The sequence below is a fragment of the Acholeplasma equirhinis genome, from assembly GCF_017052655.1.
GTDB lineage: Bacteria > Bacillota_I > Bacilli_A > Acholeplasmatales > Acholeplasmataceae > Acholeplasma > Acholeplasma equirhinis.
The window spans coordinates 115,344-576,716 of record NZ_JAFIDC010000001.1 but is presented as its reverse complement, the minus strand read 5'-3'; the positions used below and the strand labels follow the sequence as shown (position 1 = coordinate 576,716).

The following is a 461,373-nucleotide window of genomic DNA, read 5'->3' as shown; positions in this document are numbered from 1 at the left end:
ATGAAACTGAAACAAACTTCACATGTTTTATGGATCCAAAAGTTTATGGTAGAAGTCCATTAGAAAATTCAAGTTTTATTGTAACTTCTTCAAACTTAGATAAAACGAAACATGGTCAAGGTTTTGTTGCAAGACTTTCAGGCTCAACCTCAGAAATGTTATCCATTTGGCGATACATGTTCTTAGGAAAAGATTTATTTAAAGTTATCGATGGCAATCTTACATTTGAATTACACCCTATCTTACGTAAAGATTATTTCAAAGATGGTAAAGTACGTACAAATCTCTTTAAAACAATCGAGGTTGAATACATAAATACTTCAAATTCAAATACATATGATAAAGGTGTTCTCATTTCACATTATGAACTTGTGAAAGATGATGTCAGAGAAGTTATCTTAGGATCACAAATTAAAGGTCTTAAAGCCGAAGAAATTCGGAATAAAAAGTTTAACAAAATTATTGCGTATATCAAAAAGGAGGATATTTAAATATGAGCATACGTAAACTAATGTTAGTAGCATTCGCGTTTATGACAACACTGGTGCTAGTAGCATGTGAAACAACAGTTCAATTAACTTCAATTATGTTTGAAGGAACTAGTAACGTTGAAGTGCCATTTGGGGAGCCTTTTAACGTTTTAACTGGTGTTAGAGCAAAAGGTAATGACGGTAAATATTATGATGATGAAATCACATTTACTTCATTAGCTGTTGCAAAAGGTGACTTACAAGCTGACGGTACTTTAAATACATCAACACCGCAAGCTATTGAGGTCAAATATACTGTTCAAGTTGGTGCAGTTAAAGCAGAAACATTTAGACAAATAACTGTTTTAACACCAGAACCTACAGGTGATGCGATGATTCAAAATGGTGACTTCTCTCAAGGTCTATCATTCTGGAACAATCCAGCAGTTAACTATGTTGCAGATGGTGCTGCAATGCAACTTTCTGTTGAAGATGGTGCTTTAAAAGTTGAAATGACTGTTGGTGCTAATGCTTGGACACCAAGATTTGGACAAGACGGTATTACTTTTGAACAAGGTAAGACATACGAAGTATCATTTAAAGCAAAAGCAAACGATCCTAAGAAGATTAATCTTCAAGTTGGTGAATTATTACCATCTGATCCATACTTCAATGACTTCAAACCTGGTCAAACAATATATAAAGACATTACAACATCTTGGGCAACTTACTCATATAAATTTACAATGGGTAAACCAACGAATACTAAAGGTGCAATCTTATTTGAATTAGGTACAGTTAATCAAAATGCTGTTTCTACAACGATCTATTTTGATGATATTAAAGTTGAAGAAGCAACAGCTGATCCAGATACTGAAGGTCCAGTATTATCAGGTATTATTGCTGAACAAAACATTACAGTTGGTTCAACATTCAATCCACTTGCTGGTGTAACTGCGTATGATGTTGGTGAAGCTAAAGATTACACTGCAGAAATCGAAGTTACTATCTTTGATGAAGATGATAATGAAGTTGATTCAGTAGATACATCAACTCCTGGTCAATTTAGAATCGTATACTTTGTTGAAGATACATTAGGAAATGAATCTGAAGAAGAATCAATTGTTAATGTCGTTGACTTATTATTTGGAGATAACTTATTTGCAGAATTAAATTCTGATTTCACAAAACCAATCGCTGAAGATGATACATGGACTGTTTGGTATGCAGAAGGTGGTCCACAAGTTAATGTAACACAAGATACAACTGAAGGTTCATTAACACTTGATATTACTGGTGGTGGTGAAGCTGCTTGGGCAGTTCAATTAACTAAACCAGAAACACAAAATGTTGAATTAAAACAAGGTCATACTTATAAATTTGTTGCGATTGTTTCTGCAGAAGTTGCAAGAAGCATGAATGTAGCAATCGGTCATGGTCAATGGGTTGAATATGGACGTAAAGACGGTTTACAAATTGGTACAACAGCTACAAGTATCGAATTTATCTTTACAGTTACTCAACCAACACATGTTGTTAGATTTACATTTGAATTAGGTAATCAACCTGGATTTGCTGATGGTGAAGTTACATTCCATCATGTTGGTTTACATGAATTAACATACGATTTCCCACTTACAAACAGTGATTTTGCAATTTCTGGTTGGAGAGGATTCTATAACTCCTGGGAAGGTAGTGAAGCAACCTTCGGTATTGAAGATGGCCAATTCGCTATGCATATTACTAAATTTATGGCTGGTGGAGAAGGTTGGAAACTTCAAATTATGCAAGACGTTACAGCATTTGGTGGCGATACAGAAGTAGGTGTTCTGGAATTAGAACCTAATACAACTTATCTTCTTAAATTTGATATGTATGCATCACAACCAATGACAGTGAATCCACTTGTTGCTAACCCATCAAACTGGGCAAACTTCATTCTAGAAGCTGATAGAACAGTTAACTTAACAACAGGTAAACAAACATTTATATTAGAACTTACTACACCTGCTGAAGTAAATGGTGAAGAAGTACTTAAATTTGAATTCGGTGGTGCATTTGCATCATTTGAAGAAGGCTTAGTGTCTATCTTCTTAGATAACGTTTCAATTACTAAACAAGGTGAGGGAAATCAACCAATTGCATCTGTTTACAACGGAACAATGGATCAACCTTATGGCTGGAACTTCTTTGCTGAAGGTAATTCAATGACTTGGGAACCTGGTAAAGCTGTTATTACTGTAACAACACTTGGTGCAGAAGCTTACATCCCTCATTTCTATCAAGAAGGTATTACACTTGCAGCTGGTGAATATACATTAGTGCTTCAAATTAAATCTTCAGTATCAAGAGACTTAAGAGTAAACTTAGTTTTACCAAACGAAGGTTTCTCATCAATGCTTGAAGGTGGTAGTCATGACTTTGCAGTGACTGCAGATACTGTACATACAATTACAATTAACTTTACAGTTTCAGTACCAAAAGAAAATATTAAGTTTGAATTAGACTTTGGTACATTAGGTGGAGATTTAACATCACTTCCAGGAACATTTGAAATTTCACAAGTCTTTATCTACCCTAATTTCTAATAGGAGGTTTACATGAAAAAAATATATACATTGATTGTGGGGTTAATCCTTGCTACATTGCTTGTAGCATGTGGTGATACTCCAGATGTCGAAAATCGTATCCAGCTTTCTTATGCTGACTGGGGAGATCAAGACATGAATCAAAAACTTATTGACGCTTTTGAAGAAGCATATCCACATATTGATGTTCAATTAAGAACTGATATTGGTGGATCTGGTGCTGAATTCACTGGTAACCTTCAACTTGCTGCTACAGTAGGTATCTTACCAGACGTATTTGCAACAGATAACGTACCAACAATCGTTGTTTCAGAACTTGCACTTGATGTTGCAGAGTATTGGGACAAAGATGAAGATGCAGAACTAGTCTATCCATATATTGCAGATACTGCTGTATATAATGGTAAAAGATATGCAATTCCTTCATTCCAATTTTTAAAAGGTATCATGATCAATTTAACAATCTTTGAAAAAGCTAACCTTACAACAGTAGAAGGTAAATACCGTATTGATGAAGATGGTTACCCTGTAAAAGACTGGACATATTCAGAATTTATTGAAATTGTTAAAGCAATCAAATCTCCAACATTTACAGATCCTCAAAATACAGTCATCGCACTTGATACATGGTATGGATCACCAGATTTCCAACAAGTTTGGCCAACAATGAACAATGCAGATGTTATGTATGATACATTTGATGGTGAAAAATTCAATTACACATCTGATGAATGGATCTTTGCAATGCAAGAAAAAGTTAAACTTCAAATGTTAACTGATGGTACATTACAAAACTTCACACAAGAACAATACGATACATATCCTCACCTAGGTGGTTATTTAATCTCTACCGGTTATGGTGCAATGGATATCGAAGGTTCTTGGCAATTTAACGTGATTAAAACTGCTAAAGATAATGGTGTATTTGATTTAGGTTTCTGGCCATACCCACAAGGATCTGAAGGTTTATACCCGCCAGTTATTCTTGACTATCAAGCAGTTTCAAGCCAAACTAAAAATCCAGAAGAAGCATATTTACTTGCTAAATGGATGACTTATGGCCGTCAAGGTTGGGCTGCACGTTTAGATGTCTTAGAAGAACGTCGTGCTGCTGAAGAAGCAGATGGTGTTATACCATCTTATTTAGACCGTTTCCCAATCGCTGATTATCCTGAAATTTGGGAAAGAGTAGAAGAAATGGTTGATGGTATTGAAGGTGTAAGTTATATTTTCCAACACATTGAAAAAGCTAAACCAGACTTAGATAAATGGTTACCAGGCTATAAAGATTTCTGGACTTGGGCAACCGATGTTGAAAACAATGCCTATTCATGGCAAGCTTTAGTCACTCAAGGTCCATCTGCAGTGCCACAATTTGCAGTTGAATGGAACACTAAAGCAAACGAATTGTACAATCAAAAGAAAAACGAATTAGGTAATCCTAATAGCGGTTCATAAAAACTAGAATGTATGTGTGTGAGAGGTTTTTTCCTCTCACACGCATCATTTAGAAAAAGGGGTTCACCGTGGGTTTTATAGAAATTACATTTTACAGTTTAATCCTATTATTTTTAATAGGATTTACAATTTATTTAATTAACTATTATAGAAATCAAAAAATTAAAGGTCCTAGACCTGTTTCAAAATGGCATCAATTTGTAAAAAAGATAACAACAAAAATTAAGGATTTTTTAGTCATCATTCCAGTTAAAAAGACGATTTTCATAACATTAGGTTCAGTCTTACTTTTAGTTGTTGTGTTATCCTTTTTACAACCACAAACTCTAAATCATTACATTGATGGTAGTGATTTATCATATCGTTATGAACCAACCATCACGCAGAGTGATGTTGTTTATTATTCTTCATTTAAGGTTGCTAATAGCAACAAACAAATTGTGAACATCAATGAAGCATTTTTAGTTGACCAATATAATGCTAATATCATTGATGGTACGAATGAAATCTATAGTGAAGAATATGCAGCATATCAAGCATTTAGCAATACAACAAGCGATATTGCATTATTAGATTCTGACAATACAATCTCATTCAATGTTGGTGTATTAAATGATGGTTTATATCATCTAGCGATTGATTTTTATGAGTTAACAAGTCTTATTGATGCAACACAAATTGATATTCGTATTAATGGACAAAATCCTTATTATGAGGCAAAAACAATTGTTTTACCTTCAATTTGGGTATTTGAAACTGATGAATTTAAGTTAGATCGATATTTTAATGAAATTCAACCACAATCAGAAAAAACAAAAGGTTGGATGCATCATAAAATCAATGACCAAAAGGGTCTGCATCCAGGTTTATTCTTATTCCCATTAAAATCAAATGATGAAATTAGTATTCATTATGTTAATGCGGAATTATTAATCGGTCAAATATACTTAGTTTCTGAAGAAAATATTCCTACGTACGAAGCATATCTTCAAGGTAAAAATTTAAGCGATGTACATAAAGCTTATAGTGAAGTATCTGCAAGAAATATTTCAAGACGTTCAGATGCATCAATTAGATTGCGTCCAGACCAAGATGCCTCACATATGTATTATGACACGCAATTCTTAAGATTAAATGTTGTATTCTCTGATTCATGGCAAAACGGTGGACAAAGCTTAACGTATCAAGTTGAAGCTCCAGAGAGTGGTTTTTATACGTTAAGTGTTAAATATCGTCAGTATGCATTACGTGATATGGCAACATTCCGTAAAGTTTATATCGATGGAGAAGTACCTTTTAAAGATTTCGAAGCAGTTGCGTTCCCATATACAACAAGTTTTATCAATAGAACTTTAGTTGATAGTGAGAATAATCCTTACTTCATATATTTAGACGCTGGTATGCATGAAATCACTTTTGAATCCGTGCTTTATCCTTACAGAAATGCGATTGAAAAGATTCGTGAAATTATGTCTAAAATTCAATCACTTGCATTAGATGTTAAACGTTATACTGCAGGTGGAACTGATCCATATCGTGACTGGGATATTGAAATTTATTTCCCTAGTGCACAAGGTGATATTAGATCATGGGCTTATGAACTTGAAGATCTTTATAATGAATTATCTATTTTAAGTACAATCAATAATCCTTCTGAAATTATCAATTTAAGAGTCGCTGCATCAAGACTGATGTCCATTGCAGAAGAAATCAATAGATTACCATCAAGAATGGTACAGTTTTCTGATGGTGATTCATCTGTAAACCAATTACTTGGTTTCTTGATGCAACGTTTAATGACATCACCACTTGAATTAGAAAGAACAATGATTTCTTATGATGCTGCGTTACCTTCTCCACATAGTAATTTATTCGTTAATCTTTGGGAAGGTACAAAACGTTTAGTTTTATCATTTATTAACAATCCTTATTCAATTAATAACGGCAGTGATGATGAACTTGTTGTTTGGGTAAATCACCCAAGACAATATATTGAAATTATGCAAGCGATGATTGACCAACAATTTAATGGTCCTTATCGTGTCACACTATCTCAAATGCCAAATCAAAATAAACTCATTCTTGCAAATACATCAGGTAAATCACCAGATGTTGCACTTGGTGTTGATCACTGGATTCCTTATGATTTTGCAATTCGTGATGCTTCACTTGATCTACGTCAATTTGAAGGCTATCAAGAACTTGTTTCACACTTTTCTAAAGGTGCAATGATACCATTTATCTTTGAAGATGGTGTTTTTGGTATACCTGAAACTCAAAACTTCTGGGTAACTTATTATCGTCGTGATATCTTAGATTCTATTGGTATTACAGATATTCCACAAACATGGGAAGAAATTATTGAAATTTTACCGATTTTACAATCATATGGCTTAAATTACTTCGTACCGCTTGCTCAATATACTGGTTTGAAACCATTTGTTGCAACATTACCATTTATTTATCAATTTGGTGGTGACTTATATAGTGATAACGGTATGAGCACTGCAATTAATAGTGAAGAGACACTACAAGGTATTAAATTAATGAGTGATTTATTCACTTTATATAACATTCCAAAATATGTTGCAAGTTTCTATAATAACTTTAGATATGGTACATTACCGATCGGTATTTCTGACTTATCTACGTATATTCTACTTCAAACAGCTGCTAAAGAATTAGATGGTCTATGGAGCATGGATTTACATCCAGGTTATTATGATCAATCTAAAGATGAAATTGTGCGTTATAGTGCATCTGGTGCTCAAGCAAATATGATTTTATCTGCAACAAATAAAAAAGATGCTGCTTGGGATTTCTTAAAGTGGTGGATGTCAACACCGGTACAAAGTGAGTTTGCATTTACACTTCAAGCAACTTATGGTAAAGCTTATTTCTGGAATACAGCAAACTTAGATGCATTCGCAACCGTTTCAATGCCAAAGGTTTATCGTGATATTGTGTTGGCACAATGGAATTATGCACTTGAAGCACCAAGAATTCCGGGTACTTATATGGTTGAACGTGAAATATCAAATGCTTGGACAACAATCGTCTTTGATGGTACAAATCCAAGACAAGCACTAGATAATGCAGTCCGTGTATCAAATCGTGAAATTCTTTATAAAATGGCTGAATTTGGATATGTTGTTGATGGAGTAATTGTTAAAAACTATCCAGTTCCAAATATGAATAACGTTGACTACTGGTTGGAGGAAAGATAATGGAAGCACAACAAAAGAAACCAACCTGGTTTACTAAAACAATTCAATTTGATCCATTAACTAAAATGAATGGACCTGCATGGTTTATTATTCCATACTGGACATTATTCATTATTTTCATCGTGATTCCAGTCGTTGCAGCTATTGTTTTATCATTTACTTACTTTAACGCTATTCAAGCACCAACTTATGTTGGTATTAGAAACTATATTGAATTAATCAGTATTGATACAGTATTTATGCAATATGTTTTATCGAATACGATTAAGTTTGCATTAATTGTTGGTCCAATTGGATATATCTTATCGTTTTTACTTGCATGGATGCTTGCACAAATACCAAAAACACCTAGAACAATATTTGCAATCATATTATATTCACCATCCTTAACAATGGGTGTTGCAATGTCGACCATGTGGCAAATTATCTTCTCAGGTGATGCATCTGGTTATTTAAATAGTATGTTATTAAATTGGGGATTAATCTTAGAACCAATTCAATTCTTACAATCACCAGAATATTTAATGAATATTATGATTATTGTCTCATTATGGAGCTCAATGGGGGTTGGTTTCCTTGCAATGTTAGCAGGTGTTCTAAATATTGACCAAACACTTTATGAGGCTGCATATGTCGATGGTATTAGAAATCGTGCACAAGAAATTTTATATATTACAATTCCTTCAATGAAACCTCAAATGTTATTCGGTGCGGTGATGGCAGTTGTTTCAACATTCCAAGCAGGTGGTATTGGTGTTCAATTATCAGGATCAAATCCAACACCACAATATGCAGGTCAATTAATTGTTAACCACATTGAAGACTTTGGATTCATTCGATATATGATGGGTTATGCTGCAAGTATATCGGTTGTACTTTTGATCTTGGTTTACGCAATTTCAAAAGTTACCTTTAATCTATTAGGAGAGAAGGAGTAGACTATGGCTAGTTATCAAGGTACAAAAATAAATCCAACGAATTTCCATCCTTCACAACTTAAGTTCTATCTAGTGATTGTTCCACTAGCAATTTTCATGCTGCTTCCAATTATCTTCATTTTAAACCATGCATTTAAACCACAATCAGAGTTATTTGCATACCCACCTAGATTCTTTGTAGTTAATCCAACATTTGATAACTTTACACAACTTGCTACAGTTGCAAATGCATCTGGTGTACCATTCTCTAGATATTTAGTTAATAGTATCTTAGTAACTGTATCTGGTGTTGTTTTAACGATATTATTTACAGGTTTATCAGCTTATGGATTATCTAAACTAAAGTTTAAAGGTAAAAAATTACTCTTTGAATTAAATACTTTAGCGTTAATGTTCGTACCAATTGCTGTTCAAATTCCAAGATATTTAATCATTGCACAAATGGGTTTAATTGATAATTATTTAGTTCATATTTTACCGGTAGTTGTCATGCCTGTTGCAATGTTCTTACTTAAACAGTTCATCGATCAAGTACCAAATGAACTCATTGAATCTGCAAAAATTGATGGTGCAACAGAAATGCAGATATTCTTTAAAATCATCATTCCCATTATCATGCCAGCAGTCACAACTGTAGGTATTTTAGCTTTTCAAGCTTTATGGAATGATGTTTCAGCATCAACTTTATATATTGATGATGAATCAAAGAGAACACTAGCATTCTTTATGATGAGTTTAACTGCATCACAAGGTAATACTGTTGCTGGTCAAGGTATGGCTGCCGCAGCAGGTTTAATTATGTTCTTACCAAATCTATTATTATTCATATTCTTACAAGGTAAAGTCATGAATACCATGGCGCATTCAGGTATTAAATAATGAAAAAATCTGGAATTTTACTCTTTCTTATTTTAATACTGACAGTATTCTTAGTCACACCTGAGGTAAGTGCGAATGGACTACCTTATACGACTTTTACATGGAGTACGTCAAGAAGCTCTTTAGTACCTACTCAAGATGCTTATTTACCTTTATCTATACAATATAACTTAGATGATATTACATTAAATAATCCATCTGATTTAACAATTGATAAAGATGACAATATTTATATTGCGGATTATGTATCCGTTGGATCAAGTTATCAGGGGTATATCGTTAAATATAATTTAAATAATGATTTAGTTGAAAAAATTGGTGAAGGTATCCTACTTAGACCAACTGGTGTACATATTGGTAAAGATGGCAATATTTATGTTGCTGACTTACAGGCTAAAAAAGCTTATAAGTTTGTATATAATCCAGATAATTTTCAATATGAAGTTGCAGTCACATATGAAAGACCTACAAATACACCATATTTTGGTGCAAATGAAGTGTTTGAACCAACTAAAATTATTTCAGACCAAGGTAACGTTGTTTATATTTTACTTGCAGGTAACATTAATGGTCTTGCAAAATATGAAAACAACGGTACATTCACTGGTTTCTTTGGTGGTAATCAAATACCACAAACGTTTGAAAATATGGTCCGTAGTTTGTTCTTTAACGAACAACAAAGAAGAGATTGGTTTAAAATGATTCCACTGCCTGTTTATAATGTTGGTGTGGATCAAAATGGACTCATTTTAACAACGACTAAAGAACAATCCGGTTATTTAAAATTAAATATTGCAAACTATGTTTATTCTCAATCAAACTTTGGGTTTAGCGATATCGAAGATATCTTCGTTGGACCAATCGGTACAATTTATACAGTATCTGCAAAAGGATTTATTACAGAATACGCACCAGATGGTGAAACATTATTTATCTTCTCAGGTACGGATACAAACGGTCAAAAAGGTTTATTTAAACAACCTCGCGGTATTGCAGTAGATGATAAGAATAATATCTATGTCATTGATGCTGAAACAAAAGCTTTACAAATTTTTGTACCAACAGACTTTGCAAATTTAGTTCATGAGGCGATTGAACTCTATCAAGACGGTAAATACATTGAATCACTCACACCATGGCAAAATGTCCTTAAAATGAATGCCTTATTCGATATGGCAAACAAAGGTATTGCGGATGCTTACTTTGCAGAAGGTGATTATGAAAATGCAATGGTAGCATACGAAATTGCACGAGATAGAAATGGTTATAGTGATGCATATTGGGAAGTTAGAAACGTTCAACTGTTATCATCTGGCCCACTCATTATTACCGTTTTACTTTCATTAATTGTCTTACTAATCTTAAATATTTTCTTGAAATTTGGACAATACTTAAAGTATCCATTCAAAAAAGCACATCAATTCTTAATGCGATTTAAATACTATCAAGAACTTGCCTACGGTTTCTATACCTTAAGACATCCCGAAGATGGTTTTTATGGTATTAAAAGAGAAAAGAAGAGTTCTAACTTTACAGCACTTACATTAATTCTTTTATTCTTTGCAGCATATATCTTCTGGATTTATCAAACAAGTTTCTTATTCAATTCATTTATTCCAGCAGAAATTGAGTTTTCTCAACAAGCAATCTTTATTTTCTTACCTTTAGGTTTATGGATTGTATCGAATTACTTAGTATGTTCGATTAGAGAAGGTGAAGGTAAATTAAGTGATGTATTCCAAGGTACAGCATATATCTTAATTCCAATGATCATTACTTTACCAATTCTGACTGTTTTATCTCATTACTTAACACTCAATGAAGCGTTCATCTATGATTTCTTATTCTTAATTGGACTAGTTATCACAGGTATTTATGTTGTGTTAATGGTTAAGGAAATTCATTTTTATGATGTCACACCAACACTAGGTAACATTTTAATTTCAATCTTTACAGCTTTAATGATTCTAGTATTCTCAGCTATTGTTTACCTACTTTTAAATGAAGTTGTTGGCTTATTTGATGATGTGATTAGGGAGGTGACGAATCGTGGTTAGTTTAATTAAAAAATTCACAGGTTTACTCATGATTATTGGTACAATCGCGACCACGGTTGCTTTTGCAAATGTCGGACCTACCCACTTTAATGATGTCCCTTCAGTTGTTGATAATTATCCATATATCACTGAGAGTTTATTATCAAGTTCAAGATACACTCAACCAACCAATATCGATCCTGCTAGACTTCAAAACTATGAGGATAATTTCAAACCTGATTTTTCAAAAGAAGATTTAGAAACAATAAATTATGAATTCGTATTAGAAAACGATCAATTTGAACTTTATTTCAATGATTTATCATTTGGTATTATGTTAAGAAACAAAGACACTGGTTATTTATGGAGTTCAATGAATTTATTCTATGTTGGATCAGATGGTAACAGAACCTATAGAAATCATGGTAATTCAGGTATTTGGGTAGATTTTGTTAGAACAACCGCTATTCGATCATCTGCAATTATTAGAGAAAGTATTCTATCAATTGCAGATGCTAGATATTATCAAGAAAACGAAAATATTCCTAATGATTTATTAATTTATGCAATCAATCCTAACGCAACAGATGCGAAACATAATGATGCAAAAATCACTTATACAGTGAACAGTTCAACAAATAAACTCATTGCACATATTAATTTACGTCCTTATAAATTCGAATTTGATGTTGAAATTTCTTTAACAGATAAAGGGTTTGACACATTCTTAAATAAAGACTCAATTGAAGAAAATGATGATCGTTTTAGACTATTAAATATTCATTTATTCCCTAACTTTGGTGCGACAAAAGAAACAAATGTACCAGGTTATTTCATGATACCTGATGGTATTGGTGCACTTGTTCGACTCGATCGTAATCACAATACAACATTTAACGCTCGATTCTATGGCAATGATGCAGGATACAATCAAAACTATATTCCTAATTTAACGTTACCAATTTTTGGAGTTACACATTTAGAAGGTGAAAATGCCTTTTATGCATTCGTAAAAGAAGGTTCTGAACATGCAAATCTTCAAGGTACATTTGCTGGTGCAAACACTAAATTTAACAGTATGCACATTCAATATTCAGTTAGAAATATATATTATGCAGTCATCTCTAGAGATGGTAGTGGTGCAGAAGCAATCTTACCAGGTTATTTAAATGGTAATTTAGATATCTCTTATCGCTTCTTAAGTGGTGAAGATGCAAGTTACGTAGGTATGGCAAAAGACTTCCAAGAAACATTAGTTGATGAAGGTATCTTATCTGAAAGAGAAAAGATTAATCAAAATCAAATACCGCTTCAAACATCTTATATTATGACCGAACGTGAAGCATCATTTATTGGAACAAATAAAGTCGTTATGTCATCGATTGATCAAATTAAAGAAATGTATCATCATTTCAAAGAAAATGAGATTTTAAATCAACAAGTTACCTTATATGGATGGAGTGAAGATGGTTTTACTGATCGTGCACCATATCGACAAATCTTAGTTGAAAACGTCAATCAGTTTAGATCATTAGGTCAAACCTTAAAAGGTGATGGTAATGGATATTACATGCATCAAGATTATCGTTTCGCAACATCGAAAGGTCCTAGAATCAATTACTTTAGCGATGTTGCATATAATATTACACGTATTCGTATGAGTAACGATATATCTGATTTAGATAATTTAGTTTATCAAAGATATGATCTTTTCCCTTGGAGCAGTTTAAGAATGGCAAACGAAGATAAGAGTGGATTTGATTATTATCTAACAGATGGTATAGCGTTAGATGGTATTACATATAGTCCATTTGGATTTAGTAACAGTGGACAATACTACGACAGAACAGATTCAATTTCTTATTATCAAGATATTGCATCACTTTATCCAAATAGTCAAATGTATCAACCAAGTTTCTATTTATATAAAGCCCTTGGCAGCTATTTAAATATGACAATTGGTAATTCACAATTTACTTATTATAGTGATTTAGTACCAATGTTGCCGTTAGTTTTAAAGGGGTACATTAGTTATTTCACAAGTTACTTAAACTTTAATGCTTTAGGTAAAGATCGCATTTTAAATCTAATTGATTTTGGTATGAATCCAAGTTTTGTACTTACATATGAAGAAACTTATAAGATGAGATTTACAGATGCATCAAATTTCTATACAACATCATTTAGTAACTACAAAGAAGAAGTTGTTGAAACTTATCATTATGTTAATGATGCATTAAAACATGTCTTAGGTGAAAAGATTATTGCTAGAGATGTGCTTGAACTTGGTATTGTTAGAATTACTTATTCAAACAATAAAAAGATTTATGTGAATTACTCAAATACAAATTATAGCGTTGATGGTATTACAATCAATGCACAAGATTATGAGGTGGTATGATGAAAAAAATACGCACCTTCTTTAGCAGTATCAAATCATTCTTTAGTAAATTAAAGAAAGATTTTAAACACTACACTTATCATTATTTCCTACGATATTTTGTCATTGCATGGCGATGGATTGGTGATAAGTGGTATCAATATGTGACACCAGTTTTAGGTAAAATCGGTCATTTTCTAACCCATAATGCCTTACTAAAAATCGATAACCTACATATCAGACTATTTGGTATTAGATTCAAAAATACCAGAAAAGGTAGAGATATCTTTTATGGGTTCTTATTTATTTCACTATGGTTAATTGGTTTCTTAGTCTTTACGTTATATCCACTTGTTTATTCATTTTATTTAAGCTTTACTGAAAGTTACTTTACAACCTCAACTGGAATTAATTCATCATTCCATGGAATGAATAACTATTTTAATATCTTACAAGACCAAAGATTATTACCAATGTATGTTGGTTATCTTGGTAAGATGATGTTATCTGTACCACTCGTCATTATTTTCTCAATGATTATTGCAATGTTGATTAACCAACCAATTAAGGGTAAAGGTTTATGGCGAACAATATTCTTCTTACCTGTCATCATTTCAACAGGACCAATTATTACAGAATTAACCACACAAGGTGCAGTTTCTCTGCCAAGTTTAGAAAACAATGCAGTTATTTTATATATTGCAAATAATTTAGGTGAATGGATTGCAGATCCTGTTATGGCACTCCTTAATAGTTTATTACTCGTCTTGTGGTATGCTGGTATTCCGATTCTAATCTTCCTTGCTGCACTACAAAAAATTGATAAGAGTATTTATGAAGCATCAAGTATTGATGGTGCATCACCTTGGGATAACTTTTGGAAGATTACATTACCTTCGATCAAACCATTTATTAGCATCAATGTTGTTTATGTAGTTGTCTCTATGTCAAGTTTTGTTGAACCGGGTGGTATCTTAAACTTAACCCAAATTCATATGATATTTGGTAGTTCACTTGATGTCAATTGGCATGGATACGGTTATGCAGCATCAATGGCATGGATATACTTTATATTGATGGTAGTTGTCATGGGATTCTATGTAGGTCTGCTTTCAATTAAGAGAAAGGAGAGCCGTTAATGAAAACTAAAGCACAATCATTCAAGAAAAAATTAAAGCGCATCATGTTTGGAATGAGATTTTATGATGGACTCTTTTATAAACTTGTTGTCTATACCTTATTAATCTCATTTGCGTATGTATATTTATATCCAATTTTATTCATGACAGTGACATCATTTATGAGTGTTGAGGATTTAATTAATGATGGTGTAAAATGGGTACCAAGAAATATTACATTCAAAAACTTTGAACAAGCTTTCATTGTCTTAAAAATGTGGGATCCTGCAAATAATGTTTATTTAGATTCTTTCTTCTCAACTTCAAGTTATGTACTTAAAGCATCAGTCATTGTAACTTCAACATCTGCAATTATTGGTTATGGATTTGCAAAATTTGATTTCCCATTAAAGAAAATCTTATTTATATTTATGTTAGCCACATTCATTCTGCCTTCACAAGTTACTATGGTATCAACAATCGGAATTTATCGTTCATTAGGTATACTATCTAGTGAATGGGCAATGTTATTACCTGGTTTCTTTGGACAAGGCTTGAATCAAGCAATTTATATATTAATTTTCTATCAATTCTTTAAAACAATTCCTTCTGCATTATATGAATCAGCAGAAGTGGATGGTGCAGGACAATTTAGAATCTTTAGAAGTATTGCATTACCTTTAGCAATTCCTTCAATTGTTATTGTTCTATTATTCTCATTTGTATGGTATTGGAATGAAACTTTCTTAACATCATTATTTACAGGTGATTCAAGAACATTACCTTTATTAATTACTAAATTTAGAGATTCATATAGTACACTATTTCCACCAGGTACACCTGGAGCGGAATTAAATGAAGCGGTTGTCTTAGCAGCGAACCTAATTTCTATCTTGCCACTCTTGGTAATTTACTTCATTGGACAAAAACAATTCACTGAAAGTATTGATAGAACAGGTATTACAGGTGAATAGGAGGTATTCATGAAGAAATTAACAGCAATATTTATATTTACATTACTCTTAGTATTAACTGCATGTACTGAAGAGGGCCAAAAGAAAGATCCAAACCCTGGTGCAGTCGTACCTTATTTAGATGGTGGTTGGGTTTCAGTATGGAACGATGAATTTGATGGTGATGAACTTGATCAAACCAAATGGAATTATGAACTTGGTGGTAATGGTTGGGGAAATCAGGAATTACAATTCTATAAACCTCAAAATACAACAGTTTCTGATGGTTTATTAACAATTACTGCTAAAAAAGAATCATTTCAAGGTAGAGAATACACATCAAGTAGACTAACAACTAAATATAAAGGTGACTGGTTATATGGAAGAGTTCAAGTGAGAGCTAAAATGCCTACTGGACGTGGTACATGGTCAGCAATTTGGATGATGCCAACAGAAAGTAAATATGGTGGTTGGCCACATTCTGGTGAAATTGATATTATGGAACATGTTGGCTATGAAAATAATAGAATTCATACCAATACTCATACCACAAAATATAATCATAATTTAGGTACAAACATTGGTTATTCAAAAACAGTACCAAATGTTTCTGATGAATTTCATATATATGAGATGATTTGGGAACCAGGTTCAATCAGAATTTATGTAGATGGAGAACCTGTTGGTCTTGGTGTGTTTGCATATAACCCACTTTCTAATCAAGATGTTGAATATTGGAAAGCTTTTCCATTTGATCAATATTTCTTCTTGATTTTAAATGTGGCAGTTGGTGGTACATGGGGTGGGTCACAAGGTGTTGTCGATTCTATTTTCCCTACCAGTATGCAAGTAGATTACGTCAGAGTTTATCAAAAAGATTATTTATATTATGATGGTTTTGAACCAACTAAGGTTGGTACGATTGCTAAAACTACACAACTTGCTAATTCAATTTGGTGGCCTAAAGCAGAAGATGATCACGGTGTTGAATATTATGAGGTTTATGTGAATGGTGAGTTCTATAAAAAGACTAACCTAAATCAAATCATGTTAACCACACTATCTGCAGGAACTTATGAAATTACAGTAAGGGCTGTTGACTTTGTTGGTAAAACAGGTGAATTCTCAGAACCGTTCACTTTTACAAAAACGTAGTTTAAACCCCTTTTTAGGGGTTTTCTTTTTGTATGAACATTTTAATTCGTATTAAATAAAAAGGTTTTTAAACTGATTTTATGTATTATATAGTGGATATTGTGAATATATAAATGAAATCGGTTGGTATTTATGAAACTTATATTAAAATATAAATGTGAATATAAATAAAGAGGATAAGAAAATATGAGCTTAATCAAATTAGATAACGTCTCTAAATTCTATAAGTCTGGGGATGGTGTATCTGTTGGGATGCGTAAAATCTCCACTGAATTTAATTTGGGAGAATTTGTTGCAGTAACTGGGGAATCCGGTTCAGGTAAATCAACATTACTCAATGTTATTTCAGGACTTGATAGTTATGAAGACGGCGAAATATACATTCAAAATGAAGAAACATCACATTACACGAATAGAGATTGGGAACTTTATCGTGCAAAATATATCGGATTTATTTTCCAAAGTTATAACATTATTGATTCATATTCTGTGTATCAAAATGTTATGCTTGCACTAGAAATCCAAAATTACCCAAGACATTTAAGAAAACAACGTGCACTTGAGTTAATCGAAAAAGTTGGATTAAAATCTCATATCCATCATAAAGCTGCAAAACTTTCAGGTGGACAAAAACAAAGAGCAGTTATCGCAAGAGCACTTGCTAAAGACTGTCCAATAATTGTTGCAGATGAACCTACCGGAAATTTAGACTCAGAGTCAAGTAAACAAATCATTGATTTATTACATGAAGTTTCTAAAGAGAAGTTAGTTGTTATTGTTACCCATGATTTTGATCAAGTTAAGCAGTATGCAACAAGAAAGATTAAAATGCATGATGGTGAAGTGGTTGAAGATAAAGTCTTAAAAAAGACTGAAGCACCACAAGCTCCAGAACAACCAACCTTAAAAGTTATGACAGTACCATCTGTAATTAAGTTCTCACTTAGAAATTTATTTACAACACCAAGAAGAACATTTTTCTTCCTATTATTTCAGATTGTAATTATGACTGTGTTTACGTTTGCATACACCTTCCTAATGGATCAAGCTAGAAATAATCTATTTGGTGATGGCTACACTGGTGGTAATTCAAATTATTTTGAATTTTATACAGACTGGACAACAGATAATAGATTTTATGTATTAAGAAAAGATAATCAAACAATGACTGCGTCTGACTATAATGCATTAAGTGCATTACAAGGTGGTAATCATTATGTGTATAAAGACTTTACATATATTGATATTAATAACTTTAGTAACCTACAAGTCTATGCTGATGACTCTACCTTCCAGTTATACAATTTTAAATTAGATACCACTTACTCAATTTCAAATACACCACAATTTATTATTGAAGGTAGAATGCCAGAAGAACAAAACGAAATTGTCGTTTCTAATATGTTCCAAAACATCAATGTAGGGGATGAGATTGACTTTTTTGGTAATCGTCGAGTTTATCTAGAAAAACCTGCACAAATTGTAGGTGATAATATCACCTTTGAATACACAAATGAAGATAATTACCATGAAATTAAAATTAAGTTTAAAGATGGATCATATTCTCGAATAGAAGGAAATTTTTACGAAAAATTCTCGATTCCTCAATTTACAGGGAGAGCAGCATCAGACGTAGAAGAATTTTCAGTCTATGTTGAGCGCTACATCAATGATTACCAACGGCTTGTAGTTGTTGGTAAATACAACGATAACAACAAAGGTGTCTTATATTTATCACATGACTTTTTAGATTCACCATTCTTAGGTAATGGTTTTATGATTGCGGCAAGAACTCAAGTTCAAGCAGAAAGAATTTTTGATAGCATTGATAAAAACATTTACCGTGTAGTTTATCCTGAACTTGATAAAGGTACAATTCAATCACTATTTGGTCCGATCAATTTTATTGTTTCACTAATTTTCTATGCACTCGTATTCTTCTTTGCATTATTTATGTATTTTATTCTTTATACAGTTGTCAGAAACATTATGCAGGCAAGAAAGAAGGATTTTGCAATCTTCAGATCAATTGGTGCAAATCAATCTAAGTTAGGTTGGTTAGTAATTTTTGAACAATTGATTGTCATGATGATTTCATTTGCAATTGCAATGATTATCCTTAGTTCAATTTCATATTCTAACTTTGTTGTAAATAAATTGCTATCGATTCTTACCATGACTGATTATATGATTATTTTCTTAACTTTCACTTATCTAACACTATGGCTTGCTAGAAGATTTAATAAACGTACATTCAAATTCTCAATTATTGAGAATATTCAAGAAAGTAAGGAGGAAACATTATGATTAAAGTTACACAACTAGATAAAACCTTTAATAAAGGGTCTAGAAATAGTATTCATGTATTAAATAATGTTTCCATGGAATTTCCTGAAAAAGGCTTAGTAGTCTTACTTGGTGCTTCTGGTTCAGGTAAAACAACATTACTTAATGTAATCGGTGGACTTGATAAAGTTGACCGTGGTACCATTCAATTTTATGAGCATCAAATCAAAGGGTATAAACCCGGTATTTGGGATAAAATCAGAACTCAAGATATCGGGTATATCTTCCAAAATTATTACTTAATGAATGATTTATCTGTCTTTGATAATGTTGCATTTGTTCTTAAGATGATTGGGATTACAGATAAAGAAGCAATCGAAGAACGCGTGAATTATATTCTAAATCAAGTTGGAATGTACCGCTTTAGAAAGAAAAAAGCTACCCAATTATCTGGTGGACAACAACAAAGAGTTGCCATCGCAAGAGCTTTAGTTAAAAATCCTAAAGTCATTATTGCAGACGAACCTACAGGTAACTTAGACAGTAAAAATACGCTTGAAATTATGAATATTATCAAGCAAATTTCATTAACTAAACTTGTCGTTTTAGTTACGCACGAAAAAGAAATTGCTGATTTCTATGGTGACCGTATTATTGAAATTAAAGATGGTCAAGTTGTAAATGAACGTTATAATGATAATCAATCTGATCATGACTTTAAAAATGAAAACATCATATATCTTAAAGATTTAAATGAAATATCCGAAGTCAAAAATGATGTACTTGATGCTAAAGTATACACTGATCAGGATGATAGAACACCGATTTCTGTTAAGTTGATCATTAAAAATAAAACTTTATATCTTGATGTTAATTCAGAAATTAATAAGATCCAATTGATTGATAAAGACTCGCACATTCAATTGAAAGATGAGAAATTCCAAAAGCAAACTAGAGAACAAATGATGGAAACAACATTTGATCTTGGTAAACTTGATCATTCAGATGTAGCTAAATCAAAGAGTTACACCATATCTACAAAAACGAGTTTTTGGATCGCATTTAAACGTGTGCTTCAATTTGGTGCAAAAGGTAAACTTATGCTGCTTATCTTTGGTATCGTTGGTGCACTTGTTGCAAATAGTTTCTTAAATATCTACACAATTTTGAATTATGATTATCAACGATTCATTTCTCAAGATGAAAAAGTACTAGCAATTAACATGTTAAACTCTGAAGGTATACCAGTAAATCTACAAGATAGATATGATGATATTATGGAAGTAATCGGTGATAATACCAATTACTTCATCCTACCTGAGTTAAAAACATCATATAGTCTTGAAATTCTATTACCAGGTTCAAGAAATAAAGCAATTTATAATTCTATGATTCCTGAGTATCATTTTGTCGTTGATGATAGTGAAATTATTTATGGTAGAAGACCTGAAAACAGTAATGAAATTATGGTTTCATCAGGTTTCTATTCGACTGGTGATGCGTTTAGTGATACCAACTTTAAAGATATTGGTATTTGGAGCATTGAACAACTTTTAGGTGAAATCATTATTAATTCATATAATCATTTTGAAACTGGATTAGAATTTGAAATTGTTGGTATTACAAATAGTGTTTATCGTGGTATTTATGCATTCGACCATGTTGCATTAAATGATTTAACAGATTCACCACTCTTAGACCGTAATATAACTAAAGAAGATTATGAAAAATCGATTATTTTTAATAATAACGTGAGAATCGTGATTTATGGTGATAATCCATTAGAAATCGAGTCAAATTTAAGGGAGAAAGGGTATGATATCACTTTAACATCAAGACAAGCAATGATTGATAACCAAAATCAAATAGAAATTGAATTATCAACGAATATCATTACAGCAGGATTCTTAGTTGCTGGTTCACTCCTCATTTTCTATTTTGTTATGAGATCTTCAATGCTTTCTAGAATTTATGAAATCGCAGTTTACAGAGCGCTTGGAGTGAAACGACGTGAAGTTGTTGGTTCATTTACAGTTGAAATCGTCATGATTACGACAATATCTAGCTTCTTAGGATTTGTCTTAATGATGATTATCATGAGTCAATTTAACAATACACCACTTTCAGCGATTGCAACCTTTGAAGTTGACTTTATGGTCTTTATCTTAGGTGCACTCTTTATATATCTTTCAAATCTTATTATTGGTATCATGCCAATGCTAATGTTATTAAGAAAAACACCTGCTCAAATTATTTCAAGTTACGATATGTAGTATAAAAAAACACCTTATCGGTACTATTTGTTAAGAGCGATAGTAACGTGAGGTGTTTTATTTTATCTAGTCATGAAAAATTTTAGTTCCTGCTTCTTCTTTAATTGCAATTGAAGCATCTTCAAGAGAAGCAATGATTGCAGTGCCTTTTGGATGAGCATTCATAAAATTAATCGCTACAAATTATTTTATTCCATTGAATCTTTACCAAATTGTTCTTCATCCACATATTGTTGAGCTTCTTTAACGGTTAATTGAAATTAACTATATAAATTGAGTCATCAAACTAAGAATTAGACTAAAATGTGTTAAACTCAATTTAGTGATAATTTAATAGAGGAGATTTTTATGATAAAAGGGATAATAAAACTCACAATGATGGCACCTGAAGCAATCATGTTTAAACTTATGAAACCAAGTTTATATGGAACAACTAAATTACCTCAAAGTATCCAGTATCAAAGTGAGGTGCAATACTGATGAAAAAGATCGTATTAACCACACTTAGTTTTATAAGTGTTTTATTTATTGGAATCTATATGACTCCAATGTTATTTGCCGTAAATGAACAAACTGAAATAGAGATTAATGTTGTAACTCCAGATAATGAACCATTTGAATTAAACCTAACAGGTTATTATGGAGAACATGTCAATATGTCATTTGCTATAACTGGCTATGCATTCCACATATTTAATGGAGAATACAGTCAAGAAATAAACAGAAATTTCTTAGTAAGTCATTCAACAGCTATTACTATGATATTAAAAGAAGAAGAGCAGGTAGTTGCAGCATTTGTTGATTCAAATGGGAAATTCTTATACGCACTGTATGGAGAATTTTCTTTGCTACCAACTTATGATGGTGCAGTACCAACAAAACCCGGATTTAAATTTACCGGTTTTAATTTACCAGATTATCCGATAACTTCTGATACAGTATTTGTTGCACAATATGAAATGGAATATGATGATATTGAAATTATCATTGATGGCCAATCAGAATATTATGTATATAATTCAGTTCAAACAATTTATGCAGAAGATGGTTTCCATTGGGAAGAATATGGAATACCTGTTTCAGTTGGACCAGTTTATGAATTTTCAGTAATATATCCAAGAAAGTTAGTATCTGTTGAAGGGCTAGTAACAACCCCTAACATAGTTTTATCAAATGAGTTAACACTTAGAGGTGGTCACAAATCCTATCTGGGACAATATATGTTAACTGAAGGTTATGAATTCGTTGAAGCTGGATTAGTTGTAACGGAAACTTTTGTTACACCATTAACAATTGAGAATGGTACTAAAATACCATCAACAGCGTTTGCACATACAAATGAATTTTTAAGATCACTACCAATCGATAAATATCTTACAGTTAGAGCATATTTGATTGTTAAAAACGATAACAATTTAGAATTTATTTATTCCGATAATGTTTTAGGATTAATTGATGTTGAAAACTTCGAATCATATAGTACGGGTACCGGTTATTTTCAAGAAAAAACTTTTGGTAGAGTTACTGGTTTTGGTAATGTTTCAACAACAGCAGCAGGGAAAATTGATAACAATACATTCTATGTGAGAATTAATAGTAACTATCCAGATCCTAAAGTAGTAACCATTGATGTGACTGGTTTTGATAAAGTTTTAGTTGATTTAAAACTAGGAACACAAAGTAAAACTGCTTGGGTCATTGGAGATACGACAATTACTGGTACTAGTTTAGTCAGAAACTTTGAAATACAAACAAATGGTGAAAAAGAAATTACACTTACATTCGTAAACAAAGACCCACTTACTGCTACAAACTGGGATGGTGGTCTAGATAATATTAGATTCTTTAAAACGACATCTATAGTTCAAAAAGAACCTCCAGTTGTTGAAAATCCTGAAAATCCAACAAATCCATCAGATGGTCAAGTTATTATTAATGACGGATTCATTTCAATGTATGAAATTGCAGTATTTTTACAAACAAAAAATGAACATTATCCAATATCAGATATGTTTATCGAAGATCACCAACAAGCAAGTGGTGGTTATATCGCACTTGCAAAAAGTTTAGGAATACTTGTTGATAAATCACAACATTCACCAAATCAAAAATGGCACTTTTTTGATTCTTGGATGTATCCTAGCATTGCAGCAGGAACACTTTCATATACGGAAAGTGCAAAAACAAGAGTTTATTCAAAATTATTAAGTCCAGAATTACTTTTATGGATTTATGAAGCTTGTGATGTGCCAGTGATTAAGATTCAAAATGCTTATTTAATAGCAGTTCAAGGAAGAATTGCTGGTACAAGTGTATCAACAATTGCCAAAAATATGAGAAATATTGTTCCTTGGTCAGATCTTGAAGTTTCAATCAATGCTTATCTTCAAACATTGTATTAAGATATTAGTAAAGGTAATAAAAAATTAGTTATAAGAGGACAAATGGACTATCAATCACTTTTTAAATGGTATGAACTTAATCATAGAAAGCTTCCATTCCGAGAAACTAAAGATCCTTATAAAATTTGGGTCTCAGAAGTCATGCTTCAACAAACTCAAGTAGAAACAGTCCTACCTTTTTATGATAGATTTTTAAAAGAGTATCCATCAATCCAGGATTTAAGTGAAGCATCACTTGAAGAAGTTTTAAATATTGTCCAAGGTATTGGATACTATAAACGATTTAAATTGCTTAAAAAAGGAGCAGAATACGTCGTTTCAAAACTTAATGGTATATTCCCTGATAGTTATGATGAAATCATTAAAATTCCAGGTATTGGTGCATATACAGCTGGTGCAATTTCTTCAATCTCATTTAACAAACCTCACGCTGCAACAGACGGTAATGTCATTCGGGTTTTATCAAGACTATATCAGTTCAAAGATGATTTCAGATTTGAAAAAAATCGTAAGAAATTAAATCAATTTAATCAAAGATTAATTGAATCATCTAATAACCCACACGACTATACGCAAAGTATGATGGAATTAGGTGCGACAGTTTGTAAAAAATACAATCCATCTTGTGAGACTTGTCCTTTAAAAGATATGTGTAAGGCTAATCAAACAAAATCGATTGATAAATATCCTTTTATTAGTCCTTTAAAAGAAAAAAAGGAAACAAAATTCGTCTCCTTTGTGCTTAAGTATCAAGATCAATTTGTTTTAAGAAAAAGATCTGAAGATTTATTGAATAGCTTCTATGAATTCATACAAGTAGAAGCAGATAGTTTGAACTATGCCATTCAATATTTGAATGATTTAGGTTTTGAATTTAATATAATCAATCAACTTAAACCTGTTAAACACATCTTTACCCACCTAGTTTGGTATTTAGATGTATATGAAGGTAGAGTAAATAAATTACCTGATGGATATGAACTAGTATCGGATTTTAGTAAATATCCAATAGCAACCGTGCACAAGAAAATAATTAATCAGTTTAAATGAAGCGTATCATTGAGCTTCATTTTTTCTATTAACATTTTAAATGGAATACCAAGTACAATCATTACTACAAGTTCACCTAATGCAATCCATAACACATTAGCAACGAAAATATCCCAAACTTCTGCAAGTAATGAAATTTCAATGGATACGATGATTCCGTTTAATAATGCAGGGAAAATGATAAGTGCAGGAATCCAATGTTTTTTAAAGATTACTAGAAAGATACATACCAGTAGAGTTGCGGAAGCACCGAAGAATGCATCTACAATTCCGAATATACCAATCCAGTTTGCAATAAACGTACCTGTAACGATACCAATCGTGTGCTTTTTATTAAAAAACACAAGAACTAACATAATTTCAGCAATTCTAAATTGAATCGCTTCAAAACTCATAAAATAAAAAGCCAACACTAAAACAACGTAGATGGCTGCAATTGTGACCTCAGTAATCAGGTCTTTAATGGTAAATTTGTTTGTCATATTTGTCTCCTCGTTTTTTTAGAGCGGGTTTTACTAGGATACCGCTTTTTACCTGTTTAATTTTATCATATTATGATATAATTTCAAGCACGGAAGGTGATTTATTTGATAAAGTATGAAGTCTTACATGTTTGTAAGCAAAGTGGAGCTAGATTAGGCAGATTAACTACCCCACATGGTGTATTTGAAACACCTATTTTTATGCCTGTTGGAACGTTAGCAACTGTTAAAACATTAACTCCAGAAGAAATTAAAGAAGTTAGTGAAGGATTAATCCTTTCAAATACTTATCACCTTTGGCAACAACCAGGCAATGAAATTGTAAAAGCACATGGTGGTATTAGAGGATTTATGAAATGGGACGGTGCATTATTAACCGACTCAGGTGGATTTCAAGTGTTTTCACTTGCTAAAATTCGTGACATTAAAGAAGAAGGTGTCACATTTAAACATCATAAGAGTGGAGCTCCTTTATTTTTATCACCAGAAGATGCGATTAAAATTCAAGAAGATTTAGGTGCAGACATTATTATGTCATTTGACGAGTGTCCACCACCATATGAATCATATGATTATATGAAGAAATCTGTTGAAAGAACAATCAGATGGGCTAAACGTGGCAAAAATGCATTAAAATCTGATCAAGCTTTATTTGGAATTGTACAAGGTGGTTTAAATCAAGATTTAAGAAAGTTTTGTGCAGAAGAACTCATGAAACTTGATTTCCCAGGATATTCAATTGGTGGATTATCAGTCGGTGAAACTAAAAAAGAAATGTATGAAATGACAAGATTCTTAAACCCAATCTTACCATTTGATAAACCAAGATATTTAATGGGTGTTGGTGCACCAGAAGATTTATTAGAAAATGTGATAAATGGAGTCGATATGTTCGACTGCGTCTTACCAACTAGAAACGCACGACACGGTTCAGCACTCACCACTATTGGTAAGGTTCAAGTGAAAAATCAAAAGTATGAATTGGATTTTGAATCCTTAGATCCAAATTTACCAACAAGTATTTCTAAATATTCAAAAAGTTATATTAGACACTTGTTCAAAGCCGAAGAAATCTTAGGGATGCGAATCCTCACCATTCAAAACTTGGCTTACCTAAAGCATTTAATGGCAGAAATTAGACAAGCTATTAAAGAAGATAGATTACTTGACTTCAAAAAAGAATTCTATGCAAAAACGAATTATCCGCAAGTTAAGTATTAAATCTTTATTTTTTATTAAAAATAGATTACAATTAGATTAATAGGAGGGATATCATGGTTTTTGGCATGTCAGACGAATTTAATCAAAAGCCCGTTATTAAAGTCATAGGTGTTGGGGGTGGAGGTAATTCTGCCATTAACCGTATGATCGAAAACGATGTTAAAGGGGTATCCTATGTTGCGATGAATACAGATGCTCAAGTACTTAAGGTATCTAGAGCAGATGAACGTATTCAATTAGGAAAAAGACTTACTCGTGGATTAGGTGCAGGTGCAAAACCTGAAGTTGGTCGTCAAGCTGCACTTGAATCTGAATCTGAAATCAGAGAAGTTTTATCTAACACGGATATGGTGTTTATTACTGCAGGTATGGGCGGTGGTACCGGAACTGGTGCTGCACCAATCGTTGCAAAAATCGCAAAAGAAATGGGTATTTTAACCATTGGTATCGTAACTAAACCGTTTAAATTTGAAGGACCTTTAAGAATGCAACATGCAATTATGGGTCTTGAAGAATTAAAACCAAATGTTGATACTTTAATCGTTATTCCAAATGAACGTTTATTCACGATTGCTGACCACACAATGCAACTTTTAGATGCATTTAGAGAATCGGATAAGATTCTTCGCCAAGGTGTGCAAGGTATTGCAGAAATCATTGCTGTCCCAGGTATGATTAATGTTGACTTTGCAGACGTCAGAACAGTCATGGAAAATAAAGGTACAGCTTTAATGGGTATCGGTATCGCATCTGGTGAAAACAGAGCAATTGAAGCTGCAAGAAAAGCAATTCATTCAAGTTTACTTGAAATTACAATTGATGGTGCTACAGATGCTATCGTTAATATTACAACAGGACCTAATGTCTTATTATTTGAAATTGAAGAAGCTTTAACAGAAGTTAGAAATGCAACAGAATATGATTTAAATATTATCTATGGGCATACAGTTAACGTTGATTTAGATGATGAAATGATCGTTACAATTATTGCAACTGGTTATGAACTTAGAGCAAAAGAAAATACAGTTGAAGATTTAGTTGGATCACTCTTTAGAAAAAATACAACTGAACAAGTTAAAATTACTAAAGATGGTTTAGAAACTGTTAAAGATTTAGATGAACAATCTAAAACTAAAGAGGCAAAAGAAAGAACATTGCCTATTTGGTTAACCAAAAAATAACTAAAAGGCGTAAGCCTTTTTTAACGGAGTAATGCTTATGTTAAGTATAGGAATCGTTGGATTACCAAATGTTGGTAAATCCACACTATTTAATGCCATCACAAAATCAAGCGTCTTAGCTGCAAATTATCCATTTGCGACAATTGATCCGAATGTTGGTGTCGTTCAAGTTAAGGACGAAAGATTAGAAAAATTAGCTTCAATTTATAAGTCTGCAAAGATTATCCCAACTGCAATTGAATTCATTGATATTGCAGGATTGGTAAAAGGTGCAGCTAGTGGTGAAGGCTTAGGTAACCAATTTTTAAGCCACATTAGACAAGTCGATGCAATTGCACATGTTATTCGTTGTTTTGAAGATGGAAATATTACCCATGTTGAGGGTAAAATTGATCCTATTCGTGATTTAGAAATTATTGAAATGGAACTACGCCTTGCCGACTTAGAATCCATTCAAAAAAGATTACCTAGACTTGAAAAGCAATTAAAACTTAAAGATAAGCAAGCAATTCTTGAATTTGATGCTTTAACCAAAGTTAAAGAGATGATTGAAAATGATGTTCCTGCTGACAAGTTAGACTTAACAGATGATGAACGTGCTGCCATTAAGAGTATGAATTTACTTTCATTAAAACCAAATCTTTATATTGCAAATCTTTCAGAAGCGGATTTAAAAAATCCAGAAACAAATACATTCTTTCAACAACTTAAGTCTAAAGCGCATGGTTCTGGAATTGATGTGATTCCAATTAGTGCACAAGTTGAATATGAAATTTCAACACTTGAACCAGAAGAACAAGCAATGTTCTTAGAAGGTTATGGTTTAGAAAAATCAGGTCTTGATTCAGTTATTCAAAAAGGTTATGAATTGTTAGGTCTTAAGACTTACTTTACATGTGGACCGCAAGAAACACGTGCATGGACATTTGTTGACGGTACAAAAGCTCCACAAGCAGCTGGTATTATTCATACAGATTTTGAACGAGGATTTATTAAAGCGGAAACACTATCTTATTCTGATTTAATGGCTTTTGGTACACCGCAAGCTGCTAAAGAAAAAGGTAAAGTACGATTAGAAGGTAAAGATTATGTTGTTCAAGATGGTGACATCATGCTCTTTAGGTTTAATGTATAATGAGCTTTTTAGATTATAAAGATAAAATTCTTTGTGCATCTAAATACTTTAGTGTTTCTGAAATGAATAGGATTTATGATCTAGGTATTCGACACTTTGGTGAAAACTACGCCCAAGATTTACTTAAGAAAAAAAGTGAACTTAGTCATTCAGATATTAAATGGCATCTCATTGGACACTTACAAACCAACAAAGTCAAAATGATTATCAATGAAATTGATTATTTAGATTCTCTAGATTCAATAAAGCTTGCAATTGAAATCCAAAAACACAGAAAAAACCCATTAAATTGTTTAATTCAAATCAATTTAGCGGAAGAATCACAAAAATCTGGCATTTTACTTAAAGATTTAGATTACTTTTATCAAGAGATAAAAAAATATGATAAAATAAATCTAATCGGTTTTATGACAATTGGCGTGCATGATGATGCAGAAAAAACTGCTGAAATCTTCCAAAAATTGGCTGAACTTAAGGATCAATATGGACTACATATGCTTTCAATGGGGATGAGCAATGATTATCAACTTGCACTCCAATATGGAAGTGATATGTTACGAATTGGTTCATTATTTAAAGAGGTAATTTAAATGGGGTTATTTAAGAAAAAACAAGTTAAAGTTGAAACTTTAACAGCAGAGAAAATCATTATGGAACAATTGAATAGTGATGATGATGCATATGTGACTGATCTTGCTCGTCAAATGATGGCAGGTTCACCACTTATTCTTAATTTTGAAAGACTACATATTGATAGAGCGAATAAAGTCATTGCTTTTATGTCAGGTGTTGTCTATGCAATCTCTGGTCACATTGTTGAAATTAATGAAACAACTTACCTATTTGGTAACCAAGAATTATATCAAGATGGTAGCGTTGAAGATTGGCTTAGAACCAATTTAAATTAATTTAATAGTTTACATTGATTAGAACACGGTCAATTAAGTATTCTTTCAAAGCGAGTAAGGGATGGTGTAAGCCTTATATAAGAACTTAGTTGATTATCATCTATGAGTAAACAAATAAATCAATTGAGTGCGTGTATTTTTTACACGAACTAAGGTGGTACCGCGAATTTTATTCGTCCTTAGAATTATTTTTAAGGACGATTTTTTATATATCTAGGAGGAAATTTATGGAATACAAAGATACCTTAAGAATGCCTAAAACTGATTTTGAGATGAAAGGTAATTTAGGCACTAAAGAACCAATGTTACAAAAACGATGGGAAGAAATTGAATTATATAAAAAAGTATTAGAGAAGAATAAGGACAATACACCATTTGTTTTACATGATGGTCCACCATATGCAAATGGAAACATTCATATTGGACATGCATTCCAAAAAACACTTAAAGACTTCGTTTTAAGATCTAAAACAATGTCTGGTTATTATGTCCCATATGTACCTGGATGGGATACACATGGTCTTCCAATTGAAAACGAAGTAACAAAAAAAGGTGTTAATAGAAAAGAATTAACACGTGCTGAATTTAGAAAAATTTGTAGAGATTTTGCTATCAGCCAAGTTGGTATGCAAAAAGAACAATTTAAACGTTTAGGTATTTTAGGTGATTGGGATAAACCTTATTTAACCTTGGATAAGTCATTTATTGCTGATCAAATTCGTGTATTTGGAAAAATGGTTGAAAAGAATTTAATCTATAAAGGATTAAAACCAGTTTATTGGTCACCATCATCAGAATCTGCATTTGCTGAAGCAGAAATCGAATATATGGAAAAAGAATCTCAATCAATCTACATTGCATTTGATGTTGTAGATTCAAAGTATCTTGGTGCTAAACTGTTAGTTTGGACAACTACACCATGGACACTACCTGCAAACTTAGCTGTTTCAGTACATCCTAATTTTGAATATGTTTATTTTGAAGCAGATGGTACAAAATATATCGCACTAAAAGAACTTTTACCTAAATTAAAAGAAGTTTTAGGATTTAATGACGTTAAAGAATTGGAAACATTTAAAGGAAATACTTTAGAATTTGTTAAATATCAACATCCATTATATGACCGTGTATCACCAATTATCTTAGGTGAACATGTAACAAACGAAGATGGTACAGGTTTAGTACATACTGCACCGGGTCATGGTGAAGATGACTACATGGTTGGTAAAAAATACAATCTTGAACTTTTATCACCAGTTGATGATAAAGGTATGATGACAGCAGATGCTGGTAAATACGAAGGTATGTTCTATGAAAAAGCTAACTTTTCAATCATAGAAGATTTAAAAGAAAATGGTCATTTATTAAAACATACAACAATTCGTCACCAATATCCACATGACTGGAGAACTAAAAAACCAATTATCTTTAGAGCAACACCACAATGGTTTGCAAGTATTGCAATGATTAGAGAAGATTTAATCAAATCTGCAGAATCAGTTAAATGGAATACACCATGGGGTGAAACGCGTCTTGTTAATATGTTAAGAGACCGTCAAGACTGGGTAATCTCACGACAAAGAGCTTGGGGAGTTCCAATCCCAGTGTTCTATGAACAAGATGGCACGCCAATTCTTGATGCTAAATTAATCGATCATGTTGCATCATTATTTGAAGTTCATGGTTCAGATATTTGGTATGAATGGGATGCTAAAGAGTTATTACCTGAATGGTTTAATTCCAATGGTCCTTTAACAAAAGAAATTGATATTATGGACGTTTGGTTTGACTCTGGTACATCATACAGTGTTTTAGAACGTAGAGGGTTACCGTTCCCAGCTGACCTTTACTTAGAAGGTTCAGACCAATATCGTGGTTGGTTCAACTCAAGTTTAACAACTGCAGTTGCAGTTAAAGGCATGTCACCTTATAAAGAAATCGTTTCACACGGTTTCGTATTAGATGGTCAAGGACGTAAAATGAGTAAATCCTTAGGTAACGTTGTTGATCCATTAAAAGTTATGTCAGAACAAGGTGCTGATGTACTTAGATTATGGGTTGCATCTGTTGATTATGAGTCAGATGTAAGAATTTCAGATGAACTTATGAAGCAAGTTGCTGAAAGTTATCGTAAAATCAGAAATACATTCCGTTTCATGTTAGGTGTTGTTTCAGATTTTGATCGTGAAAATGATTATATCGGTTGGTCTATGCGTGGCAAGATGAATCGTATGATGACTGATAAGTTTTACGATTTAACAGATAAAGTTTTAACAGCTTATGAAAACTATAAATTTATTGAAGTTACAAGAAACATTGTTCCGTTCTTTGTTAATGACTTATCCGCATATTATTTAGACTATACAAAAGATAGTCTTTACTGTGATGCTGAAAATGACTTTGAACGTCGCGCAATACAATCAACAGTTTATGACATCTTACACGGGACATTACGTTTATTAACACCAATCATGCCACATACAACAAGCGAAGCATATAGTTTCTTACCTGGAAAACGTTATGAAGATGTTTATCTTGAACATATGCCATCACGTGTTAAAGTAAAAGATCCTGTAATGCATGAAAAATTTGATATCTTTATGCAATTACGTGATCAAGTCTTAAAACATTTAGAACTTGCACGTGCTGCAAAAGTTATTGGTAAATCTTTAGAAGCGCATTTAAATTTAGTTGTTACAGAAGAAACACTTGATGCAATCAAATTCATAGATATTAAAGATTCACTTCATAAAGCATTTATTGTTTCAAGTTATTCATTAACTGTTGGTAAAGAAAATCAAGTGACAGTTACAAAAGCAGAAGGACACATGTGCGAAAGATGTTGGAATATTGTTTCTGAAACAGAAGATGGCTTATGTCATCGTTGTGCAAGAGTCATGAGGGGGACTAAATGAATATTTTAATCGTAAATGATGATGGAATTAATGCAGAAGGTTTAAAATTGTTAACTAAGGCAGCAGCACATCACGGTACTGTGTATGTTGCAGCTCCAAAACATCAACAAAGTGCAAAAAGTGCATCGATTACAATCAAAGGACCTATAGAAGTTACCGAGGTTGAACCACTTTTCGGTTCAGTTCGTTCAATTGCTGTAGATGGTTATCCAGCAGATGCAGTAAGAGCAGGTCTAAAAATATTTGATCAAGAATTTGATTTAGTTTTATCTGGTATTAATCATGGATGTAATATTGCACATGATGTGCAATATTCTGGTACTGTCGGTGCTGCGTTTGAAGCTGCAATTTTAGGTCTACCTGCAATTGCATTTTCTGCTGCTGATATCAACCTATCTTACGTTTATGATGAAACAGTAAAACTTTTAGATGAAATCATTGAAAATAAACTTTATCACGAAGCTGATGTTTTAAACGTCAATTACCCGCATTATAATTTCCAAAAGGTGTTAGGAACTAAAATTACAAAATTAGGTAAAAGACTTCAACATTTGGAGTTTATGAAAACAGATAAACCAAACATGTATAATCTTTCACATTCAATTATGAAAATTGTTGAAGATGACACATCAGATGTTTATGCCTATGAAAATGGGTATGTTTCAATCACTCCAATTAAGTTTGATCGTACAGATTACAAAAAAATTGAAAAGATTCTTAAGTAGTTCAGCATTGTTTCATGCTAAAATGAACTAAAGGGGAGATATCATTGAGCCAATTTTACTTACACTTCTTTAAAGAAAAATCAAGATCACTAGATAAAGAAAAAGTCATTGATTTTTTCGATAATGAACCAGGATTTGAAGTCGAAATGGATGAAAAAAGTGTTAGATTCTTATATACACATCCAACACTCGGTTTTCCTTGTGCATTTTATTTAACACCTAAATCTCAAGTACCTAATATACAAAGAATTTCACCTAAGTATTTAGAGGTAAACTTTCATCTAGAGTTACCTATTTTAAGTCCAACATATTTTGTTAAATCAGTTATTCAACTTGTTAAAAAGATTTGTGACAAATTTGATTTCTATGTCTTATCAGAAATGTTTTCTGATGTACTTGAATTTAATCAAGAACGTATACTTAAAGTATTCCAAATGGTCAAAAAAGCCTATTTAGAAAAGTATCCTGAATATGAAGAAAAATATTTCTGGGTTAAAGAAGAAAAATTATCACATATCTTAAGATACACAGATGAAATCAAAGTCCTACAAGACTACTACAATGATTTAGATACGATTGTACCTAAATATTATTTCATCAAAGATGAAGAAGATAAAGCATATTTTGCTATTGAGTGGAAAGAAATGACTCAGACAGTCATACCACCACACACTGACTATATTTTATTTCATCAAACTGATGGTGTTTTAAAAGTCATTGATTATCAAGAATATCTGACAAAAAATCAAAAATACTTACTTGATGTTCCAGGCTTTTTACAAGGAACTAAGGTAGTCCCTAAAAAATATTTAAAGAAATTATCTAAGAGCGCTAAAAAAGGTAAATGGAATCCAGTTGCAAAAAGTTTTGCAAAATATCATCTACACGAACTTTTAGATTAAAAGAGGTTAATTTAAAATGAATAAATTTATGCGTCAAGCGATCAACGAAGCGAAAAAAGGTATTGATCATGTTCATGGTGGACCTTTTGGTGCAGTCGTTGTTAAAGATGGTGTTGTGATTGCAAAAGGTCATAACACAGTGTTAAAAGATAATGACCCAACTGCACATGGTGAAGTGAACGCCATTAGAAAAGCAACAAAAAAATTGAAATCATTTGACCTTACTGGTTGTGAGATTTATACAACCGGTGAACCTTGTCCAATGTGTTTAGGTGCAATCCTATGGGCTAATATTGATAAGGTTTATTTTGGTGCAAATATTGATGATACCGAAAAAATCGGCTTCAGAGATTCTGTATTTTATGAAATTGCAAATGGTAAGAAGGAACAAATCTTACAAGAATTAGATAGAAAAGCTGTATTAAAACTTTATCAATACTATTTAGATAAAGAACATCGTCCAAACTATTAAAGGAGGTTTGAGGATGAATTTAAATCAATACATTGACCATACTAAACTTGGTCCAACTGTATCATTAGCTCAAATTGATCAATTAATTGCAGAAGCAATCAAATATCAATTTAAGAGTGTTTGTGTATCACCTGTATGGGTTAAATATGCAAAAGAAAAATTAGCAAGTACAAACGTTTTAGTTTGTACAGTCGTCGGATTCCCACATGGCACTTCAACAACTAAGGTTAAAATCTATGAAACTAAAGAAGCAGTAAAAGATGGTGCGGATGAAATCGATATGGTTGTCCATGTTGCTGATGTAAAAGCACAAAATAAAAAAGCAATCTCAAAAGAAATTAAAGGTATAGTTAAAGCTGCAGCAGGAAGAACTGTGAAAGTTATCATTGAAACAGCATACTTAGAAAAAAAAGAAATCACTTCTGTATCAAAACTAGCTATAAAAGCTGGTGCACATTTTGTTAAAACATCAACCGGATATGCTCCAAGTGGTGCAAATGTTACAGATGTTAAATTAATGAAAAAAGTCGTAGGTGATGCAGGTGAAATTAAAGCATCCGGTGGTATTCGTTCAATGGAAGATGCAAAAGCAATGATTGAAGCTGGTGCAACAAGACTTGGTACATCATCTGGCGTGAGCTTAATGGAAGGAGAAAAAATTAATGGCAACACCACATATTGAGTTAAATGATAAATCTTTAATCGCAAAAGTCGTATTAATGCCTGGAGATCCGCTTCGTGCGAAATATATTGCAGATACATATTTAAAAGACGTTGTACAAATCAACGGTGTTAGAAATATGTTTGGATTCACTGGAACTTATAAAGGTAAAAGAATAACTGTCATGGGTTCTGGTATGGGTATGCCTTCAATTGGTATTTATTCATACGAACTATTTAAGTTCTATGATGTTGATACAATCATTCGTATCGGTTCAGTAGGTGCATATACAAAAGATTTAGCACTTTATGATGTTGTACTTGCAACATCTGCTTGGAGTGAATCAACATATGCAAAAACTATGGGTGTTTCTTCTAAGAAGAAATTACAATCAACAAAATCAGTAAATCGTGCAATTAGAAACTCTGCTAAGAAATTAGGTATTCCTCTACATGAAGGTACAATTCATTCATCAGATGTTTTCTACCGCATCAATGGTGATGAATATAAAAATATTCATGATAAATATGGTTGCATGTGTGTTGAAATGGAAAGCTTTGCATTATTTGCAAATGCCATGGCAACAGGTAAAAATGCTGCTTGTTTATTAACAATTTCTGACTCACTTGTTACACATGAAGCAACATCAGCTGAAGAACGTCAAAATGCATTTACTCGTATGATGGAGATTGCTCTTAACGCTAAATTATGACATTTATTCAAGATGATACATTTAAAACGATACACGTATCCTTCTACTTTTTAGAGAAATTAAAAAAAGATACGATACCGTATCGTTTTTTATTGACAAGATTACTAACTTCATACACAAAATCTTATCCGACAAAAAAACAATTGATTGAAGCATTCGCAAACCTTTATGGTATGTATGTTTCTAATCAAGTTTTTATGCTTGGTGAGTATCAAATTTTAAGATTTACCTTTGTTCTACCAAATCCTAAATTCATTGATGATCAAAATTATATCAACGATATTGTCTCACTTTTAAAAGAAACATTCTTTGAAAGAGAAATGTTTGAGCCATCGCAATTTAATGAAGTTAAAAGATTTTGTTTAGAATATATTCAAACACGTAAAGATCGTAAATTTGAGTATGCTAAAGAACAATTTATGGCACACACTTTTCTTAATCATCCATATGGATTACCTATTTATGGAACTCAAGATACGATTAAATCAATTGATGTAGAAGACCTCTACAATTACTATAAAGGTGATTTTAAAGATAATATTTTAAAGATTTATGTCTCTGGTGATATTTCAGATCAGTTTCGCCATGCATTAGAAAGTATTTCTATCTATGAAACACAAGATGCAACATTAGAAGTCAATATTCCTAATATTACAAAACCTTTAACAAATCATGAAGAAGAAATTTCTATGCATCAAGCAATGATATTCTTAGGCTTTTCACTACCAATTGAAAGAAAAGATAAATTATATACAGCAAGCCAACTTGCAAGTTTAATTCTTGGTGGATATCCTGAAAGTATTTTATTTAAACGTATCAGAGAAACACTTGGACTTGCATATGAGGTTGATAGTCACTTTGAATACGATAAAAAGTATTTATTCATCTATGCAGGTGTTAATCTTGAACAAAAAGATTATGCTTTTGATGAAATGATAGAAATCATTAATAATTTCCAATTTGATGGTCCATCTGAAAAAGAGTTAAGTGATGCAAAAATTTATTTAAAATCTCAAATACTTTCTTCACTTGACCAACAACAATCCTTAATTCCAAGAAAGTTTTTATCTGATTTATATCAAGTTGAACAACCTTTAGAAGAAACACTTTCTCGTATTGATCGTGTCACAGTAGAAGATATTAGACAAGTATTACAAAAACTAGAATTAAAAACAACTTATACGTTAATGGGGGATCAAAATGAATATCAAGATCTTTAATCACACCCCAGAAATCATCAAATTGAAGAATGGCTTAAATGTTCATTTAATATATGAAAAGACTAAAGTAAATTATGCTCAATTTGATATACCACTTGGTTCATACTACCTTAAATATAAAACAGGTGATGAATCCTATGATATCACACCTGGACTGCCGCATTTTCTAGAACATCAAATGTTTCAAATGCCAGAAGGTGATGCATTTAAAAAGTTATCATCTTTAGGTGTTTCTGCAAATGCATTAACAACTTACCGTCAAACAAGTTACACCATGAATGGTAGTTTCAACTTCATAGAATCTTTAATGTATTTGATTGATGTCATTGAAACACCTTATTTTACAAAAGAATCAGTTGAAAATGAAAAGAAAATCATCAAAGAAGAAATTATGATGTATGATGATGATAAAGAAACCATTACGACTCAAAAACTTTATGATATGATGTTTTGGGTACACCCAATACTTCATGATATCTTAGGTACAGTTGAAGATATAAAAAAAATAGATAAAGAACAGTTAGAAACTGTCTATCACCATTTTTATAAATCTCCTAATCGACAATTAATCATATGTGGTGATTTAGATTTTGATGATTTAAAACAAAGACTTTATGAAAAAGACTATGTCTTAGATCAAAAAGTTCCAGAAATTATCAAAGTTAAAGAACCTTCAAAAGTTAAAATTCAAGAAGATAAGCTATTTATTGATATTGCAATGCCTGGTTTATTATTAGGTGTTAAATATAACCTTTCAAAAGATGATGAAATATCACTTTTTAAAACAGAGATGTCGATTTTATTCTTGATGCAAATGCTCTTTGGTAATCAATCAGAATTTGCAGAAAAACTGATTGCAGATGGATATATTAATGATGGATTTCAAATGAATGTCACGATGGAAGATGAAACCATGATCTTTATTATGGACAATCAAGCAGATGACCCTGAAAAATTAGCAGAGTTAATCACAGATTACCTCTTTAATGAAGGTTTGAATGCTTTAAATGAGAAAAACTTTAACACATTGAAACGTGCATATTTAGGTAGTTATATTATGGCACTTGATGATATTGAAAACAGATTATTCTTATATGGCAAATATCATTTAAATGGTATTTCATTAGAAGATGCAATTAAATACTTAAACGATTTTATACTTGATGACATACTTTCACTTTATTATGCATTAAGTATGGAATTTATCTCAAAATTATATGTTTTTCCTAAAATCTAAAATTATACTGTTTTAGATAAAATTTTAATTAAAAAGTAAAGTGATGTTCGAAACATCACTTTTTTTTATGTTGAAATGAAGATTAACTTAAGCTTAATCTTTTAAAATTGCATTTAACAAATGAATGTATATCTTCTATGATTGAAAGAAAAAAAGGAGATATACATATGACATTCGTAAATTTAATTGGAAGAGTCGTTAGTTTTGATGCAAAAGTTTCAGATAGTGGTGTTGAATACACTGATCTTAGAGTTTCTGTTATGAGACCTTATAAAAATTACCAAGGTACTTATGATGCAGATTACTTTAGAATTGCTTTATTTGATCATAATCATAAGAAAGCACAAGAATACTTTAGAAAAGGTATGGGTATTGCATTAAAAGGTCGTCTTGAAGTATCAAAATGGGTAGATGATGATGAAAAGAATCGTTCAAATATTCAAATTGTTGTAGAACGTATTATATTCTTACCTAAAGATGACGATGCATACTTTGAAGCAATGAATGACTAAAGTCAAAATGTGATATAATCTTAATAAAGATAGAGGTAGATAACATGATATTTTGGACACTTTTACTTTCATCTATGTTTGTTATGGTTATATTATATATACTCATTGGTTACCAAAAACTTTGGTTAACTTTTTCAATCTATGCAATACTCGCTTTGACAACCGCAATACTTATTTACTTTTTTGTAAAAGATCTTTATACATTTGATTTATTTTCACTCATCATCCCTGGAATGATACTATTTCCACTACATTTTTTTGTCAATAACATCATGAAATATTATGTATTACCTAAAGATGATACCAAGAGTAAATTTTTTGTAGCGTTTTATAGCAGAATACTTGCAACACTTTGGATTATGTTAGGAATTCTAATTTTAGGTGATTTATTAACATTGATTGATGTCTTAAATGATACTTTAAAGGTTGAAAATATTTGGAGTTTAGCTGTTACATCGATTATTCTTTTAATTGTTCTTTATTTAATTATTTCTAATAACGTAAAGAAAAACTTCTCAATCATTTTAATTGTTGGTAAGGCTTCAAAAAGAGTGTATAAAATGAGTGCCAAAAGATCACTGATTAAAGTCTCAGAGGTACTTAACCAAGATCTTTATGTAAAAGCTCGTGGTATCTATCATGAGAATGGTGAATTACATTACATCTACTATATTGAAGATGAAATCAACATGGAAAACACTGCATTTAAACCCTATCAATCTGATCTTTATGAAGCAATCAAAGATGCATGTGAAACATTTGAAGGATTAGAGCATAAGTACAACGAATATATCGATAATATAGATTAATTAAATTGAGGAGAATATCCTCAATTTTTTTTGAAACAACTCTATATAATAGAGTTTTAAAGTGATTAGTGATACAATATAAAAAAGGAGATGATACTATGTCAATAGACTTCAAAAAATTGGTCTTACAATATAAGGATCAATTAATCAAAGATACACAAAAATTACTACAAATTAACTCAGAACTAACCAGTTTTGATCCGAATCGTGAAGGAGCTCCTTTTGGTCCAGGTAATAAAGCTGCATTAGATTTCATGTTAGAGTTAGCAAAACGCGATGGTTTTTCATTTGAAAATGTCGATGGATATGCAGGACATATCCAATTCGGTGATTCAAAAGAATACATCGGTTCAATCGGACACTTAGATGTCGTTCCAGCAGGTTCAGGCTGGACTTATCCTGCATATGGTGCAGAAATTCATGATAATAAAATTTATGCACGTGGATCAGAAGATGATAAAGGTCCAACAATGGCTGTTTATTATGCAATGAAGATTTTAAAAGAATCTGGTTTAAAACTAAATAAGAGAATTAAACTTGTTTTAGGTTTAGATGAAGAATCCGGTTGGAGATGTATGGATTATTATTTCAAGAAATATCCAGAAATACCAGTTGCTGGATTTATTCCTGATGCTGATTTCCCATTAATTTATGCAGAAAAAGGTATTACAAATACAATTATTAAAGGTACTTTTGAACCAGGTGACATCATCAAGATGGAAGCAGGATTAAGAACAAATATGGTTCCAGAATCTGCAACTGTTACAGTCAAAAAAGATACATTACTTAAAACTAAATGGAATAATTACTTAAGTAAAAACAATTTAGTTGGTAAAGTTGAAGAAAAAGATGGTTTAATGAATCTTTTTGTTGAAGGTAAATCTGCACACGGTTCATTACCACAAGAAGGCGTAAATGCAATTCATTTAATGCTTGATGGTTTAAAAGAACTTGAATTGTCAAATGAATTAACTAAATTCATGGATCAATATTTAAATCATGATACTGCAGGTTTAAAGTTTGGTATTGCATACACTGATGAAGAAATGGGACCTTTAACGAACAACTTTGGTGTGTTAAAAACAGATGGTAATAAATTTGAAATGATTCTTAACATCCGATATCCAAAAGGTGTGAATTATCAAAAAGATGTATTTGAAAAGATTGCATCACTTTTACCATCTAACTATATCTTGTCAGTAAATCATCATCAAAAACTACTGTATAAAGATCCAGAATCACATTTAATTAAAACTTTAATGAATGTTTATAAAAAACATACTGGTGATGAACGTGGTCCAATATCAATTGGTGGTGGTACTTTCGCACGTGCAACTGAAAATGTTGTAGCATTTGGTCCACACTTTATTGATAAACCAACTTATATTCACCAAAAAGATGAATTCATTGATATTGATGACTTTATCACAGCAACAATTATTTACACAGAAAGCTTATACGAATTAGCTAAGTAATTATATTTAGGGGGATTAGCATGAAGCAATATTTGGATTTAGTTAGACATATACTAGATCATGGTGTAGAAAAATCAGATCGTACAGGAACAGGAACAAGAAGCGTATTTGGTTATCAAATGCGATTTGACCTTGCGGATGGATTTCCACTTGTCACTACAAAGAAAACCTTTTTAAAGGGCATTATCTATGAATTATTATGGTTTATTAAAGGTGACACTAATATTAAATATCTAGTAGACCATGGTGTAGGTATTTGGACTGACTGGCCATATAAAAAATATAAGGAATCCCCAGCATACCAAGGTGAGACAATGGCTGAATTTTCTGATAAAATCAGAAATGAAGTTGGCTTTGCTGAAAAGTGGGGTGACTTAGGTCCTGTCTATGGTTCACAATGGCGTAAATTTAATGGTGTTGACCAAATTAAGTATATCTTAACGGAGTTAAAGAAAAATCCAGATTCAAGAAGACTTGTCTTATCAAGTTGGAATCCTGCTGAAATTGGTCAAATGACTTTACCGCCATGCCATACATTAATCCAATTTTATTCTGTTAATAATAAACTCAGTTTACAGCTTTATCAAAGAAGTGGTGATGTCTTTTTAGGTATTCCATTTAATATTGCATCTTATGCAATCTTCTTAATGATGGTTGCACAAGTAACCGGTATGGAAGTTGGTGAGTTTGTTCATACAATTGGTGATGCACATATTTATTCTAATCATATGGAACAAGTTAAACTCCAATTAACCAGAGAACCAAGAAAATTACCAACTTTAAAAATTAACCCAGATGTAAAAAATTTAGAAGATTTTACTTATGAAGACTTTAAACTAGAAGGATATGATCCATATCCTTCAATTAAAGGTGAGGTTGCTGTATGATTTCATCCATTTGGGCAATGGATATTAACTGGTTAATTGGTAAGGACAATGTTCTACCTTGGCATTACAAAGAAGATTTAGCATTCTTTAAAAAAATGACAGAAGGTAAAACTGTCTTAATGGGTGAAGCAACTTACCGCTCATTAAAAGGTTATTATAAAGATAAACCATTACCTTATGGGAAAATCTTTGTTGCAAATCTTATAAATACCAAATACCCTGATGCAGAATGCATCACGGATGTCATTAGCTTTATTCAAAATTTTAAATCTGACTTAGTGGTCATTGGTGGTAAAAAGATTTACGAAATTACACTTCCTTATGTTGAAAGACTCTATATCACGCATGTTTTGAATTATCACGAAGGTAATGTATATTTCACACCTTTTGAACTATCTAAGTATAAACTAATAGAAAAGAAAATCGTACCTGGCTTAATTTTTGCCACCTACGAGAAATAGGTTAGACTATGTTTACAATTATCTTTCTAATTTCATTTTTATCATTCTTTATCGGAATGTCACTAATCCTTGGTGGATGGTGGATGATTTTATGGTTCGTCTTAGGATATTTGTTTGGTATCTTAATGATTTGGGTTGGCATCGCAGTGCATGCTGCAATCTTTTATAAAGTTCCATATACTTCAAGATACAAAAATTATGGTTGGCGTTCAGCTTCAGTAGCAGTAGGACTCTTTATGTTTAATGTATCTGTAAAAGTTATTGGTGGTGAAAAAATTCCAAAAGACGGTAAACTTGTCGCATATTCAAATCATAAATCTTATCTAGATCCAATGATTATTATGCAAATCATTAAACGTCCATCCGCATTTACTCCAAAATCATCACTCTATAAAATACCTTTATTTGGACTTGTATTAAACTCCATGGGTTGTATGCCAGTTTATCGTGGAGATGATAGAAAAACAGCCAAAGGTCTCGTTGAAACAATTAAAAAAGTTGAAAACGGATTTGTTATGACAGTATTCCCTGAAGGTGGAAGAAAAGACCGTGACACAGACGAAGTTAAAGCAACCCGTGCTGGTGCGTTTAAAATGGCTGTAAAACCTGGTGCAACAATTCTACCACTTACAATTAATGGAAACTCTAAAATCCAGCATAATTCACCATTTAGACACACTAGAGTAACTGTAGTTGTTCATGATCCAATTCCTTATGAAAAATACCAATCAATGCAAACTGCAGAAGTTGGTGAAATGGTTCAAGTTGCAATCAATTCTGGACTAATTGATAAATCACACACAGAGTAATATTGTTAAACCTATCATCGTGATAGGTTTTTTTATTTTTCAAAGTAAAAAAAACGCACAAAGTTATGTGCGTTTTATGTTAAAGATCAATTTGTTTAATTAATTCAATTTTATCCTTTGTAACATTAAAATAACAAACTGAAGAATTTCCAACATAATGATTTGTATATGTATATTTTGATTTATCAGATAGAATAAGTAAGGTTTTGATGACATGTGAATGTGCAACAAATAACACTTTCTTATCTTCAAACTCTTGATATAAATCGTAGGTAGCTTGTTTGATCCTTGATGCTAATATTTCATTATTTTCAAAACCAGGTTCTTTATATTGATCATCTGTACATACAGGAAGTGCAAGATCAATTGACTTACCTTCAAATGAGCCAAAATCGCGTTCTAACATGCCATCAAATGTAAACTCGACATTCATATCAAGATATGATCCAACAATCTCTGCAGTCTCATACGCACGCTTTAATGGAGATGTACCTAAGATATCAAAAGTATCATTTAAATCTTTTAAAAGTTGACCTGTCGTACGTGCTTGATTTTTACCATGTTCGTTTAATGGATTATCCATTCTGCCTTGTACAAGTCTTTGTTTATTATAGTCTGTTTCACCATGTCTAATCATTGTGAGTATCATATTTATCACCGAACTTGATTATAACATCCTAAAGCCTTTTAAACAACCCAATTATTTGGTAAAATAATATTTGAAAGCGAAGGTGACACAATTATGGAAAATGGTGGGTGGCAAGAAACCGTAGGTAATATTTGGAATGCAATCTTACAATGGTTTCAAGATGTAACAGGATGGTTAGATCCATTATTAAAACCAACGACAGACCAATGGTGGATTTCTGGTTTTGATTACTTTAATACATTCCCAGTTTTACTTCAAATCTTATTCGTTGGACTTGCAGGTATCTTATTAATCATGGGATTAATTTCTCTAATAAAAAAATCACTAAAACTCGTTGTAGTGATCGGTATAATCGTAGTTGTTTTTATGGTACTTAACGGCTAATTTATATTAGCCCTTTTTATATAAAGGAGTTGTAAATAAATATGGAAATGGTAGATATTATTGCCAAGAAAAAATATGGGCAAACTTTAACCAAAGCAGAAATTGAATTTGTAATCGATGGATATACAAATGGTAGAATTCCTGATTATCAAATGTCAGCATTCTTAATGGCAGTTTATTTCCAAGGTATGAATTCTGATGAATCAACAAACCTCGCAATGGCTATGCGTGATTCTGGTGAAGTCTTAGATTTATCCGATATCAAAGGGGTGAAGGTTGATAAACATTCAACAGGAGGTGTCGGGGATAAAGTGAGTTTAGTGCTCGCACCACTTGTTGCACACTTAGGTGCTAAACTTGCAAAAATGAGTGGTAGAGGTTTAGGTCACACTGGTGGAACAATTGATAAATTAGAAGCGATTCCTGGATTTAATGTTGTGTTACCTTTAGAAAAATTCAAAGAACAAGTGAATGAAATTGGATGCTCAATTGTTGGACAATCTGGTGATATTGCACCAGCTGATAAATTGATTTATGCACTAAGAGATGTTACTGCAACCGTTGATTCAATGCCACTTATTGCTTCATCAATTATGAGTAAAAAATTAGCATCTGGTGCAGATGCAATTGTTCTTGATGTTAAGGTTGGATCTGGTGCATTCATGAAGACTAAAGAAGATGCAATTGAACTATCTAAATTGATGGTTGAGATTGGTAAAAAAGCAGGCAAAAAAGTCACTGCAATTCTTACCTCAATGGATGAACCATTGGGACATAAGATTGGTAACTCTCTTGAAATTTATGAAGCAATTGAAACACTCGAAGGTAAAGGTCCAGAAGATTTAACCGAAGTTGTTTCTGTCATAACTGGTCATTTATTACGTGATGCAAAAGTAGTTGATACCTTTGAAGACGGTTACAAACTTGCATATAAAACTTTAAGAAATGGTGAAGCATTAAATGCCTTTTATACATTCGTTGCTGCACAAGGTGGCGATGTTAATTTCTTAAAAAATAAAGCCAATTTAATTGGTGATACAAAGGTCGAAGTTATCCGTGCTAAGATGAATGGATTCTTAGAAAAAGTTGATGCATTAAACTTTGGAATAGCTGCTATGAAACTTGGTGCAGGACGCATGAAAAAAGAAGACAAAATTGATTTGCTTGTAGGACTAGATTTACATAAAAAAATTGGTGATGATGTAAAAATTGGTGATCCAATTGTTACAATCTATCACCACGATAAAGGACTTCAAGAAGCTAAAGAAATCATTGAAAAATCTTATGTTGTTGGGCCTAAACAAATTAAGTTAAAACTGATTGAAGAGACAATTGTATAATGAGAATTATAAGTGGTATCCATCGAAGCAGAATCATTAAAATGGTACCTTCTGAATCAACACGAGAAACCTCTGACAAAGTTAGAGGAGCAGTCTTAAACTCCATTGGAGATAAAGTTAAAGATGCATTTATACTTGACCTTTTTGCAGGTAGTGGTGCATACGGACTTGAATCAATTTCTCGTGGTGCACGAAAATGTATGTTTAATGATACTAAACTAGATGCGACCAAAACTATACTAGAAAACATTAAGAGTTTAAAGGTTGAAGAACAGTCTGAATTGCTTAAATTAGATTATTTAAAAGCAGTAGAAAAACTCAAAAACGAACAATATAAATTCGACCTTATCTTCTTAGACCCACCATACAAAAAAGTTAATTTAGAATCACTTATTAATGATTTAGATAGTATACTTGATGATGATGGCCTAATCGTTATAGAAACACATAAAGATGTCATACTCAGCTTAGAACGCACACCAAAATATCAAGTAAGATCAGAAAAAGTATATGGCATTAAAAAGATCTATTATGTGATTAAAATATAATCATTGTAATTTATATAAGATTCAAGTAAAATTAATTGTGACATACAAAAGGAGTATTGACCATGCAAATTGAAATTTGGTTATTCGTTGTTATTATCGTTGGAGCATTACTAGTTGGTGGTGTTGCAGGATTCTTCATATCAAGAAAAGTATTTAAGAGCTACCTTGAAAAGAACCCACCAATCGATGAAAGATCAATTCGCGAAATGTTTAGACAAATGGGAAGAACACCATCTGAAAAACAAGTTCGCCAAATTCTTGCATCAATGAAAAATAACAAGTAAGAAAATAGACAATATATTAAAGTGCACCTACACGGTGCATTTTTTTATTCTTAACTTTAAAAAATGTATGTTTACTATTTATATACATTGTTTACTTTCAATAAACACAAATATTGAAGTTAATATTTCTTCTAGGTTTACTAAATTTAAACATATAGATTCATTTATAAAGAAGTAGAGATTTTGAAATTTTTATAAAATTAAATTTAAGTGATAATTATCAGACAAATCGAGGTTGGTAATCACTCATCTTTTTATTTTTCGATTGCTCAAAATGAATGCTCATTTTTTCATGATCCGATACATTTAATATACACATACATCCATTAAAAGAAGTAGAGGTAGTTTAATTTGTCTGTCTGATTAAATAACACTAAAGTTTAGCAAAATCAATTTTTAGCCTCTGAGCAAGCGAGACAGCCATTCTATCGAAATAAGTAGTCTCAAACGCTGATTTGCATCTCTTGAAATCTTTTATTGTCATCATTTATATATCGTGATTATATTTAATAATTGTTTAGTGATACTTTTTACACATTAAATATAATCATTCACTAATTCATATACCCTTTTATTTTATAGAAGACCATTTCTTTATTTGTTTATTTGTTCCTATAATGTATATTATGTTAACCGTTTATTGTGAGCCTAGTGGAGCGCTCAATAGATTTTGTGTGGATAAGTTGATAAATGAATTGGTTTAAATTTCGGGCTTCTATTAGCTATTAAAGTATATTCTATCTAAAATCACATGAAATGATGTAATTTATTTTACTAAACTTTTCGATTTCTCAAATCAAACGATTAGTATATAATATTTACAGGTGATAATATGAATAATAAGAAAATACTCGTAATTTTTACAGGTGGTACCATCGCAATGATCAATGATATGAACACTATGAAATCAGTCATGTCATCTGGTAACACTCAACTCCAATCAGCTGTGAAGGACGTCTTTAGAGACATCGAAATTAAATATATTGAACACTCCTATTTCCCAAGTCCTTAAATAACGCCAAATGATATGTTTAACATTGCTAAACTAGTTGACAGTGAAATTAAACATACAAATTATGATGGGATCGTTATAACACACGGTACTGACACCATTGAAGAGACTGCATACTTCCTTGATCTCTATTACAAAATGGAGACTCCAATCGTTATGACTGGTGCAATGCGTAACCTATCTGAGCTAGGGTATGATGGACTCTCAAATATCGTCTCAGCAATTTTAGTCGCTTCTGACTCACAGTCAAAAAACCGTGGTGTGCTACTAGTCATGAATGATGAGATCAATGCTGCTAGCGAAGTTACCAAAACGCATACTGTTGCACTCGATACTTTCAAGTCTCTTGAATTTGGACCACTTGGAGTTGTCGATTCTTCACGAGTTTTCTTTTATCGTTCGAATACAAATACTAAACCTAAAATTACAATTAGTAAACTTACAAAAAGAGTCGAAATTGTCAAAGCTGCATCAGGTACAGACTCATCTATCATTAATTTCTTAATTGATTCTAAAGTTGATGGGATTATTATTGAAGCACTTGGACGTGGTAATGTACCACCAATGATGGTACCTGGTATTGCACGTGCGATACAGGAAGGTATCCCTGTTGTTGTTACTTCACGTTGTCCTAAGGGTCGTGTATTTGACACTTATGCATATCAAGGTGGCGGCTATCATCTTAAACAATTAGGTGTATTATTTAGCGGTAATTTACCAAGTCAAAAATCAAGAATACTTCTAATGCTTGCACTTGAATCTATATCAACTAATGATGAATTAAATCAATATTTTGAAAATTAAAAAAGGAGCTAGCGAGCTCCTTTTGTTTATATTTGTTAAACCCTATTATTTAATTAAGTCTAAGAATGATTTACCATGTTCAGGTAATTCTGTATCAAAATTTTCTGCAATAGAGAATCCAATATCTGCAAATGTATGTCTTGTTTCTAAGAGTTTACCTGATTTGAAACTTGGACTATAAATGATTAATGGCACATGTTCTCTGGTGTGATCTGTACCATAGAATGTAGGGTCATTACCATGGTCTGCTGTAATTAAAAGTAAGTCATCTTCTCGTAGATTTTTCATTAATTCAGGTAGTTGAGAATCGAATGTTTCAATCGCTTTTCCATAACCTTCAACATCTCTTCTATGTCCATATAACGCATCAAAATCTACGAGGTTTAAGAACACCAATCCAGTGAAATCTTTCTTACTCCACTCAGTGATTTTTACCATACCATCATCGTTAGAAACTGTCTTAGCATATTGGTTAATTCCATAGCCATCAAAGATGTCATTAATTTTACCAAGTGCTATCACATCAAAACCCTTTTCATCTAAGAAATTGAGAGCTGTTTTATTTGATGGTTTAAGTGCATAATCGTGTCTATTTGAAGTGCGTTTAAAGTTGTCTTTATTTGTTCCTAAGAATGGTCTTGCAATAACACGTCCAACCTTCCATTCGGGTTTCATAGTGATGTCACGAGCTATCTCACAAATTCGATATTGTTCAGCAATTGGAATGATTTCTTCATGCATAGCAATTTGTAAAACTGAGTCAGCTGAAGTGTAGACAATTAAGTCACCAGTTTTCATATGATGCTCACCAAAGTCTTTAATAATTTCAGTACCAGATGCACTGATATTACCTACAACTTTACGTCCAGTTCTTTGTTCTAAAAGATCAATTAATTCTTTAGGGAAACCAGTGTCTGTAAAGGTTTGGAATGGTGTTGTAATATAGAGTCCCATCATCTCCCAATGACCTGTCATTGTATCTTTTCCATTACTTGCTTCTGCAATCTTTGTAACAAAAGATTTAAGTTCTTTTTGAGGATTAATACCTCTTAAAGGTGCAATGTTTCCAAGACCTAATTTCTCAAGATTTGGAACCTTTAAATCCATTCTTTCTGCAATGTTTCCAAGTGTATTTGAACCAATATCATTATGGCCAGCATTAAAGAATTTATCTGCATCATGTTGATAACCAATACCAACTGAATCCATAACGATTAAGAATATTCTTTTGTATTTCATAGCTTTTCCTTTCTCGCTCGAGGATGTGTATTTTCATAAACTTCCTTTAATCTCTTTTGTGAAATGTGTGTATAAATTTGAGTAGTTGAAATATCTTCATGTCCTAGTAAATTTTGTAAACTTCTTAAATCCATTCCATTTTCTAATAGGTGTGTTGCGAATGAATGTCTGAGTGTATGTGGTGAAATATGTTCTGGATTAAGACCTGCATCGAATGCTAATTTTTTTAATACTTTGAAGAATCCAACTCTTGATAAAGGTTCACCATTCAAGTTAACAAATAAGTAACTAGAAGGTCTTTTCAAAAGTTCATCTCTACCTTGTGTTAAATAGTTTCTAATCGCAACCACAGCCATATCAGAAATAGGCACCATTCGGTCTTTAGAACCTTTACCTGTTACGACAACATAAGCCTGTGTCATATGTACATCCGATGTATGAATATTAAGGAGTTCAGATACTCTAAGTCCTGACCCATAAATCAGTTCAAGTAAAGCTACATTTCTAAGTCCAAGTGGTGTTGAACGATCAATTGTTTCTAAGAGTTTAACTACTTCATCAATCGATAATACTGAAGGTAAACTCTTTTCAATTTTAGGTCTTTCAATTAATAAAGCAATATTTGTATCAACTTCTTTTTCTTCTAATAAAAACGCATGAAATGCTTTAATTGACGTCAGTTTGCGTGCCATTGATTTCGCACTCATACCTCTATTTTTAAGGCTTTTTAGATAGGCTTCTAAATGCTTTCTTTCAATCCTATCCACTTTAGTAATCTTGTGATACTTTTCTAAAAACTGTTGATATCCCTCAATATCAGTAAGATAAGCCTGCTGGGTATTTTTAGATAACCCTTTTTCATGATTTAAGTAATAAATAAAATCATTTACTAAATACTTCATATGAATAACATGAATACTTGATTACCAAGCATCATTCCTTCTTTAGTTAATTGCAAATGATGATCTTTAAGTCTTAACAAACCGAGTTCAATCTTATCTTGTATTTGAGGATATTTTTCAAAAAGATTAATACCATAAGTTTTTTCAATCTTATGAATATCAACACCTTTGGTCATTCTAAGTCCAAATATTAATTCATCCTGAAGTTTAAGCTCATCGGTTTGTGGCATACGTTCTTTTGTAAAATGGTCTAAATATTGACTCATTCCACGCTCGTTATAAGTACGTTCATTATCAATAAATCCATGTGCACCCATACCAACACCGATATATTCACCTAATGTCCAATAGATTGAATTATGAAGTGAATAATGATTGTCTCTAGCGAAGTTTGAAACTTCATATTGTTCATAACCTTTTGACTCAAGAAAATCAATAATATAATGATACATTTCAGCTTCGATATCTTCATCCATTGGTTTAAAATTACCTTTTAAATATTGATGATAAAAATAAGTTTTGTCTTCTAAGATTAATGAATAATATGAAATATGATCAATGTCCAATTTAATGAATTGTTCCAAATCATGTTTAATATGATCCATAGTTTGACCAGGGATTGCAAAAATTAGATCAACTGAGATATCTTTTATACCAATTGATTTTAAATGTTTAATAATTGATTCAATTTGTTCAGTCTTATGTCCACGATTCATATAAGCTAGAATCTTATCATCAAATGACTGAACACCAAGTGAGACTCTATTAACACCATACTTTTTAAAGACCTCACCTTTTTCAAAAGTATAGCTTTCAGGATTAACCTCAATTGAAAACTCCATTGGATGGATAGCTTTTAATGAGTCAAAAAGATAGGTTAATTGGTCGACAGTTAACATTGATGGTGTACCACCACCAATATAAATTGTTTCTATTGAATCAAAATGTTTTTGATATGTTTGTATTTCATCTCGTAAGCGAATCAAATATGTATCAATCATATTTTGATCCTTTGGAACACGTTTAACAAAGTCACAATAATGACATATGTACTCACAAAATGGGATATGGATGTATAAACCTTTCATAGCAGTCAACCTCTTCTTATATTATACCAAAAAATAAGAGGTATCCACCCAACTTGGATACCTCTTTGAAGAGAGAAGGTGTAACCTATATGCTGTAGGCTACTATTTGATTTCGTCTTGTTCTTTAATAATGATTTCTAGTAATTCGTCAACGAATTTATCTTGTTCAACTGTTACGTGTTTACCTAGCTTCTTTTTACTAGTTCCCACATCCTTCACGTCATAGACGTTTTGCTTTGGTTCGTACTGAAATATATTTGACATATTTAATCCTCCTTCGCCTTGGCAATAAAAAAGGGTATAGATATACTATGCCCTTAGATTATTATATGAAAATATTGTAGAGTTACTTCTACTCCAATTGAGACATTATTTAGTTTCACTTTCTTTAGTGTAAACATCATAAATTTCTCCTGGAATTATGTTACTAATCATTCCATATTCATGATATCATGTAAGCGCATTCATGTCAAGGAATTTCATTAGTAAAATGTCATAGATTTAATTACTCATCAGAGTTTGATAAAATTGCCATAAATGCACTTTGTGGAATATCCACTTTACCAAATGTCTTCATACGTTTTTTACCTTCTTTTTGTTTTTCAAGAAGTTTCTTCTTACGTGTGATGTCACCGCCATAGCACTTTGCAAGTACGTCTTTTCTAAGTGCTTTGATTGTTTCTCTTGCGATGATTTTTCCACCTAATGCAGCTTGAACTGGAATTTCAAACATTTGACGAGGAATTAACGTTTTTAATTTTTCAACAATTGCTTTACCACGTGAATATGCAAAGTCACGATGTACAATAACTGATAAAGCATCGACAACTTCTCCATTTAAGAGGATATCCATCTTACGTAATTCTGAAGGTTTATATCCAGATAATTCGTAGTCGAATGATGCATAGCCTTTTGTTGTAGATTTTAGTTTATCAAAGAAGTCATAAACAATTTCTGCAAGTGGTAATTGGTATGTCAACATGACACGTGTTTGGTCGATATAAGTCATATCACCGAAAGTACCACGTTTCTTCTGACAAATATCCATAACTGCACCAACATAGTCCTTTGGACACATGATGGTTGCTTTGACATATGGTTCTTCAATGCGATCGATTTTTTGGATGTCTGGTAACATAGATGGGTTATCAACTAAAATCATTTCACCATCTGTCATATATACATGATAAATTACGGAAGGTGCAGTCGCGATTAAATCAATGTTAAATTCGCGATAGATTCTCTCTTGGATGATATCCATGTGTAAGAGACCTAAGAAACCTGATCGGAATCCAAATCCTAATGCTTGTGATGATTCTGGTTCAAAGACTAATGATGCATCATTAAGTTTTAATTTCTCTAATGCTTCTTTTAAATCCATGTATTGATCTGGATCAATTGGGTATAATCCACAGAAAACAACAGGATTTAATGTACGATAACCAGGTAGCTGTGATTTTGCTTTTTTAGTAGCGTTTGTAATCGTATCACCGACACGCACATCACCAATCGTTTTAATTGCAGCAGTTAAATAACCAACATCACCAGGACCTAAAATATCAACTGGTTTTTGAGCAGGTGTATAAACACCAACTTCAACAACTTCAAATTTGGCACCAGATGCCATAAATTCAATCATATCACCTTTTTTAATTGAACCATTCACAACTCTAATCGTTGGAATGACACCGCGATATGCATCAAAGAATGAGTCAAAGATTAATGCTTGTAATGGTGCATCTTCATCACCATCTGGTGCAGGTACGTCTGTGACGATTCTTTCAAGGATTTCATCTACCCCTAAACCTGATTTACCAGATGCTTTTACTGCTGTTGATGCATCGATACCGATGACATCTTCAATTTCTTGACGTACTTTTTCAGGCTCTGCTGATGGTAGATCAATTTTATTAAGTACAGGAATAATTTCTAAGTCATTATCAATTGCTAAATACACGTTTGCAAGTGTTTGTGCTTGGATGCCTTGTGCTGCGTCTACGACTAAAATAGCCCCTTCACAAGCAGCAAGCGATCTTGAAACTTCATACGTAAAGTCGACATGTCCTGGAGTGTCGATTAAATGTAGGATAAATTCTTGCCCATTTTTCGCTTTATAGGTTAATTGAACTGCATTTAGTTTAATTGTAATCCCACGTTCACGTTCCAAATCCATTGAGTCTAAGATTTGTTCTTTCATGTCTCTTTTTTGGACAGAGGCAGTCATTTCTAAAATACGGTCAGCTAATGTAGACTTACCGTGATCGATATGTGCAATAATGGAGAAGTTTCTAATGTATTTTTGACGTTCATTTAAAGATTTGTATTTCAAGCTTTTTCATACCTTTCCATATTCGATACTATTGTATCATATCATATTAATTGTAAACAATGATAGAATTTTCACACAATTTTCATTTTCTTTTATAACTTTCTTTGACAAGCAAAATTAAACTTTATATAATGAGGATGTAAAGCACGATACTAAGAAAAAATACGGAGGAAAAATAGTATATGAAAAAAGGTTTTTTAGTTATGTTCCTAGGAATTTTCATGCTCCTTTTAACAGCATGTAGTTCACCAGAAAGAACATATTACTTTGCAATGAACGATTTCAACGAAGACTCAAGTTGGGTTTACTGGGTTGTAATTGTTAAAGAAGGCGACAAGATTGTCGATGCAGAATGGAATGCATTCAATATCCAAGGGGATGCGAATAAAACATTCAACGGTATGGATAAATATCAAGCTTCTGTTGAACACAAATATGATATGACTCCAGGTAGAGATCAAAATCCAGGTGAATTATGGTGGCACGAACAAGCTGATTTAATTATTGAAAAATTAATCGCTACAAATAATATTAATGATCGTATCCCAGTTCCAACTGGTGCAACTATCACTACAGATGATTTCTACACTTTAGCCGAAAAAGCAATCGCTAATGGTCCAGTTGAAAAAGGTGAATATAAAGATGGTTATCATTTTGTATCACTTAAATCTAATGCTGAACCACATGAGGTTGTTAATTACTGGGATCCAAAATCAGAATCAGTAAGAACTGTTGCAGAATGGGATTCTTGGACATTTGGTAGTTTCATTGTTGTAAACGGTACAATCAAAATGGCATATTTCAATAACGTGTTTAATGGTTACAGAGTTCAATTTAACGAACAAGGTAAGATAGTTAAACAAGAAGTTGATTTAGACAACGATCCAGAAACTGATCCAGTTAAATTAAATGTTATTGCTGATTATGTTGGAGATGCACCAAAACTTTATTTAACTAAGAATGAATTAGGTAAATCATATGGCATGTCAGTTGTTTCAGGTGCTGAAGAATATGATACACAAGCTAGATTGGCTGGTAACTATCTAGTTCAAAATCAATCATTCCCAAGTTTAAATGATGACAATAGATTTGATGGTATGACTGGTGTTACAATTCATACAAATGATTTTGTAAGCTTATGGCAAATGCTTCCAAAAGCTTAATATTAAATTTAAACTTACTAAATTGAGGTACTATTGCTAGTACCTCTTTTTTTTTACAAAATGAATTCTACCTAAATAAAAACACTTCAAATTTTGAAGTGTTTTCTTATCTTTTATTTAAGTGTTGATCCACTTGGAATTTCTTTAGATTCATATTGAGCAGATCTAAAGATTCTACAGTTTCTACCAATTTTAGTGTTTGAAGGAATCACAGCCGACTTTTCAACAACTGTTATACCTGATGTTAAAAGTTCAGTTTTTTCTTTATTCGGTGTTAAATCATCACCAAATCCTAAATATACATTATTTCCTACAACCACATGTTTATCAATAATACATTTATCAATTGTTACATTTTGAGAAATGATTGTGTCATTTAAAATAATTGAATCCTTAACTATACTTCCCTTACCAACTCTAACACCAGGAGATAAGACTGAATTAATAACTGTTCCTTCAATGACACAGCCATTTGAGATCAATGCGTGTTCTACTTTAGCACCTTCATATATTTTAACAGGTGGTCTTTCCTCTGATTTAGTAAAGATTTTCCAACTTGGATCATATAAATCAAGCTGCGTATATGATTTAATCATATCCAAATTAGTTTCTAAATATGAATCATAGGTTCCAACATCTTGCCAGTAATCATTAAATTTGTACGCATACACCATTTTAGATGTATTTTTAATTAAAAACGGAATGATATGTTTACCAAAATCTAAATCTTCTTCTTTAATTTGTGAAGTAACTTTTTCAAGTAAATCTAATTCAAAAAGATAAATACCCATGCTTGCTAAATTACTCTTAGAAGTTTCAGGTTTTTCTTCAAAATCTAAGATTTCGTCTGCTCTGTTAATCGACATGATACCAAATCTTGAAACTTCTTTTGGATCAACTTCCTGACAAGCAATCGTTAATTTCGCACCACTAGCTTTATGATGTTGAATCATCTTTCGGTAATCCATTTTATAAATATGGTCACCAGATAAAATTAAGACATATTTAGGAGATTTCTTCTTAATAAACTCCATGTTTTTAGAAACTGCATCTGCAGTCCCTTTATACCACATATCATGTGGTTGAAGGAGTGTAACTGCAGAATTATTTCTGTCTAAATCCCAAGGTTTACCAGAACCAATATGTTCATTTAAAGAAAGTGGTAAATACTGTGTTAGGATTGCGATATCATAGATGCCAGATTGACTACAATTTGATAATGCAAAATCAATAATACGATATTTACCTGCAAATGGCATTGCAGGTTTACTGCGTCGATTAGATAATAAATCTAATCTTGTACCTTTACCACCAGCTAAAATCAGTGCGAGTGTTTCCATAATTATCCCCCAATTATTGTTTTATAGAATTCTAAATAAGCTTTCGCCATTTTTTCCATTGAGTAATCTTTTTCCATTGCTTGTCTGACTAAACTATCCCAAATTTTCGGATTATTTTTCTTTAACATAATTGCTTCAAAAACTTTATCTTTAAAATCAATCATAGATAAATTCTTAAAACTGAAACCTGTGCCTTCACCCGTATATTGATTATAAGGTAGGACAGTATCTTTTAATCCACCAGTTTCTCTAACAACGGGTAAAGAACCATACTTCATTGAAATCATTTGTCCAAGACCACAGGGTTCAAATTCACTAGGCATTAAGAAGATATCACTTGCTGCATACAATTCATGTGCAAGTCTTTCATTAAATCCGATATAGTTTCCAACTCTTCCGGGATACTTTTCAGTCATAACTTTAAAGAAGTTTTCATAGTTAGGATCACCCGAACCTAAAAAGAAAAATTGTGCATCAGAATGATGAATAAGATCTTCTAAACTATTTTGAATCATCCAAAGACCTTTTTGATTCGCATATCGTCCGATATAGATAACTAATGTCTTTTCATAAGTTTTATCTAAGTGAAAGGCATCATAAACCTTCTTTTTAGCTGCTAATTTACCCGCTTTATAGTTTGAAAAATTATAGTTTTCAATAAACTTATCTTTTTCTGGATTGAAAGTTTCATCATCAATTCCATTTAAAATACCAACTAAATCATTTTTTCTGTAATTTAGAATACCGTCAAGTGAAAATCCATAATCAAGTGATAAAATTTCATTTCTGTAAGATGGTGATACCGTATTAATCTTATCGGATTTTAAGATACCTGTCTTTAAGAAATTAACTCTATCAAAATGGATGTATTCATAATCAAAATCATGATTGAAAAATCTTGCAACATAGGTATCAAAGTTTCCTTGATACTCCATATTATGTATAGTCATAGTTATACGTAGTTTAGAATAGGTAAACTTACCTTTATAATGTTTTTCATATAAATAAGGAATCATTCCGGTTTGCCAGTCATTAATATGTAATAAATCAGGCATATGATCAAGTAATTCTAAACCTTCTAAAACAGCATAACTAAAACATGTGAATCGTTCTGCATCATCATTATAGCCATAAAGTCTATCACGCTCAAAATAGTGCATATTTTGAACAAAAATTACTTTTACACCTTCAAAATCATATGTGAAATAATTCACATCTGTCTCTATACCACCCATTCGAATAGTTTTTTTACCTAAGAATGATAAGAGATTAAAATCTATTCTTGCAGTTCTGTAATATGGTGTAAAAACGGTCATATCAGTATTTAATTTAGCAAGTCCTTTTGGTAAAAAGTAAGCAATATCAGCCAACCCACCAGTTTTAGAAAAAGGAAACATTTCTGATGTTACAAATGCTACTTTCATAATCCCATCTCCTTATATTCATTTTAGCACATAAAGTAAAGAAAAAAGCAGATGAATTAACCTTCATCTGCTTCGTCATTGTCATTTGTAATATCATCAATCTTAGTTACTTTAACGCGACCAATAACTTTATCATCAATCGATAAGACTTCGAATCTGTAATTATTATAAACAATTACAATTGTTTCATCTTGATCTGGGAATCGACCTAATTGGCCTAAAATGAATCCTGATAATGTATCATATTCTTCTACTGGTAATTTCGCATTTATGATTTCTTCAACATCATCAATGTTAGTTAGACCATCAATTTCGTATTGGTCTTCTTGAATTGTTGAAATTTCGATTTCTTCATCGTCGTATTCATCAAAGATGTTACCAACAATTTCTTCGATTAAATCTTCAAATGTAACAATACCCGCTGTTCCACCGTATTCATCAATTACAATTGCAATATGCACTTTAGATGCTTGCATATCTTTAAATAATTGACGTGTATTTTTTGATTGTGGAACAAAGAATGGATCTCTTAAAAGAGATTTCAAATCAAATACATTAGTATCTGGATTTTCATCTAAGAATTTTAACAAGTCTTTAACATGAAGTGTACCAATAATTTTATCGATTGTACCTTCATATACCGGGAATCTTGTATACTTCTCACTTGTCACATATTTAATGACTTCGTCTCTTGTTGCTTCAATATCGATAGCTGAGACTTCAGTTCTGTGTGTCATAACCTCTTCAACTGTTGTTGTGTCAAATTCAAAAATGTTTTGAATCATTTCATTTTCTGAACGGTCAATCACACCTTTTTGTTCAGATGCATTAAGTTCTAATCTCAATTCATCTTCAGTCATTGTGTCGTCATTTTCATTTGGATTAATACCAAACATTCTTACTATTAAATTCGCAGTCCCTGTTAATAGGATAACGAATGGACGCATAATCAATGCAATGCCACTTAAGAAACCAACGAAGAAATAAGCAACTTTTTCAGGTGCTTTCATTGCAAGTCTCTTAGGTACTAGCTCACCTAGTACTACTTGTAAGTACGTTAGTAATAATGTAATGACAACCGTAATGATTGGTGATGCAACAGAATAATCCCAATTAAAATCTTGAGATAATGTATTTGCTAATTGATCAGCAAATGCGTTCGCTGCGATCGCACCATTAATAAACCCAAACATGGTAATACCAATTTGGATTGTAGATAAGAATCTAGTAGGGTTTTCACTTAATTTTAAGACTTTTTTAGCCTTTTTAGCGATTTTCTTACCTGATTCTACGTCTGCTTCAACCTTTTTACGATTGGCTGATACAAGTGCTATTTCACTTGCGGCAAAGATGCCATTGAGACCAATGAAAACGAAAATTAGAATTACTTGAACTAACATAGGGATTTATCCTCCCCGGGTTCATCTATCGTCCTCTGGCCGCAACTATTGTCTTCCATAATTATATTATTTCCTCCGTGTATACATCGAATGTAACATATGGTATCATATCAAAAACTTATAAAAAAGTCAATTATGTGATTAATAAACTCTTTACAAATGGTTCGATATCATCTGGTTTGAAGCCTGGTGAGAACCTATATTTAATATCACCATTTTGATCAATTAAGAATTTAGTGAAGTTCCACTTAATACGTTTTTTAGTTTTCTTTAAATCAGTTGATGTTTCTAAAGATTGTCCAGGTTGTAATTCATACGGTGCATTTTTCTTTAAAAACTTATATAAAGGGTGTGCAAAAAATCCATTGACTTTGATTTTATCAAACATAGGGAATGTAGTTTGGAAATTTAAGTCACAAAACTCTTTAATTTCTTCTACACTACCTGGTGCTTGTGCTAAAAATTGGTTACATGGAAAATCTAGGATCACAAATCCTTTATCTTCGTATTTTTTATAGAGTTTTTGTAAACCATCATATTGTTTTGTATGACCACAACGAGTTGCAGTATTTACAATTAAAATCACTTTGCCTTTATACTCTGATAAATTTTTAACTTGATGTTTGAAGTCTTTTACTTTAATGTCAAATAATTCCATATTAACGCCTCCTAGTTATATTATAAAAGAAAACGGAATAACCCTCTTGCATGATTACTCCGTTTTTTTATTTTTTATTAAATAGTTTAGATTAAACTACTTTATTTGGGTCGAATACTAATCTCATTTCAGTTTCTGGATCGAAGAAATGTAATTTGTGTAAATCAAATCCTAATTTAATCTTGTCTCCCATTTGAACGTTAGTTCTTGCATTTACCTTAGCAATAACTGAACATTCATTGATTACTGTATAGATGTTAGTTTCAGCACCTAATAATTCAGCAACGTCAACAACAACATCTAAGATGCCGTCTGGATGTGCTTGCATTACAACTTCATCGTCATGGATGTCTTCAGCACGAATACCTAAGACAATAGGTTTGTCGATGAATTTGTTTTGTTTAACAATTTCAAATTTATCCGCAGGTAATTTGATCTTGTATCCACCAGCATTGAACACACCTTTTTCATCAACTTTACCATTGATGAAGTTCATTGGAGGTGTTCCAATGAAACCTGCAACGAACATGTTAGCTGGTTTGTCATAAATTTCTTTAGGTTCACCAACTTGCATGATATAACCTTTATTCATAACAACAATACGAGTAGCCATTGTCATAGCTTCGATTTGGTCATGGGTTACATAAATTGTTGTTGTATCTAACTTCTTATGAAGTTTGATTAACTCACCACGCATTTGAACACGTAATTTAGCGTCTAAGTTTGATAATGGTTCGTCCATCAAGAATACTTTAGCATCACGAACGATTGAACGTCCTAATGCCACACGTTGTCTTTGTCCGCCTGATAGAGCTTTAGGTTTACGATCTAAATATGGAACTAAACCTAAGATTTCCGCTGCCGCTTGAACTTTTTCTTTGATGATTGCTTTAGGAACTTTACGTAATTTTAAACCAAAGGCAATGTTATCATACACAGTCATATGTGGGTATAATGCATAGCTTTGGAATACCATTGCGATATCTCTGTCTTTTGGAGCAGTATCGTTCTTGTATTCATCATCAATATATAATTCGCCCGAACTAATGTCCTCTAGGCCCGCGATCATACGGAGGGTGGTTGATTTACCGCAACCAGATGGTCCAACAAATACGATAAACTCTTTATCTTTGATGCTTAAATTGAAATCAAAGACTGCTTGTACGCCATTAGAGTATACCTTGTTGATGTCTTTTAAAAGCAATGTAGCCATTGTAGCCCCCTGAAAATTATATTTTGAATTTAGATAGACGCAAGATTTCTATCAAAGTAATTATATAATAATTGAGAAAAATTTGCAAACGGTTTCACGGAATTTTAGTGATATAATAAATTTACAAGACGAGGTGTTAATTATGGTTCCTAGATTTGAAAAAAGAGTTAGAGCATTCGCAACAAATATGTCAGGGTTAATGGTTGTTGTATTACTTACAGCGTTTGGATTACCTGATTTTGAATTTAAATCACTAGTTCGGTCAATCATACTTCTTGTTGCATTCATCGGAATTATCATTATTCCATTATCATTAAAATCAAGACAAACTTTTGGTCAAAGGATCAATAAAATTAAGACTGTTAATTTAGACGATTCTGAGCCTACATTAGTTAAACTTATTTTTAGAGAAATATTCAAATATACCCTTTCCTTAGTAACTTGTGGTATTTATTTAATTGTTGCATATTTTGCACTTTCAGAACAACATGTATCAAGAACAATTCATGATTATGTATTCAAGACTAAAGTCATAGATTTAGATAATTCACCTCAAAATAAGCGCTATAATGATGCAATTCGCACTAAAACTATGAAAGATACGGACTTACGCTAATGTTTTTAGTTAGATATTTTAGATACGGATTTAATATTCCAAAACTATTAACACATCGTGGTGAATCATTACTTAAAACAGTTATATACTACTTATTACTTGTTTCGTTCATGAACTTTCCATTAACCATTTTAGGTTATCAGAATGAACAACAGACAATTAATTTCATTCGTGAAAATATGACAACTGAAACACCTGATTGGACGACGTTGCCGCAAGGTTCAATGAATTCACTAACAGGGTTCACATCTAGCCATGCAGATGGTAGATATTTTGAAATTGATAATTACATTTATATATTTGGATATAATGAAAATATCGATTATCCAACAGAAAAAAATCAAATCATCTTTTATGAGACACATATTCGTTATATCGATACAAATGGAAGTTTCTTAGATTCGGATGGTTATTATGGGTTTAAAACCACAATTAATTTGAATGAACTCAATTTCTCGATAGGTGAAGAACGTGATCTGTTGTTTCAAACTTTTGCACAAAGTATTGAATCCTCTTTCTCAACATATATCATTTTATTTGTGACATTACGAAATCAATTATTCCAATTTATCGCTTCTATTTTATTTGTTCTTTTACTATCTGGAATTATTCAAATTTATAGATTTGGTTTCGCCAAATTCTTAACTTATAAAGACAGTATTAATTTCTTAATCTTTGCAAGTACAATTCCAGCAGTATTATCTATGATACTAGGGCTTATTCTTCCAGGATTTGCTTCTGTAGTATTTAATTTAGCATTAGGTTTAATTGTAATGATTACACTTCTATTCTTTGCAAGAAAGACTGTCGAATAATATAAAACCGTTTGCACAGTTTGTATTAAGTCAAATCAAATTATATTTTGATTTGTATATGATAAATTAACGTTAGAAATTAGAATCTAAGGGGGATACTAATGAAAAAACTTATTAATTTAATGATAATTGCTTTATTATCAGTTTTATTAATCGCTTGTGATACTACCAGTGGTGGTGGCAATGAACCGATTGATCAAACACCCGACTTGCGTGCCCTAAATCCAAGAAATGATATTTATTATCAAGTATTTATACGATCATTTGCAGATTCAGACGGTGATGGTGTTGGGGACATTAACGGTTTAACTGCTAATTTAGACTACATTAAAGATTTAGGTGCAACTGCCATTTGGATGTTACCATTTAATGAAACAGATACAGACTGGAATTCATATCATGGTTATCGTATTAAAGACTATTACAAGGTCAATCCTGAATATGGTACAATGGAAGATCTAGAAAATTTAATCGAAGAAGCTAATAAACTAGATATTAAAATAGTGATGGATTTAGTTATCAATCACACATCAGACACACATCCTTGGTTTATGTCAGCTAAAGAAGGCGTAAATAGTCCTTACCGTGATTGGTATATATGGACAGCAGCAAACACTGCATTTGAATCATTTGCAGGTGGTATGAAAGACTTAAATCTAAATAATCCTGATGTTGTTCAAGAAATCAAAGACATTATGGCATTTTGGGTTGATAAAGGTATACACGGCTTTAGATTTGATGCTGCTAAGCATCTCTTCTTAGGTGATCCAGGTTCTCAACCTGCTCAAGCACAAGCTAAAAACTATACATTCTTAAAAAACTTAAAAGATTATGTTAAAACGATAAATCCTGATGTATTCTTTGTAGGTGAAGTATTCGAATACGAATACGTCGCATATAACCAATATTACATAGGACTTGACTCATTATTCGACTTCTATGCTGCAGCTCAAATTTGGGGCAAAATTGGTGGTGGAAATCAAATTTATCAACTCGTCTCAAATATCGAAAAAAGTTTTAATACTTATAAACCTTATGATACAAACTATGTTCCAAGTATTTTCATCTCAAATCACGATATTGATAGAATTGCATCAAGAAATGAATTTAATGGTGCAAATGGATTAAATAAATTAAAAATGGCTGCTCAATTTATGTTAACACTACCTGGTTCACCTCATATTTATTATGGAGATGAAATCGGAATGAAAGGTGTTGCATATGGTGGTGAAAATCCAAACGGTCAAGGTGCAATTTGGGATCAATACAGAAGAGCACCATTCCTATGGGGAGCAAGTAATCAATATCAAACTGATTGGTTAATGCCTTATAACGGATCTAATCAAGGTGCAACTGTTGCATCATCTATTAATGATTCAAACTCACTTTATACTACTTATAAAACTTTCGCAAATATTAGAAAAGACACTCCAGCTTTAATGTATGGTAATTACATGAAAGCATGGAAGGATAATAGTTCTTTCTTACAAGGATTTGTAAGACAATATTCAACAACAGGATTCAGTCAAACTGTATTAGTTATCCATAACATATCAGATACTGCAAGATCAGTTGATGTTGAATATTTAGACTATATTTACGGAAATTCATTAACAATTCCTGCATGGGGAACTTTAGTTCTTGAGATTGATGGATCTAAAGTTAACAACTATATCTAATTTATGCATAAGAAAAGCGGTTCAGCACGAACCGCTTTTATATTATTTTTTTGTTAATCTACCCAATAAGGACTAGGTAATGCAATTTGTATAGCTCCATTAATTGGACTTACTGATTTAGTTAAATTTGCATCTCCATCTCCATACCATCTTGCATCATATCCTGAAAAATCAGAAGGTCCAGGACCCCATCCACCTGGAATCACATGATAGAACTTAAATTCTATAGTTGGCATTTGTTTCATAAAGACAAATTCAACTGTAAGTTCAAATGCTGTATTCACGCCTTCTTTTATCACATGATTCATCTTATGACTCGTACTCCAACCATTAAATGATCCTTTAACATACGCACCTTCAATTTCATTTACTGGTGTTGACCAACCAAAGTTCAATTCAAAAATTACTTTTATCTTATTTCTTACGTCACTATATAAGTACTCTAAATTACCTAATTCATCTTTAATAATCGCGTAAGCTCTAGTATATGCATAACCTTCACCAATAATACGAGTTAAAAATTCACCAGTTGATGATAACATAGCTGTTAATGTTTTAACTTCAACATCTAGATCATCTAATTCTGGTAAATATTGACCATTTTCTGCAGTATTCGATCCTATGAATCCCCACTCAACAACGCTATAACCTGTTGGTAGGTAAACTTGCCCTAAGAATGATTCTGCTCCATCTACTATTCCGGTAACATCTCTTAGATAAACCATTGGTTTCTCTTCACCATCGGTTTTTGAAACAAGTGAAATGTTTTCTAATGCAGTGAATTGATAAATACTATCATAGGAAACAATTACACCATTTTCATCTTCCCAATGTGTAAATTCAGATACTTCAGATTCTATAGTGACAATCGAGTTATACGGATATAACATAGGATCACCATCAACAGTTACCACAATATCATCAATGTTTGAAGCAATATAGACAGGTTTTACAATCGTATCAGTTGTTACATTTGTATTTACACTCCAATGACTAAACTGAAACCCTGGTTTTGATGGATATGGTGAATCTTCAGCATACTCTAAATCAATTTCATCAACACCATATTGCATGTGTAAAACTTGACCATTCGTATCGACGAATGCAGCTACAATTTCATCTTCACCTTTAAACACAACCACCACTTTAGTGGATTTAGAAACTAAGAATTGAGTGTTAGGATTAGTTATTTTTTGTCCGTTATGAATGAAGAAAGAGAACTCTTTATCTTTAATTTCTAAACTCTCAACATCAATTTCTACTAATTGTCCAAGTGGACCTTCAAATTCGGTTTCTACTGCTGGACCAGACCCATCAGTATAAACAATAAGTTGAATTTCTCCAGAAGGTAAAACTGGATCATCTGCAAATACACTAGGAACTAATAATAGACCTAATGCAAATGCCCAAATCAAAAGCATAGATAAAATACTAACTTTTCTCATTAGCTTTGACTCCACACTTCTTCATACAAAACCGCACCTGATGAAGCGATACTTTCTTCAACAGAAAAATCGACAACTTCGAGGATAGATTCCTCATAATATTTTTTCACTGTATCTCTCCCCCTTAAAAATAAGTGATTATTGTTTATATAAAGTATATAGTATGCGCTTACATTGTGCAACAATTTAGATTTATAGAAACGATTTCATATTTAAAAGCAAAAAAAGATGCGTCTATTTAAGACACATCTTCTTGATTTATGGAAGTTGTAAAGTATCCGCTACATAGGTCAAACCAGGATTTTGAAGTGAAGCATTCACTTTATATGAAATCTCACCAACTGATTCACTATCTAAATACACTGAGAAATAAAGTGTATACGTATCTGTACCAAATGTATCTTTATGATTGTTGTAAACAGCGTAAACTGTAGATTCAATAATTTCTTTTAAAGAACTTAAAGTTTCAATCTCTAATTCAATATTGATATCCGCTGTAACAGTTTTACTTGTAAAGGTTAAATTATCAACTTTTACACCTGTAGGATTCTCTTGTGTAGGATCACATGCTACTAAGAATAAAGCAAGACCTAAAAAGAGTAGACTTAATATTTTTTTCATACTTGACCTCCTACTAAACCTGAGAAGCTTCCACCTGAAACAGTCACTGTGTAATAAAGATTTGATTTATTACCAAGGTAATCAACAACAGTAACTGTAACTACTTTAAAGCCAGGAACTTGTGTATTAATATCTGTTGCATAAACTTTAGCACCAGCTGGAACATTAACATTTGATAATTCATTAAAGTTTGCACCTAATGCAACTGAAACATTTGCACTCTTTACTGTTGTTTGTTCAATAGTTAATACTTCAACAAAAATAGCTGTTGTATTTGTTGATGTAACTGAGAAGTTACCTTTTCTTGTAACTAAACCTTTTTCAACATCGAAGAGGCCTTGAGCACCAGCACGTGATGTTAGTTGCATATAAGTCTTACCATCATTTAATGTAACATTGGTTGAACCATTAACTTTACCCGCATGAATAATGAGTAATGTTGGTTGTCCATTTACACCTTCAATCTTATAAGCTAATGCCTTATCTGTAGCATCTTGTGTTGTTTGAACCCATGAGAATCTTTGATTAATTTCTGCTTTTGAGCTTAGTCTCAAACCATCATATGTTTTTCTAATATGTATTAATGCTTTATGGTATTCAAAGACATTCTTATATTGAAGTTTACGATCCCAACGTAATTGGTTTACTGAGTCAGGTGATTCATATGAGTTGTGGTCATATCCACCACCTTGAAGTGGTTTACTGCGTAAGAACTCTGTACCTGCATGAAGGAATGGAATACCCATTGAAGTTAACACAATCGCGTTTGATTGAACTTGTGCGTGAACAACATCAGATGCTGTTACACCAGAACTTCTTAACTTATCGTGTAATGTTAAGTTATCGTGTGCTTCACCATACACAACATTTTGAGTTGGTTCATTTGTAAATTGGTCTGTTGCACCCATGATACCTTTTCTAAGATCTTGCATCTTATTGTAGTCCATTTGACCTTGAACAAAACCACCACCAGCACCATCAGGTGAACCTTTTAACGCATTTCTATATAAGTCATTAAATGCAGCAATTCCGTTGTCTAATTTTCTAATTTGAGTACGATCCCAACCATTTGTATTTGTCATACCTGCAGCAATTGAACCATCGATTAATGTGTCTCCACCTGCCCAAGGTTCACCATATAAAATGATGGTTGGATCAATTTTATCCATAGCATCACGAATTGCATTCATCGTATCAACATCATGTAATGACATTAAGTCAAATCTGAAACCTGATAATTTGAATTCAGTTGCTAAATATGTTGTAGAATCTACCATGAATTTTCTAACCATTGAACGTTCAGATGCAGTTTCATTTCCAGTACCTGAACCATTTGAGAATGAACCATTTTGATTTAATCTATGGAAATATCCTGGAACGATTTTATGGAAGTTTGAACCTTCTGACTCACCAGTGTGGTTATAAACAACGTCCATAATTACTCTGATATTTTTATCAGATAATGCTTTAACTGCTTGTTTGAATTCATAAATTCTTACATTACCATCAAATGGATTAGTTGAATATGAACCTTCAAGTGTATTAAAATGATATGGCATATAACCCCAGTTAAATTTATTTGTTGTACCTTCTGGGTCTTTAAATAGTGCCACTTCATCAATATATCCAAAATCAAAAATTGGTAATAAATGTACTGCATTAACTCCTAATTCTTCGATATGGTCTAATCCTGTTGTTACAGTATCACCACTTGCAGAATATGTTGTACCACTTTGAGATAATCCTAAGAATTTACCTCTCCATGCTTCATTACCATTCCATGAACTATGTGATGTTAAATCTCTAACATGTAATTCCCAAATAATATAATCTGTAAATGAACTAATCGTTTGAGGTCTTTGAACTAATTCCCAAAAAGCAGGGTTTGTTTTTTCAAAGTTAACAACCATACTTCTTAAACCGTTTGCTCCAGTTGAATAACTGTATGGATCTGTTACTTCATTTGTGACACCATTATTTGTCACACTAAATGTATAATATTTTGAATCTAAATCTTGATTCACAGTAACTTGCCATGCACCATTTTCAATCTTTTCTAAATCAAGTGTTGCATAAGGTGTTAATTCTTCTGAAGCATTACCAAGTCTATCATACTGTGGGTGACCTTGGTTATATAAGTTTACTTTGACTTCTTGTGATAATGGTGCCCATAATCTAAAGGTTGTTTGTGCACCATTATAAATAGCACCTAATTCACCATCATAAGTAAATGCTTCTTCAAATTCATTTGTATCATAAATACCATCTAATTGGACATATTTCTTTGAAGTTGAATTTGTAAACTGAACTTCAATTTCATATGTCTTTGAAATTTCATAATTATAACCTGAAATCGTGTGGTTATTTGAATTTCCTAATGATCCTGTTTTCACTTCAACACCATCTTCAAATAATTTATATGATGTTGCTTGATGTGAAAGACTTAAATTAATAACCTTATTATTAGAAGCAATCGCAAAAGACGCTCTTAATATTTGAGGTCTATAATCAGGAAGGTTATTAGTTAGGTCTAGATCACTTTTACCAAATTGAACTTGACCTTGAACAAAATAAACATGTGCTACCCCTGATTTTACTTCCACTTGGCTTAGATCGATGAATCTATCACCACCAGGTTCACGTTCACCATTCCAACCTTCTCCATCTTTAATAATAATACCTAAAGCAGTTGCAGTTGAGTAATCAGCAGCTAAGTTTATTGATAAATATGCACCGTGTTCATCGGTGTTCGCTTGATTGAATTTAAATTCTTTACCCCCTAATCCGGTTGGAGCAGATTGCCACATCCAGATTGTATGATTGCCATAAGTTTGGTCATATCTAAAATAATGTACTACGAGTGTGTTTGGTGTTTCTGCAGCATAAGTAACAGTTAATGTTACGAATAATGAAAACATCAATAAAAACAATAATATTCCTATTTTTTTCAAAACTATGTACCTCCTCTTCGACTCCAATATATCACATAGTTCATATAATTCTCGTTTAGATGTTAGCGATTACAATAAGAAACCGTTTGCATAATAGTTACTTTTGTAAAGCGTTTACATTTAATACCCAAATCGTGATATACTTAAGCCGTAAGATGATTCAAAACAAAAACTTTTAGGAGGGTAAAATGAAAAAGATTGTCTTATCTTTAGTCGCTATGGCTGCTTTACTCGGGACATTAGTTTCACTTCCACAACTTTTTGCTGCGGATGCTGAAACTGGTAATCTTGTCATCCATTTCAAAAAATGGAATGATGAATACACCGGGTTAGGTGGTTTCACTTGGGCTGTTATTTCAGAAAAACAAACATATGATGGTTTAGATGATTTCGGAGCTTACTTCGAATATTCTGATATTCCAGTTGTTGCAGAAGATTCAACTGCTACAATTCCATTCATTGCTGTTAATTATGCTGATGGTAGCACAGATTGGAGTAATAAATTTACTTCAGACATATTAATTAATCAAACTGTAATCAAAGCAAATAAAACTACTCACGTTTATGTCTTCCAAGGCAGAAACGATGATCCAGGTAAATCAACTGCTGAAAACCCAAGATGGTTTGCCGCTGATCCTGACATGCACAATATGTTATTAGTTTACTTTGATCCAACAGGTAACTATGATGAAAACCTTGGTGTTCATAACTGGGGTGGTTGGTCTATCGGTGATGCTGGTTGGTCAGTACCTAATAAAGTATTCTCTACAGCTGGTGAAACAGAAGGTGGACAAGTAGTTAAAGCTGCTATGTTATCTATCGAACCAGGTGATGGCGGTGCTGTTAAAGATGGTGGTTTACTCATCTATGAAGGTGGAGATGCTAATAAGAGAACTGGTGATGTTAAGATCCAATTAGCTTATGGTGAAGGTACACATGCAGTTGGCACTACTGCTGCTGCTTGGGTTGTATCTAAAGGTGCTCCTTACACAGATGGTGATAACGTTTATTACGGATTTGATGCTTTTGAAGATTATGCTGCAGAAGCATTCACATTCAGACTGAACCCATTCTCATTAGATTCTAATACAGGTCAACCTTCAGGAACTTATGCAGTTCGTCCTACACAAATTATTGTTAAGACTTCTGCTCCTGTTAATAACTTATATGCTGTCGCTGAAACTGCTCAAGCACAAGATCAAGCGTTAGCAACTATGAAATCATGGTTCAAGGTTACTTTAAAAGGTACTCAAACTGAACTTGCTATTGAACGTATTGACTTCGCTTTACGTAACTCATCAATTTCTGATTTCGTTGTTGTTTTAGCTGATGGTGTTCAATTAGACAATACTAAACAATATGTATTATCATTCAATGATGGTGTAAATGAAGCTCAAATTGATGTAAATATGGACACTGAAGGTCCAGAAATTTCATTCCCATTATTAGGTGAAGAAAATATTATCTTAGTACAATGGGGTCAACCATTCGATTTAGATGACTTCCCTCTATATTCTGCATTTGATGATCGTGACGGTGACGTTACTGCTAAAGTATTCGTTCCTGCTGGTCCAAACGCAATCCTAGACACTAGAGTTGAAGCTGACTATACAATTATGTTACAAGTTGAAGATACTTGGGGTAACGTAACACAAGTTACATTCATCTTCCGTGTAACTAAGAATCCACAGGCTTAAGAAAGGTAAAGGACAATACAATGAAAAAGATATTCTTAACATTAATGCTTGTATTAGCATCATTAGTAATCGTTGCATGTACAGAACCTGAAGAAGCCAACAATGGTCAAAGATATGACTTCTCAGAATTACGTGGTGAAAAAGAAACAATCACTGTTTGGATCGACGACCAAAATGGTGAATATATGCAAAAAGTTATTGAAGCCTTCAATGCAACTCCTGCTGGTGCAAACATTATTGTTAAACACCAACATATGGGTACTGTTGAAGCTCGTGAAAAATTAAAGACTTTCGGTTTAACTGGTAACGGTGCCGATATCTTCCAATTCCCACACGACCATTTAGCTACTGCTATTTTAGAAGATTTAGTTTATGCACTTCCAGATGACATCAAAGCTGATGTATCAGAAAGAGCGCATCCACTAGGTTTAGATATTGCTACATTACTTTATAACGAATCAACTGGCGAATTCGGTCCTGGATCAAATGCAGTTGAAAAACTATATGCTGTTCCAATGTCATTAGAATCAGTAGGTTTATACTACAATAAAGCTTTAGTTGAAACTCCAGCTGCTACTTATGAAGAAATTCTTGAACAAGGTGCTATCTGGAATGCTGCTACAAATACTGTTGATGAATCAGGTTTATCAAATGCAGCTAAAGGTTACTATTACTTAGGAACTTCTTCACACTGGGCTGACTCATACTTCATTCAACACATTTATTCAGCATTTGGTTTCCAACCGTTTGGTGAAAACTTAGATGATCCAACTAATGTAGGATTTGCACAAGCTGCAAACGCATTAACTTGGATGGTTAACTCATTAAAACCAGTTGTTACTGGTCAAGGTAACCATAACTCAGCTGGTGCTGGTGCTAATTTCGTTGCTGGTCGTATCCCTTATATCATCGCTGGTCCATGGAACATCGAAGAATATAAGAACGCTACAGGCTTAAGCTTCGGTATCGCTCCACTTCCATCAGTTAATGGCCAACAAGCTAAACCTTTCGCTGGTGCTCAAATGGCTGCAATCTACAAATACTCAGAACATAAAGAAGCTGCTGCTGAATTCTTAAAATTCTTAATGAGTGATGAAGCTATGCAACTTCAATTCGATATGAAGTATAAAGTTCCTGCATTAAAACCAGAATTATTACCTAATATCAATGGTTTCATGGATGATGAATTAATGGTTGCTATTTCAAACCAATTATCATCAGCTATCCCAATGCCTACAATTCCTGAAGTTCAATTCTACTGGGGTCCAGGAGAATCAATGGTAATTTCAGTTTGGAATACAGGTACATTACCAGCTGATGCAGTTACTGCTGCAGAAGTAGCTTATCAAGCACTTAAAAATCTTGGTAAATAATTAAAAAAATAATAAATTTAAACTGACAACTAAGTGTAGGCGATGGAGTAATCCGTCGCCTCCATTTGGTTATTTTAATAAAAGAAAGGTTGTGCAACATGAAAGCATGGAGTGTAATCAAAACCATTCTTTCTGGTTTTATATGGGGTCTAGGACAGTTATTTAATAAACAGTACCTTAAGTCTTTATTCTTTTTTACGTTTTTCGCTATCTTCGTAAGTATAGAATTATTAACATCAAATTACTTCTTCCAAGAAACTTATGATAATCAAATCGCAATGGATAAGATTACTGGTGAATCCATGGGAGAATGGTATTCAAAACGATTCTTCAGTACTTATGATAACGAAGCTTTAAACAAGGGTAATGATCATCCAGAATTTGAAGCATTCTTAACTGAAATAGGGGTTACAAAGGGGAACAATGGTAACTACTATGGTGGACCTACAGGTGTCTTAAATCCAACTGCAAGTCTATTTACAGAAGATAAATTTATTGAGTTTTTTGCTCAAGATATTTTAGAAGCATCCTATTTACGTTATACAAATTTAGCAACTCAAGCAGAAACTCTTGCTGAGAATTTTGATCTTGAAAGTGCAGTTAATTTGGTTACAAAAGAAAATCTATTCTGGGATGATGTGAATAATGTATTCTATTTCGAAAGAAATACAACAGATATTAACGGAAGTCCTAAAAAAGAATATGTTGAAACTGGTTGGTTACATCGTTTAGACAATCCATCAGTTATTCAATCAAATGTTGGTTTAAAAACATTTAATAAGACTGGCTCAATTTATACATATAATGGAAACCATTACGTAGGTGTAACTGCTAATAGTATCAATCAATTTTTAAGATTAAGTTCATCAAATTTTGAACTTTTATCTTCAGGTCCAGGTGTAACATTCACTTCACAATCTCAAATTATTGGACCAATCTATGAATTAAATGGTTCAATCTTTGAATATTATGAACCTGCATTACTTTATAATGGTATTCGTCAACAATATAAACAAACTGCATTCTCAAGATACTTTAGATTAGCACTTGTACAAGGACATTTAAACAACCCTGTAAAACCTGCTGATTTAAAGAGATTAATGATTAGAGTCTACTTTGAAATGCATCCAGATCTTAAAGAAGCATATTTAACTCAGTTTGATAACTTCTTCTACGATCGTGCTGGTATGTTTATCAAAGGTTATTGGGAAGTAATGACTTTAGGTCAAACTAAAGAATTTGCTATTAACGATCACTTATCACTTGTTGATGTAATGGTTGGACGTGTAGGTGAAGCTAACGAATCCACTATGAGAGGTAAAATCTCATATGATGGTACTGTAAACGTTCGCGGTCACGTATCAACATTATTATTAATCGATGGTTTAATTGCTGTAATTCTTTCACTCTTCTTCTTCATCTTCGGTATTTGGTCAATGATTGATACTTGGAGAGTTTCTGAACAAAAGAGATTAGAACATCAAGTACTTAATACAAAACAATACTTTAAGTCAGTCTGGGATAATGGATTTGAATATATCATTCTCTCACCTGCAATGTTTGTATTAGGATTCATTTCAATTATGCCTATCTTATTTGGTTTCATCATTGCATTCACATCGATTAAAGGTACTGGATCAATGGATAACTTATTCGACTGGGTAGGTTTTGAAAACTTTATTGCAATCTTTAATCCAAATACATCTATCGGTTCTGGGTTCTCTATCGCCTTCTGGCGTGTTCTTGGTTGGACACTTGTTTGGGCAGTCATGTCAACATTAACTGTTTTCTTCGGTGGTTTCTTCCAAGCATTAATCTTAAATTCTGAATCAGTCGTATTTAGAAAATTATGGCGTACAATTTTAATTTTACCTTGGGCAATACCTGCTCTACTTTCTCAAATGGTCTTCTCAGTCATTTTCAATGAAAACGGCCTTGTAAACCAAATATTCCAAACAATGGGCTTTTACGAACTCTTTAAAGATTGGGGTATATTAGGTCAAACATTCCAAGAAGCAACAGGTTGGGCAAAAGTATTCTGGTTAGGTAATAGTAATATTCAGTGGTTTACAAATGAACACAATCCAAACTTTGTTCGTGCAACCTTAATTATAGTCAACATTTGGTTAGGATTCCCTTACTTTATGGCATTAATGACTGGTATTATGACTGCCATTGATAAATCATTATATGAAGCTGCTGATATCGATGGTGCAACTGGATGGCAAAAATTAGTTAATATAACAATGCCACTTGTATTATATTCAACTGCACCAATTTTAATTATGACATTCTCAGGGAACTTCAATAACTTCGGGGTTATCTACTTTATTACAGGTGGTAAACCAGGTGACTTAACCGACCCGAATAGGGGATATGCCGGAGACACGGACATCTTAATTTCTTGGATGTACCGTTTAACTACTGATCCAAATATTGCACTTTATAACATGGCATCAGTCTTCTCGGTTCTAATCTTCTTACTCGTTGGTAGTATTACTGCATGGAACTTATCAAGAACCCGTGCATTTGCGGAGGATTAATCATGGACTTTACACAATTTTTAATTATCATATTCGTGGTTGCCGAACTACTTACCGCATTATTTACTAATTTCTCACTGAATTGGGATATAGCAGTTAAAAAAGGTTATGAAACTAAAACTTCCATTAAACTCATCAGTCTAATTCCAATTTATGGTAATAAATACGTTAAAGAGTTAGAAAACTTAAAGCCACAAATTAGTCCAGCTGAATTCGAGTATATTCATTCACTTGAATACATTATAAAACGTGCTGCTGTTGTGAACTTACTTGTTCTTGCAGGTATCTTAATTGCAATTCCTGTCGCTATTTTAATGTATTTAGGTTTTGTAAATAACTCAACAGCAACTATTATGTGGACATTCTTTGTTGTCATCCTTCTACTCTTACATCAAGGCTTAGTTGTTGAATATGCAATGAAAAAAGGTTATGAAGGTATGGAACCTGGACTCATTGGTTTAATTCCTGTTTATGGATTTATTCACTTCAAAAATAAACCTAAACGTCGCAATATTTCACCACAAGCACTTCGTTCTACTTTCTCAGTTGGAAGCATCGTGAAAAAAGCATTAGTTTATGGTGAATTATCGGTTCTAGTTGTCGTTGTATTAATTCCAATTCTTTATATCTTTGGTATGGCATTCTCAGAATCAATGTCAACAGTTCCAAATGAAATCTGGCCATCTAATCCAAGCTGGGCAGGCTTCGAATACTTATTATTCTCTGATGAATCTAAGTTTGCAGTTTGGTATGGTAATACTTTAATGATCGCAGTGATTAACATGCTTATTGGTACAGTCATTATTACTGGTGCTGCATATGTCTTCGCAAGATTCTCATTTAAGGGTAAAAAAGCAGGCTTACTAGCAATCTTAGTCTTACAAGCATTCCCATCTTTTATGGGTTTAATCGCAATGTTCGTCTTATTCTGGAAATTTAACCTCTTAGGACAACCAATTTATTTAACAATTCTTTATATCGGTGGATCAATCCCTGGTAACTTATGGTTAATTAAAGGTTTCTTATCTCAAATTCCAAAAGACTTAGATGAATCTGCGATGATTGATGGTGCATCTAAATTCCAAATCTTTAGACATATTATCTTACCTCTTGCTGTACCAATTCTTACTTTCGTCGCAGTTGGTATGTTCATGGCTCCTTGGATGGATTATATGTTACCAGGTTACTTATTAAATGTACCTGCACCAGGTCAAGATTTAGCTAACATTCAAAATCAATGGACACTTGCTGTTGGTATCTTCTCATATATTAACGATATTAACCAAGCTAATTATCCAGCATTCGCTGCTGCTGCATTAATAGTCGGTTTACCAATTGCAGTCATCTATATGGTGTTCCAACGTTACCTCATCGAAGGTATTATGGCTGGAGCAACAAAAGGTTAATATTATGGCAAAACAAACTCCAAAAACATTTAGAAACTTATCAATTTATCAAGTATTTGTTAGACAACATACACCAACCGGTGATTTTAAAGGTTTAATGAAAGATTTAGACCGTATAAAATCACTTGGGATGGATGTAATTTACCTACTACCTATTCATCCAATTGGAGAAAAAGATAGAAAAGGTTCAAAAGGTTCACCATATTCTATCGTAGACTATTATGCAATTGATAAAGATTATGGAACTTTAGAGGACTTCAAACAATTAATTAATGAAGCACACAATCGTGGTATGAAGATTATGATTGATATCGTCTTCAACCATACATCTCGTGATTCAGTTTTAACTAAATCAAATCCTGATTGGTTCTATCGTAAACCTGATGGTACACTTGCTAATCGCGTTGGTGATTGGAGTGATATTGCTGATTTAGATTTTAGAGTTCCTGGTGTATCTGAATATTTAATTGACGTCCTAAAATATTGGGCACAATATGTAGATGGTTTTAGATGTGATGTTGCACCACTACTTCCACTTGAATTTTGGATGGAAGCTAGAAAACAACTAGATCCAATTAGACCAGACTTAATTTGGTTATCTGAATCTGTTGAATACGGATTCATTAAGTATCTCAGAGATATAGGTTTTGATGCATCAACCGATTCTCAAATTTTTGAAGCGTTTGATATCGCATACGATTATGATATATTCTCATTTATGGATGGATACTTACATGGCCGAAATTCATTAGAAAGATATTTGTATGAAGTTTGGCGTCAAGAAACAGTTTATCCAAAAAACTACGTAAAATTACGTAGCTTTGAAAACCATGACCAAGAACGTTTAGCATCTAAAACAAAGGATTCACACCAATTCATTCAAATGACAAGTATGCAATTCTTCTTAAAAGGTTCAACAATGATTTATGCAGGACAAGAACATCAAATAAAAAAACGTCCAGATTTATTTGAACTCGATCCACTACCTTGGAATGATTTAGAATCTATAGAACCACTCATTCAAAAGTTAACAACCTTAAAGAAAGACCCACTTTTTACAGATGGTATCTTTGAAATCTTAGATTCAAAAGATATTGCAATCATTTCTTATCGTAAAGGTCATCGAAAACTCATTGGTATCTTCAATCTTGAAGGTAAAAATGTTGCTAAAGTTGATTTACCAAACGGTATTTACCAAAATCTATTAAGTGATAATACTTATCAAGTAAAAAACTCCATGTTACTACTTGATCAAGAACCAATTATTTTTGAAGTGTTTGAATAAAAATAAAGGAGCTAATTTAGCTCCTTTTTCCTACTTAATCTTCAAGATTTCATAACCATATGGTTTTAAATTATATTTTTCATTTAATTGAACCATTGTGTTAGTTAATAAACTTTGATAAGTTCCAAATAAATTTGAATCGACCTTTAGATTTAATTCAACATCACTATCATTCATTAAAATTAATAATTGTTCGTTTTGATCTGACTTAATGAAAGAAATTGAATTATCACTAACAAAATGATAATCGCTTGTATGTAACGCTGAATTTTCTTTTCTAATTTTAATGAGTTGTTTGATAAAGTTTCTTAAATCATGATTCCATTTATTCTCATCCCAAATGAAACAACGACGATTATCAGGGTCATGATCACCTGTCATTCCAATTTCACTGCCATAATAAATATTTGGACTGCCTGCACTTGCAAACATCATAAGATATGCAAGATGTAATCTTTCAGCATTATCTTTTAAACGACGCATCATACGAACTGTATCATGCGTATCTAATTGATTAAACATATTTTGCATGACATTCTTTGGAGTTAATGCTGTATAATTGATCAATTCATTTTTAAACTCGTGCATGTCTATTTTATTTTCAAAATATTGCCAAATTGGAATCGATAAATCGTAATTCATCACACTGTCCATTTGGTCACCTCTGAGCCATGGCATAGATGAGTCCCAGTTTTCACCAAAAATGAATGTTTCTGATTTAGCATTTCTTGCAGTATCTCTAACTTTTCTTAAAAACTTATGTGATACTTCATTTGATACATCAAGTCTCCAGCCATCAATATCATATTCTTTAATCCAATACTCAATAACACCTAGCAAATGTTCCTCTGCTAACTTACTATCTGTATTCCATTTTGGCATATACGGTGTATATGCAAACGTTCGATAATTTGGTTTAAGCTTACCATCGTATTTAGGTCTACCATTTTCATCTAAATCAAAATTGATAACAGGATCTTTATCTAAAAAGAAACAATCTGCATATTTAGAATTTCTTCCATTTTTTACAACATCTTGAAAATATGGATGAAAGAAACCACAGTGATTTAAAACACCATCAAGAACAACCTTAATACCAGCTTCATGACATTCTTTTACTAAATATTTAAAGTCTTCATTTGTACCAAATTGAGGGTCAATTTTGTAGTAATTAATCGTATCGTATTTATGTGCAGATGGCGCTTCAAATATTGGTGTGAAATAAATACCCGTTACCCCTAAATCCTTTAGATAAGGGATTTTATCTACAACACCAAGTAAGTCACCACCATATAATTCGTGATTATTTACGGGTAATTTACCCCATGGTAGTTTTGAAGATTTTGAGTGAGAATAAAATCTATCTGGAAAGATTTGATACCACACAGTATCTTTAACCCAAGGAGGTGTTCCAGGTAAATCTTCTTTATTCAAATAAGGATAATTAAAATAATTTGATAAATCATAAAAACTGCCTTCACTAAATTCATTTGTTGGCATCTTCTCTAAGCGTTCGATACGTTTTGATCCATACATATATAAATCATCTTTACTCTTAAGTAAAAATGCATATTTACAACGATAATCACATGGTTCTACTTCTATAAAAAAGTAATCAAACGTGTCTGTTTGATAACGTCTAATCATAGGTACTAAAGTTGACACCCAGGATGCTTTCTTATCTTTGAATTGCCAATCGAAAGGATCACCCCATGTTAAGAAGACTTCTTCTAAATCACCTTTAGCAGCACGAAATAAAATATGTAATTTTTTATCATCATATTGATAGGAATATTCTGATTTAGCTTGATGAAATAAGGCATAAGTATTCATAGTATATTTTTCTCCTAATTCATTATAACATTGCATACTTTATATGCGAAATATGTAACCGCTATCATGTTTCTATTAAACGTTCTTTTTGATACAATAAAGGTGATTAAACGAGGTCTTTTTTCTATGAAAAAATGGTGGATGGAATCCGTTGGATATCAAATTTACATCAAGAGTTTCTATGATGCAAATAACGACGGAATTGGTGATTTAAAAGGAATCACAGAAAAACTTGATTATTTACACCTTTTAGGTGTTAATTTATTATGGATTACCCCTTTTTATGATTCTCCGATGGATGACAATGGTTATGATGTCAGAGATTTCTTTAAGGTTGCACAAATGTATGGTACTTTAGATGACTTCAAAGAAATGTTGCAAAATGCACATAATTTAGGCATTAAAGTTATTATGGATTTTGTTTTAAATCATACTTCTGACGAACACAAATGGTTTTTAGAATCTAGAAAATCACTTGATAATCCATATCGTGATTATTATATTTGGCAACCACCTAAAATAAAAAATGGGCAAAACTCAGAACCTACGAATTGGGGTTCATTCTTTGGTGGTTCTGCTTGGAAATATGACGAAGAGACTGATCAATATTATATGAAGATCTTTAGTGATAAAATGCCTGATTTAAATTGGGCAAATCCAAATGTTAGAAATGCTATGATTGAAGTTGGTAAATGGTGGCTTGATTTAGGTATTGATGGATTTAGAATTGATGCTGTTTCTCATCTAGATCGTGCACCATTTAAAGATTCTACTTTTGGAGAAGGTATCGTACTCGATTGGTTTAAATTTTCTAATTTACCTAAAGTTCATGATTACCTGAAAGAATTGAATGAAAAATTGTTTAAACCTTATGATGCATTTACAATCGGTGAAGTCGGTGGTAGTGCAAGTTTGGAAGAGGCAAAAAAATATTCAAGCTTTGATTCAAATGAATTATCTATGGTATTTAACTTTGATCATAATTGGAAAAATAATTTATGGGACATATTAGACCTCAAAGACTTAAAAGTTGATGTTGTTGGTCTTAAAGAAGTTATCCTTAAATGGCAACAAAACTTTAAATCAATTGGTTGGTTACCACTTAACTGGTTAAATCATGACCAACCACGTGTCGTTTCACATTATGGAAATCCTAATTATCACGAAGCATCAGCTAAAATGCTAGCTACAATTATGTATATGTCACGTGGTACACCTTTCATTTATCAAGGTGAAGAAATTGGTATGACAAACTATCCATTTAAAGATCCAAGTGAATTCAACGATATATCTACAATCACAAGTTATCATAACGATATTAAAAACAACCCAAAAGAAAAAGATAGGATTTTTAAGCAATATGCATTAAAAAATAGAGATCATCCACGTACAATGATGCAGTGGAGTGATGAAGATTTTGGTGGTTTTTCTAAACAGAAACCTTGGTTCCATGTGAACCCTAACTATAAAGAAATTAACGTTTTAGATCAAATTTCTAGAAATGATTCCATTTGGCATCATTATCAAAAAATCATATCACTCAGAAGATTTTCTAAGTATCATGAATTAATTACTTATGGTGATTATGAAATGTTATTAAAGAATGACCCTAAACTATTTGTTTATCAAAGAATGCTTAATAATCAAAAAATGATTGTTGTTGGTTCATTTAGTGATTCTAAAGAATCTTTTGATTTAACAACTTTCAAATTAGATGAAATCATTCTACAAAGTCATAAAAATATTAAATTAACAGATAATAAAATTATTTTACGACCTTACGAATCACTCGTATTTACGGTCAAGGGAGAATAATATGAGAAAAACAGGTATATTATTACACATTTCAGCTTTACCATCTAAATATGGTATTGGAAGCTTTGGTAAAGAAGCTTATAAATTCGTAGACTATCTCGATCAAGCAGGTCAAACTTATTGGCAAATTCTTCCTTTAGGTCCTACTTCTTACGGTGATTCTCCGTATCAAACATTTAGTGCATTTGCATTAAATCCATATTTCATTGATTTAGACATCTTAATAAAAGAACAACTTTTAAAACGTTCTGAAATCTTAGACTCAGCAGGTTGGGATTTTAAAGTTGATTACGAGAAAGTGTTTAATGAACGCTTCATTGTCTTAAGAAAAGCATTTGAACGCTTCAATCAAAATGATGAAGGTTATCAAGGCTTTTTAAGAGAACATGGCAATTGGTTATATGATTATGCATTATTTATGGCAATCAAAGCTTCATTAAATAACGTTTCATGGCAAGAATGGCCTGAACCACTTAAATTAAGACATAATGATGCGATTGAACAAGTTAAAGTGTCATTAAAAAGAGACATTGAATTCCAATGCTTCATGCAATATAAAGCATACCAACAATGGTATTTATTAAAACAATATGCGAATTCTAAAGGAATTAAAATTATCGGTGATATGCCAATTTATGTTGCTCTTGATTCAAGTGATGTATGGACAAAACCAGAGTACTTCCAACTAGATGAACATAGAAGACCTACTTTAGTAGCAGGTGTTCCACCAGATAACTTCTCTGCAGATGGTCAACTATGGGGTAACCCACTTTATAATTGGAATGCATTAGAAAGTCATGAATACAGTTGGTGGATTCACCGCGTATGGTCTAATACAACCATGTTTGATTTAGTCAGAATTGATCACTTTATTGGTTTTGTTAATTACTTCGGTATTCCATTTGGTGATAAAACTGCAAGAAACGGTCAATGGTATAAAGGACCTTCATATAAACTTTTTGATAAAATCAAAGAAAAACTTGGAAATAAACCAATTATTGCTGAGGATTTAGGTGCAATTACAGATGAAGTTAGAGCGCTTCTTGCACACACTGGTTTCCCAGGAATGAAATTATTGCAATTTGCATTTGACGCAAGAGAAACATCTGATTATTTACCACACACATACCATAAAAATGTAGTTGCTTATACTGGAACACATGATAATGAAACAACTGCTCAATGGTTTAAAGGTTTACCAAAACAAGATTTAGCATACTGTCTTGCATATATTAACCATCAAACTGGATCTAAAGTTGATTCACTTATTAAAGCTACTTTAGCATCTGTTGCTGATACTGCAATCATTCCAATGCAAGACTACTTAAACTTAGGTAGTGAAGCCAGATTCAATATTCCATCAACTTTAGGGGGAAACTGGACATGGCGTATGAAACCTGAAATGTTAAGTGCAAAAATTAAAAATAAAATTTATAAGTTCACTAAACTATACGGTAGACTTAAATAAAGAAAAAAGCGGAAATTGTATTCCGCTTTATTTTTTCTCAAAATATTTTAAATATTTTCCATATCCTTCTTTTTCAAGATTTCTTACAGGAATAAATCTTAATGCTGCAGAATTGATACAATACCTTAATCCACCGAGTTCTTCTGGACCATCTTCAAAGACATGACCTAAATGACTGTCTGCTTCTTTACTTCTTACCTCAGTTCTTACCATAAAGTGAGACATATCTATTTTTTCTTTTACAATTTCATCTTCGATTGGTTTAGAAAAACTTGGCCATCCACACATTGAATCAAACTTATCCTTTGAAGTAAAAAGTGGTGTGCCATCAACAATATCTACATAAAGTCCTTCTTCAAAATGATTCCAATACTCATTTTGAAAAGGTGGTTCTGTACCATTTTGTTGTGTAACCTTATATTGAATTGGTGTTAAATGATCAAGTTTCTTTTTTTGCATACTATCACCTCATATCTTTATTGTAGCACTTTATTTGATATTCAAAATATATATCACTTATAATTAAACTAATTATAAGGAGATAAGATATGAATAAAATTCAAAAATATAGTCTCATTGTACCAGTTTCAGTGGTATTAATGTGGCTTCTAAGTGAACTATATGGTGCACTTGATTTAATTTGGAGTAACGGATTTACTTTGCAGTACGCATTGATTTTCTTTTTGCTGGGTTATGCACTCATCGAAAATGAAAAACCAGTTTTAGTCAAAATCTTTTTAGTTTTAGGTGGTGTCTTTTGTTTAGTTGGAGATACATTTCTTGCCAATGCGTTTAGAAACCACTTCTCATTAGGTGGTTTACGTATGCCACTTGGTATGGCAGGTTTTTTTATCGGACACACTTTTTGGTATTTAGCAATTCTTGGATTTAAAGATCCTCTAGATAAGAAAAGAATGTATGTATCTTTTGGAGTAACATTTGGTGTATTAATCATTTTATGGTTCCTATTAATCAATAATAACTTCGATTTATTAAGTATCTTAGCACTTGTCTATTGTATCGCTTTAGGTACACCACTTGCGCATTCTATTGCTCAATTTGGCAAACAACCTGCTTACAAATTATTAACTGTTTTCTATACAATATTTATACTGTCTGATATGATTATAGGTATGAAAGACATCAAAGGAATGGATATTCCTGCTGCTGGATTCTTAATTTGGTTTACTTATATTATTGCACTTGCAGGTATTGTTTATTCACTAGTTCTTCATAGAAAAATGCAAGAAAATGCCTAGAAATATGATGGATTTTGGCAGTGTTGATGATTATATTTCATCAATTGATCCAAAAGCTAGACCTATTTTCGATGAATTAAGAAAGTTTGTACTTACTTTAAGTCCTGACATTAAGGAAGCAGTTGCATATGGTATTTTAGGATTTTATTTAGGCAAGAAAAAATTCTATATTGGTGGATATAAAACACATGTAGGTGTATATACTGGTGGTACACTTCTTGATAAGTTTGGACCTGATGTTCAAGCTTTAAGAAAAGCGAAGGGAACTATTCATTTATCTTTAAAAGATAAAATTCCTTTTAAAATAATTTCTCCAGTCATTAAAGAAGCTTTAGGGTTAAAATAAAGAGAATCATTTAGATTCTCTTTTTTCTATCTATGTAGTAAAATACTATCCATTAATTTATCTGGTAATATTTTTTTAGAAATTACCGCTAATTTACCAAGTTTACCCATTACATATCGAGTTTTTGGATGCTTAGATTTAATAGCTTTAAAAACTGATTTTGCAACAACATTAGGGTCAGAACCAATTTTCTTATCTAAATAATCGCGTTTTGCATCTTTTTTAACTTTTTCAAGTAGATTGGTATATGCCGATTCTTTTGGTAATTTATCCGCATAATCATAAGTGATACCCATAAATTCAGTTTGAATTAATCCTGGTTCCATTAAAATAACTTTAATACCAAATTGTTTAACTTCAAGCCTCAAACAATCACTAAATCCTTCAAGTGCAAACTTACTCGCATGATACCAACCACCAAGTAACGATGCAACTTTTCCACCAATGGAAGATGTATTAATGATTTTACCTTTTTTCTGTTTTCTCATAATCGGTAAAACGAGTTTAGTCATTTCAGCTAATCCAAATAAATTCACTTCAAATTGTTGTTTTGCATCACTTTCAATAATATCTTCTATTGGTCCATATAAACCATATCCAGCGTTGTTAAAAAGAACATCAATTCTTCCTTCTCTTTGGAAAATAGTTTCTACTGCATGGATTCTAGACATTTGATCAGTTACATCAAATTGGAAAAATTCAATACCATAAACTTTTAATTCTTCTAATTTATCAAGTCTTCTTGCTAGTGCATAAACTTTATAGCCTTTTTGACTTAATAAAATAGCAGTTGCTTTTCCTATTCCTGAGGAAGCACCTGTAATGACAACGACTTCTTTTTCCATACTATCCCTCACTTTAATTCTATTTTAACAAAAAAAGGCTTAATAGCCTTTTATTTGTTTTCTTTAGGTTGTTTAGTTCCAGCAAGTTTTTCTAATCCATTAATTAAAACTGATCCAACACCGTTACCAAGTAACATCACGATGAATGCCAGTAAAACTTCCCAAGTGAATGAACCTGATACAACGAAATAATACGCATTTGCGATACTGTGTTCAACACCAGCAAAGATGAAGATCACAACTGCGAAAATGTTTAGAACCACTTTTGCAACATCATTCGGAACACGTTTATAGCCTTCTACACCAAGATACATTAAGAAACCACAAATGATTGCTTTAGTGAAGATTGAATAAATTGGTGCATCTAATTTTGCTTCAACTAGGTGATGTGCATTTTCAATTACTGTCGTCATACCACTTATGTGAACAAGTAATGCAAAGAATGATAAACCAATTAAATTACCAACAACGATATAGAGTAAGTCTAGTAAGTAACTTGGTTTTTCATCAATGATATACGCAACTCTACCAGTAAATAATTTAAAGTCTAATGTGCAAATTGATAATAACCCAAATCCGAATAGGAATGCTCCTAAGATCATGTTTTCGTTTTTAAGGGCAAGGTATGTAGTTGCAACAATCCCAACAACGATACCAGATAATACTGCGGATAAAATATATTTTAATGTTCTGTTCATAATGCCGTCCTTTTCTTTACCACATTTAATTATATTAAAAAGGAACGAATTTGCAACCAAAGTTATAAAAATATTATTTAATTTTTTTCTTAGGTACTTTCAAATGAGGTATAATCGCATCTATCACATTTTTTATGAGAATTTTGTTATCAATATCTATGACATAATGCAACTTTGCACCATCATATGGATAACCAACTTCAGCATTTTGCAATAACTCATCTAAACTTGGATGCATTTTAACATATACAATATTATCGCAAACTAAAAATGTCGGTTTTTCTTCAACATAAACCATATATTCACCAAACATTTTTTTACTTCTAAAAAAATAAGGTCCTTCTATTTGGTTTAAAACATATTCGATATAATCAAAAGTTGTTCCCATTTACTTCACCTCTTCTTTATTCTACATAATTTATTGTATTATATTGGTTACTTTGATAAAATAAATTGATAATAAAAAGGTATAAATCATGGACAAAGCTAAACAATATAAAAAAACAGAATATACCACAAGAGAACATTTACTTTATGATGCTAAAGAAATGATCAGACTAAACAAATACATCTCTGAATGTGGCGTAGCATCTAGAAGAGAAGCCGACCGAATGATTGAGGTTGGTCGCATTAAAGTCAATGGTATTAAAGCTGTCGTTGGTATGCAAATCAAATCAACCGATGAGGTGACTCTTGATGGTAAACTCATAACATTAAAAACTGAAAAAATTTATATTGCACTTAATAAGCCAGAAGGTATTGTATCAACAACAGATACAGCAATTAAAGATAATATGATTACTTTTATGAACTATAAAGAAAAAATCTTCCCAATCGGAAGACTTGATAAAGAAACATCTGGTTTAATTCTACTAACAAACGATGGTGACATCGTCAATAAAATCTTACGTGTTGAAAATGGTCACGAAAAAGAATATATTGTTGAAGTTGATAAGAAAATTTCTAATGAATTTATTGATACCATGCAATCTGGTGTAACTATATATAATCCAGTTTCACATAAGAATCAAAAAACAATGCCTGCAGTACTTAAACCCTTAGATGATACAAGATTCCACTTAACCATCAAACAGGGCTTAAATCGTCAAATAAGACGTATGACAGAAGCTTTAGGTTATAAGGTTGTTAAATTACAACGTATTCGTATCATGCATATTGAATTAGGTGACTTACCAATCGGTTATTGGCGTTACTTAACACAGGATGAAATTCAAAAACTTGAAGTTTTAATGTAAATTAGAAGGGTACTTTCGAAGTGAAAGTTACCTTTTTATTTTCTCTAAAATGTGTAAAGGTAATCGATTTAAAGTGTAACATTAAGCGAATATACTTATACTTTCCATAAATTGGATCACCTAAAACAGGATGACCAATAGAAGCTAAATGCGCTCTAATTTGATGCGTTCTGCCACTTTCAATAGAAATCTCTAATAAAGAGTTATTCTCTTTGTAGGTATTCACTTCATAAATCGTTAAAGCTGGTTTACCTTTTGGTGAGATGATCATCATCTTATTTGATTTATCCATCTCTAGTGGTTGATTGATTTTACCTTTTCCAGGCATAACTTGTCCTGCAACTAAAGCTTCATAAACTTTATGAATTTCTTTTGTCTCAAATTGATAAGAAAGATATGCAAGAGCAACAAAATGCTTAGCATATAATACTAAACCTGAGGTAGCTTTATCAATTCTATGTACAGGTAATACTGGATGATAGTAATCTTTCTCATGAAAATAATTAGCAACTCTACTATTTAATGTATCAAGTTCATTACCATCTGTATGAACAAGTAAATCAATTGGTTTTTCTACTACAAAGAAATCCCCATCTTCAAAGATGACATCTATTGCTTCATCGATTCTAATTTGATCTGGATCTTCTTCCAATTCAAGTGTAATTTCATCATTTGGTTTTAAACGATATTCAGAGTTCACTGGTTTATCCCCAATTAAAATTCGTTTTGTTGAAGAATATTGATAGATAACAGCTTTCCCTACATGTAAACTTTGTAGATACTCTCTAATGGATTTTCCATTATATTCTTGACTTGGTTTTAAACTTAGATATAACATTTTTAACTACCTATTTTCTTTAAAATAATTTTGTGTTGCATATTCAAAGGTATCAAGCAAAAATTCTATTGCTTCTTTTGCTATACTGCTATTTGAAATTAATGTATCAAACGCATGGAATCCACCATCGTAAATATTGAAATAAACTGGAATGCCTTCAGCTTTTAATTTTTCTACGTAAATTCTAGTTTCATCTAAAAATGGTTCAACTGAACCTACGTAAGTTAAACAAGGTGGTAAGTTTTTAAAATTATCTGCACGAGCTGCAGCAGCATAAACCGGTACTTTTTCGGTTTCAAACAAATCACCTAAATATAATTTCCAACCTTCATAATTGGATTTGGAATTCCATATAGGATCTTTTAGATTATCTGTAGCAGATTCGGTTTGCATTCTATCATCAATCATTGGATATAAAGGAATTTGAAAGGCAATGTTTACCTCACCTTTATCTCTTGCCATATGTGTGATAGCAGCTGTTAAACCACCACCTGCAGATTCACCACCAACCATTATTTGATTGATGTTAATCATATATTCAGCTCCGTAATCTTTTACCCATTTTAATGTGGTATAACAATCATCAATTGCTGCAGGATAAGGGGATTCAACAGATAATCGATAATCTGGAGAAATAATGACACAACCGGTACGATCAATGAGTTTTTTAAATAGTTTTTCATTCATCTCAGGTGTACCTAAACCATAACCACCACCATGGAACCAAACGAGTACAGGTGCATTAGGTTTTCTAATGATTGGTGCATATACGGTAATTCTTAAGTCACTTCCATCGAGTCTTTGAATAAATCTTTGTTCATAATAAAGTCTAACTTTACATTTACCTTTCATTGTACCTAAAACAGTATTTGCAAGTTGGGCGGTATTTTCTTTAAACGATGGTAAGAAAAACTTAATAAATGCTGCACTTAATCTTAACTCTGGATGAATGATTGGCTCTTTTTCAGTATCCATATTTTCCCCTTAACTGATTTTATAAACTAATATAACCTCTAAATCCTCTTGCCGCATAATAACTATCTGCACCATTATGATAAGTAAAAACTGTATCATAACGACGATCACAGAAAATTGCACCACCTAATTCTCTAATTCTTGACGGTGTGACAACCCATGAAGAAGTTTTTAAATCAAAAGGTTCAATCGTTTGAAGTTTTCGATATTCTGCATCATCTAACATCTTGATACCTAACTCACGTGCAAGATCCATTGCAGTACCTTGCGGTTTATATTCTTTTCTTTCTTCCCAAGCTCTTCTATCATAACATAGACTACGTCTACCTGATGGAGATTCTTTTGAACAATCAACATAAATAAATGGATTATCATCTTTAAATCTAGCTACAAGGTCAGGTTCACCACCTGTTTCTTCCATATTAAAAATGGTTTCTAATGCTTTTTCATTAGATTCCAACTTATTTAAGACTTCTTGCCATGTCAAATTTGGATGTCGATACATATGTCTTAAAAATCTATTTTCTAAAGTTTTCAATAGATTTTCTCTATTAAATTCACTCATTAATTGCACCTTCTTTAGACATTCTTACATATTGTCATGTAATTATTATATCATCCTTAAGGATGGAAGCCTTTAATTTACAGTTAATATAAAAAGATATATAATAGTATAAAGATTAATCTGAGAGGTAAGTAAAACATTGATTGCTAATAAATTTCAAGAAAAATGGAATAAGACACAATATAAAGACCAAGCACGCAATGTGTACTTGTCTTCCTTTTTCATTGTTATACTTTATAGCATTTTATTAGTTATTCTTGGATATTATTGGTATTTATTAATCAATATCCTAATCGTGTCTGCTATCTTAACATCGCTTTATGCTAATAAAAAGTCAAAACATGCTCTGGCTTCATTAATATTTATCATCGTTTGTTCTTTGACAACTGGAGCTTATTCGGTTATCTTCGGTTTTATTTCAAATTTCTTATTTTATGCATTCTTAATGACAAGCTTAACAATTTTTACAAATTGGAAAAGGTCTACCAAATTCCATATCATGGTTTGTCTTGGTGCAGTCTACATTTTATGTGGTATCTTAACTTATTATTATGGGCCACTTGAAAACTTATCTATCGAACTTCAAATGGTATTCATGATCATCAATTTAGTATTTTGTATGGTGAGTGTTGCAAGAACAACTGCCTTCTTCTTTAATACAACTAAAGAAGCGCATGAACAATTAGCAATTCTAGCTTCAACAGATTATTTAACAGGGCTTCCTAATCGTACAAGTTTTGTATACACTTACGAGAAATTACAAGATGAAAATGAGACCGGAATCGGTCTAATGATGATTGATACTGATGATTTTAAATTATTTAATGATACATATGGTCATATATATGGTGATGAAATTCTACAAACTGTTTCAGATGTATTTAAATCAGTTAAGCAAGCAAATCATTATATTGCTAGATATGGTGGTGAAGAGTTCACTGTTTTAGTTAGATCAAATGATGTGAATGAAGTTTACCAATTTGCAGAACTTTTAAGAAATAACGTTATTGAAATTGGAAATTCTATTGATAAACAACTTTCAATTTCAATTGGTCTTGTTTATATGCCGCTGCATTATATGGGACATCCTAATTTAATTTCAATTGCTGATGAATTGTTATATCAAGCAAAAAGTGAAGGTAAAAATAAAATCGTTTCAAAGGTGTTAGGCCTTTAAACGATTTTTTTTATTAAATAATTAGACTTAAAACAAATAATCCCATTAATAGCGAAACAATACCTAAGATTAATAATGTTTTTATGTATTTTCCAATACTTATTTTTATCTCATGCTGCTTAAGTAGGTCGTACCACATTAATCCTGCTAATGCTCCAAATGGTGATAATAAAACCCCAAGATTCGCACCAATGATTGAAGCATATGTTACCTTTAGTGTTAAGTATGCAGGTACTTCTTCAATAACAAGTTGCATAAACATTGTCATTGGTAAATTATTCATAATGTTTGCAAGGAAAAATGTTGAAATACCATAACCATATATTGGATCAAATTGATTTAACAAATTAAAAACTTCAACGTGAAAACCATTTTGTTTAACACTATCAACTAATATATACATACCAATTATTAAAGGAATAAATGTCCATGGTGCCTTTTTTAAAGTACTCTTGATTAAGTGCTGAGAGTTTTTATGTTTTCTGTTTATAAAATAAGTAATTCCTAATAACGAAATATCTGCAACGATTGTGATAATCCACATTTCAAGCGAAATCAAATTAGATAGGGTTAGTAATACTAAGGTTATACCTAGATGTACTAAACCCAAGACCATTTTAGTTTGATCTATTTCTATAACTTGATCCATCGGTACTTCAATTTGCTTTTTAAGTTCTTTTCTAAATATAAACCATAATATTAAATAACTTACAATTCCAGTGATTATGCCTGGAATAAACATCACTTTCATATATTCGAGAAATGAAATATTTTGATTTGTCGCAAGATATACGTTTGTTGGATTACCTACAATCAAAATTAAACTGAAAGTATTAGCAAATACCAATACTGCAAACAAATAAGGTAATGGATTAATTTTTGCATGTCTTGCAAAATAAATCATGATTGGAATAAATGTTAAGATGATGACATCATTACTTACAAATATTGTGAGTATACTTACAAGGAGTGAAAAATATAAGAATATTTTATTCTGATGATTATTAACTTTTTTTAACACCCAATAGGCTACTTTTTGGAAGAATCCAATCTCATTTAAATAAATCGATAAAATAGTCATTGAAATAAAAAATGTAACCAATTTAATTGGGTTCATTTCACTATCTTTAAAGATTGAATCAATCAAGTTTTTAGAGTCCATTCCAGTTGTGAAAATTGCAACGATTGCACCAATTAGAACAATTAACCAATACGATTCAAATTCTTTTTTAAATAGTCTAATTTTTGGAAAAAAGATTAAACCTGACATCATCAAAATTACAGTTGTTACAAAGACAATAATTGCCATATAATGCCCCTCAATTCATACATTCAAAATGATATTAGCACTTTTATATAAAACTAGCAATCATACAACTTATCAAATATAATAAATGGTAAAAAAACGACAAAAAAACGGTCAATTAAGACCGTTAATCTATTATTTGATGTACTCTAATACTGAATCCCTTAAGAGTTTTGCAAGTCCTTCACCATGTTGATCATAATATCGCTTAAATCTTTCATCGTCAACATACATCTTAACGAGATTATGATGTGCTTCTAGGTTATATTTACCCCATGCAATCATAATCCATTCTTTGTGTAGTCTTGCTGCTTTTTCTCTTAAACTTAAATCGTTTGGGTTTTCTTTTGCATGTTGTAATGTATGAATTAAATCAATTTGAATTTGATTAAACTGATTAAATTTCTCTTCAGACATATTTTTGAAGTACTTTTTAGCATCTTCATAAGCTTTTTGTCCCCAAAAGGAAATAACTTCTTCTTTGTAAGTTTCTTCATTATGTTTGATGAGATCATCTTTTAAACCTTCAAACTTTGATTGGTCACTCATTTTAATTTCTCCTTTCATAGCTTTAATGGTGTTATTGACATTAGATATTAATTTCTCCAACTTACTTTTTTTCAAATTTAGTTCAACTAAATGCTTTCCAAAAAGTTCTATACGAGAAGTTAAATCTTTTATTTTTAAAAGTTTTTTTATGGCTTCAATCTCTAAACCCATTTCTTTCAATATTAGAATGTGTTGCAACTTATCAACATCATCTTGACTATAATAACGATAATTTGAATCATCATTTCGTTTTGGCTTTAAAAGATTTACTTGGTCATAATATCTAAGTGTTCGTGTACTAATGCCTGCTAGCTTGGCAAGTTCACTATTTTTAAATGTCATTTATATCACCAACTTTAGTATAAACTATGACGCAACGTAGAGGTCAAGTATTTTTACTTATATTCTAAAATTAATTTTGAGGAAGTATTATAAATATACAGAATATAAATAAAAAACAATGGTTATTTACCATTGTTATTCGTTCTTTGGTTTGACTTGATCAAGTGCATATTTATGAATCCAGCTCATTGGGAATAGGATTCTATTTGCATATGCATATCGAATCAGTTGACCATGATGCATCACTTCGTGTTCCAGCAAATCAATAAGTTGATGTTCATTTTTATCAGGATATTGATTCATTAAATCTTCAACCATTTTTGCGGTTTCAACTAATTTTTGTTTTACTTTAGAAGCATCATAGATTTCGGTTAATGAACATTCAAATCCAACCCATTTACCTGCAACGTAAGCTTTCATATAAGACTCTCTTGCACCAATGATGCACCACGCTTGAGCACCAACAGTATTTGATGGCAAATTAAGTAGTTTAGATCTTAATTCATCTACAGTAATGTTTTCAAAAAATTCATTTGTTTCTTTAATACTTTGTAAGACTCTATCTTTTATCGTCTGATTAATCATATGTATCCCTCTTTCATATAAATTGAATATATTCTAATTAATTTAATTTGATATGTCAAATAATTAAGATAACTTACACAAAGATTAAAATAAGTCGCATCATAGCGACTTATTTTCTTTTAGTTTTCGTTCAATAAATTTTTTAAAATCAATAACTTGCATCTCATCTTCAAAACATCTTTTAGGAATTACAACTGCTTCAGTTTGTCCATTCAAGTGAATCAAAAATAAGTTACTTGTTTCGCTTAAGCGATCAAATTGATTATAATCAGTTTTTCCAATCGAACCCTTAATCAAAGACTCAATATAATTTTCTTCAAAATCATAATGAATCACCATCTCTAACATATTTTTTTCTTTAAGATTTTTAATAAAATTCTTTTCTACTTGTTTTTTGATTACTTTTGGAACGATAAAAATAGAAAGAATTGAAGCAATCACAAATACAGAAAACATAATAATCATAGTGACTACATCGTTAATAAATATACTTGATAATATAAAAAATGTTACCAAAAAAAAGGGATTAAAAACTTAATTAATTTGTACATTTTCTTGAATTGATCATTTGTTGATGTTAAAAATCGCATATACTCAATATACTCTATTTCAGTCATATTTACAGATCTACTATACATGGTATATTCCCCTTAAATGTTAATTTGAATTCAAGTTATAATTTTTTTAATCTTTATGATATCTTTGAATTCATTACTATATATTTACAGTATATATTAATTGTCATCAATCAGTTATCACATAAAGAGTTTTATCTGGCTAAATGTATTAATTAATAATAAAAAAATAAAGCTCAAACGAATTCAAAGAAAAATAGCCATATCAAGCGCGATATAGCTATTGTTTTAAGGTATATAAAATATCTGGAGGTAAATGATACCCAATCAAATATTTGGAGGTAGACCTCCATATTTTTTATAGCCTAATTTGGATTAACCTCCAAATTTTTTATAGGGCCTTGTTTTATAATCTTGAATGCTTGGTTAGCCTATTTTAATTCGAGCAATACGATGTTTTCAACGTGCGTTGAAAAAACCATATTGCTTGCAAAATCACCCCTGTGTGTATTGAAGTAACATCAAAAACGGCTAAAATATGTTTCCACTTACAAGGTTGGATAGGAGGCTAAAATACCAAAGTAACATATTTTTTGGATTTTACTTTGAAATTATCTTGTCGGAAACACCATCATTGATCTTTTAACCCCAAGAATATTCAATAGGGTTTAAATCCCCTTTACTCGACTGTATTAGTTTACCTATTTTGATACAATTACGCAACATTAACTATTTTTATGCACCCTAATTTTATATATTCTTAGTCTTGTTTAACCTAAGAATTTTTTAATAAAAGTGGTAGTTATAATAACTAAAAGTACACTATCTAATAAATTCACTAATCTTAATAAATACCGATTCATTATTAAGAATATTGTTATGACTCTCTTCTTCTAACACAAGAGATTCTATGTTCTTGCCTTTATCCACAACTTGTTTTGAAAATCTATATGGTATAACTTCATCGTTTAATGAATATATAATCAAAACATCTGAATCTATATTTTCAATTCTTTCTATTGTTTTAAATTTAGATTTAATAAGTAATTCAAACGGGCCATAAAATACTGGAAATCTAGCATTAAATACATCAATTAACGATGTATAAGGGGATACTAAAATTAATTTATATACATTTCTTTGGCTACCCACATAGGAGGCAACACCTGTTCCTAAACTAAAACCCATAACAACTATTTTACTCGAATCTACATACTTCATCTTACTTACATAATCATAAACGCTAAGTGACATTTCATTAATATCGTTTTCATTAGGTATTCCACTACTTAACCCGTATCCTGGATAATCTACCATAACAAAATTAAATCCTTGATAATCTCTCCATTTTAACTCATTTTGATTCATAAAGAAAACAGCCGATAATTGAGCATTACCACCATAATAAATTATTGTTTCAGTGTTAGATTCATCAATTAATGCCCATCCATTATATTGATTTCCATCATCTGAAATAATATTGATTTTTTCATAAATACCTTCATATCTTACTATATTCTCCGCACCTGGAGCGTCAGTTGGAAAATAAATAAATAAATCATGAATATTGATTATTGTATATGAAAATAATAATACTATAGACACTATTATTACTAAAATAGAAACTAATTTATGTGGTTTTAATATCTTTTTTATTAACCTATAAATACCATTAATACCAGTCTTTTTTTGTTTGTTAATTATTAATTTAAATAAAATGATTAGTATTAATATTGGTATAAAATAAAGAAGTGTTTTATAGATAATAATAAAGTCCAGTGGCATACTATTAAAATAGTTTTTATAACCTCTTATACTTACATAAATATCATTTAAAAAAAAATTGAAAATTAATATTACACCTATGTATATAATTATTTCAAATATGACTAGCCAGTTTTTCTTCATTTCACTTATCCTTTTGCAGTATTTTTATTAGACATTCTTTATATTAAACAATTTTTTTGATGTAAATATTACATTACTATTTTTTTCATTAGGTGAAGTTGATTGATTTTCATTTGGATTATAGAGAGATTGGTTCAACCTCTTGCTTAATATAATATCTTTTAACTTGATTTTTATAATGTATTAAATCTATGGTATTTTTTTCAATAAAAATCTATTTCAAAAATATCGAATTTATTTTGTACAATTACTTTAAAAGATGGATCTAATCTATTTCTATTTCCTGTTTATGATACGATTCATCATCAATCTCGTTGTTTTTGCCTGAAGGCATTATATAGTTTAGTGTTTCGTACTCCCATTTATCTAATGTCGATTGCGGCTCTCTGCTTTGGGTGCGTAGACAGTAACCTTGATATGCGTGTCTCATCTCGTGAAAAGCAGTAATGATAACTTCAGTCCAATCACTTCTTAAAACCCAATCTTCGTTAAATATAATCTCGTTGTCATCAAATTTATACATGCCAGTTATTTCACTATTAGACAGTTGGTTCTGTTCTATAATAAATAACTCTGGAGCAGGGAAGTTAAGTATTTTCTCTACGATTTTTACGGCTGAAATTACGACATCAAAATTATCCATCTTAACTCCTATTTTTAGTAATTATCATCATTTTCTTTTTGTTTTTTGGTTATTTAAATTATAACATTTTTATTCTATTTATAAAACCTCAATCTACATCATAAATAGAATACGTAAAAACCACACAACTAATATTAGCTGTATGGCGCCTAATTTACTTTAATTAGCTTCTAATTTCTTTCCCGTTGTTGAGTTTAAATGTTATGTTTTTATCTCTATGTACTATTGCACTTTTAACTAATAACATCCATATTGATTCATTCCATGCTGTTATTTTATCGTCTGCTTTACTCAAATTTGCGACAAATGTTTTCATATTAAGTTCTTGTGTCTTTTTATTGGTTCTACTATCTATGAGTTCTTCTTGACGATTCTTGGCTTGTTCATACCTCTTTGTGAGTTCCATGTACTTTTTATCGTATTCATCTTGATCCATGTTTGGTTTTGAGTTATCTTTTATTAGTTTATTTATGAGTTCAGTAGTCACAACCATCTCATCGTATAAGTCATCAATCTGATTATCTAATTGAGTTGTATCAGTAAGGAGTGCAATCATCGCATTTGTATCATCAATAATTCTTTTCTTGTCTTGCATGGTTATGTTGTAAGCTTCAATAAATTTATGCTTTATCTCGTTATCCTTTAGATTTGGAGTCGTACATTTATCTTTACCTTTTTCAAACTTGCGATTGCACTGATGTATGAACCTTGAGTATTTGGTATTGGAGTGCCATTTCTTTTGGCCATAAAAACCACCGCAGTCTTCACAGACTAACTTTGAAGCAAATATATCATTTGATGAGTACTTAGCTCCTAGCGCATCCCTCCTTGCCAACTCTATCTGGACAGATTCCCATGTATCTCTATCAATGATAGCAGGATGATTGTTTTCAACATAGTATTGAGGAATTTGACCAGTATTTTTTACAAGTTTCTGACTTAGATAATCTTCGGTATAGTTTTTTTGTAGTAAAGCATCGCCCTTATACTTTTCATTTGTAAGAATCGAGTTTAAGGTATTCTTTGTCCATTTAGTTGATTTCCCACTTGGCGTCTTAACATTTAGTTTAGTAAGATGATTTGCGATTCCAGTGATTGACTTCCCTTTAACTAAAAACATACGATATATTAACTTAACAATGATGGCTTCGTCTTCATCAATTACTATTTTCTTGTTTTCTTTTTTATAACCTAAGAATCGCTTATAGGCAAATGATACTTTTCCTTGTTGAAAACTAGCTCTCTTACCCCAAGTGACGTTTTGACTAATCAATCTTGATTCCTCTTGTGCGATCGAAGCCATAATGGTCAGAATGAGTTCGCTCTTTGGATCTAAGGTCCATAGGTTCTCTTTCTCAAAGAAAACTTCGACTCCTTTATCTTTTAATTTTCTAACAAAGGATATTGTATCAAGCGTATTACGTGCGAATCTTGAGATGGACTTTGTAATGATGAGGTCAATCTTGCCTGCTAAGGTATCAGATATCATCCTGTTGAATTCAGGTCGTCTTTTAGTATTAGTTCATAAAAAAGAAGCATTTAACCCAGTTTTTAAGGGATAAATGCTTCTTTTTCTATTTTATAAATGGCTTTGTTAAGCCGTTTTTAATGAAAGCAATACGATGTTTTCAACGTGCGTTGATACGACTAGATTGCTTGCAAAATCAAGGTTGTGTGTATCAAAGTAACATCAAAATCGACTAAAATATGTTTACCTTTACATGGTTGAAAACCATCTATAATGCCAAAGTAACATATTTATAGGTTTTAATCTAAAACTATAAATGAGCGTCATAATTATCTCATCTCCATAAAAGAATAAATCCTTAATCCATTTAAGTTGCACAATAAACAAAGGATTTTTCATATGATCTTATTTAAATTGGTTTAATATCTCAAGTGATTCTTTTGTTATATTGCTATAGCCATTCCAGATAAAGTACTGTGTTATCACATCATGTTCATCATATTCAACAACTAGAAAATTGCATGTATATCCATCATTTTCTCCGTACTCATAATCATCGATTATTTTGGATTCTTCACTGTCAAAAACAAAAATATCATAGCGTTCTACAAGTTCTTTCCATGTGTTTTAAATCACACCTTCAGTAATGTCAATTAAATCCATATTTTCGTGATTATATACACTATGTTGCTTAAATCTATCTCCACGAATTTCATTAAGGTCTGAGATACTTGCTAACCTTGGATTAAATTTTTTGCTTAATTTCTTTCTTATTTCTTTTTTATTAAGCATGAATACCTCCTACTTATTATATATTATGAATAAAGCATGTGGATGTTCTTTTCCGAATGGATGATAATGTGGCAAATGTATGTCACCTATTTTAAGTTGTTTGGGTTTAAACATTATTATCCTCTAAATCTACTTTAATTTGCTTAGTAATGGATTTAAAAAATTCGCTACTCCAAAGGTCTAAACTAGACTGATCTTTAATAAATGGTCTAACATCGGATTTGGCAATATCATAATCAATCTGGTCGAATCGTTTTTCTAAGATATCTATTAATAAATCTCGAGAAAGTTTGACTTCTTCGTCAATTGTTTTAGTTTGTTTGAGTCTAGATTCTAAGTGTTTTAAATTAGCTTTTGTATCTAAACTTAAATAATAGACATAATCATATAAATCTCTGCCCTTTATGCGGTTCTTCCAACTTCTAGCAATCACAGCATGAATTTTGCCAGCAAATAACGATGAGGCATCATAAACTCGAACTTGGTATGGGAATGGTAATAATCGAAACTTAATTTCTGTATGTGCGTATAGTGGGGGATTTACATCAACTTCAAACTTGATGATAATCTTTTCATTATGAATAATAAGTCTAGAATCTGATGAACTTGAATAAATAGTAATCAAGGTTTCTTTTGTATTACCTTTGATGAAAGCCGAATCAATATTTGAGTTTACCGTCTTATCCTTTTTGGAAACTTCAAAATTGAGTCCAAGTGAGTTTACGGCGTCACTTATTGGTTTAAAATATTTACTTATATCAAAAGTATCATCTGATACAAGTAAGCTAAAGTCCAAATCCTCACTAAATCTATCCATTCCGTAAAAAATTCTTAAAGCTGTTCCACCATAAAAAGCAGCATGGGTAAAAAAGTCAGTTTTAGAAAGACCAGCCAACACCACTTCTTGTAAAACTTCTTTTATTGCATGCTTCTTATCTTCTAAGGTTTTTGGATTATACTTATTGATCATCTGCTGAATAATTGTCATTTCATATACTCACTTTCAATGTATTTTCTTAAGTACTTCATATTGTTCGATATGTATTTATCAGATAAAAATATTGTTTCATCAAAGTTAAGTTGTTCAAACATATCTTTATTTACCCGTAAATCCTCAAAAAGCAGTCTCTTTAATTCTTTGATACTTGTTACTGGTTTTCTATTATATAGTAAATCACATAGTGCTTTTTCTGGGCTAGCTATAAAGTAAGCATACCCGTCTTCTTCATAAGCTTTTACTGAATAAGGAAATGCAGCATTTGGAACATCTCTATAGGTATAAAGTCCGAAATGATTTTGATAAACCTTTCTTTTTCGTTTGTTGAATGTAGCACTCGTATAAACAACAACTCTTTCAGGAATGAGATTATGATATGAAAGTGCATATTCGAAAGATAAATAGGACGGTGCATAAATATATGAAGCAAGTAAAAAACCATCAACAGAGCTTTCTGTTTCATAAATGCCTCGTACAAGAGGAAATAAGAAACCATTATCAATATCTCTTTTGATTTTGCCATTAATATCCGTATAACTCTTATACTTTTCTTTTAAGTTTAATGTTGTAACAATCATATTATTTCCTCCACTTAATTTTATTATATGCTATTATCTGGAGAAAATCAATATATTATGGGTAGATGAGTGTTTCCTTTCTAAAGCAAAATATATGTTTAGTGCATCTTTTGATGTTTCCACATTAGGCATAAAACAAAAAAAGAAGCATTTAACCCTATTTAAAGAAGTTAGATGCTTCTTGTTCTATAGTATGAATGTTTTTGTTAAGCCGTTTTTAATGAAAGCAATACGATGTTTTCAACGTGCGTTGAAAAAACCATATTGCTTGCAAAATCGACCTTGTGTGTATTAAAGAAACATCAAAATCGACTAAAATATGTTTCCCCTTACATGGTTGAACTGATGGCTAAAATACCAAAGTAACATATTTTTTGGTTTTTATGCTAAATTGTCAATACGAACTACACTCATTTTATCTCATCACCTAAAGAGTATTCAAAAGGGTTTAAGTTCTCCGTCACTCTACTGTCTAAGGTTTTGAGGTTTAATACAACTTTAGCACCCTAGCCTTCAATTTGTGTAAAAATTTTAGAACCCTAGTGTCATATATATGTAATTTTCTAGCACCCTTAATTTATGGCTTAATGAAGCTGTTTTTATTTGAGACTTGTTAAAAAACATAACGGTAAATTGAATAAACTCTATTAAGTTAGTATAATTTAAGTTAATTATTTATTTTATAGTTATATTTGAGTACCCTCATTGCATTTAGTACTGCTAATAATGACACCCCGACATCAGCAATCACGGCTTCCCACATAGTTGCGATTCCGACAGCTCCTAAGGCTAGAAACAAGAGTTTAACTCCTAATGCGAAGTATATGTTTTGCCATACAATCTTTCTAGTTCTTTTTGCCACAAAGACCGCAGTACCTATCTTAGAAGGTTCATCATTCATAATCACCACATCAGCTACATCGATGGCTGCATCGGCACCGAGTCCACCCATAGCAATTCCAATATCAACTCTCGCTAATACTAGTGTATCGTTGATACCATCACCTACAAAGAACAGCTTCCCTCTGCTCGATTTTTGGAGTAATAACTTCTCTACAATATTGAGCTTATCTTCAGGCAACAATTCGCTATGAATTTCATCGATATCTAACTCTTGTCCAACTGCATCAGCAACTAATTTCTTGTCACCAGTTAGCATGACAGTTTTTTTAATGCCTAATGACTTCAACATTTTAATAGCAGTTTTTGAGTCTTGCTTTATCTGATCTGAGACAACAATATTTCCAACATATTTTCCATTGATAGCGATGTATATAATCGAACCCAATGCAATAGATTCCTTGAATTCAACACCCTCTCTTTTCATCAATCTAGCATTCCCGATTGCAATGATATCATTTTGATAGGCTGCTTTTACACCATGTCCAGATATTTCTTCAACATCAGTTATTAAACTTTGATCTATTTCTTTATTGTATTTATTGACGACTGAGACAGCGATAGGATGATTAGAAAAACTTTCCACATACGCTGCTTTTTCGAGTAACTCTTCTTGTGTTGCACCATTAGCTGTATTAATTTCAGTCACTGTAAAAGTTCCTTCAGTCAATGTGCCAGTCTTATCAAAAACTGCAATCTCAATGTTATTTAATGCTTCTAGGTAGTTTCCACCTTTAACTAAGATACCATTTCTTGATGCAGCTCCAATACCACCAAAGAAACCAAGCGGAATCGATACAACGAGTGCACATGGACACGAAATAACTAAGAATATAAGTGCTCTGTAGATCCATTCCTCAAAAGTTGCACCTTGTATAAAGAGTGGTGGTATTACCGCAATCAAAACAGCCAACGAAGTGACAATTGGAGTATATACTCGAGCAAATTTAGTGATAAAATTCTCGGTTGGTGCTTTTTTGCTGGTTGCATTTTCAACCATTTCAAGTACCTTAGAAACAGTTGAATCGCTTGCGAGTTTGGTAACTTTAACGGTCAATAAACCATTGATATTAATACAACCAGAGAGTACCATCTCACCTTTTGTAACATTTACAGGCACAGATTCTCCTGTTAGAATTTTTGTGTCAATTGTGGAATCTCCTGACAACACTTCACCATCAAGCGGAATTCTTTCGCCTGGTTTAATGATCATTATCTCTCCAGTTTGAACGTCTTCAACACGCATTTCCACAGAAGTGTTGCCTTTTTTAATCGTTGCGACATCAGGTCTGATTGACATCAATTTTTTTATGGATCTTCTGGATCGATTGACTGCTACGTCTTGGAAAAATTCACCGACCTTATAAAAAATCATAACTGCAACTGCTTCAGGATGCTCTCCAATAGCAAATGCACCCATAGTTGCTATCGTCATTAAGAAGTTTTCATCGAACACCTTACCTCGATATATGTTATTGACTGCCTTCAGTACAACTTCTCCACCGATGATGAAATAACTTAGTATAAGTAATACATAACGAAAAACCGTTCCTTCAGCAATCAATAATCCTCCAGTAAATAGTAAGATACCTATACCGAAGATGATTAAATCTTTCGTCATTGATGATTCTTCATCCACGTGATCTTCATTCTTCACATTTGATTGTGCTATCGTTACGCCAGGTTCAATTTTATCAATAATTTTTTGAACCTTTTCTTCTATACGTTTTTGATCTAGCGAATTTTTGAATTGAAGTGTCAGTTTTTTTGCTATAAAATCAACGTTGGCACCTAAAATTCCTTCGGTCTTGTTTAATTTTTCTTCAATCTTAGCCGCACAACTCGCACAGCTAATTTCTGATAAACTATATTTAATCTCTTTCATGTTTTTTCTCTATTCTACTTATGTTTTAGATGATTCATTGCTTGAGATATTAACACGTGGACGTGGTCATCGTCAAGCGAGTAATAAACAACATTCCCCTCTTTTCGGTATTTAACCAAACGATTCTCTCTTAAGGTTTTCAATTGATGTGAGACAGCGGATTGACTGACATTGATCACAGCAGACAGATCGCACACACACAACTCGGTTTCTTTTAATGCCAATATGATTTTCATTCTTGTGGGATCGCTAAATGTTTTGAAGAACAAAGTTAGCAGTGAAATAGATTCATTATCTAGTAAGTTTTTATGGGCTATTTCTATTTTTTCAGGGTGAAGAACATTACATTCACAAAACTCTATTATATCTTTTTGATCCATACTAATCCCCTATCTATATGAGCGCTCATTCATATAGATATATTGTATCACAATAAACTACTGAGTCAATAAAAACAACTTCTTTAGATGTTTCCACATTAGGCATAAAACAAAAAAGAAGCATTTAACCCTATTTAAAGAAGTTAGATGCTTCTTGTTCTATAGTATGAATGTTTTTGTTAAGCCGTTTTTAATGAAAGCAATACGATGTTTTCAACGTGCGTAGAAAGGTGCAAATTGCTTGCCGATTTTTCACATAATGGAGGCAAGTAACATAAATATTTTTAGTCATTATGCTTTTAAATGTAGGGAAGAAACATATTTCTGTTGAAAATTATAGATCATTCACTTACTATTACAGCATATGAATAACCTAATGCATATAGATACGCTTGTTTTGCATTTGCTTGACTTATGAATTCATATAAATGCGTTTGCACTAATCCATACACAACTACTACTGGTGGTGTTGATTTCCACAGATATTCTGCCGATAAAAATTCTTCAATATTAATTGATTAATGAATGAATCTAAAGTCTTTCAAATTAATACTTAAATAGTGGAATTTTATTCGTAATAATCATTTTTTTGGAATAATTATATTATATCCTACCATAATAGCGGATATTAATGATAATAATCCACTGATATAACCACCAAAATATAGATACAAATCTGATGAATCCAGTCTAATGAATCTGAAACTATCTTCCACTACTCTATTATAATTTGCAAATTGTATTGGTAAAAAACATAATATTCCAACCAATAAAAATAAGATAAAAATCACTAATCTTGAATATGGAAAAACAATATCAAACAATTCAAGAATAAGAAGAATGATTCCAGCCAAACTAAATATTGGTATCAATAAAAGCACAAATGATAATCCAAATCCAGTAACGCTATTTGTAGAGTACTCAACAGATCCGATTGATGCTTGAAATCCAAAAATAAACTTCCATCCCACCAAACCACTTGGTGCGATACCAGGACTGGATATTACAATTTCAGAAAACATAAATACTACAACACTAATGAGGATTAGTACAATTGGTGTTGAAATATCTTTTATGATTTTTGAGATTTTTGTCATATTAACCCACCTATTCCCCATCATCCATTTCATAACCACACGATGCACAATAGATAGGCATTCCTGGAGCTTGGGCCAAACCTAAATGTGCTCTTAATACATAGTTTCCACATGAACAGTATGCTTTATGTTGCAATGATGAATAAAATGCATATTCTACTTCTGTGAAATCAGGCAAATCAGATGACATAATGTCATCAATTTCATGTTTATGATCTGCATTTCTTTTATTTAAACCTGATTTTTCTGCTTCTGTTGAATTATGTTCTTTATTTACAGCAATGCTTTCTTTAATTTGATTTTCCATAGCAATTAATTTTTGTTTTTCATCGCTTCCTACTTTATTACCTGTTCCAAGATCAGTCAGTTCATTATTGACTTCAACATAATAATAAGTTGGTCCAATATATTTCTTATCTCCCATACTATTTCCAAATGGTGATGAGTCTTCAGCAGAATATTCAAGAAATATACCATTATCTCGATCGTATATTAGGTATCCGCTTTCAACACCTTCTGCTAAATAGAATCTTTCATATGAATTTAAACCATCCATTAATTGAACTGTAATCCTTTGATTACCTAATTTTTCTCTAGATAATTCAATCACTTTTTGGTAATCATTTTCATTATCTGTTGCATATACCACGCTTTGTGATAGAAACGCAACCAATAAAACCAGTAATACCAGTACATATGTTTTTTTCATTTTATTCTCCTTTTCTGAGGTAGAAAAATAAAACACCTCTTAAGTAATTCTACTTAATAAGGTGCTTGTACTTTTGTTTTTATTGCATTATTTTAAATGTTATTCAAATATTCATTAAATAGATCCAAATTAAACTCTTGAATTTGACTTTCATCATCTATATCAATTTGGACTTTAATATCATCTTCACTAAAAATCACATAATAGAATCTTGTAGATTGGTTATTATAACTATGATTATATGATAAAACAGTTTCACCATTGCTCTTTATTGAGATCGTCAACATTATTTCATTTGATGAGACAATATCAAATAACAGAAGATTAACGTAAGAATCCCCATCATCATATACTGCATAATAGATACTAATCTTTGTTAATTCACCTTCAATAAATATCATGGTTGAAATTGGACTATCAATATAATCAATTACACCATTGATATCATCTAAATAGCTTTGGGCTGGAGTTAGATTTGTATCAATACCACTTTTGGGGAATTGTGTATCTAAATAAAATGCAATAGCAATCACGAGTATAATGATGGATAAAAATGCACTTGCCATAGATGGCCAAAATAAAACTGTTTTTTTCTTTGTTAATTGAACTTCTGTATTAAATTCCAGTTTTTGTTTTACTTTATTAAGTAGATTTTCATCATGTTTTTGTCTTATTGATTGATCTATACTTTTCATAATTTAATTCCATTCCTAACTTTTTCTATAGCTCTTTTATATTTACTAAGGATAGTATTTACGGGTTGTTTCTTAAACTTTGCGATATCCTTAAATTTTGTTTTTTTTAATAAATGCAATATTACGATTTCAGCAGTTTCCTTCTCTAATATACGATATATTTCATTAGTAATATAGTCTGATAACTCTTCTTCTTTCTTGTTGATTGCTTCATCTATAAGACGAAGTTCTTCACTCTCTTTATATTTCTCCAAGGCTTTTTTTTCTGATATGATCTTCCTAAGATGCATATTAGCCTTATTTTTTGCAATAGTTAAGCACCAATATTTAAAATTACCACCACGATAATTGGTACACTCATTAAAAATAGAAACGAATGTGTCCATCTGCAATTCTTCGGAAACATTAATATCATTGGTAATCTTATATATTACAGTAAAAATAAGAGTGGAATATGCGTACCATACTTCATTGAACGCCCATTCTTTCTTTTCTTGCAAAGCCTGTATTGTTTCCTTTAGTATCATGACAACTCCCTATTTTTCTTAATAAGTTGCATATCATTTATATTTTATTGCATTAATCTATATTTATTAACATTTTTTATCTACATTTAAAGGTCATTCACTTACTATTTCAACATGTGAACAACCCTATGCATATAAATTCATTGGTTGTGCATTTGCTTTACTTATAAATTCATATAAATGCATTTGCACTAATCCATACACAATGATTATAGGATGCATGGAAATTATTATATATTTAGTCAAACTATGCAACATTGTATAACTAAACATATTATGTTACTTCAATACAGACAAAAGGCGTTGAATATAGCCAATTGCGTTCGAAATTTAAAATTATTCATGGCTTTGTAAGGCTGTGAAATTTCTATTTTAGGGAAAGCAATACGATACTTTCAACGTGTTGAGTATAGGTGAACATGTCAACCGGTTGAACCGTTTTAATTCGATAAAATTTCGACAATTGTTTAATGTCTCTAGCTTGAGTTACAGGATCACATGAAATATATAGTATTTTATTTGGCATGAGTTTTAAAAGTGCTTGGTTAAATTTAAGCGATGCACCTTCTCTTGTTGGGTCCATGATTAATAAATCTACTGGTTTATCAAATGCCTCAATTAAGTTTTCAACATCACCTTGTACAAAAGTTACATTCTTAATATCGTTTATTTTTTTATTATTCACAGCATCTTTGACTGACGCATCGTTAATCTCAAATCCGTAAACATGGTGTGCAAGTTTACTTGCTAATAAAGTTATTGTACCAATACCTGAATAACAATCAAGAACAAGCTGTTTAGTATTGATTTGTGCAATTTCCAATGATTTATGATAAAGATTCATCATTTGTTCAGGATTTACTTGATAAAAGGCCCTAGATGAAATTTGAAATCTCAAATCATCAATCTGATCAATAATATATCCTGGACCATAAAAAATCTTTTCTTCTTCTAAAAGAATGAGTTTCGTATCTTTTCGATGGATATTTTGGATAACTGTTTTAATTTCAGGATGCAAACTTACAAGTTCTTTTGTGAAGTCTTTATGATTTGGGAAAAGTGTCCCTTGAGTTGCAAAAATAACCATATATTCATTAAATGCATATGACTTACGTATCATCACATGTTTAATGATGCCCTCACCACTTTTTTCATGATAAGCTCTCATCTTATATTTAATTAATAACTTTTCGACATCTTCAAAGATTTTATCAATACCAGGATGATGTAAGAAATGTCCAAGTCTTGGTTTAATTTCCTTACTACCTTCAATATATAAACCTAATCGAATTTGAAAATTCTTTGTTAATTTGACATTTACTGCAGATAAAACAGCTTTATGTCTGTAATGTTTAGGTTTTGGATTCGGTATGATTGGTAAAGTTTCTTTACCAAATAGATCAGCAACCATCTTCTGTTTAACTTCTAGTTGTTTTTCAACAGTTAATTTTTCAAAGTCACTTGTTTTATAGCTTAATGCAATGCTATCGTCATTATAATTTTTATACATTTATCGCACGTTTGACGTCGATTCTATTGATGAGGTTTTCAACTAATATATAGTCTTTTAATGGATGGTCTTGTTTAGTGAAATACAATTCTTCTGCAACAAGACTTGCTACAACCATTGCACCTAAATCATTAAAATGCGTATCGTCATAAATCCCTTCTGGATAATTTTTATGTTCAGCTTTATGGATATGAAGGAAGAGTTTTCTTGATAAATCCCATCCAAAATATTCATAAAGCTTTCTTGTTTTCTTAAAGATATCGAAGAAAACGACTTTTTCACGTTTAGCCACTTGTTTTGCAATCATTGGATAAACAATTACATTCTTTTTGTTAACTCTATGTTTAGATTTAAAGTGTCTTCTAGAAACAGATGATAAAACAATCGGAAATGCACCTTTTTCTTTCGTTTCTTTAATCATAAATTCTAATTTTTTCGGGTATGCATCATATGGATCTGCATACCTTAAAGGATCTTCTATTTTTGAATCATTATGCCCAAATTGCATAATTAATACATCACCTTTTTGAATCACACGCATCACTTCTTCAAATCTTTTTTCTGCAATGAAAGAGCGTGTTGATTTACCATTAAATGCATGATTTAAAATTTCTACTTCTTCATTAAAGAATAAGTAAAACTTTTCACCCCATCCGGTTTCTGGTCTTGCATGTAATTGTTTTGGTGCTGCAGTCGAATCCCCTATAATATGAATACGCATATTAATTCTCTACCTTCCCCGCAAGCTGAATAAATATTTTTTTATCGTTATCATATGTTAAGTATTTAAATACTTGGTCTTTTGTATACCATCCAGCAACTGCTACTTCACTATCTTGTTTAGTGATTTTTGTACTAATTGCTTTTCCTAAAAAATAGTAAACATCTTTATATACACCATTTGGCATCAAATATGTATTCACTTTCATTTTGTCTGAAACAAAGTCAAACATAATACCAGTTTCTTCATATACTTCTCTTTTAGCAGTATCAATCACAGATTCATTCTTTTCAATATGCCCTTTTGGGAATGAAAAATGACCACCTAGTTTATGCTGAATTAAAAGATATAATGTTTTACCATCTTCTGTTTTTGTGTAGACAATCGCTCCAGCAGATACTTCTTTTACCATAATACTCAACTCATTTCATTTAATTTCTCTACTCTATTATAAACTAAAAGCGTCTAAAAGACGCTCATAATTCTTGATACCAAATAATTAAGTCTTTTAACACACTTTGTGGAATGGTATGTCCATTTTGATGCCAAACCATTTTTAATTTAGCGTGTGCTTCTTTTAATGCTGCTTCTAACTTTAGTGTTTTATCTACCGTTGTAAAACTATCAAATTGTGAAGTGGATAAATAAATTGGTAAGTTCTTAAGATCAATAAAATCTTTTTTATCATTTACATACACAGGACTTAATAGTATTGCCGAATCAAAAACACCATTTTCCTCTTGAATGATACTTTGAATCATATTCGCACCATTGGAAAATCCAAGTCCTATTTTTTTAAGTTCATCAATATGATATTTTTGATAAGTATCTTTTAGAAAATTAGAAATCACTTTGATTTCATGATCAATATTCTCATAATCAAATGTACCATTTGGATATCTTCTAAAGAATCTAAACATACCACCTTCTGATACATTACCTCTTAAACTTAAGATTGATGCATCTTTATCAATCATTTTGGCAAGTGGTACTAAATCATATTCATCTCCACCAGTTCCGTGGAAAAGAATCATTAACTTATCGTTACTACCTTTTTCAAAATAGTGAATCATTCGATACTATCCGCCATATCCAATGCATTGAATCCTACTTTTTTAAGGAGTTCACCAAGCATTTTCTTTTCTTCGGCAGTAAGTACTTCAAAGACTTGTCTCATAACTTCATAATGTTTAGGGAAAATATCATCAGCAAGTTTTTTTCCAGATCCTGTCAGTTCAACATAAAATGTACGTTTATCTGTAGAATCTTGAATTCTTTCGATTAATTTCTTCTCTTGAAGCTTATCAAGTACATAAGTCATTGAAGAGTTTGCAATAAGTACTTTTTGACACATACCTTGGACAGGTAGTCTACCTTTATGATACAGTGCTTCTAGTGCAGCAAATTCAGTTGGATTCATTCCATATTTAGCAATATCTTTTTTAGCGAAAGCTTCAACTGATTGAAATGCTTTAAATAGAATGGTCATTGATTTAAGTTCTTCTTTATAATTCATATTCATTTCCCCTTCGCATTTTATTTTATCATTTTGATAAAAAGAGCTTTTCTTTATTACTCTTTCTGCGAAACTTTCTTACGTTTTAATTGTTGGAATTCCTTATTCTCATCTTCAACTTTTACATTTTCAAGATTTTGAACAATCATCCCAGTGATACTTTCTACATACTTACGTCTAAGTTCATTTCGATAAATTGTTTCTTCTTCAGTTAAACCTTCTGATTTTGATTTTCTTGCAAGTCTATTAATTTCAGAAAGCAATTTCTGATGACTATCAAATGTATTGAATTCTTCTAAATTTTGATAAGTATAGTTTTGTAGTCGATCGACTTCTCTAATAAACAATGGGAACAATTCACTTTTAACTTGTGCTTCATATTGTTTAAATTGTTCTGGGATATAAAGTTCTGGATTATTTGTATCAGATTTCTCAAATCCTGGGCCAGTTGCTGCGAGTTCTATCATGATACCACCTGGTTCTCTCATATAGATGGATTTGAAAAAATGTCTATCTTTTATTTCTGTAACTTCAATACCTTTAGATGTTAGATATTGATGCCAAACTTCTAATGGTTCTGAGACTTCAAATGCAATATGATGATATGTTCCTTTTCCAGAAATACCTTGAGGAAGTGTAAGTTTTGATAATTCTATATATTTACCAATCTCATTTGAACCTTGGTATCTTATATAAACTGAATCTTCAACTAACTTTTCTAACCCTAGAACATCTTCTAAAAATTCACTTGTTTTTTCAAAATCATTACTGCTTAATAATGCACCATAAATACCTGTGATTGCTGATTCTTTTTCAACACCATTAAATGTATAAATGTTTTCTACTTTTAAATCAGATTCTACAAGTTCAATTGCAAGTCCATGTTGATCTCTAAAATGTATTCTAGTTTCTCCAAATCTTTTTAATAAATCATAAGGGATCATAAATTTATTTAATCGATTCATCCAAAAATTCATTGAACCTTTTGGAATAGATACAATAACTGTTGTAACTTGACCGGCACCAACTTCTCCTTGTTTATAGTGACTCTTCCATGGAAAATAAGTTAAACCTGAACCTAAATCGTAATTACCATTTGTATAATATAAATGATAAATGTTATATTGATCAAAATTGAGTGTTTTAACAGCCATTTTAAGTGATAAAAAAGAACTGTAGAAATCTACATTTTCTTGTGCATGTCCACTTATTGCTGAGATGTGATGGATACCTTTAACTTTCATCATATTAAAACCTCACTTTCTTGTATAGTTACATTATATTTCGAATTCGAAATTTTAGTATACATAATACATCATTATCTTAAATTATGTTACAATATGAATAGTTTAATTAGTTTTAAGATTTATATCTTAAGGAGAAAATACTTGAAAAAGGTTGTCACACTAGGTCCTGCAGGAACATACTCAGAAATTGCAACTAAAAAATTATTAAAAGTCTTAAATATGGATGCTAAGATCCTTTTTGAACCAAGTATTGATTTTTGTTTTGAAAAATTTAAAGAAACGGATTATTTAGTGCTTCCACTAGAAAATTCAATTGATGGATACATTCAACGAACGTTAGATTTATTGAACTCAAATGAACATTATTATATTAATAAAGAACTCTCAATTCCTATCACATTTTCACTTGTATCAAATGAAGTTTCAATGGATGAGATAGAGACAGTTTATGTGCAGTTTAAAACTCAAAACCAATGTTTAAACTTCTTCCATCAATTTAAACATTTGAAATTTGTTATTACAGATTCAAACGTTCAATCATTAAATCTTCATCTAAAGAATCCGAAAAAAACTGCAGCTGTTGTTCCAACCCATTTAGTTTCAAATAAACATCAACTCGTAATCAATCATATTGAAGATGAACTAACAAATCAAACACGATTTGTTTTAATCGAGAAAAAATTATGGGAAGAAAGAGTTGAAAAAAATTTAAAAGTCTTATTGGTACTTTCACCGAATGTTGATAGACCAGGTTTACTTTATAACCTACTTGGGACTTTCGCAAAACACAACATCAACCTCTCCTCAATTATGTCTCGACCTAAAAAAGATAAAATTGGTACATATCACTTCTTCTTAGAATTAAATCTTCAATCAAAAAACTTAAAAGAGTTGTTACAAACACTTAAAAACTCAATCGATCTAAATATAAAAATATTAGGAGTATACGCATGAACTTAGTCGATATAATGAAATTAGAATCTTATGATAATCCAGCAATTGGACAAAAACTGCAATACACAGTTTATATACCTCAAGAAAAACGAGATAAATATAAACTTTTCATCTTTATGCATGGTTCAGGAGAACGTGGTGAAGATGGTCTAAAACCTATTATGTATCACGCTAAAATAGCAAAAATGATTATTGAACATCCAGTATATGGAAAAGAAACAATTATCATTGCACCTCAAGTTCCAACCGAACAAAGATGGATGCCTTTAGAAGATGTCTTTAAAGGTACCTATCGTTATGCAACAAATCAGCCAACACCAATTCAGTTAATCTTTAATGATTTCTTAGAAAACGAACTTTTTAAACGTTATCCAATTGATAAACACCATGTTTACATGGGTGGTATTTCAATGGGTGGATCTGGTATTATGGATTACATTACAAGATATCCAGATATGTTTGCGGCAGTTATTCCAATTTGCGGTACACTTGATATCACTCAACTTGAAACATATAAGAAAACACCAATGTGGTTATTCCATTCAAGTGATGATACAACCGTAAGCTATGTACCATTTAGAGATGGTGCGAAAGTTTTAATGGAAATGGGAGCACCTGTTAGATATACTGAGTATAATGACACAGGTCATCCTTCATGGCATAGAGCTTACGAAACTGAAGGTTTACTTGATTGGTTATTCTCACATTCAAAATAATCTAAAATAAAAGGCACTTAAAGTGCCTTTTTTGTTTAAGATTTATTCATTTCAATTATGAGATCATCATAGAACTTTGTTGTTTGATCATATTTAGAATTAAATATAATAGTTTTTTGATCATATTTTAAGTATGCTTTTTTAGGAAGAATGATTAATTTAAACATCTTTTTACCCTTATCTCTATAAATAGACATTTTCACATGAGAAAAGCTATAACCATGAATTAATGTGACTTTATAATTACCAGATTTCAATTTGAAGTAACTAGTTATTTCTTTTACTAAATTGTTCTCTAATCTTTCTTGTTTGATAAGACTTTGATAAATACCATAATTTGATTGATATAACTTATATTGATAAAGATAATATATCAAACTAAATTTTGAAATGTAAATGTAGTAAGGAATAAGGATAAATAAGAATATACTTGGAACCCATAACTGAAATGCTAATAAAATAACTCCAGCAATTGTAAATATATAGATTAAGTACACGATAATTTTACGTATTTTTGGACTAATATCTCTACTTCTTTGGAAGGTGTCTTTTTCGGAATTTTTATAAAACATTTTAATGAATTCAAATAATTTCAAGTTAAAATTCCTTTCTTAGTTCATAAAGTCATATGGACTTAATCCAGCTGTTGGATCTTCATCTTCTAAATCTTCTTCAACATCTAAATCAAAGATTGAATTATCTTTAATTAATAAACGATCTTTTAATTTAGTTCTTCTTGTTTCAACGAGTTGATTTGCAGCATATTTTAATAGATTCATATCACCCATGATAAATAAGAATTTCTTAGCACGCGTAATCGCTGTATAAATAAGTTCTTTTTTTAACATATGTAAGTAACTTCTCATAATTGGTAAGAATACAATTTTATACTCTGAACCTTGAGATTTATGAATTGAAATGACATAAGCTAAATTTAAATTCTCTAAATCAGATTGTTCATAAAATACAACTGTTTCATCAAATTTAATTTGTAACACGGGTAAACCTTTTTCATTTTTAAAGATTTTTTCCACAACACCAATATCACCATTCATGATGTGTTTCTCATTATCGTTTAAGAGTTGAATTACTTTATCACCTTCATAATACGTTTTATCACCATAGGTGACTGATACACCTTTTTGATAATTCTTATTGAAATTTTTCTGAATTTCATGATTCATAACATCAATTCCAAGATCACCTTTATATTGAGGAATTAATACTTGAATATCTTCGATTAAGTCATAACCTTTTTCAATCGCACCTTTAATTTGATTAATGATCACACGTTTAATTGTTGCAGCATCACCATTATAAAAAATGACATCTTGGTGTGAAATAAATTCTTCATTTGTTAAGTTTTGGTTATTAACTTCTCTAGCGAGTTTGATAATGTGTGAATCTTTCGCTTGACGATGGATTTCATTTAATCTGATTACTGGAATTTGATTGCTAGCAATTAAATCTGCTAGAACATTACCAGGACCTACAGAAGGTAATTGATCTTCATCACCAACAATAATGATTTGTGCATCATCATGAATCGCAGAAATTAAACGTTCTGCTAAGAAGATATCAATCATTGATGCTTCGTCAACAATGATTAAATCTTGAATTAAGTGACCATATTGCATACTGTTATTTTCTAAATCATAGATACCTAAATGTGAATGAATTGTTCTTGCTTCAAATTTAAGTATTTCTTTCATTCTTTTTGCAGCACGCCCGGTAGGTGCCATTAATGCAATTTGATCTCTTGCGTCAGGGTTTTTAAGATTAATCTTATGATAACTTGCATAAAGAGATAGTAAACCATCGATTAAAGTTGTTTTACCTGTACCCGGTCCACCTGTAATAATTGAGATAGGATTGACCATTGCTTCTAAAATGGCTTCTCTTTGACGTTCAGTATAATCAATGCTCTTTTGAATTGCAATCTGTGTAAGTAATAAGTCAAGTAAATCTTTATCCAAGTTTCTCTTTTCTTTTTGAATAAAGTTACGTACTTTTTTAGCAATTTCTATTTCAGTCCAGTGAATTGATTTTAAGAAATAGTTTCCATTTTCTTCAATAATTCTTTTTTCTGAAATTAAATCTTCTATTGCTTCTTTATAATCTAACTCTAAATTTAAAAGCTTGTCTGTTTTTAATTTTAATTCATCGTAATCAACATAAAGATTACCTTCAGATGCTGCTGTTGTTTTTAAGATATGTGTGATTGCAGCCTTCACTGTTCTGATATCATCTTTTGGTATACCAATTTTTTCAGCAATACCTGCTGCTTTAATAAAACCTATACGATCAACTTCATACATTAATCTAAATGGATCTTGATTGATAATATCTAACGTTTGATTACCATATTGTGTGTAAAGTTTTCGAATAATTCTTTGAGATAATTCATATTCGTTTAATGCGACATATGTACGATATTCGTTTTCTTTTTCAATTAATGTTTTTCTCAAAGATACACGTTTGATAGGATTTAAAATTGGTGCTAACACATCTGCATCTTCAATAATTAATTTAACTGCATCCATACCTAATAAATCAACGATTTTTTCTGCTGTTTTTGGACCAATGCCTGAAAAATCATCGCTTGATAAATAACGAACTAATCCACTTTCTGTTGTATCAACTAAACGTTCCCAACTTTCAACTTTAAATTGTTTACCATATTTAATATGATTAGTGAGTTCACCTGTAAATTCATACATAATTTCTTCGTTAAGCAATGGAAAATAACCGACAATAGTTAAATTCTCCTTATTGTCGGTTTCGAGTTTTGCGATGACATATCCATTTTCATCGTTTCTATATATATATGATTTGATATAACCTTTTACTTTTTCACTCATTAGCTGTAAAGACGTTTTTCCCCTTGTGAGTATACTTCATGAATAAAACCTGAACCAACACATTCTTCACCATCATAAATTGCACAGACTTGTCCAGGTGTCACTGCTCTGATTTTTTGTGGATAATCGACACGAATTGTATGATCATCTAACCAAGTTAATTCAATATCTTGGTCTGGTTGACGATATCTAAATTTAGCTGTAAATTTACCACTTCTTTTTTCACCACGCCAAACAACATCTGTAATTATCGCAGAATCACTGTAGGCATATGGATGTTCAAATCCAGGTTCAACAAAAAGTGTATTTGTTAATAAATCTTTACCTACTACAAACCAGGCATCAGTTGATTCATGAGATCCACCAATACCTAAACCTTTTCTTTGTCCGATTGTGTAGTTCATTAAACCATAATGTGGCTTGATGTATGTGCCATCAAGTCTTCTCATATCACCAGCTTTAGCGGGTAAATAGTTTGATAAAAATTCATTAAAATGTCTTTCACCAATGAAACAGATACCTGTTGAATCTTTTTTCATTGCAGTGATTAAACCTGCTTCTTCTGCAAGTTTTCTAACTTCTTTCTTATCTAAGTGCCCAATTGGGAATAACACATTCTTTAATTGATCTTCACGCAGTTGTGATAAGAAATATGTTTGATCTTTATTGTTATCATGTGCTCTTAATAATCTTGGATATTTACCGCTATGATCAATTTGTGCATAATGTCCCATAGCAATATAATCTGGATTAAATTTTACTGAATAATCAACAAATGCTTTAAATTTAATTTCATTGTTACATAAGACATCAGGATTCGGTGTTCTATTTTTATTGTATTCATCAATAAAATAAGAGAAAACACGATCCCAATATTCATGAATGAAGTCAACTCTATGTAAGGTAATGCCTAAATGGTCAGCAACCTTTTTAGCATCTTGATAATCTTTTTCTTGTTCGCAGGTTTCATCATATAAGGTCGGATTGCCTCTAAAATCCATATTGGTTGCAGAATCCCAGTTTCGCATAAACACTGCTTCTACATCATAACCTTGACGTAGTAAAAGCAGTGCAGCAACTGATGAATCAACCCCACCAGATAAACCCACTAATACTTTTTTCTTTTTGTTTTCCATATAACTACTTACTTTCTTTTCATTTCAGAAGGTAATCTTAATTCACCTCTTGGTGATAAAGATACTTGTAAAACTTTTGGTCCTTCTGGCATCACTTGGCGTTTATATTGTTGAGAGAAAAATCTATCGAAGAATCTTTCTGAATATTTCATAGATTCCTCTTTACTTAAATTAAATGCTCTTTCAACTAACCAAGCACACTTATTTAATCCTGCACCACTCACTAAGAAATGATAAAGGATAAAATCATTTATTAAATATTTACCAATACTATCTTCTGTTGATTGGCCTTCTTTAAGCTCGGGTGAAATTGGACGACCTAAAATATTTTGAAGTGTCTTTCCAACGTCCTTATAATCATTTTTGCTATGATAATCAATTAATGCTTGCACGAGTGTTTTTGTAATACCTGCATTGACATTATACATACTCATATGATCACCATTGAATGTCATCCATCCAAGTGCAATCTCACTCATGTCACCAGTCCCTAAAACAAAACCATTGTATTGATTTGCTAAATTCATTAAATATAGTGTTCTAATTCTTGCTTGGACGTTTTCATATGTAATATCTTTAGACCCGTCATGCTCTAACCCTTTAAGGTGTGTTTCAACATCTTTTTCAATTGGAACCTCAAGTGCTGTAACACCGATACCTTCCATTAAATTGATTGCATCACTTTTTGTAGCATGTGATGTAATTTTAGTTGGTAAAGTAACAGCAATGATATCTTTAGTATCACGTCCTAAACGTTTCATCGCTTGATGTGCAACTAAAAGTGCTAGTGCACTATCTAAGCCACCTGAAATACCAACGACGATTTTTGCAGTTTTCAAACTTCTTAACTTACCTAATAAACCTCTAATTTGAAGTTCATTCGCAAGTCTTAAACCTTCCTCATCTTTAGGAATAAATGGTAATTGCTCTAAATCTTTTTCAAATTTATAATCATTTGTCTCTAAAAAAATAACTTCAATTTTTGGAATTGAAACATGTTGGAAAAGTTGTTCGTCACGGAAAGTAGCATCCATTCTTCTTTGATATCTAATAGCTTCAATATCTACATCAACATATAAAAATTCGTTTGTTTCAAAAAGGTCAGATTCAGCAATGAGTTCCCCTAAACTTGCTGCAAGTTTATGGGCTGAAAAAATAACATCAGTTGTTGATTCATATGGACCACTTGATGTATAAAGATATGCACCTTGTTGTTTTCTTGACGCATCTAATACTGTCATTCTTCTAATATCTGGTTTACCAACATATTCAGTTGATGCAGATAAATTTAACATTAAATGCGCACCAGCAAGTGCTAATTCATCACCAGGTGTTTGTATAGCCCACATATCCTGACATATTTCTACACCAAATGAAATATCAGCATTTATATCACTAAAGATCATTCGACCAAATGGTACCTTTTGACCTAGAATATTCACTTCATTAAAATGAGATTGGAATCCTGATTGGAACCAACGTTTTTCATAAAACTCTTTTGTATTCGGTAAGAAATATTTAGGTATTAAACCTTTAATTTTACCTTGTTGAATTACTGCTGCAACATTATATAAAACGTCTTGAATTTTAGCAGGAAAACCAAGTACATAAACACCTTGATAAGTAGTTTTTGTAATAATTTCTTGAAGTGCTTCTAAAGTTTCATCAATATAAGATTTTTGATAAAAGAGATCTCCTGAAGAATAACCTGCAACACATAGCTCAGGTAACAATGTTAAAGCAGCCTTTGATTGATTTAATAAATCAACAATTGGTTTTACATTTAATTTTGGATTACCAACGGTAATTTTTGGTGTTGTAAGTGCAACTTTTAAATATCCGTGTTGTGTCATAAGTTTTCTCCTTGATAAAGTTTCTCTTTTTCAATGTAGTTTAGAACTTCTTCTTTAAGATCGGTTTTATATTTGTGAAATTCTCTTCTAATTCTAGAACTTGATATGTCACTATCAAAATAAAATTTATAATATGGTGTTTGGAATCTTTCGAAAATTGTATAATCAGCAAGGTATTTACGTCTTGAGATAACTACAAACCCAAATTCCTTTAATAATTTTTCATAATTAATCCATTTATCTAAATTAATTAAATTATCTGTGCCTAAGACAAAATATATCTCTTGATATGTTTTACTTAACTCTTCTAATAATGCATAAGTACCTTTAAAATCTGGTTTATCTTCTGCATCGGAAATTAAAATAGCTTCATCATTTTCAAACATATTTTGAAGCATTGTAAAACGATGTTTAAATGAAACGAGTCCTTGTTTCCATGTATATGAATTACCTACAGGAACAATAATAATCTTTTCTGGTTTAAACGTTAATTTTAATTGTTCGACGATTTCAAAATGTGCTTTTGTAGGCGGATTGAACGTACCACCATAGACTAAAACCATAATTTCACCCTAATTTATTATAACATGTAAGTTAACTTTACTTATTAGTAAAGTAAATCTACGTATTTTTCTTACAATATTTATATCAATCAAATTATAAATAATGGTATAATTTATATAAATAATCTTCGAGGGAATAGACAGTGGATAAAAATAATCAAAACCGCGTAGAACACGACTATCAAACAATTTCTGCGAAACCTGTAGAACTAAAAAAAGATTATAATTTCTTTAACCATAATCCATTTTTTAAAATGTTGTCTTTTTTTGTTGTCTTGTTGATTAAAATATTTGTCTTTTTCATATACGGGAAAGTTTTTAGAGGCCTCAAAATAAGGGGAAAGAAAAATTTCAAACATCTTAAAAAAGATAGATTTATACTTGTTTCAAATCATATGCATGTCATGGATGCAGTATGGATTGGTGCTGCTATTTTCCCTAAAAAAATCTATGTTACGATGTTACAATCAAATTTAGGTTTACCTGTTGTTGGTAAAATCTTACGTGTTGCTGGTGGTATTCCAATTCCTGAAACTAAAGATCATATGATTAGATTCTTAGGTGAACTTAAGACTGAACTTTCAAAAAAAACACCAGTACTTGTCATGCCTGAAGCTGCGATAAAACCTTACCATGTAGGTATTCGTAAATTTTTATCTGGTGCATTCCGCTTTGCTGTTGATACAGATAGTAAAATCTTACCAATTGTTTATATTTATAAAAAACCTAAGGGATTATTCAAATATATTAAGAAAAAACCTTGGTTAGAAATGCATGTTTTAGATCCAATCACTCCAATCATTGGGCAAACAAGTAAAGAGTCACTAACACTTACAAAAGATTATGTACATTCCGTGATGTCAAAACATTTTAATACTTACTCTGATTTAAAGGAGGACGGTTATGAAGAAAAATGAAATCCTTTCTGAAGGAAATCGCTTCACTAAAGCAAGAAAAGCTCTCCTTGAAATACTTGTAAATCGTCATTTGACTTTTAAGGAACTTCAAAATGAACTAATAAAAAAGGGCTTCAAAAACGTCTCAACCCTTTATAATAATTTAGAATTCTTTTTAGAAAATGGACTCATTATTGAATTTGATATTGATGGTGTTAAATACTATGATTTAGGTAAAGATAACCCTTATCACGATCAAAACTCTCATCTTCATCTTGCAACAAAAGATGAACACGGTAAAATTACAATTTCTGAACTTGATTATCCAGAAATGTATGATGCGATTAAATCACATCCTGTATTCAAACATTATGATATTGAATCTGTAAGAATACTCGTTACTGGTTCAAAGAAAAAATTATGATTTTTCAGCCACTCTAAGTTTTGCGGAGTGGCTTCTTTTATTTAATTCAAGTTCTTCTTTTGAAGGGTCGATACCCTTTCTAGAAACAAGATTTAAAGGTGGTTTTGGTACATTTCTAATATCAACATTTTTAGGGAGATTTATTTCACTATTTGTTTTCATGAAATGTTTTACGATTTTATCTTCAAGTGAATGGAATGTGATACATGCAAGTCGACCACCAGGTTTTAAAAACTTCAATGATTGGGAAAGCACTGTTTTTAATACTTCTAATTCTTGGTTAACTTCAATTCTTAATGCCTGGAACACACGTTTAGCTGAATGACCTTTAGAATCCCGATTCACGATATCTGTAATCTTAACTAAATCAAATGTCGTTTCTAGTGGACGTCTTTTTATAATCATTTTGGCAATTTGATATGCATTTTTCTCTTCGCCGTATTCTCTAAAAATACGTGTTAAATCTTCTAAACTGTAATTATTTACAACATCTTTTGCAGTAAATGTTAACGTTCTATCCATTCTCATATCAAGTTCATGATCTTTAAGATATGAAAAACCTCTTGTCTCATCATCAATTTGGAAAGATGATAATCCAAGATCCATTAATATACCATCGACTTTAGTAACACCTAATTCCAACAACTTTGACTTCATTTCTTTGAAGTTAGCGTGAATAATCGTTTTATTCTTGAATGCTTTTAAACGTTCTTCTGCACGTGAAATGGCGTATAAGTCTTGGTCAAATGCATAAAGGTGACCAGTCTTAAGTCTTTTGAGAATTTCAAAGGAGTGACCACCACCGCCTAATGTTAAGTCGACATAAATGCCATCTTTTTTAATATTTAAATTTTCAATTGATTCTTGTAGTAAGACTGAAAAATGTTCCATATTTACCTCATAACTATTATACCAAAGAAAAAAGCACTTCATTCGTGCTCTTTCTTAAAAGGTTTATTTAGTTTCTTTATTTTTCTTTTCTAAAACTAATTGACCTTTGTAATATCCGCTGTTTGGTGTAACGCGGTGTGGTAATGTGAATTCACCAGTTTGTGGATCAACAACGATTGTTGGAGTCTTTAACTTATAGTGAGAACGACGACGACCTTTAGATCCTTTACTGTGTCTTCTAAAAATTGCACCCATGCAATTCACCTCCTATTTGGTATCTATTTTTAACGCTTGAAAAGCAGGATGCCCACTGCCTTCAGATTCATCAATATAATCTTTTGCAGATTCATGATAAACAAAAGGTTCTTTTTCCAAGAGAATTTCAGCAAATATGATTTGATCTAAGTCAATCGTATCACTTAAATAATAATCATACGTTTTATCATCTTTTGAGTAGATAATTTCCGTTTCAAACTCTAATGGATAAGTTACAGGTAATAAAGTTCTTGCACATTTTTGAATGACTGTTAAGTTTACTGCTAAGTTTAATTTAACTTCTTCAAATGATTTAAGAATTTTACCACGGACTAAAACATCCTTTAATTCGATTAAATCTACAGACTCATTTAAGAAACTGTTAAGATTTAAAGTTTCTTCAATTGAGGTCAGTTTTTCTAGTTCTTTAACGATTAGCTTCATAAAATCACCTCAACCTGCTTTATTATATATAAATGTTATTTATAAGTCAATGCTTAGTACTTAATTAGACATTTAAAAATGCATCTTTAAACAAATCAATCAAATCTTGGTCAATAGATCCTAGAATATACTCAGAAATAGGGTGATTTTCACATACTTTTTCTAAGAATTTAAATGTGTATTTTTGACCAACTAAAGCATCTTCAAATGGTTTTAAATCTTGCAATTCAAAAAAGTCACCGTGAATTTTTGCATGTTCAATGATACCTTCTTTGATGTCTAATTTTAATTCAAATCCACCCCACGAAAATCTCTTCTTTAGGACTTGAGTAAACGGTGGTTGAATTTGATATAAAAACTCATCTGTCATATAGTATTGTGCATCCTTCCAAAGTTTTTCAACTTCAGCTTCGCTCAATTCATAGACTTCGTCTGTTAATTCATTTTCAAGATATTCTATCAACGCATCATGTGACATACCATTTAGATATGGCTTTAAGTTATTCACTCTTGAACGAACTGATTCAATACCTTTTGAAATTAGTTTTTCATCTGGTGGGTTAAGTGCTCTAACCATTGTCTCAATGTCTAAATCATACATCATAGTGCCATGCATTAGCATACCATTTTTATTTTGTAAAAAGGCATTTCCTGATACTTTTTTTCCATCTAAAAGAATATCATTTCTACCACTGAATTCAAGATTTACACCTAGTTTTTTAAATGCATCGATGATTTTTCCAAGATATTTTTTGAATGAAAATCCTTCAGGAGATCGCTTTGTAATAATGGTAAACATGGTGTTGTTTTCATCTGCATAAACTGATCCACCACCGGTTGGTCTTCTAAATACTTTGATACCATGTTCCTTGACATATGGAAAGTTCACTTCATTTTCAATTACTTGATTTTTACCTGAAATAATACCTTTTAAACGCCATGTAAAAAAGTATGTTTCATCACCTTTTAAAAGCTCATTTAAAATGTAATGTTCTAAGGCATAATAAAAGAATGGTTCATAGTTTCCTTCGTTGTGATGTTTTACTAAAATCATTGACTTCACCTCTTACTTTATTATACTAAAAAAAAGAGGCTAGGCCTCTTAATTTGTAAAAAATTCTTTAAATTTTTCCCAAGTTGTTTTTTTTCTGTTTCCGTCTAACTTACCAAGTTGTTCAAAAATCTTACGTTCCTCTGAAGATAAGTTCTTCGGTGTTTCAACTTGTACAACTACATGTTGATCACCTTTTCTACCAGAACGAACATCTTGAATACCTTTATCTTTAAGTCTTAAAACAGTTCCTGATTGAATACCCGCTGGTATCGATAAGTCAACTTTTCCATAAATTGTTGGAACTTCTACCTTATCTCCAAGTGCAGCTTGGGCAAATGTAATTGGTAAATCCAGAACAATTTCATTTTTTTCACGTTTGAAGATTTTATGTGGTTTCACCTTGAAAGTGATGTAAAGGTCACCTGATTCTGCACCTTTTTTACCTCCATGGCCATAACCTGGTACACGAAGTGTCATACCATCATCTACGCCAGCAGGGATTTTAACATCTACATTTTTCTTAGTTCTTGTACGGCCTGAACCTGAACAAACATGACATTTATTTTTAATAGTTTGACCTTTACCTTGACATTGAGGACATACAGTTTGTGTACGCATAGTACCTAAAATAGTGCGTTGATCTACATTAATATATCCTGCACCATGACAACGACTACATACATCAACATCTTTACTTGATTCTGCACCGGTACCATGGCAATGATGACAATCTTCAGTTAATTCAACTTCAACTGCTTTTTTAGTACCTAGAACAGCTTCCATGAAATCAATTGTCATGCGCATTTGAATATCATCACCTTGACTCTTTTCACGGCGTTGTTGTCTACCACCGCCACCAAAGAATGAATTGATGATATCTTCAAAGCCACCAAATCCTCCTGCACCACCAAAACCACCAAAGCCTCCAAATGGATCTCCTTGTGCACCAGCATGTCCAAATTGGTCATATTGGCTTCGTTTTTGTGGGTCATTTAACACATCGTAAGCTTCTTGTACTTCCTTGAATTTGGCTTCAGCATCTGGTTCTTTATTCACATCTGGGTGATATTTCTTCGCAAGCTGTCGATATGCTTTTTTTATTTCTTCAGTTGAAGCAGTCTTGGATATACCAAGCACTTCATAATAATCTCGTTTTTGTTGTGCCATAATACCACACCTTTATTTCATATAGGATGAAGCAGGGCATTTAACCCTGCTTATTGTTAGTTTTTGTCAGTAAATTCAGCGTCAACAGTGTTGTCACCGTTGTCATTAGATTGACCTTTATCTTTGTTTACTTTTTCATAAGCTTTAATAGCAATTGATTGGCTAGCTTTGACAAGTTCATCTTTTTTAGCTCTGATATCATCTAAATCTGAACCTTTTAATGCTTCTTCTAATGAAGAAATTGCTGATTCAACTTGTGATTTTTCATCTTCAGTTACTTCTTGACCTAAATCTTCAATTGCTTTTTTAGCTGAGAAGATGATATTATCTGATTCATTACGTAAATCAGCTTCTTCTTTACGTTTTTCATCCGCTTCTTTATTTTCTTCAGCTTGTTTGATCATCTTTTCGATTTCTTCTTTAGATAATCCACCATTACCGCTAATTGTAATCTTTTGTTCTTTATTTGTACCTAAATCTTTAGCACGTACAGAGACAATACCATTCGCATCAATATCAAATGTAACTTCAATTTGAGGAATACCACGTGGAGCAGGTGGAATATCTGTTAATTGGAATCTACCTAAAGTCTTATTATCTTGAGCCATTGGTCTTTCACCTTGTAAAACGTGAATATCAACAGCTGGTTGATTATCTGATGCAGTTGAGAATACTTGAGATTTTGATGTAGGAATTGTTGTATTTCTTTCGATTAATTTAGTAAATACACCACCTAAAGTTTCAATACCAAGTGATAATGGTGTAACGTCTAATAATAAGACATCTTTAACATCACCCGCTAAGACAGCACCTTGAATTGCAGCACCCATAGCAACAACTTCATCAGGGTTTACTGATCTATTTGGTTCCTTACCAAATTCTTTAATAACTAATTCTTGAACAGCTGGAATACGTGTAGAACCACCAACCAATAATACTTGATGGATATCATTGTTTGTTAATTTAGCATCTTGTAATGCACGACGCACTGGACCTAAACAGCGATCAACTAAATCTTTAGTGATCTCATTGAATTTAGCACGTGTTAGAGTTTGTTCTAAGTGTAATGGACCAGCAGCTCCCATCGTAATAAATGGTAGAGAAATTGTTGTTGTTGTCGCTGAAGATAATTCTTTCTTAGCTTTTTCAGCAGCATCTCTTAAGCGTTGTAAAGCCATTTTGTCTTGTAATAAGTCAACACCTTGTTCTTTTTTGAATTCTTCTGCAAGATAACGATATACTTTTTCATCGAAGTCATCTCCACCTAAACGGTTGTCACCTGCAGTTGATACAACTTCAAATGTACCATCAGCTAAATGTAAGATTGATACGTCGAATGTACCACCACCTAAGTCAAAGACTAAGATAGTCTGTTCTTTTTCAGTTTTATCAATACCATATGCTAAAGCTGATGCCGTTGGTTCGTTAATAATTCTTCTAACATTTAAACCAGCAATTGTACCAGCATCTTTAGTTGCTTGACGTTGCGCATCGTTGAAATATGCAGGAACTGTAATAACTGCATCTGTTACAGTTGCACCTAAATAATCTTCAGCTGTTTTCTTTAAATTTTGTAAAATGAATGCTGAAATTTGTTGTGGTGTGTATTTTTTACCGTTAATGTCAACTGTGTAATTCATATCACCCATATGACGTTTAATACTGTAAATCGTATTTGGGTTAGTAATCATTTGACGTTTAGCGATTTCTCCAACTAAAACCTCATCACCTTTAAATGCAACGATAGATGGTGTAGTTCTACCACCTTCAGCATTTGTAATTACTTTTACTTCTGATCCTTCCATTACGGAAACACATGAGTTTGTAGTACCTAAGTCAATACCAATAATTTTATTTGTCTTCGCCATTTTCATCACTCCATTCGTTAACTTTAACCATGGCTGGTCGTAATATTCTATCTTTAAACATATATCCTTTTTGTAATACTTCTAAAACTGTTCCATTTGGTTTTTCTTTATCAGATGTTTTTTCAATTGCATAATGTGCTTTTGCATCAAATTGTTCACCTAATGCTTTAATTTCTTTCACACCTTCTTTTTCTAAAACTTGTTCAAATTGATCTTTAATCATTTTGAAACCAATTAAGAAGTTTTTTAACATATCGTTATCGGTGTTAAATTCTACTATTTTAGAAAACTGTTCATATGGAACAAGTAATTCCATTGCAAAGTTACTTGCTGCGTATTTGCGATCAATAATTCTTTCTTGATCAATTCGCTTTTTAAAATTTTCTGCATCTGCTAAAGTTCTTAAATATTTGTCATTAGCTTCTTTAAGTTGAGCTTCTAATTCTTCAATCTTAGCTTCTAATTTTGATTTTTTTGCTTTTTTTGAAGTGTTTTCTTGAGTAAGCTTCTCATCTTTAATATCTTGATTTTCTGCCAATTTAATCACTACTCCTCATCTTTTTTATATAATTTTGCCAAATTGGCTGCAATATATTCCAATAATGGAATGACTTTCTTGTATGCCATACGTGATGGACCTAGTAATGCGATTGTTCCTTTTTCTTCATTACTGATTTGATAGGGAACCGAGACAATTGTCATTTGATCCATAGGAATAATTTCCATATCGGATGAGAATCTAATTGATAATCCATCTTCATTACCAATTAGTTTGACAATTTCTCTTCTTTCCATCATATCCATGAATTTTTTAATATGATTCACATTATTAAATTCTGGTTGTTCAAACACATTCGTCATACCAGATAAATAGAATGAATCTGATGCAAATTTACTAAATGCTTGAATAAAAGAATCAATAATTTGGGCTTGATACGTCATAAATGCATTGAGTTCTTGGGTTGCTTGTTCACTCTTAAGAATCTCAATCGCTTCATTTAATAATCTGTCTTTTAATAAATCATCAAGTGTTTTTATAACTTCTTTCAATTCAGATACGGATGAATTACCCGATAAATGAATTTGTTGATGTTGCACATGACCTTGATCAGTTACGATTAAGATCACTGCATCTGAATCAGATAATGGGATAAAATCAATGCGTTTAATTTTAGCTTCATTACTGTCAGGTCCAACTGCAACAGCTGTATATTTAGTAATTTCACTCAATAAATTGAGTGCTTCTTGCACCGCTTTATCACGAGCCAATGTGTTTTTCGCAAATATTTCATCAACTAATGGAAATACTTTTGCAACTTCTGAGTCTCTTGTTACTAGATTATCTACATAATATCTATAACCTTTATCAGAAGGTACTCTACCTGATGAAGTATGCGTTTTTTCTAAATAACCTAATTCTTCAAGTAATGCCATATCATATCGCAAAGTTGCACTTGAAAAATCTAAATAAGGAAGATTCATCAGTGTTTTTGATCCTACAGGTTCTGCTGTTTCTTGATATATTTCAATAATTGCCTTTAGAATCAGTTTTTGACGTGAAGTCAGCATATTATCCCACCTTTTAGCACTCACCATTGTTTTGTGCCAATATCATTGTATCTTATTTGATTAGCACTGTCAACAATAATGTGCTATTTTAACAATTTGTGCAATATGATTATAAATCATAATTATATGTTATAATGAGTTTCGAGGTAAGAGAATTATGCAATTTTTATATATTTTAATCGCGTTAGTTATTTCATATTTAATTGGATCAATCCCATTTGGGTTTATTATTCCAAAAGTATTTAAGAATATTGACATTAGAGACCACGGTTCAAAAAATGTTGGTTCAACGAATGTTATTAGGGTCTTAGGACCAAAATATGGTATACCTGTATTTATTCTCGATTCAATTAAAGGTGCACTTCCAATCGTAATCGCAAGATATATACTAGGTTTTCCAGAGTTGAACTTAATTGAACTCGGTGGTTTAACGTTTGATATCGTGGTATTATATGGTGCTGCATCTGCAATTGGACATATCTTTTCTATATATATTGGCTTTAAAGGTGGAAAAGCAGTTGCTACTGGTGTTGGTGCAATTATCGCACTAAATCCAATCGTTGGATTACTTGGTATTGCAATCTTCTTCTTAGTCGCATTTACAACAAAATATGTGTCAATCGGTTCGGTTGTTGCAACATTCATGGTTGGTGTTATGATGTGGATTTCAGTATTGATTCCAGAAGCCTGGATTCCAAGTCAAAATCTGATACTCACATATCAAGCTCAAGTAATTAATTTATCACTTGTAACTTTACTTGTAGCATTTGTTATTTATAAGCATAAGAAAAACTTCATCCGTTTGATGAATGGTACCGAAAATAAAATTGGTCAAAAGAAAAAATCATTAGATGATAAAAAATAAAAGATGCTGTAAGCATCTTTTTTTAATGTTATTTTTTAACTTGTTTATTTAACCAATCAATAATTGTTTGAGCAACTTCTTCAGTCACAGTATCGTGCTGTAAATTATGATAACCACCATCAATTAACTTTAAAGTCTTATCAATATTGCCCAATTTCTTCATGAAATTTTGGCTTTGTGAATAATCAACCAACTTATCTTCCGTGCCATGCACAATAAGTATTGGTTTTTTTATTTTATCGACATTTTTATTTAATAATTTAATACCAGTTCTCATGATATTTCCAGTTAATCTTAAAGTGAAATATTTGAGTGCATAAGGATCTAAATTATCTGAAGGTGGAAAATGTGATAATCGATCATCATTAAAATCCGTTTTAAATTTCAAGAAACCAAATAGTTGATATGGAATTACATTGAATGGTCCTAAACTTGTTGGTTCAGTTGGACTTGCAAGAATAATCGATCCATCATAATCATCATGTAAAGTCGAATATAAATTCGTAATGATGCCACCCATCGAATGTCCTAATAGATAAACTGGTAAATCAAAACTCTTCTTAGTGTCTAAAACTAATTGATATAAATCATCTGTGAAATTAAAAACAGACTTAATATCCCCTCTTTTACCTTGGGATTTTCCATGACCACGAACATCATATAATACAACGTTGTAGCCACCTTCATTTAATAAGTCTGCTAGTTTTCTATAATAAACAGAGTGTAATGCAATTCCGTGCGTAATAATAACTGTTGCCTTTGCTTTGGTAACAGTTTGATTTTCTGTATATATCATGGATTGGTTAATTAACATAGGTCTCACCTTATAGATACGGAATAATTTCCTTTTTCATGTACCCAATAAAGTGCAAACTCCCAGTTATGATAACTAAGTCATTTTCTCTTTTGTTTTTGATTAAGTTTTTCAAAGCTTTTAATGGATCTATTTCAAAATTATAAGGGAGTTTTTCTAAAGTTACATAACGAGTATCCGGAAAAGCAGTCGTTGTGATAGTGGAGACATGCGGTTTTAACGCATCTAACATTGTTAACGGCTCTTTATCAGATAATGCACTAAATAGTACATGTATATTATACATCTTAAATACAGAATGTAAAGATATAATGAGTGCATTTATTGCATGCATGTTATGTGCACCATCAATAATCACACCGTCTAACACTGTTTCTAAACGTCCAGGATAAATAGTTTTAGATAATCCTCTAGAAATTAAGGTGTCATCAATTTCTGGATATAAATATCTAACAACCTCAATAGCAAGCGAAGCATTATATTTTTGATAATCACCTAACAGTGATAGTTCATATTGTTTATTATCATATTCGATTATGTATGGATAATCTGAAATTGTCTTGATCATTTCATCAGTAATTAATTGATAAGTTGCACCAACATTTTGACAATGAGCAATAACTTGAGCATGTTGTTTTGGATCAATTGTTGTAATTAAATGATGATTTTTCTTTACAATTCCAAGTTTATTATAGGTGATTTTTTCAATCGTATCACCTAACTGTTTAGTATGTTCTAAACCGACATTCGTGATGACTGAAACATCATAATCTAAAATATTTGTGGAATCAAGTAAACCACCAATACCAACCTCTATTACCATCACATCAACTTTTTCTTCTGCAAAATATTTTAATGCAGCAAGAGTTAAAAGTTCAAAGAATGAAAGTGTTTCTCCACTTTCTCGTTTATAATTTTCATTAAGTTCGTAAATCTCATTTAATAATTTTAAGAATGCTTCATCCGTAATATTTTGATTATTAAGTTTTATACGTTCATTAAATGAAATGAGATAAGGTGATGTGAATGTACCAACTTTTAAACCTGCTTCGACTAAAACAGTTGTTGTATACATACAAACGGAACCTTTACCATTTGTACCTGTCACATGAATTTTATTAATTCCACTAAAGTCTAAAGAGAGCATTGCGAGTGCTCTCTTTATGTGGTCTAAACTTACTTTTGGTCTAAATTTAACTTGGGTTTCTACCCAGTTTTTAGCATCATTTAGTGTATTAAACATGATTCTCTAGTTTCTTGAGGACATCTTCATATTGTTTAAGATAGTCTTCATATTTTTGTTTTTCAACATCAAGTTTTTCTTTTGGAGCTTTAGCTAAAAAGCTTTCGTTTGATAATAAACCTTTAGAACGTGCAATTTCTTTCTCTAAAGTATCTTTTTGTTTTAATAATGCTTCTTTTTCAGCTGCAAGATCGATTAATCCTTCTTTTTTAACATAAATGTTAATATTTGCTCCTGCAACTAAAACAGATTTGTCATCTGTTTTATTCAATTCAAAGTTTAATTCTTCTGTATTTAAGAATTTTATGAAGTATACTTCATATTTTTTCATTGCATCAAGTAAACTTTGATCTCTAAATGAAAGTGAAATTTTTAACTTTTTAGATGGTATTACTTTGTATTCTGCACGTAAATTACGTACCTTAACAATCGCATCAGCCATTTCATTAAATTGATCTACACTATCAAAACGATATTCTGGTGTTGGCCAATCTGAAACCATGATTGATCGTTCATCATAAATATCTAAGAAAAGTTTTTCAGTAACAAATGGTATGAATGGATGCATGAGTTTTAGGATTGCTTTTAAGACATATAAAAGTACAGCTTGTGTATTTACTTTTAATGCTGGATCTTGTAATGAGACTTTTGCTAATTCTAAATACCAACTTGCAAATTCATCCCAAACAAAGTTTTGTAAAACTCTGGAAACTTCATTAAATTCATATTTATCATAGAACTTATCTGCATCTTCAATGACATTTGAAAGACGAGTTAAGATCCACTTATCAATCATTGTTAATTTAGATGCATCAATCTTAACATTGATATCATCAATGTTCATTGTAACAAATCTTGTAATATTCCATAGTTTGTTAATTAAATTCCAAGCAGCTTCAACCTTTTTAATATCATAACGTGTATCCATACCTGGTGCTGAATTTGATACGATAAAGAATCTTAACGCATCAATACCATATTCAGCGATAACATCCATTGGATCGACACCATTGCCTAAAGATTTACTCATCTTTCTGCCTTGTTCATCTCTAATTAAACCATGCAGTAAAACTGTTTTGAATGGGTCTTTACCTGTAAATTCTAAACCTTGCATCATCATTCTAGCTACCCAGAAGAAAATGATGTCATAGCCTGTTACAAGTACATCTGTTGGATAGTATCTTTGATATAAAGGATCTTTAATATCTGGCCAACCTAATGTTGAAAACGGCCAAAGTGCAGATGAGAACCATGTATCAAGTGAATCCTCATCTTGAACCCATTCTTCACCAGGTGACTCAACTTGAACTTTAACTTCATCACCTTTAAACCAAGCAGGAATTCTATGACCCCACCAAATTTGACGTGAAATTGTCCAGTCATATATACCAGTTAACCAGTTTTCAAATGTCTTTTTAAATCTTTCTGGAACAAATTCAACCTTATGGTTATTTAACACTTGTTCAGAAAGTTCTTTCATACGAACAAACCATTGTAAAGATAATCTAGGTTCAACCATAACACCTGTACGTTCTGAGTAACCAACTTGGTGAACATAGTCTTCAATTTTTTCTACTAAGTTAATATCTTTTAAATCTTCCATCACTTGTTTTCTGCATTGAAATCTATCCATACCTTGGTATTTGAATGCCATTTCGTTCATCTTACCAGATTCATCCATACAAAGCGGCATAGCAAGATTGTGTCTAATACCAACTTCAAAGTCGTTAGGATCATGCGCAGGTGTTACTTTAACAACCCCAGTACCAAATGACATATCAACATAACTATCTGCAATAACTGGGATTTCTACTTTAGTTCCAGGAATTGTTACAAGTTTACCAATATATTTTTGATATCTTTCATCCTCAGGATGAACCATTAATGCTTGGTCTGCAAACATCGTTTCAGGACGTGTGGTTGCAATGACCATATAACCAGAACCATCAACAAATGGATATCTTAAGTGATAAAGTTTACCTTGTGTTTCTTCATATTCAACTTCAATATTAGAAAGTGCAGTCTTAGCTTCAACATCCCATTGAATAATACGGTTACCACGGTAAATCCAACCTTTTTCATAAAGTTTAATGAATACTTCATTAACTGCTTCATTTAATTTATCATCTAATGTAAAGCGTTCTTTAGAATAGTCAACTGAAAGTCCTAATGCAGCCCATTGTTTTTTAATGTGACCAGCATACTCTTCTTTCCATTCCCAAGCTTTTTCCATGAATTTTTCACGACCCATGTCATGACGTGATAAACCTTGTGCTCTTAAGCGTTCATCAATTTTGGCTTGAGTTGCAAGTCCAGCGTGGTCCATACCAGGTAGATAAAGTGCATCAAAACCTTGCATACGTTTACGACGAATAATAATATCTTGTAATGTGTTATCCCAAGCGTGACCTAAATGTAATTTACCGGTAACGTTTGGCGGCGGAATAACGATAGTAAATGGTGTTTTTCTTTGATCTTTTCCAGCTTTAAAAAACTCATTATCTAGCCAGAACTGATAACGACCTTCTTCAACTTGTTTAAAATCGTACTTAGTTGATAGTTCTTTTTTCATTTTGGAAATAGTCCTCCTTTGTCATTTTGTAATACCACAATTCTGATATTTCAGGATTTTCAATAATTGTTTTATGGGTTTTATATTTAAAAGTGAAACCACACTTTTCGATTACTTTTTTACTTGCAAGGTTGAAATCTGCATGTGAGACCATTAAATAATCAAACTTTAACATAGTGAATGCATAATCGATAATGATTTTCACTGCTTCTGTCATATAACCTTTATTCCAATAGGTATCATCCAGTGCAAATCCAATTTCACAACCTTCACCATTCACTTGATCAATTTGTCTATTATGAAATCCAATTGTACCCACCATCACATCATGTGGTTTGATCGTAATCGCAAATATATTTTCTTCTCTAATGAATAAATCCAAGACTTTTCTCGTTTCATCTAAATTTTGATGTGGAAACCATCCTGCAGATGGCCCGACACTTGGTTTAGATGCATAATAGAAAAACGAGACAAGATCAGATTGTCTTGGTGGTCTTAAGATAATGCGTTTGCCGATTAATTCAGGTAACATACCTTTCACCTCTTAAAAGAAAAAGTCCCTAGACTTATAGTCTAAGGACGAATAAATTCGCGGTACCACCTTAGTTCGCAACATATGTCGCGCACTTCATTCATGGATAACGGCACAACCCGATTTTAGTTACTTAAATTTTCACTAAAATAGCTCCATGACGACTTTCATTATTTACAATCAAGTTTTTCACCAACCAACTTGTCTCTTAAAGCTGTAAAATAATTACTCCTTCACTTCAATGCTTTATTATATTATATCTAAAATGTTATTGATATGCAATGGTAAAACGTGACCCTAAATGCTTTGGATTCTCAACTTCATCTAAGATTGCATACGCTAAATCTTGAACTGAAATTCTAGACTCTAAATTGCTATCATAAAGTAAATGATCTTTACCAATTCCAAACTTTCCAGTTCTTTCACCTTCGATAAGTTCTGCTGCAGGTGAAATAAATGAAACTTGAAGTGATGAATCATTTTTATACTTTTCATAAACTGCATCTGGTCCCTCTAAAGCTTTTAACCAAGGTTTAGGAAAGAATCCCTGTCTAACTGTTTCACCATCATATTGAATAAGTGTTGTTGCACCAATGACAACAACGATTTTTTTATTTAATTTTTTAACCGTATTAAAGATCACTTCATAACCATCTAAATAACGTTCTTTTTGAGCAACATGGTAATAACCAGGATTATATGCCGAAATAACGTAATCTGCTTTTTCAATGATTTTTTCAAAATCACTTACATCAAAGATGGTCATTTTATGCTGAGTTAAATTATCTCTTTCAGCAATTTTGTTTCTTCGATAGATTGCATCGACTTGATGTCCTCTTAAAAGTGCTTCATTGACCACTTTTTCACCGACAAATCCAGATGCACCAATCACAACGATACGCATAGATTTTCCTCCTGTTATTTTTCTAATGTTGATGCTTTAAGTATGCCTTTAATAATATTTGCAGATTCTTCAAAAGCAATTTGTTCATCTGCATCTAAATCAAATTCTAAAATTTTAGCAACACCACTTCTACCAATCACTGTCGGTGTTGAAATATAGACATCATCAACATGATATTCACCTGTTAAATATGAAGATGTTGTTAGAATCGATCTTTCATCTCTTAAAATGGCTGTACAAATTCTTGCAACTGCAACAGCAACTGCATAATTTGTATAACCTTTTCTTTGAATGATTTCATAAGCTGCGTTTTTAACTTCAGCAGCAATTCTAGTTTTAAAGCCTTTTTCTTTGATTTTTTGACTCTTAAAATATTCGTCAAATGTAATCACACCAATGGTAGTCTTTGAATATACAGCAATTTCACTGTCACCATGTTCGCCAATGATGTAACCATGTACGTTTCTTGCATCAATATCAAATGCACGACCAATTGCTGACTTAAAACGCGATGTATCAAGTACCGTACCTGAACCAATAACTCGCTCACTAGGGAAACCTGAAATCTTCCAAGTTACATAGGTTAAAATATCCACCGGATTTGATACAACAAGTAAAATTGTGTGAGGATTATACTTAACAATTTCTGGAATTAATTTTTGATAGATTGCGATATTTTTATTGACTAAGTCAAGTCTTGTCTCACCAGGTTTTTGAGCAGCACCTGCAGTAATAACAACAATATCAGAGTCTTTAGTATCTTCAATTGATCCAGCAACAACATCAACTGGTGCCACTAAAGAAGTCCCTTGGAAAATATCCAAGGCTTCACCCTCTGCTTTTTTATGATCTATATCATACATTACAATATCTGATGCGACTTTATTCATCATAAGTGCAAACGCTGTTGCTGCACCGACATTACCTGCGCCAATAATAGAGATTTTATTCGTTTTCATTCTGAGTCCCCTCTTTAAAATAGATATTTTCAATTTCTAGACTTAAATGATCAATATTTATCTTGTCTTCACTGGATGTATAATATATTTTTTGTCCTTGAGTATATAAAGATTCGATTACTTTTCTTTGTTTTTGACGGCGTGTTGTTGGAATCTTGTCATATTTAGTAGCAACAATCACAAGTGGAATATCAAGCGGTAACAAATTACGATAGATTTCTAAATCATCTAAAGTAGGTCCCACTTTAAAATCTATCAATAAAAAAATCTGCTTTAAATTATGATTTTTCTCAATAAATGATGTAATCATTTTTAAGAATGTTGCTGTTTGAGTTTTGCTACGTCTTGCATAACCATACCCTGGTGCATCCACTAAATATAAACTCTTATCAAGCAAGAATAAATTGAGTGTAATTGTTTTACCAGGTGTTGCTGATACACGCGCTAAATTCTTTCTATTTGTAAGTGCATTAATCAATGATGACTTACCTACATTTGATCTACCAAGAAGTAAAATGTGCGGCAAATTATCATTTGGAAGATTGTCTCCTCCAACGACTGAAGTTATAAATTCTGCGTTTTTAATCATCTAATCACCACTTTCTATTTTACCATGTAAACCGTAAAAAATGGATGTATCTTCTACATCCATTCTTATCTTTACTTTAATGCGTTTTGGAATACATCTGAGATTTTTTCTACTGGGATAATTTTAAGTTCATCTCTAACTTCTTGTGGAATATCTTCGATGTCTCTTGTATTTTCCTTTGGAATAAGAATTGTTTTTAATCCACTTCTGTGTGCTGCAATTGCTTTTTCTTTTAATCCACCAATTGGTAGAACGTAACCACGAAGTGTAATTTCACCTGTCATACCAACATCTTTTTTAACAAATTTATTAGATGCAGCTGACATGATAGCTGTTGCCATTGTAACACCTGCAGATGGACCATCTTTTGGAACGGCACCTTCTGGAACGTGAACATGGAAGTCATTTGTTTCAAAAATTGTAGGATCTAAATTATATTCAGCGGCATGTGATTTCACATAAGATAGGGCAGTCATTGCTGATTCTTTCATGACATCACCTAATTTACCTGTTAAAACAAGTTGACCTTTACCCTTATAATAAGTTACTTCAACAGGTAATGTGTCACCACCAAATGCTGTATATGCTAAACCTGTAACAACACCAATTTGTTCTTGCTCATCAATCATATTATGATTGAATTTAGGTTTACCAATATATTTTTGAACATTTTCTTTGTTGATTGTTACAATGTTAACTTCACCCATTAAGATTTCTTTAATTGCTTTACGAACTAAAGATCCAATGTAACGGTTAAGTTCACGAACACCTGCTTCTCTCGTATAGTGACGAATAATGAAGTAAATTGTTTCATCATCAATATTGAATTTTTCTTTATCAAGACCATGTGCAGAAAGTTGTTTAGTTAATAAGTGATTCTTGGCAATTTGAACTTTCTCATGTTCTGTGTAACTTGATAATTCAACAATTTCCATTCTGTCACGAAGAGGAGCTGGAACATTTTCTAAATAGTTAGCAGTTGTAATAAATAATACTTGTGATAAATCATATGGTTCTTCTAAATAATGATCTGAGAATTTAGAGTTTTGTTCTGGGTCTAAAACTTCAAGCATTGCAGAAGCAGGGTCACCTCTATAATCACTTGCCATCTTATCGATTTCATCAAGTAAGAAGACTGGATTAACAGTACCTGCATCTTTCATACCTTTTAAGATACGACCAGGCATTGCCCCTACATACGTTCTTCTGTGACCTCTGATTTCAGATTCATCTTTAACACCACCAAGTGATTGTTTAACAAACTTACGTCCAAGTGCTTCAGCAATTGAAATCGCAAGTGATGTTTTACCAACCCCAGGAGGTCCGTAGAAACATAGAATTGTCTGTGGATTTCTACCAGTCATAATTTTAACAGCTAGATATTCAATAATTCTTTCTTTGACCTTTTCTAAGCCGTAGTGGTTTTTATCTAATTTTTCTTGTACCTTTTGTAGTACATTTAAGTCTTTACTTGCTTTCTTCCATGGTAATGCTACTAAGAAATCAAGGTAAGTCTTAATAATTTGACTTTCTGCCATTGCAGAAGGTGTTGATTGATAACGTGATAATTCTTGAAGTGCTTTTTCTTCTATATTCTTAGGCATTTTAGCCTTTTTAATCGCTTCTCTTAAAGCATCGATTTCATCTTCTTTTTTCGCTTTATCACCAAGTTCGTTTTGGATTGCACGCATTTTTTCTCGAAGATAATATTCTTTTTGATTTTCATCAATTGCTTTCTTAACATCATCATTAATTCTTTGTTCCAAATCAGCAATCATCTTTAACTTAGAAATGTCTTCTAAAATTAATTTTAAGCGTTTATTTAAATCGAGTTCTGCTAAGTATTTATACTTTTCAGTATCTTGAGTTCTTAAATTAAATGCTAAAATGTCTGCTAATTTTTCAACAGATAAACCTGATTGAAGTTGTTCATTGGTTTGTTGTGCATTATTAAGTAATTGATTGCCATTAGCAAGTGTTTCAGTTGCAATCATTTTGATCAATGTCGCTTCTTCATCTTGATTACCAACGATTGTATTAACTTCTTCATAATCAGCAACAAAATAAGGATCCGTTAAGAAATATTCATTCACTCTCACACGCGATACAATATTAAATTTGACTTTATAATTGTCATTTGGCAATTTAATCTTCATTGCAACTTTAGCTAGTACACCGTACTTTTCAATGTCTGCTGTCGTTGGATTTTCGATTAAAGGGTTCTTTTGAACAAGAATCAGTACGAAAGATGAGAAACTTTTTTCAGCTTCTTCAATGGCTCTAAGGGATACTTTTCTTCCAACTTCAATTCGAAAATCATTGTTGGGAAGAGGTACGATACCACGGACGATAACGGCCGGTAAACTTGTTTGTAATTCCATATAATTTCATCCCTTTCTCTAAGTGATATTCTATATTATATATTATAATACAAAATTGTCAATTAGCAATCATAATGCATGAGTGCCAATTTTTTATTATGTGAAATATTTGTAAATTAAAACCCCTAAGTTTTAGGGGTTTATGAATTATTTTTGAACAGCTGATTCAACTAAGAAGTTAAGTGCTTTTTCGAATGCGATATCGTTAGTTACTAAATCATCTGTAATGTACTTTTTGATTTCATCAACAGGCATCTTGTAAAGTTGAGCAAGTTCAGCGTAACGTGCTGATAATTCATCAACTGTCGCACCAAAGCCTTCTTTCTTAGCAACTGCTTCAATCACTAATGATTGTAGAACACGACGTTGAGCTTGTTCTTGTGCTTGTGCTTCGAATGATGCTTCATCAAGTCCAGATAATTGAATGTAAGTTTGTAAATCAAGTTGATATTGTTTAGCTTGATTTTCAATGTTTTTCTTGAAGTTCGCAACTTCTTGATCAAACATTTCTTGTGGAACATCTACTGATGCATTTGCTACGACTTTTTCAACAACTGATTCAGTTAATTGACTCTTAGCATCTTTTTCTTTTGCTTCAATCATATCGTTTGCAATTGCAGCTTCAAGTTCTGCAACTGTTGATACACCTTCACGGTTTAATGATTGAACGAATTCATCATTTAATTCTGCACCTTTTGAAACTTTGATTTCATGTAGTTTAACTTTAAATACTGCAGGTTTACCAGCTAAGTGTTCTGCACCGTATTGTTCTGGGAATGTGACATTTACATCACGTTCTTCGCCAGGTAATAAACCAATCATGCCTTCTTCGAATCCAGGGATAAATTGACCTGAACCAATTTCTAGTGAGAAGTTTTCAGCCTTACCACCTTCAAATGGCACACCATCTAAGAATCCTTCGAAATCAAAGATTGCAGTATCGCCTGTTTCTAAAGCACCTTCTGCTTTAGGTTCAAGTGAAGCACCACGTTTAAGTAAAGAATCAATTTCAGCTTTAACTTCTTCAGTTGAAACTGTAGTATCTACTTTAGCAACTTCGATACCTTTGTAATCTCCAAGTGTAACTTCTGGTTTAATAGCAACTTCGAATGAAATATCGAAATCCCCTTTACCAACTAAATCCCAGTTAAAATCAATATTTGATGGGTCTGATACGATTGTAAATTCTTTAACAGCTAAAGCGTCATCGAATTTGTGACCAATTGCATGATTTAATGCATCTGGATAAAGTGCATTTGCACCAAATTTCTTTTCATAGATAGCACGTGTAACATGACCTTTTCTGAAACCTTTGATTTCGATATCATCTTTAATATGATGGAATGCATGTTCTAATGCATGTTCGAATTCATGTGGTGTAACAGTAAATGTGAACTTTACACGGTTGCTTGATAATTTTTCAAATTTCATAGTGATCTCCTTCTAAACTATAACCTTATATATTATAACATGATAAAAAATAAAATGTGTTTCAAAACTTTAATCACAAATTATCCCTCAATTTCCTCAATATCCGCTTCATCTAATGCAAAATCAAAGATCTCAAGATTTTGTTTTTGTCTCTCTTTGTTATGACTCTTCGGTATCACAAGCACACCACGTTCAATTTGATATCTTAATAAGACCTGAGCCCAACTTTTTCCGTATTTAAGACCAATCTTTTCTAAAACTTCTTTATTTGGAACAGGATCTAACGGTCCCCATGCTTCTGGTAAGATTTGATTTTTTAAACAGAATTTAATTAATTCATGATTGAATTTTGCAGGATTAGATTCAATTTGATTAACCATTGGTTTAATTTTTGCATTTTCTATTAAATAGGTCAGTTGTTCTTCATTAAAGTTAGATACACCGATTGCTTTAAATAATCCTTTTTCGTAGGATCTTTCAAGATGTTGCCATACTTGAAGATTCTTCTCATTTTCACTGGGATGATGAATTAAATAAAGATCAATATAATCACCAACTTTTTCAATTGAGGTTTGAATAGATTTTTCAATGAGTAAATCCGTTCCAACATTTTCATCACGCATTGGAATTTTAGATGTGACGAAGATTTCCTCACGATTTAAACCGGATTCTTTAATTGATTTCCCAATAACTGCTTCGTTACGATAAGCAATAGCAGTATCAACTAATCGATAGCCATTTTCATATGCCCAAAGTAATTCTTTGGTATCCATGTTGATTTCTCCGTGGAAATCATTTCCTGCTTTTCCAAAGGTGTTGGTACCCATACCAACTTTTGGAATTTTTAATCCATTTGATAAGACAAAATATTCCATACTATTCTCCTTTTTTAACTGGGTTGACGTGAATCATGATATGAAGCACGAAAGGATATTTTTCTTCAATATGATCATGAACATCTTCCGATATTTGATGTGCACTTTTTAAAGATAAACGATCATCAACACCAATTTCAGCATCAATATAGAGATAATTGACGTGTTTTCGCATTTTTAACATATCAATTGAAATCACACCTGAAATTGATTTAATTTCATTTCTAATTTCCGTATATGTATCTTTATCCGGTGCTTCATCAACGATAAATGAAATACCTTCCTTGATGAGTTTAAAACCTGCAAATAAAATAAATCCTGCAATGACAATTGCAACATAGTGTTCAGATTCTAAATTAAATGTTGTTGCTAACAATACTGAAACTAATACTAAACTAGATACTAAAATATCTGTCATATGATTAACAGTTTCTGCTTTTAATGCCGGGGTTTTATATTTTTTAAGTCCATATAAGTTAAGACCAGCAAGTCCTAATTTAACAACTACTGATATGAATGCAAAAACGACAACTTCACTTGTCGGTAATTGATGTGTATTATTGATAATTTGTATCAAGCTTTCAAATCCAATAAATCCACCAGTTGCAAAAACAATGACACCAAGTAAAAGATACATAATACCTTCATACTTTTGATGGCCATACGGGTGATTCATATCTGCTGCTTTACTTGCAACTTTCAGTGTGATAATCATACCGATTGAAATAATGATATCACTCATGGAATTAAATCCATCCGATACCATGGATGCAGATTTATATAGATATCCAAAAGTTAATTTGCTTGCCGTAAGTAAAACGTTAACAAATAAACTCATATATACAATTCTGATTACTTGATTTTTTAAGTGTCTTTTCATCGTGTGTTCTTTTTCATTTCTAATACTTTTTCATATGCTGCTTTTAATTCAATACCAACTTTTTCGATTGAACGTTCCTCAACGATTTTATAACCTTCATCTACGACAGACTGAACATCATTTTTACATAATGATTCAATCATCATCTTGAACTCATAATTGTTATGTCCTTTAAATACGTGTTTCTTGTCAAATAACCAATCGTAATAAACAGGAATATCACGAATAATGATTGGTAATCGAGATGCTAGAGCTTCAAGAACAACAATGCCTTCTGTTTCTTCATAACTTGGGAAGAACATACAGGTTGCACCTTGGAATGCACCTTTCATGACATCACCTTCGACATAACCAGCCATAATCACATTTTTAGGTTTACGTTTAATGGCTTTTCTGATGAAGTGTGTCATCATATAACCCGGTAATCCACCAAACCAAATAAATGTCACATCGGGTAATGTTCTTGCAACTTCTATAAAATCATGGATACCTTTACGTTCAAAAAGTAATCCAACACCGATAACTACCTTTTGATCAGGTTTTAAATTAAAACGCTCTCTAAATGCTTGAATTTTCTTTTCATCATGCGCATAATCAGGTAAATGGATACCATTTGAAATCGCGAGTACAGGTGCTTTAACAACATGCATCGATTCAATTAAGAATTTTGAATATCTCGTCGGTGTGATGATTAAATCTGCATCACGATAAATGTTTTGTAAATGTTTGTAGAAAAATGGTGCAATAAAACGCCACATAGCGAAACTTCTTCTGAAGTCTTGCACTGTGGAATGTCCATGGACAATCACAGGATATTTCTTTCTAAACTGACGAATAACTTTAGAATGTGCTATATTAACATGAACCAAATCATATGTATCCTTTGGATCAGTCGTATATTCAATACCAACAGATTCTAAAGCTTTCTTTTGATGATAAAAAGCACGGCCAATGCCAGATCTTTTTAACATACTTTGTTTTTGAGAGTATAGTAAGACCTTCATAGAAAGCTCCTTTGTAAAATTTATTTTGTTAAATTTTTTAAATATCTTTCTGCATATATAGTTGCACCAAGAATACCAGATTTAACATCTGCTTGTGCATAATACACTTTAAAATTATCTTTTGTTAATTTACTAAATAAGTTTTTCTTAATTAAACTTTCTAAGTAGTCTTTTGGAAATTGCTCGCTCATAATCACACCACCACCTAAAATGATGGTAGGAATATCAAGAATAGTAATTTCTGTTGCAATATAAAAAGCTAAGATATGTAAATATATTTGAATTTCTTTTGAATTGAAATGATCAACAAATAATGATTCAAATGGTGAATCTGCAAAATTTTTCTTATGAATTTCAATTAAGTTAAAGCCTGATACCAGTTGTTCTAAATCCGGTTGTTTTTCAGCATCAAATTCAATTCCTGATGCATAAGCCGGTACATGACCAATCTCACCAGCAGCACCAAATTCACCTTGATAGAGTTCACCTTTAATACGGATAGCATTTCCAAATCCAGTTCCAAGATAAAATCCTAAAACAGATTTATTCTTATCTATACCAAAGAAATCTGCATCATACATTAATAAGACATTGACGTCATTTCCAATAACAATAGGAATAGAAAGTTCTTTTTCTAAATCCATTAGATATGAACCTTCAAAACGGCGTTCATTCGGTGTATGCAGTACAGTTCTTGTTTCTTGATCGACTAAACCAGGAAAACCTAAAGAAATGGCCTTAATTTGACCTTTTGCCTTGTGTTTTTCAACATATTGTTTTAATAGATTTGATAGTTCAGGAGCATACTTACTTGAAGCATATTTTTCTTCATGTAAGATATTTAAATTTTCATCAACTAAACCCATACGAATGTTGGTTCCACCAACATCTACACCAATGTAATAACTCATGATTTTTTACCTAACTTCTTTCTTACAATATAAACACCTGGTTTATCTAAAATTAATAACCCATTGTCTTTCTTAACACGTTGCGAATTAAAGATTAAATCACCATCTACTTTTAAAGTGGATGATTTGAAGTCATTTTTTAAGTAATGTTCTAAAATATAACCATCACCTTTTAAAGCATAGTAGATGTAATCTTCCAAGATTGCAGTTTGAACTTCCTTTTTAGGGTATTTATCCATACGATAAAGTTTGTATTTTTTACGTAATCTTAAAATCTTCTTAAATTTTGAAATACTACTATAATCATACCATCTTATAGCATTGATGTCATCTGAACTTTGATATGAATTTTCTTCACCAAACTTCGTACGATACATTTCTTGCCCTGCATGATAGAATGGTACACCTATAGAAATGGCAATTAGATGATTCACAAAATCTTGATACATCTTCTTTTTAACTTCATCTTTATAATTAAAAGCAAGCGTATCAAAGAATGTCATATTGTCATGACATTCCACATAGTTTAATGACTTAGTCGGTAAATTAAACATGTGACTTGAACCAGTTAAACCTAACAATACTTTCTCAAAGTCATGTTTAGACCCTGTTGCATAACCAAGTTGTGTCGTGTGTAATGGACCTTTAAATAAGTTTCTATAAAAATCATTGAAATGTCCAATTTTTGGCATCAAATGTTGATTATTCATATTACTTCTTAAATTCTTGTTAATTGCAGAATCCATATTCCAACCTTCACCATATAAAATGATTGAAGGATTAATTTTTCTTAAAATCATTTCAGCTTGATTTAATGTATCAACATCCATTAAACCCATTAAGTCAAAACGGAAACCATCGACTTTATAATTCTTAACAAAATGAACAAGTGAGTCAATAATTAATCGACGAACCATATAATTTGTCGTTTCAACATCATTTTCTAAATAACATGAATGTGTTGGTTGGAAGTGACGATCGTGTCTGAAAAAGTATCCTGGAACTAATTGATCATATGGGAATAATGCGCGTTCGTATACATGGTTATAGACTACATCCATGACAATACCTAAATTTAATTTATGTGCCTCATCGACTAAATTTCTAAATTCATTGATTCGCATATAAGGATCATTTGGATCTTTAGAATACCAACCTTCAACTGCAAAATATTGCATTGGGTTATAACCCCAGTTGTATGCTTTTTCTTTATTTATATCGTCTACACCATAAAAGTCAAAAACAGGTAACAATTGTAAGTGTGTAATTCCTAAATTTTTAATATAACCTAAAACAGATGTTCCAAGCGATGGTGCAGGTTGACTTAAACCATCAAATAGCCCTTTATCAATCACATCTAAATGAATGGTCATATCTCTGACATGACCTTCATAAATAACTGCATCTGTATATTTTTTTAATGGTACATAATCAAAAATTTGTTTATTTAACTTAGCTGGATCAATAATAATTGAATCCGTTAAATTAGCAGCAACTGTATATGGGTCTTTCACATCAGCAAATTGGTCAACAAGTCTTACGCGATAAACATATGGTTTGCCTTCTAAATCCCCTTCTACTTTTGCTGTCCAAACAGGTTCTTCATAAGACATTTCATATGGTATTCCATCAATGACCACAAACATTTCTTTTGCAACAGGTGAAAAGACAAAAAACTCAGTGTATGATTTTTGATAGTTCACACCAAGCGGTCCATCATATCGGAACTTTTTATCAAAACTTTTTAATAATGTAACGACTCCAATTCCAAGTGGATATTTAACTTCATTGATCCAAATATGATCAACTTTTTGTAGATTTAACGGTTTATCTACTTTAAAATATTGATTACCATCTTCATTTTTTGACCAATAAAGTTGGTAACTTTCTATACCGATAGACCAGATATATTCTTTTGATTCAATTCTAACTAAATTGAAATCATCAATAAATGCTTTCATGATGAGACTCTCTTTCTTTTAATGTCTTTAACTTTTAATTGAATATGATAAAATGAATGTGTTAGGGAGGAATACAATGAAACCTACCATTAAAGATGTTGCTAAAAAAGCAAATGTATCAATTTCAACCGTATCTCGCGTGATTAACCGTAAAGGTTATGTGCATGAAGAAACTAAAGATTTGATTGAAAAGACAATTAAGGATTTAGGCTTTGTACCTAATCAACTTGCAAGAAGCTTAACGAATCGTTCATCTAAAATTATTGCAGTAATTGTCCCACATATTGGACCTTACTTTTATGGTGAACTTTTAGAATCTATCGAAGCTCAAGCACAAGCAAATGGTTATAAAATCATGTTCTTTAACGTTCAAGATGATCCTGAACGCGAACTTGAATATATCAAATTCTTTGAACAATATAATATTGAAGGGATTATCATTGCATCTAATTTCCAAAACGCTTCAAAACTTGATGAAATGAAAGTACCAATTATTACGATTGACCACATCCTAGATGAAAACATTCCATCAATCACAGCTGACTCTGTCAAAGCTGGTGAACTTGCTGCGAAACGTTTAATCAAAGGTGGTGCGAAGAATCTTGCAGTATTCCGTGGACCTTCATTTTTAATGACAACCATTGAAAGAACGCTTGGTTTTAATAAGGAACTTAAGAAACATGGTCTTCATGCTGATGTCTTCGACTTCGATTTAATTTCACCAGACGTGAAATTAATTGAACAAATTTTAAAAGCTAATCCACACATTGATGGTATCTTTGCTTACTCTGATACCTTAGCACTAGTTATTTCTTCTGTCTTACAAAAACTTGGTAAGAAAATTCCAGAAGATGTCCAAATTATTGGTTATGATAACACACCATTCTGTGCTTGGGTAAACCCACCAATGACCTCAATCAGTCAACCAATTAATCTTTTAGGTAAACAAGCATTTATCAACCTTACAAGACTTATTCGAGGTGTTGAACTTGATACTCTTCATGAAGTCATGGATGTTGAACTCGTTGAAAGAAAATCAACCAAATAGGAAACCGATCGATTTCCTATTTTTTATGTCGTAGGATTAAACCTGTTAAACTACCTAATTTAACTTTGATATGGTAAGGTTGGCCATTTCTACCTTCAGGGATTGCTTTAATAAGTGCACCATTATATTGGTTACCACCTGCATAAATATCCTTATCTGAATTTAATATTTCTTCATAATAACCATCAAAAGGTACACCTATTTCATAGTGATCATAAAATACTGGTGTCATATTTAAAACAACTACCAAGTCCTCTAAATCACTACTTCTAAGATATGCAAATACTGAAGAATCTCTGTGATCAACAATTAACCATTTAAATCCTTTTTCATTGTGGTCATATCGATATAATGCATCGTGATGACGATAAACTAAAGCTAAATCTCTAAAATATCTTTTTGCAGCATCATGAATTGGATATTGAAGTAAATTCCAATCTAATTCTTTTTTAAAATCCCATTCTGCAACTTGTGCAAATTCTTGACCCATAAATAGTAATTTCTTACCTGGATGAGTCATATAAAGTGTCATTAATAATCGCCAGTTTCTAAACCTATCTTCATATGTTCCTGGCATTCTTGTTAATAATGTACCTTTCATATGAACAACTTCATCATGACTAAATGGCAAAATGAATTGTTCATTGAACGCGTAAACTAAACCAAATGTAATCTTATCGTGATGATACTTTCTATGAATCGGATCTTCTTTAAAATATTTTAAAGTATCATTCATGAACCCCATATTCCATTTATAATTAAATCCAAGCCCTCCAACATCTGTTGGCCAAGTTACTCTAGGATAATCTGTTGAATCTTCTGCAGCAAAAATGATTCTGTCATCTTTTGCGAATAAATGATTTGAAATTTCCTTTACAAATTGAATTGCTCCGCTATTTTCACCCATATCTTTATTTCCAAGGTGATAAATTAAATTAGAGACTGCATCAATTCTAAATCCATCTACATGGAAGTAATCTACCCAAAAATTTAGAGCAGATAACATAAAACTTTTCGTAATACCTTTATTAAAATCTAAATTTGCGGTACCCCAAGTGATATTTTCCCTCACTTTTTTGTTTTCAAATTCATATAAATATGAACCATCAAATTTATGTAATCCAAAACTATCTTTATTGATATGACCTAAAACCCAGTCAATAATGACACCAATTCCTGCTTGATGACAACGATCAATAAAATACATTAAATCTTTTGGTACACCATAACGTGATGTTGCTGCAAAGAATCCTGTACCTTGATAGCCCCATGAATCATCTAACGGATGCTCATATATTGGCATTAATTCAATATGAGTAAAACCATGTTCTTTTACATATGAGATTAGATCATCTACAACTTCGTTATATTTTCTAAATTTACCATGATCTCGTTTCCATGAACCTAAGTGAACTTCATAGATCAACATTGGTTCTTGATAAACTTTTTTCTTTAACCTAAACCAATCCTGATCATGCCATTGATATCCATCGATATCATATACTTTAGATGCATTTGCAGGTCTTTCTTCTGCAAAATAAGCAAATGGATCCGATTTGTAAAGTACTTTTCCGTTATTTAAATGAATTTCATATCGGTATGTTACCCATTCTAAATTTCTTGGAATCGTGATTGACCATATACCTTGAGGGTGAATTTTAGTTAAAACATGTTTCCAACCTTCAAAGTTATTATCACTTGAGATGAGTCTAACTTCTTTAGCGTTTGGTGCATAAACTGTGAATGTTGTTGATACAACTTCACCCTGCTCATTTTTATTCAAATGTGAACCTAAAAAATCATATGCTAAATAGTTTTTTCCGAGTAGATATAAATCAACATGTTCGTTTGTATATCCCATTTAAAGACCCCCTTTGATCCTTACTTTTATTTTACCTTATTTTAAGAAAGAAAAACTGCCTAGTGGCAGTTTATTCAAAATGTAATAGGCGTTAGATGCCAAATGTCTTCATTATATTGAGCAATTGTTCTGTCAGATGTAAAGAATCCAGCATTTGCAATATTCATTATTGACATTCTCCACCAAGTTTTGGCATCTTGATAAAGTTTGTTTGCTTTAGCTTGTGCTTCAACATAACTCGCAAAGTCAGCCATAACTAAGAAGTAATCACTGTTTAATAAGTTATGTAAAATAAAATCAAAATGTGTTGGGTTACTATTTAATGTTCTAATGAATTCAAAGATATCTCTTAAACGTTTATCTTCATCATAGTATTTTCTAGGTTTGTAACCATTATTCTTATAAAGAGTTGTAACTTCTTCTGCAGACATACCGAAGATTACAGCATTTTCTTTTCCTGCTTGTTCAACAATTTCAACATTGGCACCATCCATCGTACCAATTGTAACAGCTCCGTTTAACATAAACTTCATGTTACCAGTACCTGATGCTTCTTTTGAAGCAGTTGAAATTTGTTCTGAAAGGTCAGCAGCTGGGAATAAGAATTCTGCATATGTTACATTGTAGTTTTCAACAAATACAACTTTTAACAATTCATTTGTATCTTTATCATTGTTAATAACTTTTGAAGCAGCATTTATTAATTCAATAATACCTTTAGCCATGTGATATGATGGTGCTGCTTTTGCACCAAAGATAAAGTTTTGTGGATGGAAATTCTTTTTGAACTCAGCATCTTTCTTTAATCTTAAGTACAGGTAAATGATATGTAAGATGTTTAATAATTGACGTTTGTATTCATGCAGACGTTTAATTTGGATATCAAAGATTGCATTTTCATTTAACATTACACCAGTATCTTCATAAATACGTTTAATTAAAATACGTTTCTTAGTCAATTTCATATCTTTAATTTGTGATTGAACTTTCGCATCATTCGCGTATTTTTCTAACCCTTTAATTAAAGATAAGTCTTTTTGCCACTTAGAACCTAGTAAGCTATCAATAATAGATGTTAATTCTGGATTAATGTGAAGTAACCATCTACGGTGAGTAATACCGTTTGTTTTATTATTGAATTTTTCTGGATATAATTGATAGAAATCATTCAATTCAATTTTCTTTAATATATCTGTGTGTAATGCAGCAACACCATTTACTGAGAATGATGCATTAATACAAATATTCGCCATACGAACATTGTTCACACCGATTAATTGCATGCGATAAATCTTCTCTTGTGAATAACCTTTTGAAACTAACTCTGCAATAAAACGTTTGTTCATTTCAGCAATAATTTCATAAATTCTAGGTAATAATCTTCTAAAAATCTTAATATTCCACTTTTCTAGAGCTTCTGCTAAGATAGTGTGATTTGTGTATGCACATGTTTTATTAACAATTTGCCATGCTTCATCATAACCTAAACCTTCTTCATCCATCAAGACTCTCATAAGTTCAGGAATAATTAATGTTGGGTGTGTATCATTAATTTGGAATGTATAGTAATCAGCTAAACTACGCACATCACGTCCTAAACGTTTGTGTTCATTGATTGCTGATTTAATTCCAGCAGCACTGAATAAATATTGTTGTTGTAATCTTAGTAATTTACCATCTTCAGTAGAATCATCTGGATATAGTGAATCCGTGATGTTCTTAACCATATTTAAATAAGCTTGATCTTGATAATGGTATTTCTTTGAAGGTTCTGTTGACCAAAGTCTTAAATGTGTAACAACACCATTTTGTGCACCAACAACTTTTACATCGTAAGGTATAGCACGAACCCATACAGGATCAATTAAACGAATGTTTTCAACGTAACCAAAGAATGGCACTTCGACAGCTTCGTCTTCTTTTTTCTCTTCCCATATGAATGGTCTTTCTAACCAGTTATCAGGATATTCAACTTGTTTATTATTTTCAATTTTTTGTACAAAGAATCCATGTTGATATCTTAAAGAATTACCATATAATGGTAATGAAAGTGATGCAGCTGAGTCTAAGAAACAAGCAGCAAGTCTACCTAAACCACCATTTCCAAGTCCAGCATCTGATTCTGTTTGTTCAATTTCATTTAGATCGTAACCCCAATCTTTAAATGCTTCTTTAACGACTGATGCATAACCAGCATTCATTAAATTTGAAGTGATTAAACGACCCATTAAAAATTCCATTGAGAAATAAATAGTTTTCTTTAAGTTATTTTTTTCTACATATTCAGTAGTACTTCTATAATCAGTTTTTAAATGTGTATCTAAAATTGATGCAAGTGTTGCATAACGTTCATAAAGGGTTGCATTTTCTATTTTTTTAGCAAATAAATGATTTAATGCAAGTACATAAGCACCTTTAAACGTCTCTTTATTTTCGAAGATATGATTCATTATTTTGTTCCTTTCTTCTTGTGCTATCAAACACTCTTATTTTATCATAGATAAAGATGTCACTTTTTATGCAACCGTTTACATTATAGTATACAACTACCAAAATATAGGTATAATCAAATTATAGGGGAAAAAATACCACAATTTGGGGGCTAAGGATAAATATGAAACATAACTTAATGAAACGACTTGATGAAATTGCACGCTCTTTATCAAAATATGAAGAAACTGTTGCTTTAATTGGATTAGGATCTGTTGGCATTGATACGGACCGATTGGATCAATATTCTGATATCGACTTTTTCGTAATTGTTAAAGATGGTTATAGTGAGCAATTTATTAAGAATTTAGGCTGGTTAAATGAAGCATATCCACTTGCATACAGTTTCTACAATACAACTGAAGGATGCAAGATATTATTCGAGGATGGAGTTTATGGAGAATATGCAGTATTCTCTGAAACCAGACTCAAAGAAATTGATTTAGTTGATGCGAGATTGCACTGGGTAAAACCTGGTTCTAATTTTGACTTTAAACCAACACTAAATCCTACTAAGAAATATGGTTCAATTGATTATGCATTCAATGAGGCACTAACAAACATCTATGTTGGACTTAACAGATATTTAAGAGGTGAATTACTCTCTGCACATACATTCATTCAAGGTCATGCACTTAATAATGTTTTATCTGTGCTTCCACTTATCGAACCAGAAATGGTTAAAGGGGATTTCTATACACCAACTAGAAGATTAGAAAAAAGATTCCCTCAATTTGCACAAGTCATTTCTAAAGTTTTAGTCGGTTATAAAAATACACCAGATGCAGCAATGAGTTTACTTGCATATATGACGACTTATGCAGATCTAAATCCAAGAATGGTAAAAGAAATCGAAAGTTTATATGAACAAACAAAAAAGAATGGATAAAACCCATTCTTTTTTTCTTAATTAAATATTACAAATTGTTAATCGTTTATGAATATTATTCAGTTGAATAGCTTGTTCTACAATAAATTTAGCAAGATCCGCAACTGTAATTTGTGACTTACCCTTTGAATTGTAGAGCATATAGTCTCCACCAACATTATAACTTTCGTGCGTATCAAAAGGTAAAATTTCCGCTGCAGGTGAAATGAATGTCCAAGGGAAAGTTAAATCTTTTCTGAGTACATCTAGTAAATCAAATGAACCTTTTACCTTATCTTTCCATTCAGCTGAAATTTGTGTAATAGCTGAATCACCATTTGATAAGAGTAAAGATGATGCACCACCAACAACTATCAATCGTTTTTCTAATTTCTTAACAACATTGATGATGTGCTTGGAACCTTCCATAAATTCCTGATATAAATTAGGGTTTGTCCATCCTGCATTATAACTTGAGATGATTAGATCTGCCTTTTTAAGAACTTCATGCAGTTTTATTTCATCAAATACATCACAATGCACAACTTCTAATCGTGGATGATTATCAAACTTACCTGAACGTGAAATTGCATAAACATAATGATTTTTAAAAAGTGAAGCTGAAACGATTGCTCTACCAACGAACCCGGATGCTCCGATAATTGCTATATTCATAAAATCACCTCTTTATAATTACATTTTAACATGTAGTTATAAAAAAAGCGCAAATGAAAGCGCTTAATTTATTTCAATAATTCCTTAACTTTTGGAACGACTTGTAATCCAAAAACTTCAATTGACTTTAAAACATCTTGATGTGGCATATACGAACCTGGTGTGTGGAGTAAGAATCGATTAATACCTAAATCTTTCATTGTCTTGGCTATCTTTTTAGCGACAAAGTCAACATCTCCAACATAAAGTGGACCATATTGAATAGAGTTTAAATAATGTTGTTTAGTATAAATCCCCCAACCACGTTCTTGACCGAGTTTTGAAAACGCAGCGTGATGTGGTTCATAATATCTATTAACTAACTCTTCTGGATTTTCATCAGTTACAATCCCGTGTGAATGCACTCCGATTTCCATTTCGTTCATATCATGACCAGCTTCTAAATAAAAATGTTTATATAAATCAACAAGTGGTTTAAATCGAATGGGTTCGCCACCAATAATAGCAAACACAATCGGTAAACCAAGTTTTGCTGCACGTATCACAGATGTTTGTGTGCCACCAACTGCAATGCTTACCTTTAGTTTACTTTGAACTGAACGCGGATAAACCGGTTCACCATTTAGTTTTTGTGTGTGTTTTCCACCTGGCCATTTGACATGTTCTGCTTCACGAACCCTTAATAACATTTCAAGTTTTTCACTAAACAATGTATTGTAATCTTCTAATGCATAACCAAAGAGTGGGAACGATTCAATAAATGAGCCTCGTCCTGCCATAATTTCTGCACGTCCATCAGTAAGGATATCTAAAGTCGCAAACTCTTGATAAATTCTGACTGGATCTTCTGAAGAAAGTACTGTAACTGCACTGCCTAGATGAATTTTTTTAGTTAATTTTGCGGCAGCTGCTAGAATGGTTTGTGGACTTGATGCAGCATAATCCATTCTATGATGTTCACCAATACCATAATAATTTAATCCTACTTTATCAGCTAAAACAATCTCTTCAATAGATTGATTGATTCTTTCAGCATGCGTTGTCATTCCAGTTTTAGGATCTACACCGATTTCAAGAAAGGTCGTTAAACCAAAAGTCATTTCTTTCAATTATTTAATCTCCTTTTTGCAACTAATTTAGCTTTAGGATGATTTACTAAGTTGGTGCCTAACATACCAGGTAAGATTAAAGTTGGATCATAAATTCCTTTTCTAAAATCACTTATAAACTGCAACTCTTTTTCATTAAAGTTAATAATTTCATTTAAGAAAGGATGATACTTTTTATCAACGAAATTGAGCACATCTAGTGATAACCCAAAATCTGATAATCCATAATAAAACGCAATCATCTTTCGTATAAATGGATATTGTTGAGGCATGATTTTTTGATTATCAATAATTGATTTTAGATACAAGGTATTTTTATTACCTTGAAATAATGATAAAAAGTAGATTGCATAATTTTCTAACGTAGATAAACAATTTAAATGTAAATCAGTGAACATTTCATCTTTTCTTGCAAAATATTCAGGTCCTAAAATATGTCTTCTATTTAAATAATCAAAAGTTAATGTAAATTTTGTTTGATCTGTTTGATCAACAACTAAAAATCTATCGAGTGAACCTGTAATTTGACTCTTTTTTAAATCAACTGCAAAATTTTTCTTTAATAAAATAATCGGTAAAAGTTCATTGATTTTATTTCTTAAGTTATTTACCTCATTGATATCAACATCTGAATGAAAATCAAAATCAAGTTGTACTGTTTGAAGATTGATATCTTTGACTAAAAACTGAAGTGCAGAATCTCCTTTAAGTTTCAAGTTTCCAAAGACCTCTTCACTGTCAAATGCATAAAGGATATCACCTAAACGTTGTAATTTTTTCATATTTGAATAACCTTCCAAATCCATGATGTATACTCATTTTACCATAGCAAAATAAAATCCTCCTTTTGGAGGATTCATTTAATCTTTCTTAGAATAATCTTGTTTTCTGATTGATCCATCTTTTTTGTGAATTACAATTGATGAATCTTGATTTTCTGCTAATTTTTCAGCGTAGGCAATCGCTTCTTTTTGAGTTTTGAAATACTTGATTGTCTTTTGAGAACCTTCTTTTCTTACACGCCACCAATTTGCATATTCACTATCATCATCTTTATTTTGTGAAATATGATATTTTGCAACTTTTTTCTTAGCAGATTTTTCCTTTTTTTCAGCAGTTTCTTCATCAAGTTCTTCTGAATCATCAGCTTTCGGTGTCTCTTTTACTGGTTCTGCCTTTGGCGTTTCTTTGACTGGTTCTGCCTTTGGTTCTTCTTTTTTAGTCTCAACTTTAGGTTCGGCTTTTACTTCTTCTTTTTTAGTTTCTGCCTTAACCTCGGCTTTTTGTTCCAATTTCACATCTGTTTGTGGTTTTGATGCTGGAACTTGTTTTGGTGCTTTTTTACCTTTAGGTTTTAAAAGAACAGCAAGTAAAACAATAACTAAAAACAATGCTGCTGCAACGATTGCGATTTCTTGCCAACCCCAACCTGAAAAATCTAATCCCGTTTCAAATACTAACATAACTAATCCCTCCTATTAACTTTGTTAATTCTATTTTAATACATTTTTCAAAAAAAGCCATTTTTAGCTTAGAAAAGCACTAAAATCCGGTAAAAGTAAGTTTAAAATCACGACATGTAGTACAAATGATGCCCAATTAACTAAAACAAAGTACCAATGTTTAGTTTTATGTCTAACCAAATACATGCCAAGTAAGCCACCCATTGATCCTAATAAAAAACTTGATAGTAAGAGTGTTTTTTCGCTAATTCTTCTCTTATTTTTTTCTGCTTTAACTTTATCTGTCTTATAAAGAATAAATGTTACAAGCGACATAATAAACCAAAGAACAACATAAATATAAATAATATATGGATGCATCATTTACTCCTTAAAACATTTCTGAGATGGTTTTAGCTTGCATATGGAGTATTAAATAATCAGGTCCACCTGCTTTTGAGTCTGTACCACTCATATTAAAACCACCAAATGGTTGATAACCTACAATTGCACCAGTACATTTACGGTTTAAATATAGATTACCTACTTCGAAATGTTTTCTTGCCTTTTCTAAATTTTCTCTATTATTTGAAATTACTGAACCTGTTAAACCATATTCAGTCGAATTTGCAATTTCAAGTGCTTCATCAAATGTTTTAAATTTGGTAATACCTAAGACTGGTCCAAAGATCTCTTCTTGCATAATTCTAGAATCTTTCTTAAGGTCCTTAATAATCGTTGGTTCGATAAAGTAACCTTTAGACTTATCGTTAGTACCACCAAATACTAATTTACCTTCTTTTTTACCAATTTCAATGTATGAAGTTATTTTATTAAATGCATTATCATCATTAACTGGTCCAACAAAAGTATCCTTAAGTTCTGCCGCACCAACTTTATAAGTTTTTGTAATATTTACTAACTTTTCTATGAATGAATCATACACTTTTTCATGAACAATTGCACGACTTGCTGCAGAACATTTTTGACCTGCAAATGAGAATGCCGCTTTTGCTACTTCACTAGCTGCAAAATCCAAATCACAATCCTCATCAATAATCATTGCATCCTTACCACCCATTTCTGCAATAACACGCTTCAACCATTTTTGTCCAGGTTGAACGACTGCAGCTTTTTCATAGATTCTAACGCCAACTGCCTTTGAACCGGTAAATGATACAAATCTTACCTTTGGATGAGTTACGATATATTCTCCAACTTCAATAGCATCACCTGGTATAAACTGAACAATACCATCTGGTAGTCCAGCCTCTTTTAATACTTCCATAAATTTATACGCAATCACTTGTGTTGTAACTGCAGGTTTTAATAATACTGTATTACCTGTAACAACTGCTGCGGTTGTCATCCCTGCTAAGATTGCAAGTGGAAAATTCCAAGGTGTAATGACAGCACACACACCAAGTGGTTTATAAACATATTCATTTCTTTCAATATCCTTTCTAGAAAGAATATGCTTGTCTTTTTCCATCACATCATAAATTGAACGTGCATAGTATTCTAAGAAGTCAATAGCCTCAGCAGTATCCGCATCCGCTTCTGCCCAAGGTTTACCTGCTTCTAAAGCTAGAAGTGATGAAAATTCAAACTTTCTTTTTCTAATAATTGAAGCTGACTTAAATAAAATATCAGCACGCATTTTATAATCAGTTAATTTCCAAGTTTCAAAATTTCTTAATGCACTTTCAATTGCTAGGTCAACTTCAAATTTACCAGCTTGGTGAATCATACCGATCACTTCACTATGATTGCTTGGATTAAATGATTTTAATAGGTTATCTGTTTCTATTTTCTTTCCATCTACAAGTAGTGGATAAGTTTTACCAAGATAAGATCTAACAGTTTTTATACCCTCTTCAAATTTCTTTATATTTGATTCAATTGTAAAGTCAACTAACTTTTCTGTTTCGTATGGATAATATGCCATAAGTCCTCCTTTAGACAAATGAAAGTTCATTTATTTTTAATTCGTTTTTAAATCTTTCTAAACTCAAATCTTTTAAATCAATACCTTCAATTGAAGATTTTTGATTAAGTACTAAATCTCTAATTAATAGTCCTGTTGCTGGTGCAATCATAAATCCACGTCCAGAGAACCCACATGCAACAATTAAATTTTTCACATCTGTTTTTGAAATAATTGGTGAACGATCTGGTGACATGTCATAGCTACCTGCCCATTGTCTTTGCACACGCACATTACCAATTCCTGGTAGTACCTCTAAAACTGTTTTTGAAATATTTTCTAAAAATTCTACTGTTGATGTTTGATCATGACTTGACTCTAAATGTTTACCACCTTGTCCCATAATAAGTGGTCCATGTGGAACTTGTTGAATATAAAAGTTTTTTGAAAAACTCATGACCATTGGACCTAAGATCGGTTTTACCGGTTCAGTTGCAAGTATTTCATGTTTTTCAGGGTAAACTGGTACATCAACACCTGCCATATTGGCAATTTCTTTTGAATAACTTCCAGCACAGTTGATAACATAATCTACATAATAGGTTTCTTTATTTGTAACAACTGCTTTAATTTCTTGATATGTCATTTTTAAATCAAGAATTTCTTCAAAAAATTTAAAAATAACACCTTGTTTTAAACACTTCAAATAAAATGCTTGACTTACTTTAAATGGGTTTAAATGACCATCAAGTTTACAATAAGTTGCACTATAGAAACTATCTAAATTAAGTAGTGGTGCTATTTTTCTAGTTTCTTCTTTATTTAATAATTGACTTGGAATACCAAGTTCATTTTGAAGTTTTACATTCTTTTTAAATTGTTCATGTTCATTTTCATCTGATGCAAGTATTAAATAACCTTGTTGTTTAAATTCTAAACTATCCTTAAAGTCTAAATGAGTTTCACCTTTTTCAAAAAATTCAACCGAATACTTAGATAATAAAATGTTTAATTGCGTACTCCATTGAGTACGAATCCCCGCACCATTTCTGCCTGTTGCACCATTCATGAAATAACCTTTATCAATCACAGTGACTTCAAATTCAGGTATAAAAGATAAGTGATAAGCTGCAGATAATCCTGAGATACCTGCACCAATAATTAAGATTTTTTTATTCATTGTAATCCCCTTTAGCAAGCGCATTAAGTGGAATTGTTGATAAATTGGGTCTTTGCTTAATACCTTTAATTTCTGATTTGGGTTTTCCAGTAAACTTATGAATTTCTTCAATCACTAAATGAATACAATCTCTACCTTGACAAGGACCCATGCCAACACGAGTTAACCTTTTGATATCCTCTACTGTCGTAAAACCCAATTCTAAACAACGTTGGATGTCTTTTAAAGTGATATCTTCATATTTACAAATAATCGTATGCGATTTATCCATTAGATTCACCTAACCTTTTATAGATTACATTGACAGTTTCTTTCGCTTCCTCAATGTTTTCATGAATCTTTTTCATACCAGATAAATTACCTGCAACAAAGACACCATTGATACTTGTTTGATGATTTTCTAATTTAGGTTTATATGCATCATAAAATGAGTCATATTCCATTTCTGCATCAAGCATATTCAAAAGTTCTTTTGCTGGTAATAAACCGCCACAAACAACTAAAAAATCAGCTTTATATTCACCTTTTGAAGTTCTTACACCTTCAAACTTATCCTTACCAAATGCTTCAATTAAATCATTTGGATCGATGACTTCAACAATTTTAATTTCAGCTATTTCTAAATACATCTTTACAAGTTCAGTAAATGAACTTCCTAAAATTATCGCTTCATTACCTGGTTTAATACCGTATAAATTAAGTAATTCAATCGTGGTAATGACACCGAAAATATTTGGTAAATCATTATTAGGGAATGCGATTGTCTTTTGATAGGTACCAGTTGTAACCAAAATGGATTTAGCTTGAACTTTAACAAAATCTTCACCATTTGTTGCAGTTACCACCAAATCTGTATAAATAGCTGCAACTGAGTGATTCGTTAATATATCAACTTTTGTAAAATCTAAATCTTTTAACAGTACTTCAAGGAGTTCTTGTCCATTTTGATTATAACTTTTCATTTTATGTGCAATGAGTCTTGTCTTACCACCTAATGTAAACCCTTGTTCAATAATGATTGCATTCATGCTTAACTTTGTAGCTTCTATCGCTGCAGCTATACCTGCAACACCTCCACCAATAATGACTAAATCATAACTTTTCATGATGCGTCACCTTTTTCCTAAAAACTTTCATTTCAGGTTCTAATCTTCTACTACATGTCTTTACATTCTCAATTCCATCAACAGTCATCTGACATGAGCCATCACAAAAATCTGTTGAACATGAATATCCTCTCGGACGATTCGTTTTTCTTCCATATGAAAATACAAAAACACCATTCGCAATTAATGCACTTGCAATGGTATCCCCTTCTAATCCTTCCATTTTCTTATTTTCAAAATAGAAGGTTATGATATTTTTTTTCTTCTGTAAGTTTTGATTGTTTTGTATCCTCATTGTAATCCCCTAAAATAATACTCTTATTTTACCATAGAATATTTTGAGGTCTATTTAAATGAAAAGAGAGCGTTTATTTACGCTCTCCAAAACTTATCATAACCCATTTTATCTTTGATGTTAAAGTCAATGATACGCTTTAATAATGTATAGTTAACAGGTTCTTTATATTTTATTCTAAATAATTGTGAAGTTTCTTCATAACCAGCCATGATTATTTCATCTCTAAAATATGTCATAGCCTTTAACTCAGGTGCAATTGACATATGATTTTTCAATGTACTAACTGCAAGAATAAAAGTACCTTGATGAATAAACATAGGTTGATTCCATTTCATTTCTAATTTCAATTCTGGATATTCATTTTTAATGAAATTAATCACTTCTAAAAATGCATGCTTTTTATAGTCTTCTTTAATCAGATTTACATACTGATCAAAATTTTCAATATATCCCATTTTACACCTCAAAATTTAAATTTCTCTCATGATATCATAGTTAAAGCTACATAGATATTAACATGCTTGAGTTTAAGACATCATCATGACTTATCAAGTGATTTAATGAGGTCTTTTATCTGTTTTATTTCCTTTTGAGGGTTTGTATACCAATTTGATTCAAAAACACGGTAAATAGACCAATTTCTCGATTTGAGATATTTATCTTGATGAATTAAATCCCTACGTGCATTTAAATTGTCATAATTTAAATCACAGATGATACCTAAGATAAATGACTCGTCTTTCGGTTTTTTAATACCTAAACTAATCTTATTTTTTCCTATACCTACTTGTTCTTCAACAATATACCCTAATTTTTCAAGACGTAATTTGATGTCTTTTGCCATTAAATTTTTAAGCGCTTCTTTTGTCTCTTGTTCTGTTTCATATAATTGATTTAATATTTCCTTTGTCATTTCATCATTCTTATTTGAAACAAAGTAACAATATCTCATGAAATCTTTTAATAGTTTTGGACCAGTAGAAATTAGATCATCTACTTTGAACTCCTCTGGATATAAACTTGAAACAAAATATATTTTCTTCTTTGCTCGTGTAATCGCAACATTTAATCTATTTTGACCACCCTCATGATTTAACCAACCAAAACGACGCATCAGTCTACCATCTTTACCTTTTGCATAGCCCATTGAAAAGATAATAATATCTCTTTCATCACCTTGAACATTTTCAATGTTCTTGATAAAAAGTGAAGTGTCTTCATTATCATCTTTTCTAAACATTTCTTGTTCAAATTGTTTTTGATAGACACCTTTTTTAAAAAGTTCTTGGTCTACTAAATTTTCAATTGCATCTCTTTGAGTACTATTAAAAGTAATCACGCCAATTGATTCATTATGTTTTCTTGTTTTAAAAATTGATTTAATGACATCAACGACAGCTTTAGCTTCAACTACATTTTTTCTTGAATCGAAGGTTGCATTTTTAACATATACATATTCAATTGGAGGTTCAGGTGCATGTTTTTGATTTGGTGAAATAATAAGTTTTGCATCATAAAATGCATGATTACTAAATGCAATCAATTCTTCATATTGACTTCTGTAATGATAATTTAATAAAGCTTCTTTAAACCGATATCTTGCAAGGTCAAGTAAACTTTTTGCATCCATTGATACATCTTTTAAGACCTCATCTTCATAAAATTCATCCTCATCTTCAACACGTCCAAAACCTAATGAAGATGGACGTAATTGTTTTGGATCACCTGCGATTACAACTTTCTTAGCACGATATATTGCTGGTATACCTTTTTCCACATACATTTGACTCGCTTCGTCAAAAATAACTAAATCAAACATACCATGTTGAAGTGGTAAAATTGCAGAAACTACCTCAGGTGTCATCATCCATAATCTAATATGATTCATTGATTCTAATAAATATGTATCAATAAATGCCTTAACACTTGGTTTACTTGTTGATTCTAAAATACGTTTAATATCCATGATTCTTCTTGTATTTGAAAATGCAAGAGCTTGTTTATAAAGTTCCATTTCAAAACTTTCATTTGATAACTGCATTTTTTCATGCATTAAAAATTCAAGCTGTGTTAACTTTTCTTTATATTCATTAATTATGTATAAATGCTTTTGATTGTTTGCAATAAATTCTTCTAGATAACCTGAATAAAACGCATCAAATAAATATGTTCTAAGTTTTGAAATATCTTCAATATTTTGAAAAACAGGATCAAATAAAACCATTTTTAAAAATGTTTTTTGATTGTTGTTAAGTGCGTTAAATTGGAAGAAATATTTGTCTAAGTTATTGATGTTTTCTAAAATATATTGATGTACTTTATCACTTTTTACTAAGGTATTTAGATACGTCTTATCCAAAGTTTTTTTATGTGTCATAAAACCTAAAGTCATTGAATGATTTTTGATAAACTTTTTCGTAAGACTGCGACGTTTAAAGAAACCTTTATGATGCAATGCATCTTTATAACCTAAATAACTTTCATGGAAATCTTTAAACTCTAATTTAGAACTTCTAGAAATTTTTGTATCCAATTTTAATATCCAAGAATTTTCAAAGTAAATTTTTCCTAAATCTAGAAATTTTCTAAAGTGTGTGTCTGTATCAAATACATTTTCTAAATCATTAATAAGTTCAAAATTAGCATTTTTATAGTATTTATTAAAAGTTTGATGCACGATTTTAGGTGTTAAAGTTTCATGCATATCTTTATCTTTAATATATCGTTCAAATACTTTATTAAGCGAAATACCATCTACTTTTGTGTCATAAAGTAATTTTAATGACTGATCCATATCAGTGACTAATGCCTTAATCTTTTGGTCTAAAGCATATTGGTCGTTATTTAAAGTTCGAATTGGAACTTCGGGTTCTAAAAACTTCTTCAATTTCTCATAAAAATCTTGTTTATTTTCTGCATCATCTATAAACATTGCGTATTTACTTGCACGTTTTAATCTAGAATAGATGACATCCAGTGCAACTTTCTTTTCTGATACAACTAAAACATTTTCACCCTTTAATATAGATGCAGCAATTAAAGATGTAATTGTTTGACTTTTACCCGTACCTGGAGGTCCCCAAATAACAACCTTTTTTTCTTTTGAAAGCAGTTCTATTACTTTTTCTTGTGAGTAGTTTAAGTCATTAATATATGTAATTTTACCTTCATCAATTGGATCTTTTGAAACTTGGAGTTCTAGATTCTTTTCTGCTAAAAATAAAGCTTGTTCATCAATTAACCCTTCTAATAATTCATTATATTTATTAGATGAAAGAATTTGTTCCATATCACGTTGAATACTTGATGAATACAATTTAAATCTTGATAAAGTAACATAAGGTTTAATCGAAAAATTCTTTTTATTTAATGATTTTGAAAATTCATCTTTCAATTCACTCTTAAACTGGATAAATTCACTTGTTTCTATGTCGTCTATGATAATACCGTGTTTTTGATAATATGGTATGACAACTTCTTTTAATATTTTGTCATTAAATATTTCAAGATTAGGCATATCTGAATCAATCTTACTCTTTTCCATTTTTGATGAAAGTAAAATTAAATCACGGTTAAATAAGATATCTCTTTCATTATCTTTTTTAATCGAAAAAGTTCTTAATGTTCTTTCTAATTTAACAGGAAAATATAACAACGGTGCTTTAATTGGAAACTTTTCTTTAGAATACATACCTTCTATAAATGGATAAGCAATATAAAGATTATAGGCACCAGATTCTCTATAGTTTTTATTCACTTCACGATATAACTTCGTAATATGTTGATCTAAATTATCCTTAGATAATTGTAATCTTAGATTTTTAACTCTTGAATTTGATAAGAAGTCACTTATTTCACTTTTATTATCAATTTCTGTTAAATCAAATGAATGAATATGTTCAATTCGACCTAAATATAAGTTTGGATTAGATTTAGAAATATCTGCAAGTCTATCTTTATAGTGATGGAGTACTTTATAAGCTGATTTAGATACTTTAATTGATTTGGTCACTTTTGTTCGGTGATTTTTAAGCAACTCTAAAAACTTATCACCATATTTTTCAATAAAATTTGAATCAAGACCTGAGATTGCTTCAAAGTCGGTCAATTTCACAGGTTTTTTATCAGAAATTTCAGATAATGCTTGATCTGTACAAATCTCTGGTGTATCACCATAAATAGCAGTAGCTTCAAATCTTAACGCTTCTCTAAGTTGATCAAGTTCTTCAAGTAAGTCGTTTTTCTTTAGTGCCATATCAATCACCTCTAGTTTTATCTTAACATGATAGAGCTGTATTTAACATTTAGATTACAAGAATATTTTTTTATTATAAAAAAACCTAAAGTATTTCTACCTTAGGTTATCTTAACATTAACTTATTATCTTTTAATTTCTAATAGTGTTACAGATTCAACTAACCTAGTGAACCCTAGATTGCTTGCAAAAAATGCGGTAGGGAACATAAATATGTTTCCATACTCAAGAGAAAATAGGAGGTAAGGATACATCATGTATATAAATCTAGTTGCGAATTCCAGCGAACCTTGACTATGGAAACATGTATTATTGAATTCCTTCTAATTCGGTATTAAGTAATTGGAGAGATATTTTCAAGGCAGCCAATCTTCGTTCAGTTAAAGTCAGCTGTGGTTGTTTGAGCTTATTTTTGTCAATTCGCTCTATCTTATGGATAATTGATTCAATCTGTCTAATAGACTCAATAATGTTCTCTTTAGTTAGCTCAATCATTTAAACCCTGCTTTCTTGTACCAGTAATGATATATTTAATTATAAATTGGTATACATTATTAAATGTTCCGTATTTCTGATACTCATCAAGATAAAGTGATCCAATTATGGCTTCAATCATAGTTGCAATTGAAATCACATCTGACTTTTTGTTTTCGACTACTTTATCATTTTCTGTACAATATCCGTTTGATGATTGGATAATCCCTAAAGAATCAAGATGTTCATTTGATTCATTGCTGTTTATAAAGTCATTGATTTTCTCTACATTATCAAACATTTTTCTGCCTTCTTGAGCCAATACAAGTTTGAGAACTCTATCGCCTATTAATGCTAATGCTCTATTAGGGTTTTCAATTTCCTTTAACTGCATATTACTAGACATACCTGCTTGTGGTTTTGATGCATACTTGGCAACATAAAGAACTTCAGTAAAGTATTTATTGTCACTCTCAAAAGAGAATTTTTCTATCAAATTTTTCACTTTATCATCTATCATAATTACTCATCCCATTATTTCTTCTCATTTATTTGATTTTGCATATACGGTATGATTGATAAGTTTAATAACGAATTGAAACTTATACTCAACAAATTAAGTGATGCAATATATAAAATTACGATTTAGATGACTGGTACTATTCAAGTCTACATGTTTATCACTTAAATAGAATTAGTTTCTCTGCATATACTTTTAATGATATAGCAAATTGTTTCAAAAATCCAGAATATACACGTGGTGATCCAAAAGGTTTACTTGCACTCATTGGTGAAAACTTTGTAAACTGTTCAGCGGTAAAACTGTGTTCTAAACTGATAGTGGTAGTTATCCATTCATGAGCATATCTAAATCTTACAAAAACATTGGTGATAGCTTCTAAATTATCCCAAAACTGTTTTCTAACATAATCACTATCAATCATGTTATTACCGTTAGTAGTTCTCCACAGAGAATAAATCGCTTCTTGATCACTATCACTTATTTCTTTAAATAATTCATCCAGTTTATGGTTTTTTTTAATATTAACTTTTGTGAATTCAGCGATAGCTTTTATATATAATTCACAGGCAAAAGCTCTATTAACAAACTCAGGAATCATTAGAGGAAAATTGTCTTTGGTTACTTCACCTTTAGGAAAATCACATCTTCTCGCAGCTTCAAAAAACTCATTAGCATTAAATAAAATTGTATTAATCATATTGTGCCCCGTTTCTAAAAAATATCAAAACAAACATTTCAGTCTAAATCTCTGTTATCATCATATTTACATTACACTTCTCAGTTTCAATTTTCATATTCATGCTTTTTCCCTAAGTCTGATATGTATAGCCTAATTATAAATTATCTTTCAGAAAATACCTAATTCTTTATCATATACATATTAGACAATTCTATTTAGTTGTTAATAGATATCTATATGCTACAACCTCATTTTTCAAGTTCATAATATCTTTCCATTCAATCTCAATAAACTTAGGATTTTTATACAAGGAAAACACATAATAAATTGAAAAAATCTCTTTTTTCTCTTTAGCTTCTTCTATTTTTTGATATTCATTTTGAGTTATAAAAAAATCAATGTTAGTTAAACTTCCCCCAGATTTGCTTTTGACCTCAATCTTTTTTGGTTTACCATCCAACGTATAACTCAAAATATCATAACCTAAAGATGAATTTTTTGATACTATTTTAGGTTTTTTATTTTTAGGTAAAGAAACATCTTTTAATAATTCCAATTCATACTCTAAAACCTTTTTTTCTGCTAATGCTCCTTGAATACCTTTCTTTCTGTTGATTTCATCATAATCTGGTTTTTTTCTTGACCTTGACACTTTGTTAGTAGTTGTTTTTTCAGTTAGACTGCCTACCTCAATTTTCACTAGTTTATCAGTAAGTTTGAGAGCATTTTCCAAGTTTTCATCTAAGTACAACTGATCACGATAATTTTCATAGACAAAATCTATGAACACATTGTTTTTGTCATTTGGAGCAATCACTTTGAATTCATCTTGTGGTAACAACTGTTCCTTGTCTGCTTTTCTTTCAAATTTTACTTTCATTCCTTATACCTTCCTTTTCTTTGGTTACTAACATATATCACTCTAAAGGCACGAAATAGCAAGTATATTTTTTCACTATAGTAACTTATTTTTTGATAACAACTTTTTATCTGTAAATATCTTCACAAAGCGATTGATAATCCGTTGTTCATAATCAAAAAACAGCAGATTTAATCTACTGTTTTTAGGACTACACATTTAATTTTGTATTACTTATTAAGAATAATGAGTAAGTCTCCACCATTCATTGGTATGAATGATTCTGGCAAGTTTTCTTTGATTATTTGACACGCATCAAGTATTGAAATCTCATCATTTGCAGAAAACTCAATAATGATTGGTTCACCTTTGATACTTGAAAAATCAGTTTCATCCCAATTCCAATCAATATCCTTTTTTAATTTTTCTTCAATTACTCTTAATGTTTTGTATCTTGGATCAGAATCAATTTCACTTATGAAATTTGGCTGAAATGTTAATCCTTTTAGTTTATCATGTAAAATCTTAACTAATGCTTGTCCTTCTTTTGTTCTTTGTTGTTTCATCTTAATCACCTAACGTAGTTACTCAACCACAACCTTTCGTTACACTATTAATCACTCTAAAGCACTTAAATAGCAAGTACTTTTTTCTCCATAGTGACTAATAATCAAAATTAAATTCAGGTATTTCATTTAATGGTGTTGAAACACCATCACGCACGCGATAACAACCTTCATTTTGACCACTTACATGGTGTAAATATCGTTTAACAATGACATCTACAAACTTTTCATCTAATTCCATTAAAAAAGATTTTCTTGATAATTGGTCAGAAGCAATCAGAGTTGAACCACTACCACCAAATAAATCCAGAACCTTTTCGTTTGGTCTTGACGAATTAGCAATTGCTTTACCTACTAACTCAAGTGGTTTCATGGTTGGATGTTCTTCATTCTTTTTAGGTTTGTTGTATTCCCAAATGGTATCTTGGGTTCTATCATCTACAAAATAATGAGCAGCACCTTCTCTCCAACCATAAAGAATTGGTTCATGTCGCCAGTGATAATCTTGTCTACCAAGCACTAAAGCATTCTTGACCCAGATTAAACATTCTGCGAGTTTGAATCCAGCATTCTTGAATGCATTTCTAAAGTTAAGTCCTTCGGTGTCAGCATGACATACATAGATTGCTCCACCTTTTTTGGTGTGTTCAAACATGTTCGTAAATGCATCCAATAAAAAAAGATAGAATGCACTATCTTCCATTTTATCGTTTTGAATCTTACCAGCTGTTCCTTCATAATCTACATTATAGGGTGGATCAGTAAATACCATATCAACTATGTTACCATCCAACAACTGTTCAACATTCTCCTTGATTGTTGAATCTCCACACATGACTCTATGATTACCTAATACATAAAGGTCACCTTTTTGACTTACTGGTACTTCTGGTATTTCATTGGTAGGATCAAAATCATCATCGGTTGCATTATCTGGTATTTGAGACTCTAACTCTTCAAAACCAAATTGCAACATATCCATGTCGATATCAAAAAGTTCATCTTCAAGCTTTTTTAAGTCCCATGTAGCCAGTTCTGCTGTTTTATTATCAGCTAAACGAAATGCTTTAATCTGATCTTCATTCAAATCATCAGCAATTAGACAGGGAACTTCAGTCAATCCTAATTTTAGTGCAGCTTTAAGTCTGGTATGTCCTGCAACAATGATGTTATCTCTTGTAATAATGATTGGCACCTTGAAACCAAATTCATTAATTGAATTAGCAACAGCATCAACTGCATCATCATTGTTCCTTGGATTATGCTCATATTCGATTAAATCACTCGGTTTCATTATTTGTATCTTCATTCGTGTTCCATACCTCCGTATTGTTTTCTTGTCGTTTTCTTGCAATTTCAAGCATTTCTTTATTTTCGTTATACTTCTCACCATGTAATCTTGATAGTAAGTATTTATTCGCACCAACATCAGCTGGCAAGTATTTTTTAAATTTAACAATTTTCTTTTTAGTTTTACCGGCATTCTCTTCAATAATGGTTTGTACATCTTCATAGTATTCACCGGTTGCACGTCTGGTTAAACTAACCAATAACAAATGTTCATGAAGTTTCTTTGCTTCTTGAATAACAAATTTGATATCTGCATACTTTTTCTTTAATCTTTCCCAAGTAGATTCACTAATACCTAAAATGTTATAGATGAGATCCTTGCTCTCCTGGTATGCATAATATCTTTTGATGCTATCTAACTTTTCACTTAAAATACCTGCCTCTTTCCATTTCTGATAGATATCTTTCGTGTTTGCCATAATAATTCAACTCCAGTTTTTTGAGTTGGATTTACTACATGTATTTCTGCAAAAGAAAAAGGACCATGAAATGACATGATCCTTAAACTTCTAGGCTATTAAAAGCCAGTACTCCACGATAATGATAGTTTACTAAAAACCTATTGACATGTAAAGAAGCAAACTGCACAATAATTATCTTTATATAGCCATTTTATATTATTTTTCATACCGTTAATCTAGATACAAGTGATAACTACTTACTGCTACTTTTATATGCTACTGACATACACTTTGAGTTGCCGTTCACAAGGATTATCGGTGATTATACATAGAATGATTTTTATATATTGAAATTCTTATACATGAAATCTGCTAATTATTGTTTTGTAAATGAATTTTTAAATAAAAACAGATGCAGAACGATATTTTTACGTCTTGCATCTGTTTATTTTATTCTTTTATTTAACTGTTACTCTAAGTTAAATCATGTGGTTCATTGTAGTTCTTTGGTATAAACAAATTTAGTCGGATCTGGTATCATATAGTGTTTAAACATGTATGCTACTAAATATTCCGATATATTGTTCACATTATACTCAGTTTCATACTCAAATAAGTTTACAGCCACACTAAACGAAACATAAATCCAAAGCGTTTCTACCCCATTGTCAATCATGGTGTTTTTAAAATCGTCGAGGAATGAATGATGTTTTATCAATTGATCTTTTGATAGTTGCAAATCAATTGAAAGCAAATCTTCGACTGTGTCATGAAATTGCTTATCAGATAGAATAAAGAAATCTTGATCGGTACTCAAACTATTAATTATATCTTCATTTATCGCTGTTACTAAACCGAAGTGTATACCCATATCTTTTGATTTTGCATATTCAATCAAGCTATTCTTTGTTTCAGTGGTTAATTCTTTTTTATTGTAAACAAATGTGATGCTACTACTCATTATTATTTTCCTCTCTTAATCCTTGTATGGATGAACCGTACGATCTTCCCAATATAACTCGCCATCTGGAGATTGGTGCCATTTAATATCGTGTTGATGTGGCCACAAGTATCGACCATGTTCTTTAGAATAGTGCCAATGAGAGTCATCAATTCTTATATATGCCTTCCCATTTGAATCATAAAATGTATAATCCGATCCCTTTTCTTTAACATGTTCGTAAACTGAATTTGGAGTTCCTTGACCATTTTTTGGAGCTCGTGTATTACCACTGGTTATTGTTGGTTTCTTAGGCGGCGCATATTGCCCCATCATACCAAACATGTATGGAACCATGTATAAACCAAATTTAATAGGATCATACGCACTTCCTAGAAATGACATAAAGTTGTTTCCTGTATACAATTCAATTACTTCAGCAGCTGCAAATGCTGTCACTCCTATTACTGTGACTGTTGCTACTGTATACACGGCGGCTGCCGCTAGACCAGATGCTCCAAAATATGCACCAGCAACCAATCCTGCAGCACCAGCTGCAGCACCAGCAGTTGCTACTGTCAACGCTATAACTGCTACAGCTGTTACCACAATTGTAGCTGCCAAGAGAAATGTTCCCCAGTTCCAACTACTTCCGGTTTCATCTTTATACATAATAGGATTATTTACACAATAAGTAAACAATGAGCCGTCTACAACATTTTTATCGATTGCAATTCTATCATCAACGTTAATAAATCTTCCTAATGAAGGGACATAATATCTAGTTTTTAAATAATACCATCCGGTTTCATTGTCTAAATAGTACCCTTTGTATACAAAATTATTGACTTCATCAATTGTGGAATTATTGACTGTTTTATCAATAATTTCACCCCATGCATTATATTTGTATGATACCATAGTATTACCATTTTCATCAACAATTTCGATGATTATTGCATTTAAATCCCTAATATAGTAGTATTGTTTCTGCTGATATTCAAATCCAATCAATAAACCTCTTTCGTTGTATAAATATATCGTACTATGATTATTTGTTGTCTCAGATACTAATTTTTTTCCTACATAGAAATACGTGGTTGTTTCGTTATCTACTTCTTTACTTGTTCTAGCACCATTTTCATCATATGTATATGAAATATTTGAATTAATATTTGTTAACTTTCTACCTTGCCATGTGAGTTCTTTGTCACCGATTTCAGATGGATTACCCATAAAGTTGCTATTATACAGTAACTCCGTCGAATCGACTTGGGTATCACCAATCTTTTTAACAACTTCAATCAATTTGTCTTTCCATACAAGATCATAGTGATACTCATATGATTCATATGGAGTAATACTGACATCGAGTGGATGATCTCCATTATAATACTTTTTAGATAAGATATTGTTGTTACCTGTATAAGCCATAATCATTGTTAAACCACTTACAGGATTGAATTCTCTGATAAGCCTATTCAAATAATCGTACTCATACTTATAAGTTCCCTCTGGCGTAAACATGTGTATGATATTACCTAGCGCATCATATTCATATGAAACGACTGATTCATCATATTTAGTGATGCTTTCAACTTGTAGTGATGTTCTGCCAGCAACAGGTGATTTATATGTGTATTCATTTTCAAGTTTGACAAGTCCAGTATCAATCACGTCTTTTTTGCTTCTACCGAGTATATCTACATAAGTCTTAACAGATGCGATATGATTTGTCTGGAATAATTTACTGGTTCTTGTTGAATCCAATACATCATCATAATACGCTAACATTTCTAATTGGCCATTGAGATGATTAACTGGATTGAATCCATCCACATTTGATCCTACAATTGTTTCTGCACCAGCTAGTAGCACAGATGACGTTTGACTTTCAGTAGTACCATTTGCTGTTACACTAAACTGATTACCATCCCATTTTAAGACAACTGTAAACCATCCACTGGTTGGTACAGTTATACCATTTGTAGGATACTGTGCTCCATTTAGGATCATATACAATTTGTTATTGGTTTTTAATATTGCACCAAATAAATCATTTCCATCCCGCTTATTCATTAGAATGGTTCGATCGTTTGTAGATGTATGTATTGGTTTTACTCTAATACTCAATGTTCCTTTGGTACTTAAATCAAAATTGTAGATGAGTTTTCCTTTAGTATCAGATAATCCCTTTAAACCATCATAACTGCCATATAGATGTCTTTCTTCTGCAACATCATACTCAAACAGTTTCGTTTTATCCAATGCATAGGATTGGTCTGTGAATGAGTAACTTAATGGTTTAATACCCTTTTTAGATATGAACGTTCCATTTAGTGATACAGTATCTAATCCATCATAAATTTCAGGATTTTCAAATGATACACCAGTTTTTGGCACAACTGTATAATCATCAACAAAATACTTCTTACCTTGTGCATGTAATAATCCAAATGTTTCATTGGTATGTTTATATGCACCAATACTTAACATGTGAACTCTTAACTTATAGTCTGTAATCGGTTCATCACTGCCACCATATGGTTGTGTTCTATCACCAAGTATTGCTTTAGTTACCAAATAAGTAACATTAACTCCGTTTAAGAAATTTGTAACTGGTGCAGTATCATTGATTTTCATCAAAATCTCAGTATTGGATTCTGCTCTGTTGATTCTAAATCCAACAAATATCCATTTATCCGTTACTGGAATTGATTTTGTGCCATGTGTGGTGTTTGCACCACCTTTTGTATACTTAAGTGTGAATACAAAATTTGAGCCATCTTTTTTAACTAGAATTTTCCAGAAATCCTCAGTTGATGTTCCAATACTCATCATTACTTTTTCATCAGTTAAATTAACTGGTTTAAACCAGCCAAAGAAACTCTTGCAATTGTTAAATTGACTCTTCCACGCTGTTGGACTATACCAACCATTATGAATTCTTCCAGATTTTCTAAGACTATTAACAGTTTCTAAACCATAAATAACTCTTGATGAATTTTTATTAAGTGTCATGACATACTGATCAAGGTCTTCATCTTGGCTAAATCCCGCCGATGAAGCCAATTCTGGTCTCATGCCATATAAACCATTGCGTGAAAAGTTACCTTTTAGTATATCATCGCCAAATGCATCTGCAATTCTTGGCATTAATGCATCTTTATTATATTGATTGTATTCATTGGTGTATTCAAAATCATAACTGCGTACAATACCATTTATATCAAAAGTAGCTTTTTGTACCTGCTCTAAGTTGTCATAATCAAATCTAATGATTTTACCAGATGAGTCTGATTCTTTGATGAGTTTTCCTTTTAAATCATAGTTGAAATATTTAACGACTGTATCTGTATCAATTTGATAAACTTGACCTTTGTCATTGTAGTGATACTTAGCAACAAGCTCATTTTTAAATTCTACCTTTTCTAGTCTGCTTTTTGCATCATAACTAAATACGAAAGACTCATTAGCATCTGATCCATAGGTTTGTTTTGTAATCAAATCTGTTAGTACACCATTTTCAACATGTGTATGTTCATATGAAGCAAATACATTCCCATTGACTTTTGCTTCTTTTAACTTACCCCACTCATCATACTCAAATGCATAAATTGTACCATTATCAGTTGTTATAGATTTTAGCGATTGATCTGAGTTATATTCATATGCATGTGCGATTGAATTGCTATCTTTACTTTGAATGAGTTGAATTAGATTATCATAAACATCATAGGTACTTGTCTTTACAACGCCTTTCGCATTAGTCTCTTGATGTACTCTACCCTTTTCATCATATGAAATCAATGTTGTATTACCAAGCTCATCTTTTGTAGATATAACTTTATTATCAGTATTAAAAGTTTGTTCAAGAATCAACTCACCTTCTTCAGAGTCAATTTCAGATTTTATTCGATTACCATTTCCATCATATTCAAATTCAATTTTGTTACCTTTATTGTCGACAATTTTAGTTAGTTTGTCATTTTCACCATATGTGTACTTATACGTATCTCCTGATGGATCAATAGACTCTGTTACCTTGTTTTTGGCATCGTAAGAAAGTGAAGATTTGTTTTTTTCTGCACTTATTTGATCCATTAAGTTTCCTTTTTCATCATAGTTATAGTGTTTACCTGATGCATCTTTATATAACTGGACAGAATCAAAGTTAACTGTATTTTGTCCTTGATATTCTAACCCAATCGTAATTGCAGTATATGGTTTGCTAGTTACAATGTTTCTTAATAACATTTGCCATCCTGTTAATGATTTGTCGAAATCAAAATCAAATGACTCAGTTTCAAATCCAGGATATGTAATTGCGATCTTAACTCTAAAAATATCAGCTTCTGATAAATAACCTTTTGCCCATGAAACAAGTGTAAATTCCTCACCAGCACCACCACTAACAGAGAGTGTTCTTTCAATTTTCTTTAACAAAATCATGTTTCCTGTTACTTGATATGATTTACTACCCAATACTTTTGTGAATGGTGTTGTTACTGAATTGTTGACAATCTTATCATTTGTTGTCATGTTTGTTCTAGTCCAGCCTGACGGTTGTGTAGTTTCAGTATCAAAATATCCGTTTTGAATAAGGTTATAATGTGTTTTATGCGGAAGAATCAACTGGAAGTCATCAACAAACAAATCACCGCTTGAATGGTTTGCTCTAATATAAAGAGTCACACCTGTAACTGATGCTGGTACTACAATGTTTGAAATCTTGAATTGCTGCCATTGTCTGTTTGATAATAATACACTGTTGTATTCTGTTGTTGTCGGTGTTGGCATATAAATATTTCCATTCCCATCAACAATTCCGATTCCGCCTGGTTCGACAGGTACATTTACGATATGATCAACAGCAACGCTTACCCTTGCATTACCTACTAAATTTTTTGTTTTGGCAAAAAATGATAAGTTGTATGTTCCTGGTGTTAGTGTTATTGCCTGATAAACATGTCTTGTTCCACTGGCAGTTTTTCTTAATCTTAATGCCTTATCGCCATAAACTCCATCATCAACAACTTTTGCTAATCCATTATGAGATGCTCTCCAACCAAACCCAGATGTTGTAATCGGTGTAGTATTGGCATCAAAGCTATGATCGACAATAACATTTCTAATATTGGACACAGATACTGATGCATTTCTAATGACTTGTTGAGTGCCATCTTCACTTACTTTTCCATATTGATAACTTACAGCATTACCGTCAGCATCAATTTTCTGAGTACATTGTCCATAATTACTAAAATAGTAATAGATTGAATTGTCTAAATAACTTGTTACTTTTGTGTAATCAGATGCATATGTAAAATCCAAATATGCACCATTAATGAAACTAAATGGCGTAACTTTTTGTTTAGCTTGTTCAGTTATTCTAGATACTTTTCCATTTGAATGATCAAACTTAACTCCAGCATTCAGTTTTGGATCATACATTCTAATAAGAACACCACTTGTATATTCATATGTTGCAGTATATCTATCTGTGTAACTTTTTTGAGATGTTGAACCACCAGATGACGTACTGCCTAATACATAATGAATATCTTGTAGCTTTACAGACGCAAGATTATTGGAAGCATACTCAAATAACAAACTTTTTTCTTCTTCAACAAATTCAACTCTGGATATGTTTCCTAAAGGGTTATATGTCACAATTACGTTTTTACCATCTGCATTAATAGAAGTGATTTTGCCACCTGTGTTATGAAATGTTGTAGCATGTCCGTCTGCGGTCTTGATTTCTAAAATCAAACCATCTGATTTTAACGTCAATTTGTTTTGTTGTTTATCAAAAATGGAGTATGTACTATTTCCATTATCTTCAATATATGAAAAATCAAAGAAACTAACATAGACTTCATCATTTTCAGTTATGATATCGTATGCTTTTGCATTGTTCTTAGATATTTTATCGTAATAATGCATACTACCATCAGCATGTAGTATCGTGATTCTGCTTGCTTCTAATTTAATTCCGTAGTCAAATGATGTTCTCCAATTGCTAGGAAATGACACTTTTGATTGCATACCTGTTGGAAGTATTGGTCTGTTGTTTGCATAAACTGCACTGATTTGAATTGGCGCTTTGACGGAATCAGTTCCAAATCCTGAAAATACAGCCAACAATTTGCCAGTAAGATTATTTACATAACCTTTTCCTGCAAAACCTGCTTCTCTATCAGTAAAACTCAAATGTCCCGATAAGCCACTTTGTCTTGCACTTTCAACTAAAAAAACTTCTTTTTCACCTAAAATATTTGGATCATTTGGTGTGAAAACTGTAACATTTGGATTTGACGTATGAATAGCAAAACTCATGTTCGTTGAACCGGTTTCTTTCCATTTTCTAGCTAGTTTCGTAATATCAAGAACCACTGCATAGCTAGATGGTGCAGATTGTCCTGAACCAGTTGGATAGTCAACTTGATGATAATCTTCAAGTTCTGACCATTTAATCGTTGGTGGTGTAGCATCACCAGTACCACCCCATTTAACTTGTGATGGATTATAAGCACTTGTCACTTCTCTCACATAAAAATATGAGCCAAGTAACATACTTGAAACCGGCAAGATAAGTTTAACTCTTGCAATTCGATCTAAAATACTGAGATCTAAATTTTCAACCTTAAACAATGCATATCCTTCATCATTCATCGTGAATGATGCTGCATTATGATGTCCAAATGGAGATCCAGGTTGAATATAGTTTGTTTGGAATGTAATTCCATCTAAATTCGTAATTTTCTGTATCATTTTATTTTCTCCTTAAAATATTGTAATAATATTATTCATTTCATTAATTTCTAAATTGGTGAGTGCATGACTAAATTCCATCACATCCCCATTTCATCATGTAGATATTGTTTTAACGCCTTTAAGTGTTCATACTTTTCGTAATTGATGAATGAATCATCTAATACAACCAACATATCAATATCGCTTGTTGGCAAATTTGTTTCTTTTACATATGAGCCATATAGATAAAGTTCTTTAATTTTGTATTTTTTTCTTAAATACTCAGTCTTGTTTTTGAGTATGTAGATTACTTCATCTTTATCTTTAAGAATATCGTTTTCAATTCTTTTATGATTGTGTGTCTTTCTAATAAAGTGCTCACAATTGACTAAAAACATATAAAATGCATTCGGATTTACTCTTCTTTGTTTAATCGCATCTATATATATTGCAATATCGTTCTGATAGACAATGATTGGATAGAATGCACTTTTCATTAATATGAGATTTGTGATTAGAAAAGCAAGTTCAATCTTTTGTTTTACTTTCATATCCATAATCTTCAAATGCATGTCTGATGCTTTTTGATGTGTGTGTGTATCTTTTTTCCTGTAATAGTACTCTACAATATAGATAAGATTTTTTTGAGACATCTTAAATCCTGTTAAGATAAAGTATGTAGTCTCAATAAGCTGTTTTGTAAAGTTTGATTTCAAGTTGTAGATTAAGTATCTGAATGCATCAGCGAACCTCTTGACTCGGTATTCTGATTTTGTATTTGGTGTATATTGATCCAAACATATTAATTTAAATGTCTCATGTGTCAAATCGATCTTTAAGTATTTACTGGTGAATTCGATAAATCGATAAAACAACTTATCATTGATAACAATTTTTTCATCCATGACAACACCTAAAAGATGGTTAGACTATCATGGAAGACAGTTTCACTTAATGTTCTAGTCCATATATTTAAGTCAACCTTTACACCTAACATGATTTGCAACAAACTTCTAATAGCAAACCTCTTTGTAAAATTTATTCTTGTAGCAGTTTTAATCCAAACATCAATATCTGAGTATTCATTTTGGTCTCCTCTTGCAAATGAACCAAAGAAACCAACTGAGATAACACCATACAAATCTTTGATCATATCCTTATGCTTCAAAAGGATATTTATGACTTCATCTTGTGTTTTGATGATTTGTTTTTGATTAAGTCGTTGTGCAGTTAATGCATACAATTGATGGAACAATATATCTAACACTTCATCTGATGCATTTTCATTGATATATGTAATAACTTGTTTGGTAACATTCGGATAAAAAATCATTGGACAATAACCGTTTTCAATCAATAGTCGATTAAAGATCAATTTTGCCATTTCATGAGTATGTTCTAGAAACAGTTTAGACTTGATGATTTCAATAAAACATTTGATGATATCGCTCATTTTTCTAATCTCTAGAATTTTTGTAATAAACATATCATCTATATCTGTCTTTAAACCTGTTAATGACTCATACATTTCAAGAATGGATGCTTTAGTTAATGGTTCTGATTTAAATCTCAAAAACGCATCTAGCAATGCGTCAAACAATTCTTTTTTTGTATCATTGATCTCTTCATACAAGAAAGGTTTATCATGTGACAAATATCTTATAATCCTTGCATTAATTTTAGGATTGTATTCAGTAGATTTTTCTATTTGATTGACTTTATGCATTGCCTGTCTCTCCAATCTTTTGTGATCAAATCATTATTCTAATTTTTTGTTTATGGTGGTTTCCTCATAAATAACATCTTATTTACTCCTCCTTGACATCTTCTGACAAAGATTCAAATTCAACATCTTCAATATCTACACCGATTTTTTTATTGAGTCCTCGTTGCTCTTCTCCAAGCAGTCTCATAATATAAACAACAACTTCTATTAATCGATCAATCATCGTTTTGCTTGTTGTAAGAATAAAGGTTGCAACCATCGAAATAATGGTTATCTTGACTGATGCATCCATATTGGTTACTAAGATAATAACGATCAATAACACAATACTTACAATAAATATTAAGAATGAGAACATGAGTCCTAATAAAACATGTTTCATAAAGAACCTATTTAAACTTATGATTTTTTTGCTTTCAAATGCATGTTTTTCGTTTTTTAACTCTTCTGTTTCTTTTTCATTAACTGATTCCATAATTTATTTCCACCACCTTCTGATTTCATCTAGTATTTTTTGCAGTTTTCTTCTAATTGTGTCTGCTGAGACACCATATTTCTCGCCTATTTTCTTATAGGTCATGTTTTGATAAAAATAAGCTGATAAAATATCTTTATCCTGCTTGTTTAAGTGCTGATTTACATATTCCATAATTAGTACTTCTGTTCCTGAATTATCATCAAGACCGATATCAGAAGCAGCTAATAAATCGATATATTCATCACCTTCTTGAGTCATCTCGTTTAAAGATTGATATTTTCGATATTTACTATGCTTAAGTAGATTTATAACTTTTCTCTTAAGTACAATAAACATAAATTGTTTAACTTCTAAAGCTTGTCTTTCAAATGTCATTTGATTCTGGAAAATATACATTCTTAATTCTTGTTTGAGATCTTCTTTCATTTCGCGATCAAGATTCCCAAACTGTTTGATCACCTGATTTATCAATGCTTCATACTGTTCCATAGTTTTTTATGGAATCTATTAATGACGTTCGACTTTCACCCCTACTATGCCAACTCCAATTGAAAGTCAGGATTATCTCCTTGGCACCACCCACCGTAGATTTATTTAAAAATCATAAGTAAAGTTTTATTTTTAACACTCACACCATAGCACTCATCTCAAATACTTGTTGATGGCATTAAAGTGAAACACTGATCTCCCGTGTTAGGAATTTAAACCTTTTGTGCTTTGTCCCCTCATTTTTAAGACTGTATAACTATTCGACCTTCACCCCTACTATGCCAACTCCAATTGAAAGTCAGGAACAAATCCTCGGCACCACCCACCTGTTGTTAAATTCAAATACAACATGCATATTTTTAACATTCGCCCCTTGTAACACATACCAATTGCTTGATATGATGTTAAAGTCTGACACTATCTCCTGTTGAACGTTAGGAATTTATACCTTATGTGTCTACCCACCTGTAGCAATTAGAAAGTTTGTTTTCCTTGCTACACTTATAAAGACAACTTGAGATAACCAAAAAACGCAAACAAAATTTTTATTATTCAAAGAATAATACTTTTTTATCTCATTTATCCTTTAACAATTAAGGTATATCTACATCTTCAAAAGCTTCTGGCTCCCCAGAATTGCCAAAACCTACTGTAACCGAATGATCTCTTTCATCACTGGATGCAGCAGGTGCTGCTTGGCTAAAACTAGAAAACAGTAGTAATGCGATAACCAATACTGATAGTAGTCTTTTCATTTTTCTCTTCCTCCTTTACTTGTTTGGCTCTATGATAAATGTATAAAAAGAGTAAAAACAGTCCATATAAGAACTGTTATTCAAGGAGGATATATGTTATATAAAGAACTTGCGTTCTATTTTGAAAGACTACGTTATGAACGTGGTTTTAGTCAAGAAAGCTTCATTTTCGATATTGTATCTATCTCACAGTATAAACGTTATTTAAAGGGTCATCCACCGATTCCTTTTCCTGTGATGGTTGCTTTATCTAATCGTCTTGGTTTAAAATACGATTATATCTTAGAGGAATTAGATATCGCTAAGAATAAAGAGAGGAGAATGGTGATTCGTTTGATGAATTTCATTGTTAACTATGATTATGAAGCATTTGATGCATTAGTTGCTGACCTAAGTGATGACTTCTTTTTAGAGGATAGAAATAAACTGCTTTATCGCTATGTATTGATTCTAAAGGATCTGTTTCAAAAGAAGTTAAGTGATAGTGATGCTCTATTTAAGTTGAAAATTCTCATTGATTATCCAAATATTCTAAAACTCAAGACACTGTCTTCAAATGAATTTATGATTTTGGGTATGCTTGCCACACTGTTGCCTAAAAATGAACAGATGGTTGTTTTAAAACGGATAGAAAAGATACTTGAAAACCCTAGTCAAGTAATCTCTGGCAGTAATGAGAAAATGATTGTCATGGTTTTGGTGAGAATCATTAAACTGCTTGGTATGCATGAAGATTTCAAGAAAGCTCTTTTCTATTGTCAAACCGGCATTAAAATCTGTAAATCCATTGGTACATTCTATTCACTTGACTACTTATACTACTATGCATCGCTCTGTCATCATTCTTTAGGAGAGATTGATCAAAGAAATGAGTTTATCTATTTAGCGATCGTTGCTTCAAGTGTTGATGGTAATCCAAAGAAGCGAGAAAATTTTGTTAAACTGATTGAGGATGACTATCAGATTGATATCAATCAATTTATGCATAACAAGTGGAAGTAAAACAAAAAAAGATGCAAGTTTTAACCAAAAGTGGTCGAACTTGCATCTTTTTGTTTATTTTTTTATTTGTTTAATAATTGCCTGATTTAAATAATCATCAAAATTTAGATTCTTATAAGAAGAGAATTACTTTTTTTTATTTTTACTTAAGATATTAATCAATATCACTAAAATTGATGCAACCAAAAGAGATCCAAATCCTATGTAATTGAACAGTTTATCTACTTCAAAAAGACTTATAGTTAAAAATACTATTGCAATTACGTAAATCACGCTTGATACTATTTTCACTTTTTTCATCATATCACCACCATTTTGCTTGTCTTCCTAATCCTCAAATACCTAATCCTATACCAACCACTGCTGCAATAACTCCAACTACTGTTACCCAAACTGGTACTGTCACATCTGTACCAACAATAGTGATTATACCACCAATTATTGTGGCAAGTCCACCTATTACATATAGCAAGCTATCAATGTCAGACACGCTGGAACCAATCCGCCATATCATAGACCATCAACAATTTCTTTTTGCCATACTGTATCAAAAAAACCACTCAATCAAAATTATAACTGAGTGGTTTTAAAATATAATTTTTAATAGTGTTGGATAAAATCTACTCTATCACTATTGATGTTTTTTTTTCTTGAAAGGAAGCATACTTAATAGAATTGCTCCAACTGAAATACTTGATGCAATTATAACTAGATAATATAACCACTCAATCTCCATAAGTTTATCATTGAATACTGATATAGAAATAATAAGTATATTAATTCCTAAAATTGCTAACTTGAGTCCTTTTTTCATTTTTTCTCCTATCTAAAAATTTCATATACAGCAAATCCTATTAGTCCAACTCCACTAACAATTGCAGCCCATCCTGCCACTTTACTTAATCCAGTAGGTTCTGGAGCTATTAGTGCTGCAATACCACCTAAAACTGCTCCAATACCCGCAATAAGTTCAAATATTGCTTTAAGTCTTCTAAAATCATCTGTTGAAATCCAGTTCCATGCAGGTACTAATCCGCCATACCATAGACCATCAACAATTCCTTTTTGCCATATAGTATCAACAAAGAAACTTCCAACTGCAGGTAACGCTGTATTTGTAATCCAATTCCATGCGCTACTTGCTGTATTAGATACCCAGTTCCAAACAGTTTCCGAGGTGTTAACCACCCAGTTCCAAATATTGTTTGCTGTATTGGTTACCCAGTTCCATCCCTCTGTTGCTTTATCTGTAACCCAATTCCATGCTCCAGTTGCGGTATCTTTTGTCCAATTCCATGCATCATTTGCTTTATCTGTAACCCAGTTCCATGCTCCGGTCGCGGTATCTTTTGTCCAATTCCATGCATCCTCAGCAGCATCTTTAGTATCTTCCCATAGATCTTCAATCCATTCAAAGAATCCCCAGTTACCATTTGCATCATAATCCTTTACTGGATTATTACGACAATATGTGAACAAATTCATACCAATTGTGTTTTTAAGTTTAACTCGCAACATGTTATCTGAATTAATAAATCGTGCAACATTGGCATTATAGTATCTACTCTTTAAATAATACCATCCTGTTTCTTGATCAAGGTAATAACCTTTGTATACAAAATGATTAATATCATCAATCGTAGAATTATTGATTATTTTTCCAATAATGTTGCCCCATGCATCATATTTATATGATACCATGACTTGACCGTTCTCATCAACTATTTCTGTAATGATTCTATGTAAATCCCTAATGTAGAAGTACTGTTTACCAAGATATTCAAATCCTACCAGTCTATTCTTTTCGTCATAATTGTATCTGGTTGTGTTTCCAGCACAGGTTTCAGATATGATGTCCGATCCATTCAAAACATAGTCTGTAATAATACCATCAACTTTTTTGCTTGTTCTAACATTTTGATTATTGTAACTATATTCAATGCTTGATCCATCAATAGCGACTATACTAGTACCCTTCCAAGTTAATGTTTTGTTACCTATTTGTGATGGATTACCGATAAAGTTACTGCTGTAACTAAAGTTCTCTGTATTGATAACTACACCATTTTCTTTTTTAACAATGGATAGTAGTTTATCTTTCCATGAACTATCATAAGTATATTCGTATGATTCCACAGGTGTACCACTTACGTTTAATGGTTGATTTCCTGCATAATACTTCTTTGATAGGATATTGTTATTACCACTATATGTCATAATCAATGTTCTTTGATCAACTGGATTGTACTCTCTTACCAGTCTGTTTAGATAATCATAATTGTATTCATAAGTGCCATCTGGTGTTGTCATTGAAGTGACATTTCCTAATACATCATACGAGTAAGTTACGACTGATTGGTCATACTTAGTAATACTTTCAACTTGTAAAGAGGTTTTACCAGTACCAGGGGATTTATATGCATAAGTGTTTTCTAATGTAACAAGTCCTGTATCAATGACATCCTTTTTACTTCTACCTAATACATCAACATGCGTTTTAACAGACATCATATGATTGTTTTGGAATAATCTGTTAATTCTGGTTGCATCCAACACATCGTCTTTATATGCTAACATTTCAAGTTGACCATTCAAATGATCGATTGGGTTAAATCCATCTAAATCACATCCAATGATGGTTTGTGCACCTTGTAATGAAATAATTGCGGTTTTAGTTAATGTTGTCATACCGTCATAAACCTTGAACTCGGTTCCGTTCCACGTTAAGATAACTGTTTTCCATGCATCAGTTGGTACTACTGCATTTCTCACTAAATATTCAGATCCGTTTAGAACCATGTATAGTTTATTATCATTCTTTAAAATGACACCGAATAGATTTGTTCCATCTTTTTTATTCATGATAATGGTTCTATTTTCTAAAGATGTACTTGTTGGTTTAAATCTAACGCTTAAAGTTCCTTTTGTATTTAAATCAAAATCATATACCAGTTTACCTTTTGTATCAGAAAGTCCCATCAATTCATCATAACTACCATAAACATGCTTTCCATCACTATTGCTATACTCAAATAATCTTGTCTTATCAAGTGCATAACTTTTATCTGTGTATGCATAACTTAATGGTTTAACACCATATTTTGATATGAAGCTACCATTGAGTGTAACTGTGTCAAGTCCGTCATATAGTTCTGGATTTTCAAATGAAACTCCAGTTTTTGGTGTCATACCAGCATCATTTGTCAGATATTTAGCACCTTGGTTGTATAAAACCTTAAATGTATTTTGACGATGTTTATATGCACCAACAGTTAGCATGTGTACTTTTGGTTGATATGTCGAATTTGGTTCGTTACTTCCACCTGATGATTGACCCCTATCACCAATTATCAGTTTATTAAGTTCATAGGTTACATCGACGTTATTCTTAAAACTATTATTATATTGATCTTCAACAGCAAATGCCAACTCTGTATTGCCACCTGCTCTGTTAACTGCAAGCCCAACAAAAATCCATTTATCTACTGCAGGAATAGTTATTGTACCATGCGTACTATTTGGACTGGTTTTTGTATATTTTAGTGTGAACACATAATTACTTCCTACTTTTTTAACCAGTACTTTGAAGTAGTCTGTTCCATCTTTACCAGCACTGAAAAGTATACGTTCATCTGATAAGCCTGTTAGTCTAAACCAACCAAAGAAGGATTTATTGTAATAGAATCTGTTACGCCAATCGATCTTATCAAACCATCCACCATGAATATTACCTGTTTCTCTTTTATTGTTAACTGTTGATAAATCATAAACAACTTTAGAGGAATTTTTAGTTAGTGTAATCACTTTGTCTTTTAAGATGTTATCATCTCCAAAGTATGCACTTGATACCAAATCAGTTCTCATACCAAATAAACCAGTATAGGAGAAATAATCTTTTACAACGTCATCTCCAAAAGCATTAGCAATTCTCGTTCTTAATCCTTCTTTATTGTATTGATTAAACTCATTGGTGTATTCAAAATCATAGCTTCTAACAGCACCATTGATGTCAAAGGTTGCTTTTTGAACCTGATCTAAATTATCGTAATCAAAACGAATTACTTTACCACTAGAATCTGACTCTTTAATGAGTTTTCCTTTTAAGTCATAACTAAAGTATTTTGTTACTGCATCTGTATCAATTTGATACACTTGTCCTTTATCATTGTAGTGATAGGTTGCAACAACAACATTTCTAAACTTCACTTGTTGTAAACGACCTTTTGTATCGTATGTAAAATCAAATGATTCATTGGTATCACTACCATATGTTTGTTTTGTAATTAAATCAGTTTCTACACCATTTTTTACAAATCCATGCTCATAGGATGCAAACACTTGATTGTTTACCTTAACTTGTTTAAGCTTACCCCACACATCATATACAAAATCATACTTTGTACCATTATCAGTAGTAATAGATTTTAATGACTGATCTGTATTATATTGATATGTGTGCGCGGCTGATTTCCCTTCACCGCTTTGAATGAGTTGAATAAGATTATTATATGCATCATAGTTGCTTGTTTTTACAACACTTTTAGCATTTGTTTCTTGGTGTACACGTCCTTTAGAATCATACGCAATCGTAGAAGTATTACCTAATTCATCTTTGGTAGATACAATTTTATTATTGCCATTAAATGTCTGTTCGAATGTGACTTTACCATCTTCTGACGTGATTTCAGACTTTTTACGATTTCCGTTATTGTCATATTCAAAATTAATCTTGTTACCTTTTGCATCATTAATTTCTGTAAGTTTATCGTTTGTACCATAAGTATACTTATATGTATCACCTGATGGATCAATTGTCGCTATGACTTTATGATTCTCATCATATTCTAGAGATGACTTCGTTTTATCACTATTCATTTGATCAATTAAATTACCTTTTTCATCATAGTTATAGTGCTTACCAGAGGCATCTTTATATAATTGAATTGCATCAAAATTAACAGTATTTGGTCCATTGTGTTCAATGATAATTGTAATTCCTGTATAAGGTTTACCAGTTGTGATGTTTCTAAGTAGCATTTGCCAGTTAGTTGTTTCTCTACTAAAATCAAATTCTAATACATCGTTGTCAAATCCAGGATATTCAATTGCAACTTTAATTCTAAAAATATCTGTTGCTAAACTATATCCTTTTGCCCATGCAACTAAGGTGAATTCCTCACCTGGACCACCACTGATAACCAAATGATTAGACAGTGTTTTGAGTTTATTGATTTCACCTACTAGCATCATGTTTTTAGAACCTAGTATTTTATCAAATGGTTCTGTCATGTATGATTCTACCAATCTATCTTGATAATGGTAGTTGTTTGAAGGAACCCAACCAGTAGGTAAGCCTCCAGCTTCACCATCAAAGTAACCATTTTGGATAAGATTATATGATGTTCGATGTGGTGTTACCATTTGGAAATCATCAAAATAGACTTCACCTTCAGTATGATTACATAAAATGTTTAACTCCATAGATGTAGATGTAGCATTACTTGGAATATTTAAACCGGTGATTTCAAATCTTGTCCAATTTTCATTTCCTACTACATTAATACTATCTTTGATAATTGCATCTGCATCGACAATAACATATGCTTGCCCATCTGCTTCATCAATCATGCCAATTTCACCTGGTAATGCTAACCGTCTAATTGAGTAATATATTTTTATATTTACTTTTGCAATTCCTACTGCATCTTTGGATTTAGCAAAAAACACTAGTTTTTGATTACCTGTTTGAGGTGTCACATTTTGGAATACTTTTGTTTGTCCAGATGTTGTTTTTCTTACTCTTAGACATTTATCACCATACACACCACCATCAACAACTTTCACTGTTGCAGGTGCATCTGTCTTCCATCCAACAGTACTAGTTCCAATAGCTTCTACTGATTCATCAAAGCTTTGATTTAAAATAGGATTCCGTACGTTAAATACGACTGCAGATGCTTCTTGTAGCATTTGTTGTGTACCATCTTCTGAAACCTTACCATACCCCATAGCAATTGCATTGCCATCACCATCAATTTTTTGGATACATTGTCCATAGTTGTTTTGATATAGATAAGTAATATTACCCATATGATCTTGAAGTTTCGTGTGTAATCTGGTTGAATCATAAAACATTGTTACAAACGTGCCATTTGTTTCTGGTGAGTATACTTGATTGATGATTTTTATAACTTTTGAATTGGTAAGTTCAAACTTCATTGCGATATTCAATTTAACATCAATTAGACGAATAAGTGTTGAACCACTATATTGATAACGTGCTTCATATCGATCAATATAATCTTTAGTCGTAACTGATCCACCAGATGACGTACTTGATGATACATAAGTAATATCTTGAAGTTTAATCTTTGTTGGTCCATATGAACCATGCTCAAAATATAGACTTTTGGCTTCTTCAATAAATTCAATACGACTGACATAGTTTCCTGAATATGTGATGGTTACATTTCTTCCGTCTGCATTGATCGATGTAATTTTTGTACCATTGTTGACAAAGGTAATTGTAGTTCCATCGGCTTGTTTTAATTCTTTGATAAGTCCTGTCTTGCCAAGTTTCATTTGATTTTTTTGTCTGTCAAAAATTACAAGATCGTTTGTTTCTTCTTCTAGATAAGAAAAGTCAAAGAAATTAATAAACACTTTATCTTTTTCAGTTTCAATACCATATTGCGATGCTTGTGATTGACTAACTTCATCATAGTGCTGTACTGAACCATCAGGATGTACCACTGTGAAGCGTTTATTAGTGCTTGAAACACCAAAATCAAAACTCATACGCCAATTTGATGGCATTGAAACTTTTTGGCTAAGTGGTGAAATACCAGTTGGTCGAAGTTGTGCGTAAAATGCGCCAATAGAAATCGGTGCTTTTTGTGATTCTGTTTTAAAACCTGAAAATGCTGCTAGTAGTTTACCAGTGAAATTATTAACAAATCCCTTACCTGCAAAACCAGCTTCTTGTTCTGTAAAACTTAAATGTGGCGCAAGACCAGTTTGTCTGGCATTCTCAACAACTAACACTTCATTAATATTTAGAATTTGACTGTGTCTCGGTGTGTAGATATGTCCCCAAGATGCTGTTGTATAAATTGCAATACTTGTGTTCGTTGTTCCACTCTTTTTCCATTTTCTAGCAAGATTGGTTAAATCAAATATTGCTGCTTGAGTACTTGGAGATGCTTGACCTGAACCAAATATTTCCACATAATGTTCCGCTTCAATCTGACTTAGATTTACTGATGGTTTAGAATTCCAGTTCACACTACTTGGAATATAAGTTCCGGTTACTTCTCTTGCAAAGAATCTGACGCCATCACTCATGTATGCTATTGGTAAAACAAGTTTCATTTTGGCAATTTCGTCAATATATGAGAAATTTAACCCACTAATCTTAAGTAAAAGTATACCTTCTGATTGATTGCTTGAATCAATCAGTTCAATGTTATAATTGCCAACTGTTGGTTGATTTGGATGCAAGTAATTCGTAACAATGGATAATCCATTTAAATTTGTAAGTCTTTGTATCATTTTTTTATTTCTCCTTTTTTATTTTTTAAATGATTGTTATTACATGTGTCATCTCGTGTATTTCAAGAGATGTCAGTGCATGGCTAAATTCCATAACATCCATGCGATAAGCCATAATTTCGCATAAATATGTTCTTAATTTTTTCATTACTTCTTGTTTTTCGTAATTGATGATGTGACTATCTAAAATGACTAAAACATCAATATCACTGGTTGCAATATTTGTTTCCTTAACATATGATCCATAGAGATAGAGTTGTTTTACATAATATTTTTTTTGTAAAATACTTCTTTCACTTTTTAAGATTGCAATAACTTCTTCTTTTGTTTTTCGCTCTGAAATATCTAAAATCTTATGGTCATGCGTTTTCCTAACAAAATGCTCTGCTTGAACTAAAAACAGATAAAACTGATTGGGATTGGTTTTTCTTAAATTAATCGCATCCATATAAATTTTTTTATCATTGGGATACACAATAATTGGATATAATCCTCTTTTAATCAATATGTAGTTTGTTATTAAAAATGCAAACTCAATTCTTGAACTAATCTTTAAATCAATCAGCATAAGATGCATTTGACACGCCTTTTGTTGTGCGTGATCATCTAACCGTTGATAATACTTTTCTAAGATTTGCTGATTGATCTTTTTTGATAGTTTTTTACTTGTTAAAATAAAATATGTTGTTTCTATTAACTCTTTTGTTACATCAGAACTTGTGTTGTGAATCAAATACCTAAACGCATCAGCAAACTTTTTCACTCTTAGCTCAGCTTTAGTTTGTGTAGTATATTGATCTAGACAGATTTGTTTAAATGTCTCATGCACTAAATCAACTTTAATAAGTTTACTGGTAAATTCAATGAACCGGTAAAACAACTTGTCATTGATAACTACTTTCTCCGTCATATCTTTCATCTCAAAATACCGTTAAATTATCATGAAAGACAGTCTCTGCAACATTTTTAGTCCAAATGTTTAAGTCAACATGAGCATCAAGCATCGTTTCTAGCAAGCTTTTGATTAAAAACTTATCTTTATAACTGATGAGTCTGTCCGATTTAATCCAGATATCCATATCTGAGTATGCATGCTGATCACCTCTAGCAAATGAGCCAAATAAGCCTATTGATGTAATGCCATATAGATCTTTAAGCATTTCTTGATGCGCTTGCATCATTTGTATAACCTCATCTTGAGTTTTAACTTTTTGCTTCCTATTAAGTTTATTGACTGTATTCATGTATGCATGAAAAAACAACAACTCTAATCTATGCGCTTCTGCATCGTCAATGATTGCTTTGATGATTTGCTTAGATATGCTAGGATAAAAGATAACTGGACAATATTCTTGACTAATGAGTAAGCAGTTAAAAATAAGCTTGGCCATTTCTTCTGTTTGATCTAAAAACAACTCAGATTGAACGATTTCAACAAAACATGTTATCATCTCGCTTATGGTTTTAATCTTCAGTGTCTTTTCAATAAATGCCTCTGATATCACTATATTTTTACTTGTCAATGCTTGATACATATCATTAAGTGATGTCTCAGTAATTGGCGCTTTTTTAAACACCAAAAACGCCTTCAACAAGCTTTGAAATCTACTATTTTCATCCTTTGTATCTTCATACGAAAATGGTTTACCATCTGATAGATATCTGATAAACCTTGCATCAATCTTTTGATTGTATTCCGTAATATTTTCTATTTCATTAACTTTTCTCATAACTTGCTCCTTTGGTTTTTATTTTGCTAAGTTAACAACTTTTAAGATTATGGTGGAATTCTCAACTGTAACATATGTTATTCCTCCTTGTCTTCTTCTGATAAAGTTTCAAATTCGACTTCATCGATCTCAATTCCAATTTTTTTGTTTAAGCCACGTTGCTCTTCTCCAAGTAACCGCATGATATAAACAACCACTTCAATTAATCTATCAATCAAGGCTTTGCTAGTTGTTAAAATAAACGTTGCTACCATTGTTATAATCGTTATTTTGACTGATTCATCCATATTGGTTATCATAATGATGAAAATTAATAAGCACACACTGACTACAAACAGTAAAACCGAAGAAAACAAACCCCACATCACATTTTTCATGAAAAATTTGTTAAGACTCATAATTTTTTTACTTTCAAACGTATGCTTTTCATGCTTTGCTTCATCTATTTCTTTTTCATTAATTGATTCCATACTTATTGCCACCGCCTTCTGATTTCATCTAGTATTTTTTGTATTCTTCTTCTCATGGTGTCTGCCGAAACACCATATTTTTTTCCTATTGCCTTATAGGTCATGTTTTGATAAAAATAAGCTAATAAAATATCCTTATCTTTCTTTTTTAGATGTTTATTGACATAATCTAAAATCATTGATTTATCAATTAAAACGTCCTCTTCAGTCATCTCAGATGAAGATATGAGATCGATGTATTCATCTCCCGCATCTGTGACCTCATTTAAGGATTGGTACTTTCGATATTTACTATGTTTGAGTAGATTGATGAATTTCCGCTTTAATGCAATAAACATAAAGGGATTGACTTCTAAAGCTTCATATTCAAAATCCACTTGATTCTGAAAAATGTACATTCTTAGTTCTTGTTTGATATCCTCTTTCATATCTTGACTGAGACTACCAAACTGTTGGATCACTTTGTTGATCATTGATTCATACTGTTCCATAAAATTAATAATGAAATCCACTAATGATTTTCGACTTTCACCCCTTGTGCCAAATCCAATTGAAAGTCAGGAATAAATCCTTGGCACACCCACCTGTTCATACTTCAAAAATAAGATGAAATAGATAGTTTTAACATTCACCCCCTTTAACGCATATCAATTGTTTGCTATGACGTTAAAGTCTGACACTATCTCCTGATTGAATGCTGGGAATTGAAACCTTATGTGTCTACCCACCTGATGCAGTTTGAAGATTTAAATCTCCTCTCTACACTTATAAAGACAACTTGAGTTCCCAAAAAACGCAAACTTTTTTTCTATTATTCTTTGAATAATACTTTTTTTGAAAACGAATGGTTTCATTGACGGTTTGCGTTCATTTTTAGATAATTCCAATATCTTCAAACGATTCAGGTTCACCAGAATTACCAAAACCTAAAGTCACTGCTTGATCCTTTTCTTCTTCAACAACAGTCGGTTGAGTAGAACCAAAACTAGAAACTACAAGTAACATTAACACCATCGCTGCGAGTATCTTTTTCATTTATACTTTCCTCCTTTCCTTGTTTGGCTCTATCATAAAGGTATTAAACATGTAAAAACAGTCCACATATGGACTGTCATTTAAGGAGGATATATGTTATATAAGGAGCTTGCGTTCTATTTTGAAAGACTACGTTATGAACGTGGTTTTAGTCAAGAAAGCTTCATTTTCGATATTGTATCTATCTCACAGTATAAACGTTATTTAAAGGGTCATCCACCGATTCCTTTTCCTGTGATGGTTGCTTTATCTAATCGTCTTGGTTTAAAATACGATTATATCTTAGAGGAATTAGATATCGCTAAGAATAAAGAGAGGAGAATGGTGATTCGTTTGATGAATTTCATTGTTAACTATGATTATGAAGCATTTGATGCATTAGTTGCTGACCTAAGTGATGACTTCTTTTTAGAGGATAGAAATAAACTGCTTTATCGCTATGTATTGATTCTAAAGGATCTGTTTCAAAAGAAGTTAAGTGATAGTGATGCTCTATTTAAGTTGAAAATTCTCATTGATTATCCAAATATTCTAAAACTCAAGACACTGTCTTCAAATGAATTTATGATTTTGGGTATGCTTGCCACACTGTTGCCTAAAAATGAACAGATGGTTGTTTTAAAACGGATAGAAAAGATACTTGAAAACCCTAGTCAAGTAATCTCTGGCAGTAATGAGAAAATGATTGTCATGGTTTTGGTGAGAATCATTAAACTGCTTGGTATGCATGAAGATTTCAAGAAAGCTCTTTTCTATTGTCAAACCGGCATTAAAATCTGTAAATCCATTGGTACATTCTATTCACTTGACTACTTATACTACTATGCATCGCTCTGTCATCATTCTTTAGGAGAGATTGATCAAAGAAATGAGTTTATCTATTTAGCGATCGTTGCTTCAAGTGTTGATGGTAATCCAAAGAAAAGAGAAAAGTTTGTTAAACTGATTGAAGATGACTATCATATCGATATTAATCAGTTTATGCATAATAAGTGGAAGTAAACAAAAAAAGATGCAGATCGATTGTTTCATCGACTTGCTGCATCTTCTTGTTTATTTATTTAACAATTCTGAGTTGTCATACAAAAAGAAATGATTGTCTCCTAGTATTTTTAGAGAAAATCAATCTAGAGATTGCATATATTAAAAATATATAATATACTGTTAAGCAACGTATATATATGCTATAATTATTCATGGAAGGAGCTATTCTTATGCACAAATCAAAAAATGTATATTTATATATAGCATCATTCATTTGTTTATCAGCTTTTTTAATATCCCTTTTATCAATCAATATGTATCAACCGATTGTTCATACACTCTATTTAATCGGTATCATACTATATTTTGTGGAACTCTTTTATAAAAAGCAAATATTCTATTTCACTTCAATTGGTATTATTGCAATATCATTTCTTGCATTTTACGCTGATTATGGACTTTCTGGTGGTAATCTATCGGGATATGGGTGGACAACGTTAGCAACTGGCATATCTATGACATTTCTTTTAGTAGTATATTATTTTTTTGAATCCAAAAGAAATAAATAGTTTAAGTACTTTTTATATGTTTTGCATACTCTAGTATATTCTTAATGAATCCTTTAATGGGTTCATTTTTTTTATGAATTGTTACATCAATTTTTGTATTTAAATATTTGACAAACAAATTTTTTACAAGTATCTTGATAACATCATACGATGTGTCTGTGTTCATCTCAACTAATATGTCTACATCACTGTAACTATTTTGTGTCCCCTTAGCAAAAGATCCATAAACATATATATCTGTTATTTTAAACATTTGCAATTCCGATACTGGTATTTCTTTAATACATTTTTCGATTTCTTCAAGTTTTTTATACTGTGTCTCTTTGTAATAACCCTCATGAGCCTTTTCTATTTCTTTAATCACAGTTTCAAATAATTCTTTCGACTGCATTGAATCATATATTTTTTCTTGATATCCATTATATAAAATAAGCAGTTTGTCCTTTTCTTTGAAGTATAAATTGTTAAAAATCATGCTTGAAACTATAAATGAAAATTCCTTAAATACATTCTTTAACATGATATACGAAAATATTTGATAAACATCAGTCTTTGGTAATTTATTCAGCAAATCATAATCAATGTGCTTATCTTTATTAAAACCAGGAATGAGCTTCACTATTTTATTGATAAATATTTCTATTGAAACTTGATCTTTTATGAGCTGTATAATTTTCATAACTGCTTTTGAATTAGGATCTGAATTTATTGTTTTATCTTCTCTTTTTTTAGTTTGATTATAATCTTTAAAAATAGTAAATAGTGTATTTCTAATAAATTTTATTTCAATGTTTTTTCTATATGGCATACTTATTTCCCTCTCTATAAAAATAGATGTCATGACGACATCTATTCTGATTCTATTTGATTGATACAAGCTAATACACGATGGTATGTAAACAGTTGGTCAACCATTCCTGAATGTTCATACGCAATATTGCCTTGGTATGCAATTTGATATGCTTTGATATTATTGTACCCTTTTGCCATTGCGTGACTTAATTCCACATAAGGATCTGACCATTCAACAGGATGATTATATAGATGTCCCATATAATATACAGGAATTGTGCGTGCAACGAATGCACCTGAAGCAAGTGCAAATGCTTTTGGTTTAATGTTCAATTGATTCCACTGATCTCTAATTTCCAGCATTTTCCACGGCCACATCAAAGTTCCATCACCTGATATTCCATTTAAGAAAATTTGATAATTGTATGGTGTTGCAATGCTAATTAATCCAGCAACTTTATTTGTATACCTACTTGCATACTCTACACCTACCAAACCACCTTTGGAATGCCCAAGTAAAATGATTTTAGCATTATATGGATATATGAATTTTAAATGATCAATAATGTGAACTGATACCAAACGAAGAGTTGAGTTTAATAGAATGATATCAGATGCTAAAAATGGCAAGATTGATTTGATTCTAGTAAAATCAATTTCAAGATTTGCAAGAAACACTGTTGACTGTTTACAACACATTAGAGAACTTAAAAGTTATGCTGTTGAGGTCTTTTTTGAAAAGGATAATCTTTGGAGTTTTGATAACAATACAGAAGTTATTCTAACGATGCTTGCAACATTCGCCCAGGAGGAAGCAAGATCAATTTCAGAAAATGTAAAATGGAGCGTTAGAAAACGATTCAGAGATGGCGTGCCAATTGTAAATCATTCAAGACTGCTAGGATACACCAAAGATAAAAAAGGTGGCAATCTTGTCATTGTTCCTGAAGAGGCTGAAACTGTTAAACTAATCTTTAGCATGTATACCAAAGGCATTGGACCACAAGAAATATGTAAACGTCTGATGGAAAAAGGATTAAAAACTGGTGCTAATAAAACCATTTGGCGACAAGCATCGGTTATCAAAATATTAAAGAATGAAAAGTATGTTGGAGATCTAGAACAGCAAAAAACTATTACACTTGATTTCCTATCTCACCGAAAAGTGAGAAACATTGATATTGCACCAAAATATTACTCTAAAGATAATCATGAAGGAATCATTGATAGAAAGACATTTGAACTTGCACAGCATATTATAAAGGATAGAGCCAATAGCAAGATAGGTGCCAATAAAGATTCAACCAAGTATAACAATCGATACCCACTTTCATCAATGGTTGTATGCGCACATTGTGGCAGATCTCTTAAAAGACGTTATTGGAACTACGGAAGTTCTGCACAGAAGGTTATGTTGCAGTGTGGGGGCTATTTAGAAGGCAAAGGCAACTGTGATGCCAAAGCCTTAACAAACGACGTTGTCGAGCGAGTAACGGCGCATGTAATCGATTCATTGTTCATGCAAGACACTTCCTTTATTGATTTACTGTTTAGTATTACAAATAAGGCAATTTCGGTTGGTGCAGCTGAAGATGCACTGATTGAAAAACGTGAGCTAATTATAGAAATAGAAAATGAAATTGAATCATTGATTGATCTTCATTTGAAAAACCCAATCCCTCAAGATGTTTTCAATAAAAAGTTATCTGCAGTAAATGATAGATTGATTATTGCTAAAAATGAGTTAAGCCAAATGGAATCTTCATTCATTAAAGGTCATGAAGCTAAAGAACGACTGGCAACCATCAACAATATCTTAAGAGAAAATAAAAATGGTATTAAAATTCTAACAAACAATCTCATCAAAGCATTTATTCAAAAAATCATTTCTGTAAATTCTGATGAGATTGTATTCTGCATGATGTCAAATAGAACGTATACTGATCAAGCATTCGCAGAAAGCATTGATAAGTTCTTAACACATCCACCAGTTATCGAAGGCACATTCAATGATCCAACCCATTCAATAAAGATGAAATTCAAGGTTATTATTCCATAGCCTATTAAAAATACCTTAACCACGCAACACACTCAACCCTACCTTGAGTTACATGTTTCCACACACTACCCCTATACATTAAGAAAATAGATAAAAACAAAAAAAGGCTGGAAAATATGAATTTCCAGCCTACATCTTATATTTTGTCATTTTATTAAGTGTCTTTGATAGCCTTACAAAGCCGTTTTTAATTCAAGCAATGAGATACTCTCCACCAATGATGTATATGGGAACATATCAAAAGGTGTAATTTCTTTAATTTCGTAAAGACTTGTTAATTCAGATAAATCCTTAGCCAGAGTTGATGGATTACATGATCCATAAACAAGACGTTTTGGTTTATATTTTTTAATAAGTTTAATTGTTTCACTTCCAAGTCCTGTTCTTGGAGGATCGAATAGCATCACATCAATTGACTTCTCATTTAACGTTTCAAGAGCTTTTTTGAAATCCTTTTGAATCACTTCAACATTATTAATACCATTTAATTTAAGTGAATTTTTAGCAGATTCCACAGCATCTTTATTGATTTCAATTGCGTAAACTTTCTTCGCCTCTTTATAGATATAATGTGAAATTGGTGCAATACCTGCATAAGCATCGATAACAATTTCATTACCACTTAGATTCGATAATGTCTTCATCTTTTGATAAAATTTATCTGCCTGATAGGTATTTAATTGGAAGAACGCTTCTGGTTTAAGTGAATAGCTTTTTCCATCAAGCATTTCGTTAATCATATCTTTACCATAAAGTAAATAGGATTCATCCGTAAAGAATGATTGTGCATCATCTTCTTTATTAACGACTTCATAAACTGATTTAATTTCGGGATGAAATTCTACTAAATCTTTAATCAATACATCAATATTTGAAACTCGCTTAGGCACGATAAATGAAACTTGCATCTCACCTAAATTTTGAGTAATTCTTACAACTGCATGTGAAATAAAACCTTTTTTAGTTTTTTTATCATAAGCATCAATTGCATGTTTATCCATTAAACCTACAAGCGTTGAAAAGACTTCATTAATTTTTTGGTGTTGTACACCGCAATCTTCGATTGGTACAAAATGGTTTGACCCTCTTTGATACATACCAAAACGATTTTTACCATTCACTTTTCTTAAAGGTAAGGTTGCTTTATTGCGATAATGCATTGGATTTTCCATACCAACAGTTGGCTTAACGATTCCAATTGGGTATGATTTCACATAACGATCTAAAGATTTTAATAGAATGTCTTTCTTTTGACCTAACATCGCATGATAGTTGAAATGCTGAGTTTGACATCCACCACATTGTTCGTAAACTGGGCAAAATGCTTCAATTCTATTTTTCGATTTCTTGTTGATGTTTTTTAAATTACCTACTGCTCTATTTTCATAAACTTCAGTGATTTCTACATCAACGTTCTCACCAGGTAAGGCTTTATCAACAAAAATAGCTAACTTTTCATAGTAGCCAATACCTTCTCCGTTGATACCCATTCTTTTAATATCTAAATTAATAACATCATTTAGTTTGACATGTTTTTGCATAAAATCACCTACAAATATATTATACCAAACTTAAGTCTAATAGACTAAAGTTTCAAAGAAAAGGAGACTTTAAGTCTCCTTAATTTTATTTTTTACCTAAACGGATAACGTCACGAGCAATCATAACTTCTTCGTTTGTTGGGATGACCCAAACCTTAACTTTAGAATCATCTGATGAGATTTCAGCTTCACCACGAGAATTATTCTTTTCTAAATCAAGTTTGATACCTAAAACTTCAAGACGTTTACATACAGCTTCTCTAACTTCTTTAGCATTTTCACCGATACCTGCTGTGAAGCATAATGCATCAAGGCCTTCAAGAAGTACATAATATGAACCAATATAATCTGCAATTCTCTTAGCTTGAATATCAATTGCAAGTTGAGCACGATGATTACCAGCATGAGCAGCATCAACAATATCTCTTGAGTCATGTGATAAACCAGATACACCTAAGTAACCTGATGCACGATTTAATTCATTTAAAGTTTTTTCTAAAGAATATCCTTCTTTTTGACTCATTAATAAGAATACAGCTGGGTCAATATTACCACTTCTTGTTCCCATTGGGATACCTTCAAGTGGAGTTAATCCCATGGATGTATCGATTGATTTTCCAGCTCTAATTGCTGAAATTGATGCACCATTACCGATATGGCAAACAATAATTTTTGAATCTTCTTTGCCTAAACGATTATGTGCAATTTGTGATACATATTGGTGAGATGTACCATGTGCACCATATTTACGTACACCATATTTTTCATACCATTCATAAGGTGTTGCATATAGGAAGTTTTCTTGTGGCATTGTTTGATGGAAAACAGTGTCGAAAACTGCAACTTGAATAACATTAGGTAATGCTTTTCTAAATGCATTAATACCAATAATATGTGCAGGATTATGTAATGGTGCTAAATCGTTGAGTGATGCAATCTTTAAGACAACTTCATCATCGATTACTGCAGAATCTTTGAATAATTCACCACCTTGAACGACACGGTGACCTACACCATTAATTTCTTCAAGTGATGAGATAATTCCATTTTCTAGTAATCCGTTGATTACTAAGTCAACAGCTACTGAGTGATCTAAGATCACTAAATCTTTTTGTTGTTTTTTAGTTCCGTTGAACTTTAAAGTGAATTCGGCATTTTTATTACCAATTCTTTCAACGATGCCTGATGCGATTTCTTTTTCTTCTGGCATCAAAAGTAATTGGAACTTAAGACTTGAGCTGCCGGCATTGACGGACATGATTTTCATAGTTAATTCTCCTTTTATACCTGTTAGAATTATAGTTTAATTAGACGCTATTTTCAATAGTTATTTTAAACATATCTAACTTTACTACATTAAATATAAATATATTGCTAAAAATTGTAAAATTGTGCCAGCTGCTACCATAATATGCCACACAAAATGGAAATACTTTATACGTGATAAGGCATAGAAAACAACACCGATTGAGTAACAAATACCACCTAATAGAATCAACCACATTGCATTTGGTGCATATAAGTATAAATCTAAAATAAAGTAAATTGCACTCCAACCGAGTAATAAATAGACTCCGATATGGACTGGTTGATATTTGTAAACCCAAATGGATTTAAAGACAATACCTACGATAATTAATATCCATTGACCAATAAATAGCGTAAGTCCAATATCTAGCATTCCAGGAATTCCAAGGAATGGCGTAGATCTTAAACTTGGTAATAAAAGTAAAGCTGGTGCAAAAGTTCCACCAATTAAAATATAAATTGAAATGTGGTCAAATCTTTTGAAGAGTGATTTACTTTTTGTAAAAGCTAAAGAGTGATATAAGGTACTCATCAAATAAAGCATAATAATTGAGATACCAAATACGATTGCACTCGTTAATTCCCATGCGTTATCTGATTTTAAGATAAGTGCAACAAGTGCGTAGATTCCAAAGATTGCCATGATGCCATGACTGGTTGCGTTGGCAATTTCTTCACCAACTGTTTGTGGTCGTTTTATTTTCTTTTCTTGCATGCACTACTCCTTAAATTTATTTAGATAATCTGGTCCCTTTAATGATTCAGGTTCACTTTCATAAAGGCCAGGGAAATCCAATTGTCTTAAAACTTCAAAGACAGTAATTGCAACACAGTTTGAAAGATTCAAACTTCTAATTTTATCATTTGTAGGAATTCTAAATGTTTGATCTAAGTTTTCAGCTAAAAGCTTACGGTCGATACCATAAGATTCACTACCAAACACTAGATAAATATCTTCTTTAATTTCATTGAATTTAAAATCTGAAAATCTATGTTTTCCATATCTTGTTAAAAAGAAATATTTACCAGGATGTGTTTCTGCAAATGTTTTGAAGTCTTTATGAACTTCAAAATATAGCGCATCATAATAATCAACAGCACTTCTTCTTAATTTTTGATCATCAATTTTAAAGCCTAATGGTTCGATTAAATGTATTTTAGTACCTGTTCCAACACAGGTTCTCATAATATTACCTGTATTTTGTGGAATTTCTGGTTGACATAATACAACATGAATCATACGGCAACTACCTCGATTTGCTGTTCATCATTTAAATTAACTTTAATATCAAGTGATACATGTTTCTTTAAATTATGTGCATGGAATAATGCAACGATATTTGAGATATTCATTGCAATCCATATAATTGAATAATTTGGATTAAACCAATTTGTTGATTTCATTAAAATAAATAAAATAAGCAACATTGGAATTCTTAATGCCCAAAGTCTGAAACTTTGTGCACGAAGTCCAAGTTTTGATTGACCTGAACCGTTAAAGATTGCCATATAGTTTTGGAATATAGACATAAATGGTTGTGTCATTAATAACCAGAATGTATATTCTTTTGAAATTTCAATTAATTCCTGACTCTCTTCACCAACTAAGAATGTAACAAATTCAGTTCTCAAGATGATTGCGATTGTAATCGCAACTACCGTTAGAGTAAAAGTCAATGTCCCAGATTGTCGATACACTTTTTCAGCACGTTCTGGTTGACGATGACCAATATTTGCACCAATAAAAACAGCGGAAATTGTTGTAATCGCATAAATTGGATTCATCAGTAACTGAGAAAGTTTGTTACCAGTTGCAAAACTTGCTGCAATGACATCACCAAATTGCCACATAATAAATCCATTGATCAGTAAAAATCCAAAGAATGTAATTGCTTGAGCAATTGCAGCAGGATATGCAAATGGCCAAATATCTTTTAACGTCTGTGTTTTAGGGATAATCGCTTTTGGATCAATTCTTACATATTTTTTTGATCTAAACAAGTCAAATAACATGAGTGGTGTAAAGATTGCATTTCCAATTAATGTCGCCCATGCACTACCTGCAACACCCATATTCAGTTCAGCTACAAAATACCACGTTAAGACGATATTAAGTAAAATACCTGCCATGTTGTATACCGTTGGCATGATTGTTGAACCTTGAGCTTGTCTAATCGACTGGTAAACTAAGAAAAATACAACAAATGGAAGTTCGAGTGCTCGAATATTGAAGTACTCAAGTGCAAATTCATAAGTCTCACCTTGTGCACCAAGCCATCCAACAAAAGCCCAAGAAAGGCTTAAGATGAATGCAGTTAAGACTAAACCAACCACTACTGCTAAGAAAACAAATTGACCAGAGTAAAATCTCGCTTTGTCTTCTCTTTTAGCACCAATATATTGAGAAATAATTGCCATTGCAGCAATCGATAGCCCAACACCAACAGCTAAAATAACGTTATTAAACGATTCATGTAAGTTTAATGCAGCAATTGCAGAATTGATTGTTGCTTCTGATGCATCCATACGAGATACGAAATATATATCGACCATCCCGTTAAATGATTTGATAAGGTTATTAATTAAAATCGGTAATGATAAGATCAATAAGGTTAACCAAATGTTCTTACCATTCAACATTTTATAAGTATTTTTTGACATTCCATTTGCCATGTTTAATACACGCTTTCTAATCTACTTTTTATGTTTTGTCATAAGTTCTTGTCTTAAATCCCAAAGTGGTTTAGATAAATCCACATAGTATTGGTGTGGGTTATTTAAGCGAATAACTTCTTGCCATAGTGTTGAAAATAATTTTTGCTTTCTTTCGCGAATTTCTTTTAAGGTTGGTAGTTGATAAATTAACTGACCTTTTTCATAGATCTTTTCTAATAATGGAACAGCTTTAAAGTTTTCAACAACTTTTTCTTTCCATGGATGTTCAGGGTCGAAAAGTGTATAAGGCTTCGATTGATCAATCACTTCATCATTCAATGTTAATAAATCTGCAATAGCCATCCCAGTTTCATCATAAAAACGATAGACTTGTTTAAATCCTGGGATAGTTGTTTTTGCAACATTATCACTAATTTTGATTTTAGGAACTAATTTGCCATTAACTTCAAGTGCACTTAATTTAAATACACCACCAAAAACTGCTTCACTTCTTGCAGTAATCAATCGTTCACCAACACCAAATGAATCAATCTTAGCATTTTGATGTACGATTAAGTCTCTAATCAAGAATTCATCTAGCGAATTAGAAACTGTAATTTTTGTTTCTGTTAAACCAGCTTCATCTAGCATTTCTCTAACTTTATTTGAAAGATAAGCTAAGTCACCGGAGTCAATTCTGACACCTTTTAAGTATTTACCCATTGGTTTTAAAACTTCATTATGAATCTTAATCGCATTAGGAACGCCTTGATTTAGAGTGTCGTAAGTATCAACAAGTAATAAACAATTGTCAGGATAATTTAAAGCATAACTTTTGAATGCTTCATATTCTGTATCAAAACTTTGGACATAAGAATGTGCCATAGTTCCAAGTGCTGGAATACCATAAAGCTTTTCTGCCAATGTGTTTGAAGTACCTGTGACACCACCAATATATGCACTTCTTGCACCTAAATTAGCAGCATCATATGAGTGTGCTCTTCTTGCACCAAATTCTAAAACAGTACGGCCTTTAGCTTCTCTTACAATTCTAGATGCTTTAGTAGCAATTAAAGATTGATGATTAATTGAAAGTAAAACCATAGTTTCTACAAGTTGACACTCAATTAATGGACCTTTAATAATTAAAAGTGGTTCATTTGGAAAAATTGGTGTGCCTTCTGGTATTGCATATACATCTGATGTAAATTTAAAATTTTTAAGATAGGTTAAAAATTCATCTGAAAAAATGTGCTTACTCCGTAAAAAATCGATATCACTTTTATCGAATTTAAGATTTTCAATATAGTCAATAATTGACTCTAGCCCTGCTAGTATAGCATAACCACCTTGATCAGGTACTGATCTAAAAAATACGTCAAACACTGCAACATCTTCATGTCTATTATCTTTGAAATAACCATGTGCCATAGTTAGTTCATAAAAATCCATTAAAAGTGTTAGATTTCTTGAATCCATATTATTATCACCTTTCTTTATTTTAACATCATTTTTTTGAAACTTTCTTTATAAGAAAATAAATCCCAATTCATGGGATTTATTTTACAATGTTGCGTCTAAAATTAAATCTGTATCTTTATACCAAGACATCTTGATGAATAATACATCTAAAAATAAGACTAAAATTAAAGGTGCCATGATCTGATAGGCAACAAATAACCATCCTTGGAATGAAAATCCAGAAATTGTTAAAGTTTGAAGTTGCCCAACCAGTCCACTACTTCCCATACCAGGCCATGCTGCAGTGAATGCATGATTATCTGGTATTGCATTGATAAACCATTGATAACCATCAAATAATAGATATGCTACCGGAGCAAGTACAAATGATGCAACTAAAGTTGGAACCCAAGTCATTGGTTTCTTCATAACGTTTTTAAATTGGAACATACTAGATGCAAGACCTACTGTAAAGATGGTACCAACATCATTCTTACGCACTGTTTGGACAGAGAAACCAATCATTTGTGCAGTACATCCAACAACCGCTGCACACATTGCGGTAATCGCAATTGGATCACCTTGTAAGAAAGGCGTTGTAAAGACTGCAATAGCAACCCCAGCACTTGAAATAAATGGTAATGTTAATAAAATACCGAAGATTAATGAAATAAATGCACTTGTAGAATACGGTTCTGCTGTCATGAAGAATTTAATCGTTGCATAAATTAATTCCATCAAGCGATCAATTGGCCACGATACAACATATACTGCTAAAACAGCCCCAAGCGAAGCAAGTAATGGAATAAAGAATAAGTCATAAACAGTTTTCTTTTTAAATACAAGCTCAATCAAGAAATAAACTGCAATTACTACTAAATACACAGTAATTGGATTGTTTGATGATGCACCAGGAACATACCAACCAGGTAATGTAAAGTCAACTTTAAGTAAACTTGCGATACCACCTGCTACAGAAATCATAACAAGCTTAAGTCCATTTAACTTAAGTGATAAACCAATACTTAAACCAATACCCATACCAAGTAAAGACGTTAGGATTTGGGATACACGATTGAAAACTTCAATCCCTATTACAAGACCTAATGTTTGTACAATTGCACCAACAACGATTGTCCCAAAAATACCAAACGTCATCGCGTTTAATGTTGTGTATAAAAATTGTCTTGTCTTTTGCCAGAATGTCGGTGTTGATGATGCCGAGTCAACACCCATTTTTTTTTCATTATTCATTGTGTTCATCTTCTTTCCTTCTGATTTATTATGACAAATCTAAATATATCATTTTTCAGAAAACTTTACATGAAAAAAGCAAAAAAAAGACACCTTTAGGTGTCCTAAATGATTTTGAATTAATTTTCAATCGGGAATACAACGGTTAAAATCATTTTAAATGGTTCAAGTGCATAAAGTGCATGGTTGATTTTTGCAGGCATAACTATTGTCTCACCTTCAGTTAAGAAATACTCTGTTTGATCAATTGTAATTTTTGCTTTACCATCAAGAATTGTAACCATTGCATCACCATTTGATTTATGCAATCCAATTTCTTCGTCTTTATCAAATGAGAATAAAGTAATACTGACATGTTTATTTTGAGCAATCGTTTTACTTGATACTTGATGTGCTTGGTAAGTCACTTGTTCTTTTAATATTAAAATTTCTGATTTATCTATGTTTTTATACATGATATACCTCTTCCTAGAATCGTTTATGTACTTCTAGCATATCACAAATAAGTCTAATTTATAAGGTGATTATCTTCATGAATAGATTCCAAAATTAATAATTTATTATATGTATTATCAATTAGGATTGCCCCAATAGGAGCTGTAATGACAATCGATAAAACGGCCATTGTTAAAATTAAGTTACCAATTGCTAATCCATTTGATAATGCAATGCCACCAATCGCTGCTTGAACGGTTGCTTTTGGTAAGTACGATATTGCAACAAATAGTTTTTCTTTAAAATCTAAACCTGTCTTTATAAGTGCTAAATAGACACCAAAAATTCTAAATGATAGCGCACCAAAAATTAGTAATACTGCAAGTAAACCAAAATTCCAAATATAATTGATGTCAACAGATGCACCAACTAAAACAAATAGAATAATTTCAAAGAATACCCACATTTTTTGATATCCAATTTCAAGTTTGATTGCTTCATCTTTTAATTTGAATAATACCATCATACCCATTGTCATGACACCAAGTAGTGCAGAAACTTCAAGATAAGGCTTTAATGCCTCTTCTAAGCCAATCATAAGGAATGAAACACCTACTAGCCAAAGTACTTGGATAGGTATTGAAAACTTGAATTTTTTAAAGATAAAAATAATATATAAACTTACTAAAAACCCTAGTGTGATACCTAAGATAATGGATGTTGGAATATTCAGTAAAGCGAGTGCATTAAAACTATTAGATTGCACTAAACCCAGTGTTGCATAAAAGATGATAATGACATAAATATCATCAAGTGATGCACCAGCTAAAATCATCTCCGGAATTTTCTTTTCTTCACCAAAACGCTTCTTCTTTAAATCAATCATTCTAGGAACAATAATTGCCGGAGATACTGCTGCAATAACAGATCCTAAAAGAATTGCTTCAGGTAATGAAATACCAAACAATAATGGTCCGAAAATTACGATTCCAATGATTTCAAAAGTTGCTGGTAGAAAAGATAATAAGATTGCAGGTCGACCGATTGCTTTTAATCTGTCAAGGTCTAAAGAGAGTCCAGCTCTTGTTAAAACAATGACAAGTGCAATCTGTCTTAAGGATGCTGAAATGTTGAGCAAACTTGGATCTAGTAAGTCGAAAAGTGAAGGACTCATTAGAATACCAATAAAAATCATTCCGATAATTTTAGGTAACTTAATCCTTTCAAAAAGAAAGCCAAGAATGAAGCCAAGAATTAAAACTAAACCTATACTATAAACCATAATTACACCTCATCGTTAAAATAAAACGCCTAACTCAAAAAGAGTTAGACGTCATCAGCAAATTTGTTTGCGGTTTTGTAGATTTCTACAAGGGAGAACATCATTCCCTTTAATTATTATAAATCTTTTTTGCCTTTATTCAATATCTTTGAAACATTTAAGATTATTTTCATACAATTTGGACAATAATATGCCTTAAATTCCCTTACGCCCATCCTCATTGCTTCACTATCAAACATTTTAAATCTTTTAATCATCACTTGTATATTTTCGTCATAATGCTATCAAGTGCGAAGATATTTAGGTCTATTTTCTTCCGTATAAAATAAAAAAACTCCAATAATTAAATTGGAGCTTTTTTACGCATTTAATGTGGTCCCCGCTACCGGACTCGAACCAGCACATCTCTCGATACTTGATTTTGAGTCAAGCGTGTCTACCATTTCACCAAGCGGGGGTGCAAGTAAGATTATAACATCTTACTTTTTATTCTTCAATGCTAATTTTTCATTGTTTTCTTTTATTAATTCTTCATATAGTTTTGTAACATTTTTAGCATATTGTTCTTGAGAATAATTAATAACACTTGCTTCAGCATTCTTTCTTAGTTTTTCAAGCAATACTTTATCTTCTTGTACTTTAATTAGTAATTCAGTCAGTTCTTCTGTTTTATTAAAGAATAATCCATTTTCACCATCTGTTACAAACGCATCAAAGACTTCATCATATCTTACAATAATTGGTAATGATGCAGCAAGTGCTTCAACATATGTTAATCCTTGAGTTTCAGTTGTAGATGCATTTAAGAAAACATCAGCGACTTGGTAATAAATACCAACCTCTTCATGTTTAACAAATCCAGTTGTTTGGATAAAATCTCTTGCATCAAGTTTGTCAATGTGGTGTTCTAGTGCAGGTCTATCTGGACCATCACCAATGATGATAAATCTTGAGTTTGGATAGTGTTTATGGAACTCGATAAAACCATCTACTAAATCAGGTAAAGATTTTTCTTTAGCAACACGTGCAACAACCATTGCGACAAATTCACCTTGTTTGATACCCAGTTTCTCTCTTAAAGCCTCAACATCTTTTGGGTCATGACTGGATTTATAAAATGGTTTTAAATCAATACCCGATGGAATCACTGTAAAGCGGCCATCATGTTTTAAGCGAATCATCTTATCATAGATTTTCTTAGTAGGTACAATTGTCATTTGACAATTTTTAGTATAGCGATTGTTAATAATGAATGCACCTCTTTTTGCTAAACTTGGTGCAAACTTAGTTAAGAATTTAGAAATATAATGTGTATAATCTTGATAACTTGTATGGAGTGTATATACCATTGGTATTTTAAACTTCTTACCCACATGTAATCCAAGATCACCTGCTGAAAACTCAGTATGAATATGGATGACATCAAGTTTTAAATCTCGTACACGTTTTGTAAAGATTCTTGAGAGTGGAATCCATCTAAATCCTTTCAAAGATCTTCTTGGAATGATAAAACCCTTAAGTCTTAAGACTTTAGGATCAAGTTCTTTGTAGTGACGAGGAGCTGAAGGTGCGATGATATATACCTCATGGCCTTCTTTTTCTAGTCCTTCTTTTAATGTGACGACTGATGTTACAACGCCGGAGATGAGTGGTTTATAAGCATCAGTGAAAATACCAATTCTCATAATTTGACCTTCCTTTGTTTAAGTATGATATAACCTATAAATCCATATAACATTCCAAAATAATATGTAGCAACACGCCAGAGCAACATAATTGTAACTGCAGTTGCTGCTTGACTTGCAGTAATAAATAACAATGAAACAAGCCCTGTAAACGCAGCTTCAGTTCCACCTGATGCACCAGGTAGTGGTACAAACATCATGGTTGTTGTAGCAAGAATACCTGCAAAAATCATGTAGAAATTCTGTTCAATACTAAAGTAGAATCCTAAAGAAATTGAAATCAAAACTGTTGTTGCATAAACTGATAATAGTGATAAGAGTTTAAATGTTGTACTTAAAATAAAAACTCTTTTCTTCGTAAATAAGAACTTAACACCTTCTTGGAATTCTCCAACAAAATTGGCTGTTTTTGAAAGAAGTTTAGTTGCTAAATTCTTTGTAAGTTTAAATTTTTGAAGGAATACAAATAACTTTTCAAAGAGTCGATATACTTTTTTGACATATGCAATCAAGAATAATCCGACGAGAATAACTGCATTTATAGAAAATCCAATCAAAATATATACGACATTCATTCCCATTGCATCATAAATATTTGGCCAAAAAATAATTAATCCTATGAGTGAAAGTGCAACAGAAACAATTTGAAATAGAATAAAGTTTACAACAATTACACTGGTTGCATTTTTACTGTCTACGTTATGTTTATGGTAATAATAAATTTGAAAAGGCTGCGCACCGGATGAAAATGGTGTAATACCATTAAAAAAGGGTTCCGTAGCTTGAATTAAAAATCCAGTTAAAAATGGTAAATCTTTACTTAATGCAGATAAAACAAATTGACTTGATAAAGACATTAAGATAAAACTTAATAAGCCTAAAACTAAAGCAAGTAAAAAGAATGGTAAGTCTATTTTTCCAATAATCGACATTACTTCAGTCATATCATTTAAACTACCAATAATTGTGATCATTACAAGTAGAATAATGAGGACTAAAATAATGTTTAAGCCAATCTTCTTTTGTTTTTCCATATTACATTGATTCTAAATGTTTGATGCCTAATAATCTTAAGCCTTCAATTAACACAGTTAAAATACCTTGTACTAATAATAGGTTGGTATTTCTAACATCTTCCTCTGGTGTATTTATTTTCACCTTTGCATAGAATGAATTAAATTCTTGAGCTAGAGATAATAAGTATCTCGCGATTGTTGATGGTGTATTATCTGCACATGCTCTTTCAATCACACTTGGAAATTGATCTAACACTTTAACTAAATTGAAGTAAACGTCTTCTTGGAATAATGAAGTATTTACTTTACTTAAATCAAATTGAGATTGTTTTAAAATTGAGAATATTCTAACGATAGAATATTGTAGATATGGACCTGTTTGACCTTCAAAAGCAACCATTTGTTGTAAATTAAATTCATAGTCTAAATGACGTTCGTTTTTAAGGTCGTTAAAGATGACTGCACCAACACCTACTGCTCTTGCAACTTCATCTTTATTTGGCAAATCTGGGTTTTTAGTTAATATTGCAGTTTTTGCATTATCAACTGCTTCATTGATAACATCAATGAGTTTAGCTGTCTTACCTTTTCTAGTAGACATCTTTTTACCATCTTGTAAAACAAATCCAAAATTCACATGTTCGATATCAAAATCATAACCCATAAGTTTAGTTACTTTTTTAATATTTTCAAAGTGAAGTTTTTGTTCATTACCAACAATGTATAAAGCTTTTACAAAATCATATGTCTTTTTACGGTAGAAAAGTGCTGCTAAATCACGTGTAGTGTATAATGTTGCACCGTCGCTTCTCTTAATTAAGACGGGTGGTTGTTCATCACCCACATAAACTACTTTAGCCCCTTGGTCTTCTTTTAATAAACCTTTAGCTTCAAGTTCTTCAACAACGGCATCCATTTTATCATTATAGAATGCTTCACCATTATAAGAATCAAATGTCACATCTAATAATTCATACATTTGCATGAATTCTTTTAATGATTCATCGCGGAAATACTGCCATAGTGCAATATATTCAGGGTCACCTTGTTCTAATTTTAAGAATGCATCGCGACCTAATTGATCAAGTGATGGATCAAGTTGCTCTTCTTCATGGAATCTTACATAGAGTTTTTGTAGTTCAGCAATTGGGTTTTTAGCGATTTCTTCTTTGTTACCCCATTTTTGATAAGCAACAATCATGCGACCAAATTGAGTTCCCCAGTCACCTAAATAATTAATACCAACAACATTAAAACCATTCTTTTGATAAATTTGTTTTAATGAGTTACCAATAACAGTTGATCTTAAGTGACCAACTGAGAAACTTTTAGCAATATTTGGTGATGAATAATCCATTACTACAGTTTGACCATTTGATGGTTTAGAACCATAGTTTTGTTTTTCATTATAAATAGATTTTAATATAGCGTATGATAAATCTTTTCGTTTTAAATAAATGTTTAAAAAGCCAGCAATAAATACGACTTTGTCAATTTCAGGTAAATTTTCTAATACAACCTTGAATTTCTCAAATACTTCAGTTACAGGGATACTCATTGACTTAACAAATCCAAAAAGTGGAATTGCTAAATCTGCATCACCTCGTTTTGGTACCTCAACCGCTACTTGGTCAAGTCCAAAGTTATTCATAAGTTGTGATTTAATATTTTCTTTAATATTTACAATCATGTTATCATCCTCATTCATTATATTATAACAAATTTTTCAAAATTTCAGCCTATATCAATAATATTGATGTTGAAATTGACACCGATATGATGTAGTGCTATAATGTTTATGATATACCCCCTATATAGGGGTAGGAAGCGAGGTAATTATGCATAATCATCAATCATCATTAAAAACATTAAAAAATGCACTTGGTCAAGTTGAAGCTGTAATCAAAATGACTGAGGAAGATCGTTATTGCATTGATATTTCAACTCAAATATCAGCTGCAATCGCATTACTCAAAAAAGCTCAATCTGAAATTCTTTCCAACCACATTCATTCATGTGTTAAAGAATCAATTGAACAAGGTAATGTTGAAGACAAATTAGAAGAAATTAATACACTATTAAAGAAATTAGTATAGGAGCATACAATGAAAAAAATATATGTATTTAAACATCATGACCACAATCATGGTTCAGATGAAAAGAAAGTTTGTACTTGTCCTGGTTGTAAAGGTGAAGGCACTGAAAACTGTAGTTGTGGTTGCTTAGAAGGTAATGTTTCATGTAATCATGAAAATCACCATAAAGAAACTAAAAAAGTATGTACTTGTCTCGGCTGTGAAGATGCAGGAACTTCTACTTGTGAATGTGATTGTTTAGATGAAAAACACGAACATCATCATGAAGCAGAAAAAAAAGTTTGTACCTGCCCTGGTTGTAAGGGTGAAGGAACGGATTCATGTACTTGTGGTTGCTTAACTGGAGATAAGAGTTGTAGCCATGATGAACACCAACATTCACACCATGAACATCATCATGAAGAAAATCATGAATGTTGCGGTAAATGCGAACATGAAGCCAACCAAGAAGAAAAAGTTTGTACATGTCCTGGTTGTAAAGGCGAAAGGAAATCTGAATGTAATTGTGGTTGTTTAGACAGTGAAAAAAGTTGCAATCACGATGGAGAGGATCATAGCCATCACCATCATACACATAATCATTCACATCATAATCATTCTCATCACGATCACAGTCATCATGGACATCATGGACATGGCGGACATGATCATTCTGCGCATATTAAAGATTATTTAATTAGATTTGTAGTTTCTTCAATTCTTTCAATCCCGGTTCTTCTTTTATCACCAATGATTCAAAATTGGTTAAACTACTCAATTACTTTCCAATATCAAGAGTATGTCGTTTTAATTTTTGCAACTGCTATATTTGCATATGGTGGTTGGCCATTCTTTAGTGCATCATATTATGAATTAAAAGCTAAAGAACCTGCAATGATGTCACTTGTTGCATTAAGTATTACAATTTCTTATGTATATTCAGTTTTAGTTACATTCGGTTTAAGTGGTATGGATTTTTATTGGGAACTTGTAACTTTAATTGATATTATGTTACTTGGTCACTTCCTAGAAATGAAATCAAGTATGGTTGCTTCAGATGCACTTCAATCACTTACTAAACTTTTACCAAGTGAAGCGCATTTAATTATTAACGATAATGAAACAAAAGATGTTCCATTATCCGAACTTAAAAAACATCAAATTGTTTTAGTTAAACCAGGTGAAAAAGTACCGGTTGATGGTGACATTGTAAAAGGTGAATCTGCTATTGATGAATCCATGGTTACGGGTGAATCAAATCCAGTCGTTAAAACAATTAATGATCAAGTGATTGGTGGAACAATTAATGGAGATGGTTTACTTGAAGTTAAAATTTCTAAACTTGGTGAAGAAACTTATCTTTCTCAAGTTGTTAAACTTGTCAATGATTCATTAGGTAATAAATCAAAAACTCAACGTCTTGCTGATATCGCTGCTAAATATTTATTCTATGTTTCAATTACAGTCGCACTTCTTACTTGGTTAGCATGGGGTCTTGTCGGTGAATCTCAAGAATTTATTCTAGAAAAAGTAGTTACTGTTATTGTTATTGCATGTCCACATGCACTAGGGGTTGCAATTCCACTTGTAACATCAATTTCAACAACACTTGCAGCTAAAAATGGTTTACTTATTAAAAATCGCAGTCAATTTGAAAATGCACGAAAAGTTACAGATGTAATCTTTGATAAAACTGGTACATTAACAGATGGTAAATTCTCAGTAACAAATGTTTATGCTATTTCAAAAGATATTGAATATGTACTAGATTTAGCATATGTACTTGAAAAACCATCAACACATCCAATTGCCAAAGGTATACTTGCTTATTCACAAATTAATGAATCTAACCTTAAAGTTGCTAATTACAAAAACTTACCCGGTTATGGTGTAACTGCAACGATTAATGGTTTAAACTCTGGTGCAGTTTCTGTTGCTTATCTTGATAAAGAAAACATTAAATATGATCAAAAACTACATCAAGAGCTTGTTGATAAAGGACAAACGCTTGTATATGTTATAGAAGATCAAAAAGTCCTTGGATTAATCACTCTACAAGATCAAATTAAACCATCAGCAATAGATGCGATTAAAAAGCTTAATGCACTTGGTATTCGTACACATATGTTAACCGGTGATAATAAATCTGTTGCAGAAAAAGTTGCAAATGAACTTGGTATCACAACTTTCAAACATTCAATGTTACCACACGAAAAGAGTGCATATATTGATTCAATTAAACAACCCGGATCATTTATCATGATGACAGGTGATGGTATCAATGATGCACCTGCGCTTGCTAAATCTGATTTAGGTATTGCAATCGGTGCGGGAACAGATGTTGCAATAAATACTGCGGATATTATTCTTGTAAGATCAGAACCAAAAGATGTTCTTAACTTAATTGAGTTATCAAAATCTACGTATCGTAAAATGGTTGAAAACTTAATTTGGGCACTTGCGTATAATGTTCTTACATTACCGCTTGCTGCTGGTGTACTGGCATTTACAGGATTTGTTATTTCCCCTGCAGTTGGTGCAATTTTAATGAGTCTTTCAACAATTGTTGTAAGTATTAATGCACAATTCTTAAAAATTAAAAAATAAACGTAAAAAAATGGTAGTCGATTGACTACCATTTGTTTTTGACTAGATTAAGGAACTAATTTTTGAACTGCTTCACTATCAAACACTGCTTGATAGAAGTTTACAAGTTGTAATGGAACATTTGCTTCAGTTAATACTGCATAATCAACGATATTACCGTCTAAGAATGCTATTACAAATGGCATTGTTGCAATAACCATTTCAGCATCTTCGTATTTATCATTTAATGCATTTACAATACCTTCAACTTGATTATCTTTAACTTCATAATAGAATAATGAAACTTGGTCATCACCTAATTTAGTGTAGATTTCAGCAGCTGAAATTGCTGGAGAAGTCTTAGTTGAACCATAAAGTCTAGCATAAACATTTGCAACATTTGCTACTGTTGCTTGATTTGTTACATTTCCAAAGAATACAAAGGTAACATGATTTTCTCTAGAAGCAAGTGAGTAAACACCTTTTTCTAAACCTAACCATTGATCATCTAAACTGTTAACAAATTGGAACTTGTTATCACGTGGTAATTTCTTATCAAAATTAACATCAGTTGTTGCTGCTTGGAAATTGGTGTAGAAGATTTCTTCTTGTGAAGGTTGTACAAGGATTAAAGTTGTAATCATTAAAACTACGATTGCAGCAATTGCTGTCCATGTAGCCCAATGAATTTTTGTTTCTATTGCCTGATATTTTTTAGCCATTTAAATAACTCCTTCTGTAATTCGCGAGTATAATTATAACACGAATAATTATATTATTCAACGCTATTTTTAACGAGGTCCTTTAAAGACGCATTAAAAGCTTTTTGTTTAATCATTTCTATCTCAAATTTATATGGTGCTTTTTCTTCAACATAAGGTGTTTCTAAGATCTTTGGAATGTTTTGAAAGTCTTTATGATAGATGATATGAATGAGTGCATCAAATCCTAAATAACCAAATCCGATGTTTTCGTGACGGTCTTTATGTGCACCAATTTCATTCTTAGAATCATTAACGTGTATTACTGAAATCTTTTCTTTACCAACAACTTCATCAAAGTGTTTGATGACACTATCAAAGTCATTTTTGACATCATATCCTGCATCATGTGTGTGACATGTATCAAAACAGACTGAAACGCGAGATTTATTATCTACACCTGCAATAATATCTCTTAATTCTTCAAAGGTTTTCCCCATTTCATTACCTTTACCAGCCATTGTTTCAAGTGCAATTCTAACACTTGCATTCGGTGTATTTGCAATGATTTGATTTAAACCTTCTGAAATCCATTTAGCAGCTTGTTCTCTATCGCCACCAACTGCTGAACCAGGATGGAGTACCATTTGAGTAACCCCCATTGCTTCTGTTCTTTCAACTTCTTTAGTTAAGAACTCTACTGCAAAAGCACGACGTTCAGAGTCTGGATTACATAAATTAATTATATACGGTGCATGGACAACAACATTTTTAATGTCGATGCCTTTTTCTTTCATTAAAGCTTGAGCTTCTTCAATTCGCATTGAAGATAGAGGTTTGCGGATTGTATTTTGAGGTGCGCCAGTATAAACCATCATGGTTGTAGCGTTATAACTTAAAGCTTCTTTAACACTACCTAAATACATTTCATCACCGCTAAGCGCTACGTGACTTCCTAAAACTAGCATTTCTATATCTCGCTTTCTTTACTTTTTTTATAGCAGCTTTAACTTTTTCTTCGTGTTTCTTTTTATAGTTAGGTGCTACTTTCTTTGGTTTTGGTATTTTCTTAATTGCATTTGCAATCTTCTTATCATAAGTTTTTGATTTCTTTTCAATTGGCTTTAATTCACCTTTTGAAATTGTATATGGTTCAAATGGTATCCCTTGAACACGTAGTTTATCCATTTTTCTTTGATCGTTTTCATCAAAAATGGTAATAACGACACCTTCATCACCCATACGACCTGTTCTACCACTTCTGTGCTTAAAGAATTCAAGTTTATATGGTAAATCATAATGGATAATATGACTTGCTTTAAAATCAATACCACGTGATAGTAAATCAGATGAAACAACATACTGATATTTTAAATTATGAATATCTTCTAATATTTTCTTTCTTTGTTTAACACCAACTGTTGAAGAATATGAAATTGCGCTATATCCTTGTTCTAATACAAAGTTATAAACTGCTTCAATATCTTCATTTTTAGATACGAAAATAATACCTAAATATGGATTGATTGCTTTCATAATATGGAAAAGCGTATTTAATCTTGTCCCACTTACTGGAATCATTGGATACGTAATATTTAATTTGGTATCCTTGGTTGTATCAAATAATTGATGTGTACCAAAATATTTTTGAATAAATGGAGCCATTTGTTTAGTAATCGTGGCACTCATAAGTAAGAATTTATCGACTTCTAAATTCGCAACGACTGGATCAATTAACCCTAAGAAATCTTCATCAAACATCATGTCTGCTTCATCTAAAATAAAATATTTAATGTGTTTTAAATTTAATGCATTACGGTTAACGACGATATCAATTAATTTTGCAGGTGTTGTAATGACAATACTTGGTTGATTTCTCTTTAATTTACCTGCTTCTTTTTCCATATCAACTGAACCATAATAACTCTTATATGATACAGTATCATCAGTTTCAGCCAACATTTTATCAACTTGTAAGACAAGTTCATTCGTAGGCAGTAAAATAACCGCTTGAGTGAATTCACTCTCACGGTTCAACTTTTCTAACAACGGTAAAAGGTAAGCATGTGTCTTACCTGTTCCAGTTGGTGCAAGCCCAACAATATGACCTGGTTTGTCAAAATTTTGGATCACACTCTCTTGAATTGGTGATAAATTCTTAAAACCTAATTTTTCTAACATTTCTTTAACTAACATATTTCATCACCCATAGCATTATAACATGAAAACTACATGAATTTCTGATATGTGAAAAGATTGTATGGAATCTTTCTATCCTTCTTAAGTAATAAGTTACTTAAACCTGCACCAGCAAGTCTAACTGGATCACCATCAAAATGTGTTTCAAATAAAGTCTCAATTTTATCTTTAAATAATATAAAATCATCCGTGTAGTCATCTAAAGTTAAAGACCTCGTTATTAAACTGAAATCTTTTGCTTTTTTTAGTTTTATCGATACAGTTTTCGCATACATTTCATGTTTATTTAAACGTCTAACGCATTCTTTTAATTGATTAAATATTTCATTTAAAATGACACTTGATTCTAAAACATCATAATTAAATGTATTTTCACTTGAAATTGATTTTGGGATACTATATTTTTCTGGTTCAATGATATTAGAACTTTCACCTAATACATCACTTCTATGTACCTGATACGTTTCTGGTTTCATGACTGTTAATATTTTTGAGTAATTATCCGGATTCATGAAATCACCAATCGTTTGTATCCCTAGTTTATGTAGTTTTGGATACGTCTGTTTACCAATCCCATGAATATCTGCCACATCTAAAGGATATAATATTTTTTTAACATCTCTTTTACGAAGCACTGTAATACCTAATGGTTTTTTTAAATCACTTGCCATTTTAGCTAAAAAGAGTGTCGGTGCAATACCTATACTGCATGGTAATTGATGATCTTTATAAAGTCTTGTTTGAATTTCTTTTGCAATTTCTAAAGGATGACGTGTTTCTACTAACTCAGTGACATCTAAATATGCCTCATCTATCGATGCTGGTAACATTAAATTACTATATTCAGAAAGTAAATTCATAAATAATTCAGATTTTTCTCGGTATAGATTAAAATCCGTTGGAACAACTAAAAGTCTAGGATAGATCTTTAAAGCTTCAGCAAGACCCATAGCAGCCTTAATACCTAGTTTTCTAGCTTTATAAGATGCAGTTGAAATCACACCACGATTTGATGATAATTGACCTCCAACAACAAAGACCTTATGCTTTAAATAAGGTTCTTTAATCATTGCACATGATGCATAAAATGCATTCATATCTATATGGAAAATGATTTTAACTTTTTTTTGCATGTTTATCTTCCTTTAAACTCTATTATATAGTATAATATTTACAGTCGAAAAAATTTGGAGTGATGAAAATGGCAAAAAAACAAACTTCTAAAAAACCGGTACAAAAAACTGAAAAAAAATCATATGATGTTTTCACCGATCCAACTGAATCTATTTGGGGAAAAATCGTTGTAGGTATTATTCTTTTCGGTACAATCGCAGTCATCTTAATTGGTGCAGGTATCGCTATTTACGATTTCTTTAAGTAAAATTTAATAATTTTATATATAAAAAAATGAACTCTAGAGCTTAATTCTAAAGTTCATTTTTTATTTTGGATAACTACATTCAATTGTATTCATGTGTTAGTTACCTTGTACCATCAAAAATGCTGTAAGCAACATATCACCAAGCAATTTTAAGATGCTTTTCTTTTGACGTTTTTCCATAACGCATACCTCCTATTAAAACATATATAGAGTCAAAAAGACTCTCCCTTACTCAAGATAATTTCTTAAAACCGATCGAATTTTTAAGTACCTATCCCTTTTAGGTAAATACATTATAACATACTATGAAAGAAAATGAAAGTTTTCATGTAAATATTTTCATGATAATGTTTTCATTCACTTAATCATTAAATTTCTCATAAAAAAGATGTATTAAATACATCTTCTTACTCTAATTTAAAAACCATATCATATTGTTGAATCGCTGATTTAATGAAAGAAAGCGATGTAAGTAGATCCTTCAAACTTTCATTATATGGAAATGCAATACTCATTCTTTCTAAATTAAATGTTTTTGTAACATATGCAAGTAATGCTTTTACATAACCTTTTCTTCTCATTTCTTCTTTCGTATATAGATAGAATAATCTACCAGAAGGTAAGGTTGAAATGACACTTGCAAGTTTTCCATCTTCATATAAACCAAATGATTTTAATACTGGAAATTTACTAATGTAATCAAATTCACCTTGCCAGTTCATATGTGTTTTAGCCTCATTTTCATGAATCTCTCTAACTGAGTCTAAACTCAGTTCTTTGATATCATATTGAGTTAAGTCAAGTTCTTTGAGTTTTGAAGTTGAATCTAATTGATAGTAGTTTAAATCTGATAAAATCTTATACCCATTCTTGAAATAAAAATTGATTGCTTTTACATTACCTGAAATTACTTCTAAATAAAGTTCATCACAACCCAGTTCAATCGCTTTTTCTTTATGCAGTTCAAAAAGCTTAGATGCAACACCAAGTTTTCTATATTCTGGTGCAACACTTAAAGCACCACAACGAAGTACTTTCTTTCCTTCATACTGTTTTAACCCACCAAAAATCACACCGATAGGTTCTTCATCATCAAAAGCAACAAAAGAATTCTCAGGTTGATTACCTTCAAGTCCCATAAAATGTTTTAAATATTTTTCTTCGTCTAAAGTGAGCTTGATTATGTAATCAATAAAACCTCTATTAAATCCTTTAATGATTTGCTCATTTGATAATTCTACTGCATTTTTATAATGTATCATGATTGAAACCTCTTTTATAATTAAGTTAATTTATGATAACATTTATTAATATGTATTTTCCATACAAAATTATGCATTTGATTAAAAAAAGAGCCTCGTTAGGCTCTATTTTGATAATAATGCTTTTGCTTGTTCTATTGCGTAAGGTGAAATTGAATCATCACTTAACATACCTGCAATTGAAAGTACTCTATCGTCTTGTGAAAGTAGTTCAATGAAGGTTTGCATGCGATCATCCACTTTAGTTTTATAAATTGAATAATGATAATCTGCTTTTGCAGCAACTTGTGGTAAATGCGTGATAACTAGTGTTTGAAGTTCTGTTGAGATTTCCTTCATCTTAGTTGCAACTTTCGCTGCAGTTTTCCCCGAAATACCGATGTCAATTTCGTCAAATACTAACATAGATAATCCTGAGTTTTTGGCAAAGAGTGATTTTAGACTAAACATAAATCGAGCTTTTTCACCACCAGATGCTACCTTACTTAAAGGTTTCTTAGGTTCACCTTCATTGAGTGAAATCATAAACTCAACAGCATCGACACCAGTTTCGTCTAAAGTCATACCATGTTTAATTTCATCAAATTCAATTTTAAATTCTGCTTTTTCTAAATCGAGTTCACGAAGGTTTTTCGTTAAATCATCTTCTAAGCGTTTAGCAAGCTTTAAACGTAACTCATGAAGTTTAGTTGCATCTTGATAAGCTTCATCATATAACTTATCGCATTTTTGTTTAACTTCTTTCAAGTAACCTTCATAATCGCTTGATAACGCAAGTTCTTCTTTAATTTTATCTAAATACTCAATCAAATCATTGACTGTTTTACCATATTTAACTTCGATTTTATTCAATTCAAATACTCTTTGTTGATACATATTAAATGCTTCATCATCAAAATCTAAATTCTTTAATAGGTTAGAACTAGTTTTAATCGAATCTTCTAATGTATAATATGAATCTTCAAGATTCTTAGATAACATTTCATATGATTTATCATACTCAGCAATTTTAGCGATTTGTTTATATGCAAGATATAGGTCATCTAATTGAAAAGTTTGACTATTTAAAGCTTCATTTGCTTGTTTTAAAGCAGATTGAATAAGGTCAAAGTTTTTTAATTTTTCGATTTTATCTTCAAGTTCTTCTTTTTCGTTTAGAAGTAGATTTAATCCTTCTAGTTCTTTTACTTGGAAAGTTAAATAATCAATACGTTCTAAACTTTCTTGCTTTTTAGATTTTAAAGATTCAAGGTGCGCTTTTGCTTCTTGATATTTACTTCTTTTAATTAAGTACTTTTGCAATAGATCTGTTGCTTTATTTAAATCCATTTGGTCGATAAAGGTAACATAAGACGCTTTATCAAACAACATATATGTATCATTTTGTCCATGTATTAACCCAATTAAGGATGTAATTGATTTAAGTCTGGCAAGTGTGATAATTTCACCATTTAAACGAATGGTGTGTCGACCTGACTCATCAATTTCACGATGCAATGTAATTTCTTCAGGTAATTCTAAAGCTTTTTGTTGAACTTGGTTTAATAAAAATTGACCTGTGACTTCAGCTTTTGATTTTCCGTGTCTGATGTATTCAGCATCACTTCTTTTACCAAATAAAAGCGATAAAGATTCTAAAAGAATGGACTTACCACTTCCAGTTTCTCCTGTAAGTGCAGTGAGTCCATTTTTAAATTCAATCTCTAAATCATCAATTAATGCGAAATTTTTAACCAGTAATTTCGAAAGCATTTTATGACCCCTTTTGAATTAGGAATAAGAATTCTTGATTGCCATCTTTACCTTTAATTGGTGATGGGGTAAAACCTTTAATATTGAATCCAATTTCAATAATTGTTTGTGTAGTTTTTGCCATAATACGTTTTAAAACTTTTTCATCTTTTAAGATACCTTTTTTAAGTCCTTGACCTTCACTTTCAAATTGAGGTTTTAAAAGAAATAAAATGGTATCCGTTTGGTTTTTTAAATGTTTTAAAATTGGAAATACTGATGTAAATGAAACATCGATTAAACATAAATCATTTTCAGGTACCTTCACATCCAAAATATTCGTTTCTTCATACGATGAAACTTGGGGATGCGATTTAAGGTAATCAACCATTTGGTCACGACCTACATCATAAGCATAAACATGCTTTGCTCCGGATTTAATCGCAAGATCTGTAAATCCACCCGTCGATGCACCAACATCAATGATTGTTAAATCCTTTAATGATATTTGAAATAAATCGATAGCATGTTCTAGTTTTTCACCAGCACGTGATGCTAAAAGATCCGTTTTAATGATTTCTACTTTATGATTTTCTAGCACTGAAAAACCAGGTTTAGTCACTGGTTTATCATCAACTAAGACAAATCCGCGTTTAATTAAATCACTGATTCTAGAACGTGATAAGTCTTTATTTTGTTCTGCTAAAAATACATCAAGTCTCATTTTAATTATTCTTTAGTTTCTACGATTAAACTTTGTGCTTTTTCAATCATATCGTAAAGTGCTTTAGAAAGTTCTAAACCTTCTTTATATTTCTTAATAGAATCTTCTAAAGAAATTTCTTTACTTTCAAGTGCTTTAACAACTGTTTCTAACTTTTTCATTGTTTCTTCAAACGATAGTTTTTCACTCATGCGACTTTACCTCTTTTTCTATAACTTTGGTTTTTAATTTACCATCTTTTAATTCAACTGTAATTAAATCATTTTCTTTAACATCTTTGATAGAAGTTAATACTTTATCATCTTTCATCGTTAATGCAAACCCACGTTCCATTACTGATAGTGGATTGATTGATTTTAAAGCTTCTCTTAATGTATTAAACTGATATGTACTCAATGTTAATTTATTTTGATAATTTTGATTGAGTTTATATCTTAGATCGACTAATCTTTCATTTAAACGTTCAATTTTATCCTTTGGTGAGATTAAACGTTGACGATAAAGATTTGTTTGATAATTTAAATCTAGAAGTTTAACTTGATATACTTGATTCAGTTTAGAAACTAAATTTACCGTATTTTTCTTTTCTTGATCAAGTTTTGCTTTTGGACTTGATAAGACTAATCTTTCATCTAAATTGAGAAGATTTGTTTTAATCTGTTTAATCTTCTCATTAATATAGTAGTTTAATAGTCTCGTATTTTCTTTTATATCTTGTTTTAAATCTAAGACATTCGGTGTTGCAAGCTCTGCAGCTGCTGTTGGTGTTGGTGCTCTTAAATCTGAAACAAAATCCGAAAGGGTTGTATCTGTTTCATGTCCAATTGCTGTAATGATTGGAATTTTTGATTCATGGATTGCAACAACAACCTCAGCTTCATTAAAACTCCATAAATCTTCGATTGAACCACCACCACGACCAAGAATAATGACATCGACTAAATTATCTTCATTGGCTTTTTTAATCTTTTTGACTAAATCGTCTTTAGAACCTTCACCTTGGACAAGTGCTGGATAAAGCACAATTTTAGTCAGTAAATATCTTCTGGATACTGTATTTTTGATATCTTGAATTACAGCACCAGTAGGTGATGTAATGACACCAATTGCTCTTGGAAACTTTGGAATTGGTTTCTTTAAACTAGGATCAAAATAACCTAATGCTTCAAATTCTTTTCTTAGATTTTCATATTTTAGGAAAAGTTCACCAATACCATCGAGTGTCATTTGGTAAACAGAAATTGAATAACTACCTCTAGCTTCATATAGCGAGATATAACCTTCAACTAGAACTTTATCACCATCTTTAGGCATAAAGTTTATATTCTTTGCATATGTTGAAAACATCATGGCAGAGATTTGAGCTTTATCATCTTTTAAACTAAAGTAAAAATGGCCACTTGAATGTGCCTTAAAATTAGAAATTTCCCCTTTAAGAAGTATCTTCTTTAAATGGGGATCATTTTCTAGTTTTGCTTTTAAGTATTGAGTTAGAGCCGTAACCGATAAATATTGTGGTTGGTTCAAACTTACTTCAGTCCTTTATAAATGTTATCTAATAAACGATTTGTAAACTTATGTTGTTTTTCATCATCTAAGTCACTAAATTCTTTTGAAAGGTCAATGCCTAAATTGATAACTTTAACTGGGTCTAATTCACCAATTAAAAGCTCATAGACTGAAATTCTAATAATCGCTAAATCAACTAAATTTAAGCGATCAATTGTATAGTTTGTAAGATTCTTGGAAATTAATGCATCTACTTCATCTTTTCTTTTAATGATATCAATAGCTTTTAATTTTAAATCTGTATCCAGTTTTTCAAAATCATTAAAACTGATATCACCAAAAAATGCATATTGATACATAACTTCCATTAACTTTGTATAAGATTCGAACAATAATTCTTTTGTCATAAAATACCTCGAAATCATTATAACACTTTTCTTTATAAGAAAAAAGAAAGGACCTTCGAAAAGGTCCTATATGTTAAGCGTAATAGAATTCGTCGTAACTATCGTCAATCCACTTTTTAAGTTCGTTGTTGAAACGATAGAATTCATATGAGAATAATGTTGTATCTAAAGCGAATGCATATCCGATTCTTTCATCATCCCAGTTAAATTCTTCATCAGCCATAAGTTCATCTAAAACATCTTGACGTACTGGTGAATAACCCATTCCCCAAGTATTTTCTAATGAAACTTCGTACGAAGAAATGAAGTTGATGAAGTTGTAAGCCATATCAACATTTACTGCATTTTTTGGAATAACCATACCATCTACCCAAACGTTTGAGTATTCAGGAATGAAGAATGAATAATCATCAGTTTCTTGTAAGATGTAAACTGCATCTCCTGAGTAAACCATTGCGATATCATATGGAACATTTCCACCAATTGCTTGGTCTAAGATTTCATCTGAAAGTAATACTGTATTTGTACCTTTAGTTGAAATTAACCAATCTCTAGCAGCTTCAACATCAGATTGAGTTGCATCACTCATATATACAACTGGATCTTGAGCATATAGAGCAGCCATGAAAGCATCTCTTGGAGAATCATAAATCATTTTAGTTAATGATTGATCTGCAAGAATACCCCAACCTTCTTCTTCTAATTGTTCAGCTAAACCTTCTTTAGTATTATCGTAGATTAAACCGATAGTACCCCAGAAATAAGGCATTGCATATTTTAATAAATCAAAACCTGCTTCTTCTAATTCTGCAAGTGTATCAACTAGCGCTTCTGAGAAATCAGCTGGATCAAATTCAATTTTATCCCAGTCTAATTCTTGGATAAGACCCGCATCAGCAAATTCTTCGATAGCATAATCAGATGGGATGATTAAGTCATAACGGCTAATTCTAGCTTGAGTTAATGCGATTTCGTTTGAATCAAAAGTTCTTAAATCTACTTTGATACCGTATTCTTCTTCAAAAGCTTGAACGATACCATCAGCAATATATTCTTTTGGCATGTAAATAATTAAATCACTTGATGTACATGCAGTCATCATGAATGTTGCGAATGCAACAAAGGCTAAAGCCCACATTTTTTTCATTGTTATTCTTCTCCTTCTCTCTCATTTTTTGATTTTACTAAATCATAAACAACCTTAATACCAATTGCTAATATAATAATTGTTGATAATGCGTTAACACTTGGTTCGATACCACGATTTAAACTATATAAGTAAATCGAGATATTTGAAACGCCACCACCTGCAAGTTGGCTTACGATATAATCATCAAATGAAATCGTAAAAGCCATTGCAGCACCAGCTAAGATTACACCACTTAATTGTGGAAGGATTACCTTAAAGAGTGCTTTGATTGGCGTTGCACCTAAATCGTAAGCAGCTTCTTGAATATTTGGGTCAAGACCTCTTACTTTAGGATAAATTGTCACAAATGCATATGGTGCAGAAATTGTAACATGACCGATGATCATTGTCATCATGTTTGGTTCAATTGATAATGCAATAAAGAATAATAAGAATGCAACTGCAGTTAGAATATCCGGTGATAAAATTGGAATATTATTTACACCTAAGACAATTTCTCTAAAGATTTTCTTTTGTTTAGAAAGTCCAAGTGCTGCAAGTGTTGCAAGTATGGTTGCAATGACTGTAGAAATGATTGAAATCATTAATGTATTTGTGATTGCTTTAGAAAGTTCTGGATTTTTAAAGATATCACCATACCATTTAAAACTAAATCCTTGATAAACTGTTTGACTACCTAATTCATTAAATGAGAAGATAACCATAACTATTAATGGGATATAAATAAATGCTAGTACTAATCCAATAAATATATATGAGTAGATGGAAACTTTCTTAATCATTTGAAAGTACCTCCTCATATCGATTTAACTTTTTCATAACAAAGACAATGACAAGTAAGACTAATGTTAAGATTAATGCAATTGCTGCCATCTCACCAAAGTTACCAGAGCCACCTCTTCGTTCAATTAAGTTACCAATCATTGGTCGATTACCATATGCCATGATTTCAGGTACAACTAAGGTTGTTGTTGCAGGAAGCAACACGACAAGGCAACTTGCAATCACTGATGACATCGTAAGTGGTACAACAACTCGAATAATTGTTTGGAACTTATTTGCACCAAGGTCAGCTGCACCTTCTAATAAATGGTGGTCAATTTTAGTCATCTGTGTATAGATTGGTAAGAACATATATGGAAAATACAAGAAGATCATACCAATAATGATTGAGTAATCATGACCAAGGAAAATTGCTTGTTGTAGAAATGGTGCATTACCACCAACAAAAAATGATCCTGCAATTAGAAATACGTTTTTCATTGAATGAATTAAAATCAATGAATTAATCCACATTGTAGCAGTAAGTAACAAGACAAGAATTGTTTGTGTTCTCTTTTTCATAAGAGAAACGATATATGCAAGTGGATAGCAAATTAATAAACAAAAGAAAGTTGATTGAATTGCAATCCAAATGGATTCCCACATTGAGTTAACAAATGAAGGTGTATTCACAAATCTTAAAAAATTATCTGTTGTAAATTTGATATTGAAAATGGATCTTGTTTCATTTGTCGTGAATGCATATAATGCCATAATTAATAATGGTACGATAACAAATACGACGAGTGCAATGTAATAAGGAATACCAAGTACGGTTTCAAATTTAATTTTTTCTTTAGAATTTGTTTGTTTATTTCGAATCAATTGTTCCATTACCAGACCTCCATGACATGGATGTCCTCAGGCCACCAATCTAAATCAATTTCACTACCTTCTGCTCTATAGTCAGTGGTATGAACTGTATAAGTTCTATGTGCAGTTTTTACATCAATTTCAAAGTGTACCCCTTTAAAGATTACTGAATCGACAACACCAGGGATTTTTCCTTTACCGCGTTCAACAATATCTAAATCTTCAGGACGTAAGACAACTTCAATTTCTTGATTATCATTGAATCCCTTATCAACACATTCAAAATCATTACCATCAAAACTCACTAAGAAATCTTTCTTCATAATACCAGGAACAATATTAGACTCACCAATAAAGTTTGCAACAAAACGGTTCACTGGTTCATTATAAATATCAATTGGTGTACCAACTTGTTGAATTTCACCTTTGTTCATAACCACAATTTTATCACTCATTGTTAAAGCTTCCTCTTGGTCATGTGTTACAAAGATGAAGGTAATACCTGCACTCTTTTGAATTTCTTTTAATTCATATTGCATTTCTTGACGAAGTTTTAAGTCAAGTGCAGCAAGTGGTTCATCAAGTAGTAAAACCTTTGGTTCATTAATTAACGCTCTTGCGATAGCAACTCTTTGCATTTGACCACCAGATAGCTTATTAATGTGGCGATCTTCATATCCTTCTAGTCCAACAAGTTTTAAATATTTAGCAACTTTTTGATCAATCATCTTTTCAAATTCTTTTTTAGTGATGAAAGTCTTTTTGATTGCTTCAATCTTTTCATTATTTGAATTAATTAAATCTGATTTTTCTGATTTATTGTCAAGTTGAGCTAGTTTAGTCTTTAGTTCTTTCTTCAATTCTTCAATTTCAGTTCTTTGTTGAGCATTTCTACCCTTTACACGTAGACCGAATGCAACATTTTCAAAAACATTTAAATGTGGAAATAAAGCATAACGTTGAAATACAGTATTTGTTGGTCTCTTATATGCTGGAAGTTTTAAAATATCTTCCCCGTCAAATAGGACCTCACCACTTGTAGGTTCAACAAAACCACCGATAATACGTAGAGTAGTTGTCTTACCGCAGCCAGATGGCCCTAAGAATGTAACAAATTCGTTACTTTTAATTTCTAAGTCGATACCTCTTAATACAACTTGCCCGTTGTATTCTTTTGTTACGTCTTTTAGTTGAATTAATGCTGCCATCTTAGTTCCTTTCTTTATGAGTTTACTCACAGTAATTTTTAAAAAGAATTTAACTTTCAAATGTTTAGTATATATTAACTATTGGTTAAACAATAATAAACTGAAACTGCATATATTATATAGAATAATTTCAAAATGTCAACACATTATTTTGACGAAAATTTGCATAAAAAAAACAACCATTAAAGGTTGTTTATTCATTAACAAGCATCAGGCATATAATCAGTTTGAATGCGTATTGTTTCAGCATCAACTTTATCAACATTTCTAATGTCTATTTCTGCAAGATCTAACCATTTGAGTTGCTCATCAGAAAATGGTGTACGCATACGGTCGGTGATAATATATTTTTTTGGTTTTTCAGTTTCCAAATATTGTTTAACTGTCATACTAAATACCTCCCTTATGTCTTCATTTTAACACTTGAACTTTATTTATTAATAAATAAGGCTTATATTCCCACACTTTTATAGATTTCATCTAAATGATTTAAATAGCCTTCTAGTTTAAATACAGTTTTAATTTCTTCTTTTTTCAATACGTTTAGGATTATTTCATCTTTTGAAACCACATCTTCAAATTGGACTTTATTTTTTAACGCATCAAAAGTCAATTTTTGAACGATGTCATAAGCTTGATCTCGATCTAAATTCTTATCAATTAAAGCTTTCAATAACTTTTGACTAAAAAATACACCATAGTTCAAAGATAAATTCTTAAGCATTTGGTCTTCTTTGACAACAAGGTTTTTTAAGACATTTCGATAACGATTCAACATATAATAAATTAAGCTTGTTGCATCAGGAATGATGATGCGTTCTGCAGATGAGTGTGAGATATCACGTTCATGCCAAAGCGCAATATTTTCATTTGCAGTGACAACATAACCGCGAATGACTCTTGCAATACCTGCCATGTTTTCTGAGGCAATCGGATTCTTTTTATGCGGCATGGCAGATGAACCTTTTTGATTTTTAGAAAAACCTTCTTCAACCTCATTGACTTCTGTTCGAGATAAATGTCTAATTTCAACCGCAATCTTTTCTATCGAAGAGGCAATTAAAGACAATACTTGTATGTAAAATGCATGCAGATCTCTTTGTAAAATTTGAGTTGAAATATTTGCCTCATTAAGACCTAGTTTTTCTAGTGCTAATTTTTGAATCATTGGATCAACATGTGCAAAGTTACCAACTGCACCTGAAATTTTACCAATCTCAATATCTTTTCTTGCTAATCTAAAACGTTTTAAATGACGATTAAACTCATCATAATATAAAGCAAACTTTAAACCAAATGTAGTTAAATCTGCATGCATTCCATGTGTTCTACCCATCATGATTGTATCTTTATACTTTAATGCCATCGCTTTGAGCGTCGACAAAAATTCAATAATTTCAGTTTCAATGTACTGGTTTGCTTCTTTTATTAACAAACCATATGCTGTATCAACGACATCATTTGAGGTTAAACCATAATGAAACCACTTAGCTTCTTCACCTAATGTTTCCATGCATGCTTTTGTAAAAGCTATCACATCATGTTTTGTTTCTTCTTCAATTTCATAAATTCTATTTAAATTAAAATTTGCTTTAGAAAGTTTATCTAAAGTTGCTTGATCAAATAAACCAATCTTATGGTGTGCAAAGCTAGCTGCTAATTCTACTTTTAAATAAGTCTCAAACTTATTTTGGTCACTCCAGAGTTTTTTAAATTTAATATCTGTATAGCGGTCGATCATCGTTTTACCTCCATAAAGTTATTATAACAAAAAAGAGAGCTATACTTTCGTATAACTCTCATTTATATTATTCATCTGATTTTTTAAATGTTTCGTTGTTTGTAAGAATTGCGGTTACTGGAATTAATAAGAAGAATGTCCAAGCATATTGCCATGCACCAGGAACGAAGTTTCCAAGTAAGATAAATGCTGCCAGTGCAATAAATGGTGTATATGCAACTAAATACTTAAACTTGTTTGTAACATAGATTGACATCATTGGAATTAAAAGTAAGATGACCCAACTCCAAGCGATTGATTCAGGAAAGAATAGGACAACAAGGCCATATGCCATGATGACTAATAAAATACTAAATGCAAGCATTGGATGTTTTTTCCATACATCTAAGTCATTTACAGAGATCTTAATTTGATTCGTTAAAATACCGAATGCAACTGGAACTAAATAAACTAAATATGCATTTTGACCATATGTTGTTAAGTGGAATAAAACTTGATGTGCAATAACAGCTAGAATGATGAGTAGTGCAGTTAAAACTCTAGATGTTGTTAGTTTATGCGTAAAGATTGCAAGTAATGGAACAAGTGCATATAATGCATAGCCATATGCGAAGAATGATTGATTGAAGTAACTAATTAAAATATACGTAATTGTTACAACAAATGGGCTTAATGCGACAAACTTACCATCTTTAGCAGATACATTTAAAGTAATAGCTACCATTGGAATAGATAAGAATACTAACCACATTGGATGCCAAAGATCGGTTGTAAATCCAACGAGCATAAATGTAATAATTGATAAGAAAGGCATCAGTGCAACAAATTTATTTAACCCTTCAACATTAATTAGTATTGCCACAATTGGAATTAATAAGAATGCCATCCAACTATATTGATAACCACCTGGTACTAAATTACCAATAAGGAAGAAAATCACTAATGCAACAAATGGAGAAATTGCAGTTAGTTTATTTAATCCTTTATCTGTGTGATTTAAATCACCTTTTAATCCTTTGTAGATTGATTCTGGGGTTCCTAATCTTTCTACAATCTGATTGTGTGTCAAACCCGCATCTTTTGCTTCTTCATATAATAAATCATAATCTTCTAAGACTTTTGAAACATCTTCTTTTGTAACATTTTGTTTTTTCAAATATAAATATAATTCACTTAAATAAGTATTTTTCATTTTATCTCTCCTTTTAGTATCTTCATTACATTTTCAATAAATGATTGCCATTCATCTTGGTACTCTTTTAAACTCTTTTTACCTTGATCTGTGATTCTATAATATTTACGTGCTGCTCCCATTGAACTTTCTCTTAAATACGTTTCAAACATATTTTGTTCTGTGAGTCTTCTTAAGATTGGATAAATCGTATTTTCATTGACGTCTAGTAAATGACTTAACTTATCAATGATTTCAAATCCATACATATCTTCTTCACTTACAATTTTTAGAATACAAATCTCAATAACCCCTTTTTTAAATTGTGTGTTCAATATTTCACCCTCTTTTTTTAGTGTATTGTGTATTGCACACTACTATATTATCATAGGTACTGTGTATTACGCAATACCTTTGCTAAAACTTTTTTAAAAGAAAATATTTTCAATTAAGTCATAAAAAAACTAGAACATGAATGTTCTAGCTTAGTTTAATATTTTATACGTTTTGATACTTTTCGTTGTGATATTTAGTAATTAAGGTTTCTAAATCTACTTCTTGTTCTTCATCAACACCAGGAACAGAAAAGCCGTTAATTTGATAAAACTCTGTTAAGAATAGTTTAGTACCCGGTAATTCTAAGAAATTTTCATCTTCTGGTTGGTGCATTAAATCTGCAACAATCTTTTGAGTAGATGCTTCCATTTCTTTATGGTCAATTCTAATTCTTCCAAGATCATCTAATAAACGTTTGTTGCCATAAACCATATCTTTAAATAATCTATGTTTATGCTCTAGTGTTGTTTCATGTGTATGGTTTTTAGTCATTACATCAAATAAATAAGAAACATAAATTGGCATTTGAGGAATAAATACTGAAGCTTTTGAAACGATTGCTTTTGAAGATGAGATTAGAGCTTCACCATGATACTTAGGTTTAAGTACTTGGTCCATTTTAATCACTGCAGCTTCTAAATCTTCTTTTGCTTTACCAATTGTTCCTGAGCGATAAATATTATCAGTATTTTTTCCACCGACATAGGTATATGAGATTGTTTTAAATCCTTCATTTAAAACACCAGCTTGTTCAAGCGTCATTACCCAGTCATACCAATCAGAACCACCCATAACAAATACGGTGTTTTTAACTTCTTCTTCAGTAGCAGGTTCAACTGTTAATGGTTCAACTGTTAATGATTTAATATCAATTGTTTTACCTTCTGCAGGTTTACCAATTGGTTTAATTGCAGAACGAATTAAATCTCCTGTTTCAAAATTCTTTCTTGCGCCACTTGCAAGACTATATACAAGTAGGTCAATTTTACCAAACTTTTCTTGAATAGTTTCTAAGACTTTTTGTTTCATTTCAGGACTAAAAGCATCCCCATTAAAATCTAAATGGGTTTGATTGAAATCTTTAACTGCATCTTGGAAGAATAAATTATTCCAATATCCAGCAGAACCAGTTTTTGAAGCTGACCCTTGATTTTCAAATGACACATTAATTGTGTTTGCACCAGCAGAGAATGCGAGTGTTAATCTTGTTGCAAGACCATAACCACTGGAACCACCAATGATTAAAACATTTTTAGGTCCTTGAAATTTGTCCAGTTTTTTTACTTCAGCAACATAAGTATCCATCATTTTTTTGATACCTAGTGGATGTGAATTTGTAAAAAAGTTACTACGAATTGAAGGTTTGATAATCATAAAACTTCTCCTTATATATAAAGTAATTTGATCCTTTATTCTTTAATGAGTGAAGTTGAATGTTCAAAGTTTTTATTGCGTTCTGGATAGAGTTTTGTCGTAATCGATTGGATTGCTGTTGCAGCTTCACCTTGACCTGTTGAAATCAATTTAACTTTACCTGGATATGAAACACCATTACCTGCTGCATAAATGCCTTCGACATTTGTTTGCATTAAGTAATCGACTTCAATTAAACCTTTTTCACCTTTGATTCCCCATTCTTCTAATTTTGATTTAGAAAGTAAGAATCCGTAGTTGACTAATATATAATCAACATTTAATGTGAGTTGTTCTCCTGTTTGTACATTTTTTAAAACAAGTTCAGTTGCTAACTTTTCACCATTTACACCATCGATTAAGTAAGGCGTTAGGATAGTTCCTCTTTCCTTAAATTCATCAACCGTTGTTGGTAATGCTCTGAATTCATTTCTTCTATGTACTAAAGTTACATCTTTTGCATAATCAAGTAAGGACACTGCCCAGTCAAGTGCAGAGTCGCCTCCACCTAAAACTGCGACATGCTTATCTTTAAACACATTTAAATCTTTAACAAAATATAAAATGTTTTCAAAATGTTTATCAATCTTTAATTTTTGTGGAACAAATCCACCACCACCATGGGCAATTAAGATTGTTTTTGTCTCGTACACACTTTTTTCAGTTTTAACAATGAAGTAATCCTCAACTTTTGTGATCTCCATTGCTTCTTCACCATAATAAACAGGAATATCAGATTTGAATCTTTCTAATTGTTTAACTTGTTCATCAATATATAATTTTGCAGTTACCTTTGGAAAACCTGGAATATCATAAATGAACTTATCTTTATAAACAGCGGTTAATTGTCCACCTGGTTCACCAGCTGATTCAATAACAGCTGCGTTTAATTTTCTTAGCCCCGCTAAAAATGCTGCATAAAGTCCTGTTGGACCCGCACCAATGATTAATACTTCTAACATGTTATGCACCTCTTCTAATCTCTATTAAGTATAACATGCGTATATTTTTTATAAAACCGTCTTGCTTTTATCATCATAAATGATGTTAAATTATCGTTTATCAAAGTTTAAATAACGATCTTGAATCTCTTTAGGTAGGATGAAATAAGTACTATAAGCTAAAACTAACTTAACTAAATCCCAAAAATAATATGGGATAAAGACAGTAAAAGCAACATAACTCACTTCAGTTTCAGTATTTAGGCTGTAATAAAGTATACCCAACAAATAAATTACAACAAATCCAAAAAGTAAAACAATTGGTATATCGATAATAAAGTTCTTATTTTTTGACTTAAATAATGAGATACCAACTGCTGCTACTAAAAATCCTAATAGAAATCCACCTGTTGGACCGATTAATGCTTGAAATCCACCACCTGTTGTAAAGACAGGTACACCAAGTGTACCAATCATTAAATAAATCAACACGGTTAAAAAAGCATCTAAAGGGCGAAGCAACAATCCAATTAGGATAATGATTAAGGTTTGAAAAGTATAATTAACAACCCCGACTGGAATAGATACGAGTGCTGATACACAAAGTATAGCAGCAAACATTGAAATCATTGTCATCCTACGAATGGTCATTTGAGTGACCTCCCCTATTAAAAGTAGCTTTCTAAGAGATTTGCAATTAACTTAGAAAACACACTACGCACATTTAACATCTTCTTTGTAAGAATTGTTAATGATGTTGCTTTAAAGCCAGAGAATAATAATTGATTTACATTAAGGCCAATACCTACAATGACATACTCAAAGTTTTTTTCTGTACTCTTTGTTTCAATTAATATACCACAGATTTTTTTATCATCAACGTAAACATCATTCGGTTCCTTGAAATAGACATCCAGTCCATATGAACCAAGGAGTGAAAAAATTGAACTTTTAACCCATTCTTTAATCGTAATGATTTGATCAAATGGGACATCTTTTAACAGTAATGAGAATAATAAATTTTTACCTCTTGCTGAATTCCATCTTCTTTCAAATTGACCACGACCAGCAGTTTGGTAATCCGTTCTCACAACTGTAAAAGAAGGTAGTTCTTGATAATGTTTTTTTAAATAATCGTTGGTGGAATCAACCTGTTTCAACTCAACAATCTTTAACTTTGCCATATGTTTTTACTGAACTGCAAAACTAATTTCAGCTTCACAAGCAAGTTGACCATCAACCCAAGCTTTCGCTTCACCAAAAACAAACGGTCCACGAATCTTAGTTAATTTTGTTTCAACTGTTAAAGTTTCACCTGGGCGAACTTGTCTACGCCACTTAACATTATTAGCTCCAGTGAAGAAACCAATTTTACCTTGGAACTCTGGAATTCTAAGTAATGCAATTGCACCTACTTGAGCCATCGTTTCTAAAATTAATACGCCTGGCATCACTGGATACTCAGGAAAATGACCTTTGAAATAATATTCTTCAGGTCTCACATATTTTACTGCAAGGCAACGCTCTTTATCATCAAGTTCTAAAACCTCATCAACCATTAAAAATGGATCACGATGAGGAAGCACTGCCATAATTTGTTCACGATTCATTAACGCCATAATTACGCCTCATATTTCTTAAAGATTAAAACTGCATTTTGTCCACCAAATCCAACATTGATATTCACTGCATATTCAATTGGTTTAGAAACAGCTTTATTTGGAGTGTAATTTAAATCACACTCAGGGTCTGGAGTTTTATAGTTGATCGTTGGTGGAATTAAAGACGTTTGAAGAGCTTTAACACATACAATCGATTCTACTGCTCCGGTTGCACCTAACATATGTCCAGTTGCACCTTTTGTTGATGAAATATTTAATTTATAAGCATGTTCACCAAATGCTTTTTTAATACCTAAGGTTTCAATCTTATCATTTAAGTAAGTTGAAGTACCATGGGCATTAATATATCCAATTTGTGATGGTTCAACTTTTGCATCATTTAATGCAATTTTAATTGCTTCAGTTAATCCTTCTGCTTCATCATCTGGTGCAGTCATATGGAATGCATCAGATGTAGAACCATATCCTACTATCTCACCGTAAATTTTTGCACCGCGTGCAACGGCATGATCATATGCTTCTAAAATTAAGACGCCAGAACCTTCGCCCATGACAAATCCACTTCTTTCTTTATCAAATGGACGTGATGCAATTCTTGGATCTTCTTCTGTAGATAAAGCTTTAATTGAAGTAAAACCTGCAATACCAATCTCATTAATTGATGCCTCTGCACCACCTGCAAAAGCTAAATCAATATAACCATCACGAATATTTCTAAATGCTTCACCAATTGAATTAGTTGCAGCAGAACATGCTGTAACAACTGGAATATTCGGACCCTTCACTTTAAATTTCATTGAAATCATGCCACCAACCATATTAATAATAGAGTTAGGGATGAAGAATGGTGAAACACGATCTGGACCGCGCAATGCACTTGCAGTAACACCTTCTTCAATCGTATTTAAACCACCAATTCCACTCGTTACAAAGATACCAAAACGATATGGATTATAGTCTGTATCCTTTAAACCTGAGTCTTCGTATGCTTGTATCGCTGCAATCGTACCAAGTACCATTAAGCGATCACTTCTTTTGATATCTTTTTTATCTAGATATTGTTCAAAATCTAAATTTTTAAGTTCACCTGCGATTTTAATCTTAGATCTAGATGTGTCAAAATTTTTAATGTAGTCTATACCACCTACACCATTGACAAGGTTAGTAAATGTCTCTTCAACTGTGTTACCCACAGGTGAAATAGCACCTAACCCGGTGATCACCACTCGTTTTTTCATGGTTTTCCCTCTTTCTTTTTAAATTATATGGTTAGCCCACCATCGATATCAACAACAACACCTGTAATATATCTTGCATCTTCACTTGCTAGGAAAGCAACTAAATTTGCAATATCTTCTGGTTGACCATAACTACCCATTGCAATATGTTTTAACATTTCTTGCCTAACTTCATCTGGTAATTTCTTTGTCATTGCAGTTTCAATAAACCCTGGTGCAACTGCGTTTACTGTTACACCACGAGATGCGAATTCTTTTGCGAGTGTTTTAGTAATACCGATGACACCCGCTTTTGCAGCACCATAGTTAACTTGTCCAACATTACCATATTCACCAATAACTGATGCAATGTTAATAATGCGTCCATAACCTGATTTTAAAAGAGTTCTTGCTGAATGTTTAGAAACATTAAAGACGCCTTTTAAATTTGTATTTATAACTCTATCAAATTGATTTTCAGTCATACGTAAGATAAGTGCATCATCTGTAATACCTGCATTATTTACAACAATATTTAAAGTACCAAATCTTTCAACGGTTTTATCAATAAGTTGTTGTGCAGACTCAAAATTGGAAACGTCTGCATGTAATGCAATTGCTTCAACTCCATAAGTAGTTTCAAGCTCTTTTGCAACAGCCTCAGCTTCTTCTGGTCCAACAAAATAGTTGACCACAATGTGTGCTCCCATAGATGCTAGTTTTGTTGCAATTGCTTTACCAATACCGGTTGAACCACCTGTAACTAAAGCGACTTTACCTTTTAAATTCATCATAATATCTCCTTTATATTTTGGATATCTTCATAGGAAGATACGTTATAAACTTTTAATTCCGGATTAATTTTCTTAACTAAGTTAGATAAAACAGTACCTGGACCAACTTCTAAAAAGTGTGAATATCCATCTTGAACCATTTTCTCAATAGATTGTTTAAAGTAAACAGGTGATTTAATTTGAGTTTCAAGTTCATCTAAAATTTCAGATTGTTTCAAAACTCTAGCATTTGAGTTTGCGTAAACTGGTTTATCTGCAACTTGAATATTTGCACCAGTTGCAAATTGTCTTAACTTTTTACCCGCATCTTTCATATAAGGTGAATGGAATGCTCCAGATACGTTAAGCAAAATCGCTCTACGAGCACCTTTTGACTTTGCAAGCTCAACAGCACGCAAGACTGCATCTGATTCTCCAGAGATGACAAGTTGTCCAGGAGAGTTGTAGTTCGCAGCAACAACAATTGAATCTTTCAATGATGCTTCTTCACAAACTACTTCAACATCTTGATCAGATAGACCTAGGATTGCTGCCATTTTACCAAATGTATTTTGGCCTGCATCTGCCATCAACTCTGCACGCATTTTAATGATTTTCATGATTTCAATGTCACTAAAATAACCGGCTGCATAAAGTGCTGAAAACTCACCAAGTGAGAAACCAAGATAACCATCTACTTTTAATCCATAAGCTTCTTTTAAATAATCATGAATTAATATTTCTACTGCAACCATCAATGGTTGTGTATATCTTGTATCATTTATCTTTGTTTCATCAACCAATAAACTTTGAAGGTGTAAATTCGTTGCTTTTGAAAATGTATCCATTCTTTTTTTAAGCTCAGGTACATTCTCAATAAAATCCAAACCCATGCCAACGAATTGGGCACCTTGACCTGAAAATAAAACTGCTAATTTCATATACTTACACCATTAAGATGGCTGCACCCCAAGTAAAGCCACCACCAAAACCAATCATTAATGCACGTTTAGGTGCCTTATTTTTTTGTTTGAATTCATCAAGTAAAATTGGAATACTTGCTGATGACGTATTACCATATTCATCAATATTCACTAGGAATCTTTCGATTGGAAGATTCATATCTTTTGCAACTGATTGAATAATACGAATATTTGCTTGATGTGGAATGATAAGATCAATATCTTCTAAAGTAAGATTAGCTTTCTTTAGAACTTGATCTATTGCTTTAGGCATAATATCGGTTGCGAATTTATATACTTCACGTCCATCCATTTTGACTAAAGGATCTATCCATAGGATACCAGTATCATCACCACGAGATCCATTATAGAAATGTACTTGATAATTAGGATCATCTGTTGGTTCTAATATCGCAGCACCAGCTCCATCACCAAAGAGAATACATGTACCTCTATCTTTATAATCTAAAATTGAAGTCATTTCTTCTGCACCTATAACAAGTGCTGATTTGTAGTTACCAGATCCAATCATTGAAGATGCAATTTCAAGTGCATAAACAAATCCTGAACATGCTGCATTAATATCAAATGTCATGACATGATGTTCATTTAAACCAAGCTTTGCTTGTACAAGATTCGCTATAGATGGCGATTTCATTGGGTTGGTGATTGTAGCTACCACAATTAAATCAATCTTATTCACATCATATTTTGCATTATCAATCGCATTTAATGCTGCTTTATAAGCTAAATCAATTGCTGATTCATCATCTGCTGCAACATGACGACGTTTAATCCCTGTACGGGTTGTAATCCATTCATCATTTGTGTCTAAAAATGCTGCAAAATCATCATTTGTCATAACCTTTTCTGGAACATAACGTCCTGTTGTGACAAGTTTTATATAGTTTTTATTCATCGAGAGTCACACTATCTTCAAATTCACCCATTCTTCTAAACTTTTTATAACGTTTAGAGAGTAGTGTTGTTAAAGATTCCTTTTTTAATTTAGTTACGTGTTTGACTAAAGCATTCTTTAAATTCTTTAGTCCTAAATCAGGCTCAACATTTAAGCCCTTTCCTTCTAAAATGATTTCATCAATGACATGTAATGACTTCAAATCATCTGCTGTTAATTTCATATGAACTGCAGCTTCTTTTGCTTTAGTACTGTCTTTAAATAAAATCGATGCAAATCCTTCAGGTGATAAAATTGAATAAATTGAATTTTCAAACATTAATATTTCGTCACCTACGCCAATTGCAAGTGCTCCACCAGAACCACCTTCACCAAGAATAACTACAATAATTGGTGTTTTTAATTCCATAAGTTCTTTTAAGTTTAATGCAATTGCTTGCGCTTGACCACGTTCTTCTGCACCAAGACCTGGATATGCACCAGGCGTGTCAATAATCGTAATAATTGGACGTTTAAATTTTTCAGCTTGTTTCATTAAACGTAATGCTTTTCTATAACCTTCTGGATGTGGCATCCCAAAGTTACGTTTAATTTTGTCTTCAGTATTTGTTCCTTTTTCTTCTGCAATAATTGTTACAGGAATATTATTGAGCGTTGCAATACCACCAATAATTGCAGCATCATCACCAAATAATCTATCCCCATGTAATTCAATGAAATCAGGGAAAAGTTTCTCAATGACTTTAGATGCAGTTGGACGATCCGTGCTTCTTGCTTGTTTTACACGTTCCCATACAAGATTTATATTACTCATAATTTCACCTTGCTTCCGTGTAATTTTAAGATTTGACCTAATGTTTCTTTCATGTGTTTTCTTGATATAACCATGTCAACTTGACCTTTTGCAAGTTGGAAAACATCTGTTTGAAATCCTGAAGGTAAATCTTGACCAATCGTTTGTTTAATAACGCGTGCACCAGCAAATCCAATTAAGGATGAACGTTCTGCAATATTGATATCACCTAAACTTGCAAAACTTGCAGCTACCCCACCAGTCGTAGGATTTGTCATAACTGAAATATATAAAACACCGTTTAAATCAAGTAAATTTAATGCACCAGAAGTCTTAGCCATTTGCATTAAAGATAAAATACCTTCTTGCATACGTGCACCTCCAGATGCTGAAAAAATGATGAGTGGTAATTTACTATCTGCTGCAAATTCAATCAGTCTTGTAACTTTTTCACCTACAGCAGAACCCATCGAACCCATCATAAAATATGAATCTAAAACACCGAATGCGACATCAGCACCATAAATTTTACCGGTTCCTGAAATGAAAGCTTCATTCATTTTTGCAGCTCTTTCACCTTTAATGAGTTTATCTTCATAATCAGGCATTCCAAGTGGATTTTTTGAACGAATATGTTGATCTAATTCTTTAAAACTACCTTCATCCAAAGTAAAAGAAATGCGTTTTTTAGCATTAATTCTAAAGTGATATCCACAGTATGGACATACATCTAAATTAGTTTCTAAGTCTTTATTATAAATTGCTGAATTACATTGTTCACATTGAGTAAATACACCATCTGGAATATCTACTGGTTTTGTTTCAACAGGTGTTTTCTTTAATAATTCTTGAAATTTAGCTAATTTAATTTTTCTTTCATCCAACAAGTTCTTCATTATATTCACCTTGGATTAATCCATTAAATTTAGCAACAAATCCTGTATCATATGTACCTTTGATAAAATCAGGTGCGTGCATAATTGCATATTGATATTCAATATTTGTTGTAATACCTTCAATGACTAATTGTTCTAAAGCTATTCTCATTTTACGAATCGCTTCTTTTCTTGTTGGTGCAAATACAATTAATTTACCTAACATGGAATCATAAAATGGTGGAACATCATAATCTGGGTAAATATGACTATCAAAACGCACGTTAAAACCACCTGGGAATAAAATTCTTTGAATATGACCAGGTGTTGGCATGAAATTCTTTAAAGGATTTTCAGCGTTAATACGACATTCAATCGCATGACCCATAATTTTAAGATCAGACTGTTTGAATGATAATTCTTTACCGTATGCTACTTTAATTTGTTCTTTAACTAAATCAACACCCGTAATCATTTCTGTTACTGGATGTTCTACTTGAATTCTCGTATTCATTTCAATAAAATAAAAATTCTTTCTCTTATCTACTAAGAATTCAATCGTTCCTGCACCTTCATAACCGACACCTTTAGCAAGTCGGACTGCAGCTTCCCCCATCTTAAGTCTTAAATCTTCATCTAAGATTGCAGAAGGTGCTTCTTCAATTAATTTTTGATTACGACGTTGCATAGAACAATCACGCTCAAAAAGATGAACAACATTACCTTTAGAGTCACCCATGATTTGAATTTCGATATGTCTTGGATTTTCAACAAACTTTTCGATATAAACTGATTTATCACCAAATGATGTTTCTGCTTCTAACGATGTTAGTTCAAATGATTTCTCAAACTCTTGATTATTATATGCAATGGCAATCCCACGACCACCACCACCAGCGGTTGCTTTAATCATAATTGGATAACCAATTCGATTTGCAACTTTCAATCCTTCTTCAACGGATTGAATAATACCATCAGATCCTTCTACGACAGGTACATTATTTTGTTTAGCAATCATTTTAGCAGTTGCCTTATCTCCCAATTGACTAACAACGTTAGATGAGGCTCCAATAAATTTTATACCAGTCGCTTCGACCATTTCAATGAATTTTGGATTCTCAGACAAAAAACCATAGCCCGGATGTATTGCATTACATCCTGTTGCTATAGCTGCTGATAAAACCGCTTGCATATTTAAATAACTGCTCTTAGATGAAGCAGGCCCGATACATACAGCCTCATCGGCTAATTTTGCATGAAGTGAAGTTGCATCTGCAGTAGAATAGACTGCTACAACTGGAATCCCTAACTCTTTACAAGCACGGATTACACGTACAGCAATCTCTCCTCTATTGGCAACTAAAATTTTATTTTGAGCCATTATTTACACCACAGTGAACAGCACATCATCAAAACCTACGACAGCACCATTTTTAAACATCACCTGGTCGATTGTTCCATCAACTGGAGAGGTGATTTCATTCATGATCTTCATAGCTTCAACAATGCAAACCACTTGTCCTTTCTTAACTTTATCACCAGCTTTAACTAATGGTTTCCCATTTGGTGTTGAACTTTCATAGAAAGTACCTACGAGTGGTGATTTGATTGTTTGGGACGGTGCTTTTGCTTCTGTTACAGTTGGTTTTTGTCCTGTTGTATCGGAAATGAGTTGATCATTTGATTGAACAACTACTTTAGTTTCTAATGCTTGTTCTTTGTTTTTTGAAAGGCGTAATTTAACGTCGTTAGATTCTAATTCAAGCACAGTTAACGAGGATGCTTCGAAATCCTTAATTATGCTTTTTATTTCGTTATATTTCATATTTATCTCTCTATTAATATTTTTTTGTGATCGTATTTTCCCGCCAGAGGAAACTTTGATATTATTATACCATTTCTTCAAGTTTTCATAATTTTGGCAAGGTATAAATTGGTGTGAAAGCATATATGGAAATTCATCAAATGTTTTGATGTTCAAATATATTAACATTCTATCACTATTTTCTTATTTGTCAAATACTTTGATATTCAAATTATTGCAAACGTTTACAAAGTTAAAAAAATAAAAAAATAGATGTTCCTTATAAAGGAACTATCTATTTAGTTTTCCATTTTTATCTCTAAATTAACTTACAAACGGACGATCTTGGTCATCTTTTTCAATGACTGGTTGATCTGTCTTTGGCAACTCTTTTTCTATCTTTTTATCTTTTCCAACTTGTTTTGTTTGATTTAATTCAGCGCTATAACGACGATAAGTTCCATACCCTTTTGCACCATCATAAATCAGGTATCCACCACCAAGTACAGAAATAATCAGTAATAACCAAGCGACCCATGCATGATCAAAGTTTTCAATCGGGACAATCATCGCACCTAAAATTAATACGATGATATGAGCCCAATATTTAGGTTGCTCTGTTTTTTCTCCAAGAAACACAACTGAATATAGGAATACAAGTGCTCTTAACACTAATACAAAGACTAATGTATACTTATATACTTGACCCCAAACTGGATCTAATTGACCGGTATTATAAGCATCCACACCAGCCCAAATCATAATGCCACCAAGTATAATATCAAATAAAATTTCAACTAAATTTAACGTTCTTAAAACCTCTTTATTTAAAGTTTTTAAGAGTGGAACGACTCTAAATAAACTGAAAATAACAATCGCCATCCCTGTTACCATAAAGACAACAGATTGTGCAAAGAACATTGTAACACCAACTGCAATTAAAATTGCAGCTAAAATCCATTTAAGAAGCCATCCATATGAAGGTTTTTGCATAGGTAAATCCCCCTTTAATATCTTAATTATACACTATATTTACATGAGTTAAATATCTTAGACTGCATTTTGATTCACATCGTAATATTTTATTTTTTTATAACTCATAAAAATAACTAATCCAAGATTTAAAATAATAACAGGAATAAAAATAAGTCCAAAATCAATTTGTTGATCAATCATAAAACTTGTATATAAATTACCGATGATTGCTGCTATACCATAACTAAAATACATCGTACCGTAATTTCTGGTAAAAGATTTTTCACCAAATAAATCTCTAGTTAAATTAGGCATTAAAGATAAATATCCACCAACTGTAGCCCAACTTAGCCCCATAGTTAATATAAAGAAACTTTCACTCCTAAAATCAATAAATAAATAAAATAAAGAAACAAGTAAAGTCATACCAGATAATAAATATATTGTGGGTTTAAGGTGAAACCTATCATAGATATATCCAAATAAAGGTCGTGAAAGTCCATTACAAGTTGAGTATAAAATAATCCATAAACTGATTGATTCGATCGATAAATTATAATCTTTAATACCAATATAAGATGTTAATCCTATCATAGATAACCCAAACATTATACCTATCATGAAGACAACAAAAAATACCGGAAATAACTTTCCTGGTTTTTCTATTTCCTTTTTCAGTATTTTTCGATACATCTGATTTAATTCTACCTTATAAGTCATTAAAACTGATGCTGTAATTAAAATAATACCTGAAATAATACCAAATATAATAAATGTTTGTTGAAGCCCAAATTGATCCAATGAAAACTGTAATAAAGGTGCTGTAATAACACTAGACATGCCAAACCCACCAATTGTTAGACCGACGGTCAAACCTCTTCGTTTCTTAAAAAGATTTTGAGATATTTTTACTGGTATCCCATATAAAATTCCTACTCCGCTGCCTAAAAAGACACCAATAGATGTTGAAATTAAAGTAATATCCTTAGCAATACTTGCAAGCATATAACCTAATACGACAGACGTGATACCTACAACAATCCAAAGTTTAAAGGTTTTTTCATGGATCATTCTTCCAGCAATCATAACAAAGAATGCAAAAAAGAAAAGGGATAGTAAATAAGGTATCGATGATTGGACTTGATTTAAACCTAGTTCATTTTCTAAATAAACTCTTAAAACTGTGTATGCATAAACAATACCTACAGTCAGTTCTATGAATAATCCCGAGATAAGTATCGTTAGTTTTCTTCTAGTTGTTAAATTTTCCATTGTAGCCACTTTCTTTGAACTTCAAAATATCATATCTAATACAATACACTTATCTTTTTATAATTTCAACCGATACGACTTATAATTTAAAATTTAATCTTTGATTAATAAAAAGAAAATAGCCCAACCGAGTTGGTTGGGCTAAATCATAAATCTTAATTAAATGTTTAAGAACACAAAGACTAAATCATGTAATTCTTGTCTATTTGATACAGATATATTATTAAGTGGATCAAATGGATTTGGGAATGTATCATCAAGCATTTCGATTAAGAAGTCTTTAACGATTGTCATACCTAAATCTTCAGTTAATTCATCATATGGTTGTTCATAACCAATATAAATATCAAATTGTTCATCACCAATAGCTTGTGCGGCAAGAGCTAGTTCATAAGGATCTTTCGCAGAAGCTGTATCAATTGATTCAATACCTAAATGTCTAAATGCAGCAACTAGATTTTCCATTTCATCAACTTGTACATCATAGTTTTCATCTTCGACATCTGTTCTAGATTCATCAGTTGAAAGACTAGCAGCAATAATTGCTCTTGAGATCATACGGTTTACAATATATGATTCTTCTTGGATTGCATTTTGAATTGCTTCAAGATCCATATCACCAGTATCAACTGCACCAAGATCAAGGTTTACGATACCTAGAGATTCTAATGCATCCGCTAATCTATAGAACTCAGCTTTATCTAAGTCTTTACCTGAGTAAGCATGTACCTCAAGTGCAGCATTTGGAATCATAGCTGTGCCAAATTTATCAATGACATCAGTTACCATACGGATAACAATCGTTGAGTCTGCAGTTGCGATATCTCTTAATAATTGAGGTGTAACGCCTTCTGCACTAATGTTATTTACAACATTTGTTAATGGTTCTAATAACGGATCCTCAGAACCGTTCGCAGTCGCAACGATTTCTAACGTATCGAGCAATGTCACGATTTGAGTACGTTTTATGAATTCCATTGAGATAATTTCGTAAACGTCTTCTCTAATGTTATTGCTACCAACAGCTGAAATAATACCTTCAGAAATAAACTTACGCACGATAAGCGAATCAATCGCTTCAAGATCATATAACATTGCTAATGTGAATTGATCCACATCGTTACCTAAATTTGTTGCGAATAACATCATACTTTGGTCATTATCCGGATCTTCATCATTTGCAGATGGATCGACTGCTTTAATACTTAATGCGAATTTTTCAAGTTCATCTTGAGTTAAATCAGGGTTATTTATTACATCGTAAGCATCAGGTACAATTCTATCCACAGTCACTGCTGAAGTAATAACTTCTGACATCATTGTTCTAATGATAATTGAGTCTTGTTCAATTGCACCAATCACCTTAGAAGTTGTAACGATTGAAGGTTCAAATTCCGAAATTAAATTTGAAATTGCAGTATTTCTATCTCCGTCAATGACTTGCATTGCATTAAGTAGCTTCGTGATTTCAACTGGGTCTAATAACGCAAATTTATCTTTACCTAAAACTGCATCATCTACATCGAAGTATGCAGCGTCACGGATTGTATATGTTTCACCAATTGAACCACCAATAACTCTTGAAATCTTACCTTCAAACAGTTTAGATTGTTCATCACGCATTGCTTTAATCGTTAATATATTTAAATCGTCAGATAATTCAGTTGCAAGTTGTCCAATTGCAAGATTTGGTCCTAATACTAACATTGCAACAAAGAAGTCAGCCATATCTTCACGTTTAATTTCAAGGACAACGTTATTAATTGGATTTGGAGTTGTGTTTTCTTCTAAAGATTCTGGATGAATATCTTCAATTGTTAAAATCGGAATCATTTCTTTTGAAACTAACGAGTTAATAATAATTGACTGACTATCCATCGCAGCACTAATCTTACCAATTGTAATATTGTTAGTATCTGTAAGACTATTTGTTAAGTCAATAATCTTATCTTCTTCATCTTCTGCAACTGCAGTTAATGCAGCGAATAAACGATTAAGTTCATTTTCATCTAATAAACCAAATCTTTCTTCAACTGGTAATACTAAATCAGCTGCATCGTATGCGTGCGATCTAATTTCATCCACACCTATATTTTCAATAACCATATTTGAAACTAAACCACGTACAATTAATGAACCTTCTGAATTCATATCGTTAGCTTCTTTAACTGTTAGGTCAGTAGCAATTGACCCAAGACTGGTGACTGGTTTTTCTTCACCGACATGAATTAATGCTGCAAATAAATCTTCTAGATCACCTTGGAAAATATCACCATTTTCATCAATTGTTGTTGGGTAAATCTTTTCTTCACCAAGATTTTCAATAATTTCTTTAGATAATCTTGCTCTTAAGATGACTGATCCAGCATCAACGATATCTTTAACTTCACCAACATTTACATTGGTTAATTTACCTGCTACAGTTGATATAGGATCATCTTCTTCTGGATCAAGAACATTTAATGCATCGAATATTCTTACAAATTCGAGATTTGAGAATACAAGTGGATCTTCATCCATATCTCTTGCTTCTTCTCTATCATATTCTTCACCAATTTTTTCTAAGATCATCTTAGTCATTAAGAAAGATACCATAGATGATTCAACATCGTTCATATTTCTTAAATCACTAATTGTAATGTCATTTGCCAAACTTGATAACTCTGTGACAGGTTTTTCTTCATCAAGTGTGCTTAATGCTTCAAATAAGTCACTTAAATCTGCTTGATAGATATCACCAAATTCAGGCTCAATTGAATTCGGATGAATCTTATCCATACCTAAATTGTCTTTTAATTCTTTAGAAAGTCTTGCACGTAATAGAATAGATTCTTTATCGACAATATCAGCAACTTGACCAAGTTTTAAGTCTGTTAATTGTCCAGCAACGTCCATAATAGGTTCGACTTTTGTCGGATCAATTACTGAAAGTGAATCAAAAATCTTGTCAAATTCAATATTAGAAATTACAAGTGGATCGTTATTATCTCTTGCAGCAGGTCTATCATATTCTTCACCAATGTTTTCAATAATCATTGAAGTCATTAGGAATGATACCATTCTAGATTCTTTATCATTCATTGCTTCAAGTTGTGCAATATTAATTTCATCTGCAAGCGTTGATAATTCTGTAACTGGTTTTTCTCCACCAACATGAACCAATGCTTTAAACAATGCATCTAAATCATCTTGATAAATATCTTCATTTTCATCGATTGAATCTGGGTGAACTTTATTTTCACCTAAGTTATCAATTAATTCAAATGATAAACGAGCACGAAGGATATGAGAACCTTGTTCAACTATTGCACCAATCTTAACGATAGTTAATTCAGTTAATTCATCAGCAACATTAACAATCGGTTGTTCTTCTGTTGGGTCGATAACTGCAAGTGAGTTAAAGATTGCAGTAAACTCATCATCTGATAAGAGCAGTGAATCATCTTCGCTTCTTGCTGCTTCTCTATCGTATGCTTCACCAATATTATCAACGATCATATTTGTCATCATGTAGTTGACAATTTTAGATTTTTTGCTTTGCATAGCTTTTAAGTTACCAATAGAAATAGTATCTGCAATTGATGAAAGTGCATCAATATTACTATCTTGACCTAAACCTTCAGAGAGTGCTCCAAATAAGTTTTCTAATTCTATTTGAGTAATTTCACTATCAACAATGGCATCAGGATGTACTTCAAAGTCATCCATTTCTAGAATCTTTTCTGAAACTAGCGTTCTAATAATTGAAGAGTCTTTTGAAACCATCAATTCAATATCATTGATAGTTATTGTATTAATGTCTAAATTGTTTACAACGTCAAGAATTGCATCATTTTCATCATCTGATAATTGATTTAATGCACCAACTAATTTGATTAATTCATCTTGTGAAATGAGATCGTATTGTGGGACACCATTATGAACATGGTAAACATCATCTTTAAGGTCAAGCTCAGCAATCATGTCAACAGTTAACATATTGTCACTGATAACTGATCTAATGAGGATAGAATCACCAGCTGCAACCATAGTATTCACAGTTGCAAAAGTAATGCTGTCAACATCAATGAAACTTTCCATTAATTCGTTCAGTGACATTTCACCTGTTGTGTCAAGTGAACCTAAAATTTTGAAGATTTCATCTAATTCATCTTCTGAAAGTAGACTTGGGTATTCTGCATCCATAGCAAGTGGATGTGGTTCACCTAAGTTATCTGTAATACCTTTTGTAATAAATCCTTTAATAATAAATGAGTCTTTAAAATCAATTGTAGTTAATTTAGAAACTAATATCTCATCAAGGATGGCATCCATTGAACCATCACCAGAAAGTAATAATGAAACTTCAATTTCTAAATGCTGTAACATTTCAGCAAGTTTATTTAATTCAACTTGTCTTAATTCTTCTTTAGTTTCATTCGTGAATGCTTCAACTGGAATATCAAATAGATTCGCACTTACAAGTTGATCTGTAATCATCTTTCTTAATATTGCAGATTCTAATTGAATAACTTCAACTAAAACTTCCGTTGTAATGGTATCTAAATTAATTGATTCACCTTCACCAGGTAAATTTAAATCGAGGATAACAAGTGCTTCTAATAATTTAGAAAGTTCTTCTCTAGCAATCCAACCATGATACGGAGAATTTTCATCAGTAACTAATGCAGAATCTGGAACAGTAATACCTTCAACAGTTCCTAACATATCAGATACTGTTGAGTATAAAACATCACTTGATAATAAGAGTTCGCGGTTATCTGGGTCAGCAACATATTTTTTAATAATTGGGAATAAATCATTTAGCATATTTGAAGAATTTAAGATTTGACCGAAATCAATTCCTTCTTCATCCATGATTTCAATTAATCCACCTAAGATTTCTAAGACTGTAGAAAGTTCAGTCTTCTTAATCCAGCCATTGTATGGTGAATCAGGATCACTCACTTTAGCAACATCAGGAATTGAAAAATCACCTAGGTTACCTAAACTATCGTCAATAAATGCGTATAAAATATTTGAGTTTAAAACGGTAGCCATGTTGTCATCATCTGCAACAAAGTTAACTAGTACTGGTAAAAGAACTGAGATCATATCTGAATCTTCAGCAAGTGCTTCTTGTAAGAGGAGTCCGTTTTCATATAAACCGAAGACAACATTTACAACAACTTCAATTTCATCGTTGAAATTAAAGTCTGGAAGATCAACTGCTTTATATAACGGTTGAACGAGTTCTAACGGTTCAGTGATATACTTTTTAATTAACACATTACTCATTTGAGTTGTCAGTGAAGATATCAATTGACCATCTAAGAATGTATCAATTGCTGATTTAAATAAGTCTCTACCATCAGCTGATGATAGTAAATTATCTAAAATAACGAGCATATCCTCTTCATTTACAAGAGGTTCAGCAATTTCAAGTTCACCAAGTTTTTGATAAACTGAGGCAATCCATAATAATTCACGTTTCAAATCAGCGGAATCTTCGAAATTAGTGTCAATGATTGAAAGGAGCATTTCCATTTCTTCTTCTGTCCAACCAGTTTCAGTGTTAGTCAACATGTTGACGCCGAATGAAATGATTGGATCCAACATTACTTCGATGATTGAAAGGTCCGCAACTTTGCCTAATGTTTCTTGGAACCACGCATGATAAGTAGGATCAGAGTTTAATAATATTGTAATTTCTTGAATACCAGAAATGAATTCTGATAGTGAAACATCTGCTTGACCGTCACCATTTAAGTCAATTCCAGGGAACGCATACAGAACAGTGTCTAAGATACCTACGAGTTCATTTAAAGTTGTTGAAATAAATGTACCATTGAAAGCTGAAATTTGTTGACGTATTTTATCAAGCATATCAATCTTAGCTTCAGTTGAATCTATCCAAGTGATTTGATCTAGTACTGCTTGGTTATACATACCAACTTCAAGTGCAATATCCCCAACCTTTAATAAGTCGAGTGATGCAATACGAGAAAGTGCGCTCTTGAAGAGTTCTTGTTGATCTTCAGTAAAGTTTCCAATTGCACCAAAGTCTTCAGCAAGGACTTGCCACTGTCCAAAACTTTGAACTTGTAGTAATTCACTCACTGCTAAATAAATTTCATTAAAATCATCTGTTAAACTAATTTCAGTTGCATCAAGTCTTGCCATCAAAGTTTGGATTTCTGAATCAGTTAATGGAAGTTCTACACCAAATTCAGGTGCGAATGCTATACCTAGTTTAATACCAGGTTTTAAGATTGAGTTTAAAAGCTGAGATTTTGCAAAGGCTGTAAAGAATCCTTCAAATCTGCCTAATTCTTCTGCAGTAAATGTTTCTGGATTGAATTGTTCACCACCAACAACATATGGTAATGCTGCTTTTGCACCTTCACCAATCCAAGCAAGTTCTGCTCTCCAAGTAATTACTTCATCATCATTAACTTTAGAATGGAATGCAAGGTCAAAGAACCAGTCAGCTAAACCTTTATCTTCATATTGAACTGCATCGTTTATAACTTTTACAAAATTGTATTCATTTGAAGCACTGATTGCTTCAGCATAAGCTTTATATTGAGGGTCTTCAATTTCTACACCTTGTCCAACAATTGTATTAATTAGAACAAGAACGGGGAAAATTAAAATAAATCCTGAGAATGCACCACGTGCAGCACCCATTAATCCACCAAATAATCGATTCTTAGGTAGATTTTTAACCATCGGTTTTATAAATAACCAAGGTATACCAATGATAATCCATTGGAAAATAAATTTTAATATGAAATAAAAGGAGAAGAAAATACTTATCTTAAATCCTAAATCAGCAAGCGCTAAAACTAAAGGTAATGCACCAGCTTCAATGATTTTATCGAGATATAGATTGAGGTCAATTCCGACATTACCAATCATGTTCACGATATCTCTCAGAGTACTTTCATCTACAAACTCATTTAGTTGGAAAAATCCAAGTCCATAGAATAATGCTAAGACTAATAAAACTTGGCCAAAAAAGTTCCAAGTAGTTTTAAAAAATCCTCTTCTTATGCCTAATAAAAAGTGGAATAAGACAAAAAGACCTACGACTGCACACTCAAAAATCAAAAAGTACATAGGAATTTGTGACATATCTAAACCGTTCATATTATGTATTCCCCCAAAATTATCTAATTTTATTATAACTTAAATAATTGTTTTTATAAACAATTGACTTTTACATAAATAAAAAATGGTGCACAGTATAGGGATTGAACCTATGACCCCCTGCACGTCAATTAAATAGTCCCCGTTGGATTGCATTCAACGGGTTTTTATTTGGGGTGATTCAATGCCGGATTTATTTGAAACAGTAAGTGCAAAGCTTAATGCTGAGTTACAAATGAATCATATGGGGAAGAATAGACTTTATAAGTTTGTATTAAACTGTTTAGGGTCACATGACCAAGTACTCAACTTCTTTGTTAAGATTTGTGGGTGGAAACGACATGAAGTTAGCGATGCAAAATATAAGATTGAGTATCGTAAAAAAAGATATCAATTAGAAAAACTTAATAGACCCAGAATAGATAAAAGTAATTGATTTTTTGAGCATTTTTCTGGGTCGCTCAATCTATCAATTACTTTTATGTGTTTTAAGAGCACTAGTATTTATTACCTCTCTGAATTCACTAAACTCTATCCCCTTGTTTAGTGGATTCTGAGTATCACTCGAATCTCCTAGTTCCCATCTTTAGCGAACATGATACGAGTGGTACCCAGAATCTAAAGATGGGATTCAGGAGGATAAAAATGAAATACGAATTTAAGATTAACAATCGAACTGTAACAATAGATGAATTCTTTGATGCAGTTGGACGTGAAGTATATACAGATGATCTAATTGCTGAAATCGTTGAAACAGGAAGTGCAACTTGTAAACGATCTTGGTCAATTGATACTGTTTATCAAGTTGTATGTGTGGATGGTGATAATCCATGAATGAGACAAAAGACTATTCCAAAGCTAACAACGTAAAATTTTTTGTAGATGGAATTTCGTTAAGAAAATGGTGTTATGAAAAAGGTTATTGAATACATGAAGTATCATCATAATCTCGGTACTAATTGGTTATCAATCAATAATATAATTCAAGGCTGTGAAGGTGTTAGAAATCATTATTCTAACGCTAAATCTGGCATTAGAAATGCACTAACAATTTTTGAAAGTTCATGGTGTGAAAGTAGAATTATTGATGGCAGACTTCATTTCAAAATTAAGGAAATCTCATGATGCAATCAGTTAGTTTATTTCCATTAACTTACGAGCAAAATTGTTTATTGGATAAAAATCATGTTGCTACACCTCGATATGTTGTAGAACAGATTTATCAGATAATTAAAATTGACCGATATGAAAACATTTGGTTTCCATTCAATAATTACGACTCGGAGTTTAAGCTTAAAGCTGATGAGTTGAAATTGAAATATAAAGCCACTCATTTGTTTGATGATATTGGTAACGATTTTTTCACAACAGAACCACCGAAAAACTGTGAACTTATGATTAGTAACCCACCATTCGAACAGCAAAATGATATTATCAGAAGATCCTTTGATTTAATAGCATCTGGAAAAATTAAAGCTTTCGCTCTTTTGCTTCCACTCTCAACTCTAGAGACTAAAACCAGAGCTGAATTATTTGAAAAGCACAAGGATAAATTATCAATATTGATTTTCAAGAAACGAATTAAGTTTCTAGGCAAATCTAAATCATTTAATAAAGGATGTTGTTGGATTTGCTATAACATTGATGGTTTAGATCCATTCAATTGGTTATAGAAGGAGTAATTATGAGAATTTATGATTATGACATAATTGATATTAAAATTACAAAATTCATGAAGCTTACTAAAATCAAGTATAAAAACAAGAAAACTTTTGATGTTCTTATTGATCAATTCGATAAAGACCATGATGACACATCTGGAAGTTTAGGGACTATAAGTTGGTTACCATCATGGCGAACATACACCTATAAATCACCTAACTTTGCTGAAGTGTGGTTAGACACCGGTTGTATGACTGAAATCATTAACTATATCAATGTTCTTCTTGAAGAAAGGAAGAATGAAATGGTAGTTTCTAAAATTAAGTTTATTATTAAATACAAATTTAAGGACAAGTCAATCATGTTTTTTAATGAAGACAAACCTTATTTGGTTTCAACTCCGATTGAAGCAACATTGTATGAAACCAGAGAAGCCGCTATGAATGTAGCTAGAAATCTCCTAGGTTCTCCAAAAGTAATTCAACGAAAATTTAACGAGACATTAGATGATAAACGTTGGTGACTTAGTTAATCATCCCAACCTAGGGTTATGTAAAGTAATTAGTATTGAAACTATCGAGAATGAAAAGAGATATCTAATACAAAGACAAGACAAATTATCACCCACTAGACATGAAGTATCAGGTAACTTGATTTCAATCATGTGAGGTACATTATGATTAAAAAAGGTGACAAAGTAACTTGTAAGATTTTGAATTTATTAAATATTGTAATTGCTGAAGATCCTTCGATGGATAAACATTTTGTAGGTTGTGAATTTACTGATGAAAAAGGAAAACATCTGGTTCAATTACCTTATGTAACGTTGAGTCTTAAGGAAGAAGGTAAAGAACGTGTTTGAATTAATTGCGGCAGCTTTAATTATCATCCTGGTATTAATGATGTTAATGGGAATAACGATATCTTTAACTGTGCTTTATCTGGATAAGAAACTTGGTGAATATGATGACTGAAACATTGACACTTTCAAAAACTGCAGGTATTAAACTAACCTATGCAGATGCTTTAGAATTAATTTCATGGGAAGATCTTGCTAAACTTCTTCTTTCAACAAAAGAACTCACTCTGATGCACGATACAATCAAAACCTTCATGAATAGAAAACATAGAGTGAATCAAGGTGTATTGAATGCAGTCCTGGTTAAAGCAGTAATCACAGCTAAGCGAGTACATGGTGAGCATCAAACAATTAATGAAGCCTATCTTAGACTTACGTTTGAATCGTTTGTCCTGGATGAGAACAAAAAGATAATTATCAACACTGCAGAACAAGCAATCAATAAACTAACAAAAGATATCGAAATGTTAAGATCGATGCGTAAGAACAAAAAAGATAACAGTCCTGATTGGGTTAAACAGTATGTGGATGAATTACCAGGATATGAAATTGATGCTAGATATGCACATGATCCAAAACGAGCAAATAATCCACCGTGGTTAAATGACTACCTGGATGAACTAGATAATCAAGAAGACGAATTATAAGAGGGTAAGTAATGCGAGCGAAGTTACATCAAAACTTCATCTATATAACAAAAAACATATCTGAATCTTTACGTCAATCAGGTATGTTTATTGCTGTAAAAATAATCGTGTTATTTATTCAAACTTATGCTAATAAACAGCTATTGACTTATTCTAATAATGACTTGGTCGAAAAATTAGGAATTAAACGTCTTTCAAGCCTTCACAGTGCATTTAAAATACTTGAATCTGATGGCATCATTGTACGTACATTTAAAGACACTAAGAAGCGTATCCGTGGAGAATTCAAACTTGATGTTGATAAAGCTATTAAATGGTTAAGCACTACTATCTATGATGAGATGTATCTAAAAGCTGATAAGCGATCATTATTTAGAGCTGTAGTAAGACAAACTCTTCTTATCATTAAAGATGTAAAATCACGCGTTATTCAAGCATTAGGTAATCGTAAGACTGAAGATAGAAACGCACGTGTAAAAGCCATTGCTGAACGCAGCAACAAATTATACGATAAATATATTAAGCACCTAGAAAGACGCAGCATGAAACAACAAGAAATCAATTCTAAGAAACATAAATCTATTAGACGAAGCCAAGTCGTACAAACATTCGCTGACATGCTTCGTTCATTTGGTTATGTTCCACCAGAGAATTATTCAATTTAATCAACTGAAGTTAGGATACCAGGAATGGTTCCTATTTCGAATTCATAAAAAACATCAAAATTATGATCATGACTCCTTCTATTACCTGAAGGAGTTATTTTTTTGCATGGAAACTATTTTCGTTCGTACCTCATTTTTAGGTGATTTAGTTAAATCGTACTCCTTGTTTTAAATCCGTTCGTACCATAGTATTGGCTTCTAATTTTTATAAATAAAAATTATCATCCTATTAAAGAAGGTAGTCGCCTCAGTGAAGAAGCATAAAAACCATGCTTCTGGCCGTTCGATATTCACAGATGGATAGACTAATTAAACTTGCAAATCATGTTCTAATTAATCCATCTGTTCATGCGACATTGGCCTATTTAAAAACAATGCGGGTAAATTAACTCCTGCCTGACCTTTGTCAGTTGGAGTTTAAACGGACTCTGTTGGAGTCCTCACGTCTGCCGATTGTCACAGATTTAGATCCAAATAAAAAGCAAGTTTTCACTTGCCAATTTCAATGAACACTGTTTGAAAATCATTTGTGCTTGAATCTTTGAATTTTATTTCTATACGTTCCATATTTTCTAGATTAAAAACGGATGAATTAAATGTGCATTTAACACTTGATTGAGCCATTACCACTTTTATTTCATGCAAGAAAATTCTCAATCCTTCTGATACCCCTTCAACATTCATTTTCGAACAATGCACAACACATGATATATCATACGCACCAGACATACCTAAATTGAATACTTCTAAGGAATATGATTTCATAAATGATCGAAAATATGTACTTGGCTCTTTCTCAATAGATGTTATATTTGCCCTCAATATTGCTTTCTTGCTTTCCATTTCTTTATTTGCAAAAATATTAAACTGAATTGCAACAATACTCAGATTTATTATCGTAGCACCAAAAACTAAAAAGTCTGTGGTAACTGCCCATATTGTTTCATTTGGTGTTGATTTTTGAATAGCCCATCTAGATAAGAAATAAAGCACAAGCATAACGATGAAATATATGCTTAATTTGCGAATGAATTGAGTAGTTTGATCAGGTTCTATTTTCTTTTTTATTTGATTTTGATCATCTTTGTTTTGTTTTGATTTTCTTCCCATAATATAACCCCTTTTTGATTAATTATATCAATATTTTCTTACAAAAGTACGTTACCTAATTTGATTAACGTTTTAGACTTAGTTAAGTTGAGAGTATGATGCATTATGCATCAAATATATTTCAGGAGGCTTGTTATGAGCAAAAAGAAAAAATCTGTAAATAAAAATAAGTTTTGGGCTACTCTTGGCTTAGCATTATTAGGTCTAGTAGCAATTGGGTTACTTGTGATTCCAAATCTTACAATAGATGCGAACACACCAGAATGGTTAGCTGATTTAATTACCAATACGACAGCATTCAATGAAATGTTTGATCCAATGGTAGTTATTTTAGTATTTATTGCTGGTATTGGTGGCCTATTACTCTACAAGAGCTATCAAAACAAAGAAAATAAACCATTCTTCTTATTAGCACTAGCTGCATTAATTCTCTATGGTTTATACATCTTATTAATGCCAGGTCTTGCAGAAGTATTCAGTGATCAAGCATGGTTAGTAGATTTCTCAACTCATGCACATGATGTTCATGGATTTATTGCTGACTTCCAAGGTGCATTGTTCTTTGCTATTGCTTTAGTAGTTTCAGGTGTCATTTACTACCGTTCATTACTTAGAAACAAGTAAGAGGTGGCGAATATGAAAAAACTACTATCGTTTTTGATGCTGGCAACAGCATCTTTTGGCTTGTTACTTACATCTATTCAGTCAGTGTATGCAACAACTGAGGATGATTATTATGATTTGTTTTATGAAGAAATAGTTTTAGAGTTTGAAATTACAACATTTAGTGATGGTATTGGTACTACTGACATTGATGTCTATACTTGGATTTCTGAAAATATGACATTTGATGAATTCGGTAATATGGATCAACCTTTTTCATTAACAGTTAACGATGTTGACGAACCTGCTAATATTATTAGTCATGAAGGTTACTATGCTATTGGTGGTGCAGATTATAACGCTATGATTAAACCAGGTAGTGTTATAGAAGATGATGGTAGTCCTACAAGTCTTTTAGTTGGTGATGTATGGCGTTACACACTTAGATTAAGCAAGTCGTGGACTCAATCATATTCTTATGGACGTTTTAGATCAGAAACTCCGGGTTTAGATTTATGGCATGATACAACAAATGGTGCTGTCTATTTAGTAAATGAGGGTCAAACATCAGGAAAACTTGATTTAACTCAATTTGACCTAGAAAACGATGAATCATTTAAAGTTGTATTCCAAGCACCTTATAAAGACTTTAAAGTATCAAGGTCTGCGAATATCTATGCTAAATCAAATGTTGCAATTGTTGAGATTGAATTCACTAAAATTGCTGGTCTCAGTCCTTACAAGATGAGCGTTGATGCATATTATTGGGATGGTGGAGAAGTTAAGCTTCATACCGGTGGTAAAAATGAGAATCTAACCACAGCACAATCTTCTAATTTACAAGTTCAATTCCATGGTGGTTTAGTTCCTGCAATTAGCTCCAGCGAAAATTTTATTGCTAATGTTGACAATTTAACACCACTGGAAGATTTCTTACAATATATTACAGCTTGGGATGATATTTATGGTGATATTTCTGATCAAGTATATATTGATGATGATGGTGGGTACGAACCTGATGTAGTTGGTGTTTATGATGTTACATTTGCTGTTGAAGATTCTGAAGGTAATATTTCATACCTGGAAGCGTCTATTCACGTTGTAGATATTGAAGCACCAGTCATCACAGGAACAACTACTCCAGTCACAATTTCTTATCATGAAGAGTTTAATGTTACATCCTGGGTTGCTGGACTTTCAGTTTCAGATAACTATTACACCGGTCTTACAATTTCAATTCAAACGAATACTTACTCAGCTAATAAGACTACTGTCGGTAGTTATTCAATTACTGTCAAATCCACAGATGGTTCAGGTAATGTTGGAACGTTAACAAGAAACATCACTGTTGTTGACGGAGTTGGACCAGTATTCACAGGTGTCTCAACAATTACTGCTTCTATTAATGAAAATCTTACAGTAGATCAAATTAAAGCTGCACTTGCAGCTATTGATGCTAAAGATGGTAATGTTTCAGCTTCGATTACTGTTGATTCAGATGATTTAACAGGTAATGAAACAACACCTGGTGAATATACAGTCATCTTTAAGGCTGAAGACTCTGCAGGTAATCAAACATTCCATGAGGTTGAAGTAACAATCGTTTCATCACCTCCAGGTTTCTTTGTAGTCGATGGTGCATCTGTTAGATTACTACCTGGTGCAACTTTAACTATTGAACAAATCTTAGCAGTTCTTGAAATCACTGATGACTACGAGAATGTATCTACCAATTATCAAGCAGGTGTTCCAGGTGTTTATACATTATCTTTAAATCACATGGGAATTCCAAAAACATATTCAATTACAGTTCTTGGCGTGAATGATCCTCAATTACCAATCCCTGTAATTCCTGAAGAACCTGCATCTAATGATACTTGGGTGTATTTATTAGTGACCACTTTTGTTGTTCTTACATTAGCTGTTTACTTTGTTACTAAAAAGAAATAATACGAAAGAGAGGGAATAACTATGAAAAAAATATTTGCTGTGTTATTCCTGGTTCTTACAATGATAATCGCAACCATTAAACCGGTTCATGCAGTTGACAGTGTCATTCATGGACCGGATGTGGTTTTTAAAGAAGTTTCTGCAATTGTTACAATTTACGATATCTTATTACTTTATGAATCAGATGGTCGTGTCTTAAGCATCTCAAATGATGGTTATACAGGCAACGGTGCTGTCGTTGGCTCATACAATGTTACAATTGCAGCTTCAGATGGGTTAACAGAGATTCTAAGGACCATTCAAGTAAAAGTCCTATTAAGTATCGGTGACGTAACCCTTGTAGATAATCTAGGCAATATCTATGTGAGACCAGACCAAACACTAGACTTTACAAAAATTAGAAATGTTTTAAGGAATGTAAATTTAATCTCAATCAGTGTAGGTACTGGTTACCAAATTTTAATTGATGAATATACAGGGCATGAAACTGAGGAGGGTAATTATAACTATGGTTTTAGATTAATCTCATCATCTGGTGCAATTCAAAATGTATCAATTAAAATTTATGTCACAGAAGATTTCACCTCCTTTGAACCTGGTGATATCATTCCACCAGATCCTAATCCACTTCTAGCATTTGGTAGTATGGTTTGGAACGCGATTTTATTTATTATAACCATCGGTATTGTAGGGATCCTATTATACGTTGGATATAAAGTATCTAAAAAGATTAAGAAAGGAGTACCAAGATGAAAAAAGCATTTTTACTTTTGTTGGTTGCTCTCAGTTTATTAGGAATTATTGCTTCATCAAATGTGGAAACGTATGCAGCAACAACCACAATTGTTGATGAAGTTAATTTAACACCTTTATTTGTTGATGACCCATTGTCAAATTATACTGCAACTAAAGATTCATCATCTGGTTGGGATTACACGATTGGTTCTGACCCATTCGGTTATCGAATTCGAACAAAGAAAATTAAATCGAATGTAGACAAAATTACGCACGTTGAAATCCCAACATTCTTATTGACTCAGGACATGGTTCCCCTAGGATTTTATAATAGCCAATATGTAGATCCATATATTTATTCAATTGATATGAAACTCTATCACTCAGTGATTTCATCTATACCATATCAAACGGTGAATTTGAAAGTTACATCCGGTGGAAACTGGGTGGATTTTGCATATCTAAACACACCTGTTTCTCTTTCAAGTGATGCATATATTCAATTTGAATTCAGAATAAATATGGACTTTGCAAACATGCTTTTAAATCAAACGGTTCCGGTCGGTATCAATTGGGCTTCTACTCCTAATCAAAAAGCGGCTATGGATACATTGTTCTATGAAATGCGAGGATCCTTTAAACCTGAAATCTTGCTTCAAAAAGTGAATCAGTTTGGATATGGTTTGACTTACTTTGATACACGTCTTGATACTGAAGTTGCTTACAATTATTACAAATCATCGATTAAAGGTGAGAGAACGACCGTTGTTGATATTCCTGCAGAAACTACAACTTATGATCAATTACCTAATACGGATAAATCATTCTTCGAAAACGCAAAAATAAGTGAGATGGGTATTGTAGATTTTGAAGTAGATAACTTAAATTTAGATGTGCTAATTCAAGTTGATGGTGAAGCTTATCGACTGGTTTACAGTATGCAAGCTGGAACAGATATGAGTATGTTCACTGATGAAATTGAATCGTTTTATTTTACAGACGATGACCAAAAGTTTTTACTGATCAATATCGGTGATGAAACGATGTATAATTCGACAGGTGAAATTCGTTCGACCTTTCAACCATATGTACTATGGCATTTGAATTCGGATGAGATTCATGTAGTAAATCGTTTTAGATCATATATGTTTACTGTTAGAGAGTTAAACAATGCAGTGTATGCATATTTTTATACGGATGAATTCATCATTGAAAGATTGTTATCTATATCTCTTCGATTTGAGTACAGATATCACTATTGGAATCCATTTAACCCTAGTGGGCCATGGATTCAACAAGATGTTGTCCTAGAGGATACAAATAATCAATATATCAATACTTTTGGTTGGCAAGAGTCATGGTTATTGGTTGGTGGTGCATTGACTCTAAATCCATTGATTTTAATGCCAGTTTTCCAATACGGTACTTACGTTTCATTACTAAGAACAAATGGATATTCAACCGGTGATTTATTTATTACCTCCGTTCAAGAAATCCAAAAGATTACACCTACAGGACAATTCAAGACTACACTTGAACAAGCTTATTCTAAAGCTTATGGTGGAGTAAATCCAGTTACAATTACATCTGGTATGAGTGTTTATAAACTATTCCTTGGCCAATATAATGATCCTTGGGCTTCTGGATTTGAGATTAATAATGAGTTCTCTGCAATTGATCAGCAAAAAGGTATTAACATCATTGAAATGACGTATATTACCCAAGGGCAATTATACACAATTGCTGGTGAACAAATTCAAGTTGATACAACACTTGGATTCGGAACCAATGATGAACCATTTTGGCCACAATTCCCAACGATTAATTTTAACCTGGAATATTCAATTGGATTAATCGTATTTGGAGTTGTAATGGTGATTGGTGCATTAAATCATAAAGGTGGAATCACTCGTATTAAATTGGGTGAATTCCTCAGGCTGATGTTTTATGGTGTCATGTTTGGATTTATCGCATACTTTATTGCAGCACAAGTATTCAGCAATATAGTCACAGTTAATTCAATTAGATTAATCTTGAGGATTTAATCATGGAACATATATCAAATATCATTGGTAATGTTATTCAATATTGGCAAATTTATACTGCTATTGGTATTGTGTTATTGATTATCTTTTGGCTTAAACCTTTAAAATTAAAAATCAATGAATTTTTTGCAGGAGTAAGAGAATTATTCACTTGGAGTGGATTTTTCTTGTTTCTGCTTTTGGTGCTAGTTTTCACATTACTTGGATTTAATTTAGGGTTAGGTGGATGAAATGGAAATTGATAATGATAAAAATATTCATATTTATCAGCAATATGAAACAAAAGTTTTTAATTTGCTTGATAGATACGAGAAAAAATTAATCTCAATCATTGTCTGTTACCGCAAGGCAATTTTTCGTTTCATAGCAATCATCGATATATTCTTTAGAACGGCTGCAAATTTGATAAACAAGCTTTACAAAATAGCAAGATATTCAACCATACCTTTACACTGGTTATGGATTTTCATTACACTCAGAAAAATGGTTGAAGATCAACCAGATTTCATGGATTTACCGTTTAATAAAAACGGTGCTCATTATTGGTACGCTAAACCTGGTGAGGGGAAATCAACTTGTGTATTTCATAAAAACATGGAACATGCATACCTAACTGGTAAAGCAGCTTATACTACTGTTCAAATGGAGAGACCAAGAACTAGAAGAGATGGAACGAAATTTGTTTATAACCAGGTTTTTGATCCAAATGAACTCTTTGTAGAGGGTAAACAAATAAAAGCGTGGGACAAAAGATTTAATAAAGTCGTTTTTGAAGAAATCCTTACTCAAGGTTTTAATCATCGACTTAACAATCAAAGTTCATATAAAGATATCGTTATTCCAATGATTGCATCAATGAGTGCTCAACGTCATCAAGGTATTGAGATTTTTGACTTTATTTCTCAACTACCTAAGACAGATATTCAAATTATGCAGATGTTAACTTATTATCACAGACCAAAGATTAAAAAGAAATTTGATTATGTTCATTGGCTTCAAACAGGTAAATTCAGATTTACGATAAAAGGTTGGAAAATTAAAACCTACGAAATTGTCCTAACTGGTGCAGCTGATTACGAAATCATTCCATATAAGACCTACTTCTATCCATGTACATTACATGATGATATGGAATTCTTTGAACAATTTAATCTTAAAAAGAATTTTGATTCACTTGAAACTATGAAAGGAGTGACAATGTCATGAGTTTAGATATACTAATTAACGTACTTTACATATTATTATTAATCCTAGCAATTGCAGTGGTTGCATTTTTGATTGCCTTCGTTGTTTGGAATACAATTTTATATCCAGTATATAAAAAGAATGAACTCGATAAACTTCTTGCTGAGAAAAAAACTCAATTAGATGAAATCGATATTCAAATAGCATCCGAATGGAAAGGCTATCAAAAAATAATTGATGAAAATGATTCATTGCGAAAAGAACAGATAGAACTCATTAAAAAGAATAAGGATCTAGAAAAGAAATTAACTCAGAATGAAGTTGAATTAGAGAAAATGGGTAAACTTAATAATCAACTTAAAAAGCAATTACCTGTAGAGGCTAAAAAAACTTCTGTGGAAGCTAAAACTTAGTTCTAACCTATCAAAAAGTAGCAAAAATCACTAGATTATAAATATAGTATATATAGTTTACTATATATACATATATATTATAAATACTATATGCTTATTCGCACACTGTATTTGAAAATGGTTTGACCTATCTAAAGGGGTCAATTTTTCCACAAAAATTGTGGGAATTTTTTTAACCTGTTTGATTTATAATCATCCTTAGGTGGCCACCTTTCATATTAAATTGAAAGGGTGAACGTTATGAGTATTGTTAAAACACTCAATGATTACTACGAGCTGACAAAGGGGAGTTTTGAGGCAAGTACAAATAATTACCATAAGAGAATGATCATGCATTTGGGGAATGCATTTCATTCACTGAATGTTAAATCAATTAAACAAGTTAATTTAGAAGTTGGTTATAAACTAATTAACTACTTAAAAGACCACACTAAAAATGGTAATAACAGCATTAACAAGATTTTAAATTACTTAAAAAAAGTTATGACTCATTATAAGATCATAACTACTTTTTTTGAGTTACCTAAATTACCGAAAGATACGCGACCATTTCAGCGTTTTTTTGATGATGACATCAGACGTATCATGAATTATACAAAGGACTTGAATACAAGCAAAAACAGTATTGTTTATAAAGCATTTGTAAGACTTCTGTTGGATTCAGGTCTACGAGTATCAGAAGCATTGAGCATCAAATTAACAGACATTGATTTCACAAATAATTTAATAAATATCTGGTCAGGAAAAACAAGAAAGTCTAGGTATGCACCATTTTCAGAATTCAGTAGGCCATATATACTAGAGTTGATGAACAACTCTCTAACAAAAGAGCACTTATTCTTTAATTTTTTACGTAATAGACCAATGAACAAAAATGATATAAAACTTTTTTATAGGTATTTAAAGAGTAAACTCTCAATCGATAGAATTCATACACATCGATTCAGAAAAACATTTGCCTCTAAACTTACAGAGAATGGATTAAATATCGAGGATCTTCAAAGACTATTTAATCATTCGCGTATTGAAACCACAATCAAGTATGTTCAACATAGTGAAAAAAGATCACTAGACGAATATAAAAAACATTCAAACTGGGGAATTGATTAACGTTCCCCTTTTAAATTTATATTAATAACCCCAAAATTGTACAATAAAAGTTTTTGAATTATTCAGGGATGAAATTGAACAACTTCAAATATTCTCGAATTTTACCCACAGGAATAGCATAACCAAAAGCAAAATTACCAAAAGAATCTGTTGATCCTGCAAAATGCAATCCTATTAACATTAATTTATCATTTAAAATCACTCCACCACTTGAACCTGGAGCTGTTGGTGCATTATGCTGCATTACATTAAATTCAGGTGGCTCAAAACTTGAACCTTCTTTATACTCATTTATTTTTGTATATTTCATTATTGTACCGTATGTTACGCTATTATTTTGACCACCAGGTTGACCAATTGAAATTGCTATTTCTCCAATATTTGGATTGTCTTGTGCAATTTGGATAATATTATATGAGATTGAAGTTTTTTTGAAATATATCAATGATAGGTCATATTCTAATAATTCTGAATCTTCCATTTTATAAGCTTTGTATGCATTACCTTTATAGTCAATTACATCAATGATAATATGACTTCTACCATGATTATAAGTTACATGTGCATTAGTTAAAACAATGAAGTAATCTTGAAACAAATCAATTATTACCCCACTCCCACTGCCATAACCTTGATTAATGTGTGACCAACCTAAAAACCCGAGATCATATACATATGTATTTATCTTTACATTTGAACTTATTATCTTGGTTTGAATAGTATTATTTGCAAGTACATAATCAAAACTGAATTTAGCATAAAATTTAATGTTCGAATTATAACTCTTTTTCGGATCTAACTTAGAGCCTAAAGAATCAAACCAACCATCGAATATATAATATAACTTTTCAGGATTTTTAGGAACTTTTACATAACTATTGAATTTTTCATTGTACTCATAATAAACAGAATTCTCCACATAAAATTGTACTGAGTAAGTTAAAATAACATGATCTTCTGTATGATCAATGATTTCATTTAAATTATGAATACAACCACTTAACACAGATAATAATAGTAGATTAAATATAAGCAATATTTTCTTCAATAAATCACCTCTTAATAATAGAAAAACCACACTAAAAAAAATGTGGTCTTCATTTTACCTTATCGTTTTCTTCTAGACTCATTAGATATTTCGTATATTTACTATAAGCATCTTTGTAACCAAGAAGATCATCTGGTGAAACTTCTAAAACCAGACAAAATTTAATAATTAAATCTTGATCTAGTTTTCTAACACCATTCTCATAAGCTGCTATAGCTTGTTGCGAAATACCCAACATTTCTGCCAATTTTGTTTGTGTTAGACCTTTAATTAGTCTAAACTCACGTAATTTTAGCATAAAAATCACTCACTTTCCTTGACTGTTACCACGTTCCGTAGTAAACTAGTACTACAGTTTGTGGTAAGATATGCCTGGTAGGGCTCTTACTAGATTCAAATCAATGGGGATAAAATAAGTGATAATGCAGTGGTGCACAGTACAAGGATTGAACTTGTGACCCCCTGCACGTCAAGCAGGTGCTCTCCCGCTGAGCTAACTGTGCTTACCATTTAAGCATGTTTATTGTAACACAACAATTCTTCTTTTTCAATTCAATTTTTACATTAATTGATTTTGTACATCTTGTATTTTAGCATTGATATACCATTCACTATTTCCTCTACTAAACCCAAGGTTTAATATAGCATTTGAAAACGTATTTTGATAGAGAAGTTTAGTTTTTTGATATCGTTGATAAAAGTATTCAAAAGTGAAATATTGATCATTTAAAATTTCTGTTAAAATTTCTTCGTAAAGGGCTCTATATTGAGGAATATCCAGTATTTTTTGAGCAAGAATTGGTTTATAAAAATTGTTGTTTGAATTAATGACCATTTGATTAAACCAGTCATAAATATCGATTCCAATTGTATAGTTATTTATTGGGTTCCAACCATTACCTAATGCATGATCAAAATCATATGGAAACATATACCATTTTTTTGTTTTCGAATCTTGATATAAGTAATAATTATTACCCATTGCTCTGTAATCGTCCGGATTACCTAAAAAGACATTGACTGCTAAATATCTTAAAAACATTTCAACATTAAAGTTTTGATCAATAAAATGGATGAAGTCTTCACCTGTATAAGCATTTATGCCATTTATAAAACTTGAAAGATTATTGTGTTTTGGATAAATATCTTTATTCGATTTAAGATCATATGCAGGATGATAAGTTAAAGTTTCTTCTCCATATGCAGCTTGATTATTTGGTATTTGTAAGGATGCTGGTCCATATCCCTGCCATAAAGATTTATATAAATCACCTTTAGAAGATTCTTTTGAAAATCTTCTTTCGATAAACTCATCATCAATCGGTTCAAAGATTGTATATAGACCGTATGTATGTTTTTCTCCATCAATATCCAGTTTAATTAAAGCATGTGAAACTTCTTGTGCATAAACTCCAAAGTGCTCAAACATTTCTAAACTATAAGCTTCTGTCATATAATGTGGAACTTGATTTTTATTATATTTAAGATCAAGTTCTTTTAATTCAAAACCACGTCTACCTTGATTTTCTGGATGTTCTCCATCAAATTGATATCTAAAATTGAATTTAAAATGATTGATGATAGGATTCCCACTTGAATCACTGATAAAGTCAATCGATGTATTGCCTCGATTTCTGAATCCGATATTTTTAATTAATAAACTACCATCATGATCTTCATAAAGTAGATCAGCTTTTACATAAGTATCTAATTTAATCGTGCCATATTGTTGTTGATTTTGAAGTTGAAGTTGTCTAAATCTTTGCCACTCAGAACGTGTTATTTTTATTGTTAAAGTTTTATAAATATCGTCATTAAAGAGTCGATTAAAACCAAATAAATCAGAAGGTTCTTCTGGTTGATTTGGTTCTTCGACAATTGGATCATCGTCTTTTGGATTTGTATTAATTGGATTTATTTTACAACTAAAGGTTGCAAGTATCATTGACAATGATAAAATCAACAACCAAATCTTTTTCATAGCACTTTCCTCAGCCTTATCTTACCATAGATTAAACAGATTAAATTGTGGTAGCAGTTCCCTAAATGTAAGTCTTATTCATTATCTTTATAAATAAGGCTCATTTTTTTATAAATAACTTGTGATATATCTTTATAAGTGTTACAGTATATGTGTATTAAGAAAGAGGTAACTATTATGCATACACATTCTCATGCTAAACCAGAAAACGAACTCTTAATTGAAACGATAGTCGTTTCTATTTCAATATTATTAACCATTGTTGCATATATCATGCAAAACTACTTAAGTGAATCAAGTCCTTATGTAGTAACAGTTTATGGAGTCGCATTCTTACTTGGAGGATTTTTCAAAGCCAAAGAAGGTATTGAAGAAACCATTGAAAATAAAGCTTTGAATGTAGAAATTTTAATGATACTTGCTGCAATATCTGCATTTTTAATAGGTAACCCAAGTGAAGGTGCATTGCTAATCATGATCTTTGCAGTATCCGGTATTTTAGAAGGTTATGCAACAAATAAGTCTAAAAAAGAACTTACAAATTTATTAAATATTTCTCCCGATCATGCAACACTATATAAAGATGGTGAAGAAACAGTTGTTGATGTTTCAGAATTAAAAGTTGGTGATCAAGTAATTGTTAAAGTTGGTGATTCAATCCCAGTAGACGGTAAAATCATCCGTGGTAAATCATCAATTAATGAAGCTGCAATTACTGGTGAATCAATGCCAGTACTTAAAGATTTAAATGATACAGTTTATGCTGGTACATTTAACTTAACTTCACCTATTTTAATTGAGATTACAACTTCTCCTGAAGACTTCGTGGTTTCAAAAATCATAAATCTTGTAAAAGATGCACAAGAAAATCAAGGTAAACGTCAAAGTCTTTTATCTAGAATTGAAAAATGGTATGTATATTCAGTGATTGCACTTGCTATCTCTTGGTTATTAATACCTTCTAGTTTTGGTTGGTTACCTTGGGAAGAAGCAATTTATCGTGCAACTGTTGTTTTAGTTGTTGGTTCACCTTGTGCTTTAATGGCTTCAGTTGCACCATCAATGTTATCTGCATTGTCGAATGCTGCAAGACATAGAATCTTAATTAAAGGTGCTTATCATTTAGAAACTTTATCAACAATTAAAGCTGTTGTCATGGATAAAACTGGTACAATCACAGAAGGTACACCGACTGTTGTAGAATTTGAAATTGATAAATCATACAATGAAAAAGATATTTATGATATTGTCTATTCAATGGAAAAATTATCAAGTCATCCACTTGCTTCTGCGATTACTTCCTACTTAGAAGATAAGGCGACTTATACACCATCTAAGGTTACTGAAGAACCTGGTCATGGTATGACATTAAAACTTGGCAACAACACCTATAAAGTTGGTAAGTTCGAATATATTCATTCTCATTTATTATCTCCAAAATTAGTGACTGCTCAAGAAAAAGGTTATTCAATTGTCCATATTATATTAAATGATCAATTAGTTGGATACATTGCATTAAATGATAACTTAAGACCTGGTATTAAAAAGATGATTGAAAGACTTAAATCACAAGGTATCAAACCAATTCTTCTAACTGGTGATAATGAAAAAACTGCAAAAACAATTGCAAATCTAGCTGGTATTGATGAAGTCATCTTTAATGCATTACCACATGAAAAGAAAAAATATGTTGATGAAGTAAAAGCTAAATATGGTCCAACCTTTATGGTTGGTGATGGTATCAATGATGCACCAGCACTTGCAAGTGCAGATATTGGTGCTTCAATGGGTTCAGGTACTGACCTTTCAATCGAAACCGCAGATATCATTTTTATGAATAATAATTTAGACAACATTCCTAAATTATTGCATTTGGCAAAAGAAAATCAAAAAATCATTTTACAAAACATGTTATTCTCAACTTTAGTGATCTTCTTACTTCTCGTGTTTAACGTGTTTATTAAAATTCCATTACCATTTGGTGTGGTTGCCCATGAAGGATCTACAATCTTAGTTATTCTAAATGGATTACGTATGTTAATTAAAAAGTGAACCGTCAAAGGTTCACTTTTTTATATCTTTTAATTCAGAATAGAAAATCATACCACGTTTACCAGATGTTTTCACCATGTAAAGTGCATTATCTGCTTTTTTAATGACCGCATCTAAGTTAGTAGCATCAGTTGGGTATTTGGCAACACCAACTGAAGATGAAATCTCAAATCGATGACCATCAATTTCTATCGGTTTGTAGAGTTCTTTTTCTTTTTTTTGCAAGAATGCTCTAAGCTCATCAGTATCAACTAAGTCACTATAAACTGTAATGAATTCATCACCGCCAAATCTTGCAATGAAATCACCTTCTCGTTTATTTTGATAAAGTCTTTCTGCATAAGCTTGGATCACTTTATCGCCAATATCATGTCCATAACGATCATTAATACGTTTGAATTCATCCATATCAGAGATTACAACTGCAAATGGTACTTGTTTATCAATTAACATTTCGATATGTTGATTTAACATTCTTCTGTTAGGAAGTATTGTTAAATAATCAGTCATCGATAAGTGTTGCAGTTTTTCACGTTCTTTATTGAGTTCATTGACCATTCTAATGTTAACTGCAATTGTCATAAAGAATGCTAGCATTGCAACAAATGAACTGATAATCAACATGATGAGATCATCAACGATGAATCCTTCGATAAAAATTGGTTGGAAGTTTAGTCCAAATAAAATTAAAACAATACGTATAACTTGTGAGAAGACAAGTCCATAAGTAACGATGATAAATGGTAATAAATAACCACTTTGACCACGATAATAATGGAAATTTAATGTATGTAAAAGTCTACCTGTAACATAAATAATGTAAGCACTCATTGTAATTTGACGTACCATCATTAAATCAAATCCGTAGTAGAAAATAACGAGCATGACATATGTAATTGATAAAGCTATTGCCATATCAACATAGGATACATCATTTTGAATAAATCGATTTGTTCCAATATAAAAGAACAGTAATCCTACGGATAACAGCATATTGGCAAACATATAAATTGTATAGTCAGCGTGAATGTGTCCAAATAAAAATAGGTTGAAACCAACAGCTTCAATGATTAGACCGTAGATCCAAAAATCAATCCCCTTAAATACTTGTTTCACATATATATGTGTAAAAACGAGGCCAAAGACAATGGTGGCTGCAATCACTGTCACGACCATGACAAGAATCATTTGGTCCATGGATATCGTACCTCCCAAATACTCAATCCATACTTTATTAAGTATGCTTTGATTATATCATAAAAAGAAAACCAACATGTTTATCCAAACATATTGGCTTTTTTTCATTTATGTTTCTTCGTATTCTCCAACACCAGGACCTTCATTCTGGTTTCCATCTTGATTATCATTTCCTGGATTTGGTCCTCCAGGGGTACATGCGGTTACAAATAATACTAACAACAAGCCTAAAATGGCAAATAATTTCTTCATAAAATCATCCCTCTTTTACTTGATTATATAATATGTTAGGATTTGAGGTCTACTGTTTGCATTATGCTCGATGTTGAAACATTATATGAAACAACGGATAGATTAGAGAATGTATAGAATATACCATCGATATAAACTGCTTTATCTACAGTATATGTATATAGTGCACCTGTATGATTGATAATGATTGGATCTTTAATAATATCCTCATCTTCAAAATTAATATTGAAGACATAAAACGCACTTGAATAAGTATTTTGATTATTTCCGTAAGTTGTTTTAGATACTGCGAAGCCAATAAATCCTAAATCAGGTGATACTAGAATCTTCGTATGATCATTTAATGCTTGACTATAACTCCAACTGTATTCTGGACTATCATCTTTGAAATAGAAAGTTTCTATAGGAAGAGAGGTATTTTCTGAAAGATATGCAGATATTTTAACACCAAAACTTTCATCATATCCAATACCAATTAATTGTTGATCACCAAATCGATGAAGATATGTTGAATATCCTGGTTCTTCTATTTCATTAATGATGACAGGATTAGCTGGGTCTGAAAGGTCAATTGTATATAAAGGATCGGTATTTCTAAAAGTAACGATATAAGCGAAGTTTTCAAAGAATCTAACAGACATGATTCTTTCTTGTGGTTTACCAATACCATCTTGGAGTAAACCAACGATATAGAATTTATCCGTTGTTTCATCTTCTTCTAAAACATAAAGTCTATTTTTTTCAAATGCATCCCATTGAATTGAGGTTGCAACTCTTAGATGACCTTGATATTCATCCATAAAGAATTGATTTTCAATATAGCCACTTAAGACGATACTTGCAGCATAACTAACTTTTCCAGTTTCAGTGTTCAATTTAAATTTAACAAGGTGTGTTTTGTTTCCACCATCAAAAAAGAAAATGCCTTCTTGATAATAATAACCAGAAACATAGATTGCATTTTTCGTCACATAGATATCTTCTGCGACACCTAAATAAGCTTCTGCATCGTATTCAAAAGTATTTAAATTTAAACTTAATATTGTTGTTAAATTATAAGCAGGAATTTGATCAAAGAAGAAAATATCTTCAAAAGGCAATACAGATTCAACTTCTACATCATCTTTTATTTCAATAAATTTTGGTAATATTGATGCTTCTTGACGATAAGTATTAAATATTAAGTATAAATTATTATCAATCAGTCTTTCAGCTTTAATCAATCCATTTGTCTTAATTGAATAAACAATATCATGTGTATCTCTTGAAACAACGTTTGCTTTACCTTGGTAAAGCGTAGGATACCAACCAACATAAGCCATGCTATATATACCATGATCTTGATCATAATATGTATACATATTTTCAAATTCCATACCGATTGTGATGATATAATCTTCAGTTAAGAATATGGATGAAATATAGTATTTATCAAAAATGATTGGTGCAAGTTTAGTTAATAATCCATTTTCATCCACTTCAAATAGTTGAAGTGTATCAGGATTATATTGATCAGCAAAAACAATTAAATCACCATCTGTTTTAACAGTGTCTGATTCTTCAACACTCTCAACATGATTATTCGTTCCAACAATTGACTTTTGTGACGCTGTTGTACCGTCAAGATCTTCTTCTGGTGCAAGGGCACCATTACCTGCTTCAGGTCCGTAGTAATATGAAGCATCATCTGCGTTCATTTTATCTAGAATATCTTCCATTGAATGAGCTTTTTTTGCATATTCTAATGTTTTCAACTTTCCAGTATCAACATCAAGTACAGTCTGTGATAAATCAAAAACACCTGTAACAACCAGTACAAGTGCAAGTAGCGCAGTTGATGCACCAATCATGCCTCTTTTTAAATTCAACATTCTAAGAGGTGATTTAAAAACTGGATTTTCATTTGTTTTGTGAAATTTTTCTAGTCTTTTATTCCAAATAATATCTACAATCATGCGGTAAAGAACAAATGCGAAAATAACCCCTAATACTGAGATTACAACTATACCTAAAGCGTTCATTTCTTTCCTCCGATACCTAATCGTTCTTTGAAAGATTTGACATAACTTCTCATGACTTCTAATTTATCTCCATTTTGGAGTTCAAGTTCAAGTTTCGCATTTAACTTTGTTTTGATAAATACAACTTTACTTAAGTTTACCAAATACGATTTACCAATTCTAATGATGTTGAAGTTTGAGAGCATTTCTTCTAATTGATAGAGTGGTTGTTTGACTTCAACCTCACCTTGACTTTGTGTGTGAATATAAATCTCAGTACCAAAACTTTCAATATAAAGAATATCTCTAATATAAATTTTTGCCCAACCTTCAGGTGTTTCAAATACGATTTCTTTTCTGTTAATGGTAATTCGTTTAAGTATTCTCTCCAAAACTTCGTAATGTTTTTCATCCATAATCATAGTGATTTGATTGGTTTCTTCGACAACTTGAATTCCTGATGCTATATTGAGTTCTGGTTGTACCAAACTCAAATCAGCTTTATTAAGAATGACTTTAATCATTAAAAAGTTTGCCCCTTTCAGTAATAGTCTAATCTTTATTATAAATAAAGGTTTTAATTTTCAAATGACTTACACATTAACAATGATAACATGCACTTAGATTTTTTTATTATAACATCTACGACGTTTATGGTAAATTGGGTCATAATCACGCCATTGTGACTGTATTTTAGTATTTAATTCTAATTCAGGACCTGTTTCAGCATGTGTTACACCTGCTTTGATACCTTGTTTAATACCATCTTCCATAATTAAAGATAGAACACCTTTTCCATGGTACTCAGGATCTACTGCAACAAAGTAAAAATCAATGACATCATAAGATTTGATTGCTTTTATAAGACGCAAGAATCCAAAAGGTAATAATTTACCTTGATTTTTTTTATTTGCTTTAGCTAAGCTTGGCATCATCATTCCAAAAGCAATAATTTTATCTTCTTTGTTTTTAACAAACCAAATCATAGAAAGTTTAGCTAGTGATTTCATTTGTGCAATGTAATAATCTTGTACTTTTCTAGTAACCGGTAAAAATCCATATAGAGGTGAAAATGCTCTATTATACACATCAAAAGCTTCATAAACATACTTAGGGAGTTCTTTCATTGACTTCATTTTAACGAGTTTGTAACCAAATCGTTTAGTAACAATTTCAGTGGCACGAGAAACTTTTTCTGGCATCTCTTTCGGCCATGGTACTTGCGATTCAATCCAGTCAACATCTTTAGAAAATCCTAATTGATCTAAGTGGTCTTTATAATACGGAGGATTCCAAATTGTAATGAATGAACCTAAATGTTGAAACCCATCAACTAACATACCCATTCGATCCAAATCGGTAAATCCAATTGGACCAATCACTTCATTCATTCCTTTTGATTTACCCCACGCAATGATAGTATCTGTAAGTAACTTTGTTACTTCAAAATCATCAATCATATCAAGTCTCGTAAATCTAACAATCTTTTTTCCAAATTTTTCATTATATCGATGATTAATGATGCCTCCAATACGACCTACAACTTCACTTTTATCATTAAGTGCTATATAACGAACACTTTCACAATACTCATGAACAGGATTTTTCTTAGGATCAAAAACATTCATTTCATCCATTGAAAGTGCTGGTACAAATGCATCGATATGCTTAAATAATTTAATCGGAAGTTCAGTAAATGCTTTAGCATCCTTTTTTGATTCTACAAGTTTTATCGTATATTTCATATATGTAAAATGCCTCGTTTAATTAATGATCTGAAATCCCATCCATGATGGGCCTCTTGATGCTCAATTTTGTAACTCCAAAAATAATATCCAGATGCATAATTGTATGCATAGAGTTGGAGGCTTGCTAACATCTTTTCAAAATTTAAGTAATCAAAATCTAAATCTGTTACTAAAGTTTGTTGTCTAATACCCAAGCTCCATTCTCCAATATAAACAGGGATTATAGAATTTAGTTTTTGAATCGTTGGTATTCTTACATTAAAGATTTCATCAACATGTGTTTTTGGTGTACCGTGTGTAAGTTTTTCATCAAAACAATGATAAAGATGTAAATCAAATCCAATATTTTCAAACGAATTGGTTTTAAAGAATTCTAACCAAGAGGAATCATTTGGTCTAAATGCATCATGGAAAACAATCTTTTTACTTGAATACTTTCTAATTTCTTGATAAGCATCTTTATAAAAATTTTGGATAATATCTAAGTCCATATTAAAATGTGGTTCGTTTAATACTTCGATTGCGAAAACTGAGTTATTTGTTGCAAGTTCTCTTGCAATAAATCCAAGTCTTTCAACAGTCAGTTTGATGTTTTTAGGATCTTTTGGCCAATCAATAACACCTTCAATACCACCATTATCAAATCCATTTTGACAACCAGGTGCTGTGTGAAGGTCGAGCATTACAGAAAGACCAACCTCATCTGCCCAAGATAGTGCATTCTTAATATATTCAAGTGGTGAAAAATAAGGTTTGTCATCAAGTAACCACCAAGGAATTGGTATTCTAACTGAATCAATTCCAATAGATTTCAACCAAAAAAAATCATCCTTAGTAATCCATGTTTTCCAGTGATTGATTAATGCTTCTTTTGGATTTGGGTGTTTTAAAACAAAGCCAGTTTCATCCTTGCTATCGACATTCTCAAATAGTGATTGTTTCATCCATCGTTCTAAAACGAACCAGCCTCCAAGATTTACCCCTTTGATCTTTGGCATAATAAGCTCCTAATGAATTGATTATTTGTTTTAATTGTATCACATTACAAAAAAGAGGTTTAATTTGTAAACCTCTTGAATGTTTTTTGCTACTTAATCGCTTGTTTAAGTATTTCTTTAATTTGTTTTTCAACTGCTTGATTCATCTCTTCAATATACCAAGCAATTGGTTGAATTTTACCTTCACCTTCTCTAAATTCTAATTTTGCTGAACCTTGAAGTCCAAAGGTGACATAATCATCATGTCTAAAAAAACATAGTATCTCTCTTGTTTCTTTATTTCTGTATGCAGGCATACCATACATAAAAGATGGCATAAGTTCAGGCTTAGTTTCCATAATAATTTCATGCAATCTAAGACAAATAGTTCTAAATGGTTCTTTGTATTTTGACACCTTGTTAATTAATTTAATTTCTGTTTGAGATTTTTCCATAATACCCTTCCTTGTAAGCCCAGTTTAGAGTGGTATAAGCTACATCGCAAGTATTTTGCTCAAATTAATTTCTAAATATTTTCTCTAATGATTTACCTTTAGCTAATTCATCAACCACTTTGTCCATATAGCGAACTTTCTTCATTAATGGATGGTCTATTTCTTCTAATCTCACACCACAAATAACACCAGTGATTAAATGTGCTTTATCTGTAAAATTTGGTGCTTCATCAAAAAAGGCTTGAAGTGAATTTCCATTTTCAATTTGTTCAATCAATTGTTTTTTCGAGTATCCTGTTAACCAAGATAAAACTTGATCAAGTTCTTCTTGAGTTCTGTTTTTAACTGTCACCTTTTGAATATAGAGTGGGTAAATAGAACTAAAAGGCATTCTAAATACTCTTGGGTTATCAAATGATTTCATAAAATACCTCCTTTTGATATGCTTATTTTACAACAAAGAAATTGGAAAATATTTAAAGATACAAAGTATAAATGTTGGCAAGTTAAAAAAACAGGATTGCTCCTGTTTAAAATTCAACGCGATTATTTTGGAAAAGTTCTGTAACTGATTTAACAAATGACTTAAATTCACTCATATCTTCTGAGAATTCCTTAAATGTTTCTGAGTCTAATAAAACTTCCATTTCATAAAAGTGTTTAACTGACTCATAATGCACTTTATAGCCTCTCATGAGTTGTTTCAATACTGCTTTAAATGAAATCAGTTCAAAATCAAAATCGGCATATTTACCTGAAAAGTCTGTATTATTTGCTAGTAAAGATAAATATCTTTTATAAAGTATTTTAGCCTGCTTTCTATCTTCCTGAGTAACAGGACCAAAATTCTTGTCAATTATTTTTTTTCTTTCGATATCAAGTATAAAATTTACATTCAACATAATGAAAACAATGATACCAAAATATGGTAAATACAGCGTTAAAATTCGATCAAAGAAAGTACCACTCACTAAATCAATGATCATGATTACGATGAAACTTAAAGTAATCAAACCTGAAACAATTTTAACAATTTTATTAACTAAATTATACTTTTCTATTGAATTCACTTATGTCTCCTTTTAGTATCTATTTTTATAGAGTTCCTTAGCAAGATGGGTATATTTTGTAATAAACTCTGTTTTTGACTCTGTGTAGTAATCTCTATGATGCTTATATTTTACTGCTAGTTCAAGTTTTAGGGACTCATATGCTTTAGCAACTTCAGGATGTTCAATCAAATAATCTCTAAAATATAGTTCATCATGGTCATCTTGAAGTCTGATATGCAAATGAAATACTTTATTACTAAATCCATTTTCTGTATAACCTTTATTAAAGGTTAATCTTGTTTCATTTTGATTCATTAAGATATAACCATTTGTTTGAAGATTATCGATTATGATTTGAAAAGCTTGTGAATCGTTGATAATACACAAGATATCAATAATATCTTTTGAATAAATATTTTGAATACTTGTGCTTCCAATATGATGATTCGATCTTACGATACTATTTGGTAATATTGATAGAATTTCATCTATTTCTGTTTCATAATCGACTTTCCATTTTTCATTATGTGGGACTAAGAAAATAGGAAACAACTGCCATAGTTCATCTAATGACATTTCATTAAGTTTTTTCATTTATTATGTTCCTCTTTCCACCATTATATCATAAAAAAATGAGCTGTTTTTCAAGCTCATTTTATGATTAAACGTTTTGGAATTGTGAATTGTAAAGTTCAGCGTAGAAGCCGTTTTTAGCAAGTAACGTTTCATGATTACCTTGTTCAATGATGTCACCATCTTTTAAAACAAGAATAATATCAGCATTACGGATAGTTGATAATCTGTGTGCAATAACAAATGATGTTCTACCAACAGTTAATTCATCCATTGCACGTTGAATTAATAATTCAGTACGTGTATCTACTGATGAAGTTGCTTCATCTAAGATTAAGAGTGGAGCGTCTTTAATCATTGCACGCGCAATTGTGATTTGTTGTTTTTGACCTTCTGATAATTGAGCACTTTCATCTAAGAAGGTGTCATAACCATTAGGAAGTGCTTGAACAAAGTGTTTTAAGCCAACAGTTTCACAAACTCTATCAAGTTCTTTATCTGATACATTTTCTTTGTTGTAGACTAAGTTTTCTCTTAATGTACCTTTGAATAACCATGTGTCTTGTAGAATCATATCAAATAAATTATGAATGCTTTCACGTTTCATATCATGGATTGATACACCATCAATCACAATATCACCTTGATTAACATCATAGAATTTCATTAATAAATTAACAATCGTTGTTTTACCCGCACCTGTTGGTCCAACAATCGCAACCTTTTGTCCTTTTTTGATTGATGCAGAGAAACCATGAATAATTTCTTTATCTGCAAAATAACCAAACTTAACGTCTTTGAATTCGATGTTACCTTGAACATTATCAATGTTTGTTTCAAGATTTGTTTCATCTCTCATTTCGGGTTCTTCTAATACAGTAAATACTCTATCGGCTGCTGCTGATGCTTGTTGCATACCTGTCATTGCTTGTGCAAATGTTTGAAGTGGTGTTGAGAATAATCTAGCATAAATTACGAATGATGCTAAAGTACCAATTGTTACGACTGTAAAGCCATTTAAGTAAAGAATTGAACCAACGACGAAAATTAAAATATACGATAAGTTACCAACGAAGATCATCACAGGAGCCATTAGACCAGATAAGAATTGGCTTCTCCAAACACTCTTTCTTAATAGATTATTTGTATCATTAAAGATTGCTCTTTCTGATTCTGTACCATTGAATGCTTTTACGACATTATGGTTAGTATATACTTCTTCAATTTGACCATTTAATTTACCAAGTAATTGTTGATTGCTTCTAAAGAATTTTTGAGATTTCTTAACAATCATTGGAAGGAAGATCATACCAATCATAGATGAGAAAATTGTAACGAGTGCTAACACCCAGTTTGAAATAAACATCATGATTAATAATCCAATAAATAAAATTATTGATGAGAATAAGTTTGCAATGGATTGAGATAATGATTGTGCAATTGTATCAACATCATTTGTTACTCTTGATAAAATATCACCTTTTTGATTTTTATCAAAGTAAGCAAGTGGTAAGCGATATAATTTATTATCCATATCACTTCTTAATCTATTTGCAGTCTTTTGAGTAATGGTTGCCATAATGAATTGTTGCAGGTAACCAAATGTTGCACTAAGGATGTATAAAATTAAGATACCAAGGGCCATATTTGTAACTGTATCCATATTGATACCAGTCATCATAGAACCCATGATTTCATTTAAAAGTTCAGAAACTCTGTCTGGACCAACAATTGTTGTAACAGCTGAACCGATAGCAAGTATGATTGAGAAAACTAATCCAACAGCATACTTATCCATATATTTTAAGATCTTTTTAAATGATCTTGGATTGAATTTGGCTTTTTCGCCACCTCTACCTGGATGTGAACCGTGCATATTAGATAGCCTCCTTTACTGTAAGTTCTTCTTCTGATAATTGTGATAATGCAATATCACGATAGACTTCATTATTTCTAAGTAAGTCTTCGTGTTTACCCATTCCAACAATTTTACCTTCATTTAAAACAAGAATTTGATCTGCTTGACGAATTGTACCAATTCTTTGAGCAACAATAACAATTGTCTTATCTTTAAGATTTTCAGAGATACCTTTTCTAACTAACATATCAGTTCTATAATCTAGTGCTGAGAATGTATCATCAAAAATAAAGATATCTGCATTCTTATAAAGTGTTCTTGCAATCGATAGTCTTTGTTTTTGACCACCTGAGAAGTTTGTACCACCTTGTGCTACAGTTGCATCTTCGCCACCTTCTAATTCATAAATGAAATTAGCTTGAGCAAGACTTACAGCTTTATTAAATCTATCGCTATCATACGTATCACCGTAAGTGATATTCTTCTTAACATCTCCACCAAAAAGAATTGCTTTTTGTGTTGCCATTGATACAACTTTATTTAAATCTTCTAATTTATAATCTTTAACGTTTTTACCATTAATAATAACTTCACCTTCAGTTGTATCGAAGAAACGTGTCATTAAATTAACAAGCGAAGTTTTACCTGAACCTGTTGAACCAATAATTGCTAAAGTTTCACCCTTCTTAACTTTGAAGTTTAAATTACTTAAGGCATTATGTGATGCATCATCAACATATGAGAAAGATACATTTTTAAATTCAATCGTTCCTTGTTCTGTTGCTTGGTCTAAATTCTTACCATCTTTAATTTTTGGTTCTTTCTTTAAGACTTCACGAATACGTCCAGCAGCAACTTGTGTTCTAGGAAGCATAACAGCAATCATAACTAAGAACATAAATGACATAACAACTTGCATAGCAATTGAAGTATAAGCTAGCATATTTCCTAAGACTGCAGGTCTATCCATCATTGCAGCTTCATTAATTAATATTGCACCAATGAAGTAAATCGCAATTGTTAATCCATTCATACATAACATCATGAATGGTTGCATAATACCCATTGCTCTTGAAACAAATAAGTTGTTAGACATTACATCTTTGTTTACTTTTTCAAACTTAGCATTTTGATATCGTTCAGCATTAAATGCGCGAACTACTCTAACACCTGAGACATTTTCTCTTGTAACATCATTTAAATCGTCAGTAAGTTTTTGAATTTTCTTGAACCTTGGCATTGAAACTGCAACAAGAGAAATCATAACCACTAAAATCGCAATAACGATTGCTAGTGTAGCTGTTGTCCATTCTAATGATGTATTTGATAATTTGAATAATGCCCAAATCGCAGTTACTGGTGCTTTGATCATGAACTGGAATCCCATCGCTGCAAAATTTTGAACTTGAACAATATCATTGGTTGTACGTGTAATTAATGAAGGTGTAGTGAACTCGTTCATTTCTGCATTTGAGAAAGTCGTAACTTTCATCATCGTTTCTTTACGAAGTTCAAAACTCCAATCACTTGCCATTCTTGCAATAAAGAATCCTGCAAGCATCATAGCGATAATAACACCTGCAGCACACAGTAACATCATGCCACCGTTGTACCAGACATCGCTCATATTAAGTGTACCTGGTATTTGTTGCTCTTGTGCAATTAATTGTGTAAGTTTTGATGTGTAATCTGGCATTGTCATTTCAAGCCAAATTTGGAATACAATCAAACCAACGATTGCAACAAGATATAAAACATCAATTTTTCTGAAATATTTGAGTAATTTAATCATGTTTGTCTTCCTTTTCTTGATTATCTATATGTGATTCAAAAAATGTTTGCATTTTTCCAAATGTCTGAATAAATTGAAGAATTTCTTCTTTTCCAATGACATCAATCATCTTTGACATCATCATAAAGTACTTTTCTTCCATTTCTTCATGATATTCTTTACCACGCTCAGTAAGAATTAAAATGGTCTTTCTTGCATCATTTTCTGCTATTTTTCTTTCAACAAAACCTTTTTGTTCAAGTTTGTTGATCAGATTTGAAACTCTTGCGGTTGATATGCCCATAACATTTGCCAGTTCAAATGTATAGGTTGTACCCCCATTTTTTGCTAAATATTTCACTACGAAATTCATGCCACGTTGTTCAAATTGTGCTTTCTCAACAACATGTTGTGGATGTAGATTTTTAAATGATTCAATCAGTTCTAAGACTTCTTCTCTACTTGCCATATGAACCTCCTTTTTTTTAACTGATAACAGTTTACGCTTTTTAAATTAACATATCAATCATTTTGCTATCCCAGTTAGCAATTTTGTTATTTTTTCTATAATAAAGATTTTTAACACAAAAAAAGTAGACTTGTGATAGCCTACTTTACAAATTCTCTTTGTTACGAATCTACTTAATAATCTTTTGAATTTCTGATGTTTATACCTTAAGAAAGTGATGCTCTAAACACGGTCATGATAATTGTAAGTAATATCATTCCAGTTGTTACGTATACTGGAATATTTTTATTTAATCGATGTTTGAAAAATTTTGTATAATAACTGATCAGCAACATAATCCCAAAAACAATCACATACCAATATATAACTCCAATTGAAGTGCTTGTTAACTCAAACCATCCATTTGTTTCAAAATCTAAGAAAAAGTAAGGAAAGTTTAAACCACCAAATTTAACACCAAATCCATAAAGTATATAGGCAAAAACTAAATAATATCCTGGAGTAATTAAGCCATAAATCATTTGACCTTTAAGTTCAATTTTTTTATCACTTAGTAAATAATCTAGCATTGACAGTATCGGAGTTAAGGTGTGTAAAAATAAATTAGAAGGACTTAATAAATAAGAAAGTGGCATTGTTGGTGACAAAAGTACTGAGAAAACTATATAGGTTAGTAAAATACCAGTTGTTAGAATGTATTTTGCAACATAATAACTTTGTTTAACTTCCGTTTTAGTTAAATCAAAGTAAATACCAACGGATGCAATTGCTAACATCCAAATGTTACTTTGTATAGTGAAATATAAAAGTAAAGATGGTCCACTCATAAATCCATCTTCTGACGTCATCATAGACAATATGATACCTAAAATTGCAGAAACAATCATACCTAATTTAATAACAATCTTTTTTAACATGTAGTCTCACTTTCATTTGCTAAAGAATTCTTTGAAGAGTTGTTGTGTTAATTTACCTCTAAATAAAGTTTCATCAATTTCTGTATATTTATCTACATAGATCATTTCATCTGTTTCATCATTTTCATTAAAAGTTCCAGATTCTACTTTTCCTTTATATATGACCCAGATCAACCTTTGTTCATCTTTAGTGTAAATCCTAAAAAGTTCTAAATTAGAAACTTGCATTCCACCAGTTTCTTCCATGAATTCACGTTTAGCAGCTTCTTCTAATGTTTCTCCTAAATTACGGTATCCACCAGGAAATGTTAATTTCCCAGTATCTTTTAATTTAACTAATAAGACTTGATTTTGTTCATTTACTGCAATCACGCAACATGCAACATTAACCCAAGTATTCCAATCAATAAAATCGCAGTGCGTACAACGCATTACATTTACATGATCAACATAATCTTTTATGAGTTCATTTCCACAATATGGACAGTATTTCATAGGAACCTCTCTATTTCTTACTTACTTACTATTGTACACGTATCTTTATATATTTATATTATCAACGAAAGTAAAATTGTTCTCATGATATAATAGTCTTTAGACTACCATTCCTAAAAAGGAGAAAATATGAAGCATTTATCTAACATATTATTGGGTATCTTACTACTCTTTCTAGTTGTTGCATGTACCCCTGAGCAATTAGAACCTATTGATGAAGATCCAATAATTTATCAAATTACGATTAACACAAACGCTGAAACAATCTTTGAAATCGGTGATGAAATTGACTTTACCAATTTCTTTATCATTACCGATAATAAAGGTAACCTCATACCAGTCACAATAGAGATGATTGATTTCAGTGAAGTTAATATAGATGAAGCAGGAACTTATTCTGTTTCAATTACATTTAATGATTTATCTAAAGAAATTAATATAACTGTCATAAATCCTGATTTAGGACCAACTTTTATATTAGATTGGAATCATTCATTAGAATTAGTTGTTATGCTATTTGACAGAACTGTTGATTATAAACAATTCTTTATTATTAAAGATTCAAATAATCAAAATATTGAAGTTAAAGATGAATATTTAGACCTTTCAAAATTAAACATCGATTTACCTGGTGTTTATGAAATCTCGATTTCTTTTCAAGGACAATCACTTACAATTCAAATAACAGTTCTTGAACCAGATGAAATGTTTGCAACAGATTTATTTATTTCAGAATATTCTGAGGGTTCAAGTCAAAATAAGTACATTGAAATCTTTAACGGTACTGGCCAAGATATTAATCTAGCTGATTACAGTGTGAAACTATTTAATAATGCACAAGCTGAAGCACAATATGTACTTCAACTTTCAGGTATTTTAAAAGATGGTGACACTTATGTTATTTACCATGGCTCTGCTAACAATACGATTAAAGCAAACGGTGATCTTGCAAATGTTGTTGTATCATTCAATGGAAATGATCCAATTGCACTTTTTAAAAATAATCAATTAATTGATGTTGTTGGTGATCTAAACCAACAAGTTTCAGAAGGTTATAAAATCGGTTCAAACTTAACAGCAACCAAAGACAATACAATTATTAGAAAACCAAATGTCTATGGTCCAAATGCAACTTGGACTGAATCAGAATGGTTAGTCTTAGGTTTTGAAAAGTATGATAATTTAAAACAACACAATATGCTATATTACAAACCACCTAAAGGTGAAGAACCAGAAGAACCACAAATGGATTTATTTATTTCAGAATACTTTGAAGGTTCTTTAACTTATGAAACTACAAAGTACATTGAAATTTACAATCCATTTGATCATGCAGTTGATCTTTCAAATTATGATCTTGCAGTGTATCAAAACGGTAGTTTAGATTCTGTTCTTATTTACAATTTAGAAGGTATGATTGCATCAAATGAAGCATTAGTCTTCTATGCACCAAATTCTAATCAAGATATTAAAGACATTGGCTATGCATCAAGTGCTGCACTTAACTTTACTGGTAAAGATGCAATTGCATTACTCAAGAATGATGAAGTGATTGATGTTTTCGGTAAAATAGATCAAACACCTGGAGAAAATGGTTGGATAGTTAAATCTACTTATGGTACAGTTGATCATGTTTATACAAGAAACATGCAAGTTACTCAACCAACTTCTACTTTCAATCCAACTGAGTGGGATTTACAATTTGAAAATTCATATAAAAATGCAGGTATTCATTTTACACATCTTTATGATGTTGTTATTGATGATTTCGATCTTTTAATGACATTAATCATGAACTTACCAATTGATAATAAAGGTACAGCAATTTCAACTCAAGCAATTACAATCCGTGGAACTGTCTTCATGGATGTTGAAAATGAAACTACACTTGTCTATATTACAGACGGTAAAAACTTTATTAAACTACATGGTGATAAAATTCATAACTATACTTCTTTAAATACCGTATATGAAGTTCAAGGTTATTATCAATCTTATATCTATCAACCAACATTTGATGTCATCAATCCAAATACAGACATTAAATCATTAGGTACAAGTACACTTGATACAATTTATTATAAAGAAGTATCACTTCAAGATGTCTTAAATTTAAAGCGCGAAGAACTTGTTAAAAATATTTACAATGGTTATCTTCAATCCATGTTGAAAGTTACAGGTTATTTACATCTTGATACACACAACTCAACACGAAGTGATTATGCACTAACCATAAATCAAACTTATATTAAAAACGATACACAATACATTAATAATGGTTTATACTTTAAAAATGATGTTGAAGATTTAGAAGAGTTCTTAATTGATTATGAAGTTGAAGCTGGAAAATATGCGTTAACTGTTGACATCTTTGGTGTGATATATGATTGGAACCCTAATCGTAAAAACTGGAGACTTTATGTTTCAGATGAATTAACTTTCAAATATTTAAATCAAGCATAAAATATAAAGGTTGTTCGAAATCCGAACAACCTTTTTCTTATTTTGAAACATAAAGTACTTGATAAATTTCACCATCTAGTTGAAGTAATGACTCCAAATCGCTCGATAAAACATAAACCTTGTATGTCCAATTTGTTGGATTATAACAAACGATATAAGACAGATCTTTAATTTCTTTTAATTCTTCCATCAATTCTAATTTAACCTGTTTTAAAGTGCTATTTGGAAGGATATCACCTTCTAATTCACAAAGATACTTAATATCTTGATTCAAAATTTTCTGTAGATTATTCAAAAGTGGAATAAATGTTACAACCTCTTGCCAACCAAATGATCCTAATATGTTATCGTAGAAGCCGTCAAATAAAAATTTATTCAATCCTTCTGTATCTTTCCAAAAATAAAGTGGTGCATAACTATTGAATTCATTACCATTTTTACCTTTTTCAGAAATCATATAAAGTTTAAAATTTAAACCATAAAAGCCATCTGTTTTAAAGCCATTTTGTTTCACTCTATTTTTAATAATTTCCATATTATAATCGCTTGGTAGCTTTATTTTGTATTGACTAATTAGCATAATTTTACCTCTTTATTCAAAGTGACTAAACATATCTTTATATTTTTCTTTGTTTTCTAATTCTATTTTTGATTGCTTAATTTTAGTATTGTAACGCCATAATCGGTACATATCAATCATAAACCATACAAATATGGCAATACTTGATAAAACAATAATCGTTGATTTTCCATCTTCATTTTGAATCCATATTGCAGAAAAAACAATTAACAGAATTGGATAAACATAATGACCAATTGTTTTAAAAATTCTAATCGTTATGTTGAGTGGATGTTTTGGTCTATCTTTATTGATAATCTGCAATAGTGAAAGTACAGCTTGATAAACTAAATACGAGAGTGAGATGACAATAAGGAAGTTTGTACTATAAATCATTGAACCAACAAGCAGAGCAATGACAAGTCCGAAGAAAACATACACAAATGTAAACTTCAATCCTCTTCTTAACATTTGATTTGTATCAACTTTTTTAAATACAACCGCTACAACTTTACTGATAACTGTTACAAGCAGTTGAAAAATCAACTCACCAAAAATTTCAATAATTGCTTCTAGAATAAATGACATAATTCGCTATCCTTTACTAATCTTATTCTAACTAAAACCTATATAAAAAAACAGCATTTTATGATGTTTTTAGTAACTTATAGGCTTCTTCTACGGCAAATCTTAATTTTGTTACTTGATCACGTTTGTTTTTAGGATAAATGTAGTAAGTATCTTCTAGTGTAGATAATACGATACAATCTGCAACGACACCATCACTTCTTAATTTGTAATCAAATTCAATATGAACTGAATAAAGTGATGATGATTCTTTAACTAATTCAAGTGGATAGTTTGGATCATCTACAGTTAATTTAAAACCTTCTTTGGTATGAATTAATTTACCTTCACCCATCGGTAAGAATGCTTTTGCATTTGGCAGTGATTCAACATACACTTCATCTTCAAAATAGTATGTGCCATCTTCTAATTGTTTTCTCGTAAATGCTCTTTGAGTTTCATACCAATCAGGGATGTGTGGGTATTTTGTTTGGCCATCTTTAGCTTCTAAACGACCATATTCATTTTGATAATGACGTTTACCACAAGCATCGCACCAAATTTCAGTACCTTTTGAATCCATCATAAATTCTGTACCACATGCATCACATTGATAAAGAACTTTGTGTAAGCCTTTAGTTCTGTTTTTATCTTTAATCTTAATTTGGTGATCAAATTGATATTTAAATTCATCGTATTCAAACGCTTTATGAATTCGATTATTAATTTCTTCAACTGGTAATTCAGTAATTTCTTCTTTAGTAACGATTTGTGTCATATCAGCTGCAAGAGGAACTCTTCTATTACCCATATTCCACACAGGTTGAGTTAAGAAATTACCATGCATATTTAAGACAACAACAGGTACTTTTAATATCTTAACCATTTTAGCAAGTGAATCAGGTAGTGCGGCTGTTGTACCCATTACAGAGTAACATGCTTCTGGATATAAAATTGTAATTTTCTTTAATTTTTCTAAAGAATATTTAAGTTGTTTAAAAAGTACAGTATCTTGAGGTGTAAATTTACGTTTACCAATTGCACCAACATTTCTTAATAACCATTCACGCTTTAAAAATCCATCAATCGCAACTACATAAGTTGCACGATGTGGAAAAATCGAATGTGTAGTTACTTTAAAGTCGATAAAAGCATGGTGTGTACAAAGTAAAAGATACGGTGGTTTTAACCCCTTCATATTTACCTTGTTAACTTTTAAACTTCTTGGAATTGTTGCTGAAAAACTTAATGCGTAAGCAAGCGGTGTTAAATACCACCTTTCTTTCAACGGTTTCTTTAACATATCAAATTTTTTAATATCAATCACGGAATAATTATCCCCTTTTTGTGGTTTCTTGTAGTATTCTATCGTATTTTAGCATAATTGAGTCTAAAATTGTTTGAAGATAGAACTTTCAAGTGAAAATAAAATCCGATACTTGAAAAGTACCGGATATATTTTGAAAATTAATATACAGATTATTCTCTTGCGTAACCAATGTTTGATGGTTTAGCTGGATCAAAGATTAGGTTGCAGATTGAAGCTACTAATGAATAGATACCAAATGTAATGATACCTAAGAACAAGTATGCTAATGTTCTACTTCTCCAACCTGCTGGTTTAAGATCAGTTAAGTTAATAACTAAACTTCCAATCCAACCCAAGAAAAATGTCAGTAAAAATCTGACTAAGTTTTTATCGCTCATTTCTTACCCCCGTGGTATATTTTTTACATCAAGTTAATTGTATATGCTTTGAAAATAAAAATCAACATTTTTAATCCGAGATTACTTATAAATCACAATTCAACTTTGAATAGATTAGCATATTATTCCACTTGCCATTTAATTTTCTAACACTTCTTAATTGACCTTCTTTAATCATACCAAGTTTAATCATCACTTTCTCACTCGAATAATTTTTTTCATGACAAAGTGCTTGAAGTCTATGAATTTTTAATATACTAAAAGCATAATCCTCTAAGGATTTAGCAGCTTCAGTCGCATACCCCATACTGCTAAATTCTTTTTTTATCATCCATCCAATTTCCCATTCATTGATATCTACATTTGTTTGCCACATAACTACTCTACCAACCGGTTTTAATGTATTCTTATCAACTACCAACAGAGAATATTTCACTCTCGTAGTTGATGCTTGTAATTCTAAAATTTGTTTAAAGTTTTCTAATAATTCATTTAAATCTGGAACTGTATCTCTTTCATATGTTATAGCATATGGATTAGTTTCTAAACTTTGATAGAAATCAAAATCACTCTCTATAAAATCTCTTAAAATTAATCGTTCTGTTTCTAGCTTGAAGTTACTTAAATTTTCAGCCATTTATCTCATCTCCTGATACATTTTTAATACCATTAATCCAAAATCTCTTCCAAATTCTTCTTCATCATTATCATCTAATAAGTATTTAAAATCAGACATAAATTTACCAATTCGACTATCTGCAAAATCAATAACACCAACCAAATTAAATTGTGTATCAAAGTATAAATGATTTAAACTAAAGTCTCCATGTAGTAAAACTAAATCTTTCCTTTTTATTTGGATTAAATTTTCAATATGATGCAAGCCGTATAAAAATTCTGCAATACTTTTAGAAATTAGTTCCCTTTTTGTTAACGGTAATTGATTTAATTTTGTTTTATTTAATTGAATACCTTCAATCTTCTTTGAAATAAAAAAGGTATATAAATTGTGGTTTGAATTAAATAAACCAGTTTTGATAACATTTGGAATTTCAATTTTAATTTTTTGGTCAAGTTTTTTTAATAATTCAATTTCTTTAATTAGACTGTTGTTTGCACGATTATTTTTTGGAAATTTTGCGACTAAATTTTTATTCACTAAAAATGCATCAGAATGATTGCCACTTCCTAAATATTCAATTGAAGTTATATTTAAATGATTACTTAATGTTTCTTTCACAAAATCAATTGAATATTTCATAATAAGTCCACTCTCTTTTAGTTTTTACTTTAATTTAGCATATCATCATCAAAGAAAGGTGTTGCACCTAAATATGAATTACCTTCCTCAGATGGAATCATTGTTTCAATTTCTTTGATACCTAATTCTGTTAAATCATAGATACCTCTTTTTATCGGCTTAAACCAGCCATAATAATTTTTACGTAAAATGTTTTGTATATCGTCAATGTTGGTTTCTAAACTGATTTCTTTTGGTGACATCTGTCCTTTTTTATAGAGAAGTTTTGCAACCTCAATCACTTTTTCTTTATAGTGTGTCACTTTTTTACCCTTTGATCCTCCTACATTAAAGTCAGATTTTCTGAGTGAAAACTCTTTTACAAGACGCTCTTTCTTCTTTCTACTAGATGTCACACTTCTTTTTAAATCAAATCCAAAGGTTTCAATTAAAACTTCTGCTTTTCTTCCAACAGCAATCAAACCAATTTCAAGTCTTTTTAAAAGATTAGCAAAATGTTTGAAGTTACTTTTTTGTGAACTAATCACTTTAGTTGGTAAGGCAATATATACTTTATCAGCAAAGCGTTGACGATCGATTGCTTGATAAATCAACTTTAAAGAAATGTTAAGTTTCATCTCAACAATGACAGTATAACCTTCTTTAATTGCTGTAATATCTGTATGAAGGACTTCTGCTTTAACTTCAAATCCAAGAGATTCTAAAAGTTCTTTACAGGGTAAATAAAGGTCTGTTTCTTTCATTTACTAAATCTTCTTTCTTCTTATCAAATTCATATTTCAGTTAATGTAAAAGTCATTCAATTTTAATTAACTTTTCACCTTCATAATAAAGGTGCATTTCAAAAATGTCTTCGTTTTCTAATTTCTCAATAAAATAATAGTCACCTTCCCACATCGGAAGTTTTTTTAATTCGTTCTTATCAATCCAAAAGAGATCACCTTCATCACTTGCTTGAAGTTTGCCTTCGAATTCATATGCTTTAAATAATGTCATATGTTCTTCATATGCACCTTGATGAAAATGAACGATACCTTTAAAGATTGGTTTAATAGTTAATCCAGTTTCTTCTTTTGTTTCACGAACTGCAGCTTCATAAGCGGTTTCACCTGGTTCGATTTTTCCACCGACACCACTATATTTATTTTGATTCATATCTTTTTTTTGTTTAAGAATCAAAAGATATTTATTTTCATTTTCAATATAAATTAAAACTGTCTTTTTCATATGAATTCCTCAATATTATTACCAACTTATGTCACAATCATTATAACATGTAAAAAAGAGACTTTGACAGCAGTCAAAATCTCTAATTAATTATTGTTGATATGCAATTTTACCATTAATGATTGTTTGTAGAACGTTAATATCTTTATCTATGATAACTAAGTTTGCTTTCTTACCTACTGCAATTGAACCAACTTGATTAAACACATTTAATTGTTTTGCAGGATTAACTGATGCAAGTATTGAAGCTTCTACCATTGAAAGTCCTAAATCATTCACAAGATTTCTATAACCGTCATTCATCTTGAGAATCGAACCTGCAAGTGTACCATCAGCAAGTCTTGCTTCATTATTTTTAATGTAAACAGTTTGACCACCAAGTTCAGACTCACCACCATCAGGTAAATATTTAGCACGCATTGAGTCTGTGATTAAAATCATATTTTCAACACCTTTTGATTGTAATAATACTTTTGCTGCAGGTACTGAAACGTGAATTTTATCAAAAATTAATTCAGCATTTAATTCATTGTGTAGTAAACCAGCACCAACAACTCCAATATCTCTGTGGTGAAGAGGTGTCATCGCATTATAGAAGTGTGTTAGTGAGGTCATACCAGCTTCAATTGATTGCTTTACTGTTTGATAGTTGGCTTTTGTATGAGCAATTGATGCAACGATATTGTTTTCTTTTAAGTATTTTGTTAATTCCATTGAACCTTCAATTTCAGGAGCAAGTGATACTTTTTTAATTAAGTTGTTGGCTTTTGCATTGAATGATTTGAATAATTCAATTGTTGGCTTGATAATACAGTTTTTAGGTTGTGCACCAGCAGCACCTTCATTAATGAAAGGACCTTCTAAGTGAATACCATAAACTTCAGTTGCTAATGGATTTTGATTCTTTTCATAAACAGCAATTGCTTCTAAAGCTTTTTCAATATTTTCAATTGTTTGAGTCATTGTTGTAGGTAAGAACCCTGTTGTTCCTTCTTTGATAAGTGATAATGCCATTTTTTCAATTGCTTCAGGTTTAGCATCCATTGCATCAAAATTATTAGATCCATGAATGTGTACATCAATAAAACCTGGAATTAAATATTTTGCTTTACTATCAACTTTACCTTTTTCAACAATTTCAGTAATGATACCGTTCTTTATTGTTACATCCCCAAAAACTTCTTTGTTTTCTAAAACAATATTTACATTTTTAATAAACATGATTAATTCTCCTTAAATACTAATCGTACAATTCAACTTAATTATAGGCTTTTTTTAATAAATTAAAATCATTATTTATAATAATGAAAATATTTGTCAAAAATAGAACCAATTATAGAAAACTCAAATATCTTTTTGATAAGCTAAACGTTCTTTATCTTCAATTTGATTTAAATAAATAATCCCACAGTATTCAAAACCTAATTTGATTAAAAGATTTTGCATTGGCAGGTTAAGTTTATGCGTATCAATTCTCATACTTTGCGCATTCAAATGTTCAAAAACATAATTAATTAACTTTGCAGAAATTCCTTTCCCTCGGGATGATGCTTTAGTTGCAATTCGATGAATAACTTTGTATGGTTTATTAGATAACCATTTGCCTTCAATAAATTCATAAGTTGATTCATAGTCAAATACGGACATTACACCTAAAATCTCTTCTTCTTCATATACAAACAAAGCATTACTTTGAATATCTTTTAATGCTATTTCTACAGATGGATAAATATTTTGCCACTGTGGTGACCCATAAGATGCAATAAATTCCCTAGCATCTTTATAAATAGCCATAATATGCTCTAAATCACTTGGTTTTGCTAATCTAATCATTAGATTCTCCATTAGTTTTTATTTTTTCATAAATTTTTTGAGCATATTGCTTAAACTCAATTTCATGCTGTAATAATTTTCTAATTTCAGTTAGCATTTTCGTTGTTCCTGGTGTTTTTAACCAAACTTTAAGATATCCGTTCTCACCGTATTTATCTTGAATATGTTTTAAGACATCAGGATATATTGATTCAAACGATTCATTGTTTTTCATTCTAAATAGTATCGTTCTTTCAATCACAATATCCATTGTGTCAGAACGATCAGCTTCGCAAATGATTTTTCCATAAATTGATCGTGGTGGTGTTTTGGAACTTGCACGATGATCTTCAACTGCTTCTTTCATGATGCATAAATCTTCCTTAGAAAATAATGATTGTATAAATGGATCATCTTCTAACATTTTTCCACCAATTAAATGATGGTGCTCTCTTTCTTTAATTAAACCTATATCATGAAATACAGCAATCGTGTAAACCATATCTAGATTCACATCAAAGTCTTTTGCAATTTCAAAGGATTTATTGATGACATCAAAAACATGATTGCCAGAATGCGCTTTATCAAGTTTTTGATATATTGGAAGAATGTTTTGTTCTATATATTTTTTTAAGTTTTGATTTATCAATTTCTAACTCCAAATATGATTATGTTTTATCAACATTCCTATTTATATCTTAACATGTAACAACTTTAAATAATGATATCCTTATTCAAAATAAATTCCAACTTTGATTTATATAACTTAAGTGCGCTTTTCGCATGCTATAATAGTTCTATATATTTTTATGGAGGTATAAAACTTGAATCCAATTGTGATTATTGGTGGTGGACCATCTGGGATGATGGCTGCAATTTCTGCAAAAATGCACCATAAAAATTATGAAGTCATTTTAGTTGAACGTGGTAAGGATTTGGGTACTAAAATGAAATTAACAGGTGGTGGTCGATGCAATGTGACTGCCAGAATGCCTGTTGATGAAGTCGTTGAATATATTCCTAAAAACGGTAGATTTTTATATTCAACATTAAATTCATTTGGACCAAATGATATTATTGAATTCTTTGAAAAACTCAATTGTAAACTAAAAGAGGAAGATCATGCAAGGATGTTTCCTGTTTCAAATAAAGCACAAGATATTGTAGATACTTTAAAAGAAAAAATTAAACAACTAAATGTCAAAGTCCTATTAAACAGCTATGTATCAGATGTAAATGTTGAAAGAAAAGAAATCATTATAAATGATGAATATATGAAGTATCAACATTTAATTATTGCAACGGGTGGTATAACCCTTCCTGCAACAGGATCTGATGGTACTGGCCATCGTCTCGCAGAAAAATATGGCCATACAATTACTAAACTATTGCCTGCAGAGGTACCTCTTGTATCAAACGATCAATTCATCCACGATAAAACTTTACAAGGATTATCATTTAAAGATGTTAGTCTATCTGTATGGGATGGAAAGAAAATTAAAAAAACAATTACACACGATTTATTAATTACACACTTTGGACTTTCTGGTCCTGCTGCACTACGCGCTTCTTTCTATGCACTCAACTTACTTGAAGAAAAGAATGAACCCGTTAAACTTTCAATAGATTTCTTACCTAAGGTTTCCTTAGGAGAACTTGAGCAATCTAAAACACTGGATGATTTATTTAGAGATCATAATGTCCCAAAAAGACTTGTTGATTTTTGTAAAGATACAGCAGGTAAAGAATATCTTAAAATGCTTAAAGACTTTCCGATGACAACTTATGCTACCAGAGGTTTTGGTGCTGCATTTGTAACCAATGGTGGTGTCATGGTTAAAGAAGTTGACCCAAAAACAATGCAATCTAAAATGAATCCTTATGTTTCATTTTGTGGTGAAGTATTAGATATTAATGCATTTACTGGGGGATTCAACATTACTTCTGCATTCTCAACCGGATTCACAGCTGGAATACATGTAAATTTAGACTAACAATCAAGGGGTACTTCCCCTTTTTTTATGCCATAAATAATTTTCAACTCTTTTCTAAACTAATGTTTTTCTTACTTAGATTTTTACTGAAATCATAACAGTAGTGATTACTCAATTATTTATACTTATTTTTTCTTTAAATTAACATAGTTTAAATTAATGTTCGTTACGATTTATATAATTATATTAATCGCTTCATGAGGCTGTTAAATTGAAAATTAATGCGTTGAACTTACGTAAAATAAATTTCTTAAGAAATTGCTGAAATATTATGCTTGCAAACTGTAAAAATTAGTATATAATTATTGCTTGTAAAATTAATTATTATAGGAGTCCGACATTGGATAAAAAACCTTTAATTGAACTCATCAATATTAGTAAAATATTTGATGCAGAAGCTGTTGTAAATAATATCAATTTAACTATTTACAAAAATGAGTTTGTGACATTACTAGGTCCTTCAGGATGTGGTAAAACAACAACATTAAGAATGATCGGTGGATTTGAAAATCCTGATGCAGGAACAATACTTATCGAAGGAAAAGATTTTAGTGATATTCCTTCATATGCACGACCAATCAATACTGTTTTCCAAAAATACGCATTATTTCCTCATTTAAATGTAATCGATAATGTGGCATTTGGTTTAAACCATCGTCCACTTAAATATTTAGCGGAATTTTATAAAGATAAAATTGAAGCTTCATCTGAGAAAAAGAATATTCGTAAACTAATTAAAACTTTAATTTATGAAGATGCTAAATCAATGCTTAGACTGGTTAAACTTGAAGGTTACGATACACGTAAAATTGATCAACTTTCAGGTGGTCAACAACAACGTGTCGCACTTGCAAGAGCATTAATTAATCGTCCAAAAATTCTACTTCTAGATGAACCATTAGCAGCACTTGATTTAAAACTTCGTCAAAACATGCAATACGAATTGAAAGAAATGCAAAATAAATTAGGTATTACATTTATTTTTGTTACACATGATCAAGAAGAAGCTATGACAATGTCAGATCGTATTGTTGTTATGAAAAATGGTATCATCGAACAAATCGGTGTTCCAAAGAAAATCTACAATGAACCTGTCAATCGATATGTTGCAAGATTTATTGGGGAAACAAATATCTTCCCTGGAACTATTACAGATCACAATGAAGTAACTTTCCTGGGTAGTAAATTTAAGTACATTGGATATGATGAGTTTAATATTGGTGATCCTGTTGATGTTGTTATTCGTCCAGAAGACTTTGATGTCGTACCAGTTGAAAAAGCAACAATTAAAGGACTTGTAACCTTCTCACTTTTCAAAGGTGTTCATAATGAACTGATTGTCAATATTGATAATCAAGAAGTTTTAGTAAATGATTATGAATCATTTGAACTTGGTAGCCAGATTGGATTAAAAGTAGACCCATATGAAATTCATTTAATGAGGGTTTCAAATGAAAACAAGTAAGTATAAACTTTTATCTATTCCTTATACTGTTTGGATTATGCTTCTTGTCTTCATTCCGATGATTGCATTAGTTGTATTAGGTTTCACAGATATGACTTCTAATATTTCATTTTCAAATGTTCATTTCACATTTGAAAACTTTGATATGTTTGGAGAAAGATCGATTACAACTGCATTTTCAAACAGTTTAACTTATGCCGCTTTAACAACTTTAATCAGTTTTGTTATTGGATATTTGCTAGCATACATTATTTATCAAAGTAAGTTTAATAATAAGTTTGCAATTATGACGATTATGATTCTGCCTATGTGGAGTAATCTAATCTTAAGAATTGATGCATTAGCAAATATTATGAATGAGAATAACATATTAGTAGAACTCATTGGATTTAGTCCATTAGGTGGTTTAATTGGTACACCAACTGGTATTTTAATTGGTATGGTCTTCACCTATGTACCATTTATGATTCTTCCAATATATACTGCTTTAGAAAAAATTGATCCAAGTTTAAATCAAGCATCTTCCGATTTAGGATTAACACCACTTAAAACATTTCTTTATGTAACCTTCCCACTTTCATTTAAAGGTGTAGTTACAGGGGCAATCATGGTTTTCTTACCTACATTCTCAGGATTTGCAATTCCAAAGATTTTATCTAAAGGCAACATGGTATTCTTAGGTAATATTATTGAAACTAAATTTAACTACACAATTTTTAATGATGGTGCACTACTCTCAGCATCCATGTTATTAATCATTTTTTTAGCAATCCTTCTAATCCGTAAGTTTGATAAGGAAGGAGAAACGCTATTATGACAAATCAATATGAAAAAGCAAAAGTTTCTGATTATGGTTATAAAGATTATTCATTTTTAAAACCCATTCTTAAAGTTTTCTCCGTTTTATTTGCAATTACAATGATTATCTTCCTTTATTTACCAATTATTGTTATTGCGATACAATCTGTTAACTCAAGTAAAAACACTTCAATTTTTGATAGTTTCACATTTGAATGGTATCTAAATATATTTAGTGAACCTGACTTATTAAATGCAATCTCAAATACATTCTTAGTTTCTGCAATTGCAACAACAATTGCAACTGTGCTTGGTACAATCTTTGCGATAGGTATTTATAACTTGCCTAAGAAAGCACGCAGTAGAATTATGTTCTTAAACAATGTACCAATCTTAAATGCGGATATCGTCACGGGTTTTTCATTAATGATCATGTTTAGATTTTTAATGATTATCTTCCCTGAGATCTTTGGTCTTACAACGCTTGTACTTGCACACTTATTCTTTACACTACCTTATGTCATTCTAAGTGTAATACCAAAATTAAAAGAACTTGATCCAAACTTAATTGATGCAGCTCAGGACTTAGGTATTAAACCTATGAAAGCTATTCATCTTGTTATTGTACCAGCAGTTAAAGCAGGTATCTTCTCAGGAATGATTCTTGCCTTAACCATGAGTATTGATGACTTTGTCATCAGTTTCTTCACTACTGGTGCTGGGTATGATAACTTATCAATATGGATTTATGGTGTACTAGGTCGTCGTAATCTTACACCATCAGTCTATGCATTTTCTACTCTATTAACCCTATTTACATTAATAAGTTTAATAACCGTACAAATACTTCAAAGAAAGAGAAAGGGAAAGAAAAAATGAAGAAATTAGTTATTACAATGTTTGCAATTGTTGCAATCACATTGCTAGTTGCATGTGATCAAAGACAAGTCTTACGCATCCTTAACTGGGGCGAATACATCAATGATGATGTTGTTGCAGCTTTTGAAGATGCAACTGGATATCGTGTTTCTATCGATGTCACTGATTCAAATGAATCATTTTATGCAAAAATTAAAAGTGGTACAACTGCTTACGATATCGTAATTCCATCAGATTATATGGTTGAACGTATGGTTGATGAAGATATGTTAGTTAAACTTGATTACACTAAATTACCTAATCATGCAAATGTGACTTATATGGAAGGTGTAAATGATATCTTTGAAGCTATGACTGCAACAACACTTACTAGAACTGGTAAAACTGTTGATTATACAGATTATGCAGTTCCATACTTCTGGGGATCATTCGGTATTATCTATAACAATCGTGTTGAAGGTTTAAAAACTGCACTTGAAACGCATGGTTGGAGTGCTTTCTTCGATCCAAGTTTAACACCTGCAAATGTGAGACGCGGTATGTATGATGTACCTCAATATGCTTATGCTGCTGCTTCTTTCTATTTAGAACAAGATATTAACACAGTTACAACTGCTTCATTAAATGCCGCTGAAGAAGCTATTCTTCAAGCAAATTTTGTTGAGTGGGCTGATGATTTACTTAAACGTAATGTAGAATCAAACAACCTTGATATGGCATTTGTTTACACAGGTGACTATCTAGATCGTTTATACATTCAATTAGAAGACGGTAAAACTTTAGAAGAAGTTCAAGCAATTTTTGATATTTATATTCCAGAAACTACAATGGGTTTCATGGATAACTTAGTTATTCCTACAACTTCTAAGTCAGTAGATATGGCTCATGAGTTTATCAACTTCTTACTTGATCCTGAAGTTGTTGCATTAAATAGTGAAGTTGTTGGTTATGCAACTGCATTAGTTGAAGCATACGATTTAATCGTTGCAAATCTTGACAGCGAAGATGAATGGTATCATAACTGGGCACTTGCTAACTTAACTTACTACAATAAGAATGCTACAAACGTTTTGGTTCCATTAACTACTTTATCAGCAGCTAATATTGATAAAATCAATACAATGGTTGATAACGTACGTTCATAGTTAATAAACAAAAGTCAAAAGGCGAATCCTAATAGATTCACCTTTTTTATATATGGAAAACTGGTTCAACTATTAGTACATAGAATTAATAGGTTATAGACATTGACATTCAACATAAAGCATAACACGTGAGATGTAATTATTTTTCAGTTATATAAAGGGTAGGAGGATAATATGAAAAAAACAATATTGTCAATAATGGCTTTCTTTTTTACATTGATATTAGTCGGATGTACGGGTTTATTCCCTACAACGATTGGCATTTCAATTGAAGCACCAAATAAAACAGTTTACATTTTAGGTGAAACATTTGATGCAACTGGTTTAAAAGTTCAATCTTACAACAGTAATGGTGATGTTAAAGATCTAACTGCTGATGATTACACACTATCAAACACAGCATTAAATCAGTTAGGAGCACATACAATTAGAGTTAAACACAATCATTTTGAAGCTGACTTTACTGTGTTTGTAAAAGAATCTCCAAATTTAATTAAAATGGTTTATATTACAGATTTTCCAGCAACAGTTTTCTATCAAACAGTTCCAACCAGTGAAACTCTTGAACTTGATGGTTTATTTTTAACTTATTTAACAGCTAATTTTGAAACTGTAGACGCACCACTTTCTGACTTTTCATTTAATATATTTGATATTGATTTAGCAGATTCAGGTTACTCTGTATATGCTGTTAACATTTCACATAAAACTTTAGAAGGTATTTCTACCACATTCTTAATTTATGTAGGGTAATTCTATTCCAAAATAAATAATATAACTCATTAAAAAGCCATACACTTATATATGAAAAGTGTATGGCTTTTTATTAAGGTATTTAAAAAAGATAAAGGTTTAGTGTGTACTTTCCAAAAGATGGCGGAACAAGAGGGATTTGAACCCTCGCATCCTGTTACAGACCTACTCGATTTCGAGACGAGCCTCTTAAGCCACTTGAGTATTGTTCCACTTAAAAATATTATAAAACTTTATTCAAAAAAAACACCTCCATATGTTTATTATAGAGATGTTTACTAATTATAATGAATTTATAGATATACCTTTTTTTTATTAGTGTCTACTAAATGGGGTGCAGTTCACCAAGGCTCTCAATTTATAGTTTATTTAATCGCTATTAATTGTAATTTAACTTCTTTAATGACAAATTCAACAATTTCTTTAGCAGTCATATCTGCATTAATCTCTATCGGTTCTTCCACACGTTGTGTATTTATAAATGGTAAGTTACTTTCGATACCAACTGTTACATAAACTTGTTCTAATATCGTGTTTTCGTCTTGAACAAAAACTTCAAAGTATCCATCATCCAAAATATGATCATACATAACTTCTAAATTGTTATCTCTAATAAGTTGTGCTAATTCAATATCTTGTTTATTAAAGATAATGTACATAGCCTCTAAAGTTGGACTATCATTCTTATGTTCTTCTAAATATTCAACAAACTTTCTTTTGTGTTCTTTTTGAATATCAGAATAATCATCTTCTTGTTTTTCAAATAATTTTTTTAACCATTTAAACATAATAAATTCCTTTCCTTACCAACAATTTTCGTCTGTACTTTTATAATTTTTAGCAAGTCCACCAATGGATGTTTCTTTATAATCCGTATGCATAGATAAGCCTGTTTGGTACATTGTTTCTATGACTGTATCAAATGAAATTTTTCTTGAATCACTTAAGAAATATGCAAGTCCACATGCATCAATCGCACGAAGTGCTGCAACAGCATTTCTTTCAATACATGGAATTTGAACAAATCCATTAATTGGATCACAAGTTAAACCTAAATGATGCTCCATTGCAATCTCTGCTGCGTATTCAACTTGGTTAATATCTAAATTAAAGAGTGTTGCGTGAGCCGCTGCAGCCATTGAACATGCAGATCCAACCTCAGCTTGACAACCAGCAACAGCACCTGAGATAGATGCGTTATGTTTAATCAAATTACCAAATAAACCAGCAACTGCAAGTGCTTTAATGATTTTCTCGTCTGTAATAAATTTATGCTTATGTCTCATGTAGTATAACAAAGCCGGCAAGACACCACAAGCACCACAAGTTGGTGCAGTAACAATGATACCTCCTGCAGCGTTTTCTTCACTGACTGCAAATGCATAAGCTGAAACTAATCTGTTTTCTGTAATTTCAGAAGGTTCTTTAGCCATTACTTTTTCAAATAAAGTTTTTGCTTTTCTTTGAACCTTTAATGGTCCAGGTAAAACACCTTCTGTTTTAATGCCTCGTTCAACAGCAGCTTTCATTGCTTCCCAAATTGACTTTAAATAGTCAATTATGTCTTCACCTTCAAACTTTAATACATATTCATATAGTGAAATTTTGTGACGACGACAATATGCTTTAATTTCATTGAAATTCTTGTGAGGATAAACTTGAACTTCTTCTGATTCACGACCAACAAAAACAATTCTACCACCACCAGTAGACTTTACTTCATCGGTTGAGACTAATTCATCACCTTTATAACCTAAAACTAAAATTGTATTCGCAAACTTCTCTAAGTCAATTTTAGTATCAAAAGTAATTTCTCTTGGATGTACTGTTTCTAACATCGCATCTTCAGTTAGATGACCTTTACCTGTTAATGCAAGTGAATTATATAAAGTTACTTTGAAATATGTAATTTCTGGATTTTCTTCTACAATGGTCTTCATTGCAAGTGCTGGCCCCATTGTATGACTGGATGATGGACCATGTCCTATTTTATAAAGTGATCTAAGTGATAGCATATTTTTCCCTCACAATTCATGATTTAATTATAGCACTATAATATGCATAAATATTAAAAGAAAAAAGCCTGATACAAAAGTATCAAACTTTCACTTATTTTTCAAGTCTTTAAAGTATTCTCAATCATCTAGTTTACATTAATTTATTTTTGGAACTGCATTCAAATCTGATACTGCTTTACTAAAAAATTGTAAGATTTCTTCTTTAGTTTCAGCTTGATTTATCGCAGATCTTGCATCTTTTTCAATTGAAAATAAAAGGTTCCAATTTTCTTGTGTGTAGTCAGCTCTTTTGAAATTATAAAATAAATTATCTAAATTATTAAGTGATTTAATTCTTTGATTTTCAATTTCAGTTCTAAGATTATAGATATGATCATATTCTGATGATTTATTATTAATGAATTGAATCAAAATATAACCAAGTTTATTGAAATTACCACCAGTATTACTATTTAGTTCTAATACGATTCTATATTCACTTGTTTCATGATGTAGTTGTGGAATGTTTGCAGTAAATTTATAAGCATTTTTTCTTCCTGGATTCGCATTACCACCAAATTCTAAATTAACATCAAATGGTGAACCACCATTGAGTCTAATCATAAGATTAATTTGATAAAGTTTGATATCAGAATATGAAAAATCACCAAATTCGTTCTTTTCATATGTGTAGTCATCATTGACAGTTTGATTTAAATCAGTAAATTCAAGTTCTATAGACTCAATTTGATATCCAAAAAGTTCAGGTAGTGTTTCATCCGATGAAATTGAATATGTAGTTTCTTCGACTGATAAATAAAATAGATCGGTTCTTGTTCCAAAACATGCAGTTAAGAAAACTACAAATAACGATGTTAAAAAAACACTTACTAAACTTTTCATATTGACACCTCTTTATTGATTCTTCTAATTTAATTTTAACATTAAATACTCATTTATAAAAAAGTCCAGTACTTAAGTACTAGACTTGTTAGTTTTATAATGTTTCTAGATATGTTTCGTATGAATCAATGTGTTCAATCAGTTTACCATCTTCTTTAACTTCGAAAAGTTTAGTTGAAACTGTTGATGCAAGTTGATGATCTTGTGTCGTAAATAATACGACACCTTGGAACTCTTGTAATCCTTTATTAAGTGCAGTAATAGTTTCCATATCTAAATGGTTCGTCGGTTCATCAAGAATTAAAACATTCTTGGATAAAATCATCATACGACTCATTAAAAGTCTAACTTTTTCACCACCAGATAAAACTTTAATTGATTTAAGTGCATCATCACCTGAGAATAACATACGACCAAGGAATCCTCTAACATATGCGGATTCTTTATTTGGTGAGTAATCAGTTAACCAATCAACCATTTTAGTATCTGTTGTAAATTCATAATTATGATCTTTTTCAAAATAACCTACATTCGTTGTTTGACCCCAACGAATTACACCACTATCCGCAGTTTCTTTACCGGCTATGATATCAAATAACATGGTATGTGCTTTTTGATTTAAACCAACAAATACGATCTTATCTTCTTTACCAATTGTAAATGAAATGTTATCTAAGATCTTTTTACCATTTACAGTCTTGGTTAAGTTTTCTACTTTTAAGATATCATCACCTAAAGGTTTCTCAATCTTAAAATTAATATATGGATAGCGTCTAGTTGAAGGTTTAATTTCATTTAATTCAATTTTATCAAGTAATTTTTTACGTGAAGTTGCTTGTTTAGATTTAGATGCATTTGCACTAAATCTAGAAATGAAATCTTGAAGTTCCTTAATTTTTTCTTCAGACTTCTTATTTTGTTCTTTCATTTGTTTAAGCATTAATTGACTTGATTCGTACCAGAAATCATAATTGCCTGCAAAAAGATTAACAGTCTTGTAGTCGATATCAACAATATGTGTACAAACTTTATTTAAGAAATAACGATCATGTGATACAACAATAACTGTATTTTCAAAATCAATTAAGAAGTTTTCTAACCAACGTACAGCTTCAATGTCCAAGTGGTTTGTTGGTTCGTCTAATAGTAAAATATCAGGATTGTCAAAGATCGCTCTTGCAAGTAAAACTTTAACTTTCAAATTACCTTCTAAATTTGCCATTTGCTCATAATGGAATTTAGGTTCAACACCTAATCCAGATAGTAAAATTGCAGCATCAGATTCAGCATTCCAACCATTCATTTGGTCAAATAACTCTTCGAGTTCACCAGCTCTGACACCGTCAGCATCCGTAAAGTCTTCCTTCATGTAGATTGCTTCTTTTTCTTTCATTACAGAAAAAAGTTTTTGGTTACCCATTAAAACAGTTTCCATGACTGTAAAATTGTCATACTTAAAGTGGTCTTGTTCTAGAACAGACATACGTTTTGTTTGTGGATATGAAATTGTACCTTTAGAAACTTGTAATTTACCACTTAATAGTTTTAATAGTGTAGATTTACCGGCACCATTAGCACCAATGACCCCATAACAGTTTCCTTCTGTAAATTTTATATTGACATCTTCAAATAAAATATCTTTTCCAATTTGATAAGTAACGTTCGATACATTTAGCATGTTTGATATCCTCCCATGTAATAAACCTTTACTATTTTAACATAAGATATATAAATATCTTGTTATTTGATATGAAACTTCAAATTTCTTATTTTTATACTCAATTGTGTTAAAAATGAGACATCCAATAAAGAAAATACGGCACTTGTAAGTACCGTATTTTTATCACTACTGAAAATATTTAAATGCCTTACCTTAACTTCTTATTAACTACTTTATATTTTGAATATCTTTTAACCTTTTAGCTGTTGTTTCTTTATACATAAAACGCCATGAGAAATATAAACCAATCGCGTAGAATAGAACTGTAAATAAAAGATCTTCGATAATAATCGCAACAAATTCAGCATCTTCAAACAATAAATTGAATGGAACATCATATGCTTCAGCAATCGTACTTAATCCATAAATATATGTACCGACTGCAGCAATTGCACCAACAATACCAATAAAAATGATGGGTGGGATTGTTTTTGGACCTTTAAATTGTTTATACAGTGTAAAAGAGACAAGTGGAATAATCATGAAAACAAGTGCGTGCATATATCCAAACGAATAAAGAATTAAAGAGGGAATCGCACCAACAAAAGCACCAACAAGTGCCATGAGGAGTGCAACTGGATACTTCTTGACATCAACTGCTTCATCTTTTAATTTTTCTTCTTCAAGTTTTATTTCTGCTTCAAACTTATTAAGATTAACAGGAACCTCTACATTATTTAATAAGATTTGACCACTCATTGCTGTAAAATTCATGTACTTATAACCATCTGTTACATCACTACCTGTAATATCTTCTGTCAATTGTTCTAAACCTAATGCGCTATATTTAGCTACTTGCTTATCTAAAAATTCATTAAGTTTATCCATTTTATCTATCATTAATCCATAATAAATTGCATTTTTCGGTTTAAAAACATCAAATAATACACCACGTAATGCAAGCGGATTACCTTTTGAAATTACTTTAAATTCATCGTTTGATAAAGAACGATTAAAAATCATAACAATTAATGGAACTTTAAAAATTCCATTTTTTGCTTCAACAATTTGAAATTTAAATCCATCTCGCTCAATAAAATAAAGACCGTTAGTTTCCACTAACCCAAGTTTTTGAATTATTTTATTTTTCATATCTACCTATCCCATTTTCGTTTATGTTTTAATCTCATTATAACAAAAAAATCGCTATAATAAGCGATTTTATAAATTATATATAATCTTCAAAGTTTAATTCAATGAAACGAACACGATTAATGATTTTATCACGATATCTTTCAATGTATCTTTTCGCAAATTCATCTTTTTCTACATCAAGTGTTTTATATACATTGATGTAGAGTAAAATCTCTCTTAGTTTCAAGAATTTATCAATATGTATGAAATCTTCTTTAGATAAATTGAATTCTTCTTTATAACCCTTCATAAAGTTGATCATAAAGAAATTTCCATATTTAAGTCGATCAACTTCATTTGTAAACCAAGTTAAATAATATAAGAATATTGCAATATCACTAATAAAATAATGATAACTTGCATCATCAAAATCAAAGACAGTAAATTGATTATCTTTAATGAAGAAATTACCCATATGGACATCCGTATGAATGAGTCCAAAATTCTCATGTGTTTTTGGGATTTTTTTAATTTCATCCATCACTTCTTTTAATCTGTCTAAGATAATTTTATCGTTTGTATCTAAATACTTATCTGCTTCAACTAATACTTGGTCTTCATACCAAACAAATCTCTTTTTTATACCAGGTGAAGGCGTATAATTTTGAGTTAATCTATGAAATTGACCAATGACTTTTCCATAATTGATGAAAAAATCTGTACTAAAATCTTCTATTTTCGGTGCTTTTCCTTCAGCTTTTGTAAATGCTGAAATAATAAAATATGACCCATCAGATGCATCTATTTTTTCAACAAGATTTTGATCAATTGTTAAAACAGGCATTGAAACTTTTGCACCATTTGTCGCAAGGTAAAAGACAAAATCAAGTTCGGATTTGATATCTTCTAAATCACGATGTGAGCTATGAGAAACTCTAACAACATATGACTTATTATCTTTCTCAAATCCATAAATATAATTTTCAAATCCACCGATAAAAGTTAACGCTTTTCTCTCAACTTTGTATCTACTTGATATGCGCATTAATATATTTTCTGTTAATAATTCTTTAACGAACTTTTCCAAAATAACACCTGATTTCATTTATAAAGTTGAATACATTGTAACAATTATAAATCGCTATATCAAGCGAATTATATATCTTATCTTAAACAAACCAATTTATATACTATAAAGTTCATTACAAGCAGCTACTAAATACTCTGCAATTTCTCTTCGATCATTAAATTTATTTTTTAATTCACTATATAATTCAGGTTTTCCAAAAGTATAAGTCATCTTCTCTTTATTGAAATAAGATACGTAAATTGGTACATCAATATCTCTTTTTAATAAGTATTCTGCAAGTATTACAAATCCTTCATGAAATCCTTGAAGTTGATCCAAATAACCTGCATCAGATTTTTCTGGAAATATTACAATATTTTCTTTTGTATGTTTGATTACATTTAAGCTTTCTTCTAATGTATACTTGAATCTAAAATCTTTATACGTTGAAATGAGTTTTAACCCTTTATAGAAAAGATTTGTTAGTGGACTTGCTATTAAACAAAATAAACGTGCTAAATGTAAATTCCAATGTTTCTTTTCATGATAATAGACTCTCGATTGATATTTATACATTTTGATTAATCCTGAATTCATTTCATGTGTTCCCCACATTCTTAAATGAAAATCAGCATAGATTTCTAAAGACATTGGTGCATCTGTTCCTACATGATTAGAAAGTATGATTGATCCTTCTTTTGGTTTCTCACCTAAATAGATAAATTCTGGTTTTTTATATCTTCCATGCATAAGCTTTTTAAGGCCTCTATACCAAAGCTTACGATTTTGCACAAATTTAGAATTATTCCCCATCAATGAATACACTTATCCTTTATATGATTTTTAATTGATTATAATGTATTCTCATTATAACAAAATCATTTAAAAATAAAAACCTACCTAACAAACCTAAAGGGGTTATGAATAGGTAGGCACATTATGAAGAGGTTTCTTTAATTGATTATTCGTATGTTCTGATTAAACATTCTTTTGCAAAATCTACAAGTTTATCATCAGCTTCAATGATACACATAATATACTCTAAAGTTTTTGCTTCTTTTGCAAATTCATCCTTCTTGTAGACTTCTTTTAGTCTAGCTAAGACTGCCTCTCTGATTGCTGCTAATTTGTCTTTTGTTCCCATGATACGTTCTCCTTTTTATTTAATTTTTCTGTATCGTTTTCTACACCTTTAGTCTACATAAAATAAAAGTTATTTGCAAAGAAAGTTATAACAGAAAATGTAAGTGTGTGAAAGTTTTTACATTTTGTTACACAACTTATGATATGAAAGCGTTTCACTTTGTGAAGGAGTCATTTTGAGTCTTCATGAATAAAGGGTATAATATTTCTAGAGGTGCAAAATCATGTCAGAAAATAAATTTGATATCAGAGAAAAAGATTGGCGAAATGGTGCTTTAGTCTATCAAGTACTTGTGGATCGTTTTTACTCATCTAAAACCATCGAAGAAAAAAGGAACCTTTATCCTTATCCTAAAAATCTAAAACCTTGGGGTGAACTTCCAAAAGGTGGTACTTTTTTAGAAGATGTTAGATATTGGTCACACGAACTCGACTTTTGGGGTGGTGACTTAAAAGGTGTAACAGAAAAAATAGATTACATCAAAAATCTCGGTATGGATGTTTTATATTTAAATCCTATATGTGAATCATTATCAAACCACAAATATGATGCCACCGATTATCTTGAAATTTCAAAAGAGTTCGGAACTAAGGAAGATTTGCAACAATTGATCTCAAATATCCATAGTAATAACATGAAAATCATGTTAGATGGTGTTTTCAATCATGTTGGTATCAATAATCCTTTATTCCAAAAAGCACTTAAAAACGAGGGATTCCGTGATTTCTTTGATTTCAATCAAAAATACCCAAGAGGTGTTAGACTTTGGGCAGATGCACCGAGTTTACCTGAACTTAATTTAGAAAACGATTCAGTAAAAGATTACATTTATCGTTCAAATGATTCTGTTATCCGTTCATATATTAAACAAGGTGTAGATGGTTGGAGACTGGATGTTGCATTTGATATCGGATTTAATATCCTAAAAGATTTACGCGATCATGCAAGACTTGATAAAGAAGATACAATGATCGTCGGTGAAATTTGGAACTATCCTGAAAAATGGTTAAAATCTATTGATGGTGTTATGAATTTCACTTTCAGAGAAATCACCTTGAGATTACTTCGTGGTGAAATCTCTGCTAAAAAAGCATTGAAAATGATCACTGATACAATTAACGATGCTGGTATTGAACCGATTTTAAAATCTTGGAACTTATTAGATAACCATGATGTACCTAGACTGAAAAATCTACTTGAAACAGAAAAACTTCAACAGCTTGCACAAGTTCTACAATTTACATTACCTGGTTCTCCTAATTTATATTATGGAACTGAACTTGGCATGGATGGTGGCTTTGACCCTGCAAATAGAGCACCGATGCGTTGGGATTTAGTAAGTGAAGAAAATAAAACACTTGCTTGGACTAAATCACTTATTAAACTACATAAAGATAATAGAGCCTTAAAAATTGGTGACTTTATCCCAATTGATTCTGATCAGTTAATTTCTTTTATGAGATTAACCAATAATGTTAAAGATACTTGTATCGTTGTCGTTAATCCAACAAATCAACAAGTTAAAGAAACTGTTTTACTTAAAGATTCAAAACTCATGAATTTTAGTGGATTTAATTATGTCTTCGGTAAAATTGAACCGGTAACTTTACTTGCTGGTTTAATGGAATTTAATATTGAACCTTATGGTTTTGTAGTCATCAAACCTAAAACAGAACCAGAAAAGAGTTACACACCATATAAACGTGTCTAAAAGAATGAAAAGGCCTGATTAAATCAGACCTTTTCTTTTTTTGTTTAGATAACTAATTAATTTTGTATCATTCGTTATCGTGTAGAATTCATTCTCCATTTCAAACACATCAGTGTACATTCCATTCTCTAAATCGACAACAAAATAGTTATCACCATATGGTTCAGGATGTGGATAGAAAGCTACAATTAAATCACTTGGTACTTTAATTCGAATACTATTCATAAGTATCTCCTTTAATTTTTACAGATTTAATCTGTATTACCCCATGTACCAAGGTAAACTATTTAATTACATAAAGTATACAATCAATAGGTATTTATTACAAGAATTATTCTTTTACCAGTCTACTTGATCAGGATCTGATGTTAATCCAAATGCACCATGTAGTTCATCTAGTTTTAAAATATCATCTTCATCTAATTTGAAGTCAAATAATTCTAGGTTTTCTTTAATACGACTTGGTGTAACAGATTTTGGAAGTGGTAAATATCCATGTTCCAAACTCCATCTTAAGACAATTTGTCCGATTGATTTTTGGTATTTACTTGCAAGTACATTTAATTCAGTTAATTCAAAAATCTTACCAGTACCAAGTGGAGAATAAGCTTCTGTTAAAATGCCATGTTTTTCTCCAAATGAAACAACTTCTTCTTGTTGATCACTTGGATTAACAAAAATTTGGTTAACTGTTGGAACCACTTTTGCCGTCTTAAGTAATGCCTCTAAATGATGCACTCTAAAATTTGAGACACCAATTGCACGAACTTTACCTTCAAAGTAGAGATCCTCCATCGCATGATAAACTTCCTTGTTTCTTACTTCCCAATTTGGACGATGCATATATGGATTTGGCCAATGAATAATATATAAATCCACATAGTCCAAACCTAGTTTTTTTAAACTTTCTTCAAATGCTTTTTTAGCATCTTCATAAGTTGCATGCTTATTCCATAGTTTTGTTGTAATAAATACTTCTTCTCTTGGAACACCTGAGTCTTTAATCGCTCTACCAACGGATTCTTCATTTCTGTATGCTTCTGCAGTATCAATGTGCCTGTAACCTACCTTAAGTGCATGTAGTACAGAATGATATGCTTCTTCCCCATCTTTAACTTGCCAAGTACCAAAACCGACAACCGGGATTTTTACACCATTATTTAGTGTGTAGACTGCATTAGATTTTGATAAATCTACACCTTCTAAAAATTTAGATTTAAACATTATATTCATGTAAGATTTAAACTGTATTAAGTTAGTACTTAAGACTTATTTAAATCTTTACTCCTTTCGTTCTAATTTAATATACTAATAATGTACTGTGGATTTGTGTCATTGTAATACGGCTATGACTGTTTAGAGGTGACGCTCACCACGGTCTTTATTTTAATCAGCAATAGTTAGTTAGCGCAAGACGCTTTTTACATGATTATGAGATAAAGACTCGCTGGACTTACCACATGTACACATTTAATTTTAGGAGGTGTACTTATGATCTATATCGGAATCGATATTTCTAAGTACAAGCACGACTGTTTCATCGCCACTGAAACAGTTGATCAACAGTTCTCATTTGAGAACAGTCAGTCTGGGTTTAATGAACTATTAGGACACTTTAAACCCTTAGTCAAGCAAGAAATGATAATAGGCCTTGAGGCTACAGGTCACTACGGTGAAAATCTTAAGTCATTTCTTACCTTCCATGGATATACATTCATGGAGATTAATCCTTTTCTCGTGAAGAAGTTTTCAGAAGCCCAATCACTAAGAAAAACAAAGACGGATAAGAAAGATGCACAAATGATTTCAACTTATATGAGATCTGTAGACTACAAAGCCTATCATCATCAATCTTATCATATAAGTGCCCTAAAATCACTAACCAGGTTACGCTTCAAACTCATCTCGATTCGGACGAAACACTACAACATGATGACTAAAGTCTTAGATGTTATCTTTCCTGAATTCAAGCCTTTTATGCGAGAACAAGGCTATAGTGATACATCTTTATACATTTTGAAGCAGTTTTCATCACCTGAAAGAATCGCAAAAATGAATGATGTTCATTTTGAAACACTACGTAAATTATCGATGGGGAAATTCAGTTATCCTAAGTTTGTTAATCTGAAAACTCTAGCAGCATCGACCATCGGTATCACACAAGATCATCAACTCTTTAAACTCAAAACTTCGATTTCTTATGTCGAACAACTTAACATGGATATTGAAGAAACTGAGAAACAAATCACTTCTTTAATGGGTAAGTATCCTACACGAATTCAAACCATTAAAGGTATTGGAGTTATCTCAGCAGCTGTCATCATTTCAGAATATGGTGATATTTCACTTTTTTCTAATCCTTCTGAAATGTTATCCTATGCAGGTCTCGATTCTACGATCAAACAATCTGGAACGATGTCTTCGACCGGAAAACTCGTCAAACGCGGTAGCAAGTATTTACGCGCAACACTCATCAATATCTCAATGATGGTTATGATCTATAACCCCATCTTCTACGACTACTACACCAAGAAGAAACAAGAGGGTAAGCATCACCGTGTCGTACTCATTCATCTTTCTAAAAAGCTTGTCAGAGTGATTCATCATCTTGAAACACATCATGAAGATTTCGATTCTTCTAAACTCATTTAAACTCTTTACTTAAACTGTGGCGGTTAAGTAAAAGTCATCTGTAATACTAGCTAACCTCCGAATTTAATTAGCAAAAGGAGGTTTTTACTGTTTATCTACAAAAGGTACTTGACTTTTAATAGTTAGTCACCTCTTATGTATCTATTATAGTTTATAAAGGTTTGAATAGAAATTATTTTTTCAAAATAAAAGGCTTGAATTTAATCAAGCCGTAAAGTTTATTTTAAAGTGGTTTAACCTAAAGCAACATCTAGAATCATCATAATAACAAATCCAACCATCACTGCCCATGTACCTAAATGTGGATGTTCAGAAACGTGTGAATCAGGTATGAGTTCTTCAACAACAACATAAATCATCGCACCAGCAGCAAAAGCAAGGAACCAAGGTAGAATGGTTGTTAAACTTGTCGCAAGAATAATACCAATTACTGCAGCAATTGGTTCTAAAATCCCTGAGAATGCACCATAACCAAATGCTTTATTTCTGCTACCTAATTCTTCAGCCATAGGTAATGAAACTGCAGCCCCTTCAGGAAAGTTTTGTAGACCAATACCAATTGCTAATCCAAGTGCTGATGTGAATGCAGCAGCTCTTGTTGCATCTTGCGTAACTAAAGCAACACCAAATGCAAATCCTACAGCTAATCCTTCTGGAATATTATGGATTGCCATTGCAAGGAATAATTTGGTTGATTTAGAAAGTTTGGTTTTCATTCCTTCTTCTTGTTTGGTTTCACTGTGGAAATGCGGTACGATTTTATCTATACCATATAAGAATAATCCACCTAGTAAGAATCCAAGTGCAGCAGGAACGAATGCAAAGTTTCCTAAAAATTCACTTTGATCAATTGCTGGAATTAATAATGACCAAATACTTGCAGCGATCATGATACCTGCTGCAAAACCTAAGAATATTGTGTTTAATTTAGGCGATAAACCTTCTTTAAAAAAGTAAATTAATGCGGCACCTGCTGTTGTCATAACAAATATGAACGAGACGCCAAAGATAATCATTTGTGTTTCTGTCATAAAAATTATCATCCTTCTTAAATCATTATAGCAAGATTTATGAAAATTTTCATGAAAATAATACATAATAAAAAGCTTGATAAATTTATCAAACTTTTTTCAAATTATTTCTCGAATTTATAATGCTCAATTAGTGCTTGTTTACTTTCAACATCAACAACATTTAGAAGTTTCTTTTTATAGATCGCTAAATTGACAGGATCATTTTTAAAGGTTCTTTGTAAAAGATCCTTTACCATACCAACGTGAGGCATGCCATTTGCGTATAAGAATTTAGAGTCCGTAAGTTGGAACTCACTTAATTTTTCAAGTAAATAATCAAGTAATGGTATAGCTTCATCATTTCTCTGATTATCACAAAGCACTAAGCCATAATACAATTTAACAAATGCACCATGCAATTCCATAGGTTCAAATTTTGTGTCTGGAATATAGTCTTTTAGAAGATCAAAAGTTTCCGTTTCAATTTCTCTATTATCTGTATAGACTGATGCTTGTAATAAGTTAAAAGCATTTATTGGTGTTTTTTCGTATTGATAAAGTTCCAAATAGATTGGATATGCTTCGTTGTGTTTACCTTCTTTAGAAAGTGTTAAACCGCTGTTAAGTAGTGCTTCTATTTCAGCTTGGCTTTTTTTATTTTTTTGTTTTTTTAAAAAGTCAAATAGTCCCATCATATGTTCTTTCTATCTATTTTTAATAATTTATAGTCATTACTACCCTATAGTTTAACAGCATTTTAAATATTTTCAGCCACTTGAAATACAGTTTTTAGACATCAACTGATTATTGTGGAAATTATGTATTTATTTGAGAAATATAGAAAGTTTAGGCATTCAAAGCATTTAAACTGCCATTAAGGGATTTTTTTACTAATTATATTCAAATATTGCTATTTTCAATACAGATATAAAAATATTTGGAGTATATGATGAATGCAGTACTGAGTCAATCCATTTATATATTTTTAGCTATATTTAATTTAGCACTTATCATCCTGGGTATACTTGAAATTTCTAAAAAGAAAATTAAATTAACTAAAATTCAAAAAAAGCTAGTTTTCGCAATGATCTCTGTTTGTTATTTGGAGAACTTATTTGAGAAATTGATTGAGAATAACACAGCTTGGTTAAGACTGTTGATTCCTTTTGGAAACTATAGTCCTTTTACATTTACCATAATTACAATCTTAATTTTTCTACCATCCAAATTTCAAAAACCGGTCAATTACTTTCTCGCTCTAATGTCGTTCCCAATGTTTGGAGCAACCTGTGTAAATTCGATTAATTACGTAATACATGCAGGTGAATACTTATACACTTCGATGTCATTTGATCAAATCGGTCATACATTAGTTTCACTCTATGGTTATTACTTAATAATTAGTAAAGAAGTTAAATTTACTAAAATTAAAACGCTATTCACATTTATCTTTATTATGTCAGTACCACTAGTTATGGCAACCTTAAATTTCATTTATGATACATCTTATTTTGGTTTGAACTTAAATGGAAGGCATAACATCTATAACAGAGTTGTTACAGATAATTCTTACATCAATCTTGGTATTTATTGGTTTGGTTTACTAGGATTAATTACAGTAAGCTATCTAATCATTCTATTTATTCAATCAAAAGTTTACAAAAAGGAGGGATTAATCAATGGTTCAGTATCTTTATTATCTTAGATTTTTTGTTATTATTGCATTCACTCTTTTTTGTATGTTTGTAAGTTTTAAGGAACAAAAATTGATGAGTAAGAATTTTAATTCACTCGTTGGTTTATTTATACTTTTAACATATAGTGTCACTTTTGGAGAAGTTTATACCAATTCAAATATTGATTCAACCGATACACAAATGCTATTACCTAGTTTAAATGTATCCAATTTACTGATTCTTCTATGTGGACTTGTCATTATGTTACCTAACAAGTCTCGAGTAAAAATCTCAGTTTTAACCGTTTCATTTTACATATCTTTTGCATTACTGGTTAACATGTTTGATGTCTTAATGTTCTATTCTCAAATGAATTATTCATACGAAAGATACTTCTGGATTCTATTCATGAACTCAGTTACATTTGCTTATCTTGTACATGCATTTTGTTCAGGGATTATTACAATCAATCCAAAAACATTTATACTATCTAATTTATTACTTATTTTTGCCTACATGTTAAGTTACCGTGTTTTCATGAACACGGGTTATAGTATCTTTGGCGTAGGGACGAAGTTTTATGATTTCTTCTTTTTTGAACACACTTTGATCTTAGAAAGTAAATTTATTCATATTTTGATTTATTCTATTTTAAGTTTAGGTTTTGTTGTTATTAAAAAACTTGTTAAAAATATAAAACATTCAAATAACTTTACGAATAATATTGATATAAAATAACTTTTTTGTAAGTTATTAAACTCAGAAATTTTATGATTAAATGACCAAATCATCAAATTTTGCATTGATATAGGTTCTTAAATCGTTTGGGTTTAATTCAATTTGAAACCCAACCTTACCTGCTGAAACGTAAATTGTTTTATGTAGAGTTGCTGTTTCATCAATGACTGTTTTAAATCTCTTTTTCATACCAATAGGTGAACAGCCCCCATGAATATAACCTGTCAGTGGTAAAAGTTCTTTTTGGCTAATCATTTCAATAGATTTTACTCCAACTGACTTCGCTGCTTTTTTTAAGTCCAGGTGAAAAACTACTGGAATACAAAATACATAATAGTTTTTATCGTTTCCCCTAGTGACTAAAGTTTTAAAAACACGTTCAAAATCTTCATTCAATATACTAGCAATTTTTTCACCATCAACTAAAGTAGGATCATAGTTTCTTGCTGTATATTCAATTTTTACTGTATCTAAAAGTCGCATAACATTAGTCTTTTCCATTGCATCACCATCTATTAAATAATTTCAATTAAAATTGTAACACTTAAGTTTAATTTATTTACACTTTGTGGTCTTTTTACAATACTCTTGCATAAAATGAAAAACCGAATTACTAAAATAGTAATCCGGTTGTTTTTTTATTTAGCAGTTAATACAATACCTGGTTCTCCGGGTACACCATCTTTTGGTTGATTTTCTTCATCAAAATAAATCTGACCAAAATTTATACCAATGCCAATACCATTTACTGGACTTCCTGTACCAAAACTACCTTTAACACCTTTGGCACCACCATTTCCTCCAGAACCTCCGGCAACTCTCCATACTAAACCAAATGAGTTGTAATAGTTTCCACCTTTTCCACCATTTGCTATCAATTTCGCATATGTAATATTAATTACTGATGCAGTGAGTGCTGTGTAACCTGGTTGACCAGAACTACCGTTACCAGCATTTTGACCAGACCCACCAACTCTTAAATCATTTTTTGCAGCTGGACAGTGCCAAGTATCACTGGCATGATTCCAGTTCATAATATGCTTTGGCAAGTTAAATGCATCCCAAACCATATGAACGGGCTTGTTGACATGCGCGAAAATTATTGTGTTCATTGTGTAACTCCTTATTATTTTTTTGTATTATATAATAAAGGATATCGGTTTTATTTCAAATTTGTTTTTGAATAATTATGACACTTTTCGGTACACATATGCAACGTAGGATTCAAGTTCATATCCACTATGTAACATGTTTGAAAGCACCAATTGATAACCTTTCAAACTAAAATCGAGTCGATGTATCTCATTGGATAAATTACAGATAATTAAATATTCTTCATTCTCTAATACTCTTTTATAAATCAAGAGTGATTTTATATTCGTTTCAATTTCGATGACATCACCGTATGTGAGAGTTACCGAGTTTGTCTTCAATTGAATCAACTTGCGATAAAAGTTTAGAATTGAATTTGGATCATTCTGTTGTTTTTGGACATTAATTTCATGATAATTTTGATTAACTTTCATCCATGGTTCAACAGTTGAAAACCCAGCGTAATCTAACCCATTCCATTGGATTGGAGTTCTTGCGTGATCGCGTGCTTTCTTTAGGATACCTTCCCATGCAATCGCTTCATGACCTTGTTCTTGTGATAATTTATAGTAATTAATACTCTCAATATCTTTTAGTTCTTTTGGATCTTCAAATCGTGAATTGGTCATTCCAATTTCCTCACCTTGATAGATAAATGAGGTCCCCTTCATTAAGTGAATAGCAACTCCAAGCATTTTAGCACTTCTATTCCATAAGGATTCATTACTGGTATTGCCAAATCTTGAAACAGACCGTGCCTGATCGTGGTTACAAAGAAATAAAGTGTTCCAAGGAATTGCTTTTTGCCAATCAAATAAAGTTCGCTTAAAGCGATTATAATCTATTGGTATTACATCAAATTTGTGTTTACCAGAATCAACATCCATTAAGTCAAACTGGAAAATTAAATCCATTGGCTTATCATCACCAATGAGAGTGTGGGCATTGGATTGATTGGCAAATGTTGCCTCTCCTAAATACATCGTATGTGGTCTTGCAGTGTTTTCTTTTAGTTCTTGAAGATAATCATACATTTTAGGTTGAAGGGCATAATTTTCAAATGCCATGGAGTAGCCATGATCGTTAAAGAACCGATTTCCATCAGGAAGTTTTGGATTTTTGGCAATTAAGGTAATAACATCCATTCTAAAACCATCCACACCAAAATCAAACCAGCGATTAATCATCGCGTAAATAGCACGTCTCATCGATTCATTTTCCCAATTTAAATCAGGTTGTTTTTCAGAAAATAAATGGAGATACCAACTATTTGTTAACGTGTCTAGCTTCCATGCTGATGGGGTGAAAAATGATGACCAGTTATTGGGTGGTTGATTGTTATGATTATCTCTCCAGATATAGAAATCACGATATGGATTATCTTTTGATTTTCTTGATTCAATAAACCATTGATGTTCATCAGAGGTGTGATTAACCACTAAATCCATGACGAGTTTAATCCCATTTTGATGAAGTAAATCAATGAGTTCTTTTAGATCCTCTTTAGTTCCAAACTCGGTCATAACCTCATTGTAATTAGAGATATCATAACCCATGTCATCATTAGGAGATTGGTAAACCGGATTAAGCCAAATTGCCTTAATCCCTAACTGTTTCAAATAATCTATTTTGCTAATAATACCTCTGATATCTCCAATCCCATCATGGTTTGAGTCCATAAAAGAGCGTGGATAAAGTTGGTAGAAAAAGCCTTGTTTCCACCATGTGTTTTGATGATTCATCTCGTGTTTTCCCTTTTTACTTATTTTTGATATGAATGAAGCGATAGTATTCGGTTGGTGTCATCCCTGTATATCGTTTGAAGACTCTTGTAAAATAGAAACGATCTTCAATTCCAACTAAGTAGGATATTTCACCAAAGTTTAGGTTTGATGCTTCAATCATGTGTTTTGCATTATTGATTTTGACTTGGTTAAGATATTTAATAATGGTAGTCCCCATTAAGTGATTGAATTCACGATTAATGTGATCGAAATTAACTTCAAATAAATCCTCGATATCCGTTGAATTCATTGGTTTCATATAGTTTTCGTTGATGTATTCTACGATTTGCTCACAAATCAATTCACTCTTCTTAACTCTTGTGGTGCGTTCCTTTGTCATATATTCTACAAGCATCTTATGAGAAACATTCAGTAAGAATGTATGCATTAAGGTCGCTGCGGTCTCTTTGTAAAACTCTTCTTTGTTATAGAATAGATCCTTTAAGTATTTAAGTCGATCAAAAGTCATGGTGGATTGAATTGAAAAGTATTTGGGTAAATACGTCACACCATCACTAATAACATCACCTGATAGATAATCACTTAACAGTGCTTTACGTCTTTTATCTTTTAATTCTTCAAGATAAACAACTGGATTCTTTGAAGTTTTTAGTAACGAAATATCTTTAAAATGTAAATAATAGTACTCACAGGATGCCGCCTGGTATCCCACATGAGGTACATTGGGTTCAAGGATAAAGAAATCACCTGGTTTCAAGTTATAACTCTTATTACCTTCTTTAATATAAAGATTACCTTGCTTAATAATATAGATAATATATTCATTGATTGTTCGTGCAAAGTGTTTCCAAGGCTCTCTATAAAAGACTTTACCTAAAAAGCGTATTTTTGGTAATTGATTCACTTGATAACTGAATAATTCCACCTTTTACTCCATTTCAATCCATACCGATCGCAACACTTTTAAGTTATCAATTAAGAGGTGATAACCATTTTGTTTATCCTTATGAACAACTTCAAAAGGAATTGATTGAGCTTGTAGGTTATCATCTGGTGATGCGGTATAGATACCTTTAATTTTACGGTTGATAAATATCTTTAAATCGATATTTTTAATGTCAACGAGTTCATTCTTTGGTTCATTCCATCTATCATTTTGATTAACTAAATTAATCAAGTGAATCGTGACTCTTTTTTGGCGTTCCCGCAAGATTGTCCAAATTGTATTTTCTTTACCATTAGCAGAGAATTTGACTTCTGGATGACTAAATTGATAGTCATTATTGATGCCATCGGTTGCTGTCATTGAAATATCGTATCCACTATCATTATATAATAACGATGCATAACGGACGATAAAATCAGTATATCGATAAACTGCTGGTAAAAATTCTTTTCTAAGTTTTCGGTAGTTTGCATAATAACTATCACACAAAATGGATTCATCCTCACCATATACGAGTTGCGTTCCACCAGATGCCATAATAACTGCTTGAGTAAGGAGTAATGAGCGTTCTGCAGCTTCTACTTCATGTAGTTTTACTGCATCTTTGAATGGATGCATGTAAGCTGCTAATACGACATTCTTATGACCAATTTGTCGAGCTCTTCTAATTAATTGATATAAATCTAAGTAACTATTATGCGGTGGCCATACTTCGATATAGGAAGCATCTTGTTTGGTTTGTGCGACACTATCAATCGGCCAATTGTTAACTGCATTAAAGATTACACCATGTTCTTGACTGATTTTAGCAGCTTCATCGGCCGCTTGATCGATCAGTTTTGGAAGTTCTTCATAAAGTCTAACTTCATTTCCTTCATAATCTTCACCGACCTTAGGGAAACCATAGGTATCCATGTGAATACCCATAAATCCTAGTTCATTCATACTCTTATAAAATTCTTTTACGATATGATTACTCCATGGTGACTGATGTGTTACATTCATGAAGTATAACCAATCAGCAAAAATCATTGGTTCTTTTTCTCTTGTGTATAATGCCCAATCCTGATGTTTTAGGAATAATTCCTTTGTTCCAGCATAAACTGCACCATAGGCAAATGGACGTACACCAAGCTTACGAGCGTAATTTACCTTATCTTTAATAACTGTTAAACTAGTTTCTCGTCCAAGTGGGTCTAGATAGTGTTCGCTAGGTGCTATCAGATCATCATGACGATACATCCAATCATAAAATTGAACTGCATTAAGTTTTAAGTCTTTAATGTAATCTAGGTCGTTTTGATCCCCATCATTTGGTTTAAAGTCACTTAAGAAACCATATCTAAATGCTTCCTTATAGTGATTGACAACATCAAATGCGAGGATTAAGACTTCATCATTAATATGGATATGTAATCCATAGTTGCCAACTTTAACCATCGATAATTCAAAAACAAGCTCGATAATTTCATCTTTTATAACGTATTTATGGAAATAATTAACATCGACCTTTTGATGAAGATTATAGAGTTCAACGGAAATCTTATTATCTAAATCTTTAAGACCATAGACCGTACACAGAACGGATTCTTTATTCAAGTATTGAGCTTTATCAAATGTTGCTTTTAATGTCATATGTTTACCAATCCTATTCTTTGACGGAACCTTGTGTTAAATTTCCTGCAATGAGTTTCTTTTGGAAAATCGTGTAAATGATAATAATTGGAATTAATACAAGAAGTGATGCTGCAAAAACTAAATCCCAACGAGTTGAATGTTCACCATTAAGTCTTTGTAGCAATAACGGTAGGGTGATGAGATTTTCATTAGCACCAATTAAAACTTTAGCGGTAAAGTACTCCTCCCAATAGCCTTGGAACGAGAAAATACTCATGGTTGCGATTGCTGGTAGTGATAATGGGAGATATATTCTTGAGAATACCGTGAAATGACCACCACCATCTATATAAACCGATTCGGACAATGTTTCTGGAATGGTTCTAAAGTAATTTCTTAAGAAGAACGTATGTCCTGCAATCGAAGTTGATGTATAGATAAGAATTAAGCCAAATGTTGTTCCAATTAATCCATTAGGTAAGCCTGGAATAAAATCAATTCCTCTTAAAACAATGAACTGTGGAATGATATTTAAGAATCCTGGAACCATTAGTGTGAAAATGTATAATCTAAAGATCCAATCACGACCAGGGAATTTGATACGAGCAAATCCATAAGCTGATAGTGTTGATACTAGTAAAGATATAAAAACAGTAATGGTTGTATTGATGATACTGTTCATGAGTGCAGTTCCAAAGGCTGGCATGCTCAAAACGTATTGATAAGCAGAGAAATTAAAGCGAGTTGGGAAGACTTTAGGTGGATAAGGGAGAACATAACTAAACTCTTCCATTGATGCAGAAATCATGATTAGAAACGGTACTGAAAAGATGAATAAAGAAATAATTAAGATAGCCCATAAAAGGATTTGTGTCAAACGACGAGTCGTTTCATAACTGAGTCTTTTTTTCTTCATACGGCATCATTTCCTTCATTGTCTTTATTCAGTTTGAAATATTTGTTTAATATAATCGTGACGATTAAAACAAGGACAGCAATGACTAAACCAAGTGCTGATGCTTGTCCAAATTCACGATCAGAAAAAGCTAGTGAATAAAGTAAGAATTGTAGGACTGTGGTTGTATCATTTGGATTTCCACCTGTTAACATTAATACTTGTAGGAACACATTAAACGAACCAATCACCATATTTACCATGACGAAAAAGATGGTTGGTTTAATCGATGCCATCACGATGAACTTAAATTTCTGCCAGAAGCTTGCACCATCAACTGAAGCAGCTTCATAGAGTTCTTTAGAAATTGTTTGAAGTGCAGCTAGAAAGATAATTAATGCCCAACCAAGATTTTTCCAAATCCCCATGAGCCAAATGGCAGCATTTCCACTCCATTCTCTAAATAGCCATGGAATATATTCATCAGTTAAGTGCAGGACATCAACAAGTAAATAGTTGAAGAATCCGGTATTAGCATTTCCAAACATATATCTAAATACTAGCGCTACTATCACCCATGAGGTAATAACTGGCAAATAGAATCCAACTTTAAAGAATGTCTTCCCGTGTTTTAGATTATCAAGCAGATATGCAAAGAATAATCCACCAAAGATGATGACAGGAATTGTTACAATTGCATATAAGAAGTTATTTCTGACTGCATACCAAAATTCTGAACCACTCGAGAAAATAGCAATATAATTAGCAAAACCAATAAAATTGATTTCTCGTGAAACGATTTTATATTCAGATAGTGAGATATAGATCGTAAAAAACATTGGATAGAGGACAAAAATACTGACCAGTAACAAACCTGGTAAGACAAATGGTAATGCCAACAAAAGGTTTTTAAGTTTTTTATTTTTTATTTTATTCATTGTTTGGACCTTTTCTTCTTTGACAATAAAACTAAGTTCTATTTTCAGTCAAACAGAACTTAGTTTATCATCAGGTTTAAGAGTGAATCATGAAGAAACGATTATTCTTGTGAGAGTAAAGTATCCAGTTCTGCTGCAGCAGCATCAAGGGTTGTCTTAACATCGGCACCCTCTAGGAAGATTGCTAACATTGCATCACTCCATACTTCAGAAATATCTGAATGATTAGGTGAAGGAATTCTTGCATGAGCAGATTCTAGTTGTTCCATATATACTGACCATTTAGGATCAGATAAGACATCTTCATGATTAACAAGTGATTTAAGAACAGGAATTTGACCAGATGTTAACATTGCAAGTTGAACGTCTTCTGATGTCATGAATTTAACGAATTCATAAGCATTTTCTTTATTCTTAGCAGTTTCTAAGATAACGATATTTTCACCACCAACAACCGTTGCTGATTTACCTTGATAGGTTGGAATTAAAGCTGGCTTAATGTTGTCATTAAATGGAGCCCATGGACCTTCAAAGAACATAATATATTGATCATTAATACCTGCCCATGCATCAGCAGTTCCATCGATATCACGAATCGTGAGAATACCTTTAGTTCTTAAGTCTTTAATTTTATTGATTGCAGCAACTGATTCTGCAGAGTTGATGTATCCAGAAGCTTGGGTAAATGTACTATTAGTTAATTCACCACCAAATAACCAGAAATATGGATATGAATCCCAGTCACCGACTCCTGAAACACTAATTGAATAACCTTCACGTGCGTCAAGTAATGGTTCTAATTCTTCCCAAGTTGCAGGTAATTCAGTTAATTCTAATTCGCTTTCAAGTAATGTCATATTGACAACAGCTGCTTTAGCATTTGTATCCAGCGGAACTCCATAATAACCATCTTGATAATAATTGGTTGATAATGGTCCATCTAGGAAAGTATTCTTGAATGTGTTAAATCCAGACATATCATCAAGTTTAACTAAACCACCAAGTTCTGCAAATCCAGCGGTTTGGACAATATCGATACGTGCAACATCAGGACCCGCGCCAGTACCAAATGATAATGTTAGCATTTCATTGAACTGACCAGAGTCTTGTCTAACTGGTTTAATTGGAATATCAGGATTAAGTTCATTCCACATTGGAATGACAACATCCTTTAATACTGCTTCTTCGTTATCCCCGTATGTGTGCCAGAAGGTAATCGTATTTGGATCCTCTCCTGGACCACAAGCAAATAGTGTCAATGACACAAATATTGTCACTAGTAAAACGTATGCTTTTTTCATTTTAATCTCCTTTTTTATAAAGCGTTTTCATTTAGTGCATTTACATTATAGTTTCAAAAAAAAAGCGATACCATAAATTATATCGCCATATTTTGTATTTTAACGACTTTGTCAATAAATGTAAATTTTGTCGCTTAAATCCAAATTATAGAATCGTATTTATGATTAATGCTAAAATGTCAATTGATTAATTCGTGATTAATTATTAATCTACCTTCCTCATATTTTATCATAAGTAAGGATTCTTACTATTCATGTCTACTGTTCTATACTAAATACCTTATGGATTTTTATCCTATATTTTAGTTACATTATGGATCAAAAGTTTATTTATAAAATGAGAAAAAGCCCTTATTAAAGCAAAAAAAGGTCTGATGCGAATTGTATCAAACCTATGCTTCTTATATGTGTAATACTACCTATTTTGATACAAATTAGCACCTTTGCAAATATGATATCATCCCTATATAAATGACTAAAAAAGAGAAGTGTTGATAATGACTCTTCAATTTGAACTGTGTTGCCCAAGCTTTATTAATCATCATCTTCAACTAAATAATCAACATACTGTAGTAAAATGAAAATCATTGAAAATTCCTATGCATCTAAACCCAAAATTACTCGAATAACGAATATTTGGTTAAATCAATATCTTCAAAGTTTAATTGTGTTTTACCGTCTAAAATTCGATAACTTTTTCCATTTATTGATTTAATTACGTCACCTATGGTTAACCTTGGCCCAACTGGTAAATAGAAGTACTTTACTTCCCAACCAAAAGGATAGCTTTCTACCGTTATAATCATATATTTTTCATCATTTACCATTAGTAATCACGCTCCTACAAGTGAATTATAGCACATTAAATGTATTGTCTATCGTGATGGTATTCATGATATCTATAATTTTAGCTCAATCTATGGAAGACAAGAATTGCGGATAGGAAACATGTATCCCTTTCAACAAAAAAGACCTGATACTTGAGGCGATTAGTAAATCGCTTGTGTAACAGACCTATTCTAGTTAGATGTGGTAAGGCCACTATTTTGATACAAATTAGAACCTCATCAAGATTTTTAACACCCTACAATTTATTTTTTACCCCTGTAAAAACGGCTTAACAAGGCTATAAATAATGATTATTTGTGCTCAATGATTGATTCAATGATTAAATCTATAGTAACTATTATATATGTAGCTATAAGAAAGTTTTTTGTTTAACAGTTTATACGATAGATAGATTGGCATTAACCATGTATTTTTTGTTATGACCATTTGGCAAAGAGGTTTAATACGGGTTCATCTTCATTATAAACCACTATATCATTTGTAAAATCCCAAGGGATTAAACCCTCTTTATCTTTATACCAACCGATAAACGTTTTATCGCTAATTTTAGGATCATCAGGGATAAACTCAATCAGTTGATTCTCATAATAATCGATTAAATATATGTCCTCACTTGGATCCTCAAAGAGATTGTAAAAAAACTGAACATTAGCTCGATTTATAAAATCTAAATCTGGTTTAACGTAGCTAGGAAAAAATATATCAATATATTTACCATCATATCCTGTATCGTAAGTTGAGTGAGGTAAATAAAAATTACTAAATATGTAGTCAATGTTTTCTAAAGATAAGGAATATCTAAAAATATAGATGTTACCAAGTATATATATTCGCTTAACTGTTTTGCTACTTAATTTTCCTCCTCCAGTTGACATAAATGATGGTTCCTTACCTATGCTAGTTACCATATAACCATCTATCTCAATGGGTATGATGAGTGTCTCTAATGATTGTCCAGCCTCTGTTAACCCCATAATTGTAACTTCCTCGGCATATAGAGTATAAAAAAACAATTCGGACTCCAATAAATTTTCTTTAGGACTGCAACCTGAAAGAACAATAATTAATACCGAAAAACAACAAATCATGATTTTCTTCAATTCAAATCCCCTCTTATAATTTATCTTATAATAACTTAAGTGATGCGTTACTTAAAATCTTATCTATTATTCGTAATTCCTAGCAAAATCTACTTGGACTAGAATTTGATAATTTGATGTTTAGGTTAATTACTTAATTATAGCATATCTTTATGATTTGATTAATTCTCTTCAAAAAGAGCCAAGTAAATTTAAATAAAAAAGGTCTGACACTTAGAGCGAATTGTAATTCGCTTTTGTATCAAACCTATAATTTCTAAATGTGGTAAAGAACTTACAGGGATACCATTTAGCACCCCTGTATGATTTTTAGCACCCTATGCAAATAGTCAACCAATATTCTATATGATTATTAACTATCTTTTTTTATAGCTTCAACAAGTAAATCGACTGCAACACCAATATCGATCATGTGGATCAGATCTATTTCATAAACTCTAAGCGTCATTGTTCTATCTTTTATAGTAGCATATCCAACTTCAATCCAATAGAAACAAAACATAAACACATTAGGTAGATTGTGTTCTTCAGGTATTTCTAATTCAATAAGGATTGGTGTAGTTAGCTTCCAATCTTCCATATTTTTATTATCGATATCCTCTTTGAGACGTAATGAGTAGACTCCATTTCTGAAAAAATAATGTCTTGACTTAATCTGATTCTTTTTAAGATAAGAGATCAATTTGCTGTCATTTGTAATGGTGACAAAGTCTCCTTCTTCTCTATAAAAAACATCAGTGTACATGCCATTGATTAAATCAACAACATAGCCCCCGTCTCCATAAGGTTCAGGGTGAGGATAAAACTTCTTAATCAAATTTCTTGGTACGTTAATTTCAATACTTTTCATAAGTATCTCCTTTTGGTGAATGCCATTTTTTTCACAGGATTAACCTGCATTACCCTTTGTACCAAGGCATTTTTAATTATAATTATAATTGATAGGTGAAAGATCAATATTTGTAATACAGTTTTTAACAACAATAAAAGATTATCCACAATGATGCGATTTCGTGAGTCAAGAAAAAAACGATATATGTTAACGTCATAAATAGCGTTATTGATTGATACGTGATATATTTAGTACATGAAAAATAAACATATTGATACAAACAATATAAATTATAGACTCGGACAAAATATTGCCAGACTACGTGTGGAAAATGGATATTCTCAAGAAGCCTTTGCGCTAGAATGCAATATTTCTAGAGCTTACTATGGTAGGTGTGAATTAGGTTTACACTCTTTTACTGTTGATAAATTGAACTTGATAGCAAATCTATTAAGTGTAACTGTATCAGATTTATTTATTTATTCTAACGATTCTTACATATAGAAAAGTTAATTTTAAAGCCTTTAGCGATTTACAGAATATCAGTTTTCCTAACAATGATTGCAATCACATTTCATAAGTGTGAGACATTGTGATATTGTATTAAAAGATAGGGTAAATCATTCGTTTGTTAGGGCTTGAAAAAATGCTAGGATAGTACTTGCGTTAGTAAAATCGACGTCTTGATAAACCATCAATGAGGACGCCTCACTATAAGCACCATCAAGCACCGATGAAACCCACTCGGTTGTCACTTTATTGTCATAAAAGGCTAGTTGATACGCGCTTAAATTTAAAATGTCATTGGATAGCTCGTTTTCTGCTAGCTCAATAAATACCCCATAACTTGCTTGTTTGTTTAATGCATCAAAATTAGAATTAAAGTCTTTGTATTGTCCTTCACTAAATAAGCGAAGCCCGTCTTTATATACCCCTACGTTTAAATCGTCACTCGTCTCAAAGTAAGCACGGTCCCATCCGGTTGCCTCTAAGAGTTCAAACCATAGATTAATTGGTCCATCAAGTTCATCTGCGTAGGTAAACACCATGCCATGTTCATTATATAAAGCCAGTTGTCTTGTTTGATTAATACCATTACGTAGGGTTGTTCTTGTTTGATTATCGCTATTAATCCAAACTATCGTGGACTCAACATTTTTGTTGAAGTCCTCTCTAACTAGTAATGAGGCGTACTGATTGGTTTTTAGGTTATCTGCTTTATATTGATAGTTATTCTCATTTGAATAACTGATTTGATGAATCGACTGCTGCTCAATAAACTCAAAGTAGTCGTAGCTGTTTATTTCCTCAATATGCCTTAATTCATTTAGATAAAAATCGTTATCATCAAAGCCCATCTTAATACTAGCCACAAACGCATTTTCATCTTTACCATTTGATAAGACATCGTTGTAGTCAAAAACAAGGTTGCCACCCTCTGTTAAAGTCAACTTAAACAAAACCGTCGTGCCTTGATTGGTTTCTAAGTTACCTTCAAATGTTTTCTTTGTGGTTGTGTCATTTTCTAATTTAAGTCTAAGTTGATTTAATAATCGTTGGTAATAGGACAAATGCATCGATAAATTAACTTCAAACGTGTCATCATCTAATGTTTCATACACGTTTAAAAGTGTTTCGCGAGCAATAAACTTATCATCACTAATCGTTGATTCTTGATGAGTGCTTGTTAATTTATTTCTTTTTTCATCGTCTTCGATCAAAAGCTCACTTAATTCACCATAATACAAACTAACGGCTTCTTTGATTGTTTTTGGTTCTGCTTTGTTAGACTGCTCACATGCTGCTAATGCGGTGATGAGACATAAAAATAAAACAAATACACCTATTTTCTTCATTCGTTCTTTCCTCCAGTTATTTAATACGATAAGCTTATTGTATATTAACTAGTTGATTTATACAAATAATAAAATAAATATGAATTAATTCAAGTTCTGCAAACCTCTTGCAGTAATATTAGATTTAAACTTTACTTTGTTTTTAATCCATTCAGCACATTCTCTTGCGATGACTCTTTGAGTAAGCTGATTTCTTAATCTAATCTCAAACTCAGTACCATACAATGAACTTTCTCTAAGTTGCTTAGGAATGTAGAACTCCTTATCTTCTTTATTGATGGTGCCTTTAATACCTTCACTAACAAAGGTTGGTGCAGGAAAAATGAACTCTAGTTCTTCTACAGATTCAAGTTCTTTTTTTAGTGTTTCATAAGCATAAATAGAGAAAAATGATGCAACAATTTTTATTTTACTCCCAGGAATGATTTCCTTACGTAGATCATCACCTAATAACTTCGTTTTATTATCCAATAGTTCCATTAAGTTAATTCACCTCAATTCCATGCTTGATAAAGTATGTTGCGAGTTTTCTTTTAACTTTAATGGTAGGTTCATGTTTACCTTTTTCCCATCTATTGATAGATTGAAAGGAAACTCCCAATAATTCGGCAAACTCAGTTTGTGTTAAAATGAGCTTTTTTCTTAATTCTTTAATCCCCTCAGCGTATGTCATGGTTATCACCTCAACGTTTATGTCAAAATTATAACACTTTTTTATCAAATGACAAAGAAAACTTAAACACATACCTGTTTTTATTATAATTATTATCTAAAATTTGCCATTATCCGCCATGACCGATTTTAAACCTCTACTTAAAATTAAAATGTAATCGTGTATTTAAGGCCATAATCGTGTTACTAAATATATGATGTATACAATATCAACTGATTTATAGTTTTAATAACGATTTTAATAATTCAACTGATTTCTGAATATAGGAAAAACTTCCCTTTCTTCATGAAAAAAAGGTCCGATACTTTTGTATCAAACCTATGCATTCAATATGGCGGAACAAGGGGGATTTGAACCCCCGCATCCTGTTACAGACCTACAAGCTTTCCAAGCCTGCCTCTTCAGCCACTTGAGTATTGTTCCATCAAAAGAGCTAGTCAGCTAGCTCTTTATAATATACTTCAATAAGTTCATGTACTTCTTTGTTTGTTTCTAAGGTTAATGCTTTATTTACAATCGCTTCTAATTTACTGTAACTTGCTTTACTAATTAAGTATTTAATCTCTGCAATTGCATTTGCATTCATCGATAGATCATCGACACCTAAACCTACTAAAAGTAATGATTGTTTTGGACTTGATGCCATCTCACCACAGACAGAAACTTTTTTACCAGCTTTATGTGCTACATCCACAACTCGTTTGATTGTTTGTAATAACACAGGATGATACGGTTGATAAAGATTCGTTACTTTTTCATTTGTTCTGTCAACTGCAAATAAATATTGAATTAAATCATTTGTTCCAATAGAAACAAAATCTACATACTTGATTAAAGTTTCAATATGTAGTGCAGCAGTAGGCACCTCTACCATGATACCAAATTTTGGAAGATTTACATCCACAAATTCTTCTTTTAATGAAGAAACTGCAAGATCTAATATCTTCTTAGCCTCATCAATTTCTTCTTTAACTGTTACCATAGGTAACATCAGTTGAATGTTTCCAGATAAATTCGCTTTTAACACCGCTCTTAATTGTGTTCTAAAAAGTGAAGGGAATGAAAGTGAGTATCTAATCGCACGATTACCCATAAATGGATTTAATTCATTACGATGTGAAAGATATGGTAAATCTTTGTCACCACCGATATCTAGTGTTCGTAAAGTAACACTTTGATTGAAAAATGATTTAGATACTTCTTTATAAAAGTTTGTAAGTTCTTCTTCTGTTGGGAAATCTTGGCTTTCCATATATTGGTTTTCAGTTCTTAATAAACCAACGCCCATGGCCCCAACTTCTTTAGCATTTTCAACATCTTGAAGTTCAGAAATGTTTGCAAGAATGCCAACTTCTTTTCCATCTGATGTTTTACCATTTTGATTTTTAAGTTGTAGATAAATTTGTTGTTCCTTTAAAATTTGTTTTTGCTTTTCCATGAAAAGCGTAATTTCATCATCATTTGGATTTAAAATTACAAATCCTTTTTTACCATCTACAATAGCAAGTGTATTTTCAGGTAATTTTGATACATCAATACCTGAGATTGCAGGAATACCTAAGTGACGCGCAAGTATCGCAGCGTGACTTGTTTTTGAACCTGAGGTTGTAATAATACCTTTAATATATTTCTTATCTAAAGAAACAGTTAAACTTGGCATAATCTCTTCAGCAACTAAGATAACATCTTTAAAGATTTGACTCTTTAAAGACTTCATACCAGAAAGTGCACCAAGAACACGTCTCATGATGTCTTTAAGATCAGAAACTCTCTCTTTAATATACATATTTTCAGATGCTTCGAATAGATCAATCATTTCAGAGATTGACTGACGGAATGCATAATCTGCACTATAATTATCTTCTTTAATTTTCTTTTCTGTTTCTTCTCTTAGCATCGGATCTTCTAGCATTAAACTTTGTGCATTGAAGATGGAAGCTTGATCCGGTCCAACTTTTTTCTCGACATCACGATAAAGTTCTTGAAGTTCCTTTTTTGATTTTTCTAAAGCTTCGTTAAGTCTATTTATTTCAATTTCAGGACCTTTCCCAAGTTTACTTACTGAAATCAGCGGTACTTCATTTAAATGATGAATCTGTGCAATTGCTATCCCATTTGATGTTGAAATACCATAGATTTTGTTTTCCATTATATAACCTCTCTATTGAATGCCTCTACAATCGCAAAATCGTTATCTTTAACGATTGCAAGTGATGTTGTTACATAGTTAATAATATTTGATACACGTTGTGGTGGTACGGCAATGAATAATTGAATTGAAAGTGAATTATAGAACTTCATCATTGCATCAATTCTTGATTCATCCATGTTATTGAATGCTTCGTCAAATAATACGATACAACCTGAATCCACTCTTCTATTTTTAGTTAAAAGTTGTTGGAATGAAGCTGCAATAACAATATAGAATGGTACTTGGGTTTCACCACCAGATTTTTCTCTAGAAACTTTTGAAAAGTAAGATTTATTACCGTTTTCTGAAGTTACTTCAATATCGTAACTCATATAGTAACGATAATCTAAGAATTGTAATGCAAACTTATCATTTTCAGGATCAAATGACGCAATTCTATTGAAGAGTTCCATTAAAACAATTTCATTCTTCTTAGTTAAGTTTTCAGTGAATAATGTGTGATTAAAGATCGCTTCACTGCCCATAATAATGTCGTAATATGTCTTAAATTCTGGATTTTCTGAAGGTTTTGTAATTAATTGGTAACTATCTACACCAAACTTTTTACCTTCAAGTGCCATGTTGAGTTCAGCAATTTGAATTTGAGCTGCTTCAATTGAAGCACGAAGTTTACCAACAAATTCTTCTCTAAATCCAATTTCAGAAGCACGACGTAGATCGATTGCCTCTTGTTCATATTTCATTAAATTGTTGTCTCGAATCAGATTGGCTTCACGTTCGAAGTGAATTAATTCACTGATATCCGGAGCTGCTCCAAAGTGGTAGTTTGCAATATATACACGCATTAAGTTAATCACTTCGTTTTCAGCTTTAGCATTTTGTGCATTAATTGCAACCGTACTTTGTGCAAGATCACGACTAATTAGGTCGTAATTGCTTGAGTATTTTTCTTTTAATGCATTAAATTGTGAATATGCTGTATTGATTAAAGTTGGATACTTTGCGTGTAATTGTTTTTGCTCTTCAAAGTATTCATCAAGATTTGTTCTTGTTTCTTCAATTTGTTCAAGAATACGTGTCTTTTCACTTCTTAAATCTGCCATCTTATCTGCAAGACGTTCAAGATCAAGTTTAAGTTGTCTTTTCTTATTCTTTTCATCTTGGAGTTGAGCTTCAAGTTCATTGAATTGAGGATTCTTTTCTAAGCTTCCTACTTTTTCTTCTAATTCAATAAACTCTCTTCTAATGACTTTGACTGTTTCAAAGAAGCGAACTTGGTTTGTTGAAAGTATTTGATTTAATCTTGATTGTGAAAGTAATCGAATTGCTTTTTGATTTCTTTCAATTTCTTTTGATAATCGGTCTAAGTCTGATTGTAGTTGTTTAACTAATTTTTCATCGAGTTCAACTTGCATTGATGTTGCTTGTTGACCAATATATGGAACTTCATAGTTTCTTGGATTGATTTGACGTGCTGTATAGTTTGAATACGTCATTGCAGTTTTCGTAATTGATCGAGAATAATTCTTTAAATCTTGTATATTTTCAACTGTTACAACATGACCCATAATCATATTGATGAAATTCTTAGCATGTGGATGATCAGTTGAAACTTTAGCTGCAAGCGAGTTTGGAAGAATATTTGTGTATTCACCAAGTTTTGCAGTATTAACTAAACCTACACCATAAATTTGAAGTTCAGATTTAACACGATCATAAACTTCTAGTGCATCATTGAAATACAATGGATCAATGATTAAGTCAAATCTTTGACCACCTAAATATCCTTCTAATGCATTACGCCAAGATTCATCTGCAACTTCAATGAGTTCACATAAAGGACGCACTCTGACTTCTTTCTTATAATAATTGGAAAGATCTGTATTAATTGCTTCGATTAATTGTTGAACATTTTTAGGATATGTTTTAACATTTCGTTTAAGTGCATTTAATCTTGCTTGAGTAATATTAAGATCTTGTAAAAGTTTAGTTCTTTCACGTTCTAAATCCATCTTCTCAACTTGAAGTGCAGATAAATAACCACTTGCTGCAGCATGTGCACCTTCCATGAAAGATGTTAATTCTAAAACATTTGAATTCTCTTCATGTCCAGAATAATACTTAATAAACGCTGAAATTGCAGTATTTGGATTGAGTTGAACAAAGTCACGATAAATCTCTAACTCTTTGTTTAAAGTGTCTTTAAGGTCAGATACAATGCGTTTTTGTTCATTATATTGCTCACCTTTTTTCTCTAATTGTTCTTTAAGATTGATTAATGTTCTTGCAACATCATTTGTATTTCTTGCTTGTTCAAGTTGAATGATTGCTTCATCGTTTTCTTCAACTTGGCTATCTAAATCTTCTTTATCTTTCTTTAAAACTTCATATCTTGCGTTTATTTTATCGATGGATTCTTGTGCGTGTGCTAAGAAGAATTCTCTCTTTTCAATAAATGCCATTTTTTCAATCATTTCATTAATATTGATTTGATCTGTATTTGATGTTAAAGCTTCACCGAGTTTAACAATTTTATCTAATTTTTCTAATTTTTCACGATCAAGTCTAATTTGTGATTCAACACGTTTTAATTGAGTCACATTGTTTTTAAGTGATTGAATATCAATTGGTTCATCATCAAGTAAAAACTCAAAAACGAAAGATTGTAAATCAATCGGTCTAAATGCTAATGCTTTTGGTAAAATTTTTGCGTACTTTTTCGCATCAATACCAAAGTATTTTGCTAGTGCATCACGATAATCTTTTTGTGTATTGAATGGATCAAGTTCAACTTGAATCGTCTTTAAATACGCCTTCATTGAACGGTAATCTCTTGGTTTTTTCTTATCCAAGAAGATACCATCATGAATATTTAGATTATCTAGTAAATAGAATCTTTCTTTTAACGAGCCACCTTTTGGCAACTCTAAAATACACCCAATAACTCCAAATTGATCGTTTTGCTCATCAAAGAATTCGAGTGCTACGTGAGAAATTACATCACCTGGTCGTAAATATTCTTTATTCTCAGCACCAATACGTCCACGAATATAACCTTCGAGTGAACGTTTAGCTTCATCTGTTGCTGCAATATTGAATTTAGCACCAGATTTACCACCGACAAGTAAATATTGCAGTGCATCCAGTAAAGTAGATTTACCTGAACCATTCTCACCTGAAATTAATGTATTATCATTAATCACAATTGTTTGGTCAAAGAATAAGTGCCAGTTTACGAGTTTAATCTTCGTCAGTCTCTTCATTGTCACTACCTCCTTGTAAGTATTCATCTAAGTGGTCTAAGACTTCTTTTAGAGAGTCCATATTGACAACAAATAGAATGGTTGGATAAATTTTAATTCTTGCATCATCACGGAGTTTTTGATCCATGTAATCTATGATGTTATAATTCTTTAAAAGTTGTAAACTTGGTTTAAGTCGATCTTTGGTCATACGTTTATTATCTAAATAACCTATTTTTGCAAGTTCAGCATGAATATCTGATAAATAAACTTCAACATTTTCATCGAGTGTAACGACATCCATTTTAGCTTGATAGATTAATCTAATAACTAATAATAAAATGGATTCTTCTTTCTTTAATCTTAAATGATTGAATGAAGATACATTTTTAATAAAGACAACTTCTTCATGACGTTTGATTTCTAATTCAAAGTCTGCAATCGAAAAATACGCTTGAAATAAATCTTTATAAGCTAAGATAAAACGATAGTCATTTGCATCACCAATCTTTTTTCTTGTAATGTAGTTTACTTGGAAAAGTTTATTAACAATTCTAGAAAAGATTTGCTTTTCAGCTTCTTTTAAATTTACAAACTCATCGTTGAGTAATTTGATTGCTTGTTTTTTATCGCTCATCGTTTTAACCCCTTTCTAAAGATTTCAAATTCATTAAACTTAATGTCACCAATTCTCACATCATAATTTAAGAGTTTGACATCATATTTCATACCAACACTCTTTGAGAATAAGAAGATTAAGATTAATTTGACATAATCTTCATTCGTTTCGATTTGAATTTCAGATGCTTTAATCTTGTCTGAATCTCCTAAGAGATATAAAACATGTTGATTAATTTCTGATTTTGTATAGATTGATGCTTTCATTAAAGATGCAAGTTTTCTTTCTTTGACATCTTCTGGAATTTCTTGTTCGTAATTGACTTCCTCAGCAACAGGATCAATTCTTTGTCGACGTTCTTTATAAAGTGAATTGTCATCTAGGTTTCTTGCTCTTACTAAGTTAAAGAGTGGTGTATAGTCAAACTCTTTTTCTTTTAGAACAATCTTGAATAGTCTATTTAATAACCCCTCTAAGTTATCTGATGTATTGGTCAAGAACATAATCTTTGATGCTGCTGCATTAATGTAAAGTTCATTCTTTTCATCAATTGCATTGATTAAAAATTCAATCGCGTCCACGCTGTCTTTTATATAGCGAATGCGTTCTTCAACATAGTTGAATGCATCATTATAATCAATTTTTCTTCGTTGTTCGATTGCTTGATTGGTCATTTCATCTAAATATTGATCATTTTGATAAATCATACCAATCTTTTCTAAGATTGCACGTTTATAACGTGGTAGTGAATCGGTTGTTTTTAATTGATAGTATGCACTATCAAAGAAATTCGTTTTATAATCTACTAAAAGTTTTTCTAAAACATCTTGTAGTTTTTCCTGTCTTTGTCTTTTAACAAGATCATAATAATATCGATAAATATTTGCTTTTAATGTCTTTAACTTTCTTAAGACATCATCAATTTTACGATATGCTTGTTCAATAATTGTTAAACCATCTTGAATGTCAAAAGACGACAAAAGAGAGTAAACGGTGTAAATTTCACCGGTGTACTCAGTTTGTTCGTCCATTTGAATTCTTTTTAAAATATCTATGATTTTAATTGAATAATCAAAGAGGTTTAAAGACGTTTTATAATCCCCTAACTCTTCTTCACCTAACCAACCATTGTTTTTAAGTACATTTAATACCGCAACACTCTTTTGTCTTGGTGTAGAAACTTCATCTTCATCATCAACTTCGAAAGGGTCCTTAAGTTCATCGAAATAGTCAACTAACTTTCCAATAACATAATTTCTTTCCCCTTGGAAAGAATCTTCAATCGAGTTTGTAGCATCATATATGATGAATAAACAATCAACATATATCTTTCGATTAGGGGAGGATAGCACATTAAAAAGTGTATCTGGTATCTTATCAAATAAATTTGCCACCAAAAATCCTCCTTGTCGGTATACCCCATATTGTAACATTATTTTTTTATAAATACTATTTATAAGAACCAAATTATTACCTTGCAATCAACATTTTTTTCCCATAATTATCAGATTTATCGTTTTTTCATGAAAACGCTTGATAATAATGATATAATCGGGCTGTAGGATTATGTTATTAAAGACAGAAGACAAGCTTCTGATAAATCGGCAAACTTACGGAAACGTAAGGACGCAAAGCTATAGGGCCTAAACGAAATGGCAGCCAGTTGCAACTTCAAAGTAGTCTTTTTTTGTTGGAAAAAGATTAAATTATTTCGTCGCCCTCATTTTTAAAGATGAGGTATCAATCATGAGAAAAATATTCAGTATAATGGTAATCCTTACCATTATTGCAGGGTCAATTGCTTTTGGATTCAAAGCATTTGATGATCATCAATCAACCCAACGTATAAGTGAAAATAAACTTTCATATAAAAATCAATCCATTATATTAAATGTAACACCTTCAACATCAACGAATGAAAAATTAGTTCCTGAAGGTTATGCAATTTTTAAAGGACAAACTGAGGTTGTCACTTTAACTTACTCAATTGATGTTTCAGAATTAAAAAACCAAAATATTACATTAACCGCTGAAGCTTTAAATATTCAAATTGGTGATAGTGACTTATATTCAAATCTTGTATCAATTACAATCGTTGAAAATCATATTGAAATTGATGAAGATTTAGAGAAAATCACGGTTGAAGTTAGATTAATTGAACCTGAAGATGAGGAAGCATTTCATGCAATTTCAGGTAAAAACATAACGTTTCAATTAAGAATTGTAGCAAGACAATAATTGATGATAAAAAAACCACTCTCGAAAGTGGTTTTATTTTTTTTTGGTTTTAATTTAATCTCAACAATTTGACCATAAGTTTTAGTTGACTCTACTTCTAATTGATCAAGTAGTGGTCTTTTGAATAAAGGAATACCCTTCCCTAAAACTTCTAGTACATAATAAATCCAATATGCATCAACAAGGTTCTCTTTAATAAAGAGATCAATAATTTGAGAACCACCAAATAACCAGATATCTTTAGTTTCATTTTGTTTGATTTCATCCAATAAGACTTTTGGGTCTTTTTGAATAAATTCTACATTAGGATCAACTAAATCTGTTTGTTTTGTGTAAACGTACGTTTTGTAATTCTTATAAGGCCATGTTTCATAATTTTCTAACATTTGCTGATAACTTACTCGCTCCATAATAATCGTTCCAATTTGGTTCATAAAACAATCAAAATCATAGACCTCAGGATCAGAATAATTTTCTAAAAAACTATATCCTTCATTTTTATCAGCAATATAACCATCAAGTGACATTGCCAAGTACAGAATGACTCTACTCAAATTACCCCCCCCCTATTTTAAGATTGATTACTTCTTATGATAAGCGGAAACTTTAACATTTTTACCTTGATGTTTAAATACTTTACCTAGTTTTAATCTGTGTGCAGTATCTTTCTTTAAGTCGAAGATGGTTTCATTATTCATATGTTTGATATCACCAACATGTTTTGAATAGATACCATATTCTTTTTCTAAGACTTTAAATAAGCCTTGTGGATTTAAACCATCCTTACGACCAAGTGTGATCATAAATGTGTCATAACCCGTTCTACCTGATTGACCAGGCATCGCTCTTTCTTCACGACGATTTCTATCTTTTTTATCTTGGATAACTTCGATATCATCGTAAGTCTTCATCTTAGGCATTGAATTATCTAATAAATGATTAATTAATTGTTTTAATGTTTCTTCATCATTGATGAAATCAGAAAGCAATAACACATGATTAGGCACTTCTTTTTTAATTGAAATCTTTAAATCATGTTTGAAACGTTTTAATCTTTCTAGATAGATTGCATCTTGATCAGGAATAGCTAATTTCTTAATTTCTTTACCTGTAAACACTTCTAACATCTTTAAGTTTCTTTGTTTACGTGGTGTTACGAATGAATAAGCTTTACCTTTCTTACCTGCACGTCCTGTACGACCAATTCTATGGACATACACTTCATCTTGTTGTGGTAAGTCATAGTTGATGACAACTTCAACATCAGAAACATCAAGACCACGTGCAGCAACATCGGTTGCAATTAAGATTGCAAGTTGTTTGTTACGGAAACGAGACATAACATAGTTACGTTGTGATTGTTTTAAATCACCATGTAAACTATCGACATTATATCTTTCATCTTGTAGCGCTAAAGCAATTCTATCAACATCTGCTTTTGTATTACAGAAAATGATTGCTGATTTAGGATTTTCTAAATCAATTAAACGCTTAAGTAATTTAGCTTTATCATCATCTTTAACAATAAAGTATGATTGTTCAATGTTTTCAACAGTTAAACTTTCCGCTTCAATTTTAATTGATTGTGGGTCCTTTTGATAAACCTTAGCAATCTTTTTAATAAACGGTGGCATGGTTGCTGAAAATAAAACAGTTTGACGTGATGTTGGTGTAGTTTTTAAAATAGTTTCTAAGTCTTCTTGGAAACCCATTTTTAACATTTCATCAGCTTCATCTAATGCAAGCATAGATAAGTGTGAAAAATCAACTGTCGCACGGTTGATATGGTCAATGATACGACCTGGTGTACCAACAATGATGTGTGGATTTTGACTTAAAGCTCTAAATTGACGGTCATAAGATTCACCACCAACAATTGTTGTAGCTTTTAAACTTGGATAGAATTTAATAAGTTTTAAAATCTCTTTGTAAACTTGCATACTTAATTCTCTGGTTGGTGTTAAAATCAACCCTTGAATTTTGTTGACTTTTGGATCGATGCGTTCCACCATTGGAATTGCATACGCAAAAGTCTTCCCAGTCCCAGTTTGTGCTTGACCAATAATATCTAAACCTTCTAAAATTACAGGAATAGCTTTTTCTTGAATAGGGGTTGGAACATCAAATCCTAAAGCAGCTAATGCTTCTTTAGTTGAAGTTCTAATTTGAAAATCTTGAAATAAAATCGACATAATAATCCTTTTTACAATAAATTTGTTTTTTAAACCTTGTTAAGTATACCACAAAAGAAAATTATTTAATGAATAATACAAAAAAAGATGCATATCACATCATCTTTCACAATCTCCAGAGTCACAATACTCAATTCCCATCTCTTTTTCATACATAGCAATGAGTACATTTTTAATCTCATCTTTGTTATTTAAACCAGTTAGTCTTAAACCATGACTAAAAGTTAACGTTGGTGTGATATTTATTTTATTTAATGCTGCATGTTCCATTTGATTTAAAACAATCTTTTTGTATTTTTCATCAAGTGGTGCTAAAGATAAATCTTTTAGATTTAATTGATAAGTCACTGAAAGAACCGCTATGATTTCTTCTTTACTTTTTTCAAGTATTGCAAGTTCAAAAAGTTTAATCATAAAACTTTTATCAAGTTCTTTTTTACGACCGTAGTGGTAGATTGCATGAAGATAGAAATTCTTTTCATCCTTTACACTTGAACGATAAAAAACAGAGACATCTGCTTGATGTCTGAAACTATCTAATGCATCATTCAAATTTATCAATGTTTGATAAGAATCTTTATTAAAATCAAACCAAAAATCTATTCTCATAAGTACCTCAAATTTATTTTAACACATCGACAGACTAAAAAGAAAAGGAACCTTGAAAGTTCCTTATTTGTTATTTGATCGATGTATTGATTAAATCAAAAATTTCTTGCTTATCTGTAAGTTTTAACAGTGCTTCTTTCTTTTCAAGGAGCATAGTTGCAATCTTACTTAACATTTCTAAATGTTCTTTTTGATAAGAGTTAGGCATTGCGATTAAAAAGATATCTGTCACAGGAAGTTTATCGAGTGCATCATAATCAATAGGTTTATCCAGTCTTAAATATAAAAGTGTTGGGAATAAAACAGAGATATCTTTAGTATGCGGGATTGCAATCCCTTCCCCAATACCTGTTGTAATTTCTTTTTCACGTTTTAATAATGCTTTTTCAAAATCATCAATGCTTGTAATTCTAGCGAGTGAATACATTTTAGTTGCTAGAAAATCAAAAATTTCATCTTTTGTATTTAATTTAATATTTAATTCAATATGCTTTAATTCTAAAGTTTTCATATATACCTTCTTTGATAACGCATAGATTATAGATGAATTCATCTTTATTGTCAACCCTATCAAAAGTTAACAAATTCATCTAAAAAATACTTAAATATATTTTATCATTTATTGTACTTTTTCAATTTTAAAGTAACCAAATACATAATACTCATAAAAACTTGCAACATTCATGTAAAATTTATCTTCACCAAAAAATGTATATGTATATGTAAAGGTATTATTTTCAAGATCTTCAGTAATTTCATCAAATCTATGATTACCTGAAATCGAGTGATTTAAATTCATAGGCATCGTAATTTCATATTGACCTTCAACTGGTACCTCAATTTGAAATACACTACCAATACCTGAAACAATTAATTCAGAATCATATTCTTTACCCAATTCAAGTAATTTAGCAAATTGTTCTAAATATGTAAATTCAATATATTTAGTCGTATCAAATTTTTCGCTATAACCTTTGTCATATGTCATATTGATATTTATATCTATAACATCAAAATCCATCATTATTTCTATTTTTAACGTGTTTGAAACAGTTATTTTAAATTCGATGCCTGTTTCTTTAAACATAGATTCAATCATTTCAATCATATCGGGATCATCGATCATCTCATTTAAAAGATTTCTAATGTCTCCTTTAATAATAAATTGATTATTTTGATATGAGTACTCCAAGTTAGTAGTAAAGCCAAGTAGAGAGAATGAATTTTGTTGAATTAAATAATCAATTACTTTGGGATTCATTTCACTATAATCATTGATGTACTGATAAAAGACTTTATTTTGATTATTTCCTTCAATGAAATCAAATGTACGTTCAATGATTGTATCGTCAATTGATTCTACAATGACTGCTTGATCATACATAAATGATGCAAGATAAAAAGGTTCTTTTTGTAGAATCGTCGTTGTAGACATTTCCATTACTGATGAATCTAATTCCATCACCATTTTAGAATTATTCGCATCTCTAAATGGTTTTGTTTGGTAAAACAAATCAAGTAATGTCTTTTGTGATTCTATTAAAGCATCATTTTGATATGTCTCAGAACTTACCACACCAAATAATACATTCACAGTATGTGATTGATAATTAGCTAAAGTACTTTCAATGATGATTTCTTCTTTAGCATTTGTAAATGTAATGTGATAATTTCTTGTACTATTACCGAAGAAGTCACTTTTTAAATTAACGCTTAAATCTAATTCTAGATCATCAATCATAAACTCATCTCTAGCAGAGACTTCAATTTTAAGTTCAAAATTATAAGTTGTTACAATAACTTTAATAAAGTCTTGATAATTAGATTTATCAATGACATATGCATAACTTTTTTCAGTACATGCAACAAGCAAAAACAAAATCATTGCAGTGAAAAATAAATTAACTTTCTTCATATGAATGGTTTCCTTTTATAAATAGTAATGAATCGTTAAATTTATTATACAATGATAATCCATTTCTAGAGATAAAAAAAGGATGCAAGCATTAAATCTCGCACCCTTCATCTGTACATAACATTTCTTCATCTGTGTCTAAGGATTCAAATTTTGGTGTATCTTCTGCCATTTTATTTAAAGCTAGAAGGAATTGTGAATCCGGTTGCGCACCAGATATTGCATATTTTCTATTAAAGACAAAGAATGGTACACCACGAATTCCAAAACTTTCAGCCATTCCGATTTCTTCTTCAACAACATCTTCAAAGTCACCATTATTAAGTACATTTAAAGCTTCATCGGTATTCAGTCCGACTTCACCTACAAGTTTAGCTAAAGTGCTGTAATCAGCAAGATTTTCACCCTTGGTAAAATATGCATCCATAAACTTTTCTGTTAAAGCTTTTTCTTTATTGTAAGTTCTTGCCCATTTAGCTAAACGATGTGCATCAAAACTTGAAGTTAAATGCGCTTTATCCATTTGATAGAAAAGATCATAATCTGCAGCCATTTGTGTGACATAATCATTCATGCGTTTTGCTTCTGCAAGAGATACACCTTTTAATGAAGCGAATGCTTCATATCCAACTTTATCATTATGTTTTGGTGCATTAGGATTCAGTTCATATGCTTTAAAAATGACTTTAACTTCATTTTTTCTTGAAAATTGACTGAGTGCCTTTTCTAATTTTCTTTTCCCAATATAACAAAACGGACATACAAAATCACTCCATACTTCAATTGTCATTTCAATCTTCCTTTCATTTAACTAAATATAGTTTAACATAACTTAATTTAGAACCTGATTTATGACCTTTGTATCTAGCTAGTAACCCAAACTCGTAAGTTAAATCATTTAGTTCTAATTTCCCAAACACTGAAACTAAATTACCATGAGACAACAAATCTATAAACTCAACACTTGATAATTTCGAATTAAACTTTGAAGTACTTTCTCTAATTTGTTCAATACCACCAAAAATAATCTCTTTTGTAACTTCAATGATACATGTTGGTTCAAAGTAACTTTCGAAATCAATTGGCATACCTTTAAAGTATCGATCCACAATTTCGATTACTCTAAGTAATTTAGGAGAATTGCCACAGTTAGCAGGATAAGTAAAGTTTGTCATTTCCAGCCCTCCATTCGTATACCTATTATACTTAAGATTCGGTTTTTTCAAAGAAAGATTGCATAAAAAAAATAACCGTGTGAATGGTCACTTAATAGTTGAAATCAGAATTTTTTTTGATAATAAATTGTTAAATAAAAACTACCTGTGTTCAGGTAGTTATATTTCAAATTTATCTAATTTCTCTAAAATATTTGACGCATCCTTTTTATACCATTCCGGATATTTTGGATCATTCAATGTCTTTTTAATATCTTCGTTATATTTTGGATTTTTTTGTCTAAGTAATAAAGTAAGTGCATTTCTTAATAGAATTGTTTTACCTCGCCACGTATATGCATGTTTTCCGTACTTAGCCATAAATTCTTTATTTGTTAAATCAAATAAATCCTGGATAATCACATAAGCTGTAGGTTTTGCTCTAAAGGCTTCAACATGATCTGATTGAACGCCTTTATTAAATGGACACACACGTTGACATATATCACAACCAAGTAAGTACATGTTCTTTTCAATTTCATAATCGGTTAAAGAACGTTTTTCTTGATTATATCCACTCATACACTTATCCCAATCAAAACCATCAGTTAAGGCACCAACTGGGCATGCTTTGATACAAATATCGCATTCTCCACAAGAAAGTGTATTTTCTTCAATCACTTCAGGAAATTTTTCTTTGGTTAAAACTAAACCGATAAAGAAATAACTACCTAAATCTTTATTGATCATTAAGTTGTTTTTACCATGAAAAGCAAGTCCAGTCATTTCTAAACATTTACGTTCACTGATGGTATGATTATCAACTAAAACTTTATATTCTATATCTAAATCTTTAAGTGATTCATGCATCAGTGTTTTGATGACATCATGATAATCATATCCATATGTATACATAGAGGCTAAAAGTTTATCTTTTTCTTGTTTAAGATAAACATTTGGATATCCAAGTCCAACAACAAAAATGGATTCGTATCCAATAAGATTTGCATCAAACTTCTTCTTTAAATATCTATCTGCATCGATACAACCCACAATATCAAATGCTTCCTTTAATCTATCATAAACCATATAGATACCTCTAAATATATTTAGAGTATATCACTAAATGACTTATTTATAAATAATAGAAATGTAAATACTGTGCATGATATATCCCATAGTAATAGAATAAGGATATATTAAATTGGAGGTTTTATTATGAATGCAAAAGGTGTTTTCATTAATTTAGCTACAAATGATGTGCAAAAATCAAGAGCTTTTTTTGTTGGTTTAGGTTTAGAATTAGTTAAGGAATTTTCAGATGATTCGAACTCATGCTTAAAAGCTGGTGAAAATTTATATATCATGCTGATGACTCCAGATAAATTTAAAGGTTTCACGAAGAAAGAACTAACAAATTCAAAACACGCAAATGAAGCACTCTTCACGTTTGAAGTTGAAACTAAAGAAGATGTTGATAGAATCTGTGATAAAGTTAAACAATTTGGTGGGGAAATCTCTAAACCAGATATTTATGACTTCATGTATATTAGAACCTTCAAGGATTTAGATGATCATCATTTTGAAGTGTGTGCTTTTACAAAATAAAGATTAAAAAATACCACCAATAGCGGTGGTTTTTTTATGCTTCAATGTTTTCCCATTTTGTATAAAGTGTCAATGTAGGTAGATATGATAAATTGTTATAATAATTTCCTCAGTAGGGTCTGGTTTATTAGAATTACTTGGAATTTGTTCACATACTGTAAGTAAAAAAGAAAGCTAACTAAACTCATCAAAAATGAAATTTTCTTCATCTTTTTACCTTATGTTTTATTAATTTAATATTATATTAACCTTTAATATGTAATATTTTTGGTGATTTTTCAGTTAAATATATAAAAACCAGCTAATTTTAGGTGGTTTACTTTAATTGATTATAATAATTTACCATCATCGTGCCAATCACCAAAGATGATATTTTGTTTTGTATTTTCTAAAAATTTATTGAGTCTTTTCTGGAAAGTTACTTGATCTTTTCTTATTCTTTGAATGTTATCAATTCGGACTCTTATATAAAGTTCAGGTAATTTTAAAAAGTTTTGATATGTTTCATCATCACTTTTTATCGCTTCAATGATATCAACATCAATTATGAACGGATCATCTAAACCTGGAACAACTTTTAATCCTTCTTCTGTCATCAATCCAAGTTCTCTTAATTTTCTAACACGTGCTTTATTGAGTTCAGTCCAAGGACTATTTTTAGAGCGTGGTGAGAATCTTTGATAACTTTGACCATCTATAGGCATAAGTGTTGAATCAATCCACCCAAAACAAAGCGCTTCATAAACTGCATCAATGTAATAGATTTTATCACTATCTTTTTTTCTAGAAAGCGCAACAAAACATGCTTTTTCAGTTTTATAGTTTTGTTGTAACCAACTTCTAAAATCTTCTTTAGTTTTAACATCTAATACATTTATGATTTCCATTTACAATGTAATCCAATATCTTTGGTATTGATATTCATTATATGTGATTTCATTTTCAAATACGCCACCACATGCAATAATGGTATGTTTAGATGCTAGATTATTCGGGTCACATATAAGTAACACTTTACTAAGTCCTAATTTTTTAGATTCAATGAGTGACATATTTAGTTGAGTTGTCCCGTAACCTTTTCCACGCATGTTTGGTCGAATGCCATAACCAATATGTCCAGTCTTTAAGAGCATCAATTCACTTAAATCATGTCGAATATTAATTGCCCCAAGCATGATGTTTTCAACTTCATCATATAAAAAGAAAGTCGACTCATCAATTGGTTTAAATCCATTTTCTAAACTGACTTTGTAGTTTTCAAAATCATGATAATCACTTCTAACAATTGCCCATGGTGTAATATCTTTTTCTACATTTGTCCACTCATCCATCATCTCAACGACAAGTGGGTAATTTTCTTTCGTTAATTTAACAAGTTTCATAGGATATTCTTTCTTGGAATTTAATCATTCCATAACATAGAGTGTTCACTACCATCAAAATAATAAATAGTTTCTGTTTCTAAATTTTTAGTGCGCATTGAAACGGTTGTTTTGGTTTCTAAAACGATGACTTCTGTATCTCCAAATTCCTCTAAAGTTTCTAAGCGTACAATCATTCCAATAATTCTATTTTTAAATAATAACTGCTCCACATTAAAGTTTCTTGGAAACATTAAATGAAAAACTTCACGAGAGAGTTCTGAACTATAAGGAATATCAATTAAACTCCCTTCAATAAACATCTCATAATTTTCAAATGATACTGATTTAATTGCTGGTTCTGATTCTAATCTTTCATATATTACAGATAAATCAGTGTGCAAATCGATTCTTAATTGATTATCCCAAATATAGATTTCTTGAACAAATTCTGTACCAAACTTTTCAGTTTTATATGCAAAAAAAGCATTTGACGCTAACATTTCTTCTACTATTTCTATATCTGAAAATAATCTTGAATCAAATTCTGTATCCGAAAATTTATTGTTACAACCTATTAATATAAAACTTAATAAGAACAGATTAAGAAGCTTTTTCATAAAGTACAATCACCTCTGAGATTTTCATTAAGATTTTACCATAAAATAATCACTTACAATTTACATGAGATTGCCTAATTAAAGATAATGTACAATGCATTTTGATATGCTTCTATCTTTTTATCGATGTATGTTTTCATCGCAGGTGTAATCTCTATATGATCATCGAATAATTCTGGTTTTAATTGAGTTAACCATAAATGTATTTCTAGTGTTTGATTCCAGTTATCTCCAAATAGAATATCTTCTTCATGTCCATCAAAAACTAATATATAAGAAACAGATGAAACATTACCTTGGTAGTTATAGTTGAAAACTCGCTTTACATCAATCAAATCACTATACGTATAAATTTTTGGTTCAGCATCAAACACATCTTGTATAAATATTTCATTTGAATTATAGTAAGCCTTTTGATTTAACCCCATAATGTATATTGGATAACATAGCATTACTGTAACAAATGCCAACCAATATAATGTGTTGATTTCTTTAGCTAATTCACTCAAGCGATATGTGTTAATAACCTGCTTATTTTTACTTTTAATCGTACATTTTCTTACTAAATATTTTTTTGAATAAATTGGATAAAAAGTTAAACCGATAATGCCAATCATTAAAAACATCACAGAAATCAATGGCCATGCTTGTCGATCAAGTTCTAAATAGGTATATGAATCATCTGGTTTAATAAAATAGTCCAAGATACCAGGAAGTATATACAAAACCATCATAAGCAGGAAACAAATTATAACATTAATAATTTCAAGTTTTTTAGCAGACTTTGTGGTTTCTTCAGGATAAAGACTCAGTGCATTTTCTACACGTTGATTTAAATGTGATATTTTACCTTCTATCTTTTTAAATTTTCCAAATTGCATATAAAGTAAAAAACCAATCATACATATAAATATTGAAATGTGTAGAATTAACATTTATTATTTCACCTTTGCTAATTTTTTTAATGCTTTAAATATAAATCAAAATATTAGATATCATCTATATAAAAATTATAACATTATTTGAATAAGTACATAATTCAATGAATTATTGCAAATACATGGAAATTGTTTTAAAAACGTGTTAATCTAGTTTCAATTACTAGATGGAGGTAATTATGGATTTAGAAATTAAATCATGGATTGATAAAATCGATCAGTTAAAACTTCCTAGATGGGATGACTTACCAAACATAGGTCTTTATTTTGAACAAGTTTTATACTATGTCAATGAGCACTTAAGTTCAATTTTCTTAGATAGTAAAGAACCTGAAGATTTTTTTGTCACTGCTTCTATGATTAATAATTATGTTAAACATAAAATCATGGTGCCTCCTGTGAAGAAAAAATATTATCAAGCACATATCGCATTCATCTTTACAATTACAATACTGAAACAAGTTGGTAATTTAAAAGATGTGCATGGTGGCATTACACACTTGAGAACCGTATTAGGAAAAGAACAAGCATTTGATACTTTTATTGATTTTTTGGAAACATCACTTCACTCAGTTAAAAATGAATTACTTGAAAAACCAGATGGAACTTTCTATGAAAAGGCTGTATCAATTGACCTTCTACCGTTAAAAACCGCGACAATTGCGTTCGCATCCAGCATGTTATCGAGATACTTATTCTCGAAAATAAAAAAATAAAAGGAGAAAATACGTGCAAAAAATAGCAATCCTTGCAGACTCAGGGTCTGACATCAATAATTTTAAAAAAGGATCTCCGCTTTATATTCTGCCACTTAGAATCGTCATCGATGGTGTTGAATATATTGATAAGAAAGAAATTTCATTAACTGAGGTTTTAAGCAAACTAGATACACATAAAGTAACAACTTCTCTGCCTAGTCCAAAAGACATTGAATCAACACTTGATCAAATTAAAGCAGATGGATTCACACATGTTATCGTCATTCCAATTTCTAAAGGTTTAAGTGGTACGATGAATGTCATTAGAACGATTGTTGAAGACTATGAAGGCTTAGAAATTAGCATTATCGATACTAAAAACATTTCGATGGCAAGTGGATATTCTTCTATTGAAGCACTTGAAATGATTGAACAAGGTAAATCTTATTCAGAAATTGTTGATGCAATCAATACGAGATTAACATTAAAGAAAGTTTTCTTTACAGTTGATAAACTGATTTACTTAAAACGTGGTGGTAGAATTGGTTTAGTTTCAGCAACCATTGCTGACCTATTAAAAATTAAACCAGTGATTACATGTAATGAAGATGGAGTCTACTATAGTGTTAAAAAACAACGTGGTTATGAACAAGCTGTTAAACAATTAATTAATTTAGTTTCAGAGTTCGTAGGTGATGCATCTTCTTATGACTTGAGCTTAATGAATGCAGATTCTAAACTTGATTTAGAAAAGCTTCAAAATCAAATTAAAGAAGCATTACCTAAGGTAAGAAACATAGAAGTTTCAAATATCACTCCAGCTTTAGCAATCCATACTGGACCTGAAGCTTTAGGTATCGCAGTTAAAATTAATGATTAAAAAATATAAGGACTTCTGCTGAAGTCCTTATTTTTATGCTCTGGATAATTTTCTCACTTCAAAAAATTCAATGAGTTGTGCAGTTAATACAATCACACAAACAAATAACATAGTGGCATGAATTGCAGGTAATGCAAGTTCATAGTTACTCATTACTGTTGATAGGTCTGTTTCGAAAATATCTGCAAGTTTTGCGAAAAATTCAGGATTGATAATTGCTTTTGTTGTCAAGATGACTTGTAATAAAAGAATTTGTAAAAGTGAATTAGCTGTTGTAATTGCAACAGTTAATTGAGTTTTTCTGCCTAGTGTCATCTTATATAAATCATTGGCAAAGTCAATACCTGCTAATACGAGAATAGGAATAATAAAGTATCTAATATTATCATTAAATATGATAACAAAGTCTGTTTCTCCATTATTTGGGAAGTAGAATCTAATATATTGTTGGTGATTAAAAATTACATAAATAAAAAGACCAGAGAAATTCTCTGGTCTTAAAGTTTATTATTCGTTTAAAGCTTGTGTATCTTGACTATTTAACATTTCATAATCAAGTTCTTTTTCACGTTTTGCAACGATTGTAGCAGCGACACCACCACCGATAACGTTAATGAGTGTACGACCCATATCAACAAGTGGATCAACCGCAATAATTAATGCGATACCTTCAATTGGAAGTCCTAATGAAGATAATACAACTGCTGCTGCGATAGTTGCAATCCCTGGAACACCAGCAATACCAATTGCTGAAACAGTTGTCACAATGAGTAATAAAATGAATTCCCATGGTCCAAATGGAATATTATAAGCATTTGCTGTTAATACTGCAACAACAGCAGGGAAAATTCCACCGCATGCATTCATACCTACATTTGCACTTAAAGGTCCAACAAAATTTGCAACTCGATCAGATACACCAACACGTTTAGTTAGTGATTCCATAGTAACTGGTAATGTGCCATAACTACTTTGAGTAGTAAACGCTACGAACATTGCAGGCGAGAATTTCTGAATGAACTTGAATGGATTAATTCCATTTATTGCTAATGAACCCATTTGTATAAAAACAAAATGTGTTAACATCGCAGCATACATAATTAAAATATAGAAACCAAGTTGCATAATTGAATCAAAATCACTTCTACCAACTGCATAAGCCATGAATGAGAAAACTGCATAAGGTGTTAATTTCATAACAAACCTAGTAATTCTAGTCATGATTGTATTTAATGAATTATTAAAATCAATAAATGGTTGAGTTCTTTCTTTATGTCTCTTATTTTCAACAATCACTGCAATTGAGACAAATAATGCAAAAGTGATCACTGGCATCACAACACTTCCACCCATTGCTGAAACCACATTTGTTGGGAAGAAATCTAAAATTGCTTTTTCAATTGGTGTAATTGTTTTTGTATATTCACCAATTGGTTCGAATGCATTACCAAGACCAGTGATTGATGCATAGAAGAATCCGATTGCTGCTGCAACAGTTGTTGTTGCAAGTAACCAAAAAAGTGTTTTTAAACCAATAGTTTTTAGTTTATCTGTAGTTTCTAATGATGTAAAAGATTTAATAACTGCAGTTAAAACTAATGGTACAACAATCATTTGAATTAATCTTGTATAAAGCTGTCCTATTGGACGAATTGTTGCGATGATGCTTGCTTCTTTGCCATCAATAATTGTTTTTGTGCCTCCAAATAAAAAACCAACAATTAAACCTAATCCCATTGCAAGCAATACTTTGAAACTAAATTTCCATTTTAATTTCCCTGTTAAAAATATTAATGATAATACAGCAATCGCAGTGATATATAAAACACCTTTTTGCCAACTATCAATTATGTAATTATCAAACATAATACCATTCCTCCGATGTGAAACATCCTAATTATCATACTAAAATGTGCTTTTTCTTACTTAATTATTGCTTCTAAATCGAAATATTCTAAATTTTTGATACAATATATGCGTTAGTTTGTGTTTTTTTCACATAAAAACCTCCAAACTTTGACGATTAAACAATCATATAAAATACAGTCATAATGCAAGTATATATATTATTAATATATATCTGGTCTATATAGGTTTTTTATATTCACTTTAATTGCTGATTGATTGTCAAATGTCAAAGGAGACAAAAATGCAAGGTATTATTGATTTTTTCGAGTCGACTATGCCAACACCCGTTGCGTATTCACCATTTGAAACTTCTTGGTTTCATTATGTATCACTTCTAGTTTTAGTTGCAGTTATTGTGTATCTTATTGTTAAATTCAAAAAAGCGACTGATAAGCAATTTAAAAGAACGATTCTCATTGCTGGTATCGTCATGGTTGTATGTGAAATTTACAAACAATGGATCTTCACATATCAAGCAGGTTATTATCAATGGTATGCATTCCCATTCCAATTTTGCTCAACACCAATGTATCTCTTCTTGGTTTTAGGTCTTTCTAGAAATAAAACCTTAGATAGTTATATTGTTGCATTCCTTGCAACTTATGGCACATTCGCAGGATTAGCAGTTATGGCTTATCCATCTTCTGTATTTATCAGTCTTGTTGGTATCAACATTCAAACAATGGTTCACCATGGACTCATTGGTGCAATCGGTGTTGCATTACTAGTTCGAAATAAAATGGATATGAAAATGTTTGTAAGAGGTGTTATCACATTTGTAACATTATCTGCAATTGCTTATGGAATGAACACGATCTTTAACCTTTCTGGTATGGAAGGTACATTCAATATGTTCTTTATTAATCATAGATTTGGTACAGAAATTCCAGTACTATCCTTAATTGAACCGGTTGTCCCACATGTTGTCTTCTTAATCGTATATGTATTTGGATTTACATTTGTTGCAAGTCTAGTTCACTTTAGTGCCAACGGCATTAGAAAACTAGCAACTTTAAAAACTAAGAAACAACAACTTGCATATCAAAATTAATTTATAAATCAAAAGTGGTAACCATTGCGGTTACCACTTTTTTTATTGTACAGATCTAACAGCTGATACAATTTCTTTTGATGATTCACTGTTTGAATATGCGAGTTGTGTCAAATGTTGATTAATATCTATAGATGCTGAATGTACTGAGGCAGCAACTGTTCTTCCTGCTTCTTCAACAGATTGTTCAATGTAAGAAAAAGCATAAAACATTTCAGTTATTCTACCATCGATTTCATCAAATCGATTTGAAATATAAGCGCGTTGTTCTTCAAGTGCATCTAAAATATTATTTTCTAGTTGATTAATTTTAATTGAAAGCTGTTGACTTATGTATTCAGCAGATTGACGTATCACATCTGCAATCATTTCAGCATTTTGTCTGTGTTGTAAAAGAATTAAAGCTTCTTTTAGATTTTCAGCTCTTCCAGTTTCAAGATAGAAGATAATTGTATCCACACTTTCCCAATCTGTTGGATGTAGGATTTCTTTATATGTATCTTCAATTTTTTTATACATCTCTTTAATTTCTGTTTTATAAATTTGAATCGTATCAAGAATTGTAGTTTCTAAACTGTAAATTAAAGCTGTTTTTTGGTTAATGCTTTCTAAATCATCCCTAGCATCTTTTACAACCCTTTTCAAATCATGCTCTAGTTCATAATCTAATATAATCTTACTGAATTGAGCGTCAAAATTATATGGATACTTCTCAAGTTTGTTTTTCTTTGCAAGTTTTCTAATTTTACTTTCTGAATATTTCTTACCTTTAGAAAAGTTTTTTCTTTTAGATTCTATATCTATCATGAGATACAATTGGAAATCTTCATCTGTTTTTAACCTTTTTTCAATCATTTGTTGATTAAATCTTCTAAGGTTCAAATACCAAGTTCCATAATTTTTATGTCCACCACCTTTATATAACCTAGGCAAAAGTAAGGCTTGAAATATTTTATAGAAAATATATATTGAAATCAAACTACCAGTAATAATAAATTGCCCAACAATATTCATTTGATCATCTGGATTGTCTAAATATCGATCGAGTTCAAAATATGAAAATGAATTGATTCTACCCGTTACATAGGCAAACGTAATTAAAGCAACGAATAAACCAATAAATGCCAATACGAGAGCTAATATAATCGATATGATTTTAACGTTCTTTTGAGCTTTATATTTAAATGGTGATTGATACGCACTTTCACTGCTTAATGAATTACTGGAATTATTTATCTCATGAGATGGAAAAATAGAATCAGTCGTTTTATCTAAAATTTCTCTATTATATGTTTGTTTTAATTCTTTGAATAAACCTGCTACTTTAACATTATGTTCTAATTGAAGTTTTTTGATTCTATACACATCGTTTAAAATCGATTGAAATTTTTTGTGACGCTTATATAAATCATAGACCATCAATTGATTCAATCTTAACCCATATAAATGATTAATGATTAGGTAACGATCTTGATTCTTTATCATGATTGGTTTAGTTTTTGTTTCAATCACTTCTTGTTTTATTTCTATGATTTCAATTTCTTCTTTGATAGATTGTTCAATTGGTTCTTTCACGAAATCATTTTTTACGTCTACAATTGGATCTTTTCTCTGATCCCATCCACAATCAGGACAAAAAGTCGAAATCTTCTTCATTTCATATCCGCATTTAATACATTTCATCATTAAAACCTCCCCAAGTTTTTTAAATTGATGAATAGAATAAAAATACATAGTTTTTATGTATGTTACCTGTTTTTATCCCCTTAAGTCATATCGTGTTGTTTAACTTTATTATATCAATTATTTAATAAAACATATGGAGAAAAATAAAAAACTACCGTGGAGGTAGTTTTCAATTTTTAATTATGTCTTGCTGTAAATGAAATGCTACAAATTTTCCACTTGATGTGTTGATTTTGCTACACATTAATATCTTGATAATAAACACTATTTTTCGGTTTTTAATATTAGATCAATTCTTTCAAGAATTTCATTATAAGTCATGATAATTAAATCTTTATTATTATACCTGATAATATTTAAGTTTTTTCTAACTATATCAATATCAACTTCATTTGTTATTTCATTTTCCATATTCCCGTATACCAGTATTGATTTAGGAATATTATAATGATAAGTATTACTATAGTCAAAAAGAGTAAGTTTTTATTGTAATTTCGGGGGGGAGATTTTACATTACTTACTCTTTTATATTATTTAAATTAAATTAGATCTTCTGAATCAAATGGGTTTGTTACTGGTTTTTTTCTAAACACTATAGGATTAACAATTAGTAACATTATTTGCATTCCAAATAAGCCAATAGGCATAATTTGAGGAACAATTACTCCCACTAAGAATAATAGATAAAAGAAATAAAGTATTCCTGTAAATACCATAGTACCAACTAAACCAGGTTTTTTAATTAAATCATAATTTTCTTCTTCAAATGTTACATCTGTTAAGAATGGTTGGAATCTAACTCCACCTAATGTTACAAGATAAACGCATAACATTAGACTAAACCATAAGAAATAAAACATTATTGAAGCCATTGACTTAAGAACATATAAGAAGAAAACAAACGGGAATGCTATCCAATATATTGCAAATTGAGTTGCATGTTTAACATCCTTTGCTTCATCTTTAATAATTCTATGAAGGTATTCTACTGGAGCTGTTAGACCACTATAGAAGAATAAAATTACGTAGTACCAAGCTAATGAAAAGAATGTCATTATGTATAATGGAATTAATCCAATTTTAATAATTACTTGTAACCATCTATCCATCCCTTTAAAGCGATTATCTTTAAATGCTTGTGTTAATAAATGTTTTGCTGCTTTTTGATAGTTCATTTAATGTCCCCTTTTAATTTTTTAATTTTCCCACGAAAATTCATTTTGACTTACAAAAACAATTAAACTTTATATTAAAGTCTATAATACTTCTTTATGTTTAATTTATTATATTTTTGTTTTGTCTAATTTCATTATAACATTTTATTTTTAGTTTTAAAACATACTAAATAAAAAAATGCCCCCCTTAAGGGTGGCATAAATTATTTACTAAATGGCGTCCGAAGAGGGATTCGAACCCCCGACCGATAGCTTAGAAGGCTATTGCTCTATCCAGCTGAGCTATTCGGACACTTTCTTTCAGCACGTTTTATTATAACTGAAACATTACTGAAAGTAAAGTATATTTTATTCATCAAATTGAGAATTGTAAAGTTCGGCATAATACCCATTTTGTTTTAACAATTCTTCATGATTTCCTTGTTCAACGATGTTACCATTTCGCATAACAAAGATAATATCTGCGTTTTTAATTGTTGATAATCTGTGTGCAATAACAAATGCTGTACGACCTTTCATTAACTCATCCATAGCTTTTTGAATGAGGATTTCTGTACGGGTATCAACAGATGATGTTGCTTCATCTAAAATCAACATTGGATTATCTCTTAACATCGCACGGCTGATTGTAATTAACTGACGTTGACCTGCAGAGATATTTAGACCATCTTCACTTAACATGAAGTTGTAGTTATCAGGTAATGAGTGAATGAAATGATGTGTTTGTGCAGCAATCGCAGCGCGTTCAACATCTTCAAATGTCGCATTTTCACTACCGTATTTAATGTTTTCTAAGATTGTACCTTCAAAGATCCAAGTATCTTGTAATACCATACCAAAATAATCTCTAACTTCTTCTCGTTTCATATCTTTAATGTTTACACCATCAATTAAGATTTCACCACGATTAATTTCATAGAAACGCATTAAAAGATTTACAATGGTAGTTTTACCTGCACCGGTTGGTCCAACAATCGCAACCATTTGACCAGGTTTAATATCCGCACTGAAACCTTGGATAACTGGTGTTTCAGGTACGTAACTAAAGTGAACATCTTTAAATGTAACATGTCCTTTAACTTTTTCTAACATCTTGGGTTTGTGAGATTCATCCTCTTCTGCTTTCGCATCAAGTAGGAAGAAAATACGTTCTGCAGATGCAGCTGTTTGTTGCAGTACAGTTGCTGATTGCCCAATGGATTGAACCGGTGCAGCAACAAGTCTTGCATACATAATATATGACATAATGAATCCAATTTCTAGTTCACCTTTCATTAAGAGGTAACCACCGATCGCGGCAATACCAATATATGAAAGGTTTGAGAAAAAGAATTGTACTGGAATCATAATCGATGAGATGAATTGTGATTTCCAGCTAGTTTGATAAATTCTTTCGTTGATTTCTGTAAATTCAGCTTTTGCTTTTGCTTGGTGATTGAATACTTTAACAACTTGGTGTCCATGATAAACTTCTTCAACATGTCCATTCATATCACCACTGTTTTGTGCAGCTTGAATAAAGTATTTTTGAGAAATTTTAACAAAACGTCCTGCAACCCAAAGAGAAATCAATGTACAGAGCGTTGTAATAAGTGCAAGTTGCCAGTTCATAACGAACATAATAATCAGAATTGCGAAGATCAATGTAAATGATCTAAACATATCTGATAAACTTTGAGTTAAGGTTTGGTTAATGGTATCAACGTCATTTGTAACACGTGATAAGACATCACCAAATTTATATTTGTCAAAGAAATTAAGTGGTAATTGATTGATTTTAACTGCTAAATCACTACGCATTTTATAGGTTAATTTTTGTGTAATACCAATTAAGATATAACCTTGTGTGTAATTAAGTGCAGATGTTATGAGTGCAGAACCAAGTGTTAGGATCAGGAGTCCATAAAAGTCCATCTCATAACCAGGAACGACTGAAATAACTCCGCTATTGCCTTGCCAAATTTCAGTAAGTGAGGTTAGAACCTTACCTGCAACAAATGGTGTGAAAACAGAAAGTAATGCTGCAATACTTGCAAGAATTGCAGAAATAATCATAACATATGCATCTTTATTTAAGTAAGAAATCAATCTCTTTAGCGTGCCCCAAAAGTTTGTTGCTTTTTGAGGTACTTTGAAGTGTCCGCCTCTATTCATCGTGCGAGTTCCTCCTTACTTAATTGTGATTCAGCAATTTCTTGGTATACCGCACATGATTTCATTAAATCATCATGGTTTCCTATACCAACAACTTCACCTTTATCTAAGACAACAATTTGATCAGCATTTCTGATTGTGTTAATACGTTGTGCAACAATTAAGACTGTTGCATCCTTAACTTCATCTGCTAATGCTTTTCTTAATCGTTGGTCAGTTTTATAATCAAGTGCTGAGAATGAATCATCAAAGATATAAATTTTTGGTTGTTTAGCGATCGCTCTTGCAATCGATAATCTTTGGCGTTGACCACCGGAAACGTTTGTACCACCTTGGGTAATTGGTGAATCATATCCATACTCAAACTTATTAATAAAGTCAGCAGCTTGTGCAATTCTTGCTGCTTGTTCAATAACTGCTTCATTTAAAGTTTCTTGACCAAAACCAATATTTGATTTAATCGTTCCTTTAAATAGGTTACCCTTTTGAGGTACATAACCAATATATTTTAAATATGCTTCTTGAGTAACTGTTTTTAAATCAATGCCATCGACGGTAATTCTACCTTCAGTTGGATCATAAAATCTAGGAACCAAATTAATTAATGTTGATTTACCTGAACCTGTTGAACCGATAAATGCGGTTACCTCTCCAGGTTTAGCAGTAAAATTAATGTTTCTTAAAACTGGTTCATCAGATCCAGGATAATAGAATGAGACATTGTCAAAAGTGATTTCCCCTTTGACATCATCTAATTCAACAGGTTGATATGGATTTTGAATTAAAACATCTGAATCAATAACATCCATAATACGTCTTGCAGAAATTGAAGCTCTTGGAATCATAATAAAGATCATAGTAATGTTCATGAAACTCATGACGGTGGATGTTCCATATTGAACAAGTGTTGATAAATCTCCAGGTTCTAAGGTTGATCCTGGTTTTATAAATCCAAAGTACACTGCAACAAAATACATTCCAACAGTCGTTAATTGCATAATGAAGCCAAGTGTTGGCCACATTGCTGTAAACAATCTATTAACAAAGATGTTTCTGTCCATCGATTCTTTAGCAACTTTTTTCGATTTTTCAATTTGAACATTTTGTGTATTAAATGCACGTACAACACGTAAACCAGAAAGGTTTTCTCTAGTCACTAAGTTCATCTTATCAACTAAACGTTGAATTAATTTAAACTTAGGCATTGCTATTAAAAAGATTGTACCAAGTGAACCAATGACCATTAAAATCGTAAAGATCAATACTGTTGAAATCTCAGGACTTGTTTCATAGGCCATAATTAAACTACCAACAGCCATAATTGGTGCCATGATAGCCATTCTAAGTAACATTGCTACAGATCCTTGTAAGGATTGAATATCATTTGTCGTTCTGGTAATTAAGGATGAGGTGGTAAATTTATCCATTTCATTCATGGAAAATTGTTGAACCTTGTTGTATAATGCTTCTCTTAAACTTTTTCCATAAGCTGTTGCAGTTTTAGATTCAAAATATCCAGATAAGATAATGACACCAATACCAACCACTGTTGATACAAACATCCATATCGAATTTGTGATAATCGATGATATTTTTTCTGCTTCCGTTAAAGTTTGACTGAGCATGTCATTTAAAATAAACCCGATTAATTGCGGGATGATTAGGTTAAAATATGCTCTTATACTTACTAGAATTAAGATTAAGATGACGGACCATATGTATGGTTTTAAATATCTAAATGATTTAATCATTTCACATCTTCTTTCTTTTAATAAACTATTAAAAATTATAACACTTTTGAATTTTAATTACTTTAAACTTGAACTGTGTTCATAAGCATTTTTGAAATATGTAAAAATCTTTTCATATTTCACTTTATTTTCACCTTTAGCTTTTAAGGATAAATTTTTGAAATGATCCATTTGATGTTTAAAGTATGGTAGGGATGTTATTTTATCTCTTAGATAACTACCTGTATACAGTGCTTCTTCTGTTAGCTCCATTTTTCCAGATCTTACCTTTAAAAAAACATAATAGAATTTATCTAACATCACATATTCATCAAATATTTCAAAATTATTTTTTGAAAGATATGCTCTTAAAAACTCAAGATTGTCATGTGCACCAAGTAAAAAGTGAGCATTATCTGGTGCATCTTTTAAGATATCTGCAATTAAATAAGCCCCCATGCCACAAATTACAGCGAGATCAAAGGGCTTTTTAAGCCCTTTGAAACCGTCCGATAAATAAAACTCTACTGGGTAACCAGTAAGAGTTTTTTGACTAGATTTAAGTGGACCAGGATTAATGTCTGTTGCGTAGCCTTTTTTAATGTATCCTAAATTAAACGCTTTCTTTAAAACTAACCCATGGTCAGTTCCGATATCTGCAACAGTATCATAACCTTTAATAAGTTCTACGATAAAGTCTATGCGTTTCATTTTCTTGCAACGTAGAATTCCTTCAATTTATTTTGACGTTGAGGTGAACGTAATTTTCTTAATGCTTTCGCTTCAATTTGACGAATACGTTCTCTTGTAACACCAAATTCACGACCAACTTCTTCTAATGTATGTGTCTTACCATCAAGTAGACCATAACGTAGACGAAGCACTTTTTCTTCACGATCAGTTAATGTTTCTAAAACTTCATCTAAAGTTTTCTTTACCATTTCTTGCATCATAAAGTCATGTGGGTTTAGTGCATTTGGATCAGAAATGAAATCTCCAAGTGATGAATCTTCTTCTTCACCAACTGGTGCTTCGAGTGAAATAGGTTCTTTTGCAATACGTTGAATATTTTGAACTTTTTCAGGTGAAATACCCATCTTTTCAGCAATTTCATCAACAGTTGCTTCTCTACCTAATTCTTGTACAAGTTGACGTTGAATACGAATCATTTTATTGATTGTTTCAACCATGTGTACTGGAATACGAATTGTTCTTGCTTGGTTTGCAACAGCACGTGTAATTGCTTGACGAATCCACCATGTTGCATATGTTGAGAATTTAAATCCTTTTTCATGATCAAACTTATCAACAGCTCTCATTAAGCCCATATTACCTTCTTGAATTAAATCAAGGAATAATAAACCTCTTTGAGTGTACTTTTTAGCTATAGAAACAACTAAACGGTAGTTAGCTTCAACTAAGCGTTCTTTAGCAATACCTGCTTTTCTAACAGATTCTTCAAGTGCAAATAAGTCTTCTGGTGAAACTTCTAAATCACCAGCTTTAATTAAATCCAGTTGTTCTTGAGATTGACGACCTTCTGCAACCCAAATTGCATATTTCTTTTCATCATCAATATTAAGGAGTGGAATTTGACCAATTTCTTTCAAGTACATACGTACTGGGTCATCAACTTTTATTGAAGCTGGGATTTCATCAATGTTTAAAAGTTCATCTTCTTTAATATCTTCAACTTCAAGTGAAGAAAGTGAAAACTCATCTGGTTCATCAGGTTCAATATCAAAATCATCTTCATCAAGATCAAATGCTGGAGCTTCAACTTCTTTTTCTACTTCCTCTTCTTCATCATCTAAAAGGACATCGATTTCAAATGAAGCAAGTTCTTTTTCTAATTCAAAATAATCTTCTGAACCGTATGGGAAGTAGCCTTCGACATCACTTTGTTGAAGTACTTTCTTTTTCCCTGCTTTTTTAACTAAAACATCAACTATTTCTTTCATGTTCATGATTTCATCCCTCTCTTCTTTCTTGTTAATTCATCCAATTTCTTGGCATATGTTTCAACATTCTCACCATTTAAATTTTGGTTAATTAAATGTTTATAGTGATTGACTTCTAATTCATACTCAAATGATTCGATTGCTTTAAGATTTTCTTTGAAAACTTTATCATCAATGATAAAATCTACTCTTTTCTTAAATTCGGGCTTATTGATAAGTGTATCTAGTAATTGAAGTCCTTCAGCATAACCCTTTTTAAAGATATCTATATCTAGTTCATTTTCACCTGTCATAACATAATATTTAATCAGTGCTTTATACAAAGTGACTTGTTCATTTGTACCTACTGTAGATATTCTAGTTAAATCTAAATGTTTTTGTACAAGTTTTAAAATATTTCTTGTTTTCAAAAGATCAATTAAAAGTAAATCGATTGAACGTTCAGCTTTAGATACAATGACCTTAGAAATTTCTTGTTTCTTTGGTAAGAGATCACCAATTTTTTGATTGTTATTTTTGGTTAAAAATAAATCAATACCTAATTCTTCTTTAACTTTCTTTTGATAAAAAGCTAGGACGGTTTGGTTTGCACCTCTTAGGATTGAATCCATTTCTTTTTTAAAGAGTGTAATATCATCTGCACGTTCAAAGTTTTTATTTTTCTTAAAGATTTCATATCCAAATTGATATGGATCTTGCAATCTTTCATAAAGGTTAGCATACTTTTCTAAACCGTGCTTTTTAACGTATTCATCTGGGTCAAGTTTATTTGGTAGTGCTAAGACTGAAATTTGAAGACCAGCACTTCTTAGATGTGGGATTGCTTTTAAAGTCGCTTTTTGCCCTGCATCATCACCATCATATGCAATAACAACATGATTTGAAATACGTTTAATTAAGTTTGCCTGTTGTTGCGTTAAAGCTGTTCCCATTGTAGCAACAACTGATTTTAAACCAGCTTTATAAGATGCAATAACATCAAAGAAACCTTCATGTAAGATAACATGTTTTTGTTTGATTGCTGGTGTTAATGATTCTTGAAAGTGATATACAACCTCACCCTTCCTAAAGATTTTACTTTCAGGTGAGTTGACATATTTTGCAACTTCTTTTGGATTTAAGGTTCTTGCACTAAATCCAATAATGCGACCCTTTTCACTTTTAACAGGGAATGTAATTCTTGCTCTAAAGACATCATAATATGAACCATCTGGAGCTTGTTTAACAAGACCTAAGTTCATCATGTCAGTTACAGTATAATTTTTAGATTTTAAGAGTTGATATAGTGCATCGCTTTGATTTGGTGCATATCCAATTTCAAAGTGTTCAATATCATCTTCACTTAAATCACGTTTTTTAAGATATTCAAGTGCTTTACTACCTGCTTCACTATTTTTAAGTGCAAAGCGGTAGAAACTTGATGCATCTTCCATTAATGCATAAAGTTTATCATTTGGATCTTTTTGGACTTTAACTTTTTTAACATTCAGTCCAAGACGGTCACCAAGTTCAATTACTGCTTCCTCAAATGGAATGTTTTTAATTTGAGAATAGAATTGAATGGTGTTGCCACCTTTACCGCATCCCATACATTTTGCCAAATGTTTTTCTGGAGAAACCGAAAACGATGGTGTTTTTTCATCGTGAAAAGGGCATAGTCCCATATAGTTCTTACCACGTTTTGTAAGTGACATGAACTCAGATGCAAGTGCCACAATATCGGTTTGTTCAATTATTTGGGTAAGGAGCGCTTGATCCATGTATCCTCCTAGAATTTAACAGCTTTGCGGATAAAGTTTTCTAATTCATCAACAGATAATCTGATTTGTTCCATTGAATCGCGGAAACGTAGTGTAACTGTATTGTCTTCCATTGTTTGATGGTCAACTGTGATACAGAATGGTGTACCAATTGCATCTTGTCTTCTATAACGTTTACCAATGTTTTGAGTTTCATCATAAACGACGTCAAAGTTTTCTCTGAGCATATCATAAATTTCATTTGCTTTACCAGCATGTTCTTTTTTAACAAGTGGTAAGATTGCAGCTTTATAAGGTGCAAGTGCTGGATGAATTTTAAGTAGTTGTCTAGAATCCCCTTCACCAAGTTGTTCTTCTTCTAAACCATTTAATAAGAAGATCAGTAATAAACGTTCAACCCCAACTGCTGGTTCAACAACATATGGAATATAACGTTCATTAGTTTCAGGGTCTAAATAACTCATATCTTCTTTTGAAAGATTTTGATGTTGTGTTAAGTCAAATGATGTACGAGATGCTAAACCCCATAATTCATCAAATCCCCATGGATATTGGAATTCAATATCAGTGGTTGCATTTGAATAGTGACTTAATGCTTCTTTAGCGTGTGGTTCTGCTCTTAAATATTCAGGACGAATACCTAAATCAGTTAAGAATTTTTGCATATATGCTAACCAGAAGTTGAACCATTCAAGTTCAGTACCTGGTTTACAGAAGAATTCTAATTCCATTTGTTCAAATTCACGTGTTCTAAAGATGAAGTTACCTGGAGTAATTTCATTTCTAAATGATTTACCGATTTGACCAACACCAAATGGAATCTTTTTACGAGTTGTTCTTACTAAATTTTTAAAGTTAATAAAAATACCTTGTGCAGTTTCAGGTCGTAAGTAAACTTCACTTGCAGTGTCTTCAACAACACCTTGGAAAGTTTTAAACATCATGTTGAACTTTCTAATTGGTAACCAATCTGTTGTACCTGATACTGGGTCTTTAATTTTGTTATCAACGATATATTGATACATTTGTTCTAATGTCCAACCATCTGGTTTTTGTGTTGGATCATGTTCAAGAATGAGTTTATCTGCACGATATCTTTGATTAGATGTTTTGTTTTCAATTAAAGGATCAGAAAAACCACCAATATGACCTGATGCTTTCCAAACCTCAGTGTTTAATAAAATAGATGAATCAAGACCAACAACATTCGGTCCTTGACGAACAAACTTTTTAAACCACGCTTGTTTAATGTTGTTTTTTAAGAGTACACCTAATGGACCGTAATCCCAAGTGTTCGCTAATCCACCATAGATTTCTGAACCTTGGAAAATAAATCCAGTTTGTTTTGCATACTGTACTAAGTAATCTAATGTGACCATCGTTGTAAATCTCCTTCTTATTTGCGCTTAATTAATGTGTCTGTGTGATATTCGTAATACTGATACATAAAAGATTTTAATTTATTAAAATACGCTTCTTCTATCTCATCTATTTTATCATAAGGTAAGTGCGTAAGTTTTAATAAAATTGTTGTCAAAGTTAAATTTAAATCACATTGTAGATTTTCTCCCACATAGATGATTTTAGCTTCTCTAATTGAGAAACCTTTAACTTTTCTGCCATCAGGTTTTAAGTTCAAAGGATAACCTAAATATCTTAATAACTTAAAGGAAAATGATAATGCAGATTCTTTTTTAAAATTTTCTAATGCATCTTTTAAGAGTTGATAAATGTCTTTATGATTTTCTTCAGTCGTTAAAAAGATTTCAACTAAATCAAACATAATCGATGCATCGTTGATAAGTTTATAGTCTTTTTTAATTGATTCATAAAGATTTAATATTTTACCCTCAGATAAAATAAACATGTTTTTATTCGGGGTTTCTTTGAATTCAATATGTGTTAAGTATTGTGCTAAAATTCTTGAGTTAGATGTGAGTTTTTGACTACCCTTTGCAATCAAGGTTCTAAAACCTAAAGGCGTGTAAACGTAGACTAATCGGTCATTTTCTAAGTAACTCTGAACTTTAGTAACAATACCTTCCATAAGCTTTATTCACCATACCCATATTTTGAAATGACGTTTGGATTGTTCCGCCAATCCTTTTGAACTTTAACCCATAATGTTAAATGGACTTTTAAATCAAAAATTTGGTTCATTGCTTTTCTTGCTTCTGTACCAATGCGTTTTAATTTTTCGCCACCTTTACCAATTAAAATACCTTTTTGAGAATCACGTTCAACAATGATTAAAGCATCAACATCAAGTGTACCAATTTCTTCATTATGTTTCATTGATTCAATGACAACAGCAACACTATGTGGCACTTCTTGTTCTGTATAGTAAAGAATTCGTTCACGAATGAGTTCACCCATACGTGATTCTTGTGATTGGTCAGTAATATAATCTTCTGGGTAGAAGAGTGGCCCTTCAATTAAATGTTCTTTAACTGCTTTTTTCAAGTGTTCTAAGTGTGTTTTGTCTTTAGCACTAATTGGTACAACACTTTCAAATTCCATTTTAGAAAGATATGAAACAATAATTTTATCAATGTCACCTTTTGATGGTAATTCATCAATTTTATTGATAACTAAAATGGTTGGAAGTCCTGCATTTTTAATACGCTCTAAAATAAATTCATCTGATTTTCTGTAAGGTTGATCAACGACCCAACAAATAATATCTACGTCTTGCATTGCATTTTCTGCAGATTTGTCCATAAGTTTGCCTAATCCATGAATGGGTTTGTGCATCCCTGGTGTATCAATAAAGACAAATTGAGCATCTTCTTCCGTTAAAATACCCGTAATTCTAAAACGGGTAGTTTGTACTTTTGGTGATGTGATCGCAATCTTTTCACCAATCAGTGCGTTTAAAAGTGTTGATTTACCAACATTTGGCTTACCAACGATTGTAATAAATCCTGATTTTGTTTGCATAATTATCTTTCTTTTAAGTCAAATCCATAAGGTAAGAGACTATCTTTAGTCATTTCTAGAACATCACCTTTTTGATTAGTTAGAATGACTTTAGCATCCTTAGGTAAAAGTTCATACATGACTTGGCGGCATGCACCACATGGTGAGATTGGACCATCTGTATCACCAATTACTGTAATAGAGACAATGTCTTTTGGGTTTAATCCTTGAGACACTAGCGAGAATAAAGCACTGCGCTCTGCACAATTAGATAAACCATAACTTGCATTTTCAACATTACATCCATGGACAATCGTGCCATCCTTCATAAGGATTGCTGCCCCTACTTTAAAATTTGAATATGGTGCATATGCACGAGATTGTGCAAGTTTTACAGCTTTAAAGTCCATATCTTTTAACCCCTTTTTAAATTTGCTCTTTGAAGAATTTCTTCTTGGAGTGTAAACATTTCTTTTTCTTCTTCTGGTGTATGATGATCATAGCCCTTTAGATGAAGATATCCGTGTACTGCTAAGAAACCTACTTCACGATCAAAACTATGACCGTATGATGCAGCTTGTTCTCTTGCTTTTTCTAAACTGATAAAGATATCACCAAAACTCTCAGGGTCTTCATCATTTGGAAATGAGATGACATCAGTTGCGTAATCTTTATCACGATAAGTTTTATTGATTTCTTTAATTTCATCATTTGTAACAAAAATCACTTGCATGTTTTTTGTTTCTTCGATTGTCTCAAAGATTGAATCAATTAAGATTTCTACTTGATCAACATTTTCAGTTGTTTGATTGTGATATTCAACGACCATTGTTTTCGTATCTTTCTAATATTTTTTGTACAAGCGGGTGACGGATGACATCCACTTTGTCGAAATAGATAAATTTACAATCTTCAACATCTTTTAAAATTTCAAGTGCTTCTTTTAACCCAGACTCAATTCTGTGTCCTAAGTCAACCTGTGATGGGTCACCTGTAACAACCATGTAAGATGAGAATCCTAAACGTGTTAAGAACATCTTCATTTGAGTCTTTGTTGTATTTTGTGCCTCATCTAAAATGATGTAGGCATTTTCTAATGTGCGTCCACGCATATATGCAAGTGGTGCAATTTCAATGACACCACGTTCTAGAAGTGCATTTGTTTGTGCAACTCCTAAGAATTCATAAAGTGCATCATACAGTGGAATTAAGTAAGGGTCTACCTTTTCTTTTAAATCACCTGGTAAAAATCCTAGTGACTCACCTGCTTCAACAGCGGGTCTTGTTAGAATTAATTTCTTAACTCTTCCAGATTTTAATGCTGCTACTGCGTGTGCAACTGCTAAATAGGTTTTACCTGTACCAGCAGGTCCGATACCAAAGACAAGTGGATATTTCGATAAAGCTTCACTGTAAACTTTTTGATTAAAAGTTTTTGCAACAATAGCTTTACCTTGATCTGAAATTAAAATCTTCTTTTGCGATTTATACAAATCAAGAATGTCATCGAGTGAATTGTTTTCTGCCATTTTGATGATGTATAAGACATCACGTTCAGTTAGTAAAACTTTATGTTCTGCAAGCGTGACAAGTGTATTAAAAATTTCTTCAAGTAATGTTTTTTTAGACTCGTCAGCGTCTACGACTATTTCATTACCGTGAACAGAAACATTAAATCCAAAATGCGCTTTAAAGACGAGTAAATTACGATCTTCAACACCGACTAATAATTGTAATGTTTCTACATGATTAACTTTGATGTTTAATTTCATTAAGTATCCTCCCAGTATCATAACTATTATACCAATTAAGCGATAAAAAAGCACCTTTTTTGAAGGTGCATTTTCAATTCGTTACTCACAAAATTAGCGCTTTTTAGACTTAGCTGCTTTTGCTCTCATACGACGATCTACGCCTGGTTTTACGTAGAATTCGCGTTTACGTGCTTCTGCGAGAGTGCCATCCTTAGAGACGTTACGTTTAAAACGCTTTAAAGTTTCTTCTAAAGATTCACCTTTGCGTACTTCCGTTTTAGGCATGTCTGCCCTCCTTCCACACGTTTGATATCTCAAACCTCATATATTATAAAACAATTTTCGCAAGATGTCAAAATATTTTTAGATTTGTGTTCATAATTTGGTTAAAAATGGAATATGTGCAAGTTCTGTTGGATAAATTGTCTTACCTAGTGTGACAAAGTGTGCATTCAACTTAGAAAATAGTGATCTTTCTTTATCATCAATACCACCTTCAGGACCAACTATCACATAAATTGCAGTATTCTTTAATTTTGGTAAAACTTCATCAATGTGTACTGTCTTTTCATTTTCATCTAAGACAACAATTGTTTTGCCTTCTAAGTTCAACGCTTTTAAAGATTCGAAGAAGTTGATTTCAGGTAAACTTGAGTGTTTTGAAAGTTCTGCTGCTTCTTTAGAAATCTTTTTAAGTCGATCAAGTTTATGGTCAGTATTTGCAAGTTTAGCAATACTTCTTACCATTGGAACAAAGATGATTTCTTCAGCTCCAAAAATTGTCGCAAACTTACTTACAGTTTCAATTTTGTCTCCTTTTGGTAACCCTTGAATTAAATGCACTTGCTTCGGTTCATTCGAATCAATTTCAGAAATTGTTTCATAAGAAACACTTTTACCATTGATATTTAGTTTTGCTAAATAACACTTACCTCCAAAACATACTTCAACCTCAGTTTGATCTTTAAACCGCATCACGTTTAAAATATGGTGTAAGTCGTCATTTTCAATTTGATTTTCTTTATTTAAAAAGTATCTTTGCATATAATCCTCTTTTACTTGAAAAAAATAAGTATCCCGTAAGGAATACTCAAGTTTTTAGATGTTGAAGAAACGGTCGAACGTGTTACTCCAGAGGATCATTATGAAGAATAATGCTCCCATAATCATCATTGCATTGCTTAAAATAGCTTCTGCACCGATTTGTTTACGGTTTTTAAATAAATCTTGATTTGATCCTGTGAAAGCTTCCATGACATCTTCTTTTGAAGATGAGATAGCTGATACAAATATCATTAATAAACTTAATACTAAAATTACATAGTCTGGAAACATCATAATTATCATTACTCCTTTGAAATCTCATTCATTGTAACAAAAACACACATAAATTGTCAAGGTTTTACGACATTTATGCAAATATTACACTACAGTATCTATAATATCATAAGATATTAGACGTATGAAAACAAATTTGACTGATTTCACATAGCGTTTTCATATATTCTCTATTTGTCTATTACCCGACAATATAGTATAATGTGATATGGTGAATTTATGGAAATAATAGGATTAAAACTAGGTAATGTACGTTCTAATGCTTATGTCGTATCAGAAGGCAAAGAATGTTTTATTATTGACCCTGGTTTTGAAGCGACTGCAATCATTGATTACATTCGTTCAAGAAAACTAGAACCTCAATTTATATACATTACGCACGGACATCACGACCACAATGGTGGTGTTAAACAACTTAAAGACCTTTATCATATTCCAGTGTACGCACCACTCAAAGATAAAATCTGGATGACAGACACTATTTATAACTACTGGCCTTATGACATCCCTGTTGACCAATTCGTTATTGAAGATGATGAAATCGACTTTGGAAAATATGTCTTTAGAGTGATTGAAACACCTGGTCATAGTGAAGGTTCAACATCATTATATTGTGCACCATATTTATTTAGTGGTGATACTTTATTTTATGAAACAATTGGTAGAACAGATATTCCCTTCTCAAACCATGAAGTTTTAGTTGATTCAATTAAAACTAAATTATTTATTTTACCTGATGAAACATTTGTGTATCCAGGACATGGAAAACCTACAACCATTGGACATGAAAAACTACATAATCCAATTGTAAGACCAATTGAAGAAAACGAAAAATAAAACTGAGTCTAGAAATTGACTCAGTTTTTTCTATCAGGTATATAAAATATCTGGAGGTAAATGATACCCAATCAAATATTTGGAGGTAGACCTCCATATTTTTGATAGGTGATTTGTTTGGAGAAAAAAATAAAAGATCTCGCTTATAATTGAAAGTGACTGTAACAATCAAAGATAAGGAGACCCTATGTATGATAATATTATACATCTTTTATACTTAGACACAATTAAAAATAGAATTGAACAATTAGAAGTGGAAAGAGTCAATCAAGTTTTAAGAATTGAAATAAAACTCAAAAAGGAAAGTTTAAATTGTCCTGTCTGCCAAGCACAAACTAAGTTTCACAGCTACCGCTTAAAACAAATCAAGTACAGTTTACATGGTCAAGAATCATATCAAGTTATTTATCATTCAAGAAGATATAAATGTCCATTGTGTAAGAAATATATCAGTGAAAGAAATCCATTTACAAACAAACATAAGAACCTTTCAAACTTGACTAAAAGATCCATTCTAGAAGTATTAAAGGAACCAGAAAGAACCTTTAAAGATATCGCATTGCAGCATCATGTATCCAGTCAAACGGTGATAAATATATTTGATCAAACAATTGATGCCAAGCGATTACCCTTAGGGAAAACAATCTGTATGGATGAGGTTTTTATCAGTAAGAGAAAAGGTTCACCATATGCCTGTGTACTGTATGATTTTGATAGACGTAAAATCATTGATGTCATTTCAACCAGACATAAACATTATTTGAATCAATACTTCTTACGCATACCCATCGAGGAAAAAGATCAAGTGGAGGTCTTTATCATTGATATGTGAGAAAGTTATAAAGACGTTATTCAAGCAAATTTCCCAAAAGCATTAATAGCTGTAGATTCATTTCACGTGATAGCAAATCTAAATCGAGCAATGGATCGAATCAGAATTGATACCATGAATCGATTTAGATTAAATAGAACCAAACTAATCAATAATGATATATATTATTACATGTTAAAGAAATTTCATTTCTTCTTTAAAATTGACCTCGATCGCTTAAGAGATTTCAAACCGGTATATATTCAAAAACTGGATACACACTGGGATAAAACAACCATTTTAGATTATCTATTAAGCATTGATGAAACTTTGACTAGATGTTTCAAATTAAAAGAACGCTATCGATATTTTAACTTAACAACTGAATATGAAACCTGTGATCAAGAACTGGATGAACTCATTGATGAGTTTATATCAAATCCGGTGAGTGAATTTAGAGAGTTTGGTAGAATGCTTAAAAACTGGCGTAAAGAGATTAAAAACTCATTCCTAACTTCAAGTGGAAGACGCATATCTAACGGTCCTATAGAAGCAACTAATTCAAGAATTAAAACAATCATTAAAACATCAAATGGCATTCAAAACTTTTATCGATTGAGAAATAAAATTATGTACTCAATTAATAAATATGTACCATTCAAAAACTAATTATTGACTGTTACAGCAACAAAAAAGGAGGTACCTCCACATTTTTTACAGGTGGATGATACCTCCATATTTTTTATAGCCTAATTTGGATTAACCTCCAAATTTTTTATAGGGCCTTTCTATCTAATATCGTTAATGTTTCAATTGCTGTTGTTTGAGGGAACATTCTAACTGGAACAATACGTTTAATTCTATATGTTTCAGTTAATACTTTTAAATCCCTTATTAATGTATTGAGTTCACATGATAGATAAATAATCTTTTTGAAATGTTTCTCTTTTAAAGTTGCTAATAAAGATTCATGGAGTCCTGCTCTAGGTGGGTCAACAACAAGTGTATCTGCATTAAACTTTGGAATAAAGTTTTTAGCATCACCATAGATAACTTCATAATTACCTTTAACTTTATGTTTTAATTCATTAGCAACTTCAATGTTTTTAAGATTGTTCTCAATCATGATGACTTTCTTTGCATTTGAACCAACATAAAATCCAATTGAACCAATACCTGAGTAGGCATCAATCAAGGTTTCACCTTCAACTTCTTTTTTGATTTCATCATAGACTTTATTCATCATTGAAGTGTTAACTTGCATAAAGGATTGATCATTGACTTTAAGTTTTAATTCACCTAAAGAAAACTCTAACTCATTTTTACCAAAAAGTACAATACTTTCACGACCAAGAATGGTTGTTTCATTTGGTTTAATATTTAAAGTTAAACCAACAACTTCTTTGAATGTCTTAATGACATCAATGAGTTCTTTAAGCCCTTTAAAGTCTTTTTTATATGCAACGAGTGTCACTAAGACTTCTTCTTTTTCATTACTTCTTAAAACAACATGTTTAAAGACTTCAGGGTCAATTTCAATGGATTGTTGTTGGATTTTTGCAATACACCTTTGAATTGCTAAACTGTTAATCAAGAAGGTATGCACTTCAACGAGTTCAATTGGTTCTTGTGTATAGAGTCCTAATCTCATCATTGAATCATTTAAGACATGGTACACAACTTTGTTTCGGTAACGTAGTTTATTCTCATCACTTAATGTCGCTTCAACAACATCTTCTAATCCAAGATTTCTTTTAACTTGTTCTTTTGTTGTTTCATATTGCCACTTATCTTGTTCATCATCTTTTAAATGGAATAAATCCAGTGCTCCGAGTCTTGATGGCATGGTTTTTCTTAAAGGTGATTGTGTAAGTAGTTTTTTAATTTTTGCTTTAACGAAGTTTTTCTTGACTTGAGTAATGGTTACAAGTGCTTTTTCACCTGCTAATAAGCCATGTGTAAAAACAACCACATCCTCAACTCTAGATACCCCTTGAGCGAATCGATCGACCTCATGGGCTGTTACTTCAATTGTTTTTCCAATTTCTAAGTTCATTTTATCTTTCTTTACTAATTTTTTCTCTATAAGCTAAGTCTGATGTAATAATATCTTCTAACGTTAAGAAGGTTTGCCAACCTAAAACACGTTTTGCTTTTGAAGCATCCGCAATTAAAATTGCAGGGTCACCTTCACGACGTGGTCCAAATCTAAATGGAACTGGTAAGAATTTAGATACTGTATTTGCAACCTCAAGGTTGGAATATCCCTTTGCAGAGCCAAGATTAAAGATATCTGACTTACCACCATCCATTAAATATTTAGCACCAACAACATGAGCGATTGCTAAGTCAGTGACATGGATATAGTCACGAATGTTCGTGCCATCTTTAGTTTCGTAATCATCACCAAAGATCACGAGTTCTTTTCTTAATCCAAGTGCAGCTTCAATTGTCACGGGGATCAAGTGTGTTAATTGTTGTTTCTTTAAACCAATTTCTAAACTTGAATCTGCACCAGCGACATTAAAGTATCTAAAGATCACATAGTTTAAATCATGTGCCTGAGCAGTCCAGTGAATTAACTTCTCACAAGCAAGTTTGGATTCACCATATGGGTTGATTGGTTCTTTAAAAGAATCTTCTTTAACCACAGATTCTGTTGGTTCGCCATAAACTGCAGCTGTTGATGAAAAGACGATATTTTTAACATTCTTTTCTACCATAGCTTCTAATAAGGTTCTAACACCTTCAACATTATTATGGTAGTAATCTAAAGGTTTTTTTACAGATTCAGGTACGATAAGTTTTGCAGCAAAATGCATCACAACATCAAACTTTTGATCATCTAAAACTTTTAAAACATCTTCTTTTTTTCTAATATCACCAATATAAAGTGGTACCTGTTTTGGAACAAAGAATCTTTCACCTGTTGATAAATTGTCCATCACAGAAACTTGATTGCCTGCACGAAGTAATTCATACACAGTATGTGATCCGATATAACCTGCACCACCAACAACTAAAACATTCATAGGTATCTCCTTAGTTTGAGAATTTACGTTTTAAATAATCAATATAATAATTTGGATTAAAAGGTTCACCCGTTGCAATTAACATTAACTCTTTTGGAGTTTTTGTTTGACCATAAATGTGAATCTTTTCTTTTAACCATGCATTAATCTTATGGATTTCATTATTTGAAATTGCATTTTCAATATTAAAATCCTTATTCATTGCATGATAGATTTGTGCTGCATAAGCTGAACCTAATGCATAAGTTGGGAAGTATCCAAATGATGCTCCAGACCAATGAATGTCTTGTAACACACCTTCAGCATCATTTTTAGGTCTAACACCAACGTATTGTTGATAAAGTTTACGCCATTTCTTTGGTAAATCTTTAACTTTAAGTTTGCCAGAAATTAAAAGTTTTTCAATTTCATAACGAACCATAATGTGTAATGGGTAAGTTAATTCATCTGCTTCTGTTCTAATTAATGAACGTTCAGCACGATTAATATATTTGTAGAAATCCAGTAATGTTACACCTTTTAATTCTTTAGGGAACACTTCTTTTAATTTATCAAAGTGAACTTCCCAGAATGCATATGAACGACCAATCATGTTTTCATACATTCTTGATTGTGATTCATGAATACCCATTGAAGCACCACCACCAAGGCGTGTGCCTAATAATTCAGGTGAAACTTGTTGTTCATAAATAGCATGTCCCATTTCATGAATTGTTGAGAAAATTGATGATTCTAAAATATTTTCAATATATCGTGTTGTGATTCTAACATCTGTTGAAGATGCATTTGATGTGAATGGATGCGCACTTTCTTTTAAGACAGCATGATTCATATCATATGAAAAGACACCTGTTAAATATTCAGAAAATGCCTTTTGTTTATCTTTTGGGAAAATACCTTTAGTTAATCTCTTTGGATGTGGTTTTTTACTTGCCGTTGCAGATAAAACAAATGGAACAAGTTCAGTTCTTAATTGTTCAAAAAAATGATCATATTCTTTTTGAGTCATACCTTCTTCAAACATATCAAGTAAAACATCATAACCTTTAAGTTCAGGTGTTGAAAGATATTTAGTCATCTTTCTAACATAAGCAACAATCTTTTCTAAAGTTGGTGCATAAGCTTCGAAGTCGTTATTCTTTTTAGCTTCTGCCCAAACTGTTGATGCTTGTGCAATAAGTACTTGAAAGTCAATATACTCTTCTTTAGGCATTTTCTTAATGAGACGCATTTCTTTTTCAACTTTTTCAATTTCTCTTCTCATTAATTCGTCCAGTTGATTTCTATTTGCGTATAAATAATCAATTGCTTCTAAATATGCTTTGTCTGTTTCAAGTGCGTAAATTTCTTTAGTTAAGCCTTCAATTTGTTTACTACGATATTCCATTGAACCGATGGGAGCTTCGGTTTCTAAATCCCATGATAAAACCCACATAGCATAATTAAACGCAGTTAAACGTTCACGCATGCTTTTATATGTATCTAAATAGGTTTGCATAAGTTATACCTCTCTTATATTTATTCCTTACAATTATATCACTTTAAGGCATAATTTAGTTGATTTTTCATAGAAAAGCGGTCACAATTGTGATATTTTCGGTTAGATTGGTTATTGTTTAAGTTTTTGAATGTTTTAATCTCCATAATTAAATAGATTTTAAATGGTGATCTAATTTATCATTTTTAACCATCAATCATTAGTCGATAAAATATTAATTATTCCATTTCTTAATTAGTTACTAAAAATATATTTGCAAACATTCGTCTAACATAGTAAATAATTGTAGGATTTTTCTTACATTTATATTAAATTAGCACTCTATACTTGACAGTGCCAAATCACTGATTTATAATAGAGTTGTAACAGAAAGGAAGGGGTAATATGCTAAGTTTATTCCGCAGAGACAAAGATATTTTCGACAGTTTCTTCGATGATTTCAACAATGCATGGCCATTCCAATCAACCACTAAATTAATGAAAACCGACATCATAGAAAAAGAAAATGGATATCATCTCGATATTGAACTTCCAGGATTTAAAAAGGAAGACATCAAAGTCAGCTTAAATGATGGTTACATAGAAATTGAGGCTGAAACTAAGAATGAACACAACGAGAAGAAAGACGGTAAGTTCATTCGTCAAGAAAGATATTATGGATCAATGCGTCGTAACTACTATGTCGGTGATATTAATTTAGACGATATTAAAGGTTCCTTTGAGAATGGTATTCTACATTTAGAAATCCCTAAAGAAAACAAACAATTAACTGAAAGAAAATATCTTGAACTTAAATAAAAGATGGCCTTAGTTGGCCATCTTTTACTTTATAAGTTTCATGATATCTTTTTCTGTTTTGTAGGATACTAAATTATGTGGACACTTCTTAATTTGATCGATGAATTGCCAAGAAGCTTCAATTTCATCCCATCTTGTAAAGAGCGTCTTAGAACCTTGATAAATATCAAGTAATAACTTTTCATATGCTTCTGGAATATTCCCTTCAACAGATTCACTCATTTTAAATGAAAGTGAAATTTGTTCTAAGTTTTCTTTTAGCCCTGGTTTCTTTGAATTAATTGTTAAGTCAACACCATCTTTAGGTGCAATCTTAATAATTAGTTTATTTCTTTCAATTGGTAAGTTCCACTTTTCTTGTTCAGTTGTTGGAAAATAAGTGATTTCTATATAAGATTTCTTTTCTTTTAATTTCTTACCTGTTAAGATTTCAAACGGTACACCTCTAAATCTTGGTGTATTTACATAGCATTTAAAATAAACAAATGTTTCAGTTTTTGAATCACTTGGAATATTAGGTTCTTCTAGATATCCATCATATTGTCCAAATAAGACAGATGATTCATCAATTGATAAACTTCTTAGTACTTTGATCTTTTCATCTTTAATGTAATCGGAATTATATTCTTTTGGTGGATCCATAGCAACTAAACAAAGGATTTGGAGTAGATGTGATTGTACCATATCCTTTAATGCACCAGATGTATCGTAATAACCAGCACGGTTTAAGATACCTTCTTTTTCTTTTACAAAAATCTTTACTGATTCAATTGATTTTGAATCCCAAGTATCTTCGAATATACGATTTGCAAAACGAACTGTCATAAGGTTTTGAATCATTTCTTTACCTAAGTAGTGATCAATACGATAAATTTGTTTTTCATCATAATATTGCCACAACATTTGATTAACTGCTTTTGCTGAATCTAAATCATGACCAAATGGTTTTTCAAAGACTAGAACTTGATTGGCATTATTCTTTTCAATTAACTTCGCTTCACTGATATTTTTAGCAACAGAACCTAAAAGTTCAGGACCAATTGCTAAATAATAAATGTGTTTCGTGTTTTCATGAGAAATCGATTGAATATATTTTGAAAAAGCCTCATAAGCGTTCGGTTCAGTAATTTGAATTTTGTAGTAGGTGACAATTGATTTGAGTGTTTCTAAATCAAGTACTTTTGTCGTTAGATTTTGCATCGCATCAAGATAACTATCTGTTTGATAGTCTCTTCTACCAAGCGCAACCACTTCTACATTTTTCGGTATTAATTTATTTTTATACAGTTTGGCAATTGCAGGTAATAACTTTCTAGCTGTTAAGTCCCCTGTTGAACCAAATATTGTAATCACTAAATCTTTTTTCATTTTTTCTTATAAACAGCGTGACCGCCAAATTCCCTTCTCATAGCTGCAACAACTTTTTCACTGAATTTTTCTTCATCTCTTGATTTATAACGTGTAAATAAAGATGCACCAATTACAGGAATTGCAACACCAAAATCAAGTGCTTCTTGAATCATCCATTTACCTTCACCAGAATCATCAATTCGACCTTCAATTTCATCTAATTTAGCATCTTTTAAGAAAGCATTTTTAGTGTAATTAATCAATGCAGATTCAATAATTGAACCATTATTCCATACATCAGCAACTTTCGCATAATCAATATCAAATGGTGATTTTTCCATTAATTCGAAACCTTCACCAATGGCTTGCATCATACCGTATTCAATACCGTTATGAACCATTTTAACGAAATGACCTGCACCAGGTCCTCCCATGTAACCAAAGCCATCTTTAACTGAAATATCTTTATAGACTTGTTCTAAATATTGATAAGCCTCTTTTGTACCACCTATCATCAAACAAGCACCATTTCTAGCACCAAATGTTCCACCTGATGTACCAACGTCTACAAATTCAATATCTAGTTCTTTTAGTTTTTCAAAACGTGCTAAAGATTTTTTATAGTTTGAATTACCACCATCAATGATGATATCTTTTTCTTTTAAATATGGTGTAATTTGGTCAATTACATTGTCAACAATCTTATCAGGTACGAGTAACCATACAACAAATCTATCGTTTTTCTTACGTGTTAAAAATGTTGTTAATTCATCATGTGTTTCAATACCTTGTTTAGTAAGTTCTGCTCTAGCAGAATCATTTAAATCAAAGCCGATGACTTCATGACCATGATCTTTTAAGTTTAAGGCAAGGTTTGCACCCATTTTACCTAAACCAATTAAATGTATTCTCATATTTGACTCCTTTTAGATGAATCATTTATCTTTAAATAAAGATAGTTTACTCTATTATACTTTTTTAAATTTTAATTTACTACATATTGATTAGATTAACATCAAGATGATGGTTGCAACTAAGAAATAAACCCCTAGTGCAGTAAAGTCATTAATTGTTGAAATGAGTGGTCCAGATGCAGCTTTTTCGTCTGCTCCAAATTTCTTTAAAATAAATGGTAATAAGACCCCAGCTAATGCTGAGATGAACATTGCAAAGAATAAACTGATACCAACAGTTAATGCCAGTTCAATCATCGTATCGGTTTGACTTGGTAAGATCATTAAGAATACATAAACAAGACCCATACCAACAAGTCCAGCAACTAATGAATTAATTGCACCAATTGCAAGTTCTTTACCAATATGTTTTTTTGCTTCAATTTGATTTTGATGTAAGCCCAAAATCGTTACAGAAATACTTTGTGTACCAATATTACCTGCCATACCCAAAATTAAAGGTTGGAATAAAATCAGTGCAACATGTGCTTCAAGCGTTCCTTGAAAGACTGCCAGCAGAGATGCAATCGCAATATTCAATATTGCTGAAATTAATAACCAAGGTAATCGAACAATCGTTCTTTTCAATGGAGAATCATCTTCATCGACTTCATGAACTTTAACAAGTTCAGCAACTGTATCTAAATGAAATTCTTCCATTAAGACTAAAGCATCATCTGCAGTAATGACACCTACAATATGTTTTTCCTTATTTAAAACAGGAATCATATCAAGGTCATAGTCCTGAATCTTTTTTAAGGCTATTTGCATATCATCATTTTCATGAACATATGGATATGTATCATCAATAAGTTTGCTTAAATTTTGGTTTGCTCTTGCAAGAATTAACTCTTGAAGACGGATTGCTCCTTTATACACTTTATGTTCATCATAAAAGAAAATAACATCAACTTCATCTTTTTCTGTAGATTCAGTTGTAACAAAGTGAGTCGCTTCTTTGACAGTTGTATCAATCGTTAATGCAATAAAGTGAGGTGATGAAATCGAACCTGCTGAACCAACATCGTAACTTAACAGTTTTTCAACTGCAAGTTTAGTATTTTTACTTAACAGATTAAGAATTGATAAATGGTCTTTAACTGGGAATAGTTCAATGAATGTTTTTAAATCATCCACTTCAAGTGCTTTTAATAATGACTTCTTTTGTTCAATTGATAATGTTTGATAAAAAACTTTTTGAATATCTTCATCAAGAAGTATGAATACTTCTGAAAATTTCATTACACCTAAAAGTGTAAAAATTCTAAGTTGGTCATTTGGATATTCTTCAAAGATAGTTGCAATATCTGATTCATGGATCTTAGATAGTTTTAATTTAAGTGCTTGATTGGTTAAACGAATTGATTTAGCCATTAATCACACCTCCTAAAACAAGTGTTGCAAGTCCAAAATATACAATTACCGATATAATATCAATCATTGTTGTAATAAATGGACCTGACGCAACAGCAGGGTCTAATTTAAGGAGTTTTAGAATATACGGTACTAAAAAACCTAAAATTGGTGCGAGTGCAACCGTTATAAAGAGTGCACCTCCAACAACAAACGAAATTGCATAAATATGATCAAGACCCATGATATATCCCACTGCGACAGTTGCAACAAATGCAAGTAGTCCCATCACAAAACCTGACATCATACCAGAAATAATTTCTTTGAAACCATTTTTAGCTGGTTTAGAATCTTTTTGAGTCAAGGAAATTAATGTTACTGCAAGTGTTTGAGAAGCAACGTCACCACCTGAGTCAAGAATTAATGGTTGGAATAATGCAAGAATAACAACACTTGCAAGAATTTCCTCAAACTGAGATGTAACAAATGCAATCGGTAGTGATAACAACATTAATATGATTAACCAAGGCAAACGATGGAATGCACTTTTAAATAGATTTTCATTAAAATCTGTATCTGGTAAAGCTGATAGTTTTTCTAAGTCTTCAATTGCTTCTTCTTTATAGATATCTAAGATATCATCCATTGTGATAGCACCTAAAAGCGTACCTGTTTCATCTAATACAGCAAGGTCATAACCACCATAGTGTTTCATATGTTTAACCAGTGTATCAACTTCATCAGTAACTAAAACTGTAGGTTCTATTTCCATAATTTCAGAAATAACCTTCGGTGATCTAGATTTAATTAAATCTTTAAGTGTTACTTGTCCAACATAATGATTATTGTCATCAACAACAAATATCGTTTGTATAGAAGATGCAAAATCTGCATCTTTAATAACTTTTTTAGTTGCATCTTTAACATCATCAGATTCTTTTACAACCAAAAACTCGTTCGTCATATACGAACCAGCTGTAAATTCTTCATAATTGATTAAAGATAAAACATCTTCATCTTGATCTAAGACTTTAATTAATTCCACACGATCTTCATCAGGAAGTTCATTGATAATATCAGCAGCATCATCCGGTTCCAATTCTTCAACAACTTCTTTTTGTTCTTCAATTGAAAGTGTTTGAAATAAATCAGCAGCATCGACCGGGTTTAAATATGCTAAAATTTCTGCAACTTTATCACTATCTAAAAATGAGAAAATTTTCTCCTGTTCATCTTCTGATAATTCAGAAAACATTTTAGCCAGATCATAAGCATGGGTATCTTCTAATACTTTTAGTATTTCTTCTTTTGACGCTTGTGAATCAAGTAATGTTTTAAGCATGTTATACCCCCTTTATAAAAAAATAAATATCTCCAATTTCATTGTAACATCTTTAATTAATAAATTAAAAAATAACATTTCCTTTAGAAATAAAATTAATTTATTGATTAGTCCCAATTTTAAGAGAATTTACATAAATTTGATTATTGAAAAAATTATATAAATTCGAAACTAATTGAAGATTACTAACAGTGTATGCATGTCGATACTGCAATTTTAAAAATCTTATTATTTACTCTATTAAGCAGTGTATATTCAATCGAACAGCATTTATGCTGTTCCTAAAATAAAATATATATGCATTTTCTATATATTCTCATCACATTTTTTATCAAAAAATAACACGATTTTTATATCAAATCAAATAAACAGTTTTTTCAGCAGAAAAATATATAATATTGTGTGTAAATCTTTATAGATTTAGCGTAAATTTATGTTAGAATAGTAATAACGATACAGAGAGGTAGACAAAATGAATATTGCACAACGTAACAGAATAATTGTTGCGAGTTCTCTATTTCTGCTTTTAATAGCGGCATCCTTTATCTTTGGACCAACCGTATTTATTATTGGCTTAGTAGCAATCGCGACATCATTCATTATAGAATTTCTCAATAGTGTTGCCAGAAAAGAAAAGTTTGACTGGACAACTTTCTGGATTACACCATTGATTATAACGCTACTTACAACACCAACCATTATTGATCAAGTATGGATGGTTGCCGTAGCAACAGGCTTTGGGGTATTCTTCGCCAAAGCAATTTGGGGTGGAGAAGGCAAAAACGTATTTAACCCTGCGACAGTAGGTCTCATCTTTATTGCACTTTCTTTCCCGGTTTATGTATTAAACTTCTTCGATCCAGTTGCACAATTAGCAACAACAGTTACTCCAGCAGTAACCTTTAAGAGTAATCCTGGTGTGATTGTTCAAGGATTCCAATTCATGGACTTACTCCTTGGAAATTATGCCGGTGGATTAGGAACAACCTTTAAATTAGGTATTCTTATCTTAGGTTTACTGCTCATGGTATTAAAAATCTCTGATTGGAAAATTCCTGTAACATTCTTAGGTACATATTTTGTATTCTCACTAATCAATTACTTATCAAAAGGAATTGCATTTGGTGATGCTTTCGTATATTCAGGATATTCAATCTTTATGGGTCATTTATTATTTGCAGCTATGTTTGTTGCAGTTGATCCACAAACTCAACCTTTATATTTCAAAGGTAGACTCATTTATGGTGTCTTATTAGGTTTTGTAACTTGGATTATTCAAAACATCTGGTTATTTAACCCTTCTGCTCCAAATACTGATGGTATTATTTACTCAATTACTTTCATGAATGCAGTTGTTGGTTTAATTGACGTTTGGACAGTTCCAAAAGTTAAAGATGTTCCTTTAGTTGTGGAGGAAGCATAACATGATGAAGAAATACTTATCAATGCTTCTATTCGTTGTAATCATGGGTACAGTTTCAGTCGGTGTACTTATGGGAGCAGATTTATTAACTAATGAATTAATTGCAAAAAACTCAGAATTTGTTTGGAAATCTGCAATTCTTGATCATCATGAAATTGCGCACACTCAAACAGACTTCGTAGAGATCTTTGATGCATCATTTGAAGTTTCAACAACTCCTGAAGATGCTGAAGAATTATTAACTTTATATACAAACAATGAAACAGGCCAAATGTCATTCCGTTTTTATGGGATGGGTTTATGGGACACAATTGAAGGTGTAATAACTTTCGAACCAGACTGGAAAACTATTGTTAAAATCACTGTAACAAAACAAGCTGAAACTCCTGGTCTTGGTGGTCGTGTTGCTGAAAGAAAATACTTAGACAACTTTGTTGGAAAAGAATTTAACGAAGATTTAGAAATCAAAATTATTAAAGGTGTTGCTGTTGAAAACTATGAAGTTGATGCGATTACTGGTGCTACTGGTACATCAAACGCTTTTGGTAACTTATTGACTGCGAACTACCGTAAATACATTTATGCATTTAGTGATGTTGATCCTGATGCAATTTGGAAGAAAGCTATGCTTTCGCATAACAACGTTTCATTTAATAATTCTACTTATATCTCATTATTTGATGAAACATTTGATGTTTTAACAAAACAAGACAGAACTATTTACAAGAATAAAACAAATGGTAATGTAAGTTTCATCTTTGAAACAGGTGGATTAAATGGTCCAATTACTGGTATCTTAACACTTGAAGATGACTTTATTACGATTGTGAATATTACAGTTACATCAAATAGTGAAGTTCAAGGTGCAGTCGTTGCAGAACGTCCAATTCTTGACTCATTAATTGGTAAGAAATTCAATCCTACAATTGAATTCGTAACTAACCCTACTGCTGATAACCAAGGTTTAGATGGATTTGCTGCTGCAACGACAACTAAATCTAAATTCACTGAAGGATTAAACGAAACTCAAGCTGAAATTTATACTTTATTCTTCTTGGATGAAGAAATTGAAGAACCTGAAGTTGATCCTACAATGGTTTGGAAACAAGCAATGTTATCAAATAATGGTATTGACTCAACAAATGATAATTTTGCAACTTTATTTACTTCATCATTTAATGTATTAACAAAAGGTGATTTAACAGTTTATATCCACAAGACAAACTTCTCTTATAACTTCTTAGTTGAAGGACAAGGTGCTTGGGGACCTATCAAATCAGTTCTTTCATTAGAACAAGATTTCCAAACAATTAAAAAAGTTGTTGTTTACGAACAAACAGAAAAAGCTGGTGCTAAGATTCAAACAGATCCATCAATTTTAGAGGCTTTCATTGGAGCTAAGTTCAATCCAACTGTCTCAATGGTCCCTGAACCTTCAAATGACAGTGAAGTAATCGATGGTTTAACTGGTGTTACTTCTACAAGAAATGGTTTCTTAAACAGTATTAATGAGACTTATGCAGCTTATTATCAATTATTTATTGAACAACCTATGAAACAAGCAATGCTTGCAAACAATGGTATTGAATCAACTTCAGAAAATTATCAATCTTTATTTGATGAAACATTCAATATTGAATCAGAAGGTGGCTTAACACTTTATGTTCACAAAACTACTGGTTCAGTAAGCTTCTTATTCGAAGGTCAAGGTCAATTCTCAATTATTAAATCTGTATTAACATTAGAATCTGATTTTCAAACAATTTTAAAAGTAGCTGTTTACCATCAAAATGAAAAAGGTGGAGCTAAGATTCAAACAGACCCTTCAGTATTAGCTGTATTCACTGGAGCTAAGTTTAATCCATCAGTTACAATGGTTGCTGAACCTTCAAATGATAGTGAAGTATTAATTGATGGTTTAACTGGTGTTACAGGAACTAGAAACGGATTCTTAGATTCTATGAATGCTGCTTATGCAGAATATTTTGAAGCGTTTGGAGGTAATGAATAATGCAAGAACAAGAAACAACTAAAAAACCAAGTACTTGGTTACGTCTCCAATACAAGAAATGGTTCTTAATTTTAAAGAAGGGTTTAACTGAAGAAAACCCAATTGTCGTAACAGTCTTAGGTATCTGTTCATCATTAGCCGTTACAAACCGTGTTGAAAATGCTGTTTTCATGGGTATTGGTGTAACATTCGTTATTATGGCTTCAAGTGCGATTGTATCGCTCTTAAGAAACTTAATTCCACCTAAAGTTAGAATGGTTGCCTACATGGTTATCATCTCAATCTTCACGATTGTCGTACAAATGCTACTTCAAGCATACGTACCAACAGTCGCAGCCAACTTAGGTGCATATACAAGCTTAATCATTACAAACTGTATTGTTATGGGTCGTGCAGAAGCATTTGCAATTAAAAACCCTGTTCATTACACTGTAATCGATGGTTTAGCAAATGGTTTAGGCTATACATTTGTATTAATTGCAATTGCTGCAGTACGTGAACCATTAGCATTTGGTACATTCTTTGGATATCAAGCACCATTCATGTCTGAATGGATCAACTGGAACATCATGGCACTTGCACCAGGCGGATTCTTTGTCTTAACAATGTTTGCTTGGTTACTAAGATCCCTCATGGGACAATATGAAGAAGATTAGGAGGAAAAAACATGTTACAACTTATTGAATTATTCTTAGCTTCAATGCTTTCAAATAACATCGCTCTGATCTTCATCTTAGGTATGTGTTCATTAATTGCAATTTCTACTTCAATTAAAAACTCAGTTAACATGGGTGTTGCGGTTATCTTTGTTGTTACTGCAACTGCAATGATTAACTGGCCAATTTATGAATTACTCAAAGCGACTGGTACGACTCAATTATCATTATTAGTATTCATCATCGTTATTGCGACATTCGTACAATTCTTAGAAATGTTCCTCGCTAAATTAGCTCCAAAAATCTATGACGCATTTGGTATTTTCTTACCACTGATTACAGTTAACTGTATCGTCTTAGCAGTCTCAATTTTCTTCCAAACAAGAAATTATGATTTTGCTCAAACTACAGTATTTGCCTTAGGTTCTTCTATTGGTTGGACTCTCGCGATGATCTTACTTGCTGGTGTACGTCAAAAAATGTATCGCGTATCAAATATTCCTAAAGGTTTAAGAGGCCGTGCAATTGCATTCTTAATCTTAGGTATCTTAGCTCTAGCGTTTATCGGATTTACCGGTATCGGTAGAGTTAACTTCTAGGAGGACATCATGGATTATCTATGGACACCCATTATTTTAATTAGTGTACTTATTATCGTTACACTTTTAGTCATTTTAGTTGATAAACTTCTAGGTGGCGGCGGTGAAAGAAAAATCACTGTTAACAAAAACAATGTTGTCACTATTACCGGTGATGACACAGCATTAAATGCATTAACAAATAACAAAATTTTCTTACCATCATCATGTGGTGGTAAAGCTACTTGTGGAACATGTAAATTCAGACTCGTTGACTGGCATGAACCACCAAAACCAACTGAACTTCCATTCTTATCAAAAGATGAAATTGAAGAAGGTGTTCGTTTATCTTGCCAAGTTAAAGTAACGCAAGATATCGAAGTACAAGTCCCAGAATCTGTTTTAAATGTTAAACCTTTCATGGCGAAAGTTGTTGAGATTGAACAATTAACTCATGATATCAAACGTATTCGTTTTGAAATGAAGGAAGAATTCCCATTTAAACCTGGACAATATTTACAAATCCAAGTTCCAGGTATTGAAACAACTCGTGCTTACTCAATCGCATCGGACTCAAAAGATTTATATCATCCAGAAGTGATCATTAGATTAGTTCCTGGTGGTGTTGCTACTAAGTTTGTTCACAGAGCAATGATGGTTGGTGACAATATTAAAATCACTGGTCCGTTTGGTGACTTCTTCTTACAAGAAAAATCAACTCGTCCAATCATTATGATTGCAGGTGGATCAGGTAAGGCACCAATCCGTTCAATTATCTATAAATTAATGGATCAAGGCTTCCCAAGAAAAGCTACCTACTTCTTTGGTGCAAGAACTAAAAAGGATTTATATTATACTGAATACTTCTTAGAAATTGCTAAGAAATATCCAAACTTTAAATATATCCCTGCATTATCTACTCCACTTCCAGAAGATAACTGGGATTTAGATATTGGATTAATCACTGAAGTTGTTTCTAGACACACAGATGATCTATCAGGACATGAAGCTTATCTTTGTGGTTCACCTGGTATGATTGATGCATGTATTAAAGTCTTAAAAGAAAAAGGTATGCCAGAAGAGCATATCTACTTCGACAAATTCTAATTACTCATTTGAGATACAGTTTACGCTGTATCTCTTTTTTTATCTATGTATTTTAATTGACTATTTCAGTCAATAAGAGTTACAATAAACGTATGACATACGAAAAATTTTTAAACTTAAAAGCGGATAAACAAGAAATTATCCTTAATGCAGCCTACGAAGTTTTCTCAAAATATGGTTATCAACAAGCACCAACTGATTTGATATGTGAAAAAGGAGGCATTTCAAAAGGTGCACTCTTCCACTATTTTGGGAATAAAGAAAACTTATTTATCTATGCTTTTGAAACAACGCTTAATAAATTAAATGATGCAATTGACTTAAAAAGTGTCACCAGTTATCATGTGTTTGATTTTTTACCCTATATTACAATGCAGAAACTTAAAACACTTGAAAAATATCCTTATATGATGAGTTTTTTAATCCGTTCGATTAGGGATAATAAAGCATTGCTTCAGGAAAAAGGTATTTTAGATTTATTAAAACATTATGAATCAAGTCAAACATTCCTCTATCAAAAGATAGACTACTCAACATTAAAGAATTCAATTTCTATAGAAGATTTTATTACCTGGCAAACATTTGTATCTACTGGATTCATCACTATGTATCCAGATCATCCAAACAAAGAAAAACTTATGAAACAACTGATAACATTCTTTGATACTGTCAAAGAAAACTTTAGTAAATAAAAGGGGGTAAGTAAATGTCAAAAGTCATTGAAGTAAAAAACCTTACAATGGATTACGGTCAGGGTAAAGGTATATTTGATTTAAATTTTTCAATTGAGAAAGGTGAAATTGTAGGTTTTTTAGGACCGAATGGTGCAGGTAAGACTACTACGATTCGTGTACTTTTAGGTTTAATTAAAAACCATGCAGGTGAATCATTAATTTCAACATATAATTCAAAAAAGGATCAAATAGAAATCCAAAAACTCATTGGATATCTACCAGGTGAAATTAACTTTCTAGACGACCTTGATGGTTATCAACTGATAAAGTTAATTGCAGATATGAAAAACATTCATGATTTATCCTATGCAGACAGCCTACTTAAGCGATTTAGTTTAGAACCTAAACAACCCATTAAAAAGATGAGTAAAGGAATGAAACAAAAATTAGGCATCGTGCTTGCATTCTTTACGAAACCTGAAATATTAATTTTAGATGAACCTTCATCAGGACTCGATCCACTCATGCAACAATCCTTAATTGATTTAATTTTAGAGCATAAGAAAAATGGTGCAACGATTTTCTTATCCAGTCATATCTTTGAAGAAGTTGAAAAAACCTGTACGCGAGTCATTATGATTAAAACCGGAAAAATCATAACAGATAAACCAATTAGTGATTTGAAACAACAACGTCTAAAAGCGTATGAAATTACATTTGGAAACTCTAAAGATTTAACTTCTTTTTCAAAAGACCATCAAGTTACAATTAAAACTGAATTAAGTTGTATCTATAATTTAGATCATGATTTGAATACATTATTAAAAAATTTAACTCAATATGATGTAAGGGATATTGCAAGAAAAGATATGATTCTAGAAGAAATCTTTATGCAATATTATGGTGATTAATGTGATTTGGCCACTCTTTAAAAAAGAATTAAAATCTCAAGCAATGTTATTTGGTATTTTTGTTGGATTAATTTTAATGTATGGATTTATTGTTGTTACATTATTTAATCCAGATCCTGCAGAAGCTGGATGGTTAGATTTCATTATTGAAACCTATCCTGAAATGATGGATTTAATTGGATTTAATATTGCGGATTTTACAAATTACCAATTATTTATTTCAGGTTATTTATATGGTATGTTATTCCTCTTATTTGGCCTCATATTCGCAATTCTACTTTCTAATAAACTAATTTTCAAATATTTAGATAAAGGTAGTTTTGTCTATTTACATTCAACACCGCATTCAAGAACTCAAATTTTGTTTACACAAATTAAAGTCTTAGGTACATTTCAATTTTTATTAGCACTTATTATGTTTCTAGTTGTCACATTAGGTGGAATGATTCAATATCCAGATTATGTTGACCCATTGAAACTCCTATATTTAAACTTCTCTTATTTATTATTGATGTTTGCATTAGGTTCATTTAATGTCTTTGCATCAAGTATCTTTGAAGGTAAACTTTCATTTGGACTCTCAGTTGGTGTACCTGTATTCTTCTTCTTCCTACAAATGATCGGTAATTTAGGTGGGGATTATGAAGTCTTCAAATATTTCACACCATTCTCACTATTTAATACAGATTATATTATTACCTATGATCCATTAAGTTTTATTTTCAATGGTGTGCTTATTGTAATGACAATACTTCTAACATTCTTAACTTTCCACTTATTTAATAAACGTGATTTAAGTATATAAAAAAGGTGAGCATTTGCTCACCTTAATTTTTTACTGTTTCTTTAAGTTTTTTTTAATGATTAAATCTTTAGACTTCATGACACGCACTGTATTACTACGTTCAGCATCAGAAATTTTCATCTTAACAGTTTTAATGTTTTCTTCAATTTCAGGAATTAAAATATGTTCAATCGCGTTTACACGACGTTTAGTTTTTTCAATTTCTTTAATTAGAATACGATTTTTCTTATCAGATGCTGCGAGTAGAATCAAATCAGGAAGTAAGTCAGATAAGTTTAATACAATTTGATCTAGGATTGGGTTTGTCCCAAGGAAACCATAGGTTAGTTCAAAATCACTTAAACTTTCAATTTTGATTTCAGGAACAGGAACACTCATCACTGATACGGTACCAACTTGAAGTTTAGCTTCAGTAGATGGAATCATAAACTTATCTTTTAGTTCTTCTTTTGTATGGAATGATTTGGCATATGAAAAATCATCAACAACTTGTAAGAAACGTTGTTCAACTTTAGTTCTAAGTTGTTTATATGATTCAATTTGAGCTAAGAATTTACGCATCATTTCATCTTGTTTATCTTTTAATAACTTGTGTCCTTTACGGGTAGTTACTAATTGATTTTTAAGACGCGTAAGCTCCATTCTCGTCGCATTGATAATGTCTGCCATTTTTAATCCTCTTTAGGTTTAGGTGCGTAGTATTCGTCCAAGTGTTTTGTAGATACACGTTTTAATTCAGATCTTGGTAAGATTCTTAATAAATCCCAACCAAGTTCTAATGTACCACTGATAATTTCTCTATTTGATTCAAAACCTTGTGAGATATATTCATTCTCAAAACGGTCTGCAAATTTTGCATAAAGTTTATCAATGTCAGATAATGCAGATTCACCAAGAACTGTTGCAAGCTCTTTGGCTTCTTTACCACGTGCATAGTTTGCGAATAATTGGTTTAAAACGTCTGCATGGTCACTTCTTGTCTTGTTTTTACCAATACCTTTGTCTTTAAGACGTGAAAGTGAAGGTAAAACATCGATTGGAGGTGTGACATTCTTATTATGTAATGAACGAGACAAGATAACTTGTCCTTCAGTAATATATCCAGTTAAGTCTGGAATTGGGTGTGTTTTATCATCTTCTGGCATGGTAAGAATTGGAAGTTGTGTAATTGAACCCTTTTTACCCTTAACACGACCCGCACGTTCATATAATGATGCTAAGTCAGTATACATGTAACCAGGATAACCACGACGACCTGGAACTTCTTTTCTTGCAGCTGAGATTTCACGTAATGATTCTGCATAGTTTGTAATATCTGTTAAGATAACAAGCACGTGCATATCAAGTTCGTAAGCTAAATATTCAGCAGCAGTAATTGCCATACGAGGTGTTGCAATACGTTCAATTGCAGGGTCATTTGCAAGATTTACAAACATGACAGTACGATCAATTGCACCACTTTCTTTAAATGATTCAATGAAGAAGTTAGATTCTTCAAATGTAATACCGATAGCGGCAAATACAACCGCGAATTTATCATCTTTAGATAATACTTTAGCATTTCTTGCAATTTGAGCTGCAAGTTTATTGTGTGGTAGACCTGATCCTGAGAAGATTGGTAACTTTTGACCACGAACTAATGTATTTAAACCATCGATAGCAGAAACACCTGTTTGAATAAATTCATTCGGATAGTCACGTGCAACCGGATTTAATGGTGAACCATTAATATCTGCTCTTTGGTAAGATACGATTTTACCTTTACCATCGATTGGACGACCCATACCATCAAAGACGCGTCCTAAGATTTGTGGTGATAAATCAAGTTCTAGACCATGTCCTAAGAAGACTGCTTTCGCATCGTCAATCTTTAAACCTTGGCTTGATTCAAATAATTGTACTAGGGCAACATCATTATCAATTTCAAGTACACGACCAAATCTTTTCTCATTATTCATGAGTTTGATTTCAACTAATTCATCATATTTAACATTTTCAGTCTTTTTGACAAGGACTAAAGGTCCAACAACTTCAGATACTGTTTTATATTCTTTAATTGCCATAACTTTACGCCCTTTCTAAGTGGTCAAATTGATCTTGCATCTCAGTCATAATGCCTGAAATTTCTTGTTCCACTTTACTTTCTTCAACATATTTGAAGCGACCGATACGTTCTCTTACAGGTAAGTTTTCGATATCTTTATACGCTTTATTTTCTTGTAATGCTTTTTGTGCAAGACGGTTGAATTCAACAATTGCACTTAAAAGTAAGTATTGTTTCTTTGGTGATGCATATGTATCAACTGAGTCAAATGCGTTTTGGTGAAGATAGTCTTCACGAACAAGTTGAGCAGTTAATAATTTTAATCTGTCATCTGCAGATAATGCATCGACCCCAACTAAACGAACGATTTCATTTAATTGTGCTTCTTCTTGAAGGAGTGCATTCACATAATGAACTTGTTTACTCCAACCTGGGTTTACAGTCTTATCAAAGAATTTAAGCATGTCATCATAATAAAGAGAATAACTCTTTAACCAGTCAATCGCTGGGAAGTGACGACGATATGCAAGAGATGCAGATAATCCCCAGAAGACTTTTACAATACGAAGTGTTGCTTGTGATACTGGTTCTGAGGTGTCACCACCTGGAGGTGAAACTGCACCAATCGCAGTGATTGCACCGATTTCTTTACCAAGTGTTTCAACCATACCAGCTCTTTCATAGAATTCTGAAATTCTTGAACCTAAGTAAGCAGGATAACCTTCTTCACCTGGAATTTCTTCTAAACGTGAAGACATTTCACGTAATGCTTCTGCCCAACGAGATGTTGAGTCAGCCATAATCGCAACTTTATAACCCATATCACGGAAATATTCCGCAATTGTAATACCTGTATAAATTGATGCTTCACGTGCAGCAACAGGCATGTTTGAAGTGTTTGCGATTAAAACAGTACGCTTCATTAATGAAGAACCAGTTCTTGGGTCTTGAAGTTCTGGGAATTCTAGTAAAACGTCAGTCATTTCATTACCACGTTCACCACAACCGATATAAACAATAATGTCAGCATCAGCCCATTTAGCAAGTTGATGTTGAACGACTGTTTTACCTGAACCGAATGGTCCAGGGATCGCAGCAATACCACCAATTGCAATCGGGAAGAGTGTATCAATAACTCTTTGACCTGTTACCATTGGTTGTGTTGGAGGTAATTTTCTAGTGTAAGGACGTTTTCTTCTTACTGGCCAGTTTTGTTTCATTGTAAGGTTATGTTCGATACCTTTATCATCAACTAAGACTGCGATAACTGCATCAACATTGCCTTCTAAACTTTGAATTGATTTTAATGTACCATTTAAAGTTGGTGGTACCATGATTTTGTGTAGAACAGTTTCATTCTCACGAACTGTACCAACGACTGTACCTCCAGATACTTTGTCACCAGCTTTTTTAGTTGCTTCAAATTTCCAAATCTTTTCACGATTTAAACGAGGTAAGTCAATACCAAGTGGAATTTGTGCACCAGCTTGATCAAAGATTTTATCGAGTGGACGTTCAATACCATCGAAGATACCTTCAAGTAAGCCAGGCCCAAGTTCAACTGAAAGTGGTTCATTTGTGAAATATACAGGTTCTCCTGGTCCAATACCAGCAGTTTCTTCATAAACCTGAATACTTGCTAAATCACCACGAAGTTCAAGAACTTCACCAATTAATCGCTTTTCAGAAACTCTAACAACGTCATAAACTTGGACGGAAGCCATCCCTTTTGCTACAATCAGTGGTCCTGAAACTTTTGTAATTATTCCGTGTTTTTCCATATAAGTTTCTCCTTTAAATAATTGAAATACCAATTGATTTTTCAATCATGGTCTTCAATTCTTTCAATGTATCTTCATGTTTGCCACCAACTGGTAATTTCAAGAAGATGGGATACATTTTGTCATCATATTTTTCGATAAGTGTTTGAACGAAATCTTCCATTTCATAGTCGTAAATGATGATTTTAACATCAGTTTGAAGTGCTTCGAGCATATGACGTTCTAAGTTATCTTTTGTGTCATGAAATACTTTAACACCTACACTATTTAAGGAGGTAAAAGCTAGATTGGTGGAAAATGCCATCATATCAAACATTTACTTCACGCTCCTTTTTATAATAAATTTCCTTAATTGACTGCATAATCTGTCGTCTTCTTAAGATGTATTCAATAGATGGTGAATAACCATCTAAGTTATAAGTTAAACTTTCAATGATGTCTAATAAATCTTGTCCTAAATCGATATTTAAGAGCGCTAAGAAGTCATGACTTCCAAGTTTACCCTGGCTCTTAAAGTTTTCAACCTTATAAAACTTTCTTAGTTCTGCATATGCGTCTTTTAAATCTATCTTATCAAGTTCGTTAAAGAATGAAACTTTGATATCGCCACCTTCTAAGAAATAAGGATAGAATGTATCTAAACTAAGTTTAAAGACTCTTGCTCTCATGTATAACATGAGATTTTCTTTATCAGTGAACTTTTTAAAGTATAAAGTTAATGCATCATCATTTGCTTTTTTTACTTTGTTTCTTATTTCACCATGTAAATATTTAAATGTTGCATCAGAAATTTCTTTACTTGATTTGATTTTTAAAGATTCAAATAATTGTTTAAGATCTTTATTATTTGATAACCCCTCTAAAACATCACTTGATTTGATATTCGCAAGCCGATTATCTAATTCTACATCAAGTCCAAGTAACTTCTCTTTAATAACATTTGATAAAACACGATGGTCGTCACTTAAATAGAACAATTGGAATATTAGATGATTCGCAGGATAAAGCGTCATTAAAAAAGCTTTTAACTCAATTTCATCTTTCATGAAGGCTTCATCGTTTGTTAACTCTTTTTTAAAGATTTGCATACTTTGAAGCGTATTAATGAGCATGTCTTTGGATAAATTATTGAGTTGATCAACTTGTTTTAAATCTAAAAGTTCAGTTGACTTAGACTTAATGACACCATTGATATATCCTAAATCAGACATATTATCCTAGCCTTTCGTAAATCTCTTTTTCGTAACGTTTTTCAAGATCTGCAACCATTGATTCAAAACTGAAGTTTAAATCGAAGACAGGACCTTCTAAAACGAAACCTGATTCGATATCAAGAGGTTGATTTGATAACTTGAAATTAGTTTTTAAGATTTTATTTAATAAATCAGCTTCAACTAAATCACCAGATCCAGTTGATAATGCTGCTTTGTATAAAGTGTAGTCTTGTTTAGAAACTTTAATGATTTCATCACCAGAGACTGTTTCTTTTTTAATTTGAGTAGCTACAAACTCTAAAAGGTCTTTACCCTTTAATGCCTTTAATTGGTTTAATACATTTTGGAATAAACCTAAAATGTGTTCATGTTTTGCTTTTTCAAGCTCTAATTTTAAATCGCGTTCATGCGTCGCATTAAGCAAACCTAAAGCGAGGTCATATTCATTTTCTAAATCATTTAGAATTTTTTCATTCTTAAGTTTTAATTGAGATTCTACTTGTTCTAATTGATTTTTCTTATTTTGGTTTGCATCAGCGATTAACTTCTTAGTCTCTTTTTCAGCTTGATCTAAAATAATTTGTTCAATCGTCTGACTCATGATTTGTCTTACGCTCCTGTTGGTAAGCCAATATACATTAAGATAGAGACTAATAGAGCTAAGATGGCATAAGTTTCGACTAAGACAGTCATCATGATACCTTTAGTTGAACCTTCAGGTTGTTTTGCAGTCATAAGAATTGATGCTCTTGCAACTACACCTTGGTAAATACCTGATAATAAACCAACAATTGCAATAGGTAATGCTGCAGCAATATAGAGTAAACCTTGTTCATCTGATAAATTCATTGGAAGGTTACCTGATAATAAATCTAACTTTAACATTAAAAGAATTGCAACGATGAAACCATACATACCTTGTGTACCAGGTAATGCTTGTAAGACGAATACTTTACCGAATAATTCAGGTTTTTCTGATAAAACACCGGCAGATGCTTTACCTGCAATCATAACCCCTAAAATAGATCCGAATCCAGCTAAAATTGCTGCTAAACCAATACCGATTAAAGCGTAAGTTAGGCCCATACCTGCATCAATTACAGATTGACCATCTTCAAGAATAAGTGATAAAATTTCCATTTATTTTTCCTCCTATAAATTAGTTTTCTTTATTTTTAATGGAATATACATATTTTAAATTTAGTTGATACGGGTTGAATAAGATACCGCCACCGTTATAGAATTTACCGAAGAATTCTAAATATTGAAGACGGCCAGCGTGAACGTATGCGGATAGCAAGTTCATCGCTAAGTTGAAGATATGTCCACCAATGTAAATTAAACCTGCAAAGATATAACCCATAAAGCCCATTGGGAACATCATTTCAGCAAGTAAGTTCATTGTTGAACCGATCACTGCACCAGATAATGCAAGTGCTAAGATTCTTGAGTATGATAGGATATCCCCTAAGAATGAGGTTGCATTATAAAGTCCTATAATACCAAAGAGTGTTCTTGTGATAACGTTCTTCTTTGCATGTGCTGTAAAGAGTACAACTAGTGCGGCACCAGTTAAGGCAACAACAACACCAATTGTCATACCATAAGGTATACCTGGAATCACTGCAATGCCAATACCAAGTAAGACTAAGATCCACGATAGACCATCACCTAACATGCCTAAGATGTCACCATCTCTTACGAGATTAATACATTTAAGAACTAAACCAGTTATGATATGTAATACTCCTAAAGCAAGACAGAAGATTAACATTTCAAGTGGTTTTTCCATGAGACTCAATGTATACTCAGGTGGTAGAATGCCGATTTCATATCCGAAGAACGAACCATAGAGTATACCTGCAACGACAGTTGATAACCCTGAGAATCCAAAGACAGTTAACAGTGATTTTGTGCCACCTTTAGGTTTTAACAACTTCAAGAATAGGAAGCAACCAATCATCATAATTAGTCCATACCCAATATCTCCCATCATTAGACCGAAGATAATCCAGTACCAGACACTCATTGAAGGGTTAGGGTCAACCTCATTTGAAGCTGGTGGTGAAAAGGTATTTGTAATCGATTCAAATGGTTGAACCAGTTTATTGTTCTTGAATGCTGTTGGAACAACTTCACCTTCTTCTGGTTCAACTAAATCAAGCTCATAAATAATTTCAGCCTGATCAAGTGATTTCTTTAATGCATCAACCTTAGATTCAATAATCCAACCTTCTAAGTATTCAGTATAAGTTGTTTGTGCATAACTAATTTGGTTTAAATTATGTTTATTCACAAGTTGGTCATAAAGAATCTTATACTGTGCAATATTTTCAGATTCATTAGCAAGTTCTAATTCAAGTTTAGCTTTTTCTTCTGCTAATTGATCTGAATCATTTAAGTATGCTTGATAAATCAGTTGATTTTTTTGAGCATAGTTTGGCATTTCAATTTGATTAAATCGATAATCACCTAAGATTATTCTCAATAAATCAGTTTGAGATAATACCGTTTTAACTACCAATGAATCTTCTGTTACATTTTCAACATAAAGTTTAATATAACCTAATTGGAGTAAATCCATTAATTTAAACTTAAATGCTTTAAATATTTCTTCATGACTCATCATTGAAATGATTTCAAGGATTTCTTGTTTTAACACATTATGCATTGAAGTAACTTTACTGATTTCATCGGCATATGCTCTAAATTGATTTAATGCTGTTAAAATCTCTTCAAGTCTAGCTTCTGCATTTTGGATTGAACTTTCCTTTTGTTTAATTAACTCTGTTGGAATTAAATCTACTTTCTCTAATTCAATAAATTCAATATCAGTTAAGCCTTCTAAAACTTGGTCTCTTAAATCTTTTAAGTAAGTTAATCCAACATATGCGTGTGTTTTAGATTCACTAAAGTTTGTTAAACTTAACCCTGCTTTAGATTTTAGATTGTTATAACCTTTAGATTTTAATCTAACCTTAGCAAACTTCGTTTCTAAGAGTTCTGAAGTATCTAGTTTCTTAAGACTTAAGGTTAAACTTTCAAAAGGTTTTAACTGACTGATTTCTTGTTTGAAAGCTGCAATATCATTTCTTAAACTTTGTCTTTCGTTAGCAAGTGCTAAGACGTTGTGAATTGTTGATTCATTCACAGTCATTTCTTTTGAATCAACTTTCTTCTTAGCAAGTTGATTAATGATTTGGAGTGCTTGCTTCTTTTGTTCTTCAAATTTTTGAATTTTTGAATTTAAATTATCTAGTTTTTGAAGTAAATCTGTACCTTGTGGTAGTTCATTATTTAAACCTGATAATTTTAATTCATTTAAGAAGAATCTTTGTTTAAGTGTTGCAACCACAAAATATGTTTGCTTATCGACTGTATCAAAGACTTCATACTGACTGCCAAAGCGTTCAAGTGTTTGAATGAATTCTTCACCATTTTTATGATCTACCGATCCAAAGATTGTATCAATCGTTTTTATTTTCTTGATATCTTGATTTGGTATATCTAAATTAAGGTATGGTTTAATGAGACTCATTTTGGCTTTAACTTGATTCATCTTTTCGTTGATGGCATCAATTTTGTCTCCAATTGAAAGTATCAATGGAATTCTTGAGAGAACATTTTCATCTATTTCATCAAAACTTGATTGATCAATTTCAATAAAATCAGATCCAAAACTCTTCTTAACATGTGGTTTTAAGAGTTCAATAACACGTTCTGCATCCTTTATTCTTTGATTTTCTACATTGGGTTTTTGATGATTCTCTGTCAGCATAAAAAAGGCATGTCTTTGTAACAGCTTTAATGTGGCTTCTTTTTGATTGTTAAATACGAAAAGCTGTGCCTTTTTTACAGGAATAATCATGCAGAAATAACCTCTTTAACGAGTTTATCTTTATAAGTCTTCTCAATTGAATCTGCTTTTTCTTTAAATGATTGACGAACTTTTGCTAAATTTTGTTCGAAATCTTTTTCAAGTTTAGCTTTTTCTGATTCAAACTTTTTCTTTAAATCAGATGAAGCACGATCAAGTTGTTCTTGATATGTTTTTTCTAAAGCTTCAATTTGTGCTTTAGTTTCTTTTAAAAGAGCTTCTACTTTTTTAGCTGCATCATCTTTAAGTTTTAAAGCTTCTTGTTCAGCTTGATAGATCTTTTCTAATGTTTTCATCTAAACACTCCTTCTTTAAAATTTTTCTTTAAAACGTCCTAACGACATAGAAAACCATGGCATGTAATATACGCATGTCAAGTGATGACTTTCGCTTATGATCAAGTTGGTTTAATATGTAACGTAATTTCATGTGTTATTGTATCATGAAATTTCTTTTTTCATAAGCGTTTTGCATGCGTTTTCATTAAATAAATTTTATTAACTATAATTTTATTCAATTACGTCTTTATTTATAAAATATTCTTTCGCGTAAGATTTAAAAAAATCTTAATTAAGGCAATTGATATAACTGTTATTTCAAGTCTACCAACAAACATTCCTATTGTTCCGGTCCATAATACAACTGCTGGTGCCGATAATGAGACAATACCTGTTGAATAACCAACAGATCCTAAAAGTGATGCAAATTCAAATAATGAATCTTCAAATCCGTATCCGTGTGCCATAAAGATATAACTACCTAAAAATAGAAAGATCATATAAAGCACAATGAATGCATAGTTATGTCGTATTTCAACATCTGTTACTTTTTCATAATTACCAAATCTTAAAATAAAGTTTGAACGAACAGTTCTTCTGCCACTCATCTTATCTCGGATATACCAATAACTACTCTTTAATGCCAATGCAACTCTACCTTGCTTCATCGCACCTGTTGTTGAACCTGCCTGTCCACCGATAATCATAATTAAAATAATAATACCAATTGAAAGTGGTGGGAATGCATTGATACTTGGAACAATCTGAAGGCCTGTTGTTGTAATTCCAGAAATAAATTGGAAGGATGCAACTCTTAAGCTATATAAGAAATCCCAATCTAAACTTAACATTAGATTCATTGTTATAATGGAAACACCTGCTAAAAAAGCAATACCCAGGACTATCCATTCAGCATGTTTAAATGCTTTTTTAAATTTTCCAGTAATGATGAAGGTATGAATTAAAAAGTTTGTTGACCCTAAAATCATTAAGACCATTGCAACAATTTCAATACCAATATTATTGTAATAACCTAATGATGCTTTGTGTGGTGCAAATCCACCGGTCGAAACAGATGTAATTGAATAATTGATAGCGTCAAACAATGTCATACCAAAAATCATAAACAAAATCGTTCCTACTAAGACATATCCAATATAAATACCTAAGATGAGTCTTGCAGATTTTGCAACATTACTAATTAGGTTGTCTGTATGACCTTCTGCATTATAAAGTCTTAATCCATATCTATCTGAAATTGTTGATGTAATGACTAAGACTAATCCAACACCACCAAATAGCATTAAGAAACTTCGATATAAGACAAAGATTCTAGGTAGGGTATCCGCATCAAATAGTGATACACCGGTCGTTGTAAATCCTGCGGTTGTTTCAAAAACTGATTGTGTAAAATTGGCACCATACATCATAAAAGGTATACTTGATGCAAAGATAACAACAATCCACATTGTGACAAGGAACACAGCATCTTCAAAACGCTCGAGTTTTGCAAGATGTTTTTTTCTAATTAATAAACTTAATAGTAGCCCAATAATGATTGATGAAATACCAGGAATTAAGAAATGCCAAAGATATTGAGATTCTTCTGGGTTAAAGACAAGACCAAAAAGTGCAAGTAATTGAATTAAGCCCGCAAGTGAAATAAAAATACCTAAATAGCCGAGTAAAAGTCTAAAACCTTTTATGGTTTTTATTTCTTCTGTCATTGTTTCTTCTCATTTAACATTGTAAATATTGATTTTTGGTCTTCTGCTGCTGAAACAATTAATAATTTGTCACCAACATGAATTGTCGTACGACCATTTGGAATAATTGTTTGATTACCACGTAAAATACACGAAATGTTAATTCTAGGTGGTAAATTAATATGCATAATTTGTTTATTATGTAGATGGTATGATTCAATCACTTCAATCTCAGTAATGGCAATTTTTTCATCTTCCATAGTAAGGGTTTTAAACATTGCTTTTACATTGGCTTCTTCTTTGATGATTTGTCCTAACATATAGATGGAAGAAATTGCTGTATGAATACCTAATTTTTTAAAGATATCAACTCGTTTAGGGTTGAGGACACGGCAAATTGCTTTTTTAACATTGAAAAGATTTTTAGCAACCATACACGTAATATAGTTATCAATGTCATTTTCAGATAACGCAACAATAACATCATAATCATAAGCATTTGCATCTTCAAAAACATAACTTTTCGTAGGATCACCGACTAAAACAGGAATTCTATGATGATCTGTAATATATTTTGCAGCATCTTCATCATCATTGATGACTAATACTGAATGTTTTTCTTTTAAGAACATGCCAATCATGTAATCTGCTTCGTTTTTACCACCGACGATGATTATCTTCATTTCTTGTCACCTGCCTCTAGTTTCATAAATGCTTCAATTGACAAGTTAAATGGATAGATTACTTGAATTCTCGTATTTTCAATTAATTTACCCTTGGATGTATCAAAAAGTCGAATGTAAATTTTTGGTATATCAAAAAAGTTTAAAGCTAAATGTGCAATATAAATATTCACATTATCATTACCTGTGACGATGACGACTCTTTCAACATTTTCAGGATTAACTGCTTCAAGAACTTCCATCTCTGTTGCATCACCTAGAATAATGTTTCCAGAAAAATCATCTGGCAACTTTCTAAATGCAGTTTGATCTTTATCGATAATATCAACTAAGTTTCCTTGTTCTGCTAGATGTGATGCAATGTTTGAACCAAGTCTACCAGAGCCAATAACCATTGTTTTATTTCTCATCTTTTTCTCCATGTTTACTTTGTAACTATATCTATTTTACCACGCAACGCCAAAGGTTAAATAAAAAAGCCATACATAGTTTAACTATATATGGCTAAGTTTATAAATTATTTTTCTTCACCAGATACTGTGAGTTTACCAACGTAGACAGTTGGAGAACCATAACCTGATGTTTGGAATTGAAGATCTGAACCGATACGTTCAACGTTGTTTAAAAGATTGAACCAGTTACCTGATAAGACAACCATCTTAACTGCATGGTCTAACTTACCATCTTTGATTGCAACCCCACCAGCTTGTAGTGAGAAGTCACCTGATGTTGTATTTACACCAGCATGAAGACCAACAAGTTCAGTTACATAGAAGCCATCAGCAATTGGAGCTAAAACTTCATCAAATGATAACTCACCTGGTTCTAAGTAAAGTCCAGCTGGAGCGATACCACCACCAAATGCATTACCAGTTGGTTCTTCATTAAATAACGCTGCAGTTCTTAATGAGTGTAAGAAACCAGTGAAACGGCCAGCATCAACAACCTTCTTAGGATTTGCTGCTACACCTTCATCATCAAATGAATTTTTAAATGGTGATAATTCATGTAATGAATTGTCCCAAATTGTAACATTTGGAGATGCAATCATTTCACCCTTCTTGTCTTTTAATGCTGTTGTCTTACGATATGCAGCTTCACCTGAGAATAAACCTGAGTAAACAGATAACATATCAGAGAAACGTTTGCTAGAGAAGACAACATCATATTGAGCAGTTTTAAGTGATTTACCACCAAGTTTTCTTAAACCTTCTTGGATTGTTGCTTCTGCTTCTTTAACTGGATCTAATTCATCAAATGATTTGATAATTTTGATATCATAACCAGTTTTGATGTCACCATCTTGTTCAAAGATTGCATAAGCAAGTGCATAAGCAAAGTTATGACGTTTTGTAAGATTTAAGCCTTTAGAGTTAACAATTGTAGTTTCACCAAATGATTCTGAATATTGTGAAACTTCAACTTGTTTAACTAATTTGTTTTTCTTAACTTCTTTTTCAAGTGCTTGAAGATATGCAATTTTCTTTTCAACAGGTACTGTATCAAAGTCAAACTTGTTTTCTTCAACATGAGGATATGATTTTGATCCTTCAAAGATAATTGCAGGTTCTTTAACAGTAACTGCTTTAGCATTTTGAATTAAACGATCAAATACGAGTTCAACTGCTTCAGTTGATAAGTTTTCAACAGATGCTGCAACCATTTTACCGTCATAAATACCTTTAATACGAGCAGTTGTTACATCACTGTTTGTAAATGATTCAACTTTACCTTCATAAAGTTCAATTGATAAAGATTTATTTCTTGTTGAATAAACTTCAACATCTGAAAATCCTTTTTTAAGTCCTAATTCAATCCATGATTTAAACATTACGTTTACCTCCTTGACCACCTACGAGCATTTTAGATACACGGATGGTTGGTTGTCCAACGTCAGTTGGGATTGAACCTGAACCTGCTCCACACATACCTTGACCATAAGTCTTGTTATTTGCAACACGGTCAATTAATTTAATAACTTCAGCACCGTGACCAATTAACATTGCACCACGTACTGGTTTTGTAATTTTACCATCTTCGATCATATAACCTTCATTAACTGCGAAGTTAAATTCACCGGTTGCTGGGTTAACTGTACCACCACCAAGTTTTTTAGCAAATAGACCATACTTAGTATCTTTAATGATATCTTCCCAATTGTCAGTACCATTATCGATATAAGTTGTATTCATACGTGCTGTTGGTGCATATTTGTAGTTTTGACGACGACCTGAACCAGTTGAATGATAGCCCATTCTCTTACCGTTTCTTTCATCTGATAAGTAACCTTTTAGGATACCTTTTTCAATTAATAAATTCTTTTGAGTCTTGTTACCTTCATCATCGAATGTAGAACGACCCCATTGACCTTCTTCATCACCATCATCATACGCTGTAACAAGCTCTGATGCGACTTTTTCACCTAACTTACCAGCAAATGGTGATAAGCCTTTAGAAACTGCTGATGTTTCAAGTGGGTGACCAACTGCTTCGTGGAAGATAACCCCACCAAAACCGTTGTGTAAAACAACTGGCATTTCTTGTGGTTCCATGTTATCTGCATAAAGATATGTCATTACAGATTCAGCAACTTCAAGTGCTAATTGTTTAAAATCAATTTCATCAAAAATTTCAAAGCCCATGTTTCGCCCTGGTGCTTCATAAGCATCTTGCATTAATGGACCATCTTGTGCAACTGCTGACATCACAACTCTTGTGTATGTTCTAACATCATCTTGGTAAATACCTTTTGAGTTAGCGATTAAAACTTTTTGTTCCCATTCAATTAAAGTTGTACCCGCTTGAACGATTTTTTCGTTTTGAGATTTCATTAAATTTGAAAGCTCAACAAGTTTAGCACTCTTTTCTGATGGTGTTAATGCCCCATGAGGGATTTTAACTGTATACTTATAAGGTTTCTTTTCACCAAGTGGAAGAGCTTTATTAGCTGCACCATTAAATGAACCTCTTAAGTTTAACATTAATTTTTTAACGGATTCATATGAAGTATCGTTTGAATATCCATAGACTTCGTCGATTCCTTGTAAAAGACGTACACCAACACCATGGACATTACCCATTCCAACACCGATGACATCACCGTTGTTGACACGAATATTGCCTGTGTATGTATCTTCTAGGAAGATTTCAGAGAAATCTGCACCAGTTTCTAAACCGAGTTGCAGTAACTCTTGTAATTCTGATTTACTAAGCATTTGATTCTACCTCCTGTTTGTCATATTGTAACTGATAAAGGTTATAATATAAACCTTTTTGTTTTAACAATTGTTGATGAGTACCAGATTCTTTGATCTCACCTTTGCTCATTACGATAATTTTATCACTATGTTGAATTGTCGATAAGCGATGTGCAACGATTAACATCGTTGAAATGTTCATCATCTTAGTTAGAGACTGTTGAATAATGCTCTCTGTCTCTGAATCGATATTCGCTGTTGCTTCATCTAAGATCATTAATCTTGGTTCATAGACGACTGCTCTTGCAAATGAAATCAGTTGTCTTTCTCCACTTGAGAAATTATTTCCACGTTCTCTGACCATATGGTCTAGTCCATCTGGTAATTTTTTGAGTACATGGTCAAGTCCAACATAGTTTGAAGCTTCAATAACTTTTTCTTCACTAATAGATTCATCATGAAGTGTGATGTTATCTCGAATAGTACCACTAAATAAGAAGACATCTTGTAACATTTGTCCTACAAAACTTCTTAAACTCGAGCGTTTAATTCGTTTAATGTTGATACCATCAATTAAGATTTCACCTTGTTGAATATCATAGTTTCTAACAATAAGTTGCAAGATAGTTGTTTTGCCTGAACCTGTTGCACCAACAAAAGCAACTGTTTCATCTGGTTCAACTTTAAATGAGATACCTTTTAATACCCATTCATCAGGAATATATTGGAACCAAACATCTTTAAATTCGATTTGTCCTTTGAAATCTTCAAGTTCAATGGCATCTTCTTCATCTACAATGTCAGGAGCAGTATCTAATACATCAAAGATTTTTTCAGCACTTGCAAATCCATTTTGAAGTGAGTTGAATTGATCTGCAATGTTTTGAATTGGATCAAAGAACTGTCCAACATATACATAGAATGAAATGAACATACCAATGGATAATGACCCTTCAAATACAGATGAGATACCATAGTAAATCGAAAGTAAGGTTGCAACCATTGCAAGCATCCAAATTAATGGGCGATAGACAGAGAATACAATAATTTCTTTGATATAGCTCTTTTCTAATTTGTCGTTGATTTCTTTAAATTGATTTAACTTCTTTTCTTCTTGATTAAAGACTTGGGTGATTTTCATACCAGATAAGTTTTCAGATAAGAAACCATTCACTTCAGAGACATTGTTTCTTACTTGTCGATATGCTTTTCTTGAATATTTTCTAAAGAGTACTGAAGAAATCACAATGAATGGAACAGTTACCATCGTAATTAAAGCCATACGCCAGTTAATCACAAATAATATTGTTGCAATAATTACAATCATTAAAATGCTTCGAATTAAGTTCACAATTGAATTTGTGAACATGTCTGAGATGTTACCTGGATCGTTTGTTGCACGGGTAACTAATTTACCAACAGGTAATTGATTAATTTGACCAATTGATAAATTTTCAATATGTTTAAATACTTGAAGTCTTAAATCGTGTGTCACTGTTTGTCCAATTTCTTGTAACATCATATTTTGGAAGAATCCAACGAAAACAGATAACACCATCATTAAGAGTAAAATGCCTGCACCGATTGCAACTGCAATCATTTTAGTTTCAAATGTCACATCTTCTCTAACCATTAAATCAACGGATAAACCTGATGCAAGTGGTAAGACCATATTTGAGAAGGTTGTTAGGATCATCATTAAGAATGCACCAACAAACTTCCAACTATAAGGTCTTAAGTATGAAAGGAGACGTCTAATTAAATGTGAATCTTGTCTAGCTTGTGTAGACTCATTAAAATCACGCATTTTCTCCCTCCCCTACTAATGCTTCCAGTTCTTGGAGTTTGACCATATCTTGATAAACCGTATTGTTCTTTAAAAGTTCTTTATGACTTCCAAATCCAATCATTTTACCGTTTTCTAGAAGAATAATTTTATCTAACTTTTTAACTGTTGAAATACGATGTGCAATCATTAGAGTTGTTTTACCACGTCTAACTTTACGTAGATTAGAAATGATTGCTTCTTCAGTTTTAGTATCAACAGCAGAAACCGAGTCATCCAGTATTAAAATCTTAGGATCTTTAGCAAGTGCTCTTGCAATTGAGATTCTTTGCTTTTGACCACCAGAGACAGTCACACCACGTTCACCTAAGATCGTTTCATATTTATCTTGGAATTCCATGATATTGTCATGAACGTCTGAAAGTTTCGCAACTTCTTCTAAATACTTTTGATCAATTGGTTCTTTAAATGAGAAACCAATATTATTTTTAATCGTATCTGAATATAAGAAGTTATCTTGTGGTACATAACCAATCGCATCTCTAAGCGTTTTTACGTGAAGATGATTAATATCATGTCCACTAAAATAAATCATATCTTTATCTGTGTTATAAACTCTTAAGAATAACTCAACAAGTGTTGATTTACCAGATCCAGTTTTACCTAGGATTCCAACCATTTCACCTGCTTTAACATCAAAACTAATATTTTCAAGTGCTGGTTTTTCTGCATCTTTATAAGTGAATGTTAAGTTTTTAACTGAAATTGAACCATCAAGTTCAACATCGATAATTGCATCTTTATCATTTGTAATATCAACTTTAGATTCTAAAAATTTGTGAATACGTTTAGCTGATGCTTGTGCTTGTCCATTTAAGTTCATAAACCATGAGATTGCAAACACTGGCCAAAGGAGTGTAAAGAAATAAGAAATATACTCTGTTAAATCACCTGGTGTTGAAAAGCCTTGTGCAACAAGTATTGATCCATAAACTAGGATGGATAATACAACAAGGGTGATCATGACATCAATGATGATGTTAACAAAGACTGCATAGCGCATATGTGCCATTGATCTGTCTTTGACATCTTTACTCTTCTTACTAAATGTAATTGCTTCGTACATCTCTTTTACATAAGCTTTAATAACTGTAATACCTGTGAATGATTCTTGTGCAAAATCACTCATGTTTTCAAATGCTTCTTGGCGAAGTTTAAACTTCTTTTCCATCTTTAGTTCTAAGAAGAACACTAAGACTCCCATTAATGCAATTGGTATAAATGCATAGAGTGTCATCACCCAATTAAGTGAAAACATTCTAGCTAAAACGAACCCACCTAAGACCAATCCGTCAATTAAGGTTAGGAATCCGTATCCGTATAATTCTCTGACCGCCCCTAAATCGTTAATGAAGTAACTCATTAACCCACCGATTTTCTCACGAGAATAAAAATCTTGAGATAATTCGGTTGCGTGCTTGAACATATGTTCTCTTATATCTGTCTCAATTTTTCGGCTTGTACCAAACAAGAGATAACGCCAGAGAAATCTCCCTAGCGTCATAAACACGATAATTGTTATCATTGTACCTAATATGCCGAATATGTGTTCAATTTGGGTGAATTCACCTTCATCAACACCTGTAATGATGACATTGATAAGTCGAGGTATCTCAAGTTGGTAATAATCTAATAAAACTAAGAATACGATACCAAGCAAGAGTTGCAGTCCATATTTAATGTAGTAATGCCTGAAATGCTTTAGAAATATCATAATAAACTCCTCGTTACCATTGTATCAAATTCAACTAATTTTTTTATTAAAATTAGACTGATTATGATTGATAATTTTTTGCTTGAGTTGTAAATAATTCGTAATAGAGTGAGTTTGTCTTTTTCATTAAGTTTGTGTGTTTATCATAATCTTCGATTTCACCATTGTTAATAACAAGAACTTTATCACAAAAAACAGATGAACTCATGCGGTGTGAAATATAAAGTGCAGTTTTTTCTTTGACTAAATCATTGAAGTGTTCATAAATTTCTGCTTCTGCTAAAGGATCAAGTGCTGCAGTTGGTTCATCTAGAATAATTAAGTCTGAATTCTTGTAGAGTGCACGGGCAATTGCTATTTTTTGACCCTCACCACCGGAGAGTTCAATACCATCTTGGTATAAACTCTTACCGTAGTTAGAATGGATGCCATCTTTAAGCGAAGCGAGTTTTTTAGAGAGAGAGACTTTGTTCGCTGCATCGAGTGCCCCTTCAAGGTCTTGATCATTACCGGTAATATTCTTAGCAATTGAATATGAGAATATTTTGAAGTCTTGGAATACAGCAGCCATTTTTTGAACATAACTGTTATATTCATACGCATTAATATTGATACCATTGATTAAGATTTGGCCTTCTGTTGGTTGATAAAATCTGGAGAGTAATTTAACTAAAGTTGTCTTACCTGCGCCATTTAATCCAACAACTGAGATTTTTTCACCACGATTAACTTTAAAACTAATATGTTTTAAAATCATTTGTTCAGTTTTTGGATATTTGAATGACACATTATCAAATTCAATGGTATCAATTGCGGAGAGTGGTAGCTTCCCGGTATGAAGCTCATCTTGTAGTGGTACTGCAAGTAATGTGAAGTATGGCTTAATCCATTCAACATTACGTTTTAAATTAGCTACATTTCCAACAACAGTTGCAAGTTGTTCACTGAGTTGAATTGTAGTTCCTGTATATAATATGAAATCAGAAATTGGAATTAACTTAGCCACGGCTTTCATTGCAATATAAATATAAGTGAATCCCATGAGTACATTGTTGACAACATCTGATGCAAATTCATATTTACTCATACCTAAAGAAATCTTACTAATATGGCTTGTTGTTTCATTAATAAAGCCAGATGTCTTATGGTGAATCAATTTGTTCATATTTGTAAAGCGGAAATCTTTTTGATTTTCAACATTTAATAATGAGTTTAAATAATATCCAGCTTTACGATTGATTGGCATCATTGTTTCAGTTAATGTGATTTGGAATGAGTTTGACATATTGTAAATCACGATGTGTAGGATAAGTGCTACAAGTAGTGCTACGATCATCCATGCGTCAAACATAAATAAGACTAAACCAAGTGTTGCAATTGAAATGAAACTTGAAATAAAGATTGTAACATAGTTTAAAAGTTGGTAAATAACACCTTGGTTATCAATTGCAAACTTTGCACGTTCTCTTAAATCTAGATAGAATGGATCCTCCAGTTTTTCATATTCAAATTTCATGATGCGTGCAGTGACATGTTGATTAAGTAAATATCTTAAATTAAATGTTGTTACACGGATCACTTGATCTAAAACTTTTGTTACTATAGTCATTGCAAATTGAATTGCAACGACAATAAGTGAGAATCTAAATACTTCTTCAAATTGGCTGGTTGCTACTAAGTCAATCACCCATTTAACAGCATAGACACCGATATAGAGTCTAGCTGCTCCAATTAATGCTTGTAAGACAGATAAGAAGTAGAATGAAGGTTTCTTCTTAAATGTTAATACGATGAATTTAGCTAACGTTTTGAACATATCCTTCTTCTCCTCCTACACTTGGCTGATAATACTTACCTTGTGTTACAAACATATTGTGATAAATCCCCTTTTGTGCCATCAACTCATCATGGGTACCATATTCTTTTAATGATTGACCATCAAATAATGCAATGTGATCACAGAATTTAGTTGATGATAAACGATGTGAAACATAAATTGAAGTTTTGTTTCCTGCAAGAGCATTAAATTCTTCATAAATTTTAGCTTCTGCTAATGCATCAAGTGCAGCAGTTGGTTCATCTAGAATGACTACAGGTCCATTCTTGAATAGTGCTCTTGCGATTACTAATTTTTGACGTTCGCCACCTGAGAAATCAACACCTTCAGGATCAATAACCTTTAGGATTTGATGATCATATTGGTTTGGTAAACTTTCAATTTTGTTTTTTAATCCAACGGCTTCTAAAGCCATCTTCGCACGTTCTCTAGCTGTTTCGTCATCTTGCATACCAATCACGTTTTCCATCACTGATGCTGCATATACGTGAATATCTTGGAAGACAACTGAGAACATTTCTTGGAACTTAGCTTTGTTAAATTTAGTTGCATCAACACCATTAATCAAGATTTGTCCTTCGGTTGGTTTGAAGAGACCACAAATTAATTTAACAAGTGTTGTTTTACCTGCTCCATTTGCTCCAACGATAGCAAGTTTTTCACCTTTTTCAATCTTCATAGATAAGTTTCTAATGATCCAATTTTCAGTATTTGGATATTTAAATGAAACATTTCTAAATTCAATATCAAAGGTTTCAGTTAATGGTTCTAATAAACCTTCATAATTAATAAATGATTGATCATCCATAAAGTTATAGTAGTCAACAACATATCTGATACCTGCTCTAATATCAGAGATACCTTTACCAAGTTGACGTAGATATGTTGAAAGTGTTCCAACTGCAACTAAATACATAGATAATTCAGCAATGGTAAGTTGTCCTTCGAAATATGACCATAAGACCAGTGCATAAGCTAAAATATCTTGTAATAATAATGGAATAAGTTCTAATAAGGATGCTTTAAAATCGAACTTTGCAAGTTTCTTAATCGAGTTAGTTAAGGATTTAACTGATTTTGAATGTTCTTTTTCTAAAGTATCTTGTAATTGATAAAGTCTAATATCTTTACCAAATGTGAAATCATAGGTTGTGTTGTAGAAGTAAGCTTCTTGTCTAAACTTCTCACTTAATTCATCTCTTTGTTTATAATCAAATTTTGCCATTAAGTAAACTGCATAAGTAGAAACTACTGCTGTAAATAAACATGCAAGGATTAGCAACCAGTTAAATAGTCCAACGACTACTGCTGTTGCAATTACAGTTGTTAGAAGACCAAGCATACGATAAGTTAATGTGTAGGTTCTTTGGAAACCATCACCGTCACCACCTAATGATGTGAGTGATGTTTGAACTTTATTTTGGAAATTTGGATCTTCCATATTAGGATAATCTACTTCCATAAACTTTTTATTAAATGCTAAGTATTGTCTGATTCTAACATCAATGAAGATAACTTCTGTTTTTGCATCACACCATCTTCTAAAGAACATAAATACAATTAATGTAGATATTAAAGTTGCAATGAAATAATACAATTCATTTGGTGCATAATCTGTTAAGCCATCAATGATCAGTTTAGTTAAATATATGCCTGATAGATTGATGATAGCTGTTGAGATGATGCCTAAGAACATATAAAGATATACAATTTTTTTGTCGAGTCTTTTAAATTCTTTGAACTGTCTTATAAGCGTTCTTAAAAAACCCTGCTTCTTTTTAGCGGTTTGCTCCATACTTCTCTCCTATTTAATTAATTAGTAGAGAGAGCCAGAAGGCTCTCTTTTAATTGTTATTCAATAACGATTCTGACTTTTTCGCCATCTTCACTGTCAACTGAAACAATTTCACCGGCTGCTCCAAGTTGTACCATGTTTAAGATCTCGTCGATGTCAATGTCAAATTCATCTAAGTTAAAGTTACCGAATTTTCCTTTTTTAAGAACTTTTGCAAATTCTAGTGGAATATTTACTTTAACTTTTTCACCACCATTACCTTCAACATTAATTCTTAACATTTTGAAAGCTTGGTCTTTACCTGATTCTCTTGGTGGAGTTGGTGGTGTTGGTGCTTGTTTTGGTTCGCTTGAACCTAATGCAGAAAGTAAAGCTTCTGCTTGATCTGGGTTGATTTTACCCTCTTTTAATAATTCTAAGATTGCTAATCTTTCTTCTTTTAAAGTATCTGACATATTATTTGTTCTCCTTTAGTTTTTTGATTTGTTCAATGGCGTCTTCAACCTTGAGTTGTCCGCCTTTAATTTTGTCTAGAATTTCTAATTTTTTTGCTTTTGCTTCAGCTATTCTAGATTGAGCTTCTGCGAGTTTACTTTTTTTTAGTTCTACAATGTCTTCTTCTTCGTCTTCATCATCTTCATCAACTTTATAGCCTAAAGCAACTATTGCTTCTTCTAGATGACGTTTAACGGTTGGATATGAAACATTCATTTCTTTTTCTACCGCTTTAATGTTTCCTCTGTTTTTTACAAACAGTTCAATGAATAGGAGTGTTTCTTGATCTAAGTAATTAAACTTTGAGAAGTTAAACTCTCCTGAGATTTTAGTGTTACAATGTTCACATTCTAAATGTGTAATGTGTAAGTCATGTTCACATACTGGGCAAGTCGTGATAACTGGATTTAATTTTTTCATTAGATTCTCCTTAAATTGTTTTTACTGTGAAATGTGTATTTTGATCTGATACCCCAAGGCTAATACCTCTTACTTCAATTAATGATTGTAATTCATTAAGTTGTGTTTGGTCTAACCCCTCAGTAGTTTTCATTTTGCGATCTAGTATTTTCTTTACAATCCAAATTGGAATTGGTAAAGCTAGTAAAATTGCTAATAACATATTTATTCCCCTCTTTCCTTCGATATAAACTCTAACTTTAACAAAATGTGCTTTAGGATATTTAATAGGTTTCGGCTCATACAATTCTGAATAAGCTTGTTCTATATTCATTTTGTTTTTATAAACTTTATTCAAGATTTTATTTTTCTTCATTTTTCCTGTAAATTCCTTAACATTTTTAATTTACACATTAATTTTATTCATTTTATTTATTAATGTCAATAGGTTTGCATAAAAAATTAACAAAAAAATTAAAAAAATTAATTTCGAACTTAATTTTTTGAATATTTGGACTAAAAATTGTATAATATTAACAAGAAACGAGGTAAAATTCATGACAAGATTAACAAAACGCTTTATTAAATACGTAAAAATAGATACACAATCTAATCATGATTCATCTTCTGTACCTTCTACAGAGAAACAAAAAGACTTATCAAGAGTACTTTTAGAGGAATTAAAAGGTATGGGGCTTGAAGCATTTTTAGATGATTTAGGTTACACGTACGCGCGCATACCTTCTAATATAGATAAGAAAGTTCCAGCAGTTGGATTCATTGCACACGTTGATACTTCTCCTGATGCACCAGGTAAAGGTGTCAATCCAAGAATTATTGAGAAATACGATGGATCACTAATTAAACTGAATAATGAATTTAGTATGGAACCAAATCAATACCCATCGTTAAAAAGAGTCATCGGTGAAGATATCATTGTTACCGATGGTAATACGTTACTTGGTGCTGATGATAAAGCAGGTGTTGCTGAAATTATGGAATTAGTTGAAAGACTAACTGAAAGCAAAGATATTAAACATGGTGATATTTATATTTGCTTCACACCAGATGAAGAAATCGGTCGTGGTGCTGATCATTTCAACTATGATTGGTTTAAAGCTGACTTCGCCTATACTGCTGATGGTAGTGAGGTTGGTGGTATTGAATATGAAAACTTTAATGCTGCTGCAGCTAAATTAACATTCAATGGTATTTCTATCCATCCAGGTAATGCTAAAAATAAAATGATTAACTCTCAACATTTAGCAATTGAGTTCCATTCAATGTTACCTAAATTCTTAGACCCAGCAATCACTGAAGGTTATGAAGGATTTAATCACTTAACTAATTTCAATGGTTCAGTTGAACAAACTGTAACTAAATATATTATTCGTAACCACGATATGACACTTTTCAGAAATCAAATTAAGACTTTCTTTGATATCACTGAGTATATGAATAAAAAATATGGATATGAAGCTGTGAAAACTGATATTCATGATTCATACTTAAATATGTATGAAATTATCAAACAACATCCACACATTATCGATTATGCTGTAAAAGCAACTAAACAAGCAGGTGTTGAACCTAAATTTGAAGCAATCCGTGGTGGTACAGATGGTGCAAGACTTACTTATGGTGGTTTACCAACACCTAACTTAGGTACTGGTGCATTTCATTTCCATGGTAGATTAGAATTTGCAAGTATCAATCAAATGGAAAAAGCTGTTGAAATTTATACAAATATTGTTAAATTAATTGCTGAATAACATTAAATAAACCTCGATTAAGGAAGACTTAAGCGAGGTTTTTCTTTCTATATATAATATAATAAGGATGGAGGTAACAATATGTATCAAGCAAATAAAGATCGCTACAATAAAATGATCTATCGTAAATTAGGTAAATCTGGTTTAAAATTACCAGTTTTATCTTTCGGTTTATGGCAGAACTTCGGTGAAAAGAATGATTACGAAACCTGCAAAGAGATGATTCTAACTGCTTTTGATCATGGTATTACCCATTTTGATCTAGCAAACAACTACGGTCCGCCACCAGGACATGCTGAAATTGTTTTTGGTAAGATTTTAAAAGAGGCTTTAATGCCTTATCGAGATGAAATTATCATTTCTACTAAAGCTGGATATCGTATGTGGGATGGTCCTTATCAAGATGGTGGTTCAAGAAAATATTTAATTTCTTCTTTAAATCAATCACTTGAGAGAATGGGCATTCCTTATGTTGATATCTTCTATCATCACAGATTTGATCATGAAACTGATATGAAAGAAACAATGATTGCACTTCGTGATATTGTCTTATCTGGTAAAGCTTTATATGTTGGTTTATCAAACTATAACTCAGAACAATTAAAAAGAGCACATCAAATGTTAGATGAAATGAATGTACCTTATGTCATCACTCAACCAAGTTATTCGATGTTAAATCGTTGGTTGGAGCATGATAACCTTCTTCAAACTCAAAACGAAATTGGTGGAGGTACTATTTGTTATTCTGCACTTCAACAAGGTTTATTAACAAATAAGTATATTAATGATATTCCAGTAGATAGCAGAGCTAAAAACCCAGATTCCATGTGGTTTAGTGAAAAGAACATAACAGATGAAGCAAGAGCTAAACTTATGAAGTTAGATGTTATCGCAAAAAGTCGTAGTCAATCCATTGCACAAATGGCACTTGCATGGTGCTTAAGAGATGAAAGAATGACATCAACTCTAATATCAACATCTAAGATTACGCAATTACATGAAAATTTAAAGACATTAGAAAATTTAACTTTTACAAATGAAGAATTGCAAGCAATTGAGGAAGCTTTAAAGTAGTTCTAAAAAGACTAGCACACTAGTCTTTTTTGTTTGTCAATAATTTTGGTAACTATGCAATAATTATTTCATTTCAATTAATTTTGCGTATAATATATTAGAACTTTGAAAATGATTAGAGGAACACATGATTAAACTAGAAGGTATCACGAAAACTTTCATATCAAAAAAAGAGACCCTACATGCCCTAGCGGATGTATCTTTTTATGTTAAGCCCGGAGAAATCTTTGGAATCGTTGGTAAAAGTGGTGTTGGTAAATCAACATTATTAAAGATTTTGTCACTTCAATCAAAGCCTGATTTTGGTGAAATAAGTTTCTTCGATGAAAAAGTAAACTTCAAAGATCATAAACGTATAAAGTCATTAATCAGAGAAACTTCTTATATTTATCAAAATTTCTCTTTACTTTATAACCTTTCTACTTTAGAAAATGTAGCATTACCTTTAAAGTTACTTGGTGTTCCTAAAAAAGAAAGACTTGAAAAAGCAGCTGAACTTTTAAAATTTGTTGGACTTGAGTCAAAAAAAGATAGTTATCCGATAACTTTATCTGGCGGTGAAGCTCAAAGAGTAAGTATTGCAAGAGCACTGATTACTGAACCTAAGATTTTATTTTGTGATGAGCCGACTTCATCTTTAGATGAAGAAACGGCATACGAAATTCTAAAACTCATCAAAAATGTTCACGATGAGTTTAAACCAACAATCATTTTTGTATCTCACCAAATTGAAATGGTTAAGTTCATTTGTGATCGGGTACTTCTTCTTGAAGGTGGAAAGATTAAACGCCTAGAAGAAATCAAAAAGGCCAATAACTTAGAATTCAATTATGAAAAGAAGATTTGGGGTGATTCTAATGTTTAATCTATTATTATCCCCAGTTGACACACAAAGAGTCATAGATGCAACAATTGACACAATAGTATTACTTTTAGTAAGTGGTATCATTTCACTCGTTCTTGGTACAATCACAGGATTTATTCTTGCACTTTATGGTAAGAATCGACCTCATGAAAAGAAATGGGTTGCATATACACTATCAGTGTTAGTGAGCGTCATTAGATCAATTCCTTTCATATTATTAATGGTAATTATTGTTCCAATTAGTTTTAGAATGTTTGGAACCTCAATTGGATTCATTCCTTCAATCATTTCATTATCGATTATCGGGTTTGCGACGGTTTCAAGACAAGTTGAACAAGCAATTGCCGATATCAATCCACAAATTTATGATTTATCTAAATCTTTAGGTGCAAACCAATTCCAATTATTTAGACATTTCATTTATGTTGAAGCTAAAGCAGGATTAATTTTAGGGTATACGACTTCTTTAATTAGTTTACTTGCCTATTCAACAGTTGTCTTCATTGTAGGTGGTGGTGGTCTTGGATATACTGCTATCCAACTCGGTTATTACACACCTAATGGACAAGAAATTATGTGGGTATCTACAATTATTATGATTATTATGGTACAAATCATCCAAATTTTAGGTAGCATGCTTGCACGTTACCTCGACAAAAAGAAAAGGAATTAAGAAATGAAAAAATTATGGATATTCGTTAGTTTATTATCAATCTGGGCATTATCTGGATGTCAACAAGGTGCTGACACACTAAAAATTGGTGTCAACTTCTATCCAATGCCACAAATTGTTGAGTTAATTGAGGCTGATCTTTTAGCAGATGGAATTAAAGTTGAAATGGTAAATATGGACTATAATCTATTAAATACACCGTTAAACAATAAAGAAATTGATGGTAACTTGATTCAACATCAATACTTTATGCAATTCTTCAATAATGCAAACAACGCTAATTTAGTAGTTGCACAACCTGTTTATCACTCTATCTTCTCTTTATATAGTGCTGTATATGAAGTTGATAGTGAAAATAATATAAATGTTGAAGATGGTGAAACAGTTTATCTTCCTGAGGATGTTGTAAACCTTCCTCGTGCACTCTTACTTTTACAAAGTGCTGGTTTAATCACTTTAAAAGAAGGTAAAACCGTTACTGCTACATTAGATGATATTGAATCTAATCCTAAAAACTTAAAATTTGAATTAAAATCATTGTTATTAACAGCTCATGCATACAATGATGCAGGACGCAGATTAGCTGTTATGTATCCAAGCTATGCAAAAACTGCAATCGATCTTGGTGATGATTCTGAATTCTTATTTAAAGAACCATTAAATGAATTAACTGCTACTTATGCAATTTCATTTGTTACACGTGAAGATAACAGACAAGACCCAAGAATCGTTAAGTTTATTGAACACCTAACAAGTCCAAAAGTTAAACAATGGATTCTTGACAACTACGGTTGGGCTGCAATTCCAGCATTCGAATAATATTCAAAAAACACCTTATTTGTGGTATCCTACATATGAGGTGTTTTTTTATGGATCTATTAAGAACTTTTCTACAAGATTGGTTAAATTCAATTATAGGTGATGCAGCAGTTGCTGACCTATTCGTTAAACTACTTATGATCACAGCATGGGTACTCATTGCATACATTGCACATTTTATATCTAAGTTTATCCTTTATAAACTTAAACGTTCAAACAAGAAAGTACTTGTTAAACGTCAAAAAACAATTGCTGCACTTGTTGTATCATTAACTAAGTATGCATTTTGGTTTGTGATTGTGATGATGATCTTACTTGAACTTGGTATTGATTTAGCACCTGTGCTTGCATCTGCAGGTATCTTAGGGTTTGCAGTTGGTTTTGGTGCTCAAGAATTAATCAAAGACTTAATATCAGGTTTCTTCATTATTTTTGAACAATCATTTAACGTTGGTGATGTCATCCAAATTGGTGACTTTAAAGGTACAGTTCTTGAAGTTGGTATTAGAAAAACTAAATTGATGAACTGGAAAAATGAAGTGAGATTGATTAATAATGGTGACATTAGAGTCATAACACAATTTAGTATGGATGACTCAGTAGGTGTTGTAGAGTTTCAAGTATCTCCTTATACAGATCTTTCTATCTTCTATAGTGAAGCATTTGTTGAACTCTTAGAAGGTTATCAAAATAAACCATTCGTTACTGAAGCACCTAAATTTATCGGTGTTGTTGATAATGCGATTAACAGTTTAACTTTACGTGTATCATTTAAAACACAAAATAATAAACAAACTGCATTAGAACGTGAACTTAAACGCGATATTCTAATGTTCTTAAACAAATCTAGAGAATCTTAATTTAAAAAATAAAGGTACAACTTGCGTTGTACCTTTTTCATATTAAGTTCTATTAGGGTCCCAAATAATTGGATACTCTTTCCAGTATGTGAAATCACTTCCTGGAACTATTGCTTCACCATTTTCATATGGAACTTTCAATGCTTCCCAGAATGCACCATCATAAATAACTTTTTCGCCAACATCATAGTTGTTATACCATTTCCAAACTTCAGTTAGTTCTTTCCAACCATTTATTGCAGTTCCTGGAGCTGTTGTTGAGTTCGAATTATTTGCTCCTGTCCACATAAAATATGAACCGTTGTAATTGATCACACTACGTGTATATTGGTTATTAAAATATGTACCTGTTAATGCCCAAAAATCTGATAATAATTGCCAAGCACCAGAAACACCTGGTTCTTGGTTTGTTGATGTTCCAGATCTTAAAGCCCAATAGTCTCCATTATGGAATACTAATGCATGTTGTGCATATGTATTTTTATAATGCCATGCTTCACCAATCAACCACCAACCAACTGTTACATCTGGTGCTTGTCCAACTGGTGCACTACCTGTTTGATTCCAGAAATATCTATTTCCACCATATATTACTGATTGATATCTATTATAGTTTGTTGTTGTATTTAACCAATCACCTCTATGTGTAATGAGTTGCCAACTACCACTACCTGGTGTTGAACCCCATTGTGAAATGGTTGAAGTCGCTATATAGTAGTTATTATTGTAAGAAACAATTGTATTTTGAGGATAACTGACTTGATTACTTCCCCATACAAGGCCAAGTTTTCTCCATACTTGAGTCGTATTTGCTGCTGGGTCTGCATAAGTATTATCAATATTTGCTACATAGAAGGCATCATTATGTTTTACATATTCGCCTGCTCTATATTTTTGTTTATTAAATGCAGAATAATTAAATCCTAATTGACGGAATGCTTGATAATCTCTTGGCTCAGTTTGGCCGGTTGACACATTGCCTGTTGCCATAAACCAACGTGTTTCTTCACCATACTTATGGAATACAATATCGTATAATTTGTAGGTTTTACCACCATTAAACGCTCTATCAAGTCTTTCCCATGCCCATAATTCTGTTGGAGCGACACTATTAGTTGCTTTTGAAATATAAAATGCCCCTTGATAGAATACAATCGTACCAGGAGGATATACCGTACCTGATTGGTAGAATGGTGAAATTTTTCTCCAGTTCCAAGCTGCTGAGTCTGGATGAGAATTCGTGTTACTTTGAATTGCAGAATAGTATCCTGCGTTTACGCCATTACCGTCTTCATCACGATAATATACAATCGCACCTGAAGGATATGTCACGCCTGTTTCCCATACGGCAATCATAGATGGTGCAAATAATACGTCTTCATATCCCCATTCTCCTGGATCACCATATTGAATATTTACTGTAATCACATTACCATTTCTGGTTACTGTGAAATCTAGGTGATTAACTAAATTAATTGAAACATTATAAGTTCCTTGAGGTAGGCTTAATTGTCTTGTAATACCACCTCTACTATGCCAAAGGAATCCAATCTTATTCGATACGTTTTTGAACTCAAGATAAACACCACGACCGTAAACTGAATTTGCAACACCATTAAAGATGACATTTACGGTTTGGTTATTGGCATTTTGTCCTAAAGTAAATGATTTTATTTTATGGTTTTCATTTTCCCAAATATCTTCTCTATTACCTTGAAGTGCAGAAACAATTACAGAAAGACGAACAGTAGAACCTGCAGGAATATTTGTTGTATTCACATTCGCAGAATCAATCACATTCACGATATCTGATGTATCCTTCACAATCATTTCACTGTAATAAAAATAGCCTTCAGAATCAACACCATCATTGTAACTTGAGTGATAATTCCATGTGAATACGTTCGGTCTTGTAATTGAAACATTTGAGTTGTTTGTCCAATATTCAACTATTTTAATTCTAACTTTTATGTTTTTATATGCGTCAATTGCTACTGCTATAGTAATCGGCATGACTCCAGATGTTGTATTTGCAGTAATGTTTGCAGCTGAAATATTAATTGTATAATCGGCAGCATTATAGTAACTGTGTAACGAGTTGATAGACGTATTACCAATTTTAATTTCTGAACTTGCAGAAAACAATTCTGATGTTCTCACATTAAGGTCAATACCTGCTGTTGGTTTAGTCATCCAAGCATAAACACCTATCGCTGTGGATAAGGTGAGTATTAGTGATAAAATTAGTATGCCTAATTTTCTAAACATAAATTAACCTCTTTTAACCAAATAATGTCATTCTCATTCTATATACGACTGCATGATAAATATCTTTTTGCCCACTTGGTAAACCATCATAGTAACCCCAGATAATGATATACGCTGTACTTGATGAATTCGCAGGTACTAATACACCATTTGCATTATGAGCATTCATTGCATCAAACATATTAGATGTTTGTTGGAATCCCCACATGAGCGGTGTTACACTAAACGGGCTATCTACAACTAAATATTTGAATCCTGAATTAACACCAGCATAAATTCCATAATCTGGAGCAGATTGAGCATATAACCCAAGTTTAGCATTCATCGCTTGATCACCAGAATTTTGAAGATTTACTGCTAGGATTGCTCCGTAGCCATAGAAGTCAAAACCAACAGTTTGAAAATCTTCATCTGTAATATAAACTAAATCACGAACTCTATCACCTAAGAAGATTTCTGATTGGTCAATTTGGATATCAATTGTCATATCAGTTTCTAGATCACCACTAATTGGTTCTACAAAACCACCAGGTGAACCAATAAACCAAGCAAAAACACCAGTTACCATCGAAGCAACTGAAATCATTACGAATAAGATTAAGATCAATGTCTTTCTAATCATTTTCATGAATGTTTTCCTTTACTGATGCAACTGGCTGTCTTTTTGTATTAAGACCCTATAGCTTTGCGTCCTTAAGTTACCCTAAGTTTGCCTTTTAATCTATGTTTTTGTCTGTTTCTTTTTGTTCTTCTAATTCTTTTTCAATTTCTTTTTTAAGTGCATCTATATCAATTTCATTTTGAACTTTTTGTTTATCAATCATTTGTTTAACTAAACTAATGAGTTGAATAACAAATCCAGTTCCAATGATTATGACACTGATTGTAATTAAAGTGACTCTGTTATTAATTAAGATAGCACCAATTTCATGACCGCCATAGTTAACAACTTTACCTAAGATTCGATCTTCTGTGATGAATCCTTCTTTTCCTAAATCTGAATTTGAATTGTTAATACCTTTTGTTTCAACACCATAACTAACCTTCGCGATGATTTGGTGGATGATTGTTACATTTTCAACTGAAGTATATGCAATCACATCACCAGTGTTATACTCACTAAATGATTGTTTTTGAATTAAAACAAAATCACCTGGAACAATCATTGGATACATCGAATTAGTTTCGACGACCCCATAACTATATCCGAATACTGCAACAGGTTTTCTTGATATAAAACTCATTGCGGATATTGCGATAAATAGTATGGTGAAGATTAAGATCAATGTCACTAAGATGGTACTTAGGATGTTTATGGTCTTTTTCATTTACCTTTTTTTAATTGCTCCATTGCTTTTTGATGAGAAGTACGAATCTTCTCTTTTTGTTTCTTAACAAACGCAGCTTGTTTAGTTTGTTCACGTTGTTTTTGTTTATCAAGTTTAGCTTTCGCAGCATCTCTTTGTTTTCTTAGACGCTCACGTTCACGTTCAGCTTTAAGTCTTTGTTGTTCAGCAATTCTTGCTGATTCTTTCTTATATGCATCACGATATTTATTCTTTAATGCTGTTAACGTTTCATTATCTTTAGCAACTTGAAGTCTTAAGTCTTCTAACATCTTCTTACGTTCAAGTTTTAGATATAGATTGTGAGTCTTTTTAACCTTATCTGCTTCTTTCTTTAAGAAGTCAGCATTTTCTTCTTGTACCCATTTGAAGAAATCTTTTTGATATTTTAGAACTGCTTGATACCATTTCTTTTCAAGTGCAATTGCTTGTTTTAAATCTTGTTCTTTAATTTCACGTACAAGTTGTGCAATCTTGAACTTTTGGTCAGCAGATGCTAAATCTTCTTTAGGGTCCGTATGTTGGATGAGTCTAGCGAAGACATCCTCATCCGCATCAACTTCAAAGTATGATTTATACAGACTGTTTGTAATTTCAATCGTGTCTTTTAAAGCCTTTTTAAGCGCTATTTCATACTTGTCTTCTGTTTCCATGTAACCATCGATGATTTTTTTGAAGATTTGCTTGTTTTTGTTTAAGTAGTACTCATTTATCTTCGTATCTTCGAGTTCGTATTCTTTTGGATCAGTGACTAAGTCTCCTGGATTAATCTTAATCGCTTCAGCTTTTTTAATTTTAAATCGTCTCATGTCAAGTTTAGCATTGCTTTCTCTAAACTTGTCATGGAACATTAATGTTGCAAAGCTGAATAATGAATTTTGATTTAAATGCTTGCGGTATGCTTCAGAGAATCTTTTTTGTTTCTCATCTCTTATCAGTTCATAACCTAAACTATTATATTGGTCAAGATATTGCCATAACATATAACAGTTTTTGTAGTCAACATTCTTTAAAATAATTTGTGTTTTAACAATTGGTGCTTTAACCGGTTTATAGCTTTTCAAAGTCTTCATGAAGACAGAATTTGTCAAACTTGTGATTCTTTTGTTTAAGTCTTCTGCATGTCGAAGGATGAGTCTATTTTGATCTTGAACATCCCCTTCTTCAATTGTTTCAATTTCTTCAAGTGCAATATTAATCTTGTATACTGAGTTGTCTAGTTTAATTTCAACATTATTATCGACTTGGTGATACTTTTTAGTGTTAATATCTTCTTTTAAGATTTTGACACGGTCTGAAACGAATTTTGATAATCTAGTAATCAAAGTTGCAACAAATCTATTTTCATAAATTCCATATTCAATATCTGCTTGTTGAACTAAGAGTTTAGTAGGCTTAAGTTCCTTTTGATTTTTATCATTTTCTGTTTCTTTTAAGAATTGTGAATTTGCTGCTAAGTGACGAACTGTTCTTGAGTTTGTCTTTCTAGCTTTTTCAATGATCACAACTTCTTCTTCAACTTTTAATGCTGATTTATAATTTCTAGCAATTTTTTCAATTGATGGGTAATACGCTTCAATCGCAGAGATCCAATAATCATCAAACTTTTTAGTCTCATGAATGGTTAAACTCTTTAGTTTATTCTGTCCATCATAAAGTCCTTGATAAAAGTAAGCAGGAAAATCTGTGTCGGTCTCTAATTCATCAAGATACGATATTAACATGTTATAGAATAAATCTAAATCGTAACTCTGTTTCAAATGCTTTCACCTTATGTTTGTTTTTTGTAGTTTTCAATCATTGCTCTCGCTTCAGGGAATGAACCCTTACCGAAGAGTTTTTCAATTATTGCAAGTAAATCATCTAATTCTTTTCTTAGGAATGGTAAGTTTAAGAATTCAAACTTTCTTAAAACTTTTCTAGTAACAATATAGTCTAAACCATCAATTTCTGATTGACCACATGCAATAAAGACAGGAACGAAACTTTGGATTTGTTTCATGATACGGTTACCAAATGTAATTTGGAAGTTTTCCGCTATGAATTTATCCAATTTAGCTAAGTTCTCTAGGGATTTTTGTGAGATTGGATAATCTTTCCAAGCTTGTTTAAATAATCCTTCGATATAGTCATATGTCATGTGAATGGATTCAGTAAATGGTGCATCAATGTAATCTGCTTTAATTGATAACTCGATTGATGCAGCACGGTCATACACTTTATCGGTAATCGCAAACGTTGAGTCATCTCGGTTTGCTGTACCTACGAACCAAATATTTTGTGGTAACAAGAGTTTACCTTCATGAAGGTGAATTGGGTCACCAGGAATTGTATCTGGTGTAATATCAATTAACCATTCTTGAGGATTTGGCATTTCAAGTACGGATAAGAAATCTGCAAAGTAATATTCAACACGTGCTAAGTTCATTTCATCTAAGACAATAAAGTTTAAATCTGTTCGATATGTTGCTTCGTAGATTGATTTTAAGAAGTCTGTTTCATTAAACTTCTTGGTAAATTCATTAAGGTAACCAATCATTTCTGAACGATCTCGCCATGACGGTTGAACTGAAATAATTGATGTATCATTATTGAAGAATTTACCCATCGCATATGGTAAGGATGTTTTACCGGTACCAGAGATACCTTCTAAGATTAATGTCTTAGATGATGCCATACCTGCGAAGAAGGTTGATACAATTTTTGGATTGTAAAATAATTTTAATTGTGATGCTGCAAATTTAATGAATCTATCAACTAATTGATTTAATCCAATCATATCACTATCTGTCATGTTTGTTTGTAAGACACTAAAGTGATATGTTTGGTCAACTGAAATAAGTTTTGTGAATCGACCTTGATCTTGATTTTCTTTTTGTTCTTCTTCCTCTTCGGCAAGTTTATTTAATGTACCTTGAACAGAACGTCTATTCATTGGCATACCTAAGTCGCTTGATTTAAGGGTAAGAATTGCATTCTTTTCATCTGTTAAATCGATAAGTTTTTGATTTAAATCTGCAATCTCCATTAATAAATCATCTTTGGAAACTTCTCTTTTAACAAATCTAATGTATCTTCTTGCAATAACATATAAGAAATACGCAAGTGATACAACAAAGACAAAGTTAACCATTAAGATAAATGTTCCGATGATCCAGTCAAATAAAGTAAAGTTAACTGAGGCTACTGCAAAAGAGTCAACATAGCTAATTGGGGTTGACCAGAAAATTTGGACAATCGCTGCAAAGAAGTTTGCAATGATTTCACCAATATGTTCGAATAACGTTTGTATGAACTCTATATACCAGGTTGCAAATTCACTCATGAATTAATGCCTCACTTAGATTAGTTATTTTTGATTTGCTTCAGCTTGTTGCTTTTTTAATTCTTCTAATAATTGTTGTTTTAATAATTCTTTTTCTTGTTCATGCTTTTGTTCAAGTTTAGCTTTGTTATGTTTTAGAATTGTTCTAACTAGTACAACGATTTCGAAAGCGAATAGGATTAAGAGTGGTAAGACAATCCACAGTAAGAATCCATCTGATGATCTTAATGATTGGATTGTATCGCCTAATCCCGCAATTGATCCTGTATATCGTCCAATGATTTCACTACGATTAAAACTTTCCAATTGCATGTCAGGATTATAATTATCACCTTTAAATCCGCCGTAAAGTTCAGCATTCACATCACCTTGTGTTGTAATGATGTCACCACTTACATGAACAACACGGTGGATAATATGAATTTTAAGTGTTGGGTCAAAGAATACAACAATGTCACCCGGGTTGACTGATGCTTTACCTTTTTCATCTAAGACATCGATAAATGCAAGTGAACCTTTAGGGAATGAATCGGGTTCAGTCCCATCCATCGAACTGGATAGAATTGAAACGAATCCTTTTCCAAATAAATTAGGTATATCTTTTTGAGACTGTACGCTAATATTAGTTATTGAGAAAAGGAGCAAAACGAGTAAGAGTAAATAAAATATTGAATTCCCGATAATGCTTAATGTTTTATTGAGTTTGTTATTTGATTTTGCCATGTTTTGCTCCGATTTATAATATATATATTATATGTTCTAAAATGCTATAAGACTATGAAAGAAACCCTGTAAAATTTACAAGGTTTCTAGTCTTATCAATTTGTCAAAAATTAAACTGTACCAGCGAAGCTTAAGCTTACTTGAATTGTACCAGATAAGATTGCGTTGAATGCTTCTTGATCCCAACCTTCAACCCAAACTCTAACTGAAATCTTACCTACTTTAAAATCTTCACCGATTGTACCAGTAATTGCAGAACCTACTGTTAAATCCTCAAACCATGCAGCGTCTTCTTGTTCGTATAATGTCGCAACATCAACTGGAACATTTGTTGTTTCAATTGTTGTAGGGTATAAAGCTTCAGCAGCTTCAAAAACTCCTTGTGAAATTATACCTGTTGTATTAATAGCGTTATAGAATAATACAGCTTCGTTGTTACCCCAAGCACCCATACCTAGTGAGTTACCATCAACACCATCTTCTTGTTCGAAGATAGTAACAGTTGCAACATCGCCTAAGTCAATAATACTTACACGTGCAGCATTAGAAGCATATTCAGTAATTACAGCATTTGCATCTGAAGCAGATCTTGTACCAGCAACAGCTTGACCTGGAATCCATGAAGTTGCAGCAGGTGAAGCGATTGAAATTGATGTTAATGTAATATCACTTAAAGTAGTTGAACCTACAAAGAATAAATCAAATTTGATGAATGATGTAGCAGATGCAGGTGCACCATCTAATTTTTCCATTGTATAACCATTTGTTGTAGTGATTGCTTCGAATGTAACACTTGATAACGCAGCAGCTAAGTCAGCATTAGTAATGGTATTTTTCCATGCAGTACCATTAGTAGATACATAGAAACCTTCCCCTGTTTGTACTTCAGCTTGGAATTGATCAACTGAAGCAGTGTTGTTAATTGTAAACCATGCATATACGCCAACTGATAGCGCAACGCCTGTTAGTACTAATGATAGTACTGATAAAGCAAATTTTGTTGTTAAACCTTTCATATTTGTTCCTCTCCTCGAGATATATTTTTTTATTTATATTTTAGTTTTCTTGTTATTCGGCTTTTAACCTTTTATAACCTATAATGAATCATCAAATCTTGCTGCTTTGAATCTTAATTGAATCCACATCGGATCATCTAAGATTGCATCGTAACAATCAGCATCCCAACCTTCTAACCAGATTGAGATTTTAGTTCGACCTCGGTATTCATAAATACCTTCAACTTCATTTACTAAACTTACCTCAGATACTAAACTTGTTTTATCAATTGCAATATCATTTTGAAGTTTAGAAAATTCAGTTAACTTGTAAATCATGTTTTGTGGTGCTTCTGGTGGTTCCATTCTGACACCTAACATTCTATAGTAGAAGTCAATTGCACCGAATGGTTTACCAAATCCACGTGCTTCATTTTCAGAGACATCATAGATGAAGGATAAGTTTTCTGCTTCATTATATGATGCTATTCTAACAGCATTGTGGGCGTAATACAAGCGATTTTCGCCTGGTGTGACATATATGTCACCATCATCAAATCCCAGTGGATTAATCCAGTTCTTTCCCCTTGATGTAACAAAGGTTCCTGGAGCATTTGATGCAAGTTCATATGTCGGTTTCGTGCGATCTGCAAGATAGACATATTTATGATGTGCATCCACATTTGGATTATTGGTAACAACTTTGAAGTAGACATCAAATGAGAGATAGTCTACCTTAGGAATTGCTCTTGTTTCAAGTAATACCGGACCTAAGAAGAAATCTTTTCCATTTTGTGAGGTAATACTTGCAAGTTTTCGTTGTGTTCCAACATACTCAACTAACATCTCATTTGTTATGCTTTTATGATAGTTAATACCATCTAAGCTTAACCATAAGTCGTCATCTTCTCCTACCCCTAATTCAATCCCATCTACAAGTGCAGTTTTTGATGTTGCAAACCACGCATAGACTGAGGTTGTCAATGTGATCGCAATTAATGTCAGTGCAAACAGTACAGAATAGATTTTCTTTAACATATTTACGCCTCATCATTAATTGAGAAGAGCATTTGAAGTTTTAGTCTGCCAGCGATTAAATCTTGTTCGGTGTACTTACCAATACTCTTTAAATAATCTTCTAGGTAACCATCAATCCAAATGAAGACTGAGACTTTGACAACTGATTGTGCTTGTAATTGATAGATATTACCATCAACTGCAACGTCTTGGCTTGCAAATGAGAGTGATTGAACACCTTCGATTCGATAAGATTGATATTCGTAGACATCGGCAACACCATCGATAACCACCATGATTCTTAAGTGTTCTTCAATGTGTCTTGTTTTCTCTGCAAAGACAATCTTATAATTGACCCTATTGATTGTAGCTGCCTCATTCATGTTTTTTAAGTAGAATGTGAATGCAACCACTTCTCGATCGTTATCCCTTACATCTGGAAGATAATAGCCATTGGTTTTCAAAACATTATTGTAATGGAAAGCCATGATACCTTCATAAGATGCTTGGTTAACAAAATTCATACCTGGATATCTTAGAACTGTTCTTGCATTGTCGAATGACGGATCTTCTGCGATTCTAATTGAGGAATCACTGAATTGATCAACGACTACCGACATGTCCCCTGTGTATTGTCCATAGAATGATACAACACCCATCGTTACAGATAAGAATCCAAATAACGGTATGAATAGGAATATTAACTTGGAGAATTTAGTGGCATTTCTTACTGTTTTTCCAATGCCCCATACTTTACTTAACGCCATGGTTTTCTCCTTGAAAAAATAAAAAGCCAATTGCCACATAATTAGTTGGCAACTGGCTACCATTTGACAGGTCCTATAGTTTTGCGTCGCTAGATTTCTCTAGTTTTGCCTTTTTCGTATACTGCTATTTTACCAAACTTTTTTTAATAGTCAATAGAAATGATTATGAATATTTACAATGTCTATTTTTGTGTTAAGAAAGCCGATAATTGAGTTTGGTCGAGAGGTTTAGCAATGAAATACCCTTGTGCGTAACCCACACCTTTAGTATACAATTCTTGGAGTTGTGCCTCTGTTTCGACACCTTCCGCAACCAGTTTTAACTCTTTTGCCTTTACAAAATCTATTAACATTTGAATGTACTTACGTTTATTATAATTTTCTTCTAATTTAAAGAAATCACGATTAAGCTTAATCATATCAATCTTAAATCTTTCAACTAAATCTAAAACATCATAATCTGTTGTTGATAGGTCAATTGCAATTTGGAAACCAAGTGTTTTGATCTTAATTAAGTTTCTCATAAATGTTTCATTATTTTTATATGTAGAGAAATCTGGAATTTCAATTGCAACCATCTCAGGTTTTGCACGATGTTTTAGAATCAGTCTTTGGAAGATTGTAAAAGTTTCTTCATTTAGAATCTGACGCGGTGATACGTTAATATTAACAACCAAATTATGCATATGATATAACTGTGAAAGGTCTGTTAATAAGAGTAATGCTTGTTCAACACCCCAAATACCAATTGCATCCAGTTCTCCTGACTGTTCAGCAAGCCCAATGAATGATTGTGGTGCAAGTAAGCCTCTTTTTGGATGTTGCCAACGCAGTAATGCTTCAACACCATAAATATCTTTTGTATCTGATGTTGAAACGATTGGTTGGTAGAAATAAATAAATTCTTCTTTCTCAATCGCTTCTCTGATTTCATGATATAAATCGAGATATTCTTTACCTTGTGAAAGTTCTTCACTGTAATACTTAATACCATTTCCACCGTTTTTCTTAACGATGTACATCGCAATATCTAATGCTTGGAATAATAAGTCTTTCGTATTACCATGCAGTGGGAATGTTGCAATCCCAATAGAAACAGTCTTTTTAATTTCAACACCATCTAAAATACTCACCTTACGTTGAGATTCTCTTTTAATATGTTTTGCTAAATTTAATATATTCGAATGATCAAAACTATCTGGAATAAATATATAGAATTGATCAGGTTTAACACCTTGAGAAATAACGGATTCTTCAGGTAATGCAGTTTTAATATGATTTGAAACATATTGCATAATAAGACGCTCTTCTTCTTCATTAAAAGCATCTACAATATCTTGATACTGATCTAAGTCAATTAACATTAAAGTAAAAGGCTTTGCTTTTTTTGTATTACGTTTAATCATACGATCAACAAGATTTGTTAATGTTGATAAAGGTACAACCTCATCAGAGACTAACAATTTTTCATCGCGATATTTACGTAATTCATGTTTTAAAACAAAGTATAATCCAATGATGAGTCCGATTAAGATTAAAGTGACTAATATCGTTAAGAATATTTCCATAATTAGCTTTCAAACTCAACTTTCTTTTTCTTTAAGAAGTCACGAGCATCTTTAACAGGCATTGGTCTTGCAACCACGAACCCTTGGATGATTGTGCCACCTTCTTTTCTAATAATTTCAACTTGTTTATCTGTTTCTACACCTTCAAATATAACACCAAGTTTTAAGTTTTTACCTAAACTTGTTAAAGTTTTTAAGATTTGACGTGATGTAAAGGATGTTTCTACCTCATCAATAAACTTCTTATCAATCTTAATCACATCAACTGGTAAAGTCTTTAAATATGAAAGCGATGAATAACCGGTACCAAAGTCATCTAAATGAATCTTAAACCCGATTTGTTTTAATGCTTTAAACTTTTCAATAATGAGTTCAAATGAAACAACTAGGATTGTTTCAGTTAATTCAATTGCAATCTTGTTTGGATCAACCTTGTATTTATTCGTTAAATCAATAAGTTCTTGAATAAATCCAGGTTGTACAAGTTGTCTTGGTGAAATATTAAATGAGAATTCTAAATCTGTTTTATTAAAACTTTCAGCAATAGCAAATACTTTTTCAGTGATGAGTCTACCTAATTCAATAATCATATTTGATTTTTCAGCAATCTTAATATAACTTGCAGGTGAATCTTTTAAGTATTTAGGATTATTCCAACGAAGTAGTAACTCAAATCCAACAGTTTTATTAATTTCAATATCGTATTGCGGTTGCATGAACATTTCAAATTCATCATTTGCAATCCCTAATTGTAAATCCATTTCCATTTGTTGGTTCTTGGATACATACTCTAAGAATTTTTCATTATAAGTTACTTGATGGTAAACCGTTGAACGGAGTACACGTTCAATGGTGATTTCCATGATTTCTAAAATATGACTAGATTCCATTGAAATAACTTTACCAACATTGTGAATGATACCCGCTTTTAGGGCAACTTTAAATGGTAAATCTTGAAGTAAAACTGAATTATTTATTTTATCGATTGTCACTTGAACCCAAGAGTCAACTGAATCATAGTTCAAGATATTTTGATACAGTATTGCAAAGCGTTGATCATGAACATGGAATAGTGTCATATCATCTTTAATAACTACAGATAAGAATAAATCCTTTAATTTTTGAATGAATTGTTTACTATATTCTCGACCAATCGTATTTTGAATATTATCAATATCTTCTACTGCAAAGTAAATAATTGAATATTTTTTCTTACGATCAATTTCATCTAAAATTTCTTTTAGATTCATTTCATTTGGTAAATGTGTTAATTGATTGAATAGAGCAAGATTTCTGTATTTACCTTCAAATGATGTAACATTTTCTACGTTCTCACCAATCAGTAAATACCCGCGTTTCTTCTTAACAACTACAAATCGATAATCTTTTAAACCTTCTTTTGTTTCAAGACCTAAGAAGAATGATTTTTGAGATTTAAGTTGTTCACGTATTAAAACCTTATCTTTAGTCACATCTTCTATCATCTTAACTTGTTTCATTCCGGTTAATTCATAGAACTTAGGATTTGCCATACGAATTTGACCAAGTCCACCAACATCTAAAATTAAGACATTTTGAGGTAGTTCATCTTTATGCTTCTCATATAATCTTTCGTCATCATATCTAAACTTAAGACCAACAAGTGAAAAGACTAAAAAGGCAATCAATGAAATGGAACATAATGCAAAATAACTCCAAATTAATGGACGATATGGTGCTAGGTAATCTGCTTGATGTTGGATTGAAATAAATAAAAGTTGACCTTCAATTTTATCAAACGATAAGATAAAGCGATCATCGAATGTTACATAGTCAAAGTACGCTGACTCATTTTTACCAATTAAACTATCCAGTTCTGAATAGTGATCGAGTGGATATAGTTGTGAGGTAAAGAAATTTAAACCTAAAAGATTTGAATCTAGTGCATATAAGATATATCCAGTTGATGCAACAATATAATCACTTTGATTAATCGTAAGGCCTTGATCTAAAAGCACTTGTGACATCAGTTTATATGCAACCTCATTTTGATTAGCCTTTTTAATTGCTAATACGACTTGGTCATCTGTTTCATCTGAGAATAAAGTTGAAAGTTTTGAAATTGTATATTTATTAAATGGAATTGTTTGATTAAGTTCAGTTGTGTACGACTTCGTATCCCAAGCAAGCTGATCTTCTTGGTATGCTTCATATAAAGTTTCTAGTAAGTGTTCAAATGTATCTGATTTTAACTGATGGTTATAGTGAGCCATTTCATTCGCTTCACGTCTAAAAGTTGTATCTAATAAGAACATATAAAAAACATAAAAAGAGAGTAATAACACTCCAAAAATAATTGCTAGTCTTCTCACATGTTTCTTTGTTTCACTATACATAGCTTTCTCTTTTTCCTTTTATAACCACAAAGGTTCCCTATTCTTATTATGCTACATTTTAATCTGAATTGCACTAAATTTTAATAGGCAATCGGATTTAATAGTAATTATAACATGTAATGAGATTTAAAATAGGATTAAAAAAAGGTCATAAAAATGACCTTTAAGTTAATTTTTAGTTTACGCCTTCTTGAGCAAGTGCTCTTAATGCAGCGATATTTAATAAGTTCCAAGGTTTGTTGAAGTGTGGTTGGAAGAAGAAATCAACGAATGCTAAATCATCAATAGTCATTTGATTTTGGATTACGATTGATAATGTATTCATCTTATCTGTTAAATCGTATTTAGATAAGATTTGACCACCTAAAACCTTTCTTGTTGTCTTATCATAAACGAGTTTAAGTAAAACTTCATCATATTCAGGCATGAATTCAGGACGGTTAGTATCGTGTAATAAAACAGTGCCATAGTTAATACCCATATCTTTGGCAACACCTTCTGTTAAACCTGTTGAAGAAATTGATAAGTCATAAATTTTAATACCTGATGTACCTTGAGTACCACGATATTTGATTGAATTCTTAATGATGTTTAAACCAACAAGTGTACCCATTCTAACTGCATTTGTTGCAAGTGGAATGTATCTTACTTCTTGAGTTGGATTGTAGAAAATGTTAACACAGTCACCACATGCATAAACATCTGGATTTGATGTTTGCATATATTCATTTACGACTAAAGCACCATTTGGAGATGTTTTTAACACACCTTCATATAATTTTTGGTTAGGACGGAATCCGATACACATAATAACTAAATCAGTTTCAAAAGTTTCTTTATCTGTCATGATTGCAGTCACTTTATTACCTTCTGTGACAAAGCCTTTAACTTTTTGACCAAGTGCTAATTTAATACCATGATCTGTAAATGCTTTTTCTGCAAGGTTTGTAAATTCAGGGTCTAAGTATTTAGGCATAATTCTTGTTTCACCATCAACTAAGACAACTTCTTTGCCCATTAATTCAAATGCTTCAGCAAGTTCAACACCGATATAACCTGCACCAACAACAACGATTTTGTTAGCTGATTTTGATTTTTCAATGATTTCATTTGCTTGATTGAAGTTCTTAGATAAAAGCACGTTCTCTGAACGGATACCTTCGATATTTGGAACGATTGGCCATGAACCAGTCGCTAATACTAATTTATCAAATGAATCTGAGAATACTTCTTCTGTAACTAAGTTTCTAACAGACATTGTTTTTTCTTCATAATTAATTGATAACACTTCATGTTCCATGAAGACGTTAGCACCTAACTTCTTTAATTCATCTGGTGAAGAATAAAATAACCCATCAACATCTTTAACAACGCCACCAACATATAATGCAATACCACATGATAAGAATGATACGTTGTCATTTTTTTCATATACATTAACTGTAATGTTTTTATCTTGCGCTAAGATATTTTTTACTGCAGCAGTTCCTGCGTGTGTACAACCGATAACTACGACTTTCATACATATGCCTCCCATCCACAAAAAAGTTGTGGATATAATTTGTTTTTTATAAAATTGATGTTTCCATCGAAATCGCGACTTTATTTTATATCATTTTTAAATATAAACAATCGACTTGCTTATGAAAACGTTTTATTGATTTTCACGATAAAAAAGAGCCTTATTAAGGGCTCTAATCGTTATTTTATTGTGTGAAATTGTCTTATAATTTAAACATTTCAGGATGTTTATCTAAATATTCAAACATTGATTTTGTTTGTTTACCAAATGAGAAATGTCCAACAACTTGGTTATGTGAAACAACTACTGGTAGTGATTCTAAATAACAATACTTATTTAGATCAATTTCATCGATCCCTAAACCATTACCTCTTTGAACTGAAAACCTACCCATATCATTCCATAAATCTTTGGTGAAAAGAATAGCACCGATTGAGAATTTGTGTGGTGCACCAGAGACTTTAAATTGATCTTTTTTAAAAATCTCATTTAATTTATCAAGTTTAGGTACATACCCACCTTCTCCCCAGAAGAATCTTGCAACTTGATCGTTGTTTTCAATCATTCTGTATGGCATTGATGCATATTTAGGCAATTCGAACTTTTTAGTGTAGGTATCTACAAGTTTAAGCTTTTTTAGAATCTCTAAGTGTGTATAACCGTTAATTGGAATCAGTGGTGCAACAATACCTGGTGTAAAGTCACCTTCTTTTAATACTTTTTGATATGTATCAAATAAAGTTTCAAAGAATCCTTTAGTTAAAAAGATATCTTCATCGATTTTGTAAATGTATTTAGCTTTTTCAAATCGATTAATGGCAACATTTAATGCAAGTCCAATATGATTTCTTTTGGTTGAAAGATATGAATAACCTTCAACTTCTGCTCTTTTTGCTAACCCTTCATGGTATTTGCCAGAAGATACGATACATACATCAATATCTTTAGGTAAAAATGCTTTAACACGTTCAAAGACTAAATCAAAAAGACGATCTTTATACCCTGCTAAAATTACAAGCAGTTTTTCATTACTTTTACTTCGATTAATAAAAGTATGCGGTGTTGTTGATCTTTTCTTTTTTAAGTTTTCAAACTTGCGTTCTTTATGTTTGTAGTAGATATCTCTGATAAATTTAAATCGTTTAAGGAATTCTCTCATTGTTATGCCCTTTTAAATATTTTTCTTAAAATTTCAGTTTGGATTTCAGTTCTTAAAATTAAGTTTGTTACAAAGTAAACAATCATAGATGTACCAATTAGCATTGCAAGTGCAAGTCCTGTAACAATCGTTTGATTCTGGATAAATGATTCAACGATCATACCAGTTCCAAGATAAACTACATTACCTGCAAAGATGATGTAGATTGCCATGACTACACTAGCTATTAAACCTTTATAAGTTCTTGCAATAAATTTGATAAAAGGCATATCTTTTCTAACTAACCATATTTGATATGCGACAACTAAAAGTTCTGCAATGAGTGATACTATCACTGCACCAAGTGCACCATATAAAGGAATAAGGAATAGATTTAAACCTAAAGTAATGACTGCACCTGCTGATACCGATAAAATAAATGCTTTATTTTTATTGGTTGGAATCATATACTGTACACCAATAATATTAGAAAATACAACAAGTCCAATCTTAATTGCATACAGTTTTAAAACAGGTATCGCATCTATATAAAGATCACCTAAGAAAAGTGGAACAAATATCGGTGCAACAAGGAATAATCCTACCATCATAGGATATGCTAAATATGTTGTAATACCAATACTTTTATTCAGCATATTTTCGATTTCAATTGATTGACCATCTTCATTTAATTTACTAATCCTTGGAATCATCACTGTTGCAAGTGATGTTGCAATCACACAAAGTGTATTAATAATTTTAGAGGTTTGATCGTAATACCCTGTTTGGACATCATTTGTCATGGCACCAATCATGGTGACATTGAGTGATGTATATAAAAGAATAATCACTTGTGGTAAGAATAAAACTAATGTCCCTTTTAAATGTTGGTATGGATTAAAATCTTTTTTTATCTCACCAATATTTTTCAAGACCGCTTCTTTTCTCATTGAAAACCATAAAATGAGTTGACCTGTTAACTCTGCACCACCTAAGATGATTGCATAAATCCATACATCATTAATCGTTTTAACAAAGATTAAGATTGCAGCAAGAGATAACAGTTTAATGAGTGAATTTCTAATGACAATTGATTTAAATCTTTCACTACCGGTATAGTACCAGGTCACATCAATTAAATTCGCAAATAACCAAATACCTTGAATTAAGAATAATGGATTTGGAAGTATGAATTGTAATACACCATAAAAAAGTACAATCGCAATCGCTGATGTCATCCCTTTAAGTGCTAAGATCTCCCAAAACGTTTTTTTCAAACGATATGGATCATCTTGATTGATCGAAATCATCTTTGTGCCATAAAGTTGTACACCTAGTAAGGCAAAATAACTAAAATAGGTTGTAATGGAATAAGTAAACGCGTATTGTCCATTCCCACTTGGTTCTAAGACTCTTGATAAATAAGGAATTAGAATAATTGGAATAATGACAGCGAGTACTTGATAGATTAAATTATATAAATAGTTTTTTGACAAACTAGCTTTCTTCATAAAATTCTTTCTTCACCATGGATAAAGCAGATGCAATGACTGCATGCATATCATAATATTTATATTCAGCTAGACGTCCACCAAATAAATATTTAGTTTCACTATCTGCTTTTTCTTTATACATCTTATAGATTTCATTATTAGCTTCATCATTGATTGGGTAATACATTTCTTTACCTAAACTAAATTGATCTGGGTATTCTCTTGTAATCACTGTCTTTGATTGTTTACCAAATTCAAAATGTTTATGTTCAATGATTCTTGTATATGGTGTTTCTCTATCTGTATAGTTAATAACTGCATTACCTTGATAGTTTTCCATATCCAAGATTTCGTGTTCAAAACGCAAACTTCTATAACCTAAAACACCAAATTCATACTGATAGAATTGGTCAATTGGTCCAGTATATAAAACTTTAGATGCTAATTTATCTAAAGCTTCTTTTTCTTTGAAATAATCAACGCCTAATTTAACTTCAATGCCTTCTAGTAACTTTTCAAAGATTGGTGTATAACCACCAACAGGAATACCTTGATAAGTATCATTAAAGTAGTTATTATCAAATGTAAAACGAACTGGTAATCTTCTAATAATAAAGGCTGGTAAGTCTTTACAATCTCTACCCCATTGTTTTTCTGTATACCCTTTAATGAGTTTTTGATAGATATCTAAACCAACTAAATTAATCGCTTGTTCTTCTAAGTTTTTAGGACGTTCAACAAAGTATTTTTCTCTTTGTCGTTCAATCATATCTTTGGCTTCTTGTGGCGTTTTGACACCCCACATTTGATAAAAAGTATTCATGTTGAAAGGTAGATTATAAAGTTCACCTTTATAATTGGCAACTGGGCTATTTATGTAGTTATTAAACTCTGTAAATTGATTTATATATTCCCAAATTGTTTTATTTGAAGTATGGAAAATATGTGCACCATACATATGCACATTAATCCCTTCAATATCTTTGGTGTACATATTGCCACCAATATGGTCCCTCTTATCAATAACAAGTACTTTCTTTCCTCGTTTCTTTGCTTCATAGGCAAAGACTGAACCAAAGATACCTGCTCCGACAACTAAATAATCATACATAATTATGCTCCTTTGAAAAATGAAAGATATTTCTCTTCAACCATCTTAGCTTGATAATCAATTTTGTAGATATTTAACTTATCGGATGATTTTAAAACTCTTTCTGATTTTTGATCCAATAATTGACTAACCTTTCTTGCCCACATATCAACTGATAAATCGAGTGGTAAGTAAGTAATTGAATCAATTAAATTAAGTTCTCTTGTAATATTAGTTGAATAAACTTGTTTTAAATTACTAAAGAGTGCTTCTACTCCAACAACTGGTAGCCCTTCATAAAGAGACGGTAACATAAATAAATCAATTGCTGAATAGAACTTATAAATATCTCTTCTCGGTGAAAACATTGTAACAAATTGATCCATATTGTTTTCACTAATAAACTCTAATAGTTTTGGTTCTAATGAACCACCACCAACCATTAAAAGATGTACATCTTTTCTTAAAATAAGTAGTTCTTTAAATACATCTAAAGTTTGCATTGGATTTTTTTGTGCTTCGAATCGACCAAAAAATCCAATCAATTTAATATCTTTTTCTAAGTTTAATATACTTCTAATATCATCTCTGTATTCTTGATTAAATAAAAATCTTTCATAATCAATCGCATTATGCGATAAATAAAAAGGTTTATCTTTAAAAAAGAATTTTCCTGCAACTTCACTACAACTCCAAAGATCTGTTGCTGCATGAATAGTCTTTGGGATTAAAAGTGCATTTCTAATCTTTTTAACTAAACTTGGACTACTTTGAGTTGCATGTGCATGGAAAATTCGCACCGCAATGCCTTTTTTCTTAGCTTCTACTAAATAAGGCATCCCCCAATTAAATTCATGTGAATGCACAATATCGTAATTGTTTTCTGTAAATAAAGTTTTTGCATGTTTAACAAACTTAGCATAGTTTTTCATTGAAAGTCTTGGAGCTTGAATGATTCTGTCCTGATGTTTTTCAATCATATCAATATACTTTTGATCAGCTGTTTTCACAATTAAAAAATCAACTTGAAATTTATCATGATCAAGTCTTTGATAATGATTCATGACATAAGAAGTTATGCCATTTGTTAATTGAAGTTCTGTTAAAATGTGAAGCAATTTAATTTTCTTCATCTTTTGACATCTCCATTTGCACCAAAGATTTTACGTGCAATACCTTTAATAAACTCAATATATGGTTTTCTTTCGATTTCAATCACTGGTACTTCTTTGACTTTAATGTTTTCCTTTAAAACCCAAACATTAAAGAGTCTTTCAGAGATAAACCCAAACAATCTTTTTTGATAATCATCATAAGCTTTTAAATCAACTTGTTTCTCAAGTTCAAAAAGAATAGGAAAGAGAAATTCACAGTATTGATTTAAAAGCTCTTTTTTCATAATAAACATATTATAAAGATATGGTCTATTAGAATTTAAGAACTGATCAAAACTTTCTAAGTAATCAGGGAACATATTAGAAACAATCTCTCTTGTAAGGTCTAAATCCTTAATAAAATGGTTTCTTTGATAATTTGTTCTCATATTAACTCTTAAGCGAGGACGCAGTGGCAAGATTGCATCATATGAAGATAAAATAGTTTCAATTTTTTCCTTCTTTAATCCTTGATATGAAAAAATTGAGAATCTTTTGTTGCTAAATAATCTTCTATAATGAATGAGACCAACAACATCATAAGAAGTTTTCTTCCAAATATAATAAAGTGCTGTTAATTCAGAATAATTTGGATTCTTTTCTGAAATTAAGTCTTTTCCATCATCACTTAAAAAATTAGGAATTTCAGGCTTACCATGTTTTCCTGTTTGAATAAATTGATAACTGTCATCAATATATTTTTCTACATTTGGATAAAGTTTATGGGATGCAATAAATACTTTTATATTCATTAATTACCCTTCTTCTTTTTTCTTAACAATTTTTTATAAATGTATGTTCTTAAGAAACCCGGCATGAGACAAACGATTAATGATGCAGTGTTTGTCTTAAGATATTGCATATAAGTAATATGCCCAGATTGATACATATATTTTTTAAACTTGTGGATAGATTTATAATACTTTAAACCACCACGACGGTTAAAGAAGTCTTTATTAATTCTCATGTAGGTCAATGGTTCTTGGAAGTTATAGAACTTTGAACCATTTGAAATCATTCGAATAAATAAGTCATAGTCTTCAACTAAATAAAACTCACGATAACCACCAGCTTTTAAAATTGCTTCTTTTTTTAGCATAACTGTTGACTGTTGGAGTGGACATCTACCTTTAGACCATTTAATGATTTCCTCATTTGTTTCTGGTAAGTTTCTAAAGATTGTCGATTCAAATGGATTTTTTCCATCTTCAAATTCAATAACAACAGAACCTACGCCATCATAATCTGGATTTTCTTCTAAAAATTTAATTTCTTTTTCAAAACGTTCTTTAACTGAGATATCATCTGAATCCATTCTTGCAATATAGTCATATTTTGCAAGTGGAACAGCATCTTGCATCGTTGCACCAACACCACGGTTTTGTTCAAATTTAATTAGTTTAACAATTGAATTTTCATTTATGTATTTCTCAATCGTTTCTTCTAACTCTTTAGTAATTGGTCCATCTTGTACGATTAAAATTTCAGACGGTTTAACAGTCTGATTTAACATACTATCAAGTGCTTCAGATACCCATTTTGGTCTATCTTTTATGTAGACTCCCATTAAAACTGAAAATTCAATCATAGATTGTACTTACCTCATAACAATTATAACATTATATGTTAATGGTTTGATAGCCTATGAATAAAGAATAAAAAAAATCCTAGACACAATTCATGTCTAGGATTCAATTTATTTTACTCTTATATATGCAACTTTATCTTCGTTTTTAATTTCAAATTCAGGGAATGTTTTAAAGAAATTTAGTGCTTTTAATTTAGAACCATAGTTAATTGGGTCAAATCCTGGATATTTCTTTCTTAGTTGGTTTGCTACTAAAGACCAGTAAGCCCATCCATCATCTTCTAAATTATCATCAATAATTTTCTTTAATTCCTTGAGAATAATTTCAATCTTAGTGATTAAAGAGTTTGAACTTTGATCACTCTTAGATTTTTTAGGTTGAAGTTCTTCTAAGATTTTATCAATATAATAGAATCTTTCATAAGAGTTTACTAAAACCTCTGGTGTTTTTGATTCACCCATACCTATCAAGTACATATTATCTTCTTTAAGACGAATGATGAGTTTTGTAAAGTCTGAATCAGATGAGGCGATACAAAATCCATTCACTTTATTTGAATATAAAATGTCCATGGCATCAATAACAAGTGTGAAATCAGAAACATTACCTTTGTTTGACAAGTTAGCGTATTGTTGTACAAAGGTTAAACTATATTTTTCAGCTTTTGCTTTCCAAGTTTTTAAACGTTCTTGGGACCAATCACCATAGATTTTCGCTATGGTGATTTTCCCGTGTTTATTAGTTTCACTGATGATGATATCTAAGTAGTTTGGAGAAATGTTATCTGCATCAATAAGTAATGCTAATCGGTAATCCTTGTCAATCATCTTTCTTTCCCAATAAAGAATAGAGCTAGGACACCAGCACCTGTATGTGCACCGATAACTGGACCGATATCTGTAATAACGAGTTCTTCAACTTGGAATTCTGCTTTAATTTGTTCTGCTAAACCTTCTGCAGCTCCTAAATCGTCACCGTGACCGATGTAAACGATTTGTGGGCCTTCTTCAGCCGTTTTAACCATTTCTTCAAATAATGCTTTAATTGCACGTTTACGTCCAATTGCCTTATGACGTGCAACTAATTTACCTTCGTTATTTGCAGAAAGGATTGGTTTGATTGATGCTAACTTAGCAATGAACCCAGCCGCTTTAGAAAGTCTACCACCACGCACTAAATGTCCAATATCATCCACTGTGAACCAGTGTGCAATTTTTGGAATCATTTCTTCTGTGTATGCTTTAACTTCTTCAATTGATGCACCAGCTGCTTTTTTCTTAGCAGCAAGTGTAACAAGTAAACCTTCACCTAAAGATGCTGATTTAGTATCTACTAAAAGAATCTTTCTTGAAGGATATTTTTCTTTCAATTCTTCTGATGCAATTCTTGCTGAATTGAATGTACCAGAAAGTGCTGAAGAGAAAACTAACATTAGGACATCTTTTCCAGATTCTAGAATTGGTGTTAAAACTTCAACATATTCATCTGGATTAATTTGAGATGTTGTTGGTTGTGCACCATTCTTCATTTGTTCATAGAAATCTTTTGGTGCAAGATCACGGTTATCTGGATAGTTCACATAAGTTTTATCCCCAATATGAAACTTAAGTGGAACAATGACTAATTCATGCTTTTTAGCTAATGAATCAGGTAAATCAGTGGTTGAATCAGTTATGATTACAAATTCACTCATATCTAAACTCCTTTAGTTTATTTGAATTATATTTTTTCGCAACTTTTTCAAGTGCTGGTAAGACATTAGGTTTTCTTGATTTTGTATTATGGGTATCACTCGCGATAAGATCAACGAGACCTTCATTGATATATTTCATCGCACGACGTTTTATTGAAAAGCCATCAGTTCCAAGAATTGCCCCAGCATTCACTTGTATTAAGGATCCGTCTTGTCTGATTCTTATTACGTCTTCAAGTTTTAAGTAGTCATAACGTTCGACATGCGCTAAAATCGGTTTAAATCCTTTAGCAACTAAATCGTACAAACAATCTACAATAGGCTCAGGGGATTTAACCGAAAATTCCATTAAAAGATATTTTGTTCCTTGGAATACATAGCGTTCATATGGTGCATCAGTTTTTAATGCATCATATTTTACTTCGGCCCCTAAGTAGAGTTTTATTTCAGGCAAATGTTCCCCAACATAAGCTTGAAATTTTTCAAATCTTGAGTTTAATTCTTTACTTGAAACTTTTTGAACTCTATTTTGGACGTGTGGTGTTAAGACAATACGTCTAAATCCTTGTTCAAATTCCATTTTCAACATTTCAAGTGCTTCTTCAAATGTTTTCGCACCATCATCTACCATTGGTAGGATGTGTGTGTGCATATCAATCATAATTATTCACCTTCTTCAGGTGTTTCCTCTTTATTTGAATTATAACCATATCCATAACCATAAGTATATGAGTATAATTCATTTTCTTTGATGTCTACTTGAGTAAATACTGTTCCAATAATGTTGACATTATTTTGTTTAAGTGTTGAAATTGCTTCATTAATAACTGCTTTTCTTGCTTCATTTTGTGCAACAACGAAGATCACACCATCTGCTAGTCTTGCAATATATAAAGCATCTGATACAGCAATAACTGGTGGTGAATCTAAGATAACATAATCAAACTCTTCTCTAAGTCTTTGAACTAAGTCCTTTAACTTTTGAGCTTCTAAGATGTTCACAACAGCTGTTGTTCTTTCACCAGCAACAACATAATACGTATTTAATTTTTCAGAATATTTTACTAAGTCTTTATATTCGATTTTTCCTGCAAGATAATCGGTAACACCATTTTCATTTGGTGCTTTAAAAATACGGTTAATTTTAGGTTTTCTTAAGTCTAGATCAACTAAAACAACTCTTTTACCTTTTTTACCAATTAAATAAGAAAGGTTCGAAACAAATGTAGTTTTACCTGCACCTGCTAAACTTGATGTGAATTGGAGAACTTTGAAATTACCATCCACGTTAACATACTCTAAATTGACTAAAGCTTTTTGGAATGCTTCTGCGACAAATGAAAGAGGTTGTTCACGTGAAACAATGTAGTCATATTCTGCTACACGTTCTTTTTGAAATAATTTTCTTCTTTTCATGATCTTTTTCTCTCTTTAAATTCGAATTCTGGAATGACACCAATCACTTGAATACCAGTTCCTGCTTCAAGTTGTTCTTTAGTCATATAGGCATTATTGAAGAGTAATCTCATAAAGGCAATCGCAATACCTAATATAGCACCACCGATAGCACCCACTGCGATAAATAGAATCTTGTTTGGTGAATCATCTTCAGGTTGCCCTGCTTCTGATAATTCAACGAATTTACCTTCAAACATATCAACATCAGTTGAAATTACAATTTGTGTAATTGCATCTGCCATCACTTGTGCAAAATCAGCATCTGTTGATGTGAAACTGATTCTGATGATAAATGATGTTGTTGTAGATGCAACTGCAATACCTGCTTTTACTTGGCGGTTTGTCATGTTGTCTAATTTTTCAATATGCTTAGGGTTAGTGATTAAATTAGATGTTCTTAGTTTGTTAACAATATTGTCACTCTTAACAAACTCAGATGCTGTCTGAATTAATCTTTGTGTATCTAGATAGTTGATTGCTCCATCATCCCCACTATTGATTGGTACTTGGACTAGCACTTCACTTGTTGATTTATATTGATCTGGTACGAGTGTATAGGCATACACACCAACAGCAATAGTAATCACTAAAGTGAATGCAGTAATAAGAATCCAGTTTAAGCGGATGATTCTGAAAATATCAGCCAAACTAATCCCTGAATCTTGTTGATTTTGATTTTCAAAATCCATACTTAGGTCTCCTTTAAATTGCAAATGCTTTCTTATACTCATTATAGCATAATGCTTTAAATTATAATTTAAACAACTCTACCACTTCATCAATGTCTTTTTTAATCATTTCAAGTGAATCTAACCAGAATGATTTCTCTGTAATATCAATTCCCATTGAAGCTGCTACTGTTTCTGCATCTTCTTTTGTTGTTAATGCTAAAAGATCATCGTAGTTCTTTAAGAATTTTTCTTTATTCTTTAAGTATTGTGCATATAAACCTTTACCAAATAGTAAACCAAATGCATATGGGAAGTTATAATAGTTTAATCCAGCACTATAATAGTGACCTTTTACTAACCACATATATGGATGTAATTGATCGTGATCTAAACCATCAGTATAAGCTTCTTTTTGAGCTTGTATCATCCAAGCTTTCATTTCATGTTTTGAAATTGGACGAGTTGCTGATTCAAACACTTTAGATTCAAATAAGAATCTTGAAAGAATATCAATAATAACTTGAGTATCGCCTTGTAAACCAGTTTCTAAGATTGAAAGACGATCTTTTGGATCAGTAAATTGAGTGAGTAAGTATTGTGTCATAATGGTTTCACAGAAGATTGATGCAGTTTCTGCAAGTGGCATTGGATATGACCAGTGAAGTGGCGCATTAGCCTTAATCACATCACCATGGTAACCATGTCCTAATTCGTGTGCCATTGTTGAAACTGAATCTAATGAGCCTGTGAAGTTTAACATAAATCTTGATTGACCAATTTGAGGTTGGTTTGAACAGAATGCACCACCACGTTTACCCTTCTTAGGGAAAACGTCAATCCAATCATTGTCAAAAGCACGTTTTGCAAAACTTGCTAATTTTTCTGAATATGAACCAAATGCATTTAAGACTAAGTCTTGTGCTTCTTCATAAGTATAAGTCTTTGTTAATTCACCTACCGGAGCAAATAAATCATACCAAGGTAAACCATTCTTATGACCTAAGTATTCTGCTTTAGCTCTTAGGTATTTAGCAAAGTGTGGACGATAATCCTTCATTGCTTCAATCATTGCATTTAAAGTCTTTTCACTCATTCTTGATTGTTGAAGTGTTTTATCAAGTGCAGATTTATAACCTCGGAGTTCAACCATAGTATTTACTTCGCGTTTGATATTTGTTAAACCAAGTGCAACAAAGTTTTCAACTGATTCGTAAGCTTTTAATTCTTTTTCATATGCTTCTTTACGAATTGCTGGATTGTAGTCATATGCAAGTGCTCTTAAGTCTGAGTAAGTGTATTCTTTACCCGCAACTTCAGCAGTCAAGTTAGCAGTTGCAAGTTGTTGAACTTGACCCCATGAACTTGATGCTAACTCTTGCATCTTAGAATATAAAACTTCTTCTTTTTCAGTTAATAAATGTTGTGCATCTTTTTGAGCACGTTTTAAATTTGATAAATACAGTTTAACTTTATCTGATTCTTTAGCAAGTTTATCTAAATCAACAGTTGCTAAATATCTTGAGAATTTAACAGATGGTGCTGTTAACTTTCTCATGATACCTGAAATCTTTGATAAATAACCTAATGCTTCATTGTTAGATACATCAGTAGATTGTGTAAGACTTGCAAATGATGCTAAACCTCTAACTAAGACAGTTAGTACTTCATCAAATTTAATATCACCTTCTACATAGTCTTTATCAGACTTAGGTCCTGCTTCTAAGAATGCTGCGTAACTATCAACTAAATCTGATAGTTTCTTTAAATCGTTTTGATATTCTTGATCAAAACCTTTATATAAATCATTTAAATTCCAATTTGTTCCCATTTTAATTTCCTGCTTTCAGTTCAAATAGTATGTCTCTTATTTCCATTGCACGTTCAAAGTCTAAATCTTTGGCCGCTTGTTTCATTAATACTTCTAATCGTTTGATTTCTTTTTCTATTTCCTTCTTAGAAAGTTTACCAGCTTTATCCTCTTTGATAACCTCTCCCTTAATTGAGATGTTATCTCTAATATCTTTAACAATCGTTACTGGTTCTACATTATGTTCTTCATTGTATGCTTTTTGAATTGAACGTCTACGGTTTGTTTCATCAATTGCAAGTTTCATTGAATCACTTACAGAATCCGCATACATAATGACTCGACCATTAACATTTCTTGCAGCACGACCAATTGTTTGGATTAAAGCACGTTCACTTCTTAAGAAACCTTGTTTATCTGCATCAAGGATTGCAACCAAACCTACTTCAGGAAGGTCAAGACCTTCTCTTAAGAGGTTAATACCAACTAAGACATCATACTTACCTAGTCTTAAATCGCGTAAGATAGCCGTTCTTTCAAGTGCTTTAATTTCACTATGAAGATATGCAACCTTTAATCCTAACTCTTTAAAGTGATTAGTTAAGTCCTCTGACATTCTAATTGTTAAGGTTGTAACAAGTGTTCTTTGATTGTTTTCAATTCGTTTTTTAATCTCAAAATATAAATCATCAATTTGACCAGTTGTTGGTCTAATTTCAATTTCTGGATCAAGTAAGAATGTAGGTCTAATGATTTGTTCAATGATAGGTAATTGTTTTTCAAGTTCATATGGACCAGGTGTTGCAGATAAGTAAATAACTTTATCTTTCTTAGATTCCCATTCATCAAACTTTAGCGGTCTGTTATCTAAAGCTGAAGGTAAACGGAATCCATAGTTAACTAGGTTTTCTTTTCTTGATCTATCTCCAAAGTACATACCTCTAATTTGAGGTACAGTAACGTGAGATTCATCAATAACAAGTAAGAAATCATCACCAAAGAAATCCATTAAGGTTGCAGGAGTTTCACCCGCTTCTCTTAAAGCTAAATGTCTAGAATAGTTTTCAATACCTGATGTAAATCCAATTTCTTCTAACATTTCAATATCGTACTTCGTACGCATTTCAATTCGTTGAGCTTCTAGTAATTGACCTTTTGAATTAAAGTAATGAATTTGTTCTGCAAGTTCATTTTTAATTCTTCTAATACTTTCTTTTAATTTATCTTTTGATGCCATAAAGAGTGTTGCAGGAAAGATAGAAACGAAAGTTTGTCTTTCCTTTGAAACACCTGTTAAGGCATCAAATAGTATGATTTCTTCAATTTCATCTCCAAAGAAGACAACTCGAATACCAACATCTCTTTGGTTTGATGTAATGATTTCAACAATATCACCACGCACTCTAAATGTTCCACGGTGGAAATCAATATCATTTCTTGTATATTGAAGTGAAATCAATTTATTTAACAGTTGGTTTCGATCCATTTGATCACCAACTCTTAAGAAGATTGTTGCATTTTTGTAGTCATCTGGATCTCCAATACCATAGATACAGGATACAGAAGCAACTACAATCACATCTTCTCTTGATAAGAGAGAGGCAACAGCACTATGTCTTAATTCATCAATTTCATCATTAATACTTGAATCTTTTTCAATATAGGTATCAGAAGATGGTACATAAGCTTCAGGTTGATAATAGTCATAGTAAGAAATAAAGTATTCTACTCTATTTTCAGGAAATAAACTTTTCAACTCACCATAAAGTTGACCAGCTAATGTTTTATTGTGAGCTAGAACTAAAGTTTTCTTTCCCAATTTTTGAATAATATTGGCAATTGTAAATGTTTTACCAGTACCTGTCGCACCAAGTAAAATTTGTTCATTGGTACCTTTATTAAAATTGTTTATTAACTTCTCTATGGCTTCAGGTTGATCACCTGAAGGTTGAAAGTTAGATACAAGTTTAAACATCTAATCACCTCTATTTCTACTAGTTCTAAATAAATATATTTATTTAATCAATTTTAACATTTATACAAAAAAATAACAAGAAAGTCGGTTAGACCTTCTTGTTATAAAATTTCACTTTTCAAAATCAATATTTTTTAACCATTCAACACCTTGTTTATTTATATTTAATGATGCCCAATGATTTTGAACTTCAATAACAAACAATTTATCAGTGTTTTTGATATATTTTATAGCCTCATCTCTAATTTGAGATGCTGATTTAGACGATTTAACTAACCAAACAGACTCTAAATAATGACACCAAGCATCAAATTTTTTTATGTACACATAAAGATTTTCGTAATCATTTGAATTGTCAAGCAAATAATATGACACCATATAAATAGCCGTTATATTACTCCTAACTGTTTGAACTAATACTATTTGAAATAAAATCAGAATTATCTTTATTTAATTTTTCTTCTACAATTAAACTAACCGTATGTTTCATAATTTCTCAAGTTGGATCAAACAAGTACTTAAATACAATTAGCATAAGTGCAATCATTTGAACGAATATTCCCGATAGAAATGTATATATATGGCCAATATCTATATCTTCACCAATTGGAATGTTACCAGTTATAATCAAAACAGCTATAATCAATAATGTTATTAATATTCCAGTAAATAGATACAAGAAAATGTATCTATTTATCTTTATAAACTTCAAATCATGAGATATTGTTTTGAATATTTTTCTTTTATATTCGTGAATATCTAACTTCAAACCAATTTGTGATTCAGGTATACTCGGTCCTGTATTATCAGTATATTTACTATCCATCATTTTTTGCCTTTAACGTTTCTCAATGATTCATTGAGTAAGTTTTTTGGCACTGCAAAAAAATCTAATAACTCACTTATGTTAACATCATATTTTTTCAAAATCTTCATTAATGATTTTCTTGGTATTAACAATTCACTTGCTATATTCGTTGTCATTCTATCAAATTCATCATTATCTACAGTTAAAACATCATTTAAATTAACTCTAGCTAGCGACTCTAGATCATTCTTTTTTGTAAAATCCTTGATTTTTTTTTGAATTAAGTTATTATTAATTGTTTCATTCATATTCATTATACGATTTCAAACATTATACACAATTTATATACTAATTTAACATATTTAGTTTCTAATTTAAAAAGAGAATGACAAGTTTCACTGATCATTCTCTTTTGACATTATATATTATTTTCTATAGTCTGCTTTAGCCCAAGCTTGAGTTGGTTTAAAGAAACCATATTCTTGGTTCCAAGTTTGAATACCTGGAACGATAGATGTTAATGTAATTGATTTAGATACACCATCAATTGTTACAGTGATTGTGTATTCTACTTCAGTTGTTTCTTCTGGGAAGACGATCACTCTACCTGTATTTGATACAAGTGGTGAATTAGATTGGAATTCAATTGTTGCATCAGAGTAGTTTTGAAGTACTTCAAGTTCAATTGCTACATGTTGCATAAATCTTTCCCAATACCATGTACCGTTCCAAACTGTATTGTTTAGAGTATAAGGATCCCCCTTACCAGTAATTGTGTTATGTTGAATAACTCTGTTGATTCCTAAGTTATTGTAGTCAAGTAACCATGCGACTAACTTAGCTGTTCTTTGAACCGTATCAACGATATCAGCTTTCTTATTGATGTTCATTTCGATACCAGTTGATACTTTGTTACCGGCTCTTGCTCCAATAACGCCACGTGCTTGCTGTGATGTTTCAAAGTAATGAGGAGCCATGACATAGTAACCATTTTGGATATCCCAAACTGGTCCTTGCATTGTAAAGTAAGACTTATCTAAGATTTGGTTAGAGTTACCTCTTGGTGCTGTAATTGTTGATTTAATGCCATTGAATGTAAAGTATCCATCAACAGAAATATCAATCACTGGATTTGTATTACCATTTGCAAGTATACCTGTTGATGTCCAGGTGAATGTATAAGATGAATCATCACCAGCATGCCAACCTACATATGCATCTGGAAGTGAGCCTAGGACACCATAATCACCAACTGTATAGTGGATACCTACTTTGTTAGCAGGGGTTGCAAAGAATGCACCGTGTGTCATTAAACCACCGTTAAGATTAGCAGTATCATGCACTAAGATAAACTCAGTTGAAGGTTTTAATGTATTACTAAATTGTGCAGGGTTAGCAGGGAATGATGTTCTATCAATAACTAAGTTGTCAAATAAGAATGCATTCACTGATTCATATCTTGGATCTGACCATTCTTGAGATGCAGTGTAATAAGTAATTACATTTAGTCCTGATACCACTGCATTATTTGCAGATGCAAGTAATTCAAGTAAGGCATCAACACGATCTTCTGTGTCTAATGCTTCTTGTACATGTACTGTATAAGTGAAGATTAATTCATCATCTTCAAAAATATCAATATGTGTTGTACCAGATGTTAATGCTTTAAAATTGTTTCCTTCTGTTAATTCTAAGATACCATCTGCTTCGATTTCGAATGTAAATATTCTTAATTCTGAATCTTTACCAAATGGAACGACTGTAATTGTAAATTCATCACCAATCTTAATGTTTCCTGTAAAGCCTTGGCTAAATGATAATGTAAAGCTATCTTTTGGATAAACAATAACATTCATTTCAACTTTAACTGAACCATTATGGTTTGTTACAGTAATTTTAGCTTGTCCAGCATTAACTGCGGTTACTAAGCCATCTTCGTCAACTGTTAACACTTTATCATTTGATGATGTAAAGATTAATTGTTTATTAAATGCGTTTGCAGGTGTAATTACGACATCAAGTAGTAATGTATCACCTTTAAACATTTCAGTTTCTGCATTTGAGATTGCAAGTGCAGTTATTGGATCTTTTTCTTGCCACTTAGCATATAAAGTCTTAGATTCTGCAATTTCAGTAATTGGTTCACCATTAAATCCTGGATTGTCATACCAACCTAAGAATTCATAGTTTTCTAAATATACGTTTGTAGGTAAGACTAATGTTGGTTCTGTTGATAAGAACTCAGTTTGTTGACGATCATTAATTAAATATGACCAGAAACCATTCTTAAGTTCTTGAATTGAGTAGTCTGATGATTGCCAGTTAGCATTTTCTATGAACTTACGACCTTCCATAAATCCACGTACTTCATAACTCCATGCATATTTCCAGTCTCGATTTGCTGCTTCAAATGCTGCAGCAGATGCACGTGAAACAATATTTTGAGCTGCAGGTTTATTAGTTGATGAACCAACAACACCTAAATATTTAGCAACCCATAACCATTTATCACGGAATCTTGCATCAAAGAAGAATGTATGCATATTTGTAGATGATGTACCAAATGTATCACGTGGGATTGTTGTTGGTGTATAGTTTGTTCCACCAAATAAGTTGTAGTCTGCAAGGAAGTCTAATACCATTGCTTCACGGTTTGGATAGAACATGTTGCCACCGTTTAGAACTAAGTTGTATGTAAATGTTGCAGTAAATTCTTCATAAACGATTTCAATCACAAGTGAACCATCCGCTTCAATCACACCTTCATAAACTTCTAATTCTGTGTAGAAACCTAGTTTAGGTGCTGGAATAATTTTAACTGTTGTTCCAACGACACCAGTTTTAACTTCTTCTAAAATATCATAAGTTGCTGATGCTGGATTGTATGTATATGTAATCACAACATATTCTGCTGTTAAAGGTAAAATTTTGACAAGATGCAGAGACGCAGTTAATGTAACTTCTATTCTATCTTGTTGTATTACTTCAGATGTTTCATCAATGATTATATTATCTTCAAATCCAGCAATATTACCATCTTCTCTAAAGATGTATCCAGTTGGATTAACAAAGAGGTTATTTAAGACATCTACATCCCAAATTGCTTTAGTCGTATTTTCATTCTTTCTTAAGTGAATTGTATTGTGTGTATTAATGAAGTTGTTATCTTCAATATTAAAGTCAATGTTGTATGAGTTATATGTTGATGTAGCAATAACCGCAGATGCTGGGTAACTATCTGTTGGGTTATTTTGTTCATTACCAATATTATAGAAAGTATTTGTTGTAATGTTGATTACTTGTGTATTACCATTTGATGCAGAATACGCTCTAAATAGAATTGCGTTTTGTCCACCTTTATTGGTATTACCAAAGTAGTTTTCAGTAATTGTAATTGTACCGTTATTGTAACCACCATCAAATCTTACAGCTGATAATTGGAAATCTTCAAAGACGTTTCCAGAAATTAAGATTTCTTTATCATGTGCTGTACGGTCAATTGAGATAATATCCGATTGAATATTTGTAAAGACATTATCTGTAATATAAATATCACCAAATACGTTTGTATCCGCTAATCTGTATAATTGGATAATCGCATTTACGTTAACTCTTGAGTTTGGAAGATATCCAGAACCAGTCGTTGTAGTATTTTGAATGATGTTATTACTGAATGTAAATCCAAAGAGTGTTCCAGTTGAAATAACTTGGAATCCACCAGTCATTGTGAAACCACTAATACTAATATTTTGCATATTAGAAGCAATCGTAATTTTACCGGTTAAAATTGCTTGATTAAATTCTGAATATAATTCAATTGATTTATTGATTGTTAGGTTTTCTGAATATGTACCTTTATTAACTAAAACTGAATCTCCAGCAACAGCTGCATCGATTGCAGCTTGAATTGTTGGATAGCCAATGCCATTGACAAATGCTGCAGTTTTTGGAACTACTTCAATTTCAATATCTTTTGTTAAATCATTATATGTTGCAGAGATTGTAACTAAACCTGGTGCTAAGAAAGTAACTAAACCATCTTGATCAACTGTTGCAACCAATTCATCACTTGAAGCCCAAATGACATCTTTTAAGACAAAATACGGTGGTGTAGAAACTAATTCGTATTGAACAACATCTGTAACTTCAACGAGATCTTCACCAACAATTTCAAAGTCTTCAAAGATTGGTGCAGCAATTGATAACACTCTAAACGTAGATGCTGTATTGTCAATAATTCTATCTACGTCAACATCAACACCTAAACGATCTAAATAAACATTATCTACATATGTTACCTTGTTCACTTGATCAAATAAAATATAACCTAATGAATCTTGGAAGATATTATTTTCAACATTTGCAGTCCATTTAGTTGCAGCACCTCTTAAGTGGATACTGTTAAATGTATGGTTGAATGTATTTTCATTAATATTGATAACTGTATCATTTGTATTAAACGTTGAGAATGTGATAACACCAGATCCTGGTTGATCACCATCTCTGTTCTTAGAAACTGTACCAATATTTTCAAAATAGTTTTGTAAAATGTTAATTGTTTGTACATTACCAGCAGTTGGAGCAAACGCTCTAAATGTAATCGCTGATCCTGCACTTAATTCATCATTAACGAATGTATTATTAATGATATTGTATGTACCATTATTGTATCCACCATCAAATCTAATCGCTGAAACACCAAAGTTTCTGAAGATATTTTCTTCAATGTTAATCTCAGTATTAACCATTGTACGGTCAAGTGAAATAATATCAGCAGCAATATCTTCAAATTCGTTATATCTAATGTTGATATCACCAAATAAATCTTGATCAGCTAAACGATAGAATTGAATAAATGCATTTACATTAATACGGTTAACTGGTGCATAAGCATTTGGTGTTAATGTTAAGTCGTGTACATAGTTATATTCAAATTCAAAACCTTTTAAGGTACCTGTTGACTTAATTTGAGCAGCTCCAGTAAACTCAAAACCGCTAATTGCAATATTTTGTAAGTTTTGAGCAATATTAATTAACCCAGTAAGGACAACAACACCACCTTCTGGATAGAATGATAAATTGGATTTATTAATTGTAAATGATTCACTATAAGTACCAGCTTTAATATAGATTACATCATCGGCTACTGCAGCATTAATTGCAGCTTGGATTGAACCATAATTGTTGTCATTAACGGATGCAACAACTTTATTAATAGTAATTTCTTTAGTTGCAGTTAAACCATCGACATTAACAGTTACAACAACTGTTCCTGATCTTAATAATGAAAGTAAACCAGCATTATCAATTGTTGCAAGTGTATTTAAGTTAACACTCCAAGAAACTGAACTAAATTCAGCATCTTCTGGTAACACTTTAACTTCAAGTTGTAGTTCTTCACCAACAAGACCTGTTGATAAACCTAAGATTTCAACAGAATCAGGTAAGATAGGTGGAACTTCAATGACAATATCAAATGTGTCTGAAACGCCATCTGCAGTTGCAGTAATTGTCACTGTGCCAGCTTTTTTAAGTGTAACAACACCAGTAGCTGAAACAGTTGCAAGTTCTTCATCACTTGATTCCCAAGTAACTGTCTTATTGGTTGCATTATTTGGTAATACCAATGCAGTTAAAGTAATTTCATCTCCAATAAAGCCTTCTGCTTCACCTTGGATTTCAACAGATAGTACAGCAATTGGTAACACAGTAATCGTTATAGAATCTGATTTAGTACCTGAAGTTGCTGTAATTGTCACTTCACCAACTTTAAGTAAAGTAACTAAACCTGATGCTGATACGGTTGCAATGGTTTCATCACTAGAAGTCCAAGTAATAGATTTATCAGTTGCATTTTCTGGAAGTACAGATGCAGAAAGGTTAATTGTAGAACCAACTAAACCTTCATCATCACCTGTAACTTCAACAGAATCAACTAAAATGACAGGATCAGTAATTGTAATTTCATGCGTGTCAGATTTACCATCTGCAGTTGCAGTAATTGTCACTGTACCAGCTGCTTTAAGTGTAACAACACCTGATGCTGAAACAGTTGCAAGTGCAACATCACTTGATGACCATGTAACAGTCTTATTGGTTGCATTTGCAGGTAACACGGTTGCTGATAGGTTAATTGTTTGACCTGTTAAACCAGCCTCATCACCTGTAATAGTAACAGATTCAACTGCTACAACATTTTCAGAGATCACAACTTCAAGTGTGCCACTCTTACCGTCTGCAGTTGCAGTAATTGTTACTGTACCAATTTTAAGTGCAGTAACTAAACCTGAATTAGATACAGTCGCAATTGTTTGATCAGATGAAGACCAAGTTACAGTCTTATTTGTTGCATCAAGTGGTAAAACAGCAGCGATTAACTGCGTAGTTTCTCCAACTTTAATTGCAGAAGTTCCAGTTACTGTTACAGATGTTACTGGAACAATCACTGGTTCTTCTTCATCTTGTTCTTCTACGATAACTTTTATTGTATCTGAAATTTCAGTACCTTTTACAGTTGCAGTAACAGTAACTTCACCTACTGCAAGTGCTGTAACAGTATTGTTTGAAATGGATATGATACCTTCTTCAGATAAACTGAATTCCAGTTCAAATCCATCGATTAACGTATACTCTAATGTATATGTATCTCCCACTTTCATGGTAACTTCTGCAGTACCGAACTCAAAATCAAGATCAAGTTCAGGTTCTGTACAAGCAACCAAGACAAAAGCGAAAATTACCATCAATGCGAGTAATAGCTTTTTCGTCATATATCCTCCTATAAATTTATAAACTATAATAGTTTATTTTGTTTTTTCCCTCAGCATTATTATATTTGATATTCAAAGTATATGAAAGCGCTTTACTTACTTATACAAAAGAAAGTAAATTTATTTCATAAAGTGAAAAAAAATTAAGTGTTTAAAATAATAAAAAACACATATGCGAAACTTGTTATTGGATTACTAAATGAAAGGATTAAATATATGGGCTTTTAAAAGAAAAAACCATATAACTAGACCAATTAGTTATATGGTTATAATTTAAAATTATAAATACTTTTTGATATTTATTGCGTATATTTTGTATCCTTCTTTATTTAAGTGGATACCATCTGGTGTGTAGCTTTCAATTAGATATCCATCATGATCAACTAAACTATCATATTGGTTTATGAATTTAACATCAAATTTAGACACGATATCTAGAACACCTTTGTTAATTTCAAGGTTTTCTTCATTTGTTCTTCCAGCAACATAAATTTTTTTGTACAGTTTATGTCCTTCTTTAAGAACAGGTGTAGTTGATAAATAAAAGACTTGTGCATTAGGAAATTTGGATTTGATTTTAAATAATACTTTCTCAATATCTTTAACTGCTTCTTCTGAGGTGCTTTCTAATAAAACAAGATCATTTGAACCAATTGAAATAAATATTTTTGAAGCATTAATATTTTTAGTGATGTCTTCAAAAGAATTTAACAAACTTTCTGTTGTTGCACCAGCAACACCTCGATTAATGATATTAAATCCAGGTAAGTACATTTCAGGGTTTAAATACTCAACCATTGAGTCCCCTAAAATAAGTACTTCACCATTTAGGTTTGCTTCATTAAGTTGTTTATATTTTTCAATTGTTTTCATACTTGTTTTAGATATCATATCTCTTAAACCAAGTAATTCTTGTTTAGTTAGTTTCATAATGCAATTCTACTTCCTTTTTTCATCGAGTATTATACCATGATAACAGGGATAAAAATAACACTATGTTATAATTAATCTAATTTAAAGGAAGGGGTTAACAACAATGAAAGATTTCTATTTAGACAATCAATCGTTTTTTATACAATTTAATAGAATCCCATGTGACTCAGAAAGTAACATCTTAGATTCAAGACCATTCTACCTTTTACTTCAAAGATATTTAAAATCAATAAAATCATCTAATCTTACTGATTTCAATTGGATTTTGAAGTTAAAACCAGATGGCGTTTTAGCACTATATAAAGATTTACTTGTTTGGGATTACAAATCGGTTGTTAAAAACTTTAATTTAGATCAATCCGAAGAAACTAGAATGAGTCTTTATCATTTTACTGAGAACTTTTATGACTTCTGGCGTAAGATTGAAAGATTCGGATTCTTCAGTCGTGGTAGATTTGATTCAAATCAAGCCATTAATCAAAGGTTAATCGATCACTCTGACATGTTCTCTAATTTAGTACTTAAATTATATCGAACAATATCTCAAAAGATTTTAAATAAAACATATAATCTTTTAAGACAATTACCTGCTGGCACACAAGCAAACCTTTCGATTGTAACAAATCCTTGGACTTATGATTCACCTTATACAAAACTTCCAGAACAAAGATTTGTTTCAAGTATTTTAATTAGACCACCTCTGATGATTTATTCTAAATCAAATACGAGAACTGGCATGTTCAAACCAGTTAAAGAAAATCCATTAGAATCTCTAAATTTTAATAAAAATGATTATATTGTATCTGCACTTAAAATTGGACCATATCTTTCATATGTGTATATACATACGAAGTTCTTAAAATATGCAGTTACTTTAGGTTCACTATTTGAAGCTGCCAGTTATGAAGAATTTAAAGATAAAAAACCCGATTTAATTTATATTTATGGTATTCATGATGAAACATATGATGGTGTATATCATCATGATACTAAAAATAATATTCATATTGGTTTTGTTAGTTTGAATGATAAAAATGATTATTTTGGTTATGTAAAGAAAATGTTACTTACTTTATATAATGTCAGATCTATGAATGAAGGTAAACTACCTATTCATGGTGCAATGTTTAAACTTAAATTTACCAATAAATCAGAAAAGAATGTTGTCATAATAGGTGACAGTGGTGCTGGTAAATCAGAAACAATTGAAGCACTTAGAGTTGTAGGCAGTAAAGTGATCTCATCCATTGATGTTGTATATGATGATATGGGTGTCTTCTACTTTAATGAGGAAAACCTAGTAAGTAGTGGTTCTGAAATTGGTGCATTTGTTAGATTAGATGACCTTGACCAAGGTTATGCCTATAAACAAATTGATAGAGCTGTTTTCTTAAATCCAAACCAGGTAAACTCTAGAGTTGTGATACCTGCATCAACATATGATTTTATTATGAAAAAACATAAAGTTGATTTAGTCCTTTATGCAAACAACTATGAAGAAACAAAAGATGGTTTAGAAATCTCAAATGATCTAGAAGAAATTGTAAAAGTCTTTGAAGATGGTGCAAGAAAAGCAAAAGGTACAACCAGTGAAATTGGTATGACAAAGAGTTTCTTCGCAAATCCATTTGGACCCGCTCAACATCAAGATATAGCAAAACCATTATTAAATGTTTATTTTAAAAAACTGTTTGATTTAAAAATACCTGTTGGTGTTTTATATACGAAACTTGCAGTTTCAGGATATGAACAAAAAGGTCCGCATGATGCTGCAACCAAATTACTTGAATATTTGACAAAATAAAAGGAGAACGAGAGTTCTCCTATTTTTCATCCATTTCTTCTTTATCAGCTTTAGGACCAATTAAGAATTTCTTATAGTCTTCTTTTGTTACTTGACGACTTCTTGCAATTGCGAACGAATTACTTGGAATATCTTTTGTAACTGTGGAACCAGCTGCAATAAAGACATTATCTCCAATACTTATTGGTGCAATTAGGTTTGTGTTACATCCAATAAATGCCCAGTCACCAATCTTTGTTTTATGTTTGGTTACACCGTCATAATTAACTGTAATTGTTCCACAACCAAAGTTAACATTTGATCCAACCTCAGCATCTCCAATATATGCAAGATGTGAAGCTTTCGTATTATCTCCAGTTGAAGATTTCTTAACTTCAACGAAGTTACCAATTCTATTATTTGAACCGATGTTTGCATGCTCACGAAGGTGTGCAAATGGCCCAACAGTCGTATTCATATGTACTTCAGAATCATAAACTAAACTATGCTTTACTTGCACGTTTTCATGAATAACTGAATTGTGAACTTCTGAATTCGGCCCAATGATTGCACCAGATTTAATAACTGTATTACCTGTAATTGTTGTGTTAGGATTTACAATGACACCTGGTTCAATAACAACATTATGTCCAATTGTAATTGTTTCAGGGTTAATCATTGAGACACCATTTAACATGTGTTCTTTATTGATATATTCTCTTAAATATTTTTCAGCTTTACTAATTGCATAAAGATCGTTAACACCCATAACTAAACTGTTATTTTTAACAGTATAAGTTCCTACTTTATATTCTTTACGCATAATTGTAATCATGTCAGTAATATAATATTCACCTTTAGCATTATCATTACCGAGTTTACTTAATTCTTTGAAGAATTTTTGGTTATTTACAATGTAAATACCTGTATTGATTTCTTTGATCGTCTTTTGATATTCATTTGCATCACGGTCTTCAATAATACCCATGATTTGACCTTGAGGGTTTCTTAGAATTCTTCCATATCCTTCAGGATCATCATAGATGGCAGTAACTACTGTTAAATCATTACCATTTTCAAAATGTGTTTCAAATATACGGTTAATTGCTTTATACCAAATGAGTGGTACATCACCAGGCATGATAAAAGTATGCCCTTCAAGTTCACCTAGAACTGGTGCAGCCATCATGGCTGCATGACCTGTACCTAATTGTTCTTCTTGGTAAACATATTTTGCTCTATCTTTTAAGATGTCTTGAACGATTTCTCGTTTATATCCTAAAACAAGATATGTTTCATCTACTACTGACTTTTCAATATTCTCTACAATATATTCAATCATTGGTTTTCTTAAAATCGGAAACGCAACTTTAGGTGTTTCTGATTTCATTCTGGTCCCTTTACCAGCTGCCAATACTAATGCGTAGTTTTTCATTTCATTTCCCCTAATTCTTTGATTTTATCTACAATTTTTGCCATGTTTTTTTCAAGCATAACACTGTCTTGACAACTAATTGTAACACGAACCAAAGGTTCGGTGCCACTAGGACGAACCAGTAATAGTGAGTCTTCAGGCAATTCACTTCTAACTTCCATGATGACTTTTTTAACTTCCTCTAATTCTAGAACAGCTTTATTTACATTGGGAATATTCACTAATTTTTGCGGATAAATCACAACTTCTTTTGTATAGTCTTTTAAGTTCATATCATTTTCGGTTAATGTTTTAATTAAAAACATTCCAGCAAAGACTCCATCACCTGATGGGAGTATATCGTTAATAATAATATGTCCAGAGTTTTCTCCACCAATTGTTAAATCTTCTTTGATAAGTACCTCAGAAACATATTTATCACCAACAGCGGTTTGAATCACTTTGATACCTAAACGTTTAAAAGCTGCAAGTACACCTGGGTTACTCATTTGAGTTAAAACCACAGTATCTTTTTTGAGCATTCCCACAGATTTTAAATATTTAGCAATGACATAAACAATTAAATCCCCGTCGAATAAAGTCCCATCTTTATCGATAACTAATATTCTGTCACCATCACCA

Annotated in this window: 426 protein-coding genes, 5 tRNA genes, 2 pseudogenes, 4 riboswitches and 1 other annotated feature (2 of these 438 running past the window's edge); of the genes and pseudogenes, 122 read left to right on the top strand and 311 right to left on the bottom strand. The window is 31.6% G+C overall.

The window, feature by feature from the left end; all coding sequences use genetic code 11:
- From JV173_RS02640 to JV173_RS02570, 16 genes are all read left to right on the top strand, one after another.
- Positions 1-491: the end of a hypothetical protein gene (locus JV173_RS02640; protein ID WP_205734745.1), read on the top strand. Its footprint begins 2,557 nt before the window's first position; only the last 491 of its 3,048 coding nucleotides appear in the window; its start codon lies beyond the left edge, outside the window; the stop codon is at positions 489-491.
- 2 nt (positions 492-493) lie between these two features.
- Positions 494-3,058: a carbohydrate binding domain-containing protein gene (locus tag JV173_RS02635; protein ID WP_205734744.1), complete on the top strand. Its 2,565-nt coding sequence runs from the start codon at positions 494-496 to the stop codon at positions 3,056-3,058.
- Positions 3,059-3,070: 12 nt separating this feature from the next.
- Positions 3,071-4,516: an ABC transporter substrate-binding protein gene (locus JV173_RS02630; RefSeq protein ID WP_205734743.1), complete on the top strand. Its 1,446-nt coding sequence runs from the start codon at positions 3,071-3,073 to the stop codon at positions 4,514-4,516.
- A 68-nt stretch (positions 4,517-4,584) separates the two neighbouring features.
- Positions 4,585-7,743 (top strand): extracellular solute-binding protein, encoded by a 3,159-nt coding sequence (locus JV173_RS07140; RefSeq protein ID WP_205734742.1) that lies wholly within the window; start codon positions 4,585-4,587, stop codon positions 7,741-7,743.
- Positions 7,744-7,808: 65 nt separating this feature from the next.
- Complete coding sequence (locus tag JV173_RS02620; RefSeq protein WP_372433659.1) at positions 7,809-8,681, top strand: carbohydrate ABC transporter permease; 873 nt, start codon at positions 7,809-7,811, stop codon at positions 8,679-8,681.
- 3 nt (positions 8,682-8,684) lie between these two features.
- Positions 8,685-9,560 (top strand): carbohydrate ABC transporter permease, encoded by an 876-nt coding sequence (locus JV173_RS02615; protein WP_205734740.1) that lies wholly within the window; start codon positions 8,685-8,687, stop codon positions 9,558-9,560.
- Positions 9,560-11,617, top strand: coding sequence for a YIP1 family protein (locus JV173_RS02610; RefSeq protein WP_205734739.1), 2,058 nt, complete (start codon positions 9,560-9,562; stop codon positions 11,615-11,617). Before JV173_RS02615 ends, JV173_RS02610 begins: the two co-directional genes overlap by 1 nt.
- The gene (locus JV173_RS02605) at positions 11,610-13,997 is read left to right on the top strand and encodes a DUF5696 domain-containing protein (RefSeq protein WP_205734738.1); all 2,388 of its coding nucleotides are present in this window, start codon (positions 11,610-11,612) and stop codon (positions 13,995-13,997) included. Before JV173_RS02610 ends, JV173_RS02605 begins: the two co-directional genes overlap by 8 nt.
- Positions 13,997-15,115 (top strand): carbohydrate ABC transporter permease, encoded by a 1,119-nt coding sequence (locus JV173_RS02600; RefSeq protein WP_205734737.1) that lies wholly within the window; start codon positions 13,997-13,999, stop codon positions 15,113-15,115. Before JV173_RS02605 ends, JV173_RS02600 begins: the two co-directional genes overlap by 1 nt.
- Positions 15,115-16,068 carry a carbohydrate ABC transporter permease gene (locus JV173_RS02595; protein ID WP_205734736.1) on the top strand — a complete coding sequence of 318 codons (954 nt, stop codon included), beginning with the start codon at positions 15,115-15,117 and terminating at the stop codon, positions 16,066-16,068. Before JV173_RS02600 ends, JV173_RS02595 begins: the two co-directional genes overlap by 1 nt.
- A 9-nt stretch (positions 16,069-16,077) precedes the next feature.
- Positions 16,078-17,202, top strand: a complete 1,125-nt coding sequence (locus tag JV173_RS02590; RefSeq protein WP_205734735.1) for a glycoside hydrolase family 16 protein — start codon at positions 16,078-16,080, stop codon at positions 17,200-17,202.
- Between the two features lie 186 nt (positions 17,203-17,388).
- Positions 17,389-19,509 carry an ABC transporter ATP-binding protein/permease gene (locus JV173_RS02585; protein WP_205734734.1) on the top strand — a complete coding sequence of 707 codons (2,121 nt, stop codon included), beginning with the start codon at positions 17,389-17,391 and terminating at the stop codon, positions 19,507-19,509.
- Positions 19,506-21,761, top strand: a complete 2,256-nt coding sequence (locus tag JV173_RS02580) for an ABC transporter ATP-binding protein/permease (RefSeq protein ID WP_205734733.1) — start codon at positions 19,506-19,508, stop codon at positions 21,759-21,761. Before JV173_RS02585 ends, JV173_RS02580 begins: the two co-directional genes overlap by 4 nt.
- Before the next feature lie 348 nt (positions 21,762-22,109).
- Positions 22,110-22,241 (top strand): hypothetical protein, encoded by a 132-nt coding sequence (locus JV173_RS07095; protein WP_276208418.1) that lies wholly within the window; start codon positions 22,110-22,112, stop codon positions 22,239-22,241.
- Positions 22,241-24,163 carry a hypothetical protein gene (locus JV173_RS02575; protein ID WP_205734732.1) on the top strand — a complete coding sequence of 641 codons (1,923 nt, stop codon included), beginning with the start codon at positions 22,241-22,243 and terminating at the stop codon, positions 24,161-24,163. Before JV173_RS07095 ends, JV173_RS02575 begins: the two co-directional genes overlap by 1 nt.
- Positions 24,164-24,205: 42 nt before the next feature.
- Positions 24,206-25,213 (top strand): A/G-specific adenine glycosylase, encoded by a 1,008-nt coding sequence (locus JV173_RS02570; RefSeq protein ID WP_205734731.1) that lies wholly within the window; start codon positions 24,206-24,208, stop codon positions 25,211-25,213.
- On the opposite strand, the gene JV173_RS02565 is transcribed toward JV173_RS02570, so the two are convergent.
- On the bottom strand, positions 25,201-25,695 hold the full coding sequence (locus JV173_RS02565; protein WP_205734730.1) for a QueT transporter family protein: 495 nt from the start codon (positions 25,693-25,695) through the stop codon (positions 25,201-25,203). The genes JV173_RS02570 and JV173_RS02565 overlap by 13 nt on opposite strands.
- Before the next feature lie 99 nt (positions 25,696-25,794).
- Between JV173_RS02565 and tgt the strand changes: the two genes are divergently transcribed.
- From tgt to JV173_RS02470, 19 genes are all read left to right on the top strand, one after another.
- Complete coding sequence (gene tgt / locus JV173_RS02560) at positions 25,795-26,916, top strand: tRNA guanosine(34) transglycosylase Tgt (protein WP_205735433.1); 1,122 nt, start codon at positions 25,795-25,797, stop codon at positions 26,914-26,916.
- Between the two features lie 53 nt (positions 26,917-26,969).
- Positions 26,970-28,097, top strand: coding sequence for a cell division protein FtsZ (gene ftsZ / locus JV173_RS02555; protein WP_205734729.1), 1,128 nt, complete (start codon positions 26,970-26,972; stop codon positions 28,095-28,097).
- Between the two features lie 37 nt (positions 28,098-28,134).
- Positions 28,135-29,232: a redox-regulated ATPase YchF gene (gene ychF / locus JV173_RS02550; RefSeq protein WP_205734728.1), complete on the top strand. Its 1,098-nt coding sequence runs from the start codon at positions 28,135-28,137 to the stop codon at positions 29,230-29,232.
- The gene (locus JV173_RS02545) at positions 29,232-29,822 is read left to right on the top strand and encodes a YggS family pyridoxal phosphate-dependent enzyme (RefSeq protein ID WP_205734727.1); all 591 of its coding nucleotides are present in this window, start codon (positions 29,232-29,234) and stop codon (positions 29,820-29,822) included. Before ychF ends, JV173_RS02545 begins: the two co-directional genes overlap by 1 nt.
- Entirely contained in the window at positions 29,823-30,140 is a 318-nt protein-coding gene (gene sepF / locus JV173_RS02540) for a cell division protein SepF (RefSeq protein WP_205734726.1), read from the top strand.
- Positions 30,141-30,367: 227 nt separating this feature from the next.
- Entirely contained in the window at positions 30,368-33,055 is a 2,688-nt protein-coding gene (gene ileS / locus JV173_RS02535; protein ID WP_205734725.1) for an isoleucine--tRNA ligase, read from the top strand.
- On the top strand, positions 33,052-33,780 hold the full coding sequence (gene surE, locus JV173_RS02530) for a 5'/3'-nucleotidase SurE (RefSeq protein WP_205734724.1): 729 nt from the start codon (positions 33,052-33,054) through the stop codon (positions 33,778-33,780). Before ileS ends, surE begins: the two co-directional genes overlap by 4 nt.
- Positions 33,781-33,824: 44 nt before the next feature.
- Positions 33,825-34,682 carry a hypothetical protein gene (locus JV173_RS02525; RefSeq protein ID WP_205734723.1) on the top strand — a complete coding sequence of 286 codons (858 nt, stop codon included), beginning with the start codon at positions 33,825-33,827 and terminating at the stop codon, positions 34,680-34,682.
- Between the two features lie 16 nt (positions 34,683-34,698).
- On the top strand, positions 34,699-35,154 hold the full coding sequence (locus JV173_RS02520) for a nucleoside deaminase (RefSeq protein WP_205734722.1): 456 nt from the start codon (positions 34,699-34,701) through the stop codon (positions 35,152-35,154).
- Between the two features lie 13 nt (positions 35,155-35,167).
- Positions 35,168-35,836 (top strand): deoxyribose-phosphate aldolase, encoded by a 669-nt coding sequence (gene deoC, locus JV173_RS02515; protein WP_205734721.1) that lies wholly within the window; start codon positions 35,168-35,170, stop codon positions 35,834-35,836.
- Positions 35,817-36,527: a purine-nucleoside phosphorylase gene (gene deoD, locus JV173_RS02510; protein ID WP_205734720.1), complete on the top strand. Its 711-nt coding sequence runs from the start codon at positions 35,817-35,819 to the stop codon at positions 36,525-36,527. The genes deoC and deoD overlap by 20 nt, the downstream gene beginning before the upstream one ends.
- Positions 36,524-37,747: a M16 family metallopeptidase gene (locus JV173_RS02505; RefSeq protein ID WP_205734719.1), complete on the top strand. Its 1,224-nt coding sequence runs from the start codon at positions 36,524-36,526 to the stop codon at positions 37,745-37,747. Before deoD ends, JV173_RS02505 begins: the two co-directional genes overlap by 4 nt.
- Entirely contained in the window at positions 37,728-38,984 is a 1,257-nt protein-coding gene (gene yfmH, locus JV173_RS02500; protein WP_205734718.1) for an EF-P 5-aminopentanol modification-associated protein YfmH, read from the top strand. The genes JV173_RS02505 and yfmH overlap by 20 nt, the downstream gene beginning before the upstream one ends.
- A 167-nt stretch (positions 38,985-39,151) precedes the next feature.
- Positions 39,152-39,496 carry a single-stranded DNA-binding protein gene (locus JV173_RS02495; RefSeq protein ID WP_205734717.1) on the top strand — a complete coding sequence of 115 codons (345 nt, stop codon included), beginning with the start codon at positions 39,152-39,154 and terminating at the stop codon, positions 39,494-39,496.
- A gap of 44 nt (positions 39,497-39,540) precedes the next feature.
- Positions 39,541-40,305 (top strand): hypothetical protein, encoded by a 765-nt coding sequence (locus tag JV173_RS02490; protein ID WP_205734716.1) that lies wholly within the window; start codon positions 39,541-39,543, stop codon positions 40,303-40,305.
- A gap of 98 nt (positions 40,306-40,403) precedes the next feature.
- Positions 40,404-41,780 carry a dipeptidase PepV gene (pepV, locus tag JV173_RS02485; protein WP_205734715.1) on the top strand — a complete coding sequence of 459 codons (1,377 nt, stop codon included), beginning with the start codon at positions 40,404-40,406 and terminating at the stop codon, positions 41,778-41,780.
- Between the two features lie 20 nt (positions 41,781-41,800).
- Positions 41,801-42,667 carry a thymidylate synthase gene (thyA, locus tag JV173_RS02480; protein WP_205734714.1) on the top strand — a complete coding sequence of 289 codons (867 nt, stop codon included), beginning with the start codon at positions 41,801-41,803 and terminating at the stop codon, positions 42,665-42,667.
- Complete coding sequence (locus tag JV173_RS02475; protein WP_205734713.1) at positions 42,664-43,128, top strand: dihydrofolate reductase; 465 nt, start codon at positions 42,664-42,666, stop codon at positions 43,126-43,128. Before thyA ends, JV173_RS02475 begins: the two co-directional genes overlap by 4 nt.
- Before the next feature lie 8 nt (positions 43,129-43,136).
- Positions 43,137-43,937 (top strand): lysophospholipid acyltransferase family protein, encoded by an 801-nt coding sequence (locus JV173_RS02470; protein ID WP_205734712.1) that lies wholly within the window; start codon positions 43,137-43,139, stop codon positions 43,935-43,937.
- 79 nt (positions 43,938-44,016) lie between these two features.
- Here JV173_RS02470 and JV173_RS02465 read toward each other — a convergent pair whose 3' ends face one another.
- Complete coding sequence (locus JV173_RS02465) at positions 44,017-44,586, bottom strand: histidine phosphatase family protein (RefSeq protein ID WP_205734711.1); 570 nt, start codon at positions 44,584-44,586, stop codon at positions 44,017-44,019.
- 93 nt (positions 44,587-44,679) lie between these two features.
- Between JV173_RS02465 and JV173_RS02460 the strand changes: the two genes are divergently transcribed.
- The 6 genes from JV173_RS02460 to JV173_RS02435 all read left to right on the top strand — a co-directional run bounded on the left by JV173_RS02460 (position 44,680) and on the right by JV173_RS02435 (position 48,958).
- Complete coding sequence (locus tag JV173_RS02460; RefSeq protein ID WP_205734710.1) at positions 44,680-44,970, top strand: hypothetical protein; 291 nt, start codon at positions 44,680-44,682, stop codon at positions 44,968-44,970.
- Between the two features lie 41 nt (positions 44,971-45,011).
- Positions 45,012-46,310 (top strand): pyrimidine-nucleoside phosphorylase, encoded by a 1,299-nt coding sequence (locus JV173_RS02455; RefSeq protein WP_205734709.1) that lies wholly within the window; start codon positions 45,012-45,014, stop codon positions 46,308-46,310.
- Entirely contained in the window at positions 46,310-46,858 is a 549-nt protein-coding gene (gene rsmD / locus JV173_RS02450; RefSeq protein WP_205734708.1) for a 16S rRNA (guanine(966)-N(2))-methyltransferase RsmD, read from the top strand. Before JV173_RS02455 ends, rsmD begins: the two co-directional genes overlap by 1 nt.
- A gap of 62 nt (positions 46,859-46,920) precedes the next feature.
- Entirely contained in the window at positions 46,921-47,142 is a 222-nt protein-coding gene (locus JV173_RS02445; protein WP_205734707.1) for a YneF family protein, read from the top strand.
- Between the two features lie 832 nt (positions 47,143-47,974).
- Positions 47,975-48,154 carry a hypothetical protein gene (locus JV173_RS02440; RefSeq protein ID WP_205734706.1) on the top strand — a complete coding sequence of 60 codons (180 nt, stop codon included), beginning with the start codon at positions 47,975-47,977 and terminating at the stop codon, positions 48,152-48,154.
- Positions 48,155-48,958 carry an asparaginase gene (locus tag JV173_RS02435; RefSeq protein ID WP_307836871.1) on the top strand — a complete coding sequence of 268 codons (804 nt, stop codon included), beginning with the start codon at positions 48,155-48,157 and terminating at the stop codon, positions 48,956-48,958. It abuts the gene before it with no gap.
- 45 nt (positions 48,959-49,003) lie between these two features.
- Here the strand turns inward: JV173_RS02435 and deoB are convergent, their stop codons facing one another.
- From deoB to lepA, 4 genes are all read right to left on the bottom strand, one after another.
- Positions 49,004-50,197, bottom strand: coding sequence for a phosphopentomutase (gene deoB / locus JV173_RS02430; protein ID WP_205734704.1), 1,194 nt, complete (start codon positions 50,195-50,197; stop codon positions 49,004-49,006).
- Positions 50,194-51,099 carry a site-specific tyrosine recombinase XerD gene (xerD, locus tag JV173_RS02425; RefSeq protein ID WP_205734703.1) on the bottom strand — a complete coding sequence of 302 codons (906 nt, stop codon included), beginning with the start codon at positions 51,097-51,099 and terminating at the stop codon, positions 50,194-50,196. Before xerD ends, deoB begins: the two co-directional genes overlap by 4 nt.
- Complete coding sequence (hemW, locus tag JV173_RS02420) at positions 51,096-52,187, bottom strand: radical SAM family heme chaperone HemW (protein WP_205734702.1); 1,092 nt, start codon at positions 52,185-52,187, stop codon at positions 51,096-51,098. Before hemW ends, xerD begins: the two co-directional genes overlap by 4 nt.
- Positions 52,188-52,692: 505 nt before the next feature.
- A complete protein-coding gene (gene lepA / locus JV173_RS02415; protein WP_205734701.1) occupies positions 52,693-54,516 on the bottom strand; it encodes a translation elongation factor 4 in 1,824 nt (607 codons plus the stop codon).
- Positions 54,517-54,698: 182 nt separating this feature from the next.
- Here lepA and JV173_RS02410 point away from each other — a divergent pair, with 182 nt between their 5' ends.
- Positions 54,699-55,679 (top strand): hypothetical protein, encoded by a 981-nt coding sequence (locus tag JV173_RS02410; RefSeq protein WP_205734700.1) that lies wholly within the window; start codon positions 54,699-54,701, stop codon positions 55,677-55,679.
- Between the two features lie 113 nt (positions 55,680-55,792).
- Here the strand turns inward: JV173_RS02410 and JV173_RS02405 are convergent, their stop codons facing one another.
- The 5 genes from JV173_RS02405 to JV173_RS02385 all read right to left on the bottom strand — a co-directional run bounded on the left by JV173_RS02405 (position 55,793) and on the right by JV173_RS02385 (position 61,714).
- Positions 55,793-57,019, bottom strand: a complete 1,227-nt coding sequence (locus JV173_RS02405; protein WP_205734699.1) for a glucose-1-phosphate adenylyltransferase — start codon at positions 57,017-57,019, stop codon at positions 55,793-55,795.
- 2 nt (positions 57,020-57,021) lie between these two features.
- Complete coding sequence (locus tag JV173_RS02400) at positions 57,022-58,443, bottom strand: glycogen synthase (protein ID WP_205734698.1); 1,422 nt, start codon at positions 58,441-58,443, stop codon at positions 57,022-57,024.
- A gap of 56 nt (positions 58,444-58,499) precedes the next feature.
- Positions 58,500-59,843 (bottom strand): hemolysin family protein, encoded by a 1,344-nt coding sequence (locus tag JV173_RS02395; protein ID WP_205734697.1) that lies wholly within the window; start codon positions 59,841-59,843, stop codon positions 58,500-58,502.
- Between the two features lie 133 nt (positions 59,844-59,976).
- Positions 59,977-60,501, bottom strand: coding sequence for a glutathione peroxidase (locus JV173_RS02390; protein WP_205734696.1), 525 nt, complete (start codon positions 60,499-60,501; stop codon positions 59,977-59,979).
- Positions 60,502-60,592: 91 nt separating this feature from the next.
- Entirely contained in the window at positions 60,593-61,714 is a 1,122-nt protein-coding gene (locus JV173_RS02385; RefSeq protein ID WP_205734695.1) for an ABC transporter ATP-binding protein, read from the bottom strand.
- 142 nt (positions 61,715-61,856) lie between these two features.
- On the opposite strand from JV173_RS02385, the gene JV173_RS02380 reads away from it, so the two are divergent.
- The 3 genes from JV173_RS02380 to JV173_RS02370 all read left to right on the top strand — a co-directional run bounded on the left by JV173_RS02380 (position 61,857) and on the right by JV173_RS02370 (position 64,824).
- Positions 61,857-62,330, top strand: a complete 474-nt coding sequence (locus JV173_RS02380; RefSeq protein ID WP_205734694.1) for an RDD family protein — start codon at positions 61,857-61,859, stop codon at positions 62,328-62,330.
- Entirely contained in the window at positions 62,330-63,145 is an 816-nt protein-coding gene (locus tag JV173_RS02375; RefSeq protein WP_205734693.1) for a DUF1189 family protein, read from the top strand. Before JV173_RS02380 ends, JV173_RS02375 begins: the two co-directional genes overlap by 1 nt.
- Before the next feature lie 101 nt (positions 63,146-63,246).
- Positions 63,247-64,824, top strand: coding sequence for an alpha-amylase family glycosyl hydrolase (locus JV173_RS02370; RefSeq protein WP_205734692.1), 1,578 nt, complete (start codon positions 63,247-63,249; stop codon positions 64,822-64,824).
- Positions 64,825-64,877: 53 nt separating this feature from the next.
- Here the strand turns inward: JV173_RS02370 and JV173_RS02365 are convergent, their stop codons facing one another.
- The 3 genes from JV173_RS02365 to pulA all read right to left on the bottom strand — a co-directional run bounded on the left by JV173_RS02365 (position 64,878) and on the right by pulA (position 69,841).
- The gene (locus JV173_RS02365) at positions 64,878-66,269 is read right to left on the bottom strand and encodes a hypothetical protein (protein WP_205734691.1); all 1,392 of its coding nucleotides are present in this window, start codon (positions 66,267-66,269) and stop codon (positions 64,878-64,880) included.
- Positions 66,270-66,527: 258 nt separating this feature from the next.
- The gene (locus JV173_RS02360) at positions 66,528-66,890 is read right to left on the bottom strand and encodes a hypothetical protein (RefSeq protein ID WP_205734690.1); all 363 of its coding nucleotides are present in this window, start codon (positions 66,888-66,890) and stop codon (positions 66,528-66,530) included.
- On the bottom strand, positions 66,887-69,841 hold the full coding sequence (gene pulA, locus JV173_RS02355; protein WP_205734689.1) for a type I pullulanase: 2,955 nt from the start codon (positions 69,839-69,841) through the stop codon (positions 66,887-66,889). The genes JV173_RS02360 and pulA overlap by 4 nt, the downstream gene beginning before the upstream one ends.
- Positions 69,842-70,029: 188 nt before the next feature.
- Between pulA and JV173_RS02350 the strand changes: the two genes are divergently transcribed.
- From JV173_RS02350 to JV173_RS02330, 5 genes are all read left to right on the top strand, one after another.
- On the top strand, positions 70,030-71,538 hold the full coding sequence (locus tag JV173_RS02350) for a hypothetical protein (protein WP_205734688.1): 1,509 nt from the start codon (positions 70,030-70,032) through the stop codon (positions 71,536-71,538).
- A gap of 20 nt (positions 71,539-71,558) precedes the next feature.
- Complete coding sequence (locus tag JV173_RS02345; RefSeq protein ID WP_205734687.1) at positions 71,559-72,911, top strand: sugar ABC transporter substrate-binding protein; 1,353 nt, start codon at positions 71,559-71,561, stop codon at positions 72,909-72,911.
- A 98-nt stretch (positions 72,912-73,009) separates the two neighbouring features.
- Positions 73,010-75,454 (top strand): carbohydrate ABC transporter permease, encoded by a 2,445-nt coding sequence (locus JV173_RS02340; protein WP_205734686.1) that lies wholly within the window; start codon positions 73,010-73,012, stop codon positions 75,452-75,454.
- Between the two features lie 2 nt (positions 75,455-75,456).
- Positions 75,457-76,860: a sugar ABC transporter permease gene (locus JV173_RS02335; RefSeq protein ID WP_205734685.1), complete on the top strand. Its 1,404-nt coding sequence runs from the start codon at positions 75,457-75,459 to the stop codon at positions 76,858-76,860.
- Between the two features lie 4 nt (positions 76,861-76,864).
- The gene (locus tag JV173_RS02330; RefSeq protein ID WP_205734684.1) at positions 76,865-78,145 is read left to right on the top strand and encodes an alpha-amylase family glycosyl hydrolase; all 1,281 of its coding nucleotides are present in this window, start codon (positions 76,865-76,867) and stop codon (positions 78,143-78,145) included.
- Between the two features lie 30 nt (positions 78,146-78,175).
- On the opposite strand, the gene JV173_RS02325 is transcribed toward JV173_RS02330, so the two are convergent.
- Positions 78,176-79,978 carry a glycoside hydrolase family 13 protein gene (locus JV173_RS02325; RefSeq protein ID WP_205734683.1) on the bottom strand — a complete coding sequence of 601 codons (1,803 nt, stop codon included), beginning with the start codon at positions 79,976-79,978 and terminating at the stop codon, positions 78,176-78,178.
- Between the two features lie 126 nt (positions 79,979-80,104).
- On the opposite strand from JV173_RS02325, the gene JV173_RS02320 reads away from it, so the two are divergent.
- A complete protein-coding gene (locus tag JV173_RS02320; protein WP_205734682.1) occupies positions 80,105-81,793 on the top strand; it encodes a glycoside hydrolase family 13 protein in 1,689 nt (562 codons plus the stop codon).
- 1 nt (position 81,794) lies between these two features.
- A complete protein-coding gene (malQ, locus tag JV173_RS02315) occupies positions 81,795-83,261 on the top strand; it encodes a 4-alpha-glucanotransferase (protein WP_205734681.1) in 1,467 nt (488 codons plus the stop codon).
- Between the two features lie 27 nt (positions 83,262-83,288).
- Here malQ and msrB read toward each other — a convergent pair whose 3' ends face one another.
- Positions 83,289-83,720 (bottom strand): peptide-methionine (R)-S-oxide reductase MsrB, encoded by a 432-nt coding sequence (msrB, locus tag JV173_RS02310; protein ID WP_205734680.1) that lies wholly within the window; start codon positions 83,718-83,720, stop codon positions 83,289-83,291.
- Between the two features lie 89 nt (positions 83,721-83,809).
- Here msrB and JV173_RS02305 point away from each other — a divergent pair, with 89 nt between their 5' ends.
- Together JV173_RS02305 and JV173_RS02300 are read left to right on the top strand one after the other, a co-directional pair.
- Positions 83,810-84,520, top strand: a complete 711-nt coding sequence (locus tag JV173_RS02305; protein WP_205734679.1) for a lysoplasmalogenase family protein — start codon at positions 83,810-83,812, stop codon at positions 84,518-84,520.
- Between the two features lie 7 nt (positions 84,521-84,527).
- Complete coding sequence (locus tag JV173_RS02300) at positions 84,528-84,866, top strand: iron chaperone (RefSeq protein ID WP_205734678.1); 339 nt, start codon at positions 84,528-84,530, stop codon at positions 84,864-84,866.
- Between the two features lie 26 nt (positions 84,867-84,892).
- Here the strand turns inward: JV173_RS02300 and JV173_RS02295 are convergent, their stop codons facing one another.
- The 3 genes from JV173_RS02295 to JV173_RS02285 all read right to left on the bottom strand — a co-directional run bounded on the left by JV173_RS02295 (position 84,893) and on the right by JV173_RS02285 (position 86,797).
- Positions 84,893-85,711, bottom strand: coding sequence for an oxidoreductase (locus JV173_RS02295; protein ID WP_205734677.1), 819 nt, complete (start codon positions 85,709-85,711; stop codon positions 84,893-84,895).
- Positions 85,712-85,761: 50 nt separating this feature from the next.
- Positions 85,762-86,409, bottom strand: coding sequence for a formate/nitrite transporter family protein (locus JV173_RS02290; RefSeq protein WP_205734676.1), 648 nt, complete (start codon positions 86,407-86,409; stop codon positions 85,762-85,764).
- A 73-nt stretch (positions 86,410-86,482) separates the two neighbouring features.
- Complete coding sequence (locus JV173_RS02285) at positions 86,483-86,797, bottom strand: hypothetical protein (protein WP_205734675.1); 315 nt, start codon at positions 86,795-86,797, stop codon at positions 86,483-86,485.
- A gap of 88 nt (positions 86,798-86,885) precedes the next feature.
- Between JV173_RS02285 and JV173_RS02280 the strand changes: the two genes are divergently transcribed.
- Complete coding sequence (locus JV173_RS02280; protein WP_240452999.1) at positions 86,886-87,665, top strand: pseudouridine synthase; 780 nt, start codon at positions 86,886-86,888, stop codon at positions 87,663-87,665.
- Position 87,666: 1 nt separating this feature from the next.
- Here the strand turns inward: JV173_RS02280 and JV173_RS02275 are convergent, their stop codons facing one another.
- Genes JV173_RS02275 through JV173_RS02265 form a run of 3 tightly spaced genes read right to left on the bottom strand, consistent with a single transcriptional unit; the run spans position 87,667 to position 90,043 of the window.
- Positions 87,667-88,503: an RluA family pseudouridine synthase gene (locus tag JV173_RS02275; protein ID WP_205734674.1), complete on the bottom strand. Its 837-nt coding sequence runs from the start codon at positions 88,501-88,503 to the stop codon at positions 87,667-87,669.
- Positions 88,504-88,509: 6 nt separating this feature from the next.
- On the bottom strand, positions 88,510-89,478 hold the full coding sequence (locus JV173_RS02270; RefSeq protein ID WP_205734673.1) for an alpha/beta hydrolase: 969 nt from the start codon (positions 89,476-89,478) through the stop codon (positions 88,510-88,512).
- Positions 89,479-89,497: 19 nt separating this feature from the next.
- Positions 89,498-90,043 carry a DUF4256 domain-containing protein gene (locus JV173_RS02265; RefSeq protein WP_205734672.1) on the bottom strand — a complete coding sequence of 182 codons (546 nt, stop codon included), beginning with the start codon at positions 90,041-90,043 and terminating at the stop codon, positions 89,498-89,500.
- 379 nt (positions 90,044-90,422) lie between these two features.
- Between JV173_RS02265 and JV173_RS02260 the strand changes: the two genes are divergently transcribed.
- The gene (locus JV173_RS02260) at positions 90,423-91,220 is read left to right on the top strand and encodes a GGDEF domain-containing protein (RefSeq protein WP_205734671.1); all 798 of its coding nucleotides are present in this window, start codon (positions 90,423-90,425) and stop codon (positions 91,218-91,220) included.
- 13 nt (positions 91,221-91,233) lie between these two features.
- Here JV173_RS02260 and JV173_RS02255 read toward each other — a convergent pair whose 3' ends face one another.
- The 23 genes and pseudogenes from JV173_RS02255 to JV173_RS02150 form a co-directional block, all read right to left on the bottom strand.
- Positions 91,234-92,529, bottom strand: coding sequence for an ArsB/NhaD family transporter (locus JV173_RS02255; protein WP_205734670.1), 1,296 nt, complete (start codon positions 92,527-92,529; stop codon positions 91,234-91,236).
- 132 nt (positions 92,530-92,661) lie between these two features.
- A complete protein-coding gene (locus JV173_RS02250; RefSeq protein WP_205734669.1) occupies positions 92,662-93,417 on the bottom strand; it encodes a MerR family transcriptional regulator in 756 nt (251 codons plus the stop codon).
- 135 nt (positions 93,418-93,552) lie between these two features.
- The gene (locus tag JV173_RS02245) at positions 93,553-94,002 is read right to left on the bottom strand and encodes a hypothetical protein (RefSeq protein WP_205734668.1); all 450 of its coding nucleotides are present in this window, start codon (positions 94,000-94,002) and stop codon (positions 93,553-93,555) included.
- A 99-nt stretch (positions 94,003-94,101) separates the two neighbouring features.
- Positions 94,102-94,467 carry a YcxB family protein gene (locus JV173_RS02240; RefSeq protein WP_205734667.1) on the bottom strand — a complete coding sequence of 122 codons (366 nt, stop codon included), beginning with the start codon at positions 94,465-94,467 and terminating at the stop codon, positions 94,102-94,104.
- Between the two features lie 932 nt (positions 94,468-95,399).
- The gene (locus JV173_RS02235) at positions 95,400-96,485 is read right to left on the bottom strand and encodes an alpha/beta hydrolase (RefSeq protein ID WP_205734666.1); all 1,086 of its coding nucleotides are present in this window, start codon (positions 96,483-96,485) and stop codon (positions 95,400-95,402) included.
- Positions 96,486-96,750: 265 nt separating this feature from the next.
- Positions 96,751-97,128, bottom strand: a complete 378-nt coding sequence (locus JV173_RS02230) for a hypothetical protein (RefSeq protein WP_205734665.1) — start codon at positions 97,126-97,128, stop codon at positions 96,751-96,753.
- 163 nt (positions 97,129-97,291) lie between these two features.
- Complete coding sequence (locus tag JV173_RS07090) at positions 97,292-97,963, bottom strand: recombinase zinc ribbon domain-containing protein (RefSeq protein WP_276208432.1); 672 nt, start codon at positions 97,961-97,963, stop codon at positions 97,292-97,294.
- A pseudogene (locus JV173_RS07085) lies at positions 97,964-98,632 on the bottom strand (recombinase family protein); the annotation flags it as partial. It abuts the gene before it with no gap.
- Between the two features lie 591 nt (positions 98,633-99,223).
- On the bottom strand, positions 99,224-99,388 hold the full coding sequence (locus JV173_RS02220; RefSeq protein ID WP_205734663.1) for a hypothetical protein: 165 nt from the start codon (positions 99,386-99,388) through the stop codon (positions 99,224-99,226).
- A gap of 106 nt (positions 99,389-99,494) precedes the next feature.
- Entirely contained in the window at positions 99,495-100,376 is an 882-nt protein-coding gene (locus JV173_RS02215) for a nucleotidyl transferase AbiEii/AbiGii toxin family protein (RefSeq protein ID WP_205734662.1), read from the bottom strand.
- The gene (locus JV173_RS02210; protein ID WP_205734661.1) at positions 100,373-100,963 is read right to left on the bottom strand and encodes a type IV toxin-antitoxin system AbiEi family antitoxin domain-containing protein; all 591 of its coding nucleotides are present in this window, start codon (positions 100,961-100,963) and stop codon (positions 100,373-100,375) included. Before JV173_RS02210 ends, JV173_RS02215 begins: the two co-directional genes overlap by 4 nt.
- A 667-nt stretch (positions 100,964-101,630) precedes the next feature.
- Positions 101,631-103,748 carry a heavy metal translocating P-type ATPase gene (locus tag JV173_RS02205; protein WP_205734660.1) on the bottom strand — a complete coding sequence of 706 codons (2,118 nt, stop codon included), beginning with the start codon at positions 103,746-103,748 and terminating at the stop codon, positions 101,631-101,633.
- A 14-nt stretch (positions 103,749-103,762) separates the two neighbouring features.
- The gene (locus JV173_RS02200) at positions 103,763-104,128 is read right to left on the bottom strand and encodes an ArsR/SmtB family transcription factor (RefSeq protein ID WP_205734659.1); all 366 of its coding nucleotides are present in this window, start codon (positions 104,126-104,128) and stop codon (positions 103,763-103,765) included.
- Positions 104,129-104,709: 581 nt separating this feature from the next.
- Positions 104,710-105,225, bottom strand: a complete 516-nt coding sequence (locus JV173_RS02195; RefSeq protein WP_205734658.1) for a hypothetical protein — start codon at positions 105,223-105,225, stop codon at positions 104,710-104,712.
- A 10-nt stretch (positions 105,226-105,235) separates the two neighbouring features.
- A complete protein-coding gene (locus JV173_RS02190) occupies positions 105,236-105,934 on the bottom strand; it encodes a hypothetical protein (RefSeq protein WP_205734657.1) in 699 nt (232 codons plus the stop codon).
- A gap of 92 nt (positions 105,935-106,026) precedes the next feature.
- On the bottom strand, positions 106,027-106,629 hold the full coding sequence (locus JV173_RS02185; protein WP_205734656.1) for a hypothetical protein: 603 nt from the start codon (positions 106,627-106,629) through the stop codon (positions 106,027-106,029).
- Positions 106,626-107,156, bottom strand: coding sequence for an RNA polymerase sigma factor (locus tag JV173_RS02180; RefSeq protein WP_205734655.1), 531 nt, complete (start codon positions 107,154-107,156; stop codon positions 106,626-106,628). Before JV173_RS02180 ends, JV173_RS02185 begins: the two co-directional genes overlap by 4 nt.
- A gap of 367 nt (positions 107,157-107,523) precedes the next feature.
- Entirely contained in the window at positions 107,524-108,666 is a 1,143-nt protein-coding gene (gene rlmD / locus JV173_RS02175) for a 23S rRNA (uracil(1939)-C(5))-methyltransferase RlmD (RefSeq protein WP_205734654.1), read from the bottom strand.
- Positions 108,659-109,387 (bottom strand): rhamnogalacturonan acetylesterase, encoded by a 729-nt coding sequence (locus tag JV173_RS02170; protein ID WP_205734653.1) that lies wholly within the window; start codon positions 109,385-109,387, stop codon positions 108,659-108,661. The genes rlmD (JV173_RS02175) and JV173_RS02170 overlap by 8 nt, the downstream gene beginning before the upstream one ends.
- Before the next feature lies 1 nt (position 109,388).
- Positions 109,389-109,799 (bottom strand): bis(5'-nucleosyl)-tetraphosphatase, encoded by a 411-nt coding sequence (locus JV173_RS02165; protein ID WP_205734652.1) that lies wholly within the window; start codon positions 109,797-109,799, stop codon positions 109,389-109,391.
- Positions 109,800-109,863: 64 nt separating this feature from the next.
- Complete coding sequence (locus JV173_RS02160; protein ID WP_205734651.1) at positions 109,864-110,460, bottom strand: alpha/beta hydrolase; 597 nt, start codon at positions 110,458-110,460, stop codon at positions 109,864-109,866.
- Positions 110,457-110,903, bottom strand: coding sequence for a MarR family winged helix-turn-helix transcriptional regulator (locus JV173_RS02155; protein WP_205734650.1), 447 nt, complete (start codon positions 110,901-110,903; stop codon positions 110,457-110,459). The genes JV173_RS02160 and JV173_RS02155 overlap by 4 nt, the downstream gene beginning before the upstream one ends.
- Before the next feature lie 56 nt (positions 110,904-110,959).
- Positions 110,960-112,150, bottom strand: a complete 1,191-nt coding sequence (locus JV173_RS02150; protein WP_205734649.1) for a VOC family protein — start codon at positions 112,148-112,150, stop codon at positions 110,960-110,962.
- A 141-nt stretch (positions 112,151-112,291) separates the two neighbouring features.
- On the opposite strand from JV173_RS02150, the gene JV173_RS02145 reads away from it, so the two are divergent.
- Together JV173_RS02145 and JV173_RS02140 are read left to right on the top strand one after the other, a co-directional pair.
- On the top strand, positions 112,292-113,104 hold the full coding sequence (locus JV173_RS02145) for a prephenate dehydratase (RefSeq protein WP_205734648.1): 813 nt from the start codon (positions 112,292-112,294) through the stop codon (positions 113,102-113,104).
- On the top strand, positions 113,101-113,820 hold the full coding sequence (locus tag JV173_RS02140; RefSeq protein ID WP_205734647.1) for a carboxylesterase family protein: 720 nt from the start codon (positions 113,101-113,103) through the stop codon (positions 113,818-113,820). The genes JV173_RS02145 and JV173_RS02140 overlap by 4 nt, the downstream gene beginning before the upstream one ends.
- Before the next feature lie 35 nt (positions 113,821-113,855).
- Here JV173_RS02140 and JV173_RS02135 read toward each other — a convergent pair whose 3' ends face one another.
- Genes JV173_RS02135 through nadD form a run of 5 tightly spaced genes read right to left on the bottom strand, consistent with a single transcriptional unit; the run spans position 113,856 to position 120,233 of the window.
- Entirely contained in the window at positions 113,856-114,392 is a 537-nt protein-coding gene (locus JV173_RS02135; RefSeq protein ID WP_205734646.1) for a hypothetical protein, read from the bottom strand.
- A 39-nt stretch (positions 114,393-114,431) separates the two neighbouring features.
- Positions 114,432-116,681: an SF1B family DNA helicase RecD2 gene (gene recD2 / locus JV173_RS02130; protein ID WP_205734645.1), complete on the bottom strand. Its 2,250-nt coding sequence runs from the start codon at positions 116,679-116,681 to the stop codon at positions 114,432-114,434.
- Positions 116,681-117,817 (bottom strand): tRNA 2-thiouridine(34) synthase MnmA, encoded by a 1,137-nt coding sequence (gene mnmA / locus JV173_RS02125; protein WP_205734644.1) that lies wholly within the window; start codon positions 117,815-117,817, stop codon positions 116,681-116,683. The genes recD2 and mnmA overlap by 1 nt, the downstream gene beginning before the upstream one ends.
- 8 nt (positions 117,818-117,825) lie before the next feature.
- Positions 117,826-119,670: an NAD(+) synthase gene (locus JV173_RS02120; protein WP_205734643.1), complete on the bottom strand. Its 1,845-nt coding sequence runs from the start codon at positions 119,668-119,670 to the stop codon at positions 117,826-117,828.
- Positions 119,667-120,233 carry a nicotinate (nicotinamide) nucleotide adenylyltransferase gene (gene nadD, locus JV173_RS02115; protein WP_205734642.1) on the bottom strand — a complete coding sequence of 189 codons (567 nt, stop codon included), beginning with the start codon at positions 120,231-120,233 and terminating at the stop codon, positions 119,667-119,669. The genes JV173_RS02120 and nadD overlap by 4 nt, the downstream gene beginning before the upstream one ends.
- Positions 120,234-120,376: 143 nt before the next feature.
- On the opposite strand from nadD, the gene JV173_RS02110 reads away from it, so the two are divergent.
- Complete coding sequence (locus tag JV173_RS02110; protein ID WP_205734641.1) at positions 120,377-121,150, top strand: lysophospholipid acyltransferase family protein; 774 nt, start codon at positions 120,377-120,379, stop codon at positions 121,148-121,150.
- A complete protein-coding gene (locus JV173_RS02105; RefSeq protein WP_205734640.1) occupies positions 121,137-121,553 on the top strand; it encodes a Fur family transcriptional regulator in 417 nt (138 codons plus the stop codon). The genes JV173_RS02110 and JV173_RS02105 overlap by 14 nt, the downstream gene beginning before the upstream one ends.
- Here JV173_RS02105 and rsmH read toward each other — a convergent pair.
- From rsmH to hrcA, 8 genes are all read right to left on the bottom strand, one after another.
- Positions 121,548-122,444: a 16S rRNA (cytosine(1402)-N(4))-methyltransferase RsmH gene (rsmH, locus tag JV173_RS02100; RefSeq protein WP_205734639.1), complete on the bottom strand. Its 897-nt coding sequence runs from the start codon at positions 122,442-122,444 to the stop codon at positions 121,548-121,550. The genes JV173_RS02105 and rsmH overlap by 6 nt on opposite strands.
- 63 nt (positions 122,445-122,507) lie before the next feature.
- Complete coding sequence (rpmF, locus tag JV173_RS02095; protein ID WP_045749276.1) at positions 122,508-122,699, bottom strand: 50S ribosomal protein L32; 192 nt, start codon at positions 122,697-122,699, stop codon at positions 122,508-122,510.
- A 12-nt stretch (positions 122,700-122,711) separates the two neighbouring features.
- On the bottom strand, positions 122,712-123,143 hold the full coding sequence (locus JV173_RS02090) for a YceD family protein (protein WP_205734638.1): 432 nt from the start codon (positions 123,141-123,143) through the stop codon (positions 122,712-122,714).
- A 64-nt stretch (positions 123,144-123,207) separates the two neighbouring features.
- The gene (gene lplA, locus JV173_RS02085) at positions 123,208-124,197 is read right to left on the bottom strand and encodes a lipoate--protein ligase (protein WP_205734637.1); all 990 of its coding nucleotides are present in this window, start codon (positions 124,195-124,197) and stop codon (positions 123,208-123,210) included.
- 48 nt (positions 124,198-124,245) lie between these two features.
- Positions 124,246-125,364, bottom strand: coding sequence for a molecular chaperone DnaJ (gene dnaJ, locus JV173_RS02080; protein ID WP_205734636.1), 1,119 nt, complete (start codon positions 125,362-125,364; stop codon positions 124,246-124,248).
- 56 nt (positions 125,365-125,420) lie between these two features.
- Positions 125,421-127,232 carry a molecular chaperone DnaK gene (dnaK, locus tag JV173_RS02075; RefSeq protein WP_205734635.1) on the bottom strand — a complete coding sequence of 604 codons (1,812 nt, stop codon included), beginning with the start codon at positions 127,230-127,232 and terminating at the stop codon, positions 125,421-125,423.
- Positions 127,216-127,770: a nucleotide exchange factor GrpE gene (gene grpE, locus JV173_RS02070; RefSeq protein ID WP_205734634.1), complete on the bottom strand. Its 555-nt coding sequence runs from the start codon at positions 127,768-127,770 to the stop codon at positions 127,216-127,218. Before grpE ends, dnaK begins: the two co-directional genes overlap by 17 nt.
- Positions 127,771-127,778: 8 nt before the next feature.
- Positions 127,779-128,801, bottom strand: coding sequence for a heat-inducible transcriptional repressor HrcA (gene hrcA, locus JV173_RS02065; RefSeq protein ID WP_205734633.1), 1,023 nt, complete (start codon positions 128,799-128,801; stop codon positions 127,779-127,781).
- Between the two features lie 157 nt (positions 128,802-128,958).
- Here hrcA and plsY point away from each other — a divergent pair, with 157 nt between their 5' ends.
- A complete protein-coding gene (gene plsY, locus JV173_RS02060) occupies positions 128,959-129,666 on the top strand; it encodes a glycerol-3-phosphate 1-O-acyltransferase PlsY (RefSeq protein ID WP_205734632.1) in 708 nt (235 codons plus the stop codon).
- A 28-nt stretch (positions 129,667-129,694) separates the two neighbouring features.
- Here plsY and JV173_RS02055 read toward each other — a convergent pair whose 3' ends face one another.
- The 14 genes from JV173_RS02055 to JV173_RS01990 form a co-directional block, all read right to left on the bottom strand.
- Complete coding sequence (locus JV173_RS02055) at positions 129,695-130,480, bottom strand: alpha/beta fold hydrolase (RefSeq protein ID WP_205734631.1); 786 nt, start codon at positions 130,478-130,480, stop codon at positions 129,695-129,697.
- A gap of 10 nt (positions 130,481-130,490) precedes the next feature.
- Positions 130,491-131,723, bottom strand: coding sequence for a bifunctional folylpolyglutamate synthase/dihydrofolate synthase (locus tag JV173_RS02050; protein WP_205734630.1), 1,233 nt, complete (start codon positions 131,721-131,723; stop codon positions 130,491-130,493).
- Positions 131,716-134,304, bottom strand: a complete 2,589-nt coding sequence (locus JV173_RS02045; RefSeq protein WP_205735431.1) for a valine--tRNA ligase — start codon at positions 134,302-134,304, stop codon at positions 131,716-131,718. Before JV173_RS02045 ends, JV173_RS02050 begins: the two co-directional genes overlap by 8 nt.
- Positions 134,273-134,827, bottom strand: coding sequence for a GNAT family N-acetyltransferase (locus JV173_RS02040; RefSeq protein ID WP_205734629.1), 555 nt, complete (start codon positions 134,825-134,827; stop codon positions 134,273-134,275). The genes JV173_RS02045 and JV173_RS02040 overlap by 32 nt, the downstream gene beginning before the upstream one ends.
- 40 nt (positions 134,828-134,867) lie before the next feature.
- Positions 134,868-135,078 (bottom strand) — a binding site (T-box leader).
- A 17-nt stretch (positions 135,079-135,095) separates the two neighbouring features.
- On the bottom strand, positions 135,096-135,731 hold the full coding sequence (locus tag JV173_RS02035; protein WP_205734628.1) for an NAD(P)-dependent oxidoreductase: 636 nt from the start codon (positions 135,729-135,731) through the stop codon (positions 135,096-135,098).
- 14 nt (positions 135,732-135,745) lie between these two features.
- Positions 135,746-136,690: an L-lactate dehydrogenase gene (locus tag JV173_RS02030; protein ID WP_205734627.1), complete on the bottom strand. Its 945-nt coding sequence runs from the start codon at positions 136,688-136,690 to the stop codon at positions 135,746-135,748.
- Positions 136,677-137,279 (bottom strand): ribosome biogenesis GTP-binding protein YihA/YsxC, encoded by a 603-nt coding sequence (yihA, locus tag JV173_RS02025; protein ID WP_205734626.1) that lies wholly within the window; start codon positions 137,277-137,279, stop codon positions 136,677-136,679. The genes JV173_RS02030 and yihA overlap by 14 nt, the downstream gene beginning before the upstream one ends.
- Positions 137,280-137,350: 71 nt before the next feature.
- Positions 137,351-139,660, bottom strand: coding sequence for an endopeptidase La (gene lon, locus JV173_RS02020; protein ID WP_205734625.1), 2,310 nt, complete (start codon positions 139,658-139,660; stop codon positions 137,351-137,353).
- A 147-nt stretch (positions 139,661-139,807) separates the two neighbouring features.
- Complete coding sequence (gene tig / locus JV173_RS02015) at positions 139,808-141,091, bottom strand: trigger factor (protein ID WP_205734624.1); 1,284 nt, start codon at positions 141,089-141,091, stop codon at positions 139,808-139,810.
- 80 nt (positions 141,092-141,171) lie between these two features.
- A complete protein-coding gene (locus tag JV173_RS02010) occupies positions 141,172-141,966 on the bottom strand; it encodes an aldo/keto reductase family protein (RefSeq protein ID WP_205734623.1) in 795 nt (264 codons plus the stop codon).
- Between the two features lies 1 nt (position 141,967).
- On the bottom strand, positions 141,968-142,846 hold the full coding sequence (locus JV173_RS02005; RefSeq protein ID WP_205734622.1) for a cation diffusion facilitator family transporter: 879 nt from the start codon (positions 142,844-142,846) through the stop codon (positions 141,968-141,970).
- A complete protein-coding gene (dgs, locus tag JV173_RS02000; RefSeq protein WP_205734621.1) occupies positions 142,843-143,850 on the bottom strand; it encodes a processive diacylglycerol alpha-glucosyltransferase in 1,008 nt (335 codons plus the stop codon). Before dgs ends, JV173_RS02005 begins: the two co-directional genes overlap by 4 nt.
- Positions 143,851-143,870: 20 nt before the next feature.
- On the bottom strand, positions 143,871-144,761 hold the full coding sequence (gene alsK / locus JV173_RS01995) for an allose kinase (protein ID WP_205734620.1): 891 nt from the start codon (positions 144,759-144,761) through the stop codon (positions 143,871-143,873).
- Positions 144,758-146,722: an alpha-amylase family glycosyl hydrolase gene (locus tag JV173_RS01990; protein ID WP_205734619.1), complete on the bottom strand. Its 1,965-nt coding sequence runs from the start codon at positions 146,720-146,722 to the stop codon at positions 144,758-144,760. The genes alsK and JV173_RS01990 overlap by 4 nt, the downstream gene beginning before the upstream one ends.
- 76 nt (positions 146,723-146,798) lie before the next feature.
- Here JV173_RS01990 and JV173_RS01985 point away from each other — a divergent pair, with 76 nt between their 5' ends.
- Entirely contained in the window at positions 146,799-147,770 is a 972-nt protein-coding gene (locus JV173_RS01985; RefSeq protein ID WP_205734618.1) for a LacI family DNA-binding transcriptional regulator, read from the top strand.
- A gap of 16 nt (positions 147,771-147,786) precedes the next feature.
- On the opposite strand, the gene glgB is transcribed toward JV173_RS01985, so the two are convergent.
- Both glgB and JV173_RS01975 read right to left on the bottom strand, forming a co-directional pair.
- The gene (glgB, locus tag JV173_RS01980) at positions 147,787-149,631 is read right to left on the bottom strand and encodes a 1,4-alpha-glucan branching protein GlgB (protein WP_205734617.1); all 1,845 of its coding nucleotides are present in this window, start codon (positions 149,629-149,631) and stop codon (positions 147,787-147,789) included.
- A gap of 74 nt (positions 149,632-149,705) precedes the next feature.
- Positions 149,706-152,081: a glycogen/starch/alpha-glucan phosphorylase gene (locus tag JV173_RS01975; RefSeq protein WP_205734616.1), complete on the bottom strand. Its 2,376-nt coding sequence runs from the start codon at positions 152,079-152,081 to the stop codon at positions 149,706-149,708.
- 164 nt (positions 152,082-152,245) lie between these two features.
- On the opposite strand from JV173_RS01975, the gene JV173_RS01970 reads away from it, so the two are divergent.
- Positions 152,246-153,010, top strand: a complete 765-nt coding sequence (locus JV173_RS01970) for a nucleotidyltransferase domain-containing protein (RefSeq protein WP_205734615.1) — start codon at positions 152,246-152,248, stop codon at positions 153,008-153,010.
- 21 nt (positions 153,011-153,031) lie between these two features.
- Here the strand turns inward: JV173_RS01970 and JV173_RS01965 are convergent, their stop codons facing one another.
- From JV173_RS01965 to JV173_RS01840, 26 genes are all read right to left on the bottom strand, one after another.
- Complete coding sequence (locus tag JV173_RS01965) at positions 153,032-153,664, bottom strand: NAD(P)-dependent oxidoreductase (protein ID WP_205734614.1); 633 nt, start codon at positions 153,662-153,664, stop codon at positions 153,032-153,034.
- A gap of 68 nt (positions 153,665-153,732) precedes the next feature.
- Positions 153,733-154,764 (bottom strand): LLM class flavin-dependent oxidoreductase, encoded by a 1,032-nt coding sequence (locus JV173_RS01960; protein ID WP_240453025.1) that lies wholly within the window; start codon positions 154,762-154,764, stop codon positions 153,733-153,735.
- A gap of 5 nt (positions 154,765-154,769) precedes the next feature.
- Complete coding sequence (locus JV173_RS01955; RefSeq protein WP_205734612.1) at positions 154,770-155,555, bottom strand: hypothetical protein; 786 nt, start codon at positions 155,553-155,555, stop codon at positions 154,770-154,772.
- Positions 155,556-155,633: 78 nt separating this feature from the next.
- A complete protein-coding gene (locus JV173_RS01950) occupies positions 155,634-156,236 on the bottom strand; it encodes a DUF2188 domain-containing protein (RefSeq protein WP_205734611.1) in 603 nt (200 codons plus the stop codon).
- Between the two features lie 63 nt (positions 156,237-156,299).
- Positions 156,300-156,596 carry a DUF1294 domain-containing protein gene (locus JV173_RS01945; RefSeq protein WP_205734610.1) on the bottom strand — a complete coding sequence of 99 codons (297 nt, stop codon included), beginning with the start codon at positions 156,594-156,596 and terminating at the stop codon, positions 156,300-156,302.
- A 10-nt stretch (positions 156,597-156,606) separates the two neighbouring features.
- On the bottom strand, positions 156,607-158,163 hold the full coding sequence (gene pruA, locus JV173_RS01940; RefSeq protein WP_205734609.1) for an L-glutamate gamma-semialdehyde dehydrogenase: 1,557 nt from the start codon (positions 158,161-158,163) through the stop codon (positions 156,607-156,609).
- Between the two features lie 10 nt (positions 158,164-158,173).
- A complete protein-coding gene (locus JV173_RS01935) occupies positions 158,174-159,322 on the bottom strand; it encodes an NAD(P)/FAD-dependent oxidoreductase (RefSeq protein ID WP_205734608.1) in 1,149 nt (382 codons plus the stop codon).
- On the bottom strand, positions 159,315-159,593 hold the full coding sequence (locus tag JV173_RS01930; protein ID WP_205734607.1) for a (2Fe-2S)-binding protein: 279 nt from the start codon (positions 159,591-159,593) through the stop codon (positions 159,315-159,317). The genes JV173_RS01935 and JV173_RS01930 overlap by 8 nt, the downstream gene beginning before the upstream one ends.
- Entirely contained in the window at positions 159,586-160,428 is an 843-nt protein-coding gene (locus JV173_RS01925; RefSeq protein WP_205734606.1) for an FAD-dependent oxidoreductase, read from the bottom strand. Before JV173_RS01925 ends, JV173_RS01930 begins: the two co-directional genes overlap by 8 nt.
- The gene (locus JV173_RS01920) at positions 160,415-160,723 is read right to left on the bottom strand and encodes a (2Fe-2S)-binding protein (RefSeq protein ID WP_205734605.1); all 309 of its coding nucleotides are present in this window, start codon (positions 160,721-160,723) and stop codon (positions 160,415-160,417) included. Before JV173_RS01920 ends, JV173_RS01925 begins: the two co-directional genes overlap by 14 nt.
- Before the next feature lie 77 nt (positions 160,724-160,800).
- Complete coding sequence (locus JV173_RS01915; protein ID WP_205734604.1) at positions 160,801-161,181, bottom strand: iron chaperone; 381 nt, start codon at positions 161,179-161,181, stop codon at positions 160,801-160,803.
- 83 nt (positions 161,182-161,264) lie between these two features.
- Positions 161,265-164,981: an AAA domain-containing protein gene (locus tag JV173_RS01910; RefSeq protein WP_205734603.1), complete on the bottom strand. Its 3,717-nt coding sequence runs from the start codon at positions 164,979-164,981 to the stop codon at positions 161,265-161,267.
- A gap of 309 nt (positions 164,982-165,290) precedes the next feature.
- The gene (locus JV173_RS01905) at positions 165,291-165,476 is read right to left on the bottom strand and encodes a hypothetical protein (protein ID WP_205734602.1); all 186 of its coding nucleotides are present in this window, start codon (positions 165,474-165,476) and stop codon (positions 165,291-165,293) included.
- Positions 165,469-165,975: a ribonuclease III domain-containing protein gene (locus tag JV173_RS01900; protein ID WP_205734601.1), complete on the bottom strand. Its 507-nt coding sequence runs from the start codon at positions 165,973-165,975 to the stop codon at positions 165,469-165,471. The genes JV173_RS01905 and JV173_RS01900 overlap by 8 nt, the downstream gene beginning before the upstream one ends.
- Positions 165,976-166,135: 160 nt before the next feature.
- Complete coding sequence (locus tag JV173_RS01895) at positions 166,136-166,675, bottom strand: hypothetical protein (protein WP_205734600.1); 540 nt, start codon at positions 166,673-166,675, stop codon at positions 166,136-166,138.
- Between the two features lie 193 nt (positions 166,676-166,868).
- Complete coding sequence (locus tag JV173_RS01890) at positions 166,869-167,537, bottom strand: protein NO VEIN domain-containing protein (protein ID WP_205734599.1); 669 nt, start codon at positions 167,535-167,537, stop codon at positions 166,869-166,871.
- Positions 167,538-167,746: 209 nt separating this feature from the next.
- Positions 167,747-168,082 carry a hypothetical protein gene (locus JV173_RS01885; protein ID WP_205734598.1) on the bottom strand — a complete coding sequence of 112 codons (336 nt, stop codon included), beginning with the start codon at positions 168,080-168,082 and terminating at the stop codon, positions 167,747-167,749.
- A gap of 97 nt (positions 168,083-168,179) precedes the next feature.
- Entirely contained in the window at positions 168,180-169,391 is a 1,212-nt protein-coding gene (locus JV173_RS01880; protein ID WP_205734597.1) for a DNA modification methylase, read from the bottom strand.
- Complete coding sequence (locus tag JV173_RS01875) at positions 169,363-169,851, bottom strand: hypothetical protein (protein WP_205734596.1); 489 nt, start codon at positions 169,849-169,851, stop codon at positions 169,363-169,365. The genes JV173_RS01880 and JV173_RS01875 overlap by 29 nt, the downstream gene beginning before the upstream one ends.
- A 475-nt stretch (positions 169,852-170,326) precedes the next feature.
- Complete coding sequence (locus JV173_RS01870) at positions 170,327-170,794, bottom strand: hypothetical protein (RefSeq protein ID WP_205734595.1); 468 nt, start codon at positions 170,792-170,794, stop codon at positions 170,327-170,329.
- A 15-nt stretch (positions 170,795-170,809) separates the two neighbouring features.
- The gene (locus tag JV173_RS01865) at positions 170,810-177,547 is read right to left on the bottom strand and encodes an RHS repeat-associated core domain-containing protein (protein ID WP_205734594.1); all 6,738 of its coding nucleotides are present in this window, start codon (positions 177,545-177,547) and stop codon (positions 170,810-170,812) included.
- Between the two features lie 80 nt (positions 177,548-177,627).
- On the bottom strand, positions 177,628-178,434 hold the full coding sequence (locus JV173_RS01860) for a nucleotidyltransferase family protein (protein WP_205734593.1): 807 nt from the start codon (positions 178,432-178,434) through the stop codon (positions 177,628-177,630).
- Positions 178,435-178,442: 8 nt separating this feature from the next.
- Complete coding sequence (locus tag JV173_RS01855) at positions 178,443-179,255, bottom strand: nucleotidyltransferase family protein (protein WP_205734592.1); 813 nt, start codon at positions 179,253-179,255, stop codon at positions 178,443-178,445.
- Positions 179,256-179,337: 82 nt separating this feature from the next.
- Positions 179,338-179,730: a hypothetical protein gene (locus tag JV173_RS01850; RefSeq protein ID WP_205734591.1), complete on the bottom strand. Its 393-nt coding sequence runs from the start codon at positions 179,728-179,730 to the stop codon at positions 179,338-179,340.
- Between the two features lie 3 nt (positions 179,731-179,733).
- Positions 179,734-180,222 carry a sigma-70 family RNA polymerase sigma factor gene (locus JV173_RS01845; protein ID WP_205734590.1) on the bottom strand — a complete coding sequence of 163 codons (489 nt, stop codon included), beginning with the start codon at positions 180,220-180,222 and terminating at the stop codon, positions 179,734-179,736.
- Between the two features lie 593 nt (positions 180,223-180,815).
- The gene (locus tag JV173_RS01840) at positions 180,816-180,977 is read right to left on the bottom strand and encodes a hypothetical protein (RefSeq protein ID WP_205734589.1); all 162 of its coding nucleotides are present in this window, start codon (positions 180,975-180,977) and stop codon (positions 180,816-180,818) included.
- 93 nt (positions 180,978-181,070) lie between these two features.
- Between JV173_RS01840 and JV173_RS01835 the strand changes: the two genes are divergently transcribed.
- A complete protein-coding gene (locus JV173_RS01835) occupies positions 181,071-181,979 on the top strand; it encodes a hypothetical protein (RefSeq protein ID WP_205734588.1) in 909 nt (302 codons plus the stop codon).
- Positions 181,980-182,313: 334 nt separating this feature from the next.
- Here JV173_RS01835 and JV173_RS01830 read toward each other — a convergent pair whose 3' ends face one another.
- The 8 genes from JV173_RS01830 to JV173_RS01795 form a co-directional block, all read right to left on the bottom strand.
- Complete coding sequence (locus tag JV173_RS01830; protein ID WP_205734587.1) at positions 182,314-182,451, bottom strand: hypothetical protein; 138 nt, start codon at positions 182,449-182,451, stop codon at positions 182,314-182,316.
- A 159-nt stretch (positions 182,452-182,610) separates the two neighbouring features.
- Entirely contained in the window at positions 182,611-182,793 is a 183-nt protein-coding gene (locus JV173_RS01825; protein WP_205734586.1) for a hypothetical protein, read from the bottom strand.
- An 8-nt stretch (positions 182,794-182,801) separates the two neighbouring features.
- Complete coding sequence (locus JV173_RS01820) at positions 182,802-189,530, bottom strand: RHS repeat-associated core domain-containing protein (protein WP_205734585.1); 6,729 nt, start codon at positions 189,528-189,530, stop codon at positions 182,802-182,804.
- A 25-nt stretch (positions 189,531-189,555) separates the two neighbouring features.
- Positions 189,556-190,440, bottom strand: a complete 885-nt coding sequence (locus tag JV173_RS01815; protein ID WP_205734584.1) for a nucleotidyltransferase family protein — start codon at positions 190,438-190,440, stop codon at positions 189,556-189,558.
- Between the two features lie 10 nt (positions 190,441-190,450).
- Positions 190,451-191,260 carry a nucleotidyltransferase family protein gene (locus JV173_RS01810; RefSeq protein ID WP_205734583.1) on the bottom strand — a complete coding sequence of 270 codons (810 nt, stop codon included), beginning with the start codon at positions 191,258-191,260 and terminating at the stop codon, positions 190,451-190,453.
- Positions 191,261-191,337: 77 nt separating this feature from the next.
- The gene (locus JV173_RS01805) at positions 191,338-191,730 is read right to left on the bottom strand and encodes a hypothetical protein (protein ID WP_205734582.1); all 393 of its coding nucleotides are present in this window, start codon (positions 191,728-191,730) and stop codon (positions 191,338-191,340) included.
- 2 nt (positions 191,731-191,732) lie between these two features.
- Positions 191,733-192,221 carry a sigma-70 family RNA polymerase sigma factor gene (locus tag JV173_RS01800; protein ID WP_205734581.1) on the bottom strand — a complete coding sequence of 163 codons (489 nt, stop codon included), beginning with the start codon at positions 192,219-192,221 and terminating at the stop codon, positions 191,733-191,735.
- 382 nt (positions 192,222-192,603) lie between these two features.
- Positions 192,604-192,765 (bottom strand): hypothetical protein, encoded by a 162-nt coding sequence (locus JV173_RS01795; RefSeq protein WP_205734580.1) that lies wholly within the window; start codon positions 192,763-192,765, stop codon positions 192,604-192,606.
- A 93-nt stretch (positions 192,766-192,858) separates the two neighbouring features.
- On the opposite strand from JV173_RS01795, the gene JV173_RS01790 reads away from it, so the two are divergent.
- Positions 192,859-193,767: a hypothetical protein gene (locus JV173_RS01790; RefSeq protein ID WP_205734579.1), complete on the top strand. Its 909-nt coding sequence runs from the start codon at positions 192,859-192,861 to the stop codon at positions 193,765-193,767.
- 212 nt (positions 193,768-193,979) lie between these two features.
- A complete protein-coding gene (locus JV173_RS01785; protein WP_205734578.1) occupies positions 193,980-194,318 on the top strand; it encodes an NfeD family protein in 339 nt (112 codons plus the stop codon).
- 1 nt (position 194,319) lies between these two features.
- Here JV173_RS01785 and JV173_RS01780 read toward each other — a convergent pair whose 3' ends face one another.
- Both JV173_RS01780 and JV173_RS01775 read right to left on the bottom strand, forming a co-directional pair.
- Positions 194,320-195,126 (bottom strand): nucleotidyltransferase family protein, encoded by an 807-nt coding sequence (locus JV173_RS01780; RefSeq protein ID WP_205734577.1) that lies wholly within the window; start codon positions 195,124-195,126, stop codon positions 194,320-194,322.
- 41 nt (positions 195,127-195,167) lie between these two features.
- Positions 195,168-195,740 (bottom strand): alpha/beta fold hydrolase, encoded by a 573-nt coding sequence (locus tag JV173_RS01775; protein WP_205734576.1) that lies wholly within the window; start codon positions 195,738-195,740, stop codon positions 195,168-195,170.
- Here JV173_RS01775 and JV173_RS01770 point away from each other — a divergent pair.
- Positions 195,715-197,169, top strand: coding sequence for a recombinase family protein (locus tag JV173_RS01770; RefSeq protein WP_205734575.1), 1,455 nt, complete (start codon positions 195,715-195,717; stop codon positions 197,167-197,169). The two genes, JV173_RS01775 and JV173_RS01770, sit on opposite strands and share 26 nt — an antisense overlap.
- 173 nt (positions 197,170-197,342) lie before the next feature.
- On the opposite strand, the gene rlmD (JV173_RS01765) is transcribed toward JV173_RS01770, so the two are convergent.
- The 13 genes from rlmD (JV173_RS01765) to argS form a co-directional block, all read right to left on the bottom strand.
- A complete protein-coding gene (gene rlmD / locus JV173_RS01765) occupies positions 197,343-198,710 on the bottom strand; it encodes a 23S rRNA (uracil(1939)-C(5))-methyltransferase RlmD (RefSeq protein WP_205734574.1) in 1,368 nt (455 codons plus the stop codon).
- An 85-nt stretch (positions 198,711-198,795) separates the two neighbouring features.
- Positions 198,796-199,977 carry an acetate kinase gene (locus JV173_RS01760; RefSeq protein WP_205734573.1) on the bottom strand — a complete coding sequence of 394 codons (1,182 nt, stop codon included), beginning with the start codon at positions 199,975-199,977 and terminating at the stop codon, positions 198,796-198,798.
- Positions 199,978-200,061: 84 nt separating this feature from the next.
- On the bottom strand, positions 200,062-200,733 hold the full coding sequence (gene trhA / locus JV173_RS01755; protein ID WP_205734572.1) for a PAQR family membrane homeostasis protein TrhA: 672 nt from the start codon (positions 200,731-200,733) through the stop codon (positions 200,062-200,064).
- A gap of 3 nt (positions 200,734-200,736) precedes the next feature.
- Entirely contained in the window at positions 200,737-201,258 is a 522-nt protein-coding gene (locus JV173_RS01750; protein WP_205734571.1) for a tRNA (cytidine(34)-2'-O)-methyltransferase, read from the bottom strand.
- Positions 201,255-202,691 carry an MATE family efflux transporter gene (locus tag JV173_RS01745; protein WP_205734570.1) on the bottom strand — a complete coding sequence of 479 codons (1,437 nt, stop codon included), beginning with the start codon at positions 202,689-202,691 and terminating at the stop codon, positions 201,255-201,257. Before JV173_RS01745 ends, JV173_RS01750 begins: the two co-directional genes overlap by 4 nt.
- A gap of 21 nt (positions 202,692-202,712) precedes the next feature.
- The gene (locus JV173_RS01740) at positions 202,713-204,152 is read right to left on the bottom strand and encodes a nicotinate phosphoribosyltransferase (protein ID WP_205734569.1); all 1,440 of its coding nucleotides are present in this window, start codon (positions 204,150-204,152) and stop codon (positions 202,713-202,715) included.
- Positions 204,153-204,236: 84 nt separating this feature from the next.
- Positions 204,237-205,397, bottom strand: a complete 1,161-nt coding sequence (locus JV173_RS01735) for a PTS sugar transporter subunit IIC (RefSeq protein WP_205734568.1) — start codon at positions 205,395-205,397, stop codon at positions 204,237-204,239.
- A gap of 110 nt (positions 205,398-205,507) precedes the next feature.
- Positions 205,508-205,843 (bottom strand): cupin domain-containing protein, encoded by a 336-nt coding sequence (locus tag JV173_RS01730; protein WP_205734567.1) that lies wholly within the window; start codon positions 205,841-205,843, stop codon positions 205,508-205,510.
- A 53-nt stretch (positions 205,844-205,896) separates the two neighbouring features.
- Complete coding sequence (locus JV173_RS01725) at positions 205,897-207,105, bottom strand: cation:proton antiporter (protein ID WP_240452997.1); 1,209 nt, start codon at positions 207,103-207,105, stop codon at positions 205,897-205,899.
- A gap of 38 nt (positions 207,106-207,143) precedes the next feature.
- A riboswitch (Fluoride riboswitch) is annotated at positions 207,144-207,222 on the bottom strand.
- A 256-nt stretch (positions 207,223-207,478) separates the two neighbouring features.
- Positions 207,479-207,562 (bottom strand) — tRNA-Leu (locus JV173_RS01720).
- A gap of 22 nt (positions 207,563-207,584) precedes the next feature.
- The gene (gene mgs, locus JV173_RS01715) at positions 207,585-208,790 is read right to left on the bottom strand and encodes an alpha-monoglucosyldiacylglycerol synthase (protein ID WP_205734566.1); all 1,206 of its coding nucleotides are present in this window, start codon (positions 208,788-208,790) and stop codon (positions 207,585-207,587) included.
- Positions 208,787-209,824, bottom strand: a complete 1,038-nt coding sequence (locus JV173_RS01710) for a lysylphosphatidylglycerol synthase transmembrane domain-containing protein (RefSeq protein WP_205734565.1) — start codon at positions 209,822-209,824, stop codon at positions 208,787-208,789. The genes mgs and JV173_RS01710 overlap by 4 nt, the downstream gene beginning before the upstream one ends.
- 1 nt (position 209,825) lies before the next feature.
- Positions 209,826-211,496 carry an arginine--tRNA ligase gene (gene argS / locus JV173_RS01705; protein WP_205734564.1) on the bottom strand — a complete coding sequence of 557 codons (1,671 nt, stop codon included), beginning with the start codon at positions 211,494-211,496 and terminating at the stop codon, positions 209,826-209,828.
- Positions 211,497-211,644: 148 nt separating this feature from the next.
- Here argS and JV173_RS01700 point away from each other — a divergent pair, with 148 nt between their 5' ends.
- Positions 211,645-211,902 carry a metal-sensing transcriptional repressor gene (locus tag JV173_RS01700; protein WP_205734563.1) on the top strand — a complete coding sequence of 86 codons (258 nt, stop codon included), beginning with the start codon at positions 211,645-211,647 and terminating at the stop codon, positions 211,900-211,902.
- 9 nt (positions 211,903-211,911) lie between these two features.
- Positions 211,912-214,488, top strand: coding sequence for a copper-translocating P-type ATPase (locus JV173_RS01695; protein ID WP_205734562.1), 2,577 nt, complete (start codon positions 211,912-211,914; stop codon positions 214,486-214,488).
- Between the two features lie 47 nt (positions 214,489-214,535).
- On the opposite strand, the gene JV173_RS01690 is transcribed toward JV173_RS01695, so the two are convergent.
- From JV173_RS01690 to dinB, 4 genes are read right to left on the bottom strand one after another with little or no spacing between them, the layout of a single operon-like run.
- A complete protein-coding gene (locus tag JV173_RS01690; RefSeq protein ID WP_205734561.1) occupies positions 214,536-215,189 on the bottom strand; it encodes a hypothetical protein in 654 nt (217 codons plus the stop codon).
- 53 nt (positions 215,190-215,242) lie between these two features.
- Positions 215,243-216,136 carry a deoxyribonuclease IV gene (locus JV173_RS01685; protein WP_205734560.1) on the bottom strand — a complete coding sequence of 298 codons (894 nt, stop codon included), beginning with the start codon at positions 216,134-216,136 and terminating at the stop codon, positions 215,243-215,245.
- The gene (locus tag JV173_RS01680) at positions 216,105-217,364 is read right to left on the bottom strand and encodes a DEAD/DEAH box helicase (protein WP_205734559.1); all 1,260 of its coding nucleotides are present in this window, start codon (positions 217,362-217,364) and stop codon (positions 216,105-216,107) included. Before JV173_RS01680 ends, JV173_RS01685 begins: the two co-directional genes overlap by 32 nt.
- A 32-nt stretch (positions 217,365-217,396) precedes the next feature.
- On the bottom strand, positions 217,397-218,500 hold the full coding sequence (gene dinB, locus JV173_RS01675) for a DNA polymerase IV (RefSeq protein WP_205734558.1): 1,104 nt from the start codon (positions 218,498-218,500) through the stop codon (positions 217,397-217,399).
- Positions 218,501-218,568: 68 nt separating this feature from the next.
- Between dinB and JV173_RS01670 the strand changes: the two genes are divergently transcribed.
- A complete protein-coding gene (locus JV173_RS01670) occupies positions 218,569-218,748 on the top strand; it encodes a hypothetical protein (RefSeq protein ID WP_205734557.1) in 180 nt (59 codons plus the stop codon).
- 407 nt (positions 218,749-219,155) lie between these two features.
- Here the strand turns inward: JV173_RS01670 and JV173_RS01665 are convergent, their stop codons facing one another.
- The 30 genes from JV173_RS01665 to JV173_RS01520 all read right to left on the bottom strand — a co-directional run bounded on the left by JV173_RS01665 (position 219,156) and on the right by JV173_RS01520 (position 252,319).
- Complete coding sequence (locus JV173_RS01665) at positions 219,156-220,010, bottom strand: GNAT family N-acetyltransferase (protein WP_205734556.1); 855 nt, start codon at positions 220,008-220,010, stop codon at positions 219,156-219,158.
- A gap of 105 nt (positions 220,011-220,115) precedes the next feature.
- Positions 220,116-221,762 carry a DNA repair protein RecN gene (gene recN, locus JV173_RS01660; RefSeq protein ID WP_205734555.1) on the bottom strand — a complete coding sequence of 549 codons (1,647 nt, stop codon included), beginning with the start codon at positions 221,760-221,762 and terminating at the stop codon, positions 220,116-220,118.
- 1 nt (position 221,763) lies between these two features.
- A complete protein-coding gene (locus JV173_RS01655; RefSeq protein ID WP_205734554.1) occupies positions 221,764-222,465 on the bottom strand; it encodes a TlyA family RNA methyltransferase in 702 nt (233 codons plus the stop codon).
- A 5-nt stretch (positions 222,466-222,470) separates the two neighbouring features.
- A complete protein-coding gene (gene xseB / locus JV173_RS01650; RefSeq protein WP_205734553.1) occupies positions 222,471-222,656 on the bottom strand; it encodes an exodeoxyribonuclease VII small subunit in 186 nt (61 codons plus the stop codon).
- Positions 222,649-223,992, bottom strand: coding sequence for an exodeoxyribonuclease VII large subunit (xseA, locus tag JV173_RS01645; RefSeq protein ID WP_205734552.1), 1,344 nt, complete (start codon positions 223,990-223,992; stop codon positions 222,649-222,651). The genes xseB and xseA overlap by 8 nt, the downstream gene beginning before the upstream one ends.
- A 2-nt stretch (positions 223,993-223,994) precedes the next feature.
- Entirely contained in the window at positions 223,995-224,381 is a 387-nt protein-coding gene (locus JV173_RS01640; protein ID WP_205734551.1) for a transcription antitermination factor NusB, read from the bottom strand.
- Positions 224,382-224,454: 73 nt separating this feature from the next.
- Complete coding sequence (locus JV173_RS01635; protein ID WP_205734550.1) at positions 224,455-225,528, bottom strand: extracellular solute-binding protein; 1,074 nt, start codon at positions 225,526-225,528, stop codon at positions 224,455-224,457.
- Between the two features lie 2 nt (positions 225,529-225,530).
- Positions 225,531-226,313 (bottom strand): ABC transporter permease, encoded by a 783-nt coding sequence (locus JV173_RS01630; RefSeq protein WP_205734549.1) that lies wholly within the window; start codon positions 226,311-226,313, stop codon positions 225,531-225,533.
- On the bottom strand, positions 226,306-227,187 hold the full coding sequence (locus JV173_RS01625) for an ABC transporter permease (RefSeq protein WP_205734548.1): 882 nt from the start codon (positions 227,185-227,187) through the stop codon (positions 226,306-226,308). The genes JV173_RS01630 and JV173_RS01625 overlap by 8 nt, the downstream gene beginning before the upstream one ends.
- Positions 227,187-228,374, bottom strand: a complete 1,188-nt coding sequence (locus JV173_RS01620) for an ABC transporter ATP-binding protein (RefSeq protein WP_205734547.1) — start codon at positions 228,372-228,374, stop codon at positions 227,187-227,189. The genes JV173_RS01625 and JV173_RS01620 overlap by 1 nt, the downstream gene beginning before the upstream one ends.
- A 200-nt stretch (positions 228,375-228,574) precedes the next feature.
- Positions 228,575-228,763, bottom strand: coding sequence for a hypothetical protein (locus JV173_RS01615; protein ID WP_205734546.1), 189 nt, complete (start codon positions 228,761-228,763; stop codon positions 228,575-228,577).
- 62 nt (positions 228,764-228,825) lie between these two features.
- The gene (purB, locus tag JV173_RS01610; protein WP_205734545.1) at positions 228,826-230,115 is read right to left on the bottom strand and encodes an adenylosuccinate lyase; all 1,290 of its coding nucleotides are present in this window, start codon (positions 230,113-230,115) and stop codon (positions 228,826-228,828) included.
- A 67-nt stretch (positions 230,116-230,182) separates the two neighbouring features.
- On the bottom strand, positions 230,183-231,307 hold the full coding sequence (locus JV173_RS01605) for an HAAS signaling domain-containing protein (RefSeq protein WP_205734544.1): 1,125 nt from the start codon (positions 231,305-231,307) through the stop codon (positions 230,183-230,185).
- On the bottom strand, positions 231,304-231,621 hold the full coding sequence (locus tag JV173_RS01600) for a PadR family transcriptional regulator (protein WP_205734543.1): 318 nt from the start codon (positions 231,619-231,621) through the stop codon (positions 231,304-231,306). Before JV173_RS01600 ends, JV173_RS01605 begins: the two co-directional genes overlap by 4 nt.
- A 163-nt stretch (positions 231,622-231,784) precedes the next feature.
- Positions 231,785-232,996, bottom strand: coding sequence for an enoyl-ACP reductase FabV (gene fabV, locus JV173_RS01595; RefSeq protein ID WP_205734542.1), 1,212 nt, complete (start codon positions 232,994-232,996; stop codon positions 231,785-231,787).
- A 35-nt stretch (positions 232,997-233,031) separates the two neighbouring features.
- Positions 233,032-233,997 (bottom strand): NAD(P)/FAD-dependent oxidoreductase, encoded by a 966-nt coding sequence (locus tag JV173_RS01590; protein WP_205734541.1) that lies wholly within the window; start codon positions 233,995-233,997, stop codon positions 233,032-233,034.
- Between the two features lie 90 nt (positions 233,998-234,087).
- Positions 234,088-234,627: a biotin transporter BioY gene (locus JV173_RS01585; protein ID WP_205734540.1), complete on the bottom strand. Its 540-nt coding sequence runs from the start codon at positions 234,625-234,627 to the stop codon at positions 234,088-234,090.
- 17 nt (positions 234,628-234,644) lie between these two features.
- Positions 234,645-235,160, bottom strand: coding sequence for a biotin--[acetyl-CoA-carboxylase] ligase (locus JV173_RS01580; RefSeq protein WP_205734539.1), 516 nt, complete (start codon positions 235,158-235,160; stop codon positions 234,645-234,647).
- Positions 235,161-235,166: 6 nt separating this feature from the next.
- Positions 235,167-235,595: a 3-hydroxyacyl-ACP dehydratase FabZ gene (fabZ, locus tag JV173_RS01575; protein ID WP_205734538.1), complete on the bottom strand. Its 429-nt coding sequence runs from the start codon at positions 235,593-235,595 to the stop codon at positions 235,167-235,169.
- A gap of 2 nt (positions 235,596-235,597) precedes the next feature.
- Positions 235,598-236,836: a beta-ketoacyl-ACP synthase II gene (gene fabF, locus JV173_RS01570; protein ID WP_205734537.1), complete on the bottom strand. Its 1,239-nt coding sequence runs from the start codon at positions 236,834-236,836 to the stop codon at positions 235,598-235,600.
- A 23-nt stretch (positions 236,837-236,859) separates the two neighbouring features.
- Positions 236,860-237,609, bottom strand: coding sequence for a 3-oxoacyl-[acyl-carrier-protein] reductase (fabG, locus tag JV173_RS01565; protein WP_240452996.1), 750 nt, complete (start codon positions 237,607-237,609; stop codon positions 236,860-236,862).
- Complete coding sequence (fabD, locus tag JV173_RS01560; protein ID WP_205734536.1) at positions 237,606-238,529, bottom strand: ACP S-malonyltransferase; 924 nt, start codon at positions 238,527-238,529, stop codon at positions 237,606-237,608. Before fabD ends, fabG begins: the two co-directional genes overlap by 4 nt.
- 4 nt (positions 238,530-238,533) lie before the next feature.
- Entirely contained in the window at positions 238,534-239,469 is a 936-nt protein-coding gene (locus JV173_RS01555; protein WP_205734535.1) for a beta-ketoacyl-ACP synthase III, read from the bottom strand.
- Positions 239,462-240,283: an acetyl-CoA carboxylase carboxyltransferase subunit alpha gene (locus tag JV173_RS01550; RefSeq protein ID WP_205734534.1), complete on the bottom strand. Its 822-nt coding sequence runs from the start codon at positions 240,281-240,283 to the stop codon at positions 239,462-239,464. The genes JV173_RS01555 and JV173_RS01550 overlap by 8 nt, the downstream gene beginning before the upstream one ends.
- The gene (gene accD, locus JV173_RS01545) at positions 240,280-241,158 is read right to left on the bottom strand and encodes an acetyl-CoA carboxylase, carboxyltransferase subunit beta (RefSeq protein WP_205734533.1); all 879 of its coding nucleotides are present in this window, start codon (positions 241,156-241,158) and stop codon (positions 240,280-240,282) included. The genes JV173_RS01550 and accD overlap by 4 nt, the downstream gene beginning before the upstream one ends.
- Positions 241,139-242,518: an acetyl-CoA carboxylase biotin carboxylase subunit gene (gene accC, locus JV173_RS01540; protein ID WP_205734532.1), complete on the bottom strand. Its 1,380-nt coding sequence runs from the start codon at positions 242,516-242,518 to the stop codon at positions 241,139-241,141. Before accC ends, accD begins: the two co-directional genes overlap by 20 nt.
- Positions 242,519-242,521: 3 nt before the next feature.
- Positions 242,522-242,962, bottom strand: a complete 441-nt coding sequence (gene accB, locus JV173_RS01535; protein ID WP_205734531.1) for an acetyl-CoA carboxylase biotin carboxyl carrier protein — start codon at positions 242,960-242,962, stop codon at positions 242,522-242,524.
- Between the two features lie 303 nt (positions 242,963-243,265).
- Positions 243,266-243,934 carry a hypothetical protein gene (locus JV173_RS01530; protein ID WP_205734530.1) on the bottom strand — a complete coding sequence of 223 codons (669 nt, stop codon included), beginning with the start codon at positions 243,932-243,934 and terminating at the stop codon, positions 243,266-243,268.
- A gap of 57 nt (positions 243,935-243,991) precedes the next feature.
- Positions 243,992-245,188 carry an MFS transporter gene (locus tag JV173_RS01525; protein WP_205734529.1) on the bottom strand — a complete coding sequence of 399 codons (1,197 nt, stop codon included), beginning with the start codon at positions 245,186-245,188 and terminating at the stop codon, positions 243,992-243,994.
- 159 nt (positions 245,189-245,347) lie between these two features.
- The gene (locus JV173_RS01520; protein ID WP_205734528.1) at positions 245,348-252,319 is read right to left on the bottom strand and encodes a CvpA family protein; all 6,972 of its coding nucleotides are present in this window, start codon (positions 252,317-252,319) and stop codon (positions 245,348-245,350) included.
- Between the two features lie 184 nt (positions 252,320-252,503).
- Here JV173_RS01520 and JV173_RS01515 point away from each other — a divergent pair, with 184 nt between their 5' ends.
- The 8 genes from JV173_RS01515 to JV173_RS01480 all read left to right on the top strand — a co-directional run bounded on the left by JV173_RS01515 (position 252,504) and on the right by JV173_RS01480 (position 256,152).
- Complete coding sequence (locus tag JV173_RS01515) at positions 252,504-252,755, top strand: hypothetical protein (protein WP_205734527.1); 252 nt, start codon at positions 252,504-252,506, stop codon at positions 252,753-252,755.
- Positions 252,756-252,964: 209 nt separating this feature from the next.
- A complete protein-coding gene (locus JV173_RS01510; RefSeq protein ID WP_205734526.1) occupies positions 252,965-253,153 on the top strand; it encodes a hypothetical protein in 189 nt (62 codons plus the stop codon).
- Positions 253,154-253,228: 75 nt separating this feature from the next.
- Positions 253,229-253,444 carry a hypothetical protein gene (locus JV173_RS01505; protein WP_205734525.1) on the top strand — a complete coding sequence of 72 codons (216 nt, stop codon included), beginning with the start codon at positions 253,229-253,231 and terminating at the stop codon, positions 253,442-253,444.
- The gene (locus tag JV173_RS01500; RefSeq protein WP_205734524.1) at positions 253,444-253,992 is read left to right on the top strand and encodes a hypothetical protein; all 549 of its coding nucleotides are present in this window, start codon (positions 253,444-253,446) and stop codon (positions 253,990-253,992) included. The genes JV173_RS01505 and JV173_RS01500 overlap by 1 nt, the downstream gene beginning before the upstream one ends.
- A gap of 11 nt (positions 253,993-254,003) precedes the next feature.
- Positions 254,004-254,504, top strand: a complete 501-nt coding sequence (locus JV173_RS01495; protein ID WP_205734523.1) for a hypothetical protein — start codon at positions 254,004-254,006, stop codon at positions 254,502-254,504.
- A gap of 141 nt (positions 254,505-254,645) precedes the next feature.
- Positions 254,646-254,843, top strand: coding sequence for a hypothetical protein (locus JV173_RS01490; protein WP_205734522.1), 198 nt, complete (start codon positions 254,646-254,648; stop codon positions 254,841-254,843).
- Positions 254,844-254,947: 104 nt separating this feature from the next.
- The gene (locus JV173_RS01485) at positions 254,948-255,487 is read left to right on the top strand and encodes a hypothetical protein (protein WP_205734521.1); all 540 of its coding nucleotides are present in this window, start codon (positions 254,948-254,950) and stop codon (positions 255,485-255,487) included.
- Positions 255,488-255,498: 11 nt separating this feature from the next.
- Complete coding sequence (locus tag JV173_RS01480; protein ID WP_205734520.1) at positions 255,499-256,152, top strand: hypothetical protein; 654 nt, start codon at positions 255,499-255,501, stop codon at positions 256,150-256,152.
- A gap of 489 nt (positions 256,153-256,641) precedes the next feature.
- On the opposite strand, the gene JV173_RS01475 is transcribed toward JV173_RS01480, so the two are convergent.
- Entirely contained in the window at positions 256,642-257,262 is a 621-nt protein-coding gene (locus JV173_RS01475; RefSeq protein WP_205734519.1) for a hypothetical protein, read from the bottom strand.
- A gap of 135 nt (positions 257,263-257,397) precedes the next feature.
- On the opposite strand from JV173_RS01475, the gene JV173_RS01470 reads away from it, so the two are divergent.
- The 8 genes from JV173_RS01470 (at position 257,398) to JV173_RS01435 (ending at position 265,303) form a co-directional block, all read left to right on the top strand.
- Entirely contained in the window at positions 257,398-257,886 is a 489-nt protein-coding gene (locus tag JV173_RS01470) for a hypothetical protein (RefSeq protein WP_205734518.1), read from the top strand.
- Positions 257,887-257,898: 12 nt separating this feature from the next.
- Entirely contained in the window at positions 257,899-259,815 is a 1,917-nt protein-coding gene (locus tag JV173_RS01465; protein ID WP_205734517.1) for a COG1361 family protein, read from the top strand.
- 21 nt (positions 259,816-259,836) lie between these two features.
- Positions 259,837-260,568, top strand: coding sequence for a hypothetical protein (locus tag JV173_RS01460; RefSeq protein WP_205734516.1), 732 nt, complete (start codon positions 259,837-259,839; stop codon positions 260,566-260,568).
- Positions 260,565-262,595, top strand: coding sequence for a hypothetical protein (locus JV173_RS01455; RefSeq protein ID WP_205734515.1), 2,031 nt, complete (start codon positions 260,565-260,567; stop codon positions 262,593-262,595). Before JV173_RS01460 ends, JV173_RS01455 begins: the two co-directional genes overlap by 4 nt.
- Positions 262,596-262,597: 2 nt before the next feature.
- Positions 262,598-262,825, top strand: a complete 228-nt coding sequence (locus tag JV173_RS01450) for a hypothetical protein (protein ID WP_205734514.1) — start codon at positions 262,598-262,600, stop codon at positions 262,823-262,825.
- A 1-nt stretch (position 262,826) separates the two neighbouring features.
- The gene (locus JV173_RS01445; protein WP_205734513.1) at positions 262,827-263,801 is read left to right on the top strand and encodes a hypothetical protein; all 975 of its coding nucleotides are present in this window, start codon (positions 262,827-262,829) and stop codon (positions 263,799-263,801) included.
- Positions 263,798-264,193: a hypothetical protein gene (locus tag JV173_RS01440; protein WP_205734512.1), complete on the top strand. Its 396-nt coding sequence runs from the start codon at positions 263,798-263,800 to the stop codon at positions 264,191-264,193. The genes JV173_RS01445 and JV173_RS01440 overlap by 4 nt, the downstream gene beginning before the upstream one ends.
- A gap of 330 nt (positions 264,194-264,523) precedes the next feature.
- Positions 264,524-265,303 (top strand): tyrosine-type recombinase/integrase, encoded by a 780-nt coding sequence (locus JV173_RS01435; RefSeq protein ID WP_205734511.1) that lies wholly within the window; start codon positions 264,524-264,526, stop codon positions 265,301-265,303.
- A gap of 58 nt (positions 265,304-265,361) precedes the next feature.
- Here the strand turns inward: JV173_RS01435 and JV173_RS01430 are convergent, their stop codons facing one another.
- The 4 genes from JV173_RS01430 to JV173_RS01415 all read right to left on the bottom strand — a co-directional run bounded on the left by JV173_RS01430 (position 265,362) and on the right by JV173_RS01415 (position 268,332).
- A complete protein-coding gene (locus JV173_RS01430; protein ID WP_205734510.1) occupies positions 265,362-266,351 on the bottom strand; it encodes a trypsin-like peptidase domain-containing protein in 990 nt (329 codons plus the stop codon).
- 49 nt (positions 266,352-266,400) lie between these two features.
- On the bottom strand, positions 266,401-266,649 hold the full coding sequence (locus tag JV173_RS01425) for a helix-turn-helix domain-containing protein (protein ID WP_205734509.1): 249 nt from the start codon (positions 266,647-266,649) through the stop codon (positions 266,401-266,403).
- Between the two features lie 130 nt (positions 266,650-266,779).
- Positions 266,780-266,854, bottom strand: a tRNA-Val gene (locus JV173_RS01420).
- Positions 266,855-266,910: 56 nt separating this feature from the next.
- The gene (locus tag JV173_RS01415; RefSeq protein WP_205734508.1) at positions 266,911-268,332 is read right to left on the bottom strand and encodes a CotH kinase family protein; all 1,422 of its coding nucleotides are present in this window, start codon (positions 268,330-268,332) and stop codon (positions 266,911-266,913) included.
- Between the two features lie 177 nt (positions 268,333-268,509).
- Between JV173_RS01415 and JV173_RS01410 the strand changes: the two genes are divergently transcribed.
- A complete protein-coding gene (locus tag JV173_RS01410; RefSeq protein ID WP_205734507.1) occupies positions 268,510-270,384 on the top strand; it encodes a heavy metal translocating P-type ATPase in 1,875 nt (624 codons plus the stop codon).
- A gap of 12 nt (positions 270,385-270,396) precedes the next feature.
- On the opposite strand, the gene JV173_RS01405 is transcribed toward JV173_RS01410, so the two are convergent.
- The 15 genes from JV173_RS01405 to JV173_RS01335 all read right to left on the bottom strand — a co-directional run bounded on the left by JV173_RS01405 (position 270,397) and on the right by JV173_RS01335 (position 284,148).
- Positions 270,397-271,581 (bottom strand): GGDEF domain-containing protein, encoded by a 1,185-nt coding sequence (locus JV173_RS01405; protein ID WP_205734506.1) that lies wholly within the window; start codon positions 271,579-271,581, stop codon positions 270,397-270,399.
- A 108-nt stretch (positions 271,582-271,689) separates the two neighbouring features.
- Positions 271,690-271,833: a hypothetical protein gene (locus JV173_RS01400; protein ID WP_205734505.1), complete on the bottom strand. Its 144-nt coding sequence runs from the start codon at positions 271,831-271,833 to the stop codon at positions 271,690-271,692.
- 35 nt (positions 271,834-271,868) lie between these two features.
- Positions 271,869-273,854, bottom strand: coding sequence for a beta-propeller domain-containing protein (locus JV173_RS01395; protein ID WP_205734504.1), 1,986 nt, complete (start codon positions 273,852-273,854; stop codon positions 271,869-271,871).
- On the bottom strand, positions 273,851-274,357 hold the full coding sequence (locus JV173_RS01390) for a LytTR family DNA-binding domain-containing protein (RefSeq protein ID WP_205734503.1): 507 nt from the start codon (positions 274,355-274,357) through the stop codon (positions 273,851-273,853). Before JV173_RS01390 ends, JV173_RS01395 begins: the two co-directional genes overlap by 4 nt.
- A 96-nt stretch (positions 274,358-274,453) precedes the next feature.
- Positions 274,454-275,578: a GNAT family N-acetyltransferase gene (locus JV173_RS01385; RefSeq protein WP_205734502.1), complete on the bottom strand. Its 1,125-nt coding sequence runs from the start codon at positions 275,576-275,578 to the stop codon at positions 274,454-274,456.
- Positions 275,575-276,579 (bottom strand): glycoside hydrolase family 5 protein, encoded by a 1,005-nt coding sequence (locus tag JV173_RS01380; RefSeq protein WP_205734501.1) that lies wholly within the window; start codon positions 276,577-276,579, stop codon positions 275,575-275,577. Before JV173_RS01380 ends, JV173_RS01385 begins: the two co-directional genes overlap by 4 nt.
- 89 nt (positions 276,580-276,668) lie before the next feature.
- The gene (locus JV173_RS01375; protein WP_205734500.1) at positions 276,669-277,013 is read right to left on the bottom strand and encodes a DUF1801 domain-containing protein; all 345 of its coding nucleotides are present in this window, start codon (positions 277,011-277,013) and stop codon (positions 276,669-276,671) included.
- Positions 277,014-277,077: 64 nt separating this feature from the next.
- Positions 277,078-277,437 carry a DUF2200 domain-containing protein gene (locus JV173_RS01370; protein ID WP_205734499.1) on the bottom strand — a complete coding sequence of 120 codons (360 nt, stop codon included), beginning with the start codon at positions 277,435-277,437 and terminating at the stop codon, positions 277,078-277,080.
- Between the two features lie 106 nt (positions 277,438-277,543).
- Positions 277,544-278,083 (bottom strand): hypothetical protein, encoded by a 540-nt coding sequence (locus JV173_RS01365; RefSeq protein ID WP_205734498.1) that lies wholly within the window; start codon positions 278,081-278,083, stop codon positions 277,544-277,546.
- A 12-nt stretch (positions 278,084-278,095) separates the two neighbouring features.
- The gene (locus tag JV173_RS01360; protein ID WP_205734497.1) at positions 278,096-278,659 is read right to left on the bottom strand and encodes a GrpB family protein; all 564 of its coding nucleotides are present in this window, start codon (positions 278,657-278,659) and stop codon (positions 278,096-278,098) included.
- Between the two features lie 67 nt (positions 278,660-278,726).
- Positions 278,727-280,514, bottom strand: coding sequence for an ABC transporter ATP-binding protein (locus JV173_RS01355; protein ID WP_205734496.1), 1,788 nt, complete (start codon positions 280,512-280,514; stop codon positions 278,727-278,729).
- Position 280,515: 1 nt separating this feature from the next.
- Entirely contained in the window at positions 280,516-282,288 is a 1,773-nt protein-coding gene (locus JV173_RS01350) for an ABC transporter ATP-binding protein (RefSeq protein ID WP_205734495.1), read from the bottom strand.
- Positions 282,281-282,736: a MarR family winged helix-turn-helix transcriptional regulator gene (locus tag JV173_RS01345; protein WP_205734494.1), complete on the bottom strand. Its 456-nt coding sequence runs from the start codon at positions 282,734-282,736 to the stop codon at positions 282,281-282,283. Before JV173_RS01345 ends, JV173_RS01350 begins: the two co-directional genes overlap by 8 nt.
- A gap of 206 nt (positions 282,737-282,942) precedes the next feature.
- Positions 282,943-283,653, bottom strand: coding sequence for a Pr6Pr family membrane protein (locus JV173_RS01340; RefSeq protein ID WP_205734493.1), 711 nt, complete (start codon positions 283,651-283,653; stop codon positions 282,943-282,945).
- A 12-nt stretch (positions 283,654-283,665) separates the two neighbouring features.
- Positions 283,666-284,148, bottom strand: a complete 483-nt coding sequence (locus JV173_RS01335) for an NUDIX hydrolase (RefSeq protein WP_205734492.1) — start codon at positions 284,146-284,148, stop codon at positions 283,666-283,668.
- A gap of 129 nt (positions 284,149-284,277) precedes the next feature.
- Between JV173_RS01335 and JV173_RS01330 the strand changes: the two genes are divergently transcribed.
- On the top strand, positions 284,278-286,611 hold the full coding sequence (locus JV173_RS01330) for a lamin tail domain-containing protein (RefSeq protein ID WP_205734491.1): 2,334 nt from the start codon (positions 284,278-284,280) through the stop codon (positions 286,609-286,611).
- 37 nt (positions 286,612-286,648) lie between these two features.
- Here the strand turns inward: JV173_RS01330 and JV173_RS01325 are convergent, their stop codons facing one another.
- The 11 genes from JV173_RS01325 to JV173_RS01275 all read right to left on the bottom strand — a co-directional run bounded on the left by JV173_RS01325 (position 286,649) and on the right by JV173_RS01275 (position 294,393).
- Positions 286,649-287,191 carry a DUF4865 family protein gene (locus tag JV173_RS01325; RefSeq protein WP_205734490.1) on the bottom strand — a complete coding sequence of 181 codons (543 nt, stop codon included), beginning with the start codon at positions 287,189-287,191 and terminating at the stop codon, positions 286,649-286,651.
- Positions 287,192-287,203: 12 nt separating this feature from the next.
- Entirely contained in the window at positions 287,204-287,758 is a 555-nt protein-coding gene (locus JV173_RS01320) for a hypothetical protein (protein ID WP_205734489.1), read from the bottom strand.
- 58 nt (positions 287,759-287,816) lie between these two features.
- Entirely contained in the window at positions 287,817-289,064 is a 1,248-nt protein-coding gene (locus JV173_RS01315; protein ID WP_205734488.1) for a lysophospholipid acyltransferase family protein, read from the bottom strand.
- A 152-nt stretch (positions 289,065-289,216) separates the two neighbouring features.
- On the bottom strand, positions 289,217-289,444 hold the full coding sequence (locus tag JV173_RS01310) for a hypothetical protein (RefSeq protein ID WP_205734487.1): 228 nt from the start codon (positions 289,442-289,444) through the stop codon (positions 289,217-289,219).
- 85 nt (positions 289,445-289,529) lie between these two features.
- Positions 289,530-290,081, bottom strand: a complete 552-nt coding sequence (locus JV173_RS01305; protein ID WP_205734486.1) for a GNAT family N-acetyltransferase — start codon at positions 290,079-290,081, stop codon at positions 289,530-289,532.
- Positions 290,082-290,705 (bottom strand): phosphotransferase, encoded by a 624-nt coding sequence (locus JV173_RS01300; RefSeq protein WP_205734485.1) that lies wholly within the window; start codon positions 290,703-290,705, stop codon positions 290,082-290,084. It lies immediately after the preceding gene.
- Between the two features lie 29 nt (positions 290,706-290,734).
- Positions 290,735-291,448 carry a DUF2161 family putative PD-(D/E)XK-type phosphodiesterase gene (locus JV173_RS01295; RefSeq protein WP_205734484.1) on the bottom strand — a complete coding sequence of 238 codons (714 nt, stop codon included), beginning with the start codon at positions 291,446-291,448 and terminating at the stop codon, positions 290,735-290,737.
- A 52-nt stretch (positions 291,449-291,500) separates the two neighbouring features.
- Positions 291,501-291,932, bottom strand: a complete 432-nt coding sequence (locus JV173_RS01290) for an NUDIX hydrolase (RefSeq protein WP_205734483.1) — start codon at positions 291,930-291,932, stop codon at positions 291,501-291,503.
- 90 nt (positions 291,933-292,022) lie between these two features.
- A complete protein-coding gene (gene nagA, locus JV173_RS01285; RefSeq protein WP_205734482.1) occupies positions 292,023-293,153 on the bottom strand; it encodes an N-acetylglucosamine-6-phosphate deacetylase in 1,131 nt (376 codons plus the stop codon).
- A 123-nt stretch (positions 293,154-293,276) separates the two neighbouring features.
- On the bottom strand, positions 293,277-293,765 hold the full coding sequence (locus JV173_RS01280) for a GNAT family N-acetyltransferase (protein ID WP_205734481.1): 489 nt from the start codon (positions 293,763-293,765) through the stop codon (positions 293,277-293,279).
- Positions 293,758-294,393 (bottom strand): HD domain-containing protein, encoded by a 636-nt coding sequence (locus JV173_RS01275; protein ID WP_205734480.1) that lies wholly within the window; start codon positions 294,391-294,393, stop codon positions 293,758-293,760. The genes JV173_RS01280 and JV173_RS01275 overlap by 8 nt, the downstream gene beginning before the upstream one ends.
- 175 nt (positions 294,394-294,568) lie before the next feature.
- Between JV173_RS01275 and JV173_RS01270 the strand changes: the two genes are divergently transcribed.
- From JV173_RS01270 to JV173_RS01245, 6 genes are all read left to right on the top strand, one after another.
- Positions 294,569-295,738 (top strand): aminoacetone oxidase family FAD-binding enzyme, encoded by a 1,170-nt coding sequence (locus tag JV173_RS01270; protein ID WP_205734479.1) that lies wholly within the window; start codon positions 294,569-294,571, stop codon positions 295,736-295,738.
- Between the two features lie 340 nt (positions 295,739-296,078).
- Positions 296,079-297,203, top strand: a complete 1,125-nt coding sequence (locus JV173_RS01265; RefSeq protein WP_205734478.1) for an ABC transporter ATP-binding protein — start codon at positions 296,079-296,081, stop codon at positions 297,201-297,203.
- Positions 297,190-298,020 (top strand): ABC transporter permease, encoded by an 831-nt coding sequence (locus JV173_RS01260; RefSeq protein WP_205734477.1) that lies wholly within the window; start codon positions 297,190-297,192, stop codon positions 298,018-298,020. The genes JV173_RS01265 and JV173_RS01260 overlap by 14 nt, the downstream gene beginning before the upstream one ends.
- Complete coding sequence (locus tag JV173_RS01255) at positions 298,017-298,880, top strand: ABC transporter permease (protein ID WP_205734476.1); 864 nt, start codon at positions 298,017-298,019, stop codon at positions 298,878-298,880. Before JV173_RS01260 ends, JV173_RS01255 begins: the two co-directional genes overlap by 4 nt.
- Positions 298,877-300,025 (top strand): extracellular solute-binding protein, encoded by a 1,149-nt coding sequence (locus tag JV173_RS01250; RefSeq protein WP_205734475.1) that lies wholly within the window; start codon positions 298,877-298,879, stop codon positions 300,023-300,025. The genes JV173_RS01255 and JV173_RS01250 overlap by 4 nt, the downstream gene beginning before the upstream one ends.
- Before the next feature lie 174 nt (positions 300,026-300,199).
- Positions 300,200-300,778: a bacterial Ig-like domain-containing protein gene (locus JV173_RS01245; protein WP_205734474.1), complete on the top strand. Its 579-nt coding sequence runs from the start codon at positions 300,200-300,202 to the stop codon at positions 300,776-300,778.
- A 121-nt stretch (positions 300,779-300,899) separates the two neighbouring features.
- Here JV173_RS01245 and JV173_RS01240 read toward each other — a convergent pair.
- From JV173_RS01240 to JV173_RS01200, 9 genes are all read right to left on the bottom strand, one after another.
- Positions 300,900-300,990, bottom strand: a tRNA-Ser gene (locus JV173_RS01240).
- 153 nt (positions 300,991-301,143) lie between these two features.
- A complete protein-coding gene (locus JV173_RS01235; protein WP_205734473.1) occupies positions 301,144-301,566 on the bottom strand; it encodes a hypothetical protein in 423 nt (140 codons plus the stop codon).
- Between the two features lie 15 nt (positions 301,567-301,581).
- Positions 301,582-302,793 carry an L-serine ammonia-lyase gene (locus JV173_RS01230; RefSeq protein WP_205734472.1) on the bottom strand — a complete coding sequence of 404 codons (1,212 nt, stop codon included), beginning with the start codon at positions 302,791-302,793 and terminating at the stop codon, positions 301,582-301,584.
- Between the two features lie 138 nt (positions 302,794-302,931).
- Positions 302,932-303,678 (bottom strand): hypothetical protein, encoded by a 747-nt coding sequence (locus tag JV173_RS01225; RefSeq protein ID WP_205734471.1) that lies wholly within the window; start codon positions 303,676-303,678, stop codon positions 302,932-302,934.
- Between the two features lie 94 nt (positions 303,679-303,772).
- On the bottom strand, positions 303,773-305,356 hold the full coding sequence (locus JV173_RS01220; RefSeq protein ID WP_205734470.1) for an ABC-F family ATP-binding cassette domain-containing protein: 1,584 nt from the start codon (positions 305,354-305,356) through the stop codon (positions 303,773-303,775).
- Between the two features lie 210 nt (positions 305,357-305,566).
- On the bottom strand, positions 305,567-306,490 hold the full coding sequence (locus JV173_RS01215; protein ID WP_205734469.1) for a hypothetical protein: 924 nt from the start codon (positions 306,488-306,490) through the stop codon (positions 305,567-305,569).
- Between the two features lie 76 nt (positions 306,491-306,566).
- A complete protein-coding gene (locus JV173_RS01210) occupies positions 306,567-307,559 on the bottom strand; it encodes a phosphotransferase enzyme family protein (protein WP_205734468.1) in 993 nt (330 codons plus the stop codon).
- Positions 307,560-307,655: 96 nt separating this feature from the next.
- Complete coding sequence (locus tag JV173_RS01205; RefSeq protein WP_205734467.1) at positions 307,656-308,333, bottom strand: lysophospholipid acyltransferase family protein; 678 nt, start codon at positions 308,331-308,333, stop codon at positions 307,656-307,658.
- A 169-nt stretch (positions 308,334-308,502) separates the two neighbouring features.
- Entirely contained in the window at positions 308,503-308,685 is a 183-nt protein-coding gene (locus JV173_RS01200; protein WP_205734466.1) for a hypothetical protein, read from the bottom strand.
- 223 nt (positions 308,686-308,908) lie between these two features.
- Between JV173_RS01200 and JV173_RS01195 the strand changes: the two genes are divergently transcribed.
- On the top strand, positions 308,909-310,396 hold the full coding sequence (locus tag JV173_RS01195; RefSeq protein WP_205734465.1) for a glycoside hydrolase family 13 protein: 1,488 nt from the start codon (positions 308,909-308,911) through the stop codon (positions 310,394-310,396).
- 18 nt (positions 310,397-310,414) lie between these two features.
- On the opposite strand, the gene JV173_RS01190 is transcribed toward JV173_RS01195, so the two are convergent.
- Both JV173_RS01190 and JV173_RS01185 read right to left on the bottom strand, forming a co-directional pair.
- Positions 310,415-310,621, bottom strand: a complete 207-nt coding sequence (locus JV173_RS01190; protein WP_205734464.1) for a hypothetical protein — start codon at positions 310,619-310,621, stop codon at positions 310,415-310,417.
- A 114-nt stretch (positions 310,622-310,735) separates the two neighbouring features.
- Positions 310,736-311,620: an aldo/keto reductase gene (locus JV173_RS01185; RefSeq protein WP_205735428.1), complete on the bottom strand. Its 885-nt coding sequence runs from the start codon at positions 311,618-311,620 to the stop codon at positions 310,736-310,738.
- Positions 311,621-311,887: 267 nt separating this feature from the next.
- Here JV173_RS01185 and JV173_RS01180 point away from each other — a divergent pair, with 267 nt between their 5' ends.
- On the top strand, positions 311,888-313,048 hold the full coding sequence (locus JV173_RS01180; protein ID WP_205734463.1) for an IS110 family RNA-guided transposase: 1,161 nt from the start codon (positions 311,888-311,890) through the stop codon (positions 313,046-313,048).
- Positions 313,049-313,281: 233 nt separating this feature from the next.
- Here JV173_RS01180 and JV173_RS01175 read toward each other — a convergent pair whose 3' ends face one another.
- Both JV173_RS01175 and JV173_RS01170 read right to left on the bottom strand, forming a co-directional pair.
- Complete coding sequence (locus JV173_RS01175; RefSeq protein ID WP_205734462.1) at positions 313,282-314,079, bottom strand: ZIP family metal transporter; 798 nt, start codon at positions 314,077-314,079, stop codon at positions 313,282-313,284.
- Between the two features lie 104 nt (positions 314,080-314,183).
- Positions 314,184-314,756, bottom strand: coding sequence for a hypothetical protein (locus tag JV173_RS01170; RefSeq protein WP_205734461.1), 573 nt, complete (start codon positions 314,754-314,756; stop codon positions 314,184-314,186).
- A gap of 254 nt (positions 314,757-315,010) precedes the next feature.
- Here JV173_RS01170 and JV173_RS01165 point away from each other — a divergent pair, with 254 nt between their 5' ends.
- Positions 315,011-315,766: a hypothetical protein gene (locus tag JV173_RS01165; protein ID WP_205734460.1), complete on the top strand. Its 756-nt coding sequence runs from the start codon at positions 315,011-315,013 to the stop codon at positions 315,764-315,766.
- Positions 315,741-316,475: a hypothetical protein gene (locus JV173_RS01160; RefSeq protein WP_205734459.1), complete on the top strand. Its 735-nt coding sequence runs from the start codon at positions 315,741-315,743 to the stop codon at positions 316,473-316,475. The genes JV173_RS01165 and JV173_RS01160 overlap by 26 nt, the downstream gene beginning before the upstream one ends.
- 36 nt (positions 316,476-316,511) lie before the next feature.
- On the opposite strand, the gene ybaK is transcribed toward JV173_RS01160, so the two are convergent.
- From ybaK to JV173_RS01105, 11 genes are all read right to left on the bottom strand, one after another.
- Entirely contained in the window at positions 316,512-316,976 is a 465-nt protein-coding gene (gene ybaK / locus JV173_RS01155; protein ID WP_205734458.1) for a Cys-tRNA(Pro) deacylase, read from the bottom strand.
- A gap of 137 nt (positions 316,977-317,113) precedes the next feature.
- On the bottom strand, positions 317,114-317,587 hold the full coding sequence (locus JV173_RS01150) for an SRPBCC family protein (protein ID WP_205734457.1): 474 nt from the start codon (positions 317,585-317,587) through the stop codon (positions 317,114-317,116).
- A 75-nt stretch (positions 317,588-317,662) separates the two neighbouring features.
- A complete protein-coding gene (locus JV173_RS01145) occupies positions 317,663-319,309 on the bottom strand; it encodes an alpha-glucosidase (RefSeq protein WP_205734456.1) in 1,647 nt (548 codons plus the stop codon).
- Positions 319,310-319,325: 16 nt separating this feature from the next.
- A complete protein-coding gene (locus JV173_RS07135) occupies positions 319,326-320,237 on the bottom strand; it encodes an AraC family transcriptional regulator (protein WP_205734455.1) in 912 nt (303 codons plus the stop codon).
- 3 nt (positions 320,238-320,240) lie between these two features.
- Entirely contained in the window at positions 320,241-321,893 is a 1,653-nt protein-coding gene (locus JV173_RS01135) for a glycoside hydrolase family 66 protein (protein WP_205734454.1), read from the bottom strand.
- A gap of 13 nt (positions 321,894-321,906) precedes the next feature.
- On the bottom strand, positions 321,907-322,791 hold the full coding sequence (locus tag JV173_RS01130) for a carbohydrate ABC transporter permease (protein ID WP_205734453.1): 885 nt from the start codon (positions 322,789-322,791) through the stop codon (positions 321,907-321,909).
- Positions 322,788-323,708: a carbohydrate ABC transporter permease gene (locus JV173_RS01125; protein WP_205734452.1), complete on the bottom strand. Its 921-nt coding sequence runs from the start codon at positions 323,706-323,708 to the stop codon at positions 322,788-322,790. Before JV173_RS01125 ends, JV173_RS01130 begins: the two co-directional genes overlap by 4 nt.
- A 101-nt stretch (positions 323,709-323,809) precedes the next feature.
- On the bottom strand, positions 323,810-325,009 hold the full coding sequence (locus tag JV173_RS01120; RefSeq protein WP_205734451.1) for an extracellular solute-binding protein: 1,200 nt from the start codon (positions 325,007-325,009) through the stop codon (positions 323,810-323,812).
- A 617-nt stretch (positions 325,010-325,626) separates the two neighbouring features.
- Positions 325,627-325,815, bottom strand: coding sequence for a hypothetical protein (locus JV173_RS01115; RefSeq protein WP_205734450.1), 189 nt, complete (start codon positions 325,813-325,815; stop codon positions 325,627-325,629).
- A 459-nt stretch (positions 325,816-326,274) separates the two neighbouring features.
- Positions 326,275-326,958: an InlB B-repeat-containing protein gene (locus tag JV173_RS01110; protein ID WP_205734449.1), complete on the bottom strand. Its 684-nt coding sequence runs from the start codon at positions 326,956-326,958 to the stop codon at positions 326,275-326,277.
- A gap of 352 nt (positions 326,959-327,310) precedes the next feature.
- A complete protein-coding gene (locus JV173_RS01105; protein ID WP_205734448.1) occupies positions 327,311-327,808 on the bottom strand; it encodes a hypothetical protein in 498 nt (165 codons plus the stop codon).
- Positions 327,809-328,045: 237 nt separating this feature from the next.
- On the opposite strand from JV173_RS01105, the gene JV173_RS07160 reads away from it, so the two are divergent.
- Positions 328,046-328,294 carry a helix-turn-helix domain-containing protein gene (locus JV173_RS07160; RefSeq protein WP_205734447.1) on the top strand — a complete coding sequence of 83 codons (249 nt, stop codon included), beginning with the start codon at positions 328,046-328,048 and terminating at the stop codon, positions 328,292-328,294.
- Positions 328,295-328,410: 116 nt separating this feature from the next.
- On the opposite strand, the gene JV173_RS01095 is transcribed toward JV173_RS07160, so the two are convergent.
- From JV173_RS01095 to JV173_RS01060, 8 genes are all read right to left on the bottom strand, one after another.
- Positions 328,411-329,646, bottom strand: coding sequence for a hypothetical protein (locus JV173_RS01095; RefSeq protein WP_205734446.1), 1,236 nt, complete (start codon positions 329,644-329,646; stop codon positions 328,411-328,413).
- A gap of 84 nt (positions 329,647-329,730) precedes the next feature.
- Positions 329,731-330,126, bottom strand: coding sequence for a phospholipase D-like domain-containing protein (locus JV173_RS01090; protein WP_205734445.1), 396 nt, complete (start codon positions 330,124-330,126; stop codon positions 329,731-329,733).
- Between the two features lie 4 nt (positions 330,127-330,130).
- A complete protein-coding gene (locus JV173_RS01085) occupies positions 330,131-330,391 on the bottom strand; it encodes a helix-turn-helix transcriptional regulator (RefSeq protein WP_276208416.1) in 261 nt (86 codons plus the stop codon).
- A gap of 260 nt (positions 330,392-330,651) precedes the next feature.
- Positions 330,652-330,742 (bottom strand) — tRNA-Ser (locus JV173_RS01080).
- 10 nt (positions 330,743-330,752) lie between these two features.
- Entirely contained in the window at positions 330,753-332,468 is a 1,716-nt protein-coding gene (gene ptsP / locus JV173_RS01075; protein ID WP_205734443.1) for a phosphoenolpyruvate--protein phosphotransferase, read from the bottom strand.
- Entirely contained in the window at positions 332,468-335,734 is a 3,267-nt protein-coding gene (locus JV173_RS01070) for an ATP-binding protein (RefSeq protein ID WP_205734442.1), read from the bottom strand. The genes ptsP and JV173_RS01070 overlap by 1 nt, the downstream gene beginning before the upstream one ends.
- Complete coding sequence (locus tag JV173_RS01065) at positions 335,712-336,350, bottom strand: DUF4194 domain-containing protein (RefSeq protein WP_205734441.1); 639 nt, start codon at positions 336,348-336,350, stop codon at positions 335,712-335,714. The genes JV173_RS01070 and JV173_RS01065 overlap by 23 nt, the downstream gene beginning before the upstream one ends.
- On the bottom strand, positions 336,347-337,726 hold the full coding sequence (locus JV173_RS01060; protein ID WP_205734440.1) for a Wadjet anti-phage system protein JetA family protein: 1,380 nt from the start codon (positions 337,724-337,726) through the stop codon (positions 336,347-336,349). The genes JV173_RS01065 and JV173_RS01060 overlap by 4 nt, the downstream gene beginning before the upstream one ends.
- A gap of 199 nt (positions 337,727-337,925) precedes the next feature.
- A riboswitch (cyclic di-GMP riboswitch) is annotated at positions 337,926-338,003 on the top strand.
- Between the two features lie 75 nt (positions 338,004-338,078).
- Here JV173_RS01060 and JV173_RS01055 point away from each other — a divergent pair.
- Complete coding sequence (locus JV173_RS01055; protein ID WP_205734439.1) at positions 338,079-338,570, top strand: hypothetical protein; 492 nt, start codon at positions 338,079-338,081, stop codon at positions 338,568-338,570.
- Here the strand turns inward: JV173_RS01055 and JV173_RS01050 are convergent.
- The 8 genes from JV173_RS01050 to JV173_RS01015 all read right to left on the bottom strand — a co-directional run bounded on the left by JV173_RS01050 (position 338,543) and on the right by JV173_RS01015 (position 345,529).
- Positions 338,543-339,124, bottom strand: coding sequence for a dihydrofolate reductase family protein (locus tag JV173_RS01050; protein ID WP_205734438.1), 582 nt, complete (start codon positions 339,122-339,124; stop codon positions 338,543-338,545). The two genes, JV173_RS01055 and JV173_RS01050, sit on opposite strands and share 28 nt — an antisense overlap.
- 27 nt (positions 339,125-339,151) lie before the next feature.
- A complete protein-coding gene (locus JV173_RS01045) occupies positions 339,152-340,762 on the bottom strand; it encodes a DEAD/DEAH box helicase (protein ID WP_205734437.1) in 1,611 nt (536 codons plus the stop codon).
- Positions 340,763-340,861: 99 nt separating this feature from the next.
- Positions 340,862-341,371, bottom strand: a complete 510-nt coding sequence (locus JV173_RS01040; RefSeq protein WP_205734436.1) for a hypothetical protein — start codon at positions 341,369-341,371, stop codon at positions 340,862-340,864.
- Between the two features lie 70 nt (positions 341,372-341,441).
- On the bottom strand, positions 341,442-341,882 hold the full coding sequence (locus JV173_RS01035) for a PTS sugar transporter subunit IIA (RefSeq protein WP_205734435.1): 441 nt from the start codon (positions 341,880-341,882) through the stop codon (positions 341,442-341,444).
- A 108-nt stretch (positions 341,883-341,990) separates the two neighbouring features.
- Positions 341,991-343,286, bottom strand: coding sequence for a hypothetical protein (locus JV173_RS01030; protein WP_205734434.1), 1,296 nt, complete (start codon positions 343,284-343,286; stop codon positions 341,991-341,993).
- Positions 343,287-343,377: 91 nt separating this feature from the next.
- Positions 343,378-344,076: a DsbA family oxidoreductase gene (locus JV173_RS01025; protein ID WP_205734433.1), complete on the bottom strand. Its 699-nt coding sequence runs from the start codon at positions 344,074-344,076 to the stop codon at positions 343,378-343,380.
- A 13-nt stretch (positions 344,077-344,089) separates the two neighbouring features.
- On the bottom strand, positions 344,090-344,461 hold the full coding sequence (locus JV173_RS01020; RefSeq protein WP_205734432.1) for a hypothetical protein: 372 nt from the start codon (positions 344,459-344,461) through the stop codon (positions 344,090-344,092).
- A 159-nt stretch (positions 344,462-344,620) separates the two neighbouring features.
- On the bottom strand, positions 344,621-345,529 hold the full coding sequence (locus tag JV173_RS01015) for an epoxyqueuosine reductase (protein ID WP_205734431.1): 909 nt from the start codon (positions 345,527-345,529) through the stop codon (positions 344,621-344,623).
- Between the two features lie 129 nt (positions 345,530-345,658).
- Here JV173_RS01015 and JV173_RS01010 point away from each other — a divergent pair, with 129 nt between their 5' ends.
- Positions 345,659-346,048, top strand: coding sequence for a VOC family protein (locus tag JV173_RS01010; RefSeq protein ID WP_205734430.1), 390 nt, complete (start codon positions 345,659-345,661; stop codon positions 346,046-346,048).
- Between the two features lie 329 nt (positions 346,049-346,377).
- Here JV173_RS01010 and JV173_RS01005 read toward each other — a convergent pair whose 3' ends face one another.
- The 4 genes from JV173_RS01005 to JV173_RS00990 all read right to left on the bottom strand — a co-directional run bounded on the left by JV173_RS01005 (position 346,378) and on the right by JV173_RS00990 (position 348,964).
- Positions 346,378-346,935 carry a YdeI/OmpD-associated family protein gene (locus JV173_RS01005; protein ID WP_205734429.1) on the bottom strand — a complete coding sequence of 186 codons (558 nt, stop codon included), beginning with the start codon at positions 346,933-346,935 and terminating at the stop codon, positions 346,378-346,380.
- Positions 346,936-347,430, bottom strand: a complete 495-nt coding sequence (locus JV173_RS01000) for a GNAT family N-acetyltransferase (protein WP_205734428.1) — start codon at positions 347,428-347,430, stop codon at positions 346,936-346,938. It lies immediately after the preceding gene.
- Positions 347,431-347,450: 20 nt separating this feature from the next.
- Positions 347,451-348,029: a hypothetical protein gene (locus JV173_RS00995; protein ID WP_205734427.1), complete on the bottom strand. Its 579-nt coding sequence runs from the start codon at positions 348,027-348,029 to the stop codon at positions 347,451-347,453.
- 74 nt (positions 348,030-348,103) lie between these two features.
- A complete protein-coding gene (locus tag JV173_RS00990) occupies positions 348,104-348,964 on the bottom strand; it encodes a hypothetical protein (RefSeq protein WP_205734426.1) in 861 nt (286 codons plus the stop codon).
- Positions 348,965-349,146: 182 nt separating this feature from the next.
- Here JV173_RS00990 and JV173_RS00985 point away from each other — a divergent pair, with 182 nt between their 5' ends.
- Together JV173_RS00985 and JV173_RS00980 are read left to right on the top strand one after the other, a co-directional pair.
- Positions 349,147-349,683 (top strand): DUF1836 domain-containing protein, encoded by a 537-nt coding sequence (locus tag JV173_RS00985; protein ID WP_205734425.1) that lies wholly within the window; start codon positions 349,147-349,149, stop codon positions 349,681-349,683.
- Between the two features lie 13 nt (positions 349,684-349,696).
- Positions 349,697-350,545 (top strand): DegV family protein, encoded by an 849-nt coding sequence (locus JV173_RS00980; RefSeq protein WP_205734424.1) that lies wholly within the window; start codon positions 349,697-349,699, stop codon positions 350,543-350,545.
- Positions 350,546-350,578: 33 nt separating this feature from the next.
- Here JV173_RS00980 and JV173_RS00975 read toward each other — a convergent pair whose 3' ends face one another.
- Both JV173_RS00975 and JV173_RS00970 read right to left on the bottom strand, forming a co-directional pair.
- Positions 350,579-350,860 (bottom strand): hypothetical protein, encoded by a 282-nt coding sequence (locus tag JV173_RS00975; RefSeq protein WP_205734423.1) that lies wholly within the window; start codon positions 350,858-350,860, stop codon positions 350,579-350,581.
- Positions 350,861-351,052: 192 nt separating this feature from the next.
- Positions 351,053-352,411, bottom strand: a complete 1,359-nt coding sequence (locus JV173_RS00970) for a dicarboxylate/amino acid:cation symporter (protein WP_205734422.1) — start codon at positions 352,409-352,411, stop codon at positions 351,053-351,055.
- Between the two features lie 316 nt (positions 352,412-352,727).
- On the opposite strand from JV173_RS00970, the gene JV173_RS00965 reads away from it, so the two are divergent.
- Entirely contained in the window at positions 352,728-353,504 is a 777-nt protein-coding gene (locus JV173_RS00965) for a TMEM164 family acyltransferase (RefSeq protein WP_205734421.1), read from the top strand.
- Positions 353,505-353,546: 42 nt separating this feature from the next.
- On the opposite strand, the gene JV173_RS00960 is transcribed toward JV173_RS00965, so the two are convergent.
- The 17 genes from JV173_RS00960 to secG all read right to left on the bottom strand — a co-directional run bounded on the left by JV173_RS00960 (position 353,547) and on the right by secG (position 369,981).
- A complete protein-coding gene (locus tag JV173_RS00960) occupies positions 353,547-355,190 on the bottom strand; it encodes a zinc ribbon domain-containing protein (protein ID WP_205734420.1) in 1,644 nt (547 codons plus the stop codon).
- Between the two features lie 539 nt (positions 355,191-355,729).
- Positions 355,730-356,365: a hypothetical protein gene (locus JV173_RS00955; protein WP_205734419.1), complete on the bottom strand. Its 636-nt coding sequence runs from the start codon at positions 356,363-356,365 to the stop codon at positions 355,730-355,732.
- Positions 356,366-356,580: 215 nt separating this feature from the next.
- A tRNA-Arg gene (locus JV173_RS00950) sits at positions 356,581-356,657 on the bottom strand.
- A gap of 56 nt (positions 356,658-356,713) precedes the next feature.
- Entirely contained in the window at positions 356,714-358,519 is a 1,806-nt protein-coding gene (locus JV173_RS00945; RefSeq protein ID WP_205734418.1) for an ABC transporter ATP-binding protein, read from the bottom strand.
- Positions 358,516-360,270, bottom strand: coding sequence for an ABC transporter ATP-binding protein (locus JV173_RS00940; protein ID WP_205734417.1), 1,755 nt, complete (start codon positions 360,268-360,270; stop codon positions 358,516-358,518). Before JV173_RS00940 ends, JV173_RS00945 begins: the two co-directional genes overlap by 4 nt.
- Before the next feature lie 57 nt (positions 360,271-360,327).
- Positions 360,328-360,960, bottom strand: a complete 633-nt coding sequence (locus tag JV173_RS00935) for a tRNA (adenine(22)-N(1))-methyltransferase (protein ID WP_205734416.1) — start codon at positions 360,958-360,960, stop codon at positions 360,328-360,330.
- Entirely contained in the window at positions 360,957-362,216 is a 1,260-nt protein-coding gene (gene rpoD / locus JV173_RS00930) for an RNA polymerase sigma factor RpoD (RefSeq protein WP_205734415.1), read from the bottom strand. Before rpoD ends, JV173_RS00935 begins: the two co-directional genes overlap by 4 nt.
- Entirely contained in the window at positions 362,213-363,970 is a 1,758-nt protein-coding gene (gene dnaG / locus JV173_RS00925; RefSeq protein WP_205734414.1) for a DNA primase, read from the bottom strand. Before dnaG ends, rpoD begins: the two co-directional genes overlap by 4 nt.
- Before the next feature lie 8 nt (positions 363,971-363,978).
- The gene (locus JV173_RS00920; protein ID WP_205734413.1) at positions 363,979-365,349 is read right to left on the bottom strand and encodes a glycine--tRNA ligase; all 1,371 of its coding nucleotides are present in this window, start codon (positions 365,347-365,349) and stop codon (positions 363,979-363,981) included.
- A 17-nt stretch (positions 365,350-365,366) separates the two neighbouring features.
- On the bottom strand, positions 365,367-366,017 hold the full coding sequence (gene recO, locus JV173_RS00915) for a DNA repair protein RecO (protein WP_205734412.1): 651 nt from the start codon (positions 366,015-366,017) through the stop codon (positions 365,367-365,369).
- 5 nt (positions 366,018-366,022) lie between these two features.
- Positions 366,023-366,913: a GTPase Era gene (gene era, locus JV173_RS00910; RefSeq protein WP_372433658.1), complete on the bottom strand. Its 891-nt coding sequence runs from the start codon at positions 366,911-366,913 to the stop codon at positions 366,023-366,025.
- On the bottom strand, positions 366,913-367,299 hold the full coding sequence (cdd, locus tag JV173_RS00905; protein ID WP_205734410.1) for a cytidine deaminase: 387 nt from the start codon (positions 367,297-367,299) through the stop codon (positions 366,913-366,915). The genes era and cdd overlap by 1 nt, the downstream gene beginning before the upstream one ends.
- A gap of 5 nt (positions 367,300-367,304) precedes the next feature.
- Positions 367,305-367,718: an rRNA maturation RNase YbeY gene (gene ybeY / locus JV173_RS00900; protein WP_205734409.1), complete on the bottom strand. Its 414-nt coding sequence runs from the start codon at positions 367,716-367,718 to the stop codon at positions 367,305-367,307.
- Positions 367,708-368,661 (bottom strand): PhoH family protein, encoded by a 954-nt coding sequence (locus tag JV173_RS00895; protein WP_205734408.1) that lies wholly within the window; start codon positions 368,659-368,661, stop codon positions 367,708-367,710. Before JV173_RS00895 ends, ybeY begins: the two co-directional genes overlap by 11 nt.
- A gap of 93 nt (positions 368,662-368,754) precedes the next feature.
- The gene (rpsU, locus tag JV173_RS00890) at positions 368,755-368,928 is read right to left on the bottom strand and encodes a 30S ribosomal protein S21 (RefSeq protein ID WP_205734407.1); all 174 of its coding nucleotides are present in this window, start codon (positions 368,926-368,928) and stop codon (positions 368,755-368,757) included.
- Positions 368,929-369,018: 90 nt separating this feature from the next.
- The gene (locus JV173_RS00885) at positions 369,019-369,687 is read right to left on the bottom strand and encodes an RsmE family RNA methyltransferase (RefSeq protein WP_205734406.1); all 669 of its coding nucleotides are present in this window, start codon (positions 369,685-369,687) and stop codon (positions 369,019-369,021) included.
- 54 nt (positions 369,688-369,741) lie between these two features.
- On the bottom strand, positions 369,742-369,981 hold the full coding sequence (secG, locus tag JV173_RS00880; RefSeq protein WP_205734405.1) for a preprotein translocase subunit SecG: 240 nt from the start codon (positions 369,979-369,981) through the stop codon (positions 369,742-369,744).
- 219 nt (positions 369,982-370,200) lie between these two features.
- On the opposite strand from secG, the gene JV173_RS00875 reads away from it, so the two are divergent.
- Both JV173_RS00875 and JV173_RS07015 read left to right on the top strand, forming a co-directional pair.
- On the top strand, positions 370,201-370,818 hold the full coding sequence (locus JV173_RS00875; protein WP_205734404.1) for an MBL fold metallo-hydrolase: 618 nt from the start codon (positions 370,201-370,203) through the stop codon (positions 370,816-370,818).
- Between the two features lie 187 nt (positions 370,819-371,005).
- Positions 371,006-372,298, top strand: a pseudogene (locus tag JV173_RS07015) (ISL3 family transposase).
- Positions 372,299-372,404: 106 nt separating this feature from the next.
- Here the strand turns inward: JV173_RS07015 and rlmD (JV173_RS00860) are convergent.
- The 3 genes from rlmD (JV173_RS00860) to JV173_RS00850 are packed head-to-tail and all read right to left on the bottom strand — an operon-like array spanning position 372,405 to position 376,159.
- Positions 372,405-373,685 carry a 23S rRNA (uracil(1939)-C(5))-methyltransferase RlmD gene (gene rlmD / locus JV173_RS00860; RefSeq protein WP_205734402.1) on the bottom strand — a complete coding sequence of 427 codons (1,281 nt, stop codon included), beginning with the start codon at positions 373,683-373,685 and terminating at the stop codon, positions 372,405-372,407.
- Between the two features lies 1 nt (position 373,686).
- On the bottom strand, positions 373,687-374,661 hold the full coding sequence (galE, locus tag JV173_RS00855) for a UDP-glucose 4-epimerase GalE (protein WP_205734401.1): 975 nt from the start codon (positions 374,659-374,661) through the stop codon (positions 373,687-373,689).
- Between the two features lie 10 nt (positions 374,662-374,671).
- Complete coding sequence (locus JV173_RS00850) at positions 374,672-376,159, bottom strand: carboxypeptidase M32 (RefSeq protein WP_205734400.1); 1,488 nt, start codon at positions 376,157-376,159, stop codon at positions 374,672-374,674.
- Positions 376,160-376,543: 384 nt separating this feature from the next.
- Here JV173_RS00850 and JV173_RS00845 point away from each other — a divergent pair, with 384 nt between their 5' ends.
- On the top strand, positions 376,544-376,957 hold the full coding sequence (locus JV173_RS00845; protein WP_205734399.1) for an Hsp20/alpha crystallin family protein: 414 nt from the start codon (positions 376,544-376,546) through the stop codon (positions 376,955-376,957).
- A gap of 24 nt (positions 376,958-376,981) precedes the next feature.
- Here JV173_RS00845 and zwf read toward each other — a convergent pair whose 3' ends face one another.
- From zwf to mgtE, 4 genes are all read right to left on the bottom strand, one after another.
- Entirely contained in the window at positions 376,982-378,325 is a 1,344-nt protein-coding gene (zwf, locus tag JV173_RS00840) for a glucose-6-phosphate dehydrogenase (protein ID WP_205734398.1), read from the bottom strand.
- A complete protein-coding gene (gnd, locus tag JV173_RS00835) occupies positions 378,322-379,221 on the bottom strand; it encodes a phosphogluconate dehydrogenase (NAD(+)-dependent, decarboxylating) (RefSeq protein WP_205734397.1) in 900 nt (299 codons plus the stop codon). Before gnd ends, zwf begins: the two co-directional genes overlap by 4 nt.
- Before the next feature lie 90 nt (positions 379,222-379,311).
- Positions 379,312-380,634: a magnesium transporter gene (locus JV173_RS00830; protein WP_205734396.1), complete on the bottom strand. Its 1,323-nt coding sequence runs from the start codon at positions 380,632-380,634 to the stop codon at positions 379,312-379,314.
- Positions 380,627-381,955 (bottom strand): magnesium transporter, encoded by a 1,329-nt coding sequence (gene mgtE, locus JV173_RS00825; RefSeq protein ID WP_205734395.1) that lies wholly within the window; start codon positions 381,953-381,955, stop codon positions 380,627-380,629. The genes JV173_RS00830 and mgtE overlap by 8 nt, the downstream gene beginning before the upstream one ends.
- Positions 381,956-382,427: 472 nt before the next feature.
- Between mgtE and JV173_RS00820 the strand changes: the two genes are divergently transcribed.
- The 8 genes from JV173_RS00820 to JV173_RS00785 all read left to right on the top strand — a co-directional run bounded on the left by JV173_RS00820 (position 382,428) and on the right by JV173_RS00785 (position 390,120).
- Complete coding sequence (locus JV173_RS00820) at positions 382,428-383,378, top strand: RnfABCDGE type electron transport complex subunit D (RefSeq protein ID WP_205734394.1); 951 nt, start codon at positions 382,428-382,430, stop codon at positions 383,376-383,378.
- Between the two features lies 1 nt (position 383,379).
- Positions 383,380-385,389 (top strand): FMN-binding protein, encoded by a 2,010-nt coding sequence (locus tag JV173_RS00815; protein WP_205734393.1) that lies wholly within the window; start codon positions 383,380-383,382, stop codon positions 385,387-385,389.
- Positions 385,389-386,045: an Rnf-Nqr domain containing protein gene (locus tag JV173_RS00810; RefSeq protein WP_205734392.1), complete on the top strand. Its 657-nt coding sequence runs from the start codon at positions 385,389-385,391 to the stop codon at positions 386,043-386,045. The genes JV173_RS00815 and JV173_RS00810 overlap by 1 nt, the downstream gene beginning before the upstream one ends.
- Positions 386,046-386,056: 11 nt before the next feature.
- Positions 386,057-386,644 (top strand): Rnf-Nqr domain containing protein, encoded by a 588-nt coding sequence (locus JV173_RS00805; RefSeq protein ID WP_205734391.1) that lies wholly within the window; start codon positions 386,057-386,059, stop codon positions 386,642-386,644.
- Positions 386,645-386,653: 9 nt separating this feature from the next.
- Positions 386,654-387,730, top strand: a complete 1,077-nt coding sequence (locus JV173_RS00800) for an NADH:ubiquinone reductase (Na(+)-transporting) subunit F (protein ID WP_205734390.1) — start codon at positions 386,654-386,656, stop codon at positions 387,728-387,730.
- A 92-nt stretch (positions 387,731-387,822) separates the two neighbouring features.
- Positions 387,823-388,422, top strand: a complete 600-nt coding sequence (locus tag JV173_RS00795; protein ID WP_205734389.1) for a TetR/AcrR family transcriptional regulator — start codon at positions 387,823-387,825, stop codon at positions 388,420-388,422.
- 14 nt (positions 388,423-388,436) lie between these two features.
- Entirely contained in the window at positions 388,437-389,315 is an 879-nt protein-coding gene (locus tag JV173_RS00790) for an ABC transporter ATP-binding protein (RefSeq protein WP_205734388.1), read from the top strand.
- Positions 389,305-390,120, top strand: a complete 816-nt coding sequence (locus tag JV173_RS00785; protein ID WP_205734387.1) for an ABC transporter permease subunit — start codon at positions 389,305-389,307, stop codon at positions 390,118-390,120. The genes JV173_RS00790 and JV173_RS00785 overlap by 11 nt, the downstream gene beginning before the upstream one ends.
- Positions 390,121-390,150: 30 nt before the next feature.
- On the opposite strand, the gene JV173_RS00780 is transcribed toward JV173_RS00785, so the two are convergent.
- The 21 genes from JV173_RS00780 to JV173_RS00680 all read right to left on the bottom strand — a co-directional run bounded on the left by JV173_RS00780 (position 390,151) and on the right by JV173_RS00680 (position 413,362).
- Positions 390,151-390,789: a V-type ATP synthase subunit D gene (locus JV173_RS00780; protein WP_205734386.1), complete on the bottom strand. Its 639-nt coding sequence runs from the start codon at positions 390,787-390,789 to the stop codon at positions 390,151-390,153.
- A 2-nt stretch (positions 390,790-390,791) separates the two neighbouring features.
- The gene (locus JV173_RS00775; protein ID WP_205734385.1) at positions 390,792-392,183 is read right to left on the bottom strand and encodes a V-type ATP synthase subunit B; all 1,392 of its coding nucleotides are present in this window, start codon (positions 392,181-392,183) and stop codon (positions 390,792-390,794) included.
- Between the two features lie 4 nt (positions 392,184-392,187).
- On the bottom strand, positions 392,188-393,945 hold the full coding sequence (locus tag JV173_RS00770; RefSeq protein WP_205734384.1) for a V-type ATP synthase subunit A: 1,758 nt from the start codon (positions 393,943-393,945) through the stop codon (positions 392,188-392,190).
- A 13-nt stretch (positions 393,946-393,958) separates the two neighbouring features.
- The gene (locus JV173_RS00765; RefSeq protein ID WP_205734383.1) at positions 393,959-394,261 is read right to left on the bottom strand and encodes a V-type ATP synthase subunit F; all 303 of its coding nucleotides are present in this window, start codon (positions 394,259-394,261) and stop codon (positions 393,959-393,961) included.
- Positions 394,254-395,156: a hypothetical protein gene (locus tag JV173_RS00760; protein ID WP_205734382.1), complete on the bottom strand. Its 903-nt coding sequence runs from the start codon at positions 395,154-395,156 to the stop codon at positions 394,254-394,256. The genes JV173_RS00765 and JV173_RS00760 overlap by 8 nt, the downstream gene beginning before the upstream one ends.
- A 1-nt stretch (position 395,157) precedes the next feature.
- Positions 395,158-395,760, bottom strand: a complete 603-nt coding sequence (locus JV173_RS00755; RefSeq protein ID WP_205734381.1) for a V-type ATP synthase subunit E — start codon at positions 395,758-395,760, stop codon at positions 395,158-395,160.
- 8 nt (positions 395,761-395,768) lie between these two features.
- Positions 395,769-396,299, bottom strand: coding sequence for a V-type ATP synthase subunit K (locus JV173_RS00750; protein WP_240452993.1), 531 nt, complete (start codon positions 396,297-396,299; stop codon positions 395,769-395,771).
- A 19-nt stretch (positions 396,300-396,318) separates the two neighbouring features.
- Complete coding sequence (locus JV173_RS00745; protein WP_205734380.1) at positions 396,319-399,027, bottom strand: V-type ATPase 116kDa subunit family protein; 2,709 nt, start codon at positions 399,025-399,027, stop codon at positions 396,319-396,321.
- The gene (locus JV173_RS00740; protein WP_205734379.1) at positions 399,024-399,332 is read right to left on the bottom strand and encodes a hypothetical protein; all 309 of its coding nucleotides are present in this window, start codon (positions 399,330-399,332) and stop codon (positions 399,024-399,026) included. Before JV173_RS00740 ends, JV173_RS00745 begins: the two co-directional genes overlap by 4 nt.
- A gap of 233 nt (positions 399,333-399,565) precedes the next feature.
- A complete protein-coding gene (locus JV173_RS00735) occupies positions 399,566-401,041 on the bottom strand; it encodes a TrkH family potassium uptake protein (protein WP_205734378.1) in 1,476 nt (491 codons plus the stop codon).
- Entirely contained in the window at positions 401,038-401,703 is a 666-nt protein-coding gene (locus JV173_RS00730; protein ID WP_205734377.1) for a potassium channel family protein, read from the bottom strand. The genes JV173_RS00735 and JV173_RS00730 overlap by 4 nt, the downstream gene beginning before the upstream one ends.
- Positions 401,700-402,113 carry an NAD-binding protein gene (locus tag JV173_RS00725; protein ID WP_205734376.1) on the bottom strand — a complete coding sequence of 138 codons (414 nt, stop codon included), beginning with the start codon at positions 402,111-402,113 and terminating at the stop codon, positions 401,700-401,702. The genes JV173_RS00730 and JV173_RS00725 overlap by 4 nt, the downstream gene beginning before the upstream one ends.
- 107 nt (positions 402,114-402,220) lie before the next feature.
- Positions 402,221-403,534, bottom strand: a complete 1,314-nt coding sequence (locus JV173_RS00720) for a TldD/PmbA family protein (RefSeq protein ID WP_205734375.1) — start codon at positions 403,532-403,534, stop codon at positions 402,221-402,223.
- Positions 403,527-404,918, bottom strand: coding sequence for a TldD/PmbA family protein (locus tag JV173_RS00715; RefSeq protein ID WP_205734374.1), 1,392 nt, complete (start codon positions 404,916-404,918; stop codon positions 403,527-403,529). The genes JV173_RS00720 and JV173_RS00715 overlap by 8 nt, the downstream gene beginning before the upstream one ends.
- Positions 404,911-406,707 carry an ABC transporter ATP-binding protein gene (locus JV173_RS00710; RefSeq protein WP_205734373.1) on the bottom strand — a complete coding sequence of 599 codons (1,797 nt, stop codon included), beginning with the start codon at positions 406,705-406,707 and terminating at the stop codon, positions 404,911-404,913. Before JV173_RS00710 ends, JV173_RS00715 begins: the two co-directional genes overlap by 8 nt.
- Positions 406,700-408,460, bottom strand: coding sequence for an ABC transporter ATP-binding protein (locus JV173_RS00705; protein ID WP_205734372.1), 1,761 nt, complete (start codon positions 408,458-408,460; stop codon positions 406,700-406,702). Before JV173_RS00705 ends, JV173_RS00710 begins: the two co-directional genes overlap by 8 nt.
- A gap of 61 nt (positions 408,461-408,521) precedes the next feature.
- Entirely contained in the window at positions 408,522-410,276 is a 1,755-nt protein-coding gene (locus JV173_RS00700; protein WP_205734371.1) for an ABC transporter ATP-binding protein, read from the bottom strand.
- The gene (locus JV173_RS00695; protein WP_205734370.1) at positions 410,257-412,092 is read right to left on the bottom strand and encodes an ABC transporter ATP-binding protein; all 1,836 of its coding nucleotides are present in this window, start codon (positions 412,090-412,092) and stop codon (positions 410,257-410,259) included. Before JV173_RS00695 ends, JV173_RS00700 begins: the two co-directional genes overlap by 20 nt.
- Before the next feature lie 56 nt (positions 412,093-412,148).
- The gene (locus JV173_RS00690) at positions 412,149-412,547 is read right to left on the bottom strand and encodes an SHOCT-like domain-containing protein (RefSeq protein ID WP_205734369.1); all 399 of its coding nucleotides are present in this window, start codon (positions 412,545-412,547) and stop codon (positions 412,149-412,151) included.
- 1 nt (position 412,548) lies between these two features.
- Positions 412,549-413,007 carry a DUF2089 domain-containing protein gene (locus tag JV173_RS00685; protein WP_205734368.1) on the bottom strand — a complete coding sequence of 153 codons (459 nt, stop codon included), beginning with the start codon at positions 413,005-413,007 and terminating at the stop codon, positions 412,549-412,551.
- A 10-nt stretch (positions 413,008-413,017) separates the two neighbouring features.
- Positions 413,018-413,362: a hypothetical protein gene (locus JV173_RS00680; RefSeq protein WP_205734367.1), complete on the bottom strand. Its 345-nt coding sequence runs from the start codon at positions 413,360-413,362 to the stop codon at positions 413,018-413,020.
- 181 nt (positions 413,363-413,543) lie between these two features.
- On the opposite strand from JV173_RS00680, the gene pepT reads away from it, so the two are divergent.
- From pepT to JV173_RS00650, 6 genes are all read left to right on the top strand, one after another.
- A complete protein-coding gene (pepT, locus tag JV173_RS00675; RefSeq protein WP_205734366.1) occupies positions 413,544-414,758 on the top strand; it encodes a peptidase T in 1,215 nt (404 codons plus the stop codon).
- A gap of 81 nt (positions 414,759-414,839) precedes the next feature.
- Positions 414,840-415,832: an aldo/keto reductase gene (locus JV173_RS00670; RefSeq protein ID WP_240452992.1), complete on the top strand. Its 993-nt coding sequence runs from the start codon at positions 414,840-414,842 to the stop codon at positions 415,830-415,832.
- Positions 415,833-415,959: 127 nt separating this feature from the next.
- On the top strand, positions 415,960-416,697 hold the full coding sequence (locus JV173_RS00665; RefSeq protein ID WP_205734365.1) for an ATP-binding cassette domain-containing protein: 738 nt from the start codon (positions 415,960-415,962) through the stop codon (positions 416,695-416,697).
- Positions 416,690-417,370 (top strand): ABC transporter permease subunit, encoded by a 681-nt coding sequence (locus JV173_RS00660; protein WP_205734364.1) that lies wholly within the window; start codon positions 416,690-416,692, stop codon positions 417,368-417,370. The genes JV173_RS00665 and JV173_RS00660 overlap by 8 nt, the downstream gene beginning before the upstream one ends.
- A 3-nt stretch (positions 417,371-417,373) precedes the next feature.
- Positions 417,374-418,189 (top strand): MetQ/NlpA family ABC transporter substrate-binding protein, encoded by an 816-nt coding sequence (locus JV173_RS00655; RefSeq protein WP_205734363.1) that lies wholly within the window; start codon positions 417,374-417,376, stop codon positions 418,187-418,189.
- Between the two features lie 50 nt (positions 418,190-418,239).
- Positions 418,240-419,049: a mechanosensitive ion channel family protein gene (locus JV173_RS00650; protein WP_205734362.1), complete on the top strand. Its 810-nt coding sequence runs from the start codon at positions 418,240-418,242 to the stop codon at positions 419,047-419,049.
- Between the two features lie 42 nt (positions 419,050-419,091).
- Here JV173_RS00650 and JV173_RS00645 read toward each other — a convergent pair whose 3' ends face one another.
- From JV173_RS00645 to JV173_RS00500, 30 genes are all read right to left on the bottom strand, one after another.
- Complete coding sequence (locus tag JV173_RS00645) at positions 419,092-421,317, bottom strand: hypothetical protein (RefSeq protein ID WP_205734361.1); 2,226 nt, start codon at positions 421,315-421,317, stop codon at positions 419,092-419,094.
- 13 nt (positions 421,318-421,330) lie between these two features.
- Entirely contained in the window at positions 421,331-421,945 is a 615-nt protein-coding gene (locus tag JV173_RS00640) for a hypothetical protein (protein ID WP_205734360.1), read from the bottom strand.
- Between the two features lie 16 nt (positions 421,946-421,961).
- A riboswitch (cyclic di-GMP riboswitch) is annotated at positions 421,962-422,041 on the bottom strand.
- A complete protein-coding gene (locus JV173_RS00635; protein ID WP_205734359.1) occupies positions 422,034-422,645 on the bottom strand; it encodes a signal peptidase I in 612 nt (203 codons plus the stop codon). Its footprint overlaps the riboswitch before it by 8 nt.
- Positions 422,642-424,423 carry a DUF2357 domain-containing protein gene (locus tag JV173_RS00630; protein WP_205734358.1) on the bottom strand — a complete coding sequence of 594 codons (1,782 nt, stop codon included), beginning with the start codon at positions 424,421-424,423 and terminating at the stop codon, positions 422,642-422,644. The genes JV173_RS00635 and JV173_RS00630 overlap by 4 nt, the downstream gene beginning before the upstream one ends.
- Before the next feature lie 11 nt (positions 424,424-424,434).
- Complete coding sequence (locus JV173_RS00625; protein ID WP_205734357.1) at positions 424,435-425,988, bottom strand: hypothetical protein; 1,554 nt, start codon at positions 425,986-425,988, stop codon at positions 424,435-424,437.
- 24 nt (positions 425,989-426,012) lie between these two features.
- A complete protein-coding gene (locus JV173_RS00620) occupies positions 426,013-426,711 on the bottom strand; it encodes a signal peptidase I (RefSeq protein ID WP_205734356.1) in 699 nt (232 codons plus the stop codon).
- Between the two features lie 110 nt (positions 426,712-426,821).
- Positions 426,822-427,727 (bottom strand): hypothetical protein, encoded by a 906-nt coding sequence (locus tag JV173_RS00615; protein ID WP_205734355.1) that lies wholly within the window; start codon positions 427,725-427,727, stop codon positions 426,822-426,824.
- Positions 427,728-427,805: 78 nt separating this feature from the next.
- Entirely contained in the window at positions 427,806-428,744 is a 939-nt protein-coding gene (locus JV173_RS00610) for a hypothetical protein (protein ID WP_205734354.1), read from the bottom strand.
- A gap of 2 nt (positions 428,745-428,746) precedes the next feature.
- On the bottom strand, positions 428,747-429,490 hold the full coding sequence (locus JV173_RS00605; RefSeq protein WP_205734353.1) for a hypothetical protein: 744 nt from the start codon (positions 429,488-429,490) through the stop codon (positions 428,747-428,749).
- Between the two features lie 44 nt (positions 429,491-429,534).
- A riboswitch (cyclic di-GMP riboswitch) is annotated at positions 429,535-429,610 on the bottom strand.
- A 62-nt stretch (positions 429,611-429,672) separates the two neighbouring features.
- Positions 429,673-431,058 (bottom strand): bifunctional diguanylate cyclase/phosphodiesterase, encoded by a 1,386-nt coding sequence (locus JV173_RS00600; RefSeq protein WP_205734352.1) that lies wholly within the window; start codon positions 431,056-431,058, stop codon positions 429,673-429,675.
- Between the two features lie 2 nt (positions 431,059-431,060).
- Positions 431,061-433,433 (bottom strand): EAL domain-containing protein, encoded by a 2,373-nt coding sequence (locus tag JV173_RS00595; RefSeq protein WP_205734351.1) that lies wholly within the window; start codon positions 433,431-433,433, stop codon positions 431,061-431,063.
- 175 nt (positions 433,434-433,608) lie between these two features.
- A complete protein-coding gene (locus JV173_RS00590) occupies positions 433,609-434,955 on the bottom strand; it encodes an FAD-dependent oxidoreductase (RefSeq protein WP_205734350.1) in 1,347 nt (448 codons plus the stop codon).
- Between the two features lie 202 nt (positions 434,956-435,157).
- Entirely contained in the window at positions 435,158-436,114 is a 957-nt protein-coding gene (locus JV173_RS00585) for a hypothetical protein (protein WP_205734349.1), read from the bottom strand.
- A gap of 2 nt (positions 436,115-436,116) precedes the next feature.
- Complete coding sequence (locus JV173_RS00580) at positions 436,117-437,604, bottom strand: flippase (protein ID WP_205734348.1); 1,488 nt, start codon at positions 437,602-437,604, stop codon at positions 436,117-436,119.
- Entirely contained in the window at positions 437,591-438,697 is a 1,107-nt protein-coding gene (gene glf / locus JV173_RS00575) for a UDP-galactopyranose mutase (RefSeq protein ID WP_205734347.1), read from the bottom strand. Before glf ends, JV173_RS00580 begins: the two co-directional genes overlap by 14 nt.
- A gap of 2 nt (positions 438,698-438,699) precedes the next feature.
- Complete coding sequence (locus JV173_RS00570) at positions 438,700-439,809, bottom strand: glycosyltransferase (RefSeq protein WP_205734346.1); 1,110 nt, start codon at positions 439,807-439,809, stop codon at positions 438,700-438,702.
- A complete protein-coding gene (locus JV173_RS00565) occupies positions 439,806-440,582 on the bottom strand; it encodes a DUF4422 domain-containing protein (RefSeq protein WP_205734345.1) in 777 nt (258 codons plus the stop codon). The genes JV173_RS00570 and JV173_RS00565 overlap by 4 nt, the downstream gene beginning before the upstream one ends.
- Positions 440,582-441,418, bottom strand: a complete 837-nt coding sequence (locus tag JV173_RS00560; protein ID WP_205734344.1) for a glycosyltransferase — start codon at positions 441,416-441,418, stop codon at positions 440,582-440,584. The genes JV173_RS00565 and JV173_RS00560 overlap by 1 nt, the downstream gene beginning before the upstream one ends.
- A 108-nt stretch (positions 441,419-441,526) precedes the next feature.
- Positions 441,527-442,246, bottom strand: coding sequence for an NYN domain-containing protein (locus JV173_RS00555; protein ID WP_205734343.1), 720 nt, complete (start codon positions 442,244-442,246; stop codon positions 441,527-441,529).
- On the bottom strand, positions 442,243-443,112 hold the full coding sequence (locus tag JV173_RS00550; protein ID WP_205734342.1) for a DegV family protein: 870 nt from the start codon (positions 443,110-443,112) through the stop codon (positions 442,243-442,245). Before JV173_RS00550 ends, JV173_RS00555 begins: the two co-directional genes overlap by 4 nt.
- Entirely contained in the window at positions 443,105-443,773 is a 669-nt protein-coding gene (locus JV173_RS00545) for a tyrosine-protein phosphatase (RefSeq protein WP_205734341.1), read from the bottom strand. The genes JV173_RS00550 and JV173_RS00545 overlap by 8 nt, the downstream gene beginning before the upstream one ends.
- Positions 443,774-443,775: 2 nt before the next feature.
- Positions 443,776-444,528, bottom strand: coding sequence for a CpsD/CapB family tyrosine-protein kinase (locus JV173_RS00540; RefSeq protein WP_205734340.1), 753 nt, complete (start codon positions 444,526-444,528; stop codon positions 443,776-443,778).
- Positions 444,525-445,259, bottom strand: coding sequence for a YveK family protein (locus JV173_RS00535; protein WP_205734339.1), 735 nt, complete (start codon positions 445,257-445,259; stop codon positions 444,525-444,527). Before JV173_RS00535 ends, JV173_RS00540 begins: the two co-directional genes overlap by 4 nt.
- 61 nt (positions 445,260-445,320) lie before the next feature.
- A complete protein-coding gene (locus JV173_RS00530) occupies positions 445,321-447,069 on the bottom strand; it encodes a M3 family oligoendopeptidase (protein ID WP_205734338.1) in 1,749 nt (582 codons plus the stop codon).
- Position 447,070: 1 nt separating this feature from the next.
- Positions 447,071-449,023 carry an excinuclease ABC subunit UvrB gene (gene uvrB / locus JV173_RS00525; RefSeq protein WP_205734337.1) on the bottom strand — a complete coding sequence of 651 codons (1,953 nt, stop codon included), beginning with the start codon at positions 449,021-449,023 and terminating at the stop codon, positions 447,071-447,073.
- 111 nt (positions 449,024-449,134) lie between these two features.
- Entirely contained in the window at positions 449,135-449,386 is a 252-nt protein-coding gene (locus JV173_RS00520) for a hypothetical protein (RefSeq protein WP_205734336.1), read from the bottom strand.
- 133 nt (positions 449,387-449,519) lie between these two features.
- On the bottom strand, positions 449,520-449,849 hold the full coding sequence (locus JV173_RS00515) for a hypothetical protein (RefSeq protein WP_205734335.1): 330 nt from the start codon (positions 449,847-449,849) through the stop codon (positions 449,520-449,522).
- Positions 449,849-450,139: a hypothetical protein gene (locus JV173_RS00510; RefSeq protein ID WP_205734334.1), complete on the bottom strand. Its 291-nt coding sequence runs from the start codon at positions 450,137-450,139 to the stop codon at positions 449,849-449,851. Before JV173_RS00510 ends, JV173_RS00515 begins: the two co-directional genes overlap by 1 nt.
- Positions 450,140-450,256: 117 nt before the next feature.
- On the bottom strand, positions 450,257-456,601 hold the full coding sequence (locus tag JV173_RS00505; protein ID WP_205734333.1) for an Ig-like domain-containing protein: 6,345 nt from the start codon (positions 456,599-456,601) through the stop codon (positions 450,257-450,259).
- Positions 456,602-456,880: 279 nt separating this feature from the next.
- Positions 456,881-457,531, bottom strand: a complete 651-nt coding sequence (locus tag JV173_RS00500) for an SGNH/GDSL hydrolase family protein (protein WP_205734332.1) — start codon at positions 457,529-457,531, stop codon at positions 456,881-456,883.
- 106 nt (positions 457,532-457,637) lie between these two features.
- On the opposite strand from JV173_RS00500, the gene JV173_RS00495 reads away from it, so the two are divergent.
- Positions 457,638-459,338, top strand: coding sequence for a hypothetical protein (locus JV173_RS00495; protein WP_205734331.1), 1,701 nt, complete (start codon positions 457,638-457,640; stop codon positions 459,336-459,338).
- Positions 459,339-459,357: 19 nt separating this feature from the next.
- Here JV173_RS00495 and glmU read toward each other — a convergent pair whose 3' ends face one another.
- Positions 459,358-460,752, bottom strand: coding sequence for a bifunctional UDP-N-acetylglucosamine diphosphorylase/glucosamine-1-phosphate N-acetyltransferase GlmU (glmU, locus tag JV173_RS00490; RefSeq protein WP_205734330.1), 1,395 nt, complete (start codon positions 460,750-460,752; stop codon positions 459,358-459,360).
- On the bottom strand, positions 460,749-461,373 hold the final stretch of the coding sequence (locus JV173_RS00485; RefSeq protein ID WP_205734329.1) for a phosphohexomutase domain-containing protein. The gene runs 683 nt beyond the window's last position; the window shows 625 of its 1,308 coding nt (coding positions 684-1,308); its start codon lies off the right edge, out of view; its stop codon occupies positions 460,749-460,751. The genes glmU and JV173_RS00485 overlap by 4 nt, the downstream gene beginning before the upstream one ends.

Excerpts from the sequence above, each read along its gene's own strand:
- JV173_RS02635 (WP_205734744.1), top strand. The coding sequence starts at position 494 with ATGAGCATACGTAAACTAATGTTAGTAGCATTCGCGTTTATGACAACA.
- JV173_RS02630 (WP_205734743.1), top strand. The coding sequence starts at position 3,071 with ATGAAAAAAATATATACATTGATTGTGGGGTTAATCCTTGCTACATTG.
- JV173_RS02620 (WP_372433659.1), top strand. The coding sequence starts at position 7,809 with ATGAATGGACCTGCATGGTTTATTATTCCATACTGGACATTATTCATT.
- JV173_RS02615 (WP_205734740.1), top strand. The coding sequence starts at position 8,685 with ATGGCTAGTTATCAAGGTACAAAAATAAATCCAACGAATTTCCATCCT.
- JV173_RS02610 (WP_205734739.1), top strand. The coding sequence starts at position 9,560 with ATGAAAAAATCTGGAATTTTACTCTTTCTTATTTTAATACTGACAGTA.
- JV173_RS02600 (WP_205734737.1), top strand. The coding sequence starts at position 13,997 with ATGAAAAAAATACGCACCTTCTTTAGCAGTATCAAATCATTCTTTAGT.
- JV173_RS02595 (WP_205734736.1), top strand. The coding sequence starts at position 15,115 with ATGAAAACTAAAGCACAATCATTCAAGAAAAAATTAAAGCGCATCATG.
- JV173_RS02590 (WP_205734735.1), top strand. The coding sequence starts at position 16,078 with ATGAAGAAATTAACAGCAATATTTATATTTACATTACTCTTAGTATTA.
- JV173_RS02585 (WP_205734734.1), top strand. The coding sequence starts at position 17,389 with ATGAGCTTAATCAAATTAGATAACGTCTCTAAATTCTATAAGTCTGGG.
- JV173_RS02580 (WP_205734733.1), top strand. The coding sequence starts at position 19,506 with ATGATTAAAGTTACACAACTAGATAAAACCTTTAATAAAGGGTCTAGA.
- JV173_RS07095 (WP_276208418.1), top strand. The coding sequence starts at position 22,110 with ATGATAAAAGGGATAATAAAACTCACAATGATGGCACCTGAAGCAATC.
- JV173_RS02575 (WP_205734732.1), top strand. The coding sequence starts at position 22,241 with ATGAAAAAGATCGTATTAACCACACTTAGTTTTATAAGTGTTTTATTT.
- JV173_RS02570 (WP_205734731.1), top strand. The coding sequence starts at position 24,206 with ATGGACTATCAATCACTTTTTAAATGGTATGAACTTAATCATAGAAAG.
- JV173_RS02565 (WP_205734730.1), bottom strand. The coding sequence starts at position 25,695 with ATGACAAACAAATTTACCATTAAAGACCTGATTACTGAGGTCACAATT.
- ftsZ (WP_205734729.1), top strand. The coding sequence starts at position 26,970 with ATGGTTTTTGGCATGTCAGACGAATTTAATCAAAAGCCCGTTATTAAA.
- ychF (WP_205734728.1), top strand. The coding sequence starts at position 28,135 with ATGTTAAGTATAGGAATCGTTGGATTACCAAATGTTGGTAAATCCACA.
- JV173_RS02545 (WP_205734727.1), top strand. The coding sequence starts at position 29,232 with ATGAGCTTTTTAGATTATAAAGATAAAATTCTTTGTGCATCTAAATAC.
- sepF (WP_205734726.1), top strand. The coding sequence starts at position 29,823 with ATGGGGTTATTTAAGAAAAAACAAGTTAAAGTTGAAACTTTAACAGCA.
- ileS (WP_205734725.1), top strand. The coding sequence starts at position 30,368 with ATGGAATACAAAGATACCTTAAGAATGCCTAAAACTGATTTTGAGATG.
- surE (WP_205734724.1), top strand. The coding sequence starts at position 33,052 with ATGAATATTTTAATCGTAAATGATGATGGAATTAATGCAGAAGGTTTA.
- JV173_RS02520 (WP_205734722.1), top strand. The coding sequence starts at position 34,699 with ATGAATAAATTTATGCGTCAAGCGATCAACGAAGCGAAAAAAGGTATT.
- deoC (WP_205734721.1), top strand. The coding sequence starts at position 35,168 with ATGAATTTAAATCAATACATTGACCATACTAAACTTGGTCCAACTGTA.
- deoD (WP_205734720.1), top strand. The coding sequence starts at position 35,817 with ATGGCAACACCACATATTGAGTTAAATGATAAATCTTTAATCGCAAAA.
- JV173_RS02505 (WP_205734719.1), top strand. The coding sequence starts at position 36,524 with ATGACATTTATTCAAGATGATACATTTAAAACGATACACGTATCCTTC.
- yfmH (WP_205734718.1), top strand. The coding sequence starts at position 37,728 with ATGAATATCAAGATCTTTAATCACACCCCAGAAATCATCAAATTGAAG.
- JV173_RS02495 (WP_205734717.1), top strand. The coding sequence starts at position 39,152 with ATGACATTCGTAAATTTAATTGGAAGAGTCGTTAGTTTTGATGCAAAA.
- JV173_RS02490 (WP_205734716.1), top strand. The coding sequence starts at position 39,541 with ATGATATTTTGGACACTTTTACTTTCATCTATGTTTGTTATGGTTATA.
- pepV (WP_205734715.1), top strand. The coding sequence starts at position 40,404 with ATGTCAATAGACTTCAAAAAATTGGTCTTACAATATAAGGATCAATTA.
- thyA (WP_205734714.1), top strand. The coding sequence starts at position 41,801 with ATGAAGCAATATTTGGATTTAGTTAGACATATACTAGATCATGGTGTA.
- JV173_RS02475 (WP_205734713.1), top strand. The coding sequence starts at position 42,664 with ATGATTTCATCCATTTGGGCAATGGATATTAACTGGTTAATTGGTAAG.
- JV173_RS02470 (WP_205734712.1), top strand. The coding sequence starts at position 43,137 with ATGTTTACAATTATCTTTCTAATTTCATTTTTATCATTCTTTATCGGA.
- JV173_RS02465 (WP_205734711.1), bottom strand. The coding sequence starts at position 44,586 with ATGATACTCACAATGATTAGACATGGTGAAACAGACTATAATAAACAA.
- JV173_RS02460 (WP_205734710.1), top strand. The coding sequence starts at position 44,680 with ATGGAAAATGGTGGGTGGCAAGAAACCGTAGGTAATATTTGGAATGCA.
- JV173_RS02455 (WP_205734709.1), top strand. The coding sequence starts at position 45,012 with ATGGAAATGGTAGATATTATTGCCAAGAAAAAATATGGGCAAACTTTA.
- rsmD (WP_205734708.1), top strand. The coding sequence starts at position 46,310 with ATGAGAATTATAAGTGGTATCCATCGAAGCAGAATCATTAAAATGGTA.
- JV173_RS02445 (WP_205734707.1), top strand. The coding sequence starts at position 46,921 with ATGCAAATTGAAATTTGGTTATTCGTTGTTATTATCGTTGGAGCATTA.
- JV173_RS02440 (WP_205734706.1), top strand. The coding sequence starts at position 47,975 with ATGAATAATAAGAAAATACTCGTAATTTTTACAGGTGGTACCATCGCA.
- deoB (WP_205734704.1), bottom strand. The coding sequence starts at position 50,197 with ATGAAATACAAAAGAATATTCTTAATCGTTATGGATTCAGTTGGTATT.
- xerD (WP_205734703.1), bottom strand. The coding sequence starts at position 51,099 with ATGAAGTATTTAGTAAATGATTTTATTTATTACTTAAATCATGAAAAA.
- hemW (WP_205734702.1), bottom strand. The coding sequence starts at position 52,187 with ATGAAAGGTTTATACATCCATATCCCATTTTGTGAGTACATATGTCAT.
- JV173_RS02410 (WP_205734700.1), top strand. The coding sequence starts at position 54,699 with ATGAAAAAAGGTTTTTTAGTTATGTTCCTAGGAATTTTCATGCTCCTT.
- JV173_RS02405 (WP_205734699.1), bottom strand. The coding sequence starts at position 57,019 with ATGGAAACACTCGCACTGATTTTAGCTGGTGGTAAAGGTACAAGATTA.
- JV173_RS02400 (WP_205734698.1), bottom strand. The coding sequence starts at position 58,443 with ATGAAAGTAGCATTTGTAACATCAGAAATGTTTCCTTTTTCTAAAACT.
- JV173_RS02395 (WP_205734697.1), bottom strand. The coding sequence starts at position 59,843 with ATGTTAGTTCAAGTAATTCTAATTTTCGTTTTCATTGGTCTCAATGGC.
- JV173_RS02390 (WP_205734696.1), bottom strand. The coding sequence starts at position 60,501 with ATGGAATTATTTGACATTAAAGTAAAAGACTTCAAACATCAAGTTAAA.
- JV173_RS02385 (WP_205734695.1), bottom strand. The coding sequence starts at position 61,714 with ATGGCTACATTGCTTTTAAAAGACATCAACAAGGTATACTCTAATGGC.
- JV173_RS02380 (WP_205734694.1), top strand. The coding sequence starts at position 61,857 with ATGGTTCCTAGATTTGAAAAAAGAGTTAGAGCATTCGCAACAAATATG.
- JV173_RS02375 (WP_205734693.1), top strand. The coding sequence starts at position 62,330 with ATGTTTTTAGTTAGATATTTTAGATACGGATTTAATATTCCAAAACTA.
- JV173_RS02370 (WP_205734692.1), top strand. The coding sequence starts at position 63,247 with ATGAAAAAACTTATTAATTTAATGATAATTGCTTTATTATCAGTTTTA.
- JV173_RS02365 (WP_205734691.1), bottom strand. The coding sequence starts at position 66,269 with ATGAGAAAAGTTAGTATTTTATCTATGCTTTTGATTTGGGCATTTGCA.
- JV173_RS02360 (WP_205734690.1), bottom strand. The coding sequence starts at position 66,890 with ATGAAAAAAATATTAAGTCTACTCTTTTTAGGTCTTGCTTTATTCTTA.
- JV173_RS02350 (WP_205734688.1), top strand. The coding sequence starts at position 70,030 with ATGAAAAAGATTGTCTTATCTTTAGTCGCTATGGCTGCTTTACTCGGG.
- JV173_RS02345 (WP_205734687.1), top strand. The coding sequence starts at position 71,559 with ATGAAAAAGATATTCTTAACATTAATGCTTGTATTAGCATCATTAGTA.
- JV173_RS02340 (WP_205734686.1), top strand. The coding sequence starts at position 73,010 with ATGAAAGCATGGAGTGTAATCAAAACCATTCTTTCTGGTTTTATATGG.
- JV173_RS02335 (WP_205734685.1), top strand. The coding sequence starts at position 75,457 with ATGGACTTTACACAATTTTTAATTATCATATTCGTGGTTGCCGAACTA.
- JV173_RS02330 (WP_205734684.1), top strand. The coding sequence starts at position 76,865 with ATGGCAAAACAAACTCCAAAAACATTTAGAAACTTATCAATTTATCAA.
- JV173_RS02325 (WP_205734683.1), bottom strand. The coding sequence starts at position 79,978 with ATGAATACTTATGCCTTATTTCATCAAGCTAAATCAGAATATTCCTAT.
- JV173_RS02320 (WP_205734682.1), top strand. The coding sequence starts at position 80,105 with ATGAAAAAATGGTGGATGGAATCCGTTGGATATCAAATTTACATCAAG.
- malQ (WP_205734681.1), top strand. The coding sequence starts at position 81,795 with ATGAGAAAAACAGGTATATTATTACACATTTCAGCTTTACCATCTAAA.
- msrB (WP_205734680.1), bottom strand. The coding sequence starts at position 83,720 with ATGCAAAAAAAGAAACTTGATCATTTAACACCAATTCAATATAAGGTT.
- JV173_RS02305 (WP_205734679.1), top strand. The coding sequence starts at position 83,810 with ATGAATAAAATTCAAAAATATAGTCTCATTGTACCAGTTTCAGTGGTA.
- JV173_RS02300 (WP_205734678.1), top strand. The coding sequence starts at position 84,528 with ATGGATTTTGGCAGTGTTGATGATTATATTTCATCAATTGATCCAAAA.
- JV173_RS02295 (WP_205734677.1), bottom strand. The coding sequence starts at position 85,711 with ATGGAAAAAGAAGTCGTTGTCATTACAGGTGCTTCCTCAGGAATAGGA.
- JV173_RS02290 (WP_205734676.1), bottom strand. The coding sequence starts at position 86,409 with ATGAACAGAACATTAAAATATATTTTATCCGCAGTATTATCTGGTATC.
- JV173_RS02285 (WP_205734675.1), bottom strand. The coding sequence starts at position 86,797 with ATGGGAACAACTTTTGATTATATCGAATATGTTTTAAACCAAATAGAA.
- JV173_RS02280 (WP_240452999.1), top strand. The coding sequence starts at position 86,886 with ATGGACAAAGCTAAACAATATAAAAAAACAGAATATACCACAAGAGAA.
- JV173_RS02275 (WP_205734674.1), bottom strand. The coding sequence starts at position 88,503 with ATGTTATATCTAAGTTTAAAACCAAGTCAAGAATATAATGGAAAATCC.
- JV173_RS02270 (WP_205734673.1), bottom strand. The coding sequence starts at position 89,478 with ATGGATACTGAAAAAGAGCCAATCATTCATCCAGAGTTAAGATTAAGT.
- JV173_RS02265 (WP_205734672.1), bottom strand. The coding sequence starts at position 90,043 with ATGAGTGAATTTAATAGAGAAAATCTATTGAAAACTTTAGAAAATAGA.
- JV173_RS02255 (WP_205734670.1), bottom strand. The coding sequence starts at position 92,529 with ATGGCAATTATTGTCTTTGTAACAACTGTAATTTTGATGATGTCAGGT.
- JV173_RS02250 (WP_205734669.1), bottom strand. The coding sequence starts at position 93,417 with ATGACATTTAAAAATAGTGAACTTGCCAAGCTAGCAGGCATTAGTACA.
- JV173_RS02245 (WP_205734668.1), bottom strand. The coding sequence starts at position 94,002 with ATGATTAATCAGACGATAAAAGATAGAGTCTTACAAAGTATTAAAGAA.
- JV173_RS02240 (WP_205734667.1), bottom strand. The coding sequence starts at position 94,467 with ATGATTATTATGTTTTCTGTATTTGTGATTGCTTCAATTCTTTCTATT.
- JV173_RS02235 (WP_205734666.1), bottom strand. The coding sequence starts at position 96,485 with ATGAAGAAAAACTGGCTAGTCATATTTGAAATAATTATATACATAGGT.
- JV173_RS02230 (WP_205734665.1), bottom strand. The coding sequence starts at position 97,128 with ATGGATAATTTTGATGTCGTAATTTCAGCCGTAAAAATCGTAGAGAAA.
- JV173_RS02220 (WP_205734663.1), bottom strand. The coding sequence starts at position 99,388 with ATGCTTAATAAAAAAGAAATAAGAAAGAAATTAAGCAAAAAATTTAAT.
- JV173_RS02215 (WP_205734662.1), bottom strand. The coding sequence starts at position 100,376 with ATGACAATTATTCAGCAGATGATCAATAAGTATAATCCAAAAACCTTA.
- JV173_RS02210 (WP_205734661.1), bottom strand. The coding sequence starts at position 100,963 with ATGATTGTTACAACATTAAACTTAAAAGAAAAGTATAAGAGTTATACG.
- JV173_RS02205 (WP_205734660.1), bottom strand. The coding sequence starts at position 103,748 with ATGAAAGAGATTAAATATAGTTTATCAGAAATTAGCTGTGCGAGTTGT.
- JV173_RS02200 (WP_205734659.1), bottom strand. The coding sequence starts at position 104,128 with ATGGATCAAAAAGATATAATAGAGTTTTGTGAATGTAATGTTCTTCAC.
- JV173_RS02195 (WP_205734658.1), bottom strand. The coding sequence starts at position 105,225 with ATGACAAAAATCTCAAAAATCATAAAAGATATTTCAACACCAATTGTA.
- JV173_RS02190 (WP_205734657.1), bottom strand. The coding sequence starts at position 105,934 with ATGAAAAAAACATATGTACTGGTATTACTGGTTTTATTGGTTGCGTTT.
- JV173_RS02185 (WP_205734656.1), bottom strand. The coding sequence starts at position 106,629 with ATGAAAAGTATAGATCAATCAATAAGACAAAAACATGATGAAAATCTA.
- JV173_RS02180 (WP_205734655.1), bottom strand. The coding sequence starts at position 107,156 with ATGATACTAAAGGAAACAATACAGGCTTTGCAAGAAAAGAAAGAATGG.
- rlmD (WP_205734654.1), bottom strand. The coding sequence starts at position 108,666 with ATGTATAAAAATTATAATGACGATAGCATTGCATTAAGCTATAAAACA.
- JV173_RS02170 (WP_205734653.1), bottom strand. The coding sequence starts at position 109,387 with ATGCGTATTCATATTATAGGGGATTCGACTGCAGCACCAAAACAATTA.
- JV173_RS02165 (WP_205734652.1), bottom strand. The coding sequence starts at position 109,799 with ATGGTAAAAGAAGTATCTGCTGGAGCGATTGTCTACACAAAAACAGAA.
- JV173_RS02160 (WP_205734651.1), bottom strand. The coding sequence starts at position 110,460 with ATGATTCACTATTTTGAAAAAGGTAGTAACGATAAGTTAATGATTCTT.
- JV173_RS02155 (WP_205734650.1), bottom strand. The coding sequence starts at position 110,903 with ATGAATTATAAAGAAGAACTTAAATCAATGACCATTCTATTTAAAGCA.
- JV173_RS02150 (WP_205734649.1), bottom strand. The coding sequence starts at position 112,150 with ATGATGAAAGTTAAAGGTATCCATCACATCTCAGCAATAAGTGGACAT.
- JV173_RS02140 (WP_205734647.1), top strand. The coding sequence starts at position 113,101 with ATGAACTTAGTCGATATAATGAAATTAGAATCTTATGATAATCCAGCA.
- JV173_RS02135 (WP_205734646.1), bottom strand. The coding sequence starts at position 114,392 with ATGTTTTATAAAAATTCCGAAAAAGACACCTTCCAAAGAAGTAGAGAT.
- recD2 (WP_205734645.1), bottom strand. The coding sequence starts at position 116,681 with ATGAGTGAAAAAGTAAAAGGTTATATCAAATCATATATATATAGAAAC.
- mnmA (WP_205734644.1), bottom strand. The coding sequence starts at position 117,817 with ATGGAAAACAAAAAGAAAAAAGTATTAGTGGGTTTATCTGGTGGGGTT.
- JV173_RS02120 (WP_205734643.1), bottom strand. The coding sequence starts at position 119,670 with ATGACACAACACGGATATTTAAAAGTTGCACTTACAACACCAAAAATT.
- nadD (WP_205734642.1), bottom strand. The coding sequence starts at position 120,233 with ATGGTTTTAGTCTATGGTGGTACGTTCAATCCGCCTACAAAAGCACAT.
- JV173_RS02105 (WP_205734640.1), top strand. The coding sequence starts at position 121,137 with ATGAAGAAAAATGAAATCCTTTCTGAAGGAAATCGCTTCACTAAAGCA.
- rsmH (WP_205734639.1), bottom strand. The coding sequence starts at position 122,444 with ATGGAACATTTTTCAGTCTTACTACAAGAATCAATTGAAAATTTAAAT.
- rpmF (WP_045749276.1), bottom strand. The coding sequence starts at position 122,699 with ATGGGTGCAATTTTTAGAAGACACAGTAAAGGATCTAAAGGTCGTCGT.
- JV173_RS02090 (WP_205734638.1), bottom strand. The coding sequence starts at position 123,143 with ATGAAGCTAATCGTTAAAGAACTAGAAAAACTGACCTCAATTGAAGAA.
- lplA (WP_205734637.1), bottom strand. The coding sequence starts at position 124,197 with ATGATTTTAGTAAAACATCACAACGAAGGAAACTATGAACCATTCTTT.
- dnaJ (WP_205734636.1), bottom strand. The coding sequence starts at position 125,364 with ATGGCACAACAAAAACGAGATTATTATGAAGTGCTTGGTATATCCAAG.
- dnaK (WP_205734635.1), bottom strand. The coding sequence starts at position 127,232 with ATGGCGAAGACAAATAAAATTATTGGTATTGACTTAGGTACTACAAAC.
- hrcA (WP_205734633.1), bottom strand. The coding sequence starts at position 128,801 with ATGCTGACTTCACGTCAAAAACTGATTCTAAAGGCAATTATTGAAATA.
- plsY (WP_205734632.1), top strand. The coding sequence starts at position 128,959 with ATGCAATTTTTATATATTTTAATCGCGTTAGTTATTTCATATTTAATT.
- JV173_RS02055 (WP_205734631.1), bottom strand. The coding sequence starts at position 130,480 with ATGTTAATTAACCAATCCATGATATATACAGAAAATCAAACTGTTACC.
- JV173_RS02050 (WP_205734630.1), bottom strand. The coding sequence starts at position 131,723 with ATGTTTAATACACTAAATGATGCTAAAAACTGGGTAGAAACCCAAGTT.
- JV173_RS02040 (WP_205734629.1), bottom strand. The coding sequence starts at position 134,827 with ATGTTACCTGAATTAATCGGCAAACGCATTATCTTAAGACCACCAAGA.
- JV173_RS02035 (WP_205734628.1), bottom strand. The coding sequence starts at position 135,731 with ATGCGTATCGTTGTGATTGGTGCATCTGGATTTGTCGGTGAAAAAGTG.
- JV173_RS02030 (WP_205734627.1), bottom strand. The coding sequence starts at position 136,690 with ATGAAAACGAATAAAATCTCTATTATTGGCGCAGGTAATGTCGGTGCA.
- yihA (WP_205734626.1), bottom strand. The coding sequence starts at position 137,279 with ATGATTAAAAACGCAGAATTTATAACTTCAGTCGTTGGAGGAGACAAT.
- lon (WP_205734625.1), bottom strand. The coding sequence starts at position 139,660 with ATGGAATTACAAACAAGTTTACCGGCCGTTATCGTCCGTGGTATCGTA.
- tig (WP_205734624.1), bottom strand. The coding sequence starts at position 141,091 with ATGAAATTTGAAAAATTATCAAGCAACCGTGTAAAGTTCACATTTACT.
- JV173_RS02010 (WP_205734623.1), bottom strand. The coding sequence starts at position 141,966 with ATGGAATATTTTGTCTTATCAAATGGATTAAAAATTCCAAAAGTTGGT.
- JV173_RS02005 (WP_205734622.1), bottom strand. The coding sequence starts at position 142,846 with ATGAAAAGACACTTAAAAAATCAAGTAATCAGAATTGTATATATGAGT.
- dgs (WP_205734621.1), bottom strand. The coding sequence starts at position 143,850 with ATGAAGGTCTTACTATACTCTCAAAAACAAAGTATGTTAAAAAGATCT.
- alsK (WP_205734620.1), bottom strand. The coding sequence starts at position 144,761 with ATGAGTTATTACATTGGTGTAGATGTTGGTGGAACCAACATTCGTATG.
- JV173_RS01990 (WP_205734619.1), bottom strand. The coding sequence starts at position 146,722 with ATGAAAGCATTTATTGATGATTTCAATTTAGTTAGAATTGAATCAAAA.
- JV173_RS01985 (WP_205734618.1), top strand. The coding sequence starts at position 146,799 with ATGAAACCTACCATTAAAGATGTTGCTAAAAAAGCAAATGTATCAATT.
- glgB (WP_205734617.1), bottom strand. The coding sequence starts at position 149,631 with ATGGGATATACAAACGAACATGTTGATTTATATCTACTCGGAAAAAAC.
- JV173_RS01975 (WP_205734616.1), bottom strand. The coding sequence starts at position 152,081 with ATGAATCATATCTTCGAAAATAAAGAGACGTTTAAAGGTGCTTATGTA.
- JV173_RS01970 (WP_205734615.1), top strand. The coding sequence starts at position 152,246 with ATGAAACATAACTTAATGAAACGACTTGATGAAATTGCACGCTCTTTA.
- JV173_RS01965 (WP_205734614.1), bottom strand. The coding sequence starts at position 153,664 with ATGAATATAGCAATTATCGGAGCATCCGGGTTCGTTGGTAGAGCAATC.
- JV173_RS01960 (WP_240453025.1), bottom strand. The coding sequence starts at position 154,764 with ATGACTTTTGGTTTAACGACCTTTCTTGAAATCGGTGTAGATCCTAAA.
- JV173_RS01955 (WP_205734612.1), bottom strand. The coding sequence starts at position 155,555 with ATGAAAAAATTACAACGTTTAGGTGATATCCTTTATGCATTTGACAGT.
- JV173_RS01950 (WP_205734611.1), bottom strand. The coding sequence starts at position 156,236 with ATGTTAGTATTTGAAACGGGATTAGATTTTTCAGGTTGGGGTTGGCAA.
- JV173_RS01945 (WP_205734610.1), bottom strand. The coding sequence starts at position 156,596 with ATGCATCCATATATTATTTATATTTATGTTGTTCTTTGGTTTATTATG.
- pruA (WP_205734609.1), bottom strand. The coding sequence starts at position 158,163 with ATGGCATATTATCCATACGAAACAGAAAAGTTAGTTGACTTTACAATT.
- JV173_RS01935 (WP_205734608.1), bottom strand. The coding sequence starts at position 159,322 with ATGAATAAAAAAATCTTAATTATTGGTGCAGGTATCTCAGGATTATCT.
- JV173_RS01930 (WP_205734607.1), bottom strand. The coding sequence starts at position 159,593 with ATGGATAAATCGCATACGATTATTTGTAAATATGAAGATATCACTTTA.
- JV173_RS01925 (WP_205734606.1), bottom strand. The coding sequence starts at position 160,428 with ATGAAAAGTTATGATTTAGTCATTATTGGTGGAGGTGTTGCAGGTATA.
- JV173_RS01920 (WP_205734605.1), bottom strand. The coding sequence starts at position 160,723 with ATGAGGATACAAAACAATCAAAACTTACAGAAGAAAAAAAATATCATA.
- JV173_RS01915 (WP_205734604.1), bottom strand. The coding sequence starts at position 161,181 with ATGGGATATATTGAAAATTTTGATCAGTATGTAAATCTGATTAAAGAA.
- JV173_RS01910 (WP_205734603.1), bottom strand. The coding sequence starts at position 164,981 with ATGGCACTAAAGAAAAACGACTTACTTGAAGAACTTGATCAACTTAGA.
- JV173_RS01905 (WP_205734602.1), bottom strand. The coding sequence starts at position 165,476 with ATGATTGAGCTAACTAAAGAGAACATTATTGAGTCTATTAGACAGATT.
- JV173_RS01900 (WP_205734601.1), bottom strand. The coding sequence starts at position 165,975 with ATGATAGATGATAAAGTGAAAAATTTGATAGAAAAATTCTCTTTTGAG.
- JV173_RS01895 (WP_205734600.1), bottom strand. The coding sequence starts at position 166,675 with ATGATTAATACAATTTTATTTAATGCTAATGAGTTTTTTGAAGCTGCG.
- JV173_RS01890 (WP_205734599.1), bottom strand. The coding sequence starts at position 167,537 with ATGAAAGTAAAATTTGAAAGAAAAGCAGACAAGGAACAGTTGTTACCA.
- JV173_RS01885 (WP_205734598.1), bottom strand. The coding sequence starts at position 168,082 with ATGAAACAACAAAGAACAAAAGAAGGACAAGCATTAGTTAAGATTTTA.
- JV173_RS01880 (WP_205734597.1), bottom strand. The coding sequence starts at position 169,391 with ATGAAGATACAAATAATGAAACCGAGTGATTTAATCGAATATGAGCAT.
- JV173_RS01875 (WP_205734596.1), bottom strand. The coding sequence starts at position 169,851 with ATGGCAAACACGAAAGATATCTATCAGAAATGGAAAGAGGCAGGTATT.
- JV173_RS01870 (WP_205734595.1), bottom strand. The coding sequence starts at position 170,794 with ATGAGTAGTAGCATCACATTTGTTTACAATAAAAAAGAATTAACCACT.
- JV173_RS01865 (WP_205734594.1), bottom strand. The coding sequence starts at position 177,547 with ATGATACAGAAAATTACGAATTTAGATGGAATTACATTCCAAACAAAC.
- JV173_RS01860 (WP_205734593.1), bottom strand. The coding sequence starts at position 178,434 with ATGGATGAAAAAATTGTTATCAATGATAAGTTGTTTTATCGATTTATC.
- JV173_RS01855 (WP_205734592.1), bottom strand. The coding sequence starts at position 179,255 with ATGCATAAAGTCAATCAAATAGAAAAATCTACTGAATACAATCCTAAA.
- JV173_RS01850 (WP_205734591.1), bottom strand. The coding sequence starts at position 179,730 with ATGGAATCAGTTAATGAAAAAGAAACAGAAGAGTTAAAAAACGAAAAA.
- JV173_RS01845 (WP_205734590.1), bottom strand. The coding sequence starts at position 180,222 with ATGGAACAGTATGAAGCATTGATAAATCAGGTGATCAAACAGTTTGGG.
- JV173_RS01840 (WP_205734589.1), bottom strand. The coding sequence starts at position 180,977 with ATGAAAAGACTACTATCAGTATTGGTTATCGCATTACTACTGTTTTCT.
- JV173_RS01835 (WP_205734588.1), top strand. The coding sequence starts at position 181,071 with ATGTTATATAAAGAACTTGCGTTCTATTTTGAAAGACTACGTTATGAA.
- JV173_RS01825 (WP_205734586.1), bottom strand. The coding sequence starts at position 182,793 with ATGAAAAAAGGACTCAAGTTAGCAATTTTAGGAATTAATATACTTATT.
- JV173_RS01820 (WP_205734585.1), bottom strand. The coding sequence starts at position 189,530 with ATGATACAAAGACTTACAAATTTAAATGGATTATCCATTGTTACGAAT.
- JV173_RS01815 (WP_205734584.1), bottom strand. The coding sequence starts at position 190,440 with ATGACGGAGAAAGTAGTTATCAATGACAAGTTGTTTTACCGGTTCATT.
- JV173_RS01810 (WP_205734583.1), bottom strand. The coding sequence starts at position 191,260 with ATGAGAAAAGTTAATGAAATAGAAAATATTACGGAATACAATCAAAAG.
- JV173_RS01805 (WP_205734582.1), bottom strand. The coding sequence starts at position 191,730 with ATGGAATCAATTAATGAAAAAGAAATAGATGAAGCAAAGCATGAAAAG.
- JV173_RS01800 (WP_205734581.1), bottom strand. The coding sequence starts at position 192,221 with ATGGAACAGTATGAATCAATGATCAACAAAGTGATCCAACAGTTTGGT.
- JV173_RS01795 (WP_205734580.1), bottom strand. The coding sequence starts at position 192,765 with ATGAAAAAGATACTCGCAGCGATGGTGTTAATGTTACTTGTAGTTTCT.
- JV173_RS01790 (WP_205734579.1), top strand. The coding sequence starts at position 192,859 with ATGTTATATAAGGAGCTTGCGTTCTATTTTGAAAGACTACGTTATGAA.
- JV173_RS01785 (WP_205734578.1), top strand. The coding sequence starts at position 193,980 with ATGCACAAATCAAAAAATGTATATTTATATATAGCATCATTCATTTGT.
- JV173_RS01780 (WP_205734577.1), bottom strand. The coding sequence starts at position 195,126 with ATGCCATATAGAAAAAACATTGAAATAAAATTTATTAGAAATACACTA.
- JV173_RS01770 (WP_205734575.1), top strand. The coding sequence starts at position 195,715 with ATGATATCAGATGCTAAAAATGGCAAGATTGATTTGATTCTAGTAAAA.
- rlmD (WP_205734574.1), bottom strand. The coding sequence starts at position 198,710 with ATGCAAAAACATGTCAAACTAAATGATGTTATTAATTTAGATATTAAA.
- JV173_RS01760 (WP_205734573.1), bottom strand. The coding sequence starts at position 199,977 with ATGAAAATCATGTCCGTCAATGCCGGCAGCTCAAGTCTTAAGTTCCAA.
- trhA (WP_205734572.1), bottom strand. The coding sequence starts at position 200,733 with ATGCAAGAAAAGAAAATAAAACGACCACAAACAGTTGGTGAAGAAATT.
- JV173_RS01750 (WP_205734571.1), bottom strand. The coding sequence starts at position 201,258 with ATGATTCATGTTGTATTATGTCAACCAGAAATTCCACAAAATACAGGT.
- JV173_RS01745 (WP_205734570.1), bottom strand. The coding sequence starts at position 202,691 with ATGGCAAATGGAATGTCAAAAAATACTTATAAAATGTTGAATGGTAAG.
- JV173_RS01740 (WP_205734569.1), bottom strand. The coding sequence starts at position 204,152 with ATGGATTCAAGAAATCTAACACTTTTAATGGATTTTTATGAACTAACT.
- JV173_RS01735 (WP_205734568.1), bottom strand. The coding sequence starts at position 205,397 with ATGAACACAATGAATAATGAAAAAAAAATGGGTGTTGACTCGGCATCA.
- JV173_RS01730 (WP_205734567.1), bottom strand. The coding sequence starts at position 205,843 with ATGTATAAAAACATAGATAAATCAGAAATTTTAATATTAAAAGAACAA.
- JV173_RS01725 (WP_240452997.1), bottom strand. The coding sequence starts at position 207,105 with ATGGTTTATAGTATAGGTTTAGTTTTAATTCTTGGCTTCATTCTTGGC.
- mgs (WP_205734566.1), bottom strand. The coding sequence starts at position 208,790 with ATGAGAATTGGTATTTTCACTGATGCTTATAAACCACTCATCTCCGGC.
- JV173_RS01710 (WP_205734565.1), bottom strand. The coding sequence starts at position 209,824 with ATGGAAAAACAAAAGAAGATTGGCTTAAACATTATTTTAGTCCTCATT.
- argS (WP_205734564.1), bottom strand. The coding sequence starts at position 211,496 with ATGATTGTAAATATTAAAGAAAATATTAAATCACAACTTATGAATAAC.
- JV173_RS01700 (WP_205734563.1), top strand. The coding sequence starts at position 211,645 with ATGCATAATCATCAATCATCATTAAAAACATTAAAAAATGCACTTGGT.
- JV173_RS01695 (WP_205734562.1), top strand. The coding sequence starts at position 211,912 with ATGAAAAAAATATATGTATTTAAACATCATGACCACAATCATGGTTCA.
- JV173_RS01690 (WP_205734561.1), bottom strand. The coding sequence starts at position 215,189 with ATGGCTAAAAAATATCAGGCAATAGAAACAAAAATTCATTGGGCTACA.
- JV173_RS01685 (WP_205734560.1), bottom strand. The coding sequence starts at position 216,136 with ATGCTAGTTTTAGGAAGTCACGTAGCGCTTAGCGGTGATGAAATGTAT.
- JV173_RS01680 (WP_205734559.1), bottom strand. The coding sequence starts at position 217,364 with ATGTTAGTTAAAGAAATGTTAGAAAAATTAGGTTTTAAGAATTTATCA.
- dinB (WP_205734558.1), bottom strand. The coding sequence starts at position 218,500 with ATGCAAAAAAAAGTTAAAATCATTTTCCATATAGATATGAATGCATTT.
- JV173_RS01670 (WP_205734557.1), top strand. The coding sequence starts at position 218,569 with ATGGCAAAAAAACAAACTTCTAAAAAACCGGTACAAAAAACTGAAAAA.
- JV173_RS01665 (WP_205734556.1), bottom strand. The coding sequence starts at position 220,010 with ATGATACATTATAAAAATGCAGTAGAATTATCAAATGAGCAAATCATT.
- recN (WP_205734555.1), bottom strand. The coding sequence starts at position 221,762 with ATGCTTTCGAAATTACTGGTTAAAAATTTCGCATTAATTGATGATTTA.
- JV173_RS01655 (WP_205734554.1), bottom strand. The coding sequence starts at position 222,465 with ATGAGACTTGATGTATTTTTAGCAGAACAAAATAAAGACTTATCACGT.
- xseB (WP_205734553.1), bottom strand. The coding sequence starts at position 222,656 with ATGAGTGAAAAACTATCGTTTGAAGAAACAATGAAAAAGTTAGAAACA.
- JV173_RS01640 (WP_205734551.1), bottom strand. The coding sequence starts at position 224,381 with ATGACAAAAGAATTATTGTTCGAATCTTATACAAAGTTAATGGAAGTT.
- JV173_RS01635 (WP_205734550.1), bottom strand. The coding sequence starts at position 225,528 with ATGAAAAAAATGTGGGCTTTAGCCTTTGTTGCATTCGCAACATTCATG.
- JV173_RS01630 (WP_205734549.1), bottom strand. The coding sequence starts at position 226,313 with ATGATTAAGAAAGTTTCCATCTACTCATATATATTTATTGGATTAGTA.
- JV173_RS01625 (WP_205734548.1), bottom strand. The coding sequence starts at position 227,187 with ATGGAACAATTGATTCGAAATAAACAAACAAATTCTAAAGAAAAAATT.
- JV173_RS01620 (WP_205734547.1), bottom strand. The coding sequence starts at position 228,374 with ATGGCAGCATTAATTCAACTAAAAGACGTAACAAAAGAATACAACGGG.
- JV173_RS01615 (WP_205734546.1), bottom strand. The coding sequence starts at position 228,763 with ATGACAGTTAAACAATATTTGGAAACTGAAAAACCAAAAAAATATATT.
- purB (WP_205734545.1), bottom strand. The coding sequence starts at position 230,115 with ATGATCGACCGCTATACAGATATTAAATTTAAAAAACTCTGGAGTGAC.
- JV173_RS01605 (WP_205734544.1), bottom strand. The coding sequence starts at position 231,307 with ATGAAAAATACTTATTTAAGTGAATTATATTTATATTTGAAAAAACAA.
- fabV (WP_205734542.1), bottom strand. The coding sequence starts at position 232,996 with ATGATTATCAAACCTTCAATTCGTAGTAACTTTTTTACAAATTCACAT.
- JV173_RS01590 (WP_205734541.1), bottom strand. The coding sequence starts at position 233,997 with ATGTTAGAAGTATTAATCATTGGTGCGGGTCCAACAGGACTTTATGCA.
- JV173_RS01585 (WP_205734540.1), bottom strand. The coding sequence starts at position 234,627 with ATGACCATTCGTAGGATGACAATGATTTCAATGTTTGCTGCTATACTT.
- JV173_RS01580 (WP_205734539.1), bottom strand. The coding sequence starts at position 235,160 with ATGGCAAAGTTAAAGATTGTTGAGTTGAAACAGGTTGATTCCACCAAC.
- fabZ (WP_205734538.1), bottom strand. The coding sequence starts at position 235,595 with ATGGCGTTAATGAATCGTGAACAAATTATGGCAGTGCTTCCTCATCGT.
- fabF (WP_205734537.1), bottom strand. The coding sequence starts at position 236,836 with ATGAAAAAACGAGTGGTGATCACCGGGTTAGGTGCTATTTCACCTGTG.
- fabG (WP_240452996.1), bottom strand. The coding sequence starts at position 237,609 with ATGATGAATTTAAAAGGTAAAGTCGCTTTAGTTACAGGTGGTTCAACC.
- fabD (WP_205734536.1), bottom strand. The coding sequence starts at position 238,529 with ATGAAATTAGCAGTTTTATTTTCAGGTCAAGGTGCCCAATTCGTTGGC.
- JV173_RS01555 (WP_205734535.1), bottom strand. The coding sequence starts at position 239,469 with ATGAATAAAAACTATATAAAACTTGTCACAACAGGACGTTATGTTCCA.
- JV173_RS01550 (WP_205734534.1), bottom strand. The coding sequence starts at position 240,283 with ATGAGTAATATAAATCTTGTATGGGAACGTGTAAAACAAGCAAGAAGC.
- accD (WP_205734533.1), bottom strand. The coding sequence starts at position 241,158 with ATGAAGAACTTGTTGGATGAAAGAAAAATTAAATTAGCTAAATTTCAA.
- accC (WP_205734532.1), bottom strand. The coding sequence starts at position 242,518 with ATGGCTCAAAATAAAATTTTAGTTGCCAATAGAGGAGAGATTGCTGTA.
- accB (WP_205734531.1), bottom strand. The coding sequence starts at position 242,962 with ATGAAATATAACGAAATAAAAAGCATAATTAAGGATTTCGAAGCATCC.
- JV173_RS01530 (WP_205734530.1), bottom strand. The coding sequence starts at position 243,934 with ATGCAAAAACCTTCATATGGATGGCTTCTTAAATGGATTTTAGCTGCA.
- JV173_RS01525 (WP_205734529.1), bottom strand. The coding sequence starts at position 245,188 with ATGGAAAATTTAACAACTAGAAGAAAACTAACGATACTTATCTCGGGA.
- JV173_RS01520 (WP_205734528.1), bottom strand. The coding sequence starts at position 252,319 with ATGAACGGTTTAGATATGTCACAAATTCCTATGTACTTTTTGATTTTT.
- JV173_RS01515 (WP_205734527.1), top strand. The coding sequence starts at position 252,504 with ATGCCGGATTTATTTGAAACAGTAAGTGCAAAGCTTAATGCTGAGTTA.
- JV173_RS01510 (WP_205734526.1), top strand. The coding sequence starts at position 252,965 with ATGAAATACGAATTTAAGATTAACAATCGAACTGTAACAATAGATGAA.
- JV173_RS01505 (WP_205734525.1), top strand. The coding sequence starts at position 253,229 with ATGAAAAAGGTTATTGAATACATGAAGTATCATCATAATCTCGGTACT.
- JV173_RS01500 (WP_205734524.1), top strand. The coding sequence starts at position 253,444 with ATGCAATCAGTTAGTTTATTTCCATTAACTTACGAGCAAAATTGTTTA.
- JV173_RS01495 (WP_205734523.1), top strand. The coding sequence starts at position 254,004 with ATGAGAATTTATGATTATGACATAATTGATATTAAAATTACAAAATTC.
- JV173_RS01485 (WP_205734521.1), top strand. The coding sequence starts at position 254,948 with ATGACTGAAACATTGACACTTTCAAAAACTGCAGGTATTAAACTAACC.
- JV173_RS01480 (WP_205734520.1), top strand. The coding sequence starts at position 255,499 with ATGCGAGCGAAGTTACATCAAAACTTCATCTATATAACAAAAAACATA.
- JV173_RS01475 (WP_205734519.1), bottom strand. The coding sequence starts at position 257,262 with ATGGGAAGAAAATCAAAACAAAACAAAGATGATCAAAATCAAATAAAA.
- JV173_RS01470 (WP_205734518.1), top strand. The coding sequence starts at position 257,398 with ATGAGCAAAAAGAAAAAATCTGTAAATAAAAATAAGTTTTGGGCTACT.
- JV173_RS01465 (WP_205734517.1), top strand. The coding sequence starts at position 257,899 with ATGAAAAAACTACTATCGTTTTTGATGCTGGCAACAGCATCTTTTGGC.
- JV173_RS01460 (WP_205734516.1), top strand. The coding sequence starts at position 259,837 with ATGAAAAAAATATTTGCTGTGTTATTCCTGGTTCTTACAATGATAATC.
- JV173_RS01455 (WP_205734515.1), top strand. The coding sequence starts at position 260,565 with ATGAAAAAAGCATTTTTACTTTTGTTGGTTGCTCTCAGTTTATTAGGA.
- JV173_RS01450 (WP_205734514.1), top strand. The coding sequence starts at position 262,598 with ATGGAACATATATCAAATATCATTGGTAATGTTATTCAATATTGGCAA.
- JV173_RS01445 (WP_205734513.1), top strand. The coding sequence starts at position 262,827 with ATGGAAATTGATAATGATAAAAATATTCATATTTATCAGCAATATGAA.
- JV173_RS01440 (WP_205734512.1), top strand. The coding sequence starts at position 263,798 with ATGAGTTTAGATATACTAATTAACGTACTTTACATATTATTATTAATC.
- JV173_RS01435 (WP_205734511.1), top strand. The coding sequence starts at position 264,524 with ATGCATTTGGGGAATGCATTTCATTCACTGAATGTTAAATCAATTAAA.
- JV173_RS01425 (WP_205734509.1), bottom strand. The coding sequence starts at position 266,649 with ATGCTAAAATTACGTGAGTTTAGACTAATTAAAGGTCTAACACAAACA.
- JV173_RS01415 (WP_205734508.1), bottom strand. The coding sequence starts at position 268,332 with ATGAAAAAGATTTGGTTGTTGATTTTATCATTGTCAATGATACTTGCA.
- JV173_RS01410 (WP_205734507.1), top strand. The coding sequence starts at position 268,510 with ATGCATACACATTCTCATGCTAAACCAGAAAACGAACTCTTAATTGAA.
- JV173_RS01405 (WP_205734506.1), bottom strand. The coding sequence starts at position 271,581 with ATGGACCAAATGATTCTTGTCATGGTCGTGACAGTGATTGCAGCCACC.
- JV173_RS01400 (WP_205734505.1), bottom strand. The coding sequence starts at position 271,833 with ATGAAGAAATTATTTGCCATTTTAGGCTTGTTGTTAGTATTATTTGTA.
- JV173_RS01395 (WP_205734504.1), bottom strand. The coding sequence starts at position 273,854 with ATGAACGCTTTAGGTATAGTTGTAATCTCAGTATTAGGGGTTATTTTC.
- JV173_RS01390 (WP_205734503.1), bottom strand. The coding sequence starts at position 274,357 with ATGATTAAAGTCATTCTTAATAAAGCTGATTTGAGTTTGGTACAACCA.
- JV173_RS01385 (WP_205734502.1), bottom strand. The coding sequence starts at position 275,578 with ATGAAATATACGATAAAACTTGTAGAATCAAAAAAGGATGCTAAAGCA.
- JV173_RS01380 (WP_205734501.1), bottom strand. The coding sequence starts at position 276,579 with ATGCCAAAGATCAAAGGGGTAAATCTTGGAGGCTGGTTCGTTTTAGAA.
- JV173_RS01375 (WP_205734500.1), bottom strand. The coding sequence starts at position 277,013 with ATGGAAAAATCTCAAACAGAAATTAAATTAATTAACAAGGTGTCAAAA.
- JV173_RS01370 (WP_205734499.1), bottom strand. The coding sequence starts at position 277,437 with ATGAAATCATTTGATAACCCAAGAGTATTTAGAATGCCTTTTAGTTCT.
- JV173_RS01360 (WP_205734497.1), bottom strand. The coding sequence starts at position 278,659 with ATGAAAAAACTTAATGAAATGTCATTAGATGAACTATGGCAGTTGTTT.
- JV173_RS01355 (WP_205734496.1), bottom strand. The coding sequence starts at position 280,514 with ATGCACGGTTCACATCCAGGTAGAGGTGGCGAAAAAGCCAAATTCAAT.
- JV173_RS01350 (WP_205734495.1), bottom strand. The coding sequence starts at position 282,288 with ATGATTAAATTACTCAAATATTTCAGAAAAATTGATGTTTTATATCTT.
- JV173_RS01345 (WP_205734494.1), bottom strand. The coding sequence starts at position 282,736 with ATGGCAAGTAGAGAAGAAGTCTTAGAACTGATTGAATCATTTAAAAAT.
- JV173_RS01340 (WP_205734493.1), bottom strand. The coding sequence starts at position 283,653 with ATGTTAAAAAAGATTGTTATTAAATTAGGTATGATTGTTTCTGCAATT.
- JV173_RS01335 (WP_205734492.1), bottom strand. The coding sequence starts at position 284,148 with ATGAAATACTGTCCATATTGTGGAAATGAACTCATAAAAGATTATGTT.
- JV173_RS01330 (WP_205734491.1), top strand. The coding sequence starts at position 284,278 with ATGAAGCATTTATCTAACATATTATTGGGTATCTTACTACTCTTTCTA.
- JV173_RS01325 (WP_205734490.1), bottom strand. The coding sequence starts at position 287,191 with ATGCTAATTAGTCAATACAAAATAAAGCTACCAAGCGATTATAATATG.
- JV173_RS01320 (WP_205734489.1), bottom strand. The coding sequence starts at position 287,758 with ATGTCATTTATTCTAGAAGCAATTATTGAAATTTTTGGTGAGTTGATT.
- JV173_RS01310 (WP_205734487.1), bottom strand. The coding sequence starts at position 289,444 with ATGAGCGATAAAAACTTAGTCAGATTTTTACTGACATTTTTCTTGGGT.
- JV173_RS01305 (WP_205734486.1), bottom strand. The coding sequence starts at position 290,081 with ATGGCTGAAAATTTAAGTAACTTCAAGCTAGAAACAGAACGATTAATT.
- JV173_RS01300 (WP_205734485.1), bottom strand. The coding sequence starts at position 290,705 with ATGAAATATTCAATTGATTTTGTGAAAGAAACATTAAGTAATCATTTA.
- JV173_RS01295 (WP_205734484.1), bottom strand. The coding sequence starts at position 291,448 with ATGAAAGAAACAGACCTTTATTTACCCTGTAAAGAACTTTTAGAATCT.
- JV173_RS01290 (WP_205734483.1), bottom strand. The coding sequence starts at position 291,932 with ATGAAAAAGACAGTTTTAATTTATATTGAAAATGAAAATAAATATCTT.
- nagA (WP_205734482.1), bottom strand. The coding sequence starts at position 293,153 with ATGTTTATTAAAAATGTAAATATTGTTTTAGAAAACAAAGAAGTTTTT.
- JV173_RS01280 (WP_205734481.1), bottom strand. The coding sequence starts at position 293,765 with ATGATTAGATTAGCAAAACCAAGTGATTTAGAGCATATTATGGCTATT.
- JV173_RS01260 (WP_205734477.1), top strand. The coding sequence starts at position 297,190 with ATGAAAACAAGTAAGTATAAACTTTTATCTATTCCTTATACTGTTTGG.
- JV173_RS01255 (WP_205734476.1), top strand. The coding sequence starts at position 298,017 with ATGACAAATCAATATGAAAAAGCAAAAGTTTCTGATTATGGTTATAAA.
- JV173_RS01250 (WP_205734475.1), top strand. The coding sequence starts at position 298,877 with ATGAAGAAATTAGTTATTACAATGTTTGCAATTGTTGCAATCACATTG.
- JV173_RS01245 (WP_205734474.1), top strand. The coding sequence starts at position 300,200 with ATGAAAAAAACAATATTGTCAATAATGGCTTTCTTTTTTACATTGATA.
- JV173_RS01235 (WP_205734473.1), bottom strand. The coding sequence starts at position 301,566 with ATGTTTAAATGGTTAAAAAAATTATTTGAAAAACAAGAAGATGATTAT.
- JV173_RS01230 (WP_205734472.1), bottom strand. The coding sequence starts at position 302,793 with ATGCTATCACTTAGATCACTTTATAAAATAGGACATGGTCCATCATCC.
- JV173_RS01225 (WP_205734471.1), bottom strand. The coding sequence starts at position 303,678 with ATGAAAAGTTTAGTAAGTGTTTTTTTAACATCGTTATTTGTAGTTTTC.
- JV173_RS01220 (WP_205734470.1), bottom strand. The coding sequence starts at position 305,356 with ATGCTAAATGTATCGAACGTTACTTATCAAATTGGAAAAGATATTTTA.
- JV173_RS01215 (WP_205734469.1), bottom strand. The coding sequence starts at position 306,490 with ATGAAAAATAAAATAATTCAAAAACTTGGGTTAGTGGAAACTAACGGT.
- JV173_RS01200 (WP_205734466.1), bottom strand. The coding sequence starts at position 308,685 with ATGGGAACAAAAGACAAATTAGCAGCAATCAGAGAGGCAGTCTTAGCT.
- JV173_RS01195 (WP_205734465.1), top strand. The coding sequence starts at position 308,909 with ATGTCAGAAAATAAATTTGATATCAGAGAAAAAGATTGGCGAAATGGT.
- JV173_RS01190 (WP_205734464.1), bottom strand. The coding sequence starts at position 310,621 with ATGAATAGTATTCGAATTAAAGTACCAAGTGATTTAATTGTAGCTTTC.
- JV173_RS01185 (WP_205735428.1), bottom strand. The coding sequence starts at position 311,620 with ATGTTTAAATCTAAATTTTTAGAAGGTGTAGATTTATCAAAATCTAAT.
- JV173_RS01180 (WP_205734463.1), top strand. The coding sequence starts at position 311,888 with ATGATCTATATCGGAATCGATATTTCTAAGTACAAGCACGACTGTTTC.
- JV173_RS01175 (WP_205734462.1), bottom strand. The coding sequence starts at position 314,079 with ATGACAGAAACACAAATGATTATCTTTGGCGTCTCGTTCATATTTGTT.
- JV173_RS01170 (WP_205734461.1), bottom strand. The coding sequence starts at position 314,756 with ATGATGGGACTATTTGACTTTTTAAAAAAACAAAAAAATAAAAAAAGC.
- JV173_RS01165 (WP_205734460.1), top strand. The coding sequence starts at position 315,011 with ATGAATGCAGTACTGAGTCAATCCATTTATATATTTTTAGCTATATTT.
- JV173_RS01160 (WP_205734459.1), top strand. The coding sequence starts at position 315,741 with ATGGTTCAGTATCTTTATTATCTTAGATTTTTTGTTATTATTGCATTC.
- ybaK (WP_205734458.1), bottom strand. The coding sequence starts at position 316,976 with ATGGAAAAGACTAATGTTATGCGACTTTTAGATACAGTAAAAATTGAA.
- JV173_RS01150 (WP_205734457.1), bottom strand. The coding sequence starts at position 317,587 with ATGAACACAATAATTTTCGCGCATGTCAACAAGCCCGTTCATATGGTT.
- JV173_RS01145 (WP_205734456.1), bottom strand. The coding sequence starts at position 319,309 with ATGAATCATCAAAACACATGGTGGAAACAAGGCTTTTTCTACCAACTT.
- JV173_RS01135 (WP_205734454.1), bottom strand. The coding sequence starts at position 321,893 with ATGACATTAAAAGCAACATTTGATAAAGCTCAATACTTGAATAAAGAA.
- JV173_RS01130 (WP_205734453.1), bottom strand. The coding sequence starts at position 322,791 with ATGAAGAAAAAAAGACTCAGTTATGAAACGACTCGTCGTTTGACACAA.
- JV173_RS01125 (WP_205734452.1), bottom strand. The coding sequence starts at position 323,708 with ATGAATAAAATAAAAAATAAAAAACTTAAAAACCTTTTGTTGGCATTA.
- JV173_RS01120 (WP_205734451.1), bottom strand. The coding sequence starts at position 325,009 with ATGAAAAAAGCATACGTTTTACTAGTGACAATATTTGTGTCATTGACA.
- JV173_RS01115 (WP_205734450.1), bottom strand. The coding sequence starts at position 325,815 with ATGATTATAACGGTAGAAAGCTATCCTTTTGGTTGGGAAGTAAAGTAC.
- JV173_RS01105 (WP_205734448.1), bottom strand. The coding sequence starts at position 327,808 with ATGAAAAGTATTGAAATTAACGTACCAAGAAATTTGATTAAGAAGTTT.
- JV173_RS07160 (WP_205734447.1), top strand. The coding sequence starts at position 328,046 with ATGAAAAATAAACATATTGATACAAACAATATAAATTATAGACTCGGA.
- JV173_RS01095 (WP_205734446.1), bottom strand. The coding sequence starts at position 329,646 with ATGAAGAAAATAGGTGTATTTGTTTTATTTTTATGTCTCATCACCGCA.
- JV173_RS01090 (WP_205734445.1), bottom strand. The coding sequence starts at position 330,126 with ATGGAACTATTGGATAATAAAACGAAGTTATTAGGTGATGATCTACGT.
- JV173_RS01085 (WP_276208416.1), bottom strand. The coding sequence starts at position 330,391 with ATGTGTTTAAGTTTTCTTTGTCATTTGATAAAAAAGTGTTATAATTTT.
- ptsP (WP_205734443.1), bottom strand. The coding sequence starts at position 332,468 with ATGGAAAACAAAATCTATGGTATTTCAACATCAAATGGGATAGCAATT.
- JV173_RS01070 (WP_205734442.1), bottom strand. The coding sequence starts at position 335,734 with ATGAAGAGACTGACGAAGATTAAACTCGTAAACTGGCACTTATTCTTT.
- JV173_RS01065 (WP_205734441.1), bottom strand. The coding sequence starts at position 336,350 with ATGAGCGATAAAAAACAAGCAATCAAATTACTCAACGATGAGTTTGTA.
- JV173_RS01055 (WP_205734439.1), top strand. The coding sequence starts at position 338,079 with ATGAGAAAAATATTCAGTATAATGGTAATCCTTACCATTATTGCAGGG.
- JV173_RS01045 (WP_205734437.1), bottom strand. The coding sequence starts at position 340,762 with ATGTCGATTTTATTTCAAGATTTTCAAATTAGAACTTCAACTAAAGAA.
- JV173_RS01040 (WP_205734436.1), bottom strand. The coding sequence starts at position 341,371 with ATGAGAATAGATTTTTGGTTTGATTTTAATAAAGATTCTTATCAAACA.
- JV173_RS01035 (WP_205734435.1), bottom strand. The coding sequence starts at position 341,882 with ATGAAAACTTTAGAATTAAAGCATATTGAATTAAATATTAAATTAAAT.
- JV173_RS01030 (WP_205734434.1), bottom strand. The coding sequence starts at position 343,286 with ATGAAGAAAGTTAATTTATTTTTCACTGCAATGATTTTGTTTTTGCTT.
- JV173_RS01025 (WP_205734433.1), bottom strand. The coding sequence starts at position 344,076 with ATGACAATTGAAGTATGGAGTGATTTTGTATGTCCGTTTTGTTATATT.
- JV173_RS01020 (WP_205734432.1), bottom strand. The coding sequence starts at position 344,461 with ATGACAAACTTTACTTATCCTGCTAACTGTGGCAATTCTCCTAAATTA.
- JV173_RS01015 (WP_205734431.1), bottom strand. The coding sequence starts at position 345,529 with ATGGTTTATGATAGATTAAAGGAAGCATTTGATATTGTGGGTTGTATC.
- JV173_RS01010 (WP_205734430.1), top strand. The coding sequence starts at position 345,659 with ATGAATGCAAAAGGTGTTTTCATTAATTTAGCTACAAATGATGTGCAA.
- JV173_RS01005 (WP_205734429.1), bottom strand. The coding sequence starts at position 346,935 with ATGGAAATCATAAATGTATTAGATGTTAAAACTAAAGAAGATTTTAGA.
- JV173_RS01000 (WP_205734428.1), bottom strand. The coding sequence starts at position 347,430 with ATGAAACTTGTTAAATTAACGAAAGAAAATTACCCACTTGTCGTTGAG.
- JV173_RS00995 (WP_205734427.1), bottom strand. The coding sequence starts at position 348,029 with ATGAAAAAGCTTCTTAATCTGTTCTTATTAAGTTTTATATTAATAGGT.
- JV173_RS00990 (WP_205734426.1), bottom strand. The coding sequence starts at position 348,964 with ATGTTAATTCTACACATTTCAATATTTATATGTATGATTGGTTTTTTA.
- JV173_RS00985 (WP_205734425.1), top strand. The coding sequence starts at position 349,147 with ATGGATTTAGAAATTAAATCATGGATTGATAAAATCGATCAGTTAAAA.
- JV173_RS00975 (WP_205734423.1), bottom strand. The coding sequence starts at position 350,860 with ATGACACTAGGCAGAAAAACTCAATTAACTGTTGCAATTACAACAGCT.
- JV173_RS00970 (WP_205734422.1), bottom strand. The coding sequence starts at position 352,411 with ATGTTTGATAATTACATAATTGATAGTTGGCAAAAAGGTGTTTTATAT.
- JV173_RS00965 (WP_205734421.1), top strand. The coding sequence starts at position 352,728 with ATGCCAACACCCGTTGCGTATTCACCATTTGAAACTTCTTGGTTTCAT.
- JV173_RS00960 (WP_205734420.1), bottom strand. The coding sequence starts at position 355,190 with ATGATGAAATGTATTAAATGCGGATATGAAATGAAGAAGATTTCGACT.
- JV173_RS00955 (WP_205734419.1), bottom strand. The coding sequence starts at position 356,365 with ATGAACTATCAAAAAGCAGCAAAACATTTATTAACACAAGCATTTAAA.
- JV173_RS00945 (WP_205734418.1), bottom strand. The coding sequence starts at position 358,519 with ATGAATAGAGGCGGACACTTCAAAGTACCTCAAAAAGCAACAAACTTT.
- JV173_RS00940 (WP_205734417.1), bottom strand. The coding sequence starts at position 360,270 with ATGATTAAATCATTTAGATATTTAAAACCATACATATGGTCCGTCATC.
- JV173_RS00935 (WP_205734416.1), bottom strand. The coding sequence starts at position 360,960 with ATGAAACGCATAGACTTTATCGTAGAACTTATTAAAGGTTATGATACT.
- rpoD (WP_205734415.1), bottom strand. The coding sequence starts at position 362,216 with ATGAACATGAAAGAAATAGTTGATGTTTTAGTTAAAAAAGCAGGGAAA.
- dnaG (WP_205734414.1), bottom strand. The coding sequence starts at position 363,970 with ATGGATCAAGCGCTCCTTACCCAAATAATTGAACAAACCGATATTGTG.
- JV173_RS00920 (WP_205734413.1), bottom strand. The coding sequence starts at position 365,349 with ATGGTCACATTAGATTACTTAGTACAGTATGCAAAACAAACTGGATTT.
- recO (WP_205734412.1), bottom strand. The coding sequence starts at position 366,017 with ATGGAAGGTATTGTTACTAAAGTTCAGAGTTACTTAGAAAATGACCGA.
- cdd (WP_205734410.1), bottom strand. The coding sequence starts at position 367,299 with ATGGACTTTAAAGCTGTAAAACTTGCACAATCTCGTGCATATGCACCA.
- ybeY (WP_205734409.1), bottom strand. The coding sequence starts at position 367,718 with ATGGTCGTTGAATATCACAATCAAACAACTGAAAATGTTGATCAAGTA.
- JV173_RS00895 (WP_205734408.1), bottom strand. The coding sequence starts at position 368,661 with ATGAAATTAAACATCAAAGTTAATCATGTAGAAACATTACAATTATTA.
- rpsU (WP_205734407.1), bottom strand. The coding sequence starts at position 368,928 with ATGCCTAAAACGGAAGTACGCAAAGGTGAATCTTTAGAAGAAACTTTA.
- JV173_RS00885 (WP_205734406.1), bottom strand. The coding sequence starts at position 369,687 with ATGCAAAGATACTTTTTAAATAAAGAAAATCAAATTGAAAATGACGAC.
- secG (WP_205734405.1), bottom strand. The coding sequence starts at position 369,981 with ATGATGTTTCCAGACTATGTAATTTTAGTATTAAGTTTATTAATGATA.
- JV173_RS00875 (WP_205734404.1), top strand. The coding sequence starts at position 370,201 with ATGGAAATAATAGGATTAAAACTAGGTAATGTACGTTCTAATGCTTAT.
- rlmD (WP_205734402.1), bottom strand. The coding sequence starts at position 373,685 with ATGAACTTAGAAATTGGAAAAACAATTGAAGTAACAGCCCATGAGGTC.
- galE (WP_205734401.1), bottom strand. The coding sequence starts at position 374,661 with ATGAATGTTTTAGTTGTTGGTGGTGCAGGTTATATCGGATCACATACT.
- JV173_RS00850 (WP_205734400.1), bottom strand. The coding sequence starts at position 376,159 with ATGCAAACCTATTTAGATACATATAAAAGCATGCGTGAACGTTTAACT.
- JV173_RS00845 (WP_205734399.1), top strand. The coding sequence starts at position 376,544 with ATGCTAAGTTTATTCCGCAGAGACAAAGATATTTTCGACAGTTTCTTC.
- zwf (WP_205734398.1), bottom strand. The coding sequence starts at position 378,325 with ATGAAAAAAGATTTAGTGATTACAATATTTGGTTCAACAGGGGACTTA.
- gnd (WP_205734397.1), bottom strand. The coding sequence starts at position 379,221 with ATGAGAATACATTTAATTGGTTTAGGTAAAATGGGTGCAAACCTTGCC.
- JV173_RS00830 (WP_205734396.1), bottom strand. The coding sequence starts at position 380,634 with ATGGCTAAATCAATTCGTTTAACCAATCAAGCACTTAAATTAAAACTA.
- mgtE (WP_205734395.1), bottom strand. The coding sequence starts at position 381,955 with ATGCTTAAAACATTACTTGATTCACAAGCGTCAAAAGAAGAAATACTA.
- JV173_RS00820 (WP_205734394.1), top strand. The coding sequence starts at position 382,428 with ATGAATATTGCACAACGTAACAGAATAATTGTTGCGAGTTCTCTATTT.
- JV173_RS00815 (WP_205734393.1), top strand. The coding sequence starts at position 383,380 with ATGATGAAGAAATACTTATCAATGCTTCTATTCGTTGTAATCATGGGT.
- JV173_RS00810 (WP_205734392.1), top strand. The coding sequence starts at position 385,389 with ATGCAAGAACAAGAAACAACTAAAAAACCAAGTACTTGGTTACGTCTC.
- JV173_RS00805 (WP_205734391.1), top strand. The coding sequence starts at position 386,057 with ATGTTACAACTTATTGAATTATTCTTAGCTTCAATGCTTTCAAATAAC.
- JV173_RS00800 (WP_205734390.1), top strand. The coding sequence starts at position 386,654 with ATGGATTATCTATGGACACCCATTATTTTAATTAGTGTACTTATTATC.
- JV173_RS00795 (WP_205734389.1), top strand. The coding sequence starts at position 387,823 with ATGACATACGAAAAATTTTTAAACTTAAAAGCGGATAAACAAGAAATT.
- JV173_RS00790 (WP_205734388.1), top strand. The coding sequence starts at position 388,437 with ATGTCAAAAGTCATTGAAGTAAAAAACCTTACAATGGATTACGGTCAG.
- JV173_RS00785 (WP_205734387.1), top strand. The coding sequence starts at position 389,305 with ATGGTGATTAATGTGATTTGGCCACTCTTTAAAAAAGAATTAAAATCT.
- JV173_RS00780 (WP_205734386.1), bottom strand. The coding sequence starts at position 390,789 with ATGGCAGACATTATCAATGCGACGAGAATGGAGCTTACGCGTCTTAAA.
- JV173_RS00775 (WP_205734385.1), bottom strand. The coding sequence starts at position 392,183 with ATGGCAATTAAAGAATATAAAACAGTATCTGAAGTTGTTGGACCTTTA.
- JV173_RS00770 (WP_205734384.1), bottom strand. The coding sequence starts at position 393,945 with ATGGAAAAACACGGAATAATTACAAAAGTTTCAGGACCACTGATTGTA.
- JV173_RS00765 (WP_205734383.1), bottom strand. The coding sequence starts at position 394,261 with ATGTTTGATATGATGGCATTTTCCACCAATCTAGCTTTTACCTCCTTA.
- JV173_RS00760 (WP_205734382.1), bottom strand. The coding sequence starts at position 395,156 with ATGTCTGATTTAGGATATATCAATGGTGTCATTAAGTCTAAGTCAACT.
- JV173_RS00755 (WP_205734381.1), bottom strand. The coding sequence starts at position 395,760 with ATGAGTCAGACGATTGAACAAATTATTTTAGATCAAGCTGAAAAAGAG.
- JV173_RS00750 (WP_240452993.1), bottom strand. The coding sequence starts at position 396,299 with ATGGAAATTTTATCACTTATTCTTGAAGATGGTCAATCTGTAATTGAT.
- JV173_RS00745 (WP_205734380.1), bottom strand. The coding sequence starts at position 399,027 with ATGATTATTCCTGTAAAAAAGGCACAGCTTTTCGTATTTAACAATCAA.
- JV173_RS00740 (WP_205734379.1), bottom strand. The coding sequence starts at position 399,332 with ATGAAAACATTAGAAAAGATCTATCAAGCTGAACAAGAAGCTTTAAAA.
- JV173_RS00735 (WP_205734378.1), bottom strand. The coding sequence starts at position 401,041 with ATGACAGAAGAAATAAAAACCATAAAAGGTTTTAGACTTTTACTCGGC.
- JV173_RS00730 (WP_205734377.1), bottom strand. The coding sequence starts at position 401,703 with ATGAAGATAATCATCGTCGGTGGTAAAAACGAAGCAGATTACATGATT.
- JV173_RS00725 (WP_205734376.1), bottom strand. The coding sequence starts at position 402,113 with ATGAGAAATAAAACAATGGTTATTGGCTCTGGTAGACTTGGTTCAAAC.
- JV173_RS00720 (WP_205734375.1), bottom strand. The coding sequence starts at position 403,534 with ATGTTTAAATCATGGATTGAATTAGGACTTAAAAAAGGATTTTCAGAT.
- JV173_RS00715 (WP_205734374.1), bottom strand. The coding sequence starts at position 404,918 with ATGCTTAGTAAATCAGAATTACAAGAGTTACTGCAACTCGGTTTAGAA.
- JV173_RS00710 (WP_205734373.1), bottom strand. The coding sequence starts at position 406,707 with ATGCGTGATTTTAATGAGTCTACACAAGCTAGACAAGATTCACATTTA.
- JV173_RS00705 (WP_205734372.1), bottom strand. The coding sequence starts at position 408,460 with ATGATATTTCTAAAGCATTTCAGGCATTACTACATTAAATATGGACTG.
- JV173_RS00700 (WP_205734371.1), bottom strand. The coding sequence starts at position 410,276 with ATGTTCAAAACGTTAGCTAAATTCATCGTATTAACATTTAAGAAGAAA.
- JV173_RS00695 (WP_205734370.1), bottom strand. The coding sequence starts at position 412,092 with ATGGAGCAAACCGCTAAAAAGAAGCAGGGTTTTTTAAGAACGCTTATA.
- JV173_RS00690 (WP_205734369.1), bottom strand. The coding sequence starts at position 412,547 with ATGTCAGATACTTTAAAAGAAGAAAGATTAGCAATCTTAGAATTATTA.
- JV173_RS00685 (WP_205734368.1), bottom strand. The coding sequence starts at position 413,007 with ATGAAAAAATTAAATCCAGTTATCACGACTTGCCCAGTATGTGAACAT.
- JV173_RS00680 (WP_205734367.1), bottom strand. The coding sequence starts at position 413,362 with ATGAAGAAAAATAAAATCTTGAATAAAGTTTATAAAAACAAAATGAAT.
- pepT (WP_205734366.1), top strand. The coding sequence starts at position 413,544 with ATGACAAGATTAACAAAACGCTTTATTAAATACGTAAAAATAGATACA.
- JV173_RS00670 (WP_240452992.1), top strand. The coding sequence starts at position 414,840 with ATGTATCAAGCAAATAAAGATCGCTACAATAAAATGATCTATCGTAAA.
- JV173_RS00665 (WP_205734365.1), top strand. The coding sequence starts at position 415,960 with ATGATTAAACTAGAAGGTATCACGAAAACTTTCATATCAAAAAAAGAG.
- JV173_RS00660 (WP_205734364.1), top strand. The coding sequence starts at position 416,690 with ATGTTTAATCTATTATTATCCCCAGTTGACACACAAAGAGTCATAGAT.
- JV173_RS00655 (WP_205734363.1), top strand. The coding sequence starts at position 417,374 with ATGAAAAAATTATGGATATTCGTTAGTTTATTATCAATCTGGGCATTA.
- JV173_RS00650 (WP_205734362.1), top strand. The coding sequence starts at position 418,240 with ATGGATCTATTAAGAACTTTTCTACAAGATTGGTTAAATTCAATTATA.
- JV173_RS00645 (WP_205734361.1), bottom strand. The coding sequence starts at position 421,317 with ATGTTTAGAAAATTAGGCATACTAATTTTATCACTAATACTCACCTTA.
- JV173_RS00640 (WP_205734360.1), bottom strand. The coding sequence starts at position 421,945 with ATGAAAATGATTAGAAAGACATTGATCTTAATCTTATTCGTAATGATT.
- JV173_RS00635 (WP_205734359.1), bottom strand. The coding sequence starts at position 422,645 with ATGAAAAAGACCATAAACATCCTAAGTACCATCTTAGTGACATTGATC.
- JV173_RS00625 (WP_205734357.1), bottom strand. The coding sequence starts at position 425,988 with ATGAGTGAATTTGCAACCTGGTATATAGAGTTCATACAAACGTTATTC.
- JV173_RS00620 (WP_205734356.1), bottom strand. The coding sequence starts at position 426,711 with ATGGCAAAATCAAATAACAAACTCAATAAAACATTAAGCATTATCGGG.
- JV173_RS00615 (WP_205734355.1), bottom strand. The coding sequence starts at position 427,727 with ATGAAAGGTTTAACAACAAAATTTGCTTTATCAGTACTATCATTAGTA.
- JV173_RS00610 (WP_205734354.1), bottom strand. The coding sequence starts at position 428,744 with ATGTTAAAGAAAATCTATTCTGTACTGTTTGCACTGACATTAATTGCG.
- JV173_RS00605 (WP_205734353.1), bottom strand. The coding sequence starts at position 429,490 with ATGGCGTTAAGTAAAGTATGGGGCATTGGAAAAACAGTAAGAAATGCC.
- JV173_RS00600 (WP_205734352.1), bottom strand. The coding sequence starts at position 431,058 with ATGGAAATATTCTTAACGATATTAGTCACTTTAATCTTAATCGGACTC.
- JV173_RS00595 (WP_205734351.1), bottom strand. The coding sequence starts at position 433,433 with ATGTATAGTGAAACAAAGAAACATGTGAGAAGACTAGCAATTATTTTT.
- JV173_RS00590 (WP_205734350.1), bottom strand. The coding sequence starts at position 434,955 with ATGAAAGTCGTAGTTATCGGTTGTACACACGCAGGAACTGCTGCAGTA.
- JV173_RS00585 (WP_205734349.1), bottom strand. The coding sequence starts at position 436,114 with ATGAGAGAATTCCTTAAACGATTTAAATTTATCAGAGATATCTACTAC.
- JV173_RS00580 (WP_205734348.1), bottom strand. The coding sequence starts at position 437,604 with ATGAAGAAAGCTAGTTTGTCAAAAAACTATTTATATAATTTAATCTAT.
- glf (WP_205734347.1), bottom strand. The coding sequence starts at position 438,697 with ATGTATGATTATTTAGTTGTCGGAGCAGGTATCTTTGGTTCAGTCTTT.
- JV173_RS00570 (WP_205734346.1), bottom strand. The coding sequence starts at position 439,809 with ATGAAGAAAATTAAATTGCTTCACATTTTAACAGAACTTCAATTAACA.
- JV173_RS00565 (WP_205734345.1), bottom strand. The coding sequence starts at position 440,582 with ATGAATATAAAAGTATTTATTGCATCCCATAAACTTTATCCAAATGTA.
- JV173_RS00560 (WP_205734344.1), bottom strand. The coding sequence starts at position 441,418 with ATGATTGAATTTTCAGTTTTAATGGGAGTCTACATAAAAGATAGACCA.
- JV173_RS00555 (WP_205734343.1), bottom strand. The coding sequence starts at position 442,246 with ATGATTGACAAGGATTACCGATTAGCATTACTTATTGATGCAGATAAC.
- JV173_RS00550 (WP_205734342.1), bottom strand. The coding sequence starts at position 443,112 with ATGAGTGAATTTGTAATCATAACTGATTCAACCACTGATTTACCTGAT.
- JV173_RS00545 (WP_205734341.1), bottom strand. The coding sequence starts at position 443,773 with ATGATTGATATGCACACACACATCCTACCAATGGTAGATGATGGTGCG.
- JV173_RS00540 (WP_205734340.1), bottom strand. The coding sequence starts at position 444,528 with ATGAAAAGAAGAAAATTATTTCAAAAAGAACGTGTAGCAGAATATGAC.
- JV173_RS00535 (WP_205734339.1), bottom strand. The coding sequence starts at position 445,259 with ATGGATTTTGAAAATCAAAATCAACAAGATTCAGGGATTAGTTTGGCT.
- JV173_RS00530 (WP_205734338.1), bottom strand. The coding sequence starts at position 447,069 with ATGGGAACAAATTGGAATTTAAATGATTTATATAAAGGTTTTGATCAA.
- uvrB (WP_205734337.1), bottom strand. The coding sequence starts at position 449,023 with ATGTTTAAACTTGTATCTAACTTTCAACCTTCAGGTGATCAACCTGAA.
- JV173_RS00515 (WP_205734335.1), bottom strand. The coding sequence starts at position 449,849 with ATGGATAGTAAATATACTGATAATACAGGACCGAGTATACCTGAATCA.
- JV173_RS00510 (WP_205734334.1), bottom strand. The coding sequence starts at position 450,139 with ATGAATGAAACAATTAATAATAACTTAATTCAAAAAAAAATCAAGGAT.
- JV173_RS00505 (WP_205734333.1), bottom strand. The coding sequence starts at position 456,601 with ATGACGAAAAAGCTATTACTCGCATTGATGGTAATTTTCGCTTTTGTC.
- JV173_RS00500 (WP_205734332.1), bottom strand. The coding sequence starts at position 457,531 with ATGAAACTAACTAAACAAGAATTACTTGGTTTAAGAGATATGATATCT.
- JV173_RS00495 (WP_205734331.1), top strand. The coding sequence starts at position 457,638 with ATGAAAGATTTCTATTTAGACAATCAATCGTTTTTTATACAATTTAAT.
- glmU (WP_205734330.1), bottom strand. The coding sequence starts at position 460,752 with ATGAAAAACTACGCATTAGTATTGGCAGCTGGTAAAGGGACCAGAATG.